General features: G+C 64.1%; 423 protein-coding genes, 4 tRNA genes and 18 pseudogenes (2 of these 445 cut by a window edge). 220 read left to right on the forward strand and 225 right to left on the reverse strand.

The window, feature by feature from the left end; translation table 11 throughout:
• Positions 1-528, reverse strand: partial view of a UTP--glucose-1-phosphate uridylyltransferase GalU gene (gene galU, locus AC1MLZ_RS04645; RefSeq protein ID WP_480960672.1) — the 5' portion only. Its footprint begins 345 nt before the window's first position; the window shows 528 of its 873 coding nt (coding positions 1-528); the start codon lies at positions 526-528; its stop codon lies beyond the left edge, outside the window.
• A gap of 147 nt (positions 529-675) precedes the next feature.
• Here galU and wecB point away from each other — a divergent pair, with 147 nt between their 5' ends.
• Positions 676-1,809, forward strand: a complete 1,134-nt coding sequence (gene wecB / locus AC1MLZ_RS04650; protein ID WP_480960673.1) for a non-hydrolyzing UDP-N-acetylglucosamine 2-epimerase — start codon at positions 676-678, stop codon at positions 1,807-1,809.
• Positions 1,799-3,070, forward strand: a complete 1,272-nt coding sequence (gene wecC / locus AC1MLZ_RS04655) for a UDP-N-acetyl-D-mannosamine dehydrogenase (RefSeq protein WP_480960674.1) — start codon at positions 1,799-1,801, stop codon at positions 3,068-3,070. The genes wecB and wecC overlap by 11 nt, the downstream gene beginning before the upstream one ends.
• Positions 3,071-3,073: 3 nt before the next feature.
• Here the strand turns inward: wecC and AC1MLZ_RS04660 are convergent, their stop codons facing one another.
• Positions 3,074-4,084: a PDZ domain-containing protein gene (locus AC1MLZ_RS04660; RefSeq protein WP_480960675.1), complete on the reverse strand. Its 1,011-nt coding sequence runs from the start codon at positions 4,082-4,084 to the stop codon at positions 3,074-3,076.
• A 169-nt stretch (positions 4,085-4,253) separates the two neighbouring features.
• Here AC1MLZ_RS04660 and AC1MLZ_RS04665 point away from each other — a divergent pair, with 169 nt between their 5' ends.
• Positions 4,254-5,042, forward strand: a complete 789-nt coding sequence (locus AC1MLZ_RS04665) for a metallophosphoesterase family protein (protein WP_480960676.1) — start codon at positions 4,254-4,256, stop codon at positions 5,040-5,042.
• Between the two features lie 191 nt (positions 5,043-5,233).
• Positions 5,234-5,467, forward strand: a complete 234-nt coding sequence (locus AC1MLZ_RS04670) for a hypothetical protein (RefSeq protein ID WP_181321069.1) — start codon at positions 5,234-5,236, stop codon at positions 5,465-5,467.
• Between the two features lie 410 nt (positions 5,468-5,877).
• Here the strand turns inward: AC1MLZ_RS04670 and AC1MLZ_RS04675 are convergent, their stop codons facing one another.
• Positions 5,878-6,462 (reverse strand): FKBP-type peptidyl-prolyl cis-trans isomerase, encoded by a 585-nt coding sequence (locus AC1MLZ_RS04675; protein ID WP_480960677.1) that lies wholly within the window; start codon positions 6,460-6,462, stop codon positions 5,878-5,880.
• 132 nt (positions 6,463-6,594) lie between these two features.
• On the reverse strand, positions 6,595-6,801 hold the full coding sequence (gene rpsU / locus AC1MLZ_RS04680) for a 30S ribosomal protein S21 (RefSeq protein WP_055878578.1): 207 nt from the start codon (positions 6,799-6,801) through the stop codon (positions 6,595-6,597).
• 173 nt (positions 6,802-6,974) lie between these two features.
• Here rpsU and cysS point away from each other — a divergent pair, with 173 nt between their 5' ends.
• Together cysS and AC1MLZ_RS04690 are read left to right on the forward strand one after the other, a co-directional pair.
• Positions 6,975-8,423, forward strand: a complete 1,449-nt coding sequence (gene cysS, locus AC1MLZ_RS04685; protein ID WP_480960678.1) for a cysteine--tRNA ligase — start codon at positions 6,975-6,977, stop codon at positions 8,421-8,423.
• A 30-nt stretch (positions 8,424-8,453) separates the two neighbouring features.
• Positions 8,454-9,392 carry a D-2-hydroxyacid dehydrogenase gene (locus AC1MLZ_RS04690; RefSeq protein WP_480960679.1) on the forward strand — a complete coding sequence of 313 codons (939 nt, stop codon included), beginning with the start codon at positions 8,454-8,456 and terminating at the stop codon, positions 9,390-9,392.
• On the opposite strand, the gene AC1MLZ_RS04695 is transcribed toward AC1MLZ_RS04690, so the two are convergent.
• On the reverse strand, positions 9,386-9,541 hold the full coding sequence (locus tag AC1MLZ_RS04695; protein ID WP_480960680.1) for a hypothetical protein: 156 nt from the start codon (positions 9,539-9,541) through the stop codon (positions 9,386-9,388). The genes AC1MLZ_RS04690 and AC1MLZ_RS04695 overlap by 7 nt on opposite strands.
• A 181-nt stretch (positions 9,542-9,722) precedes the next feature.
• Here AC1MLZ_RS04695 and AC1MLZ_RS04700 point away from each other — a divergent pair, with 181 nt between their 5' ends.
• The 10 genes from AC1MLZ_RS04700 (at position 9,723) to AC1MLZ_RS04745 (ending at position 25,118) form a co-directional block, all read left to right on the forward strand.
• Positions 9,723-11,096, forward strand: a complete 1,374-nt coding sequence (locus tag AC1MLZ_RS04700; RefSeq protein ID WP_056486578.1) for a class II 3-deoxy-7-phosphoheptulonate synthase — start codon at positions 9,723-9,725, stop codon at positions 11,094-11,096.
• A gap of 83 nt (positions 11,097-11,179) precedes the next feature.
• A tRNA-Glu gene (locus tag AC1MLZ_RS04705) sits at positions 11,180-11,254 on the forward strand.
• A gap of 79 nt (positions 11,255-11,333) precedes the next feature.
• Entirely contained in the window at positions 11,334-13,166 is a 1,833-nt protein-coding gene (locus tag AC1MLZ_RS04710; protein WP_480960681.1) for a DUF6538 domain-containing protein, read from the forward strand.
• Positions 13,167-13,607: 441 nt separating this feature from the next.
• Positions 13,608-15,854, forward strand: a complete 2,247-nt coding sequence (locus AC1MLZ_RS04715) for an nSTAND3 domain-containing NTPase (protein WP_480960682.1) — start codon at positions 13,608-13,610, stop codon at positions 15,852-15,854.
• A gap of 128 nt (positions 15,855-15,982) precedes the next feature.
• Positions 15,983-17,677, forward strand: coding sequence for an AAA family ATPase (locus tag AC1MLZ_RS04720; protein ID WP_151989692.1), 1,695 nt, complete (start codon positions 15,983-15,985; stop codon positions 17,675-17,677).
• A complete protein-coding gene (locus tag AC1MLZ_RS04725; RefSeq protein ID WP_480960683.1) occupies positions 17,674-18,507 on the forward strand; it encodes an HNH endonuclease in 834 nt (277 codons plus the stop codon). The genes AC1MLZ_RS04720 and AC1MLZ_RS04725 overlap by 4 nt, the downstream gene beginning before the upstream one ends.
• Positions 18,508-18,595: 88 nt before the next feature.
• Positions 18,596-21,016 carry a hypothetical protein gene (locus AC1MLZ_RS04730; protein ID WP_480960684.1) on the forward strand — a complete coding sequence of 807 codons (2,421 nt, stop codon included), beginning with the start codon at positions 18,596-18,598 and terminating at the stop codon, positions 21,014-21,016.
• 222 nt (positions 21,017-21,238) lie between these two features.
• On the forward strand, positions 21,239-22,555 hold the full coding sequence (locus AC1MLZ_RS04735) for an SIR2 family protein (protein WP_480960685.1): 1,317 nt from the start codon (positions 21,239-21,241) through the stop codon (positions 22,553-22,555).
• A complete protein-coding gene (locus AC1MLZ_RS04740; protein ID WP_151989696.1) occupies positions 22,552-23,106 on the forward strand; it encodes a hypothetical protein in 555 nt (184 codons plus the stop codon). The genes AC1MLZ_RS04735 and AC1MLZ_RS04740 overlap by 4 nt, the downstream gene beginning before the upstream one ends.
• Positions 23,103-25,118 (forward strand): ATP-binding cassette domain-containing protein, encoded by a 2,016-nt coding sequence (locus AC1MLZ_RS04745; protein ID WP_151989697.1) that lies wholly within the window; start codon positions 23,103-23,105, stop codon positions 25,116-25,118. Before AC1MLZ_RS04740 ends, AC1MLZ_RS04745 begins: the two co-directional genes overlap by 4 nt.
• 390 nt (positions 25,119-25,508) lie before the next feature.
• On the opposite strand, the gene AC1MLZ_RS04750 is transcribed toward AC1MLZ_RS04745, so the two are convergent.
• The gene (locus tag AC1MLZ_RS04750) at positions 25,509-25,757 is read right to left on the reverse strand and encodes a hypothetical protein (RefSeq protein WP_151989698.1); all 249 of its coding nucleotides are present in this window, start codon (positions 25,755-25,757) and stop codon (positions 25,509-25,511) included.
• A gap of 1,081 nt (positions 25,758-26,838) precedes the next feature.
• The gene (locus AC1MLZ_RS04755; RefSeq protein ID WP_234422463.1) at positions 26,839-27,102 is read right to left on the reverse strand and encodes an EAL domain-containing protein; all 264 of its coding nucleotides are present in this window, start codon (positions 27,100-27,102) and stop codon (positions 26,839-26,841) included.
• 252 nt (positions 27,103-27,354) lie between these two features.
• Between AC1MLZ_RS04755 and AC1MLZ_RS04760 the strand changes: the two genes are divergently transcribed.
• Both AC1MLZ_RS04760 and AC1MLZ_RS04765 read left to right on the forward strand, forming a co-directional pair.
• On the forward strand, positions 27,355-28,725 hold the full coding sequence (locus AC1MLZ_RS04760) for a PIN domain-containing protein (protein ID WP_480960686.1): 1,371 nt from the start codon (positions 27,355-27,357) through the stop codon (positions 28,723-28,725).
• Between the two features lie 655 nt (positions 28,726-29,380).
• A complete protein-coding gene (locus AC1MLZ_RS04765) occupies positions 29,381-29,932 on the forward strand; it encodes a hypothetical protein (RefSeq protein WP_151989701.1) in 552 nt (183 codons plus the stop codon).
• Between the two features lie 643 nt (positions 29,933-30,575).
• Here the strand turns inward: AC1MLZ_RS04765 and AC1MLZ_RS04770 are convergent.
• Positions 30,576-32,675: a hypothetical protein gene (locus AC1MLZ_RS04770; protein ID WP_480960687.1), complete on the reverse strand. Its 2,100-nt coding sequence runs from the start codon at positions 32,673-32,675 to the stop codon at positions 30,576-30,578.
• Between the two features lie 186 nt (positions 32,676-32,861).
• Entirely contained in the window at positions 32,862-33,368 is a 507-nt protein-coding gene (locus AC1MLZ_RS04775; protein WP_199860779.1) for an alpha/beta hydrolase family protein, read from the reverse strand.
• A 398-nt stretch (positions 33,369-33,766) separates the two neighbouring features.
• On the opposite strand from AC1MLZ_RS04775, the gene AC1MLZ_RS04780 reads away from it, so the two are divergent.
• Positions 33,767-34,003 carry a hypothetical protein gene (locus AC1MLZ_RS04780; RefSeq protein ID WP_480960688.1) on the forward strand — a complete coding sequence of 79 codons (237 nt, stop codon included), beginning with the start codon at positions 33,767-33,769 and terminating at the stop codon, positions 34,001-34,003.
• Positions 34,004-34,041: 38 nt separating this feature from the next.
• On the opposite strand, the gene AC1MLZ_RS04785 is transcribed toward AC1MLZ_RS04780, so the two are convergent.
• The 3 genes from AC1MLZ_RS04785 to AC1MLZ_RS04795 are packed head-to-tail and all read right to left on the reverse strand — an operon-like array spanning position 34,042 to position 38,394.
• The gene (locus tag AC1MLZ_RS04785; protein WP_151989704.1) at positions 34,042-34,800 is read right to left on the reverse strand and encodes a hypothetical protein; all 759 of its coding nucleotides are present in this window, start codon (positions 34,798-34,800) and stop codon (positions 34,042-34,044) included.
• A complete protein-coding gene (locus tag AC1MLZ_RS04790) occupies positions 34,793-37,015 on the reverse strand; it encodes a hypothetical protein (protein ID WP_480960689.1) in 2,223 nt (740 codons plus the stop codon). Before AC1MLZ_RS04790 ends, AC1MLZ_RS04785 begins: the two co-directional genes overlap by 8 nt.
• 26 nt (positions 37,016-37,041) lie before the next feature.
• Positions 37,042-38,394, reverse strand: a complete 1,353-nt coding sequence (locus AC1MLZ_RS04795; RefSeq protein ID WP_480960690.1) for a hypothetical protein — start codon at positions 38,392-38,394, stop codon at positions 37,042-37,044.
• A 1,077-nt stretch (positions 38,395-39,471) separates the two neighbouring features.
• Here AC1MLZ_RS04795 and AC1MLZ_RS04800 point away from each other — a divergent pair.
• The 3 genes from AC1MLZ_RS04800 to tnpC all read left to right on the forward strand — a co-directional run bounded on the left by AC1MLZ_RS04800 (position 39,472) and on the right by tnpC (position 41,849).
• A complete protein-coding gene (locus tag AC1MLZ_RS04800) occupies positions 39,472-39,873 on the forward strand; it encodes a hypothetical protein (RefSeq protein ID WP_151989707.1) in 402 nt (133 codons plus the stop codon).
• 127 nt (positions 39,874-40,000) lie between these two features.
• Entirely contained in the window at positions 40,001-40,234 is a 234-nt protein-coding gene (gene tnpB / locus AC1MLZ_RS04805) for an IS66 family insertion sequence element accessory protein TnpB (RefSeq protein WP_151989708.1), read from the forward strand.
• A 61-nt stretch (positions 40,235-40,295) separates the two neighbouring features.
• The gene (gene tnpC / locus AC1MLZ_RS04810; protein WP_480960691.1) at positions 40,296-41,849 is read left to right on the forward strand and encodes an IS66 family transposase; all 1,554 of its coding nucleotides are present in this window, start codon (positions 40,296-40,298) and stop codon (positions 41,847-41,849) included.
• 78 nt (positions 41,850-41,927) lie between these two features.
• On the opposite strand, the gene AC1MLZ_RS04815 is transcribed toward tnpC, so the two are convergent.
• The 3 genes from AC1MLZ_RS04815 to AC1MLZ_RS04825 form a co-directional block, all read right to left on the reverse strand.
• Positions 41,928-42,656 (reverse strand): Crp/Fnr family transcriptional regulator, encoded by a 729-nt coding sequence (locus tag AC1MLZ_RS04815; RefSeq protein ID WP_480960692.1) that lies wholly within the window; start codon positions 42,654-42,656, stop codon positions 41,928-41,930.
• Between the two features lie 542 nt (positions 42,657-43,198).
• Positions 43,199-43,789: a hypothetical protein gene (locus AC1MLZ_RS04820; protein WP_151989711.1), complete on the reverse strand. Its 591-nt coding sequence runs from the start codon at positions 43,787-43,789 to the stop codon at positions 43,199-43,201.
• Between the two features lie 110 nt (positions 43,790-43,899).
• Positions 43,900-44,508, reverse strand: a complete 609-nt coding sequence (locus AC1MLZ_RS04825) for a hypothetical protein (RefSeq protein WP_480960693.1) — start codon at positions 44,506-44,508, stop codon at positions 43,900-43,902.
• Positions 44,509-44,605: 97 nt separating this feature from the next.
• Between AC1MLZ_RS04825 and AC1MLZ_RS04830 the strand changes: the two genes are divergently transcribed.
• A complete protein-coding gene (locus AC1MLZ_RS04830; RefSeq protein WP_480960694.1) occupies positions 44,606-44,860 on the forward strand; it encodes a hypothetical protein in 255 nt (84 codons plus the stop codon).
• On the opposite strand, the gene AC1MLZ_RS04835 is transcribed toward AC1MLZ_RS04830, so the two are convergent.
• Positions 44,824-46,515, reverse strand: coding sequence for a hypothetical protein (locus AC1MLZ_RS04835; protein WP_480960695.1), 1,692 nt, complete (start codon positions 46,513-46,515; stop codon positions 44,824-44,826). The two genes, AC1MLZ_RS04830 and AC1MLZ_RS04835, sit on opposite strands and share 37 nt — an antisense overlap.
• 360 nt (positions 46,516-46,875) lie before the next feature.
• On the reverse strand, positions 46,876-47,478 hold the full coding sequence (locus tag AC1MLZ_RS04840; protein ID WP_151989715.1) for a hypothetical protein: 603 nt from the start codon (positions 47,476-47,478) through the stop codon (positions 46,876-46,878).
• A gap of 588 nt (positions 47,479-48,066) precedes the next feature.
• On the opposite strand from AC1MLZ_RS04840, the gene AC1MLZ_RS04845 reads away from it, so the two are divergent.
• Positions 48,067-48,561, forward strand: coding sequence for a Ros/MucR family transcriptional regulator (locus AC1MLZ_RS04845; protein ID WP_480960696.1), 495 nt, complete (start codon positions 48,067-48,069; stop codon positions 48,559-48,561).
• A 283-nt stretch (positions 48,562-48,844) separates the two neighbouring features.
• Positions 48,845-49,108, forward strand: a pseudogene (locus tag AC1MLZ_RS04850) (transposase); the annotation flags it as partial.
• Positions 49,109-49,344: 236 nt separating this feature from the next.
• On the opposite strand, the gene AC1MLZ_RS04855 reads toward AC1MLZ_RS04850, so the two are convergent.
• Complete coding sequence (locus AC1MLZ_RS04855) at positions 49,345-50,373, reverse strand: IS110 family RNA-guided transposase (protein WP_480960697.1); 1,029 nt, start codon at positions 50,371-50,373, stop codon at positions 49,345-49,347.
• Between the two features lie 74 nt (positions 50,374-50,447).
• Here AC1MLZ_RS04855 and AC1MLZ_RS04860 point away from each other — a divergent pair.
• Positions 50,448-51,290, forward strand: a pseudogene (locus AC1MLZ_RS04860) (IS3 family transposase); the annotation flags it as partial.
• A 54-nt stretch (positions 51,291-51,344) separates the two neighbouring features.
• Here the strand turns inward: AC1MLZ_RS04860 and AC1MLZ_RS04865 are convergent.
• From AC1MLZ_RS04865 to AC1MLZ_RS04880, 4 genes and pseudogenes are all read right to left on the reverse strand, one after another.
• A pseudogene (locus AC1MLZ_RS04865) lies at positions 51,345-51,545 on the reverse strand (transposase); the annotation flags it as partial.
• Positions 51,546-51,605: 60 nt separating this feature from the next.
• Positions 51,606-52,340 (reverse strand): SphA family protein, encoded by a 735-nt coding sequence (locus tag AC1MLZ_RS04870; RefSeq protein ID WP_480961466.1) that lies wholly within the window; start codon positions 52,338-52,340, stop codon positions 51,606-51,608.
• Positions 52,237-53,405, reverse strand: a protein-coding gene (locus AC1MLZ_RS04875) for an IS3 family transposase (RefSeq protein WP_183937620.1) whose coding sequence is annotated in 2 segments (ribosomal slippage) — positions 52,237-53,144 and positions 53,144-53,405 — 1,170 coding nt in all. Because the reading frame shifts where the segments join, the coding sequence is not laid out codon by codon here. The genes AC1MLZ_RS04870 and AC1MLZ_RS04875 overlap by 104 nt, the downstream gene beginning before the upstream one ends.
• On the reverse strand, positions 53,398-53,652 hold the full coding sequence (locus tag AC1MLZ_RS04880) for a transporter (RefSeq protein WP_480960698.1): 255 nt from the start codon (positions 53,650-53,652) through the stop codon (positions 53,398-53,400). Before AC1MLZ_RS04880 ends, AC1MLZ_RS04875 begins: the two co-directional genes overlap by 8 nt.
• 133 nt (positions 53,653-53,785) lie before the next feature.
• Between AC1MLZ_RS04880 and istA (AC1MLZ_RS04885) the strand changes: the two genes are divergently transcribed.
• Positions 53,786-55,294: an IS21 family transposase gene (istA, locus tag AC1MLZ_RS04885; protein WP_151989758.1), complete on the forward strand. Its 1,509-nt coding sequence runs from the start codon at positions 53,786-53,788 to the stop codon at positions 55,292-55,294.
• Positions 55,291-56,046 (forward strand): annotated as a pseudogene (istB, locus tag AC1MLZ_RS04890) (IS21-like element helper ATPase IstB); the annotation flags it as partial. The gene istA (AC1MLZ_RS04885) and the pseudogene istB (AC1MLZ_RS04890), both read left to right, overlap by 4 nt.
• A gap of 31 nt (positions 56,047-56,077) precedes the next feature.
• Here the strand turns inward: istB (AC1MLZ_RS04890) and AC1MLZ_RS04895 are convergent.
• The 8 genes from AC1MLZ_RS04895 to AC1MLZ_RS04930 form a co-directional block, all read right to left on the reverse strand.
• Positions 56,078-56,356: a hypothetical protein gene (locus tag AC1MLZ_RS04895; protein ID WP_480960699.1), complete on the reverse strand. Its 279-nt coding sequence runs from the start codon at positions 56,354-56,356 to the stop codon at positions 56,078-56,080.
• 84 nt (positions 56,357-56,440) lie between these two features.
• Complete coding sequence (gene pcaD / locus AC1MLZ_RS04900) at positions 56,441-57,184, reverse strand: 3-oxoadipate enol-lactonase (RefSeq protein WP_480960700.1); 744 nt, start codon at positions 57,182-57,184, stop codon at positions 56,441-56,443.
• Between the two features lie 74 nt (positions 57,185-57,258).
• Positions 57,259-58,461, reverse strand: coding sequence for a 3-oxoadipyl-CoA thiolase (gene pcaF / locus AC1MLZ_RS04905; RefSeq protein WP_480960701.1), 1,203 nt, complete (start codon positions 58,459-58,461; stop codon positions 57,259-57,261).
• On the reverse strand, positions 58,458-59,105 hold the full coding sequence (locus AC1MLZ_RS04910) for a 3-oxoacid CoA-transferase subunit B (RefSeq protein ID WP_480960702.1): 648 nt from the start codon (positions 59,103-59,105) through the stop codon (positions 58,458-58,460). Before AC1MLZ_RS04910 ends, pcaF begins: the two co-directional genes overlap by 4 nt.
• A complete protein-coding gene (locus AC1MLZ_RS04915; RefSeq protein ID WP_480960703.1) occupies positions 59,105-59,815 on the reverse strand; it encodes a CoA transferase subunit A in 711 nt (236 codons plus the stop codon). The genes AC1MLZ_RS04910 and AC1MLZ_RS04915 overlap by 1 nt, the downstream gene beginning before the upstream one ends.
• A gap of 6 nt (positions 59,816-59,821) precedes the next feature.
• Entirely contained in the window at positions 59,822-60,751 is a 930-nt protein-coding gene (catA, locus tag AC1MLZ_RS04920; protein WP_480960704.1) for a catechol 1,2-dioxygenase, read from the reverse strand.
• Between the two features lie 38 nt (positions 60,752-60,789).
• Entirely contained in the window at positions 60,790-61,080 is a 291-nt protein-coding gene (catC, locus tag AC1MLZ_RS04925) for a muconolactone Delta-isomerase (RefSeq protein WP_480960705.1), read from the reverse strand.
• A gap of 2 nt (positions 61,081-61,082) precedes the next feature.
• Entirely contained in the window at positions 61,083-62,240 is a 1,158-nt protein-coding gene (locus AC1MLZ_RS04930; protein ID WP_480960706.1) for a muconate/chloromuconate family cycloisomerase, read from the reverse strand.
• A gap of 97 nt (positions 62,241-62,337) precedes the next feature.
• On the opposite strand from AC1MLZ_RS04930, the gene AC1MLZ_RS04935 reads away from it, so the two are divergent.
• From AC1MLZ_RS04935 to AC1MLZ_RS04945, 3 genes and pseudogenes are all read left to right on the forward strand, one after another.
• Positions 62,338-63,222: a LysR family transcriptional regulator gene (locus tag AC1MLZ_RS04935; RefSeq protein ID WP_480960707.1), complete on the forward strand. Its 885-nt coding sequence runs from the start codon at positions 62,338-62,340 to the stop codon at positions 63,220-63,222.
• A 441-nt stretch (positions 63,223-63,663) separates the two neighbouring features.
• Positions 63,664-64,193 (forward strand): annotated as a pseudogene (locus tag AC1MLZ_RS04940) (IS21 family transposase); the annotation flags it as partial.
• A pseudogene (locus AC1MLZ_RS04945) lies at positions 64,123-64,299 on the forward strand (ATP-binding protein); the annotation flags it as partial. The pseudogenes AC1MLZ_RS04940 and AC1MLZ_RS04945, both read left to right, overlap by 71 nt.
• A gap of 295 nt (positions 64,300-64,594) precedes the next feature.
• Here AC1MLZ_RS04945 and AC1MLZ_RS04950 read toward each other — a convergent pair.
• Positions 64,595-64,717 (reverse strand): hypothetical protein, encoded by a 123-nt coding sequence (locus AC1MLZ_RS04950; protein WP_480960708.1) that lies wholly within the window; start codon positions 64,715-64,717, stop codon positions 64,595-64,597.
• 70 nt (positions 64,718-64,787) lie between these two features.
• Between AC1MLZ_RS04950 and acuR the strand changes: the two genes are divergently transcribed.
• Together acuR and acuI are read left to right on the forward strand one after the other, a co-directional pair.
• Entirely contained in the window at positions 64,788-65,420 is a 633-nt protein-coding gene (gene acuR / locus AC1MLZ_RS04955) for an acrylate utilization transcriptional regulator AcuR (RefSeq protein WP_254686120.1), read from the forward strand.
• A gap of 57 nt (positions 65,421-65,477) precedes the next feature.
• The gene (acuI, locus tag AC1MLZ_RS04960) at positions 65,478-66,470 is read left to right on the forward strand and encodes an acrylyl-CoA reductase (NADPH) (protein WP_037479783.1); all 993 of its coding nucleotides are present in this window, start codon (positions 65,478-65,480) and stop codon (positions 66,468-66,470) included.
• Positions 66,471-66,504: 34 nt separating this feature from the next.
• On the opposite strand, the gene AC1MLZ_RS04965 is transcribed toward acuI, so the two are convergent.
• The 5 genes from AC1MLZ_RS04965 to AC1MLZ_RS04985 form a co-directional block, all read right to left on the reverse strand.
• Positions 66,505-66,810, reverse strand: a complete 306-nt coding sequence (locus tag AC1MLZ_RS04965) for an ArsR/SmtB family transcription factor (RefSeq protein WP_480960709.1) — start codon at positions 66,808-66,810, stop codon at positions 66,505-66,507.
• 340 nt (positions 66,811-67,150) lie between these two features.
• The gene (locus AC1MLZ_RS04970; protein ID WP_480960710.1) at positions 67,151-68,122 is read right to left on the reverse strand and encodes an LLM class oxidoreductase; all 972 of its coding nucleotides are present in this window, start codon (positions 68,120-68,122) and stop codon (positions 67,151-67,153) included.
• Positions 68,123-68,163: 41 nt separating this feature from the next.
• Positions 68,164-68,469, reverse strand: coding sequence for an ArsR/SmtB family transcription factor (locus AC1MLZ_RS04975; RefSeq protein WP_037479789.1), 306 nt, complete (start codon positions 68,467-68,469; stop codon positions 68,164-68,166).
• 79 nt (positions 68,470-68,548) lie between these two features.
• On the reverse strand, positions 68,549-69,673 hold the full coding sequence (locus tag AC1MLZ_RS04980) for an alkene reductase (protein WP_480960711.1): 1,125 nt from the start codon (positions 69,671-69,673) through the stop codon (positions 68,549-68,551).
• A gap of 69 nt (positions 69,674-69,742) precedes the next feature.
• Complete coding sequence (locus AC1MLZ_RS04985; RefSeq protein WP_480960712.1) at positions 69,743-71,239, reverse strand: aldehyde dehydrogenase family protein; 1,497 nt, start codon at positions 71,237-71,239, stop codon at positions 69,743-69,745.
• Positions 71,240-71,718: 479 nt separating this feature from the next.
• On the opposite strand from AC1MLZ_RS04985, the gene AC1MLZ_RS04990 reads away from it, so the two are divergent.
• Together AC1MLZ_RS04990 and AC1MLZ_RS04995 are read left to right on the forward strand one after the other, a co-directional pair.
• A complete protein-coding gene (locus tag AC1MLZ_RS04990; protein ID WP_480960713.1) occupies positions 71,719-72,072 on the forward strand; it encodes a hypothetical protein in 354 nt (117 codons plus the stop codon).
• Between the two features lie 14 nt (positions 72,073-72,086).
• Positions 72,087-72,326 (forward strand): annotated as a pseudogene (locus AC1MLZ_RS04995) (DDE-type integrase/transposase/recombinase); the annotation flags it as partial.
• 151 nt (positions 72,327-72,477) lie between these two features.
• On the opposite strand, the gene AC1MLZ_RS05000 reads toward AC1MLZ_RS04995, so the two are convergent.
• Positions 72,478-73,098 carry a TetR/AcrR family transcriptional regulator gene (locus AC1MLZ_RS05000; protein ID WP_248524703.1) on the reverse strand — a complete coding sequence of 207 codons (621 nt, stop codon included), beginning with the start codon at positions 73,096-73,098 and terminating at the stop codon, positions 72,478-72,480.
• 96 nt (positions 73,099-73,194) lie between these two features.
• On the opposite strand from AC1MLZ_RS05000, the gene AC1MLZ_RS05005 reads away from it, so the two are divergent.
• From AC1MLZ_RS05005 to AC1MLZ_RS05020, 4 genes are all read left to right on the forward strand, one after another.
• On the forward strand, positions 73,195-74,184 hold the full coding sequence (locus tag AC1MLZ_RS05005) for a zinc-dependent alcohol dehydrogenase family protein (protein ID WP_145147035.1): 990 nt from the start codon (positions 73,195-73,197) through the stop codon (positions 74,182-74,184).
• Positions 74,185-74,468: 284 nt separating this feature from the next.
• A complete protein-coding gene (locus AC1MLZ_RS05010; RefSeq protein WP_145147037.1) occupies positions 74,469-74,759 on the forward strand; it encodes a metal/formaldehyde-sensitive transcriptional repressor in 291 nt (96 codons plus the stop codon).
• Between the two features lie 418 nt (positions 74,760-75,177).
• Complete coding sequence (locus AC1MLZ_RS05015) at positions 75,178-76,287, forward strand: S-(hydroxymethyl)glutathione dehydrogenase/class III alcohol dehydrogenase (protein WP_480960714.1); 1,110 nt, start codon at positions 75,178-75,180, stop codon at positions 76,285-76,287.
• Positions 76,288-76,734: 447 nt separating this feature from the next.
• A complete protein-coding gene (locus AC1MLZ_RS05020; RefSeq protein ID WP_480960715.1) occupies positions 76,735-78,327 on the forward strand; it encodes an excinuclease ABC subunit UvrA in 1,593 nt (530 codons plus the stop codon).
• Here the strand turns inward: AC1MLZ_RS05020 and AC1MLZ_RS05025 are convergent.
• The 5 genes from AC1MLZ_RS05025 to AC1MLZ_RS05045 all read right to left on the reverse strand — a co-directional run bounded on the left by AC1MLZ_RS05025 (position 78,305) and on the right by AC1MLZ_RS05045 (position 80,821).
• On the reverse strand, positions 78,305-78,598 hold the full coding sequence (locus AC1MLZ_RS05025) for a putative quinol monooxygenase (RefSeq protein WP_480960716.1): 294 nt from the start codon (positions 78,596-78,598) through the stop codon (positions 78,305-78,307). The two genes, AC1MLZ_RS05020 and AC1MLZ_RS05025, sit on opposite strands and share 23 nt — an antisense overlap.
• 111 nt (positions 78,599-78,709) lie before the next feature.
• A complete protein-coding gene (locus AC1MLZ_RS05030) occupies positions 78,710-79,450 on the reverse strand; it encodes an SDR family oxidoreductase (RefSeq protein WP_037528221.1) in 741 nt (246 codons plus the stop codon).
• An 18-nt stretch (positions 79,451-79,468) separates the two neighbouring features.
• The gene (locus AC1MLZ_RS05035; protein ID WP_480960717.1) at positions 79,469-79,648 is read right to left on the reverse strand and encodes a hypothetical protein; all 180 of its coding nucleotides are present in this window, start codon (positions 79,646-79,648) and stop codon (positions 79,469-79,471) included.
• A 10-nt stretch (positions 79,649-79,658) separates the two neighbouring features.
• A complete protein-coding gene (locus AC1MLZ_RS05040; protein WP_132884492.1) occupies positions 79,659-79,955 on the reverse strand; it encodes a putative quinol monooxygenase in 297 nt (98 codons plus the stop codon).
• Between the two features lie 71 nt (positions 79,956-80,026).
• Positions 80,027-80,821 (reverse strand): type 1 glutamine amidotransferase domain-containing protein, encoded by a 795-nt coding sequence (locus AC1MLZ_RS05045; protein WP_480960718.1) that lies wholly within the window; start codon positions 80,819-80,821, stop codon positions 80,027-80,029.
• Between the two features lie 113 nt (positions 80,822-80,934).
• Between AC1MLZ_RS05045 and AC1MLZ_RS05050 the strand changes: the two genes are divergently transcribed.
• Positions 80,935-81,870, forward strand: coding sequence for a LysR family transcriptional regulator (locus AC1MLZ_RS05050; RefSeq protein ID WP_480960719.1), 936 nt, complete (start codon positions 80,935-80,937; stop codon positions 81,868-81,870).
• 84 nt (positions 81,871-81,954) lie between these two features.
• Positions 81,955-82,971, forward strand: a complete 1,017-nt coding sequence (locus tag AC1MLZ_RS05055) for a zinc-binding alcohol dehydrogenase family protein (protein ID WP_242201596.1) — start codon at positions 81,955-81,957, stop codon at positions 82,969-82,971.
• Positions 82,972-83,189: 218 nt separating this feature from the next.
• Here AC1MLZ_RS05055 and AC1MLZ_RS05060 read toward each other — a convergent pair whose 3' ends face one another.
• Positions 83,190-84,098, reverse strand: coding sequence for a LysR family transcriptional regulator (locus AC1MLZ_RS05060; RefSeq protein WP_132884496.1), 909 nt, complete (start codon positions 84,096-84,098; stop codon positions 83,190-83,192).
• An 87-nt stretch (positions 84,099-84,185) separates the two neighbouring features.
• Here AC1MLZ_RS05060 and AC1MLZ_RS05065 point away from each other — a divergent pair, with 87 nt between their 5' ends.
• Together AC1MLZ_RS05065 and AC1MLZ_RS05070 are read left to right on the forward strand one after the other, a co-directional pair.
• The gene (locus AC1MLZ_RS05065; protein WP_480960720.1) at positions 84,186-85,025 is read left to right on the forward strand and encodes a DODA-type extradiol aromatic ring-opening family dioxygenase; all 840 of its coding nucleotides are present in this window, start codon (positions 84,186-84,188) and stop codon (positions 85,023-85,025) included.
• Between the two features lie 29 nt (positions 85,026-85,054).
• A complete protein-coding gene (locus AC1MLZ_RS05070; RefSeq protein WP_151991845.1) occupies positions 85,055-85,909 on the forward strand; it encodes an SDR family oxidoreductase in 855 nt (284 codons plus the stop codon).
• Between the two features lie 8 nt (positions 85,910-85,917).
• Here AC1MLZ_RS05070 and AC1MLZ_RS05075 read toward each other — a convergent pair.
• Together AC1MLZ_RS05075 and AC1MLZ_RS05080 are read right to left on the reverse strand one after the other, a co-directional pair.
• Positions 85,918-86,067, reverse strand: a pseudogene (locus tag AC1MLZ_RS05075) (transposase); the annotation flags it as partial.
• A 256-nt stretch (positions 86,068-86,323) separates the two neighbouring features.
• Positions 86,324-87,081 (reverse strand): IS5 family transposase gene (locus tag AC1MLZ_RS05080; protein WP_480960721.1). Its coding sequence is split into 2 segments (ribosomal slippage): positions 86,324-86,748 and positions 86,748-87,081, totalling 759 coding nucleotides; the frame shifts between segments, so codons are not numbered across the junction.
• Between the two features lie 114 nt (positions 87,082-87,195).
• Here AC1MLZ_RS05080 and AC1MLZ_RS05085 point away from each other — a divergent pair.
• The 3 genes from AC1MLZ_RS05085 (at position 87,196) to AC1MLZ_RS05095 (ending at position 91,721) form a co-directional block, all read left to right on the forward strand.
• Entirely contained in the window at positions 87,196-88,473 is a 1,278-nt protein-coding gene (locus AC1MLZ_RS05085; protein ID WP_081874322.1) for a sensor histidine kinase, read from the forward strand.
• Positions 88,470-89,150: a response regulator transcription factor gene (locus tag AC1MLZ_RS05090; protein WP_031441036.1), complete on the forward strand. Its 681-nt coding sequence runs from the start codon at positions 88,470-88,472 to the stop codon at positions 89,148-89,150. Before AC1MLZ_RS05085 ends, AC1MLZ_RS05090 begins: the two co-directional genes overlap by 4 nt.
• Positions 89,151-89,240: 90 nt before the next feature.
• The gene (locus AC1MLZ_RS05095) at positions 89,241-91,721 is read left to right on the forward strand and encodes a TonB-dependent receptor (RefSeq protein WP_031441035.1); all 2,481 of its coding nucleotides are present in this window, start codon (positions 89,241-89,243) and stop codon (positions 91,719-91,721) included.
• 134 nt (positions 91,722-91,855) lie between these two features.
• Here AC1MLZ_RS05095 and AC1MLZ_RS05100 read toward each other — a convergent pair whose 3' ends face one another.
• Complete coding sequence (locus AC1MLZ_RS05100; protein ID WP_056409554.1) at positions 91,856-92,755, reverse strand: quinoprotein relay system zinc metallohydrolase 1; 900 nt, start codon at positions 92,753-92,755, stop codon at positions 91,856-91,858.
• Positions 92,756-92,802: 47 nt separating this feature from the next.
• Entirely contained in the window at positions 92,803-93,600 is a 798-nt protein-coding gene (locus tag AC1MLZ_RS05105; protein WP_042467285.1) for a quinoprotein dehydrogenase-associated SoxYZ-like carrier, read from the reverse strand.
• A 64-nt stretch (positions 93,601-93,664) separates the two neighbouring features.
• Here AC1MLZ_RS05105 and AC1MLZ_RS05110 point away from each other — a divergent pair, with 64 nt between their 5' ends.
• Positions 93,665-94,207 (forward strand): rhodanese-like domain-containing protein, encoded by a 543-nt coding sequence (locus tag AC1MLZ_RS05110; protein ID WP_082446289.1) that lies wholly within the window; start codon positions 93,665-93,667, stop codon positions 94,205-94,207.
• Between the two features lie 102 nt (positions 94,208-94,309).
• Here the strand turns inward: AC1MLZ_RS05110 and AC1MLZ_RS05115 are convergent, their stop codons facing one another.
• Together AC1MLZ_RS05115 and AC1MLZ_RS05120 are read right to left on the reverse strand one after the other, a co-directional pair.
• A complete protein-coding gene (locus AC1MLZ_RS05115) occupies positions 94,310-94,609 on the reverse strand; it encodes an EthD family reductase (RefSeq protein ID WP_031441032.1) in 300 nt (99 codons plus the stop codon).
• 1 nt (position 94,610) lies between these two features.
• A complete protein-coding gene (locus tag AC1MLZ_RS05120) occupies positions 94,611-95,048 on the reverse strand; it encodes a pseudoazurin (protein ID WP_031441031.1) in 438 nt (145 codons plus the stop codon).
• Positions 95,049-95,237: 189 nt separating this feature from the next.
• Here AC1MLZ_RS05120 and adh point away from each other — a divergent pair, with 189 nt between their 5' ends.
• The 4 genes from adh to AC1MLZ_RS05140 all read left to right on the forward strand — a co-directional run bounded on the left by adh (position 95,238) and on the right by AC1MLZ_RS05140 (position 100,752).
• On the forward strand, positions 95,238-96,758 hold the full coding sequence (adh, locus tag AC1MLZ_RS05125) for an aldehyde dehydrogenase (protein WP_056025322.1): 1,521 nt from the start codon (positions 95,238-95,240) through the stop codon (positions 96,756-96,758).
• A 112-nt stretch (positions 96,759-96,870) separates the two neighbouring features.
• Positions 96,871-97,287, forward strand: coding sequence for a DUF779 domain-containing protein (locus AC1MLZ_RS05130; RefSeq protein ID WP_031441028.1), 417 nt, complete (start codon positions 96,871-96,873; stop codon positions 97,285-97,287).
• A gap of 40 nt (positions 97,288-97,327) precedes the next feature.
• The gene (locus AC1MLZ_RS05135) at positions 97,328-98,503 is read left to right on the forward strand and encodes an FIST N-terminal domain-containing protein (protein ID WP_151992476.1); all 1,176 of its coding nucleotides are present in this window, start codon (positions 97,328-97,330) and stop codon (positions 98,501-98,503) included.
• Positions 98,500-100,752 (forward strand): hybrid sensor histidine kinase/response regulator, encoded by a 2,253-nt coding sequence (locus AC1MLZ_RS05140; RefSeq protein WP_031441026.1) that lies wholly within the window; start codon positions 98,500-98,502, stop codon positions 100,750-100,752. Before AC1MLZ_RS05135 ends, AC1MLZ_RS05140 begins: the two co-directional genes overlap by 4 nt.
• A 164-nt stretch (positions 100,753-100,916) precedes the next feature.
• Here the strand turns inward: AC1MLZ_RS05140 and AC1MLZ_RS05145 are convergent, their stop codons facing one another.
• From AC1MLZ_RS05145 to pedF, 4 genes are all read right to left on the reverse strand, one after another.
• A complete protein-coding gene (locus tag AC1MLZ_RS05145; RefSeq protein ID WP_480960722.1) occupies positions 100,917-101,573 on the reverse strand; it encodes a response regulator in 657 nt (218 codons plus the stop codon).
• An 86-nt stretch (positions 101,574-101,659) separates the two neighbouring features.
• Entirely contained in the window at positions 101,660-103,333 is a 1,674-nt protein-coding gene (locus AC1MLZ_RS05150) for a methanol/ethanol family PQQ-dependent dehydrogenase (protein WP_234422911.1), read from the reverse strand.
• Between the two features lie 256 nt (positions 103,334-103,589).
• Entirely contained in the window at positions 103,590-104,441 is an 852-nt protein-coding gene (locus tag AC1MLZ_RS05155) for a substrate-binding periplasmic protein (protein WP_056025361.1), read from the reverse strand.
• A gap of 2 nt (positions 104,442-104,443) precedes the next feature.
• Positions 104,444-104,836: a cytochrome c-550 PedF gene (gene pedF, locus AC1MLZ_RS05160; protein WP_407818298.1), complete on the reverse strand. Its 393-nt coding sequence runs from the start codon at positions 104,834-104,836 to the stop codon at positions 104,444-104,446.
• A gap of 172 nt (positions 104,837-105,008) precedes the next feature.
• On the opposite strand from pedF, the gene AC1MLZ_RS05165 reads away from it, so the two are divergent.
• The 8 genes from AC1MLZ_RS05165 (at position 105,009) to pqqE (ending at position 112,669) form a co-directional block, all read left to right on the forward strand.
• Positions 105,009-105,971, forward strand: a complete 963-nt coding sequence (locus AC1MLZ_RS05165) for a PQQ-dependent catabolism-associated beta-propeller protein (protein ID WP_031439389.1) — start codon at positions 105,009-105,011, stop codon at positions 105,969-105,971.
• Between the two features lie 104 nt (positions 105,972-106,075).
• Positions 106,076-107,497, forward strand: a complete 1,422-nt coding sequence (locus AC1MLZ_RS05170; RefSeq protein WP_151991840.1) for a porin — start codon at positions 106,076-106,078, stop codon at positions 107,495-107,497.
• Positions 107,498-107,554: 57 nt separating this feature from the next.
• Positions 107,555-109,492, forward strand: coding sequence for an acetate--CoA ligase (gene acs, locus AC1MLZ_RS05175; protein WP_031439391.1), 1,938 nt, complete (start codon positions 107,555-107,557; stop codon positions 109,490-109,492).
• 111 nt (positions 109,493-109,603) lie between these two features.
• Positions 109,604-109,684, forward strand: coding sequence for a pyrroloquinoline quinone precursor peptide PqqA (gene pqqA / locus AC1MLZ_RS05180; RefSeq protein ID WP_042466497.1), 81 nt, complete (start codon positions 109,604-109,606; stop codon positions 109,682-109,684).
• 6 nt (positions 109,685-109,690) lie between these two features.
• On the forward strand, positions 109,691-110,593 hold the full coding sequence (gene pqqB / locus AC1MLZ_RS05185; RefSeq protein WP_031439392.1) for a pyrroloquinoline quinone biosynthesis protein PqqB: 903 nt from the start codon (positions 109,691-109,693) through the stop codon (positions 110,591-110,593).
• Positions 110,590-111,327, forward strand: coding sequence for a pyrroloquinoline-quinone synthase PqqC (gene pqqC / locus AC1MLZ_RS05190; protein ID WP_031439393.1), 738 nt, complete (start codon positions 110,590-110,592; stop codon positions 111,325-111,327). The genes pqqB and pqqC overlap by 4 nt, the downstream gene beginning before the upstream one ends.
• On the forward strand, positions 111,324-111,587 hold the full coding sequence (pqqD, locus tag AC1MLZ_RS05195) for a pyrroloquinoline quinone biosynthesis peptide chaperone PqqD (RefSeq protein ID WP_031439394.1): 264 nt from the start codon (positions 111,324-111,326) through the stop codon (positions 111,585-111,587). Before pqqC ends, pqqD begins: the two co-directional genes overlap by 4 nt.
• 11 nt (positions 111,588-111,598) lie before the next feature.
• On the forward strand, positions 111,599-112,669 hold the full coding sequence (gene pqqE, locus AC1MLZ_RS05200) for a pyrroloquinoline quinone biosynthesis protein PqqE (RefSeq protein ID WP_031439395.1): 1,071 nt from the start codon (positions 111,599-111,601) through the stop codon (positions 112,667-112,669).
• Here pqqE and pip read toward each other — a convergent pair.
• Together pip and AC1MLZ_RS05210 are read right to left on the reverse strand one after the other, a co-directional pair.
• On the reverse strand, positions 112,666-113,568 hold the full coding sequence (pip, locus tag AC1MLZ_RS05205; RefSeq protein ID WP_042466515.1) for a prolyl aminopeptidase: 903 nt from the start codon (positions 113,566-113,568) through the stop codon (positions 112,666-112,668). The genes pqqE and pip overlap by 4 nt on opposite strands.
• 705 nt (positions 113,569-114,273) lie before the next feature.
• Positions 114,274-115,131 (reverse strand): tyrosine-type recombinase/integrase, encoded by an 858-nt coding sequence (locus tag AC1MLZ_RS05210; protein ID WP_151991839.1) that lies wholly within the window; start codon positions 115,129-115,131, stop codon positions 114,274-114,276.
• Here AC1MLZ_RS05210 and AC1MLZ_RS05215 point away from each other — a divergent pair.
• The 5 genes and pseudogenes from AC1MLZ_RS05215 to AC1MLZ_RS05235 all read left to right on the forward strand — a co-directional run.
• Positions 115,118-116,224: pseudogene (locus AC1MLZ_RS05215) on the forward strand (IS91 family transposase); the annotation flags it as partial. The gene AC1MLZ_RS05210 and the pseudogene AC1MLZ_RS05215 overlap by 14 nt on opposite strands.
• 623 nt (positions 116,225-116,847) lie before the next feature.
• A complete protein-coding gene (locus AC1MLZ_RS05220) occupies positions 116,848-117,552 on the forward strand; it encodes an RNA polymerase sigma factor (RefSeq protein WP_234422798.1) in 705 nt (234 codons plus the stop codon).
• Positions 117,536-118,462 carry a FecR family protein gene (locus AC1MLZ_RS05225; RefSeq protein WP_480960723.1) on the forward strand — a complete coding sequence of 309 codons (927 nt, stop codon included), beginning with the start codon at positions 117,536-117,538 and terminating at the stop codon, positions 118,460-118,462. Before AC1MLZ_RS05220 ends, AC1MLZ_RS05225 begins: the two co-directional genes overlap by 17 nt.
• A gap of 121 nt (positions 118,463-118,583) precedes the next feature.
• Positions 118,584-121,349, forward strand: a complete 2,766-nt coding sequence (locus tag AC1MLZ_RS05230) for a TonB-dependent receptor domain-containing protein (protein WP_480961467.1) — start codon at positions 118,584-118,586, stop codon at positions 121,347-121,349.
• A 78-nt stretch (positions 121,350-121,427) separates the two neighbouring features.
• Positions 121,428-123,449, forward strand: coding sequence for a hypothetical protein (locus tag AC1MLZ_RS05235; protein ID WP_151991837.1), 2,022 nt, complete (start codon positions 121,428-121,430; stop codon positions 123,447-123,449).
• Here AC1MLZ_RS05235 and AC1MLZ_RS05240 read toward each other — a convergent pair.
• The 4 genes from AC1MLZ_RS05240 to AC1MLZ_RS05255 all read right to left on the reverse strand — a co-directional run bounded on the left by AC1MLZ_RS05240 (position 123,446) and on the right by AC1MLZ_RS05255 (position 129,364).
• Positions 123,446-124,117, reverse strand: coding sequence for a DUF6445 family protein (locus tag AC1MLZ_RS05240; RefSeq protein ID WP_151991836.1), 672 nt, complete (start codon positions 124,115-124,117; stop codon positions 123,446-123,448). The two genes, AC1MLZ_RS05235 and AC1MLZ_RS05240, sit on opposite strands and share 4 nt — an antisense overlap.
• Positions 124,114-125,622 (reverse strand): tryptophan halogenase family protein, encoded by a 1,509-nt coding sequence (locus tag AC1MLZ_RS05245; protein WP_480960724.1) that lies wholly within the window; start codon positions 125,620-125,622, stop codon positions 124,114-124,116. Before AC1MLZ_RS05245 ends, AC1MLZ_RS05240 begins: the two co-directional genes overlap by 4 nt.
• A gap of 349 nt (positions 125,623-125,971) precedes the next feature.
• Complete coding sequence (locus tag AC1MLZ_RS05250) at positions 125,972-126,406, reverse strand: acyltransferase (protein WP_151991834.1); 435 nt, start codon at positions 126,404-126,406, stop codon at positions 125,972-125,974.
• A gap of 72 nt (positions 126,407-126,478) precedes the next feature.
• Positions 126,479-129,364, reverse strand: a complete 2,886-nt coding sequence (locus tag AC1MLZ_RS05255; RefSeq protein ID WP_480960725.1) for a TonB-dependent receptor plug domain-containing protein — start codon at positions 129,362-129,364, stop codon at positions 126,479-126,481.
• 171 nt (positions 129,365-129,535) lie between these two features.
• On the opposite strand from AC1MLZ_RS05255, the gene AC1MLZ_RS05260 reads away from it, so the two are divergent.
• From AC1MLZ_RS05260 to AC1MLZ_RS05270, 3 genes are read left to right on the forward strand one after another with little or no spacing between them, the layout of a single operon-like run.
• Positions 129,536-130,813 (forward strand): extracellular solute-binding protein, encoded by a 1,278-nt coding sequence (locus AC1MLZ_RS05260; protein ID WP_480960726.1) that lies wholly within the window; start codon positions 129,536-129,538, stop codon positions 130,811-130,813.
• Positions 130,810-131,691 carry a carbohydrate ABC transporter permease gene (locus AC1MLZ_RS05265; RefSeq protein ID WP_151991831.1) on the forward strand — a complete coding sequence of 294 codons (882 nt, stop codon included), beginning with the start codon at positions 130,810-130,812 and terminating at the stop codon, positions 131,689-131,691. Before AC1MLZ_RS05260 ends, AC1MLZ_RS05265 begins: the two co-directional genes overlap by 4 nt.
• Positions 131,682-132,533, forward strand: a complete 852-nt coding sequence (locus tag AC1MLZ_RS05270) for a carbohydrate ABC transporter permease (protein ID WP_480960727.1) — start codon at positions 131,682-131,684, stop codon at positions 132,531-132,533. Before AC1MLZ_RS05265 ends, AC1MLZ_RS05270 begins: the two co-directional genes overlap by 10 nt.
• On the opposite strand, the gene AC1MLZ_RS05275 is transcribed toward AC1MLZ_RS05270, so the two are convergent.
• A complete protein-coding gene (locus AC1MLZ_RS05275) occupies positions 132,494-133,603 on the reverse strand; it encodes an ABC transporter ATP-binding protein (RefSeq protein WP_321170173.1) in 1,110 nt (369 codons plus the stop codon). The genes AC1MLZ_RS05270 and AC1MLZ_RS05275 overlap by 40 nt on opposite strands.
• A 220-nt stretch (positions 133,604-133,823) precedes the next feature.
• Here AC1MLZ_RS05275 and AC1MLZ_RS05280 point away from each other — a divergent pair, with 220 nt between their 5' ends.
• Positions 133,824-134,192: a phage integrase N-terminal SAM-like domain-containing protein gene (locus tag AC1MLZ_RS05280; RefSeq protein ID WP_234422796.1), complete on the forward strand. Its 369-nt coding sequence runs from the start codon at positions 133,824-133,826 to the stop codon at positions 134,190-134,192.
• 772 nt (positions 134,193-134,964) lie between these two features.
• Here AC1MLZ_RS05280 and AC1MLZ_RS05285 read toward each other — a convergent pair.
• From AC1MLZ_RS05285 to AC1MLZ_RS05315, 7 genes are all read right to left on the reverse strand, one after another.
• Entirely contained in the window at positions 134,965-135,372 is a 408-nt protein-coding gene (locus AC1MLZ_RS05285; protein ID WP_199860994.1) for an META domain-containing protein, read from the reverse strand.
• A gap of 101 nt (positions 135,373-135,473) precedes the next feature.
• A complete protein-coding gene (locus tag AC1MLZ_RS05290; RefSeq protein WP_151991828.1) occupies positions 135,474-136,322 on the reverse strand; it encodes a uroporphyrinogen-III synthase in 849 nt (282 codons plus the stop codon).
• 2 nt (positions 136,323-136,324) lie between these two features.
• Positions 136,325-136,621, reverse strand: a complete 297-nt coding sequence (locus AC1MLZ_RS05295; protein ID WP_056409540.1) for a hypothetical protein — start codon at positions 136,619-136,621, stop codon at positions 136,325-136,327.
• 4 nt (positions 136,622-136,625) lie between these two features.
• Positions 136,626-137,042: a nucleoside diphosphate kinase regulator gene (gene rnk / locus AC1MLZ_RS05300; protein WP_151991827.1), complete on the reverse strand. Its 417-nt coding sequence runs from the start codon at positions 137,040-137,042 to the stop codon at positions 136,626-136,628.
• 1,318 nt (positions 137,043-138,360) lie between these two features.
• Complete coding sequence (locus AC1MLZ_RS05305; RefSeq protein ID WP_480960728.1) at positions 138,361-138,942, reverse strand: hypothetical protein; 582 nt, start codon at positions 138,940-138,942, stop codon at positions 138,361-138,363.
• A gap of 72 nt (positions 138,943-139,014) precedes the next feature.
• Positions 139,015-139,425 (reverse strand): MarR family winged helix-turn-helix transcriptional regulator, encoded by a 411-nt coding sequence (locus AC1MLZ_RS05310; RefSeq protein WP_056409546.1) that lies wholly within the window; start codon positions 139,423-139,425, stop codon positions 139,015-139,017.
• A gap of 168 nt (positions 139,426-139,593) precedes the next feature.
• Complete coding sequence (locus AC1MLZ_RS05315; protein WP_183938023.1) at positions 139,594-140,787, reverse strand: IS701 family transposase; 1,194 nt, start codon at positions 140,785-140,787, stop codon at positions 139,594-139,596.
• 125 nt (positions 140,788-140,912) lie between these two features.
• On the opposite strand from AC1MLZ_RS05315, the gene AC1MLZ_RS05320 reads away from it, so the two are divergent.
• Both AC1MLZ_RS05320 and AC1MLZ_RS05325 read left to right on the forward strand, forming a co-directional pair.
• A complete protein-coding gene (locus AC1MLZ_RS05320) occupies positions 140,913-142,664 on the forward strand; it encodes a chloride channel protein (RefSeq protein WP_480960729.1) in 1,752 nt (583 codons plus the stop codon).
• Positions 142,665-142,726: 62 nt separating this feature from the next.
• On the forward strand, positions 142,727-143,443 hold the full coding sequence (locus AC1MLZ_RS05325) for an HPP family protein (protein ID WP_082447085.1): 717 nt from the start codon (positions 142,727-142,729) through the stop codon (positions 143,441-143,443).
• Between the two features lie 221 nt (positions 143,444-143,664).
• Here AC1MLZ_RS05325 and AC1MLZ_RS05330 read toward each other — a convergent pair.
• Positions 143,665-144,102, reverse strand: a pseudogene (locus AC1MLZ_RS05330) (IS5 family transposase); the annotation flags it as partial.
• A gap of 67 nt (positions 144,103-144,169) precedes the next feature.
• On the opposite strand from AC1MLZ_RS05330, the gene AC1MLZ_RS05335 reads away from it, so the two are divergent.
• Positions 144,170-145,195 (forward strand): IS110 family RNA-guided transposase, encoded by a 1,026-nt coding sequence (locus AC1MLZ_RS05335; RefSeq protein WP_480961468.1) that lies wholly within the window; start codon positions 144,170-144,172, stop codon positions 145,193-145,195.
• 240 nt (positions 145,196-145,435) lie between these two features.
• Here AC1MLZ_RS05335 and AC1MLZ_RS05340 read toward each other — a convergent pair.
• Together AC1MLZ_RS05340 and AC1MLZ_RS05345 are read right to left on the reverse strand one after the other, a co-directional pair.
• Positions 145,436-145,603, reverse strand: a pseudogene (locus tag AC1MLZ_RS05340) (IS5/IS1182 family transposase); the annotation flags it as partial.
• A gap of 153 nt (positions 145,604-145,756) precedes the next feature.
• Positions 145,757-146,599, reverse strand: a pseudogene (locus AC1MLZ_RS05345) (IS3 family transposase); the annotation flags it as partial.
• A gap of 74 nt (positions 146,600-146,673) precedes the next feature.
• Between AC1MLZ_RS05345 and AC1MLZ_RS05350 the strand changes: the two are divergent.
• The gene (locus AC1MLZ_RS05350) at positions 146,674-147,702 is read left to right on the forward strand and encodes an IS110 family RNA-guided transposase (RefSeq protein ID WP_480960697.1); all 1,029 of its coding nucleotides are present in this window, start codon (positions 146,674-146,676) and stop codon (positions 147,700-147,702) included.
• Positions 147,703-147,938: 236 nt separating this feature from the next.
• Here the strand turns inward: AC1MLZ_RS05350 and AC1MLZ_RS05355 are convergent.
• From AC1MLZ_RS05355 to AC1MLZ_RS05365, 3 genes and pseudogenes are all read right to left on the reverse strand, one after another.
• Positions 147,939-148,202: pseudogene (locus tag AC1MLZ_RS05355) on the reverse strand (transposase); the annotation flags it as partial.
• Positions 148,203-149,006: 804 nt separating this feature from the next.
• On the reverse strand, positions 149,007-150,113 hold the full coding sequence (locus AC1MLZ_RS05360; RefSeq protein ID WP_151991981.1) for a hypothetical protein: 1,107 nt from the start codon (positions 150,111-150,113) through the stop codon (positions 149,007-149,009).
• Between the two features lie 130 nt (positions 150,114-150,243).
• A complete protein-coding gene (locus AC1MLZ_RS05365; RefSeq protein WP_480960730.1) occupies positions 150,244-151,497 on the reverse strand; it encodes a hypothetical protein in 1,254 nt (417 codons plus the stop codon).
• A gap of 358 nt (positions 151,498-151,855) precedes the next feature.
• Between AC1MLZ_RS05365 and AC1MLZ_RS05370 the strand changes: the two genes are divergently transcribed.
• The 3 genes from AC1MLZ_RS05370 to AC1MLZ_RS05380 all read left to right on the forward strand — a co-directional run bounded on the left by AC1MLZ_RS05370 (position 151,856) and on the right by AC1MLZ_RS05380 (position 154,213).
• A complete protein-coding gene (locus AC1MLZ_RS05370) occupies positions 151,856-153,004 on the forward strand; it encodes a DUF3800 domain-containing protein (protein ID WP_199861013.1) in 1,149 nt (382 codons plus the stop codon).
• 385 nt (positions 153,005-153,389) lie between these two features.
• Entirely contained in the window at positions 153,390-153,596 is a 207-nt protein-coding gene (locus tag AC1MLZ_RS05375) for a hypothetical protein (protein ID WP_199861014.1), read from the forward strand.
• Positions 153,597-153,748: 152 nt separating this feature from the next.
• Positions 153,749-154,213 (forward strand): hypothetical protein, encoded by a 465-nt coding sequence (locus AC1MLZ_RS05380; protein WP_151991984.1) that lies wholly within the window; start codon positions 153,749-153,751, stop codon positions 154,211-154,213.
• Between the two features lie 1,045 nt (positions 154,214-155,258).
• Here AC1MLZ_RS05380 and AC1MLZ_RS05385 read toward each other — a convergent pair.
• Positions 155,259-155,579: a hypothetical protein gene (locus AC1MLZ_RS05385; protein WP_480960731.1), complete on the reverse strand. Its 321-nt coding sequence runs from the start codon at positions 155,577-155,579 to the stop codon at positions 155,259-155,261.
• A gap of 682 nt (positions 155,580-156,261) precedes the next feature.
• On the opposite strand from AC1MLZ_RS05385, the gene AC1MLZ_RS05390 reads away from it, so the two are divergent.
• From AC1MLZ_RS05390 to AC1MLZ_RS05410, 5 genes are all read left to right on the forward strand, one after another.
• A complete protein-coding gene (locus AC1MLZ_RS05390) occupies positions 156,262-157,404 on the forward strand; it encodes a hypothetical protein (protein ID WP_151991985.1) in 1,143 nt (380 codons plus the stop codon).
• Between the two features lie 1,532 nt (positions 157,405-158,936).
• On the forward strand, positions 158,937-159,368 hold the full coding sequence (locus AC1MLZ_RS05395) for a hypothetical protein (protein WP_151991986.1): 432 nt from the start codon (positions 158,937-158,939) through the stop codon (positions 159,366-159,368).
• Between the two features lie 558 nt (positions 159,369-159,926).
• Positions 159,927-160,562, forward strand: coding sequence for a sensor histidine kinase family protein (locus AC1MLZ_RS05400; protein WP_199861016.1), 636 nt, complete (start codon positions 159,927-159,929; stop codon positions 160,560-160,562).
• The gene (locus AC1MLZ_RS05405) at positions 160,559-161,059 is read left to right on the forward strand and encodes a ribonuclease H-like domain-containing protein (RefSeq protein ID WP_199861017.1); all 501 of its coding nucleotides are present in this window, start codon (positions 160,559-160,561) and stop codon (positions 161,057-161,059) included. The genes AC1MLZ_RS05400 and AC1MLZ_RS05405 overlap by 4 nt, the downstream gene beginning before the upstream one ends.
• Positions 161,056-161,556, forward strand: coding sequence for a hypothetical protein (locus AC1MLZ_RS05410; protein ID WP_151991988.1), 501 nt, complete (start codon positions 161,056-161,058; stop codon positions 161,554-161,556). The genes AC1MLZ_RS05405 and AC1MLZ_RS05410 overlap by 4 nt, the downstream gene beginning before the upstream one ends.
• Positions 161,557-161,565: 9 nt before the next feature.
• Here the strand turns inward: AC1MLZ_RS05410 and AC1MLZ_RS05415 are convergent, their stop codons facing one another.
• A complete protein-coding gene (locus tag AC1MLZ_RS05415; protein ID WP_151991989.1) occupies positions 161,566-161,877 on the reverse strand; it encodes a helix-turn-helix domain-containing protein in 312 nt (103 codons plus the stop codon).
• Positions 161,878-162,976: 1,099 nt separating this feature from the next.
• On the opposite strand from AC1MLZ_RS05415, the gene AC1MLZ_RS05420 reads away from it, so the two are divergent.
• Complete coding sequence (locus AC1MLZ_RS05420) at positions 162,977-163,279, forward strand: putative quinol monooxygenase (protein WP_480960732.1); 303 nt, start codon at positions 162,977-162,979, stop codon at positions 163,277-163,279.
• 334 nt (positions 163,280-163,613) lie between these two features.
• Here AC1MLZ_RS05420 and AC1MLZ_RS05425 read toward each other — a convergent pair whose 3' ends face one another.
• The 7 genes from AC1MLZ_RS05425 to AC1MLZ_RS05455 all read right to left on the reverse strand — a co-directional run bounded on the left by AC1MLZ_RS05425 (position 163,614) and on the right by AC1MLZ_RS05455 (position 170,267).
• Positions 163,614-164,846, reverse strand: coding sequence for an alpha/beta hydrolase (locus AC1MLZ_RS05425; RefSeq protein WP_480960733.1), 1,233 nt, complete (start codon positions 164,844-164,846; stop codon positions 163,614-163,616).
• 750 nt (positions 164,847-165,596) lie between these two features.
• Positions 165,597-166,514 carry a Brp/Blh family beta-carotene 15,15'-dioxygenase gene (locus tag AC1MLZ_RS05430; protein WP_480960734.1) on the reverse strand — a complete coding sequence of 306 codons (918 nt, stop codon included), beginning with the start codon at positions 166,512-166,514 and terminating at the stop codon, positions 165,597-165,599.
• A gap of 37 nt (positions 166,515-166,551) precedes the next feature.
• Positions 166,552-167,319 (reverse strand): bacteriorhodopsin-like, encoded by a 768-nt coding sequence (locus AC1MLZ_RS05435; protein ID WP_480960735.1) that lies wholly within the window; start codon positions 167,317-167,319, stop codon positions 166,552-166,554.
• A 291-nt stretch (positions 167,320-167,610) separates the two neighbouring features.
• Positions 167,611-168,249 (reverse strand): PAS domain-containing protein, encoded by a 639-nt coding sequence (locus AC1MLZ_RS05440; protein ID WP_480960736.1) that lies wholly within the window; start codon positions 168,247-168,249, stop codon positions 167,611-167,613.
• 183 nt (positions 168,250-168,432) lie between these two features.
• A complete protein-coding gene (locus AC1MLZ_RS05445; protein ID WP_480960737.1) occupies positions 168,433-168,852 on the reverse strand; it encodes a response regulator in 420 nt (139 codons plus the stop codon).
• Between the two features lie 5 nt (positions 168,853-168,857).
• The gene (locus tag AC1MLZ_RS05450) at positions 168,858-169,292 is read right to left on the reverse strand and encodes a response regulator (RefSeq protein WP_480960738.1); all 435 of its coding nucleotides are present in this window, start codon (positions 169,290-169,292) and stop codon (positions 168,858-168,860) included.
• Between the two features lie 420 nt (positions 169,293-169,712).
• Positions 169,713-170,267, reverse strand: a complete 555-nt coding sequence (locus AC1MLZ_RS05455) for a fasciclin domain-containing protein (protein ID WP_480960739.1) — start codon at positions 170,265-170,267, stop codon at positions 169,713-169,715.
• Positions 170,268-170,730: 463 nt separating this feature from the next.
• Here AC1MLZ_RS05455 and crtI point away from each other — a divergent pair, with 463 nt between their 5' ends.
• Positions 170,731-172,395 carry a phytoene desaturase family protein gene (gene crtI, locus AC1MLZ_RS05460; protein ID WP_480960740.1) on the forward strand — a complete coding sequence of 555 codons (1,665 nt, stop codon included), beginning with the start codon at positions 170,731-170,733 and terminating at the stop codon, positions 172,393-172,395.
• Positions 172,396-172,415: 20 nt separating this feature from the next.
• On the opposite strand, the gene AC1MLZ_RS05465 is transcribed toward crtI, so the two are convergent.
• From AC1MLZ_RS05465 to AC1MLZ_RS05475, 3 genes are all read right to left on the reverse strand, one after another.
• Positions 172,416-173,375 (reverse strand): NAD(P)/FAD-dependent oxidoreductase, encoded by a 960-nt coding sequence (locus tag AC1MLZ_RS05465; RefSeq protein ID WP_480960741.1) that lies wholly within the window; start codon positions 173,373-173,375, stop codon positions 172,416-172,418.
• A 59-nt stretch (positions 173,376-173,434) separates the two neighbouring features.
• On the reverse strand, positions 173,435-173,860 hold the full coding sequence (locus AC1MLZ_RS05470) for a fasciclin domain-containing protein (RefSeq protein ID WP_480960742.1): 426 nt from the start codon (positions 173,858-173,860) through the stop codon (positions 173,435-173,437).
• A 458-nt stretch (positions 173,861-174,318) separates the two neighbouring features.
• On the reverse strand, positions 174,319-174,987 hold the full coding sequence (locus AC1MLZ_RS05475) for a glutathione S-transferase family protein (RefSeq protein WP_480960743.1): 669 nt from the start codon (positions 174,985-174,987) through the stop codon (positions 174,319-174,321).
• 116 nt (positions 174,988-175,103) lie between these two features.
• Between AC1MLZ_RS05475 and AC1MLZ_RS05480 the strand changes: the two genes are divergently transcribed.
• The 3 genes from AC1MLZ_RS05480 (at position 175,104) to AC1MLZ_RS05490 (ending at position 177,846) form a co-directional block, all read left to right on the forward strand.
• Entirely contained in the window at positions 175,104-176,000 is an 897-nt protein-coding gene (locus tag AC1MLZ_RS05480; protein WP_480960744.1) for a LysR family transcriptional regulator, read from the forward strand.
• Positions 176,001-176,205: 205 nt separating this feature from the next.
• Positions 176,206-176,823, forward strand: coding sequence for a GXWXG domain-containing protein (locus AC1MLZ_RS05485; protein ID WP_480960745.1), 618 nt, complete (start codon positions 176,206-176,208; stop codon positions 176,821-176,823).
• A gap of 426 nt (positions 176,824-177,249) precedes the next feature.
• Positions 177,250-177,846: a TetR/AcrR family transcriptional regulator gene (locus tag AC1MLZ_RS05490; protein ID WP_480960746.1), complete on the forward strand. Its 597-nt coding sequence runs from the start codon at positions 177,250-177,252 to the stop codon at positions 177,844-177,846.
• 130 nt (positions 177,847-177,976) lie between these two features.
• Here the strand turns inward: AC1MLZ_RS05490 and AC1MLZ_RS05495 are convergent, their stop codons facing one another.
• From AC1MLZ_RS05495 to AC1MLZ_RS05505, 3 genes are read right to left on the reverse strand one after another with little or no spacing between them, the layout of a single operon-like run.
• Positions 177,977-179,536 (reverse strand): efflux transporter outer membrane subunit, encoded by a 1,560-nt coding sequence (locus tag AC1MLZ_RS05495; RefSeq protein ID WP_480960747.1) that lies wholly within the window; start codon positions 179,534-179,536, stop codon positions 177,977-177,979.
• 6 nt (positions 179,537-179,542) lie between these two features.
• Complete coding sequence (locus AC1MLZ_RS05500; RefSeq protein WP_480960748.1) at positions 179,543-182,746, reverse strand: efflux RND transporter permease subunit; 3,204 nt, start codon at positions 182,744-182,746, stop codon at positions 179,543-179,545.
• A gap of 6 nt (positions 182,747-182,752) precedes the next feature.
• The gene (locus tag AC1MLZ_RS05505; RefSeq protein ID WP_480960749.1) at positions 182,753-183,943 is read right to left on the reverse strand and encodes an efflux RND transporter periplasmic adaptor subunit; all 1,191 of its coding nucleotides are present in this window, start codon (positions 183,941-183,943) and stop codon (positions 182,753-182,755) included.
• Between the two features lie 102 nt (positions 183,944-184,045).
• Here AC1MLZ_RS05505 and AC1MLZ_RS05510 point away from each other — a divergent pair, with 102 nt between their 5' ends.
• Positions 184,046-184,654 (forward strand): TetR/AcrR family transcriptional regulator, encoded by a 609-nt coding sequence (locus tag AC1MLZ_RS05510; RefSeq protein WP_480960750.1) that lies wholly within the window; start codon positions 184,046-184,048, stop codon positions 184,652-184,654.
• Between the two features lie 72 nt (positions 184,655-184,726).
• Here the strand turns inward: AC1MLZ_RS05510 and AC1MLZ_RS05515 are convergent.
• Positions 184,727-185,141 (reverse strand): annotated as a pseudogene (locus AC1MLZ_RS05515) (transposase); the annotation flags it as partial.
• A 440-nt stretch (positions 185,142-185,581) separates the two neighbouring features.
• Between AC1MLZ_RS05515 and AC1MLZ_RS05520 the strand changes: the two are divergent.
• A complete protein-coding gene (locus tag AC1MLZ_RS05520; protein ID WP_480961469.1) occupies positions 185,582-186,805 on the forward strand; it encodes an NAD(P)/FAD-dependent oxidoreductase in 1,224 nt (407 codons plus the stop codon).
• A gap of 239 nt (positions 186,806-187,044) precedes the next feature.
• Here the strand turns inward: AC1MLZ_RS05520 and AC1MLZ_RS05525 are convergent, their stop codons facing one another.
• Positions 187,045-187,686 carry a TetR/AcrR family transcriptional regulator gene (locus AC1MLZ_RS05525; RefSeq protein WP_480960751.1) on the reverse strand — a complete coding sequence of 214 codons (642 nt, stop codon included), beginning with the start codon at positions 187,684-187,686 and terminating at the stop codon, positions 187,045-187,047.
• A 73-nt stretch (positions 187,687-187,759) separates the two neighbouring features.
• Between AC1MLZ_RS05525 and AC1MLZ_RS05530 the strand changes: the two genes are divergently transcribed.
• The 6 genes and pseudogenes from AC1MLZ_RS05530 (at position 187,760) to AC1MLZ_RS05555 (ending at position 193,832) form a co-directional block, all read left to right on the forward strand.
• Positions 187,760-188,887 (forward strand): acyl-CoA dehydrogenase family protein, encoded by a 1,128-nt coding sequence (locus AC1MLZ_RS05530; protein WP_480960752.1) that lies wholly within the window; start codon positions 187,760-187,762, stop codon positions 188,885-188,887.
• Between the two features lie 18 nt (positions 188,888-188,905).
• Entirely contained in the window at positions 188,906-190,096 is a 1,191-nt protein-coding gene (locus AC1MLZ_RS05535) for an acetyl-CoA C-acyltransferase (protein WP_480960753.1), read from the forward strand.
• Between the two features lie 106 nt (positions 190,097-190,202).
• Complete coding sequence (locus AC1MLZ_RS05540; RefSeq protein ID WP_480960754.1) at positions 190,203-191,003, forward strand: enoyl-CoA hydratase/isomerase family protein; 801 nt, start codon at positions 190,203-190,205, stop codon at positions 191,001-191,003.
• Positions 191,003-192,157, forward strand: a complete 1,155-nt coding sequence (locus tag AC1MLZ_RS05545) for an acetyl-CoA C-acetyltransferase (RefSeq protein ID WP_480960755.1) — start codon at positions 191,003-191,005, stop codon at positions 192,155-192,157. The genes AC1MLZ_RS05540 and AC1MLZ_RS05545 overlap by 1 nt, the downstream gene beginning before the upstream one ends.
• Positions 192,154-193,215 (forward strand): CaiB/BaiF CoA transferase family protein, encoded by a 1,062-nt coding sequence (locus tag AC1MLZ_RS05550; protein WP_480960756.1) that lies wholly within the window; start codon positions 192,154-192,156, stop codon positions 193,213-193,215. The genes AC1MLZ_RS05545 and AC1MLZ_RS05550 overlap by 4 nt, the downstream gene beginning before the upstream one ends.
• Before the next feature lie 105 nt (positions 193,216-193,320).
• A pseudogene (locus tag AC1MLZ_RS05555) lies at positions 193,321-193,832 on the forward strand (2-oxo acid dehydrogenase subunit E2).
• Positions 193,833-193,862: 30 nt separating this feature from the next.
• Here AC1MLZ_RS05555 and AC1MLZ_RS05560 read toward each other — a convergent pair.
• The 3 genes from AC1MLZ_RS05560 to AC1MLZ_RS05570 all read right to left on the reverse strand — a co-directional run bounded on the left by AC1MLZ_RS05560 (position 193,863) and on the right by AC1MLZ_RS05570 (position 196,982).
• Positions 193,863-194,879, reverse strand: a complete 1,017-nt coding sequence (locus tag AC1MLZ_RS05560) for an LLM class flavin-dependent oxidoreductase (RefSeq protein WP_480960757.1) — start codon at positions 194,877-194,879, stop codon at positions 193,863-193,865.
• Positions 194,880-195,604: 725 nt separating this feature from the next.
• Entirely contained in the window at positions 195,605-196,081 is a 477-nt protein-coding gene (locus AC1MLZ_RS05565; protein ID WP_480960758.1) for an AtaL-like protein, read from the reverse strand.
• A gap of 37 nt (positions 196,082-196,118) precedes the next feature.
• On the reverse strand, positions 196,119-196,982 hold the full coding sequence (locus AC1MLZ_RS05570; protein ID WP_480960759.1) for an SDR family oxidoreductase: 864 nt from the start codon (positions 196,980-196,982) through the stop codon (positions 196,119-196,121).
• Between the two features lie 119 nt (positions 196,983-197,101).
• Here AC1MLZ_RS05570 and AC1MLZ_RS05575 point away from each other — a divergent pair, with 119 nt between their 5' ends.
• Entirely contained in the window at positions 197,102-197,995 is an 894-nt protein-coding gene (locus AC1MLZ_RS05575; protein ID WP_480960760.1) for a LysR family transcriptional regulator, read from the forward strand.
• Positions 197,996-198,072: 77 nt separating this feature from the next.
• Here the strand turns inward: AC1MLZ_RS05575 and AC1MLZ_RS05580 are convergent, their stop codons facing one another.
• On the reverse strand, positions 198,073-198,849 hold the full coding sequence (locus tag AC1MLZ_RS05580; protein ID WP_480960761.1) for an SDR family NAD(P)-dependent oxidoreductase: 777 nt from the start codon (positions 198,847-198,849) through the stop codon (positions 198,073-198,075).
• Positions 198,850-198,962: 113 nt separating this feature from the next.
• Between AC1MLZ_RS05580 and AC1MLZ_RS05585 the strand changes: the two genes are divergently transcribed.
• Positions 198,963-199,937: a LysR family transcriptional regulator gene (locus tag AC1MLZ_RS05585; protein ID WP_480960762.1), complete on the forward strand. Its 975-nt coding sequence runs from the start codon at positions 198,963-198,965 to the stop codon at positions 199,935-199,937.
• Here the strand turns inward: AC1MLZ_RS05585 and AC1MLZ_RS05590 are convergent.
• Complete coding sequence (locus AC1MLZ_RS05590) at positions 199,884-200,480, reverse strand: TMEM175 family protein (protein ID WP_480960763.1); 597 nt, start codon at positions 200,478-200,480, stop codon at positions 199,884-199,886. The two genes, AC1MLZ_RS05585 and AC1MLZ_RS05590, sit on opposite strands and share 54 nt — an antisense overlap.
• Positions 200,481-200,809: 329 nt before the next feature.
• On the opposite strand from AC1MLZ_RS05590, the gene AC1MLZ_RS05595 reads away from it, so the two are divergent.
• Positions 200,810-201,652: an alpha/beta fold hydrolase gene (locus tag AC1MLZ_RS05595; protein WP_480961470.1), complete on the forward strand. Its 843-nt coding sequence runs from the start codon at positions 200,810-200,812 to the stop codon at positions 201,650-201,652.
• Positions 201,653-201,709: 57 nt separating this feature from the next.
• On the opposite strand, the gene AC1MLZ_RS05600 is transcribed toward AC1MLZ_RS05595, so the two are convergent.
• Positions 201,710-204,619 (reverse strand): sensor histidine kinase, encoded by a 2,910-nt coding sequence (locus tag AC1MLZ_RS05600; RefSeq protein WP_480960764.1) that lies wholly within the window; start codon positions 204,617-204,619, stop codon positions 201,710-201,712.
• 308 nt (positions 204,620-204,927) lie between these two features.
• Between AC1MLZ_RS05600 and AC1MLZ_RS05605 the strand changes: the two genes are divergently transcribed.
• From AC1MLZ_RS05605 to AC1MLZ_RS05665, 13 genes are all read left to right on the forward strand, one after another.
• Complete coding sequence (locus AC1MLZ_RS05605) at positions 204,928-205,533, forward strand: M17 family peptidase N-terminal domain-containing protein (protein ID WP_480960765.1); 606 nt, start codon at positions 204,928-204,930, stop codon at positions 205,531-205,533.
• A gap of 110 nt (positions 205,534-205,643) precedes the next feature.
• The gene (locus AC1MLZ_RS05610; protein WP_480960766.1) at positions 205,644-206,246 is read left to right on the forward strand and encodes a response regulator; all 603 of its coding nucleotides are present in this window, start codon (positions 205,644-205,646) and stop codon (positions 206,244-206,246) included.
• A 105-nt stretch (positions 206,247-206,351) separates the two neighbouring features.
• The gene (locus AC1MLZ_RS05615; RefSeq protein WP_480960767.1) at positions 206,352-206,933 is read left to right on the forward strand and encodes a helix-turn-helix domain-containing protein; all 582 of its coding nucleotides are present in this window, start codon (positions 206,352-206,354) and stop codon (positions 206,931-206,933) included.
• Between the two features lie 2 nt (positions 206,934-206,935).
• Positions 206,936-207,592 carry a hydrolase gene (locus AC1MLZ_RS05620; RefSeq protein ID WP_480960768.1) on the forward strand — a complete coding sequence of 219 codons (657 nt, stop codon included), beginning with the start codon at positions 206,936-206,938 and terminating at the stop codon, positions 207,590-207,592.
• Positions 207,593-207,596: 4 nt separating this feature from the next.
• A complete protein-coding gene (locus tag AC1MLZ_RS05625; RefSeq protein WP_480960769.1) occupies positions 207,597-207,848 on the forward strand; it encodes a XapX domain-containing protein in 252 nt (83 codons plus the stop codon).
• Between the two features lie 80 nt (positions 207,849-207,928).
• Positions 207,929-209,773 (forward strand): amidohydrolase, encoded by a 1,845-nt coding sequence (locus AC1MLZ_RS05630; protein WP_480960770.1) that lies wholly within the window; start codon positions 207,929-207,931, stop codon positions 209,771-209,773.
• A gap of 20 nt (positions 209,774-209,793) precedes the next feature.
• Complete coding sequence (locus AC1MLZ_RS05635; RefSeq protein ID WP_480960771.1) at positions 209,794-210,693, forward strand: VOC family protein; 900 nt, start codon at positions 209,794-209,796, stop codon at positions 210,691-210,693.
• Positions 210,690-211,118, forward strand: coding sequence for a DoxX family protein (locus tag AC1MLZ_RS05640; protein ID WP_480960772.1), 429 nt, complete (start codon positions 210,690-210,692; stop codon positions 211,116-211,118). Before AC1MLZ_RS05635 ends, AC1MLZ_RS05640 begins: the two co-directional genes overlap by 4 nt.
• On the forward strand, positions 211,111-212,457 hold the full coding sequence (locus tag AC1MLZ_RS05645) for an alginate export family protein (protein ID WP_480960773.1): 1,347 nt from the start codon (positions 211,111-211,113) through the stop codon (positions 212,455-212,457). Before AC1MLZ_RS05640 ends, AC1MLZ_RS05645 begins: the two co-directional genes overlap by 8 nt.
• A 44-nt stretch (positions 212,458-212,501) precedes the next feature.
• Positions 212,502-213,197 (forward strand): YoaK family protein, encoded by a 696-nt coding sequence (locus AC1MLZ_RS05650; protein WP_480960774.1) that lies wholly within the window; start codon positions 212,502-212,504, stop codon positions 213,195-213,197.
• 102 nt (positions 213,198-213,299) lie between these two features.
• Positions 213,300-213,725 (forward strand): EthD domain-containing protein, encoded by a 426-nt coding sequence (locus AC1MLZ_RS05655; RefSeq protein ID WP_480960775.1) that lies wholly within the window; start codon positions 213,300-213,302, stop codon positions 213,723-213,725.
• A 111-nt stretch (positions 213,726-213,836) separates the two neighbouring features.
• The gene (locus AC1MLZ_RS05660) at positions 213,837-214,061 is read left to right on the forward strand and encodes a hypothetical protein (RefSeq protein WP_480960776.1); all 225 of its coding nucleotides are present in this window, start codon (positions 213,837-213,839) and stop codon (positions 214,059-214,061) included.
• Positions 214,062-214,070: 9 nt separating this feature from the next.
• Complete coding sequence (locus tag AC1MLZ_RS05665) at positions 214,071-214,952, forward strand: LysR family transcriptional regulator (RefSeq protein ID WP_480960777.1); 882 nt, start codon at positions 214,071-214,073, stop codon at positions 214,950-214,952.
• A 46-nt stretch (positions 214,953-214,998) separates the two neighbouring features.
• Here the strand turns inward: AC1MLZ_RS05665 and AC1MLZ_RS05670 are convergent, their stop codons facing one another.
• Positions 214,999-215,643 (reverse strand): peroxiredoxin-like family protein, encoded by a 645-nt coding sequence (locus AC1MLZ_RS05670; RefSeq protein WP_480960778.1) that lies wholly within the window; start codon positions 215,641-215,643, stop codon positions 214,999-215,001.
• A gap of 335 nt (positions 215,644-215,978) precedes the next feature.
• Between AC1MLZ_RS05670 and AC1MLZ_RS05675 the strand changes: the two genes are divergently transcribed.
• The 9 genes from AC1MLZ_RS05675 (at position 215,979) to AC1MLZ_RS05715 (ending at position 222,564) form a co-directional block, all read left to right on the forward strand.
• Complete coding sequence (locus AC1MLZ_RS05675) at positions 215,979-216,509, forward strand: MarR family winged helix-turn-helix transcriptional regulator (protein ID WP_480960779.1); 531 nt, start codon at positions 215,979-215,981, stop codon at positions 216,507-216,509.
• A gap of 259 nt (positions 216,510-216,768) precedes the next feature.
• Positions 216,769-217,644, forward strand: a complete 876-nt coding sequence (locus AC1MLZ_RS05680; protein ID WP_480960780.1) for a LysR family transcriptional regulator — start codon at positions 216,769-216,771, stop codon at positions 217,642-217,644.
• Positions 217,645-217,789: 145 nt separating this feature from the next.
• Positions 217,790-218,761: a bifunctional methionine sulfoxide reductase B/A protein gene (locus AC1MLZ_RS05685; protein WP_480960781.1), complete on the forward strand. Its 972-nt coding sequence runs from the start codon at positions 217,790-217,792 to the stop codon at positions 218,759-218,761.
• A 128-nt stretch (positions 218,762-218,889) separates the two neighbouring features.
• Positions 218,890-219,594, forward strand: coding sequence for a glutathione S-transferase N-terminal domain-containing protein (locus tag AC1MLZ_RS05690; protein WP_480960782.1), 705 nt, complete (start codon positions 218,890-218,892; stop codon positions 219,592-219,594).
• Positions 219,591-220,559, forward strand: a complete 969-nt coding sequence (locus tag AC1MLZ_RS05695; protein ID WP_480960783.1) for a magnesium and cobalt transport protein CorA — start codon at positions 219,591-219,593, stop codon at positions 220,557-220,559. Before AC1MLZ_RS05690 ends, AC1MLZ_RS05695 begins: the two co-directional genes overlap by 4 nt.
• Before the next feature lie 26 nt (positions 220,560-220,585).
• Positions 220,586-221,158, forward strand: coding sequence for a hypothetical protein (locus AC1MLZ_RS05700; protein WP_480960784.1), 573 nt, complete (start codon positions 220,586-220,588; stop codon positions 221,156-221,158).
• Between the two features lie 61 nt (positions 221,159-221,219).
• Positions 221,220-221,669 (forward strand): hypothetical protein, encoded by a 450-nt coding sequence (locus AC1MLZ_RS05705; protein WP_480960785.1) that lies wholly within the window; start codon positions 221,220-221,222, stop codon positions 221,667-221,669.
• 63 nt (positions 221,670-221,732) lie between these two features.
• Positions 221,733-222,134, forward strand: a complete 402-nt coding sequence (locus tag AC1MLZ_RS05710; protein ID WP_480960786.1) for a RidA family protein — start codon at positions 221,733-221,735, stop codon at positions 222,132-222,134.
• A gap of 139 nt (positions 222,135-222,273) precedes the next feature.
• Positions 222,274-222,564 carry a DUF2218 domain-containing protein gene (locus AC1MLZ_RS05715; protein ID WP_480960787.1) on the forward strand — a complete coding sequence of 97 codons (291 nt, stop codon included), beginning with the start codon at positions 222,274-222,276 and terminating at the stop codon, positions 222,562-222,564.
• Positions 222,565-222,793: 229 nt separating this feature from the next.
• Here AC1MLZ_RS05715 and AC1MLZ_RS05720 read toward each other — a convergent pair whose 3' ends face one another.
• From AC1MLZ_RS05720 to AC1MLZ_RS05735, 4 genes are all read right to left on the reverse strand, one after another.
• Positions 222,794-223,288, reverse strand: coding sequence for a peroxiredoxin family protein (locus AC1MLZ_RS05720; RefSeq protein WP_480960788.1), 495 nt, complete (start codon positions 223,286-223,288; stop codon positions 222,794-222,796).
• Positions 223,289-223,428: 140 nt separating this feature from the next.
• The gene (locus AC1MLZ_RS05725; protein ID WP_480960789.1) at positions 223,429-223,719 is read right to left on the reverse strand and encodes a DUF1330 domain-containing protein; all 291 of its coding nucleotides are present in this window, start codon (positions 223,717-223,719) and stop codon (positions 223,429-223,431) included.
• Between the two features lie 36 nt (positions 223,720-223,755).
• Positions 223,756-224,187, reverse strand: coding sequence for a GlcG/HbpS family heme-binding protein (locus tag AC1MLZ_RS05730; RefSeq protein ID WP_480960790.1), 432 nt, complete (start codon positions 224,185-224,187; stop codon positions 223,756-223,758).
• 40 nt (positions 224,188-224,227) lie between these two features.
• On the reverse strand, positions 224,228-225,241 hold the full coding sequence (locus tag AC1MLZ_RS05735; protein WP_480960791.1) for a zinc-binding alcohol dehydrogenase family protein: 1,014 nt from the start codon (positions 225,239-225,241) through the stop codon (positions 224,228-224,230).
• Between the two features lie 512 nt (positions 225,242-225,753).
• Here AC1MLZ_RS05735 and AC1MLZ_RS05740 point away from each other — a divergent pair.
• The 3 genes from AC1MLZ_RS05740 (at position 225,754) to AC1MLZ_RS05750 (ending at position 228,424) form a co-directional block, all read left to right on the forward strand.
• Positions 225,754-226,359 carry a sulfite oxidase-like oxidoreductase gene (locus AC1MLZ_RS05740; RefSeq protein WP_480960792.1) on the forward strand — a complete coding sequence of 202 codons (606 nt, stop codon included), beginning with the start codon at positions 225,754-225,756 and terminating at the stop codon, positions 226,357-226,359.
• On the forward strand, positions 226,352-227,098 hold the full coding sequence (locus AC1MLZ_RS05745) for a ferredoxin reductase (protein WP_480960793.1): 747 nt from the start codon (positions 226,352-226,354) through the stop codon (positions 227,096-227,098). The genes AC1MLZ_RS05740 and AC1MLZ_RS05745 overlap by 8 nt, the downstream gene beginning before the upstream one ends.
• A gap of 174 nt (positions 227,099-227,272) precedes the next feature.
• Positions 227,273-228,424: an epoxide hydrolase family protein gene (locus AC1MLZ_RS05750; RefSeq protein WP_480960794.1), complete on the forward strand. Its 1,152-nt coding sequence runs from the start codon at positions 227,273-227,275 to the stop codon at positions 228,422-228,424.
• A 158-nt stretch (positions 228,425-228,582) separates the two neighbouring features.
• On the opposite strand, the gene lysA is transcribed toward AC1MLZ_RS05750, so the two are convergent.
• From lysA to AC1MLZ_RS05775, 5 genes are all read right to left on the reverse strand, one after another.
• Positions 228,583-229,815 carry a diaminopimelate decarboxylase gene (gene lysA / locus AC1MLZ_RS05755; RefSeq protein WP_480960795.1) on the reverse strand — a complete coding sequence of 411 codons (1,233 nt, stop codon included), beginning with the start codon at positions 229,813-229,815 and terminating at the stop codon, positions 228,583-228,585.
• Positions 229,812-230,099, reverse strand: coding sequence for a hypothetical protein (locus tag AC1MLZ_RS05760; protein WP_480960796.1), 288 nt, complete (start codon positions 230,097-230,099; stop codon positions 229,812-229,814). The genes lysA and AC1MLZ_RS05760 overlap by 4 nt, the downstream gene beginning before the upstream one ends.
• The gene (locus AC1MLZ_RS05765; protein ID WP_480960797.1) at positions 230,096-230,608 is read right to left on the reverse strand and encodes a class I SAM-dependent methyltransferase; all 513 of its coding nucleotides are present in this window, start codon (positions 230,606-230,608) and stop codon (positions 230,096-230,098) included. Before AC1MLZ_RS05765 ends, AC1MLZ_RS05760 begins: the two co-directional genes overlap by 4 nt.
• Before the next feature lie 13 nt (positions 230,609-230,621).
• The gene (locus AC1MLZ_RS05770; RefSeq protein ID WP_480960798.1) at positions 230,622-230,885 is read right to left on the reverse strand and encodes a hypothetical protein; all 264 of its coding nucleotides are present in this window, start codon (positions 230,883-230,885) and stop codon (positions 230,622-230,624) included.
• A 137-nt stretch (positions 230,886-231,022) separates the two neighbouring features.
• Positions 231,023-232,516, reverse strand: a complete 1,494-nt coding sequence (locus AC1MLZ_RS05775; RefSeq protein ID WP_480960799.1) for an MFS transporter — start codon at positions 232,514-232,516, stop codon at positions 231,023-231,025.
• Between the two features lie 124 nt (positions 232,517-232,640).
• Here AC1MLZ_RS05775 and AC1MLZ_RS05780 point away from each other — a divergent pair, with 124 nt between their 5' ends.
• Positions 232,641-233,333, forward strand: a complete 693-nt coding sequence (locus tag AC1MLZ_RS05780; protein WP_480960800.1) for a DUF6445 family protein — start codon at positions 232,641-232,643, stop codon at positions 233,331-233,333.
• A gap of 164 nt (positions 233,334-233,497) precedes the next feature.
• On the opposite strand, the gene AC1MLZ_RS05785 is transcribed toward AC1MLZ_RS05780, so the two are convergent.
• The gene (locus tag AC1MLZ_RS05785) at positions 233,498-234,520 is read right to left on the reverse strand and encodes a LacI family DNA-binding transcriptional regulator (protein ID WP_480960801.1); all 1,023 of its coding nucleotides are present in this window, start codon (positions 234,518-234,520) and stop codon (positions 233,498-233,500) included.
• A 200-nt stretch (positions 234,521-234,720) separates the two neighbouring features.
• Between AC1MLZ_RS05785 and AC1MLZ_RS05790 the strand changes: the two genes are divergently transcribed.
• The 7 genes from AC1MLZ_RS05790 to AC1MLZ_RS05820 all read left to right on the forward strand — a co-directional run bounded on the left by AC1MLZ_RS05790 (position 234,721) and on the right by AC1MLZ_RS05820 (position 247,959).
• Positions 234,721-237,672 carry a TonB-dependent receptor gene (locus tag AC1MLZ_RS05790; protein ID WP_480960802.1) on the forward strand — a complete coding sequence of 984 codons (2,952 nt, stop codon included), beginning with the start codon at positions 234,721-234,723 and terminating at the stop codon, positions 237,670-237,672.
• 250 nt (positions 237,673-237,922) lie between these two features.
• Positions 237,923-239,437, forward strand: a complete 1,515-nt coding sequence (locus tag AC1MLZ_RS05795) for a tryptophan halogenase family protein (protein WP_480960803.1) — start codon at positions 237,923-237,925, stop codon at positions 239,435-239,437.
• Entirely contained in the window at positions 239,434-241,236 is a 1,803-nt protein-coding gene (locus tag AC1MLZ_RS05800; RefSeq protein WP_480960804.1) for an alpha-amylase family glycosyl hydrolase, read from the forward strand. Before AC1MLZ_RS05795 ends, AC1MLZ_RS05800 begins: the two co-directional genes overlap by 4 nt.
• Positions 241,236-242,849, forward strand: a complete 1,614-nt coding sequence (locus tag AC1MLZ_RS05805) for an alpha-amylase family glycosyl hydrolase (protein ID WP_480960805.1) — start codon at positions 241,236-241,238, stop codon at positions 242,847-242,849. Before AC1MLZ_RS05800 ends, AC1MLZ_RS05805 begins: the two co-directional genes overlap by 1 nt.
• Positions 242,850-242,902: 53 nt before the next feature.
• Positions 242,903-244,378 (forward strand): tryptophan halogenase family protein, encoded by a 1,476-nt coding sequence (locus AC1MLZ_RS05810; RefSeq protein WP_480961471.1) that lies wholly within the window; start codon positions 242,903-242,905, stop codon positions 244,376-244,378.
• On the forward strand, positions 244,375-246,909 hold the full coding sequence (locus AC1MLZ_RS05815; protein WP_480960806.1) for a glycoside hydrolase family 31 protein: 2,535 nt from the start codon (positions 244,375-244,377) through the stop codon (positions 246,907-246,909). The genes AC1MLZ_RS05810 and AC1MLZ_RS05815 overlap by 4 nt, the downstream gene beginning before the upstream one ends.
• 453 nt (positions 246,910-247,362) lie before the next feature.
• Positions 247,363-247,959, forward strand: a complete 597-nt coding sequence (locus AC1MLZ_RS05820; protein WP_480960807.1) for an alpha/beta hydrolase — start codon at positions 247,363-247,365, stop codon at positions 247,957-247,959.
• Positions 247,960-248,191: 232 nt separating this feature from the next.
• Here AC1MLZ_RS05820 and AC1MLZ_RS05825 read toward each other — a convergent pair whose 3' ends face one another.
• The 6 genes from AC1MLZ_RS05825 to AC1MLZ_RS05850 all read right to left on the reverse strand — a co-directional run bounded on the left by AC1MLZ_RS05825 (position 248,192) and on the right by AC1MLZ_RS05850 (position 253,735).
• The gene (locus tag AC1MLZ_RS05825) at positions 248,192-248,752 is read right to left on the reverse strand and encodes a YkgJ family cysteine cluster protein (protein ID WP_480960808.1); all 561 of its coding nucleotides are present in this window, start codon (positions 248,750-248,752) and stop codon (positions 248,192-248,194) included.
• A 59-nt stretch (positions 248,753-248,811) separates the two neighbouring features.
• Positions 248,812-249,132, reverse strand: coding sequence for a hypothetical protein (locus AC1MLZ_RS05830; protein ID WP_480960809.1), 321 nt, complete (start codon positions 249,130-249,132; stop codon positions 248,812-248,814).
• Between the two features lie 206 nt (positions 249,133-249,338).
• A complete protein-coding gene (locus AC1MLZ_RS05835) occupies positions 249,339-250,955 on the reverse strand; it encodes a M28 family peptidase (RefSeq protein ID WP_480960810.1) in 1,617 nt (538 codons plus the stop codon).
• 240 nt (positions 250,956-251,195) lie between these two features.
• A complete protein-coding gene (locus tag AC1MLZ_RS05840; protein WP_480960811.1) occupies positions 251,196-252,224 on the reverse strand; it encodes an endonuclease/exonuclease/phosphatase family protein in 1,029 nt (342 codons plus the stop codon).
• Positions 252,225-252,302: 78 nt separating this feature from the next.
• The gene (locus tag AC1MLZ_RS05845) at positions 252,303-252,818 is read right to left on the reverse strand and encodes a DUF2141 domain-containing protein (RefSeq protein WP_480960812.1); all 516 of its coding nucleotides are present in this window, start codon (positions 252,816-252,818) and stop codon (positions 252,303-252,305) included.
• The gene (locus AC1MLZ_RS05850) at positions 252,815-253,735 is read right to left on the reverse strand and encodes a hypothetical protein (RefSeq protein ID WP_480960813.1); all 921 of its coding nucleotides are present in this window, start codon (positions 253,733-253,735) and stop codon (positions 252,815-252,817) included. Before AC1MLZ_RS05850 ends, AC1MLZ_RS05845 begins: the two co-directional genes overlap by 4 nt.
• 242 nt (positions 253,736-253,977) lie before the next feature.
• Here AC1MLZ_RS05850 and AC1MLZ_RS05855 point away from each other — a divergent pair, with 242 nt between their 5' ends.
• The 11 genes from AC1MLZ_RS05855 to AC1MLZ_RS05905 all read left to right on the forward strand — a co-directional run bounded on the left by AC1MLZ_RS05855 (position 253,978) and on the right by AC1MLZ_RS05905 (position 263,503).
• Positions 253,978-254,760, forward strand: coding sequence for a DUF2334 domain-containing protein (locus tag AC1MLZ_RS05855; protein WP_480960814.1), 783 nt, complete (start codon positions 253,978-253,980; stop codon positions 254,758-254,760).
• Positions 254,757-255,947 (forward strand): glycosyltransferase, encoded by a 1,191-nt coding sequence (locus AC1MLZ_RS05860; RefSeq protein ID WP_480960815.1) that lies wholly within the window; start codon positions 254,757-254,759, stop codon positions 255,945-255,947. The genes AC1MLZ_RS05855 and AC1MLZ_RS05860 overlap by 4 nt, the downstream gene beginning before the upstream one ends.
• A gap of 252 nt (positions 255,948-256,199) precedes the next feature.
• The gene (locus tag AC1MLZ_RS05865) at positions 256,200-256,688 is read left to right on the forward strand and encodes an RNA polymerase sigma factor (protein WP_480960816.1); all 489 of its coding nucleotides are present in this window, start codon (positions 256,200-256,202) and stop codon (positions 256,686-256,688) included.
• Between the two features lie 81 nt (positions 256,689-256,769).
• A complete protein-coding gene (locus AC1MLZ_RS05870) occupies positions 256,770-257,744 on the forward strand; it encodes a FecR family protein (protein ID WP_480960817.1) in 975 nt (324 codons plus the stop codon).
• 94 nt (positions 257,745-257,838) lie between these two features.
• A complete protein-coding gene (locus tag AC1MLZ_RS05875) occupies positions 257,839-260,001 on the forward strand; it encodes a TonB-dependent receptor (RefSeq protein ID WP_480960818.1) in 2,163 nt (720 codons plus the stop codon).
• A gap of 22 nt (positions 260,002-260,023) precedes the next feature.
• Positions 260,024-260,209, forward strand: coding sequence for a hypothetical protein (locus AC1MLZ_RS05880; protein WP_480960819.1), 186 nt, complete (start codon positions 260,024-260,026; stop codon positions 260,207-260,209).
• Entirely contained in the window at positions 260,206-260,454 is a 249-nt protein-coding gene (locus AC1MLZ_RS05885) for a hypothetical protein (protein WP_480960820.1), read from the forward strand. The genes AC1MLZ_RS05880 and AC1MLZ_RS05885 overlap by 4 nt, the downstream gene beginning before the upstream one ends.
• Before the next feature lie 72 nt (positions 260,455-260,526).
• Complete coding sequence (locus AC1MLZ_RS05890) at positions 260,527-261,150, forward strand: PepSY-associated TM helix domain-containing protein (RefSeq protein WP_480961472.1); 624 nt, start codon at positions 260,527-260,529, stop codon at positions 261,148-261,150.
• Between the two features lie 11 nt (positions 261,151-261,161).
• Entirely contained in the window at positions 261,162-261,656 is a 495-nt protein-coding gene (locus tag AC1MLZ_RS05895; RefSeq protein ID WP_480960821.1) for a DUF2271 domain-containing protein, read from the forward strand.
• Between the two features lie 10 nt (positions 261,657-261,666).
• Positions 261,667-262,521, forward strand: coding sequence for a DUF4198 domain-containing protein (locus tag AC1MLZ_RS05900; RefSeq protein ID WP_480960822.1), 855 nt, complete (start codon positions 261,667-261,669; stop codon positions 262,519-262,521).
• 10 nt (positions 262,522-262,531) lie between these two features.
• Positions 262,532-263,503 carry an FAD:protein FMN transferase gene (locus AC1MLZ_RS05905; protein WP_480960823.1) on the forward strand — a complete coding sequence of 324 codons (972 nt, stop codon included), beginning with the start codon at positions 262,532-262,534 and terminating at the stop codon, positions 263,501-263,503.
• A gap of 314 nt (positions 263,504-263,817) precedes the next feature.
• On the opposite strand, the gene AC1MLZ_RS05910 is transcribed toward AC1MLZ_RS05905, so the two are convergent.
• Positions 263,818-264,639, reverse strand: coding sequence for a DUF4198 domain-containing protein (locus AC1MLZ_RS05910; protein WP_480960824.1), 822 nt, complete (start codon positions 264,637-264,639; stop codon positions 263,818-263,820).
• A 78-nt stretch (positions 264,640-264,717) separates the two neighbouring features.
• On the opposite strand from AC1MLZ_RS05910, the gene AC1MLZ_RS05915 reads away from it, so the two are divergent.
• The 4 genes from AC1MLZ_RS05915 to AC1MLZ_RS05930 all read left to right on the forward strand — a co-directional run bounded on the left by AC1MLZ_RS05915 (position 264,718) and on the right by AC1MLZ_RS05930 (position 269,915).
• Positions 264,718-266,994 (forward strand): TonB-dependent hemoglobin/transferrin/lactoferrin family receptor, encoded by a 2,277-nt coding sequence (locus AC1MLZ_RS05915; protein ID WP_480960825.1) that lies wholly within the window; start codon positions 264,718-264,720, stop codon positions 266,992-266,994.
• A gap of 8 nt (positions 266,995-267,002) precedes the next feature.
• Complete coding sequence (locus AC1MLZ_RS05920; RefSeq protein ID WP_480960826.1) at positions 267,003-267,965, forward strand: DUF6607 family protein; 963 nt, start codon at positions 267,003-267,005, stop codon at positions 267,963-267,965.
• Positions 267,966-268,438: 473 nt separating this feature from the next.
• Positions 268,439-269,185, forward strand: coding sequence for an NUDIX domain-containing protein (locus tag AC1MLZ_RS05925; protein WP_480960827.1), 747 nt, complete (start codon positions 268,439-268,441; stop codon positions 269,183-269,185).
• Between the two features lies 1 nt (position 269,186).
• Positions 269,187-269,915 (forward strand): extensin-like domain-containing protein, encoded by a 729-nt coding sequence (locus AC1MLZ_RS05930; protein ID WP_480960828.1) that lies wholly within the window; start codon positions 269,187-269,189, stop codon positions 269,913-269,915.
• A 145-nt stretch (positions 269,916-270,060) separates the two neighbouring features.
• Here the strand turns inward: AC1MLZ_RS05930 and AC1MLZ_RS05935 are convergent, their stop codons facing one another.
• The 4 genes from AC1MLZ_RS05935 to AC1MLZ_RS05950 form a co-directional block, all read right to left on the reverse strand.
• Complete coding sequence (locus AC1MLZ_RS05935; protein WP_056065323.1) at positions 270,061-270,615, reverse strand: hypothetical protein; 555 nt, start codon at positions 270,613-270,615, stop codon at positions 270,061-270,063.
• 242 nt (positions 270,616-270,857) lie between these two features.
• Entirely contained in the window at positions 270,858-271,151 is a 294-nt protein-coding gene (locus tag AC1MLZ_RS05940) for a hypothetical protein (protein ID WP_480960829.1), read from the reverse strand.
• Between the two features lie 197 nt (positions 271,152-271,348).
• The gene (locus AC1MLZ_RS05945) at positions 271,349-272,128 is read right to left on the reverse strand and encodes a transglutaminase-like domain-containing protein (RefSeq protein WP_480960830.1); all 780 of its coding nucleotides are present in this window, start codon (positions 272,126-272,128) and stop codon (positions 271,349-271,351) included.
• 89 nt (positions 272,129-272,217) lie between these two features.
• Positions 272,218-272,967 carry a Bax inhibitor-1/YccA family protein gene (locus AC1MLZ_RS05950; protein WP_480960831.1) on the reverse strand — a complete coding sequence of 250 codons (750 nt, stop codon included), beginning with the start codon at positions 272,965-272,967 and terminating at the stop codon, positions 272,218-272,220.
• A gap of 122 nt (positions 272,968-273,089) precedes the next feature.
• Between AC1MLZ_RS05950 and thpR the strand changes: the two genes are divergently transcribed.
• On the forward strand, positions 273,090-273,635 hold the full coding sequence (thpR, locus tag AC1MLZ_RS05955; RefSeq protein ID WP_480960832.1) for an RNA 2',3'-cyclic phosphodiesterase: 546 nt from the start codon (positions 273,090-273,092) through the stop codon (positions 273,633-273,635).
• A gap of 56 nt (positions 273,636-273,691) precedes the next feature.
• Positions 273,692-274,228, forward strand: a complete 537-nt coding sequence (locus tag AC1MLZ_RS05960; RefSeq protein ID WP_480960833.1) for a superoxide dismutase family protein — start codon at positions 273,692-273,694, stop codon at positions 274,226-274,228.
• Between the two features lie 400 nt (positions 274,229-274,628).
• Here the strand turns inward: AC1MLZ_RS05960 and AC1MLZ_RS05965 are convergent, their stop codons facing one another.
• The 3 genes from AC1MLZ_RS05965 to AC1MLZ_RS05975 form a co-directional block, all read right to left on the reverse strand.
• Positions 274,629-276,197: a spinster family MFS transporter gene (locus AC1MLZ_RS05965; RefSeq protein ID WP_480960834.1), complete on the reverse strand. Its 1,569-nt coding sequence runs from the start codon at positions 276,195-276,197 to the stop codon at positions 274,629-274,631.
• A gap of 360 nt (positions 276,198-276,557) precedes the next feature.
• Positions 276,558-277,367, reverse strand: a complete 810-nt coding sequence (locus tag AC1MLZ_RS05970) for a hypothetical protein (RefSeq protein WP_480960835.1) — start codon at positions 277,365-277,367, stop codon at positions 276,558-276,560.
• Positions 277,367-278,575: a TIGR04063 family PEP-CTERM/XrtA system glycosyltransferase gene (locus tag AC1MLZ_RS05975; RefSeq protein WP_480960836.1), complete on the reverse strand. Its 1,209-nt coding sequence runs from the start codon at positions 278,573-278,575 to the stop codon at positions 277,367-277,369. Before AC1MLZ_RS05975 ends, AC1MLZ_RS05970 begins: the two co-directional genes overlap by 1 nt.
• A gap of 96 nt (positions 278,576-278,671) precedes the next feature.
• Between AC1MLZ_RS05975 and AC1MLZ_RS05980 the strand changes: the two genes are divergently transcribed.
• Together AC1MLZ_RS05980 and AC1MLZ_RS05985 are read left to right on the forward strand one after the other, a co-directional pair.
• Positions 278,672-278,827 carry a hypothetical protein gene (locus tag AC1MLZ_RS05980; protein ID WP_480960837.1) on the forward strand — a complete coding sequence of 52 codons (156 nt, stop codon included), beginning with the start codon at positions 278,672-278,674 and terminating at the stop codon, positions 278,825-278,827.
• On the forward strand, positions 278,820-280,160 hold the full coding sequence (locus AC1MLZ_RS05985; RefSeq protein WP_480960838.1) for a putative O-glycosylation ligase, exosortase A system-associated: 1,341 nt from the start codon (positions 278,820-278,822) through the stop codon (positions 280,158-280,160). The genes AC1MLZ_RS05980 and AC1MLZ_RS05985 overlap by 8 nt, the downstream gene beginning before the upstream one ends.
• 20 nt (positions 280,161-280,180) lie before the next feature.
• On the opposite strand, the gene AC1MLZ_RS05990 is transcribed toward AC1MLZ_RS05985, so the two are convergent.
• Positions 280,181-280,744 carry a type 1 glutamine amidotransferase domain-containing protein gene (locus AC1MLZ_RS05990; protein WP_480960839.1) on the reverse strand — a complete coding sequence of 188 codons (564 nt, stop codon included), beginning with the start codon at positions 280,742-280,744 and terminating at the stop codon, positions 280,181-280,183.
• Between the two features lie 162 nt (positions 280,745-280,906).
• Here AC1MLZ_RS05990 and AC1MLZ_RS05995 point away from each other — a divergent pair, with 162 nt between their 5' ends.
• Together AC1MLZ_RS05995 and AC1MLZ_RS06000 are read left to right on the forward strand one after the other, a co-directional pair.
• Entirely contained in the window at positions 280,907-281,902 is a 996-nt protein-coding gene (locus AC1MLZ_RS05995; RefSeq protein WP_480961473.1) for a DNA topoisomerase IB, read from the forward strand.
• A gap of 11 nt (positions 281,903-281,913) precedes the next feature.
• Positions 281,914-283,104: a mechanosensitive ion channel family protein gene (locus AC1MLZ_RS06000; RefSeq protein ID WP_480960840.1), complete on the forward strand. Its 1,191-nt coding sequence runs from the start codon at positions 281,914-281,916 to the stop codon at positions 283,102-283,104.
• A gap of 25 nt (positions 283,105-283,129) precedes the next feature.
• Here AC1MLZ_RS06000 and AC1MLZ_RS06005 read toward each other — a convergent pair whose 3' ends face one another.
• Positions 283,130-283,336 carry a hypothetical protein gene (locus AC1MLZ_RS06005; RefSeq protein WP_480960841.1) on the reverse strand — a complete coding sequence of 69 codons (207 nt, stop codon included), beginning with the start codon at positions 283,334-283,336 and terminating at the stop codon, positions 283,130-283,132.
• A gap of 76 nt (positions 283,337-283,412) precedes the next feature.
• Between AC1MLZ_RS06005 and AC1MLZ_RS06010 the strand changes: the two genes are divergently transcribed.
• The 3 genes from AC1MLZ_RS06010 to AC1MLZ_RS06020 all read left to right on the forward strand — a co-directional run bounded on the left by AC1MLZ_RS06010 (position 283,413) and on the right by AC1MLZ_RS06020 (position 286,048).
• Positions 283,413-283,922, forward strand: a complete 510-nt coding sequence (locus AC1MLZ_RS06010; RefSeq protein ID WP_480960842.1) for a MaoC family dehydratase — start codon at positions 283,413-283,415, stop codon at positions 283,920-283,922.
• A gap of 64 nt (positions 283,923-283,986) precedes the next feature.
• A complete protein-coding gene (locus AC1MLZ_RS06015) occupies positions 283,987-285,165 on the forward strand; it encodes an acetyl-CoA C-acyltransferase (RefSeq protein WP_480960843.1) in 1,179 nt (392 codons plus the stop codon).
• A 400-nt stretch (positions 285,166-285,565) separates the two neighbouring features.
• Positions 285,566-286,048, forward strand: coding sequence for a pyridoxamine 5'-phosphate oxidase family protein (locus tag AC1MLZ_RS06020; protein WP_480960844.1), 483 nt, complete (start codon positions 285,566-285,568; stop codon positions 286,046-286,048).
• A gap of 75 nt (positions 286,049-286,123) precedes the next feature.
• Here AC1MLZ_RS06020 and AC1MLZ_RS06025 read toward each other — a convergent pair whose 3' ends face one another.
• On the reverse strand, positions 286,124-287,368 hold the full coding sequence (locus AC1MLZ_RS06025) for a polyhydroxyalkanoate depolymerase (protein WP_480960845.1): 1,245 nt from the start codon (positions 287,366-287,368) through the stop codon (positions 286,124-286,126).
• Positions 287,369-287,531: 163 nt separating this feature from the next.
• Between AC1MLZ_RS06025 and AC1MLZ_RS06030 the strand changes: the two genes are divergently transcribed.
• Positions 287,532-289,307 (forward strand): ABC transporter transmembrane domain-containing protein, encoded by a 1,776-nt coding sequence (locus AC1MLZ_RS06030; protein WP_480960846.1) that lies wholly within the window; start codon positions 287,532-287,534, stop codon positions 289,305-289,307.
• 308 nt (positions 289,308-289,615) lie between these two features.
• Here AC1MLZ_RS06030 and AC1MLZ_RS06035 read toward each other — a convergent pair whose 3' ends face one another.
• A complete protein-coding gene (locus AC1MLZ_RS06035; protein WP_480960847.1) occupies positions 289,616-289,954 on the reverse strand; it encodes a TfoX/Sxy family protein in 339 nt (112 codons plus the stop codon).
• A gap of 108 nt (positions 289,955-290,062) precedes the next feature.
• Here AC1MLZ_RS06035 and AC1MLZ_RS06040 point away from each other — a divergent pair, with 108 nt between their 5' ends.
• The gene (locus AC1MLZ_RS06040; protein WP_480960848.1) at positions 290,063-291,220 is read left to right on the forward strand and encodes a saccharopine dehydrogenase family protein; all 1,158 of its coding nucleotides are present in this window, start codon (positions 290,063-290,065) and stop codon (positions 291,218-291,220) included.
• Here AC1MLZ_RS06040 and AC1MLZ_RS06045 read toward each other — a convergent pair whose 3' ends face one another.
• Genes AC1MLZ_RS06045 through AC1MLZ_RS06055 form a run of 3 tightly spaced genes read right to left on the reverse strand, consistent with a single transcriptional unit; the run spans position 291,221 to position 294,212 of the window.
• Complete coding sequence (locus tag AC1MLZ_RS06045) at positions 291,221-291,562, reverse strand: hypothetical protein (RefSeq protein WP_480960849.1); 342 nt, start codon at positions 291,560-291,562, stop codon at positions 291,221-291,223. It abuts the gene before it with no gap.
• Positions 291,552-291,848, reverse strand: coding sequence for a hypothetical protein (locus AC1MLZ_RS06050; protein ID WP_480960850.1), 297 nt, complete (start codon positions 291,846-291,848; stop codon positions 291,552-291,554). The genes AC1MLZ_RS06045 and AC1MLZ_RS06050 overlap by 11 nt, the downstream gene beginning before the upstream one ends.
• 51 nt (positions 291,849-291,899) lie before the next feature.
• On the reverse strand, positions 291,900-294,212 hold the full coding sequence (locus tag AC1MLZ_RS06055; protein ID WP_480960851.1) for a ribonuclease R family protein: 2,313 nt from the start codon (positions 294,210-294,212) through the stop codon (positions 291,900-291,902).
• A gap of 272 nt (positions 294,213-294,484) precedes the next feature.
• On the opposite strand from AC1MLZ_RS06055, the gene AC1MLZ_RS06060 reads away from it, so the two are divergent.
• Positions 294,485-294,754: a hypothetical protein gene (locus AC1MLZ_RS06060; RefSeq protein WP_480960852.1), complete on the forward strand. Its 270-nt coding sequence runs from the start codon at positions 294,485-294,487 to the stop codon at positions 294,752-294,754.
• A 340-nt stretch (positions 294,755-295,094) separates the two neighbouring features.
• On the opposite strand, the gene AC1MLZ_RS06065 is transcribed toward AC1MLZ_RS06060, so the two are convergent.
• Both AC1MLZ_RS06065 and argS read right to left on the reverse strand, forming a co-directional pair.
• On the reverse strand, positions 295,095-295,814 hold the full coding sequence (locus AC1MLZ_RS06065; protein ID WP_480960853.1) for an SPOR domain-containing protein: 720 nt from the start codon (positions 295,812-295,814) through the stop codon (positions 295,095-295,097).
• Positions 295,814-297,538, reverse strand: a complete 1,725-nt coding sequence (argS, locus tag AC1MLZ_RS06070) for an arginine--tRNA ligase (protein ID WP_480960854.1) — start codon at positions 297,536-297,538, stop codon at positions 295,814-295,816. Before argS ends, AC1MLZ_RS06065 begins: the two co-directional genes overlap by 1 nt.
• Before the next feature lie 236 nt (positions 297,539-297,774).
• Between argS and AC1MLZ_RS06075 the strand changes: the two genes are divergently transcribed.
• Positions 297,775-298,068, forward strand: coding sequence for a hypothetical protein (locus AC1MLZ_RS06075; protein WP_480960855.1), 294 nt, complete (start codon positions 297,775-297,777; stop codon positions 298,066-298,068).
• A gap of 119 nt (positions 298,069-298,187) precedes the next feature.
• Here AC1MLZ_RS06075 and AC1MLZ_RS06080 read toward each other — a convergent pair whose 3' ends face one another.
• The 20 genes from AC1MLZ_RS06080 to AC1MLZ_RS06175 all read right to left on the reverse strand — a co-directional run bounded on the left by AC1MLZ_RS06080 (position 298,188) and on the right by AC1MLZ_RS06175 (position 322,532).
• Positions 298,188-299,372, reverse strand: a complete 1,185-nt coding sequence (locus AC1MLZ_RS06080) for a deoxyguanosinetriphosphate triphosphohydrolase (protein WP_480960856.1) — start codon at positions 299,370-299,372, stop codon at positions 298,188-298,190.
• On the reverse strand, positions 299,369-301,570 hold the full coding sequence (locus AC1MLZ_RS06085; protein ID WP_480960857.1) for a tetratricopeptide repeat protein: 2,202 nt from the start codon (positions 301,568-301,570) through the stop codon (positions 299,369-299,371). The genes AC1MLZ_RS06080 and AC1MLZ_RS06085 overlap by 4 nt, the downstream gene beginning before the upstream one ends.
• Before the next feature lie 260 nt (positions 301,571-301,830).
• Entirely contained in the window at positions 301,831-303,402 is a 1,572-nt protein-coding gene (gene ftsZ / locus AC1MLZ_RS06090) for a cell division protein FtsZ (protein ID WP_480960858.1), read from the reverse strand.
• Between the two features lie 114 nt (positions 303,403-303,516).
• The gene (gene ftsA, locus AC1MLZ_RS06095) at positions 303,517-304,779 is read right to left on the reverse strand and encodes a cell division protein FtsA (RefSeq protein ID WP_307083686.1); all 1,263 of its coding nucleotides are present in this window, start codon (positions 304,777-304,779) and stop codon (positions 303,517-303,519) included.
• A 1-nt stretch (position 304,780) separates the two neighbouring features.
• Positions 304,781-305,755 carry a cell division protein FtsQ/DivIB gene (locus tag AC1MLZ_RS06100; protein ID WP_480960859.1) on the reverse strand — a complete coding sequence of 325 codons (975 nt, stop codon included), beginning with the start codon at positions 305,753-305,755 and terminating at the stop codon, positions 304,781-304,783.
• Positions 305,752-306,690, reverse strand: a complete 939-nt coding sequence (locus tag AC1MLZ_RS06105) for a D-alanine--D-alanine ligase (protein ID WP_480960860.1) — start codon at positions 306,688-306,690, stop codon at positions 305,752-305,754. The genes AC1MLZ_RS06100 and AC1MLZ_RS06105 overlap by 4 nt, the downstream gene beginning before the upstream one ends.
• Positions 306,687-307,658 carry a UDP-N-acetylmuramate dehydrogenase gene (gene murB, locus AC1MLZ_RS06110; RefSeq protein ID WP_480961474.1) on the reverse strand — a complete coding sequence of 324 codons (972 nt, stop codon included), beginning with the start codon at positions 307,656-307,658 and terminating at the stop codon, positions 306,687-306,689. The genes AC1MLZ_RS06105 and murB overlap by 4 nt, the downstream gene beginning before the upstream one ends.
• A 68-nt stretch (positions 307,659-307,726) precedes the next feature.
• Positions 307,727-309,145, reverse strand: a complete 1,419-nt coding sequence (murC, locus tag AC1MLZ_RS06115; RefSeq protein WP_480960861.1) for a UDP-N-acetylmuramate--L-alanine ligase — start codon at positions 309,143-309,145, stop codon at positions 307,727-307,729.
• Positions 309,142-310,284, reverse strand: a complete 1,143-nt coding sequence (gene murG, locus AC1MLZ_RS06120; protein ID WP_480960862.1) for an undecaprenyldiphospho-muramoylpentapeptide beta-N-acetylglucosaminyltransferase — start codon at positions 310,282-310,284, stop codon at positions 309,142-309,144. Before murG ends, murC begins: the two co-directional genes overlap by 4 nt.
• Positions 310,281-311,462: an FtsW/RodA/SpoVE family cell cycle protein gene (locus AC1MLZ_RS06125; RefSeq protein WP_480961475.1), complete on the reverse strand. Its 1,182-nt coding sequence runs from the start codon at positions 311,460-311,462 to the stop codon at positions 310,281-310,283. The genes murG and AC1MLZ_RS06125 overlap by 4 nt, the downstream gene beginning before the upstream one ends.
• 71 nt (positions 311,463-311,533) lie before the next feature.
• Positions 311,534-312,910, reverse strand: a complete 1,377-nt coding sequence (gene murD / locus AC1MLZ_RS06130) for a UDP-N-acetylmuramoyl-L-alanine--D-glutamate ligase (RefSeq protein ID WP_480960863.1) — start codon at positions 312,908-312,910, stop codon at positions 311,534-311,536.
• Positions 312,907-313,977 (reverse strand): phospho-N-acetylmuramoyl-pentapeptide-transferase, encoded by a 1,071-nt coding sequence (gene mraY, locus AC1MLZ_RS06135; RefSeq protein ID WP_480960864.1) that lies wholly within the window; start codon positions 313,975-313,977, stop codon positions 312,907-312,909. The genes murD and mraY overlap by 4 nt, the downstream gene beginning before the upstream one ends.
• Positions 313,978-315,369: a UDP-N-acetylmuramoyl-tripeptide--D-alanyl-D-alanine ligase gene (locus AC1MLZ_RS06140; RefSeq protein WP_480960865.1), complete on the reverse strand. Its 1,392-nt coding sequence runs from the start codon at positions 315,367-315,369 to the stop codon at positions 313,978-313,980.
• Between the two features lie 133 nt (positions 315,370-315,502).
• The gene (locus tag AC1MLZ_RS06145; protein ID WP_480960866.1) at positions 315,503-316,918 is read right to left on the reverse strand and encodes a UDP-N-acetylmuramoyl-L-alanyl-D-glutamate--2,6-diaminopimelate ligase; all 1,416 of its coding nucleotides are present in this window, start codon (positions 316,916-316,918) and stop codon (positions 315,503-315,505) included.
• 10 nt (positions 316,919-316,928) lie between these two features.
• Positions 316,929-318,647, reverse strand: coding sequence for a peptidoglycan D,D-transpeptidase FtsI family protein (locus AC1MLZ_RS06150; RefSeq protein WP_480960867.1), 1,719 nt, complete (start codon positions 318,645-318,647; stop codon positions 316,929-316,931).
• Positions 318,644-319,333, reverse strand: a complete 690-nt coding sequence (locus AC1MLZ_RS06155; protein WP_480960868.1) for a hypothetical protein — start codon at positions 319,331-319,333, stop codon at positions 318,644-318,646. The genes AC1MLZ_RS06150 and AC1MLZ_RS06155 overlap by 4 nt, the downstream gene beginning before the upstream one ends.
• Complete coding sequence (gene rsmH, locus AC1MLZ_RS06160; RefSeq protein ID WP_480960869.1) at positions 319,330-320,280, reverse strand: 16S rRNA (cytosine(1402)-N(4))-methyltransferase RsmH; 951 nt, start codon at positions 320,278-320,280, stop codon at positions 319,330-319,332. The genes AC1MLZ_RS06155 and rsmH overlap by 4 nt, the downstream gene beginning before the upstream one ends.
• Complete coding sequence (locus AC1MLZ_RS06165) at positions 320,277-320,777, reverse strand: division/cell wall cluster transcriptional repressor MraZ (RefSeq protein WP_480960870.1); 501 nt, start codon at positions 320,775-320,777, stop codon at positions 320,277-320,279. Before AC1MLZ_RS06165 ends, rsmH begins: the two co-directional genes overlap by 4 nt.
• 457 nt (positions 320,778-321,234) lie before the next feature.
• Complete coding sequence (locus AC1MLZ_RS06170) at positions 321,235-321,504, reverse strand: hypothetical protein (RefSeq protein ID WP_480960871.1); 270 nt, start codon at positions 321,502-321,504, stop codon at positions 321,235-321,237.
• A gap of 59 nt (positions 321,505-321,563) precedes the next feature.
• A complete protein-coding gene (locus AC1MLZ_RS06175; protein ID WP_480960872.1) occupies positions 321,564-322,532 on the reverse strand; it encodes a cysteine synthase A in 969 nt (322 codons plus the stop codon).
• 161 nt (positions 322,533-322,693) lie between these two features.
• Between AC1MLZ_RS06175 and AC1MLZ_RS06180 the strand changes: the two genes are divergently transcribed.
• From AC1MLZ_RS06180 to aat, 4 genes are all read left to right on the forward strand, one after another.
• A complete protein-coding gene (locus AC1MLZ_RS06180; RefSeq protein WP_480960873.1) occupies positions 322,694-322,909 on the forward strand; it encodes a hypothetical protein in 216 nt (71 codons plus the stop codon).
• 143 nt (positions 322,910-323,052) lie between these two features.
• Positions 323,053-323,436 carry a hypothetical protein gene (locus tag AC1MLZ_RS06185; RefSeq protein WP_480960874.1) on the forward strand — a complete coding sequence of 128 codons (384 nt, stop codon included), beginning with the start codon at positions 323,053-323,055 and terminating at the stop codon, positions 323,434-323,436.
• Positions 323,437-323,544: 108 nt separating this feature from the next.
• Positions 323,545-324,267 carry a ParA family protein gene (locus tag AC1MLZ_RS06190; protein WP_480960875.1) on the forward strand — a complete coding sequence of 241 codons (723 nt, stop codon included), beginning with the start codon at positions 323,545-323,547 and terminating at the stop codon, positions 324,265-324,267.
• Between the two features lie 56 nt (positions 324,268-324,323).
• A complete protein-coding gene (gene aat, locus AC1MLZ_RS06195) occupies positions 324,324-324,992 on the forward strand; it encodes a leucyl/phenylalanyl-tRNA--protein transferase (RefSeq protein WP_480961476.1) in 669 nt (222 codons plus the stop codon).
• A 35-nt stretch (positions 324,993-325,027) separates the two neighbouring features.
• Here the strand turns inward: aat and AC1MLZ_RS06200 are convergent.
• From AC1MLZ_RS06200 to AC1MLZ_RS06220, 5 genes and pseudogenes are all read right to left on the reverse strand, one after another.
• Positions 325,028-325,456: pseudogene (locus AC1MLZ_RS06200) on the reverse strand (DUF2155 domain-containing protein); the annotation flags it as partial.
• Positions 325,457-325,458: 2 nt separating this feature from the next.
• The gene (locus tag AC1MLZ_RS06205; protein WP_480960876.1) at positions 325,459-325,851 is read right to left on the reverse strand and encodes an NADH:ubiquinone oxidoreductase subunit NDUFA12; all 393 of its coding nucleotides are present in this window, start codon (positions 325,849-325,851) and stop codon (positions 325,459-325,461) included.
• 343 nt (positions 325,852-326,194) lie between these two features.
• Positions 326,195-326,692, reverse strand: coding sequence for a DUF192 domain-containing protein (locus AC1MLZ_RS06210; protein WP_480960877.1), 498 nt, complete (start codon positions 326,690-326,692; stop codon positions 326,195-326,197).
• Positions 326,689-327,240, reverse strand: coding sequence for a cold-shock protein (locus tag AC1MLZ_RS06215; protein ID WP_480961477.1), 552 nt, complete (start codon positions 327,238-327,240; stop codon positions 326,689-326,691). Before AC1MLZ_RS06215 ends, AC1MLZ_RS06210 begins: the two co-directional genes overlap by 4 nt.
• A 151-nt stretch (positions 327,241-327,391) precedes the next feature.
• Complete coding sequence (locus tag AC1MLZ_RS06220; protein WP_480960878.1) at positions 327,392-328,018, reverse strand: regulatory protein RecX; 627 nt, start codon at positions 328,016-328,018, stop codon at positions 327,392-327,394.
• Positions 328,019-328,124: 106 nt separating this feature from the next.
• Here AC1MLZ_RS06220 and AC1MLZ_RS06225 point away from each other — a divergent pair, with 106 nt between their 5' ends.
• Together AC1MLZ_RS06225 and AC1MLZ_RS06230 are read left to right on the forward strand one after the other, a co-directional pair.
• Complete coding sequence (locus AC1MLZ_RS06225; RefSeq protein WP_480960879.1) at positions 328,125-329,888, forward strand: fatty acyl-AMP ligase; 1,764 nt, start codon at positions 328,125-328,127, stop codon at positions 329,886-329,888.
• Between the two features lie 221 nt (positions 329,889-330,109).
• Positions 330,110-332,392, forward strand: a complete 2,283-nt coding sequence (locus tag AC1MLZ_RS06230; protein ID WP_480960880.1) for a putative bifunctional diguanylate cyclase/phosphodiesterase — start codon at positions 330,110-330,112, stop codon at positions 332,390-332,392.
• 31 nt (positions 332,393-332,423) lie between these two features.
• Here the strand turns inward: AC1MLZ_RS06230 and AC1MLZ_RS06235 are convergent, their stop codons facing one another.
• Positions 332,424-333,707 carry a M20/M25/M40 family metallo-hydrolase gene (locus AC1MLZ_RS06235; RefSeq protein ID WP_480960881.1) on the reverse strand — a complete coding sequence of 428 codons (1,284 nt, stop codon included), beginning with the start codon at positions 333,705-333,707 and terminating at the stop codon, positions 332,424-332,426.
• Positions 333,708-333,896: 189 nt separating this feature from the next.
• On the opposite strand from AC1MLZ_RS06235, the gene AC1MLZ_RS06240 reads away from it, so the two are divergent.
• Positions 333,897-334,568, forward strand: coding sequence for a PAS domain-containing protein (locus tag AC1MLZ_RS06240; protein WP_480960882.1), 672 nt, complete (start codon positions 333,897-333,899; stop codon positions 334,566-334,568).
• Positions 334,569-334,575: 7 nt separating this feature from the next.
• On the opposite strand, the gene AC1MLZ_RS06245 is transcribed toward AC1MLZ_RS06240, so the two are convergent.
• Positions 334,576-335,031 (reverse strand): universal stress protein, encoded by a 456-nt coding sequence (locus tag AC1MLZ_RS06245; protein WP_107961690.1) that lies wholly within the window; start codon positions 335,029-335,031, stop codon positions 334,576-334,578.
• Between the two features lie 122 nt (positions 335,032-335,153).
• Here AC1MLZ_RS06245 and AC1MLZ_RS06250 point away from each other — a divergent pair, with 122 nt between their 5' ends.
• The 5 genes from AC1MLZ_RS06250 (at position 335,154) to AC1MLZ_RS06270 (ending at position 340,440) form a co-directional block, all read left to right on the forward strand.
• A complete protein-coding gene (locus AC1MLZ_RS06250; protein WP_480960883.1) occupies positions 335,154-336,509 on the forward strand; it encodes a pyruvate dehydrogenase complex dihydrolipoamide acetyltransferase in 1,356 nt (451 codons plus the stop codon).
• Position 336,510: 1 nt separating this feature from the next.
• Positions 336,511-336,762, forward strand: coding sequence for a hypothetical protein (locus tag AC1MLZ_RS06255; RefSeq protein ID WP_480960884.1), 252 nt, complete (start codon positions 336,511-336,513; stop codon positions 336,760-336,762).
• Positions 336,763-336,806: 44 nt separating this feature from the next.
• A complete protein-coding gene (locus AC1MLZ_RS06260; RefSeq protein WP_480961478.1) occupies positions 336,807-337,148 on the forward strand; it encodes an acyl-CoA thioesterase in 342 nt (113 codons plus the stop codon).
• 34 nt (positions 337,149-337,182) lie between these two features.
• A complete protein-coding gene (gene lpdA / locus AC1MLZ_RS06265) occupies positions 337,183-338,577 on the forward strand; it encodes a dihydrolipoyl dehydrogenase (RefSeq protein WP_480960885.1) in 1,395 nt (464 codons plus the stop codon).
• Positions 338,578-339,015: 438 nt separating this feature from the next.
• Positions 339,016-340,440 (forward strand): hypothetical protein, encoded by a 1,425-nt coding sequence (locus AC1MLZ_RS06270; protein ID WP_480960886.1) that lies wholly within the window; start codon positions 339,016-339,018, stop codon positions 340,438-340,440.
• 1 nt (position 340,441) lies between these two features.
• Here the strand turns inward: AC1MLZ_RS06270 and AC1MLZ_RS06275 are convergent, their stop codons facing one another.
• From AC1MLZ_RS06275 to AC1MLZ_RS06290, 4 genes are all read right to left on the reverse strand, one after another.
• Positions 340,442-341,500: an RcnB family protein gene (locus tag AC1MLZ_RS06275; RefSeq protein WP_480960887.1), complete on the reverse strand. Its 1,059-nt coding sequence runs from the start codon at positions 341,498-341,500 to the stop codon at positions 340,442-340,444.
• A gap of 124 nt (positions 341,501-341,624) precedes the next feature.
• Positions 341,625-342,107, reverse strand: a complete 483-nt coding sequence (locus tag AC1MLZ_RS06280) for a GAF domain-containing protein (protein ID WP_480960888.1) — start codon at positions 342,105-342,107, stop codon at positions 341,625-341,627.
• 176 nt (positions 342,108-342,283) lie between these two features.
• Positions 342,284-342,709 carry an alternative ribosome rescue aminoacyl-tRNA hydrolase ArfB gene (arfB, locus tag AC1MLZ_RS06285; RefSeq protein WP_480960889.1) on the reverse strand — a complete coding sequence of 142 codons (426 nt, stop codon included), beginning with the start codon at positions 342,707-342,709 and terminating at the stop codon, positions 342,284-342,286.
• A 21-nt stretch (positions 342,710-342,730) separates the two neighbouring features.
• On the reverse strand, positions 342,731-343,447 hold the full coding sequence (locus tag AC1MLZ_RS06290; RefSeq protein WP_480960890.1) for an RluA family pseudouridine synthase: 717 nt from the start codon (positions 343,445-343,447) through the stop codon (positions 342,731-342,733).
• Positions 343,448-343,477: 30 nt separating this feature from the next.
• Between AC1MLZ_RS06290 and AC1MLZ_RS06295 the strand changes: the two genes are divergently transcribed.
• Positions 343,478-344,242, forward strand: coding sequence for a M15 family metallopeptidase (locus AC1MLZ_RS06295; RefSeq protein WP_480960891.1), 765 nt, complete (start codon positions 343,478-343,480; stop codon positions 344,240-344,242).
• Positions 344,243-344,398: 156 nt separating this feature from the next.
• Here AC1MLZ_RS06295 and AC1MLZ_RS06300 read toward each other — a convergent pair whose 3' ends face one another.
• Entirely contained in the window at positions 344,399-344,881 is a 483-nt protein-coding gene (locus AC1MLZ_RS06300) for a hemerythrin domain-containing protein (RefSeq protein WP_480960892.1), read from the reverse strand.
• A gap of 345 nt (positions 344,882-345,226) precedes the next feature.
• Between AC1MLZ_RS06300 and rpoB the strand changes: the two genes are divergently transcribed.
• The 4 genes from rpoB to AC1MLZ_RS06320 all read left to right on the forward strand — a co-directional run bounded on the left by rpoB (position 345,227) and on the right by AC1MLZ_RS06320 (position 356,375).
• Positions 345,227-349,381, forward strand: coding sequence for a DNA-directed RNA polymerase subunit beta (gene rpoB, locus AC1MLZ_RS06305; protein WP_480960893.1), 4,155 nt, complete (start codon positions 345,227-345,229; stop codon positions 349,379-349,381).
• 169 nt (positions 349,382-349,550) lie between these two features.
• Positions 349,551-353,837, forward strand: coding sequence for a DNA-directed RNA polymerase subunit beta' (gene rpoC / locus AC1MLZ_RS06310; RefSeq protein ID WP_480960894.1), 4,287 nt, complete (start codon positions 349,551-349,553; stop codon positions 353,835-353,837).
• Between the two features lie 306 nt (positions 353,838-354,143).
• Positions 354,144-355,406: a glycosyltransferase family 87 protein gene (locus tag AC1MLZ_RS06315; RefSeq protein WP_480960895.1), complete on the forward strand. Its 1,263-nt coding sequence runs from the start codon at positions 354,144-354,146 to the stop codon at positions 355,404-355,406.
• Positions 355,407-355,586: 180 nt separating this feature from the next.
• A complete protein-coding gene (locus AC1MLZ_RS06320; protein ID WP_480960896.1) occupies positions 355,587-356,375 on the forward strand; it encodes a hypothetical protein in 789 nt (262 codons plus the stop codon).
• A gap of 146 nt (positions 356,376-356,521) precedes the next feature.
• Here AC1MLZ_RS06320 and AC1MLZ_RS06325 read toward each other — a convergent pair whose 3' ends face one another.
• Complete coding sequence (locus AC1MLZ_RS06325) at positions 356,522-357,301, reverse strand: metallophosphoesterase family protein (RefSeq protein WP_480960897.1); 780 nt, start codon at positions 357,299-357,301, stop codon at positions 356,522-356,524.
• Positions 357,294-358,388 (reverse strand): catalase family protein, encoded by a 1,095-nt coding sequence (locus AC1MLZ_RS06330; protein WP_480960898.1) that lies wholly within the window; start codon positions 358,386-358,388, stop codon positions 357,294-357,296. Before AC1MLZ_RS06330 ends, AC1MLZ_RS06325 begins: the two co-directional genes overlap by 8 nt.
• A 125-nt stretch (positions 358,389-358,513) precedes the next feature.
• On the opposite strand from AC1MLZ_RS06330, the gene AC1MLZ_RS06335 reads away from it, so the two are divergent.
• From AC1MLZ_RS06335 to AC1MLZ_RS06355, 5 genes are all read left to right on the forward strand, one after another.
• On the forward strand, positions 358,514-359,188 hold the full coding sequence (locus tag AC1MLZ_RS06335; RefSeq protein WP_480960899.1) for a fumarylacetoacetate hydrolase family protein: 675 nt from the start codon (positions 358,514-358,516) through the stop codon (positions 359,186-359,188).
• Between the two features lie 44 nt (positions 359,189-359,232).
• Positions 359,233-360,852 carry an OFA family MFS transporter gene (locus tag AC1MLZ_RS06340; protein ID WP_480960900.1) on the forward strand — a complete coding sequence of 540 codons (1,620 nt, stop codon included), beginning with the start codon at positions 359,233-359,235 and terminating at the stop codon, positions 360,850-360,852.
• 59 nt (positions 360,853-360,911) lie between these two features.
• Positions 360,912-361,805, forward strand: coding sequence for an SDR family oxidoreductase (locus AC1MLZ_RS06345; RefSeq protein WP_480960901.1), 894 nt, complete (start codon positions 360,912-360,914; stop codon positions 361,803-361,805).
• A gap of 258 nt (positions 361,806-362,063) precedes the next feature.
• Positions 362,064-363,197: a PepSY-associated TM helix domain-containing protein gene (locus AC1MLZ_RS06350; protein ID WP_480960902.1), complete on the forward strand. Its 1,134-nt coding sequence runs from the start codon at positions 362,064-362,066 to the stop codon at positions 363,195-363,197.
• Complete coding sequence (locus AC1MLZ_RS06355; protein ID WP_480960903.1) at positions 363,194-363,415, forward strand: hypothetical protein; 222 nt, start codon at positions 363,194-363,196, stop codon at positions 363,413-363,415. The genes AC1MLZ_RS06350 and AC1MLZ_RS06355 overlap by 4 nt, the downstream gene beginning before the upstream one ends.
• A gap of 295 nt (positions 363,416-363,710) precedes the next feature.
• Here the strand turns inward: AC1MLZ_RS06355 and AC1MLZ_RS06360 are convergent, their stop codons facing one another.
• The 3 genes from AC1MLZ_RS06360 to AC1MLZ_RS06370 all read right to left on the reverse strand — a co-directional run bounded on the left by AC1MLZ_RS06360 (position 363,711) and on the right by AC1MLZ_RS06370 (position 364,843).
• Positions 363,711-364,001, reverse strand: a complete 291-nt coding sequence (locus AC1MLZ_RS06360; protein ID WP_480960904.1) for a hypothetical protein — start codon at positions 363,999-364,001, stop codon at positions 363,711-363,713.
• A 336-nt stretch (positions 364,002-364,337) separates the two neighbouring features.
• Positions 364,338-364,413, reverse strand: a tRNA-Ala gene (locus AC1MLZ_RS06365).
• Between the two features lie 103 nt (positions 364,414-364,516).
• Positions 364,517-364,843, reverse strand: coding sequence for a TIGR02300 family protein (locus AC1MLZ_RS06370; protein ID WP_031395784.1), 327 nt, complete (start codon positions 364,841-364,843; stop codon positions 364,517-364,519).
• Positions 364,844-364,942: 99 nt separating this feature from the next.
• Between AC1MLZ_RS06370 and aroA the strand changes: the two genes are divergently transcribed.
• Both aroA and cmk read left to right on the forward strand, forming a co-directional pair.
• On the forward strand, positions 364,943-366,277 hold the full coding sequence (gene aroA / locus AC1MLZ_RS06375) for a 3-phosphoshikimate 1-carboxyvinyltransferase (RefSeq protein ID WP_480960905.1): 1,335 nt from the start codon (positions 364,943-364,945) through the stop codon (positions 366,275-366,277).
• Between the two features lie 2 nt (positions 366,278-366,279).
• Positions 366,280-366,918: a (d)CMP kinase gene (gene cmk / locus AC1MLZ_RS06380; RefSeq protein WP_480960906.1), complete on the forward strand. Its 639-nt coding sequence runs from the start codon at positions 366,280-366,282 to the stop codon at positions 366,916-366,918.
• Between the two features lie 190 nt (positions 366,919-367,108).
• Here the strand turns inward: cmk and AC1MLZ_RS06385 are convergent, their stop codons facing one another.
• Complete coding sequence (locus AC1MLZ_RS06385) at positions 367,109-367,366, reverse strand: SemiSWEET family transporter (protein WP_480960907.1); 258 nt, start codon at positions 367,364-367,366, stop codon at positions 367,109-367,111.
• Positions 367,367-367,643: 277 nt separating this feature from the next.
• Here AC1MLZ_RS06385 and rpsA point away from each other — a divergent pair, with 277 nt between their 5' ends.
• The 5 genes from rpsA to AC1MLZ_RS06410 all read left to right on the forward strand — a co-directional run bounded on the left by rpsA (position 367,644) and on the right by AC1MLZ_RS06410 (position 371,923).
• Positions 367,644-369,362, forward strand: coding sequence for a 30S ribosomal protein S1 (gene rpsA, locus AC1MLZ_RS06390; protein ID WP_480960908.1), 1,719 nt, complete (start codon positions 367,644-367,646; stop codon positions 369,360-369,362).
• A gap of 159 nt (positions 369,363-369,521) precedes the next feature.
• Positions 369,522-369,800 carry an integration host factor subunit beta gene (locus tag AC1MLZ_RS06395; RefSeq protein ID WP_176501355.1) on the forward strand — a complete coding sequence of 93 codons (279 nt, stop codon included), beginning with the start codon at positions 369,522-369,524 and terminating at the stop codon, positions 369,798-369,800.
• A gap of 106 nt (positions 369,801-369,906) precedes the next feature.
• Positions 369,907-369,990, forward strand: a tRNA-Leu gene (locus AC1MLZ_RS06400).
• Positions 369,991-370,019: 29 nt separating this feature from the next.
• Complete coding sequence (locus AC1MLZ_RS06405) at positions 370,020-371,492, forward strand: ABC transporter substrate-binding protein (RefSeq protein WP_480960909.1); 1,473 nt, start codon at positions 370,020-370,022, stop codon at positions 371,490-371,492.
• Between the two features lie 5 nt (positions 371,493-371,497).
• Positions 371,498-371,923 (forward strand): DUF4112 domain-containing protein, encoded by a 426-nt coding sequence (locus AC1MLZ_RS06410; RefSeq protein WP_480960910.1) that lies wholly within the window; start codon positions 371,498-371,500, stop codon positions 371,921-371,923.
• Positions 371,924-371,960: 37 nt separating this feature from the next.
• On the opposite strand, the gene AC1MLZ_RS06415 is transcribed toward AC1MLZ_RS06410, so the two are convergent.
• A complete protein-coding gene (locus AC1MLZ_RS06415; protein WP_480960911.1) occupies positions 371,961-373,412 on the reverse strand; it encodes a L,D-transpeptidase family protein in 1,452 nt (483 codons plus the stop codon).
• Between the two features lie 166 nt (positions 373,413-373,578).
• Between AC1MLZ_RS06415 and AC1MLZ_RS06420 the strand changes: the two genes are divergently transcribed.
• From AC1MLZ_RS06420 to AC1MLZ_RS06465, 10 genes are all read left to right on the forward strand, one after another.
• On the forward strand, positions 373,579-374,304 hold the full coding sequence (locus AC1MLZ_RS06420; RefSeq protein WP_480960912.1) for an endonuclease/exonuclease/phosphatase family protein: 726 nt from the start codon (positions 373,579-373,581) through the stop codon (positions 374,302-374,304).
• A 25-nt stretch (positions 374,305-374,329) separates the two neighbouring features.
• Positions 374,330-376,618, forward strand: coding sequence for a patatin-like protein (locus AC1MLZ_RS06425; protein ID WP_480960913.1), 2,289 nt, complete (start codon positions 374,330-374,332; stop codon positions 376,616-376,618).
• Positions 376,619-376,723: 105 nt separating this feature from the next.
• Entirely contained in the window at positions 376,724-377,086 is a 363-nt protein-coding gene (locus AC1MLZ_RS06430) for a hypothetical protein (protein WP_480960914.1), read from the forward strand.
• Positions 377,086-377,760 carry an orotidine-5'-phosphate decarboxylase gene (gene pyrF, locus AC1MLZ_RS06435; RefSeq protein WP_480960915.1) on the forward strand — a complete coding sequence of 225 codons (675 nt, stop codon included), beginning with the start codon at positions 377,086-377,088 and terminating at the stop codon, positions 377,758-377,760. Before AC1MLZ_RS06430 ends, pyrF begins: the two co-directional genes overlap by 1 nt.
• Before the next feature lie 62 nt (positions 377,761-377,822).
• The gene (locus tag AC1MLZ_RS06440; protein WP_480960916.1) at positions 377,823-378,455 is read left to right on the forward strand and encodes a phosphoribosylanthranilate isomerase; all 633 of its coding nucleotides are present in this window, start codon (positions 377,823-377,825) and stop codon (positions 378,453-378,455) included.
• 97 nt (positions 378,456-378,552) lie between these two features.
• A complete protein-coding gene (gene trpB, locus AC1MLZ_RS06445; protein ID WP_480960917.1) occupies positions 378,553-379,794 on the forward strand; it encodes a tryptophan synthase subunit beta in 1,242 nt (413 codons plus the stop codon).
• A gap of 166 nt (positions 379,795-379,960) precedes the next feature.
• Positions 379,961-380,773: a tryptophan synthase subunit alpha gene (trpA, locus tag AC1MLZ_RS06450; protein ID WP_480960918.1), complete on the forward strand. Its 813-nt coding sequence runs from the start codon at positions 379,961-379,963 to the stop codon at positions 380,771-380,773.
• A complete protein-coding gene (gene accD, locus AC1MLZ_RS06455; protein ID WP_480960919.1) occupies positions 380,770-381,621 on the forward strand; it encodes an acetyl-CoA carboxylase, carboxyltransferase subunit beta in 852 nt (283 codons plus the stop codon). Before trpA ends, accD begins: the two co-directional genes overlap by 4 nt.
• 115 nt (positions 381,622-381,736) lie before the next feature.
• Positions 381,737-383,056, forward strand: coding sequence for a bifunctional folylpolyglutamate synthase/dihydrofolate synthase (locus AC1MLZ_RS06460; protein ID WP_480960920.1), 1,320 nt, complete (start codon positions 381,737-381,739; stop codon positions 383,054-383,056).
• Between the two features lie 68 nt (positions 383,057-383,124).
• Complete coding sequence (locus AC1MLZ_RS06465; RefSeq protein WP_480960921.1) at positions 383,125-383,601, forward strand: DUF6628 family protein; 477 nt, start codon at positions 383,125-383,127, stop codon at positions 383,599-383,601.
• Here AC1MLZ_RS06465 and AC1MLZ_RS06470 read toward each other — a convergent pair.
• Positions 383,598-384,929: an AmpG family muropeptide MFS transporter gene (locus tag AC1MLZ_RS06470; protein ID WP_480960922.1), complete on the reverse strand. Its 1,332-nt coding sequence runs from the start codon at positions 384,927-384,929 to the stop codon at positions 383,598-383,600. The two genes, AC1MLZ_RS06465 and AC1MLZ_RS06470, sit on opposite strands and share 4 nt — an antisense overlap.
• Positions 384,930-385,016: 87 nt before the next feature.
• Complete coding sequence (locus tag AC1MLZ_RS06475) at positions 385,017-385,448, reverse strand: response regulator (protein ID WP_480960923.1); 432 nt, start codon at positions 385,446-385,448, stop codon at positions 385,017-385,019.
• A 27-nt stretch (positions 385,449-385,475) separates the two neighbouring features.
• Here AC1MLZ_RS06475 and AC1MLZ_RS06480 point away from each other — a divergent pair.
• A pseudogene (locus AC1MLZ_RS06480) lies at positions 385,476-386,378 on the forward strand (pseudouridine synthase); the annotation flags it as partial.
• Positions 386,379-387,184: 806 nt separating this feature from the next.
• Positions 387,185-387,721 (forward strand): 16S rRNA (guanine(966)-N(2))-methyltransferase RsmD, encoded by a 537-nt coding sequence (gene rsmD, locus AC1MLZ_RS06485; protein WP_480960924.1) that lies wholly within the window; start codon positions 387,185-387,187, stop codon positions 387,719-387,721.
• Between the two features lie 55 nt (positions 387,722-387,776).
• Here rsmD and AC1MLZ_RS06490 read toward each other — a convergent pair whose 3' ends face one another.
• The 26 genes from AC1MLZ_RS06490 to rpsJ form a co-directional block, all read right to left on the reverse strand.
• Positions 387,777-389,036 (reverse strand): MFS transporter, encoded by a 1,260-nt coding sequence (locus AC1MLZ_RS06490; protein ID WP_480960925.1) that lies wholly within the window; start codon positions 389,034-389,036, stop codon positions 387,777-387,779.
• A gap of 169 nt (positions 389,037-389,205) precedes the next feature.
• Positions 389,206-390,555, reverse strand: coding sequence for a sensor histidine kinase (locus AC1MLZ_RS06495; protein WP_480960926.1), 1,350 nt, complete (start codon positions 390,553-390,555; stop codon positions 389,206-389,208).
• A gap of 6 nt (positions 390,556-390,561) precedes the next feature.
• On the reverse strand, positions 390,562-391,254 hold the full coding sequence (locus AC1MLZ_RS06500; RefSeq protein WP_353468787.1) for a winged helix-turn-helix domain-containing protein: 693 nt from the start codon (positions 391,252-391,254) through the stop codon (positions 390,562-390,564).
• Between the two features lie 587 nt (positions 391,255-391,841).
• The gene (locus AC1MLZ_RS06505; RefSeq protein ID WP_480960927.1) at positions 391,842-392,492 is read right to left on the reverse strand and encodes an adenylate kinase; all 651 of its coding nucleotides are present in this window, start codon (positions 392,490-392,492) and stop codon (positions 391,842-391,844) included.
• A 52-nt stretch (positions 392,493-392,544) separates the two neighbouring features.
• Positions 392,545-393,909 (reverse strand): preprotein translocase subunit SecY, encoded by a 1,365-nt coding sequence (gene secY / locus AC1MLZ_RS06510; RefSeq protein WP_480960928.1) that lies wholly within the window; start codon positions 393,907-393,909, stop codon positions 392,545-392,547.
• Between the two features lie 445 nt (positions 393,910-394,354).
• Positions 394,355-394,897: a 50S ribosomal protein L15 gene (gene rplO, locus AC1MLZ_RS06515; RefSeq protein ID WP_480960929.1), complete on the reverse strand. Its 543-nt coding sequence runs from the start codon at positions 394,895-394,897 to the stop codon at positions 394,355-394,357.
• A 96-nt stretch (positions 394,898-394,993) separates the two neighbouring features.
• The gene (gene rpmD, locus AC1MLZ_RS06520; RefSeq protein WP_480960930.1) at positions 394,994-395,170 is read right to left on the reverse strand and encodes a 50S ribosomal protein L30; all 177 of its coding nucleotides are present in this window, start codon (positions 395,168-395,170) and stop codon (positions 394,994-394,996) included.
• Between the two features lie 6 nt (positions 395,171-395,176).
• The gene (gene rpsE, locus AC1MLZ_RS06525; protein ID WP_480960931.1) at positions 395,177-395,986 is read right to left on the reverse strand and encodes a 30S ribosomal protein S5; all 810 of its coding nucleotides are present in this window, start codon (positions 395,984-395,986) and stop codon (positions 395,177-395,179) included.
• Positions 395,987-395,989: 3 nt separating this feature from the next.
• The gene (gene rplR, locus AC1MLZ_RS06530; RefSeq protein ID WP_031393749.1) at positions 395,990-396,346 is read right to left on the reverse strand and encodes a 50S ribosomal protein L18; all 357 of its coding nucleotides are present in this window, start codon (positions 396,344-396,346) and stop codon (positions 395,990-395,992) included.
• On the reverse strand, positions 396,346-396,879 hold the full coding sequence (gene rplF, locus AC1MLZ_RS06535) for a 50S ribosomal protein L6 (RefSeq protein WP_480960932.1): 534 nt from the start codon (positions 396,877-396,879) through the stop codon (positions 396,346-396,348). The genes rplR and rplF overlap by 1 nt, the downstream gene beginning before the upstream one ends.
• Positions 396,879-397,274, reverse strand: a complete 396-nt coding sequence (gene rpsH / locus AC1MLZ_RS06540) for a 30S ribosomal protein S8 (RefSeq protein ID WP_031393751.1) — start codon at positions 397,272-397,274, stop codon at positions 396,879-396,881. Before rpsH ends, rplF begins: the two co-directional genes overlap by 1 nt.
• Positions 397,275-397,284: 10 nt before the next feature.
• Entirely contained in the window at positions 397,285-397,590 is a 306-nt protein-coding gene (gene rpsN / locus AC1MLZ_RS06545; protein WP_480960933.1) for a 30S ribosomal protein S14, read from the reverse strand.
• 158 nt (positions 397,591-397,748) lie between these two features.
• A complete protein-coding gene (rplE, locus tag AC1MLZ_RS06550; protein ID WP_480961479.1) occupies positions 397,749-398,312 on the reverse strand; it encodes a 50S ribosomal protein L5 in 564 nt (187 codons plus the stop codon).
• A gap of 49 nt (positions 398,313-398,361) precedes the next feature.
• A complete protein-coding gene (rplX, locus tag AC1MLZ_RS06555) occupies positions 398,362-398,679 on the reverse strand; it encodes a 50S ribosomal protein L24 (RefSeq protein WP_056411250.1) in 318 nt (105 codons plus the stop codon).
• Entirely contained in the window at positions 398,679-399,047 is a 369-nt protein-coding gene (gene rplN, locus AC1MLZ_RS06560; protein WP_031393755.1) for a 50S ribosomal protein L14, read from the reverse strand. Before rplN ends, rplX begins: the two co-directional genes overlap by 1 nt.
• 267 nt (positions 399,048-399,314) lie before the next feature.
• Positions 399,315-399,587, reverse strand: a complete 273-nt coding sequence (gene rpsQ, locus AC1MLZ_RS06565; RefSeq protein WP_480960934.1) for a 30S ribosomal protein S17 — start codon at positions 399,585-399,587, stop codon at positions 399,315-399,317.
• Positions 399,588-399,597: 10 nt separating this feature from the next.
• Positions 399,598-399,804 (reverse strand): 50S ribosomal protein L29, encoded by a 207-nt coding sequence (gene rpmC, locus AC1MLZ_RS06570; RefSeq protein ID WP_055872644.1) that lies wholly within the window; start codon positions 399,802-399,804, stop codon positions 399,598-399,600.
• A gap of 4 nt (positions 399,805-399,808) precedes the next feature.
• Positions 399,809-400,243: a 50S ribosomal protein L16 gene (rplP, locus tag AC1MLZ_RS06575; RefSeq protein ID WP_031393758.1), complete on the reverse strand. Its 435-nt coding sequence runs from the start codon at positions 400,241-400,243 to the stop codon at positions 399,809-399,811.
• 15 nt (positions 400,244-400,258) lie between these two features.
• On the reverse strand, positions 400,259-400,966 hold the full coding sequence (gene rpsC, locus AC1MLZ_RS06580) for a 30S ribosomal protein S3 (protein ID WP_480960935.1): 708 nt from the start codon (positions 400,964-400,966) through the stop codon (positions 400,259-400,261).
• On the reverse strand, positions 400,966-401,343 hold the full coding sequence (rplV, locus tag AC1MLZ_RS06585) for a 50S ribosomal protein L22 (protein ID WP_056047621.1): 378 nt from the start codon (positions 401,341-401,343) through the stop codon (positions 400,966-400,968). Before rplV ends, rpsC begins: the two co-directional genes overlap by 1 nt.
• The gene (gene rpsS, locus AC1MLZ_RS06590; RefSeq protein ID WP_031393761.1) at positions 401,343-401,618 is read right to left on the reverse strand and encodes a 30S ribosomal protein S19; all 276 of its coding nucleotides are present in this window, start codon (positions 401,616-401,618) and stop codon (positions 401,343-401,345) included. Before rpsS ends, rplV begins: the two co-directional genes overlap by 1 nt.
• 1 nt (position 401,619) lies before the next feature.
• Positions 401,620-402,459 (reverse strand): 50S ribosomal protein L2, encoded by an 840-nt coding sequence (rplB, locus tag AC1MLZ_RS06595; RefSeq protein ID WP_480960936.1) that lies wholly within the window; start codon positions 402,457-402,459, stop codon positions 401,620-401,622.
• Between the two features lie 4 nt (positions 402,460-402,463).
• Positions 402,464-402,778, reverse strand: a complete 315-nt coding sequence (locus AC1MLZ_RS06600; protein ID WP_056047618.1) for a 50S ribosomal protein L23 — start codon at positions 402,776-402,778, stop codon at positions 402,464-402,466.
• A complete protein-coding gene (gene rplD / locus AC1MLZ_RS06605; protein WP_056486878.1) occupies positions 402,771-403,397 on the reverse strand; it encodes a 50S ribosomal protein L4 in 627 nt (208 codons plus the stop codon). The genes AC1MLZ_RS06600 and rplD overlap by 8 nt, the downstream gene beginning before the upstream one ends.
• 2 nt (positions 403,398-403,399) lie before the next feature.
• The gene (rplC, locus tag AC1MLZ_RS06610; protein ID WP_056060507.1) at positions 403,400-404,146 is read right to left on the reverse strand and encodes a 50S ribosomal protein L3; all 747 of its coding nucleotides are present in this window, start codon (positions 404,144-404,146) and stop codon (positions 403,400-403,402) included.
• Positions 404,147-404,434: 288 nt separating this feature from the next.
• On the reverse strand, positions 404,435-404,743 hold the full coding sequence (gene rpsJ / locus AC1MLZ_RS06615; protein WP_007406109.1) for a 30S ribosomal protein S10: 309 nt from the start codon (positions 404,741-404,743) through the stop codon (positions 404,435-404,437).
• Positions 404,744-405,008: 265 nt separating this feature from the next.
• Here rpsJ and AC1MLZ_RS06620 point away from each other — a divergent pair, with 265 nt between their 5' ends.
• Positions 405,009-405,326 carry an endonuclease domain-containing protein gene (locus AC1MLZ_RS06620; protein ID WP_480961480.1) on the forward strand — a complete coding sequence of 106 codons (318 nt, stop codon included), beginning with the start codon at positions 405,009-405,011 and terminating at the stop codon, positions 405,324-405,326.
• Positions 405,327-405,440: 114 nt separating this feature from the next.
• Here the strand turns inward: AC1MLZ_RS06620 and AC1MLZ_RS06625 are convergent, their stop codons facing one another.
• From AC1MLZ_RS06625 to rpsL, 5 genes are all read right to left on the reverse strand, one after another.
• Positions 405,441-405,953 carry a hypothetical protein gene (locus AC1MLZ_RS06625; protein WP_480960937.1) on the reverse strand — a complete coding sequence of 171 codons (513 nt, stop codon included), beginning with the start codon at positions 405,951-405,953 and terminating at the stop codon, positions 405,441-405,443.
• Between the two features lie 231 nt (positions 405,954-406,184).
• Positions 406,185-407,378, reverse strand: a complete 1,194-nt coding sequence (tuf, locus tag AC1MLZ_RS06630; protein WP_480960938.1) for an elongation factor Tu — start codon at positions 407,376-407,378, stop codon at positions 406,185-406,187.
• Positions 407,379-407,590: 212 nt separating this feature from the next.
• Positions 407,591-409,687 carry an elongation factor G gene (gene fusA / locus AC1MLZ_RS06635; RefSeq protein ID WP_480960939.1) on the reverse strand — a complete coding sequence of 699 codons (2,097 nt, stop codon included), beginning with the start codon at positions 409,685-409,687 and terminating at the stop codon, positions 407,591-407,593.
• Positions 409,688-409,810: 123 nt separating this feature from the next.
• Positions 409,811-410,281, reverse strand: a complete 471-nt coding sequence (gene rpsG / locus AC1MLZ_RS06640; protein ID WP_480960940.1) for a 30S ribosomal protein S7 — start codon at positions 410,279-410,281, stop codon at positions 409,811-409,813.
• 53 nt (positions 410,282-410,334) lie between these two features.
• Positions 410,335-410,706: a 30S ribosomal protein S12 gene (rpsL, locus tag AC1MLZ_RS06645; protein ID WP_010164594.1), complete on the reverse strand. Its 372-nt coding sequence runs from the start codon at positions 410,704-410,706 to the stop codon at positions 410,335-410,337.
• 292 nt (positions 410,707-410,998) lie between these two features.
• On the opposite strand from rpsL, the gene AC1MLZ_RS06650 reads away from it, so the two are divergent.
• Complete coding sequence (locus AC1MLZ_RS06650; RefSeq protein ID WP_480960941.1) at positions 410,999-412,213, forward strand: hypothetical protein; 1,215 nt, start codon at positions 410,999-411,001, stop codon at positions 412,211-412,213.
• On the opposite strand, the gene AC1MLZ_RS06655 is transcribed toward AC1MLZ_RS06650, so the two are convergent.
• A complete protein-coding gene (locus AC1MLZ_RS06655) occupies positions 412,203-413,222 on the reverse strand; it encodes an alpha/beta fold hydrolase (RefSeq protein ID WP_480960942.1) in 1,020 nt (339 codons plus the stop codon). The genes AC1MLZ_RS06650 and AC1MLZ_RS06655 overlap by 11 nt on opposite strands.
• A 157-nt stretch (positions 413,223-413,379) precedes the next feature.
• On the opposite strand from AC1MLZ_RS06655, the gene AC1MLZ_RS06660 reads away from it, so the two are divergent.
• The 3 genes from AC1MLZ_RS06660 (at position 413,380) to nusG (ending at position 414,742) form a co-directional block, all read left to right on the forward strand.
• Positions 413,380-413,456, forward strand: a tRNA-Trp gene (locus tag AC1MLZ_RS06660).
• Between the two features lie 538 nt (positions 413,457-413,994).
• Entirely contained in the window at positions 413,995-414,192 is a 198-nt protein-coding gene (secE, locus tag AC1MLZ_RS06665) for a preprotein translocase subunit SecE (protein WP_056047594.1), read from the forward strand.
• Between the two features lie 13 nt (positions 414,193-414,205).
• Complete coding sequence (gene nusG, locus AC1MLZ_RS06670; RefSeq protein WP_055872668.1) at positions 414,206-414,742, forward strand: transcription termination/antitermination protein NusG; 537 nt, start codon at positions 414,206-414,208, stop codon at positions 414,740-414,742.
• A 315-nt stretch (positions 414,743-415,057) separates the two neighbouring features.
• Here the strand turns inward: nusG and AC1MLZ_RS06675 are convergent, their stop codons facing one another.
• The 5 genes from AC1MLZ_RS06675 to AC1MLZ_RS06695 all read right to left on the reverse strand — a co-directional run bounded on the left by AC1MLZ_RS06675 (position 415,058) and on the right by AC1MLZ_RS06695 (position 419,572).
• The gene (locus AC1MLZ_RS06675; RefSeq protein WP_480960943.1) at positions 415,058-415,651 is read right to left on the reverse strand and encodes a hypothetical protein; all 594 of its coding nucleotides are present in this window, start codon (positions 415,649-415,651) and stop codon (positions 415,058-415,060) included.
• An 11-nt stretch (positions 415,652-415,662) separates the two neighbouring features.
• Positions 415,663-416,820, reverse strand: a complete 1,158-nt coding sequence (locus tag AC1MLZ_RS06680; RefSeq protein WP_480960944.1) for a M48 family metallopeptidase — start codon at positions 416,818-416,820, stop codon at positions 415,663-415,665.
• 1 nt (position 416,821) lies between these two features.
• Positions 416,822-417,601, reverse strand: coding sequence for a hypothetical protein (locus AC1MLZ_RS06685; protein WP_480960945.1), 780 nt, complete (start codon positions 417,599-417,601; stop codon positions 416,822-416,824).
• Between the two features lie 99 nt (positions 417,602-417,700).
• Positions 417,701-418,660, reverse strand: a complete 960-nt coding sequence (locus tag AC1MLZ_RS06690) for a hypothetical protein (RefSeq protein WP_480960946.1) — start codon at positions 418,658-418,660, stop codon at positions 417,701-417,703.
• A gap of 258 nt (positions 418,661-418,918) precedes the next feature.
• Positions 418,919-419,572 (reverse strand): carbonic anhydrase, encoded by a 654-nt coding sequence (locus AC1MLZ_RS06695; RefSeq protein WP_480960947.1) that lies wholly within the window; start codon positions 419,570-419,572, stop codon positions 418,919-418,921.
• 763 nt (positions 419,573-420,335) lie between these two features.
• Between AC1MLZ_RS06695 and AC1MLZ_RS06700 the strand changes: the two genes are divergently transcribed.
• The 4 genes from AC1MLZ_RS06700 (at position 420,336) to rplA (ending at position 423,004) form a co-directional block, all read left to right on the forward strand.
• Positions 420,336-421,412, forward strand: coding sequence for an EAL domain-containing protein (locus tag AC1MLZ_RS06700; RefSeq protein WP_480960948.1), 1,077 nt, complete (start codon positions 420,336-420,338; stop codon positions 421,410-421,412).
• 88 nt (positions 421,413-421,500) lie between these two features.
• On the forward strand, positions 421,501-421,689 hold the full coding sequence (locus AC1MLZ_RS06705) for a DUF1508 domain-containing protein (RefSeq protein ID WP_480960949.1): 189 nt from the start codon (positions 421,501-421,503) through the stop codon (positions 421,687-421,689).
• Positions 421,690-421,878: 189 nt separating this feature from the next.
• The gene (rplK, locus tag AC1MLZ_RS06710) at positions 421,879-422,310 is read left to right on the forward strand and encodes a 50S ribosomal protein L11 (protein WP_056047586.1); all 432 of its coding nucleotides are present in this window, start codon (positions 421,879-421,881) and stop codon (positions 422,308-422,310) included.
• A gap of 1 nt (position 422,311) precedes the next feature.
• Positions 422,312-423,004 carry a 50S ribosomal protein L1 gene (rplA, locus tag AC1MLZ_RS06715; protein ID WP_480961481.1) on the forward strand — a complete coding sequence of 231 codons (693 nt, stop codon included), beginning with the start codon at positions 422,312-422,314 and terminating at the stop codon, positions 423,002-423,004.
• Positions 423,005-423,492: 488 nt separating this feature from the next.
• Here rplA and AC1MLZ_RS06720 read toward each other — a convergent pair whose 3' ends face one another.
• Entirely contained in the window at positions 423,493-423,933 is a 441-nt protein-coding gene (locus tag AC1MLZ_RS06720; protein WP_480960950.1) for a hypothetical protein, read from the reverse strand.
• A gap of 133 nt (positions 423,934-424,066) precedes the next feature.
• On the opposite strand from AC1MLZ_RS06720, the gene istA (AC1MLZ_RS06725) reads away from it, so the two are divergent.
• Positions 424,067-425,575, forward strand: coding sequence for an IS21 family transposase (istA, locus tag AC1MLZ_RS06725; RefSeq protein ID WP_151989758.1), 1,509 nt, complete (start codon positions 424,067-424,069; stop codon positions 425,573-425,575).
• Positions 425,572-426,327: pseudogene (gene istB, locus AC1MLZ_RS06730) on the forward strand (IS21-like element helper ATPase IstB); the annotation flags it as partial. The gene istA (AC1MLZ_RS06725) and the pseudogene istB (AC1MLZ_RS06730), both read left to right, overlap by 4 nt.
• A 31-nt stretch (positions 426,328-426,358) precedes the next feature.
• Here the strand turns inward: istB (AC1MLZ_RS06730) and AC1MLZ_RS06735 are convergent.
• Genes AC1MLZ_RS06735 through AC1MLZ_RS06745 form a run of 3 tightly spaced genes read right to left on the reverse strand, consistent with a single transcriptional unit; the run spans position 426,359 to position 427,877 of the window.
• Positions 426,359-427,315 (reverse strand): hypothetical protein, encoded by a 957-nt coding sequence (locus AC1MLZ_RS06735; protein ID WP_480960951.1) that lies wholly within the window; start codon positions 427,313-427,315, stop codon positions 426,359-426,361.
• Positions 427,312-427,611 carry a hypothetical protein gene (locus tag AC1MLZ_RS06740; RefSeq protein ID WP_480960952.1) on the reverse strand — a complete coding sequence of 100 codons (300 nt, stop codon included), beginning with the start codon at positions 427,609-427,611 and terminating at the stop codon, positions 427,312-427,314. Before AC1MLZ_RS06740 ends, AC1MLZ_RS06735 begins: the two co-directional genes overlap by 4 nt.
• Positions 427,599-427,877, reverse strand: a complete 279-nt coding sequence (locus tag AC1MLZ_RS06745) for a hypothetical protein (RefSeq protein ID WP_480960953.1) — start codon at positions 427,875-427,877, stop codon at positions 427,599-427,601. Before AC1MLZ_RS06745 ends, AC1MLZ_RS06740 begins: the two co-directional genes overlap by 13 nt.
• A gap of 310 nt (positions 427,878-428,187) precedes the next feature.
• Between AC1MLZ_RS06745 and rplJ the strand changes: the two genes are divergently transcribed.
• Both rplJ and rplL read left to right on the forward strand, forming a co-directional pair.
• Positions 428,188-428,703: a 50S ribosomal protein L10 gene (rplJ, locus tag AC1MLZ_RS06750; RefSeq protein ID WP_093396839.1), complete on the forward strand. Its 516-nt coding sequence runs from the start codon at positions 428,188-428,190 to the stop codon at positions 428,701-428,703.
• A gap of 64 nt (positions 428,704-428,767) precedes the next feature.
• Positions 428,768-429,142 (forward strand): 50S ribosomal protein L7/L12, encoded by a 375-nt coding sequence (rplL, locus tag AC1MLZ_RS06755; RefSeq protein ID WP_056047577.1) that lies wholly within the window; start codon positions 428,768-428,770, stop codon positions 429,140-429,142.
• Positions 429,143-429,443: 301 nt separating this feature from the next.
• Here the strand turns inward: rplL and AC1MLZ_RS06760 are convergent, their stop codons facing one another.
• Positions 429,444-430,748, reverse strand: coding sequence for a hypothetical protein (locus tag AC1MLZ_RS06760; protein ID WP_480960954.1), 1,305 nt, complete (start codon positions 430,746-430,748; stop codon positions 429,444-429,446).
• 362 nt (positions 430,749-431,110) lie between these two features.
• Between AC1MLZ_RS06760 and AC1MLZ_RS06765 the strand changes: the two genes are divergently transcribed.
• Positions 431,111-433,492: a hypothetical protein gene (locus AC1MLZ_RS06765; RefSeq protein ID WP_480960955.1), complete on the forward strand. Its 2,382-nt coding sequence runs from the start codon at positions 431,111-431,113 to the stop codon at positions 433,490-433,492.
• Positions 433,493-433,654: 162 nt separating this feature from the next.
• Here AC1MLZ_RS06765 and AC1MLZ_RS06770 read toward each other — a convergent pair whose 3' ends face one another.
• Entirely contained in the window at positions 433,655-434,716 is a 1,062-nt protein-coding gene (locus AC1MLZ_RS06770; protein ID WP_480960956.1) for an SDR family oxidoreductase, read from the reverse strand.
• 120 nt (positions 434,717-434,836) lie between these two features.
• Between AC1MLZ_RS06770 and AC1MLZ_RS06775 the strand changes: the two genes are divergently transcribed.
• Positions 434,837-435,067 carry a hypothetical protein gene (locus AC1MLZ_RS06775; protein WP_056047557.1) on the forward strand — a complete coding sequence of 77 codons (231 nt, stop codon included), beginning with the start codon at positions 434,837-434,839 and terminating at the stop codon, positions 435,065-435,067.
• 27 nt (positions 435,068-435,094) lie between these two features.
• Positions 435,095-435,382: a hypothetical protein gene (locus AC1MLZ_RS06780; protein WP_480960957.1), complete on the forward strand. Its 288-nt coding sequence runs from the start codon at positions 435,095-435,097 to the stop codon at positions 435,380-435,382.
• Between the two features lie 153 nt (positions 435,383-435,535).
• On the opposite strand, the gene zwf is transcribed toward AC1MLZ_RS06780, so the two are convergent.
• The 4 genes from zwf to AC1MLZ_RS06800 all read right to left on the reverse strand — a co-directional run bounded on the left by zwf (position 435,536) and on the right by AC1MLZ_RS06800 (position 441,374).
• Entirely contained in the window at positions 435,536-437,038 is a 1,503-nt protein-coding gene (gene zwf, locus AC1MLZ_RS06785) for a glucose-6-phosphate dehydrogenase (RefSeq protein ID WP_480960958.1), read from the reverse strand.
• Between the two features lie 83 nt (positions 437,039-437,121).
• Positions 437,122-438,675, reverse strand: a complete 1,554-nt coding sequence (locus AC1MLZ_RS06790) for a cation:proton antiporter (protein ID WP_480960959.1) — start codon at positions 438,673-438,675, stop codon at positions 437,122-437,124.
• 239 nt (positions 438,676-438,914) lie between these two features.
• The gene (locus tag AC1MLZ_RS06795; protein WP_056047545.1) at positions 438,915-439,700 is read right to left on the reverse strand and encodes a SapC family protein; all 786 of its coding nucleotides are present in this window, start codon (positions 439,698-439,700) and stop codon (positions 438,915-438,917) included.
• A gap of 273 nt (positions 439,701-439,973) precedes the next feature.
• A complete protein-coding gene (locus tag AC1MLZ_RS06800) occupies positions 439,974-441,374 on the reverse strand; it encodes an FAD-binding oxidoreductase (protein ID WP_480960960.1) in 1,401 nt (466 codons plus the stop codon).
• A gap of 121 nt (positions 441,375-441,495) precedes the next feature.
• Between AC1MLZ_RS06800 and AC1MLZ_RS06805 the strand changes: the two genes are divergently transcribed.
• From AC1MLZ_RS06805 to AC1MLZ_RS06815, 3 genes are all read left to right on the forward strand, one after another.
• Positions 441,496-441,963 (forward strand): hypothetical protein, encoded by a 468-nt coding sequence (locus AC1MLZ_RS06805; protein ID WP_480960961.1) that lies wholly within the window; start codon positions 441,496-441,498, stop codon positions 441,961-441,963.
• 199 nt (positions 441,964-442,162) lie between these two features.
• Positions 442,163-443,839 (forward strand): DEAD/DEAH box helicase, encoded by a 1,677-nt coding sequence (locus AC1MLZ_RS06810; RefSeq protein ID WP_480960962.1) that lies wholly within the window; start codon positions 442,163-442,165, stop codon positions 443,837-443,839.
• Between the two features lie 5 nt (positions 443,840-443,844).
• The gene (locus AC1MLZ_RS06815) at positions 443,845-444,363 is read left to right on the forward strand and encodes a thioredoxin family protein (RefSeq protein WP_480961482.1); all 519 of its coding nucleotides are present in this window, start codon (positions 443,845-443,847) and stop codon (positions 444,361-444,363) included.
• Between the two features lie 278 nt (positions 444,364-444,641).
• Here AC1MLZ_RS06815 and AC1MLZ_RS06820 read toward each other — a convergent pair whose 3' ends face one another.
• The 7 genes from AC1MLZ_RS06820 to AC1MLZ_RS06850 form a co-directional block, all read right to left on the reverse strand.
• The gene (locus tag AC1MLZ_RS06820; protein WP_480960963.1) at positions 444,642-445,256 is read right to left on the reverse strand and encodes a glutathione S-transferase family protein; all 615 of its coding nucleotides are present in this window, start codon (positions 445,254-445,256) and stop codon (positions 444,642-444,644) included.
• A gap of 147 nt (positions 445,257-445,403) precedes the next feature.
• Complete coding sequence (locus AC1MLZ_RS06825) at positions 445,404-446,273, reverse strand: dienelactone hydrolase family protein (protein ID WP_480960964.1); 870 nt, start codon at positions 446,271-446,273, stop codon at positions 445,404-445,406.
• A gap of 34 nt (positions 446,274-446,307) precedes the next feature.
• Entirely contained in the window at positions 446,308-447,372 is a 1,065-nt protein-coding gene (locus AC1MLZ_RS06830; RefSeq protein ID WP_480960965.1) for an MBL fold metallo-hydrolase, read from the reverse strand.
• 559 nt (positions 447,373-447,931) lie between these two features.
• The gene (locus AC1MLZ_RS06835) at positions 447,932-448,609 is read right to left on the reverse strand and encodes a cell cycle transcriptional regulator TrcR (RefSeq protein ID WP_480960966.1); all 678 of its coding nucleotides are present in this window, start codon (positions 448,607-448,609) and stop codon (positions 447,932-447,934) included.
• 99 nt (positions 448,610-448,708) lie between these two features.
• The gene (locus tag AC1MLZ_RS06840) at positions 448,709-449,731 is read right to left on the reverse strand and encodes a glycosyltransferase family 4 protein (protein ID WP_480960967.1); all 1,023 of its coding nucleotides are present in this window, start codon (positions 449,729-449,731) and stop codon (positions 448,709-448,711) included.
• A gap of 162 nt (positions 449,732-449,893) precedes the next feature.
• Positions 449,894-450,778: a UDP-2,3-diacylglucosamine diphosphatase gene (locus tag AC1MLZ_RS06845; protein WP_480960968.1), complete on the reverse strand. Its 885-nt coding sequence runs from the start codon at positions 450,776-450,778 to the stop codon at positions 449,894-449,896.
• A gap of 403 nt (positions 450,779-451,181) precedes the next feature.
• Positions 451,182-452,201 carry an NAD(P)H-quinone oxidoreductase gene (locus tag AC1MLZ_RS06850; RefSeq protein WP_480960969.1) on the reverse strand — a complete coding sequence of 340 codons (1,020 nt, stop codon included), beginning with the start codon at positions 452,199-452,201 and terminating at the stop codon, positions 451,182-451,184.
• Between the two features lie 73 nt (positions 452,202-452,274).
• Here AC1MLZ_RS06850 and AC1MLZ_RS06855 point away from each other — a divergent pair, with 73 nt between their 5' ends.
• From AC1MLZ_RS06855 to AC1MLZ_RS06865, 3 genes are all read left to right on the forward strand, one after another.
• Complete coding sequence (locus AC1MLZ_RS06855; protein WP_480960970.1) at positions 452,275-452,469, forward strand: DUF1192 domain-containing protein; 195 nt, start codon at positions 452,275-452,277, stop codon at positions 452,467-452,469.
• Positions 452,470-452,612: 143 nt separating this feature from the next.
• Positions 452,613-454,928, forward strand: coding sequence for an ATP-dependent Clp protease ATP-binding subunit ClpA (clpA, locus tag AC1MLZ_RS06860; protein WP_480960971.1), 2,316 nt, complete (start codon positions 452,613-452,615; stop codon positions 454,926-454,928).
• 271 nt (positions 454,929-455,199) lie between these two features.
• Positions 455,200-455,406: the beginning of a GGDEF domain-containing protein gene (locus AC1MLZ_RS06865; RefSeq protein WP_480960972.1), read on the forward strand. The gene runs 1,473 nt beyond the window's last position; only the first 207 of its 1,680 coding nucleotides appear in the window; the start codon lies at positions 455,200-455,202; its stop codon lies beyond the right edge, outside the window.

The raw sequence follows: 455,406 nt of genomic DNA on the forward strand, positions 1-455,406 counted from the left end.
TGGCGAGATGATGCCGTATTTATCGGTCTCCGCGTCGGTCACTTCGAGCGCGCCGATCACGTTGCCGCCGACCTGGTTATACGCCTCGACCATCTGCTTCATGAAGCCGGGCTTGCCGACCATCAGCTCGTCGGGCAGCAGCACCGCGAACGGTTCGTCGCCGACGATCTCGCGCGCGCACCACACCGCATGGCCGAGGCCGAGCGGCTCCTGCTGACGAACATACACCGGCGAGCCCGGCTTCATGCGGATGTGGCTGATCGCGTCCAGCGACTTGCCCCGCGCGCGCATCGTGTCTTCGAGCTCGTACGAGATATCGAAATGATCCTCGAGCGCACCCTTGCCGCGTCCGGTTACGAAGATGATCTGCTCGATCCCCGCCTCGAGCGCTTCCTCGACCGCATATTGGATCAGGGGCTTGTCGACGACGGTCAGCATTTCCTTCGGCATCGCCTTGGTGGCGGGCAGGAAGCGTGTGCCGAGGCCAGCGACCGGAAACACGGCCTTGCGCAGTGGCTTTATGGTCATTCGGAGCTCCCAGTGTTGTCTTCGAGGTCGTTGGTTGCACTGCACCATTTACCGGTCGTTACGGGTCCGTGCAAATCGGGCTGCCCGATCGACGAAACGTCGCAGCCGGTTAGCGCCTCATTAAACGCGCTGGGCTACAGAGGTTCCATGTCAAAAATCCTCGTCATATTCGGCACGCGTCCCGAAGCGATCAAACTCTTCCCCGTCATCCGAGCCTTGGCCGGAACGCCGGGCCTAGCAGTGCGCACCTGCGTCACGGCACAACATCGCGGGTTGCTCGATCAGGTGCTGGCGATCGCCGATCTCGCGCCGGACATCGATCTCGACATCATGGAGCCCGGCCAGACGCTCGACAGGCTCACCGCGCGGCTGCTGGTCGGGCTGGGCGAAGTGATGGATGCGGAACGACCGGATCTCGTCGTCGTGCAGGGCGACACCGCGACCGCGATGACCGGCGCGCTCGCCGCCTATTATCGCAAGGTGCCGGTCGCGCATGTCGAGGCGGGACTTCGGTCGGGCGATATCTACCACCCCTGGCCCGAGGAAGTGAACCGCCGCATCGTCGCGCCGATCGCCACGCTGCACTTCGCCCCGACTGAAACCGCGGCGAATGCGCTGCTTCGCGAGACGATCGCGGCGGACACGGTCCACGTCACCGGCAACACCGTCATCGACGCGCTGCACTGGACCGCCGACCGGGTCGCGGCCGATCCTTCGCTGGCGGCCGGACTTGACGCGCTCGCCGCGCGATTTGCGGGCAAGCGCATCGTGCTCGTTACCACGCATCGACGCGAGAATTTCGGTGACGGCATGGCCGCCATCGCGCGCGCGATCGGACGGATCGCCGAGCGCGAGGACGTCGCGGTGCTGTTCCCGGTCCATCCCAATCCGAACGTCGTATCGGTGATGGACAATATCCTCGGTGCCCGCGAGAACGTCGCGCGGATCGCACCGCTCGACTATCCGCATTTCGTCCGCGCACTCGGGATGGCGGAGATCGTGCTGACCGACTCGGGCGGCGTACAGGAGGAAGCGCCCGCGCTCGGCAAGCCCGTCCTGGTCATGCGCGAGACGACCGAGCGCCCGGAAGGCATCGCCGCCGGTACCGCGAAACTGATCGGCACCGACGAAGACCGCATCGTTTCCGAAATCTTCACGCTGCTCGACGACAGAACGGCCTATGCGGCGATGGCGCGCGCGCACAACCCGTTCGGGGATGGCCATGCCGCCGCCAGGATCGCCGAAATCATCGCCAAGGGATTCGCCCAGCATGCTGTCTGATACCGAACTCTCCGTCGTCGTCATGGGCCTCGGCTATATCGGCTTGCCGACCGCTGCGATCATCGCGCGGACTGGCGCGCGCGTGCTCGGCGTCGACGTCACCGAATCGGTCGTCGAAACGGTCAATTCGGGCCGCGTGCACATTGAGGAAGTCGACCTCGACGGTCTCGTCTCGGGCGTGGTTGCGCGCGGTACGCTGCGTGCATCGACGACGATCGAATCCGCCGACGTGTTCGTGATCGCCGTGCCGACTCCCTTCGACGACGATCACGCGCCCGACATCGGCTATGTCCTGCAAGCCGCGACGACGATCGCCACGGTGCTCAAGGCCGGCGACACGATCATCCTCGAATCGACCTCGCCGGTCGGCACTACCGAACAGGTGCGCGACGTCCTGGCCAAGCTCCGCCCCGATATCCGGGTTCCCGGTCGTGCGGGCGAGCAGGCCGACATCGCCATCGCCTATTGCCCCGAACGCGTGTTGCCCGGCCGTATCCTGGTCGAACTGATCGACAATGACCGCGTGATCGGTGGCATCACGCCGCGGTGCGCGCGCAAGGCGCTCACCTTCTACCGGCGGTTCGTCCGCGGCGCCTGCGTCACTACGACGGCGCGGGCAGCGGAAATGACCAAGCTTACAGAGAACGCGTTCCGCGACGTCAATATCGCGTTTGCCAACGAATTGTCGCTGATCGCCGACACGATGGGCGTCGACGTGTGGGAGGTGATCCGCCTTGCCAACCGTCATCCGCGCGTCAACATCCTCCAGCCCGGCCCGGGCGTCGGCGGCCACTGCATCGCGGTCGATCCGTGGTTCTTGGTCCACGCCGCGCCCGATCAGACCCCGCTGATCCGCACCGCGCGCGAAGTGAACGACGGCAAGACCGATCACGTCATCGCGCAGGTCGCCGCGCTGGTCGAGGCGATGCCGGATGCGCCGGTCGCCTGCCTCGGCCTCGCGTTCAAGGCGAACATCGACGATTTCCGCGAAAGCCCGGCGCTGAAGGTCGCGCACGCAGTGGCGCAAGCGTTCGGCGACCGCGTGCGGATCGTCGAGCCCTATGCGAAGACCCTGCCCGCGGCGTTCGCCGGCACCGGCGCGACGCTGATCGACGTCGACACCGCGATCGAGACCTGCCCGATCATGGTCGTGCTGGTCGATCACGACGTCTTCAAGTCGATCCCGCTGGAGGAACGCGCCGACAAGACGGTGCTCGATACGCGCGGCATCTGGCCGGACCAGCCCCGGCCCATTTTCTAAAGTTCAGCGAAGCGGCACGTTCCGAGTCGCCAGGACGGGAGGAATGATCGGCCGCGTCGGCGTCGCCGCGATATCCCGCGCCGCGGCTTCGAGCGCTTCGGCACGCGCCTTCGACGAGGCATGCGTACGGCTGCGGAACAGCCCGCCGTCGACGTCGCCCCCCTTCTCGCGCCAGAATTTCGGCGCGGACATCGGATCATAGCCCGCGTTGGCGAGAAGGTAGATGCCGAGCAGATCGGCCTGATCCTCGGTCTCGCGGATCAGCCGGCCATTGCGCCCGAACTCCGCCAGCATACCCCGGTTGATCTTCACCGCATCGAGGCGCGCACGGTGGCGCAGAATGTTGTGCGACAGTTCGTGCGAGACGATCACCGCAATTTCAGCATCGCTATAGCCTTCGAAAAACCGCTCGCCGATCTGTACGACCGATCCGTCCGCGCTGGCATCCAAGCCACTGCCGAGAAGGATCTCGAAACGCGATCGACACCCAGCCACGGGCTTGAGTGCCACGGGAACGCGCTGGCCGTCCCGCAACAGCGTCATCCGCAACGGCTGCGCAACCGGAGCGCCGGCGATCGCCGCTTCAGCCGCATCTCTTGCCCGCGCATTCTCCGGCGCGTCCGTACCCGGCAGAGCGGGCTGCGCCTTTCCGTCAATCTCCACGATCGAATCGTTCGCGCGAACCCCGGCGCGATCCGCAGGCGCACCGGCGACGACCGCTTCGACGCCGATCGTCGCGCCAAATCGGAACGTCGTTGCGGCAACCTTGCGCGCAGCCGGTGCATATTGCGTGAGCGCGTGGATCGGCATCCCAACCTGCGGCTGGAGTTGGTCGCAGAGCGCGGCATTCGCCGTCGTCAGGCGGTAGGCGATCGTCGCAAGCCGCAGATCGGCTGCGCGTAACGCTTCGAAGAACGCTGGCTGCGGGGCGCTATCAGCAGCTACTGCATCCGCAGGCGACGTCGCTGCGAGCATCAGGAGCGGCAGCAGGCGCAGGATCATGGGCATCGACATAGCCACCCCTTAGCCATCGCGGACGGCTGCGTCATGCCGTATGACGGTGTGCGAAGTGCGATCCGTCGTGCGCAGAATGTGGGATGCGTTGCGACGGGTTGCGTTACGCCTTATGCGACCACACGTCCGATCAGCCCCCGTACATGTTTCCCTCCCCATCGATAGCAGCATGATTTCAAAGCTTTTCAAGTCCCGTAGCGTGGCCAAGGCGAACCTCCCGACTATCCCCGCCGGTCGACGCGTCTACGCAGTCGGCGATATCCATGGCTGCGCCGACCTACTCGACCAGTTGATCGGCCTGATCGAAGCCGATGAGATTGCGCGGGGGCCGGCGGAGACGACGCTTATCTTCCTCGGCGACATCGTCGACCGGGGGCCTGGATCCGCCGCCGTGATCGATCGCCTGCGCGGCCTTGCCACGTCACGATCCGACGTCCGCTTCCTGCTGGGCAATCACGAGGAGATATTCCTCGGCGCGCTCGACGGCGAACCCAAGGCGCTTCGCCTGTTCTGTCGCATCGGCGGACGTGAAACCATCCTGAGCTACGGCATGGATGCCGCCGAATATGACCAGCTCGATTACGAGGCATTCTCCCGTCGCATCGACGAACTCGTACCCGACGAGCATCAGGAATTCCTGAGAGCGTTCGAGGACATGATCGTGATCGGCGATTACGCCTTCGTCCATGCCGGCGTGCGCCCCGATACGCCGCTCGACCTGCAGCGAGCCTCGGACCTGCGCTGGATTCGCGACCCGTTCCTCGATCATCGGTCCGCGCTTGAGAAGATCATCGTCCACGGACACACGGTCACCGACGAGATCGAGCGACGCAGTCATCGGATCGGTATCGATACCGGCGCGTATTCGTCGGGTCGGCTGACGGCACTCGGACTCGAAGGTGCCGAGACATGGACGCTCCAGACCGCCCCCGCTGCTGACATCACGAAGGCACGCTAACCGCCGCGAATATCGCGCAACGTACAAACTGGCGCTTTTCCGTCCATTGTAGATCGCTATAGTGAGCGAGCGGTAGTGTGTGTTGCACTGCCGCAACAGTGCGAAACACTTCGCGCTGTTTTCTAGCCCTCGGTTGCCTTGGTAGTGGTTTCATGCCAATGCCGGGCTGACGAGCACAAAGGGAGTTCATCATGCGTCTTGGGAAATATCTCCTGACCGCAGCAGCAGCCACGATGGCAGTTGCTCCGGCCATGGCAGCACCGGCTAGCCTGTCGGTTGCTAAGTCGGTTCGTTCGGGTTCGGTTTCGGGCAAGAAGAACGAGCTCGCTGGCGGCGGCATCATCGTTGCGGTTCTCGCAGCTGCTGCAGTTGTCGCAGGCATCGTTATCGTTGCAGACAACGACGACGATTCGGACAGCAACTAAGTCTTACGACTTTAGTTCGAGAAATAGCGGTCTTCGGGCCGCTATTTTTTTGTCTGGCGTTCAGAGGTGGCTCGGGCAGGCACGGTGCGACGATGGCTTAACCCGACGTTGAACGCTCATTTCCAACATCTCCGAGCAAGCGCCGACGCTTCTGCTACAAACCTCCAGCCACCCCCCAAAACGCCGCCATCCTGACGAACGTCAGGATCCAGAGTAACAGACCGCCGCGCTCGCAGGACCTCCATCACGATGACGGGAGGCGCGCATCACGACCGTGACGTCGATCCACGCTGGTCCGCCCCTCGCACACACCCCGAACGCAAAAACGCGCCCGACGGCGAACCGTGGGCGCGTTCTACACATCTCAAGCGGAATATACGCGCAGCCATACCGGCCCGCGTTCGCCTACCTCAAGGCTGCGGCTGACCCGGAGCACCGCCTGGCGTGCCACCCGGAGCACCACCCGGTGCGCCGCGGCCCATCTGAGCCTGCGCCTGCATCTGCTGAACGACGCTCTGCGGCAGGAAGTCGAGCAGTTCGACGTCGAACACCAGCGTCGAGTTCGCGGGAATCGGCCCGGTCGCCTTGTCGCCATAGCCGAGCGCCGGCTTCATCCAGAACCGATACTTCGAACCCTTCGGCATCAGCTTCAATGCCTCGGAGAACCCTGGAACGACGCCGGTCACGGGCATCGGCGTCGGCTGCTGCGACTTGTCGAAGGTCGTGCCGTTGAGCAGCTTGCCCTCGTAGTTCACCAGCGCCACGTCTGCATCGGTAGGCTTCGCTGCGCCGGGCTTGCCGGGCGCGATCACCTTATACTGCAGGCCGGACGCCGTCACGACGACACCCTTTGCACGAGCATTGCGCGCCAGGGGATCGTCGCCCTGACGCGCCAATGCGACCGCGGCGATCAGCGCCAGTGCGATCCCGACCCAGAGATAGATAAGGTAGCTGCGCTTTGTAGGCTGCAGCGGCACTGCGGTGACGGTCGACATCGGATCAGGCCCCGGTCATCTGGTCACGCCGGAGCGCCGCGCGTGCCGTTGGAAAGCAAACGGGGGTGCCGATCACGACACCCCTCGGAAAATACCGACCCGCCCGTTCATCGGGCTGAGGTCGGCCAGTTCTTATCGGGCGCCGTCGCGCTCGGCGCGCTTGCGGTCGAGCTTGCGCGAGCGACGGATCGCCGCTGCACGCTCGCGTGCACGCTTCTCCGAAGGCTTCTCGTAATGCCGGCGCAACTTCATCTCGCGATACACGCCTTCGCGCTGCAGCTTCTTCTTGAGCGCGCGAAGGGCCTGGTCGACGTTATTGTCGCGTACGATGATCTGCATAAACCCGTTAAGCTCCGGTCGAATAGATTTTTGCCGTCGCGAATAGGTCCGCGCCGCATGAACCGGGGGCCCTATCAGGGGAGGGCGTGCGTTTCAAGGCTGACGTTGCCACGCGTCAAGCCGGCACGCCGAGTATCTTTGCGAGACCGCTCCGGCGTCGCTAAGAGCGGCGCATGACCCGCACTCCCCTTACGCTATACAACAGCCTCACGCGACAGCTCGATACGTTCAAGCCGATCGATCCGACCGATGTCGGCATCTATTCCTGCGGACCGACGGTCTACAACTACGCGCATATCGGCAATCTGCGCGCGTACGTCTTCACCGACACGCTCAGTCGCGTACTGACGTGGAAGGGCTATCCGCTCACCCACATCATCAACATCACCGATGTCGGGCACCTCACCTCTGATGCGGACGTCGGCGATGACAAGATGGAGGCCGCCGCGCGCGCCAGCGGCCAAGATATCTGGGCGATCGCGCGGCACTATACCGATGCGTTCAAGCGCAACTTGGACGACCTCAACATCCGCCCCCCGAGCAAATTCCCGCTTGCTACCGATCACATCGACGGCATGATCGCGTTCGGCAAGGCGATCGCGGACAAGCATTGCTACCAGCTCGCGGACGGGCTGTATTTCGACACCTCCACCGTTCCCGACTATGGTCGCCTTGCCCGATCACAGGATGATGCGGGTGAGAGCCGTATCGATCCGGTCGAGGGCAAGCGCCATCCGCAGGACTTCGCGATCTGGCGCACGTCCGCGCCCGGCGAGAACCGCCAGATGGAATGGGATTCACCCTGGGGCCGCGGCGCGCCGGGCTGGCATCTCGAATGCTCGGTGATGAGCAAGCAATATCTGGGCGAGCATTTCGACATCCACACCGGCGGGATCGATCACCGGGAAATCCATCACCCCAACGAGATCGCGCAGAACCAAGCGCATTGCGACTGCGCGGATACCGGTGCGAACATCTGGATGCACAATAACTTCCTGGTCGAGCGCTCGGGCAAGATGTCGAAATCGGGCGGTGAGTTCACCACGCTCCAGACGCTGGTCGACCGCGGCTTCCACCCGCTGGCCTACCGCCTCATGTGCCTCCAGGCGCAGTATCGTAGCGAGTTGGAATTCTCATGGGAGAATCTGGCGGCTGCGCAGACGCGGTTGAAACGCCTCGCGATGACCGTCGAAACGCTGCGTTCGCGCCAGCCGGGCGGCCCCTCGGGTAGCGCATCCCCCTATCGCGAACGGTTGGATGCGGCGATCTCGGACGATCTGGGCACGCCGCGCGCGCTTCCGATCCTCGATGAACTCCTGGCGGACAAGCGCGTCGCACCAGCGGACCGCATTGCAGCACTCACGGATTTCGATGCCGTGCTCGGGCTCGATCTTGCGACGATCCGTCGGGAAGACCTGCGCGTCAGGCCCCTCTCCGCAACGATCGACGACGCGACGATCGCCGAACACCTTGCCGCTCGACGCGACGCACGGGCCGAGAAGGATTTCGAGCGATCCGACACGATTCGCGACGAACTGGCGGCCGCCGGCGTCGAGGTGATGGATGGCGATTCGCTCGGATGGGACTGGAAGATCCCGGTCGAGGCGACTGGCACGCCTTGACTTGGTGGGCGGCCGGACGATGTTCCTTGGATGAAAGCCGTCCTCCCCGCCGCCGCCCGCCCTCTCCTCGAACCGCATCTGCCTGCGGACCTGGAAGCCGTCTGGTTCACCAAGCCGGACGAGGCCAACGCGATGATCGCCGATGCGGACATCGCCTGGGTCGACATGCAGCCGACCGAGTTGGTGGCCGACGCGATCCGCAAGGCCGGACCTAAACTCAAATGGGTCTCAACGATCTATGCCGGGCTCGATGCGTTTCCGCTGACGACGCTGCGCGACAATGACGTCACGCTGACCAATGGCGCCGGTATCAACGCCGTCGCAGTCGCCGAATATGCGGTAATGGGCGTGCTGGTCGCTGCCAAGCGCTTCGACACCGTCGTACGCGCGCAGGATCGCCACGAATGGCTGAAGGATGCGCCGGGGAAGGTCGAGCTGGCGGGCACCAAGGCGCTCGTCATCGGCTACGGCACGATCGGCCGGATGATCGGTGACCGGCTGGCCGCTTTCGGCGTCGACGTCACCGGCGTCACGCGCAGCGGCCGCGAAGGCACGATCACACCCGACGCCTGGCGCGACCGGCTCGGCGATTTCGACTGGGTCATCCTCGCCGCGCCCTCGACCGGCGCCACCCACGCGATGATCGGCCGCAACGAACTCGCCGCGATGAAGCCGTCGGCGTGGCTCATCAACATCGCCCGCGGCGACATGATCGACGACGACGCGCTGATCGCCGCGCTGACCGACGGCAGCATCGCCGGCGCGGTCCTCGATCCGACCAACCCGGAGCCGCTTCCTGCCGAGCATCCGCTATGGTCGGCGCCCAACGCCATCGTCACGATGCATCTCTCGGGCCGCAGCCAGACCACGATGTTCAAGCGGGGGGCGGCGCTGTTCCTCGAAAACCTCGGGGCCTTCCTCGCAGGCACGCCGATGAAGAACGTCGCGGACCTCGAAGCAGGCTATTGACCGTTGGCAGCCCGCGAACTGCGATTGTAGCTCTTGATGCCGCGGCGACGCAGCTTGTCGGCGCGGCGACGGCGCGCGACGATGATCAGGACTGGTACGGCAATCGCCATTCCGCCGGCAATGATCGAAAACGCGATGATGATACGCATGGGCATGTCCATCCGTTGCCCATGCCAAATGGACAGTGACGACGCCATAAATTTTTTTGGACGGAAATGACCGGGCCTGCCTGCCAATACTGATCGCAGCGCCTTCAAGCTTTACTTCGTTGCGCGAAAAGGCGTTTTCGCGCATTGCCATCATCACAATTCACCAATCGGACGACATGATATGGCCGCGAACTGGGCCCCCGACAGCTGGACACGTCACGAAGCACGACAGCTCCCCACCTATCCCGACGCCGCAGCGCTGACCGCCGCGACCGACCAGCTCGCGACCTTCCCGCCGCTCGTCTTCGCCGGTGAAGCCCGCAACCTGACAGCGTCGCTCGCCGAAGTCGCGGCCGGCAAGGCGTTCCTGCTCCAGGGTGGCGACTGCGCCGAGAGCTTTGCCGAGCATAGCGCGAACAACATCCGCGACACGTTCCGCGTCATCCTCCAGATGGCCGTCGTGCTAACCTTCGCGTCCAAGCTTCCGGTGGTGAAGCTCGGCCGCATGGCGGGTCAGTTCGCCAAGCCGCGCTCGACCGATACCGAGACGATCGGCGGCGTCGAGCTGCCCTCGTACCGCGGCGACAACGTCAACGACATCGCCTTCACCGCGGAATCGCGCGCGCCGGACCCGCAGCGCATGATCCGCGCCTATTCGCAGTCGGCGGCGACGCTCAACCTGCTCCGCGCATTCGCCCAAGGCGGGTATGCGAACCTGCATCAGGTCCACCGTTGGACGCACGACTTCATGGGCCGCAGCCCGTGGTCGAAGAAATATGCCGAGACCGCGGACCGGATCGGCGAGGCGCTCGAGTTCATGGCGGCGTGCGGGATCGATCCCGAGACCGTGCCGCAGCTGGCGCAGACGCATTTCTACACCAGCCACGAGGCGCTGCTGCTCCAGTATGAGCAGGCGCTGACCCGGCAGGATTCGCTGACCGGCGACTGGTACGACACCAGCGCGCATTTCCTGTGGATCGGCGATCGCACGCGGTTCGAGGGCTCCAGCCACGTCGAATACCTCCGCGGCATCGGCAACCCGATCGGTATCAAATGCGGGCCTAGCCTGGAGCCCGACGCCTTGTTGCGGATGCTGGATACGCTCAATCCCGGTCGCGTACCCGGCCGGATGACGCTGATCACGCGCTATGGCTATGACAAGATCGAGGCGAACCTGCCCCGCCTCGTCCGCGCCGTCACGCGCGAAGGCCATCCGGTGGTCTGGAGCTGCGACCCGATGCACGGCAACGTCGTCAAGGCCGCCAACGGCTACAAGACACGTCCGTTCGACCGCATCCTGGCCGAAGTCCGCGGCTTCTTCGCGGTCCACCGCGCGGAAGGCACGCACGCCGGCGGTATTCATGCCGAGATGACCGGCCAGAACGTGACGGAGTGCACCGGCGGCGCGGTCGACGTGACCGAGCAATCGCTCGCCGATCGCTACCACACGCACTGCGACCCGCGCCTCAACGCCAGCCAGAGCCTCGAACTCGCCTTCCTCCTCGCCGAGATGCTCAACGAGGAAATGGCCGAGCGCAAGAAGGTCGCCGCCTGATAAAATGCGCGGGCGTCTTGGGAATGTGCGGCAACCGTCTTGACGGCTGCCGCCCCATTCCGTAGACGCCCGCATCTGCTAACGGCCCCTTCGTCTAGCGGTTAGGACGACGCCCTCTCACGGCGTAAGCACGAGTTCGATTCTCGTAGGGGTCACCATTCTCGAGTAAAGCTCGGAAATGCGCGGATTTACGTCTCTTTTACCCGTCATGTGTACAGAACATGGGTACAGAAGAACGTGAAGAAGACCAGCATGGCGTCCCCTTTCGCCGATCCCCGGACCGGTCAACTCTACTTCAGACGGGCGGTCCCGGAAGCACTTCGCCCGGCCTTCGAGGGCAAGGCCGTCGTCAAGGTTTCGCTAAGGACCAAGGACCCCGCCGAGGCCAAGATCGGCTTCGCGCGCGAAAACGCCGAATTCGAAACGAAGCTTGCCGAAGCTCGTCGCCGGTTCGCGGAAGGAACGTTGGTTCCGACACCCGGGGCGCTGGTACGACGTTGGTGCGAGGCCCCCGCGACGGGCACGGGTCTCTCCGGTCAGCAGCGCCTCGTGGTGACCTTCATGGAACTCGATGCCGCGGCCGGCTCTCGAAAATCGATAGGCGTCGACGATCCTTTTCCACCGGCGATCATGGGGCCGCCGTCCAATACCGATTGGAATCTGGTTTGCGCAGACAAGGTGCGCTTCGAAAGGATGGTGGCCGACTCCTATGAAGGCGACGTCGAGCAGACCGGAACGAACTGGATCAGACTGCGGTGGCATCACGACGAATCACTCTGGCGTCCATGCCTTACCGGTCCGGCGATACGGCTGAAGGCATTCGACCCGGGTGCTGCTCACTTTTCCGAAGACGAGATCGTCAAGGCGCTGATGGACGTCATCGACGAGAAGCGCAGCGGCGACGAGGAGGTGAACCGGAGACGCCTCAGCCGTCACCGGCCTCGCGTCCCAAATTCGAGGCGGCGTCCGAACCTACGTCTCAAGACCCTGTTCCACGAATGGAAGGCCGGAAACGAACCGCGTCCCCAGACGGCCGGCGAATACGAGGCGGCGGTAGACGATTTCATCGACTTCGCCGGGGATCCAACCATATCGATGATCGATGCCGACATGCTGTACGACTACCGCGACGAGGCCGCGAAGCTGCCCGCTTCGATGCCCAGGGCGGATCGCGCCCTGCCCTTCACGGCCCGGGTGTTCAAGCACAAGGACGCCAACCCGAAATGCGCACCTCCTACGCTCAAGAAGCGGGTGGGCGCGCTGCAGGCGCTGCTTACCTATGCGTTCCAACAGCGCTGGACCCCCGCGAATTTCGGGAGCGGCATCAAGATCGTCGGATACAGCAAGAAAAGGCGTACACGACGTAGCTTTGAGGATCACGAACTCGCGACGCTGTGTGCGAGCCCGCTCTTCGTCAACCCGACGGAATGGAACACCGAGTCGCGTATCAGCGACGTCACGATCTTCTGGATCTTTCTACTCTCCATCACCACGGGTGCTCGCCTAGAAGAGGTCGGACAGGTCGCGCTCGCAGACGTCCGCCGTGACGGCGACATCGTCTATCTGGACATCGACGAATACGCCGATGACCCGAACGCCGAGGACAAGAGCGTCAAGACCGACGATTCGATCAGGCTCGTCCCGGTTCACGATAAGCTCCTTGAACTGGGGTTCCGCGAGTATCTGGATGCACTCAACGCGCAAGGCCACACCCAGCTGTTCCCCGACCTGAAGGAGAACAGTGTGGGCAAGCGCACGAAGGAGGCCAGCCAGAAGATGAACCGCATCATCGATCGGCACGTGTCAAACGACCGACGCTTGGTCTTCCACTCCCTGCGGCATGCGTTCAAGGCGAAGGGCAACGACGCTCGCCTCACCGATCGAACCCTGGATCAGATCTGCGGTCACGCGCCCGTGAGCACGGGCAGTCGCTACGGTTCCGAGCCAAGGATACGGACTATCCACCGAGAACTCCATGAGATCGACTTCTCATGCATCGACTGGGCCCGCATCACCGCCGGCATGGGAAAACTGAACTGGAGGAAGCTGCTGGCGAACCGAAATGCCTAGTGCGGTATCGTAGCTGCCAGAGAATGCCGTTCAATGCAGGACGACTATCGTCGCGTGTCTGAACAAAAGCGGCTTGCTCTTTCTTCAGTCCGTCTAGGTTCAATCAAGCCACCTTGGGATCGCCGCCGGATCAGAATTCGGCGCGCCTCGAGAGGGCAGCGGGCATTTCCACGTGCGGCGGCTTTCGTCGGCTTCGGGCGTACATGTTTGTGATCGGCCCGATCGACCGAAAGCCGGTTTCGACACGCCAAACGGTCTGCCGACGGCGATCACGGGGCAGCCGTATCCTTGGAGAATGCACGCGTGACGAACCGGCGGAGCAACCTTGTTCTGGTCACCGGCGAGACGGGCGCTCAAGGTTACGCATTTTCCCGAGCACCGCCGGAGGCGGGGCTCCCCCACCTTATTGGCGCCAAACCGGCTTCATAGGCTGGTCTTGGCGTGGCAACGGCCGCAGAAGGCTGCCAGATGGCCTACGACCTTACGACATTGGGATGGAAAGCATTCCAGGACCTTGCAAGCGCGGTAGCGGCCGAAGTGCTGCGACGCCCCGTTCAAACGTTCCTTGGATCGCGAGATGGCGGCCGAGATGCCGCGTTCCTGGGAACTTGGGACGGCGGAACGAACGGCACGCTGAAATCCACGATTCAAGTGAAGTACATCGGAGGTGCAGGCGCGCGACTGACACTCAGCAAGCTCAGCGGCGAGCTCGATAAGGTCGAGGCGCTGGTAACGGATGGTCTGGCGGAAGACTACGTAGTCATCACCAACGCCGGCGTGACGGGCGTGTCGGAGGCAGCCATCTGCAAGGCGTTCGAGGCCAAGGGCGTCAAGACCTGCCGCGTGTATCACGGCGACTGGATCATCGAGCAGATCAAGGCGAGTGCCCAACTGCGCATGCTCGTGCCGCGCGTCTACGGAATCGGAGATCTGTCTCACATCGTGACAGCCCACGCGCAAGAGCAGGCAAAGGCAATCCTCGCCGAGATGGGCGACGATCTAGCATGCTTCGTGCCGACATCCTCCTACCACGCAGCGGTCAAGGCGCTGGACGACTACCGGTTCCTGATCCTTCTCGGCGACCCCGCTTCGGGCAAGTCGACGATAGCCGCCCTGCTCGCTCTGGGATCCCTCGACCAAGGTTGTGCCGGTGCGGTACGAATAAGCAGCCCAGAACAACTGCACCTATGGCAACCCACGGAGCGGCAGGTGCTCTGGGTCGACGATGCGTTCGGCGCGAACCAGTTCGACGTTGCGCGGATCAATCGCTGGAACACCGAATTCCCCACTTTGCGAGCGGCAATCGCGAACGGCACCCGCATCGTCTTCACATCCCGCAACTACATTTGGTCCGCCGTCCGTCCATTCCTCCGGACTCGCGACTTCCCGCTGCTGTCGGAAAGCCAGGTGGTCATCGACGTTCACAAGCTCACGTCGACCGAACGCGCGCAAATTCTCTACAATCACGTTCGAAGAAAGCAGCCAAGGTCGATGCGGATCCGCCTCAAGCCGCATCTTTCCTACGTAGCCGAGAGTGTTCGATTTCTGCCCGAAACTGCAAGGCGGCTAGGCGATCCGTTCTTCACTTCGAAAATCCCCATCACGCGCGATCGGCTGGTTCAACTCGTCGAGCACCCCGTGGAGTTCCTGATCGAAGTGCTCGAAGGGCTCGACGGAGCCAGCCGCGCAGCCATCGCATTGATATTTCTGCACCCCGAAGGCGGCGTCCCGTCCCCGATCCGGAGCAGCTACGCTCTAGACATCGTCGTCCGGCTTACGGGCACACCACCTGCCGATATCTCAGCCGCGCTCGTAACGCTCGAGGACAGTCTCACGCGGCGCGTGAATGATGACGATGGCATCCGATGGGTGTTCCGCCATCCCACGATCACCGATGCTTTCGCGACGATCGTCGGCCATTCACCCGAGCTCGTGGAACTCTACGTGGGTGGAGCACGCGTCGAACGTCTGGTGCGAGAGGTCGTCTGCGCACCGAAGGACATCGCCGGTGCCCATATCAGAGTACCGACCACCCTCTATCCCGCGGTGCGCCTACGACTTGCCGATCTCGAGTTGGATGAAACGCTAAGGTCATTCCTTGGCGAACGTTGTGACGAAACGTTCATCCGCGCCTTCGTCGAGGAGCGCCCGGAAGTTCTCGAATGGGTCATGACCGTGACGGTGTCCTCCCTTTCCTCAGGAGCCGAGATGCTGGTCGCGGCTCTGCATAGGTCGGGATTGCTACCGGAGGAACGACGAAGGGCAATCGTCGCGCGATTGACCGAGAACGCGATTGACGACGGTGAAACCTCCATATTCGAAAACCGGCGGCTTCGCCCGTTGTTCACGGCGGATGAAGTGATCTCTCTCGAAGCCGGCTACGAGCAGGAGTGGCTACACGACCTGACCGAAACCTTCGATACATTCCGAGGTCGGTTCTCATCCACCGACGAGCACGGCTTGTACACGGAGTTCAAGGAGAACATCGAGCGAGCCGAGCGTCACTTCGGCAATATCGAACGCGCGTCGGGTTTCCAGAGATTATTGGAGCAGATCGAGGACCACCTGAATAGTCTGCCCAATGAGGAGGAGGACTATCCCACGCTATCGAGTCTCCCTTCAAGGCAAGGCGAAGACATGCGCGCGAGCGGTCCGCTGGACGTGTTCCTCGACATAGACGAGGGATAGGTTGGCTGCTGTTTCCATCGCCGGAACTGGTGTGCCGGACATACTTCTGCGAAATCCGATCGGCTACGTAACGAGCCGACGGACGTGACCGTTGCCGCAAGACCACGACAGGGATAGCAGCTCCGTTTATGCTGATCCCCGTCGATGCTCAGATCACGATCGTACTCGCGGTCGACCACTCCGCCGCAATTCGGACAACGCCGTCGCGGCCCCTGGTCATCGTCGCGGCGGACCGTGGCAAGTGGAACGACTTCAGCAAGAACTTCCATGCGGACGTCTATGTCCTGAAGGACGAAGGTGAACCGCACCGTCTTCAAGCATTCCTGGTCTTCGCCGATGCCGAGCGATCCAGGGGGCGGATCGAGGAGCTGCTTGGAGAACGGCCCACCCTCGCCCTCAACGACATTCCGGACATCTTCTGCACCATCATGATGGATGACGGGTCGTACCGAGACATCGTCACGCAGCTGGGACTCGCCAGTGCGACCGCCGCGCTTCGCGGCATGCACGACGTAGTTCTCGCCAATGCGGAGAAGCGGGACGAACCATTTCTCCTTCTGACGCGCACCCAGGACTTCCACGAAGCCGCCCTACGCCAAGAGCGAACCTGGGTCGCTCTACGTCGAGGAGGACGCCACTTGCGGATGGAGCCGTTGCCGATCCTCGAAGACGCGGCGCAGACCTTCACGATGACCGCCAATCTGCCCGGCCTGCCCACAGCCTATGAACTGACGATAGCCTTCGAGAACAATCCGCTACTACGCGGCCGTATGGCGGTTCTTCTGGGCAGCAACGGCAGCGGCAAGACCCGGTTGCTTCGCTCTCTGGTCGATGGGTTACTCGCGGCCGCGCCCTGGCCCGAGCTGCGAGGCGACGGACCGGCGGCGACTTTCGATCCGCCGCCCAGGTTCAGCAAGCTGGTGGTCCTGTCATCCGTGGCGACGGACCAATTTCCTCGCGCCATTCCGCCGTGGGCGGGACTGGATTACCGCTACCACTCGATGACGGGTCGGCGGGACGAGCCAGACGACGACCTCACGCTCGCCCTCTTGGACTGCCTCCGCGAGGATCTCACGGACGGTGCTTTTGCCGACGGTGGTAGAATGGACCTGTTGCGGGAGATGATCGAACCCTTGGGAGTCCGTGCTCATCTCCATGTCGAACTGCGTCCGGTCGATCCCCCGGACAACCTAGGTGGCAGCGTCGTAGGTCACGGCGGAAAGCTCTACGCGAAAATCTTCGGGAGAATGCCCGAGCGAAACCGTCTTCGGATGATCTCCCGGGTCGTGACCCAAGCATCTCCGATGGTGATCACCAATGGCGAACATCGTCCGCTCAGCAGCGGAGAGCTTGCGCTACTGCGCTTTGCGGCACAGTCGACGGCAGCCGTGGAGAGAGCGACATTGTTTCTATTCGACGAACCGGAGACCCATCTTCATCCGAATTTCGTTTCGCGATTCATGGCGATGCTCGGACGACTTCTCGATCTCACCGGTTCCGCGGCCATCATCGCCACCCACTCAGCCTACGTCGTTCGCGAAGTACCAAGCCGAAGCGTCAAAGTACTCGTCGTCGACGATGGCGGTGCGCTCGCACTCGAGCCCCGCATGCAGACGTTCGGAGCGAGCATCGACGCGATATCGCAATTCGTCTTCGGCGACACCGAACCCGACCATTTGTATCTTCGCACGCTACGCGAATGGGTCGATCAACAGCCTGCGGGGCTGACGGTGGAGCGATTGGTAGAAGAATATTCCGGACTCCTGAACCCAGAAACGCTGTCCTATCTGGCGAGGCTGATCCGTTCGAGAAACGAAATATGAAGCGTCTCCCTTTGCCACCGCAGGCAGGCGATGCGAACTTCGCAGGCCTCTGGGCCGATGCGGAGTGGCTGCCTCACCGGGACGCTTGGGCAAACGCGAACGCCATCTACCGAGAGAATGGAGGCAATCCGTGGCATGTCGCTGCGGCTTCTTTCGATGAAGGTGCCGGCACGGCGCTTCGAAATCTGTGGAAAAGCCGAAAGAATGGACAAGCGGTCCGGGCGATACGCGGGGCGAAGCTGAGCTGTTGCCCCTTGTGCGGCTCACAAACCACGGGATCCGTAGATCACTACCTACCCAGACAGCATTTCCCCGAATTCTCGATCCTGTTCGAAAATCTCGTGCCGGCATGCGTTCATTGCAATTCCTCATCGAAAGGCGACACTTTTCGAGGGGCCGAGTCGCCATCGCGGTTCATTCACCCGTATTATGACGACTGGGCTGACCGGGCCCTGTGGCGGACCATACCCCAGCCGCCGTTCGAGGCGGCGACCTTCCACTGTGTGCCCGAGCAGGATTTGCCTGACGATTTGCAAGCAATCGTCGCCTTTCACCTTGATCACGTGCTCGGCGAGCAGTGGCGACTCTTCAACGAACGCTTCTGGGGGGACCTGTCCCGTCTTTTGATCGGCCCGACGGGCCCTGTGGACCCGATCGGCTCGGACGAGGTCAAGGCAAAGATCGATGTCCGAAGCTGGGAATCAGATCTCTTCAACGGTTGCAACAGTTGGCAGTCGGCGCTGCTACGCGGCATCAGGGGGTCGGACGAAGCGGTTGAACACCTGATGTCACGCATCGGCGCGGACATAGCTGTCCGACTAATCTACTAATACCGGTGCGAAACGGAACCGGGCGCTCCACCTCCGTTCGCACCCCCCAGCCCGCATCAACCTGTGAGCGTAGGATGGAACAACCACGATGCGCCTCAATGTCCGCCTACGCCCGACACGCTTCGGATTTCTCGTCTCCCCGGGTGATACCGCCACGCTCCGACAGGTGTTCGAAACGAACACCTGTCTTTGGGGAGGAAAGTACAACCCCGTCATACCCGTGTTCAAACGGCGCCCCCCGTGGTGGGACCGTGGGACACACTCCGGAGATACGCCTGATCAGATCGTCAACGGCTACCTGAACTACTTCGAACCGGACGTCTTGATCGAAACCCGGCCAGGTCTGGCGGACGGACTCGGCTTCCATAGCGACCGTGTGATCACGCTCGATGCACTTTGCGGCCGAACGAACACGCAAAGCGTGCATGCAGAACGTGAGTACGGTCTTCGCATGGGCTGCGTGTACCGTGAGCTGCATGAATCGACATTCCAGTTTTCGCGACGCGATCCTCAGCGAATCGTCCGCATCGAGGCCGCGGCGCCGGAACATGCCGCCATGGCGGCGTGCGTATTCGGAGGTTTCTCGAATACGGACTTCGGTGCCCATCTTCAGCGGGTGTTTGATAAGGTATTCGCCCCCGACGTCCTGACGCTAGACGCGGATAGCAGCTCTTCCATACTCGAGAGCAACTGGATGAATCCGTTGCACGTGACACATGAGGGTCTGCGGATACGGTACGGGCATCACGGGGACCCGCGGGTCTTCGTGTTCGACGGTACGAAACCCGGCGATCTGATCGATTTTTGGAACCTGCGTGCCGGCGTGGCACCCGTTGTTCCAGTTCCCATTCAATTCGCCGAGCAGCTCGCCCCTTTCGTACGCCGCTTCATCAGCTCGAATCATCGACCTCTTCCTGGAAACCAGAACGGCGTCATGATCAGGCCCGTCACCATGTTCGGCCGATCAATGACGAAAGATACAGTCGGGGAACTGCTCCACGATCATTTTCGCGTCGATCCCCCGGGGACGAACACCATTCAAACCTGGTATCCGTCGATCTGGAGATCATCACCGGACATCGTCGTCAGCCCTACCCGTCCCGAAGTCACCGCGAAGGAGTCGAGCCACAGCGTGGTTGCGCAGGGCGATCGCCCGATGATCGAATTCGACGGTTTGGAGCCTGACTTCGTCGGACTTCCATTTGGACAAGCGCGATGGGCGAATGCGGTCACCTTTCCATTCGGCGGAACCGAGGAGCCGTTCGCAACGATCTACCCCGACGACTTCCGCGATCCCAAAGTGCCTGCCTTCACCGGCGGGCGTGGTGGCGTCCTATCCACCGGTGAAGGGTTCGTCGTTCTCGCCGTTCACGGCACTTCGAAGCACTTCTGGTCGCTTGAAGACGGTGCCGCGGCGATCCGTCGTTGGTTGGCCACCCGCGGCATCAAGTCCTCTCTGTCGGGCTCCGGTCGCGCAACCCAACAGCTGATCCAGACACTCGGCGGTTTTCGCGGAATGTCAGCCCTCGCGAGCGAGCGAATCGTGCACTTGTTGAACGAAATCAGCCGCCGACCAACGAATAGGAGCATGGAGCACAATCAGTTCCGCAATCGCATCAACCTCGCCACGCGCGACAGCATTTGGAACACCAACGCTTTTCAAACCCTCGTGGATCGCAACGCCGTCGAAATCGGCCTGGAGGTCCGTTGCGACAAATGCGGAAGCTGGAGCTGGTATGCACTCGGCGAACTGGGCATGTTGCTGAAGTGCCAGCTTTGTCTGAGAACGTTCGGGTTCCCGTCGGTCAATCCGGCCGATGCCAAGCATGCATATTGGGCATACCGTCTGATAGGAGCGTTCGCCCAGCCGAACTATGCGCAAGGAGGATACGCCGCGGCCTTATCCATGCGGCTGTTCGCCGAACTGCTCGGCGATGTCGGCGACAATCGACTCACGTGGTGTGCCGGGCAAGAATTGAACTTCGAAAACGGGCACAGCTTGGAAGCTGACTTCATACTGTGGTTCCGCAGGGCTGGGACGTACGGTACCCAACAAACGACGCACCTCGTCTTTGGGGAGGCCAAGAGCTTTGGTAGGGACACGTTCACGGTGCAGGATGTCGCCAGGATGCAGGAGCTTGCACTGAAGTTCCCAGGCGCGGCGATCGCGTTCGCAACTATGCGCTCGGCGAGCGACCTGACGGCCGAGGAAATCGGTCGCCTGAAAGTCCTGGCCGAGTGGGGGCGTCGGCAGGGATCGAAGCGTGGCCGGTCCCGCACTCCCATCGTCGTGCTCACAGGCACCGAGCTCTTCGCCGAATTTTCGTTGCGGGATACCTGGAAAAAGGCGGGCGGACGGCATGCCGAGCTGGTAAGCCCCGCTTACGTTCGCACCGACAACCTTCTCGATCTCGCCGATATGACACAGCAGCTCTACCTTGGCATGGAACCGTACGACACGCAGATCCTTCGACGGATTGACCGGGTTGCACTTCGGCGGAAACCTTAAAGCGAAGCCTCGATTTGAGAAGTCCAGTTGGCGGGACGTCGAGACGAGGCTCTCTAGGTCGCTGTCTCAGATTCGGTGGAGACCACGCCCCTCAGGCGGGCTTCCGAGGCGCATCATTAAGATGCCCTCGTGCAGAATTTTTACCCTACCATTTGTACGGCGGATGGGGCGACCTCGCCCCAATCGCTGGCGCAGCCCTCGACATGCGGCTAATTGAGTTCAATGACCCCGACGACCGACCAGGAGGCCATTGCCCTCGCCCTCGACGGGATCCTCAACAACCGCCTCGTACTCATCGCGGGCGCAGGTCTGTCGATGGCGTCGCCTAGCAACCTGCCCAGTGCCGCCGCAATCGCTACCGATGCAAAGACCGAATACGACGCCCGCTACGGTAATCTGCGGCCTCCTCTGCCAGCGGGCATCGAAGACCAGGCGGAACAGTTCTTCGCAAGAAGGGAACTCGGCGTGTACCTGAGCGAATTCGTCGATCCGGACGTATTCGCCGCCAAGCCGAACGCTGGGCACGTCGCCGTAGCCGACCTCCTGCTTTCCCGAGGGTTGCAAGCGGCAGTCACGACGAACGTCGATGTTCTCGTCGAGACGGCCGGGCAATCCCTCCTCGGTCAGGTGTTCACGGGTATCGACGGCACGGCGGTCGCCGCACCGCCAGGGGGCGCGGCGCCGATGCTCAAGATCCATGGATGCTGGGTGCAGGAGCGCGAGAATACGGTCTGGGCTTCGGGTCAGCTCACCGCGGAGCCGGTAATGGGCCGCATCGCGAGCAGCGAGACGTGGCTCAGCAACGCCCTCCTCGACAAGGACCTCCTCATCGTCGGCTACTCGACGGATTGGGATTATCTGAACCAAGTCATCGCTCAGACGCTCGGCGCGGTCGCGCCCGCTTCCGTTCTGGTCGTGGACCCATCGACGACTGCCGAGTTCGTCGCGAAAGCTCCCGACCTCGCAGCGCTCGCCGGACGCGGAACCAAGGGAGCCTTCCATCTCAAAGCGTCCGGAGCGGAATTCCTGGATGCTCTCAGACTTACATTCTCCAAGGTGTTCATTCACCGCGCGATCGCCAAGGGCGTACCGGCCTACCAGCTGTTCGCCGGGAAGGCGCCGTCAGACGATAGTCTCGAGGCTCCGGACCTCGACAACGACACACTCTGGCAGATCAGACGAGATCTGCTCGGTTGCAAACCGGGTCGGCCGGCCAAGCAGTCGATGCCGCACGACGAACCGGCATTGGGGCTGACTCTCCTGCAGATACGCGAAGCAGGTGGAATGCCAAACGGCGCTTATTGGACGATTGGGGGGCGTAACGTTCGCGTAATCCGTGGTTCGGGATCCTTCCTGCATGCTTTAGAAGGCGAGCACCGCTGGGAGATGCCGCCGATTGCAGCGCCGGATGTGGTCGTAGCGGTTGGCGCGGACGACGTCGGGCTGCCGGCTGACCTGGCGCGACGGCCGGACGGATCAATTGCGCGGGGCGCCGGGCCGAGCTGGATGACAAGGGCCCAATTCGAGGCGACCATATGAACGACACATTGGAGAACTGCGCGGCCGTGCTTGCCGAAGCGGGCTTCTCAACGCGACATGCGGAAATACCCGCAGAAGGCATCGCAAGGCCCCTGGAGGCGCTGGCCTTCGAGGACTCAACCATCATCGGATTCGTGGTCGTCTACGAAAGTCCGGCCGAACTCTTCGCTTCATGGAAGTCGGATCGTGATCGAATCGCAATGCGGCACCGCGACGCCCTGCAAGCTGCCCGGCAAAAGGCGTGGAACGCCTATCTGGTGTTGATCTCACGGGGCGCCGCGGATCTGGGCGAACTGCTTGCGCTCGGCCAGATCGAAGAGGATCTCGAAGCGATGCGCAAGATCACCAAGGCAGGAGTGACAGGAGCCACGGCCGCGCGGCTGGCGCTTCTTCCGCTACTGCCCTTCCGCTCGGCGCCCTCGCTAGAACCAATCGACATGAGCCGTGAAATCGCATCCCGCAGCACCGAAGTCGACGCCGACCTCGTTGAGGCCTTTTTGTCGGGTGCCGAAGACGGCGTCGTCATGCAGATCATCGAGGACCGCGCATGATAATCGAACGTGTTCGCATTAGCGGCTTCCGCGGTTTCCGCGAGCCGGTCGACGTGCCCATTGCATCCGGGTTCACGGTAATCGACGGGCGCAACGGTGTCGGAAAGAGCACGATCTTCGATGCGATCGAGTTCGCACTCACCGGGCACATCAGCAAGTACGGCGATATGAAGGCCGGCGGCGAAAGCGTCGAGGACTACATATGGTGGAAGGGCGACGGTCCCTCCCCCGCCGAGCGGTTCGTCGAGCTAACCCTGCACGACGGCGGCGAAGCCATCGTACTCAGAAGGACGCCTATCAGCGCGCCGACGCCCGAAATGCTGCTGCGCGTGGAACTCGGCATGGTGAACGCGGGCATGGCACCCCCGTCCCCGCTTCTCCAGCTCTGCGCCGCGTCGATCATCCGCGATGAGACGATCGCCAGCCTGAGCCTCGATCTCTCGGAGACGCAACGATACGCGAAGCTGCGTCAGGCGATAGGAGCTACCGACGCTGACCACTGGGCCGACCGGGGTAGCCGGTTGGCCACGATCGCGCGGAAGAGAAGCGATCAGGCGAAGTCTGAAGTGGTAGCGGCCAACGCCGCTATCGCGGAAGCGAGCCGAAGGATCGACGATGCAAGAGCCACGCTGGTGCCCGAAGCCGCCATCACGGAGGCAAGCGCCGTTCTTACAAATCTGCTTCGGTTCGGCCCCACGGCCCCCGATCAGCTCATTTCACCGAGCCGCCAGTTCGTGGCTTTGCGCGAGCGGCACGTTCGAGACCTGACCACGATCCTTTCAGGCTGGGAGGAGTATGAGCGCGATGCATCTGCCCTCGCCCAGAGCGAAGTCGCGATTGAATTGGCCAGGACGGAGATCGTCGAAGCGGAGGCGCAGCTAGCGCTTCTTCCAGACCCCGAGGAGGAACGGATCGCCGGACCGACGGCAGAACTAGTAGCGCAACTTCACGAGTTGCGGAGCATTGGTACGAAAATCGGTCTCGTGGAACATAGCTGTCCCTTGTGTGCCGCGGATCACGATGCGTCATCATTCGCGGCAGGGCTCGCGAAGGCCGCCGCGACGATCGAAACGATGGATCGATGGGCCAACTCGATCGCAGCTGAGATCACCAGACGGAGGGACGCGATCACGAGCGCGGAGAAGACGCTTGCCGACGCGAACCGATCACTCGATGCCCTCGTCGACAGTACCGGTCGACAGCGTCACGCGCTCGAGGCCCGACACCTGCTACTCGGAGGGGTAGGCCTCGCAAACAACGTCGAACGGGTCGTTGTGCTTGACCTTCGCGACGAGGCAACAGCAGAGCTCGAGGCTGCTCGCCATGCGCTCCGGGTGTTGGGTACGGTGACACAGAACCGTCAGATCGAGGACGGCATGGCGCTCCTGGAAGAAGCACGCGCTCGTCTCAGCCGAGCTCAGGATCGAGCGGGTCGGGCACGCCGCTCCGAAAGTATTGCCAGCGCGCTCCACGACGCAGCCCGACGAGCGGGCTCGGAAACGCTTGACCTTCGCCTGGAGCGCGTCCTGCCGCTGATGGCCGAACTCTATGGGCGGCTTCGTCCCCATCCGGTTTGGCAGGACATCGAGTACTCGATTCGCGGAGATCTGAGGCGGTTCCTCTCCTTGCAGGTCGGGGCAGGCCTCAACCCGCAATTTCTGTTCTCAAGTGGCCAGCGACGAGCGACAGGCCTAGCCTTCCTTCTCTCGATCAACCTGTCACTCGCATGGAGCCGGTGGCGCTCCATTCTCCTCGACGATCCGGTCCAGCACGTGGATGATTTCAGAACCGTAAACCTCGCGGAGGTTCTGGCCCAACTTGTCAGTAGCGGGCGACAGGTAGTGATCGCGGTTGAAGACGCTGCGCTTGCAGAGCTTCTCGCCCGACGCATGCCGGTCCTGGGTGCGGGAGAAGCAAGCAGATTGACGCTCGGTCTCGGACCGGAGGGCTGTTCCGCCATCGTCCATCGAAGCGATCCGCTACCGATGATGCAAAGGGTACTGGCAGCCTGAGCTACGAACTACGCTAGAAGTGCTCGCCGTTCGGGACCGCATCTCGTGAAAACGTGTTGGCGGTCCAGCAAATGCGTTACGGCCGAAACGAAGCCGACCGTCGCATTCTTCGTCCGTCTTCGAGTAACGATTGACGGACATCGGGTAGGCCTATTCCGGATCGGACATGCTACTCAGCGAATATGGGGTTATACGGTTCGGGTCCGCGCTTCGATGCGCCACAGGGTGATACGGCACGGCAAGCCGTCGCCGCTCTACGCGGCTAGCCAAACCACCTCATCACCAGTCAATTGGTGTTTTCATCTCGGTCCGCGTCTGGCGCGCCAACATAATGGGACCGATTCTACCCAGGACGAACCGCGAGCCAATCCGAGATATCCTCCGTCTCACCTATTCAGGAATGCTCTCGACCAGCGCAGACAGAGATTCGGCCTGAAAGGTGTGCGGGCGCGCGTGTCCGTCGGGCAGAGTCAAACGGAGCCCATGCCGCTCGGTCGCCCTCATCGAACGGATCCTTTTAACCAAGTCCAGCAACGATCCCTCGAACAGGACCTCTTTGGCTCGTTGATCGGCCGTATCGGACTTGAGAATGCGTACCAGCGTCGCCCGCTCCGTCCACGGGAAGTCCATTACCATCATACCCGCTGTTCCCAAGATTGTTCCGTCGCCGAAACGATAAGACGGCTCGCCGACCGATGGCCGCATTAGTCATGAACCGAACCAGATAGCGAAGCCCCACTTCAACCATCACCCAGCTATCGAAGCTCAATCGTCACAGAACCGGCAATCGTTCGTGAAGCCTTCGATGCGTCCTACACCATAATGATCAGCACCGCGCGACGACGGAGTACGAATGTCGCAACCAATCCCGCGAATGTTACCGGCAGCAATCATTTCTCCGAACGGCTCCCTTTGACACGATAGCGGCGGAAACTGTCCGGCTGGCAATGTGTCTGATCTTCCGACGACGCGCTACTGCCTGTTCAAGCCGGCGACCGGCACGGCGTTCATGCATTCGGGTTCCAGGCGCATCTCTTCAGCTCCCGGCGAGCGGCCACTGCATGCCCTGCGCTACGATTTCGCGAATCCCATCCGCCCGCGATACGCCATCAGCGCGAATGCCTGTCCCACCCATCTTGGATCCCGCTGACAACCAATCGGACTGCGCGTCATACGGACGGCCGGGGCCGCCTTCCAGAAGTCCAGCTGGAGATGGAAACGCAACCGGAGAAGCCGTCGCTCCGCTCCACGATCGACAGGGCGCAGCAGGTAACGACCAATCGTAGGGGAGACGAGACCGTATTGCATTTCGCCGTTGGGAGAACGAGGAGGACGCATGCCTCACGCCAGCAACATCGTCCAATGCGATGGTCCCGACAGCCCGCATGCCTTCGACAGCGTACCAGTTCAGCCACGCAGAGGCACTTTGGATACCATCTGCCCTGTCTGCGAAGGCAGACGATCTGGTGAGCTTCCGCTGCAAGCGTACCGGTTGCGATAGGTGCCATGGTGCGGGCTGGGTCGAAACTGGAACTGATCCGGTCGGGCTGCCAGATATCGAGATGACCCCGAGTGGCTATCCCCGGTGGACCTTACGCTACGAACTCGCTGACGAAGCTCCGCAGATTGATCGGGAGAGGCCCGGACTTTCGAAGACCTGACCTGCGACGGCCTTGAGGCGCCAGATGCGGCCCCTCACCCTAAATCCGTTGATATTTCGTCAGGCGACCAGTGAGACGTTTGCCCCGGAGCCTCGCGTCGCCTGATTCACGATTGATCGGATCGAGTTCGCACTCACTAGGTCGCGCGAGGGTCGGCCGATGAGATGGCCTTGAATGGCCGAGCATCCGGCATCTGCGACGATACGCAATTGGGCGTCCTCCTCGATACCTTCCGCCAGCACCGGTATTGACAATGTCCTGCCCAGGGCGACGACCGACTGCAGAATCGAAACCGCTTGTCCATCTTGATCGATCGCCGCCACGAACGACGCATCGAGTTTGATGCGATCGAACCTGCGGTCGAGCGTCAGGCACTCAAGCAGCGCCGGAAGTGCACTGCGAGCGGAATGCGCCCAATAGCATCGCGCCGACCCCCGACCGACCGGACGGGCCGTAGCTCCACATCCCGACCGCCCACCGAATTGCGACCTCGCGTGCCGAACGCGTCCTATTGCTTCTATTCAACCACATGACATGGCCTTGCGCGATCCCCATCCGACGGTCATCGTCGGAACATGACGGCCACCAGAACGATATTCGTCGATACCAATGCCTTCATTCAGCTACGCGACCTAGCCGACCTTCCCTGGCGCGAACTGTTGCCCGGCGCCGACCACGTTGCCGTCATGGTGGCACGACCGGTTATCGAGGAGCTCGACCGCTTCAAAGTCAGTACCAAGGCGCGACTGCGAGACCGCTCACGTCGAGCCCTCGCAATGATCGACGAGGCGGCGGAGACTGACGAGCGAACGGTTGTCCTGAGGGAGCAGCCGCCCCGCGTCACCCTTACGATCGCGCCGCGACGACGTCCCGACTGGAGTTCGTACCCCGACCTCGACGAAGGTTCGAACGACGACCGCCTCGTGGTTGCCGCAGCCGAGTTCGGCGGCGGTGCCGAGCTCCTGTCGCACGACACAGGTCCCCGACTTAGCGCCAAGGACGCCGGCCTCACCGCACACGCACCGCCGGCGTCCTGGCTTCTTCCGGAACAGCTGACCGACGAGAGGCGAAAGCTGACCCAGACGGAACGTGATCTGAAGGCGGCCCTCGACCGACGGCCAGCCGTTCGAATCTCGTTTCCAGACGCCTTGGACGGCGTGGTCGTCCACGTTTCCCCGACCCTGCCGCCGTTGGACCCCATTGTTCGTGGAAGGTTGGTCGAACGCGTGCTGGAAGGTAACCCACCGCATCGGCTTCGGGTGGATCCCATGCGCTCCCTCGTCTTCGGCGGCTCGTTCGGTAGCATCGGCGAATACCAGATCGAGTCCTACAACGAGGGCTACGCAGCTTACCGGGTAGCCGTCGCGAGCTACTTCGAAACACTGCATGAGCCCATCGCTCGGATCGCGCAGTTGCCGCGGATCGCCTTCGAAGTCGAGAACGTGGGCCAGGTGTCGATCATGCAGCTCGTCGTCGGCATATCGTCCCCCGCCTACGGATTGCTCGCCGGAGACCGTGATATCGAGTCGGCGGCCGGATCGGCGGCTCTACCTGACCCACCCGAGAGACCACTGGATCGACAGGAACAGATGATGCAGTCCGTCGCCATGCATTCGATGCCCTCGGCCGCCACGCGTCGTTCCAACCCTGTCGAAATGCAGTGGCACGACCGGCCGTCCTTCGGTGGCGCCGGAGGATCCTATGGCTGCCAGGACTTCCGCCCCGGACGCATCTACCAAGACATCGTCGCACTATGGCCCAGGAAGTATCAAAGCGACGGCGCCTTCGAAGTCACGGCGGGCGGTAACGACTTGGCGCAGCTGTTCTCGCAAGTGACGATCCGCATCGACCGCAGAGCCGTCGATTGGACGGACTCCTCCATCCTCGACCTGCTGCCACAGTCGGTTCGCGCCGAGTTGGATGCGAGTGGCGGGACCGAAGGCTGAGCGGCGCCATCAAGCCCCGCAATGAATGCGCGGTTCGCAGCATTCGCGCCACGACCGTCGAATACCGAAAAGGACCTGACCTCCACCGGGTGAACCTCTGCCGGATCGAGATCAAATCCAGATAGCGCGCGAAGCGTGGAGCAACGCCTTCGCAACCACGCCGTACCGGACGGGTTAGGCATGGTGTCCGCCGCCGGGCGCCCTCTCAATTTGCTTGGTCTGCCGAAAACGAATTCAAGCAGGGGAGTTTCGAATCCAATCCGAGCCGGCATCATGCCCCGTTCGTTCGCGCCGTATCACCGCCTCGGCGACGCACGGCGCGACGATCCCCCGCCGCCCTCCCCGGTTCCGTCGAACTGGTGGTCTAAGGCAGTTGCCGCCGACGACACCCTTACGGGTCGCCTCGGCGACCAGCCGGCGCAGCCGGCCTGCAAATAGGCTTACGCTCTGCACGACGATAGACTCCATTTCCTTCGCCGTGCCGGCCCTAAAGATCGTGACAGAGACGTTTGAGGCCAACCGAAACCTAGCCGCACCAAGCATCCTGTGTTGATCATGATGGTTGTTGATCGAAGATCATCAGGAAGGGGAAAACTTCTTGAAGACTTCATTCATCGAAACCTAGCGCCCGCAGGGCGCAGCGGAAGGACGCAGCATGAGCAACACGTTCGATTCAAACGGCATCAACGACGTGACCGTAGCCATACGCCATGAAATGACACCACGCAGCCTTGGCGGGCGTTCCGACGTCGACACGATCTTCCTTGGCGGACCACCGCCCTCGGAAGCGGACGAAAAGGAATTGGCGAAATTCGGGCTTAACAAGAACTATCAAATGGTCTTCGCATCCTTCGATCCGTCCAAGCCCCACGATGGTCCCTGCGGCTTCCACGCGGTTCTGACGGACGGCCTGAAGCAAGCTCTCGCAATTCCGAACGGTCGCCTTTGGAAACGCGACCGCCAAAGCGCGGCGGTTCTGCTTTTTCCTGCGCTCAATGCCATGTTGAAAATAAACTCCAAGGGTCGCGCCATCTTCAAGGACATGGTCGGCGACTTCCCGGAGTCGGGCGACGAGCTTGCGCGCACGGCCGTCCTTGCACGCGCGGCGCGCAACCCCGGCAAGGCTCCCGTCGTGTCGCCTATCGGGGCGCTCGTGACCGTGCTCGACTTCGACACGCTGGCTACGACATTCGAGCAAGCCGAATGATCGCTCGGATCGGCAGCTTTCAACAGCTGCCGATCCAAACCCGGTAACGAATTCTTAACATCCGCCTCTGTACAGGCGGAGCCGCGGGGCCGCAGCCCTCGCTATTTTCCCCTCTACCTTACCTCTCAAATCAAATACTCATATATCGGGAAGGCCGTTGCACGGCCTCGCGACAGCCGCTGCTGCAGGCCGGCAGGCGTGCCGGCGAACCATCTGCGAGTCGGCCGACCTTGGTATCGTCGCGGTGGCCCATCCATCTCGCTTATAGGCGTGAGGCGGCTCGAGCACAGATGACCAGGCGAAAACCAGCGGCGGCGGGTGATTTGTCTCCATTGTGCCTCGGATGGCCATAGTATCGAATGTCGTGGTTATGCGCCGGGTGCCGTGCAACCGCGGCGACTTGCTCCCCCGTCATGATCCCCTCCCCCGGACTCGCCGTCCGCTCCGCCCGCGCCGCCTTCAGCAAGGGAGTGCATTTGGGCATGGACGGTCGACTAGGATCGACGCGTCTGATGGCCGAGGCCTGGTCGCCGGAACCCAGTCCGCCAAGTGGAGGTGGCTCCCACGGCCCAGATCGTCGAAGTTGAGGCATACCCGACGCGGGCCTGCCTTCATTGCCCGGATCCTCGGAATCCGTCGGACGTCAGCTTGACACCACTCTGGCGAAGGCCCGATCGCGAAATTCCATCGCGATCGAGCGCAGCTGTTCTTCGGACACGCGTCCGAGGCGCCGTTCGTCGACGATCCAATCGTTGTAGTCAAACCGCGCTGTCGACGGGGCGGACGTGCCGTAGGGTATCTTCCTCGGTCGGCAGGCTAGCAGATACCTCGTCATCTTAGGCGATTGCTCGAGGAACGGCTCGAGCATGATCTCCGCTTCCGCCGCGTTGGAATACAGTCTTCCGCAACCGCTCAGGTCCATGCCGATCTTGTCATGGTCCCATCGGCCATTGAGGATGAAGCTTCTCAGATCGCCCCCATCAATCACGGGGACGCCATCGACGGGAAATCCCGGCCCGTAGCAGCCGTCGATCACCACGACCGGGAGAATGCGGTGGTCTTGGATCGAGGCTGACAACGGCACGGAAACCTGTTCCCGGAATTCCTCCCAATTCTGCCGTATCCAGTCGACCTGATCCCGGACCTGCACGACCGCGCGCGAAATGAGATTCTCGCGATACCTGATTTCCGTGGGGTCGGCGGGGTGGCTGCTGCATTTCACCTCGCCGATCAGGATCGTCGAACCGAAAGTGATGACGATGTCGAATTCCCGTCCGTTCCTGGTCTCGCTGCCTTCAAAGCGAACCGCCTCGCTTTCGACGCGCCAACCCGGAAGCTCTGCTGCATCAACGGCCTGGATCAGAATGGATCTGACGAACGCCTCGAACCTGTCACCTTTGAGAGCGTATCGATCGACATTGGCTTTGGCCCTCTGCTTCCTCCTCCCCCTCTCCGGCGTTCTCTTGGCCGTCTTCAGGTTCTGGCTCAGCCATCTCACCATCACACGCTCGACGTCGGCATGGAGAAGGCCGGGAATGAAGACCAGAATGTTGCCCGGTCCGAAATCTATCAGCGGGTGCCCATACAGCTCGTGAAGAACCTGTCCGTCGTTGCGGAGAAATTGCAGATACGCCGCCGCCTGCTCATCCGAACATTCGAGGGAGAGAACCAAATGGGCGACTAGATCCTCGTCGTGCAAGACGAGCGGCGGAGGTGGCAAACCGTCCTCCCCCTCCTCCTCAACGAAGGAACGGGCCAACTCACGTAGAACCAACCATGCCTCCAATAGCCCCCGGCCGGTCGTCCCGATTTCGTCGAAGACCTCCTCGGCTAGTTCCGCAATCCAAGCGTACATTGCTCCGGAAATCTGCGTCCGATCGAGCTTGGCGGCATCGTCGATCACCCATTCGCTCGAGACGGCCTCGAAGCGCCAGACCCAACCATCCTCTCGAAAGGAATGGGTCCGCCGCGAAGGCATTCTGACACCCATGACCACCGACTTGGGCGTGCCCAGATGGTTCCAAGTCCGCAACCGCTGCTGGCGGTCGGATATCTGCTGCTGACCTTTGCGAAACTCGCCGACAGCGGCCCGCTTTCCGTAGGAGGGCTCGGACTCCACATTCCAGTGCGCATAATTCCGTTGCAGTTTGACCCCCGGCAGCATGACACGCTGCCATCTCGCAACGATCGTGCGGTACTCGGAGGCGAAGGCGAAGTACTCGTAAACCGCTTCGGTACCGATGCTGTCCGGGGTGATGCCTTCTTCCGAACCCTCCCGCGAGGAACGAGCTCCGACCAACGAGTCGTTTACCACGTAGATCATGCTGTCGATTACCGTCTCCAAAGCCTCCTGCGGGCGTATCTTGGACACGCCGCGCGAAGCGCGGCCTTGCGGCTTCCTTCCGGACTCCAACCCTTTGCCCGTTCCATGATCGAGCGCCGCCTGATGACGGTCGGTCACAACATGATGAGCCAACGACAGCAGGACCTGCATTCGGTCGAGCGGCCGCACCTGGTGGAACGGATGCGCGACGCGGCGGGCGTCCAGGGTCCGTATCGCCTCGGCGGTCCAAATCGCATATTCGACGAGGACGAAATCATGTGGGCTCCGGTCGCCAAACAGCTCGACCTCGGCGCGGAGTCGCGCCGCGTCAAAGCTTGGCTCGCTTGGGCTGAATTCGCTACCATGCAGCAGCGCTTCCGTCTCGGAGAGGGTTCGGGAGATGATTGTCAGTGGTGGCATCCGTTGTTCAATCCAATCCGTCGGCTTGACCCGAAAACTTGTGACGAGGGTAACAGTTGGTTTCCGCAGAGTGAACTTCGGTGGGCAGCGCGGTCTCCACCCTTCGTCGAAGGACGCGATACCTCATTGATCCGACGATCGTGTGCGCCGAGAAAATTCGCATGCGGCTTCAATCCCCAGGATAGGTTAAAAACGCGTGGAAAAGCGGCACGAGCTTGAACGAAGTCCGCCTGTGGATGGCGGAGCGTCGCAAAGCTGATCCGACCTCAACACGGCTCCCGATTGCTGAGTGTGAGGCAACGCAAGACGGCAAAAACGCTCAATGTCGGTTGATCCGGACGGCAGTCGCCGAGCCAGAAAAGGGGCCATTCGGTAAAGCCATGACGCGAATCGGTAGGGATCGAAATGACCGCCCGAGATCAGCGTCAGTCGCTTTGGCTCGAGCGCGCGTTTGTAGGCACCGAGCGCCACGTCCGAGACGGTGACGCGGTCCTCGGCCGCGACGACCATGAGCAGCGACGTCGGGGAAACGCGCGCGATCCATGCGCCGGGTTCGTACATGCGGGCGGCGCGGGTCGATCGGACCGTGACCTCGTTCTCCCAGATGCCGTCGGGGATCGGCTGGAGATAGAAGTCGATCGCTTCGCGGGAGCGATAGGCGACAGGCACGGCCGGATCGTCGCTGACGAGCACCTGTCGGTCGATGGATGCGGGTAGGTTCAGCTCGCGGATCGCTGCACCGCGGTCAACCGTGAATGAAGCCGGTACCGTGCAGTCTGATCACGAGGCCCGCCGTTCCGAACAATATCGTCCCGGAAAAGTGCCCTGATCTTATGTCAAGGAGAACCGCCATGTCGGAAGAACGCAGCGTCGGGCGCGAGCACCGCCTCAGATGGACCGTGCCGGCGACGCCTCGGCCCGGACTGCCCACGCGGAAGGGCGCAACTACGAGCGGCTGGATCGCATCCGACGATCCGTCCCTGCTGCGTTCCGCGGCCCTTCGTCGAAGCTGGCCCGACCAAGCCGTCTTCCAAGTGTCCATCGCGGACGGTCCGGAACCAACCCCTCCCCTCGCAACGGTCACCTGTCGCTTGGCGCAGATAGACATCTGGAATCCCAATGTGGACCCGCTGCCGCAACCGACGGACATCCCCACTGCGCCCGATCCCGTGAAGGCGGGAATGGCGCTGCTTCGGTCACTGCGCCTGGCGATCGATGCCTGCGTGGAGGCCGGTGCGCTGGGGCGGATCGCCGGCGAGGGCCTCCTCATCGCCGCTCGGGATGAACTGGACCGGGTCCGTGACCGCCCCAGAGACCGCCAGTCATGACCCGAGCACGCGGGCCGCCGCGGCACGGCCGGCCCGCACTAGATCAGGTGCAGCGCACTTCCTCTCGGACGCGGGGGCGCAAGCGGGGTCCACGCGTCCGGATCCTCCTCCGAGCGCGCGACCAGCCGCGTCCGGAGAAAAGCAAGCAGTTCATCACGCATCCGCTGCATGCGCTCAATCCTGTAGATCAGATGACGCCTCGGGAGGCGGGCGCGCTCCGAGAAGCTCGCGGCTCCGTCGACGATCGACTGGCCCACAAGCTCCTCGGGCTCCCGCCAGATGCCATCGTACGGTGCCCGGTAGAGCGTGCGGCCCCAAACCCTCCTGCCCAGCCGCTTCGACAAAATCTCCGCCAGCTTCTCGGCATCGTGCCTGATCACCTCGTCGCGCGCTACGGCGAGGTCCACGATGACGTCTGTCAAAATCGCCACCGTCTGCGCAACCCGCTTGCTTTCGACTGCGCGCAGTCCGTGCACGTTGGCCGGCACCTGCTGCACTGGATCACTCCAAGTGACCCCATCCCTCTCGGCTTCGAGCCTGCCAACCCGGTGCTCCAGCTCGACTAGCACGCGGACGAGAGCCAAGTGCGACAGGCGGGCATGATGACTGGCGCCGGATCTTCCCGACCGGCCGCGCGGTGCGCCTGCGACCTTGCGCGCACGACGGGGCGAGAACCGTCCGCCGGCGTCACGCTTCTGTTTGGCTGCAGCGGAGCCCCGCCGAGGTCCGACGATACGCTGCGTCACGTCCGCATCGACCGAACGCGACGAAGCAGATTCGGCAGACAAATCATCCATCGCTGATCCTTCCGAGCAGGGCCGCATCCTCGCGGGCATTAAACGCGCGCGCGGCGTCGGCAGCAACTACGTGCGCGGAAAGGTCATAGTGCTTCGCCATGGCCGAGCCAGGGCGATGGTGCAGCAGATGCCCAAGCGTCTCGTACCCGACGCCGTCCAGACCGAGCATGGTTGCGAAGACATACCGGTCCCCATGACGAGCGCCGCTCTCGCCGACCTTGACGACACGGTAGAGTAGTACCTCGACGTAGAAGCTGAGCACGTCGTTCGGAACCGCGCCATTCGGACCGACGAATAGGTATGGTGCCGGCGGTATCTGATCGCGGCGGCTCCGGTCACCGAAGCGGGTATCCGGAAGCCAGTCCTCGCCCTTCTCGTTCACGACCCCAGGAAACCAGCGCGCGTGCGAAAGCTCCTTAACGTGCCTGATCGCGTCGATGGTCCCCTGGTCGATGCCGAACTTACCGTATTCGACCCACCCCTTCGGCTTCAGCGCGAGATACACCTCCTCGACGCCTGCGATCCTGTGCGTCCGAAAGCAGTCGCCACCGAGCCGCAGCTGCATGGTCTCGCCGAAGCGTGCGCCCCAGCGGATACCGTACCTGACGACGATTCTCGCGTAACACATCGCATGGTAGTACTCGAGAAGAGGCACGACGATCGCGCCAGCCGCGGGATCCGCAGTCCTTGCCATGTTGGCGACAGTGCGTCGTGACCGGTGAGTGCACAGCAGGCCTTCGACCGACCTCGTCGGCTTCCGCAGCCCGTGCTTCAGGTGGAGCCGATCGCGCTCCTCATCGATCGGCAACGCGTGGCGACGCCGGCTCTCGAGCATCCCCCAGCGGAACAGATCGGCAAGCCCGGGCTCCACGCATTCGCCGCCCGCGATCGACGGCCGCGTGCCCTCGTAGACCACATAGAGCCGGCGCCAGTTCTCCGGAGTGTGATATTCCCCATACCGCCCGACGCGCGACGGGTCGCGCGGCATCCGCCTGCGTATGCTTACATCGGAAGGATCCAGCGCGTGCGCGCGTTCGAGCAGGGTCGCTTCCCGTTCAATGCGGAATGATATGACCTGGTCGACGTCGCCGAGCGAGCCATCCTCCCTCACCACCGGGCCCTCATAGTCGAAACCGACCCTCAGACCCGCATCGAGGTCAGCCTCGGCGGTCTCGAGAGCGATCAGACATCTCGCCATCATCTGCTCGGTCTGGTGCACCACGTTCTCGACCGCCACCATGATCTGACCAAGCCGCCCGACTACGTCGACGACGTGATCGACGCGAGCATCCCGCCCTGGCTGGGCGGACTTCTTCAGCATCTTTCTGCTTTTCCTCCCGAGGAAGGAGCCGGGCAACGGCGGTGCGGGAAGAAGCGACGACACCTTGCTGGCATCGTCGCCGAGCACGCGGGCCAGCAAGTCGGTGGCGATGTTCAGGGCGCTACTGTACATGAGCACCGAGGTCTGTCGCGCGTTTGGCCTGTCCGTTGGACGTAGCTCACCATTCTGATATTGATGCAGCACCGCATCCACCTCCACTGGCCGGTGCGTCAGTTCGCCGGGGGGCAGGATGTCGTCGTACCGTTCGCAGTTCTGAACCCAGTTGTTATTCGAGCTGTGACCCTTGCGGTCCCCGGCACCCGCAATGAGAAGACAGGCAGCGAGCAACCGCACCGACGGGTTCTGGATCTTCTTCACCCGTGCGATATGTCGGCCGTTCGGCATGACAATCTCCGGTTCGCGTTCCTGCGCAAGGAACGCACCGAATGCTGCACGCTTCGAAGCCGGAAGTTCGGCTAAGAGTTCGTCGCATTCCGCCCAACCCATGGGACGAGTCTCCTTGTTCGCCACGCCCGTCAACTCGCCGAGCTTCGCCATGGAAGGCTGGGTCGGCATGCCGAGATGCCGGGACAACATAGTCCACCTCTGCGACTGCGTGGCCACGGGCCAGTGCGCGATGAGCTCGACGAGCATGCATTCGGGATGCGGCTCCCCGCCCGCCCGCAACGCCCTCTTCAACCTGCGGTAGACCTTGAACCGCGCCTCTCCGACGAACTGCGGGGGTAGCGGACAGCCCTCGCCGATCCACAGCCGCCACACACATTGGAAGGTGCCGTCCCCCGGGAACTCCCATCCTCGCCAGATTTTGTCGATCAGGCCGTACTTCGCCAGGAGCCAACGGGTCTTCTTGTCGCTGTTCCGAAGGATCGACACGTTCGCAGATCGTACGCGGACCCTGCTCATACTAGTCCCATCAATGCACTGACGGCCTGCCCCTTCTGAGGCAATACAACGCCCGCCGGCAACCTGGCGTCCGCGATTTCGACGTCCACCTTCTCGTTGTGTTTCATCGCGGCGCCCCTCGCGACCTTCACGATGTGGTGGGCCGAATACCAGGCGAGCATCTCCTCGCCCTGCCTCCAGCGCATGTACGAGATTATCGACAGCCGCTCGATAGACCTCGCCAGCGGTTCCATCTTGTCTGCCGCGTCGAGCCGGCGGTGGACGTATTCGTGACGCAGATAGTGGAAGCTGACGTAGCGCTTCCGACGCGTCTCGCGGAACTCCACGTCGGCGATGTAGAGGCCGGCCTTCTCTGCGGCACTGCGAAAAATACGGTACAGACGATCATACTTGATCTCCCTGCCGTCAGCCTCCTCCGTGAACAGGAACATCGTCTTCAGTTGCCCGACCTGACGCGGATCCGAGGCCATGACCCGAATCCGTGCGAGTGAGAGACCGGTCACCATTCTCCTACCCCCATCGATCCAAGCGAGCAGGGCTTCCCACCGCGAGGGTGGAAGCTGGAAGATCATCAGACGCTCGCCCGCGGATCCCTTGTTGGGCCCCGGAATCTCGTTTTCATTCTCGGCTCTGCAGAAAACGTCATACAGCGTCAGCGCCAACGCCTGGAATGCGCGGGCGCCCCCGTATCGGCCCATGTCGCCGATCCGTTCGAAGACCTCCGCGACGCCGATCGCGTGGAAACCTTCGAGCCAACGGTCATAGAAACGCGGGTCGTCGAAGCGCGGGGCATGTGCCGGATTGGCGCCCAGCCTGAACCGTCGATCCACGTCGACGCGCTTGCTCGTACCCCTCCCCGTTCCGCGCTTCCTACCATGGACCCGACTGACCGCGAGATCGACCTTGCTGGGATCCTCGCCCCCGTACACCTCGTCCGAAAGCCATTCGGTCACGAGTCCCATTGCGATCACGGCATCGGATACCTTGCCCCAAAGCCCCTTTCGAGGGTGGAGCCAGACGCTGCCATCGCGATGACGCGACTCACTCGACGAGATTTTGAGCGCCTTGATGAATCTGTCCTGCGCCGCGCGGCATTCCGCGACGCCCATCTCGTAGCGCTCCGCCGCGTCCGGCATTGTCGCATGCGCGACATCGAGCGACCACTTAAACGCATTGAGCCAACGCTTGCCCTTCTCGCCGTACCCGGCGCGCTCGTAGACCCGACTCACCGACCGCGAGATGTTCGGAAATTGACGACCATCCGGCCCCACGAGCCTCACGGGGACGACGTGGTCCAGGAACTCGTACCTGTAAGCGCCATATCCAACCAAGCATGCCATGCGGACCATCTAACGCGGTTGTGTTCCTTTTTCAATACGTTTGGTACCTTTAGGTGCATACATCAATATGTGGGTTGGTGTTGTTTCTGCTAGATCAACAGCGGCTTCGGCGACTGCGGCGCGGGGGCATAAGCTGAAGCGGAGGCGCGGACGCCGTACTGCCGCGACGACGCCGTTCGCCGGGATCGACGGTTCGCTGACCCGCCCCCGTCGGCTTCTCGGCTTGTCAGCTCGCCGCATCACTGTAGCCGTGTGCGGACGCATGAAGGGACACAGATCAACGAAATCTGGAGGGATCGGGGAGCTGGACGCGGCGCTCGCAAAGCCGATCGGTACGAATCTAGCGGCGTGTCGGACGTTCTGACAAACGACGATGAGGCCGTTGTTCCTTGGGTGCGGGCTTATCACGGAGCGAAGCAGATTTCAGACGAACCGGAGCTTAGTGCTCAGAAAGCCCCTAGGGCTGGAGTTTTGGACAAGACTTAAAGCGGTTGCAAATCCAAGAAGTCCGCTTCATACTGTGTTAGTGCTTCAGTTACCGAAGGCTGTAGCCTTCAATAACCGCCGGAGCCTGCTATTTAGCTGATTGCGCACCACGATGTCTTGTTGACGCATGTGGAAATGGCGGATTCTAGGGCACAGACGCCAGGAAACCGTTTCGAACACAACTAGCAGTAAACTTGTCCCGGTTTAAGCGTCAAAAAAGCCGGTTTTCCTTGGGCCCCACGTGCGTCAATGGTCGCACAGCACCTCCGAAACATCCCCCTGCGGCGGCCTCCGGCCCCCTCCGGCGACCCCCTCGGCTGCGATCCAGCCAAGTATTCGAGCAATCGGTCGAGCGGGCGGTCGAGCCCCCCGAGCCGCGATGACCGCCCAACCCGCGAGCCCCATCGCGCCTTCTGAGAAGCACAGCCGGGGCGCGTCGCATGACCCGGCATTGGGGACCGTGATCCCGTTCCGGCAACCACCATCATCGACGAACTGCGCGCGAACATCGGTAAGGCGCTTTCGACCAATCGCCACCTCGACGGCACATCCGCCTCGATCCACATCGTCCAGACCGTCCCCGCCGACGTCGAGGTCCTCGTGGCGATCAACCTGCCCGGCGGCGGCGGCGTGTTCGGCCATTCCTTCCACGGTCCGCGCACCAGGCAAGCCCATGCCATACTGGTCTTTTCGGACTGGACGCTGCCATCGGACGATGCGGCTCAAGCGCTGACCGCCTATCGTCACCGCGTGTTCAAGCAGCTGAATTATCTCCCGCTGCATGCTCACGAGCCTGGCGACGTGTATGCCGTCGCCAGCACCGCGACACGCGCGACCGAGTTGCTGACCGGCATGGTGTCACGTCTGGATCCCGCGATCGCGCTGCAGGAAGACGAAACGGACACCGCCCCATTGGATCTGGGTGTGACGGACGTTTATCAGCCGGATGACATCCAGAACACGTGCAGCCGCCTGTCGGTGAAATGCTGTCCGGAGAGATAGGGTCGCTCAGGGGATCAAAGTTCGAACCGCCGCCGCCCGTCCGTCCGTCCGATCCGAGGTCGAGAACCCGGATGGATCTCCTGCTCCGGATCAGACGCACGACGCATCGAGCGTCAGCGGTCGATCAATGAGCGGTCGGTGCTCACCGGTATTCCTGGCGTGCGGCGTCACCGACATGCGCAAGGGCTTCGATGGTCAGGGACTATGCCTGTTTTCGAAGCGGATGGACCGGGGGCGTTTCGTCTGGCCGGTGACGGCGACGGGCACAGTGGCGCTGACATCGGCGCAGGTGTCGATGCTTCTGGAGGGCATCGACTGGCGCCGCCCAGAGCGGACTTGGTCACCAACATTAGCAGGCTGAAAACATAGCTTTTCCGCCATTTTTGCTCGTGTGAGAGTGCGCGAACTGCTATGAAAACGAGGTGTCGCAAGCCCCTCTTGCCCCATCTGATGCCGAGGTCCGGATTGCCGTGCTGGAAGCGTCGCTCGCCCGGGCCAATGCAGCACTTGCCGCTCGCGACCTGCTCATCGAGACACTGCGTGGTCAGATCGCCCGGCTGCGGCGGATGCAGTTCGGCGCATCCTCCGAGAAGCTGACGCGCGAGATTGCGCAGCTTGAACTCGCGCTCGAGGAACTGGAAACCGAGAGCGCAGTCCCGGAGACCGGCGCGGCCTTGTCAGACACGCCCGGGCGACCGGCACCAGTCCGTGCGTTGCCCGACCACCTGCCACGCAAGGAGCTCGTTCACGAACCCGCCTCCGGCACCTGCACATGCCCGGGCTGCGGCGGTGCGCTACGCTGCCTCGGGCAAGACGCCGATGAGATGCTCGACGTCCTGCCGGTGCACTGGCGCGTGGTGCGGAACGTCCGACCGAAATACAGCTGCCGGACCTGTGAGAAGATCGTCCAGGCGGCTGCCCCGGTGAAGGCGGTCGCCCGCGGAAAGGCGACATTTGCAACGCTGGCCCATGTCGTCGTCTCGAAGTTCGACCATCATCTGCCGCTTTATCGGCAGTCCGAGATGATGGTGGCCCAAGGCCTGGACATCGACCGCTCGACGCTGGCTGGCTGGGTCGGTCAGGCAGCCGCGCTGCTCGACCCCATCGTCAGCCGCATCCGCGAGGAAGTGCTGAAAGGCGACAAGATCCACGCGGACGACACGCCCGTTCCCGTGCTCGACCCCGGCCGCGGACGCACCGCGACCGGGCGGCTGTGGGTCTATGCGGTCGACGACCGAGCCTCGGGCAACACGACCCCGCCGGCGACATGGTATCGCTTCACGGCCGACCGCACCGGTGCACACCCGCAAGCCCATCTTGCCGGATTTCGAGGCTTCCTCCAGGCCGACGCCTATGCAGGTTACGACGGTCTCTATCGAAGCGGCGCCACCGAAGTCGCATGCTGGGCTCATTTCAGGCGCAAGGTGTTCGACCTGCACGAGCGGGTTGCCACGCCGCTGACCACCGACATTCTGGAACGCATCGGCGCCTTGTACGGCATAGAAGCGGAGGTCCGCGGCAGGCCGCCCGACGTGCGGCTGGCGGCGCGGCAGACCCGGACGAAGCCGCTGGTCGATGCGCTACGCGAGGCATTGGACGCGGCACTGCGTCGGCTGTCGCCAAAGTCAGACATGGCCAAGGCTATCGCCTATGGCACGAAGCGATGGCCCGCGCTGTGCCGCTTCCTTGATGACGGGCGCCTGGAGATCGATAACAACATCGCCGAACGCGCGTTGCGCGGCGTTGCCGTCGGACGACGCAACTGGCTGTTCGCCGGTTCGAAAACGGACGGCGAGCGTGCCGCAGCGATCTACACCGTCATCCAGACCTGCAAGGCCAATGGCGTCGACCCGCAGGCCTACATCGCCGACGTCACTGGAAAGATCGCAGCGGATTGGCCAGCTGCGCGATGGGACGAGCTCATGCCTTGGAACTGGGTCCAGCAACCCGTAGAGCCAGTGGCGCAAGCCGCATAGTCTGCGGTGCCGATGATGTGGAAGCGCTTACCGATGCACAGAAAATTGGCACCATTTTGAACAACTAGTCGCGGCGTTCTAGAAGTTAGATTGCGGTAGATGAAGGTAACGCGGATTGTACTCCCCAGCGTCCATTAGAGCCGCCATATTTGGCACGCTTAGAAAACGACCCAGCTGCTTGATCAGTTTTTCTGATTGTAGGGCCTTTAGCATGCGATTGACATGAACAGCGGTCATTCCCGTCGCATCGGCAATTTGCTCCTGAGTTAGCCGTAATTCGTATTTTTCGTCGGCCGAATGCCGCCGCAAACTCATGCGATCTAAATACTCACAAAGGAAGTGTGCAAGTCTCGTTCGAGCACTTCGTCGTCCCATGTTGAGCATCCATTCGCGCGCTGTCGAGGCTTCGGTGAAAGCCCCTATCAATAACGAACGGGCAACTGCCGGTCGTTCAGCCGCCAGGACCCTAATTGCCGAGGCATCGACAAAAGAGACTACGCAATCCTCGATTGAGAGAATATCATAATCAGGAAACTCTAGAAACGCGTTCTGAAGATTTATGGCGTCGCCGGGGCCGTGCAGCGATACGATTTGGCGGTCACCTAAACGTGTAAATTTTTGCCGGACTGCGAAGCCCCTAATGAGTATCGCGCATGTTGAAACTGACTTTCCCTCCCTGCCGATATAGTCGCCGGGGGTGAAGGATCGTAAGGTCATGGAAATTGACGAAATTGCACGCTGATCCTCCAGTGAGAGTTCACCTTGTGCGCTCAGCTGCCGGATTAAAGCTTCGTGGCTGTTTATCAATTTAGGAGCACCTGAAGATTAGTCTCCGGTCAACGTGCCGGCATACTAATCTACATCAATATGGCGACAAGAAGCGAACTGTTTGTAACGCTTGTTTTCGCATTTGGCAGATCCGTCGCTGTTCAGGCTGCTCCGCCAACAAGGCGGGCTTCAGGCCGCGCTTACTTTACGACGCCGACCGAGGATCTCTCGAAGCGCTGAGTGGCCTCGCGGCGGGACGCGCCGATCTCGCCATCATGCAGCTTCAGACGGATCCTCACCGTGCCTACATGCAGATATTGGAAGCGATCTCGATATTCGAGGAGCTGGCGCGCCAGGCTCCCGACAGGCCAAGCCTAACTACGGGCCTTCCATCGGCCCTGAAGACGATGGCTCGAATAGAGGAACACTGGCCTCAAGTGACTGCGAATTGAACGGTACTCCGTTCGGTTTGTCGACGCTTGCGATCCTCACGGACGTTGCCCGGGATCGTTATGTGCAATCTGATTGTCGCTCGTCCTGCTGGTAGCCATCTCCGACTTTGCGAACCGGTGTCGCCCCGGTCACGTCCCGGTACGCCTGATGGGAACCTGCGCCAATACCGCCTGCCGCCAAGTCTCGATGAGCTTCAAGATCGTCAGTACGCGCTTGAAGGGCTGCGTCGCCGACAGTGCTGCGTCCAATGACCGCGCCACCCTGCCCATTTCGAAGACCACGAGGCGCCGGTCCTCCGTATCCTTACCCACCGCCCAGTTCCGGAGGTCCACCTCGTCGCCGACCGTCGTGGAACCCGCCGCCCCCCGCTTGGATCCCAATCCCTCAACGCGCATCATGACGACCATGGGTTCGTGCAGCGCACGCGCTGCCCAAGCCTTCGCAAACGACCGGGAGAGGTTCTTCCACCCGTCACGCACCAACGTCGCCGCCTGCAAAGGCGCGATACCCGATGCCAGGACCTCGAACGCGAGAACAAGTCCGAGCAGGTCGTCCGCCGAATACTCCGCCCGCGCGCCTGCTCCGATGACGGTCGCCTTGGAAGGAAACGGCTCGGGCAGGCGCTGAAAGTACTTCAGGCGCGCGCTGACGATCCCGGGATCAACACCAGGATGCATTTCCGCAACGATGTCGAGCAGCTGCCCGAACCCGAGTTCCACATTCGCCTCCGGCTAATCAGATAGCCGCCAGCCAAAGAGGATACCAGCGTCCGTGTCGGCATGGCGACGCATCGCCGCGGTGAAAACTTGAGTCCGGCAATCGAGCCCCCTCAGGTCGCCACGCCGCCTTCGCTTCCCCAGGCGCGTGCGTCGTCCTGTAGAAGCGGGCTGAGCGCAAATCGCTCAAGATGCGGTCGAGCGGCAGCCAACGTGCGCAGCCGCCGTCCAAGGGCCGGGAGGCCACGGGAAAGCGGTTCGACCGATCTCGCCTTCGCCGCGAGAACGTACAGCATCAGGACCGACGTCCCGACGACGTCCAGCTCGCACTTCTCCGTCTCGTAGGGCAGGTGCGGCGTCTCGCCGATCGGCACCGGTCCCCGCAGCGAGAAGCCGACGCTAGCGCAAGCGTCGGACAGCGCCGCCCAGCGCCCGCCGGCGCCCGCCATCTCGATCATGAGATCGATGTGCTCGCCCTGCCCTTCGGCGAACTCCGCAATTCCGCGACCGGAGCACTGCCACCAGCGAAGCTGTCGCGCGCGTAGGACGGGCAGGTCGTGAGCGATGCCGTTGTAGGTGACCAGGAAGCCGTCATCACCTCTCACGTGGTCGAGTATCGCCTCGACGTTGTCGACCACGTCAGCCTCGCCGTATTCGTCCCTGTGAAACGAGGTCAGGTCGAAGCCATCCAGCCGGCCGAGCGCATCGCTGTAGAACGTCATCGCGGAAGCGTTGACAATCTGATTGAGTGGGGAACTCATCGGAACGGAACCTCGGCGTCCTGCCAGCACGCGGGCATGGGGGTCCGGGGCTACCTCGATGTCCAGGACGCAACACCGCCGCCGCGTCGCACTGGTAACCCTGTCGGCATTCTTGGCACTGGTCATCACGTTCTCCGAACTCGGCAACCCGCTCGATCTTGGGTCGCCTGCGCTACGCCCGCTCGTCGCAGGCATCCCTGTGGAACTGAACACGCGCCCTTTCCGACGAACGGCGTTCGTCATGCCGAAAGTCACCACCTCGAAACCGGACGCGCATCAGAAGAACCTCCCGCCGTTGAAGAAGAGATGCTGACGGGCGCCGGTGGCGTAGGTGACGACGTGGCCGACGGCCCAATTCGTCAAAGGCCCTCGCGCGTATTCTAGCTCCGTCTGACAGACGCCGGCGCAGTAGATGCCACCACGGGTCGTCGGTCGATGCGTGTGCCCCAGTGTGGCGTTGATGCCCATTCGTTCGAACAGTGGCATTGATCCGCGTCGACCGTCGGACGCCTGATGCCCGTGGATGGCGCACTCGACCCCAGCCACCCGGAAGCTCTCTTCTGGCTTGAGGAAACGCACTTCGCCGAGGTCGTCGGCCGCCAAATGCCGCATCATCTGTTCGAACAGCCCGTCCACCGGACGCCCCGCCTCGATTCGCCGGTAGAGGGCCAGCGACGCCTCCAGGAAGAACACCGCGTTCGTCGGATCGTCCCTGAAGTCGGCTTCGCGCAGCCATTGCAGCAACGCGAGATCATGGTTCGATCCGACAACCACGCTACGTGCGAATTTCCGTCGTGTGCCAGCCAGGAACGCCGCGCTTGAGGCCATCTCGTTCCGGACGTCGCCACCCATCGCGACCAGTTGAGCGAAACGCTTATGGGGGTCCGCCGCGTGATGATGATTTCTCGCATCGAAGTCGCAGACGTCATGGAAGACCATGAATCGGGGCCGCAGCTCATCAACCAGCGAAGGCGATCGACCACCTCCCCAAGTCGCCTTGGCGACCTCGACATCGAGATGAGCGTGGTGAATGTCTCCGAAGGTCAACGCCTCCACTCTGCAACCGCCGGAAACAGACCCGCCGCTGACGCGAAGCTTCAGGTCCTGGAAGTCGCCCGTCCCGTCAGCCGGCGCGAGGAGATGACGACAATGCGCATGTCCGTCACCTGCGACATCCACGATCACTGCTCCGACCTCAGAGCGGGTCAGGGACGCGCTCCTGTTTTTCGGCAAGGTCACCGCCCCCGACGTGAGATGAACCTTGAGACCCTCGGCCCTTACGCGCGAAAGCGTTTCGAGCTGGACGGTTGGATGGGGAACCACGGTCCATCCCGCGGCGCGCCGGCGCTCCAATCCGGCAAGCGGCCTGGAGGCGTTCGGCGCGAGTCGCAGATCGCCTGCGACGTCGACGACGCCGGCCAGATTGATCGGCCCTTCGCGAAGATGCCTTCTCAGGCCGCTTTGGTCGTCCGCGATCAAACCCACCTCGCCCACGCGGAACACGGCTAGTTCCGCCCCGGTTCGAGCGGCGAATGCCTGAAGATTGTTCCAGAATCCGACGTGCACGCGCCCCCCGGTCTCCGCCGCCGTCACGATCAGGCGTCGGCTTCTAGAGATCGGCTGAGCCGGCCGCCGCCTTTGCACCTCAGCTCGTCCATCGATCTCCCGGACATGTCCGGAGATCATCGGGTCGGACTGAAGATGCTTGGCGGGGCGCCCCCCGACCTCCGCTCTCGATACGCCGAACCGCGTGACGACGTCCCCCCGAAGCATCTCGCGCAACGGCGGAGGAGCGATTCCGAGCGATCTCATGACGTTGCGCTGGTACTGAACGAGCGCCTCTCGGACCCGGATCTGGCTTAAACGCAAGGTACGGGCGACGTCCGACATCGACCCCGTTTCAACGAAAAGCGCGTGGACGGCGGCCTGCTGCGGCGTGATCAGCGATTTTGTCTGCTTCACGCTCATTTGAGGAACGCAAATCTGTGCGGTACGGAGCCCCCAGGCGCTTCGCGGCCGCCGCTCAACGGCTTCGAGAGAGCTGCATGATCGGGGAGCCGAACAGCGGCGCGCCAACTGTACGATACTCGTCCCACGAATTCGTCCAGCGAGGTCAGCCTACCGACCACCGCCAACAACCACTCAGAAGCCGGTGACCGTCTCGTTCGCAGCAAATGGCCAGGCGTCTCGAGCTTATCGATCGCAGGAGCGATCCGGACCAATGCCACGGCCCCCATGCCCATTGCACGCGTACCGGCAGATAAGACTGCGGCGATCCCGACGCGAGCACGGTCGGCGTCGCCTCTCTTCGGTTCAGACGGCATCGCGTCAGAACCCGCTGCGGCCAGTGTGGCCGGTCGTACCGTTAACGGCCACGTCCAAGTAGGGGACGAGGATCCCGAACGTCATTTTGGCGGGCTCGTAGGCGCGCACGAAATCACCCCTCAGAGCCGAGACGATGGCCGCTGCGCGCAGCATCGTCGCAGTTGCGGAAGCCGAAGCGACGGGCTTAACGCTTCCGTACGCCACGAGGCCTACCGCCAGATACCGTCCGTCCATTCCCACCGCCAGTTGGAGATCGACGGAGCCGGTGTTGCATGCCCCGCCACCGGCGTAGAACATGAGGTCGCAAAGGGCGACCGCGAGTCCACGTCCCGCAAGTGGAGCAAGCTCGATCCCGTGGACGCTCGTCATCAGCACGTTCAGTGACGGGATCGCCATGTGCTGCAGGCTGGCCGCTCTCGTCAGGTAGGTGGCGCAGTTCACCGCGGGGCCGAGTTCGCTCGTCAGCACCTCCTCCAGGATCAAAGAGGCCACACGTTCCGGATGGCTTCCCTCGTCAACCGCAGCGACGTGCGTTCCTCCAGACGGCGAAATCGCGAGGTGGGTGCGACGCTCGACGCTTGCCTGGAACAGCAGGCGCTCGATCAACGTCGCGTCTGGGTCGGGTCTTCCCGAGTTGTCATGTGGCAGCTTCATAACACCTAAACTATGCACATGTGCATATGTTCCGGAGATCATCCTCGTAGTGCTCAGAGCTGATCGACTTGCACCGTCCCAGCAGTGGGCTTCCACCCCGTTGCAACGGTCTGATCCGTGGGCGCTTATGCGATGAAGAAACAACCTCGTGTCGCCACGTTTCAGTCGACTGAGCTGATACCGCGTCGCTGACCCCTGCCGATCGGGTTCGGCGCGATCGGCGCGACGCCCCCGCGATGATTGGGCCGGTAGTTCGATGAGGTAGCCGAGACGGAAGCGAGAGCCGATCTTCGGGCGTCCGCGGTATCAGAAGTCCTGGCCAGCCAGATCAAGCCGCCCTCGCTCCACGACGTTCTCTACGGCAGAGTTCCGATGGCGACCTGCAAAGGACTATTCGAGCCATTCCTCCTTCTCCAGTGCGGAGGCGAACTTGACTTTGCGGACACGACAGGGACGTAATAATCATTATACCGATCGGTACACAATTGTTGTCAAAGCTTAAATCCGCCACTAAGGGCGCTCGAACAATTGGAGTATTACATGTCCGACGATACCTACGCCCCCAACGCTGTCGAACTCGCGACCGAACTGACGATCGCTTGGCTCAGCAACTCGAATAAACGTACGTCAGCTGAAGATGTACCAGCATTCCTGTCCCAGATGCATGCCTCCGTTTCATCGCTTCTCGGTGGCGCACAGCCCGCCGAGACGACCGCGGAAGAGCCAAAGGACTACATCGGCGCCGTCACGGTTCGCAAATCGCTGGCGAGCCCCGACCACATAATCAGCATGATCGACGGAAAGCCGTACAAGACGCTTCGTCGTCATCTTTCGACCAACGGCATGTCGCCCGAACAATACCGTGAACGGTACAATCTAAAGTCCGACTATCCCATGGTCGCGCCCAACTACTCGGAGAGCCGTCGGGCGATGGCGAACCGCATTGGCCTAGGCCGCAAGCCGACCGCGGATACCGCCGGAACGGCCAAACCCGCCGCGGCGCGGAAGCGCGTGGTCGAGACGATCGTCGGGTGAACCGAAGGGCCGGTTTCCACATCGGGTCGGCCCGTCCGCCTCAGACGCCATTCCCTGATTGCTCGTGCCGGGCGATCGGGGAACAGCGATCACTCGGATCGTCCGGCGCCGGAACGAGACCGGATCGCGGAGAGTGAAGAGAGCGAAGGGAACCTCCGGGTTTCGATGATCATGGATGGACCTCCTGAGCGGGGCCGGTCTGATCCTGACGTCCCCCCTGTTTTTTAGTCCATTTTGAGCGAGAGTTTTCCGGCCTTGAGAGCCTTCGGGCAAGGAGCTGGAAATGAAGAAATCTAGGTACACAGACGAGCAGATTGCCTTCGCGTTGAAGCAGGCAGAAACCGGTACACCGGTGGCCGAAGTCATCCGGCGGATGGGGATTTCGGAGCAGACGTTCTACCGTTGGAAGAAGGTGTACGGCGGTCTCGGCGTCGGCGAGCTGAGGCGCCTGAAGCAGCTTGAGGACGAGAACCGGCAGCTGAAACAGCTGGTTGCCGACCTGAGTCTGGACAAGCACATTTTGCAGGATGTCCTGGCAAAAAATGTATGGTCCGCCCCCGTCTGGCAAGCATGAAACGCGATAGGCTGCACAGTCTGCGTAAATGTATCCGGCCTGTTTGTGGGACATCTCGATCCCTGGCCATGATGGGATACGCGCACGGTCGTCCTAACAAGCTAGTTCAGCCTTTAACGGCTGCATTTTTGCTCAGGCTTAGACCGTATCGCCATCGACTGTTTGCCATCACTCCTCGTGCTGCAGACCTGGGTGTTGCGGTTAGAGCGTCAGGCGGCGATCGGCATGGGGGGCCGATACTCTTCCTGACGTGCCAGCACTGCCCAACTGATCCGGGCGATCTTGTTAGCCAGCGCGACGACCGCGACATTCTTGTGTGTTCTTGTTTCCAGTTGGTCGAGCCAAGGCCCAAGGCCATGCTCGCGTTTCATATGCATGCTCGCCGACCGAGCACCGTGAATGAAAAGCCGGCGAAGGTGGCTGTTGCCACGCTTGGATATGCCGAGCAGCTTCGGCTTTCCGCCGGTCGAGTGTTGTCGTGGGACAAGCCCGAGCCAGGCCGCGAGGTCACGCCCCCGTTTAAAGCCCGTACCGTCGGCCACGGCCGCGACGAGCGCTGTGGCCACTAGAGGCCCGACACCAGGAATGGCGAGAAGCCGACGGCATGCCTCATCTGTCTTCGCGATCGCTTCCACATCCTTCGTCACCGCGGCGATATCTTGGTCGAGCGTCTGCCATTCCTCCCAGAGCCGCTGCAGGAGGGTGCGCATGCGCGATGAGAGCGTCGAGCGCTCGTCCACGAACAGCAAGGGCATTTCGCGCGCCATGTGCTGACGTCCAGCGCGGAATACGATGCCTCGCTCGAGCAGGAAGGCGCGGATCTGGTTGATGACTGCGGTACGCCTGCTGACGAGCCGTTCACGTACCCGGTGTAGAGCTTGTAAATCGAGTTGCTCAACAGACTTGGCCGGTACGAACCGCATAGTCGGTCGCTGAACGGCTTCGGCGATCGCCTCGGCATCGAGGTAGTCGTTCTTGTTGGATTTGAGGAACGGCTTCACGAACTGAGGCGCCATCAATCGAACGTCATGATCCAGCGCTGACAGCTCGCGAGCGAGATGATGGGCACCACAGCACGCCTCCATGCCAACCAAGCATCTTGGCAGCGCCGCCATATGTCGCATCAGTTGAGATCGGCTAAGCTTCTTCTTCCACTGGATGGATCCCGCGACATCCAAGCCGATCAGGTGAAACGAGGTCTTGCCAATGTCGATGCCGACCACTGCTACTTCTGTCATGACGGTCCTCCTCGATATGAAGGCGCTTATGATGCACCCGACTCGTCCAAACCGTAAGGGGGCGGACCATCCCACAAGCTCTGACGCCTGGACGACGGCGCGAGCTCGTCGCGTACGTCCAGGCGTCCCATGCCGTGAGTGAGCGGCGCAGTTGCTCGGCGCTGGGCGTCGAGCGGTCGTCGGTGCGCTACATCTCGCACAAGTCGGACCAGACACCGCTGGTGATGCGCATCCGTGATCTGGCGGCGACGCGGACGCGCTATGGCTATTTCCGGATCTACATCCTGTTGCGCAGGGAAGGATGGGTCGTGAACCACAAACGTGTTTATCGGCTATATCGGAATGATGGACTGAGCCTTCGGCTCAAGAAGCCAAGACGCAACGTCAGCGCTGCCAACCGCAAACGCCAACCTGCTGCACTCGCGGCGAACGAGATGTGGTCGATGGATTTCGTCTCTGACGCGTTGTTCGACGGCCGGCGGTTACGGGCGCTGACCGTGGTCGACGCCTTCACCCGCGAAGCGCTGGCGATCGACGTTGACCAGGGGATCAAGGGCGAGCAGGTGGTCGAGGCGATGGCACGGATCTCGTCGACTCGCGGCGCGCCCAAGACCATTCGCGTGGACAATGGGCCGGAGTTCATCTCGAAGGCTCTCGACCGCTGGGCATACGAGAACGGCGTCACGTTGGACTTCAGCCGACCGGGCAAACCAACCGACAACGCGTTCGTAGAGTCGTTCAACGGTCGCCTTCGTGACGAGTGCCTGAACGCACATTGGTTCTTATCCATCGCGGACGCTCGAGCCAAGATCGAGGCCTGGCGACGGGACTATAACGAGAGCCGCCCTCACACATCGCTTGGCTGGATGACGCCGCTCGAATATGCTGCCGCCGCGGCCATCAGAGCGGCCGAATGAACGCCGGAAACTCACCTTCAGATTGGATGAGAAACCGGGGGACCCTCATCCGCCCCACCGTTTCCACCGGTTGTAGAGCGTCTTGTGGGGGCCATACTCCTTGGGTGCATCGCACCAGCGCAGTCCGTTACGGTTGACGAATACGATGCCGCTCAACACCCGCCGATCATCAACTCGCGGCTTGCCGTGGCTCTTTGGGAAATATGGCTCGAGCCGCGCCATCTGCTCGTCGGTCAGCCAGTACAGGTCGCTCATGCGCGGTCTCCTCAGGGAGCCTGAATCAGATCGTGCCTCTCAGATCAATGGGTCCTGACCCTAGAACCGGAACGCCGCTTTGAGCCAAAAATTGCTACCTTGCGGGCGGTTATGTGCAAACATCTCATGCTGATATTGGAACGAGATCGGGACCTTGCCTGCTTGGTAGCGAACCACCGGACCAAGCGCGAGCGTTTCACCTTTGTATCCGTCGTCGCCGACCCTGACGCCGTTCTGCTTATCGTCGGTCGTCTGCTTATAATAATACCCGTTCAGACCAACGGTCACGGGATTGAAGTTGTAGGCAACCGCAAAGTCGGTGTGAAACTCCTGTCCCGTGCGGTAGTCGGTAGCTTTGTTCCTCGTGTTGAAGTCGTACATCAGCTTGACAGATACCTCTGGACCGCCGGCCGGATTGAAGTGCGACGCGGTAAGCACGGGCTCGAAAGTCCAGTAGTTGCGGCCGATGTTGGCCAGATCATCTCGATTGTAGGAACCGACAGGCACCCACGTGTCTACCGCCGCCACGACATGCCAGTTGTTCTTGAAGTGCCAACCCAGGATAAACGGATCGACGATGACGTCTCCGACACCAAAACGGTGACCGCGCTGCCCGGCCGCATGAACCGTCAGATCTACGACTGGAACGAATACCTGTGACCGGCCCCCACTGAGTGGTCCGTGATGATTGTTAGTGCATTGTCGCCTCCGTTGCCATTGGCGCCTGGAGGTGGAGCGAAGCGGAACCGGAAGGCGGCAATGGCGGCGAAGCTGCTTCTGGGGCTGGTGGTCGATAGCCCAAGCTGCTGTGGGGGCGGATCGTGTTGTAGTGCCGACGCCAGGCTTCGATCAGCACCTTTGCTTCGGTAAGGGTGTAGAAAATCTCGCCGTTGAGCAGTTCGTCGCGAAGCGACCCATTGAAGCTTTCGTTGTAGCCGTTCTCCCAGGGAGACGCTGGGGTTATGTAGAGTGTCTTCACGCCGACTTGTTCCAGCCATTTCTGGACTGCTGTCGCGATGAATTCGCTGCCATTATCCGACCGGATATTGGCAGGCGGACCACGTGCGATGAAAAGGTCGGCCAAAGCCGCTAGCACGTCTTCGTGTTTGAGCTGCCGCGCCACGATCAAGGCCAGGCATTCGCGACTGGCCTCATCGATGACCGTCAGGATGCGAAACTTGCGGCCATCATGGGTGCGGCCCTCGACGAAGTCGTATGCCCAGACGTGCCCTGGATACTCAGGTCGCAACCGGATGCACGAGCCGTCGTTCAGCCATAACCGGCCCCGCTTGGGTTGCTTTTGCGGCACCTTCAGTCCCTCGCGTCGCCAGATCCGTTCGACCCGCTTGCGGTTCACCACCCATCCTGCATCGCGCAGCAAAGCCGTAATCCGGCGATAGCCATAGCGACCGTATTGGCGCGCAAGCGCCACTATATCGTCGGTGAGCGCATCTTCATCATCAGCCCCACGCGGCACTTTACGCTGTGTCGATCGATGCTGGCCAAGCACCCGGCAGACCCGTCGTTCGGATACTGCCAACTCACCACGAACATGATCGATGCAGCGCCGTCGCCGCGCGGGGCTCAGAAGTTTCCCCTAGCGGCCTCCTGCAGGATCAACTTGTCGAGCGTCAGATCAGAGATCGCCCGCCTGAGCCTGAGATTCTCCTTCTCCAGGTCCTTCATCCGCCGGGCCTGGTCGGTCTTCAGACCGCCATACTCCTTGCGCCAGCGATAATAGGTTTGCTCGGTAACCGCGATCCGCCGACACGCATCCGCTGTCGTCCCGCCCTGCGCCAACACGATCTCAGCTTCCCGCAGCTTGCCGATGATCTCTTCCGGCTTGTGCCTCTTACCCATTTCCAAACTCCTTCATGATCCAAAATAACAGAGATTTTGGACCACTCAGAAGGGGGCAGATCACCTGCTGCGCCCAACTAGCGCCCAGGATCTTACGATCAGTGACATGGATGTAGCGAAAGACATTGGCGAAGGCGTCAATCGAGAAGTCGGGGACGCTGCTGTGGCCATCGCTATCGTTAAGACGATCCGCATTATAATAGTTCGTGCTGCGCGGCGATGAAGGTGAGACAGCAGCGTCAATCAAGATGAGACTCCGTTTGGGGCTGTCGGCGTAGGGCGTAGCCCGGAGCCGACAGCCCCAAACGGAAGCCCTTTCGAAGGGCTTTGGTGGTCGTGACCGGCCTACATCTGGGCTTTTCCTTGAGGGAAGAGCGCAGGTGAGCGGTCGACACGTCAACGATCATCAAACGAGGCTCTTTATGAAACATCGTCAAAGCGACCCGGTGCCCGTGGCAGCGGCCAAGGCCGGTATCAGCCGGGCGACCGCCTATCGGCTGCTCAAGGGCGGCAAACTCCCGTCCCAGAAGGCGGAGCCGCGAGGTCGGCGCCGACCAGACCCGCTGGCAGAGATCTTCGACACCGAGATTGTCCCACTTCTCCAGGCGGCTCCCGGCCTGCGGGCCGTTGCCATATTTGAGGAGATGCTTCGCCGGCATTCGGATCTGTCGCCCGGTATCCGGAGGACCCTGGAGCGGCGCATCCGGACATGGCGTGCGCGGCATGGTCAGGACCAGGAAGTCATTTTCCGTCAGACCCACGAGCCCGGCCACATGGGCCTGTCGGACTTCACCGATATGGGCGACCTCGATGTGCCCGTCACGGTCGCCGGCGAGCCGCTCAAGCATCTCCTCTATCACTTCCGGTTGGTCTGGTCGGGTTTCGAGCACGCCCATGTCATCCTCGGCGGCGAGAGCTATGTCGCCTTGGCCGAGGGACTGCAGAACGCCCTGTGGGCGGTAGGCGGGGCGCCACGCCTACACCGCAGTGACAGCCTGTCGGCCGCATTCCGCAATCTCGACGCTGACGCCAGAGTTGACCTGACGCGGCGATATGATGCGCTTTGCGAGCATTATGCGATGGAGCCGACGCGCAACAATCGCGGTGTCGCCCATGAGAACGGCGCTATCGAAAGCCCCCACGGCCATCTCAAATATGCCGTGAACGACGCACTGTTGATGCGCGGATCCGGCGACTTCGACGATTTGACCGCCTATCGCGCCTTCATCGACGAGATCGTCGCGCGCAAGAACCGACGCAACGCGGCTCGTATCGATGCCGAGCGCGCAACGCTGCAGCCGCTCCCGCAGCTTCGCACCGGCGACTATGAGGAGAGCATTGTCCCCGTCACCTCGACCAGCAGCTTCACGCTGAAGAAGGTCTTCTACACGGTCCCGTCGCGCCTCATCGGCCACAGGCTGAGGGTCCGCCTGTATGACGACCGCCTCGATATCTTCCTCGGCGCGACGCGTCTCATGACGCTCCGTCGCGGACGAACGCCCAGCGACGGCAAGCACGGACACGTCGTCGACTACCGGCACGTCATTCACAGCCTGCGGCGCAAACCTATGGCGCTGATGAACCTCGTCTACCGCGACCAGATCTTTCCGCGCGAAGCGTATCGCCGGACATTCGACCGTCTTATCGAACAACTGCCCGAGCGCGTCGCCTGCAAGATCATGGTCGAGTTGCTCTCGCTCGCGCATGAGCGGGGTTGCGAAGCAGAGCTGGCAGATGTTCTGGCAGCGGATCTGGACGCCAGGCGCCTGCCAGACCTCACGCAGCTACGAGCACGCTTCTCACCAGACCCGGCCAGCTTGCCGGTCGTCTCGGTGCAATTGCCCTCGCTTGCCGTCTACGACACTCTGCTGACGGGAGCGGCCGCATGAACCCCGCTGTCGACACCCAGCGCCTCGCATTCATCCTCAACGAACTGCGTCTGCCTGCCATCAAGCAGGCCTGGCTCCAGTTCGCTGAACGCGCCGACAAGGAGGCGTGGCCGGCCACCCGCTTCCTCGCCGCGCTCGCCGAGCATGAGATCGCCGAACGCGACCGGCGACGCATCGAGCGGCACCTGGCAGAAGCACGCCTGCCACCAGGCAAGACCCTCGACACCTTCGACTTCACCAACGTGCCGATGATCTCGAAGGCTCACATCATGGCGCTCTGCGCCGGCGACAGCTGGCTCGAGAAGGGGGCCAACCTCATCATGATTGGCGGACCGGGCGGCGGGAAGAGCCATCTCGCCGCTGCAATCGGCATGGCACTCATCGAGGCGGGCTGGCGCGTCCTGTTCACCCGTACCTCGGATCTCGTCCAGAAACTGCAGATCGCGCGCCGTGAGCTCGCCCTCGAAAGTGCGATCGCCAAGCTCGACAAATATCACCTGCTCGTGCTCGACGATCTCGCCTACGTCACCAAGGACCAGGCCGAAACCTCCGTCCTCTTCGAACTGATTAGCGCCCGCTACGAACGCCGATCAACCCTCATTACCGCCAACCAGCCATTCGGCGACTGGTCGCGCGTATTCCCTGACCCCGCCATGACGCTCGCCGCTGTCGATCGCCTCGTTCATCATTCCACCATCTTCGAGATGAACGTCGAGAGCTACCGACGCCGCGCAGCCCTCCAGCGACAATCAAGCTGAGACACCGTCTGTCGCGGAGCGGCGATCAACACCAAAGTTGGCCTTGCATTGCCTGTCGCGCCGCGACAATCTCGCTCCCGTCACGGCCGCAGAGTCTCATCCTGATCGCCGCTACTGTCTCATCCAAATCGCCGCTCAATAAGTTCGAGTAGTTGATTAGATAGTCGCCGGGTGGGGGAAGCGCGGCGATCGCCAGCGCCTCGGCGCCGTTAGGATAGGCTCCGCCTCCCTTTTCGCTGGCAAACGCGGGGGCGGCTGCGGCGAGAGCAAGCACGGTGCAGGCAAGGATCGAAATTCGCTTCATACATTCTCTCCCTGGAGAACTGCGGCTGAAGACGCCCAGGCGGTTCGTGCCGCCCGGATCGAGGTCGTCGCAGGTGGTGAAAGGTTAGGTCGGCATCGCCCCGCCCAGTTCGACGGGCGACGAGGTCAAGAAGTTTAGAACCGCGAATGCGAACTCTGCCGGCTTTTCCATGTTGCCGAGGTGCGCTGCGGACAGCAGATGCAACCCTGATCCGCGGATCGCGCCCGCCAGCGCTTCGCTGTGAGCCGGAGGAGTCGCAGGATCGGCGTCCCCGCCGATGATAAGGGTTGGAAGGTCGATCAGTCCACCCAGCCGGCGCAAGTCCATGTCGCGAATGGCCGCACAGCAGCCGATGTAGCCATCGACGTTCAACGCCAGCAGCATGGCGCGTACCTTGGCCAGACTTGCGTCGCTCGTTCCAACAAACTCGGCCGTGAACCAGCGCTCGATCGATGCGTCCGCGACTGCGGCCATGCCCTTCTCCCGCACGACAGCGATGCGTCCGTCCCATGCTGACGGCGGCCCCATAAAGGCACTGGTATGGGCAAGGACAAGACGGTTGATCCGCTCGGATGCGCGCAAAGCCAGCCACTGGCCAACCATGCCACCGAGTGAAAGCCCACAGAAATGGACGCGTGGGATGTTGAGCGCATCCAAGAGTTCCACGACATCCCGCCCAAGGCGATCAAGTGAATATGATCCGGGCGGCGCATCTGATCCGCCGTGTCCACGCGTATCGTAGCGTAGTACCCGGAACTGCTCCACGAACGCGGCCAGTTGGGGCTCCCACATGTCCATCGTTGTGCCGAGCGAACTGGAGAGCAGCAATATTGGTTTGTCGGCCGGGCCGTCGAACCGATACGCGATGCGGCATCCGTCGCCCGTTGTGATTGTGTCCGACATCACACCCGCTCCAGCACAAGACCGATGCCTTGGCCCACACCGATGCACATGAAGACGAGCGCATATCTGCCACCATTGCGCTGCAGCTCCTCTACCGCGCTCATTGTGATGCGCGCGCCCGACATGCCCAGCGGATGACCTAGCGCGATGGCGCCCCCATTTCTGTTCACCCTCGGGTCGAAGGGATCGATCTCCAGATCACGGAGCGTCGCGATCGCCTGACTGGCAAAAGCTTCGTTAAGCTCGATCACGTCAAAATCTTTTGCCGAGAAACCCGTGCGGGCGAACAGCTTGCGTGCTGCCTCGATCGGGCCGACGCCCATGACCCGCGGGGCGACACCAGCGGAAGCCATCGCGATGACCCGCGCTCGCGGGATAAGTCCGTGCTGCCTCGCCGCCGCATCGGAGGCGACCAGCATGGCCGCAGCGCCATCGTTGAGGCCGGATGCATTTCCCGCGGTGACGGTGCCATCATGACCCACAACCGACCTGAGCTTGGCCAAGGCGTCGGCACTCGTCGCGCGCGGATGCTCGTCCCGGTCGAAGACGATGGCATCGCCCTTCTTTTGCGGGATCGCGATCGGCACGATCTCTGCGGCAAGCCGGCCGTTCGCCTGCGCTTCGGCCGCCTTCTGCTGGCTGGCAAGGGCAAAAGCGTCCTGATCCTGGCGGCTTACCTTCCACTCAGTGGCGACATTCTCCCCGGTCTCGGGCATTGAATCCACGCCATAAGCATGCCGCATTGCCGGATTAACGAAGCGCCAGCCGAGCGTCGTGTCCTCGATCTTTTGCGCCCGATCAAAAGCGGCATTGGCTTTACCGAGCACATAGGGTGCGCGCGTCATGTGTTCGACGCCTCCGGCGATGAACAAGCCGGCATCGCCACTCCGAATCGCTTGGGCGGCCAATCCCACCGCGTTAAGACCGGATCCGCACAGGCGATTGACCGTTCCGCCAGGTACCGTTTCCGGCAATCCTGCTAGCAGCACTGCCATACGGGCGACGTTGCGATTGTCTTCTCCAGCCTGGTTAGCACAGCCGAGCAGGCAGTCGTCTACCGCTGCCCAATCAACCCCAGGATTGCGCTCCATGAGGGCCTTGAGCGGGATCGCGGCTAGGTCGTCGGCGCGGATAGAAGACAGCGCGCCATTGAGCTTGCCGATCGGTGTACGAATGGCGTCGCAAATGAAGGCGTCGGTCATGCGGCCAATGCCTTCTCGGCGGTTACCGACACGCCTGTCTTCGCGCGCACCTCGTCGATGCTGATGCCCGGTGCGAGCTCGATCAGACGGAATCCCGGCTTATCGCAGGCGATCACGGCGAGATCGGTTATGATAAGATCGACGCAGGCTCTGCCGGTCAGCGGCAAAGTACAATCTTCGAGCAGCTTGGGGTCGCCCGCCTTCGTGACGTGATCGGTGATCACCACGACGCGCTTCACCCCGGCTACGAGATCCATGGCGCCACCCATGCCTTTCACCATCTTTCCGGGGATGGTCCAGTTGGCGAGGTCGCCCGTCGCGGCGACCTCCATCGCTCCGAGCACCGCCATGTCGATATGGCCCCCGCGGATCATGGCGAAGCTGTCAGCAGACGAGAAGAAGCTCGACGTAGGGAGGGTTGTAACCGTCTGCTTGCCGGCGTTGATGAGATCTGGGTCCGCCTCGTCCTCGAACGGGAACGGGCCCATGCCGAGCATGCCGTTTTCAGACTGCAGGGTTACGTCGATTCCGTTCGGGATGTAGTTCGCTACCAGTGTCGGAATGCCGATGCCCAAGTTGACGTAGAACCCGTCGCGCAGCTCCTGCGCAGCACGCGCTGCCATCTGTTCACGCGTCCAACCCATTACGCCGTCTCCCGCGGACGAGTTGTTAGCTTCTCGATCCGCTTCTCATTGATGGTGCTCAGCACGATCCGGTCGACATAGATCCCGGGGGTGTGGATGCAGTCCGGATCGAACGTTCCGGCGGGCACGATCTCCTCCACCTCCACGACCGTCACTTTGCCGGCCGTGGCCATGTTCGGGTTAAAGTTGCGCGCTGTTTTGCGAAACATGAGGTTGCCGGCGGGGTCGGCACGCCATGCCTTGATGATCGACAGGTCGGCGCGCAGCCACGTCTCACGAACATAATCCTCGTCGTCGAACGTCTCGATGGGCTTTCCCTTCGCAACAACGGTGCCGACACCGGTCCTGGTATAGAAGGCCGGAATGCCTGCTCCGCCAGCGCGGATGCGCTCGGCGAGCGTGCCCTGCGGATTAAGCTCTAGCTCCAGCTCACCTGAAAGATACTGCTTCTCGAACAACTTGTTCTCACCCACATAGGACGAGATCATCTTCTTCACCTGACGGCTTTCCAGCAGCATCCACAGGCCGAAGCCGTCCGCACCGGCATTGTTCGAGATGATGGTCAGGCCCCTCACCCCACTAGCGCGAATTTCGGGGATCAGGCTTTCGGGATTACCCGAAAGCCCGAACCCACCTGACATGATCGTCATACCGTCGACCAGCAGGCCGTCCATTGCGGCAGCAGGATTGTTAAAGAGCTTGTTTGGCATCGACTTTCAAGCCGCCAGCGCGACGCGGTTACGCGAGGACGCCTCGGCACCATCGGCTTCCGCAGCGGAGACCATGGTGAAGTTGAACGCGATTTCGCTAAACGGCGTATTCAATCCTTCGGCGTGTATCGCTGCAGAGTCGTCAATCCGCTGCACTGCCGGGATCAAGTCATCTCGCGTTGCGTAGGCGAAGTCATCATGTAGATAAGGGTCACCGTCGATGTTGACCTGCGTCGTCAAATAGCGGTAGCCGGACGCCGATACGAAGAAGTGGATGTGTGCGGGACGGTTGCCATGGCGGCCGACGCGGTCAAGCAGCGCTTCCGTGGTGCCGCCCTTGGGCACAGCATAGCCCGACGGTACGATGCTGCGGAACTTGTAGCGGCCCTCCTCGTCAGTCTCGATCTGCCGGCGAAGGTTGAAATCGCTCTGTGTCTTGTCGAAGTAGCTGTAGTTGCCGAGCGTGTTGGCATGCCAAACATCGACGATCGCACCAGCAACCGGTTTCCCGGCCTTGTCGACGACGCGACCGTGCATAATGAGCACCTCCCCATCATCAGCGCCGTCGTCCAACCGCGCGAAGCCCCTCGAACGCGGTGCACCCTTGACGTAAAGCGGCCCCTCGATCGTACGCGGTGTGCCTCCTTCGATGCCGGCTGCGGCATCCTTGGCGTCCATGCGCATGTCGAGAAAATGTTCGAAGCCGAGCCCGGCGGCGAAGAGCCCGAACTCGGGAGCTGCAGACGCCATAAAATTGATCGCATGCCAGAACTCGTCCTCGCTCACGTCGAACTCGTCAATGGTGGCGAATAGATCGCCAACCACCCGGCGGACGATATTCTTGATACGGTCCTCTCCGGCGCCAGGCTGATCCAGCCCGGCAACCTTGTCGAGAAAGGCCTGGGTTTCAGGGTTTGCGACCAATGCGGATGCCATTTGAACTCTCCTAGTTGTTTTTAATTGGGCGACTGATGTCAGCGGTCGTCCTCGTGGATCGATGACGGATGACGGCAAAGCGGGGTGACGTTGATGTCCATGAACGGGAACAGCGGCAGGCCCATCAGAATCTCGTGGAGCGCTGCATTGTCGGGCACATCGAAGATCGAGACGTTGCGGTACTGGCCAACGACCCGCCAGATGTGGCGCCAGACACCTTGCTCCATCAATTCGTGGCAGCGCGCCTTTTCTTCGGCTTTGAGGGCATCGATGGTGGGGCGGTCGGCATCAGCGGGGATGCGTACGTCCATGGTGACATGAAACAGCATGCTTAGCCTCCTGCGACTTTAGTGATTGGAACAACGGTGCGTCGATCGCCGTCGCGGCGGAAAGCGCGAACCTTGTCCTCGTCGAGCATCAGGCCTAGTCCAGGTCCCGTCGGGACCGCCAAGCCGAATTCCGAATAATCGAGCGGTTCTACCAGTAGATCTTCGGTCAGCAGCAGCGGCCCGAACAATTCGGTGCCGAACGCAAGTCCGGCGAACGTCGCGAAAAGGTGCGCCGAGGCGATTGAGCCGATCGGGCCTTCCAGCATGGTCCCGCCGTACAGCCCGATACCTGCCGCCTGGGCAATTCCGGCAACGGCAGTGCCCGCGCGGAGTCCGCCCGATTGGGCGATCTTGAGTGCAAACACGTCCGCCGCGAACTCACGCGCGTGGCGCATGGCGTCGATGGGACCTCGCAGCCCTTCGTCCGCCATAATTGCGGTCCGCCCCATAGCGGTCAAACGTGCCATGCCGGCAACGTTCGAGCCGGAGATCGGCTGTTCGATAAGGTCGACACCGGCATCCGCCAGAATGGCGACACCTCGCTTGGCCGTCGGTTCGTCCCAAGCCTGATTGACATCAACACGGATACTCGCGCGTCCGCCGAGCGCCTGCTTGATCGCACCGACGTGCGCAACGTCGTCCGCCAGATCGCGCTTGCCGATCTTGAGCTTGAAGGCATTATGGCGGCGCTGGTCGATCATCCCCTCTGCCTCCGCGATGTCGCGCGCGGTGTCCCCGCTCGCCAGCGTCCACAACACGGGGAGCCGATCGCGCACCCGCCCACCAAGAAGCTCGCTGACGGGCACGCCGGCACGCTTGCCGGCGGCATCGAGCAGCGCGGTCTCTATTGCATTTTTCGCGAAATGATTGCCGACGATCGACGCGCGCAGCAGCGTCATAGCTCGCGCCGGCGAGGCATCAGTGCCGCGCAGCAGCGGCGCAAAGTAAGTATCAATAGTGAACTTGATGCCCTCGGGACTCTCGTCGCTGTAAGCAAGGCCGCCAATCGTGGTGCCTTCCCCTATCCCCTCGACCTCATCGGAACAGCGAATTCGAACGAACACCATCGCCTGCGTCCGCATGGTCGCCATCGCGAGCACGTGCGGACGGATCGTCGGCACATCGACTATAAACGTTTCGATGGCTTCGACAGTGACCATTCCGATCCTCTCTTTCTTCTTATTATTTGTGGACATACGGCTTGCGATTACGGAGCGGAAAGATCATCTCGGTCCGGCTTGATACCCTGGAGGTATGATGGACCTGCGACATATACGTTATTTCGAGGCAGTAGCAGCGGAGCGGAACTTCACTCGCGCCGCTGAACGGCTTGGCGTTGCCCAACCGCCGTTGAGCCGCCAAATCAAAGAACTCGAGCTCGAACTGGGCGTGATGTTGTTCGATCGTGATAGCCGACCGATCCGATTGACGGAGGCTGGCAGAATCTTTCACGAGCAGGCGACGCGGATCCTTGCGAGTACGGAGCAGCTCCGCCGCTCCATGAAGCGGCTATCGGCCAGCGAGAAACGGCGCTTCGTAGTCGGGTTCGTGGCTTCTATCGTTTACGGTATGATGCCCGAGGTCATCCGGGAATTTCGAGCACAATCGGAAGGGCTTGAAATTCAGCTTTTGGAGATGACAACCTTGGAGCAGGTCGTTGCGCTCAAAGATGGCCGCATCGACGCTGGGCTCGGGCGGATCCGGATCGACGATCCGGCGATCCAGCGAGAGGTACTGCAGGAGGAGGCGTTAATCGCGGCGATCGGCAGCGCCGATCCACTAGCGCGAGCTGACTCGCTCACGCTTTCGGATTTGATGACCCGCAAATTACTCGTCTACCCTAGTCAGCCACGACCGAGCTATGCAGATCAGGTTTTTACCATCCTTCGTGACCACGGACTCGCGCATGATAATGTCGAGGAAGTGCGCGACGTACAGGTCGCGCTTGGGTTGGTCGCGTCGGAAGCGGGACTGGCACTCGTCCCTTCCTCAATGCGGCACGTTCAGCGCAGCGACATTACATATGTCAGGATCCGCGACGAAGGTGCCACATCACCTATTATTTTAAGCGTTCGGGTCGGAGACATCTCCCGGGAAGTCCGGTTGTTTGAACAAATAGCACGCCACACATTCCGCTCGTAACGTTCAATCTGACCCGGAATATGACTTTGCGTCGTTCCATCCCAGGTCCCGACTGATTTGGCTGCAAAGCCTACCTAGTTCTTCGATCGCTTCCGGCAGATCCACGTCTTCGGCGTCTGTGGGAACCAGGAGTGTCGCCGTCAAAATCGGGCGAGCTGGTAGATCGAAAATGGGAAAAGCCGTGGCGCTCAATCCCGGGATGACGGTACCGCTGACATGAGCGCGACCGGCCGATCTAATGTCGTTGATTATCTGGGTCTGCGTTGCCTTTGCGATCGGGGTGCGTCGCTGCTCTTTCGCTGCGAGGGCGGACGCCTGTACGCCCTTGTGGATCGGCGTGGAAAAGGTACCCCGGTAGCGGGGTGACCGGCGTCGAAAAAGGACCCCTCATCCCGCTGGTCTAGGCTGCGCGCTTGGCGGATGTCAGGCGGCGAGATCGGGATGTTGGTATTGGAGACGGTGTTGAAGATCCGCCGCGAGTTCGCGGCGGGGAAGCCATGAAGGCGATAGCGCGGGACCTGCATCTGTCACGCAAGGTGGTGCGCAAGGCGATCCGCGGGCCGGAGGCGGACTTTGCGTATCGACGTGTGGTTCAGCCGTTGCCGAAGCTGGGTCCGTTTCAGGTGCGGCTGGATGCGCTGCTGGTCGAGGACGAGGCCCGGCCGCGGCGGGAGAAGCTGCGTGTCACGCGCATCCACGACCTGCTGCTGCGCGAGGGGCTCGACGGCTCGTACGATGCGGTTCGTCGCTATGCTGCGCGGTGGCGGCTGGAGCGACGCCGGGACGTGGCGGATGCGCCGGCCTTCATCCCGCTGATGTTTCGGCCAGGCGAAGCCTATCAGTTCGACTGGAGCCACGAAGACGTCGAGATCGCCGGCAAGCCGATGCGGGTGAAGGTCGCTCAGCAAACTGTACGAGCGCACCTCGGTCATTGTCACGACGAACCTCGCTTTTGGCGAGTGGCCGACCGTCTTTGGCGACGCCAAGATGACTACCGCGCTGCTCGACCGCATCACGCACCACTGCGACATCGTCGAGACCGGCAACGATAGCTGGCGCTTCAAACACCGCAGCTGACGCCCAAAACGGCCGGCAGAAGAGTGCCTCGCGCTGGTTGCGCCTCCGGCCGGGCTACGCCCGCCCTACGCCGCAACCAGCGCGAACGGCGCGTCCATCATTTCCGTCACGCCGCTCGACGAAGGGGTCCTTTTTGGACATCGGTAGGGGGTCCCTTTTGGACGCCGATTGACAATCGAATCTTCAGGCAAGCAGTCACGGCTGCCGGAATGGGGCTTGCCGAGAGCCTGTCCGGGATAGTCCCGATACGCGAACGCTTTGCGGTATGCAGCGATGTTGCGTGAGCGCAAAAGCCTCAACGGATCACTTGGCGTATCCTGATGCCTTCGAGGAACAAATTGACCAAGTGCGCGATGCGCGATTTCGGCAAGTCACGTTGCTCGGCGGCGAGGGAGATCGCCGTGACGAACACCAGCAAGAATTGAATGTAGGGCGAACGCTTGTCTCCTCGCTTGCATTTTGTAGACGTTCGGTCTAATTGAATTGACATGGATCTAATCGCCCTTCCCCGCCGTCGTGGACGTCCCTCGAAAGCCGCGGCGGGATTCAACGAGACGCGCGAGACCCTGGTGCGGGCTGGCCTGGTGGCGCTGACCGAAAAAGGCTTCTCCGCGACTGGTCTCGATGAGATTCTCAAGGCCGTAGGTGTGCCCAAGGGTTCCTTCTATCATTATTTCGACAGCAAGGAGGCCTTCGGCGCCGAGTTGATCGACCGCTACGGTGCCTATTTCGCCCGCAGGCTGGAAGGCTTCTTCACCGATGAAGCCCGTCCGCCATTGGAGCGGCTCAATGCCTTCGCGGTCGATGCGGAAACTGCGATGGAACGCCATGCGTTCGCGCGCGGTTGCCTTGTCGGTAATCTGGGGCAGGAAATGGGGGCGCTGCCCGAAGCCTTTCGCCAGCAGCTCAGCGACGTTTTCGCGGACTGGCAGCATCGCACGGCCCAATGCCTGCGAGCCGCGCAAGCTGCCGGTGAGATCGGAGCCCACCATGATGCTGATCGCCTCGCCGCCTTCTTCTGGATCGGGTGGGAAGGCGCCGTGCTGCGCGCTAAGCTCGAACGCAGCGGCGCTCCGCTCCGGACATTCGCGGAAGGGTTTTTCGCAATGATCCGCACCTGACCCCCTTTTTTGAACAATTCTAGCCGATCGGTCTAATTTTGAGAAAGGAGCATTATCATGAGCACATTCCGAGCAGTCGTGATCGAAAAGAACCACACAGGCCAAACCGTCGCGCTGACGGATTTCAGCGAAGCCGATCGGATGGAAGGCGATGTCGAGCTCCGGGTGACGCACACCACGGTCAACTACAAGGACGGTCTGGCGATCACTGGCAAAGCCCCGGTCGTCCGGCGCTTCCCGATGATCCCCGGCGTCGATTGCGCCGGCGTGGTCGAGACGTCCAGCCATCCCGATTTCCAACCCGGCGATCGAGTCATCCTCAACGGATGGGGCACGGGCGAAACCCATCTCGGCGCCTTCGCTGAAAAGAGCCGGGTCAAGGGCGACTGGCTGGTGCCGTTACCTGCTGACCTGACGCCGTCCGAAGCGATGGCGATCGGTACCGCAGGCTATACCGCGATGCTCAGCATTCTCGCGTTGGAGAAGCATGGACTGCAGCCAGCCGATGGGCCGGTCATCGTCACCGGTGCGGCCGGCGGCGTCGGTTCGATCGCGATCACGCTGTTGGCGAAGGCAGGCTGGCACGTCATCGCGTCGACCGGCCGGGCCGAGGAAGCGGACTATCTCGAGGGCCTTGGCGCCGCCGAAATCATCGACCGCAACGAACTGTCCAGTCCCGGGCGGCCGCTCGGTAAGGAACGCTGGATCGCCGGTGTCGATAGCGTGGGATCGCATACTTTGGCCAACGTCCTGTCGATGACCCGATATGGCGGCGCGGTCACGGCCTGCGGTTTGGCGCAAGGGATGGACCTTCCGGGCTCGGTGGCGCCCTTCATCCTGCGCGGCGTCTCTCTACTCGGCATCGATTCCGTCATGTGCCCGAAGCCGCGCCGTCTCGAAGCCTGGGCGCGTCTTGCGACCGATCTGGATCGCGAGCGGCTGGGACGGATCACTTCGACCATCCGCCTGGAAGACGTCATAGCGGCCGGGACCGACATCCTGGCAGGAAAGGTACGCGGGCGCCTCGTCGTCGAGATCGAACAGGAATGAGCGGATCGATCTGAGCGGCCGCGCGGGCCGCCGCTCAGATCAGGTCTTCCAACTGCTTCAGGAACGCCGCGATATTCTTCTCGTCGCGCTTGTAATAGGTCCAGGGCCCGATGCGCTGAGAGGTCACGAGCTTGGCGCGCTGCAAAGCAGTCAGGTAGAGAGAGACAGTCGACTGGGAGAGGCCCGCGCGCTCCTGGATGATGCTCACGCAGACACCTACGTCTTCGGGATCGACCTCCTGCTCGGGATAGTTCCTGCACGGGTCCTTGAGCTTCGCCAGGATTGCCAGCCGGGCGGGATTGTCGAGAGCCTTCAGGGCTTCATTGAGGTCGATGCTCATGATCCTCCATGTAGCGATGTTTTTCAATATTACAATATATCGCTGCGCTGTGGGATGCCGCGCGACGTCCAGAAGTCACCGGCCCTTTGTGAAGATGCCATCGATCGCGAAGAGATCTGACACCACAGTAATGGCAACGCCTCGACGAACCCGGCATCTACTCCCGCAAGGACAGCGAGATAGACAATCCACGACCGCAGGTTCCTCAGTGCTGCGACGGCTTGTCCATCTCGATCCCAAGTTTGTCGATGCCAGCCGGGTCCTGCATGTCGGGTGGCGGATCCTATATCAGGAAAGCGCCGCAGACCATTTCGTGCGCCCCTGTGTTGCTCCGGCCATTTCATGGCGCATGCGCTCTGAAACGCGGCACGATGTGCGAGCCCAACTCTTCGACCACCTCAGGGGCCGGGCGGCGGCCATATTTGAGGTTGAGGATGACGTGATCGACGCCGATCGCTTCCAGGGTTTCCAAAAGCGTCAGCAGATGATCCCGCCCCAGCCTGAAGCCCAGATGGATCGGCGACGGCGGCGTGGCCGGATGCGCGTCGAGATCGAAATAGAGCGACTGGAGGAACGGCTTGTAGGTCTCACCCGCCTGTTCCCTGACCGCCGCCCGCCAGCTTTCCACGAACAGCTGCTGCGCCTGGGGCGGCCGGGGATAGGTCATCCATCCGCTGCTCTCCCGCGCGATCCATTCCATCGACTGACGGCTGTTGCCCGTCACGAAGAACGGGAGCTCATTCGTGGTGGGCCTGGGGATCAGGTCGGCGCCCGCCAGCAGCCCGCGGCTCCATTGCAGCGGCTCGAAGCTGGTGCGCTGGGCGCGGCGGATGATGTCCAGATTTTCGCGGAAAACATCGCCTCGCTGGTCGGGGTCCACGCCGAATGCCGGGAACTCGACCGGACGGTCGCCGGTGGCGACACCCAGGAGCAAGCGGCCACCGCTCAACTGGTCCACGCTGGCCGCAGCCTTGGCCGTATGGAGCGGATGGCGCAGCGGGATCGCGATCGACGCGGTGCCGAGAGCGATTGTCGATGTGCGGGCGGCGATGAAGCCCAGATAGACCCACGGGTCGAAGACCTGCCCCGTGTCGCCGAAACTCGGATCGCGCAGCGGCACGTCGCGGAACCAGAGCGTCGAGAAGCCAAGCTCCTCGGCGCGATGGGCTAGTTCCGCCTGGTGTAGCATGGTCGGCATATCGCCCTGGAAGGCCTCGATGGGGAAGAACAGCCCCAGGGTCAGATGGCCCGCCTTGAAGGTATGACGAAAACTTCGATGCTGCTGATAAGGGATCGTGCTGGGCTGATACATCGTGAGGTTTCCTTGCTTTCGGTTGCCCGGCGGGCACTTCGTCAAATCATGGATTGGAGGCTCGCCAGATATGTCGAGATATTTTCCTCGTTCCGCTTGTAGTAAGTCCAAGGCCCCACACGTCGGGACGTGACTAGTTGAGCGCGCTGCAAGGCGGTCAAATACAAAGACACTGTCGACTGGGAGAGGCCGGATCGCTCCTGGATGGCGCTTACGCAGACACCAACCTGTTCGGGATCGACTTCCTGCCCAGGGAAGTTTTTGCGCGGGTCTTTCAGCCACCCGAGAATTGCGAGGCGCGTCGGGTTGTCGAGAGCTTTCAGCGCGTCTTTGACATCGATGCCCATTGGAGTTGTACGCACCTGTTACCGGCGCCGCACGGGAGCACAGGCCGCGCCCGGATGTCCGGACGCAGCCCGAAAACCCCTAGTCCTGATAGGCCGGATAGTCGGTGTAGCCCTTGTCGGTGCCGCCATACATGGTCGCCGGATCCACCGGATTGAACGGCCAGCTATGGGCGATACGCTCCGGCAGATCGGGGTTCGCGATAAAGGGACGGCCGAAGGCGATCAGGTCGCCCCAGCCAGCCTCGACCACGCGGACGCCGCGCTCCGGGGTGTATTTGCCAGCGTAGAGGATCTTGCCGCTGAAAGCTTTGCGTACATCTGCGCGGAAATCTTCGGGCAACTCCGGCGCATTCTCCCAATCGGCCTCGGCCAGCGAGAGATAGGCGATCCCGACCTCCTCAAGCACGTTCACGGCCTCGATATAGGTCTTGTGGGGATCCTCCTCGACGAGACCCAGATAGACGCGATCCTCCTCGGTCGTGGCGAACAGCGGGGCAAATCGCACGCCCATCCGGTCCTTGCCAACGACATCCGCGACAGCCTGCGTCACCTCGCGCAGGAAGCGCAGCCTGTTCTGCAGCGAGCCGCCATATTCATCGTCGCGCCGGTTGGTGTGAGCCGAGATGAATTGGTTCACCAGATAGCCGTTGGCGCTGTGGATCTCGACGCCGTCGAAACCCGCATCGAGCGCATTGCGCGCCGCCTGGGCATAGAGCTGCACCAGTTCCTTGACCTCGGCGGTGGTCAGCGCACGCGGCGGCGACGGCAGCGCCAGTGCGCCCTGCCCCGGACCGGTTTCGATGAACACCTTGACGTTGTCGGCCGGGATCGCCGACGGCGCGACCGGAGCGGCCCCGCCCGGCTGCAGCGAGGTGTGGGACACGCGTCCGACATGCCACAGCTGTAGGAAAATGATGCCGCCCTCGGCATGCACTGCGTCGATTACCCTGCGCCAGCCTTCGACCTGCTCAGGGCTGTGGATGCCCGGCGTCCAGGCATAGCCCTGCCCGCGCGGCTCGATCTGCGTCCCCTCGGTCACCATCAAGCCGGCGCCGGTGCGCTGGCGGTAATAGTCCGCCATCAGGTCGTTGGGGATGTTGCCCGGCTGGGAGCTGCGCGAGCGCGTGAGCGGCGGGAGGACGATCCGGTTACGCAGGGTGTATGGCCCTAGCCGGACGTTGTCGAAGAGAACCAAGTTCTTCATTTCATTACTCCTAAATATCGCGAAGTCTCGATGTTGCGAGGCATGGATATGCCTCGCAACCACTCGATCTCAGTACAGTCCAAACGGAGCCTCGTTGAGGCTGACGATGATGTTCTTCTTCTGACTGTAGGCTTCGAGCATGGACTTGTGGGTCTCGCGGCCGATGCCCGACTTCTTGTAGCCGCCGAACGGAGCGTGCGCGGGAAGCTCGTGATAGGTGTTGACCCACATCCGGCCCGTCTCGACCGCGCGCGCCACGCGGATGGCGCGATTGATGTCCTGGGTCCACACGCCGCCGGCGAGGCCATAGTCCGACGCATTGGCCAGCGCGATGACCTCCTCCTCGTCCTTGAACGGCAGCACGACGACCACCGGACCGAATATTTCTTCCTGGGCGACGCGCATGTCGTTGCGAACATCGACGATGATCGTCGGCTGGATGAAGAAGCCGTCGTCATAATCGCCGCCGGTCAGGCGATTGCCGCCGGTCAGGATGCGGGCGCCCTCTTCCGTGGCGAGCTTGATATAGCCCATGATGCGGTCGGTCTGGGTCTGGCTGACCTGCGCGCCCATCTGGGTGTTCTCGTCGAGCGGATCGCCGACGCGGACGCTCTCGAACCGCTGCTTCAGATCGCCGACGAAGTGATCGTAGATCGATTCATGAACGAACAGCCGAGCGCCGGATTCGCAGACCTCGCCCTGGTTCCAGAGGATACCCAACGCGGCAGCCTCGACCGCCCGATCCCAGTTCGCATCGGGGAAGATGATGTTGGCGGACTTCCCGCCCAGCTCGAGGGTTGCTGGGATGAGTTTCTTCGCAGCAGCTTCCGCCACCACCCCACCGACACGGGTCGAACCGGTGAAGGCCAGCTTGCTGATCTGCGGGTGATCGAGGATCGCCTGCCCGGCCACCGCGCCGGTGCCCGAGACGATATTGACCACGCCGGCCGGAAGCACCAGGGCGAAGATCTTAGCGAGTTCGAGGATTGTGACCGGCGTCATCTCGGACGGCTTGATCACCACCGTATTGCCCGTTGCGATCGCCGGCGCGATCTTCCAGGCAGCCATCAGCAGCGGGAAGTTCCAGGGAATGACCTGCCCAACGATACCGATCGGCTCGTTGATCGTCAGGCTCATCGTCTGCTCGTCGATCATCGCCACTTCGTCCGAATGGCTGCGGATCACGCCGGCGAAATAGCGGAAGTGATCGATCGCCAGCGACACGTCGAGCCGAGCCTCGCGGACGGGCTTGCCGACATCCATGCTTTCGAGAATGACGAAGCGGTCGGCATCGGCCTCGAACAGGTCGGCGATCTTGAGGAGCGCATTCGAACGCTCGGTCGCGGAGGTCTTGCGCCAGCTCTGGAAGGCGCGGGCAGCGGCCTGGACGGCGCGGTCGACGTCGTCGGCGGTGCCGTTAGGGGTGCGCGTCAAATAGGCGCCGTTGGCGGGGTTGATGCTCTCGATCGTCTCGCCATTTTCACCCTCGACCCACTGATTGTCGATGAAGTGACCGTAGCTGGTATCGGGAGCGTAGAGCGAAGCGGGCTTGGTTGACGTCAGCATTGTGCATCTCCTTGGTGCGTGAGTGACAGCGCCAAGGTAACTATGCATCGAGATATGTCAATATCTCGATGCATAGACTTATTTTATGTGTTCTTTTTTCCCTTTTAAATCAGAAGGACAGATGCGCCGTGGAACGGGTTGCGGAGCCTAGGCGCGCTATATTGGCAGCGTCATGCAGGGGCTTTAGGTGTCAACCGGCGCGTAAAACTGACCCCCTATCGGCGCCCAATATTGATCCCACCTTTCGGCAGCGCGGCGGTTATCCCGGTAGTCGATAGGAGGGGCCCACGGACGACGACGCACACCGTCAGGTGTGCTGGTGGCGGCGTCCGTGGGAGGTCCCTGTTGACCCACCGGGTTAACCGCCGGGGATGGGATCCGGGGGAAGGGGTTTTCGGCTCAGTTCCGGTTTTTGAACCGCCAGCTGTCGTTGCCTGTCTCGATGATGTCGCAATGGTGGGGGAGCCGCGCAGGAGCTGTTGATCCAGGATGAGGTCGAAGGCGCGGCGATCGGTGATATCGTGGATAGAGCCCTGCTCCCGTTCGAGGACCGGGATGCCGATCGCTTCACCGCCTCCGGTCCCCATGTAAGGCTCTCCCCGGAGATTACCTTGGCGCTGGCAATGGCGCTGCACGAATTGGCGACCAACGCCATCAAATACGGGGCGCTGTCGGTGCCGGAAGGCAGGGTCGCGATCGAATGGTCGATCAAGCAGCGGCAGGGCAAGCGTCACCTGTTCTTCTGTTGGCGCGAGCATGACGGTCCGACAGTGACCCTATCCCGGAAAATGCGTCCTGCGAGAATGAGAAGGATCTGGCAAAATCGAAGCTGATTTAAGCTGGAGATGTTGTCGATGCCTATACCCGCGAGTGCCTGGCGATCCACGTCGATCAGGGGATCAAGGGTGAACAGGTGGTCGATGTCATGGACCGCCTGCTGTTCGAGCGCGGCAGTCCGCCTGCCAAGATCAGGGTGGATAATGGTCCGGAATTTATTTCGCGGGCGCTCGACCACTGGGCCTACATCAACCGCGTCACGCCGGACTTCGGCAGGCCGGGAAAGCCGACCTACACGGATGTTGTAGAAAAGTCCTTTCAACCGGGCGCGGGCATTTTCTTTGAGCGGGAGCTGGCGCGATCAGGTCAATCCGGACATACGGACTGGGCTCGCAGTGGGCTTGGTTGTTAGTCGACAGAGGCTTGTTGCTAGAACATCAAGGACGATCTCGCCTGGACGATCACACCGCAGCCGGCCATCGATCGAGTGCCATTTCGGCGATGGAGAGAAGTTCGTTGATCGTAGCGCCGTCGCGCGCTTGAACGGACATGCCTTCCATGACCGTATTGATGAATTTGCCTAGGACGGCCGGATCAGTATCGGCCGCAAGTTCGCCCTGCGCGGCGCCCCGATGTAAACGCTCGATCAGGAGGGCCTCCGCCGCGATACGCTTGTCGCGCAGCAGGCATTCGATGGCGGCGGACGCCGGCGACACGGCTGCCGCTGCCGAATACATGAAGCAGCCGGCCGGCGTTTCAGGTTCCGAGAACGATGACGCCGCTCGTTCCAGCAGGCCTTTGACGGCCTCGAAGGTGGACAACGCCGGATCGTTGATGGGTTCATAGAGGTGGACGCTGAACGTCGCAGCGTAGCGCTCGATCACCGCCGCGAACAGCCCCGCCTTGTTGTCAAACGCCGCGTATAGACTGGCGGCGGCGACGCCAGTCTCTGCCACCAGATCGGCCATCGACGTCGCCTCGTAGCCGCGCTGCCAGAACAGCCGTACCGCCTTGTCGAGCGCAGCGTCAGTGTTGAACTCTCGAGGGCGGCCTGCGCCACGACGAGCTTTCGTGTCTGTCATGTCTGATGCCCGATATGGAATGATCGATAAATAATAGCTTGAACCTCGTCGCTGACATCGATACAGAACGATCGTTCAATAATCAAGGAATGGTCCATGAGCCGCATCGTTCGGATCCACGAATATGGCGACGCCAGCGTCCTCAAGATTGAAGATGTGGCAGTGCCCGCGCCCGCGGCCGACGAGGTGCAGATCGCTGTCAAGGCGATAGGCATAAACCGCGCCGAAGTGATGTTCCGCAACCATGCCTACCTTCAGGAAGCCGAGTTCCCGAGCCGCCTCGGCTACGAGGCTGCCGGTATTGTCGGCACGGTCGGCGCGGACGTAACCGGGTTTGCGGAAGGCGAAGCCGTCAGCCTCATCCCCCCGCTCGATATCGCGCGCTGGGGCACCTATGGCGAGGTCGCCAACGTGCCTGCCCGCCTCGTCGTCAAGCATCCGGCGGCGCTTTCGTTCGAGGAAGCGGCGGCCGTGTGGATGCAGTATGTCACCGCTTGGGGTGCGCTGGTGGAGCAGGCGAAGCTCGGCGAGGGCGATTTCGTCATCGTCACCGCTGCTTCCAGCAGCGTCGGTCTTGCTGCCTTCCAGATTGCGCGGATGGTCGGCGCGACGGTGATCGCGACGACGCGTACCGGCACCAAGCGCCAAGCCCTGCTTGATGCCGGTGCACATCATGTCGTCGCGACCGGGGAAGAGGATCTGGTAGCAAAGGTGATGGAGATAACCGATGGTGCAGGTGCGCGCGTGGTGCTCGACCCGGTCGGAGGCCCGTCGTTCGAGCCGCTGACCGCGAGCATGGCGCGCGGCGGCATTCTGCTTGAATATGGCGCGCTCAGCGGCGAGCCGACGCCGTTCCCGTTGTTCTCCGTGCTGGGCAAGAGCCTCACGCTCAAGGGTTATCTCTACAGCGAGATCGTCTCGGACGACGCCGCCCTCGATCGCGCCAAGGCGTTCATTGTGGCGGGACTGGAATCGGGCGCGCTCAAGCCGCGGATCGCGCGCACCTTCTCGCTCGACGCCATCCAAGACGCACACCGCTTCCTCGAATCGAATGACCAGATCGGCAAGGTCGTCGTTACGGTCTGACCGGCAAACCTGGGGGAGCGAGCGATGGCTCCCCCTCCCGGACACAGGATCGGACCCTCAGCGCCCATGCCGTCGCTGTGGCGCAGTCTTGAAAGCATGACCGCTCCTCCTCCGCGTGCCAGACCTGTCTCAGGGTAACATGGCGGCTATGCCTGCCCGATCAGAGGGGGCGCATTTTGAAAATGGCCGGGGAACCTCGCCTGATTATAGAAGCGCCAGTCTCTGGACAGGATTGAAACTCCCCCCCTGTATAGTATGCTGAAGCGATTTCTTGAGAAAGCGCGATGCCACATTCACCAGAGGACAAGAAGCGAGCCATAACACGCTTGCGGCGTATCAAGGGCCAGGCGGACGCTTTGGAACGCGCGATCGAAGCCGGGGCCGATTGCACTCCTCTGCTGCAGCAAATTGTCGCCATGCGAGGCGCGACAAATGGACTGATGGCAGAAGTGATGGAGAGCCACCTTAGGGAAACATTCGGTGCCGGTGCAGTTCCGGCCGTCAAAAGCGAGAACGGCGATCACGATGACAAGGTGGAAGGCGTAATGAAGATTCTGCGTACATATCTTAAGTAACGACATCAGCGATCTTCTTCTTGCCGCCGCTCTTCCGCGGTTAGAGCAAAAGCCTCGTGTCTTGCTACCCGGTGCCGTTCACCAGAGTGCAGCCTTTTGGCGTTCTGTCCCTCGATTTTGTTGTCGGCGTAGCGAGCACGAGCGTCTTCTCCGGCGTTTTTCAGGGCGTCAGGATCGATGCACCCTTCAAGATCGATGGGCGGGTCGCAGGCTGTGGGCGACACAGAGGTGGAGGCCTGCGAAGCGAAGCCACCCCCACATGTCTTCTCTGGTTTGACATCCTCATTCCGACACCTCTTGCATACTGGCAGGGAGTATCGTAGGGATACTCCCTGCCAGTATGAGAGCGTCGATAAATTTCCGATGGCGCAACGGCCTCGCACCGGCAATCGGTTTCAATCAACGAGGGTATCCCAAGATGAAATCTCGCGCCGCCGTAGCCTTCGAGGCGGGCAAGCCACTCGAAATTGTCGAGATCGATGTCGCCGCACCCCGGAAGGGTGAAGTGCTCATCCGGGTGACGCATACCGGTGTGTGCCACACCGATGCGTACACGCTGGCGGGTAATGATCCGGAGGGCGTTTTCCCGGTGGTTCTAGGCCACGAGGGCGCGGGCATCGTTGTCGAGGTCGGTGAGGACGTCACGAGCGTCAGGCCGGGCGATCACGTGATTCCGCTCTACACCGCCGAGTGCGGCAAGTGCGATTTCTGCGCGTCGGGCAAGACCAACCTGTGCGTCGCTGTCCGCGAAACGCAGGGCAAGGGCTTGATGCCCGATGGCACCACCCGCTTTTCGTACAATGGCCAGCCCCTCTACCATTACATGGGCTGTTCAACCTTCAGTGAATATACTGTCGTCGCCGAAGTCTCGCTCGCCAAGATCAATCCTGAGGCAAACCCCCAACATGTCTGCCTGCTCGGCTGCGGCGTCACGACCGGCATCGGCGCAGTCCACAATACCGCCAAGGTCCAGCCCGGAGACTCGGTCGCCGTGTTCGGCCTGGGCGGCATCGGCCTCGCGGCCATTCAGGGTGCGCGCCAGGCGAAGGCGGGTCGCATCATCGCCATCGACACCAATCCGTCCAAGTTCGAGCTGGCACGCCAGTTCGGTGCGACCGAGTGCATCAACCCCAAGGACCATGACAAGCCCATCCAGCAAGTGCTGATCGAGATGACGGGCTGGGGCATCGATCATACCTTCGAGTGCATCGGCAACGTCCACGTCATGCGCGCCGCGCTTGAATCAGCGCACCGTGGCTGGGGTCAGTCGATCGTGATTGGCGTTGCCGGCGCGGGCGAAGAGATCTCCACCCGTCCATTCCAGCTCGTTACGGGCCGTGTCTGGAAGGGGTCCGCTTTCGGCGGCGTCAAGGGACGTACACAGCTCCCCGGCATGGTCGAGGACGCCATGAGAGGCGATATAGATCTGGCCCCGTTCGTTACCCATACCATGGGTTTGGAGGAGATCAACGAGGCGTTCGAACTGATGCACGAAGGCAAGTCGATCCGCACGGTCATTCACTACTGACCCGCCGATCCGAAGCGGCGCCAGGCGCTCGGATCGACAAGCCAGCCTTAATCATGGCCCGACCCCGGCCATGATGAAGCGCTCCCTGGCAACTGAGCGATGCGGTACAACCGCCGAAGTGCAGTCGTTACACGCCGATAGCGGCACGGACCACGGCCGCCTAACCCGTGCGCTTACCTGCGGGGTGTGTGGCCTCGTCGCGCGACCCGACGGAAAAAGGTTTTGTCGTACCTTAGTTTAGTGCTGGAAAATATTCCAAAGGTTTCGAAGCTCGGGCCATCGTGGCCGTTGGATGCATTGAGTCGGAAATGCATTCATCTGTTACCCTGATTGTGATGAAACACGGGCCGCACGGGCGGATACGGCAGGAAAACTAAGTTGAAAAACAAGGATATACACTCGACGACGCAGGCCTCCGACCATGGACATGCGGGGCCGCCCGCTTGCGTGCAGGTTCGCGGCGCGCGCCAGAATAACCTCAAAAATATTGACGTCGATGTACCGCGCGACGCCTTCGTGGTGTTCACCGGCATATCGGGCTCGGGCAAGTCATCGCTCGCGTTCGGCACCCTTTATGCCGAAGCCCAGCGGCGTTATCTGGAATCGGTTGCGCCCTATGCCCGCCGCCTGATCGACCAGGCCGGCGTGCCGGAGGTCGACACGATCGACGGATTGCCGCCTGCGGTCGCGTTGCAGCAGCAGCGCGGCTCGGCCAACGCGCGATCCTCGGTCGGCAGCGTGACGACGCTCTCCAGCCTGGTGCGGATGCTCTATTCGCGCGTCGGCGAATATCCGCGCCATCAGCCCATGCTCTATGCGGAGGATTTCTCCGCAAACACGGTCGCGGGGGCCTGCGCGACCTGCCACGGCATCGGCCGCGTATATGACGCGACCGAAGAGACGATGGTGCCTGACGACAGCCTCACCATTCGCGATAGGGCGATCGCCGCCTGGCCGACCGCCTGGCATGGCCAGAACCTGCGCGATATCCTCGTTTCGCTCGGCTATGACGTCGATACGCCGTGGCGTGACCTGCCGAAAAAGGATCGCGACTGGATCCTCTTTACTGACGAGGCGCCGACGGTGCCGGTCTATGCGGGCCTGACGCCCGAACAGACCCGGACGGCGCTCAAGCGCCGCATGGAGGCGAGCTACCAGGGCACCTTCACCGGCGCGCGCCGCTATGTGCTGGAAACCTTCGCCAACACTAAAAGCGCGCTGATGAAGAAGCGCGTCTCGCGATATATCATCGGCCGCGATTGCCCGACCTGCGACGGCAAGCGCCTGAAGCGCGAAGCCCTGTCGGTCAAATTCGCCGGCCTCGACATTGCCGAGTTCGGCGACCTGACGGTGTTCCAGCTGAAGGACTTGCTGATGCCCGTCACGCATGGCGAATATGGGGCAGTCTCCGCTCCCTCAAAGGCCCATGTCCTGGAAAAAGCGGCCCGCGATGCAGCGGTCGAACAACGGGTTGCCGCGGGCGGCTCTGCGCACAAGAGCGCGCCCGACGTGCGCCGCACGCCCAATCTCTCCGACGAGAAGCGGATCGCCGCCCAACGCCTTGCCTGCGAATTGATCGAGCGACTCGAGCCGCTGATCGATCTTGGCCTTGGCTACATTTCGCTCGACCGCAGCACGCCGACGCTCTCCTCCGGAGAGCTGCAGCGCTTGCGGCTTGCCACGCAATTATCGTCACAGCTTTTCGGCGTGGTCTATGTGCTTGACGAGCCTTCGGCAGGGTTGCACCCGGCAGATGGCGAAGCCTTGCTCACCATCCTCGAGCGTCTCAAGGCGGCGGGCAACTCCCTGTTCGTCGTCGAACATGATCTCGACGTGATCCGCCGCGCGGAATGGCTCGTCGATGTCGGGCCAGGAGCCGGGGAAGACAAGGCCATCCACTATCGCGGATGGCCTGTCGTATTGCTTCTATTGATTTCCCAAAGCCGTCCCGTCCATTCCGGAGCGCAGACGTCCCAAACCGTGCAGTCAACGGCAGCTTGGGGAGCCGCCCGCTCCGCTATTTCGCGGCCAGCAGGGTGAACTTATGAATCTGCGGCGGTTCAGAAAACAGTTCGTCCGCCTTCTCCATCAGTGCGGCGGCAACCTTGCCGTCAAGATGGGCCTGCCGATCCTCCTCCGTGTCGAACGTATCGAAGATCGCGTACGCACCGGGACCTTCCTCGATCGCATACCAGGTCAGAGTGCCCGGTTCACCTTGAACGAGCGGCAATGCCGAGGTGAGGAAATCGGCGACATCGCGCTCTTTTCCGGGCTTGGCCTTCAGGGGTACATACAGGGCAAGTTTGGGCATAGATCGCTCCTCAAGTGAAACGGACAGATATTGTTCGGCAAAATAACGGACGAGCGGGCCGGTACGTTCCCCATGAGGCGGAGCACACGCGGCCCCGCCTCCTCGTCGAAATCAGAACTGCTGTGCGGTCGGCCGGATGACGATCGCGTTGATGTCGACGTCATCAGGCTGTTCGACAGCGAACGCGATAGCACGCGCCACCGACGCCGCAGGGATGGCCTGTTTATAGAAGTCGAGTACCGTCTCGGCAGCCGTGCCCGACGTCGTGAACTTCAAGTCGCTTTCGACGGCTCCGGGCTCGATAGACGTGACACGGACCTTTTCGCCCACCTCCTGGCGAAGGCCCTCGCTGATCGCGCTGACGGCGAACTTGGTGCCGGAGTAGACCGTGCCGCCTGGTGCGAAGACCTTGATGCCCGCAACCGAGCTCAGGTTGATGATGTGGCCGCTGCCCTGCTCGAGAAAGCCGGGAAGGGCCGCCGCGATGCCGTAAAGCGTACCCTTCAGATTGACGTCGATCATCTGGTCCCACTCGTCGGTGTTGACCTCGGCCATCGGACGGATCGGCATCAGCCCGGCGTTGTTGATCAGCACGTCGAGGCGACCGAAGTCGGCGATGATCGCGGCGACGACGGACTGGACCGCCGACTTGTCGGTGACGTCGAGCGCGTAGCTACGTGCCGTGCCGCCGCTTGAGGCGATGTCCGCGACAACCTCGTCGAGCCTGTCCTTGCGACGGGCGGCGATGGCCACCTTGGCGCCGCGTTCAGCGAGAAGCCGCGCGGTTTCCGCGCCGATACCGGTGCTGCCGCCGGTGATGAGAACAACCTTGCCTTCGATACCTTTGGTCATGACTGTGTGTCCTTGATTTCAGATGTTGATTTTCTGCTGGATCGCGGCCCCGCGCCAGCGGTAGCCGCCGCGTGGATAAACGAGGCCAATAAGGCCCAGGCGAAGCGCAGGTGCCAACAGGCCGATCATCCGCAGCTCCTCTACATAGAACGGTTGTGCCAGCAGCGCCGACCCCACCCATTCTTTAAGCTTGCCCATGGCAGCACCCTCAGGTCGCGGAGACGGGGTTGAGGACGAACGCGCCGCGCTCGGCCAGATCGCCGATCTGAGAGAGGTAGTTCTGGAAGTGGGGCGTCGCGCGGTGGGCGGCAACCGCATCCGAGTCCGCGTACAGCTCGTCGAGGACGAAGCGGTTCGGATCGCTCTGGTCCTGCCAGAGATCGTAGCGCAAATTGCCCGGCTCCGCACGGCTCGGCTTTAACATGGCGTCGAGCAGAGCGTGCAGGCGGTCGACGGTATCCGCACGGGCGGTGAGCACGGCGACGATCTTCACGTTGGCTGTCATGGCACCGTTCCTTGTCATGGTTATATGCGAAGCGGGGCGCATCCTGAGCGCCCCGCCCGTCATCCTGGTACTCACGCAGCGGCGCGATCGAGGGCTTCGATCAAAGCGTCGGCCATGGCCTGGTCCGACGCCGGATTCTGACCCGTGATCAGCTCCCGGTCCACGACGACATTCGAAGCGAAGTTCTTGTCAGTGACCGAGACGTCGCCACCGGCCGAGCGCAGCGCCTTTTCCATGTCGAAGAAGAGCTCGCCCTTCAGCACTTGCTCCTCGGCGATCTTCTCCTCGCTCGCCGAGAAGACGGTCATGCGGTAGCCCGAGTAGATCCAGTCTCGCGCCAGGTCGGCCGCCCCGGCGTCATCGCCTTCCTCCAGCGCCTTGCGGAAGGCCGGAGCATCGTCGAGCGTAGCGACAACGGCTACCGGTCCGTGGCAGAGGAGCGCGGTCGGCTTGGCCGCCGTGTGAAAGTGACGGAGGATCGTGCCCGCGTCGTGGTCTTGCATCAGGTCGACGACGGGAGCGTGGCCGCCCGGCACGAACACTCCGACAAAGCCGTCCAGGCCGCCCTCGACGACAGAGCGCAAGCTGCGGACGTCGTTCATCGCCGGATGGCTGGCAAAAAAGTCCTTGGCGCGCTGGAATGGCGTCTCATCGCCACCAAAATGATCAACCGAAACGGAGACGGCGTCGATGTGCGGCTTAGCCCCATTGGGCGTGGCGAGAACGATATCATAGCCGGCGTCGAGCAGAGCCAGCGCAGGGACTGCCGTCTCGTTGAGATACTGACCGACCGTCGCGGTACCGCCGCCACGCAGACCGATCTGCGTCGCGTTCGATCCAAGAACGAGAACCTGTCCCTTGCTCATCTGAACCTCCATGTTCGCGGCGCCCGTCGCCGATGGATGGGAAATGGGCGTCGTTGACATATTCCAGAAGTTTATTTTTTTGATTTCAGATATAATGCTAACAGGATGACTGCATGCGCTACGATCTGAACCTGCTGCCGATCTTCGTCGCGTTGATGGAGGAGCGCAGCGTCACGCGGGCCGCCGAGCGCATGGGCATGACACAGCCCGCCCTGTCTAACGCCCTATCGCGTCTACGACTGATGCTTCAGGACCAACTGTTCGTCCGCGAGCGCTACGGCATCCAGCCGACCCCGATCGCGCTTGAACTCTCGCCGCTGATCGCCGAGGCACTCGCGCAGCTCGACAACGCGATCCTCGGTCAGCAGGCCTTCGATCCCGCACAGGCCGAACGGCTCTTCACCATCGCGCCGAACGGCTATGTCGAGTTCGTCCTGGTCCCCGCTGTCGTGGCGCGCCTGGAGAAGGTCGCGCCTGGCATCAAGCTCCGCCTGACCCCCTACGGCAACGATCTTGTGGAAACAGGCGTCGTATCGGGCACGACGGCGCTCGTGCTGGGCCGCATCGTCGACCCGCCTGACAACCTCGTCGTCCAGCACCTGATGGACGAAGGGCTCGCCTGCGCCGTCCGCGCCGACCATCCGGACGTCGGCGATGCCATGACGCGCGAGCAGTTCGAGGCAATGAAGCACGTCAACATCGTGCCGCCCGGACGGATGCGCGCCGGGCTGTTCCAGGCGCTGGCGCATCAGCAGCTGAAGCGCAACGTCGCGATCTCGGTGACCAACTTCTTCGCGGTAGCCGAGATGGTGGCGGTGACCGACTACTGCGCCATCCTACCCTCACTCATCTGCAGGCGGCTGATGCACGACCCCCGGCTGAAGATCCTGCCGGCCCCGGTCGACCTCGGCAGCTTTCCCGTTGAGATGGCGTGGCACGTCCGCTATCGGCACGACCCCGCGCATCGCTGGCTGCGGGCACTAATCGGCGAGGTTATCACCGATCTCAAGGGGAAGACGGCAGCGGCAGCCACGCCGTCGCCAGCCTGAGGACGATGTCGAACCGCGACGTCGCTTGTGCGTATCCCGTACGCGACAAAATTCGCTATATAGCCCCTGACAATAGGAATTATCATGCGCGCAATCGGCTACCAGCAGCCCGGAACGATCGATCGCACGGAAGCTCTCGTCGATATCGAACTTCCCGATCCCAACGCTACCGGCCGTGATCTCCTCGTCGAGGTCAAGGCTGTCTCGGTAAACCCGGTTGACACGAAGGTGCGCGCTGGCTCGGGTTCGATCCACGGTGATTGGCGTGTCCTGGGTTGGGATGCCGCCGGTGTCGTTCGCGCTGTTGGCCCTGAAGTGCGCGGCTTCGAACCGGGCGACGAGGTGTTCTACGCGGGCAGCATCGGCCGCGATGGGACCAACGCCGAGTTGCACTTGGTCGACGAGCGCATTGTCGGGAAGAAGCCGGCCAGCCTCGATTGGGCAGAGGCAGCGGCGTTGCCGCTGACGGCGATCACCGCGTGGGAGGCCCTCTTCGAGCGATTGTCCGTGCGTACTCCTGTAGCCGGTGCAGCACATGCGCTGTTGATTGTCGGGGGTGCCGGCGGGGTAGGCTCGATGGCAATCCAGCTTGCTCGCCAAGTACCCGAGCTGATCGTCATTGCGACAGCCTCGCGCCCTGAAACGCAGGCCTGGGTGGGCGAGCTCGGTGCGCACCATGTCATCGATCATCGCCAGCCGCTGGCTCGGCAAGTGGCGAATTTGGGCATTGGCGCGCCGGCTTTCGTCTTCTCGACCACGCACACCGACGAGCATATCGAGCAGATCGCCGAGCTGATCGCCCCGCAGGGACGTTTTGCGCTCATCGACGACCCCAAGACGCTCGATGTCGTACCGTTCAAACGCAAGTCGGTGTCGACCCACTGGGAGTTTATGTTCACCAGGTCCATGTTCGAGACCGCTGATATGGAAACGCAGGGTCAGACCCTGTCGGCCATCGCCAGCCTCGTGGACGCCGGCGAGGTGCGCACCACCCTCACCGAACGGTTCTCCCCCATCAACGCCGCGAACCTCAAGCGCGCGCACCAGGCGCTTGAGAGCACTACCGCACGCGGCAAGATCGTCATCGAGGGTTGGCAGTGATGCGGTTCACGCTCACCCGCAACGTCCGCCGCGCCCGCGGCCCCCGCTGCACCAACTGAAAGGGACCAAGCCTCGGCGTTATCGATGCCAGCCATGTGCGGTTGTGGGCGTCGCTTTCGCTGGGTCACTGATATCTACAATCATAAAAGACCATGATGTTTTGAGATAGCAGACGCGGTCCTCGGGTGAAAACTCGGGACGTCTGCTAGCTCGGCCTCTCACCAATCGGTGCCAAGAGCGGGGAGTGCTTCGGCTAAGAAGTCAATCCACGCCCGCGTCTTGGCGGCGGGGCGGCGCGTCGGGTGTGTGATGGCATATGCCGCTCCCAGCATCATAGGCGGCTCGTCCAGCTCAAGCTCGCTCAATTGGCCGGCGCGAAGCGCCTCTGCCGCAATAAAGCGTGGCCCATAGACCAGCCCTTGGCCCGCGATGGCAGCGCGAACCAAGGCCTCGCCATTGTCGGAACACATCGATCCCGAGATCGGCACCTTGATCGTCCCGTCTTTGCCGAACGCCCACGATGTCGTTCCTGCAAGTGACGCGTTGGTGTGGCCCAAACAATCGTGATCGCCAAGATCGGCCAGGCGGGTGGGCGTTCCGCGCCGCTCCAGGTAGGCGGGGGCGGCACACAGCACGACGCGCATCGCCACGAGCTTGCGGGCAACAAGCGCACTGTCGGCAAGGCGCCCGATCCTCACGGCCACATCCCATCGCTCTTCCAGCAGGTCGACGTAGCGATCGTTGAAGCCCAGTTCGATCGTCACCTCGGGATGACGCGCGGAGAACGTAGGGACGAGCGAGGCAAGGTGCAGGACGCCAAAGGTGGCGGGCGCACTGACGCGCAGCAGTCCCCGTGCGGTGATCGATCGCGACGATGCCTCCGCCTCGGCTTCACCGATCTCCATCAGGATACGTTCGGCCTTTTCGAGATAGTCGGTGCCTGCCTCGGTCAGCGACAGCCGACGCGTCGAGCGCTGGACCAGCGTTGTGCCAAGCCGCGCTTCGAGGGCGTCTAGGTGCTTGGCCGCCATCGCAGGCGACATGTGCAGATCACGGGCGGCAGCAGAGATGCCACCGAGCCTGATCGCCCGCACGAACACGTCCATACCCGTCAACCGATCCGCCATGACTTCCTACCCGTGGTTGAAGCTGATCCTTCTACGCGAGCGATTATCATTGCGCGATAGCGGGCACATATTCTGGCCATCAGATCGATGATCCAGGCCGCCTCCGTGGCGCCTGCACCGGAGTGTATGACCATGAGCGTCCAGCCCACCTACTTCATCCCGCATGGCGGCGGCCCCTGCTTCTTCATGGACGATCCGCGCGGCGTGTGGACCGGTATGGAAGCGTTCCTGCGCAACCTGCCGATCACGCTCGCCGAGAAGCCCAAGGCCATCCTCGTCGTCTCGGGACATTGGGAGACGGACGGCTTCGCCTTCACCGGCGCCGAACGGCCCGAACTGATCTACGACTATTACAACTTCCCGCCCCATACCTATCAGCTGCGCTACGACGTGCCGGGCGCACCCGCGCTCGCCGCTCGTGCCGCGGCCCTGCTCAAGGACGCGGGCATCCCCTCGACTGTCGACGCGAAGCGGGGCCTGGATCACGGCGTGTTCGTCCCCCTCAAAGTGGCTTTTCCGGATGCGGACATTCCGCTGATCGAAATGTCCGTCGAGCGGGGGCTGGACCCGGCCCTCCATGTCGCTGCGGGCCGCGCCCTTGCGCCGCTGCGTGAGGAGGGCGTGCTGATCCTCGGCTCGGGCATGAGCTTTCACAACATGCGCGCCTATGGCGACCCGCGCTCGACGCCCGGCTCGCAAGCGTTCGACCAGTGGCTGGCCGAAAGCATGGAACTCGACGGCCCGCAGCGGGCCGAGCGCCTGGCGCGCTGGGCCGATGCGCCCTCGGCACGGTTCGCCCATCCCCCGGCCAAGGAGGAGCATCTGCTGCCCCTGATGGTCGCAGCCGGTGCGACCAAGGGCGAAGGCGCCCGGGTCTATGCCGAGGAAGTCCTGTCGACCGCCATTTCCGGCTTCCGTTTCAACTAATCTTACCGCGTCACCGAAGGAGAATTGTCATGACTATCGCCGTCACCGGCGCGACCGGCCAGCTTGGCCGCCTCGTCATCGAAAGCCTGAAGCGCAAATTGACCGGCGAGCCGATCGTGGCGCTGGTGCGCTCGCCCGAAAAGGCCAGCGATCTGGGCGTGGAGGCACGCGCTTTCGATTACGCGCAGCCCGAGACGCTCGCTCCGGCGCTGGCCGGGGTCGACACGCTGCTCCTGATCTCATCGAGCGAGGTCGGGCAGCGCGAGCCGCAGCACCGCAACGTCATCGAGGCCGCCAAGGCGGCGGGGATCAAGCGGATCGTCTACACCAGCCTGCTGCACGCCGACCGCTCGCCGATCAGCTTGGGCGAGGAGCACCGTGCAACCGAAGCGTTGCTGGCGTCTTCAGGTATCGCGACGACCCTCCTGCGTAATGGCTGGTACACCGAGAATTACACCGCCTCGATCCCGGCAGCTCTGGAGAACGGCGCGTTCGTAGGCAGCGCTGGCGAGGGACGCCTGTCGCTTGCGACCCGCGCCGATTATGCCGAGGCCGCAGCCGTCGTGCTGACCAGCGGGGGTCATGAGGGTAAGACGTATGAGCTGGCCGGTGACGACGCGGTGACGCTTGCCGACCTTGCCGCCGAGATCTCGCGCCAGACCGGTCGCGACATCCCGTACCGCGATCTGCCGCAGGCAGATTACGCCGCGATCCTGAGGCAGGTCGGCCTGCCCGACGGCTTCGCCGAAGGGCTTGCCGCGTGGGACGTCGATGCCTCGAAGGGCGCGTTGTTCGATGACGGCCATCAGCTCTCGAAGCTGATCGGGCGTTCGACGACATCGCTGGCCGACGCCGTGCGGGCGCAATTCGCCGCGCAGGGCTGACGTTACGCAATCCCGAGCCCGCCATACACCTTCTTCCAGCGATAGAAGGTCTGCTCCGATACGCACATACGGCGGATGACCTCCGCCATCGGCGTGCCCGTCTCCGCCTGCTTCAGCGCAAAGGCGATCTGCTCTTCCGTGTACCTCGACTTCTTCATGTCCCAGCTCCTTGCCCGCAGGCTTCAAAGGGCCGGAAAACTCTCATTCAGCATGGATGAAAAAACAGGGAGGACGTCACTTTTTAGACGCTGATTGATAGGTCGTTTTGCGACGAGTCGAGGCACGTCGCGCTCGGGTTGCAGCCCCTCATGTTTGGACCTATCGCGAAGCGCCGCACTTGGGGGTACTGTTCCGGCAAGCGCCCGACGTTGGCAAGCATGGCCGCGCATAGAAGCTAGGGTCAGGACTCATTGGTCATAGCCAGAAGATGACCGTGGCAGCGAGGGCGATGGCGGAGAAGAAGACGGTTGGGCATCGGTCGTAGCGAGTGGCGACGCGACGCCAATCCTTCAGACGGCCGAACATGATCTCGATGCGGCTGCGGCGCCGGTAGCGGCGCTTGTCGTATCTGACCGGCTCGTTGCGCGATCTGCGGCCCGGGATGCAGGGCTGGATGCCCTTGGCTTCCAGGGCGTCCCTGAACCAATCGGCGTCATAACCACGGTCGCCAAGCAGCCACTGCGCTTTCGGCAGATCGTCGAGCAAGGCTGCCGCGCCGGTGTAGTCGCTGACCTGCCCGGCGGTCATGAAGAAGCTCAACGGCCGCCCATCCGCATCGCTGACGGCATGCAGTTTGGTGTTCATGCCGCCTTTCGTGCGGCCGATCAGGCGGCCGAGATCCCCTTTTTTACCCGCAGACTTGATGCCGTGCGGTGTGCCTTCAGGTAGGTCGCGTCGATCATGACCGTTTTCGGTACGGCTTGCGCTGCCGCGAGCCCCTCCATCATGCGCAAGAAGACTCCCCTCTCGCCCCACCGCTTCCAGCGATTGTAGAGCGTCTTGTGCGGCCCATAGTCCTTCGGCGCGTCACACCAGCGTAGCCCGTTGCGATTGACGAAAACGATGCCGCTGAGCACCCGCCGATCATCGACCCGAGGCTTGCCATGGCTCTTGGGAAAGAACGGTTGCAGACGCGCCATCTGCTCATCCGTCAGCCAGTACAGGTCGCTCATCCACGCTCTCCTCACGGAGCCTGAATCAGATCGCGCCTCTCACATCAATGGGTCCTGACCCTAGTTCAATATGCTCCTTCTTGTTCGGCGGCGCGCGACGACTAGGATCGGGCCATGTCGATTGAAACTCGCCTACGTCAGCCACTAACGCTCGCTGCGCTGTGTTCCATTGCGCTGTTGGTATCACTGGCAGCGTTGGCGACGGCGTTCATCCTAAGCCTTGCGAGTGCGGGACGGAACTTTGACCGCGCCGGAATCGCGCAGGCGCAGCTTGCGGCCGTGTCGCGGATCGAAACGCTGGCAAACACCGGGGACGCTGCGGCGCTGCGCCCGCATCTCCACGCCTATGCACGATTGATCCGCACCGAGACGGCGCTGTTACCTACCGCTTCCGCCGAACACGCAGCGCAGGTGCGTGAGGCGGTGGATGCGGACCATCTCGCTGTGCTGGCCGGCGATCCGAAGCGGCGCGGCGAACTCGCGGACCTGGTCTCCCGCATTGTCGCACGGGAACGCACAGAAGCCGCGCGGATCGGCGCGGACATGATCCGGCTGCGGGCGCGAACGACGATCCTGGCCGTGCTACTCGTGCTGGTGGCAGGCGGATCAGCGTTGCTGGGAGCGTTGGGGTTGATCGCAGCCAATCGCCAGCTCGCCAATGAAGTTTCGGAGAAGACGGCGGAACTTGCCATGATCGATCAATCGCGTCGGCTGTTCTTTGCAAAAGCCAGCCATGAAATGCGGACTCCGATCACCGTGATGCGGGGAGAAGCGGAAGTAGCGCTGGCCGATTTCGCTGCCGAGCCACGTGCACTGCGCGAGGCGCTCGGGCACGTCGTCGCTAATGCCGAGTTTCTCGAACACCGGATCGCTGAATTGCTAGCCTTGGCGCGCGCGGATGACGGTCAGCTTCAACTCGCGCGCGAGCTGATCGATCTGGCGACGCTGGTAGAGGGGGCGGGCGACGCCGCACGTGGTTATGCGCGCTCGGCCGAGGTAGCGCTGGCGGTCGAGACTATGGTGCCGCCGCTGACTGTGCGGGGCGACGCGCGGTGGCTGCAACAGGCGGTGCTTGCAATCGTCGATAACGCGGTAAAGTTTTCGCCATTCGGGGGAACCGTTACCGTACGGCTCACGACCAATGATGATGCGGCGCGGATCGATGTGGTGGATCAGGGATCGGGCGTGGCGGACGAGGCTTTGCCGCGGATCTTCGACGCCTATTACCAGGGGGATGCGGGGCGATCGCGGGGCGGCACCGGGCTCGGCCTGTCACTCGCGCGGTGGGTCGTCGAGCAGCATGACGGATCGATCCATGCCGCCAACGCGCTCGCCAATGGCCTGAGCGTCGGCTGTACCGTGACGATCGACCTTCCCTTGGTACCAGTATGAAGATCCTGTTGGTCGAGGACGATGCCGGCATCGGCCGTTTCGTCAGCCGCGGACTGACCGCGCGCGGGTATGAGGTTGCCTGGGAACGCGCGGCGCGGGAGGTGCCGACGATGCTGCGAACCGGCGGATTTGCCGCCGCACTGCTCGACGTGGGCCTTCCCGACCGTGACGGGATGGACCTTTGCCGTGCCCTGCGTGAAGACGGGATCCGGGTGCCGATCCTGATGTTGACGGCGCGAGGAACGTTACAGGACCGGCTCGACGGGTTCGACAGCGGGGCGGACGATTATCTCCCCAAGCCGTTCGCATTCGAAGAACTCGTCGCGCGACTGGCGGCGATCGTCCGTCGGGGAGCGGACGCCGCACCGCCGCCAATGCGCTACGCCAATCTCGCGCTCGACCCGATTTCGCGGCATGCGCTGGTCGACGACCGCCCGCTCGCGCTAAGCCGGCGTGAGTTCGACCTGCTGCAGCGGCTCGTCGCGGCCAATGGCGGCACTGCAACACGAGTGGCGCTGGCCGCTGCTGTCTGGGGCGCAGATGCCGGGATCAGCGACAACGCGCTCGACGTCTATATCGGCTATCTTCGCCGCCGACTGAGCGAACTTCGCGGAGCGCCGGCGATCGAGACACTGCGCGGTCGTGGCTTCCGGCTAGTGCCATCGACCAAGGTATGACGTAACCTGAGACCGATCTCAGGCAAGTGTCGATCAGCCAAGTTATCGTTTCCTCAGCGACGCAGATCGCAGGCGTTGGGGGGATGCAGCATGAAGACCCGTTTCCGTTGGCTGGCCGGTGTCGCCCTGATTGTCATGCCGGCCGCTGGCCACGCGCAGCCGCAAACGCAGACAGGCCTCTCCCCCGAAATCATCGTGACTGCGACCCCGCTGTCCGACGTCGGCGAAGGGACGCTGCCCTTCCCCGCACAGACCACCAGCGACGAGGAGATCGAGGCCGCGCACGCGACCGACATCACCGACTATCTGAAGCGGATGGCGGGCGGCGTGTTCGTCAACGACATCCAGAACAACCCGTTGCAGCCCGATATAAACTATCGCGGCTTCACCGCATCGCCGCTGCTCGGCACGCCGCAGGGGCTGTCGGTCTATGTCGACGGCGTCCGCGTCAACCAACCGTTCGGCGACGTCGTCAGTTGGGACCTTATCCCCAAATCCGCAATCCGTTCGATGACTCTGGTGCCAGGATCAAACCCGCTGTTCGGGCGTAATTCGCTGGGTGGTGCGATCTCTGTCCGGACCAAGGATGGCAAATCCGACCCCGGTGTCGAGATCGAGGCGAGCTATGGATCATTCGATCGCCGTACCGTCGAGGTGCAGGCCGGCGGCAATGCCGACAGCGGTTTCAACTGGTTCCTGAGTAGCGATTATTTTGCCGAGGACGGCTGGCGCGATGTCTCGCGGTCGGAGGCGGGGCAGGCATTCGGCAAGCTTGGCTGGTCTGATACGAAAACCAACGTCGCGCTGTCGGGAAGCTATGCGAAGACCGACCTCAACGGCAACGGGCTACAGGACCAGCGCCTGCTCGAACGTGATCGGTCCAGCGTCTACACCTATCCCGACACTACCCGGAACACCGCGTACCTGATCAACCTCACGGGCGACCACCGGTTTTCCGACGTTCTCTCCTTTGCCGGCAACGCATTTTTCCGCAGCATCAGGACGCGCACGTTCAACGGCGACATCAACGACGATGCACTCGGCGAGAACCTGTATCAACCCAGCGCCGCCGAGCGCGCCGCACTGACCGTGGCCGGATATAGCGGCTTCCCGGTCGCGGGCGAGACGCAGGCCAACACCCCCTTCCCCAGATGGCGCTGCATCGCCAACGTGCTGCTGAACAGCGAGCCGAACGAGAAGTGCAACGGGCTCGCCAACCGTTCGAACACACGACAGCGCGAGTTCGGCGCGACCGGTGAGCTGACGCTGAAGACGCCAGTCGGGGGCGGTTTCAACGCGCTGACGGTAGGCGCGAGCTACGTCAACGGTCGCTCGGTGTTCGTCCAATCGTCGCAATTCGGCTATCTCACGCCCGACCGCGGCATCGTCCCGGTTATCGGCGCGGGCGCGTTCGCAGATGGGACGCAGGACTCCGAACACGCATTCGATGCGCGCGTCGACCTGACCGGCCGCACGACCACGCTCAGCGCCTATGCGCTCGATGCGTTCGACGTCAGCCGGACGCTGCATGTCGACCTGTCCGCGCGCTATGACCACACCGTCGTCCATAACCGCGATGGGCTTCAACCCGGTGGCGGTACCGGATCGCTCGACGGCGACCACAAGTTCGACCGCGTGAACCCGGCGATCGCGCTGCGCTGGAGTCCGACCGAGACCTTCGCGATCGATGCGGCGCTCGCCCAGACCAGCCGTGCGCCATCGGCGATCGAACTTGGCTGCGCGGACCCCGAGAGCCCCTGCCGCCTGCCCAACGCCTTGGCGGGCGATCCGCCGCTCGACCAGGTCGTTGCGCGCACCGTCGAGACGGGCATCAACGCCGACCTCCACGGTATCGCGCTGCGTCTCGGCGCATTCCGCACTGTCAGTCGGAACGACATCCTGTTCGTTGCCGACGATACCGCGGGCTTCGGCTATTTTCGCAATTTCGGGAAAACTCGCCGCCAGGGTATCGACGTCGATCTCGCCGGCGATGTCGGCCCGGTTCACCTGACCGGCCACTACACGCTGCTCGACGCGACCTATCGCAATGGCGAGACCGTCGACGGCTCGGGCAACAGTTCGAGCGAGCACGTCGCGCCCGGATTCGAAGGCGAGATCGACATCGAGAAGGGTGATCGCGTCCCACTGATCCCGCGACACATCTTGAAGGCCGGCGCACGCTGGAAACCGGTAGAGATGCTATCGCTCAGTGCCGACATGATTGCGATTTCGGGCGTGTATGCGCGCGGCAACGAGAACAACGAGCATGAGCCCGACGGGGTGTACTACCTCGGCGAGGGCAAGACCGACGCGTATGCGGTCGTCAATTTTGGCGCGGAGATCCGCCCGGCCCGCCAGTTGACGATCTTCGCACAGCTCAACAACGCGTTCGACAAGCGCTATGCGACCGCCGCGCAACTGGGCGCGACCGGGTTCGATGCGAGCGGCAACTTCGTCGCGCGACCGTTTGCCGGGCCGGTGATCGACGGCGAACGGCCATTAGCGTCGTCGACCTTCTATGCACCGGGTGCCCCACGCTCGATCCAGGTCGGCGCCAAAGTGCGGTTCTGAGGTCTTGGTCGGCGCTCGTCTTGTGCGAGAAAACAGCATGTCTCCCCGCGAAAGCGAGGCTCCAGACTGGGCTCTCGCCTTCGCGGCACAACAAAGCCGTGCAAGCTGTATCTCGACCGGACGAGGGCAGAACGCTAGGCTCGCTTGCCCACCAGTGGCAGCGATCGTTCCTCAAGACCCGGATAGAAGTGCGACACCGACCGCTGTAGCTCATAGCGCGCGGCCTTCATCGCAGCGAAGCGTGGCGGGATCGCGATCTCGCCGGCTTCGACTGGATCTAATCCAGCCTGGATCGCGTCGGTCAACGCCATATCGATCCAGTCTATCCAGTCGCGGGTCTGGTCGATCGCGGCGTGCGGCGTAGAATCGATCGGCCCATGGCCGGGAATCACCCGGAGCTGTCCCAACCCCTTCAGCGTATCGAGCGACGTACGCCAGTGCGGCAGGTCGGCATGCGGCGTCGATGGCGCACGATCGTGGAACACCAGATCGCCGGCAATCAGCGTCCTCGTCGCTTCGTCATAGATCGCAAGGTCTGCGCCGCTGTGCCCGGCCAACGCCAGGAGCCGGAGCGTGCGGCCGCCGATCGTCTCGCTGGGCGTAGCGATCACATGACCGGGGATGTGCAGCTCGGTCCCGCGCATCCAGTCGCCCAGCAGGCGGTACATGCCATCCGAAAAGCCCGGCCCTTCGCTTTTGAGCTCGGCGATCAGCGCGGGTGTCCCGGCGATCTGCGGAGGCTGGAACGCGGCATCACCGTAGGTGTGATCGGGGTGAAGATGGGTCAGATAGACGCGCGCGACAGGCTTGCCGGTCAGCTTTTTTGCAAGCGCGGTCAGCTCGGTACCATAGCGCAGCGACGGACCCGCATCGACCAGCACTGCGCCGTCCGCGGTATCAAGGATCGTGACGTTGGCGATCGCGCCGCCATTGCCCATCAGGATCGCGTCGTCGGCGCCGCGCACCACCCAGATGCCATCGGCGACGACCTCCGGTTTCAGGCCATATCGAAACGCGGCTGCCACGACCGGCATTGCTGCAACGCTCGCCAGGCAGCCGCCGACGAATGCTCGTCGGTGAATCAGCGACCTGCTCCCTGCACTGCTGCATTCACCGTTGCTGCGGTCAAGGTGCCGGCGTATTCGATGCCGTTGGTGTCACGGCCGTCGAACGAGACCGACTCGCCTGGCTTGATCTTGGGCATGAGCGTCAGGACCGGATCCTCGGCAACCGACGCCTGCATATGAACCGTGCCGATCGCGCTGCCGCCCGAGGACGTGACCTTTATCTGTTCGAGATAATAGGCCGGGATATTGTCGACGAAGCCGGTGTCCATCGGATGCCGGAACGACAGCATGATACGCGCAGCACCGGCACTTTCCCAAAGCCGCCCGCGGGACTCGCCGAGATGCTGCGCCCAGTCGCCCTTGACGCGGCTGACCGGTGGTGCCGAACAGCCGCCGCCCGCCGCGTCGATCCAGCCACCCGAGACGAGCCAGCTGCCGTCCTTCAGCTGTACCGCTCCGCGCACCGGCGTGCGCTGATCGAGCTTGATCCGGGTCGCGATGAACGGCTCGGCATTCGCCAGAGTGAAATCGATCGATTGCTGGATCGGGTTCATATCGGCGAAGATCACGATCCGCATGACGTCGGGTATACCGCGCGCATCGACCTGGACCGGAAAGGAGCGCTGATTTTCCGCGATCTTCGGAAAGTCGACCTTCACTCGCGGATCGAACCGGACGACCGCGTTTTCGCCGAACACCTGCTTGCCGACATAACCGAACATCGGCGAGCCGAGCTGGTCCTTCGGCAGCGCCGCACCGGCGGTGGCAGAAAAGGCCGAAAGGCCGGCGAGCAAGATGCTAAGTGTCTTCATACCTTGGTAGAAAGGTACGCACGAGAGGGATGCGCTACAATCCGACTTTGGGAGGAGAGCCGCGGTGATTCGTATCTTGGTTTTCGCGGTCGCAGTCGCTGCGCAAACGGTCGCTCCTCGCTCCGATATCGACGCCACGACCGGATACCGCACCGCGCATTACCGCGCGATCGTTCCGACCGCCCCCGAGCGCGTACCAAGGATCGATACGACGACCGTGGCGCGGCTGCGCACGAAGAAGCGCGCCATCCTGATCGACGTGATGCCGGCCGAGGGTGGCGTACGCGATGCGGCGACGGGCGTCTGGCGGCTGGCCAAGCCGCGTCCGAGCATCGCTGGGGCGCACTGGTTTCCCGAAGCGGGGCGCGGGGTGGTTGATCCCGGCATCGCGGCATGGTTCGAAACGGGCGTCGCATCGCTTCGCGGCAAGCGCGATCCGCGTCCGCTGATCGTGTTCTGCCTCGCCGACTGCTGGATGAGCTGGAACGCCTCGCGCCGGTTGGCGAAGGCGGGGTACGGGCATGTCTATTGGTATGCGGACGGTACCGATGGTTGGAGCGAAAGCGGGCGACCGCTGGTCGATGCGGTGCCGTTCGGACGTGAATAGCGCATCCTCGAGGGGTGGGATGGGTAGGTATGGGGCAGGCGCAATCCCGTCACGAACCTACCCATCCCGGGCCCCTCCCTTCGCTGGGGAGGGGTAAAGACGTCACCCGGTAAGGCGTTGCGCCGCGGGGCTTATCGTCGTGAAGTTCGGAACATCGCCGAACACCTCTGCTGCTACCGGCGCTGACATCGCCGCATCGCGCACGGCCCCATCGGTGAAGGTCAGTACCGCCACCGCGACGGCAGCCGGCGCATCGTCGTCGGGAAACAACGCCAACGCATCGGTCAGGCCTAGCGGTCCCCATTTCTCCTTCACGAGCGGCATGTGCGTGTCCGTGTAATAGGCGCGATCGAAGCGTGCGCCTTCAGTGACGGGATAGCTGACGAGCAGGATACCGGCCATCTTACTTCGCCTGTGCGAGTGCGGCGGCCATGCGCTTGCCGGCCAATCCAGGGACCTTCACCGCCTTGGCCGCGGCAAGGTTCGCGGAGGGGCCGTTGCCGACCTGGACGACCGCGACCATGCCCATCGCGTAATGGGGCTTGCACTTGATGCCGTAGATGCCCGGCTTGGTGACGGGGAGAACGAACTCCTTGTTCATCAGCCCCGAACTCGGTGCGACCCCGTCAGGCAGCATCGTCGGGATCGTCTCGGCGTTGTGGCTCGGGTTGGTCGGGACGAAGTGGATCACGTCGCCCGGCTGCGCCTTGATGAAAGATGGCTCGAACACCATCATGCCCCCCTGCCCGCTGGTCTTCATATGGACGGTGACGTCCTTGGCGGATGCGGGTGCCGCCGCGAAAACGACGGTTGCCGCCAGTGATGCGATGATAAGCTTCATGCGATACTCTCCTGAAACGCGCGCGGCTCGACCCGCGATTGCCGTCCCCTCACGCACGCTGCGGCACGATCCCGCAATTGCCCTTTGGTGCAATGGCGCGTGCGCCGCAGCAGGTCGATGGTCGCTGCAAGCCACAGATACGTCCGCCACCACTGACGCGCGGGCGAATTGTACCGAGGAGGGATTATCATGCTGCAGCAGGCACTCGACCAGTTGAAGGGCCAGATCGCGATCCGATCGAAATACGACAATTACATCGGTGGCGAGTGGGTCGCGCCGACCAAGGGGCAGTATTTCGACAACCCTTCCCCCGTCACCGGCAAGACGGTGTGCCAGGTCGCGCGCGGCACCGCCGAGGACATCGAGCTGGCGCTCGACGCCGCGCACGCCGCTAAAGACGCCTGGGGCAAGAGCAGCCCGGCCGAGAGGGCCAACATCCTCAACAAGATCGCCGACCGGATGGAGGAAAAGCTCGATCTGCTCGCAATGGTCGAGACGATCGACAACGGCAAGCCGATCCGCGAGACGACCAACGCCGATATCCCGCTCGCAATCGACCATTTCCGCTATTTTGCCGGCTGCGTCCGCGCGCAGGAAGGCGGCATTTCCGAGATCGACCACGATACGATCGCCTATCATTTTCACGAGCCGCTGGGCGTCGTCGGCCAGATCATCCCGTGGAACTTCCCGATCCTGATGGCGGTGTGGAAGCTCGCACCTGCGCTGGGTGCCGGCAACTGCGTCGTGCTGAAACCCGCCGAGCAGACGCCGATGTCGATCATGGTGCTGATGGACGTGATCGGCGACCTGCTGCCACCGGGCGTGCTGAATGTCGTCAACGGCTTCGGCGTCGAGGCGGGCAAGCCGCTCGCGCAGAACAAGCGCATCGCAAAGATCGCGTTCACCGGCGAGACGACCACCGGCCGCCTGATCATGCAATATGCGACGGAGAACCTGATCCCCGTTACGCTCGAACTCGGCGGCAAGTCGCCCAACATCTTCTTCGCCGACGTGATGGACGCCGACGACGATTATTTCGACAAGTGTCTCGAAGGCTTCGCGATGTTCGCGCTCAATCAGGGCGAGGTCTGCACCTGCCCGAGCCGCGTGCTGATCCAGGAATCGATCTACGAAAAGTTCATCGCGCGCGCGATCGAGCGGGTGAAGGCGATCAAAATGGGCTCGCCGCTCGATCCCTCGACGATGATCGGCGCGCAGGCGTCGAACGACCAGCTCGAGAAGATCCTGTCGTACATCGATATCGGCAAGGCGGAAGGTGCCAAGATTCTGACTGGCGGCGAACGCGCGCAGCACGACGGCGAGTTCTCCGACGGGTATTACATGGAGCCCACGATCATCGAGGGTAACAACAGGATGCGCGTCTTCCAGGAAGAGATCTTCGGACCCGTCGTCGCGGTGACGACCTTCAAGGACGAAGCCGACGCGCTCGCGATCGCCAACGACACGCTCTACGGCCTCGGCGCCGGCGTCTGGTCGCGCAACGGCACGACCGCCTACCGGATGGGCCGCGGTATCCAGGCCGGGCGCGTATGGACCAACTGCTACCACCTCTACCCTGCGCATGCCGCATTCGGTGGCTACAAGCAGTCGGGCATCGGCCGCGAGAACCACAAGATGATGCTCGATCACTATCAGCAGACCAAGTGCCTGCTGGTCAGCTATTCGGCCAAGGCGCTTGGCTTCTTCTGATACAGCTTCTGGTACGCACGCGAGATCGGATCCCCTTTCTCCCATGATCTCGCGACCGCACTGCGGCGGGCCTCAGGGTCCGCCGCATTTTTCCGTTTTCAAGGCTGGCTCCATGACCTTTGCTACGCTCGCCCCGCCCCGGATCCTGTCCACCGCCGCTGCCGATGCGCTGATAGCGAAGCTTGCCGCGCAGCACGGCCCACTGATGTTTCACCAGTCCGGCGGCTGCTGCGATGGGTCGGCGCCGATGTGCTATCCGGCAGAAGAATTCCGCGTCGGAACGCAGGACATCCTGCTCGGGCGGATCGCGCCCGGCACGGCGGAAGGTGGCGTCCCCGTCTGGATCGGCGCCGCGCAATTCGACTATTGGCGGCATACCCAGGTGACGATCGACGTCGTCCCGGGGCGCGGCGCGGGGTTCTCGCTCGAAGGACCCGAGGGACTGCGCTTCATGATCCGCAGCCGCGTCTTTACCGACGCCGAAGTCGATGCGCTCGACGCGGCCGGCCCGCCCGAGCGTGGCGCCTGACCCGGTCGATCGGCGGATGACGGGACTGCCCAAGCATGACATGATCGCGGCGATGTTCGTTCCGCCTCACCCGTCGCGTGCACCGTCCTCACCGATCCGTGTCGCCGCGACCCGCGTGACCGATCCCGAACTGGCGATCCGCGATCTGTTCGGTCGGCTCGATCTGCCCGAACTCGCTGGCATCGTCCTGTTCTGTTCGAGCCGATACCCGCTCGACGCATTGGCCGAAGCGATCGGCAGCCGTGCCGAGGGTCTGACGATCGTCGGTTGTACGTCGTCCGGCGAGATCACGCCGGACGGATTGGACGAGGGCACGATCACCGCGATCGGCTTTCCCGCGAGCGATTTCCGATTGAGCGCGACCTGTTTCGAGAATCTCGACACGTTCGATGCGCGCGTCGCACAGCAGACGGTGCGCTCGATGGTCGCCACCGCGGCGCTGCCAGGACCGCAACTGGGCGACACGCCAAGCCACGCCGCGATCTTCCTGGTCGACGGGCTTTCGCATCGCGAAGAGATGCTGACGCTGACGTTGCAGGATGCGCTGGGCGAGGTGCCGCTGATCGGCGGCTCGTCGGGCGATGGCCTCGATTTCCGCGAGACGTTCGTGTTCTACGAAGGGCAGTTTCGCCGCGACGCCGCGATCGTCGCAATCCTGTCGTCGTCGCGACGCATGAAGGTGTTTCGTGCGCAGCATTACGGCCCGGGCGGCGTCAAGATGGTCATCACCGTCGCCGACCCGGTGACGCGCATCGTCCATGAGATCAATGCCGAGCCCGCGGTCGAGGAATATGCGCGGCTGATCGGCACGACCGTGGCGGAACTCAGCCCCAACCACTTCGCGGCACACCCGCCGATGGTCCGCGCAGGCGGCGAATATTTCGTGCGATCGATCCAGACCGCGAACCCCGATGGTAGCCTCACCTTCTACTGCGCGATCGACGAGGGTATCGTCCTGACGTTGGGCGAAGCGACCGACATCATGCAGAATCTCCACGACCTGTTCGAAAATCTCGATCTTTCGGTCGGCGGGATCGACCGTATCCTCGGCTTCGACTGTGTCCTGAATAATGTCGAGGTTGAGCAGCGCCAATTGCGCAGCGCGGTATCGGCGCTGTTCGCAGATCGAGGTGTCGTTGGGTTCAATACGTACGGCGAGCAATATCACGCGCTGCACGTCAACCAGACTTTCAGCGGGCTGGCGATCGGGCGATGATCGCGGATACTGATGGGCATCGCGACGACCGGGTCGCCTCGCTCGAAATCCAGCTGGGGAAACTCGCGCGGATCAACGCGTCGCTGATGGGCCGGGTCGAGCGATCGACCGATCTGCGCGGCAACGCTTTTTCGGTGTTTGAGACCGCGATCTCGCTGGAGGGGAAGGTCCGTGAACGGACGGCGGACCTGGAACGCGCGCTCGGCGAACTCGCCTCGACCAACGCCGAACTCGCTCAGGCGACCGACGCCGCAGACAGTGCACGCCGCCGTTTGGGCGACGCGATCGAAACGATCAACGAGGGATTCGCGATCTTCGACGCGGACGATCGGCTGGTGCTATGCAACCAGACCTATTTGTCGCTTTGGCCCAAGGTCGCCGACCAGATCGTACCAGGTGTGCGCTTCGACGAGATTCTAGGCAAGATCGGCGAAACCAGCGGGATGCTCGGAGCGATGGTCGCACCCGATCGCTGGATATCGGAGCGTGGCGCGGCGCATGAGCTCGCTGAGGGTGGCCAGGTTATCGCGCTTGCCGACGGCCGCTGGATCCAGGTCAACGAGCGGCGCACAACCGAAGGCGGCGTCGTCGGCGTCTATACCGACATCACCGACATCAAGGCCGAGGATGCCCGATTGCGCGCGCGCGAGCTCGCCGAGCGCGCGGTCGTGTTGCAGGCGACGCTCGATGCGATGCCGCAGGGCGTGTGCGTGTTCGATCGTGAACGCGCGCTGCTTGCGTGGAACGATCCGCTGCTCGCGTTTCTCAAGCTGCAGCCGACGCGGGCAAGGCTGGAAATAGCGGAGCACGCCGCATTGATCCAGTGGTGCCGCACCGCGTTACCGCGTGCCGACGCTGCCGACACGCTTGGCTGGCTCGGCGAAGGAGAACCGGAAATCGTAGCAGTTCGCGCGCTGGAGGATGGCCGCAGCGTCGAGGTGCGACGATTGCCGATGCCGGGAGGCGGCATGGTGATGAGCTTCGACGACGTCACCGACCGGCTGCGTGCGGCGGCGGCGTTGCGCGAGACGAACGAGACGCTCGAACGCCGGGTGCAGGAACGCACTGCCGCGGTCGTCGCGGTCAATATGGAGCTTCAGCAGCAGGTCGCTGAACGCGTCGCCGCCGAGGCCGCGATGCGCGAGGCGAAGACCGCCGCGGAACAGGCGAACCTGTCGAAGACACGGTTCCTCGCCGCCGCGAGCCACGATCTCTTGCAGCCGTTGAACGCCGCGCGATTGTTTGTCTCGGCCTTGGCAACACGCCGATTGGCGCCGGCGAATCGGACGTTGGTCGAACAGACCGGCTCGGCGCTAGACTCGATTGAGGACTTGCTCGAAGCACTGCTGGAAATCTCGAAGCTCGACGCAGGCGCGGTAACGCCCGAGATCACTGACGTGCCGCTCGGCGAATTGATGCGCGCGCTGCACGCCGAGTTCGCGCTTGCGGCAAGCACGCGCGGGTTGACGCTGACTGTCGAGCCGACCACCGCCTGGGTCCGCACGGACGCGCGCCTGCTGCGACGAATCCTGCAGAACTTCTTGTCGAACGCGCTGCGCTACACCCGGCAGGGTGGCGTTGTGATGGCCGCACGGCACGAAGGAGCGCATGTCCAGATCGCGGTCACCGATACTGGTGCGGGGATCGATCCCACGCACCATGGTGAGATCTTCGAAGAGTTTCGCCGGCTGAACTCGGGGCATGAGCGTGGCATGGGTCTAGGCCTCGCGATCGTGCAGCGTGCCGGGCGAATGCTAGACCACCCGATCGGCGTGCGATCGGCGATCGGTCAAGGGTCGACCTTCTGCGTGACGGTGCCGCTGACAGTCGAGGGTACGCGTCAGATTTGCGCCGCCACCCCCGCCGCCCGCCGCGGGATCGCCGCGCGCACCGTGCTAGTAATCGACAACGAGGAAATAATCCTCGAAGGCATGCGGGCCGTACTGGAGGGCTGGGGTTGCGACGTCTTGACCGCGGTCGGTGGGTCCGAGGCGAGGGAAGCGATCGCCGCGTCTAGCGCACCGGTAGAGGTGATCCTGGCGGACTATCATCTGGGTAACGGCATGACCGGGGAAGTCGTCGTGGCCCAGTTGCGTACGTTGCTCGACCGGCCGACACCGGCGGTGATCATCACCGCGGACCGCGAACCGGACCTGCGCGACCGGTTGCTGGGTGCCGGTCTGCATGTATTGCAGAAGCCGGTGAAGCCGGCGCAGTTGCGGGCGTTGCTGGCGCGGCTGACAGGGTAGAACACGCAAAAGGCGATTGTCATCCCCCGGGGGGGGCGCCCGAAGGAGGGGGTGGCAAACGACCATCTCCGTTCCGTAACCTCCCCCTCAGTCGCGTTCGCGACACCCCCTCCTGGCAAGGGAAGGTTAAAAGCTCGAATGTCGGTAAACTTTAATCGGTCTCCTCAGTGCCGGGCCGCCAACGGTGCCGGCACGAAATTGATCTTGTTTGCCAGGATCACGGCTTGGGTCCTGCTATAAACGTTCAGTTTCGCCAGGATCGCCGAGACGTGCGCCTTCACCGTCGTCATCGAGACATCAAGTTCAAACGCGATCTGCTTGTTGAGCTTGCCGCCGACGACCAGCCCCAACACGACGCGCTGTTGCGGCGTCAACGTTTCGACGCGGCGGCGGATGTCCTCGAGTGCGACATTGTCCGCGCCGATAGTCCGGAATTCTTCCGGCATGAAGACGTCGCCCGCCAGGATTGACTGGATCGCCTCGACGATCGCGCTGCGCTTGAGCGACTTCGGGATGAACCCGGCCGCGCCGTTGGCAATCGACGCGCTGATCAAACCGCCCTCGCACGCACCCGATACGATCACGACGGGTACCGACGGGAACCGGTCGCGCATCTGGGCAAGTCCCGAAAACCCTTCGGCATCGGGCATGTTGAGATCGAGCAGGACGAGGTCGAAATCGCCTTCACGCTCGACGATTGCGATGGCCTCGGCGATCGACGACGCCTCGAACAATTCGCACTGATCGAACGCGACCGAGATGACGGTGCGGAGTCCGTCCCGTACGAGCGGATGATCGTCCGCGATTAGCACCCGTTCCACGTCATGCCCCCCTGCCCGCGGCTGGTGTACCGGCTCAGCGCGCGACAAGGAATGGGATGCCGCCTGCGACATCCCATTCTCGATCATCACGATTTTGGCAGCTTGAACACCCAGAGCGCACCGCCCTGGTTGATATGCTGCACCGCCTTGGCGACCTCACCACCCCATAGCGGCACCGCGCCACCCCAGCCCGACATGACCGCGACGAACTGCTCGCCGTCCTGGGTCCAAGTGACCGGCGAACCGACCACGCCCGATCCGGTGTTGAACTTCCAGAGTTCCTTGCCGGTCTTCGCGTCGAATGCCTTCAGATAGCCCTCGGGCGTGCCGGTGAAGACCAAATTCCCCGCGGTCGCGAGCACCCCGCCCCACAGTGGCGCCTTGTTGTTGTATTCCCACGCGATCTTGCCGGTGGCGGGATCGATCGCGCGCAGCACGCCGATATGATCGGGGTACAGCGGCTTGATCGTGAAGCCCGCGCCCAGATAGGCCGCGCCCTTCTTGTACGCGATCGGCTCGTTCCAGATATCCATGCCCCATTCGTTGGAAGGCACGTAGAACATCCCCGTCTGGCCGCTATACGCCATCGGCATCCAGTTCTTGGCGCCGAGGAACGCAGGCGCGGAGAACACCGTCGTACCCTTTTCGGTCGAAGGCGGACCCGGACGGTTGGTATCGTCGAAGATGGGCCGGCCGGCCTTGGTATAGCCCTTTGCCCAGGTCGTCTTGGACACGAACGGATTGGCCGAGATGAACTTGCCGGTCGTCCGGTCTAGCACGAAGAAATAGCCGTTGCGATTAGCTTGCGCGCCAAGCTTCATCATCTTGCCGCCGATCTTGGCATCGAACGGGATGAACTCGTTCACGCCGTCGAAATCCCAGCCGTCGTGCGGCGTATACTGGTAATGCCATTTGATTTCGCCGGTGTCGGCATCGATCGCCAGCGTCGACGAGGTGTAGAGATTGTCGCCCGGCCGCAGATGGCTGTTCCAAGGTGCCGGGTTGCCGGTACCGAAAAAGAGCAGATTGGTGTCGGGATCGTAGGTGCCGCCCAGCCATGGCGCGCCGCCGCCAGTCTTGTACTGATCGCCCTGCCAACTCGCGTTGGTCTTGCCGGTGATCGTTGAGTCCTTGCCGTTGAGCGAGCCCATATTGCCTTCGATCGTCGGCCGCGACCAGACCAGCTCGCCGGTGTTGACGTCGCGGGCCTCGACTTTGCCGATGACGCCGAACTCACCGCCCGAATTGCCATAGATCACCTTGCCCTTGACGATGATCGGTGCCGCGGTGTTCGAGTAACCCGCCGCGTAATCCTGCAGCGTCTTGTTCCAGATCACCTTGCCGGTGTTGCGGTTGAGCGCGACCATGTGCGCGTCGAGCGTCGCGAAGATGATCTTGTCGCCGTAGATCGCCGCACCGCGGTTGACCACGTCGCAGCAGGGCATAATGCCGTCGGGCAGACGCGCGTCGTATTGCCACTTCTCTTCGCCGGTCTTCGCATCGAACGCGAACAGTCGCGAATAGGAGCCGGTCACGTAGATCGTGCCGTCATAGACGATCGGCTGCGATTCCTGGCCGCGCTGCTTTTCACCACCGAGCGAGGCGGAGAAGGCCGGGACCAGCTTGGCGACATTGGTATCGTTGATCTGGGTGATCGTGCTGTAGCGCTGAGCCTTGGGCCCCATGCCGTAGGTCAGAATGTCGCCAGGGGTGTTCGCGTCGCTCATCAGGTCGGCGTCGGTCGGGCCGGCCCCGGCCATCGGCGGCGCGGCAGGTGCCGCCGGCGTCGCAGCCGGGGCGGCAGCATCCTTGACCGCCGCTGCGAGCGGCGTCGTCGCCATCATGGCGGCCCCCGCCAGCAGTGCGGCCGCGCGCGTCATGCGAAACGTCATCGTCTTCTCCCCTCCTGTTCGTCCATTCATTGGATCGACCCGTTCTTTGAACCGTCTTGGAATTTTCTCAGGATAATCTCAGACTCGCCACCGCCACATAGGACCTTCGGTCGCTGCGACCACGCTAGATCGAGATTGGCGTTTTCGGCGAGACACCGTACCGTGCGAAAATGGCGTCCAGCGTTCCGTCGGTGCGAAATCCGGCGATCATCGTATCGAGTGCGTCCGCCAGATCGCGGCTGTCGTCCTTGACCGCCATGCCGATGTCCCAACCCGGACTCGGCAGTGCTGGCAGGGGGCCTTTGCGGACCTTCACCGTCTTACTGCCGCCATGAAGCGCATGTTCGATCTGCGCGCGGCTCGCCATCGCGACGTCGGCGTCGCCGGTCTTGACTGCGTCGATCGCCGCCTGACCGCTGGTGAGATGCTTGACGTCGGGGCGCAGCACGCCGCCGAACGAGCCAGACAGATAGAAGTCAGGGATGCTGTCGAGCTCGGCAACCAGGCGCATGCCCTTGAACGCCGCGGGCGCGACCTCGCAGTCGGTGTCGAGGCCGCAGGCCATCTGGAAACCTTCGCGGTAGTAAGGCGCGCCGATCACCGCACGGTCGTTGGCGAGCGCGAACGCCCGATCGACCGGCACGTGCATCATCACGTCGCAGACCGTCCCGCCGACCAGCGAGCCGCGCCACACCATGTTTCGGAGATCGTCCGACACCCCCTCGTCCGCGAGGAAGTCGATCGGTTCGGCACGGACCCCGAGTTTCTTCGCGATGGCTTCGGCGATCTCGACGTCGATCCCGACGATCTTGCCGTCCCGCTTCCACGACCATGGCTCGAAATCGCGGTATACCGCGACGCGCAGCACGCCGTTCGCCTTGATCTTGTCGATCGGTGCCGCTGCCGCCGTTCCGAACGGCACCAGCGCGGCGCTGGCCAATGCGCCGCCGAGAAACGCCCGCCGCGATGGTCTCACGATCACTCCTCCGAATGCTTCGTGTCGAGCCAGGAACGGATCGCCCAGCCGGCCTTCTGCCCCAGCACGTCGCCCATCGGCGGCATGTACACCTTGCCATCGCGGACCGAGCCATGCTGGAATCGCTGGATGTACCATTCGTCACCCGCCTCGCCGACGTCGAGATAGCGCAGGTCCGGCGCGATCCCGCCGGAGATGGCCTCCAAGCCGTGGCAGCGCGCGCAATTCTGGCCATACGCGCTCTCGCCGATCTTGATCGCGGTCGCGTCGCTGCGATACGGGTTCACCTTCAGCCATGTAGTGCCAATGTCCTTCAGCGCGGTCGTGTCGACGGCTTGGGGCGTTACATTGCCATGCGCATACACATTGATGCCGATCGATCCGGCCGCGACCATTGCCGAAGCCGCGAAGACGAACCGCGATACTCTTCCAGCCATTCCAAACACCTCACCATTGCCGTCGGCCGATCTGACGCGGCATGGCAGAACCCTATGGACGGCCCACGCGCTAGTCCTATTGCACTTTGGTATCAGGGTGTTGCGCGCTCATCGGAGTTAGTGTCGGCAAATGCGAACCCTGACCCTGCTTCCCCTGCTGGCGTTGACCGCCGCCGCTCCTGCACTTGCGGAGACGATCTACGTTTCCAACGAGAAGGGAAACTCGATCACCGTCATAGACGGCGCGACGCTGAAACCGATCGCGACGTGGCCAGTTGGCCGTCGCCCGCGCGGCATCATCCTGTCGCGTGACGGTACTCAGCTCTACGTCTGCGCCAGCGACGAGAATGCCGTGCAGGTGATTGACAGCAAGACCGGCAAGCTCATCGCCGACCTGCCTTCGGGCGAGGATCCGGAGACGTTCGCGCTCTCCCCCGACGGCACGCTGCTGTTCGCCTCCAACGAGCGGGACGCCGCGGTCACCGCGATCGACGTGCCGGGGCGGAAAGTCGCGTTCCAAGTCGTGGTCGGCGTCGAGCCCGAGGGGATGGCGGTCAGTCCCGACGGCAAGACCGCGGTATCGACCGCGGAGACCGACAATTCGCTCCACTGGATCGATATCGCCAGCCACCAGCCGACCGGCGTCACCGCGGTCGAGCAACGTCCGCGTCATGCCGAATATACGCGCGACGGCAAACAGTTATGGGTTTCGGCCGAGATCGGCGGGACGGTTCAGATCGTCGACACCGCAGCTCGGACGGTAACCGACACGATCCGCTTCGCAATCCCCGGCACCAACCCCGAGAAGATCATGCCGGTCGGCATCCGGTTTACCCCCGATCACAAGACCGCGTTGGTTGCCTTGGGCCGCGGCAACGCCGTCGCGTTCATCGACGTTGCCAGCCACAAGGTGACGCGGATCGTTCCCGTCGGCCTCCGCGTCTGGCACCTCGCGATCAGCCCCGACGGCAGGCGCGCCTTCGCCGCCAATGGCCTCAGCGACACCGTGTCGGTGATCGACATCGCGACCGCCAAGGTGACCGCGACGATCCCCGCCGGCCGCGCACCCTGGGGAGTCGCGATCGCACCCTGACGTCATTCGCACGCCGGACCCAAAGTCTAATTTTCGCGACCGCCTGTATCCGCCAGCCTTTGCAACAAGGCGCAGATCACATCGCGTCGCAAAGGGAGGTTTCGATGATCGGACTAGGCAATCTGCTGGCAACGGCGGCAGGCGGGACTTTGCTGTGCTGTGCGGCAACGCCCGCTTTCGCACAGGCCGATGACACGACCAGTCAGTTGCTCTTGCGCTTGAAGGAAAAGGGCATCCTCACCAATGACGAATACAACGCGCTCGTTGCCCGCAAGACCGCCGAAGTCGCACCGTCTCAGCCTACCGCCGTCGCCACCAGTGCGCCCCAGGCGCCGCAACAGGCCGCGCAGGCTCAGCTTGACGACAAGCGCTCCGTCCGCATGACCGAAGCCGGCGTCGGCATGGAGTTCGGCGGCGTGACCGTGAAATTCTCCGGATCGGTCAACGGCTTCTACGTCCACGACAATGGCGACCGCGCGATTGCCAGCAATACCGTCGTCGGCGGCCTCGCCGCCGTTGGCAAAAGCAGCTCGTCGATCCGCAACGGCCTGTTGCCCGGCATCTTCGGCATCGACGTATCGACCAACCAGGGCGGTTGGAACGTCGCCGCGCATATTGGCCTGTATCCCGGCATCAACAGCGTCTCCAACGTGGGCGGGGCCAATTCAGCCGGTACGCCGCAAGCGCTCGCCACATCGGGCATCGACGCCCGCCAGACCTACCTTACCTTCGGAAAGCCCAATTTCGGCACGATCAAGGTCGGTCGCGACATCGGCCTGTTCGGCTCGGACGCGATCCTCAACGATATTACACTGCTCGGCGTCGGCTCGACCGGCGGCAACGTCGCGCCGTCGAACACCTCGCTCGGGCGGATCGGCATCGGCTATATCTACACCGACTTCCAGCCCCAGATCACCTATTCCAGCCCCAAATTCGGTGGGCTCCAGGTAAGCGCCGGCATCTTCCAGCCGCTCCAGACGATCGGCAATTCGGAGGTCAATGGTTCGCCCGGCTTCCAAGCTAAAGTCACCTATGACTTCAAGTCGGATCAGCTCGGTGGACACTTTTGGGCTGGCGGCATCACCCAGAAGCATGACGGGGTCGATGGATCTCCCAGCTACACCGGCAGCGGCTTCGATGTCGGCGCGAAGCTGACCTATGCCGGCTTTGGTTTGCTTGGTTACTATTACAATGGCTCGGGCATCGGTACGACCGGCTTGTTCATCCTCTCCACAGACGCCGCCGGGCGCAAGCGCGACAGTAGCGGCTATTATGCCCAGGGCACGTACACGATCGGCAAGCTCACGCTCGGCGGAAGCTACGGCGCGAGCTTCCTCGATCTTGCCCGCAACGAGGTCAACCCGACGCTGCTTGACAAGAACAGCAGTTGGGTCGGTCAGGCGCGCTACGGCCTGACCAGCTGGGTCACGCTGATCGGCGAATACACGCGGACCAAGGCCGAGGCCCATAACGGCAACGATGCCAAGTCCGATACTTTGGCAGCGGGTGCGATCCTGTTCTTCTGATCCGACGCCCGGCCGCGGGACATCATCGCCCCGCGGCCTCTTCTTTCCGGGACACCTATGACCGAACAGACCATCTTCCCCGTAACCAGTGGCTGGGCCGACCACGCCCGCATCGACGGGGACGGCTACGACACGCTGTATGAAGCGGCGTCGAGCAATCCGGGCGCGTTCTGGCTGGAACAGGCGAAGCGGCTGGACTGGACGAAGGTACCCGAGATCGCAGGCGACTGGTCGTTCGCGAAAGATGATTTCCACATCAAATGGTTCGAGGACGGCGAACTGAACGTCGCCGCGAACTGTCTAGACCGGCATCTCGATACACGCGGCGATCAGGTCGCGATCATCTGGGAGCCGGACTGCCCCACCGATGCGCCTCGTCACATCACCTACCGCGAACTCCATGCCGGAGTGTGCCGCTTCGCCAACGTGCTGACCGCGCAGGGCGTTGCGAAGGGCGATCGCGTCACGATCTACCTGCCGATGATCCCCGAAGCGGCATTCGCGGTACTCGCCTGCGCGCGGCTCGGTGCGGTGCATTCGGTGGTGTTCGGCGGCTTCTCCCCCGAGGCGATTGCCGGGCGGATCGAGGATTGTGGATCGACGATCGTCGTCACCGCCGACGAAGGCTGTCGTGGCGGCAAGCGCATTCCATTGAAGGCCAATGTCGATGCCGCCGCCGAAAAGGCTCCAGGCCTCAAGCGCGTCATCGTCGTCAAGGCGACCGGCGGCGACGTGACGATGCACACCCGCGACGTCTGGTATCACGAAGCAGCCGAGGGAGTCGGCACCGACTGCCCCGCGGTGCCGGTCGCCGCCGAAGATCCGCTGTTCGTGCTCTACACCAGCGGATCGACCGGCAAGCCCAAGGGCGTGCTGCACACTAGTGGCGGCTATCTGCTCTGGGCGGCCTACACCCATGAGATGGCGTTCGATTACCAGCCCGGCGACATCTACTGGTGTGCCGCCGATATCGGTTGGGTCACCGGCCACACGTACATCCTCTACGGCCCGCTAGCCAATGGTGCGACGACCTTGATGTACGAGGGGCTTCCGAACTGGCCGAACGCCAGCCGGATCTGGGAGATCGTCGATCGCCACAAGGTCCACACACTGTTTACCGCACCGACCGTGCTGCGCGCGCTGATGAAAGAAGGCGACGATTTCGTCACGCGCACCGATCGCTCGTCGCTCAAGCTGCTCGGCAGTGTCGGCGAACCGATCAATCCCGAGGCATGGCGCTGGTATCACGATGTCGTCGGCGGCGGACGAGCGCCGATCATCGACGCGTGGTGGCAGACCGAGACCGGCGGTATCATGATCTGCCCACTGCCCGGCGCGACCGCATTGAAGCCGGGTTCGGCAACCAAGCCCCTGCCCGGCGTGACGCTGGAACTGGTCGACGAGAAGGGCAACGTGCTGGTCGGTCCGGCGGAAGGCAACCTCGTCATCACGCAGAGCTGGCCAGGCCAGATGCGGACCGTCTGGGGCGATCACGAACGCTTCTTTCAGACCTATTTCTCGACCTACCAGGGCAAGTATTTCACCGGCGATGGATGTCGCCGCGATGAGGACGGTTATTACTGGATCACCGGCCGCGTCGACGACGTGATCAACGTTAGCGGGCACCGGATGGGCACGGCCGAAGTCGAAAGCGCGCTGGTGCTGCACAAACACGTCGCCGAGGCGGCAGTGGTCGGCATGCCGCACGACGTGAAGGGCCAGGGCATCTACGCCTATGTCACACTCAACGACGGCATCGACCATAGCCACGACCTGCGCGACGAGCTGTGCCGCTGGGTACGCACCGAGATCGGCCCGATCGCAACCCCCGACAAACTCCAATTCGCTCCGGCTTTGCCCAAGACGCGCTCGGGAAAGATCATGCGCCGCATCCTGCGCAAGATCGCGGAAGGCGACACCTCGAGCCTCGGCGACACCAGCACGCTGGGCGATCCAAGCGTCGTCGATCACCTGATCGCCAACCGGGTCGGATGATCAAGCAGCTAGTCCGGCGCGATTTGGCCAAGTCGTACTTAAGGCCAATTCCCTCGCATCGACCGATCGCTAGGGTCCAGCAGGCGCATATCCGCGCACAGGAGACAGTGAATGGCCTGGAAGAAGCCCCGGATCGTCGAGATCGCCCTCGGTGCCGAAATCAACTGCTATGCGTGCGCCGAACTCGTCTGATAGCAGATGGACGTCATCGTCCTGGGGGCGGCGGCCGGCGGCGGCTTCCCCCAATGGAACTGCCATTCGCCCGCCTCCCGCCGCGCCCGCGCCGGTGACACTGCAGCACGTCCGCGGACGCAAGCCAGCATCGTGGTCAGCGGCGATGGTCAGCGCTGGCACCTTTTCAACGCCTCGCCCGACCTACGTCGCCAGCTTGAACTCACGTCGGCGCTGCATCCCACCCATGGCCGACGCTCGACCCCGATTGCTAGCGTCGTGCTCACCGGCGGCGACGTCGACGTGATTGCCGGACTGTTGACCTTGCGCGAACGCGAGCCCTTCGCACTGCATGCGACCACAGCCGTGCACGCCATCCTCACCGCCAATCCGATCTTCGACGTGCTGGCGGATGGCATCGTCGACCGTCACACGGTCATGCTCGGCCAGCCCATAGCGCTGGACGACACGCTAACCGCGACGCTCTTCGCGGTGCCGGGCAAGGTCCCGCTTTACATGGAGGATGGCGACCGCATGCAGCCGATCCTGGTCGACGACACCACGGTCGGCGCAGAGATTTCCGACGGCACGCACCGCGTCCTCTTCATTCCCGGCTGCGCGGCGATGACGGACGACCTGCGTGCGCGGATCGACGGCGCCGACCTGCTCTTCTTCGATGCGACTTTGTGGGACGACGACGAGATGATCCATGCCGGGCTCGGCGCCAAGACGGGCCGCCGTATGGGCCATATGAGCATGGCCGGTGCAGGAGGCTCGATAGCATCGCTTGCCGACCTGACGATCGGACGACGCATCGCGCTCCACATCAACAATTCCAACCCCGTGCTGCTAGACGACAGCCCCGAGCGCACCGAGGCCGAAGCCGCGAAGTGGATCATCGCCGAGGACGGTTTGCGGTTCACATTATGACCGAATTGATGGACGACGATGGCTTGGAAACAGCGCTTCGCGCGATCGGCGCCGAGCGTTATCATATCCTCCATCCGTTCCACCGCCTCCTCCACGACGGTAAGCTCACCCGCGGCCAGGTTCAGGCCTGGGCACTGAACCGTTATTACTACCAGAATCAGATCCCGGTGAAGGACGCGCATCTGCTCGCGCGCCTGCCGACTTCGGAGCTGCGCCGCGAGTGGCGCCGAAGGATCGAGGATCACGACGGCGATGGCAGCAAGCCCGGCGGTATCGAACGCTGGATCAAGCTGGCCGAGGGCGTCGGCCTGGACCGTGCGCTGGTCAAGAGTACCGACGCGATCCTGCCGACCACCCGTTTCGCGGTCGACGCCTACGTCCATTTCGTCCGCGACCGCACGTTGCTGGAGGCGGTGGCATCGTCGCTGACCGAACTCTTCTCGCCGACCATCATCGCCGAGCGCGTGTCCGGCATGCTCGCGCATTACGACTTCATAACGCCCGATACGCTGTCCTACTTCACCCCGCGCCTCACCCAGGCGCCGCAGGACAGCGACTTCGCGCTCGCCTATGTGAAGGCGCATGCCGATACGGCGGAGAAGCAGCAGGCGGTGCTGTCGGCGTTGCGCTTCAAGTGCGACGTGCTCTGGTCGCAGCTCGATGGGCTGTACCTCGCCTATGTCGCGCCCGGACTGATCCCGCCCGGCGCGTTCGTGCCGCAGGACGTACGATGACTGCAGTGCCTCGTTTCAAGCGCGGCGTGAAGTTCCGCTTCGACACCGTCCGCAACGTCTGGATCATCCTCGCGCCCGAAAAGCTGTTCATGCCCGACGACATTGCGGTGGAAATCCTGAGGCTCGTCGACGGAGCGCGCACGACCGACCATATCGTCGACGACCTTGCCCGCCGGTTCGATGCCCCGCGCGAGACGATCGCGGACGACGTCGTGGCGGCCCTCGACGACCTTTCCCTCCGCGGAGCGATACAGCTATGACCCCACCCCCGATGGGACTCATCATTGAACTCACCCACCGCTGCCCCCTCCAATGCGCCTATTGCTCGAATCCGCTGAAGCTCGATCCGCCGTCCAGCGAACTGGCGACCGACGAATGGCTCCGCGTGCTCGACGAGGCGGCCGCGCTCGGCGTGCTGCAGGTTCATTTCTCGGGTGGCGAACCGATGGCGCGGCGCGATCTGGAACAGCTCGTAGCCCATGCGAACGCCGCTGGGCTTTATACCAACATCATCACCTCCGGGGTGCTGCTCGACGCCGAGCGGATGCGCGCGCTGATCACGGCGGGGGTGGATCATGTACAGCTGAGCTTCCAGGACAGCGAGGCGCTGCGCGCGGACGTCGCGGGCGGTTATCGTGGCGGCCATGCGAAGAAACTGCTCGCCGCTGCGCTGATCCGCAACTCTGGCCTGCCTCTGACGAGCAACTTCGTCGTTCACCGCCAGAATATCGATCGGGTCGAGGAGATGATCGCGCTTGGCGAAGCGCTCGGTTCCGAACGCATGGAGATCGCTCACGTCCAGTATTACGGGTGGGCGCTGCGCAATCGCAACGCGCTGCTGCCGACGATCGACCAGCTTGAGAGCACCACCGCGATCGTCGAGGCTGCGCGCGCTCGACTGCACGGCCGGATCGCGATCGATTACGTCGTCCCCGATTATTATGCGGCGCGGCCCAAGGCCTGTATGGGCGGCTGGGGCCAGCGTTTCATCAACATCTCGCCCTCCGGCAAGGCACTGCCCTGCCATGCCGCCGAGACGATCCCCGACATGGAATTCCCCTCGGTCCGCGAATGGTCGCTCTTCGATCTTTGGCATGACGCCGAAGCATTTGCGCGGTTCCGCGGCACCGACTGGATGCCGGCACCATGCCAAGGCTGCGACCGCCGCGAGATCGATTGGGGCGGATGTCGCTGCCAGGCGCTAGCACTTGCCGGCAACGCCGCCGCGACCGATCCCGCCTGCACGCGCGCGCCGATGCACCACGTGATGGCAACCGCGATCTCAGAGGCTGGCGAAACCGACTTCACCATTCCTCGCCGACTGGCCCGCGCGCCCGCCTAATCGGCGGCGTAGCGGTCCGTCGCGCGGATCAATTGGTTGAGGATACCCGGCTCGTTCCAGGCATGACCGGCGCCCTCCACCAGATGAAAGTCCGCTTCGGGCCAGGCGTGATGCAGATCGTACGCGGTGCGTGCCGGGCAGACCATGTCGTAACGGCCCTGGACGATCGTGCCGGGAATGCCCGCGAGCATGCCCGCATTGCGGATCAACTGTCCCTCGTCGAGCCAGCCGTTATTGACGAAATAATGGTTCTCGATCCGTGCGAACGCCAGCGCGAAATGCGCGTCCTCGAACCCCGCGCTGGTCGCCGGATCGGGCAGCAAGGTGATCGTCTCGCCCTCCCACAACGCCCAGGCCTTGGCCGCCTCAATCTGTGCCGCGGGATCGTAGCCGGTCAGACGCTTGCGGTACGCGCCGCGCATATCGTCACGCTCAGTAATCGGGATCGGCGCCTCGAATGCTGCCCATTTGTCGGGGAACACCTCCGACGCGCCAAACTGATAATACCAGTCGAGCTCCGACGTCCGCAAGGTGAAGATGCCGCGCAGGACCAGCTCGCTGACTCGTTCGGGATGCGTCTGTGCATAAGCTAGCGCCAGCGTCGATCCCCAGGATCCACCGAACACTAGCCAGCGTTCGACACCGATCATCGTGCGCAGTTGCTCCATGTCAGCGACCAGATCCCAGGTGGTGTTCGCGTCGAGCCCGGCATGCGGCGTCGACCGCCCACATCCTCGCTGATCGAACAGCAGCACATCGTATCTCGCAGGATCGAACAGCTGGCGATGTTTTGCCGAGATGCCCCCGCCTGGCCCGCCATGGAGGAACACTGCGGGCTTGCCCCCAGGCGTGCCGCAGCGCTCGAAATACACCGAATGCCCGTCACCGACGTCGAGCATGCCGGAATGATAGGGCTCGATCGTTTCGTATAGCGTGTGCAAATCCAAGTCCTCTTACAGTTCACCGACGCTATCAGCCTGGGTCTAGGTTTGCCTGCTCGGTATTTTAAGGCGTACTCATGGTTATCACTACCCACGGGGATTTAACGCCCTTGTCCCGCTGCATCAACGATAGTCAGGTTACGGCACATCGTCACCCGTAACAGGCCGAGCTGCTAAACGGGCGACCAGCGGCTTACCCCGTGACAGATCAAGTGAACTAACGAATGCTTGATGCAACTGCACGCCGAAAGCGGCCCGTCCGGTCTACCAGAACCCGGCCAATTAGGCTCCTGCCCTATCAAATGAACGAACGGCTGCTTACAGCGACCGCTGCCCGAAAGCGGCCGGGCCGCTTTCCTCCCCATTCCGGCCATTCCGCTTTCGCCCAATGCACGAAGCCGCTGCGCGGCAGTGGTGGTGGCGGTTGAGGTAGCGCAGCGGCGCTGAGGTTTGGTTCTGCGGCAGTGGCGGGAGACGATGGAGTTCCTTCAACGAGAGGAACTCTCCATGGCGACTCTACCCACCGAACAGTCCGTTACGCCGCTGCGCCAGCGGATGCTCGACGACATGGCGAGGCTCAGATGCCCGGCGTGGGCAGTCCGGTATGCAGGACCGGCAGCACGGAAGATGTCGGCGACCTCGAGCGAGGTGCGCATCGCGCGCTCACCCGGCGGGTGGCTTGCCCTCCATCAGCGCCATCAACCGGTCAAGCGGACCGGTCACGGCATGGATCGTGCGCGTGGCGACCTTGGTATAGAGCGCGGTCGTTTCGAGCTTGCTGTGCCCGAGCAGCACCTGGATGACGCGGATGTCGACGTCCTGCTCGAGCAGGTGGGTGGCGAAACTGTGCCGCAGCGTGTGCGGGCTGACGCGCTTGCGGATCCCGGCCGCCTCGGCAGCCTCATGAACGGCGCGGTGGAGCTGTCTGGTTGAGATCGGATCGGTGTAGCTGCGCCCCGGGAACAGCCAGCCGTGCGGCAACAGGACACTGCGCCGCTTGCCCTCGCGCCACCAGAGCCGGAGCAGTTCAAGCAGTTGCGGCGACAGCATCGCGTTACGGTCCTTGCGGCCCTTGCCCTCCTCGATGCGGATCAGCATGCGCTTGCTGTCGATGTCGTCGGCTCTGAGGTGTGCGACCTCCGACACCCGCAATCCGGCGCCGTACGCGACGCCCAGCGCGGCGCGGTACTTGATGCCCGGTGCCGCCTCGAGCAGCCGCCCTACCTCCTCGACGCTCAGCACGTCGGGCAGCTTGCGGGGACGAGGCGCGAGGACCAGCCTGCGCGACAGGTCGGGCCGGTCAAGCGTCACGCCAAACAGGAACCGCAGCGCCGATACCGTGGCGCCGATGACGGCCTCTCCGACACCGTGCTCGCGCTGGTGAAGCTGGAAGCGCCGTACGTCCTCGGCAGTCGCGGTCTCCGGCGAGCGTCGCAGGAACGCCGCGAAGGCGCGAACGTGGCGGACATAGTCGTGCTGGGTACGCGACCGCATTGAGCGCATCGACCAGCTCAAGGTCATGTCGGCTGTCGAACATTGCCGCACCGCTGCGCTCGGCGGCCACACCGAGGCATGCACCGACTGCGGACACTGGCGGGTCGCCTATAACTCCTGTCGCAACCGGCATTGTCCCCGGTGCCAGGGTGCGGCCGCGCGCGCATGGCTTGCCGAGCGCGAGGCCGACCTGCTTCCGGTCGGCTATTTCCACGTCGTCTTCACCCTGCCGGCCGAGGTCGCCAACATCGCCTACCAGAACAAGGCTGCAGTCTACGGCCTGCTGTTCCAGGCGGCGTCCGAGACGATGACGACCATCGCCGCTGACCCGAAGCATCTCGGCGCCCGCATCGGCATCACCGCGGTCCTTCACACCTGGGGGTCGGCGATGACCCACCACCCCCACATCCATATGATTGTACCGGGCGGTGGACTGTCGCCGGACGGCAGCCGCTGGGTGTCGTCACGCCCCGCGTTCCTGCTGCCGGTGCGCGTGCTCGGCAAGCTGTTCCGCCGCCTGTTCCTGACCCGGCTGATGGCGCTGTACGAGGCGGGACGGCTCGGCTTCTATGGCAGTCTCGCAGCACTCGCCGACCGCCGCGCCTTCCTACGACACCTGTCCCCGGTCCGGAAAAAGAACTGGGTCGTTTATGCCAAGCCGCCGTTCGCCGGCCCTCAGGCGGTGCTCGCTTATCTGTCGCGCTACACCCACCGCGTGGCGATCTCGAACAGCCGCCTCGTCCGCTTCGACGAGACCGGGGTGACATTACGCTACAAGAATTACCGCAACGATGTCGCCGACCGGCAGCAGCTGATGACGCTGGCCACTGACGAGTTCATCCGCCGCTTCCTGATCCACGTTCTCCCGAAGGGCTTCCATCGCATCCGTCATTACGGCCTGCTCGCTGGCGCCACCCGCAAGGCTCACCTCGAACACGCCCGCCAACTGCTCGGTATTGTCCCGCCCGTGGCCGATGTCGCGCCGGTCGAACCCGACGATGCCCGCCCGCCGTGCCCATGCTGTGGCGGACGCATGCTCATCATCGAGACCTTCGAACGCTGGCGCCAGCCCCGCGCACCGCCGCATGCCACCGACCCGACCGGGACCACCGCGCCATGACCCGGCATGGTTCACCTGCATTCCGCCGCGCAGCCTGTGCGCTTGCGGCCATAATGACGCTCGCGTCGACGATGCCGCTCCGCGTGCCGACCAACATCTCACGCCTTCGTCGAAGCCAGAATCCAAGCCAAACCCAGCGCCAGACGGCCTTCTTCCAGCCCACAGATGCCCGCCCGGGCAGCTGTTGCACGCGCCTCAAACCAGGGCGAAAACCGAAAACCCCATAGGCCAGCATCCGCGGCCCGCGGCTTCCTGCTTTGGAGGATATCGTACACCTGCCGGTGCCCGATTTCCTTCACACAAGTGGACACTCACGAGCCATTTCCTCTTTCCACATTTCTGCCGTTCGTTCATCATCAGCCTGCACGAAATGTCGCCGATTTTCGAACTCAGAGCGGCTTTGTACGCGAGAGCCATCCCGTCCAATGGTCATGCCTGAGTGAGACGCATTCGATCTATCAGCGGTGTGGATGAGCGTCGAAAGCGAGCCCCTGCAGCTAGGGAAACAACCGACTGCAATCTTTTGAAAAATGTCGGTCAGGAAAGGGTTCTGATCGGCGCCGATCTTGTCCCCTACCATGTAGGTTTTCGAGGTAGTTTCAATAAATTAGCGATACTTTGCCATGGCAGAGCTTTCGACGCCTATCCACAACCGGCGCCATCGAATGATGGGAGCACAGATCTGGTCTTCGCTCGGTAAAACCGTGACGGAAATATCGGGGCCATGCATCTATGCTGTGGTCAGGAGTGAAATGAGGCACGTAACTACCGAACTCGTAAACTGGGTTGCCCGGCAGATTCTGCCGCATGAGCCCGAGTTGCGACGGTGGCTCCGGGCCGGATTTCCTGGCATTGATGTAGATGATGTCGTCCAAGAAGCCTATTGCCGGCTGGCCGCGTTGGCAGATTTCAAGCGTGTAGAGGATCCGCGTCGTTATCTGTTTCAGACAGCACGCAACGTGGTTCTGACTGAGCTACGCCGAGCTCGCGTCGTACGTATTGAGGCCGTTGGAACCATTGCCGATCTCGAACTTGCGCTAGCTGCCGACCATCTTTCACCTGAACGTATCGTCGCAGGGCGGGGACTATTAGCGAAAGTCGAACATCTTTTAGCCGCGCTTCCAGAGCGAAGCCGAACCATCTTTCGCATGCGAAAGGTCGAAGGACTGTCGCAGCGGCAAATCGCAGAAGAATTGGGCGTGACTGAGATGATCGTTGAGAACGATCTGGCACGGGGATTAAAAATTATTCTTAGTGGCCTTTCAACAGATGACAGGGCAGACTTGCCATCGCGAAACGAAAGGAACCGCAATGCGCGACCATCCTGACGCTATCGACGTTGCTGCTGCGCGGTGGGTCGCGCGGCTGGATCGCGCACCAGACGATGCGAACTTGGCAGGCGAGATCGACCGTTGGTGTGCAGAACATCCGCGCCACGCTGGTGCCTTGCTGCGTGCCCGTGCTGTTTGGAGTGGGTTGGACGCGGCCGATGCCCGCATAGTAGCGAGACCATTATTCTCTCGTCGGCGAGTACTGACGGTCAGCGGGGGCTTAGCGGTTGCTGCCGCGGCCGTAGGCCTGATCTGGCTAGAAACACACAGCAGCTTGGGCATAGAAACGGCTGTCGGCGAACGCCGTCTGGCCAAGCTTGAGGACGGATCAACCATCGTTCTCAACACCGCTAGCCGGACTCGTGTGCGAATGACGCCAGAGCAGCGGTCGGTAGCGCTTGACGATGGCGAGGCTTGGTTCGCGGTAGCAAAGGATCATGCTCGACCGTTCGTGGTCTCTGCGGGCGACGTGCGGGTTCGTGCGGTTGGGACGGCCTTCGCGGTTCGCCGTTATCTAGGCCGCGCTGAGGTGACGGTGACGGAAGGGCGTGTTCGAGTCTGGTCGGTTGCTGCCCCGGAACGCTTCGTCATGTTAAGCGCTGGCAAGCAAGCAAGCGTAGCAGATGTGTCCGGTACCGCAGAAACCGTCGTCGCAAATGCGAAGCCCGCCGATTCACTAGCATGGCGACAGGGTGAAATCATACTCGATGGCATGACTTTTGGCGACGCTGCAGCCGAGTTCAACCGGTACAGTACGCGACAATTATCCGTCGATACACAACTAGCCGACCGCAGGATCGTGGGTTGGTTTCGCACCGATGATCTGGACGGGTTCGCACGCGCGGCTGCGATAATGACGGGTGCGAAGATCGAGAGAGACGGCACTGATTTACGGATCGTAAAATAAATCTCGCAAATCCTGACGGAAACGGGAGCGCGACGCATCTTCTCCTGCAGACCCGCTAAAGACGCGGTCGGCAGATCGTAAGGGGAGGACTAAAATGCGTTTGCAGTTCTATATGGGTCTTATGTTGACCAGCGTCGCGGTTGCCGCATCGCCAGCAGTTGCTTTCGGACAGACCCGAAACTTTGATGTTGCCGCGCAGTCGGCATCGACCGGTATCGTCGCATTCGCACGCCAGGCGGGCATTCAGATCATTGCGCCTGAAGACGCCACGCGCGGTCGACAGATCGTCGCAATCAAGGGCAATCTTGCAGTCGCCGACGGCCTCCGCCGGATCGCTAGCGCTTCCGGTCTGAAGATCGTGTCATTTAATGGCCGCACGGCTGTGCTCGCGACTGGGGCTATGGCGGCACCCCGCTCGACAACTCAAGTATCAACTGCAGTTGCGCAGGATACAACCGTCCCAACTGCAGTGAGCGCATCTGATGAGAACGCGGAAATAGTCGTCACGGGGCAAACAACCCGTAATCGAGCTCTAATAACATCGTCAGCTGATATTACGTTAGCCTCGCGTGCCGATATCGACCGCAAGGCTCCGCGGTCGACCGCTGACATGCTCGAACTGATTCCCGGCATCTTCGTGGAGTCGACCGCGGGCGCCGTATCGAACAATTACTCGGTGCGCGGCCTGCAAGGCGGCGGCCAGCGCTTCATCCAGCTGGAAGAAGACGGCATGCCGATCCTGTACAGCGGCGGCGGTGCCGACTTTTTCTTCGACCAGGACCTGACGATTGATCGCCTCGAAGCGGTGAAGGGCGGCTCGTCGGGCGTGCTGACCGTCAACGGCGCCGGCGCGACGATCAACTTCATTTCGAAGACGCCGAACTTTACGCGTACCGAAGCGATGGCGCGCGCCAGCTACTACAATTACGGCCAGAAGCGCGGCGAACTGTACCTGTCGTCGCCCATCACCGACAAGCTCGCATTCAACGTCGGGGGTTATTTCCAGTCGAGCCCCGGCGTGCGCGACAACCCATTCGATTATCGCGGCTGGCGCATCAAGGGCGCGCTGGAATATCGCCCCGAGGCCGGTGGCTATATCCGCCTCTCTGCCAAGGGCGGCGATGTCGAGAATGCCTTTTACGCGGATCAGCCGTACCGCTTCATTGATGGCGAGCCGAGCGGTATCCCGAGCCTGAGCACCCAGTTCGGCAATGTCGGCGGTGATGCGTTCAAGAGTATCCAGGTCCCGGTCTCGACCTTTGCGCATCCAAGCGGCTTCCGCGAGTTTCGCTATCAGGACGGCATTAAGGCAAAAACTGCGCAGTTCCGCATCGACATGGAAATGCCGGTCAGCGACAGCGTCAATCTGTTCCTCCACAGTCGCTACCTGAAATACTCTTACGACTTCAACGGCCTGTTCCCCGGCTCGGGCACCGGGAACGCCGGTCTGACCAGCGCCGTCAACTATCTGACGCCCGGCGCCGGATCGCCGATCAACGACCTTTTGACGGCGGGTCGAACGGCGTTTCCGACCGCGACGCGCTTCGGCATCCGCAACCTGCGGACCGGCACGGTGCTGGGCAGCAACCAGACCACGGACCTGAATGCGCTGAACGGCAACGGCTTCCTGCAGCGCACGACGCTCAACCACGATTACATCGACGGCAAGGACTTCGGTCTCAACGGCGGCGGCACGTGGGAATATGAGAGCGGCGGTTTCAAGAACTCGCTGACCGTCGGCGCGATGTATTACGACGTGACACGCGAGCAGGACCAGTCGGCGACGGCGAGCGTCGTCAACGACGTGCGGTCGAACAGCGACATCTACGATATCGTGGCGCTGAACGCGGCAAACGGCGTCGTCGGCACGCTGTCCGACAATGGCTTGGTTTCGTATGGCGACTGGGGCGCTGGCATCCGCACGCGCAAGGACTCCACCGTCTCGTTTTATGCCAATGACGAGCTGTCGATCGGCGACCTGCATCTCGACGGCGGCATCCGCTGGGAGCGCGACTCCGCGACGTTCCTGGACGGTCAGGCAGCGGCGGTGAACCAGCCGGTGCAGCCAAACGTGCCCGGCCTCATCCGCACGGTCGGATCGACCTTCGACGGGACCTTTGCACGGACGCAGCGGACGCAGTCGAAGGCAGCGTACACCGCCGGCGCGAACTATCAGTTCACGCCTAACCTCGCGATCTACGCGCGCTATGCGAACGGTTTCCAGACCAACAACACCGATCCGATCACGACGATCGAGCTGTACGAGGCTGGTGTCCGCTATCAATACCAGCGCTTCATCAGCGGCTCGGCGACTGTTTTCCAGACCAACTTCAAGAACCAGAACTACAACTTCGCCAACCCGACCAACCCGTCGCAACAGCAGAACATCAACGCCGACCTGCGCACCCGCGGCGTCGAAGTGGATGTGAATGTCCGTCCGATCACGTGGTTCTCGGTGGATTTCCAGGGCGTGTTCCAGCAACCCAAGCTGCTCAACCTGGAGATCGACGGCGTCAGCCAAGGTGCGCAGTACGAAGGCAACCGCCCTGAACGGACCCCCGCCAAGCTGTTCACGATCACGCCAGCGATTCAGCTGCCGAATGGCCTGGGCGAAGTGTACGGTCGCTACAAATATGTCGGGCGCATCTTCGCCGATGCCGGCAACGGGGTCGCGCTGCCCAGCTACGGCGTGACCAGCGCGGGGATCACGATCAACGTCAACGACCGGATCCAGGCGAACTTCAACGCCGACAACATCTTCAACGTCGTTGGCCTGACCGAGGGCAATCCGCGGCAGGGCCAGACACAGGCGGTAACCGATGGCTATTTCTATGCCCGCGGCATTGTCGGCACGACCTATGGCGGATCGGTCACGCTAAAATTCTGATCGACCGACGATGTGAGGGTTCAAACGGGGCGGCGAGCAGGCAACTGTTCTGCCGCCCCTTTTCGCGGAGTGACAATTATGAAGACGATAGCGCGCATGGCGATGGCGGGTGGCCTCGCACTCCTCACCTGCGCCGCGGCGCCGATCACGGCTCGACCGGAGCTTGCGTATCAGTTGACCGAAGGAAAGAACCTCAACGCCTTCGTCCGCGACAAGGCGGTGGCGGCGCATGTCCTGCTGCGCAACGGTGACGATCCGCGCATCCTGGTAGCGTTTCCCGCGGGCAACAGCGGTGTCGGCCTGTGGTTCGCGAACACCGCACGTCCCGTGACCTGGCGGCTGGACCAAGCACCGCTACCGCTGAACCGCGGAAGCCTGCACGGCATCGTTGCGGTCGCGACCGTCGATGCGGCGCGGTTGGTTCCAAAGCAGGCGGTGTTGTCCAACATCCGCTTCCTGCGCGACTATCAGGCGGTCAGTACGTTTCCTGCGGAGCTCGCCGCGACGTCGGTAATCGCCGGGGACACAATCACGTGGCGCCGCAAGCGGCTCGACGGCGCGGCAGGCTATGAACTGACGCTGCGGGTTGTCGAGGGGCGGATCGACCAGGGCGCGATCATTGCCGGCCCGAACGGGCAGATCCGGTTGGAGATCACTGCGCTGACCGGCGACGCACCGTTGACCCCTATCCCGGCGGCGGAGTTGCTCAATGCGACGGCGGCCGCCGATCCCGCCGCGCGCAATGCACTGGCGTTTCTCAGCTTTCGGGAGAAGTTCCTGGCGGGTTCCTGGCGCTTCGATACGTATTTTGGGCGCGACACGCTGATGTCGTTGCGGCTGCTGATGCCGGCGCTCAAACCCGTCGCGATCGAAGCGGGCCTCAATGCGGTCATCGCGCGACTGTCGGCTGGCGGCGAAGTCGCGCATGAAGAAGGGATTGGCGAATTCGCGATCCTCGCCAATCGCAAGACGAGCCGCAGCGGTGACGCCGCCGAACTCGATTATGGCATGGTCGACGACGATTACATGCTCGGACCGGTCGCCGCTGACTATCTGCTCGGGGCGGACAAAGCACGTGCGTCCGCCTATCTGGCCGCGCCGCTAGCAAGCGAGAGCCAGCCGGGGCGCGGCGAGACGGTCGGTGCAGCGCTGGTCCGCAATCTCCGCTTCGTGCTGGCGCAGGCGAGTGCGTTCGCCGCAGCCCCATCGGCCCGCAACCTCGTCGCGATCAAGCCCGGGCGGATGACCGGCGAGTGGCGCGACAGCAATGAAGGCCTTGGCCGCGGCATTTACGCGTATGACGTGAACGCCGCCCTAGTCCCCGCGGCGATCGAAGCGGCAGATCGCCTCGCGCAGGCCGGACTGCTCGACAGATATCTGTCAGCGGGCGATCGCGCGGCGTTTGGGCGGGCCGGCACGATGGCCGAAGTCTGGCGGACAAAGGCACCCGCGCTGTTCCGCGTCGAAATTCCTGCTGCAACGGCCGCGGCGGACGTGCGGCGCTATGCAGCGACCCTTGGCGTGCTCGCAGCACCGGCGCTGGCGGCACTGGGCAAGGCCCCGGTCGTATTTCATGCGCTATCTTTGGGCGCCGATGGCGCGCCGGTTAAGATCGTCAATTCGGACGAGGGCTTTGCGCTGTTGTTCGGGCGACCGTCCTCAAACGATCTCGATACCTTTGTGGGCGGGATCATGCAGCCCTTCCCGGCGGGTCTGATGACCGACATCGGCTTGCTGGTAGCTAATCCGGCGTTCGCCGATGGGGCGGCACAGGCGCGCTTTACGCCCGCGGCATATCACGGCGCAGTCGTCTGGTCGTGGCAGCAGGCGTTGCTGGCGGCGGGGCTTGAACGCCAGTTGCAGCGGACTGACCTGCCCGCGGCGACCCGGACGCGGCTCAGGACGGCACAGGCGGCGTTGTGGCGCGCGATAGCGGCAGGCAGGACGATCCGCGGATCGGAACTCTGGTCGTGGACGTACAAAGACGGCGGCTACCGCATCGTCGCCTTCGGTGCAGGCAAGGCCGATGTCGACGAATCAAACGCGGCGCAATTGTGGAGCACGGTCTATCTCGCCGTGCAGCCGCCGGAGGCTCGCTAACCGGCGAAGAAGCCAGTGATCGTCAGGCGTCCGGTTTGCGGGTCGGACGCCAGCGACGTGCCGTCCGCGATCTCACCCGAATGCAGCAGGCTGCTGCGATACAGCAGCGCCCGATTGTACACGCCGTCGATGCGCGCGATCCGTTCGAACAGCGGCGTGTCGCCGGCGATATAGGACTCGGGTGCGCCGTGCTTCACCAGATCCCGGTTGAGCGCGGCGAAATAAGGATCGCGGCGACTGGCGTCGATCGTCTCGAACCCGGTCGAACGATGCCGGTAGAACGCGGTACCGCCGGTTTCGTCGGGCACGAGATAATGGATCAGCGCCAGCCGTCCGGGCTCCACCGCATCGACGTGCGGCAGGCGTTGCTCGATCGACAGCGCGGACGGCGCCATCGTCACGATCGAGAAGCGCGCCTCCAGCAGCGACAGCCCGGCCGACATCCCAAAGACCTGCTTCGCGATCGTCGCGATGAGCGCCCCTTGATCGCGCATATAGCTATCGGGAAGCGACGCGGCGATTCCGGGGTAATGTCGTCCTGCCCGGCCATAATCCTGCGTCGCGGCAAAAATTCGCAGTGCGTGGGGATCGGGGACGAAGTGGTCGATGACGACCACCGGCTCCCCTTCCGTACCGATACGGCGCGCCCGCACGTCGGGCGTCGTCATCTCCCGGCGACCTGCGGGGCAACGAGCGCTGCGATGGCCGCGTCATGCAAGGGCAGCGTGGGCGTCGCGCGCGCGATGACCGTCTCGATCTGGTTGAGCTGGCGACGGTTTGTCGCCGCATCGAGGGTATCGGCCAACGGCGCATGGCCCAAGGCGCCCACCCCCTGCCCCTCCAGCACCGCGAGCCAGCTTGCCTCGCGGAACAGTTCGTCGGCACTCAACATCAGACGTCCGGCGCGCGTATATTGCGCGATCTTGTCGACCAGCGTGGGAGGCGGCGTCATATGGCGAGTGTGTTGCCAGAGCGGCGCGTCATGGCCCTGCGTGGCGTGATAGTGCAGGATCAGAAAGTCGCGGATGCCGTCCATGTCACGTGCGAACAGCGTGTTGAACTGACGCGCCAGTACGGGGTCGCAATCGGCATCCGGGAACAGCGTGATAAGCTTGGCGATACCGCTCTGGATCAGGTGGATACTGGTCGACTCGAGCGGCTCGAGGAACCCCGATGACAGCCCGATCGCGACAACATTGCCGCGCCATGCCTCGCGCCGGAACCCTGCGGTAAAGCGCAGCATCCGTGGATCTGCCAGCGCTTCGCCGTCTAGGTTGGAGAGCAGGGTCGCCACCGCCTCGTCGTCCGACACGAAACTGCTTGCATAGACATAGCCGTTTCCGGTGCGGTGCTGGAGCGGGATCCGCCACTGCCAGCCGGCGGGGCGCAGCGTCGACCGCGTGAACGGCGTCGTTGCGGCGATGCGCGCGCAAGGCACGGCGACTGCGCGATCGCAGGGCAGCCAATGCGACCAGTCCTCGAACCGAGCGCCCATCGTCTCGCCGATAAGCAGCGCACGAAACCCCGAGCAGTCGATGAAGAGATCGCCCTCCAGCCGCTCGCCCCGGTCGCTGGTCAACGCGGTGACGAAGCCGGTTTCTGGGTCACGCTCGATATCGCGCAGCAGGCCCTCGTGCCGGACGACGCCGCGTTTCTCGGCAAGTTGGCGCAGGTGGCGGGCGTAGAGGCCGGCGTCGAAATGATAGGCATAGCCGAGCGTCGACAGGATCGACCGCGGATCGTCCACGGGCTTCGCGAAGCGGCCGGCGGCGGCAAGCTGCGCGGCCAGCGAATAAACCGAAAGCGGCCGATCGAGCCCATCCGCCTTGGCCCGCAGCCAGTGCTGGTGGAACGGCACGGGTCCAAGATCGACGCCGTAGCGACCAAACGGGTGGAAATACCGCGTGCCGGGTCGCGCCCAATCGACGAATTCGATGCCGAGCTTGAAACTCGCTTTCGTCGCCGCGACGAATGCCTCCTCGTCCAGTCCGATCAACTGGTTGAACCAGTGGATCGTCGGGATAGTCGCTTCGCCGACACCGATGGTGCCGATTGCGTCAGATTCGAGGATGCTGATGTTGACCAGGTCGCCGAACGTGGCGCTCATGGCCGCGGCGGTCATCCACCCCGCGGTTCCTCCGCCAAGGATTACAAGACGTTGCACGCGCTTCATGCCACGCAGTCCTGCGCAATTTCTCTTGGATAGCAAGCTGCTTCCTTACTCATGCCGGCGCGACGGTTAGCGTCGATAGGTACCCATTGGCCTGCAGTCCCGGTTGGCCAGCGGCGTTCTGCCGGCACGTGGTCGATCACTCGCGTAGACTGGCAGCGCGCACGCAGCGGGTCAGTCATTCGGGCCCGTGAAGGGACCCAAAAACGGCCCCTCAGGGCCCCATAGCCTCGCCCCAACTCCGGCCGTCCGTTCATTTGGCGATACGCCATTTTTTTCGGCGCCTCGTACGAGAGCTTCGATCAGAAGGAACGTAGAGAGGTGGTCTTGACGACGCGATCGTGATTAGCCGTCACTCGAACTCAAGGTCTTTGATACGCACGGCATATGGTGGACAGTAAAGTCCATGTGCTTCGGTAGATTTCGCAACCACCGAACCGGCGTTGATGACGCACCCCTCTCGCACGATAACGCCTGGGTAGATGGTAACGTTGGCGCCTACCCAGCAACCGCGCTCGATCAGGACAGGTCTGAGGCGATCGCCGTCCACGCCCCGCCGCCAGACCGAGCGAGTGATGTGATGGGTCAGCGAGATGATCGTGCACCGGTAGCTGATCCGCACCGCCTCGCCGATCTCGACGCCACCGCCGGCATCGATCAGTCCTTCCGGGCCGACGAACGCACCCTTGCGCAGCGTCAGGCGATGCGGATCGATAACCGTGCAGCTCGGATCGATAAAGGCCCCTTCCTCTATCGTGATGAGGTGCAGCATGTCTTTTGTCAGCACGGGCGTCTTTTCTCAGTTCTACAATCCGCCGTCCGTCGTCGAGGCGTCCCTCGCGGTCAACTCGCTACCGCCTCAGTACCTGACCTTCGCCCCCGCGTAAAAATACCGACCGACAGGCGAGATCGGCACGTTGGTCTCGAAGCCGATGTCGGGCTTCTGATCGACGAGGTTGTTGACCCCGCCATAGAATGAGAACCGCGCGTCGACCGCAACCTCCGCCTGCACGTCGTGCTGCCACAGCTCCTTGTACCGGAAATAGCGCGGATCGACGAGGCTTGGGTTCGCATCGGTATCGACCTTCGCGAACCGGCGGACGCCGTCCTGCCAGCGCAGGTTGTAGCTCAGCGTCAGCGCCCCCGCGGTCCAGCTCGACGAGAAGGTGAGGGTATATTTTGGACGGAACGGCTGATCGACATTGTCCTCGGTGATGGCGCCCGGCGTGGCGACCTGTTCGAGCTTGCCGAGATAGCCGCCGACCAGCCGGATATCGAACGCGCCTGCTCGCGCCGTCCGGAAACGATAGGCAATGTTGAGTTCGGCACCGGCGGTGCGGAACGCCGCGACGTTCTGCGGCTGGACGACATAGCCGTTGATGAACCCGGTGCCGCGCTCGCGGCTGATCGCGTTGCAATAGGCGTTGTCGAGCGTCGGCTGATCGACGCACAGCGACGCGATCGTGTTCGCATCGGGCGTATTGATCGCGTCGCGCAGACGGATGTCGTACCAGTCGAGCCCGATCGACAACCCGGAGATCGGCCGCACCACAACGCCCGCTGTCCAGGTGCGGGCGACTTCGGCGCGCAGGTCCGGATTGCCCTGCTGCGTGCCGGGGATGAAGATCGTCGCGTTCGGGTTGTTCTGCGCGGTGAAGGTGGTGGGATTGCCCCCGGCGCCGGTGATCAGCGTCTGGCAGTTCGCGGTGCGGAACTGCGTCCCGAGCGTGCGGTTGCCGATGTAGCAGGGATCGGAGAAGAAGTTGCTGCTGCCGGTCTGCGGACGGAATATCTCACCGATGTTGGGCGCGCGGACCGAGCGGCCGTAGGAGCCGCGGAAGCTGATCTCGCGGATCGGCGCGTAGATGCCGTTGAACTGGTACGCACGGGTCGAGCCGACCGTCGAATAATCCGAATAGCGTCCCGCGGCACCGACCGAGAGCAGGCTGGCGAACGGTACGTCTTTCAGGATCGGCGCGTTCAATTCGCCGAATGCTTCCCAGACATCGAAATGGCCGCTCGACGGGGTCGGCAGGATGTATTCGTCATACTGGTAGAACAGATTGTCGGTGATCGCCTGCGCCGGACGGAAGCTGCTCGCCTCGCGGCGATATTCGCCACCGACCGCGAACGCGACCGGGCCGCCGGGCAGCGCAAAGAACTGCCCGAAGTCACCGTTCAGCGAGGCGTTGGCGACATGCTGCGTGAGCCGTGCATCACTCGCCGGGTTGCTCAGGAAATACCCGAACGAGGCCGGACCCACAGTGTTGCCGCCGAACGTGTTGACGGGAATGCAGCCGGCCGCGCGGGCGTCGGCGGAGCGGCACACGATCGTTCCGCCCGGCCCGCGCACCGCATCGAGCGCGTTCAGGAAGCGAACGTTGAGGCGGTCGTTGAGCTTCGTCGCGCGGACATTGGTCTGGCCATAGGTATAGGACACGTCGTAGCTGGCATGCTCCGAGATCCGGCCGGTGACGTCGACGACGCCGCGATAGGTGCGCCGGCGGTCTTCCTCGCCACGCCGCGGGATGTCGAAGTTGTTGCGGTTGACGTCGACCGAGCCGAGCCCGGCTGCGGTCGCCGCTGCGAGGATGCTTGGCGGGATGTACGGATTGTCGAGCGCGACTGTCGCGGGATAATTGCCGCCATAACCACCAAAGCTGGTCACGGTCGACTGGACGAACTTGCCCTCCAGGCTGACCTTGAACGCGTCCGACGCGTCGTAATGCGTCAGCGCGTTGACCGCGTGGCGGCGGGTACGCGGGAAGATATCGCCGATATAGCCCGCGACGGGCGTATCGTCACCGCCGATCGAATACCCGTCATTCTGCAGGAACCGGCCGGGCGTGTAGAGCGCGCCGTCGCCGCGGAAAACCTGGTCGCCGATATACACGATGCCCTGGTTCGAACTGTACGGGTAGCGCAGGTCGCCGACCGGTCCGACCTTGTAGCTGCCAGGGCGCGTCGGGTCGTAATTGTCGAGGTTGACGAAATACTGGCGGTCGCCCTGTGCGAGATACCGACGATCGTCGTTCGCGAGCGGCTGGTCGGCGTTATACTCGTAGGCGAGCGTTAGATTGCCACGGCCGTCGGCGAAGTTGCGGCCCGCGATCAGCGAGGCGAAGCGGTTGGCGGCGTCGCCCTGCTCAGAGATGCCAAACTGGCTGCGGGCCGCGACGCCATCGAAATCGCGCTTCAGCACGAAGTTGACGACGCCCGAGACGCCGTCCGCGCCGTACACAGCCGACGCCGCGCCTGTGAGCACATCGACGCGCTCGATCAAATCAGTGGGGATCGCATTGATGTCCACAGCAGCGGTGTCGGGCTGGCCGGCGACATGGCGGCGGCCGTTGACGAGCACCAGCGTCCGGTTGGGGCCAAGCCCGCGCAAATCGAGCAGGTTGAGCCCGACCTGCCCGAAGCTGCCGTCGGCTTGCGCGTTGCCCGCCGTCCGCGTGCTGTCGCGCGAATTAGTGAGCGCCGGCACGCGCTGGAGAAAGGTCGTGACGTTGGTGTTGCCCGACTGCTGGAGGTCGGCCGCGCTGAACGAGACGATCGGGTTGGGCGCCGCGTAATCGGGGCGGGCGATGCGCGAACCGGTCACGACGATCTCACCTGCTGCTTCGGGGGCCGGGGCCGGGTCCGCAAGCGCATCGGTGGCCGGTGAAGCGACCTGTGCCTGTACCGACGTTGCGGCAAGCAGCGCGACGCCACACAGCAGATGACGGCGGCAAAGGATACGCATGACTTCTCTCCCTGTTCGCCGGCATTGGCCCCCGCCAGCGTCGCCTCCGGCTTAAGCGCATCGGCCGCCGCGGGGCAAGCATGACGCCCATGCAATCCCCGCCAAGGCATTAACCTAACGCAGTATTTCGCTGGGTATCGCCTCCCGCAGGGGGTGGCGTGGAAGGCCGCGATGCGCCACGATCCGGCGATGGGGGCACAGCCGCACGACTGGACTCGACGAAGCGCGCTCGGGCTTCTGCCGACGCTCGGCCTCGCGGCTTGTGCCCGATCGCGCGCACCCGAACCGCTGAAATTCTGGGCGATGAGCTACGAGGGCGATTATTCGCCGATGCTGATGCCCGCCTTCACCGCCGCGACCGGGATCCCGGTCGACGTACAATCGCTGCCCGCGACCGCAGCGCACGAAAAGCTGCTGACCGCGCAGGCCGGCGGCGCGATGCCCGACGTGCTGATGCTGTATACCGGCTGGGTCCAGGAATTCGCGACGATCGCGGCGATCGCCCCCGTCCCGTCGCCGGCCATGGTCGCCGATCTGTTCCCCGGGGTGCTCGACGCGACCCGGGTCGGCGGGCGCGACTTCGCGGTCCCGTGGTCGGTCGCGCCGCAGGTCCAGTTCTACCGCCGCGATATCCTCGCCAGAGCCGGCTATCCGGAACCTGCCGGGGACTGGGATGGCTGGCTCCGCATGGGTCATGCCATCAAGCGCCAACGGCCGGACGACTTCGTGTTCATGCTTCTGCTCAACTGGCCCGACATGCTCATCACGATGCTCGGCCAGACCGGCGCGACGATGCTGCGCGACCATGATACGCGCGGCAATTTCCAGACGCCGGAGGCCGGTGCCGCGTTCACCTATTACGCGCGTATATTCGCCGAAGGGCTCGCGCCAAAAGCGCTCTCGACCGAGATCCAGGATCCGGTCGCGGCGTTCGCGCAAGGCTATTTCGCGATCTGGCCGACCGGGCCGACGACGATGCTCGACCTCCATCGACGCGCCGCGGAGATCCCGGCCGAGCGCTGGGCGACGGCGCGGCTCGCGGGTCCGCACGACGTCGGCGCAGTGTCGGGGCTGAGCACCAGTCTGTGCGTCTCCGCGTCGACGCCGCGCCCGGCCGAAGCCTGGGCCCTGGTCCGCCACCTCAGTTCACCGGCGAGCGAACTCCGCTACCAGACCATGATCGGCAATCTCCCCGCCCGGCTGAGTGCGTGGACGTCGCCGCAACTCGGCGCGCCGATACTCGCGCCGTTCAAGGCACAGATGCGCTTCCCCGCCACCGCACCGAAGGTGATCGAATGGGAGCGGATCAAGCTCGAGATCCAGTTCGCCGCCGAACGCGTCGTTCGAAACGTCCAGACGATTCCGCAGGCGCTCGCCGGGCTCGACACGCGCGTCGACCAGTTGCTCGCCAAGCGCCGCGCGCTGGTCGAGGCGGGCACGCTGGCATGACCCGCCAGGAACGGGCCGCCTGGCTCTTCTCCGCACCGGTCCTCGCGATCATCGCGTTGGTCTTCGTCCTGCCGACCGCACTGGCGATGGCGTTGTCGGTCACCGATTACTCGATCTACGCGCTCGCCGACTGGGCGAACCTGCGCTTCGTCGGGCTCGGCAATTTCATCGACCTGTTCTCGACGCCGCTGTTCTGGCGCGCGATCGGCAATACCGCGCTGTTCGCCCTGCTCGGCGTGCCGATGGCGATCGGTGCGTCGCTCGCCGTCGCGCTGCTGCTCAACGACGCGACGGTGCGGTGGAAGCCGCTGTGGCGCGTGCTGCTGTTCGCGCCCTACGTCACCAGCATCGTCGCGACCGCGGTGGTATGGCGCTTCCTGTTCAACGAACGCTCGGGGCTGATCAACCGCGCACTGGCGACGGTTGGGGCAGCGCCGGTCGACTGGCTGGGCAACCCGCACACCTCGATTCCCGCGATCCTCATCTTCGTCACGTGGAAGATCTTCGGCTACAACATGATAGTCTTCACCGCCGCGCTGTCCGCAGTGCCGCAGGACCTGATGGAAGCCGCGCGGCTTGACGGCGCCGATCGCTGGGGCCGCTTCCGCCACGTCACCCTCCCTGCGATCGGCCCGACGTTACTGCTCGCCGCGGTGATGAGCGTCGCGGGCTTCCTCCAGATCTTTGCCGAGCCCTATGTCATGACGCTCGGCGGGCCTGCGCAGAGCACGACGACGATCCTGTATTTCATGTTCGACGAGGGCTTCAAATGGTGGAACCTCGGTCAGGCCAGCGCGGTCGCGTTCGTCCTGTTCCTGATGATCCTCGCGCTGACGATGGTGCAGACGCGGATCGGGAGGCGCTACGAATGGCTCTGATAAAACCGCGTGCGTTCCTCGCCAATGCGGCGGTGGTGCTGCTGACCGCGCTGACGATCGCGCCACTGCTCTACATGGTGATCGTCTCGTTCATGCCGCGCGGCGAGTCGAGCAACCTCCCCACGCCGCTCTGGCCATCGCGCTGGTCGCTGGAGAATTACCACGAGCTGCTCGTCCGGCGGCTGATCGATGACGCGTGGTTCGACTACCGGATCGTCCCCGCACTGTTCAACAGCGTCGCCATCGCCACGATCTCGACGCTGCTCGGCCTGCTGCTCACGGTCCCCGCGGGCTATGCGTTCGCTAAACTCCGCTTCCGCGGACGAGAACGGCTACTGAAGATCCTGATCGCATCGCTGGTCGTACCGGGCCAGGTTGCGATGCTGCCGCTGTTCCTGATCTTCAAGCGGCTCGGGCTCGTCAACAGCTATGCCGGCGTGATCCTGCCAAGCCTCGCAGGCATCTTCGCGATCCTGTTCGTGCGGCAGGCGACGCTGGCGATCCCCGACGAGATGATCGACGCGGCGCGGATCGACGGCGCGAGCGAGGCGCGGATCTTCGTCACGATCGTCCTTCCGCTGCTCACCCCGATCGTCGTCACGCTGGCGCTATTCATGTTCCTAGGCTCGTGGAACGACTTCCTCTGGCCGCTGATTGTGCTGGCCGACCAGCATCTCTACACGCTGCCGGTCGCGGTCGCAGCGATCGCGAGCGAGCATTCCGCGGACGGCGAACTGATGATGGCCGCGGCGGTCGTCACGACGATGCCCGTGTTGCTGCTATTCCTCGCGATGCAGCGTTACTATTTGACCGGGCTACTGGGCGGCAGCGTGAAGGGATAGGCGTGGCCATCTGCGCCGAACACATGCGCGTCGTCGGGGGCAACGCTGACCCGCAGGACTTCGCCAAGCGTGATCGAGCGGTCCCCCGGCAATTGCGCGACGATCGTATCCGCCGCGCCGCGCGCGCCAAGATGCGCGAACGACAACGGCCCGAGCCGCTCGAATAGCTCGACCGCGCCAACGAACGGCCCCGCGTCGTCGACATGCAGATGTTCGGGGCGAACGCCGAGCGTGACCGGCGAACCTACCGCATCCGCCGGGACGATCGCGCCGGTCCTTACCGTCTCGCCGCCTGCCAGCCTTACCGACGTCCCGTCAGCATCGACCGACGCGATGGTCGCCGGCAGCAGGTTCATCCCGGGCGAGCCGATCGCCGCGGCGACCGCCAGGCTCGCCGGTCGCCGATACACGTCGATGGGCGGCCCGACCTGCTCGACACGGCCCTCGCTCATCACGACGATGCGGTTGGCGAGCGTCATCGCCTCGAGTTGATCATGCGTCACGTAGATCATCGTAGCGCCAAGCTGTTGATGCAGCCGCGCAAACTCATGCCGCATCCGCGCGCGCAGATTGGCGTCGAGGTTCGACAATGGCTCGTCGAGCAACAGCACTTTCGGCCGCCGCACTACTGCACGGGCGATCGATACCCGCTGACGCTGCCCACCCGACAAGGCCCGCGGCCTCCGGTCGAGCAGATCCGACAGATCGAGCATCGCCGCGACCTCCGCGACCCGCTCGGCAATCTCGCGCTTGGCGACTTTTGCGACCTTCAACGGGAACGCGATGTTCTCCGCGACTGTGAGATGCGGGTACAGCGCGTAGGACTGGAACACCATCGCCAGCCCGCGATCCGACGGCGCCGCATCGGTCACGTCGCGTCCGCCGATCTTCACCCTACCGGTACTTGGCACCTCAAGCCCGGCGATCATCCGCAACAGTGTCGACTTGCCGCAACCCGACGGTCCGACGAGGACGATGAACTCGCCTTCCTCGATCGTCAGGTCGGTCGGCAGGAGCACTGTGGTGTCGCCGAAGCTCTTGGAAAGTCCGCTGATTTTGACGCTCGCCACCGCATGTCCTTTACTTATCACACGTTGGGTAGCGGCTGACACGACAGCGGGCAAAGCCATGGTGCCTTGCAACCAAGCCGCTACGCGCTGACGAGGACCCACAGCACGAAGCCGCTGCGCGGCAGTGGTGGTGGCGGTTGAGGTAGCGCAGCGGCGCTGAGGTTTGGTTCTGCGGCAGCGGCGGGAGACGATGGAGTTCCTTCAACGAGAGGAACTCTCCATGGCGACTCTACCCACCGAACAGTCCGTTACGCCGCTGCGCCAGCCGATGCTCGACGACATGGCGATGCGCTCAATGCGGTCGCGTACCCAGCACGACTATGTCCGCCACGTTCGCGCCTTCGCGGCGTTCCTGCGACGCTCGCCGGAGACCGCGACTGCCGAGGACGTACGGCGCGACAATCATGTCAGCTTTCCACTGACAGCCGAGTGTCGAGGGACGCCCCCCTGGGGTGACAGCGCCCACCTGCTTGTGGCTGATCTGAACCGCGCCACGATAGCGCACATCCACTGGGCCGCTTTGGTGATCTATCCGCGTCGCGTGATTCACCGTGGCTGTGGATACGATTGCCGAGAGGCCGAGGGCTAATCCTGCTGCCATTATGGACGTCATCGTTCTCTCCTAGCGGCGTCCCGGCCGATGCTGGCCGGTGACGAGAATGTTGTACCGTATCATCACTTATAACAACCGAACTGGCCCTTTGTTGCCTTGCCATAAGAGCGGTGTGCGGTTTTTGGGGCAGCAGATTCAGTATCAGGCCGCAGAGATCGAACAGAATTAGTAATCGCTCTATTTTATAGACGTAAAAACGCAGTATAGTAATACTGGTATACCAATAAATACTATCATCAGAGCTAGGTTGGCATTCATTAGATGGTTAGTGATTTTTTCACTTTTGGTTGTTTCCTGTTTGAATACTTCATCTGTATAAACCTCCTCCAGTTCCAGTTTAAACTTATTGGAAAAGAAGCTTTCGGGTCTTGCCCGTAAAAATACAGTCGTTGGCCTGCCTTCGGTAGTTTTTGCGTAATTTGAAAGGTTCCGATTATCCGGATTTGACGTATCGTCTGACATGGTGCGATTTCCGCTTACTCGAGATCGCGGACGCGCTTCGCGCGTCAGCGGGATCAAAATCGAATAAAGCCCGAACTCAAGCGGCAAATGTCCGCGAGCTCGGGCTAGCGGCGTGCGGCGAGTTGGCCGGCGTGGTCCATGAACCGCTGGTGTGTCTCAAGCAGAGGCATCCAGCGAGCATCGCGATACGCCGGCCCAATGTCAAATCGGCGTGGCAGCCGATCGTTTATTCGACCGGAAGAATCGCTTGGTAGGAGATAGGGTCAGGCCTTCTCTCGAAGAGAGGTCAGCGCCGTGCTACGAGCTTGTCGCCCGACGTGGTTGTCAGAACAAGCGCGCCCGTGTGATCGATGCTGTAGCTGGACACCTTACCGAGAAGATCGACCAGCTTGCGCTCCTGGTCCATCAGCGCGGGCGGGCACGCCATCATCGTCGTACCGGCAGGGCTGATCGTCAGCTTGCTTCCGTCGACCGTATAGCTGGCGATCAGGCGGTTGCAGGTCGCATTACCCGACAGTCTGCCGTCTGGACCGAACAGCAGCGTCGCTGGCAAATTGTCGATGACGCCCGCGCCCCTGATATTTTCAACCCGCCATTCGCCCTCCTGAAGTGTAGAGACGGAGGCTGCGCCCGTAGGTGATGCCCCCGTGCCGTTGGTAGCGCAGGCGGCAAGCATCATCAGGGCCGTTGTCATGGCAATGGTTATCGAAGAACGGAGCATGGCGAAGCTTTCGTTAGGGGGCCAGCACGCTGACCACAGGGTGTCGGACTGGTTTGCCAAGTGGATAAGACAGCTCAGGCGGCGGTGGGGTCCGGGTCATCGTCATCCGGCCGCCAGATGTCGGGCGCATTATCGTTCCGCGCCGTCAGGCGCTGAGATGACGGCCGGGATTGAAGCGCGGACATCAGCATCGCGGCATTGAGCTGGCGCACCCGTGAAGGTCGTTTGTGTTTTGCTGGCGAGGCTTGCGCGATCATGTCGAGGAGAGATCTTTCGGATGGCCGGGCGGCCGTATGCACGGTGACGTGGGGTAAGTCGCTGCACGCGTGCGCTGCCTGCTCCGATATGCACCACAGCGAGCCGCGCCAGTGGGCACGGCACAGCAGCGGGACGATGCGCTCCGCACTGCTGCGGGAATGCAGGACGATCGCGCTTACCCGATCCAATGCTTTTCTCACAGGCGCCAGCGCATCATCTTGAATCGAGACGGACTTGTAGACGGCCTGACGCTCGACGCAGCAGCCTTGGGCTAGCAGACGATCGGCGGCTATCGCAGAGGTGCTGTCGCCGCACAGAAGCAGGACGCGCGCCTGGCGCGGAAGCACATGGCCGACGAGTTCAGACAGCATCGCGTCGTCACCGCCCGTGCTGGTGACGTTTACGTAGCCAGCCAAGGAGGCCGCCTTCGCGACCGGGCCAGAGGCGGCGAAAACCGGAACCGACAAAAGTTGATCATGGCGTGCGAAATGGCGCACCGCATGGACACTGGTAAATACGATCGCATCTGGCGGCGATGTGATTGGTGGTTGGTAGCGTGGCACCGTCCTCAGGATCGGAACCATGAGTGGCATCTGTCCCAACGCGCGCAGTTCGCGCGCCGTGCGCAGGTTGTCGGGGGCTGATCGGGTGATCCAGACGGACATGGCTATGCCTGCCCCGCCATGTTTTCATCGCCACCATTCCGGGTCGCGATCCTGACAGCGGGCGCGCAGTCGCAACGCTCCAGATCGTGGGCAAGCAGCTCACCCGTCGCGATCACTTCAAAGGTCCGGTTGTCGATGTAGCGCACAGGCTCGCCGTTGAGCAGCGTCGTCCAGACCGAACCGTGATGTTGTCGCGCTCCTGCTTCCCCTTGCGAAGTGAAGAGATGGCGGTGCTCAACCACGAACAAAGGCGTGCCGTCATCCCCGGTGCAGCGGTGACGGGCCAGTTCCTCGATCATGGCCTCAACCCTCTCCGGGCGGCGTCACGCTTACGATGCGCAACAGCCGGTCACGGCCGTCGCGATCCGGCCAGCGGATCGAATACCCGGCTGTCATGCCAATCAGGCCGGCACCAATCGGAGTTAGTATCGAAACGCGTCCCGCAGCTATGTCCGCATCGCGAGGATAGACGAGTTGAACGGTGCGGCGCGCGCCAGTGCCTTCATCGATGAAGTCGATCCGTGAGTTCATAACCACCGTCTGCTCCGGCAGTTCACCTGGCTGGCATAGTTCGGCACGACAAAGCTCGGCCAAGAGCATTGCCGAGGAATGCGGGTGCCTGTGTTCAGCACTCATCGCCAGTTCCGAGAGCGCGTCGCACTCGCCAGCAGTAAGATAGATGGCCGGACGATTATCCGCCGGAAGGGCATGGTGTTTCATTGTAGCTTTCCGCCATTCGATACCGGAGGCGCACATGGCGCGACCGTCAGGATCAGATCGAACAAGGCCCGAACTTAGGCGGCAATGCCGTCCAAAGCCCGGGTTACAGGCGTGCGGCGAGTTGCCCGGCGTGGTGGCGGAACCGCCTGTATGTCGCGGGGGCGTACATCATTCAAAGGCGATGCCAGTAACAGGTTACGTCGACCCTTTGACTGCTGCCCCCCGTCTCAGTCGTCATTTCCGGGAATGCCTGCGCTTACCGAGCACAGACACGGACCCGTGCACGTAGGGTAGTATCCGGATCCACTCAGGCAAAGTAACCGCGTCATTTCCCGTCCGTTTTCCAGAATATGGTATGAAGCCACTTTAGCAGGAGCGTCGCTGACAAAATAGCAATCCAAGGAATTAAAGGGCCTGTTTGTTCCGATGAGCCTACCTGAGCGATCCAAATCGCTACGATCAATGCAACCATTGTGGTGGCTGTTAACAATATCTTACCCGCCCTCGCTTCAACTAGCCATAGTAAATCATAAAGCAGAGCTATGGCTATAAGCAGTAATATACTGATAAAGATAACTATTAGAAATATTCTACTTTACTTAAATACAAATAATTAGCATTTGACAAGCAAATATGATTAATGACGAAATAGATATTTCCTGCGAGACTGGTTATATTTTTCAAAACCATTTAAGAATTAGTCTGTGAGTAATTATTCAGATTCTATAAATCGATATCATCATTGGAAATCTCACAGTATTTCGTTGTACGAACGCAAGTGGCCGTGATCTTTTCTACAGCAGTTCAGTGATCTTCGAGTGCGCCTAGCGCTGCTACGGCCGGCAGAAAGCCGGTACCCCGGCGCATCCTCTCCCCAACGACAGCCCTACTAAGCTTGTCGGCCAACCGTAGCGCCTCAGAGTAGCGGGAGCCGAGGACCTTCAGTAGCTAATTCTATCGGAGACTCGGGAAGCGCTCAAACCACTTGCACGATTGTATCGCGGTGCGATATATTGGCAACAGGATGCATGGAGGTTAAGCGCCAGCCGAAAACCTCGGTAACGGTGACTACTGGCGCCGACTGAACTTCGACAGGCGGCGCTCGTTTCTCGCGTCGATGAAGACTCCGTACATGGCGCTTAGCTTACGCCTCATGGCACAACCGGAATGCCAACCACACCATCGCGCACACTTGGTCGGAAATCAGTTAGCTCGCCGCCATTGCGATGGTGCGGACCGCTCGCAACGTCTTCCTGCAACAGAAAATAGACAAAGCGTCCCTCTGTCGTGGCAGTTCAAGCGCAATCGCAACAGGCCACTAAAGCCCTACAGCACCTCGTCCCTGCCTATCTCCTGCGCCCCAGCCGCTCAGAGCTACGGTAGCGGCCCGCAACAGCGCTCGTCGCGCCGCAAAGCTCGCGGGCAAGGTCTGAGACCCAAAGCGTTGCGCGAACCCCTCTCGCCAAAGCCGCGAAGCGACAACATGAATCTCGTCGCGGGTTGGCGGGCGCTCTTCACAAATGCAGGCAGTGATTGCCGGGTACAATCGAGGCGAAAGCATGGTTTTTGTCGGAACGGTCGGTTGGCTGGACCGTAGATTAACACCGTGCTCGCACCGGTCTTTCAACGCCTGCCGACGTTGATTGCGCCAGGCGCGTCCTGCGAACCAAAGCGGCACCGCTGCAACCACTGCGAACGTCAATGTCATGTTCAAGAATTCGCTTTTCGGCAGCTCACCAAACAAGGCGAGCATCAGGACCATCAGAATAGCCGATGCCCCCCATTCGGGGTGCAGCATGAGCCGAAACGCGTACCACAGGAACCAGCAAAGCAGCACGGCGGCCGCTAGGCTTCCTACGACCATACCGATCGCTCCAGCCGCAACGAGGATCAACTGCATGTCGCCGACTCCTTTCAGCAATATATATCGCATTGCGACACATATTGCAATTAGAGTGCCTTACGAACGGGATCAATCGACGCGCGCTAGCAGTTCCGCCAGCATGGGCCGAAGCCGCACGATCTCTTCGCGATGTGTCTGCGACAGCTTTCGCAAGAGCGTTTGTGCCTTCGGCGTCAAATCGAGGAGAGCCTGTCTGCCGTCGTCGGGGGATGGCTTACGTATGACTAAGCCAAGCGTTTCAAGACGATCGACCAACCCGGTCGCGCTGTGCGGTTTTAGGGCCAGACGCTCGGCGACGTAGCCTACGCTCACGTTCGCATGCCCAGCCCCCCGGATCGCGAGCAGCGCCTGGTGTTGCTGAGGCTTCAAGCCGCAGCTGGCCGCGCCTCGTTCACTGAACACGAGAAACTGGCGTAGCGCATAGCGGAAGTCTGCAAGCGCCGCATAGTCGGCGTCGGCTAACTCGTCGCGATCAATCATCACTCATATCCTAGCATTACAGTTGCATTCTGGTCTTTAAATGTGCGTGGCGGGCGGCCGCTTGATGCGCTCGTCGCCATAACGACCATGCGATGATGTGGGCGGGCGCGATACGGCGTTGGGCGAGCCGGACGGCAATGCGCCGAACCTCTTGTATTGACCAGCGGATCAGCGCCGGAGTGTCGTGCGCATTCTTTTTGGGGGCGTCACTTGGTTTGCATGATGGCGGATCACTGCCATCATGGCGAACGCAAGCATGACCAGCGATACGTGGCGATGCCATCCGTGCCAGGATCGGGTTTCGTTGTGGTCGAGGCCGAGTTCGTTCTTAGTCGTCTCGAAGCTGTCCTCGATCGCCCAGCGGTGGCCTTCAACGTGCACGAGCGCGTCGATCCCGGTCCCCGCCGGGCACCAAGTCGTGAAGAACGCCAGTTCGCCGTCCGTGATATGTCGTCGGATCAGCAAGCCGCGGGTCCACATTCCTGGGCGTCCTTCACCGTAATCGGTAGCCTCGATGTCCGCGAGTTCGAGATAGGCCCAGTCGTGCAGTCTTGCTCCCTTCGTGCCCTCGCCTGCCGACAGGCGATGCCAGGCGGCGGGATCGAGATCCTGTGCGATCTCGCCTGCAGTGCCGAAAACGGCGGGCTTCCCCACCCAGGAGCCAAAGTGATGGTTGGAGCCAACGCCGAGGACATAGCCTTTTCCGGCTCTGCGTAGCGCCTGCTCGACGTCGCCGACGCCGTACACGCTATCAGCGGCGACCCAGGTGAACGGGACGTCGGCTGCAATCGTACGTGCGATCATCTGCACCGCCAAGGCGGGCTTGGTCGCGAACCGCGTCTCCATTGGAACATGGGCCGCATCCATGCGCTCGCTGTCGCTCGTCCAAACCTTCGGCAGGTACAGCGCCCGGTCGATAAAGGCGTGACCGTGGTGCGAGACATAGGCGGCAAAGACGCCGATCTGGCAGTTGGTGATCTTGCCCGCAGACCCGGTGTATTGGCGCGAGACACCACACGACGCCTTGCCCTGCTTGAGGAAGCCCGTCTCGTCGATCACGAGCACCGCATCCTCGGCAGCCAACGTGTCGACGACATAGTCGCGTACGATATCGCGCAGCGCGTCAGCATCCCACCGACCGCGGCCGAGGATTGCCTGCTGCCGCCACGGTCCCGGATCGCCTGCCGCTTCAGCACGCATCCAGCCGGTCTTGCGCCGCTCGTCGCCTAGCAGTCCGTCCAGGAACAACCCTGCAGATGCCGCGACACGTTCCTGCGTGAACAAACCCCGCATCCGCGCCTTCACATCACGCAGCGAAGTCGCCCAAAGCTCCAGCGTCGTCTCAATCGATGCGCCCGTCATCCACAGTCTCCTGCCATGGAGACCCATTGATTCAGACTTCGATCAAATGCGCAACTGTAATGCTAGGCGTTGAAGTATATCGCGGCGCGATATAGTGGTCGCCGTTCCTGAACCGGCGAGAGCGCATGACGGCTTCCACCCTCAATATCCCAAAACCCAAGCGGCTTGCCGATCATAGCGCCGACTGGCGCATGATAATGCTCGCCGGAGCATCTATCCTAGTCGGCACTGGCGCGGCGTTCGGGGCCTGGATCCTCTTAAAGCTGATCGCATTTGCCACCAACCTGTTCTGGTTCGGCAGGATATCGGCCGCGCCTGCTGAAATCGTGGACGCACACGTCGGCCTGGCAGTGATCGCGATACCGGTCATCGGTAGTCTGCTGATCGGCCTGATGGCGCGCTTCGGTTCGGAGAAGATCAAGGGGCATGGCATTCCGGAAGCGATCGAGGCCATTCTCTACGGCGAAAGTCGCCTGTCGCTCAAGGTCGCGGTCCTTAAGCCACTATCATCGGCGATCTCGATCGGCAGCGGAGGTCCGTTCGGGGCCGAAGGTCCGATCATAATGACTGGCGGTGCGATCGGATCGCTGTTCGCCCAATGCTTCCACCTGAGCGCGGCCGAGCGGAAGACGCTACTGGTCGCCGGCGCCGCGGCGGGGATGACCGGAATCTTCGGCACGCCGATCGCCGCGATACTGCTGGCGATCGAGATTCTGCTGTTCGAGTGGAAGCCCCGCAGCTTCGTGCCCGTGGTCGTCGGAACACTGGTAGCGTTTGCCTGGCGACCTATGCTGCTAGGCGCCGGACCACTCTTCCCGTTCGCAGCGGCTCCCGTGCAGGCGTGGTGGCCGACAGGAGGTTTAGCCCTCGGGATGGGTGTTCTGGTCGGGCTAGAAGCGGCGTTGCTGTCGGTGCTGCTCTACCGCATCGAGGATGCGTTCCACCGGTTGCCTGTGTACTGGATGTGGTGGCCGGCGATAGGTGGAGTCGTCGTCGGGATTGGGGGCCTGATCGATGTCCGCGTCCTTGGCGCAGGCTATGCGAACATCCAGGCGTTGCTCGACGGATCGTTGGCGGTGCGGGTCATCCTCGCGCTGCTGTTCGTAAAAGCAATCGTATGGCTGGTTGCACTGGGGTCGGGAACATCGGGTGGCGTCCTCGCACCATTGCTGATTATGGGCGGTGCCCTGGGTGCCTTGTTAGGGCAGTTCCTGCCCGGCTCGGTAGGGTTCTGGGCGATGGTCGGCATGGCTGGCATGATGAGCGGTGCCATGCGCGCGCCGCTGACCGGCGCGCTGTTCGCGGTCGAGCTGACCGGTCACTTTGATGCTTTACCGGCGACGATCGCAGCGGCGACCGGAGCTTACGCGATTAGCGTCCTGATCATGCGCCGCTCAATTCTCACCGAGAAAATCGCCCGGCGCGGCCGTCATATTCTTCAGGAATATACCGTCGATCCGTACGAGTTCCTCCAAGCTGAGCAAGTTATGACACCCGACCCCGCCGTGTTGTCGGGAACCATGTCGATCAAGGATGCAGTCGCCTATTTTGCCAACGACGCGACGCACCGAACATATCCCGTGGTGGACGAGGGCGGGCGACTGGTCGCAATGGTGTCCCGGGCCGATGCGCTTCGCTGGCAGGTGGAAGGCGAGCTACCCGACACCTCGATTGGCGAGGCGCTATCCGATTCATCGCAGCCGACCGCTTACCCTCACTCACCCATCGGCGGAGTTGCTGACTTAATGGTCGAGAGTGGTGTTGGACGTATCCCAATTGTCGAGGTCGGCACTAATCGCGTGGTTGGCATCCTTTCACGACATGATCTGCTCAAAGTCCGCAGCGCCCGCAAACGCGCAGAGATCGACCGAACATAGCGAAAATCAGCGAAGGTATTTTCCGATGAGAACCAGATCGTTGGGGTAGGTAAATCAAAAATATGAAGCTGCCGTTGTCTTTTGTACCTATCCTCGCTGGCGCGACACTACGCGACCGCCTCTTCGCGTGCATCGGCGCGTTGATCGGCGTTGCGCTCACAAGCCTTGTGAGCGCCATGACCCTCCACGGATGGGCATCGCTCCCGTTGCTGGTAGCGCCGATCGGCGCTTCCGCGGTACTGGTCTTTGCCGTTCCAGCAAGCCCACTGGCCCAACCCTGGTCAGTGGTAGGCGGTAACGTAATATCAGCGTTGGTCGGCGTAACAGCGGCTCGGTTCGTGCCCATACCGTATCTGGCGGTAGGAGTTGCCGTAGGAGGGGCGATCTTCGCCATGTCCCTGCTTCGCTGTTTGCACCCGCCCGGCGGGGCTGCTGCGCTAACGGCCGTGATTGGTGGGCCGGCTGTGCTAGGAGCCGGTTACGCGTTCCCGTTCGTACCGGTCGGCGTGAATTCGCTCATCTTGATCCTTGCCGGCATCGCTTTCCATAGGGCCTCGGGCCATTCCTATCCTCACCGTCCGATCCCGATCGTGGGTCACGAGCTGACCGCATCGGGACTGAGTGTGCCGCATCCCGCAGATATCGACCTTGCACTCGCCGACCTCGGCGAGACCTTCGATGTAAGTCGGGAAGATCTTGACCTGCTGTTTCGGCGCGTTGAATTCCACGCGTCCAAGCGAGCAACAAGACAAACCGGAGCAAAGGCGGAAATGCGATGAGTACCGTGGGAGCACCCTCTCGGATCGGTGAGCGATCTGGGCGCTCGTGCTTCGCGGTTTGGCGGTCACAGCGGGCGTTGGCACACACCTGCCGAAGTTTTTCGATGGCGCAACAGATGCACTATCATTTGGCGGGTACTGGACATGACATATCGGACTTGAAATCAGCCGCCAGTTGCGTCTTCGTCCGTTTGGATACCGCTAGGGTCAGGACTCGTTGATCATAGCCAGAAGATGACGGTGGCGGCGAGGGCCACAGCGGAGAAGAAGACGGTCGGGCATCGGTCGTAGCGGGTAGCGACGCGGCGCCAGTCCTTCAGACGACCGAACATAATCTCGATACGGCTCCGGCTTCGGTAGCGGCGCTTGTCGTATTTGACGGGCATGATCCGGGATTTTCGGCCCGGAATGCAGGGCGTTATGCCCTTTGCCTGGAGCGCATCCCTGAACCAGTCGGCGTCGTAGCCGCGGTCACCTAGCAGCCACTGCGCCGCGGGTAGATCATCGAGCAGCGCGGCCGCGCCGGTGTAGTCGCTGACCTGGCCAGCGGTCATGAAGAAGCTGAGCGGTCTACCTTCTGCATCGGTGACGGCGTGCAGCTTGGTGTTCAAGCCCCCTTTGGTGCGTCCGATGAGGCGCCCAAGGCCCCCTTTATGGATGGCTCGCCCCTTATCTGAACCGTTGTTGCTTCACGACAGCGGGTCGTTTGCGGAAGGAGCGAAGGTCATGGACATTTCTGTGCTCGGGATCGATCTTGGCAAGAACAGCTGCAGCGTGGTTGGGCTGGACGCAATTGGCAAGGTTGTCGTCCGCCGACGAATGCGGCGCGAGACAGTCATCACCTACGCGGCGACCTTGCCGGCCTGCGTTGTGGCGATGGAGGCCTGCTGCGGTGCGCATCACATGGGACGTGCCTTGGCGCGACAAGGCCATGCGGTACGATTGATGTCGCCGGAATACGTCCGCCCTTACGTCAAGGCGCAGAACAACGATGATCGTGATGCCGAGGCGATCGCCGAGGCGGCGACACGGCCGACTATGCGGTTTGTCGAGCTAAAGACCGAGGAGCAACTCGACATGCAGACGCTCCATCGTATCCGTGACCAGCTTGTCGGAGACCGCACCTCCCTGATGAACCAGATCAGGAGCCTCCTCCTCGAACGCGGTTACATCGTCCCACAGGGGCGTGCAAAGCTTGCCCTTCGGCTGGGTGAGATGCTGGATGGTGACGAACCGGTACTCGGCTCCCGCATTCACCGGCTGGTGAGCGACATGCGCCTGCGCTGGAGCGCGCTCGACGAACGGATCGCAGATCTCGATGCCGAGTTCACCGATGCGGCTCGGGCGGATGAACGGACACGGCGATTGCTGACCATTCCCGGCATCGGTGCGCTTAATGCCACTGCGCTGGTGGCAGCGATCGGGGATGCCCGGACCTTCGGGCGCGGGCGCGACCTTGCCGCATGGCTGGGCTTGGTGCCGCGGCAGGCAACGACCGGAGGCAAGCCGCGGTTGCTCGGTATCACCAAACGTGGGAGCCGTTACCTGCGCAAGAACCTGATCCAAGGTGCGCGTGCGTCCCTGCCGGTCATGAGCAAGAGCGATACGCGACTTGGCGCCTGGCTGCGCGGTCTCCTCTCACGTTCTCATCACAACACCGTCGTGGTGGCATTGGCCGCCAAGATGGCGCGTATCGTGTGGGCGCTGCTGCGACACGAGCGCACCTACGATCCGGTTGCACAAGCAGCCTGAACAAGCTCGGCCGGCGCGCCTTGCGCCAGCTAAATGATGTCTGCGGGAGGTGAGTGAAAGATGGCCTGACAGTCGACCGGTGTCCCGGAACCCTATGGCTAAAAATGGCACTCGATGCCGGCCCCTTTATGAGGACCAGGACGCGCGGATCTCCATCTTGGCCAACGACCTCGTGTTGGAAGGCCGGATACGTTTTCGCAGACTGCTCAGAACATCAGACACAAACCGCTTGCCGACGGGGCGAGCCATACGTTTTACCCGCAGGCTCGATGCCGTGCGGTGTGCTTTCAGGTAAGTTGCGTCGATCATGATCGTCTTGGGCGTGGCGCTCGCGGCAGCCAGCCCCTCCATTATGCGGAAGAAGACACCCCTTTCGCCCCACCGTTTCCACCGGTTGTAGAGCGTCTTGTTGAGGGTCCCCCGGTTTCTCATCCAATCTGAAGGTGAGTTTCCGGCGTTCATGAGGGTCCCCCGGTTTCTCATCCAATCTGAAGGTGAGTTTCCGGCGTTCATTGAGGGTCCCCCGGTTTCTCATCCAATCTGAAGGTGAGTTTCCGGCGTTCATTCGGCCGCTCTGATGGCCGCGGCGGCAGCATATTCGAGCGGCGTCATCCAGCCAAGCGATGTGTGAGGGCGGCTCTCGTTATAGTCCCGTCGCCAGGCCTCGATCTTGGCTCGAGCGTCCGCGATGGATAAGAACCAATGTGCGTTCAGGCACTCGTCACGAAGGCGACCGTTGAACGACTCTACGAACGCGTTGTCGGTTGGTTTGCCCGGTCGGCTGAAGTCCAACGTGACGCCGTTCTCGTATGCCCAGCGGTCGAGAGCCTTCGAGATGAACTCCGGCCCATTGTCCACGCGAATGGTCTTGGGCGCGCCGCGAGTCGACGAGATCCGTGCCATCGCCTCGACCACCTGCTCGCCCTTGATCCCCTGGTCAACGTCGATCGCCAGCGCTTCGCGGGTGAAGGCGTCGACCACGGTCAGCGCCCGTAACCGCCGGCCGTCGAACAACGCGTCAGAGACGAAATCCATCGACCACATCTCGTTCGCCGCGAGTGCAGCAGGTTGGCGTTTGCGGTTGGCAGCGCTGACGTTGCGTCTTGGCTTCTTGAGCCGAAGGCTCAGTCCATCATTCCGATATAGCCGATAAACACGTTTGTGGTTCACGACCCATCCTTCCCTGCGCAACAGGATGTAGATCCGGAAATAGCCATAGCGCGTCCGCGTCGCCGCCAGATCACGGATGCGCATCACCAGCGGTGTCTGGTCCGACTTGTGCGAGATGTAGCGCACCGACGACCGCTCGACGCCCAGCGCCGAGCAACTGCGCCGCTCACTCACGGCATGGGACGCCTGGACGTACGCGACGAGCTCGCGCCGTCGTCCAGGCGTCAGAGCTTGTGGGATGGTCCGCCCCCTTACGGTTTGGACGAGTCGGGTGCATCATAAGCGCCTTCATATCGAGGAGGACCGTCATGACAGAAGTAGCAGTGGTCGGCATCGACATTGGCAAGACCTCGTTTCACCTGATCGGCTTGGATGTCGCGGGATCCATCCAGTGGAAGAAGAAGCTTAGCCGATCTCAACTGATGCGACATATGGCGGCGCTGCCAAGATGCTTGGTTGGCATGGAGGCGTGCTGTGGTGCCCATCATCTCGCTCGCGAGCTGTCAGCGCTGGATCATGACGTTCGATTGATGGCGCCTCAGTTCGTGAAGCCGTTCCTCAAATCCAACAAGAACGACTACCTCGATGCCGAGGCGATCGCCGAAGCCGTTCAGCGACCGACTATGCGGTTCGTACCGGCCAAGTCTGTTGAGCAACTCGATTTACAAGCTCTACACCGGGTACGTGAACGGCTCGTCAGCAGGCGTACCGCAGTCATCAACCAGATCCGCGCCTTCCTGCTCGAGCGAGGCATCGTATTCCGCGCTGGACGTCAGCACATGGCGCGCGAAATGCCCTTGCTGTTCGTGGACGAGCGCTCGACGCTCTCATCGCGCATGCGCACCCTCCTGCAGCGGCTCTGGGAGGAATGGCAGACGCTCGACCAAGATATCGCCGCGGTGACGAAGGATGTGGAAGCGATCGCGAAGACAGATGAGGCATGCCGTCGGCTTCTCGCCATTCCTGGTGTCGGGCCTCTAGTGGCCACAGCGCTCGTCGCGGCCGTGGCCGACGGTACGGGCTTTAAACGGGGGCGTGACCTCGCGGCCTGGCTCGGGCTTGTCCCACGACAACACTCGACCGGCGGAAAGCCGAAGCTGCTCGGCATATCCAAGCGTGGCAACAGCCACCTTCGCCGGCTTTTCATTCACGGTGCTCGGTCGGCGAGCATGCATATGAAACGCGAGCATGGCCTTGGGCCTTGGCTCGACCAACTGGAAACAAGAACACACAAGAATGTCGCGGTCGTCGCGCTGGCTAACAAGATCGCCCGGATCAGTTGGGCAGTGCTGGCACGTCAGGAAGAGTATCGGCCCCCCATGCCGATCGCCGCCTGACGCTCTAACCGCAACACCCAGGTCTGCAGCACGAGGAGTGATGGCAAACAGTCGATGGCGATACGGTCTAAGCCTGAGCAAAAATGCAGCCGTTAAAGGCTGAACTAGCTTGTTAGGACGACCGTGCGCGTATCCCATCATGGCCAGGGATCGAGATGTCCCACAAACAGGCCGGATACATTTACGCAGACTGTGCAGCCTATCGCGTTTCATGCTTGCCAGACGGGGGCGGACCATACATTTTTTGCCAGGACATCCTGCAAAATGTGCTTGTCCAGACTCAGGTCGGCAACCAGCTGTTTCAGCTGCCGGTTCTCGTCCTCAAGCTGCTTCAGGCGCCTCAGCTCGCCGACGCCGAGACCGCCGTACACCTTCTTCCAACGGTAGAACGTCTGCTCCGAAATCCCCATCCGCCGGATGACTTCGGCCACCGGTGTACCGGTTTCTGCCTGCTTCAACGCGAAGGCAATCTGCTCGTCTGTGTACCTAGATTTCTTCATTTCCAGCTCCTTGCCCGAAGGCTCTCAAGGCCGGAAAACTCTCGCTCAAAATGGACTAAAAAACAGGGGGGACGTCAGACCATGCCCCGGTCATCGAAGTCGAACAGGTGCCGCGCCTGACCGACCGAGGCTTCCTCACCTGACCGTCTCCGCCCGCCATCTGCCGACCGATCAGGCGGCCTGATCAGGATCCACGAAGATCCGCATTTCAGCCGTGGTCCGTGCCGCCCTCGGCGTGATCGCAGCGCTTTCCTGAAGCACTCTGCGTCACATTCCGCTTGGTCAATCGATGCAAGCCGCTCGGATATCGTTCACGACAACTGCCAGCTCGCTTACTCCAGGCGACGCGTAGCGATCGCAGATACCGGATCAGCGACCCCAGACCATTTAGCCAACCGTAAGATGGGCGTGCGCTCTGTCCGCCTTCCCGGCTAGGCCGGGAGCCTCCTCGAGTTGACGCAGGTCTTCGAAGCCGCCGCGCTCTTCCCGGTACCGGGCTATTTCGGCCCCCTGACCCCGCAAGGCTAAAACCGCGTCATGCTCGTCGGCGCCGCCGGTGTTCACGTTCACGTTCACGGTTGACGGGCCTGTCATTCCACGATTGCTTTCTTTCAATAATCGCGTCCAAGACGCTGCCCATTTCACTTTCACCTGACGCCTGCAATCATGCGTCCCGGGAAAAGTTCAGCGGCGGCCCGAAACAAGGCGCCGATCTTTGCCTAGGCGCCTCGTCCATCACGCGCGAGTTAAGCACGCTCTTGGGCTACGCGGTCCAATCGCTTTCTCCACCCGGCGACCGTTTCGTCACGGGTTCGGGATCAACGGGGCGTCTGCAGCCGCGAGCAAATCATTGACTTCGGCGCGACTTGACGCTTCCTCGACGTGAAGCTTCACGCTCGAGGAGCGGTACGTGCCCTTACCCCTTCGAAGCTGATCGAGTTTCCATCCGACTCTTCGAAGTATCCCCATATCCAAATGCCGCCGGGTCGCGGGAACGTTGGCCACGCGAACCGCCAGAAGACGCAGCATTTCGGTCTGAACGGCCCCAGCGACGAGATTGTGGCCTAGACAACTCAAGGTATGCCGCCGCTGGGGGCCATCCTGCGGACGATGACGCCTGAATAGACCGGGTCTCCATGCAGTCCGGCCATTCGGTGCCGCATATAGGGCATCACCGGGGACCTGGTTACGGCCACGCATGGCGAGAAACGCCGGTTCCTGGCCAATTGGAGGAAGCACCGCGTTTCGCCAGTCCGCCGGCCAAGCCGTCACCGCGTGAAGTTGACGCTGCAATACGGTGTCCACGGCCTGGGCGGGTTCGCCGTCCGCTGCCTGCAGCACCATGTTGACGCTAATCGGTTCCGCCGAACGAGTTCCGGAAGCGACATGCGGGAAAGCCTCCTGCCTGATATCGTCCAGCAGACGCGACAATGTCTCGGTGAGCGTTGCCGGACGGCCGTCGATCTGGAAGGCTCTACCAAGGCGAAGCTCCCGTAGCCTGTCGACCCAACTATCGATCGTGAAATCAGAGTGCTTTGCAACATGCACCGTAATCGCCACAACCATTCCGAACTGGTAGCCGAATGCATCGACCAGCACCCTCTCCCCGCGATCCGTCTCGACAACGCCATGGTCTTCGATCAGCCGAAGCGGAACGAACTGTTTCCAGGCCGTCTCCGCCGGAACGTTCCCCGGCGAGTCGCCGAGATAGTGCCTCCAGAACGAACTCTTCTGGCTATCGCGCCAAGCCATCTCGTAATCAGGGTGGCCCGCACCGCGCACCTGATTGTAATGATCGTCGTACGCCCATCCATCCGTGAACGCGATATCGTCCGCGTACCCCTCTTCCAGATGGTCGGTGAAACAGTCACCGGCGATGAATGTGATGCGTGCATCCGTGATTCTCGTCATGCCCACCTATTGCGCCTCCGCAGCCATACTGCTAGCCGGAAGATGACTGAGAGTGAGCCGCTGAGGCTCGGCTTAACGGCCGGGAAGAGTGGGCGCTTAGAGGGCGGGCCACAGGGTCCGCCCACCCCAGTCACGATCCGCTCTGGCGGATGATCAGCTTCGGACTCTCTTCGGGCTGCATCTTCGCTACATCGACGATTGCCACCCCACTCACCCCATCCGCAACCGCCCAGTCCAGGCGAACGGCCGCATCGTCGACCAGTCCCTGAAGGTACATCCGGAGTTCCTTCGCGTTCAGCGTCTTCAGGTTCTTGGCCAACGCCCCACGATTCAGGCTCGCCACCGAAGGATCTACGATTGACAACGTGATCGCCGAGCAAGCCCAGACCTTCCCGGCGCCTGCCTGCGTCTGCAGCGAGTAGAGACGGTCATCCGCGTTCACCGCCGCGAAGGGCAACTTGGTTGGAAGTCCCAGACGTTCGAGCCTCTCGAGCAACTCGAACGGCTGCAGGTCGGTTGAGAACGCCTTCTTGCCAGCGCGCTTTACCTGAACGATCAAGACCAGCTTCGTCACCAACGCAACGACGATACCCAAGCCTATGGATAGCATCCACACGCGGATCACGTCGCTCAAATCGAAGCCGTAGAGGATGTTGCGCCGGCTCCCCAGCCAGACGTCCGTCACGTTGGGATACACCCAGACGATCCCCATCGAGACCGATATCGCGACCAACCAATGACCTGCACCCCAGCCCAGCGACAGGAGCCCGCTCCCCTCGCCTTCGCTCGTCGGTGAGGACTGGCCGAGTATCCGCGACGTCAGACCAAACGCAGCAACCAGCAGGAATCCGGGCAGAAGGAGGAAGGATGGGACCTGCAGCACGCCTTGAACCTCGGCCATCCCGGGGACCCCGATCTCCAGTTCGGTAGCCGCCACCGATTGTCCACGCCACGTCGGTGTTCCAGCCTGACTCGTCGCGATCATGACGGCTACTTTGTGCTTGCCGCTAATGACGGGATGGTCAGCGGTTCCGTCCGTTTGGATGGGGATATGCACCATCACGGTGGAATGAGCGCTGAGGTCACGCCGATGCTTGAACTGGTTGGCATCCGTTCCGAGACGGATGAAGCTGGGAAGCACGGTCGACAGCCGATACCTCACCGGCAGGTCGGAGGGGTTAGAGAGCCGCAGGAGCATCGGTCGCGTCGAACCGTCCAACAGCGTCTCGCCTTCGAACGACAACTCCGCTTCGATCACGCTTCCAGGAGCACGCGCAGGCGCCGCCTTGATCGCGAGTGGCGCCGCAAGTACTCTTACCAGTCCTCGCGTCTGCACGATGGCGTTCGCCTCTCCTTCAAAGCCGGGCTCCGCCTTCAGTTCCAAAATCCACGGCCCGCTACGACCGAGTGATCGTACGGACGTACGGATCGAGGCGGGGCTCGTGACCGAGATCCCACGGCCACGGGACGCACCGCTCTCGATCCGTACGAGAACGTGATCGCTACGACCCCCGGCGATGGTGACGCTCGACGGTTCGATCGAAAGACGCTGAGCGGCCAGATCGCTGATGGGCAGAAGTGCGAATGGCACCATCAGCCACGATACCAAAGTACGTAGGACCGCCCATGGCGCATACATGTCGATCCGGCTTTTCATCGGACACACGTTACCGGACGCAAACAACCTCCACAATCGATGCACCTCCGTTTGGCGAAGCGCCTTCCTGACTTATATTGGCTCAATGGCCGCCCCCCTTCAGATCTTCTGCGACGAGTCCGGTCAGACCGGACCCAATCTTCTCGACGCGCAACAGCGCATCTTTACATACGCCGGGGTCGCGACGACCGATGACGAGGCGTGGTCGGTGATCTCAACCGCTCGACAGACACACGGCATCCTTGATGACGAGCTAAAGGCCAGCGCGTTGCTCAAGACCGACGCCGGACGCGCCCTAGTGCTCGATATTCTACGCGTCTATGCGGGACGCTACTCGATCGTCGCGTACGACAAGGCGCTGGCGCTCAGTGCCAAGGTTTTCGAATACGTGTACGAGCCGGTCTTTCAGCACCGGCCGGAACTTCTTTATGCGAAGGACCTTCACCGTTTCGTGGCGATGTACTGCTACACGTTCTTGATCAACCGAGATGATCTCGGAGGCGAAGCGGTACGACAATTCCTCGCGTTCATGCGCAGCTACGATCCGGCGACCGCACCCCTGCTCTTCGGAACGCATGACGAACGGGATCCTTTCGAAGGCAACCCGTTCGAGATGGTCACGAAGTTCGCCAACGGATACCGGGACGTCATCATCGCCGACAACCAGTCTGAGCGTGACGCATTGCGACCGGGAACGCTTACGCTCGATCTGGCGTCTTCGGGCCTGTTCAGCATTCTCTGTCACTTCGGGAAGGAGCGACGCCCCCTCGATGTAACTTGCGACGAACATCCACAGCTAGAGACAATATCCAAAACGCTCGTCGGCGGCGACGACGATCCCAGCATCATGCGAGCACGGAGATTAAATCCCCAAGCGGACATTTCATGGACGTTGGCCGGAAGAATACGGTTCGACCAGTCACGCAACCGACCCGGTCTACAGGTGGCGGATCTGATCGCCGGTGCAGCAAGCACCCTTGCCTCCGGCCGAACGACCAAACGCGGGATGGAAGCACACCTGGAACTCGTCGATCTACACATCAATCCGCACACCATGATGCCGGACTACGACGCGGTCAGACAGAAACTCCGTGGGCCAGCGGTCAACTGGATGGTCCTTTACGGCTTGGGTGAACACGCGGGCCGCGGCGAGAACCCGCATCTCGTTCTTCGCGAACTATACGCAGAGTCCGAGCGTCGCTGGGATGCCGGCGAAACGCCTCGAGCCGCCTGATGCCGCCGTGTCATGCCGGGGGATTATCGCGTCGGACATCCTTCCCCCCGACATTCGATGAGCCCACCCCCTCGGCGGTGAGCGGAGCAACCAGGTTTCGCGGTAACGACGACACGACGCGGCTTCTGCCGCGTCCACCGTTGAGCTATCGTTACGGACAATACGATCGGTTGGTCGGCGCAAAGGCGATACCGACCGAGAACGTCAGCATGCCGGATGGGCACCCCTATCTCGTCTCCGTATGCACCAGTGTCCGGACAATTTAGAAAGATATGCAGACCGCTCGACCATCCTCTCCGGCTAGTCTGGACAGGGCAAGACATGGTCGCTCGGCCAGGAGGCCGTTCGCGCCGTCGCCGGCGGCGCGAACGTCATCCTCCTTCGTGTGCCGCACGACATCGATGGCTTCATACGCGAGATCAACGAGCACGTCTGGTTGCCAGCGTACGACCTGCCCGTTCTCCTCAAGTTCATGGCGCGTCGTCGTGCGCCGGGGGCCGCAAGCGCACGTGAGGCCTGGCTCACGATCTACGTCGACGACCTCCAGAGCCGGCCGCTTGCGGAAGATATTGCGCGTATAGGCTGGCCCTAACTCGGGATCAATCTGATCGCATTGGCACGACCTGGGATAGCCGCGTTGCTCGCCGCGGCGCCGGGAGCCGTGCTTCTACCTGCGAGAAACTTCATGAGTGCCGAGCTCAGCGTTTCCTTCGAACTCGTGGACGCGACGCCCTATTGGAGACGATGCCTGACGATGTCTTCGAACTACTGCTGACGCCCATTCATGCAACCATGTTCGCGCGACTGCCGCCCCATGCCGACTGGACTAGCGTTTCCGAATACGAGTTGTTCGAGACATATTGCAAGTACGCCACCGGCCAGGCGCGTGCACAGCCGGATCACCCAGGCGATGCCGAGCGCTTGGCCGCCTTGGCCGGCACTTTCCTGGCATCCGCCCCACGATACCCCTGGCGACCGCCCGACGTGGCCACAGCCGGCTTTGATGACGGCGCGCTTCTTCGGCTCGAAGCAGTGAGTTTGCTATCGCGCCCCGCGGTGGACGAAATTCGGTTTGGATTCGACCGGATGCTGAACTGGGCGGTGGCCGAACACCTCGTCGCCAAAGCCGTAGATGGAAGATGGACGGCCGAGCAGACGACTGCGGCTATCGCCGCTCCTCATCCTGCCCACACCGAGACTTTCGTCTAGCCGCTGACGCGTCTCGGCTACCTGCTAACGTGCGGACGCAGCACGACCGCGAAGGATTTGGACAGTCAAAAGCCGACCACGAAGCGGCGGCAACCGGCCGGTAGAATTGACGAGCATATCGAAACACGCATTGCTCGCGATCGCCATATCGTCCTAGAACCAAGGGTCCGCGAGCACGCGGACCGAGGCGTGGAAACCTCGCTATTAGATGCCGCAAGCCCGGCCCGAACCAGTTTCGGCCGAGAGGCGGACGCGTATGTCCAGGGCGCCCTTGCCCCAAGGCGTCCACGCTCGTCTAATAACGAGTTTTCAACTTCCGGCCCACGGGCCGGCGCCGCCTCGAAAATTGCATGCTCGAGGTGATGAAATGATTTTATTCGCATTTGCCCTGCAGGCCGCGCCCCCGCCGATCATAGACTGGCAGCCCTTCCCCATACAGCGGACCCCAGATGGCGGACTCTACGATCGTACATCGGCGACGCGGAAGGACGGCGTCATCAATACGTGGGTGAGGTTCGTCAACATGGAGTTGAAGGGCGTCAACCAAGCCGGTCAGCAAATGGACACGCGTTTGGAAATAGACTGTGGCAAACCCAGGATGAGGATGCTGGCGATACGGGTGGTTCGCCCCGACGGCATCATCCTGAACAGCACCGTCCCCGGCCCGAATGAACTCGGATGGCGTACAATGAGAGTAGGAATGCGTGGCTACGACATTCGAGCGGGGCTGTGTAGTCGAGTTCGTTAGACTGATGGCGTTGAGTTCTACGGGGATCGGTTTGATTATCGTGCCAATCAAGTGACTCAAGCCAGAACTGAAACAGTCGGCGACGGAGGCAAGTCGGCTTCAAACCGCTTCCGAACTAGCGAGAGAAAGTCTTCGCGATGATGATGGTAGCGGAGAAAATACAATGCCAACAATTGCCTGGACGCTGTGTCTAGTTGCGTGCGGAGAGCGCCTTACCGGCCCGCCTTCCAGTTGGAACCGATGCCATCAGTGGAGTCGGTCAAGGACATTACTTCAGCCGATCGCGGACAGCTTCAATTAAGTGCTGCTACCGTGCAGCTTCCACGATCCCGTGACGCCCTGGGCGGCACAACGCACATCGCGAGACCCGCGTCCGGCATAATCGACGTAGTCGATGCGCACGGCCGCGGCCGTCAAACCTCGCGGGGTCGGCCGGAGGAGATGTTTGTTCATGTCGCCGTGAGTGACGGATCGAATGAACATCCTACGCTCGCCGGGTTCGAGCATTTCGACGACGTCCGGCTCGATGTCGGATCCCAGCCCCATTATTCGAACCGCTCCGCCGACGCGAAGCGAGAAGATGCTTGACGGTCCGACATTCCTGATGGTGAAATACAATCTTCGTCACGTGGCATCGAACCTGTACCCGGAAACACGCAACCTCCCCATCTTCTCCCCATGGCCGGACCTAGCGGCGAAGACGGTGCCCAATGCACCGAGCAACGATATGCAGGCGACCGCGATGCTCACGATCGCAGTGATAAGGTGCCCGTCGCTATCTTCCGACTCCTTTACATCTTTGCTTGGGCCGCAGCGACTGTCGGAATTCTCGTTGGTCACGCCGTCCTTTGGCGTAGCTGCTCTATTTTGCTTGGCGTCATCGTCGCAAGCTGCGGCATCGTCGCCTGGAGCTTTTACTGGGCGTTCGGCAGTCTCTGAGAGCGCAGGTGCTGCTGCGCACGGAGTGCTGGTTGTGGCCACAACAGCCAGCAGGAAACCGAGCAGTCGGATATTCGGACACAGGCATGACATGAGCGCGACATGCCGAACAATGGTAACGCCTTCGCTACCGCGTGCGGTGGCCTGCGCCGCGTCAACCCTCAGAAACCGCTACGACGGATCCGCTTGGCTCCTTGGCTGAACGAACCGGTCAGGACGATACCCCGGTACTAGCGGAACGGCACGGGTCTGCCCCCCGCGAACCACGAACGTGCGGCGCCCGCGATCGCGTTCGTGCTGATCGGCCGATGGCGCGTTGAACGCGTCCAAAGAGGGCGTAACCATGAGTGAAGGGAGCGTCATGAACCGAAATCCTCTCGTTACTGTCGATCACCACTGGTGGCGTCGACAAACAGCGGAAATCATCGCGGTGCGATCTGATCGATCGTCACGCAGATGGCGGCAAAAACTGATCGATTGGTCGGGTGTCCCTTGGGATGGCATGTCCGAGCTTGCCATTGGGTACGACTCGCTCGCCGGAAAGACCATCCGAGAACTGGTCGTGCAACTGAAGCTCGAAATCGACCGATCAGGGCTTCCTCAAGTGACTGTGCCGACATCGGGCGGCGTTCGGGTGGCTCGCGCCGGCCTAGCGGAAGTACAGATCTTGACGGTGGACTTCGATCTCATAGACTTCATACTGCCGATAGCTTTTGAGACGAGCGCGATCGCCGGTAGCCCGGGCTCTTTGGCCCCAGCTGTCGACAGTGCGATCGAACACGTTCGAGCCGCGATACGAGACCGAACGGCCATTGCGCGGCGCGAAGGCGCCTTACGCAAAGCCGTTGAGCATGCTTCCGCGCGGATCGGCGAGGGATGTCTGCCACTATGGCTGCGCATGGATGCCGTGCTCGGCACTGAACAGTCCGGCCGGTATACTTCTCGCCTCTACAAGATGGCGACGATGCTTCTCGACGACTCGCTTTCCTCGTCCCCAAGTCCGGTGGAGCCAATCTGGACCGTCGTGGACGTGCGGGATCATGTGAGAGTCCATCGTCGTGCGCAGCGGCGGCGGGCGGCAGCTCTGCTCGCGCACCGAACGGCCGGTTCGATCGGCGCGATCACGGAGGTCTCTTTGGCCCTCATACGTGCCGCCCAGCTAGAACCGATTGCGACCCTGCGGGCGGCCCACGCGGCCCGCTTGAATCATGATGGTGGCGATCTGCGATTTAGGAAGTGGAATTGTCTAAACATTCTGACCTGGATCGAAGGGGTCCTCCGGACCTCAATCGAATTTGAGCAAGGTCGATACGATGATGGCGAACTGATCCTGACCGGCGACTATCCGGCATCGGTCGCCCTGGCCTGCAAGGGCCGACCGATAGCCGCCATTCTGGATCATCCAGCGTTTCAGGCCATATCCGCCAGAATCACAAGCGTCGAAATTATGGAAGATACCCTAAGTCTGTATCATAAGAACAAAGTGGTACTGTTCGGGCACTGACAGCTATGCAGGGCAACCGCGACGGTGCTGGTAAACATCTAGACGAAGGACCGAACGTTGCTGCGATTGGTGGAGAACCATTTGACGGTTTCGACCATATACCCAACCTACGATCTCGATACGACCACTCGTCGAGTGGTCGCATGACTATTCACGTTACGTCTGCAACTGCTTCATGGGTGCAGTCTGACATCACGCCTCCGTTCGTAACGTCAACGTCCAATCGTTGAACGCTCCGCCCTTAAGACGCTTTTCAGAACATTCCGGCGATCGTTTAACGCGGACGTGGCGACCGTGCGCTGCCTCACTGCGTAGGGTGTTCCGCCATCCCTACGATCAACGGGATCCGCAATTCCAATACGTACGCTCAGCCCGTCGGCCTTTGCGTTGCCGACGGTCATGGTCCCGTCATTCCAGAAGAAGCTCCCCTCCCCTCAGGCGGGTGAACGACCACGTGCTGAAATTGCCAATGGTGTCTTCGCCCACAACCAGACGCCGTCGGTATGGAAACGTGTCGCCTGATTATTTGCATACACGCCAGCACAAGGTGGATTGATCACGATCTCAGTCTCGGCTTAGAACCGAGACGTCCGCGTGCATGCGGACCGAGGCGTGGAAACCTCGCTATTAGTTGCCGTACGCCCGGCCCGAACAAGTTTCGGCCGGGAGGCGGACGCGTATGTCCAAGGCCCCCCGGGCCCAAAGGCGTCCGCGCTCGTCTAATAGCGAGTTTCCAACTTCCGGCTCACGGGCCGGCACCGCCTCGTCAACCGAGGCGGTGCCGCCGGCTATGACCGCTGGGCACCAACGCGAAGGAGCACGCGCGTGGGTGAGATAATGAACGACAACGGCAGACGAACCGCTAACGCGCGGCCTTCGCGCCCTACGCCGATCAAAGGCTCGAAGCACGACCACGGGGTCGGCCATGACCATCAGGAACCATACCGCTTAACCACCGGCGTTCTTTTAATGCCCCGACCAAACGCCAATGGCGCTTCATTCGCAAGCCGCGAGACCGTTACCTGCAGGCGGTGTTCGCGCCCAAGAGATCGCATCCGCCAGAGCCGAACGGAAGCGCCGGGTTCGCCAAACCCAAACCCGGCTCGGATAACGCCTCGAGCGCTCGCGACGCTTGACCCCATCCATAATGGAAGGCTGGTGCCTCTTGTGGTGCCGCATTCGACCGGTCACCGATCGACGGTCGAGGTGACAGCGCGATGAGCGGACGATCCGTGCCACCCGAACCTCGTGGTCAGAGCATCGGCCGTCGCCTCTCCGACCGCTCCGACATGGACGTGCACCAGTCCGACCTTCAAAACTCTGGCGCAGTCACGGCTCGATCAGCCGACGCGCCGCAACCACCGCGCATACAACTGCGCAACTGGATGCTTTCGCCCCGGCGGATAGGTGGAGCGCGGTACAGAGGCGAATGCATCATCGCGCGCGTACGGCAAGCGACCTACCAGCAGCAATCCACCACTCACGGTAGCAGCGCAGGCGTATTCGGACTCAGCAGCGACGGACGAGGTTTAGTGACCGGCGGCGGCGGTTTCGTTACTACGGCGCACCGCGGCATGGTAAGCGCAGTATTCGAAGACGAAACCGGGCGGCACGTAACGCAGGAACTGCCCTCCGAAATGGCACTGCTAGAAGGCGGAATCCTCAGGTTGGACCTGATCAACGGAACGGTCGTCTGCGCCACGAACCTCACGGGACGCCAAGGCCCCGTCGTGCTTCTCGGGCCATCAGCGTTCATTAGCAGCGCCACATTCACGAAACGCCACGCCGTTCTGATGATCGCGACCGTGCTCATGGCCGGGCAAATCCTTTCGGCCCATCCGATTGCCGGATTGGCGACGACTGCCGCTTTTGCAGCACTGCCTTTCATTCGCCTGCGGCAGATCCAGAGATCAAAGCGCGAACGCACGCAACTGAAGGACTACATGCTGGAAGTGATGTCCTGATTTCACCAGCACTCGAACTGCGGGTGGCACCTAAGCAAATCATCGATCGGCAGCATTATCCGATCGACAGACGCCAGCCAGCGGCTTTCCGGTGGGACACCCCACGAGCCGCAGCGGCACCTCCGACAAGCCATGCAAATGAGCGCCTGCGGACGAGGAAGGATGCCCGTCGGTTGCCAACTTACGCCGTGATCGGCAGCGGCCTACTCAACGGCGCCGAGAACGCGACTCTCTCCGATCGCACCTTGCGCGCCGGAACGACTTAAGTTGGGCAACCAGGGAGCCCGAGCGAGCGGTCCAGACGGCCGTCCGTACTGAGCTCACCATCCGCGCCGGAAACCTCATGCTCGCAGCCTAGAGGAGACGGAACGCTTGAGCCTGACGCGATGGATGGCGTCGAGAACATACGTCCTCGCGGTGGATGCGTGCCCCTCTCGATCGGGCAATCGCCAGACGGCCCTGGCGCTTCAGAGCGAGGGAACGCGCCTATGCACATTGCGGAACCAAACCACTTGCCATTCCGTATGCACATGTGCATACGTAGCTCAGGAGGTTCCCATGATCCAACAAGACCCGATCGAATGCCCGTGCGTCGAGGCCGTATACGCCAGAGAGCTTTCGCATCGTGCGGCGAATGCCCTTCAGCAGGCAATCGCCGCCGTTCATCTCAGCAAACGTGGAGCGGTCGATCTCGATGAGGTGATGGTCCGCCTTCACGCGACCGCCGCGCTGCATCACGTCCTCGGTCAGGCCAGCGGCGGTCTGGTGAACGCTGCGGACGAGATCAACGACGTATGCGCGGCGTCCGTCGCCGCGGCAGGCGCCGACGACAACGTCACGGTCGCAGTCGACCTTGATGCCGTACTGGCGGAAAGGGCCGTGCTCCGTCCCGTCCTAATGATCGTGGCGGAATTGGTCTCCAATGCCCTCAGACACGCCTTTCCAGAAAACTTCGGAACGGTTCATCTCGAGATGCGGCATTCCGGCATGACGACCTTCCTCGTGGTCGAGGACGACGGCGTGTGTGGTGGATGGCATCGCCCGGGTGGCGAGGGTGGCGGCATCATCGACGGGCTGGCGCACAGCGCGGGCGGCCGGGTGGTCCGGTCACTGACGCCCGGAGGGTCATCCCGGGTCGAGGTGATCCTGCCGAGCCTGGCCGCAGCCGCCGCGTCCCCCGTAGGCCACGCATGACCCCGGTCGCGCCAGCAGTTTCGGGCGCGATGATCCGCGACTTGCTGCTTTGCGAGCGCAAGGCCGCACTCGACATTCCCGGCGAACCATCGCTGCGCGACCCGGTGTCAGCCTTCACCCGAATGTTGTGGCGCGAAGGGCTCCAACGCCGTCATCCCGGGGTCTGCGGCGAAGACGAGATCGAACTGATCTTCGCCTCTGAGCGCTGCACCGACATCTACGCGATCATCGCAAAGCGGACCGACTGGCCACTGTCGAGCTACGGGATAAAGAGCATCGCGAAAGCCTGCGGGTTCGAATGGGAGGATGTCGATCCCGGCGGTGCGAACAGCATCGAGTGGTACGACCGCTTCGTCGAGACAGGGGATGGCGCGTTGCGAAACCGCATCGTGGCCTACAACCGCGACGACGTTATCGCCAGCCAGGTCGTCAGGGATGCCTTGGAGGAACTCGAAACGACCGGCGTCATCGCGTCGTTTCGACGACCTGCGATATGACGGCCGCTCTCCGGGACTGGCTGCTCACGTGTCCCGAGGTAAAATGGATCTCCGCACTCGCGCTGGAAGCCGCCGACGCCGGCCTCTTCGACCTCCGTTTGGAGATGGCGAAGGCGATCTCCGGCGGAGTAAGGATGACCAGCCTGGGTGAGACCCTCCGAGTACAGCCTCGAGCCTATTATCAGCGCTCGGCGCGGATGCTGGCCCATCGTCGGAAGGGCTGCTCCCTGACCCTCGTCTCGGACACGGTGGTTTTGACCGGTTCGATCTTTCAAGGCGTCGCGATATCGGAGTCCCGAGACTCCGCGGTCATCTATGTCCGTCAGACGGTTCCGGCGACCGCGGCCGTGGCGTTGGTCGGACGGAGCCTTGATGATCTCATCCGGATTGGCCGCTTCAAATTCGGGAACTACCGGATCACCGCGGCGGAGCAGGACGAATGGGGGCTGGCCGTATGGTTCGACGTACCGCGCCTCGCTTTCAACCACTTCGTCTAGCGGACGCTATTATCCACGGTTTCTGGGTTCGATGAGATCCGGATCCGGTACGATACCCAGGAGAAGCTCGTCCATCGTCACCCCAAGCGCGATCGCCAACCGCGCCAAAGTCTCCACGGTCAGGTTCTGCCCCGTTTTCTCGATGCGAAACATCGAACTGACGTCGATGCCCGCGCCGCGTGCGCATTCAGCCTGACCTACGCCCAACCCTTTGCGAACCGACCGAATGCGCTGACCCACGTCCGCATGCAGAGTCTCCCGGGCCGAGTCCGCAGCGGTCCGGCTGGTCCCGTTCCCATTGATATCGTTCGATCGGTTCATCACGCTGCTTGTATGATGGTAGGTGCCATACCAGAAGCCACTTTTGTGAACGATACGTCGACGGTCGAAACTTTACCCGCCTTGAACCCTTCGGATCTCGGCATTCGTCTTCGCCGCTTCGACCCTGACAAAGAGGCCGTCGTTAGAGCTCTTCGTCCGCGTTCGGTGGTACCTCGATCTACGTTTGCTGCGTTGGAGTTCAACCGATGCTCCGTCTCGGAGCGCCGGTAGGGTCTGCCGGGATCTCTAAGCGGCATGCGGTACTTGACCGGTGAAACTGACATTCTCGCCGGCAGGCAAGCGCAGACGCCCGCATGGCGGAATGTCGGCCTATCGACTCGAACTATCAGGTTACTTCGACCGAACCGGACGTTCAAATCCGCGTTCGGAGACAAGGGCGGCTCCTAACCCGTCTAAAATCGCGTCCGGCCAGCGTCGACGTCTCACGCCCTGACCTGATGTCCGTCGACCGGATCATAGGCCCGCACGGCGCCCGAGGGTTCGACGGTCAACATGTTGTCGATCACGCGGGAGCCGACGTCGCGATCCCCATCGAGTGCGGCGTGCGTGAACGGCGTGTTGCCGACCTTAATGAGCGTCGCTGCGGAATAATAATCCTAGCTTGCGGTTGATCTCAACCTCGTCGGGACCATGGCCACTTGGGCCTCACGTACCGACCATCAGGCACCAAAACCGGTTGACGGGAGTTCCATTCTATCCTCAGACCGCATGATGAAAACCGGTGGACATTCCCTCCGGTGGGTACAAAGGATGGGTACAGAGAGCGCCGCGATGGGTACAGAGAATGACGGTTTTCTGCCGATTTTCTTACCCTTGGACCCCTCTCGTAGGGGTCACCAGCCACCACTTTTGTGGCGGAAACGTGCGGTTTAGTCATTCTTTGCTCTTCGCTGGTACAGCGACCTGGTACAGCGAGCACCGAAATGGCACTCATGGCGACACCCTGGAAGCACCCCACTACCGGCTATTATTATCTGCGTCGGCAGATACCCGGAAAGGTGCGTCCCGCCTTCGGCGGTAAGGCGCTATGAAAGGTGTCGCTCAACACGAAGAGCGCGGCCGGAGACCGCGTCCTCCCATGCTGATCGTCACCGGCACCATCTCCGTGCCGCCCTCCGACTTGCCGCGCTTCGTCGCAGAGGTGGCTGGCCTCGCGACCGTCGCGAGACACCGCGGCGGCAACCTGTCCTACGATACCGCCGTGCTGGACGCGGCCAGTGGCCGGCTACTGGTGGCCGAGCGCTGGCGTGACGACGCGGCGCTTGCCGTCCATTTGCGGTCGGACGACACACTGGCGTTCATCTCTCGTTGGAACGAACGGATGCTGAGCGACGTTCGCAAATACTACGTCGGCAACGAAGATCGGCTGGTGACGGAGTAGGCACGATGCCGGATTTCAGCGGTCTGTTGAAGTCCGCCTGGCCCTCGCCTGACACGACCCAGAGGCGGACGTTCAGTTGCCCTTCCCCGCCTCCCAACTGCAGCCGTTCGTTCATCGGGCTGGACAGTGGCGCTCGGCAGCCGATCCGTTGTCCGGACGGCTGGAAAGGGGAGGAGAGCGGGCCTTCCGCTTTCAGGAAGGTCGGTAGCGATATCCGGCATCGGGCAAACGCCGCCTTTCCCAAAGACAACGAGAAATGGAACGCGGTTGCCGTCCCGAAAACCGTCGCGGTCAGCTAACGGAGACCGACGCTGATCGCTGGCGCTTGGCGATCTCACTGGCTCGGTGCTGCAATGTCTTTGCCAGTTCCGAAGGCGATCCCCGCCATCTTGGCAATGCAGTCTACGTTCAGCTGCGCGCGGGGGTCACGAAGGAAGGCCATCGTCATCTGCCCACCGCAACGGTTGAACATTGCTCCATGGGACTGCCCAGGTACCTGCACGAACCTTGCGTTGGTCATAGTACGGAGCAGGCGGCGGCCCCAGGCCGGTGGTGTGATTGGATCGAATTCACCAGCGACGATGAGGACCGGCACGTCGCTTGTCACCGGAGCGTTTGCCAGCGCATCGGCGGAAGAGACGCGCCATGCCGCACACATTTCCGGCGTCGCCGTGCGATTGTCGGTTCCGCCCAGACCCAACGTCGGGGATATCTGCGAGGTCATCCGTTGGGCGTTCTCGAACGGCATTTCTTCACCGCACCAGATCGACAAGCGTAATCCCCAGTTGAAAGTCGATGCGACCTGTCGGGTCAGCGGCAGCAGTCCGGTCAACCGGCCTCCGGCGGTCTCGCTGATGATGTCCGGCAAGGCCGGAATAACGCCGGGTTGCTGTAGACCGGCCCCTACAGCCTCGACGATATCGCGACCACGCAGCACGCGACCCGGTGCCGGGATACCGTCGTGATCGGCATCGGCCACCAACGCGGCGAAGCGAGCGCGAAGGTCCGGGTAGCGGACGTCGCACACCTGATCGCCCGCGCAAGCGTCCAGCAGGGCGTTGATCGCGCGCCTTAGTGAAGAGGCCGCCGTCTCGTCATAGTTGACGTCGACGGGCAGCACCGAATCGAGCACGACACTACGCACCCCCTCCGGATGGCGTTGCAGCACCGTCTGGGCCAGACGCGTGCCGTAGGAGAAGCCGATCAGGTTCCATTGCCGGATACCCAGCGCGCGACGCAGATCGTCAAGGTCATCTGCGGTCTCGGCCGAGGTATATCCATCGAGATCGACGCCCGACGCGCTTAGCTCTGCCCGGCAGCGGGCTGCCGCCGCTGCCTGCACGGTGGGTGTCGCATTCGCGGCACGAAGATCGTTTATCTCAGGGCAGCCAAGCGACGGCCGGGCGAACTTATTGCCCCGACCTTCCAGAAGGATCTGGTCGCGTTCCGAGAGGAACGGGTTCCCTTTACCCGTCGTGCGTCCGTCGATGCTGCTCAGGCCTGGTCCCCCGGGAAGATAGATGACCGGGTCGGCTGCGGGAGCGGAGGCCGTGCTGCGAAAGATCATTACCGGAAGACTGATCGTGCGGCTTCGAGCCTTTTGTCGGTTCTCCGGCACGAATAGCAGACCGCATTCAATCCTTTCGGTGGGCGCGACCTTTACGATGCACTCTGACCTTTCGAAGCGTGGCTTCGCTCGCCTGCCATCGGATGCACTCGCTGTTGTCGATGCCATTATCGCAAGGGGTATCAGGGTAAATCTGACGCGGTGAAACTGGATCAAAACGGTCCCCAGGCCAAAGAGCATAGCGGTGTATTACCGTAACAATACGCCATTGCAACATAGCTCGATGCCAGCACTCTCGACTGGAAACTTGTGACGGGAAAGCCGCGACTTCCTATCGGCCAGTTAGAAAGAGAGAGCTCAGACCCAGTTGCGGACGTTCGCGTGCCCTCTCGCGCTTCCCAACTTCAGACATTCATTCAGCTCCCCACGATCACGCTTTCGGCTTCTGATTTTCGTCATGAACGTCGTCATTGCAGAGGAGAGCGGTCGGTCTGCTTTAGCGGGGCGTTCGGCGCGTTCGGCAACCCGCTCGCAATCTCCCACGACGTACTCAAGAATGCCGGAACCATTGGCTGGGCTGCGCGGGAACAGCGCGAAGCCGGGACGTCACCGTCTGGAAACATGGGTGGTCCAGGCGGCGACCGAGGATTGGTCGCGCGAGCAGCTGGAAGGGCCCGTTGATACCGTTGTTCATCAATTGCAGGCCGCTCTTGCGTCGTACAAATTCTCGACCAATCCTGACGCCGCACGTCACGCCACGAATAGTTGACGATCGCCAAGCGCCAGCCGCCGCTCGATCCATTTCGAAAACGCCAAATGCGGCACTGCGACGGTTGCGAGAAGCTGGAACGCCTGTGCGGTGAGGTCGGCCGGCAGGAACCGCCCGAGGCTGGTCGCGAAGACGATCCAGCCACTGATCGCTGCCACCGACAAGGCCGCCCCCGTCGCCAGCCACCAGCGATGCGAAACCCCGCTCAACGTGATCCGCGCATCGGCCAAGTGGCGCGGCGAATGCAGGAACACGAAGAACAACGCGAACCCTGCGACTGGCGGCGCAACGACCAGTACCAGGATCGCCACCGCCGTCGCCGCAGCCCATTCGCGCGCACCATTCCGCCAAGCGTCGACGAGGCCTACTATCGTGATAAGCAGTGCGACCGGCGCAACCGCGATCAGCGACCGCGCGATCGTTTCGCCACCCAGGTCACCGACCATTGTGACGAACAGCCGCGCGACATCGGTGGGGTGGCCAATTGCTGGCGAGGCGATGATCGCTGTACCGGCAGCGACCTTGAGCAACGGCTCGTCAATCATCGTCCAGTCCTCGCCGAAATGCACCGAGGCGACCGCGACGAACGTGATCAATGCGATCAGTGGGTTCACAATCCACATCGTAGCCATCGCGGCGGCGATGCCGATATAGCCACCGACCGCGAGGCCCAGGCGGTAGCGCCCGAGACGGCTTGCGCGCGCGAGCAAGGCAATGTCGTAGGCGCCATGTGGCATCCCGCCGCCAATGAAGACCACCGTCGCGATCAGGGTCGCAGGCGGTCCTTCGAGCGGTAGTCCTGCGGCCAGCGCCACGCCAAGATAGACGGCGACAAGCCAGAACGCGGGATGCACGACGCCGCCGCGCCCCAACGAGGCGCGGCGGTCCAAGCCGGTCATGGCAACCCGTCCCGTGACCCGAACATCGGCGTTGGCATCAATGCACGTGGGGAGCGATGCCATTCGCCTCGACCTGGGATTTGCGGACGGAGATCATGTAGATCAGCACGCCGACGCCGGCCTTCGCGATAATGTCGGCGATGGTGTATCCAAGCTGGATAACCGTCATCGCCGTCGCACCACTGATACCGGCATAGGGCGCCATGTAGACGATCGGATAGAAGCCCCATGAGGCGAAGGTCAGCAAGCGCGCTTTCCGCACCAGATCGCGCGCGGCGGCTGGTTGCTGTTCGATCGACTCGCCGAGTCCGCGAAACAACTCCCAGACGATGTAGATGAACGGGATCGACGACAACGTACCCCACAGGGCGCGGGTCGGAATGTCGGTCGCAGTTTCGCCGGGATAGCCCAATACGATCATCAGCGCCGCGGCCGAACCCAGCCGGACGGTCTTAGACGAAGTCTGCTCGGGCGACAGCCGCATCACCAGCACCAGTTCGATCAGCAGCAGCGGCACGGTCAGCAGCCAGTCGACGTAACGATAGGCGTCATTGAACGCGAAGCCGGTCGCCGAGATGATGCCGTCCTTCAGTGTGTAGGCCGCGTTCCAGCTCTCGAAGATGCGCAGGTAATGATAGGCGGCGATAGCGGTCACCAGCCCCGAAATGGTCACCGCAGTGCGGTACGCCGGCGCAACCTGTGATCGACACAGCCACAGAAAGGCAGTCGTCGCGGCCATCGTCGCGAACGTGAATGAAAACACGTTATACACCAGCGAGAACTGGAACGGGGTTATGCTGTCCATTAAGGTCTCCATCGCCTTGCTGTGCCGAGCCCGCTACGCTGGCGAACCGGCCTTGTTGCGGGAGAGCGAGGGCCGATGGAGAGATCGGTTGTTGCCCACCCGGAGATGGCGCCACAGCGACTTAAAGGGCAACGGAGGGAGTTCCACCCAAGTCACGGAACCGATGGCTAATACAGCCCGCGACCCAGCCGCTGTGACGACCAAGGCTTGGATACGCCGGAGGCAGGCACGGGGCGATACGGACCTTGGCCCATATCCGCCGCCAAATTAGCTCAAAGGTTGAGTCTCAGTTCAAAGTCCGGCCTCGACCGCGAGCCGGATCAAGTCCGCAGTGGTGGTCAGCCCGAGCCGGTCCATCAGGATCGCGCGGTGCATTTTGACGGTCTTCTCAGCCAGCCCGAGTTCGGCGGCAATCTGTTTGTTGAGCAGACCCTGTGCAACGAATTTGAGCACCTGACCCTGCCGCGTCGACAGCGCTTTGACCATTTCTGCCGCCCTGATCCGACGCATGCTGGTCGGTGTCGCAGCGTTGGTGTCGATCTCGACCTGAGAGCCAAGGAAATACAGCAGGCGGTCTTCCTCGTCATACAGCGGCGCGACCAGGACGGCGTTGCGGAACGGCTGCCCGTTGCGCTTGTAGTTGAGGATCTCGACCAGCACTGGTTTGTGCTCCCGCACGCCGCGTCGGATTTCTTCCGACAACCAAGGTTCGGTCGCCGGCCCTGAAAGAAACCGGCAATTGCGCCCCACGACCTCGTCCGTCGAATAGCCCGTCAGATCGCAGAACGGCTGATTGCATGCGACAATAGGGTTGTCGGGCAGACGTGGATCGCTGATTACCGACGGTATCGGGCTGTCAGTGACGAGCCTCACAAGGCGTTGGTTCGACCTTGCGTCGGCACTGTCGATTGAAATGGTGCCTGTAGTCATCCCACGTCGCCCCCCCGACGATTGCGCCGTCGCCTGCGCCCTCTACCGATGACTACCATGTTTCCACATAAAATCGTTAAAACCATAATCGTGTGAAAATAGCCTCGGCAGGAGACGGAGTTCAAGACGCGAGAGGTTTAGTGCGGATCGGTCGCATCAAAGGTTATCAAGAGACTAAGAACGTTATGATGATTTAGGGAGCGACCGTGCGCCTCTTTCACGATTAGCTCGCAATATCTTTATATAATTCACTACCGATTGCGGCTCGTAAGGCTTGGCAAAATTTGGCTTGCTCTCGCAAATATCCGTCGCTTTATCGACGATGGCAGTGAGACTTCCTGCTAATTGAACATCTACTTTCGGGTAATTCTGGCGTATCCACGTAGCGAGTTCGAATCCGGACCTAGTGCCAACCACCCGAATATCACACAGCACGATATCAACTGAAAACGGCGAATGTTTCAGCGCTATTTCGGCCTCGTCGGTGTTAGCTGCTTCCACGACGTCGTAACCGCATTTTCGGAGATAGTCGGCGATTGCATGGCGGGACAGAATGTCGTCATCTACAATAACAACGGCATCGCTATCTACAGATTTTCTCATATTCGTCATTCTGGCTGGGCCAGTCCGTTCGCAATCAACCTCAAAACCGTGTCGATCTGATAGGGTTTTGATATGATGTGAGTTGCGCCCTCCGCCAACGCCTCCTTATATCCCAAGTGGCCAGAGGCCAATATTACCGGAAGCATGGGAGAAATATCTTTCAGGGCGTTGAACAAGCCCAATCCGTCTATTTTTCCGGGCATCCTGACATCGCTAAAAACAATATCAACGGCTTTACCTGCCATGACGATATCAAGTGCTTCATCAGCATTAATCGCTTCTATGACGCTATAGCCTTTGTCTCGAAGCGCATCAGAGACGAACATCCGGATGAATAGCTCATCCTCAACAACCAGAACGTGAACCTGCCGCGTTGCCGTTTCAGCCTCTTCTAACGCCCGCTTCACGTAAGTTTCCCCACCTAAAAATGCTGCCAGCATTTTCGCCTAAGGCCAAACGGCCCTTCCCTTGCACTTATGTACGACGCGCTTGCGCCCCGCCCCATCATAGGTTGGTCAGACGGCACAGCTTCCGACCTATCGCGGACGCTTATCGAAGGCTGCCGCCCTCCCGATTGGGATCGGACTTTGGAAAGCGGTATACCGGCCCTCAAAGCATATGGTTTACCGAACAACGCATTCCCGAGGGCAGCCCGCCTTGCTTTTCTGGCCTCTAAAAGGGGGCAACGTTGACCGCGCGTCTGGGTGTGAGCCTCAACAAGGTCGCCTTGCTGCGAAACTCGCGGCATACTTGTGTGCCTGCCGAGAGAGTTCATGCAAGGCCCTACGCAACCCTAGTCATGATCGCTGCCGGGTGGCGGAGAGTACGTGGCGCCAGGCAAGCCGGCGCCACGACATGCCTCACGGCATGAGCACCGTGTCCACCACGTGGACCACACCGTTTGACTGCATCACGTCTGCCGTCGTCACGGTAGACTTGCCGCCCTTGGCGTCGGTCAGCACGATCTTGCCATTCGTAACGCGCGCAGTGAGCGCCTCACCCTGCACGGTGGTGAGCGTCGCCTTGCCGCCACCGGCCTTGATCGCAGCCAGCGCATCCTTCGCGGTGATCTTCCCCGGGACGACGTGATACGTCAGGATGCCCGCAAGCTGCGCCTTGTTCTCCGGCTTCAAAAGCGTCGTCACCGTACCGGCAGGCAGCTTCGAAAAGGCCGCGTTCGTCGGTGCGAACACCGTGAACGGGCCGGGACCGGACAGCGTCTCGACGAGATCTGCGGCCTTCACAGCGGCGACTAGCGTCGTCAGGTTGCTGGCGGCGGAGGCATTCTGGACGATGGTTTTGCTGGCATACATGGCGGCGCCGCCAACCTTCGGGTTAGCCGCGACCGCGATAGCCGGCACCGCAACCGACAGTGCGAGGCAAACGCCCAATGTGCGCGCGATCCGTGATGTCATATTGGTTCTCCTAGCATCATACATTCCCGTCTGCCGGCCACCGACAAGCGTTCGGGATCCTGAAACGACAGGCCTGAGGGGTAGTCACAGTGCCTTTTCGGAGCGCACAATCACTCACCATCAGCCCCGACGCGGTCTCGGCACTGAGCGTTGGTCAGGCAATACGGACTAAAGGACGTGTCCCTACCTATCGAGAGTGCGGTGCGCGCGCCCCAACCCGCTGCTGGGCGAACATAAAGCGACGCAATGCTGACCGGCACAGGATACGGCCCAAGGTCCGTATCGTGACGCGATTGGCGAAAGCGTAGCGCGATAACTCGGCACTTACGCCCCCACTGGCACCGCCCGGACGTTTTAGTCGTTCGCCACCCTTTGTACTGCATCCGAAGTCATCGGGCGGGATCGAAAGACCGCTCGTAGAGTGCCGCAGATCCTCTACCGACTCCCAGGAAAGACGACCGTCATGACTCGCCAGCGCGCTATCGTAATCGGATCGGGGATCGGCGGCATCGCATGCGCGATCCGCCTGCAGAGCCTCGGCTTCGACACGCAGATCGTTGAGCAACTCGGCGATGTCGGCGGCCGCGCCTATGTCCGCCGCGTCGACGGCTTCGTCTTCGACATGGGGCCGACCGTGCTGACCGTCCCGCATTTTATCGAGGAGCTGTTCTCGCTGGAGCGCGACGCGGCGATGCTAAACGAGCCAGACTTTCCGCCATCGGTGTTGGCAGAGGGCAGCCGCGTTGTATCGGGCGCCAGCGGCGGCCCCAATACGCGCCGCTATGTCGACATCGTGCCCATCCTGCCGTTCTACCGGATCTATTTCGACGACGGCAGTTTCTTCGATTACGACGCCGACCCGGTCAACGTGCGGGCGCAGATCGCGCGGTTGGCACCCGAGGATCTCGACGGCTACGAACGCTTCCACGAAGCTGCGCGCGCAATCTTCGAGCGCGGCTTCCTCGAACTCGGCTATACCTATTTCGGCTCGCTCGGCTCGATGGTGGGCGTCCTTCCGGACCTGTTGAAGCTCGGCGCGATCCAGCCGCTGTTCTCGCTGATCTCGAAATACTTCAAGAGCGACAAGATGCGGCAGGTATTCAGCTTCGAACCGCTGCTGATCGGTGGCAATCCGCTGAAGGTCCCCGCAATTTATGCTATGATCCATTTCGTCGAAAAGACCTGGGGCGTGCATTTCGCGGTCGGCGGCACCGGCGCGCTGGTCGCGGCGATGGTCCGCAAGTTCGAGGAACTGGGCGGATCGGTGCGGTTGAACGCCAGGGTCGATCGGATCGAGGTCGAGAAGCGCGGCCGCAAGCGCGTCGCGACCGGCGTGACGCTGGCGAACGGCGAAACGCTGGCGGCGGATCTGGTCGTCTCGAACGCCGACTATGCGACCACTTATCTCAAGCTTGTCGACAAGGCGCATCGGCGAGTCAATCGCGACGCGCTGGTCAAGTTCCGCAAGCAGAGCATGTCGCTGATGGTGATCTATTTCGGGTACCGGATGCAGGACGGCGACCCCGACCTGCGGCACCACAACATCATCCTCGGCCCGCGCTACGAGGAGCTCCTGACCGACATCTTCGAGCGCAAGATCCTCGCCGATGATTTCTCGCAATATCTCCATATCCCAACGATCACCGACCCCAGCCTCGCTCCGGCGGGGCATCACGCGGCGTACACGCTGATTCCGGTCCCCAACAACCAGAGCGATATCGACTGGGATGCGGTCGGCGAAGGCTTTGCCGACATGGTGCTGACGTTCCTCGACGAACGCGGCTATATTCCCGGCCTGCGCGAACGGATCGTCCATCGCAGCTTCGTGACGCCTGACTATTTCGAAGAGGTACTGGGGTCGCATCTCGGCAACGGCTTCGGGGTCGAACCACGGATGACGCAGACCGCGTTCTTCCGGCCGCACAACCGGAGCGAGGATGTCGCGAACCTTTATCTGGTCGGCCAGGGTACGCAGCCGGGCGGCGGCACGCCCTCGGTGATGATGTCCGCCAAGATGACGGTGCGCGAAATCGCGCGCGACTTTGCGATCGATCCGCGGATCGTCGGCGGCGTGCCGTCGGAGGTCGGCGATGATCGACCGCTGGCGATGGGGCTGGCCGCGGTTTGAACGGCCCCCCGCGGCGTGCGCTACACGGCTGCCAGCATCTGCTCGGCAAGCTGCCGCCCGGATAGCCACGCACTCTCGATACGCGGTGCGATCAGCCAGTCGCCCGCGGCACCGATCCGATCGCTACCGCTCCACAGACAGCCGAGGTCGGTGGCCGTCGCGCGTGCATAGCGCCACCGATGCCCGGCACGAACGATCGGCGTAGGCATGTCGGCGCCGCAGTGCTTCGCCAACGCCGCGAGCAAGCGATCGACGACGGTATCCGCCGGCTCTTCGAGATGCGCAGCCGACCATGCTGGCGTCGCCTGCACGACCCAGGCTTCCGGGCCCGCTCGTCCGGGCTTCGCGCTGTTACGCGCGGCCCAGCCGATGATCCCTGCGTCCCTGATCACGTCGCGCGCGATCGCCAGTGGATGGTCGAACGCAAGCATCGCCGTCCAGCACGGCGTCGAACGACAGGCGAGCGCCTCGCTCGCCATCGCCGGATCGTGCGGCGCGAGCAATGCCGCCGCCTGTTCGGCGGGCGTCGCGACGACGACGGCGTCATAGGTCTCCGTCAAAGATTCGGTCGCCGGCGCCTCGACCCGCCACCCTTCGGGCGTATTGCGGATGTCTGTGACGCGGTAGTTCCAGTGGACCTTGGATTGCGCAGCGAGGTGCTTGACGATCGCGCTCATACCATCGGTCCCGACCCACGCGTGTTCGCCGGCAGCGGGCCAGCGTGCGACCACCCCAGCGGCTTCCCAGCCCTGCATGGCCTCGACGAACGCGGGATCGCGCATCGTCAGATACTGGGCACCGTGATCGAAGGCGACCTCGCCGCCGGGCCCCTCGCCGCCGGGCACCGGGACCCGCCGCGTCGACATCCGTCCACCGGCACCACGCCCCTTATCCAGCACCGTGACGTCGCAGCCATGCTGCTGGAGCCGTAGGGCGCAGGATAGACCTGCAATGCCCGCACCGACGATCGCAACCTTCACGCATATCTCCAACCGATGGCACCGGGACATTGCTGCCCCGGCACCGGATTGTACAGGCCTCAGCCGGTCGGCAGCAGCACCTTGTCGATCACGTGGATTACACCGTTGGTGCAGGCGATGTCGGCGGTCACCACCTTGGCACCGTTGACGGTCACACCGTCGGTGCCATCGACATGGACCGTCGCGCCGCCTGCGGTTTCCGGGTCGAGCACCTTGCCGCTCACGTCCGCCGCCATCACCGTACCGGGCAGCACGTGGAGCAGGAGGATCTCGGTCAGCTTGGCCTTGTTCTCGGGCTTGACCAGATCGTCGACGGTGCCGGCCGGCAGCGCGGCGAATGCGTCGTCCGACGGCGCGAAGACGGTGAACGGCCCCTCGCCCTTCAGCGTGTCGACCAGCCCCGCGGCGCCGACCGCGGCAACCAGCGTCGTAAACGAGCCCGCAGCGACGGCGGTGTCGACAATATCATGCTTGGTATCGGTCATCTTCTTCGTCCTGAATCAGAGCAAAATAGCGCTTTTGCCAAGTTTCAACCGGCGCCACGACCCGCCGCGGCTGTTGTTAGGGGCCGGAAGATCGGAAGTCGTCGCGCCATGTCGTCGTTCGGCGCCCCCCTCATTCCATCCGGTCAAGCGATGCGCGATATGACCTTTCGGTCGTATAGAAATCGACGTCGTCCATCCCACGTACTATCTGCCTCCAAGAAGGCGCTGCAGCTTTTCCACCACGCACGCGCCGCGGGAACCGACGATACGGAGCGATGTTTTGCCGCCACGTGCCGTTCCACTCGACCCACAAACTGCCGTTCAGGACCAGATTGCCGCTTCCTCAAACCGGACGATCATCCATCTTAGAGATGGATGCTCGACTTCCAACCTACGTTCTCTGCAGTAGTGGCGCAGGCATGACGCCAGTCGGCTCCAAGGACGCCGGCGCCACGCTGTCAAAGCTTAACGCCGGCCGCCGCCAGCGCACCGTCGATGCGCTTGTCGACCTCGCGCTTCGTCGCCGCCCAACCTGCAACCTCGGAAAGCAGGCGCTGCTGCCAGGCAACCAGGTTTGGGAAGTCGTTAAGCGGGATCTTGGTCCGCTCGTTCTGCGAGAACGGTCCGGCGATGTCGAAGTCGGCCAGTGTCAGCCGGTCACCCACGATGTAGTCGTGCTTGGCGAGATGGGCGTCGAGCACCGCGGCAGCCGCGTGGATCTTGTCGGCCGCCAGTTTGACAATGGTCTCGTCCGCGGACTGGTCCATGAACTTCTTGCCGAGCACCTCGTCGAAGGTGAGCGTCGCAAAGATGCGCCACTGCTCACCCGACCAGAACATCCATTGCAGGACCTGAAACCGCTCCTCGGTGGTGCTGCCTGCCAGATCGCTGCCCACTTTCTCGGCGAGGTAAAGATTGATGGCCGCGGACTCGTAGAGGACGAAGTCACCGTCCACCATCACGGGGGATAAACCATGGGGGTTCAGCTCCAGGAACTCGGGCGTGTGACTCTCGCCCTTGAAGAGATCGATGTTCACAATCTCGATGTCGATGCCCATCGCGGCCGCGGCTGCGGTCACGCGGCGGCGGCTGCCCGAACCGGGGTCGCCGTAGATCTTGATAGCCATTGCAGGGACGCTTTCTCTTCTCTGGGGTTGGGAATGAGTACCGTGAGACGAAAGATAGGTCTTCAGCGAGATGCAGTGTATCTATCCAAATTGGAGAACATCTATCCGAAATTCGAATGAGTGATCGCTGGCAAGAGATGAGCGTTTTCGTCCGCGTAGCGGACAGCGGCAGCCTCTCGCGCGCCGCGCGCGAACTGAAGCTGTCACAGCCCTCTGTATCGCGGCTCGTCGGCATGCTGGAGGCGCGACTGGGCACGACGCTGCTGCTACGCACCACCCGCAGTCTTTCGCTGACCGACGCCGGCGCACTTTATCTGGAGCGCGCAAGACGCCTTCTCGCCGAGATGGAAGAGGCCGAGCAGGCGACGCGAGGCTTGGACTCACTTCACGGCATCATCCGGCTCGCAATGCCGCTCATGTACGGCACGCGAGCGATCATCCCAGCGCTGGCGCCGTTCTTGGCCCGCCATCCCGACCTGAAAGTCGAGCTGGCCATGAGTGACGTGCGCCAGAACCTCATCACGGACGGCGTCGACCTCGCCATCCGCATCAACGTAGGGCCTTTGGACGACTCCACCTTCGGCGCGCGTAAACTCGCGTTGGTCGAGCGAGTGGTGATCGCGGCACCTGCTTACCTCGCCGCCCATGGCACGCCTGCTAAGCCGGGGGACTTGATCGGCCACGACTGTATCCTTCAACATGGCTCGTTCGGGAGCGAGAGTTGGCGTTTCCGGCACAACAAGATCGTCACTTCGGTCGATGTGCATGCGAGGCTTTGGATCAACTCGGCCCCGGGTGTCTTGGCGGCCACAGTCGCTGGCCTCGGCCTGTCCCTCGGCACCAGCGTCATGGCGGGAGAGGAACTGCGCTCCGGCCAGCTCATACAGCTGCTCGAAGAGTACCAGCTCGACCCGGCTGAGGTATTCGCGATCTTCCCGGCCGGCCCGAGGCCTTCCGCGAAGGTGCGAGCGATGGTGGATCACCTCGCAGCATCGCTCGGCGCGGCGGCTTGAGCAGCACTGCGGGGCATCGAGACCCAGAAGTGGACGTCGAGCTTCGGCTGAGAGCTTCCCGGTTCTGCCGTTCGTTCAGCTTTTCAGTTGTGGCTTGGTCGGGCTGCTTGCGAACTGACGCTCTTACCGGCGACGATCCGTTCGGAGAGCATCTTTCAGTTCGCGGGACCTTGGATCCGGCATAACACCTGCGCGTTCTGGCGGAATGAACCTTACAAACGAAAGGCAAACGCGGCGCGAAATTCCAGGTGTCACGACTTCACCCGACACGGGCCTGCTGGCGTGCTTGGAACAGCTGGAGCGCGACGGCGCCGACTTGACCGAGGTGTTAAGATTCTTCGATGCATTGCCCGCAGTCCCGCTCGAAGCAATGTTCGGTCGCTGGCGCGGCGCCGGCCTGCATACCGGCCATCGTCTCGACGGTATGCTCGAGGCGTTCGGGTGGTACGGCAAGGCATTCGCGGACCGGGAGAACGTCCATCCGCTCCTTTTCCGTCACGGCAGCCACGTGATCTCCATCGACCCGCGGTGGCTTCCGGTTGCGCTCACTGGCAGGCTGCAACTTCAACACCGTCCCTCGGCTGTTGCCGCGTTCAAAGTCGCGAAGTCCATCATTGCTACCAAGAGCCCGACGGCACGACTGCGTCAGGCTTCTTCCCGCGGCGTGCCGACGGCAGCTATGGTATACGACCAGCAGCCGATTATCGATTTCTTCCGCGCGGTCGCGCCAGGCGTCGTGCTGGGCCTGATGGATTTTCGTGGCCACGCTCCGTTGTTTTTCACGTTGAGAAGGGTCGGCGACCCGGAGCCGTTGCAAGACTAAGCCGCCAGATCCAGAAGGTGTGGCTCTCGCGGCCGCGCCGGATCGATGCGATCTGATCGTCGCGACCAGCGGTGTACGGCCCCATCGACCTTAGTGCCGCTTCGTGGGTATTTCGCGTTCCTTCTGCTACGACGCACAAGCGGACGCTCACGCCCCGCCCCCCGCTTCCCAACTTCGGACGCTGGTTCATCTTCGCGATAAGCCCGGTTTCGAGGCCGGCTATCCTCTTGCGAAGGTCGTGCGACCCCAAACCGACGTCAACGGACAGAGAAAAGCCGCAAGGAGGGGCAGTTCCCGACGAGCCTGCAGACAAGCTCGGCCGACCATCAGCTCGGAGGCGGACAAAACGATCCCGCGGCAGAACGCTTGCTCGCTGACCGTCAGCGTGCGACGCGGCAACGCACGTTCTCGCGAGGATACCACTGAATGAAGACGGGCAGACGAGACGGCATTGCGCGAAATCGAATACTCGACGCAGCCCGACGCCTGTTCGCAACTTCCGGATTTCATCAGACGCCGGTCGCTAAACTTGCATCCGAGTCGCACGTGAGCGTCGGCCTGATCTATCGCGAATTTTCGGACAAGGAAGAACTCATCTGCGAGATTTCTCGTATGGACATGGAGCGAAGAGTCGAGGAGATCGATCTTCTGATCGATGAGCTTTCTCAGAAGAGGCGACCAGTCTACGAAAGCCTCTGTACATACGTCGAACATTCGATGAATGGACGTAACAGCGCACTTTCCTATGACATACTAGCTGAAGCTCGGCGTAATCCCGTAGTCGAAGCGCACGTTCATAACGTGCGGATGCGGATGCGGACACTGATCCAGGCTGCGGCAGCGTTATCGAACCAATGTGCGCGACACACGCTACGACCGGCAGTCGAGGAAGGCTTGCTCCCCTTTCTTCTGGCGATGAGCTACCAGGCGCTGCCGCGCGAGCCCGCTCTGCTATCGGGGACCGCGGAGGAGATAGCACAGTCCATCGTCGACGCATTGCGGCGTCCTGAACCGGGCGGATGAGGCGCATTCGCGCGGGCATGCGCGCGGCTCATGGATCAAGGCCCGCGCCGGCGTTCGCGGATCTATCCCAGTTCGTTGATCCCGAAGGCGGAAGAGAGCGGCCAAGGCGCGGATCGACGACCCGCAACGATCATCGCGCGGAAGGATCGTTCCTTGGCAGATCATCCTCCGACAGCCCTCCACCGAGGGAGCGGTAGAGCTCCACCAGGTTGTTTCCCCTGGTCAGTCGCGTCGTCACCAGCTGCTGTTGCGCCGCGTAGGCCGTGCGTTGCGAATCAAGCGTCGTCAGGAACGACTCCACGCCAGCTCGGTAGCGGGCATCGGATATGCGCAGAGCGACCGTCGCCGCTTCCACACGCGCTGTCTGAGCCGAGATCTGCTCGTCGATGGTGCCGCGCTGGGCCAACGCGTCGGCTACCTCCCGGAACGCGGTCTGCACCGAACGCTCATAGGTCGCAACCGCTGCCTGCTGCTGCGCTCGTGCCGACTGCAGATTACCGCGCAACCGTCCGCCATCGAACAGCGGCAGCGAGACCGAAGGCGCTCCGGTATACGTAAAGCTTCCACCGGCGAAGAGCCCGCTCAATGCCGAACTAATGGTCCCGAGTGTTGCCGTAAGCGAGATGTTCGGGAACATTGCCGCTCGGGCCGCGCCGATATTGGCGTTCTGCGCGATCAGCTGGTGCTCAGCCTGAAGCACGTCCGGACGACGCAACAGCACGTCCGATGCGATACCGGCCGGAAGCACCTGCAACGCGGCTGTGCCGGTTCCCAGGCCCTGCGGCAGCATCGTGCTCGAAACAGGTGCACCGACCAGCAGATCGAGCGCGTTCTTGTCCTGCGCCAGTCGCGTCTTCAGCATGGCAATGTCATTGCGCGCGGCTTGATAGGTCGTCTCGGACTGCCGCGCCTCGAGTTCGGACGCAACGCCGATGCGGAATTGCGCCCGGGTCAGCTCCAGCGACTGTTCGAACGACTTGAGAGATTCCTGCGAGATCCGCAGTTGGTCCTGGTCCGACGCATAGGTGAGCCAGGCCGTCGCGATCTCCGCGATAAGACTGATCCGCGTCGAACGCTGCGCCTCCTCGGTTGCGAAGTACTGCTCGAGCGCCGCACGGCTGAGGTTGCGTACCCTGCCGAACAGGTCGAGTTCAAAAGCCGAAAAGCCGACGTTGACGGAGTAGAACTCCAGATTGGATGAGGATGATCCTACGCCGGCGCCGATGCCGGCCCCGCCCGTTCCTGTTCCTGCTCCAGATCCAGCCCCCGTTCCGGTCCCGGTCCCTGTTCCTGCCCCAGTCCCACCGCCCGCTGCGCCGCCGAGCGCACCTGCGGCGCCTTGGATGTTGTTCGTGTAGGTTCCCGACCCCGACAGAGAGGTCGACGGCACCAGATCGGCGCGCTGGATGCGGTACTGCGCTCGGGCTTGGAGCACGTTGGCAGCCGCGATGCGCAGGTCGCGATTGTTCTCAAGGCCGATCGCGATCGTGTTTCGCAGTCGCTCGTCGGTGAAGAACGTTCGCCAGCCGATCCTGCTTATGTCCGGCGCGTCAGTCGCAGCCACCGGATACACGCCGCCCTGCGGTAGCGCCGCCGGAACCTCGCCGACAGGACGCACATATTTCGGCGCCAGGTTGCAGCCGGCAAGCGCCGTAACTCCAAGCAGACCGAGGACAATCTTGCTGTTCATCACCACTCAAGCTCCCTGCGGCGCGGGACTGGGCCCACGCTCGCCGTCATCATGCCGGTCATCGCCGTGTGGACGATCCTCGATCGCCGGCTCGGCAGCCCCGTCATGGCCGAACAACCGCATGACGACGATGAAGAACATCGGCACGAAGAAGATCGCCAGCACCGTCGCCGACAACATGCCGCCAACCACCGCGCGACCGATCGCGTTCTGTCCGCCGGCGCCCGCGCCATTCGAGATGGCCAACGGGAACACACCGAAGATGAAGGCCAAACTGGTCATCAGGATCGGCCGGAGTCGGAGCTTAGCCGCTTCCACTGCAGCGTCGAAGGCGTTCAGACCACCCCGCATCCTCTCTTCGGCAAACTCGACGATCAGGATGGCGTTCTTCGCCGACACACCGATCGTCGTGATCAGGCCTACCTGCAGGTAGATATCGTTGTTCAGCCCAGTCAAACTCGCTGCCAGCAACGCACCTACGATGCCGAGCGGAACGACCAGCATGACCGAGATGGGAACCGACCAACTCTCGTAGAGCGCAGCTAAACACAGAAAGACGATCAGCAGCGACAGACCGTACAGCGCTGGCGCTTGCCCTCCAGACAGCTGCTCCTCATAGCTGAGCCCGGTCCAGTCTAGCCGGGTACCCGGCGGCAACTTGGCCTGCATGTCCTGCATGGCTTTCAGCGCGGCACCCGACGAGACGCCCGGAGCCGGCTGACCGAGTATCTCCATCGAAGGTTGACCGTTGTACCGCGTCAGCTGCGCCGGTCCTTGGTGCCAGGAAACGTCGGAAAAGGCGGTGAACGGCGCCATGTTTCCACTCGCGCCGCGAACATACAGGTCGCCGATGTCTTCGGGCGCCATGCGATAGGCTGCATCGGCCTGGATGTAGACGCGTTTGACGCGACCACGGTCGATGAAGTCATTCACGTATGAGCCGCCCCAGGCCGTTGCGATCGTGCTGTTCACCGTTGCGAGGTCGAGGCCGAGCGCGCCCGCCTTGTCTTGATCGACGTTCACCTTCAGCTGCGGTGCATCGTCCAGTGCGTTGGGACGAACGCCGACGAGCGACTTGTTCTGCGACGCCATGCCAAGCAACTGGTTACGAGCAGCGAGCAACTTGGCATGGCCGAGGCCGGCTTCGTCGACCAACTGGAGGTCGAAACCGGTGGCGTTCCCGAGTTCCTGCACCGCCGGCGGAATGACCGCGAAGATCAGGCCGTCGCTGTAGCGCGCAAACGCGCCCATCGCCCGGCCGACGATCGCTTGCGCCTTGTTTGCGGCACCTGGACGGTCCTTCCACTCCTTCATCGGGATGAAGGCGATGCCGCTATTCTGCCCTTGGCCGGCGAAGCTGAACCCGTTGATCGTATATACGCCCCGGATCGCATCGCCTGCATCGCTCAGGAAATGATCACGTACGAGATCGAGCCCCTTCTGCGTGCGGGCGGTCGTGGCGCCCGGAGGCCCCTGCACCAGTGCGATCATCACGCCCTGATCCTCATCGGGCAGAAAGCCTGTGGGCAACCGCGTGAAGAGGAACGTCATGCCCACCACGATCAAGGCATAGGCGATCAGCGAACGCTTCCAGCGGCTAGCTGTGGAGCGTACGCCGCGCTCGTACCGGACTTGGCCGCGATCGAACTTGTCGTTGAACCAACGAAAGAAGCGCGCCAGCGGACCATTGCCCTGCCCCTTGTTCGGGTTGTGCGGCTTGAGGATGGTTGCGCACAGAGCTGGCGTCAGGATCACCGCGACGGCAACCGACAGGACCATGGCCGAGACGATGGTGATCGAGAACTGGCGATAGATGACGCCGGTCGATCCGCCGAAGAACGCCATAGGCAGAAACACCGCGGAAAGCACCAACGCGATGCCGATCAAGGCGCCGGTGATCTCGTCCATCGACTTGCGTGCCGCCTCCTTGGGCGAGAGGTGCTCCGTAGTGATGAGTCGCTCGACGTTCTCGACGACCACGATGGCATCGTCGACGAGTAGGCCGATCGCCAAAACCATCCCGAACAGGGTAAGCGTGTTGATCGAATACCCGAAGGCGGCGAGCACCGCGAAGGTGCCAGTCAGCACGACCGGTACCGCGATCGTCGGGATTAGCGTCGCACGAAAGTTCTGCAGGAACAGGAACATCACCAGGAAGACGAGTACCACGGCTTCGACGAGCGTGTGGACCACCTGCTCGATGGAGAGGCGGACGAACGGCGACGTGTCGTAGGGGAAGATGACCTTCACGTCGGGCGGGAACTGCTTGGCGATCGCGTTCACACGCTCCTTGACCGCCACCACCGTGTCCAGCGCATTCGCGCCCGGCGCCAGCTTGACGCCGATGCCCGACGCGGACTTGCCGTTCCATTGCGCAGAGAAGCTGTAGTTTTCGGCGCCGATCGCCACGCGTGCGACATCGCCCAATCGCACCACCGAGCCATTGGCGTTGCTCTTCAACCGGATCTTGGCGAACTCCTCCGGCGAGGTCAGGCGCGACGAGACCGACACCGTCGCGTTCAGCATCTGCTCCTTGGGAGCAGGCTGCGCACCAAGCTGCCCGGCAGAAACCTGGGCGTTCTGCGCAGTTACAGCGTTCGTCACGTCCGCCATCGTCAACGCGAAGTTGTTCAGCTTCAGCGGGTCGACCCAGATGCGCATGGCATATTGCGAGCCGAAGATCTGGGTGTCGCCGACACCCGTCACGCGCGACAACGGATCCTGGATCCTGGAGGCGACGATGTCGGCCAAATCGTCGGCATCGTGTTTCCCATTCTCGGAGTACAGCCCGACGAACAGAAGGAAGTTCTGCGTCGCCTTAGCAACAACGATGCCCTGGCGCTGCACTTCCTGCGGCAGCAGCGGCGTTGCCGCCTGCAGCTTGTTTTGCACCTGGACCTGAGCGATGTCCGGGTCGGTGCCCTGCTCGAAGGTGAGCGTGATCGTGACGCTGCCGGACGATGAGGATGACGCGGAGAAGTAGCGAAGGTGGTCGATCCCCTTCATCTGCTGCTCGATGATCTGGGTGGTCGTGTTCTCCAGCGTCTGGGCGTCGGCACCCGGATAGTTCGCCGTGATCGACACCGCGGGCGGCGCGATAGCGGGGAACTGGGCGATCGGCAGCGTCCGAAGGGACAGGATGCCGGCGATGACGACCATCACCGCCAGGACATAGGCGAAGATCGGACGATCGATGAAATAGCGTGACATGGCTGCTTACTTCGCCTGTGCCTGCGCCTTGCCCTGTTGCGGCTGGCCGCCTTCGGGCTTGGCGTTGGGGTTCCACGGCTTGCCCTGTACTGGCATACCCGGACGCAGCATCATGCCGCCCTCGACTATGACCTTGTCGCCGGGCCTGATCCCACTCGTCACCAGCCAGTTGTCGCCGATCGTGCGGCTCGCCTGAAGCGTGCGAGGCTCGACCTTGTTGCCGGCACCGATCACCAACACGGTTGCCAGCCCCTTCTCGTCGCGGCTCACCGCACGCTGCGGGACAAGCATGCCTTTCGCCTGCGTGCCCTCTACGAGCGACGCGCGAACGAACATGCCCGGAAGGAGCAAGCCGTTGGGGTTTGGAAACAAAGCCCGGATGACCTGTGAGCCGGTGGTCGGATCAACGGTGACGTCCGCGAAGCGCAGCACGCCTTGCGGGCCATACTCGCTGCCGTCCTCCAGCTTCAGCTTCACGTGGGCGTTCCCATCGCGGGTCAGCTGCCCGTCCATGATCTGCCGACGTAACTTCAACAGGTCGGCACTGGACTCCTGAATGTCCACGTAGATCGGATCGATGCGCTGGATCGTTGCCAGCGCATCGGTCTGGGAAGCGGACACCAGCGCGCCCGTAGTGAAGATGGACCTGCCGATGCGCCCGGTGATCGGTGCTCGGATGGTGGTACGGGCGAGATCGATCTGGGCCGTTCGCAAAGCAGCCTGCTGGGCAGCGACATCCGCCCGAGCCTGCGCAGCCGTCGTCTGAGAGTTTTCGAATTCCTGGCGAGCGATGGCGTTGATCTTCACCAGTTCGCCGTAACGGCGAGCCAGCGCGGCACTGGAGGCAATCCCGGACTGCGCGCGCGTGAGAGCTGCTCGTGCACTCGCGACCTGCGACTCGTAAGGCGCAGGATCAATACGGTACAACGGTTGCCCCTTGTGGACCACGTCGCCCTCTACGAACAGTCGTTCCAGTACGAGACCGTTCACCTGAGGACGGACCTCCGACGTCTCGAACGCCGTCGTGCGGCCCGGCAGTTCCGTGGTCAACGTCACCGGCTGCTCGCTCACCGATATGTAGCCGACCGCCGGCGCAGGCGGTGCAGCCTGCTGCTTCTGCCCGCCATCGCCGCACGCCGAAAGTGCAAGCAACGCGCTTGACGCCAACACACAGCTCATCAGCCGCTTCGAGGACATGGAATTTCCCACTTGAAAAAAAGGAAGAGAGCGATCACTCACGAATGGTACCGTTACCCTTGTCGTTTCGATGCGTCAACAAGTCTACCGAGGAGTCACGCATTGTCAGTCGTAACCTGCCCCTCCCCTTCGCGCGCGGATCTACGTCGGGAAAACATCAAAGGGGTGGCGCGTCGGTTATTCATCGAGAATGGCTTCCACGCTACGGGGATCGCACTGATCGCAAAGGAGTCGGGCGTAGCGGTCCAGCAATTGTATCGCGACTTTCCTGCCAAGGAGGACATTATCGCAGCCATCGTCGAGGAGGATTGCGAACGGTACGCGGATCTGGCGACCCTAGATGCTGCGCTGATCGATCAGGATCGTCACGGCATCCGAAAATGGCTGACATCCTCGCCCTGCGGCAAAGATCAAGACGCAGATCAGTTGTTTCTCGAAATATTTGCGGAAGCATCACGCAACCCTCGCATAAACTCGATAGTTTCCAACGTCAGACGTACGATGTTTGAAAATGTAAGCCGGGCGTTTGCTGGCCTCGACGGTAGTCCCGTAGTGGGCGAACAGCATTTTCTTCTCGCTGAGGCGCTCATGATAGTGTCTAGCGGATCGATATGCGCCCGCAGCCTCAATGGAAAATCTGTCGACTTGGTCTGTGACATGCTGGTCGAACAGCTCTTGAAATACGGCATGCCAGTAGATCAAACGCCCTAATCGTTTTGATAACCGATGATTTTTTCCAGTGTGATCTCGCATCGAATACCACCTAGGGTCAGAACTCGTTGATCAAAGCCAAAAGATGACGGTGGCAGCGAGAGCGATGGCGGACAACAGGACCGTCGGACCACCTATCGTAGCGGGTCCTAACGCGGCGCTAGTGCTTCAGCCGTCCGAACATGATTTTGATACGGCTACAGCGCCTGTATCGGCTTGTCGTATTGATGGGCTCGAGCCGGGACCTCCGACCTGGGATGCACGGCTGGATGCCCTTGGCCTGTAAGGCATCCCTGAATCAGTCGGCGTCGTAGCCGCGGTCGCCGAGCAGCCATTGTGCCTTGGGCAGATCGTCCGGCAGCGCAACTGCACCGGTGTAGTCGCTGACCTGTCCAGTGATCATGAAGAAGCTGAGCGGGCGGCCGTTTGCGTCGGTCACGGGGCGACCGCGTAGATGCCGCGGGCGGGTTCGTCCTGCGCCTGTGCGGTGGTGGCGAACGAGGCGGTGGGGGCAGCGAGCGCGAGGCCGGCGAGAACGGTACGGGTCTTCAGGACTGCCTTTCGAGGAGAATGCCGGCCTTTCCGGCGGCGTCGACCCTACCAGTAGCGGAGACCGATGAAGGCCGGTTATGGAGACGGTCGAGGTTCGATGGAGCCGCTGGCGACCTCTCAAGATCGACCCGGGCAAGATCGACGCGGGCATCGCAGCCGCCGATATGGGGTGCGATCGGGCGCTGGGACGCACTCGAAATCTCCACGCGATTGAGATGCGCACGCTTCGGCTTTAGGTGAGGCAGGAGACGGGATCGTTGGAGCATGGCCGGACAGGCGGTGCTGCGGACCGACAGACCCAGGCGAGGTATTCCAATGAACGACCTGTCGCAGCACGAGACGCAGACGGCCGACGCAGGTCCGGCGGGGGGCTGGATGCTGGCCGCGGATGTCGTGATCGTCGGCGGAGGGCACGGCGGCGCGGCCTGCGCGATCGCATTGCGCAAAAACGGGTTCACAGGATCGATCTTGATCGTCGGCCAGGAGAGTGAGCACCCCTACGAACGCCCGCCCCTCTCGAAGGAATATCTTTCGGGCGAGAAGGTCTTCACGCGCATCCTGATCCGGCCGGAACGCTTCTGGATCGACCAGCGCATCGACTTCCGTCTGGGTTCGAGGGTCGTGTCCGTCGATCCGGACGCGCATGTCATCTCAACCGAGGACGGCACGACGATCGGGTACGGCTGGCTGATCTGGGCGACCGGCGGAAAGCCGCGCAGGTTGAGCTGCGCGGGGCATCATCTGGTCGGCGTGCATACCGTTCGCGACAGGGCCGATGCCGACCGGATGATCGCCGAGCTGCCGGACGTCCGCACCGCGGTCGTGATCGGCGGCGGCTATATCGGGCTCGAAGCCGCTGCCGTCCTGTCCAAGTTCGGCAAGTCGGTCGTGCTGCTCGAGGCACTCGACCGGGTTCTTGCGCGTGTCGCGGGTGAAGACCTCTCGCGATTCTTCGAGACGGAGCACCGCGCACACGGCGTCGACGTCAGGCTGGGCCAGGTCGTCGACTGCATCCTCGGCGACGACCGCGTGACCGGCGTGCGACTGGCGGACGGCACGGTGATCGATGCCGACATGGTCATCGTCGGCATCGGCATCATTCCCGAAGTCGTGCCGTTGATCGAGGCCGGGGCGTATGGCGGCAACGGCGTCGCGGTCGATGCGGCATGCCGCACCAGCCTGCCCGACATCTATGCCATCGGCGACTGCGCGCTCCACGCCAACCGCTACGCAGCCGGCGCCGCGATCCGGGTAGAATCGGTGCAGAACGCCAACGATCAGGCAACGGTCGTGGCGAAGGCGATCGCCGGCGAGGTGGCGAACTATGACGCGGTCCCGTGGTTCTGGTCGAACCAGTATGACCTGAAGCTCCAGACGGTCGGCCTGTCGATCGGCTACGACGCGACGGTGTTGCGCGGTGATCCGGCGACGCGCAAGTTCTCTGTGGTGTACTTGCGCGACCGCCATGTGATCGCGCTCGACTGCGTCGGGGCGGTCAAGGATTACGTCCAGGGACGAAAACTGGTCGAAAGCGCGGCGGTGATAGCGCCGGAGATGCTGGCGGATACCGGCGTGGCGCTCAAGGACATGGCTGGCTGACCAACCCGGCGGACAAGCCGACGATGCCGATGGCTGGCAGCTTCGCCGACCGAGAAACCATTGCCGACCGTCGAGCCCGACCACGACGATATGGTCGTGATGGCGAGCAAACAGCGATCGGCCCTCGACCGGTCAAGGCGAAGCCCGGCAAGAGCCACGCCCTGACGACGGGCGAGGTCCGCGGCCAAGACGTCGGCTGGACCTATCCGACAAAGACGATGTTCATGTCGATTAGACACTCAACGCCTTGGGCTGAGGCCCGAACACAGGAGTTCGACGATGTCGTGCGCCACCTGTTGCGCCGACATCGGCCCCTCGGGGCGAAACCAGCGTGCGGGCCAGTTCAGCGCACCGGCCAGCGTAAAGGCGGTCAGGCGAACGTCCTTCACCACCGCCGAACCATCGGCAACCGCCTCTTCGATCATACCGCGCATCGTCGCGTCGATTTCGGTCTTGAGCGCGCGGAACTGCTTGCGCGCTCCCAAAGAGAGGACTTCGTCGGGCGTGCGGATGACGCAGCGACCGAAATCGTCCATCGTCACCTCGGCATATAAACGCAGGAACGCCTTCAACCGGTCGAGGCCGCTGCCGCTGACCTGCTGCGAGCGTTCGGCCGCACCGCGCAACTGCTCGAGCCCCATGCGGACACACTCGAAGAGCACCTGATCCTTGTTGCCGAGATAGTGATAGATCACCGGCTTGGTAACGCCGAGGCTCGCCGCGACGTCGTCGAGCGACGTGGCGTGAAATCCGCGGTCGTTGAACATCCCCACTGCCGCCCGCAGCAGCGCGTCGCGTTTTTCGATGCGCAAGGCCTCGCGCGATTCCAACGATTGGAAGGGTGACGATATCGCCGGTTGGATAGCAGGACGTGCAGGCATCCGTTCATCTTGACACAGGGGCGGCGTCGGGCGCAACTACTCGCCAGTAGATGCCATACCGGATCGTACGTCCATGATACTCACCGACACCCAGATCGCGGTAAAGGACGCGATCCGTTCGTTCTCGCAGGAGCGTATCCGTCCGCACAGCGTCGCGTTCGAAGCAAACAAGGGTTTTCCGCCCGAGCTGTTCGTCGAGATGGCCGATCTTGGGCTGATGGGCATGACCGCACCCGAAGACGCAGGCGGCGGCGGAGCGGACTATGTGTCCTATGCGCTCGCATTGATCGAGCTTGCGGCGGCGGATGGTGCGCTGTCGACGGTCGTGTCGATCCAGAACAGCCTGCTCGTTTCCGGTATCCTGAAATACGGCACCGACGCGCACCGTGCGCGTTTCCTGCCCGACCTGATCGGCGGCCGGATGATCGGCGCGTTTGCGCTGACCGAGACCGATGCCGGGTCCGACGCGTCGGCGATGCGGACGCGCGCGACGCGGGTCGAGGGCGGCTGGCGGCTCAACGGCGCCAAGCAGTTCATCACCTCGGGCAAGATCGCCGGCGTGACGATGGTATTCGCGGTCACCGATCCGACGGCAGGCAAGCGCGGCATTTCCGGTTTTCTCGTGCCGACCGACAGCCCCGGCTACAGCGTCGACAAGGTCGAGCACAAGCTCGGCCAGGCCGCGTCCGACACTGCCGCGATCCGGTTCGACGACCTGTTCCTCGACGAGTCGCTGTTGTTCGGGGACGAAGGCGGCGGCTATCGTCTCGCGCTGTCGAACCTCGAAGCCGGCCGTATTGGCATCGCCGCGCAGTGCGTCGGCATGGCGCAGGCCGCGCTCGAAATCGCGATCGCCTATGCCAAGGACCGCAAGTCGATGGGACAGGCGATCATCGCGCACCAGGCGGTCGGCTTCCGCCTCGCGGATCTCGCGTCGAAGCTGGAAGCAAGTCGTCAGCTGGTGCTGCATGCTGCCGCGCTGAAAGATGCCGGCCAGCCCTGCCTGACCGAAGCGTCGATGGCCAAGCTGTTCGCGTCCGAGGCGGCCGAGACGATCTGTTCGGGAGCGATCCAGACGCTCGGCGGGTACGGCTATCTCGAGGAATACGGGCTCGCGAAAATCTACCGCGATGTCCGCGTCTGCCAGATTTATGAGGGCACGTCCGATATCCAGCGGATGGTCATCGCCCGCGCGCTCTGAACTTCACGAGGGAAGACCATGTCCGAAGATCCGATCATCATCGCCAGCTATGCCCGCACGCCGATGGGTGGCTTCCAGGGAGCGCTGTCGGGCGTCACGGCGGTTGAACTCGGCGCGACCGCGGTTCGCGCCGCGGTCGAGCGCTCGAAGGTCGATCCGGCGATCATCGACCGCATCTACATGGGCTGCGTGCTGCCGGCCGGGCTCGGCCAGGCGCCCGCGCGCCAGGCGGCACTCGGCGCAGGCCTGCCGAATTCCGTCGAGGCGACCACCGTCAACAAGATGTGCGGATCGGGCATGCAGGCGACGATCATGGCGACCGAGGCGCTGATGGCCGGCACCGTCGATGTCGTGATCGCGGGTGGCATGGAGAGCATGACCAACGCGCCGTTCCTGCTCGCCAAGCATCGTTCGGGCGCACGGATCGGCCATGATGTCGTGTCGGATTCGATGATGATGGACGGCCTCGAGGATGCCTATGAAAAGGGCAAGCCGATGGGCGCCTTTGCCGAGGAAACCGCGGGCGAATACCAGTTCACGCGCGAGGAGCAGGACGCGTTCGCGATCGAGAGCCTGACGCGCGCCAGCGCCGCGATCACGAGCGGCGGCTTCGCGGACGAGGTCGTGCCGGTAACGGTCAAGACGCGCGGCGGCGACGTGATCGTCAGCGAAGACGAGCAGCCTGGCAAGGCCAAGCCCGAGAAGATCCCCGGCCTGCGCCCCGCCTTCGCCAAGGACGGCACGATCACGGCCGCCACTTCCGCCTCGATCTCGGATGGCGCGGCTGCGCTGGTGCTGACGCGGGCGAGCGTCGCGGAGAAGTTCGGGCTGTCGCAGGAGGCGCGTATCGTAGCCACTGCAGCGCACGCCCATGCCCCGGCGCTGTTCACGACCGCGCCTGTCTCGGCGATTCGGAAGGTTCTCGACCGGGCGGGCTGGAGCGTCGAGGACGTCGACCTGTTCGAGGTGAACGAAGCATTCGCGACCGTCGCGATGATCGCGATGCGCGAACTCGGAATCCCGCGCGACAAGTTGAACGTCAATGGCGGCGCGACCGCACTCGGCCATCCGATCGGGGCCAGCGGCGCGCGCATCATCGCCACGCTGGTCGCCGCGCTGAAATTGCGCGGGCTGAACAAGGGCGTCGCGGCGCTCTGCATCGGCGCCGGCGAAGCGACGGCGGTCGCGGTCGAACTAATCCACGCATGACACACGCCCCTTCCGTTTTCCTGCGCATGCAGGAATCCAGGGTTACAGCCGATAGCGTTCGTGATCATGGGCTCCTGCGTTCGCAGGAGAACGGGGGGACGGCACGATGACCGGGCTCCGGGTCGCGCGCGACGGCGCCGTCGTGACGCTTACGCTCGACCGTCCCGACGCCGCGAACGCCATCGACATCCCGATGACGCGCGCGTTGATGGAGGCGGTGATCGCCTGCGACGAGGATCCGGGCGTGCGCTGCGTCGTGCTGACCGGCAACGGGCGGTTCTTCTGTGCGGGCGGCGACATCGCTTCGTTCGGCGACGCGGGCGAGCGACTGCCCGCGTTGCTCAAGGAGATCACCGCCTATCTCCACGCCGCCGTCGCGCGGCTCGCACGGATGGACAAGCCGCTGGTCACCGCGATCAACGGCCCGGCCGCAGGTGCGGGCATCGGTCTCGCGTTGCTCGGCGATATCGCACTTGCGGACCCTTCGGCGCATTTCACGCTCGCCTATACCGCGATCGGCATGTCCCCCGATGGTGGCACGAGTTGGCTGTTGCCGCGCATGATCGGTTTGCGACGTGCGCAGGAACTCTGTCTTCGCAACACGCGCGTAAAAGCCGACGAGGCCGCGGCGATCGGCATGGTCACGCGCGTCACAGCCGAGGGGATGCTGGCGTCGGAAGCGATGGCCCTCGCGCAGGAATTGGCCGCTTCGGCGACGACGGCGATCGGTGCTACCCGCCGGCTGTTGCTCGACGGCATGGTCGCGCCGTTCGAAGCGCATCTGGACGCAGAAGCCCGCAGCATCGCCGGACAGGCGCGCAAGCCCGAGGGCCGCGAGGGGATCGCCGCCTTCCTCGCCAAGCGCAAACCCGATTTTCCCGGATCCGATTCCCCAGGAGCAGTCTGATGGCCCATGCCTATATCGTCGATGCGTTGCGTACCCCCGGCGGCCGTCGCAAGGGCGCGCTGGCGGGCGTTCACGCAGCCGACCTCGGCGCGATCGTGCTCGATGCGCTGGTAGCGCGGACCGGAATCGATCCCGCTGCGATCGAGGACGTCATCGTCGGTTGCGTCAGCCAGGCCGGCGAGCAGGCGTTTGCGTTCGGGCGCAACATGGTGCTCGCGTCGTCGTTGCCCGACAGCGTCCCAGCGGTCACGATCGATCGCCAGTGCGGATCGTCGCAACAGGCGCTGCATTTTGCCGCGCAGGCGATCATGTCCGGCACGCAGGACGTCGTGATCGCGGCGGGCGCGGAGAGCATGACCCGCGTGCCGATGGGCTCGAACTTCCGCCTGCACGCCGATGCCGGGATCGGCGAAGGCCCGTGGAGCAAGGCGATCCTCGACCGCTACGATGTCGCCGAGTTCAGCCAATTCACCGGCGCGCAGATGGTCGCGGACAAATACGGCCTCACCCGCGAGGCGATGGATGCCTATGCGTTGCAAAGCCACCAGCGCGCGGCCGCTGCGACGGCAAGCGGCGCATTCGCGGCCGAGATAGTCCCCGTCGGTACGCATTCGCACGATGAAGGCATCCGCGCGGATGCGTCGCTGGAGGGCATCGGCAGCGTCAAGACGATCGCCGAGGGCGGCACGATCACCGCCGCCAATGCGAGCCAGATCACCGATGGCGCGTCGGCGACGTTGATCGTCAGCGAAGCGGCGCTCAAGACCTATGGCCTGACGCCGCTCGCGCGCATCCACACGCTGACGGTTTCGGCCGGCGACCCGGTCATCATGCTCGAGGAGCCGATCCCGGCGACCGCCAAGGCCTTGAAGCGCGCCGGGCTGTCGATCGACGATATCGACCTGTTCGAGGTCAACGAGGCCTTCGCCGCGATCCCGATGGCGTGGCTGAAGGCGACCGGCGTCGATCCGGCGCGGCTGAACGTGAACGGCGGCGCGATCGCGCTCGGCCATCCACTGGGCGCCAGCGGCACGAAGCTGATGGCGACGTTGGTGCATGCGTTGAAGGCGCGCGGCGGGCGCTATGGCTTGCAGACGATGTGCGAGGGCGGCGGGATGGCGAACGTGACGATCGTCGAAATGCTCAACCGATGACCGCGCTCGCCGGCCTTCGCGTGGTCGAGTTCGCCAGCATCGGACCCGGTCCGCACGCGGCGATGCTGCTCTCCGATCTCGGCGCCGAGGTGCTGCGGATCGAGCGTATCGCGGGCAATGGCTGGCCAAACCCGGTGATGGACCGCGGTCGTGCGCTGTTGCCGCTCGACATCCGTACGCCGGAAGGCCGCGACCGGGCGCTGGCGATCACCGACCATGCCGATGTCGTGATCGAAGGGTTGCGGCCGGGGGTGATGGAGCGCCTTGGGCTCGGGCCGGAGACGATGCTCGAACGCAATCCGCGACTCGTCTATGGACGGATGACCGGCTGGGGGCAGACGGGGCCGCTGGCGCAGGTCGCGGGGCACGATCTCAACTATATCGCGGTCAGCGGCGCACTGGCGGCGATCGGCAGTCCCGGTGCGCCGCCCCCGCCCCCGCTCAACCTGATCGGCGATTTCGGCGGCGGATCGATGTTCCTGGTGACGGGGATTCTCGCCGCGCTGTTCGAACGGGCGCGATCGGGACGGGGACAAGCGGTCGACGCCGCGATCGTCGATGGCGTCAACTCGATGATGGCGATGTTCGCGGGGCTGGTGCCCGCGGGCCACGTATCGATGGATCGCGACCGCAACACGCTCGGCGGCGCCGCGCCCTTCTACCGCTGCTACACCTGCGCCGATGGCCGCTACGTCTCGGTCGGCGCGATCGAACCGAAATTCTATGCCGAGCTCCTCGACCGGCTCGGGCTCCCCCCCGAACTGGCCGCCGAACAGATGAACGTGCATAGCTGGCCCGAAACCACGCGGCGCTTCGCTTCGGTATTCGTGACCAGATCGCGCGACGAATGGTGTGCGCTGCTGGAGGGGACCGACACCTGCTTTGCGCCGGTGCTCGAACTCGACGAGGTTCCCGCGCATGCCCACATGGCGGGCCGCGGCGAGATGGTGGACGGCGTCTGGCACGCCGCCCCCGCCCCGCGCCTGTCGCGGACGCCCGGGCGGGTTGCGCCGACCACCGATGGCGCGGCGCGGCTCGCGGACTGGGGTATCGGCTAAACCGGCATCGCCCCGGCGCTAGCTTGGCGGCGCCCGGTCACGGCGCATGATTCCTTGGTACGCTGGCGCAACGCCATTGCACAGGAACGCGCATCCATGACCGACATGCTCACGCATCTTTCCGGGCTCGCCCCCTTCCCCGACTATAATTTCAGCGAGTTCGGCGAGACCGAGACGGTGGCGCTGTCACGCATCCAGAAGCTCACCGGCGCGCATCTCGGCCGCAACTGGGTCGTGGTCCCGCATGTGACGCATCACGACGAGGTCGACGTGACGCAGGTCGAGGCGGATCGCAAAGCGTGGAACGACGCGCATCCAGAGGCAAAACTGACACCCGTCATCCTGCTCGTTCGCGCACTCGCCCACACCCTCGCGCAGTTCCCGACCTTCAACGCGTCGCTGAGTTCGGACGGCACGTCGCTGGTGCTCAAGACATACGTGACATCGGCGTGGCGGTCGACACGCCGAAGGGGCTCGTCGTCCCCGTTCTCCGCAACGCGGCCACGCGGCCGATCACCGACCCCTCACGTCGACGTCGTTGCTTCTTGAAACGACGCTCGTTTACGGCCCGTTTTAACGATCGTCTCCCACGTTCGGCTCGGCCTTCAACGTGCTGAACCAGGCGAAACGGTGTGACTCACGCCGCCTCAACGCCATCCGAGCGCTGGCGCGACATGGGTCAAGACGGACTCGAGCACATGCGCGTTATAGTCGACGCCAAGTTGATTCGGCACCGTGAGCAACAGCGTGTCGGCTTCGGCAATGCCCTCGTCGGCACGGAGCTGCTCGATCAGCTGCTCGGGCTCAGCTGCATAGGACCGGCCGAACACGGCACGCATGTTGTCGATCACGCCGATCTGGTCGCTGCTATCGCCGCGCCCGAAATAGGCACGGTCGCGATCGTTCATCAGCGCGAAGATCGAGCGCGATACCGACACGCGCGGTTCCCAGTCATGCCCCGCGTCCTTCCACGCCTGGCGATAGAGCCGGATCTGCTTGGCTTGCTGGACATGCAGCGGTTCGCCGCTCTCGTCCGCCTTCAGCGTCGAGCTTTGCAGGTTCATGCCATTCTGCGCAGCCCAGACCGCGGTGGCGTTCGACGACGAACCCCACCAGATGCGCCGTCGCAAGCCCGGCGCATGCGGTTCGAGCCGCAACAACCCCGGCGGATTGGCAAACATCGGGTTCGGGCTGGGTTGCGCGAATCCCTCGCCCTTCAGCAGATCGAGCAGCACTTCGGCATGCCGGCGGCCCATATCGGCGTCGGTCTCGCCCTCGGCGGGCGCGTAACCAAAGTGACGCCACCCTTCGATCACCTGCTCGGGCGAACCGCGGCTGATACCAAGCTGCAGGCGGCCACCGCTAATCAGGTCGGCCGATCCCGCATCCTCGGCCATGTAGAACGGGTTTTCGTAGCGCATGTCGATCACCCCGGTGCCGATCTCGATCCGGCTGGTCCTGGCGCCGACCGCAGCCAGCAGCGGAAAGGGCGATGCGAGTTGCTGGGCAAAGTGGTGAACACGGAAATACGCTCCGTCCGCACCCAATTCCTCGGCGGCGACGGCCAGGTCGATCGACTGCAGCAACACGTCCGAGGCAGACCGCGTGGCGGATTGGGCCGACGATGACCAATGGCCGAACGAAAGGAACCCGATCTTTTTCATGGCGCAATCCTGATGTTCATCGTCGTCAAAGTCGGTGACGGCGAGCTGGCTTCGTATCGCCTAGATAGGGTGTGGGTGACGTCGCGTCGCGGCAACGGCGGGAAACGCAGCTATTCCGTTTGCCGGCGCCGGTCTTTGTGTAACCATATGGCGGTCCGCCGTCCCTACTTGATACAAAAAGCAGCGATTGGACGTAGATTGTACCCGTGACGGCGCGGTTTTGCGGCCATATCTACACCGCATGGAAGATAGCAGCGAACCGTCGGAGCTTTTGAAAGCCAAGCTGGAACAGGCGCTCGAGCTTGCGGATAGGCTTGACCTTACCGTCGTAGGCGCTTGGATATCCAGCGCAATAGAAGCCTTATCCACCGTAGATGAGGGAGTCTCGCAGGCCGATGTAGGGAATGAGCGACAAGCAAAACGGTTTCCATAGAGGCTTGAAGCTCTGCCCTTTCGGAGGAACGGCGAGGCAGCCCCCTGAAATAGCTTCAGCGAGCCAATGAACGACTGCACCTGTACGCGAGCCGCTGTCGCGTTCGTCAAAAGAGTGCGCTTTCTGCCCCCCGCCGGCCAGTTCGGTATAGTGTTTTACGAATGACCGGGTTGCGGCGCTCGCGCAGGCTCGCGGTCTACCCGTGCGCTTGGACGGGTTGTGGTGCGTTCTTGCCAGGTTGCTGCCGGCAGCGGGACCGTGTCGGTTAGTCCCGCTGTTCGGTCGTCGGCGATCAGAGTTTTCCGTTGGCGAGCATTTCGCGGGTGCGCTTCAGCGTCGACAGCAAGGCGCTCTTGTACCCCTTGTCCTCGCTGTCGAACTGCGCCTGCTCGGCTTGCTCCTCTGGACCGTTCGGCGCTTTGCCGCGCAGGCCGATGTAGCAGTAAAAGCGAAGCTGCAGCGCGCCGGTTTCATCCTCGAACAACTCGTTGACGATCGCACCCTCGCGTGGTCCGGTGGCCTGGAAGAAGGTCACTTTGCGTTGCGGCTCAAGCGCGATGATCTCGCGCAGGTCAGCGCCCGCAATCGTGGCTTCGCGTACGAAGTGGGTCGCGCTCTCCTCCACGACGTCGCAGCGAGTGCAGAGGCCGGGCGGAAGGAACAGTCGCGCATCGCGGGCTTTTAGTTCAAGGCCCTTCCAGACCTGCTCTCGCGTGAGTTTAGTCTCGCCGTCCGGGTTCACCGGGACGCTGGCGGTCGAGTAGATCATGGCAGGTCTCCGTAACGGGATGGTGTCGCGCCGGTGCTCAGGCGGTGATCTGCGCGACGTAGTCGCGATAGGTGCGCAGCGGCCGGCCGAGCAGCGAGGTCAGTTTTTCGACATCGCCCGCGTCCGGCACCATGCCGTCCGTGATGAAGCGCTCGGCCATCAGGCGCATGTCGAGCGCCATCCAGCTCGGCATGAACTGGCGAAGGTTCTGTTCGAAGCCGGCGGTGTCATCACCCGGATAGGCGATCTCGCGGCCAAGGACGTCCGTCCAGATCGCCGCGGCATCGGTGCCGGTCAACGTGTCCGGTCCGACCACGTTGATGCGGTTGAGCGGCAGCGGGGTCGGCGACCGCTCGCGGCGGATCAGCTCGATCGCGGCGATCTCACCGACGTCGCGCGCGTCGATCATGGCGAGGCCCTTGGCACCGATCGGCATGGGGTAGATGCCGTAGCCGGTGACCACGTCCTTGATCGTGATCTCATTGTCCATGAAGTAGGCCGGGCGCAGGATGGTGGCGTTGGGGCCCATCTGCTCGATCATCCGCTCCACGCCGAACTTACCGGCGAAGTGCGGCACGTTCACGTAGACGTCGCTATGGATCACCGAGAGATAGACGATCCGCTCGATTTTGGCTTCGCGCGCCACCGCCAACGTGACCAGCGCCTGGGTGTACTCGTCGGCCACGACGCCGTTGAGCAGGAAGAGCGTGGACACGCCGGACATCGCCCCGCGCAGCGCGTCTACGTCGAGCAGGTCGCCCTGAACGACATCGACGCCCACGGGGAAGCTGGCCTTGGCCGGATCGCGGACCAGGGCGCGCACGTCGGCGCCGCGGTTGACGAGCTGCTCGACGACGTTTCGGCCGACATTGCCGGTAGCGCCGGTTACGAGGATGGTCATAGGGTCATTCCTTGATTGAGCGGTCCGGGTTGGGCCGTTTGCCTGTTACCAAATTAACGATCCACATTTGTAACGGTAGACCCTATATTTAGACAGACCGTCTTGCTGGTGGAACACACATGGACCTTCTCGCGCTCGCCGACTTCAATCTGGTCGCCCGTCATGGCGGGTTCGGCAAAGCCTCGCGCGCGGCTGGGCGGCCCAAGGCAACGCTATCTCGCCGTGTCGCCGAACTCGAAGCCAGCCTCGACGTGCGCCTGTTCGAACGCGGCGCTCGCGTATTGAAGCTGACCGAGGAGGGACGCGCGATGTTCGAGCGGACGAGCCGGCTGCTTACCGAACTCGACGAGACGGCCGCGTCGATCGCCTCGGGCGGGCACAGTCCGCGCGGCAGGCTGAGACTCAGCGCGCCTCTGCTGTTTTCACAGACTGCGATGGGGAAGCTCGCGGCAGGCTTCGCGCTGAAGTTCCCCGAGGTCCGGCTCGAGATCACAACCGAAGACCGATCGGTCGATATGATCGAGGAAGCCTATGATCTGGTGATCAGGGTCAACCCGGAACCGGACGAAAGCCTTGTCGGACGGATCTTCCTGCGCGACCGGCTGGTGGTCGTGGCAGCACCGGACCTTACGCTACCGACCGATGGCTCGGCCGTCCCGGTCGTCGTCCGCGGCTCCGCTGGCCCGGGAGACAGCTGGAACCTGACGACACAGACGGGAAAGTCCAGGATCGGCGTCAACCCGGTCCTGAGCCTTTCGTCGCTGGTCATGGTGCGGGATGCCGTGCGGATGGGCGTAGGTGCCGGACGCCTGCCGGTGTCACTGGTAAGCCACGATCTTGCAGTCGGGACACTGGTACTCTGGGGTGATGTGGAGGGGCCGGACATTGCCCTGTGGGCGCTCTATCCAAGCCGCCGGCTGCTGAGCGCCCGCGTGTCGGCCTTTCTCGAATACCTGCGCGACGCCTTTCCGCAGGGTACGCCCGACGAGCTTGCCGCCTATGTCGGGCGATAGGATCTACGTGACAGGGACAGCGGTTACGCGCAATTTGCCAAGACGATCGGCCTACCGACCGTGGCGATCAATTCCGGCTACACGATCGTGGGCGTAATTCCGCCATCGACCCGCAGTGCGGCGCCGTTGGTCGCGGCGGCCAGGGGGCTGGCGACATAGGCGACCATGCTGGCCACCTCGTCCGGCTCGATCATCCGCTGGATCAACGACGTCGGGCGGTCCTTGACGAAGAACTCACGTTCGATATCCGCGTCCGATTGCGAGGCATCGCTCGCAACGCTCTTGAGGAAACTTACGATCCCCTCGGACCGCGTCGTGCCGGGCATCACGGTGTTGACGGTGACGTTGGTGCCCTTGGTCAGCGCCGCCAGCCCGCGCGAGATGGCGAGCTGCGCCGTCTTGGTCATGCCGTAGTGGATCATGTCGGGCGGGATCAGCACCGCGGACTCGCTCGAGATGAAGATGATCCGCCCCCAGTCGCGCGCCAGCATGCCTGGGAAATATGCGCGGGCGAGCCGGGCGCCCGACAGCACGTTCACCTCGAAGAACCGGCGCCAGTCGTCGTCGGTGATCGCGCCGAACGGCTTGGATTCGTAAATGCCAAGATTGTTCACGAGGATATCGACCGCCGGAAGCGCCGCGACGAGTGCCGCCGCTCCCTCCGCGGTGGCGGCGTCGGCGAGGATCGCGCGTGCAGCGCCGACATCTGCGGCGGCGGCATCGAGCTTGACCTGATCACGACCGCAGATGGCGACCTCCGCGCCCTCGGCAGCAAGCCGACGAGCGATCTCAAGGCCGATTCCGGCAGTCGAGCCGGTGACGAGCGCGGTCTTACCGTTGAGTTTCAGGTCCATGCGACTGTCCTTGGTTGATAAGCTGGTGTCGGAGAGGAAGTTAGGGATGCAGTCCGCGCTTGATAATCGGGCGGTTTCGCACTTTACTGATGAAGCAATTTCACAGGTGACAGATGGACAATCGCGCGGGTGAGATGCAGGTCTTCCGGCGGGTGGTGGATACCGGCAGCTTCTCGGAAGCTGCGCGCGTGTTGATGATGACGCCGTCGACGGTCAGCAAGCTGATCGCCCGGATCGAAGCGCGGATCGGGGTGCGACTGATCGAGCGATCGACGCGGCGGTTGTCGCTGACCGCCGAGGGGCAGATTTATTACGAGCGGAGCCAGGTCATGCTGGCGGACCTCGACGACCTCGACCGGCAGCTGACGCAGGGCGCAGCGAGCCCCGGCGGTACGGTCCGGATAACCGCGTCGGTCGGGTTCGGCACGCTCGGGATCGAGCCGTTGTTGCCTGCCTTCTGGCACCTCTATCCCAACATCGTCATCGACCTTTCACTGTCGGACGATATCGTCGACCTGTATCTCGATCGGACCGATATCGCCTTCCGCATCGGCAACCTGCCGGACTCGTCGCTGACCGCGCACAACCTCGGCACCGCCCGGCGCGTCATAGTTGCGGCGCCGGAGTATCTGGCGCGACGCGGTGTTCCCGTCGAGTTCGGCGATCTTGCCGACCATGACTGCCTGGGCTTCAACTTCCGCCGAACGATAACGTCGTGGCCGATCGCGGATGGCGGTCGCGTCGTCGAGCGCGCGGTCAGGGGATCGCTGATCGCCAACAATGGCGAGACGGTCCGGCGGATGGCGATCGCCGGGGTCGGGCTGGCCCGGCTTGCCGACTTCCACGTGCGCTCCGACCTCGCCGAAGGACGCCTGGTCGAAGTCCTGCCCGGTCCCTCCGCGGGGGATGCGGAAAGCGTTCACGCGTTGTCGGTCGGCACGCGCGAGCTGCCGCGCAGGGTGCGCGCCTTCCTCGATTTTGCCGTCCCTCGCTTGCGCGCGTTCGTGCAGGACACGGATATTCAATCGAACGCGTCAGTCGGCCGTATCGAGCACGCGGATGATCCGCCGGTCGGGAATGAGCCATAGTCCGATGACCGAGACATACAGGCCGATCGCGATCCAGCGGCTGACGAACGCCAGCGGTACCGCCAGCGTGTAGAGCGCGATGCTGCCCCAGCCCTTCCAGTCCGCACCGATAGCGCGGGCGACCGCGGAGGTCTTTCCGTTGCAGGCGATGATCGCGCGTTCGGTCAACGAATAGCCGATCGCGGCGAGCCCGAGGACGATCCCGTAGGCCGCGGTCGCGCCTGCCGCGAACTGGCTTTCGTCCAGCCAGCGGATCACGAACGGCACCAGGCTCAGCCAGAACAGCAGGAACAGGTTTGCCCACAGCACGCGTCCGTCGATCCGTTCGACCGCCTGGAACATGTGATGGTGATTGTTCCAGTAGAGCCCGACGTTCACGAAGCTGAGCAGATAGGCCAGCAGGATGGGCGCGCTGCCCGCCAGTCCGCGGAGATCGCCGGTTTCGGGGACCTTCAGTTCCAGCACCATGATCGTGATGATGATCGCGACGACGCCATCGGTGAAGGCCTCGAGCCTCCCAGGGCCCATTCGACGTCCGCTCATCGCTTGCTTCATCCCCGTGCCCGCTCACTCGAACGTAGCGTAACAGGCCGTATTTGGAACGCCCACGGGCATTGGTTCGCGGCGGCGGAATATGTCAGTCCTGCGCAAAATCGGTTCTGGTTCGCCAATAATCGCTTGGAACAAGCGCGCATTGCCGGGCGAGCATAATGGCCGCAAACCATCAGGATACCGACATGCCAGATACCCCCCGCTTTCCCTCCAGGCGCACGATCGTCATCGGGACCGCCGCCGCAGCCGCGGCGACCTTGATCCCGGCGATCGTCTTTGCCCGCGCACCCCTTTCCCACCACGCAGACGGAGTTACCAAAATGAGCAGCGGATACGTCAAGACCAAGGATGGCATCGACATCTTCTACAAGGATTGGGGTCCGAAGAATGCCCAGCCGATCGTGTTCCACCACGGCTGGCCGTTGTCGTCGGACGACTGGGATACGCAGATGCTGTTCTTCCTCGCGGAGGGCTACCGCGTCGTCGCGCATGACCGGCGCGGGCACGGCCGGTCGTCGCAGGCCGATACGGGCAACGACATGGACCATTATGCCGCAGACGCATCGGCGGTGGTGGAGCATCTTGACCTGAAGAACACTGTGCACATCGGACACTCGACCGGTGGTGGCGAAGTGGCGCGGTATGTCGCGAAGTTCGGCCAGCCACAGGGCCGCGTCGCCAAGGCCGTGCTGGTCAGTTCGGTGCCGCCGCTGATGCTGAAGACCGCGAGCAATCCGGGCGGCCTGCCGATGTCGGTGTTCGACGGTCTGCGCAAGGCACTCGCCGACAACCGTGCGCAATTCTACGTCGATCTCGCGTCGGGCCCGTTCTACGGTTTCAACCGGCCAAGCGAAAAGGTGTCGCAGGGGGTCATCGACAATTGGTGGCGCCAGGGCATGATGGGCGGCGCGATCGCGCACTATGACGGCATCAAGGCGTTCTCGGAGACCGACCAGACCGCCGACCTCAAGGCGATCACCGTGCCGACGCTCGTATTGCAGGGCGATGACGATCAGATCGTGCCGTATCAGAACGCAGCCGTCCTGCAGGACAAGCTGCTCAAGAACGCCACGCTCAAGATCTACAAGGGCTATCCCCACGGGATGCTGACGACGCACGCCGACGTCATCAACCCGGATCTGCTCGCCTTCGTCAGGGGCTGACGGAATCGCCGGTGCCGGTGGGGCGGTGTCCCGCCGGCACACCCACCGCTGCTGGCGTCAGCGGTAGGCGACGCGTGCGGGCACGGTGATCCTGATCTCCGTGCCACCCCCTGCAACCGAATGGATTGCCAGCATGGCGCCAAGCCGATCGGCGCGTTCGCGCATGCCGACCAAGCCATAATGCCCAGGTTTGTGGCCAGCTTCCTGCACCTGCGGCGGAAGGCCCACTCCATCGTCCAAAACGATGATAGCAAGCTTGTCGGGTCCGGACCGGATCTGGATGGCAAGGTGACGCGCGCTGGCATGACGCACCGCGTTGGCGAGCGCCTCGCCGACGATCTGGGCGATCTCGTCCGCCACCGGCGCACAGACAGGACGTGCCGGGCCCTCCAGGGAGATGTCCCAAGTCAGTGGCGGCGGGACAATATTGTCGGCGACGGCCGCCAGCATCGACCGCAGCATGACGGGATCGACGTCCTCGCGAAGGAACCTGACCCGGTCGCGACCATCCAACAGGATATCGTCCGCCCGCTCCAACGCACTTTCCAGGCTTGCGCGCGCGCTGTCGCCGCGCGGCAGTTGCTCGACGACCGACTGGAAGCGCAGCATCAGCCCCTGGAACCCCTGCAAAAGCGTGTCGTGGAGTTCGCGCGCGATCCGTTCGCGCTCGGCAAGCTGGACCTCGAACCGGCCGCGGGTGCGCTCGGCGATGATCCGCACGCGGCGGCGATAGAGCAGCCACAACAGGGCAACCGCGACGCCGATGCAGGCTGCGAGAAAGAGGCGGGTCTGGTAGAAGCGTGGTGCGATCGTGAACGACACCGCCGCGCCTGCGCGGTTCCAGACCCCGTCGTTGTTGGCGGCGATGACGTGGAACCGGTACGAACCCGGACCGAGGTTGGTGTAGAGCGCGTCTCGTGCGTCCCCCGCATCGATCCAGTCGTGATCGGCACCTTCCAACCGGTATTTGAAGCGGTTGGCGGTCGCGTTGGTCAGGCTGAGCGCGGTATAGCGGATCTGTACGTGATTGGTATCGGCCGCAAACGCGATCGGGCCATTCCGGGGCGTTTGCTCCGCGCCACCGGCCTCCAGCGAGCGGATCTGCACGGGCGGGGGCAGCCGATTGCGCGACAGGCTCGCCGGATCGATCATCGCCAACCCCTTGTTGGTCGCGAACCACAATCTCCCTGCCGCGTCCTGGCCGATGTCGTTCGCCTCGACCATGTTCGAGCGCGCGCGGAAATCCTCCTGGTATCCGAACCGCTCATGCGGGATCGGCAGGCCGGGATGGGCGAAGGCCTTCTCCAGCGCTAGGGTCGGCATCCGGACGATACCGTTTGCTCCGATCACCCAGGTCAATCCGTCCGCAGTCTGCAACAGTCCGGTCAATCCCGCGAGAAACGGATAGGTCCGATCGCGCAGGGATGCGAGGCGCGTACCGTCATAGCGCGCCAGTCCCTGATCGCCGACTACCAGCAGTCCGTAGCGGGTCGGCACCCAGGTCGCGGTTCTGCCGGTAACCTGGTCCTTGCTGCGCCAGAGCAAGGTTGCGATCCCGTTGCGGAGGCGCGAAACCCCCTGCCCGATCCGTCCGAATATGACGCCGCCAGCGCCGTCGGAGCGGACCTTGTGAATCGACCCGCCCGGCGTCCCGGCGGGCTCTTCGACAGCGCGCAGCTGCCGTCCGACGAGGCGGTAGACATGGTCGATTCCCGCCCAGAACAAGCCGGCGGTGTCCATGGTGCAGGTGATCGACAACGGTCCGGCAACGGGCGTCGCCTTGGTGAGATTGCCGCTGGGATCGAGGTCTAGCAGGTGTTTGCCGCGCATGCCAATGACCAGCAGGCGGCGAGTGTCGCCGCACAACACGCCGATATCCCGTTCGGCAAAGACAAGCACGGGGTCGCCCGATCGGCCGATGCGGTACACGCCGGAAAGCCCAGCGACGAACAGGGTATCGGAACCGGCACCACCGACGAAGCCCGATACGACGGCCTCGGTCTGTTTCGGCTGGACGATGTTGCTCGGCGAAAGCCGGTCGAGTCCGGACTCCGTCCCAACCCAGATATTGCCTTCGCGGTCCTCCAGCAGCGCCAGCGTCAGGGCGGCGGTCAGTCCCTGTTTTTCGGTGAACAGCTCGACGCTGCCGCGTCCTTCGGGCCGCTGCAACGCCGCCGCGGATATCCGCCCCAGCCCCGAATCCTGTCCTGCGATCCACAGATTGCCATCGCGGTCGAACATGGAGCGTTCGACGACATAAGGCGTCGTGGCGGTGCCGATGCGATACGTCCGCTGATCACGTTCGACAGGCCCGATCCGGGTTCCGGAGCGACGCCAGACGGTGCCGTTACGGTCTTGCGCCAGCGAGGTGGAGGAACCGATCGGCACGCCCGTGTCTTCGAACCGCGTACCATCCGGCTTCAGGCGCAGCAGCCGCGGAACGAGCGACAGGTAGATGCCACTGGGCGTGCTCAGAATGTCGCCTGTTTCGCTCGAAGGCACGCCCTGAGCGGGACCGAACGACGTCCAGCGGCCATGCAGCAACCGGCTGAGCACGAGCTTTGTCATCGAATCACGAGCGACCCAGATCGCGCCGTCACGACCCTCGACGATGCTGTTCACGCCACCCACCGGAGCCCAGGGGTTTGCGTCTTTCAGGATGCCGCCGCGGACGACGGAGATGCCGCCAAAGTCGTAGCCGACCCAGATGTCGCCGTTGCGCGCCGCCAGCAATGCGGTGATCTGGGGCGAGCGGTACCGATCCTGGTCGACCGGCACGATGCGTTCGAAGGTGATGCCGTCGAACCGGTAGAGCCCGGTCGCGGTCCCGAGCCACAGATAGCCGTCACGCCCCTGGACGATCGCGCGGATGTTGCCTGGGGCGCCGTCGCCGAGAGTCCAGCGCGTATGCCGCAGTTGCGCGATGGTCCGCGTCGGATCCAGCGCCGACGCGCTGCTCCCGATCATGACTAGGCATAGGATGCCAAACACGATGCGGACGATCGCTCTACCGCGCTCGAGGCGTCTAAGGCTGGATCGTGCGATCAAGAGATGTACCCAGACAAGCTAACGATGCTCTACGTTGCGCTGCCGGAACGAACAAATGCAAGTGTTCTGGCCATTCCACAGCAACGGGGGGGTTGCGCCTCTCGGACCGGAAGGCGTTCCGTCGCCAATGCCGCGATTGTCCAAATTCGGTCAGCCCTGTCCACGACCCTCCGCTGCCCCGCTGTTACGCAGTGGCATAGGTCCGTATGGGACCGAGGGAGAGCAGGATGCCGATGGACGGCCGTGCCGACGACGCGGCGACGATCGGTGTGTGGCAAGGTGTTCGCATCGACGTGGCGCCGCGCGATGCAGTGAGCGTAGACGTGGCGGTCGCCAGTGCGGGCGTGTTCGTCCACGAAATCGGACGGGCGCGACCCGGTGGCGGGTTGGGAAACCTCGACGCAGCGCTTGGCGGCGCGATCACGCGGTTGCGCGCCGACGGCATTTTCCGCGCAGACCCGGACGACGTACTGACGTTATCGTCGCCTGCGCAACCGATCCTGGCGACCACCGTCCTGGCGATCGGCCTGGGCGATCCCACGGCCTGGAACCCGGCGACGATGCGCCGGGCAGTGGCGACCGCCGCGCGCGAGGTGATGCGGATCGAGGCGACGTCGGCTGCCTTCGCCCCCAGCCTGCTCGATAGCGGTCTCAACCCGGACGACTTGGCCGGAACCCCCGACGCCATGCTCGCAGGACTCATCGATGCACTGCCTCACGGCCCGCCTCACCCCGCCAGATTGTCACGCTGGGTGTTTTGCGTCGGCGCGGGACGGTTCGATGCGATGGTCGAGGTCTTTCGCGCGGCCTTCGATCGGCTCGCCGCGCGTTGATGGTTCGGCCGCCTGCCCTTGCCTTGTCGACGCCACGCAGCGCAGGGTATCCGACCAGCATCCCACCACCGCACGAGCCCGCCTTGCCGACACCGTCACGGATCCGCATCATGATCGTCGACGATCATCCCTTCCTGCGCGAGGGGGTGAAGGCCGTCATCGAAACGCAGGCGGATCTCGAACTCGTCGCCGAGGCCGAGTCCGGCGAACAGGCGCTCGCGCTGTATCCGACGCATCTGCCGGACATCGTCCTGATGGATCTGCAGATGCCGGGGATCGGCGGGGTCGACACCATCGCGGCGATGCGCGGCCACTGGCCGCACGCGCGGATCGTCGTGCTGACCACCTATTCGGGTGATGCGCAGGCGCTGCGCGCGTTGCGGGCGGGCGCAGCCGGCTATCTGCTGAAGAACACGCTGCGCAAGGAACTGCTCGACACGATCCGCTCGGTTCATGCCGGCGGCAAGCATCTCAACGCGCAGGTCGCCTCCAGCATCGCCTTCCACGTCATCGAGGACGCATTGACCGAACGCGAGATCGGCGTGCTGTCGCTGGCCGCATCGGGCAATTCCAACAAGCAGATCGCCGCCAAGCTGGCCGTCACGGAGGAAACCGTGAAAGGCCATATGAAGCTGATCTTCTCGAAGCTGGGCGCCTCGGACCGCACGCATGCCGTGACGATCGCCGCCAGGCGCGGGATCATCGAACTCTAGAACCGATCCCCGAAAGAGGGGTCGCGTACCGCCCCGGCCGGGGCGCAAGCGATCGATACGCTTGCGTTATGTGTCTTCGTACAGGTTGCGACGGAGACCCAGGCCTTGCTGCAGATCATTCCCGACGCCACGGCCCTGCCCCGCAGGTTCGTGCCGACCGTTGCGGCGAACCTTCTGAAGAACGCGTTCATCGCGCTGGATCACGATCCCCACGTCGCGCGCCAGTATCTGGAGCGATTGGCGACGATGTTCGACGACGCGCCGCCGGACGCGCTGCCCGGTGAGACCAACGTCGCGGCGCCGGTCCTGCACGGCGCGCCGGTGAAGGGCGGTCTCGCGCCATGGCAGTTGCGCATCGTCGTCCGGCATATCGAGGAGCGCCTGGGATCGACGATCAGCGTCGATGCTCTGGCCGGGGTGGCACGGCTGAGTTCCGGCCACTTCTGTCGCGCGTTCAAGGTGACGACGGGCGAAACGCCGCATGCTTTCCTGATCCACCAGCGCGTGCGCCGGGCGCAGACGCTGATGCTGCGCACCGACGATACGCTCAGCCAGATCGCCTATGCCTGCGGGCTGACCGACCAGGCGCATCTGAGCCGGCTGTTCCGCCGCGTCGTCGGCGTGACCCCACTGATCTGGCGCCGCACTTTCGGCAGCCGCGCTGAAACCTTTCCAACGGGAGAATGACCATGCCTATCGCTACCACCACACCGGGTGCGTCGCTGCTTTCGCCGACCGATCACCTGCTCGTGCTGATCGACTTCCAGTCGCAGATGGCGTTCGCGACCAAGTCGATCTCGACCGAATTGCTGCGCAACAACGCCGGATTGATCGCCCATGCCGCGGCGGTGTTCGATGTGCCGACGATCCTGACGACGGTCGCGGTGGACAGCTTCTCCGGGCCGATGTTCAGCGAGATCACCGATGCGTTTCCGGGCGAGCCACTGCTCGACCGTACCTCGATGAACACGTGGGAAGACCAGGGCGTGATCGACGAGGTCAACCGGATCGGCAAGACGCGGATCGTGTTCGCGGGGCTGTGGACCGGCGTGTGCATCGTCGGCCCCGTCGCCTCGGCGATCGACCAGGGCTTCGACTGCTATTTCATCGCCGATGCGTGCGGCGACATCTCGGTCGAGGCGCATGAGCGCGCGGTGCAGCGGATGATCCAGCTTGGCGCAAAGCCGATGACGTCGCTCCAGTATCTGCTCGAGCTGCAGCGCGACTGGGCGCGCACCGACACCTATGATTCCACCACCGGCGTCGCGAAGAAGTGGGGCGGCGCGTACGGCCTTGGCATTACCTACGCGAAGACGATGTTCGGCGCGTCCGAAGGCGGGCACTGATTCCGTGCGGCCGTACCTGATCTCGCTCGCCGCCGGCCTGTTCGTCGGCGTGATCTATGCGCTGCTGAAGGTACGGTCGCCGGCCCCGCCGACGATCGCGCTGATCGGGCTCGCTGGCATATTGCTCGGCGAGCAGGCGGTGCCGCTCGCGAAGAGTTTGTGGGCGAGCCGCGAGAAGGCCGCCGCGATCCGCACGGCCTGCACCAACCATGTGTTCGGGATGCTGTCCGGCCATCACCACGACGACGCGGCGTGATCCTCGACCGACGTACCACGATCCTCAGCGGGGCAGCGGCGACGCTCGCCCCGCTTCTAGCCGGCAACCGGAGACCGATTATGTCCGACCTGATCCTCGTCAACGCCAAGGTGACGACGCTCGACCGCGAGAACCCCGAGGCGCAGGCCGTGGCGATCCGCGACGGCAGGTTCCTCGCGGTCGGCTCCGAGGCCGAAGTGCGCGCCGCCGCTCCGGACGCGACCGTGATCGACGCGGGCGGACGGCGGGTCATCCCAGGGCTGATCGACAGCCACATGCACATCATCCGCGGCGGGCTGAACTATAACCTCGAACTCCGCTGGGACGGCGTGCCGAGCCTTGCCGACGCGATGGCAATGCTCAAGCGCCAGGTCGACAACACCCCCGCCCCGCAATGGGTGCGCGTCGTCGGCGGCTTCACCGAACACCAGTTCGCCGAAAAGCGTTTGCCGACGATCGCGGAACTGAACGCGGTCGCGCCCGATACGCCGGTGTTCATCCTCCACCTCTACGACCGCGCGCTGCTGAACGCAGCGGCGTTGCGCGTCGTCGGCTACGGCAAGGACACGCCCAACCCGCCGGGCGGCGAGATCGTCCGCGATGCGGCGGGCAACCCGACCGGGCTTCTGCTCGCGCACCCCAATGCGACGATCCTGTATTCGACGCTCGCCAAGGGCCCGAAGCTGCCGCCCGAGTATCAGCTCAATTCGACCCGCCACTTCATGCGCGAGATGAATTCGCTCGGAGTTACCGGCGTGATCGATGCCGGTGGCGGCTTCCAAAACTATCCCGACGATTACGAGATCATCGAGAAGTTGCATGCCGACGACCAACTAACGCTGCGCATCAGCTACAATCTGTTCACGCAGAAGCCGAAGGAGGAACTCGCCGACTTCAAGGGCTGGGTGAAGCAGGTCACGCCCGGCCAGGGCGACGACAAGTACCGCCACAACGGCGCCGGTGAGATGCTCGTCTATTCCGCTGCCGATTTCGAGGATTTCCGGGTCGAGCGCCCCGACATGCCGGCCAACATGGAGGGCGACCTCGAACCCGTCATCCGCCTCCTTGCCGAGCATAAATGGCCGTGGCGCCTGCACGCGACCTACGACCAGACGATCGGCCGCGCGCTCGACGTGTACGAGAAGGTCGCCAAGGACATTCCGTTCGACGGGATCAACTGGTTCTTCGACCATGCCGAGACGATCACCGACCGCAACATCGACCGGATCGCAGCGCTCGGCGGCGGCATCGCAGTCCAGCACCGCATGGCATATCAAGGCGAGTATTTCGTCGAACGCTACGGTGCCAAGGCTGCCGAACGCACGCCGCCGATCGCAAAGATGCTTGCAGCCGGGATCCATGTCGGCGCGGGCACCGACGCGACGCGGGTAGCCAGCTACAATCCTTGGGTGTCGCTCAACTGGCTGGTGACCGGCAGGACCGTCGGCGGGCTCGGCCTCTATCCCGGCGCCAACCGCGTCAGCCGTGAGAAGGCGCTGGCGATGTGGACGCACGAGAACACCTGGTTCTCGAACGAGGTCGGCAAGAAGGGCCGGATCAAGGCCGGGCAACTCGCCGATCTCGCGGTGTTGTCGGGCGATTACCTGACCGTCCCCGAAAGCGACATTCCGCACCTGCGCTCCGTCCTGACATTGCTTGGTGGCAAGGTGGTGTTCGGCGAGGGCGACTACGCCCCGCTCGCGCCCTCGCTGCCGAAACCGATGCCCGACTGGTCCCCCGTCGCGACCTTCGGCGGCTATCACCGCACGCCCGAAGCCTCAGCGAAACTTGCCGCCGCCTGCGGATGCGCGAGCGGGTGCTCAGTCCACGGCCACGACCATGCCGCCGCCCTCGGCCGCGATGTGCCCGTGGCCGACGTGCAGAGCTTCTGGGGCTCGTTCGGCTGCGGCTGCTGGGCGGTCTGATCATGATGGGGAGACTGAGAATGACACGTACGAACCTGCTCATCGCCGTCGCATTGCTCGGCCTGTCGCCATCCGCGCCCGGCTTTGCCCGCGACGCTCCGGCGGCCGCCGACTATTCTGTGGGGCCGCAATACGACACGACCCATGTCTACGTCGCGCCGGAGGACTTCGACCGCTTCGTCGCCAGCCTGACCGCGACGTTCGGCGGCACGAGCACGAAGAAGGGCGCGTTCCAGGTCACGCCGACGACGAGCAAGACCTTCTCGCAACTCGTGCTCACCCCCGCCGGGTCGGTGTCGGTGTTCGGCTTCACCACGCCGATCCCGTTTCCCTTCGGCAGCGAGCGCAACGGCTATCTCGTCACCGGCATCGACGCGGCCGTCGCGGCTGCCGTCAAGCACGGCGCGACCCGCACCATAACAACGTTTCCCGATCCGATCGGGCGCGACGCTATCGTCCAATGGCCGGGCGGAGTCGGCATGCAGATCTACTGGCACACCGCCAAGCCGAACTATCCAGCGCTGACCACCGTGCCCGAGAACCGCGTCTACCTCACTCCCGACGCCGCGGACGCCTTCGTGAAGAGCTGGACCGGCTTCGCCCACGGCAAGGTCGTTTCCGACGACAAGGCGGCGGATGGCAGCGACATCGGCAGGCCCGGCACGCACTATCGCCGTATCCGCGTCGCATCCGGCTACGGCAAGACGACCGTGATGGTGTCCGACAACCAGCTCCCCTGGCCCTATGGCCGCGACGTGACCGGCTATGAGGTGGGCAGCCTCCACGCCACGCTGGCCAAGGCGAAAGCGGCCGGCGTCGAAACGCTGGTCGAGCCGCACGCCGAGCACGACCGGCAGTCGGCGATCGTTCGCTTCCCCGGCGGCTATATCGCCGAAATCCATTCGCCGATCGCACGATGACCGCCGCTCGCGCGCCGCGTTTCATCGGGGCCATTCTCGATTGGCGCTTGACGGGCTTCCTTGCCCGCGTCGCGCTCGTCGGCGCGTATCTGCTCGGCGGAATCGCAAAGGCGAGCGACTGGACCGCCGCGGTCGCCGAGCAGGCGCATTTCGGCATGCACCCACCTGCGTTATGGGCAGCGCTGACGATCGCGGTCGAGATCGTCGGCCCGCTGCTGATCCTGTCCGGTCGGTTCGCCTGGCTCGGTGCAGGCATGCTCGGCGTATTCACGCTGTTCGCCGCCATCACGGCCAACGCGTTCTGGGCGATGCCCGCCGGCCAGGAGCGTTTCATGGCCACCAACGCCTTCTTCGAACATCTGGGCCTGATCGGCGGATTCGTCCTCGCGGCCATGGTCGCCGAGATGGAAGCGAGAAATGCGTAAGCTCCTGCTGCTGGGGCTCGTATCGACAGCCCCGGCGGCAGCGCAGACCGAGGCCTGGCAGCCGCCGACGCTGACCATCACGCGGTACGATGAGGACTGGACGACGCTCCGCAATCCAGCCGAGCGGAAGGCCCATTGGACCGGGCCTTTCAAATACGTTCCGATCGCGGACGACGCCTATCTCGTCACCGGAGTCGAGGTCCGCCTCCGCAACGAGAAGTACCGGCGCAACCTGTGGGGCGACGCGGCCGCGTCCGACGACGGCTATCTCTGGACGCGCGTCGTTCCCTACGCGGACCTCCATGTCGGCAGCACCCGCGCCTTCGTCCAGCCGATCGTCGCCTATGCCGCAGGCGTCTCCCCCACCGCCAGCCCGGTCGACCAGACGCGGGTCGATCTGCTCCAGGGATTCGCGGATATCGAAATCGGCTCCGTCACCCTCCGCGGCGGCCGGCAGATGCTCTCGCTCGGCACCGAACGCCTCGTCGGCACGCGCTACGGCCCGAACGTGCCTCTGGCCTTCGACGGCGCGCGGGGCATCGTCCGGATCGGGGCGGCAACCATCAGCCTACTGGCGGTGCGCCCGGTACAGCCGGGTCCGAAGTCGTTCGACGACGAACGATCGCGCAGCAAATCGCTCTGGGGCGCCTACGCCACGCTCCCCGGCCTCGACATCTATTATCTCGGTTACCGCAACACCCGAGCGGCGTTCGGCGGACGCACCGGGCGCGAGCTGCGTCACAGCGTCGGCGCGCGATCGTTCGGAACCGCCGGCGACTGGCACTGGAACGTCGAGGGCGTCGCGCAGTTCGGGCACTTCGCCGGCAACAGTATCGGGGCATGGACGCTCGGTACCGAAGTCGGACGGACCTTCCCCAGCGCCCCATTTGCGCCGGATGCTGTCATGCGGTTCAATATCGTCAGCGGTGACCGCCGCCGCGGCGACCACACGCTCGGCACGTTCAATGCCCTGTTTCCGAAGGGCAAATATTTTGGCGAGCTATCGCCGGTAGGGCCTTCGAACATCGTCAGCGTAAATCCTCGCTTGGCGACGACCCTGACGCCGAACGTCTCTGCCAGCATCAGCGGCATGGCGTACTGGCGATATTCTCGCGCCGACGGCGTCTACGACGTGCCCGGCAATCTGTTGCGGGCGCCGGGCCCGTCCAGGGCGCGCTTCATCGGCAAGGAAGTCGAGGCGACGCTCGCGTGGCAGGCAACGCCCGAACTCGAGCTCTCCACGTCGCTGTCTGCGTTCGACGCAGGCCAGTTCATCGACGAGACCGGCTCCGGCAGCACGATCGGGATGCTGGGTCTCGAAAGCAACTTCCGATTCTGACGCGCCGTCCTCGCAAACCCCGCACGCGCCCACTGGAGATCACCATGGCCACCCCCGACACGACCACCGACCCCCGCGTACCGCTGTTGCTGTTGCTGTCCGCCACGACGGGCCTCGTCGACGCGGCCAGCGTGCTCGGTCTCGGCAAGGTCTTCACTGCCAACATGACGGGGAACGTCGTGTTCCTCGGATTTGCGGCGTCGGGCGCGCCCGGGTTCGAGATCCTCCCGTTCGTGGCGGCACTCGCGAGCTTCATGATCGGCGCGCTCGTCGGAGGCCGAACCGGCAAGGCCTATGTCGGCAAATCGGAACGACGCTGGCTTGTAACGTCGGCGTTCGTCGAGACGGCGCTGCTCTGGGCCGCCGCGGTCCTCGCGCTCGGGTTCGACGTCGCCACGCAGTCTCCCGAAGCACGGCTGTACCTGATCATCGGTCTGACGGGGGTAGCGATGGGCTATCGCAATGCCACCATCCGACAGCTCAAGGTGTCGGATCTTACGACGACAGTGCTGACCCTGACGCTAACGGGATTGAGCGCGGACTCCCACATCGCCGGTGGAACGGGTACCAACTGGAGACGACGCATCGGCGCGGTGATTTCAATCTTCGCGGGCGCTGCGCTGGGGGCGGGATTACTCGTGAATGTCGGACTTTCTGCACCCCTCGCGCTCGCCGGGCTACTGGTACTTGCCGGGACGCTGACGTTTGCCAATCGTCTGACGACGCGTTCCGTTACCTGACTATGGATCGCCTATGCTCAGGAAGCCGATATCGAACGCACGCTTGGGCAGGACAAGTTCGACAAGCGCATCATCGCCGACGAGCAAACCGCCTTTCGCATGGTGACAAGGGAGATCACGGAGGAATTCATCCTGATCCCGAGCGAACGGCACCGCGACGCGATCAGCTTGGTCAAGATCCACATGCGCCGGCCGGAGCTGACGCGCGAAGAGTTTCGGCAGCGGATGTTACACGAGCATGCACCGCTCGTTCTTGGCCAGCCCGCGACGACCGAGTTCGTGCGCCGCTATGCTCAGCTCCACACCATCGGATCGACGCAGAAGGACCCCGAAGGCAGCAAGATAGACGCCGTGTCGGTATTGGCATTCGCGTCGATGAACGACGTCGAGGATTATCTGGTCAGCAGCGATCACGCCGCGATCGAAGCTTCCGAAAATGCACTGACAGGCGAAGGCTCCGAGTGGTGGAGCGCGATCAACTACAGCGTCATCAACCGGCTGCTGCCGGAGATTGCGACCGCTGGATGAGCGCAACGGTCCATCGACCGGAGAAGTGCCTGAGCGAGCGCGTTTTTTTTGATTTATCGTAGTCTACGCATCCGCGCGTGACTCTGCTACGACGCAACCTCGGATTTCGTGGTGACCATCATGCTCGGAACAATCAGCGGAAGATCAGCAAAGGTTGAAGCCACGGTACGTCGCGTCCTCGACAATGATCCTGGTAGTTCCAAGACCGACGATCGTGTTCACCTTTCCCACGGCCGAAGTGCTCAACTACATGAAAACTTGGCGTTTTCTCTTTCGGCGATGGCCCTTACGCCGATCGATGGCATGCGGGTCGCCACCTGCGGACTCGAGTGCTAGTATTGCTACATGGAGATGCAGCAGATCAGGTACTTCCTTGCAATGGCGCGGCTGCTCAACTTCACGCGGGCGGCCGAAGAGTGCGAGGTGACGCAACCGTCGCTGACCCGCGCGATCCAGAAGCTCGAAAATGAGTTTGGCGGACAACTCTTTCGTCGCGAGCGCAGTCACACCCACCTGACTAATCTCGGACGTCAGATGTTGCCGCATCTCGACCGCACGTTCGAGGCTGCCCAAGCCGCGATGCAATTCGCAAAGGGGATCGGGAGAGCGGGGGTGGTGCCACTTGCGCTGGGTGTCGATGCTGCGATCGAGTCGGATACGCTCGACAGAATCCTGGAGGAGCTTGCCGACTGTCTCCCCGGTTTCGAACTGTCGCTTTCGAGCGGGTCGCCGGACGGTCTGATCGAGGCTGCGATGAACGGTGCGCTGGACCTGGTCGTCGTCGAGCTACCGGACGACGCGCCTGATCGCCTCGACGTCTGGCCGCTGTTCGACCATAGCTATCACATGGTCACGCGTGCGGATCATCCGCTCGCCGGGGGAGAGATGCCGTCGCTGCTTGCGGTGCGCGACGAGTCCTGGATCGATCACGAGGGCAACGGGTGTGCCCGGCTCAGAACCCTCGCGGCCTCGCATGGCTTCGTGCCGATCGTGCGGCACCGCGCGACCGACATGGCCCAGGTGAAGCAGCTGGTGATTTCCGGGTTCGGCAGCGCGTTCATTCCGCGGCCTCGGGACGACGAGCGCTTGTGTGCCTTCGGATTTGCCGATGTCGAGGTCAGGCGAGATGTCGTCCTGGGCGCGGTGGCAGGGCGTAAGCGCAGCGTCGCCGCAGATGCCTTCGTGCGCGCCTCACGCGCGCGCAGTTGGGCGGCGGCGGCCACCTGAGCGAAGCGCCGGGTCGCGTCCTATGCCAACCACGCCGTTGGCGAGCTCAGCGCATCGCCGCAATGAACGCGACGACGTCCATTGGATCGGGACGCAATCGAAAGTCGGGGTCGACATGTGCGTAGCGGACGGTGCCGTCTTTACCGACGACGAACGTTGCCGGGATCGGCAGAAAGCCACCATCGCTGCCGTAGATAGCCGCAAGATCGAGCCCGATCGCCAGATACCGCCGCTTCATGTCCTCGCCCATGGGGAAGGCCAGCCCGCAAGCCAGCGCCGCACCGTGGTCGACGTCGCAAAGCAGCGTGGCATTCGGTCCGATTATGTCCTGTATGGCGGATGCCCCTTCGCCGATCTCGCCCGTCACCACGATAAGTTTCCCACCAGCTTTTTGAAGGGCGGGGTAGGCAGCGGCCCAGGATTGCAGTTCGTGCACGCAGAACGGGCACCATATTCCGCGATTGAAGCTGATGACGATCGGCCGTCCGTCTTGCAGTTGCTGGATCGAACGGTAGCGTCCCGACGCGTCGGGCAGCGCAAAGTCTGGGAACGCCTCATCGATGCGAGGCATCATTTCTCCCACCTTCAGGCTTTGCAATCGGGCGACGAAGTCATCGTAGACGGACGCAAAGCCTAGAGCCGCAACGACAGCTTCGGCTTCAGGGTCAGGCTGCAGCCGGATGGTGATCATGCCGGCTAGGATAGCGTCGAAACGCGTGGATCGGACAGTACCAAATCGGCTGTCGTTTCTCGGCGCAGGGTCATCGACACTGTCTGCCGCTGTTGCGTCTTTGTAATTAGGCCTGGTTCATAGCCGCCAAATATCGACCGCCCCTGACAAGCTGCCCTCGTTTTTCGTCGCTCTCGGCCGGTCAGGTCGTTGCAAATACTTCCAACCCAACGCTTTAGCTGTCAGTCCCGGCACTAAACACGACCAGAGCGTGGCTTGTTGTCTATGCTCGGCGCACATATGACGAGGCAATGGATACAGCTCGAAATCGAAATGTCTTCGGTGCATTCGCACTCATGATCAGCGACGACATCGTGCGCGCCAGTTCATCGCAAGCGCCGGAAGCCGGGCCCGCCGCCTCGGCACTGGCGTTGCTAGCGCACAAGCCGGGGCTGTCGATCCGGATGCTTGCGGTCGGGGTAGGCCTATCGCACGCGGGGACCGTACGCCTCGTGGATCGATTGGCGACCGAAGACTTGATCGAGCGGAGGGAGCATTCGACGGACGGGCGCACGCGATCCCTCTATCTTACCCCAGCAGGGAAAGTCTCGAGCGACGAAATACTGGCCGCGCGCGATCGCGTGATTGCCGAAGGGCTTTCGATCCTTGATCCAAGAGAGCTGAAAATCCTATCGGACATCGCCGAACGCGTTCTGCGCAATCGGCTGGAAAACCTCGAGCAGTCTTACCGGATCTGCCGCCTGTGCTGCTACGAGGGTTGCGCGAACTGCCCCATCGATGCCGAATTGCTTGTGCGAGGCGTGGACCGCGAAAGGGCCGATGACGTCGAAGGCGCGCAATCTCGGGAGCGCAAGGCCGAGCGATAAGGCACGCCTCTCGCATTTCGTGCGCCTTATTCTGTGTGCGCTCAGGCCAAATCCCGGTTTCGGAGAAATTGCATCTCCATCACGCGGCTTGACGGCTTCGCTTACACCTCCAACGGATCGCGCAGCCGACATATATGACTGGCGCATATAGACAAGCATCTAGGCGGTAACTATATGCGCGAAGCATACTATCGTACCCCGCCTTTTTCGAAGACGGTCTGACGGATGGAGCATCAATCGCGCGCATGGGCCGAGGGCAATGGAACTCAATCAAGTCAGCTATTTCATCAACTTGGCCGAGACGCTGAATTTCACGGCAGCGGCTCGATTGAGCAGCGTGTCACAGCCAAGTCTGACCCGCGCGATCCGCCGGCTGGAAGAGGAACTTGGTGGGCCGCTGATTCACCGCGATGGAAAGAACAGCCGCCTGACCGGCCTTGGCCACGATGTGGAGGCGGAATTCCGACGCATGGCGGTCGCGGTGAAGAGCGTCCGCAACCATTCCGAGAATTGGGCGATGGGCAGGCACCGCGTGCTCGATATCGCCGTCGCCCCTACTGTCGGACCAAGGGAATTCACGGCATTTTTCAAGAGCGCGTTGGCGCAGGCGCCATCGATCGAAATCAAGCTGCACGCGCTCCAGGCGAACGAGGACACGTCGGAGGTGCTTTCTGGAAAATACCACGCGTGCATCATGCCACGCGAAACACGGCCGGAACGCAAGTTGGAGGTGCATCCCCTGTTTCGGGAACGCTTCGTTCTCGGCTGTTCCGCAAACCACCCCCTGGCCGCCAATGACAGCGTCCGCGGCGAAGACCTGCTCGAATTTCCGTTCGTCGATCGCCTGAGATGCGAGTTTCGCGATCAGATTCTCGATCATTTCACGCAGCGCGGCTTGCTGATGCAGCCTCGCATTCGATCGGACCGGGAGGACTGGGTGCAAGGGGTCGTCGCCGACGGCCACGCCATATGCATTCTCCCGGAGCGATCGGTCTCGGCGCGAGGCCTCGTCACTCGGCCGATCGACGGATTTGCCCTGGAGCGCGAAGTCGTGATCGCAACGGTATCCGGGTCCACGGCACCGGTCGAAATACGCAAGATCGCGCAACTCGCAACCGAATACGCGTGGGGTTGAAGGACGACGCAAAACACTGCGGCGCTATTGAAACTATGCGCACGGCGTATTGGCTAAATCCAACTAGTGCTGCGATAGTCTATGCCGTGAGCGGTTAATATGCGGAAGTGTGCCTGGTCCTCCAAGATACGTATCGGAGACTATCATGAAGTTTGAGAAGTCGCAGGACGCCGTCGATCGGCTCACCGCCCAACAACGTCGAGTCACCCAGGATTCGGATACCGAACGGGCTTTTACGGGGGAGTATAACGACAACAAGGAGCCGGGAATCTACGTCGACGTCGTGTCGGGAGAACCGCTGTTCGCCTCAACGGGCAAGTTCGATTCCGGGTCCGGCTGGCCCAGCTTCACCAAGCCGATCGTGCCCGCAAACGTGAACGAAGTGCGGGACAATGCGCACGGCATGGTCCGGACCGAGGTTAGGTCGGTGCACGCCGACAGCCATCTCGGCCACGTGTTTCCAGACGGTCCGTCCGACAAGGGCGGTCTGCGCTACTGCATCAACTCGGCGTCCCTTCGCTTCATCCCCCGCGATGAGATGGAGTCCGAGGGATACGGCGAATATCTCGATCAGGCAGAGGACCAGCGCGCTGTTCTCGCAGGCGGATGTTTCTGGGGCATGCAGGATCTGATCCGCAAGCGGCCCGGCATCGTCTCGACCCGTGTCGGCTACACCGGCGGCGATGTTCCGAACGCCACGTATCGCAACCACGGCACGCATGCCGAGGGGATCGAGATCGTCTTCGATCCGGCGGTGACGAGCTACCGGAACATCCTGGAATTCTTCTTCCAGATCCACGATCCGACGACGAAGGACCGCCAGGGCAATGATCGCGGGCTCTCCTACCGGTCGGGCATCTATTACGTCGACGAGGCGCAGAAGCGCGTCGCCGAGGATACGATCGCCGACGTGGATGCCTCCGGGCTCTGGGATGGCAAGGTAGTGACCGAGGTCGTGCCGGTCGGCGCGTTCTGGGAGGCCGAGCCGGATCACCAGGATTATCTGGAGAAGCGGCCGAACGGCTACACCTGCCACTTCGTTCGTCCTGGCTGGGTGCTTCCGAAGCGCCAGATGGATGACGATGCGCAGCCCGCGGCCGGGATCGCAGCGGAATAGACTTCGTAGCCGCTGCACCGGTTCGCAATCTTCATGACCGCATCGTCCGACGATGCGGTCATCGAACCCTGTCTCGGTGAGGTGGGGCATTCCAGTTCGCCGCCGTCGCAAACCAGGATCGCAGACTTATGCCAGACCTCTCGTCCTTCCCGATCACGCAGCGCTGGCCGGCATCGTATCCCGATCGCATCCAGCTCTACGCCACGCCAACCCCCAACGGCGTCAAGGTCTCGATCATGCTGGAAGAAACCGGCCTAGCGTACGAGCCGCATTTCATAGACATCTCGAACAACGAGTCGAAGGATCCGGCGTTCGTGTCGTTGAATCCGAACGGCCGCATTCCGGCGATCATCGATCCCGCAGGCCCCGACGACAAACCCATCGGCCTATGGGAATCCGGCGCGATCCTCCTTTACCTCGCCGAAAAGACAGGGCAATTCCTGCCAAGTGCACCCGCCAAGCGATACGAAGCCCTGACCTGGGTGTTCTTCCAGATGTCGGCAATCGGCCCAATGTTTGGTCAGCTTGGCTTCTTCCTGCGATTTGGCGGCAAGGACTATGAGGACAAGCGGCCTCGACAGCGCTTTGTCGATGAATCCAAACGGCTCCTGAGCGTTCTGGATCGCCAACTGGACGGTCGAGACTGGATCGCCGACGAGTATTCGATCGCCGATATCTCGACGCTCGGCTGGGTGAATGCGCTGAGCGCGTTCTACGTTGCCGGCGACATGCTTGGTCTCGACAACTATTCGAACGTGCAGGCATGGCTCAGACGCGGGCTGGCACGACCGGCGGTGCAGCGTGGACTTCATATCCCCGCGAAGCCGGCATGAGCGTAATCGCCGCGTATTATTACCACGAAGGCAAGCGAGTCCGGGAGATCGCGCTCGATGAAAGCATCGAGCTGGGCGAGGATCGCACAGGCTTCTGCTGGATCGCGCTTCGCGAGCCCACCGACAACGAACTTCACGCGCTCCAGACGACGTATCATCTGCATCCGTTGGCAGTCGACAACGCGATGCACCCGCTGTGCCCGCCCAAGCTCGAAGTCTATAATGACGAGCTCTACATCGTCGCGCAGACCGCGGCGCTGGTCGGCGACCGGATCAGCTATGGCAAGATGGCGATCTTCACCGGTCACAATCATCTTATCAGCGTACGGCACGGCACCGCGGGAGCGCTGGGCAACCTTCGAGCGCAACTTGAGGAGTCGACGACCTTGTCCAGAAAGGGTGTCGACTACGTCCTGCACGCTATCCTGCACCGCATCGTCGACCAGTATCTGCCAATCTTCGAAATGATCGAGGACGACGTCCTGGCAATGGAGAGACGGTCGCTCGACGACTTCCTCGAAAGAGAGGATGTCGTCCGCATCTTCGAACTGAGGTCCGAACTTACGCGGTTCCAGCGCACGCTCGGCGCCATGGGAGAGCTGGTGGGAAAGCTCGTCCGCGGCCATTTTCCCTGCATCAGTGCCGACGTGACGCCCTATTTCAGCGACGTCGCGGACCATCTCCACCGCGTCCAGTCGATGGTCGACGGCCTTCTCCACGTCCTGTCCACGGTCTTCGAGGCGAGTAGCCTTCTGGAGGCGCAACGGATGGGCGTGATCACTCGCCAACTCGCGGCGTGGGCGGCGATACTGGCGGTCCCGACCGCGATCGCAGGCATATACGGCATGAACTTCAAGAACATGCCGGAGCTGGACGCGACCTACGGATACTTCATCGTGCTCGGCGTGATCGCAGTGTTCTGCCTGTTGCTGTTCGTGCGCTTCAAGAAGGCCAAATGGCTATGACTATTGCGCAAGGCGAAGGTGCAACCATGACATCACAACTGACCGACGTCCTGGAAGCGGTGCAGGCGTTCGTCGCCAAAGGCTACGACCACGAGTACCGCGTCAAGGACCGCAATCTCGTCGATCTCGAACGCGGATCGACCATCGAAGCGTGCACCGTTCGCGTCGACGCGGCGTTGCGCCTGGAGAGCGGCGATGATGGCGAGGACGCTTCCAACATCTACGCGATCACCGATCCGGCAACTGGGCACCGCGGCCTGTTGATTGACGCGTTCGACGTGTTCCACGAAATCTGTCCCCGCGACCTGTCCGAGCGGCTTGTCGCGGATCGGGAAACGGTGGCGGCAAGCGACCGGGACGCGCCGATCAAGCACGGACTTCGCAAGGTCTACAAGGACGAGTTCCACCGCGATCCCGAGCGCTACGTTCTGCGCGAGGGCTTTCCGGACTTCCCTTCATGCCCGTTCGGCGGCGGTTTCAGCATCCTTGGCTTCGATACCGCCGAGCAGGACTATGTCTGGCTCGTCACGAGCATCATCCGAGATCCCCGGCTGATCCGCGTTCCCTACCAGGGCGAAGACGTCATCAGCGACGAGTAGCGGCGTCGCCGGAGCATCAGTCCGCAGAACTATCAACGCACCGTAACGCAAAGAGGTTATCATGGACTGGAACAAGGCCCACATCCGAGACACCATGCTCTCGCTGGAGACCGCGGCCCTGCAGAGCGCTCGGGAAAACTACCTGGACTATGTCTTCACCGCGCGGGTCGATCAAAGCGAACCGGTCGAGAACGACGAACTGGCGCAGGCCGAAATCGCAAGCGACCTTGCCGAAGCGCTCGACGACACGCTCCACGATTACGCCGACAAGATCGACAAGCTCAGGATGATCGATTTCGGCCCCAAGTCGACCGTCGAGGAAGGTGCCGTCGTCAAGCTGTCCGGCCGCTACTTCGCGATCGCGGTGTCGACGAGCAGGTTCACCTGTCAGGGGCGGGAAGTCATGGGCATTTCCACGATGGCACCGATCTTCGAGGCGATCGAAGGCGCGCGAGCGGGAGAGACCGTACAGTTCAACGGCCGCGATCTCATCGTAGAAGACGTGGAATAGAGCGCCTCCACCGCAGCCCGCCCGCTAGCGCCGAACGCCCGACATCTCATCAAAGGCAAACTTATGTCGAAGCCGTCTTTCTTCATCACGCCCGGCTACGGGACGCGCCTCCATGACGCACTGCATTACTCGCAGGCCGTGCGCATCGGTGACCGCGTGGAAACATCCGGACAAGGGGGATGGAACGACGATCTCGTCATTCCGGAGTCGATAGAGGACGAGATCGCGCAGGCGTTCGAGAATGTGGAACGGACACTCGCGACCGCCGGGGCAAGCTGGCGGCATGTCGTCCACGTCAACTCCTATCACGTCGGTGGCTTCCCTCCGGTGATCAACGAAACGATAGCCAAGCTATACCGCCACTACATGCCCGACCACGCTCCGATCTGGACGCAATTGGGGGTCGAAGCGCTGGGGCTTCCCACCATGCGTATCGAAATTCGCGTGACAGCGATCGTAGCGTGACCCGCCTTGGATCTGTGCAGGCGCTGCACCGCCGATGGGCACGGTCAAGCGATCCTGTCGCTGGAGCATGATCGAGGGGACGCTTGTCTCGACAAAGTTCACAATTTCCATTGAAGCACAAAGTCCACGGGAGCTCTTAATGTTCGAAGCCGAAGCGCGCATCGCCACAATCGAGAGCAGCCGCTATTTGACCGAGATCGCCAAGGCGTGGGTGCACACCTATCCGGTTCGCTACGATGCGCTGACCGCGGAAATCGAGCTTCCCGGCGGCCAGCTTATCATGACCGCCGATGGTGATAGCTTGTCGCTCCGGCTCGTGGGCACGGATCATGGACGCTTCGAGGCCGCAAAGGAGTCCGTGGCCAAGCACGTAGACCGCGTGGCTGACCACGATGCCGGGGTGCGCTGCGTCTGGCATGAGATTTCCTGATCGCAAGCGGCACGGTCGAACCGGCCTCGTATCGTATCTCGGCCACATCATTCCGAGCGGAGCGCTATTATGGACGCAAGCTGGCGCCTCCATTATTGAGCCGTTGAACGTCTCGATTCTACCCACACAGAGCGATTTCTCCTCGATGAGGAGAAGGCTTCTCTCGGGGATCGGCATCGTGTGATGCCGCGCGCAAACCCTATGGCGAGCATTACGCGATGGGTGGCAATCACGATAAGCCAGCGCTGTATTGGCTGTGCCTACCCAATTCCTTCACGAGCCGGTCCGCATCGAGATGGAAGTCCGAGAAAATGACGCGGCCGCTAGCGTCGATGACTGAAAACCAAGGTGTACCCCGTGTAACATAGTCCTCCATGAAGCTGGGAAGCGTCGTGCCGACCGGCGGCTCGTCATGTCCGAAGGGGATTGGAAGCTGATACTCGAGCTGGTTCACGCGCAGCTTTTCGAAGGTGTTCTCACGCGCGCCTTCAAAGACGGTCTGGATCGCTGCGAAACCCACGCCCCGAACGCGCAATGCGCCGTGCAGCCTTTGCAGTGTCGGGAACCCATGCAGATGGCAGCCGCGGCACCAGTGCTGGAAGGCGAACAAGATCTTTGGACCGGTACCGAGGTCCGAAAGCTTGAGCGGCGCGATGATTTCTCCATCGACCCCGATCCACTTCTGCACCCGCAACTCGGGTGCTTGTTGTTCGGCAACACTCATGTGATTCTCCGTTTTCGACGTTGATGTCCCGGGAATGCTCGCTCGTCACGATGGCACGCGACCTTCACTGCCTTGCGTCCTCCAAGATCTGAGGTTGCAGACAGATGCCTCGTGGTCAGCCGCCGTTCTCTGGCGGTGTGTCACCCCCGCCCCTCGACGATGAAGGCGCGGTAGCGGGCACCGGCAAAACGATGCGCAGCGATGGTTTGATAGGCAGTGCTATCATACCAATCACGGGCGGCCTGCATCGTCGGGAACCGCAGGATGACGGCGCCTTCGACGGGCGGCCCCTCCAGATGCTGCATCGCGCCATACGCCGCGAGGAAGGTTACGTCGTGGCCATCGAACGATGATGCGACGCCTGCGGAATAGGTTGCGAGTTCATCCGGATCGATGGTTTCTTCCCGCGTGAAGACGACGAATGCTTCCATGACATGATCTTTCACTAGGCCGGACCCTGACAATCGTCAGGCTGGTAGCTCGAACCCGATTTTCTGGAGTGCCTCAACGCAGGCATCCTGATCCTGCTGATAGGTGCCGCCGGAGATGCCGATCCCGCCGATCAGCTTCCCATCCTCCAGGATCGGATAGCCGCCGCCGACCGCAACCATCCGCGGGCGATAGGCTAGTGGCGCGACCTTTGGATCGTTCGTCACATAGTCGTTCCAGACATGGGTCGGAAACCCGAACGAGGCGGAACTCCATGCCTTGTCGACCGCGACATCGACGGTGAGAAACGGCGCGTCGTCGCTGCGCTCGAACGCGCGCAGGTATCCGGTGGCGTCGACGACGGCGACGGCCGCCGGGATGCCGATTGCACGGGCCGCGGCGATCGCCGCGTCGATAAGCGCTACCGCGGTTTCGCGGTTGATCGAGGCGGTGGCGATGGATTTGGCCATGGTTTTCCGATCTTGAGGTGGAAACGATGTTTGGCGATCGTCAGAAACCTTCGAGGGCGATCTTGCCTCTTGTCGTGCCGCTCTCGATCAACGCGTGCGCGGTCTTCAGATTGGCGGCATTGATCGGCGACAGTGTCCGGGTCAGCGTCGTACGGATCTTGCCGTCGTCGACCAGCACGGCCAGCGCATCGAGGATCTCGCCCTGCTCGTTCATGTCGGGCGTGCCGTAGATCGACCGTGTGAACATCAGTTCATGATGGATCGACACCGCCTTGCGCTTGAAGAGCATGATATCGAGCGCGGTGGGATCGTCGATCAGCGCGAACCGTCCTTGCGGGGCGATAAGTTCGGCGATGTCGGCGACATGCTGATCGGTATGCGAGATCGAAAAGACGAAGGCGGGCGCGCCGATGCCAAGCGCGGCGATCTGTGCCGTGAGCGGCCGGGAATGGTCGATGACGTGGTGAGCACCGAGCCCCCTCACCCATGCCTCGGTTTCCGGTCGAGAGGCGGTGGTGATGACGGTGAGGTCCGTGCATTGTCGCGCGATCTGGATGGCGATCGACCCGACTCCGCCCGCGCCACCGACGATGAGGATCGCCGGCGCCGCGCCGGGGACGGGCTTCGCCACGTCCAGGCGATCGAACATCGCCTCCCAGGCCGCCAACGCCGTCAGCGGCAACGCCCCCGCTTCCGCCCAGTCGAGCGACGCAGGCTTGCGGCCGACGATGCGGGCATCGACGAGATGGAATTCCGCATTGGTGCCGGGCCTCAGGAGCGATCCGGCGTAATAGACCTCGTCCCCTGTCGCGAACTGAGTCACCTCGGGACCAACCTCGCGTACGATCCCGGCGGCATCCCATCCCAGCACCTTCCAATCGCCATCGGCGGGCGGTGTGCTGCTGCGGATCTTGTAGTCGACCGGGTTGACCGAGACCGCCTTCACCTCGACCAGGACATCGTATCCTGTCGCAACGGGCCTAGGCAACGCGATGTCGACCAGTGCGGCATCCCCGCCAATGGGTCCCGGAACCTTGTAACCAACGGCTTTCATAAATGGCTCCAGCTTGCTGTATCCAAAAGTGTTGATCGATCAAATCGACACTTTTTAAGAATTACACTTGCGGTTCAGGGTTTTCGTCCGCCAGACTATGAATGTATGCTCGGTGCAATTCCAATAGCTGCTGAACATAGTTTCCATACCTTATACCCCAGGGCGCACTTATTTACTTCGGAGGTAAACCAGCCGAAGAATTGAGAATGCCGCCTACTCGTTTCCACGAAACGTTCGATGAGCTGGGAACGACGAAATTATTCAGCTACGTTATTGCAAAGCTATAGAAACTATAGCGACAAGGCATTGGAAAATCAGACTGGCCTGACGCTATAACCATGTGCAACCATGGCGCCTCGGAGTGAACCAGATCATAGCTGTTCTGACAGAGCATCCGGTGGTTCGATTTTCAGTCAGCCGGTCCCGCTCGGCGGTTGCGCGCGCAAGGATCTTGCACGAGGTTCTAAAGTGAAGCCGGTTCCGGTGTGTCTTAACAAGCAAGGGGATTCGCAATGGTCACCAGAGGATTTACCGGCCGCGGCGCGGGCGGCGACCAGTCGAACCGGATTCCGCCGGGCCAGCATCTCGTGGAGGATTTCCCCGTCCTGTCTGCCGGTCCCACGCCGCACGTGGAACCGTCCGATTGGAAATTCACGGTCAAGATCGGTCCGAAGCCCGTCAAAGTCTGGAATTGGACCGAATTCAACGCGCTGCCGAAGACGAATGTGACTCGGGACATCCACTGCGTCACCTCATGGTCCAAGCTGGATACCAGCTGGGAGGGCGTACTCATCGAAGACATCCTTGCAGATGCAGGGCTCGATCGGCCCACCGATTTCGTGTTGGCGCACTGCTACGATAAATACTCGACGAACGTGCCGCTTGCGGACCTTCTCTCCGGGAAGGCGATGGTCGCCCTCACCTATGCGGGCAAGCCGCTTTCGCGCGATCACGGAGGACCTGCGCGCCTTCTGGTTCCGCATCTCTACTTTTGGAAGTCCGCCAAATGGGTGAATGCGCTGCAATTCACGACGCGTGACGAGGCGGGATTCTGGGAGGGGCACGGCTACCATATCTACGGCGATCCGTGGCGTGAGCAGCGATACACCAATGATTGAGGGCGGCGCGCAAACCGTGTCGTGGCAGTCGTGCGTGATCGAGGATATCGTCCAGCAGACACCGAGCATCAAGAGCGTCTTCCTGCGCTTGAGCAAACCGTTCGCGTACATCGCTGGTCAGCACGTCGATGTCCGGCTGACCGCGCCCGATGGCTACAGCGCGATGCGCAGCTACTCGATCGCCTCGGCGGCAACCTCGTCCCCAACCATCGAGCTTGCGATCGAGCGCTTGGCGGATGGCGAAGTCTCGTCGTTCTTTCACGATGTCGCGGCGATCGGCGACGAAATCGAGCTTCGTGGTCCGCTCGGCGGCCATTTCCTATGGCCGGACCCTGCGGTGGACGCAGTGTTGTTGATCGGGGCAGGCTCCGGCGTCGTGCCGTTGATGGCGATGATCCGGCACCGCCGCACGCTGTCCCCGGCCGTGCCGACGGCGCTGCTCCTGTCCGCACGGACCGCTGAAGACGTTCTCTTTTCGGAAGAACTTCATGCCATCGAGATCAGCGACGCGGCATTCGTCCTGGCGTTGGCGATCACGCGCGAAGCACCGATCCGGCCATCAGATTTCGGACGACGGATCGACAGCGTGATGGTCCAGGACGTCGTGGCCCGGCTTCACCGAAAGCCCGCACAAGTCTTCGTTTGCGGATCCAACGGTTTCGTCAACATCGCGACCGAGGGCGCGCTGCAGGCCGGTCTGGACGCCTCCATCATCAAAACCGAGCGCTACGGTGGCTAGCGGCGACTTCGCGTTGCGGGAACCAAGGACGTGCAGCGCAAGCATGGTTCGATGTCAGCCACTCGTTCCGCGCACCCGATCGCTCGACTCATCTGGTAAGGTGGCGGAAGCTGCGAGCGGCAGTCGAACAACAATCATGGTCGAGATACAGGCGATCAAAGCTTGGAGACAGTGATGCCGCCCGTTCCATTTACGATAGACGTGCCGGACGCTGCGATCGGAGACCTGCGGAACCGGCTCTCCGCGATACGCTGGCCGCGCTCGATCGACGATGAAAGCTGGGACGATGGCGCAAGCCTCTCCTTCATGCGCCGCCTCGCTGACCATTGGCTGAACCGGTTCGACTGGCGACTGCAGGAACGACGGCTAAACCAGCTGCCGCAGTTCATGGCTACGATCAGCGATCAGGACATCCACTTCGTACATCGACGTGGCGTTGGCCCCAGCCCGATTCCCATCGTCATCACGCATGGCTGGCCGGGGTCGTTCGTCGAGATGGAACAGTTGATCCCGCTACTCGCCGATCCGGGCGCACACGGCGGCGATCCCGCCGATGCCTTCCACGTCGTCGTGCCATCGCTGCCCGGCTACGGCTTCTCGCCCGCGCCGACGAAAGGCGGCATCAGTTCGCGGGAGATCGCGGTGCTGTGGCGCAAGCTCATGGCCGAACTCGGCTACCACAGCTTCGCCGCGCAGGGCGGCGACATCGGCGCAGGGGTATCCGTTTGGCTGGCACGGCTGTTCCCCGACATCATCCGCGGCATCCATCTGAACTTCATCCCGGGCAGTTACCGACCTCCGGCAGGTGCCGACGCCGCGCCGGTCACAGGCCAGGAACAGGCGTTTCTCGATCACGTCGCGCAATGGTCTGCGCAGGAGGGAGCCTATGCGGCCCTCCAAGGCACGAAACCCCAGACGCTGTCGTTCTCGCTCACGGATTCCCCCATCGGGCTCGCGGCCTGGATGACGGAGAAGTTCAGGTCCTGGACCGACTGCGACGGGGACCTCGAAAGCGTGATCCCGCTCGATGACCTGCTGACCGATGTTTCGCTGTATTGGTTCGGCGACTCCCTCGCTGGATCGCTCAGGCTCTACAAAGAAAACCGGTTGCGACCGCTCGCGTTCGAACAGGGTGAGCGCGTCAAACCACCGCTTGGCGTATCGGTGTTTCCGCGCGAGATCGCCATGCCACCGCGGTCTTGGGTGGAGCGAGTCTTCGACGTGCAACGCTGGACCGAATTGCCGGCCGGCGGGCATTTCGCCGCGCTGGAGAAACCGGACCTGCTCGCGGCTGAAATGCGGGCGTTTTTTCGACCGTTTCGATAGTTGACGTAACGCTGAATGCGCTCAATGATTTGGCCGAGCCGTCCAAGATCCAATTGACGAGCTGTTCCAGTTATGGACGTTGAGGACCCCCTGCCCGCATCCCGGACATTGGTTCACACCGTCCGATCAGTGCGGGCCGAGCCGTCTAAGCGCCGTGTCTATGCCGCGAACTCATCGGGCAGATAGCGGTCGGCTACGATCTCGAATCGATCGCCATCGACCAGCACCTGCGGGCTGAGCGCGCGGCAGTTATAGGTTGACGCCATCGCCGCGCCGTACGCGCCGGTCGCGTGCAGCACGGCCAGATCGCCGCGCCGCACACGATCGATATCGCGACCAACCGCGAACACGTCCCCACTCTCGCAGACCGGGCCGGCGATGTTGGCGAGCATGCGCTCGCCGTCCGGCGCTACCGCTTCGAACCGGTGGAAGGCATCGTACAGCGCCGGTCGCGCCAGGTCGTTCATGGCGGCATCGACGATGACGAACGGATGGTCCGCACCGGGTTTCACCCAGATCACCCGGGTCATCAGCACACCGGCGAGCCCCGCGATCACCCGGCCCGGCTCGAACGTCAGTTCGACGTTCCAGGTGCGAGTGACCCTCGCGACCATCTTCGCATAGGCGTCCAGCGTCGGGACAACGTCGTCAGCGCGATAGGGTATGCCGAGGCCGCCGCCGAGATCGACGCGGCTGACGACGTGCCCACGCGCGCGCAGGTCCGTCACGAGCCGACCAATCCGATCATAGGCATCTTCCAGCGGCGCGAGATCGCGCAGCTGGCTGCCGATATGCAACGCCACGCCGACCAGATCGAGACCGTCGAGCCTGGACAGGCTATCGTACATTGCAGGGACGTCGGCGATCGCCACGCCGAACTTGTTTCCACGCCGTCCCGTCGAGATCTTGGCATGCGTGCCGCCATCGACGTCGGGATTGACGCGTAGCACCGCGGTAGCGCGCCTGCCCCGCGCATGGGCCAGCGCGGCGAGCACTTCGCCCTCCTCCTCCAGTTCAATATTGAACTGCCCGACACCAGCCGCCAGCGCGTCGGCGAGTTCGCGGTCGCTCTTGCCGACACCCGAAAAGACGATGTCCGACGCCGCGATCCCCGCGTCGAGCGCGCGCCGCATCTCCCCGCCCGAAACGATGTCGGCGCCGAAGCCGCACCCGGCCAGCAGGTGTAACACCGCGCCGTTCGGGTTCGCCTTGACGGCAAACGCGACGCGTACCCGCGGCAAGATCGACAGCGCCGATTTGAACCGGTGCGCCGCATCGCGAAGCGCGGCGGCGGAATAGACGTGGACCGGCGTCCCCACCGCTTCGGCGATGACGGGCAGCGGCACGCCCTCGGCGCACAGGACGCCGTCCCGCGGATCGAAATAGGTCATGAGTGTTCGGTGTCCTGCCATGAGGAATGCGGCGGATCGGACCGTGGGCGGGTGCGACGGCGCCGTACGGCGTGGATCGCTTCTGCGGTATGGCCGTGTCCACGACGTTCGGCCCGCAGCGCCACCACGACACGCTTCCCGTTGATCATCAGCGTCAGGCCGAGCAGCGCGATCGGAAACAGGAGCATGCCGAGCGCCGACCCGTTCGTCGCCGCCGCGGAAACGCAGGCACCGACGGCCAGCATCAGGCCGATCCCACGCCAGACGATATCCCGCTTCGTCATGCTGCGATCCTTCCACCATGTGAGCCGGCATCGTCGTCGATGACGATCCGCCCGGCGTTGCGCAGCGCAAGCGCCGCTTCCGGACGCTGATACCGTGCGAGGTCGTGGCAGATCACGATGTCGGCAGGCAGGTCATGCTCCGCGCGCAACGCGACGACCGGATCCGCCACCTCGAAGTCCATGCCGATCGCCGGATCGGCGGCGCGGTTCGCCGCGGCCCGTGCGCGACCGATCGACAGCGGCGATCGATCGATCCCATGTCCTTCGATCGCGGTGAAGCCAAGCCGCCTCGCCTCCCGCACAGCATGCAGCAGGAGCGCCCCGGCACCACAATCGGCATCGACGATCCGCACCGCGTACCGGCCGCTTGTCCGCAAGGCGGACAAGGCAGCCTGGATCCGCGGCCAGCGCAGATCATGGGCAACCACCTTCGCGAGCCGCGACGGACCGGGCGGCTCAATCGCGCCCACGATTGCGCACGACCGGACGGGTAGAGCATGAACGTTCATCGCTGTTCCTCCCTCATGCCGCACGCGGCAGCGCGCGCTCGTCGCGACCGACGGGAGCAAAGGAGACGAGCGGCGTGAGCGGCACGTCGGCGATCTCTATGCTGGCATGGTAGATGTCCCGCTCGGCCTGTGCGTAGCTCATGGCGGCACCGTAGGAGATGAACCGGCCCTCCAGGGTACGCCGGCTGTCCTGTACCAGCCAGTGGCCCGCCCGGTCCTGGCCAACATAAATGACGAGCCCGGTAGGATCGGGCTCCGATATGGTTTCAGACGACATTTCGCCCAAGTGCCTTTCGCATCACGAGCGTCATGCCCGCCCCCTGAACTTGCGGCGGGCGACATAGCGTTTCGAGATCGATCGACGCAGATCGCATAGCGGCGGCATAGCGTTGCACTCGCCTCAGCGCGTTTCAGTCATTCAGACGTAATTTCAGGGACCCGCAGCATCGCCAGCGCTGCCAAGGTCAACACGACCGCCGCGAACGCCATTGTCCAGATCGGTTCGGTCGGGAAGAACGCCTTCAGCACAGAGCCCATCAGCGTCGCGACCAGCAACTGCGGGAGGACGATGAAGATGTTGAACAGGCCCATGTAGATGCCGAGCTTGGTTTGGGGCAGGCTGGACGCGAGGATCGCATAGGGCATGGCGAGGATCGACGCCCAGGCGATGCCGATGCCGACTTCGCTGACGATCAGCAGCGTCGGGTCGCGCACTACCAGAAAGCTCGCGAAGCCCGCCGCGCCGCAGAGAAGGCACGCGATGTGGGTCTTAACGCGGCCGATCCGCTTCGCCAGCCGGGGCAGTATCAGCAAGGCGACCAGCGCCGCGACCGCGTTGTAGACCGCGAACAGCACGCCGACCCAGTCGCTGCCGGCATTGTATGCGGCACTCGTCGCGTCGCTCGATCCGTACATATATTGCGCGACAACGGGTGTGCTGAAAATCCACATGATGAACAGCGCCGACCAGCTGAAGAACTGGACGAGCGCGAGACGTTTCATCACGTCGGGCATGTCGCCGAAATCGCCGACGATCTGGCTCAGCGCGTTGTCGGTATTGCCGCCGCGCGCGAGCACGATGGCGACGAGGCTGGCGACGCCGAACGCGACGAGTAGCCCGCCGAGCAGGTACACTTCCTTCTGCAACGCGAGTTCGGGGACCGCGACGATCACCGCTATGCCGGCGACGATCCAGGCAATGCTGGTTGCGAAGCCGCGACTGGCGAGCGCGCGGACCGGTGCGGGCAGTGCCTCACCCGCGTCGCGCTCGGCGAACGACGCCATCTCCGCGGGGCTGTATTCGCGCGTGTTGCCGACCGTCCACAGGACTGCGAGCAGCAGTGCCGCGCCGCCGAACCAGAAGCTGTAGCGCACCGTGTCGGGCACGCCCGCCAGCGCATCGCCCGACACGCCGAGATGCGCGAGCACGAACGGAAAGATCGAGCCGACGACCGCGCCGGCGCCGATGAACGCGGTCTGGAGCGCATAGCCGGCGGTGTGCTGATCTTTCCGCAACATGTCGCCGACGAACGCGCGGAACGGCTCCATCGAGACGTTGACCGAGGCATCGAGCACCCACAATGTCAGCGCGGCGAGCCACAGCATCCTGGCCTCGGGCATCACGAACAGCGCGAGCGCGGCGAGTACGGCACCGGCGAAGAAATAGGGGCGGCGGCGGCCGAAGCGCGTCCAGGTGCGATCGCTGTAATGACCGATGATCGGCTGGACGAGCAGCCCGGTCAGCGGTGCGGCGACCCATAGATAGGAGAGGTCGTCGAGCGATCCGCCGAGCGTCTGGAAGATCCGGCTCATATTGGCGTTCTGCAGCGCGAAGCCGATCTGGATGCCGAAAAAGCCGAAGCTGATATTCCACAGGCCGGCAAAGCCCTGGACTGGTTTCTCGGTCAAAACGCGGCTCTCCTGTCGGCCGTCGCTTGTCTGCACGACGATCCTGTGGGTGCGGCTTGACGCCAAGCGGCTGTCGAAACAACCATGCATACGAATACCTTGCCCTGTCGCGCACCCGCGCGGCATGAAGGCCGGAATGACCGACACGCCGAAAACCACGCTGCATCTCCAGGGCCGGGAGCAGCGTCCGCTGGTCGCGATCGACGATTTCTGGCCCGATCCGGACGCGCTGCGCGAGGATGCGGCAAGTTTGCGGATGACCGCGATCGGCCCGCATTATCCCGGTGTCCGTGCCGAGGTACCACCTCGCCTGGCAGAGACGATGCGCCGCCGGATCGCGCCGTTGCTGGCGGAGCATTTCGATCTCGATCCGGCGCCGGCGGTGTCGGAGGCGTATTATTCGCTTGTTACCACGGCGCCTGCCGATCTGGCGCCGATCCAGCGGCTGCCGCATTTCGATGGCGTGGAGCCGCAGCGGATCGCGGTGTTGCTGTTCCTGGGGCATGACGAGCAAGGCGGCACTGCCTTTTACCGGCAGCGGTCGACCGGGTTCGAGAGCGTCGATGCGTCGCGGCTCGATCGGTTCAAGACGGCGTTGGAAGCGGGCGTTCAGAAGTTTGGGGTGCCGGAAGCGTCCTACATTGCCGGCGACACGGCGTTGTATGAGTGTGTCGGGGTCCAGCCGGCGCGCTTCAACCGGGCGCTCGTCTATGCGGGGAATACGCTGCACTGTGCGTATCTGCCGCCTGAGGTGATGCTGAGTTCGGCCCCCTTGGCGGGGCGGCTGACGCTGAATCTCTTCCTGTTCGACGACTGAGCGCGCCTGCTCATTCCGCGGGGCCATTCGATCCTCCCCCGCCAGGGGGAGGTGGCGCCGAAGGTGACGGAGGGGGAGGTTACGCAACAGTGGTTGCTCATGCCGCCCCCTCCGTCAGGCTGACGCCTGCCACCTCCCCCTGGCGGGGGAGGATCGTTGTTGCACTACGCCCCGCTGCTCGCGCGGATCACCAGTCGGGTTGGCAGGGGGGCGTCTTCAGAAACTTCGCCGCGCAGTCTCGCCAGCAGCGTCCGCACCAGCGCCTCCCCCGCCCGGCGCGCATCCTGCGTGACGGTCGTCAGCGGCGGGTTGGTGAGTTGCGCGGACGCGATGTCGTCGAAGCCGACGATCGCGACGTCATCCGGGATCGCTCGCCCCGCCGCCGCGAGTGCGCGCATCGCGCCGATCGCGATGCTGTCGCTGGCGGCGAAGATCGCGTCATACTCGGCACCGCGCCGCGCGAGTTCGGCGACCGCGTCCTGCCCGGCATCCTCGGTGGTGATCGCATCGACCTGCAGCGCATCGTCCACCGCGAACCCAGCCGCCTCCAGCGCGTCGCGATATCCGCGGTAGCGGTCCTCGATTTCGGGATACCGTCCGTCGGCCGTGCCCAGGAACGCGATCCTGCGGCGCCCGCGCGCGATCAGGTGCGCGGTCGCCGTCTCGCCCCCGCCGCGATTGTCCGAGCCGACCGTGATCCCCGCGGGCCCGGTGCCGACCGCGCCCCAGCGAACCACCTTGGTCCCCTGTTCGGTCAGGTGATCGAGGCGCGCACGATAGGCCTCGTAGTCGCCATAGCCGAGCAGGATGATGCCATCGGCCTTGCGGCTGTCCTGGTAATCGACGTGCCAGTCGCCGGACAATTGCTGGAACGAGATCAGCAGATCGTACCCGGCGCGTGCGCAGGCATGCGTGATCGAGCCGAGCATCGACAGGAAGAACGGGTTGATGGTGGAATCGTCTTCGGCGGGCTCCTCGAAGAACAGCAGCGCCAGCGTGTTCGCCGATTGGCTGCGCAGCGACGACGCATGTTTGTCGACGGCATAGTGCAGGCTTTGCGCGATCGCCTCGATCCGCTGGCGGGTCTGCGGATTGACCGATTTTGATCCGCGCAGCGCACGCGACACCGTCGGCTGCGACACGCCAGCCAGTTGCGCGATATCGAACGATGTCGGGCGGCGACTCATCACCAGCCCCTTTGCCAACGAGAATGGTCCGGAAGAGACACGGCCTGCATGAAGCAGTGAATACGTATGCCCGTCTCTTTTGCAACGACCTCGCCCGAAATATAGCGGCAGTGCGACACCCGACGCGTCGTCACGACGTCGGGGATACCAAAAAAAGCAATCGAGGATGCGCGGGATTAGTCTCGCCTGAAGGGAATTTCATGAGCCAGTCTATTCCGTTGCGCGCAGGCGCGGCGTTCGGCATTTCCGCGCATAGCCGCCTCGCGCTTCAGGTCAGCGCCACCGCGCTCGCCGCTGCTCTGATGCTGCCCGGTCAAGCTGCGCTTGCGCAAGCGACGCCCAGTACGCCCAACGCCAATTCGACGGCCCCTGCGCAAGTCGATGCAGTCCCGACCGTCGCAGAACCGACGCCGCAGCCTGCCGATGTCGCGCCGGCCGCACCGCAGGACGACGCCGCGGGCGGTGCCGATATCGTCGTCACCGGCATCCGCGCCGGCCTGGAATCTTCCGCCAAGATCAAGCGCCAGTCGGTGCTGATCGTCGACTCGATCTCGGCCGAAGACGTCGGCAAGCTGCCCGATGTATCGATCGCGGACTCGCTCGCCCGCCTCCCCGGCGTCACCGCACAGCGTCTCGAAGGCCGCGACCAGCGCCTGTCGATCCGCGGCCTCGGCCCCGACTTCTCGACCACGCTGCTCAACGGCCGCGAACAGGTCACGACCGGTGACAATCGCGGCGTCGAGTTCGATCAATATCCTTCGGAATTCTTCAAGACCGTCAACGTCTACAAGTCGGCCGACGCCTCGCTGATCGCCGCCGGGATCGCCGGCACGGTCGACCTGCGGATGCTGCGTCCGCTCGACCAGCCCAATCGGATCGTCGCGATCAGCGCGCGCGGCCAGATGAACGGCATCGACAAGCTCAACCCGGACGGCACGCGCTACGGCTATCGCGCGTCGGCGACCTATGTCGACAAGTTCGCCAACGACACGCTCGGCATCGCGATCGGCGTGTCGGCGACGCAGACGCCGTCGCAGAACGAGCGCTACAACGCCTGGGGCTATAGCGGCACCGGCACCACGGCCGATCCGTTCCTCGTCAACGGCGCCAAGCCCTATGTCCAGTCGAACGAACTGAAGCGCTACGGCGGCGTCGCGACGATCGAGTGGCAGCCGTCCGACAGCTTCCATTCGACGTTCGATGCGCTGTATTCGCATTTCGAAGAAACGCAGATCCTGCGCGGTATCGAATTCCCGCTCGCCGGGCAGTTGGCCAGCGCCGGTACGGTCGGCGGCACGACGGTTTCGGGCGTGACGAGCAGCGACGGTTTCGTCACCGACGCGACGTTCGGCAACGTCTTCGGCGTGCAGCGCAACGATTATAACCAGCGCAAGGCGGACAATTACTCGTTCGGCTGGAACAACGATCTCAAGCTGACCGACACGATCCACCTGAACGTCGACGCGAGCTGGAGCCATGCGGATCGCACCGACTTCCTGCTGGAAACCAACACCGGCACCGGCTTCGCCAAGAGCGGCGCGGCCGACACCGTCACGGTCAAGCAGAACGGCAACGGCACCTACACCTTCTCGCCGACGCTGGATTACACCGACACCAACGTCTTCAAGCTGACCGATCCGCAAGGGTGGGGCAACAACGGCACGCAGCAGGTCGTCCAGACGGGCTTCCTCAACCGCCCGAGCTTCAAGGACGATCTGAAGTCGCTGCGCGCGAGCCTCAACGGCGAGTTCTCGAACAGCGTCGTCAAGGGCTGGGAAGCCGGCGGCAATTACAGCCAGCGCAAGAAGACCAGCGCCTACACCTCCTATTTCCTGTGCCCGCCGGGCGGCGGCGTGAACTGCACCGTGGCGAGCGGCTCGCCGCTCAGCAGCACCGTGCCAACCGAGGCACTGCTCGGGACCAACGTCGCGCTCGATTATCTCGGCATCCCGCAGATGCTGACGCTCGACCCGCTGTATCTCTACAACAACACGCTGCAGTCGGCGTTCGACGGCCGGCCGTCCGCGCTGGTGCGCGACAATGTCGTGCTCGAAAAGGTGTGGACCGGCTATGCCAAGGTCACGATCGACGGGCTGGTCGGCGACAAGCCGCTCAAGGGCTCGATCGGTGCGCAGGTCGTGCATTCGGACCAGAGCTCGACCGGACAGATCGCCAGCGTCGTCGGCGGCGCGGTGACGATCGCACCGGTGAAGGAATCGGTGAAATACACCAACTTCCTGCCGTCGGCGACGATGTCGGTCGAGTTGATCCCGCTGGGCTTCGTCAAGGTCGGCGCATCGCGGACGATGGTCCGTCCGCGCCTCGACCAGGAGCGCGTCACGCAGGACGTGGCGATCAACCTGACCAATATCGGCCAGACGCCCGCCGGCCTGTTCCCGGTGTTCACCTCGACCGGCGGCAACGTCAATCTGAAGCCGTACCAGTCGACCAACATCGACCTGTCGTTCGAGAAGTATTTCAGCGGTGGCGGCTATGTCGCGCTGTCGAGCTATTTCAAGCACCTCACCGACTTCGTCGATCCGAACAATTCGCTGCCGTACGACTTCTCGGCGCTGTTGCCGGCGCTGACCGCGGCGCAGCAGGCGCAGGTGATCGCGGCGGGCCAGACGATCGGCAACATCTCGACGCCCGACAATACCGGGCGCGGCGAAGTGCTCGGCGTCGAGGCGACCCTGTCGCTGCCGTTCAGGGCGATCACGTCCGCGCTCGACGGGTTCGGCATGTTCGCGAGCGGCAACTACACGCAGTCGACGATCAAATACGGCAGCAACCCGACCGAGGCGATCACCCTGCCCGGCCTGTCGAAGTGGACCGGCAGCGGCACGATCTATTTCGAGAAATGGGGCTTCCAGGCGCGCGCCAACTATCGCTACCGCTCCAGCTTCCTCGCCGAAGTGGCCGGTCTGTCGGCCAACCCGACCTATCGCACCGCCAAGGCCGAGGCGATCCTGGATGCGCAGATCGGCTATGAGTTCCAGTCGGGGCCGCTTCGCAACTTCGCGATCCTGGCACAGGCGAAGAACCTGACCGACCGGCCGTTCGTGACCTACCAGAACGACGACCCGCGCCAGGTGATCGACTACCAGCGCTATGGCCGTGATTACTATGTCGGCATCACGTACAAGTTCTGACGGAAGAGTTGAGACGTGGCCGCGGGGCAATCCAGTCTGCCCCGCATCAGCCCAACCTGTTCTCCGTCATGCCGGGCTCGTTCCGGCATCCACGGTGCCGCAAAATCGATGGCATTGGGTTTGCGGAACGGTGGTCCCCGGAATTGGTCCGGGGTGACGGAGGGTTGTCGGCCATGTCTCGGTCCAGCAACGCGGCGGTCGATCCGCTACCGTCAGAGAAGCACGACGGTTTGAAAACGGAGCGCAGACGATGGCCGACCAACCCTTGCGCATAGTCATTGCCGGTGGCGGTACCGCCGGCTGGATGGCGGCGGCCACCTTCGCGCGGTTCCTGGAGACGGGGTACGAGATCGACCTGATCGAGTCCGACGAAATCGGAACGGTCGGGGTTGGTGAGGCGACGATCCCCCAGATCCACCTGTTCAACGATGCGCTCGGGCTCGACGAGGACGCGTTTCTGCGCGCCACCGGCGGGACGTTCAAGCTCGGCATCGAGTTCGTCGACTGGTTCAAGCCGGGCCATCGCTACATGCACGCATTCGGCGATGTCGGGCGCGACGTCGGCCTGCTGCCGTTCCACCAATATTGGCTGCGCGCGCGGTCGCTTGGGCTCGCCGGCGATCTCGGCGCCTATTCGCTCAACACGCACGCGGCGCTTGCCGAGCGGATGCAGCGAGGGCCTGCCCGTACCGCCCGCACGCTGCCGTCTATGCCCTACGCCTACCATTTCGATGCGGGGCTCTATGCGCGCTACCTGCGACGCTATTCGGAAACACGGGGCGTCAACCGGATCGAGGGCAAGATCGTCCGCGTCACGCGCGACGGCGAGAGCGGCGACGTCTCCGGGCTGGTGCTCGAGAACGGCACGACCGTCGCCGCCGACCTGTATATCGACTGCACCGGCTTTCGTGGGTTGTTGATCGAGGAGGCGCTCGGCACCGGGTACGAGGACTGGACACACTGGCTGCCGTGCGACCGCGCCATCGCGGTGCCGTCGGCGCGGAGCGAGGCGTTCACGCCGTATACGCGCTCGACCGCGCATGCCGCCGGCTGGCAATGGCGAATCCCGTTGCAGCACCGGACCGGCAACGGCGTTGTCTTCTCCAGCGCGCATATGAGCGAGGACGAGGCGACCGCGACATTGCTCGGGGGGCTCGACACGCCGGCAATGGCGGATCCGCGGACGATCGCGTTCCGCACCGGTCGTCGCAAGCGGATGTGGAACCGCAACGTCATCGCGCTCGGGCTGGCGGCGGGGTTCATGGAACCACTCGAATCGACCAGCATCCACCTGATCCAGTCGGCGATCTCGCGGCTGCTCAAGCTCTTGCCGGGTCGTGTCATCGCCGACGCCGATCGCACCGAGTTCAACCGCCAGAGCGACTTCGAATACGAGCGCATCCGCGACTTCATCATCCTCCACTACAAGGCGACGGAGCGCGACGACACGCCGTTCTGGCGCCAGTGCCGCGACATGGCCGTCCCCGACACGCTCGCCAGGAAGATCGAATTGTGGCGCAGCAACGGACACATCGTCCGCGAGCATGAGGAGCTGTTTACCGAAGTCGGCTGGCTTCAGGTGCTGGCCGGGCAAGGCATCATTCCGGCGGGCCATCATCCATTGGCGGACGCGATATCGACCAGCGACCTGGGGGAATTCATGGACACGATCGACAAGCTGAACGCGCGCGAGGCGGGTCAGATGCAGGATCACGCCGCGTTCGTCGCGCAGCATTGCGCGGCACCGGGAGGGCTCGGCGCATGAGCATCGCCGCCGCCATCCTGCTCGCGCTGTCGGGCACGGCAGCCGTACCGCCCGTCGACTACCGCGCGCGCGCGCCGCAGGACGAGGTGATCTATTTCGTCCTGCCCGATCGGTTCGAGAATGCCGACCCGAGCAACGATCGCGGCGGGATCGCGGGCGATCGGCTCAAGACCGGCTATGATCCGGCCGCGAAGGGCTTCTACCACGGCGGCGATCTGAAGGGCCTGACCAAGCGGCTCGACTATATCCAGCATCTCGGCGCGACGGCGATCTGGCTCGGGCCGATCTTCAAGAACAAGGCGGTGCAGGGCGCACCGGGCCGCGAGTCCGCGGGCTATCACGGATACTGGATCACCGACTTCACGCAGGTCGACCCGCATCTCGGCACCAACGCCGACATGACCGCCTTTGTCGACGCGGCGCACGCGCGCGGGATGAAGGTGTATATGGACATCATCATCAACCACACCGCCGACGTGATCCAGTACCGCGAATGCTCGGTCGGCATGCCCTGCCCGTACCGCGACCGCGCAGCGTATCCGTACCAGCGCAGGGGCGGCGTTGGTGGCAAGGCGATCAATGGCGGGTTCGCCGGCGACGACGTGCGGACCGCGGCGAACTTCGCCAAGCTGACCGACACGACCTATGCGTACACGCCGTACGTGCCCGCCGCGGAACGCACGGTAAAGGTGCCGGCTTGGCTCAACGACCCGATCTATTACCATAATCGCGGCGACACGACTTTCATGAACGAGAGCTCGACGATGGGCGATTTCTCGGGGCTCGACGACATCATGACGGAGAACCCGCGCGTCGTGAGCGGGATGATCGACATCTTCGGATCGTGGATCGACCGGTTCAAGGTCGACGGCTTCCGCATCGACACCGCACGCCACGTGAACCCCGAATTCTGGGCGCAGTTCGTGCCGGCGATGCTGACGCGGGCGCAGGCCAACGGCATCCCGAACTTCCACATCTTCGGCGAAGTCTCGGATCACGAGGTCCGCCCAGCCGTGCTCGCGCAGCATACGATCGTCGACAAGCTGCCCGCGGTGCTCGACTTTGCGTTCCGCCAGGCGGTGGTCGAGACGGTCGCGGGCACGCGCGGCACCGACGCGTTCGAGGCGCTGTTCGACGGCGACGTGCTGTATGCGAAGGGCGCCGACACGGCGGCGATCCTACCGACCTTCACCGGCAACCACGACGACGGCCGTTTCGCCACCTTCGTGCGGAAGGCGTTCCCGCAGGCGTCCGACGAGGACGTGCTGAAGCGCGTGCTGCTGTCTAACGCGATGCTACTGACCTTGCGCGGCGTGCCGACGATCTACTCGGGCGACGAACAGGGGTTCGTCGGCGACGGCAACGACCAGGACGCGCGCGAGGACATGTTCGCGTCGAAGGTCGCGATTTACAACGACAACCGCCTGCTCGGCACGACCAAGACGACCGCGACCGAGAGCTTCGGCGAGACCAATCCACTGTTCCGCCAGACCGCCGAGCTGTCGAACATCCGCGTTGCGCATCCCGCTCTCACGCGGGGCCGGACGGTCATCCGCAGCCGCAGCGAGACGCCGGGCCTGCTTGCCGTCTCGCGCTTCGATCCGACGACGGGTGCGGAAATCCTGATGGCCTTCAACACCTCTGCCAAGCCGCTGACGCAGGCAGTGCAGGTCGAGATCGGCTCCACGCGCTTCGCTACGCTTGCCGGCAAATGCGCGTCCCGCGCTGCCGCTCCCGGCAGCGTCACCATAACCCTGCCCGCGTTCGGCTATGCCGTCTGCGCCGCGGAGACCCGTTGATGCCTGCACGATTGCCTGAGTCCGCTGCCGACCACCCATGGTGGAAGGGCGCGACGATCTACCAGATCTATCCGCGTAGTTTCGCGGACTCGAACGACGACGGGATCGGCGACCTGCCGGGCATCACCGCGCATCTCGATTATGTCGCCAGCCTCGGCGTGGATGCGGTGTGGTTGTCGCCGTTCTTCACCTCGCCGATGGCGGATTTTGGCTATGACGTGTCGGATTACCGCGACGTCGATCCGATCTTCGGCACGCTTGCGGATTTCGACGCGCTGATCGCGCGCGCGCATGCGCTCGGGCTCAAGATCATCATCGACCAGGTCTATTCGCACACCTCGGAGGAGCATGACTGGTTTCGCCGGAGCCGTGCGTCGCGCAGCGGCGACAAGGCGGACTGGTATGTCTGGGCGGATGCCAAGCCCGACGGCACGCCGCCGTCGAACTGGCAGTCGGTGTTCGGCGGCCCCGCCTGGACCTGGGATGCCAGGCGCGGGCAATATTACATGCACAATTTCTTGAAGGACCAACCGCAGCTCAACGGCCACAATCCCGCGGTGCAGGACGAGTTGATCGCGACCGCGCGGTTCTGGCTGGATCGCGGCGTCGACGGGTTCCGCCTTGATGCGATCAACTTCGCGATGCACGACCCGGCGCTCACCGACAATCCGCCCGCGCCCGCGACCAATCGCGCGCGGACGCGATCGTTCGATTTCCAGCTAAAGCTGCACAACCAGAGCCATCCGGACATCGTCGGCTTCATCGAGCGTATCCGCGCGCTGCTCGACGAATATGGCGCCGGGTTCACGGTGGCCGAAGTCGGCGGCGACGACAGCGACCGCGAGATGAAGCTGTTCACCGGCGGCAATGGTCGGCTCAACAGCGCTTACGGCTTCGACTTCCTGTACGCGGACCGGCTGACGCCCGAATTGATCGTCGATGCGGTCGGCAACTGGCCCGATACGCCGGGTCTCGGCTGGCCAAGCTGGGCGTTCGAGAACCACGACGCCCCACGCGCGATCTCGCGCTGGACGACGCCCGACCAGCGCGATGCGTTCGCGCGGATGAAGATCCTGCTGCTCGTCGCGCTGCGCGGCAATATCTTCCTGTACCAGGGCGAAGAGCTGGGGTTGACCCAAGTCGACATTGCGTATGACGACCTGCTCGATCCGGAAGCGATCGCGAACTGGCCACTGACTCTGTCTCGCGACGGCGCTCGCACGCCCATGCCGTGGATCGGCGCGGCGCCCGATCTCGGATTCGGCAGCACCCAGCCGTGGCTGCCGTTCGGCGAGGATCACCGCGCGATCGCGGTCGACGCGCAGGAAGCGGATGCGACGTCGCTGCTGCACTGGACGCGGACGCTGATCGCGGCGCGGAAAGCGCATCCGGCGTTGCGGCTGGGGAGCCTGCGGATCGTGCACAGCGACGATGCGGTGATCGCGTTCGAGCGCGAGTCCGACAACGAAACGCTGCTCTGCGTATTCAACCTCGGCGACGAACCGCGCGGCTGGCCGACCGGCATTGCGACCTACGGCGACATGCTGTTCGCGACCGATGGTGCCGACACGACCATGCTGCCGCCGCTGTCCGGGCTGGTGCTGCGGCGGTGATCGACGGGCTCGGCCAGCACATCGTCATCCTCGGCGGCGGCACCGCCGGGTGGATGACCGCGTGCCTAGTCGCGCATCGCTGGCGCGCGCGCGGCGTTCGCGTGACGCTGGTCGAAAGCCCGGAGATCGGCATCGTCGGCGTCGGCGAAGGATCGACGCCGCAGCTAAAGCATTTCTTCGACACGCTCGGCATCGCCGAAGCCGAGTGGATGCCGGCGTGCGACGCGACCTACAAGCTCGGGATCGGCTTCGAAGGCTGGTCCGACCGTGCCGGGTGCGAGCGCTATTTCCATCCCTTCCCCACCGCGCTCGACGGCCACACCGCGCCGCAGTTCTTCTACAATGCGCGGGCCCGGCGGACGGGGCGCGATGTTCAGGCGCATCCCGACCGGTTCCTGCTGCCCGCGCGCCTTGCCGCTGCGCACTCCGCGCCGCAGCCAGCCGCGAACTTTCCGTTCGAGGTCAGCTACGGCTATCATTTCGACGCGTACAAGGTCGGCGCATTTTTGGCCAAGCACGCGACCGAAACGCTGGGCGTGGTCCACCTCCAGCGCCGGATCGCCAGCGTCGAGCGTGCTCCGAACGGCAACATTGCCGTGCTGATCGACACCAACGGCGAACGTATCTCAGGCGGCTTCTTCATCGACGCCAGTGGGTTTCGCAGCACGATCTTCGGAGCGCTGGACGTGCCGTTCGTGAGCTACGCCGACGCGCTGTTCAACGACCGCGCGGTGGTCATGCCGACCGCGCATGCACCCGGCGCACAGATCCCTAGCCAGACGCGCGCGACCGCGTTGTCGGCAGGCTGGGCGTGGCACATTCCGCTGACCAGCCGCATCGGCAACGGCTATGTCTATTCCAGCCGTCACCTGACCGAAGCGCAGGCCGAAGTGGAATTGCGCACGCATATCGGCGTCGACACCGGCGAAGCGCGCCACCTCAGGATGCGCGTCGGCCGTGTGCGGGACAGCTGGTCGCATAACGCACTTGCCGTCGGGCTGGCACAAGGCTTCCTCGAACCGCTCGAGGCGACCGCGCTGCACCTCGTCATCGCCACCGTCGAAGCGTTCCTCGACGGCGTCGACGCTGGCGGCGCGACCAACGCGGTCCGCACCGCGTTCAACGCGCGCATCGCTGCCCGCTACGACGGCGTCCGCGATTACATCGTCGCGCATTACCGGCTGAACCAGCGCCACGACGATCCGACCGGCTATTGGGCGGAAGCACGCGGCGTGGACGCCCTGTCCGACGACCTGAAGATGCTCATGTCCACCTGGTTCACCGGTGCCGACATGGTTGCGGCAATCGATCGCGCCGGGCTCTCGCGGTATTACTCTGCGATCAGCTGGCACTGCCTGTTCGCCGGCTACGGCACTTTCCCCGACGCTGCGCGGCTCACCCCGCCCGGTGCCGACATCGATCCGGTCGACATGCCGCAGATCGACGATTTCCTGACCCGTTGTGCATCGAATTTCGGGTCGCACGCCTCTCGCCTCCGCCACCTGGCGGACCACAAGGATCACGTATGAAACGCATCGCCCTCCTGCTCGCCGCCACCGCCACCGCGGCCATCTGCAGCACGCCCGTCCAGGCCCAGACGAGCGTCGTCGCAGCGCCAAAGCTGATCCCGAGCCGCGACGGCGTCGAAGTCCAGGTCGGAACGACGGTTACGCGGATCACCGCGATAACGGACGGACTCGTGCGCGTCCGCGTCGCCAAGGACGGCGTGTTCCCCGAGGATGCCAGCTGGGCCGTCCCCGCCGCGATCCGCCACCAAAAGATCGCCGTCACCGCAGCCCCCGACGGCTTCGCCACCGCCAGCGTCCGCGTGCGCGTCGGTGCCGGCGGCGCGATCACCTTCGAGACGCTCGACGGCAAGATCATCTCCGCCGACGCCGCACCTGTTGCGACCGACGGCAAAGCCTTCTCGATCGCCAAGACGCTGCCGATCTCGGAGCATTTCTACGGCTTGGGCGACAAGACGCAGGGCCTCGACCGTCGCGGCCACGGCTTCGTCGACTGGAACACCGACGCGTTCGGGTTCAGCAGCGCGGACGATCCAATCTACAAGTCGATCCCGTTCTTTATCGGCACCGGCGGCGCCGGCGGCAGCTACGGCATCCTGCTCGACAACACGTATCGCACCTGGTTCGACTTCGGCCACCGCGATGCAGAAACGCTGTCGTTCGGCGGCCCCGACGGCCCGATCGACTATTATTTCATCGCCGGGCCATCGATGGCGGAGGTCACCCGGCGCTATGCCGACCTGACCGGCCACGCCCCGCTCGCACCGAAATGGGCGCTCGGCTATCAGCAGTCGCGCTACAGCTATGGCAGCGCCGACGAGGTTCGCCAGATCGCCGCCCGCCTGCGCAGCGACCGTGTGCCGACCGACGTGATCTGGCTCGACATCGGCTATCAGGATCGCAACCGCCCATTCACCACCGACGCCAAGACCTTCCCCGATTTGCCCAAGCTCGCCACCGAAATGAAGGCCGACGGGATCAAGCTGGTCGCGATCACCGATCTCCACATCGCCGCGGTCGAGCAAGGCTATGCGCCGTACCAGAGCGGGATGAAGGCCGACGCGTTCATCAAGAACGCCGATGGCAGCCCCTATGTCGCGCCGGTCTGGCCCGGCCCATCGGTGTTCCCGGACTTCACCAAGACCGCAGCGCGGACCTGGTGGGGCGAGCAGTATAAGGGCTTTCTCGACGCCGGCATCGCAGGATTCTGGAACGACATGAACGAGCCGGCGATCTTCGAGACGCCGACCAAGACGATGCCGCTCGACACCCGCCACCGCATCGACAGCGACGATTTCGCGGCGCGCGTCACCGATCACCGCGAGGCGCACAACGTCTATGGCATGCTCAACACGCGCGCCACGTTCGACGGCCTGCTCAAGCTGCGCCCCGACGAGCGGCCGTTCGTGATGACGCGGGCGAGCTATGCCGGCGGGCAGCGTTATGCGGTTACCTGGACCGGCGACAACAGCGCGACCTGGGATCATCTGAAGCTGTCGGTGCAGCAGATCATCAACCTCGGCCTTTCGGGCTTCGGCTACAGCGCCGCCGACGTCAGCGGGTTCGCAGGCGGCCCGAGCCCCGATCTGCTCACCCGCTGGACCGAGATCGGCGCGTTCACGCCGGTGTTCCGCAACCATTCGGCGACCGGCACGCCGCGCGTCGAGCCTTGGGTCGACGGCCCCGACCACCTCGCGATCCGCCGCCGCTTCATCGAGGAGCGCTACCGGTTGATGCCGTATTTTTACGCGTTGGCCGACCAGAACGCCCGGTTCGGCGATCCGATCATGCGCCCGGTCTTCTACGATTACCCCACCGCCGCGACCGCATCGTGCGACCAGTCGATGGCGTTCACGCTCGGCAAGTCGCTGCTGATCGCCCCGCCGCCAAAGCCTGAATCGCCGCAGACCTATGACGTCTGCCTGCCTGCGGGCGGCTGGTACGACTATTGGACCGGACAGCGCGTCGGCACGCCCGAGCCCGCCGCCGCCGGCCCGATCCAGTCGGCGACGCAAGCCGTGCCGACCGCACGCACGCTGGGCGACCGCGTGACCGAAACACCGCGCCTCGATCACCTGCCCGTGTTCGTCCGCGCCGGCACGATCCTGCCGCGCCAGCCCTTGGTCCAGAGCACGAGCGAAACCCCGAACGGTCCGCTGCGCCTCGACATTTATCCCGGCGCGGATTGCATGGGTACGCTCTACGAGGACGACGGTCGTACCTTGGCGTATACCCGCCGCGGTTATTTTCGCCAGACGGTGCGCTGCACGATCACGGCCACCGGCCTGTCGATCGACTTCGCCAAGCCCGAGGGCGGCTTCAAGCCTTGGTGGAAATCGATCGCCGTCACCGTCCATGGCTGGGATGGCGCCGGCATTGCTAGGATAAGCGGTAAGCCGGCTGACATCCTCCAAGACGCCGCTGCCGGAACGGTTACCGTGGTCGTTCCGCCGATGACGAGGTCCGGCGCGCTATTCCTGCAAGGACGGCCAGCGTCGCTAGAGCAAACGCCGAAATCCGTGCCGGTGCGGTGACGGGATTCTCCCACCTATTGGGCTAGCAAGCTGCTGTCGGGGCGATCAGCGATATGCTGTTTCGCCCGACAGCTATCGGGACGACAGCCTATCGCATCCAGGGGTCAGCACTGCACGGGCACGCCCCCCGGCCCGTTGCGCGCTGACAACGCGCGCGTGAAATACCCTGTCGCCCTATGCGGTCAAGACACGCCAAGCCGCCATCGCCGATCCCCAGCCCCGCAGAGGCGTCAGAGGATTTCGACCAGCGCTTCCTGGCGGTAACGCACCAACCCAAGCACCTGATGAAACAACCGCTATCGCCCGGCGATCTGGCACGCGTTCCGCGCAAGCCGGCGCAATGCCATTGCCTATCGTGTCGATAGGAATATCTTGGTGATCAACACGTTCGGTATCGAGTCGACGCGCCCGACAAGTGGCTCGTAACCGTTATTTCCTCGTGGGAGAGCTGTCATGACCGTCTGGTATCCGGCTTCGATCGATTCCCACCATGCGGTGATCGTCACGGTCAAGGGAGATGCCCTCAGGGCTTCGTCGGTGCCCGCGGTCGAACTGGATCTTGCCAAATTCCAGAGCGGTCGCTGGGCATTGCAGCTCGATGCCGTCCTTGCGCGTCGCCGCGAGCCGGCCGTCATTCTCGCGCAGGGCGTCGCGTGCCTGGCCGTGGCGTGGTGGGCGCAGCTTTCACCGCGATCCTATCTGCAATCGGTCCAAGGCGCGCTGTTCCTGTCGCCGCTCAACGTCGGCTTCGGCCAGGAGGCGACTGCGGCGGCGGCCCGGCATGGGCCTTCGACGCGGCTGCCCTTCCCCTCCGTCGTTGCCAGTGCGTCCTATCCGTTCATCGACAGGCTGTTGGCCCTTGCCGATGGCTGGGGCAGCCATGTCGTCGAGACCGACGCGAATGCCGCGGCGCATCCAACCAACCGACAAGCAGTGCATACCGAAGACACCGCTCGCCTGCTGGAGTTTCTGCCGTTGCTTCAGGGCGCCTCGCCCGATGGTAGACGATCGTCGGATAATGGGGCGCCAGCCGATGCCCTCGCACGATGAGACTCGTTCTACGTCAGCGTAGCGCGGATCCCAGTCTGTGGAGCACGTCCCGCAAAACTTGACGCCCCGCCAGAGCTTCGGCGCCGCGCGTCCCGTCTCCGGCGAGCTCGGTCCCGTTCCGCCCGGCCTTGATCGCGCTGGAACGCACGCAAGGGCGATAGCGTAACCAGCAGCCGATTCTTCGCGGCGGGATGTCCCTCTATACCCGTGCCAACTACAGGCATCACGGCGACTAGGCGTCAGACGCGAACACCTTGTAGCGCTTGCGCCATGCCGCGACTTCATCCTGTAGATGGGCGGGCGCCCGACCGCCCGAGATGACCAGGCGGGCGACATCGTCTTCGGGATGCATCAACATCTTCTTCGCCCCATCGCTGAACCAGACGGGGACAAGTTGATCGCACAGGCTATCGAGTATCGTGGCAGCCATGCCGTTCTCTATCGCGTCGCTACCGGCGAGCGCACGGACGTTGATCGATACGGCTTCGAGGCAGTTCTGCGGTTCCTGCACGAAATTCAGCGATACGACGATGCCTGACCTGTCGGGCCGGGCTCCATCGGGCATGCTCGCGACCCGTCGCCACGCGCAGAACCATGTTCGGCAGATCTTAGGGCGTATGTCGTGGATGCCGCACCCGTTCGAACATTGGTGGACGCACGGCACTCCCGCTGACTTCTTGAGATCGGGCGTATCGACCTTCAGTACGGTGCAGCACACCGTGCAATCGCCGCAGACACGATCGTCCAGGATCGGGCCCAACAGCGCGGTTTCCACATCGGTCTGGTCGTGCATCCCCGCCTGATATTCCTCTACGTCGATCGGGACACGAAGGTCCGGAACGGATCCACGCCTCAGTTTCCTTCGGCGTCGACCGTGAAGACCATTGGCTTGCCGCGCGACATCGGTTCCCATCCCGCGATCAACGCCGCCCGCACGCCCCGAGACTCCGTCGCATCGTCGATCTGGAGCCGTCCCCTTGGCAAACCCTTCAACAGGCGCTTGGGCGCGGGAAATTCCAACAGTGCCTCGCGTTGCGCATCTTTCTCCAACAGGGAAATCGTCATCCCCTTCCAACCGTCGGCGTCCGACCATTGGGGCTCGCGTTGGAGATGCCATTCATAGGTGACGCCATCGATGTCGACGGTACCGGCATTGCTTCGAATGTTCGACATAGAGGCGCCCATAGCATGCTCGTCGCGCCAGGCCAGACGTTCGGCGTGGCGTGCTCCGCAATTCGACCGTAGTCCGCTTCGCCTCGGCGGTTTTCGAGAGCCCGGGCATCGGGACGATCTGGAATGCGAGCCGAGTGCGTAAAGATGCGACTTCACGCAGTTGCTCCCCCGCCCCGCAGTGGCGCGATGAACCGACGCCAATCCGGTCAGGGTCGCCGCGCCGCCTGCGTCTTCGCCCGTTCCGCGGCGAAGGACTCCGTCGTGTTCCAGCCGGGCCAGCGACGCCCCGTGGCGATCTCCCGACCCAGCGCATACGCGACGCTACCCTCCTGCGCAGCGCCCGTCATGTCCCAGCGGGGATCGAACTCGTCGCAGGTCTGGTGATAACATTGCGCGTTGTAGCGCGCGCGTTCTCGCTCGCCCGTCGCGAGCCCGCCGTTCACGAGATCGCGCCCGGCTCGGAAATAGACGCCCGGCACGCCCTTCTGCGCGAAGGCGTAATGATCCGACCGGTAATACCAGCCAGCTTCCGTGTTCTCTTCGGGTACGATCCTGAGCCCTTGCGATCCGGCCACCCGCGCCAGGTCGGTTTCCAGCGGGGTCCTGCCGACCCCGATCAGTTCGAGATTACGGGTCCGACCCAGCACGACATGTGGGTCGAGATTGAACTGCGCGGCGGTGGTGGGGAGTGGCAGCGCGGGGTGATCGACATACCAGCTGGCGCCGAGCAGCCCCTTCTCTTCTGCGGTCCAGAGCGCGAACACCACCGAACGACGGGGCCGCTTCGTGTTCGCGAACGTGCGTGCGATCTCCAGCAGGGTCGCGGTTCCCGTGCCGTTGTCGATCGCGCCGTTGCGGATGCGATCCTCGGGCGGGTCGAATGCGTTCTCGCCGTACGCGTCCCAGTGCGCGCCATAAAGCACGCTGCCCGCCGCCGGATCGGTACCGGGTAGAACCCCGACGATATTGTGGCTGACGACGTGATCGAGAGAGACGGCCGTCGATGCGGTGAGATACGCGCCCTTCAGTTCGACCGCATGGAAATCAGCCTTCTGCGCGGCGAGCTTCGCTGCGGCATAATCGAGACCGCCCTGCTTGAGCAACGCAACGCCGACATCGTTGCGAAGGGTACCGCGCAGTCCGAATGCCGAGGGGACGCTGCCCGTATCGAGCGCGTATCCCGGAACAGCGTCACCCCTTGCAAGCTGGAGCCACGGGTAACTCGACGGGAAGGTATCGTGGATCTGGAAGAATGCGGCTGCGCCATGCTTCTGCGCTTCGGCAAGCTTGGTGCGCGCAGCGGGGGACGACACCCGTCCGCCAAAGCCGAGATCGCGCCCCGCTTCGACGTCAGGGTCGCCAGCGAGGGCCACCACCACCTTTCCGCGCACATCGACGCCGCGATACGGATCATAACCGAGGCTGGGTTCGACGACGCCGTAGCCGACAAAGACGATCGCCGCGTGCTCCAGCCCGGCCGTACCGACGATCCGCGAGGTCGCCGCGATCTCGGCACCGGGCGTCAGCGCCCGCGTGGCGCCCCCCATATCCAGCGCGAAGCGGGCACTGTCGCGGGTCCAGCGCAGCATCGGCACCGTCTGCCGATATCCCTGGTCGCCACCCGGCTTCAAACCAAGCTGTTCGAACCGTGTCTCAAGGAACGCCAGCGTTGCAGTTTCGCCCGCTTGCGTCGGGCCACGGCCGTGGAAATCGTCCGCACTGAGCGTGCGGACATCGGCCTTGATCCGCGCGGCCGACAGGATCGGCGGTGCTGGATCGGTCGCGGCGGTGAGGAGAAGGGCGAAGGGAAGCCAGCGTTTCATTTCAACAACATGACTGCGAACAATAGCCCGCGCAAGCAGAACGCCATGCTCCACCGAGTTGACGAGGCGGAAACGTTGACCCTCTGCGCAAACCAACGGGATATTTAAGTGTGCCGAGTCCGAAGAACCGCGAAATAGCTCGGAGAACTATACAAGCCCATCCGACGATGCCCGATCGCGAAGCCGTCGTCCTTCCTGCGCGGTACCCGCAAGCTTGTGCGTCGGACCGTCCGCCAGAGGTCAGCGACTGGCGATCGCCATCGGCGGTGCTGCGAACGGCTTTGACGTGTTGATCCGGTAGCGTACCGACACACCGACGTGATCCGACAGCATCGAGCCGTCCCCCGCGCGGCCGAAGGGTGCGGCCAGGCCAATCGGGTAAACTCCGACGGTCGAGGATGGGCGGTACAACATCCAGTCTTTTCCGCGGCCGAGCGAAATGGCCATGTCGGCAGGCTCTGCGACCGGGCATTTCGGGGCGATCCGGCAGGCCCCCACCACGGTCCGCAACGACGCCCCGCCGCCCAGCATGCGCAGGTCGAAATGCGTCCTGCGTGCGAGATCCTGGCCGACGTTGAAATCGCCCGCGACCAGGATCGGGCGGTTGCCGGCGCCCAGCGAAGCGACGAAGCGGGCGAGCAGATCGAGTTGACGGCGATAGGCGTGGATCGCGCGCGGCGATCCCGCACCCGACGCCGCGTTGCTGTTCAGATGCGTGTCGACCACGACGATTGGCGTCGCGATGCCCGGCACCGCGATGAGTGCCGCGACCGCGCCCTTGTTCGCGAGGCAATCATAGCCGGCGCAGACCGGGTAGGCCATCCGCCAAACCGCTAGGATCGGATAATCGGAGAAGATCGCCAGGCCGCTGTCGACATGCTTGCCGAGCTGCTCACCAACCATGCGGCTGCCGTCCGAGACGAAATCGTCGTCGGTGCGCGATATCGTCGCGGTGTCGTTCTCGCCGGGACCGAATGCGGCATAACGATAGCCTGCGATGCGGCCGATCGCCTTGGCATTGGCGACGAACGCCTCCTGCAACACGACGATATCGGGCTGATCGCCGACGTTGCGCATCGACCTCAACCTGCTGCCGATCGCCGCGAGATCCGCCGACCGATCGTCGGCGATCGGCCATGGCAGGCCGCGCACGTTATAGGTCATCAGGGTCACGTCGCCGGCTACGGGGCGGGCCACGGACGCGGCCGTCGGATAAGCGTGGATCGACGCGACTGCGGCCAAAGCTGTACCGAAATACCGTACCTTCATGGTGAGCTTCCTGTTTTCCTATTTGCTAGACGCTGCCGTTGACGGTCTTCCGCAGTCGCATTTCGAAGCTTCGAAAGATTACCGCTTGAGCGGTGCGAATGAGAATAATCCGCTGCGATAATTCATTACGACGTGCGTGGTGGTCAGCCCGTCATGCACCGCGATGCGGGCCTGCTCCGCGCGCGGTTTCGAACGACCGAGCTTCGGGTTGCCCGCAAAGCCGATACCGTCGTGGAGCAGGCTGAAGCCGTGGCCGCCATCGCGCGCATGGACGACGCTGAGCGCATAGGTGCCGGGCGCCGGCACGCGCAGGCAGAGCGACACCGGACCGGAGGCCGGCACGGTGATCACGGTTCGCCGAAACGTCTTGCCCTGCCCGATCAGGACGTTGTCGTCGGCGAGGAAATCACCGTCGCGCGCGGGGTAGAGTTCCGCGCGGAGCAGCCCGACGCGGTCCTTCAGGCCGTCGATGTCGACGATCAGCGCCGGGCCCGGTTCGTTCGGGCGGCAGCGGGCTTCGACCGTTCCCAGCCGCGGCGTCGAAGGCGGTCTAATGGCAGGGGTCGCGGCGAGGAACAGGGCAAGCAGGATCATTTCGTTCGTTCCATGGTGACGAGTTCGACGGCGGTCAGCGCGGCACCGAGCAGCAGATGGGTGACGAGCCACAGCCCGGCGATCATCGTCAGCACTGCGGTCACGTCAGACGTCCGCCCGACGGTGAACGCGACCAGCCCGGCGAACACGATGTCCTTGTTCGGCAGCAGTGGCAGCCGCGACACCAGCAACCGCAGCGTCGCCAGCGCCAGCCACCATGCGAGCGGTGCCGCGGGCATGACCGCCGCCCAGAGGAGCGCGGCGAACAGCGTCGTCGCGACGATCCGCAGGAAATGGATGACCGCGATCCGCACCAGTTCGGGCCGCGACAACGTCAGCAGCGTCTTGCGCATCACCAGCGTGATGACCGACGGGATCGCCATGCTGGCGGCGGACGCGATCATCACCTTGGCATCGGTGCCGAAATGCAGCGCGCCGAGCGCCCGCCAACTGACCAGGGCGAGGGCGAGCGTGCAGATGTTGGCGACCACCGCGGACAGGATCGCAACGTCCTTGATCGCGCCGAACGGCGTGCCGACCATCGTCGCGTGCTTGCGCGCCCAGCCGTAGAAATACAGCTCGCCCGAATAACCCAGCACGATCTCGTTGCTGATCCGCTTGCGCAGCAGCGCGAGGATGCCGCTGGCGGGCAGCCGCCAGAGCCGCCGGTAGATCACCCATTCGCTGAACGGCGTCACCAGATAGCCGGCTGCGAAGATCGTCCAGAACAGCGGCGAGCGCGGCACGAGATTCAGCGTGGCGGCCACGTCGAGGCTGCGCAATTGCCACAAGGCCGCGATCAGGATCGCCGCGGACAGCAACGGCGCAAGCCAGCGGGCGAGAAACGTCTTGCGGACGATCGTCGGGGTCAGCGGCGGGAATATCTCGGCACGCGTCAGCGCCAGCGGCTGAGTCATGCAATGATCCTCTCGCGACTGTTGGATCTCGAAGGCCCCCGCCATGCGATGCTGGCGGGGGCTGGGACGGACTTGCTTGAGGGCGTCATGTCGAGAGGACGCCGCCCCCCGACGCCAACCGCAGCCCCCGCCGACGCGGTCGTGAAATAATTTTGGTCCAGACACCGATTCGGACTGCGGCGCGGCCAGCGCGGCGCCGTCCCATCATCAGCGAGCCCATGACGAGAGCGAGACTAATGGTGATGTCCGACCACATCCAAGCCGACTGCGTTCCTCAGAAGCGGCTCATCGTGTCGATCCACGACGTCTCGCCTGCGTTCGACGCGCCGATCGCAATGCTGGCGGAACGGATCGAGGCGATCCTCGGCGGACCGCGGTTCGCGATGCTGGTGGTGCCCGATCACTGGGGCGCGGCGCGGCTCGATCGCCACCCCGCCTTCGCACGGCGGTTGCGCGCATGGGCGGACGCGGGCGTCGAGATGTTCCTCCACGGCTGGTTCCACCGCGATGCCAGCGATCATCGCGGCGCCACGCATGCGTTGAAGGCCAAGTACATGACCGCGGGCGAAGGCGAGTTCCTCGGGCTCGACGCGGCAGAGGCCGAGCACCGCATGCGCGACGGTCGCGACATGGTCGAGCAGGCGATCGGCCGTGAGGTGGCGGGGTTCATCGCCCCCGCCTGGCTATACGGTCCGGGTGCGCACGCCGCGCTGAAAGCCTGCGACTTCGCGCTCGCCGAAGATCATTTCCGCGTCTGGCAGCCACGCACCGGCGCCATCGTCGCGCGCGGTCCGGTCGTCACCTGGGCAAGCCGGTCGCCTGCGCGCATCGCGAGTTCGCTCGCGGTCGCCGCGGTGGCGCGCACGATGCCCGACTGGATGCCGACGATGCGCGTCGCGGTGCACCCCGGCGACGTCACCAAGGATGCGCTGCTGACCAGCATCGACCGCACGCTGCGCACACTCGCCGAACGCCGCACCGTCGCACGCTATGCCGATCTCGTCGAAGACAGGGTGGCGGCATGAAGATCGTCGACGTCTGCGCATTCTACACCCCGACCGGTGGTGGCGTGCGAACCTATATCGACCGGAAGCTGACGGCGCTCGCCGAACGCGGCCACGAGATCGTCGTCATCGCGCCGGGCGAGGAGGATCGCGAGGAACGGCGCGGCCGCAATGCCCGCGTCCGCTGGCTGCGCTCGCCGCGTTTCCCGCTCGATCGTTCCTACCGCTATTTCGCCGACCGCGACGCGCTGCATGCGATGCTCGACGAGGAGGATGCCGATGTCGTCGAGGTGTCGTCGCCGTGGCGCAGCGCATCGATGGTCGCGGACTGGCGGACACGGTCGGGATCGCGCGCGCGGCTGTCGCTGATCGCGCATGCCGATCCACTTTCCGCCTATGCCTATCGCTGGTTCGGCAACGTCGCGTCGACGCAGGTGATCGACCGCGCGTTCGATTGGTATTGGCGTCATCTCCGCCGGCTCGACGCGCAGTTCGACCATATCGTCAGCGCCAGCGACAGCCTGACGCAGCGACTGCGCGAAGGTGGTCTGCGAAAAGTGATGACCGATCCGATGGGAGTCGAACCCGGTCAATTCTCGCCGCGGCTGCGCGATGCCGACCTGCGTCGCGAGATGCTGGCATTGTGCGGGCTTGGCGAGGATGCGCTGCTGCTGATCGGCGTCGGCCGTCATGCGCCCGAGAAGCGCTGGGACATGGTCGCGCAGGCCGCGGCGATCGCGGGGACTCACGCGCCGGTCGGGCTGCTGATCATCGGTGGCGGCGGACGCCAGCGTCGCGTGGTCGACGCGATCGGCGACAACCCGCACGTCCGCCTGCTCGATCCGATCCGGGAGCGAGGCGCACTCGCGCGGCTGATGGCGAGTGCCGACGCGCTGATCCACGGTTGCGAGGCGGAAACGTTCTGCTTCGCCGCCGCCGAGGCGATCGCATCGGGGCTGACGGTGATCGCGCCGGACCGCGGCGGTGCGGCCGATCTGGCGCGCGCGAACGACGGCGCGCTGTACGCGTCGGGCGATGCGCAAGCCGCCGCCGACGCGATCCTTGGCGTCGCCAGGGCGATCGGCATGCAGGATACCGACCGACCGGATCGCTCGGTTCGGACGATGGACGATCATTTCGACGCGTTGTTGGCGCTCTACGAAGACGGCCTGCCCACCCCGATGCATCGATCGGGGACCGGCCGATGATCACGATCGCACGTCCGCTCGCAATGCCTCGATCCGAGATCCCCGCGTCGCCTTGGCGCGAACCGTTATTCTATTTGTCGTTCGTTGCAGCCGCGCTCCTGCTCGTCGCCGTTGGCCTGCTCCTCCTCTGGCGCCTCCTACGGGATTTGATCAGGACAAGGACTGCATGACCGGGTATCTGCTGCGGCCCCTGGGTTCTGGAGCCTTGCCGTAGCCGACATCGACCGTCCTCAGCCTGCAGGTCTGTCGGCAGTGCTCGCGGCGCACCGCCCGCAACTCGTCCGGTTCTTTGCCGGGCGAACCGGCAGCGTCGCGGAAGCCGAGGACGTCGTCCAGGATATCTGGCTGCACATCGCCGAACCTGTCGCAGGGCCAATCGCCAACCCGCTCGCCTATCTGCACCGGATTGGCATGAACATCGTGCTCGACCGCGTCCGCGCCAACGGCCGCCGCGTCCGCCGCGACGCGGGGTATGTCGATACGACGATATCCGTCGCGGGGTCGGAAGCGGTCGACGATGCACCCTCCGCCTTCGATGCAGTGGCTGGCCGCGAACGGATTGCGCACCTGGCAGCCGCGCTCGCCGGACCGCCCGAAGGCGCGATGCGCGTGTTCCGCCGGCACAAGATCGACGGCCTGTCGCATGGCGAGGTCGCGGCCGAGTTCGGCATCAGCCGCAGCGCGGTCGAAAAGCACATCGCGGTCGCGCTGCGCCATTTGAGAAAGGCGCTCGATGACTGAATGTTGCGAGGACCTGCGGTGCCCTATGGTGCGCGGCGTCTATGACGTGAGCGGGGGGCATTCGCTCGGAACGAGGGCGCGATGATGGATGCGACGATGCAGGACCCGATCGCCGCAGCGGCTGCCTGGCACGCGCGGATCGATGCGCCCGACATGGACTGGGCAGGCTTTGGCGAATGGCTGGCCGCCGATCCGTCGCACCGCGCCGCCTACGACTCGATCGCGCTGCTGGACGCCGAGATCGGCGCGGCGGCGCCCGCGATCGCAGCACTTCTGCCCGCCAACGACGATCAGGCCTTCGAAATTGTCCCCGAGCCGCGCAAAACCCGCTGGCGGTGGGCCGCAGCGGGGACGGGTAGCGCGCTCGCCGCCGGTCTCGCATTTCTGCTGGTCGGACCGACCGTCACCGATCCGGCGCAGACCTACGCGACCAGCGCCGGCCATACGCGTGCGGTGACGCTCGCCGACGGGAGCGGCATGCAACTCGACCGCGGATCCCACGTATCGGTGACAGGCGGCACGACTCCCTTGATCGAACTCGCCGACGGAGCGGCGAGCTTCTCTGTTCGCCACGACCCGTCGCGCATCTTGATCGTCCGCGCCGGGGCCTACGACATCCGCGACGTAGGCACGCGTTTCGCCGTGACGAACTCACGGGGGAAAGTCTCGGTCGCGGTCGCCGAGGGCAGCGTCAGCGTCGCGCCGCACGACCCCGACGGCAGCGCGCCGACGACGCTCGTCGCAGGGCAGCGTCTCGACATCGACCCCGTCGCCGGGATCGCCGAGCGGCGTTCCATTGCCCCTGGGTCGGTCGCCGACTGGATCGACGGCCGGCTGAGCTATGACGGCGCGCCGTTGCCGCTGGTTGCCGCCGACATATCGCGGTATGCGGACGCGCCGCTGGTGGTCGATCCGTCCGCCGCCGGGCTGCATTTTTCCGGGGTTTTGACGATTGGCGACGGCTCGCGGCTCCTCGATCAGCTTCGCGCGGTCTTGCCGATACGCCTGCGTCGCTCTGACGGCGTCGTGCATCTGGAGCGCTCCGGCCGCCGCTAGGTCTTCAGGCGCTAAACCCGCCATCGTCATCCCGGCGGGGTCGCTCCGCACCGCGCTTGAGTCGCTCGCACGACAGACCGAAATCTCGATCGGCATGGCCGGCTCCCTGCCCGCTACGCAGACACGGAAGATCGACGCATCGGATGTGGCGCAGGCGCTGAAACGCCTGTTGTCAGGAACCCATCTCCGCGCAATCCGCGTCGATGCGACGACTTGGCGGATCGAACCCGAGCCGCACCACGCAGCTCGATCGCTCGCCGCCGCTTCACGCGCCACCCCGCCCCCGACAGCCGAAGGCGCCGACATCGTCGTCACCGCTAGCAAGCGCGACGAACGCCTGTCCGACCTGCCCGTGTCCATCACGATCGTCGGCACCCCCGCGCTCGACCGCCTCGCCGGCAAGCGCGGACTCGTCGACCTGCTCGCGACCACGGATGGTGCGTTCTCGACCAATCTCGGTCTCGGCCGCGACCGCGTGTTCCTGCGCGGCGTCGCCGACAGCGCCTTCAACGGCACCAGCCAGTCGCTCGTCAGCCTGTATATCGACGATGCGCGGATCGGCTATTCCTCGCCCGATCCCGATCTCCGCATGGTCGATATCGACCGCCTCGAGATTCTCCGCGGACCGCAGGGTACGCTGTACGGCACCGGCGCACTCGGCGGCGTCATCCGGATCGTCACCACCGTGCCCGACCTCGATCGCGCCTCGGGCACCGTCGCAGGCGAGGCGACCGGGATCAACAACGGCGCGGTCGGCGGTGCGCTCGACGGCACCGTCAACGTGCCGATCGTTGCCGGACGTCTCGCGCTCCGGGCATCGGTCTGGACCGAGACGATGCCCGGCTGGATCGACGACACCGGACGCGGCAAGCGCGACGTCAACCGTACCGCGCGCAGCGGCGGCCGCGCGGCGCTACGCTGGGCGATCGGCAATGGCTGGACCGCGACCGCCAGCGGCATCGGCCAGTGGATCGACGCGCGCGACAGCCAATATGCGACGAAGGGCCTGTCCCGCGCGACCTCGATCGCTGAACCGCAGGACAATGATTTCGTTTTGGGTACGCTCGACATCCATGGCCCGCTCGGCAGCCTGGACGTGCAATCGACCACCGCGATGGTCTCGCATGTTTTCGGCAGCACCTACGACGCCAGCAGCATGGCGGCGCCGCTCGGTACCACCGCCCCGGTCGCCTATGCCGAGGATCGATCGATCGAGCTGGTGACGCAGGAAGTCCGTCTGAGCGATCCGACCGCACGGCACCCCTGGATCGTCGGCGCGTCGGTGCTCGATGCGACCACTCGCCTCAAGGGTCGCTTCGAGTCGAACGGCACGAACGTCGTCGCGCGCGACGACAGGGAAGCGGTGTTCGAGGCCGCAGTGTTCGCCGAAGGCACGCAGCGCCTGTCCCAAGCACTCGATTTCAAGCTTGGCCTGCGCGGCTTCGTCACCGTCAACAACATAGAACAGCAAGGCCCGAACGAGCAGAGCGCGACCAAGCTCGGCATCACCCCGAGCGCCACGCTCAGCTGGCACCGCGACGATACCGGGCTGATCTGGCTGCGCTATGCCAGCGCGATCCGGCCGGCCGGCGTCACGCGTGCCATCGCCACCACCGAGCAACGTATTCCCGGCGACGAACTGCAGAGCCTAGAATTCGGCTGGCGTATCCGCGGCCTCGACGATCGCCTCAGTCTCAGCGGTGCGATCTTCGGGTCGTTCTGGGAGCATCTGCGCAGCGACGTGGTCGGTTCGGACGGGCTGTTCGGCACCGTCGATGCCGGCAACGCGACCAATTACGGGGTCGAGTTCGGCGGGCGGTTCGTGGCGGGGCGCGCCACGATCGACTTCGGCACCACGATCCAGCGCGCGCGGCTCACCTCGCCCGCCGACGACCAGATCGACCCGGCCGACCGCCGCCTGCCGGTGGTGCCTGATTATTCCGCAAGAATCGGGCTCACCCGGCGCTTCTCGCTGATGGGTCGACCGGCGAGCGCCTATCTCGCCGCGCGCTATATCGGCCAGACCCGGCTGAGCTTCGACCCGGCGCTCGACCGCCCCGCCGGCGATTACGCGACGATCGGCGCGGGCGCGACGGTGGCCGATGGGCGCCGACACTGGTCGGTCGTTATCGACAATCTGCTCGACGGGCGCGGCAACAGCTTTGGTTTCGGCAACCCGTTCACGCTGGCGACGACGACGCAGACCGTCCCGATCCGCCCGCGCGCGATCACGTTGAAGCTTGCGATCGGCTTATGACGGAAGTGCACACAGCCCTAGTTTGACCTACCCGAACGGACGCTTCGCAGTCCTCGTTGGCGCGGCTCAGGTGACGCGGAAATTGCCTTGTGCCAACTCGCAATTCCCGTCGAAAACGCTGGTGCCGGCGATCCTGGTGCTGGCGCCGGTCCTTGCCGACGGCGCTGCGGCGCTGGTGCTGCGACGCCGGATACGGAAGCCGGGATGACGATCCGTCGTGCCTTCGGGGAACCGATGATCGAGATCTTGCGGACCCGCGATCCGGTGTCGGTCGCGGTCCTGTCCGTGCTGCTCTACGCTTTCCACTACCCAACCCGCTATGCGCATCAGCTGGTCGAGCCGATGTCGATCGCCGTCGTCGATACCGATCGCAGCGACATATCGCGCGCCATCGCCACTGCTGTCCTGCTAACTATTCTCAATAGCCTTGATATGCGTTTCGAGAGCCGATAGGCGGAGGTAGTGAACTCGCCCCGATCTCTCGCACCTCAAGCGCCTGCGTCGCCGGCCGCCGCCACCGCTGCCATCGTCGCCAAGCGCAAACGCAAATGGCGCAGCTGGTGGCTCAAGCAACTGCACAATTGGCACTGGATCAGCGCGGCGCTGTCACTGGTCGGCATGCTGCTGTTCGCGATCACGGGCATCACGCTCAACCATGCCGCGACGATCGGTGCCAAGCCGGTGGTCGTCGAAAAGAACGGCATGCTGCCGCCACCGTTGCTCCGCATGCTGACCGCACCGCACACCCCGGACACGCCTCTGCCCGCCCCCGTCGCGAAAAGCGTCGCGGCGGCGGTGGGCCTGGATCCTGCCGGCAAGTCGGTCGAATGGTCCGATACCGACGCCTATGTCGCCTTGCCGCGCCCGGGCGGCGACGCCTGGGTCAGCATCGAACGCGCGACCGGACGCATCACCGCGGAAACTACCGATCGCGGCTGGATCTCGTATCTGAACGATCTCCACAAGGGTCGCAACGCGGGCGCCGCATGGGCCTGGTTCATAGACATCTTCGCAGGCGCCTGCATTCTGTTCACGCTGACCGGGCTGCTCCTGCTGCAACTCCACGCGCGCCATCGGCCGACGACCTGGCCGATCGTCGCCGCCGGGCTTGCCATTCCCGTTCTGCTTGCCATCCTGTTCGTTCATTGAGGGGTCCTGCCATGCGTCCTACCGCGTTCCTGTTGCTTGGCGGGGCGATCACCGCGCCTGCCCTGTCGTTACCGGCGAGCGCCGCGCCCGCAGGCACCGTCACGATCACCATCCCCCGGCTCAGCGTCGCGGAATATCACAAGCCCTATGTCGCGGTGTGGCTGGAGCCGGTCGGTGGCGGCACGCCGCGCACGCTGGCGGTCTGGTACGATCTGAAGAAGCGCGGCAACGATCCCGGCACCAAATGGCTGGCGGACCTGCGCGCGTGGTGGCGCAAGGGCGGCCGCAGCCTGACGATGCCCGCGGACGGCATCAGCGGCGCGACCCGTGCGCCGGGCCAGTACACCATCCCCCTCCCCGCCGACGTCAAGCCCGGCCAGTATGTCCTGAACGTCGAGGCTGCGCGGGAAACCGGCGGTCGCGAGATCGTCTCCGTACCGCTTGCCGCCGGCGCCCGCACGACGGGCAAGACCGAACTCGGCGCCATCGCCATTTCCGCCCGCTAAGGATCACATCATGAAGCCTTTCGCCATGAAGCCTTTTACGGCGCGCCTGATGGCTGCCGCCGCGCTGTTGTCGATCCCCGCTGCGCTGTCGGCGCACCGCATGTGGCTGTTGCCCTCGGCCACCGTGTTCTCAGGGACCGACGGCTGGGTGACCGTCGACGCCGCCGTCTCGAACGACCTGTTCTTCTTCGATCACCAGCCGCTACGCCTCGATGGCATGAAGGTGTGGCAGCCGGACGGCAGCGAAGGCGCCCTGCAGAACGGCGCGACCGGCCGCTATCGCTCGGTGTTCGACGTGAAACTCGACAAGCCCGGCACATGGAAGATCGGCACGCAGATGTCCGCCGTCATGGGCAGCTTCAAGGTCGACGGCGTCGAGAAGCGTCTTGGCGGCCGTCGCGGTCCGCCGCAGCCGAACGCGCCCGCCCCGCTGACCGTCGCCGACATCCCCGCCAACGCGACCGACGTGAAGGTCACCGAGGTATCGGGTCGCAACGAGATCTTCGTGACCGCTGGCGCGCCGACCACCACCGTCTTCAAGACGACCGGCAAGGGCCTGGAGTTCGCGCCGATCACGCATCCCGACGAACTGGTCGCGGGCGAGACCGCCAAGTTCCGCTTCCTCGTCGACGGCAAGCCCGCCGCCGGCCTGAAGGTCACGGTGATCCCAGGCGGCAAGCGCTATCGCAACGATGAGGGCGCGCGTGAATTGACGACCGGCGCGGACGGCGTGTTGAGCGTGTCGTGGCCGACCGCCGGGATGTACTGGCTCAACGCCACGCTGACCGACGCCAAGGCGACCACCCCGCGCGCGACCGAGCGCCGGATGAGCTACGTGACGACGCTCGAAGTCCTCACCCCCTGAGGCGTTCAGCATGAGGATCGCGCTTCCGCCGACGATCGACGCAGCGGCGTTCGCGGCGCGCGATCCGTCGGCGGTAGTGCTCGAACTGCACGGCGAGACGATGGGGACGTCGTGGAGCGTGCGCTTCGCTGCGCCCGCGGGGACCGATCCGTCGTCGATCCACCACGCGATTGTCGCGCGGCTGGCGGGGCTCGTCGCGGAGATGAGCCATTGGGCAACGGACTCGTTGTTGTCGCGCTTCAACCGGTCGCCGCCCGGCACCTGGACGATGCTGCCACCCGACTTCGCGCATGTCATGACGCGCGGCTTGGCCATCGCGGAGATGACGAACGGCGCGTTCGACCCAGCGATCGGCAGGCTCGTCGATGCCTGGGGTTTCGGCCCGGTCCCTGTCACACGACCCCCGAGCACACCCGAAATCGAGACGGCGCGTGCGACATCCGGCTGGTCCCGGCTGTCGTTCGCCCCAGTCGGCGCGCATCTTCGCCAACCCGGCAGGGTCGCGCTCGACCTTTCGGGGATAGCCAAGGGCCACGCGGTCGATGCCATCGCCGACCTCTTGCGCGACGCCGGCATCCGGAATGCACTGGTCGAGATCGGCGGTGAACTCGTCGGGCGCGGCATCCGGCCCGACGGCGATCCTTGGTGGGCGGACCTCGAAAGCCCACCGGGCCCGACGCTTCCACCACTCCGGATCGCGCTGCACGGCCAGGCCGTCGCGACGTCCGGCGACTATCGCCGCGGCGCCCACACGCTCGATCCGCGCACCGGACGTCCGATCGCAACGCAGGTCGTATCCGCCAGCGTGATCCATGACACCGCGCTGGAGGCAGACGCGTGGGCAACCGCTCTTACGGTCCTCGGCCCGGACGGCCTCGGCCTCGCGCAAGACCAAGGGATCGCCGCCCGGCTCGTCACGATGATCGGCGGCCGAGCGCAGGAGTACCTCACTCCTGCGCTCGTAGAGATGCTTGAGGGCTGACAGCCCACATTCGATGTGCCTCGCCCCCCCTGTTTCCCCGCGAAGGCGGGGACCCAGTCTGGACTCCCGCCTTCGCGGGAGAACAAGGAGAGCGGTCCCAACTAGCGCCCACCCGCGCAGACCTGATAAACGCTAGCGCCTCCATAGCACGGATCGAGTTACGGTTTTCTAATCCTCCCCCGCCAGGGGGAGGTGGCTGGCGCTTGCCAGACGGAGGGGGCGGGAGGCGAAACATTAGTTCCGTGTCCTCCCCCTCCGTCACCTTCGGTGCCACCTCCCCTGGCGGGGGAGGACTAGAAGAAATCGACGTCGCCTCAGATCGCCTCGAACGCCAGCGTCACGGTAAAGCTCGAATACGCATCCGCTGCGCCCGGCGTAGCGGCGCGGTGCCGTACCAGCATCAGATACCGCCCCGGATCGGACGGAGTAAGCGTCACCTTCCCGGCCTTGTCGCTGTTTACCGTCGCGACCTGCTTGCGCCCGTCGTAAAAGCCGGCCTCGCGGAACAGCGTCACGGGTTCGCCGGCCAGCGGCTTGCCCTCGTACAGGATCTCGAACGCGGCCGCCGTACCCGGCGCATAGCTGCTCGGATCGCCGAGCGGATGGATCTCCAGCGCCTTGCCGCGGGTCGCCAGCGCACCCGAGGCGCCAGGCTTGCCCCGCACCACATATGCGTCGGCCAACGTCGTACTGCGCACGTCGACGGTCGTAGCGCCGGTTGGTGGCGCTTTCCCTTCGCCGACGATCGTCCAGGTCTCGCCGGTCCGGTACATCTTGCTCAACCGTCCGATCCGCTGCCCGGACGACAGCCGGTACACACCGTCCGCCGGTAACGCGGCCTCGACGATCGCCTGGTCGGTGGTCAGCGTCGGTGCGGCCAGCCGGACGGTCTTTCCGTCGGGGCCGGTGATCTCGAACGGCGCGTCCTTCATCGCGATCTCAGGCCGGAACGCGTCCTCGGTGAACGACGCCAGGAGCGTGACGCGATCACGCCCGGCGGCGTCGAATACGCTCGGCAGGACATACGGCATATGCGCCGCTGTCGGTTCCGAAACGAGCGCGAGCGCCGCGGCGATTGCCGGAGCGAGTACCCCGGTCGCGCGCGCCGTCCGCCAATTCCCCCTGATCTTCGCCATTCGATGCTCCTTTTCAATGCCACTTGATAACGAGAATGATTCTCACTAGCAAGCCGTCAGACCGTGGGGATAACGAACATGACATTGACCAAATTGCTGGCGGGCATCTCGCCGATCGCCCTGATGATCGGCACTACCGGTCTTGCCCACGCGGCGCCGGCTGCCGCAGAAGCTACGCCCGCTTCGGCACCTGACAAGTCGGCTACGACCGCGCGTGCTGCCGATCCGGACGATCAGGACAAGACGATCACCGTGACCGCGACGCGGACCGAGAAGGCGGTCGAGGACGTTCCCGCCACGGTATCGGTGATCGACGCGAAGACGATCGAGGATCGCTTCATCTCCGACATCAAGGATCTCGTACGCTACGAGCCGGGCGTCACCGTCCGTCGCGCACCGGCCCGCTTCACCGCCGCCGGATCATCGACCGGGCGCGACCGCGACAGCGGGTTCAACATCCGCGGACTCGAAGGCAACCGCGTGCTCATCACCGTCGACGGCGTCCGCGTGCCCGACGCGTTCAGCTTCGGGGCGCAGTCGGTGGGCCGCGGCGATTACGTCGATCTCGACCTGCTCAAATCGGTCGAAATCCTGCGCGGCCCCGCTTCTGCGCTCTACGGCAGCGACGGCGTCGCGGGCGCTGTCAGCTTCATCACCAAGGACCCGCGCGATTTCCTGACCGACGGCAAGCTGGTCGGTGGCGGCCTTCGCTCCAGCTACGATTCCTCGGACGACAGCTGGACCAACGGCTTCGTCGTCGCGGGCAAGACCGGCGATATCGAGGCGATGGTCGCCTATACCCGCCGCGACGGTCACGAGACCGAGACAAAGGGCAGCAACGACACCGCAACCACCGATCGCACGACGGCAAACCCGCAGGACATCGAGTCCAACGCGCTGCTCGGCCGGCTCGTCTGGGCACCCAACGACACCAGCCGACTGCGCCTGACCTACGAGCATTTCTCGTCCGTGGTCGACACCGACGTGCTCAGCGCGATCGCCAAGCCCCCGCTCGCGGCGACGTCGGTGATTGGCCTAACCGCGCACGACACGACCGAACGCAACCGCGGCACGCTCGACTATCGCTACATCGGCGACGGCATCGTCAGCGGTATCCGGGCGGCGGGCTATTACCAGAAGAGCCTCACGGTCCAGGGCGCGGCGGAGGACCGCAACACCGCCGCCGACCGCACCCGCATCAACCGCTTCGACAACGAGGTGTACGGCGGCACGCTGCAACTCGAGAGCCGCGCCGCGACCGGGCCGTTGACCCACCTGTTCGCCTATGGCGCCGACTACTCGCACACCCGCCAGACGGGTGTGCGAGACGGCACCGTCGCGCCCGCTGGCGAAGTCTATCCGACCCGCGCCTTCCCGACGACCGACTACACGCTGGTCGGCGTGTTCGCGCAGGACGAGATCGGACTCGCCGACGGCTTGCTGACTCTGTTCCCGTCGATCCGCTACGATCACTACAAGCTCGACCCGCAGGGCGATCCGCTGTTCACCACCTTCGTACCGCGCGGCCAGAGCGGATCGAAGGTGACGCCGCGGATCGGTGCGGTCGCGAAGTTGACCGAGGGCGTCCGGCTGTTCGCCAACTACGCGCAAGGGTTCAAGCCGCCCGAGCCGAACCAGATCAACAACGGCTTTGCCAATCTCACGCAGAATTACCGCTCGGTCCCCAATCCCGATCTGAAGCCCGAAACGAGCAACAGCGTCGAGGGCGGTATCCGGTTGAGCGGCACCGGCTGGTCGTTGAGCGGGACCGCGTTCAGCAGCCGCTTCCGCAACTTCATCGACCAGGTCCAGGTCAGCGGCGCCTTCACTGCGGCGGATCCGGCGGTGTACCAGTATATCAACCGTGGCCGTGTGAAAATCGAGGGACTGGAGGCACGCGGCGAGGCGCGCCTGCCGATCGGCGTCGGCGTCCGCGCTGCCGCCTCCTACGCCAAGGGCACGATGCGAACGACCGGTGTCACGGGCAGGCAGCCGCTCGACAGCATCGAACCCGTCAAGATCGTCGCCGGCATCTTCTACCAACCTGACGCCGGACCTTTCCGCGCCGAGGTCATCGCGACGCACTCCGCGGGCAAGACGGTCGGCGATACCAATAACAGTTGCAACACCGCGGCCACCAATTGCTTCACGCCGTCCGGCTTCTGGGTGTTCGACGCCACCGCGTCGCTTCGCGTGATGGATCATGCGACGCTGCGCGCGGGCATCTTCAACATCACCGACAAGAAGTATTTCTGGTGGAGCGACGTCCGCGGGCTGACCTCGACCTCGGTCGTGCGCGACGCCTATTCGCAACCCGGCCGCAACGCCGGGCTCTCCTTCTCGCTCAACCTGTGAGGCGCCTGATGTTCCGCTCCCTTCTCCTCGCGACCGGGCTGACGCCGACCACGCTGCCCCTCGCGCCGACGATCGCATCCGCGCAAACCCAGGCCGTCTACGGCGACCAGGCCCGCGATCACGCCTCGATCCTGGCGATGGCCGGCACGTTCAAGGTGACGTTCGACATGCGCGAGACCACGCCGCTGGTCGCGGGCTACACGCCCTACCCTGCCAAGCTCAGTGGCGGCCACGAGGTCGTCCGCGCGATCGTCGATACACCCGACCACGTCATCCTCCAGCACCTGCTGGTGGTGACCGACGGCAACGCCAAGACGATGGTCATCAAGCATTGGCGACAGGACTGGACGTGGCAACCTAAGACCGTGCTCGTCTACACCGCGGGAGGTCGCTGGACGCTGCGCCCGCTCGCCGAAGCGGAACGGCGTGGCGCATGGTCGCAGACGGTGTGGCAGACCGACGATTCCCCGCGCTATGGCGGGATCGGTCGCTGGCGCTACGACGACGGCGCCACCCGCTGGACCAGCGACGAGACCCGCCGGCCATTGGCGCGCCGCGACGCGACCCGTAATCCGCCCTATGATCATTACATCGGCAACAACCGCCACGTGCTGACCCCCGCGGGCTGGGTCCACGAACAGGACAACGCCAAGATCGGAATCAAGGACGGCAAGCCCGCCACCTACGTCCATGAATACGTCATCAACACCTACGCCCCGGCGAGCGACTTCGCGGTCGTAGCGGCGGACGCGTATTGGGCGAAGACGAAGGACTATTGGGCCGCGGTCCGTACCGACTGGGACCGCGCGATCACGAAAGGCTCCGGTCTCCGGGTGAAGGAGGACGCCTCGAACGGCTCAGCCACGGGCCACCAGCTGATGCTGCTCGCCGACGACGTCGCATCGGGCGAAACCAAGCCGGATGTCGCGAAGGCCGAAGCGGCGGCATTGATCGAGCGCGAGGCGGGGTAAGCGTGCGAGGGGAAACGTCGGGCTTGCTTCCCCCGCCCCGTCATGCGGGCTTGTCCCGGCACCCACGGTGCAGCACGTCCGAAGGAATAAGGTCCACGGAACGGTAGCTGCTGGGGGGTTTCGGGCTCACCTTGTGGACCGAACAAAGCGTGTTTCCCCGCGAAGGCGGGGATCCAGCCTGGGCTCCCGCCTTCGCGGGAGAACACGGAAGAATGAACCTTCGTCGCCTTCGCACAAGACCCAGGCCAGATCGACATCCAGGCTGAGCCACGAACCTGCCTCATGTTCCGGCATTCACCGCACCGCGGGATCAAGAAATCTTGGTTTGCGGAACCATGGCCCCCGGAAGCAGTCCGGCGTGACGGAGGGGTTTTGAGAACCGTCGCGATCTCAAAACGCCGAATGTCGACTGGCCCAAGAACGATCGCTTCCAGCGCGCTACCCGATCGCACACTCACGCGTTACCGGAGGCGATGACCGATCCGCTGCCCCCCGCCATTCCCGCCGCAACGCTGGTGATATTCCGCGGCGCCGACCTGCTGATGGTCGAGCGCGCCAAGGCGATGGCGTTCGCAGGCGGCGCGCTCGTATTCCCGGGCGGACGGGTAGATCCGGGCGACCACGCGCTGGCAGCATTGCTCGGCCGCCCCGACGACGAAACCGCCGCGCGTATTGCGGCGATCCGCGAGACGATCGAGGAGGCCGGCCTGCCGATCGGCCTGTCGCCGATACCCTCCACCCAGGCCTTTGAGCGGTTGCGCGCCGCGCTCCACGCCGGAACCGCGTTCGCCGAGGCATTGGTGGACGTCGGAACAACCCTCGATCTCGATGCGCTGGAGTATTTCGCTCGGTGGCGGCCGGCGCACGCGCACGCGCGCATCTTCGACACGCGCTTCTACCTCGCCCGCCTTCCTGCCGACGCCCCCGCCGCGCGTGTCGACGCGACCGAAAACGTTCGCTTGTTCTGGGCCACCGCCGCGCAAATTCTCATAGAGACCGATGCCGGGCGCGCGACGATCATCTTCCCGACCCGCCGCAATCTCGAACGCCTCGCGCAGTTCGCCGATTTCGACGCAGCAGTTGCGGACGCACGCGCGCATCCGATCCGCACCGTCACACCGTGGACCGAGATGCGCGACGGCGTCGACCATCTCTGCATCCCCGAAGACCTCGGCTATCCGGTAACGTCGGAGCCGATGTCGGACGCGGTGCGCGGTTGACATGCGGGCGGTGCGGAGGACGATCGGGTGGCTGTTGGCGCTGGTCGTCATGGCAACGCTGGCGCTGATGCTATGGGCGAGCCTGCGCGGTCGGCCGCAGGACGTGCCCTGGGCACCGCTCGATCTCGGCCAGCCGATCGGCATGTTTACGGGGCGCAAACTCACCGCGCTGACCGAGGATTTTCCGCAATGCCGCGCGCTGCTCGACCGCGCCGGCGTCCGCTATACCGTCCTGCTACCGCGCAAGGGCGAAGGGCAATGCGGTTACGCAGACGGTGTGAGGCTAACCGGCGGCGCCCGGAAGATCGCCTTCGCACCTGCCGGGTTGGGCGTCGCCTGTCCCGTCGCAGCAGCCTTGTCGATGTGGGAATGGGACGTGGTCCAGCCCGCCGCCGAGCGCCACTTCGGCGCAGGCGTCGCGACGATCGATCATTTCGGCAGCTATAGTTGCCGCCGCATCGCCGGCAGCCATTCGACCAACTGGAGCGAGCATTCGACCGCCGACGCCGTCGACATCGCTGGCTTCCGCCTGACCGACGGCACCCGCATCACCGTCGCGCGAGACTGGAAAGGCGACGATGCCAAGGCGGCCTTCCTTCGCGAGGTGCGTGACGGAGCTTGCCAGCTATTCGCCACGACGCTGTCCCCCGACTACAACGCCGCGCACGCCGATCATCTGCATCTCGACCAGACGAACCGCGGCGCAACCGGCTGGCGCGCGTGCCGGTGAAGGCGGATGATCTATCCTCCCCCGCAAGGGGGAGGTGGCTGGCGCTTGCCAGACGGAGGGGGAGGAAAGGGAAACGTCCGTTCCGTATCCTCCCCCTCCGTCACCTTCGGCGCCACCTCCCCCTGGCGGGGGAGGATCGGAAGGGTCAGCTCGCCAGCGTCGTCCCCGAGTCCACCTTCTCCACCCAATACGGGAAGAACGCCGGCTGCCGGTTGGACCAGCCCGACGCGGTGGCCGCAGCCTCGCTGATCGACTGCAGCAGTTTGCGCCGCAGTTCCGGATGCAGATGCGGGAGTGCCGCCGCAGCGCAGAATGCCGACGGCAGCCAAGGCCGAACCTCCGCCCCGATCAACCGCTCGTACAAGAACCGCAACGCCGAGAAACTCGTCAGCCGCCCCTGCCCCAGATCGAACGCAACGAGGGTCATCAGCGGCGCCAGGAACGGCTCGATCGCATCCAGGCCGCTATCGTCCGGTACCATCGCGCGCAGATCGGGGAGGTTGTTGTAGAGCCGCGCCTGCGCCCGGATGCTCGCCGCCTCAACCACGTCGCGCGACCAGCGCTGCATCGCGTCCTCGCGGTCCAGGCCGACGTCGAGCGAACGCCGGATATACCGCTGCGTCGAACTCGGAAAAGCCGCGAATTCCTTCATCTCGGCGAGGGTCATCGATCCCTGTGCCGGTTTCATTCTGGAAGCCATGTCGTCACCCCGCTCTCGTCAAGGAACCGGCAGACTATGCGCTCGGATGGTTAACAACGACCCTATCACGCGTCATCTTTCCGTAACACCAAGCGACCATGAAAGCTGTTGCACCGCAACAAGGCTGCGACGAAGCGAATGAAACTAAGCGATTTGATCGTCTTGAGAGGCGTCTGGGCAACAAAAAAGCGCCGGTCGTTGCCGACCGACGCCCGTTCGTTGAGCAGAGGCGAAGGTTACGCCTACTTTTCGCGCAACGCTCGCTCGGCATCCTCGTCATAGCCCGACGATTTCGCCGGCTCGCGATTTGACCCGGGCTCCGTCGCGGAAAGCGGGTCGCTGGCGTCCATCGACTCGTCGAGCCCGTTGTCGAGACGTGCGTCCGCGCTGTCGGGATTCTTTTGCAGGCGCTTGGCGATCGACTTGTCCCGGCCCGCGTCCTGTCGCGGATCGCGACCCGAGCTCTTGCCCTCCGCGTCCTTGTCGTCGGGTGCTACGGACAGGCTATCCAGCGCGCTCTTGTCTATGTCGGTCATTGCGACGTCCCTTTTTAATCTTCGCGATGACCAACGGTCCAAGTGGCAGAGCGTTCCTGTTACCGAGCAGAGAACTTAAAACCGGAATACTCCGTCACCCCGGGCTTGTTCCGGGGTCCACGGCTCCGCAAACCAAACCTTGCTGATCTTGCGGAACGGTGCATGCCGGAACGAGCCCGGCATGACGATCGGGCGGCTCAATCCAGAGGCGTGACCTTCACCGTCTGCTCCCAGAGAAACGCCTGCCCGAACACCGTCATGAACGCGATATCCGTCGCATCGCGCCCGACGCAGACCCGCGCGATATCGCTGCACGTCGCCATCTTCGTCGCATCGATCAACCGCCAGTCCCCGGCCAGCCACAGCTCCGCCACCGCATGGAAGTCCGGCGGATCGACCCCCGGCGCATACGCCGACACGCACCGCGCCGGAATCCCGCCCGCACGCGCCAGCGACACCAGCAGATGCGAATAATCGCGACACACCCCCGATCGTGACGCGAACGTATCCAGCGCGGTCGTCTCCCCGCTGCTCGACCCACACCGATAGTCCAGCGACTGGTACACCCACTCGGTCAACGCCGCCGCCAGCGGACCGCCTTCCAACCCACCGAACTCGCGCGCGACGAACCCCTCGAAGCGATCGGACGGGCAATAGCGGCTCGGCATGAGGTACGGCGTCAGCTCCCCATCGAGCATCCGCGGCGGCGTCGCCGGATACAGCTCAAGCTGGACGCGCTCCCGCTTGACCGCGATGATGGCCTTATACTCCGCGGTGAAGCGGCCATGCCCGCGCGACCAGCAGCGCTGGCCGATCCCGTCCTCGCCGCGCACTGCCCGGATCGGACTGTCGGACCACAGGGTGAGGGACTCGGACTCGATCGTCTGGTCGGCCATCGCCGCCGCTTCGATCTGGAGGAGCACATCGGCGTCCCCCGTGATCCCGTAATCCAGACGCACGTCGATCGAGAGCCGCATTGCGCGTCCCATTCCTGTCCCGAGGCCAAAAGAAAAGGGCCCGGCGGTGTCCCGCCGAGCCCCCGCGTTCGTCACACCCTTAGCGGGAGTTAGTTGCGGCTGCTACCAAACAGACGCAGCACGAACATGAACATGTTGATGAAGTCGAGGTACAGGCTCAACGCTGCCATGATGACGACCTTGCCGATCATGTCCGTACCGGCAACCTGCGCATACAGGCTCTTGGTACGCTGCGTATCGTAGGCGGTAAGGCCCGCGAACAGCAGCACGCCGACGCCGCTGATGACCAGCTGCATCACGCCCGACTGCAGGAACACGTTGATGATGCTCGCAACCAGCAGGCCGACGACACCGATGATCAGGAACGTCCCGAACGCCGACAGATCGCGCTTGGTAGTGTAGCCGTACAGGCTCAGCGCGGCGAAACCGGCGGCAGTGGCGAAGAACGCACCGGCGATCGACGTGCCGCTATAGACCAGGAAGATGGTCGACATCGACAGGCCCATCAGGACGGCAAAGCCCCAGAAGAGCATCTGCATCGTCGCCGTCGACATCTTGTTCTGGCCATAGCTCATGCCGAACACGATCGCGAGTGGCGAGAACATGATGACGTACTTCAGGATACCACCGCTCATGAACACCTGCGCGGCGGGGGACTCGTTGCCGCCCATCGCGAACAGCATGGCGACGATGCCCGTGAGCAGCACTGCCGAGCCCATGTAGTTATACACGGACAGCATGTACGACCGGAGGCCAGCGTCATAGGCCTCGGTACGCTGGCCCGTGGCCGTCGTTCCGAACGACGTGGCGCGGGGCCGGGGGTCAGACCAATTAGCCATTGTGAAATCAGCTCCTTTGTCCGGCATGGTGCCGGTTACGGTGAATATCGTCCTTTATACGACGCATTTCAAGCAGACTGGTTGCATCGGCGCCGTGGTTCGCGGTTAACCTGCCGCGATCCATGATTCGCCTTTTCGTCGCCCTCCGCCCGCCGCCGGCTATCCGTCAGAGCTTGCTCGACATAATGGAGGGCGTCCCCGCCGCACGCTGGCAGGACGACGAGCACCTCCATGTGACGTTGCGGTTCGTCGGCGAGGTCGAACGACCAGTCGCCGAGGATATCGCGGTCGCGCTGAGCCAGGTGGTCGCGCCTGCACCGAGCGTGTCGCTGAGCGGAGTCGGGCGGTTCGAGAAACGCGGGCGGACCGATACTTTGTGGGCCGGCGTCGCCCCGCACGACACGCTCGCCGCACTCCACCGCAAGGTCGATCAGGCGTGCGTTCGTGCAGGCCTCGCGCCCGAACACCGCGCGTATCTGCCGCACGTCACGGTCGCCAGGCTCGCGCGATCGGCCGGCGTCGGCTTCGCGATCGAAGACTGGTTGGCGACCCACGCCGCGCTGTCGAGCGCGCCCTTCCCGCTACCCCATCTCGTGCTGTACCAGAGCCATCTCGGCCGCGACGGCGCGACATACGAACCGGTCGCTCGCTGGGCGCTCGGCGTATAGGGCGGAACCTGACGCGCAGCGGAGGGTTCGCCAGACTATCAACAGGGAGAAACGACATGCGGATTGCGACACTGGCACTGCTCGGCGCGGCAACGATCGGACTGACCGCCTGCGAGAAGAGCGGCCTTGACACGGGTACGCCGATGGCAGGCGGACAGCGTGTTACCGCGACGCTCCAGACCGCGGCCGGCACCGACGTCGGCCGCGCCACCGCCACCGAAGTCGCGGGCGGCATCCGTGTCACGCTCGACGCCAAGGCGATGCCCCCCGGCACGCACGGCGCCCATATCCACATGGTCGGCCGCTGCGACGCCCCCGACTTCACGACCGCAGGCGGCCACTGGAACCCGACCGGCATGAAGCACGGCAGCATGAACCCGCAGGGCCCGCATGAGGGCGACCTGCCCAACCTGATCATCGGCACGGACGGTCGAGGCACGATCGGCATCACCATTCCCGGGGCGACGATGGCAGGCCTGATAGACGCGGACGGCTCGGCGTTCGTGGTGCATGCGGGTCCGGACGACCTGATGACCGACCCGGCCGGCAACAGCGGCGGGCGCATCGCTTGCGGTGTGTTCCAGGCGGGGTAACCACGAATTGGGGGGGTAGTCCCGGACAGGAGGGGTAACGACAGCAGGCGCTCGGTTGAGTGCTGAGCCCCACCTGTCCGTCATGCCGGGCTCGTTCCGGCATCCACCGTCCCGCAAACTCGAAAGCCGTGAGTTCGCGGAACAGTGGCCCCCGGAACATGTCCGGAGTGACGGCGTGAGTACGCACCCCGCCCCCCTGCTTCCGTTCGTGCTGAGTAGAGACCGAGTAGGTTCGAAAACGCGTATCGAGGGCTCGTATCGAAGCGCATTTTTCGCGCACTGACCTGCCCCCTCCCCGTTCGCCCTGAGCGTAGTCGAAGGGCATGCCCCAAGCGTAGGTGCTTCGACTTCGCTCAGCACGAACGGAAGAGGGTGACCGGGATAGGTTCAACAGGAGCGTTTAAACCGCCTCCCCCGCCGCCTGCGCCCTGGCCTCCCGCGTCGCCTCGGCCCCAGGCGCCAACCGGTACGCCGCAATCGCACAAACCAGCGTGATCGGCGTCACCACCAGCAGCGACAGCATGCCGATCGACAAGCTCCCGGTCAGCGTCGACACCCGCCCCGCCATATACGGCCCGAGCGCCAACCCGATCAGCGTCGTCCCGATGAAGAACGTCGCCGTCGCCGTTCCCCGCATCCGCGGCAAAACCATGTCCTGCGTCGTCGCCGCCGCCGCACCCAGCGCGCACGACGCGGTCAATTGCGCCAGGAATATCCCCGTATAGAACGCAGCCGGCGACGACGCGGTGAAGGCGAGGATCAGGAACGGCACCGGCACCACCGCACCGAAGATCACCACCCACAACCGCCCCGCCGGATTGCCCCGCCGCAGCCGATCCGACACCACGCCGCCGATCGTCAGCCCGAGAAATCCAGCGGTCGCGCCAAGGCTACCGATCATGAAGCCCGCCGACGCCGGCGTCGCGCCAAGCTCGCGCAACGCATAGGGCGCCGCCCAGAAACTCGCCGCATAGCTGAGGAACGCGTTCAGCCCATAGGCGACCACCGTGCACAGGAACGCCGGCGTCCCCACGATCAGCGCAAAGGTCGGCGGATCGCGCCGCTTCAACGCCGACGCCCACGAGAACACCGCATACACGCCGATGCCGACCGCGACCCATTGCGGCCAGGGCTCGCCCGCCGCGATTAACCCCGACACCGCCGCGACCACCAACGCCAGCGCCACGAGGTTATACCCAAGCGCCCGAGCACCTCCCATCGCCGCGCCGATCAAGGTCAGCGGCGGCACGATCGTCACTAGCTCGGCGCCGAATGCACGGAACGGCGCAGGATGCTTTTCCGGCTCCGGCAAACCCTCGACCAGCCCGCGAATGGGCTCCTTCAACGTCGCGATCCACACCGCGAGCAGCAGCCCCGGCAGGCCGACCGCCATGAATGCCGCCTGCCAGCCGACCAGCCCGAGCGGCCCGCCGCTGGGATAGGCGCGGTTCCAGCCCTGTACGATCAGCCCGCCGATGAACAACGAACAGCCCCCGCCGACGTACAGCCCCGCGGAATAGATCGACAGCGCGGTCGCACGCAGCCGCTTCGGGAAATAATCGGAGATGATCGAATAGGCCGACGGGCTCGCGGTAGCCTCGCCGATCCCGACCCCGATCCGCGCCGCAGCGAGATGCCCGCCGGTTTTCGAAAATCCCGACAGCGCAGTCATCACCGACCACAGCGACAACCCGATCGTCATCAGCCGCACCCGGTGCCAATTGTCCGCCAGCCGCCCGAGCGGAATGCCGAACAGCGAATAGAACACGCCGAACGCGGTGCCGTACAGGAACCCGAGATCCTGGTCCTTCAGCCCCAGGTCGCGCTTGATGTCCTCCGCCAGGATCGAGATGATCTGCCGGTCGACAAAGTTCAGGACGTAGACGAGGAACAGGATCGACAGCACGTACCACGCGTACCGCGATGCACCTTTCTCCGGCTCGCCAGTCGTGGTTTCGGCGTTCGCCATTGACCCCTCCTCGATATTTTCGAGCTATGGGTATCAGAGCGATGGCACCAGAAACAGCGGTTTCGGCCAGGTCGGATACGGCAGGGCACAACGGGCAAAACTGAGGCGTGCCATCGCGCCATGAGGCTGGGCTCAGGCTTACTTACTTATCCGGGTGAGTTATCCCGGTCCCATCCGACATACCTTACTGTCATCCCCGCGGAGGCGGGGACCGATATGCTCAACCGGCAGCGATCATATTGCGCGGTCTGCCAGTATGGGTTCCCGCCTGCGCGGGAATGACGGTGCAGTGTAGACCGATGAAGCCCCATCGGCCGTGCGGCCGACGTTGCGTGTTGGTCGCCCAGGTAAAGATCCGTCTCAGTGCGAGCCGATACGCCCCCGCCGCAGCGCACCCTGCTCCAGCCGCTGCAACAACGTCTCGATCGTCGGCGGCGTGATCGGCTCGGTGGGCGCACGCGGCGGCCGGGCGATCGGTGTCGGCGCGCTGACCTCCGGCATCGGCTCGGGCGCCTCGACGACCGGCACCTCGACGGACGGCGGCTCGACCGGTTGCGGCGCAGGCGCTGTCACGAACGTCTCCGGTTCGGCCGTCGGCGAAACCTCAATCACCGGTGCGACCATCGTGGGCTGCGGCTGCGGCTGCGGCTGCGCCAGCGGCGATACCGGCCGCACCGGCTCCATCGGCACCGGCCGGATCGCCTTTGGATCGAATGCGGCAAGTGGCAGGTCGAGATCGACCGGGATACCACGTTCGTCTCGCGCCGCGCCGACACCAACCTCCATCATCGGCGTACCGAGATCGGCCGCCGACATAGGCTTGCGCGGCGGCGCATCGGGATGCGCGTCGGCGCGGCGGATGACCGGCATGCCGTCCTCGCGCGGGGTGCGCCCGACGAGCAGCCCGCCCGGCCCGAACAGCAGGAACAGCGACGACCAGAGCAGCGCACCGACCAGCACTCCGCTACCCAGCGCGAGCAACACCCGCGCCGTCATGCCGAGCGGCGGCGATGCGGCCGGCACCAGTGTCGCCACGCCCGTCGTCCACACCAGATTCTCGAGTGCCTCGGTCGAAAGCAACGCGACGGTCACGGCCATGAGTACGCCGCTTGCCCCCGCGCCATACAAGGGCAGCGCTCGGATCAGGCTTTGGCGGATATGCGCGACCATCAATTTTCCCGTGTGGCGGCCGCGATCAGCCGTCCATAAAGAGGATCATAGCGCCGAATGTTTGACGACCAGTTACGCTCTTCCTTGACGAACGCACGCCCGCGCGCACGCCGTTCCTCCCAGCCCGAACGGTCCGCGAACATCCCCGCCAGGGCATCCGCGATCGCCTGCGGGTCGTCTGGCGGAAACAGCGTGCCCGTATCGCCGTCACGGATCAGTTCGCGGTGTCCGCCGACGTCCGACGCCGCGACCAGCCGTCCCTGCGCCATCGCCTCCAGCGGCTTCAACGGCGTGACGAGATCGGTCAGCCGCATTCGCTTGCGTGGATAGGCAAGGATATCGACCAGCCCGTAATAGCGCTCGACCTCCTGATGCGGCACGCGCCCGACAAAGCGGATCGCGTCCGCCACCGGCGACGTCTCTGCCTGCGCGCGCAACGCCGCCTCCATGGGTCCGCCACCGACCATCAGCAGCCGCGCCTTGGGACGTACCGCAATTAGCGCCGGCATCGCCGCGATCAGATCGTCGAGCCCTTCGTAATCGTAGAAGCTGCCGATGAACCCGACGACATCCGCGCCGTCGAGCCCAAGTTCAGCCCCCAGCGCATCGTCGCGCGGCGGCGCGGTGCCGAACAGGTCGAGGTCGACGCCATTGGGCGATACAATGATCTTGTCGGCCGCGATCCCGCGAGCGATCAGGTCGCCGCGCAGACCTTCGCAGATCACCGCCACCGCATCCGCCCGCCGTACCGCCCAAGTCTCCAGCGCGCGCGTCGCGCGGTAGCGGAGCGACGTGGCCGTCCCCGTCCCGTTGCCGACCGCCGCATCCTCCCAGAACGCGCGGATCTCGTATACTAAAGGCAGCTTCCGCTTGCGCGCGACGATCAGCGCGGCGAGCGCGTCGATCACCGGCGAATGGGCGTGGAGAATGTCGGGCTTGAAGGCATCGACCGCCGCCTCGATCCGCTTGGCGAACGTCGCTATGCCTGCGACCTCGCCCAGCGGCCCCGGGTTCACGCCGGCAGCGGTACGGTGGAAGGTAAGCCCGTCGACCGACTCCACTGAGGCAGGCGCGACGCCGTGGCGCGGGCCGGTCACCGCCGCGACGGTCCAGCCGAGTCCCTCCTGTGCCTTGAGGATCGCCCGCGTGCGGAACGTGTAGCCACTTTGCAGCGGCAGGCCGTGATCGAGGATATGAAGGATACGCATCGTGGAGGCCGTCTGCCACAGATCGCTTAACGGCGCGTCAACCGACTATGGCTACGGACATTCCGTCACGCACGCTCGGGAAAGGAGGCCGCACCCATGATCGACAATCTCGCGCTCGGCCTCAGCCACGGGCTGATGATGCTCGCCGCGTTCCTGCTGCTCAAGCGACCCGATCTCGATCGCGAGCCCAGCCCGCACGATACGGCGGACAAGCCGCCCCCGCGCGACGAGAAACCCCGCGCCGATGCGTGACCTTTCGTTCATTGCGTTCCTGATCGCATTCTTCGTGATGGGCTTCAAGCGTCCGTTCCTGCTCGTGCTCGTCTATGTCTATATCGACATCGTCTCGCCGCAGCGGCTGACGTACCTGCTGCTCAACACCGTGCCGATCTCGCTGATCGCGGTGGCACTAGCGGTCGGTGGCTGGGTGCTTGCGGACGACAAGCGCGACACGCGGGTCGGCGCGCGGCAGGTGCTGATCGTGCTGCTGATGCTCTATTGCTGGGCGACGACGCTCGGCGCCGACTTTCCGGTCGAGGCAAAGGAGAAATGGGACTGGGTCTGGAAGACGCTGATCTTCGCCGCGTTCCTGCCGCTGACCCTGCGGACGCGCCTGCGGATCGAAGCGCTGCTGCTGTTCATGATCCTCTCCGCGTCGTCGATCATCATCGTCGGCGGCATCAAGACGGTCGCCAGCGGTGGCGGCGGCTACGGCCAGTTGAACCTGATGGTCGACAATAATTCGGGGCTGTACGAGGGCAGCACGATCAGCGCCGTCGCGGTGGCGATCATCCCGATCATCTTCTGGTTCGCCTCCTATGGCACGATTTTCAAGCCCGATTGGCGCGTGAAGGGCTACTGCCTCGCGCTCGTCTTCGCATGCCTGCTGATCCCGGTCGGAACGTCGACGCGGACCGGGCTGGTCTGCATCGTCCTGCTCGCGGTGCTGTCGGTACGCGCGGTCAAGCGCAAGGCGTTGTATGTTGCGGGGGTCACGGCACTCGGCCTCGCGGCGGTCCCGTTCCTCCCCTCGGCGTTCACCGATCGGATGAATACCATCAAGACCTATGACGCCGATAGTTCCGCCGCGACGCGGCTGGCAGTGTGGCAGTGGACGATCGAATACGCGAAGACCCATCCGTTCGGGGGCGGCTTCGAGGCGTATCGCGGCAACCGTATCCGGTTCGATCTCAAGTCCGAAGGCACCGGCGCGCCCGCCGGCCCGCGCGTCGAGACCGACAAGGCCCGCGCCTTCCACAGCGCCTATTTCGAGATGCTCGGCGAGCAGGGTTATTTCGGGCTCGCGCTTTGGCTGTCGATCAACGTCATCGGCATCTTCCGCATGGAGGTGCTGCGCCGTCGCCATGCCGATCCTTCCGACGAGTTCGCCTGGGCGGGGCCGCTCGCGGGTGCGCTCCAGACGGCACAGATCATCTATCTGTTCGGTGCGGCATTCGTCGGCATCGCGTTTCAGCCGTTCGTCTACATGCTGATCGGCGCGCAGATCGGGCTGGACACCTATCTCGCCCGAAAGCGCGGCGAACAGACATTCCGCCCGATGCACCGGGCCCTCCCCTCCCGCTAGCGAGAGGGGAGCGTCACGCATCAATCGACCGGTTCGTCCGCCAGTTCTTCCTCCAGAGCCTCGATGATCGCCCTGTTGAACGCCGGGATATCGTCCGGCTTGCGGCTGGTGATCAGGTTGCCGTCGACCACAACCTCCTCGTCCACCACATCCGCGCCCGCATTCTCCAGGTCCGTCCGGATCGAAGGGTAGCTCGTCAGACGACGCCCATCGATCACGTCAGCCTCGGCCAGCAACCACGGCGCATGGCAGATCGCTGCGATGATCTTGCCGTCTTCCATGAACTCGGTGATGATCTCGATCGCGCGCTCCTGCTGGCGCATCGTGTCCGGATTGGCGACGCCGCCCGGCAGCACCAGCGCGTCGTAATCGTCGGTATCGACCTCGTCGAGCGTCAGGTCGGGCGTCGCCGTCTCGGCCTTGTTGATGTCGCCCTTCATGCCCTGGATCGGGTCCATCTTGATCGAGGCGAGCTGCACCTTCGCGCCCGCCGCCTCCAGCGCCTTGCGCGGTTCGAACAGCTCGACGGTCTCGAAACCGTCGGCAGCGAGCATCAGTACGCGAGCTTGGGAAAGATCGGCCATGTCATGTCTCCAGTGAAATCCGGTGCTCCCTCAACCCCGCGTCGCGCGGGTCGTTCCGGAACGATGCGTCCTCCCGAACATTTCCAGACCGGAAGGACCACCGCATTGCCCACAAAGATCGTGTATTCCGATGATTCCAAGCCCGGTATTACCCGCAAGAAGATGCGGAATGGCTGGGGCTATTGGGATGCGAAGGGCGAACGCATCACCGACCGCGACGAGATTGACCGGCTGAACGCGATCGGCCTGCCCCCCGCCTATCGCGATGCGTGGTTCTGCCCCAAGCCCAATGGCCATATCCAGGCGGTGGGCTGGGACGAGAAGGGGCGCAAGCAATACCGCTATCACCTCGGCTTCCGCGAAGCGCAGGAAGCCGCCAAATACGAGCGCTGCGCCGACTTCGGCCATGCGCTCCCCAAGATCCGCAAGGCGGTCGAGGCCGACCTCCGCAAACGCTCGCTGACCCGCGAGCGCGCGGTCGCCGCCGTCATCCGTCTGCTCGACGGCGGCCACATCCGCATCGGCAACGAAGCCTATGCCGAAGCGAACGAGAGCTTCGGCGCGACCACGCTGCGCAAGCGCCATGGTGAGGTGAAGGGCTCGACGCTGAAACTCCAGTACAAGGGCAAGTCCGGCAAGATGCGGACGCTGAAGATCACCGATCGCTCGCTCAGCAGCTTCGTCAAGAAATGCCAGGATCTCGACGAACAGCATCTGTTCGCCTGGGTCGACGACGCGGGCGAGGCGCACCCGGTCACCTCGACCGACGTGAACTGCTACATTCGCGAGGTCACCGGCGCAGACTTCACGGCCAAGAACTTCCGCACCTGGGCCGCCAGCGTCGCCGCGTTCGAGGCCCTTGCGTCGGCCGAAAGCGACGTGAGCCTCAAGACGATGCTGGAACCGGTGGTCGCACGGCTCGGCAACACGCACGCGATCGCCCGGAAAAGCTATGTCCACCCATCGCTCATCGCGCTGGTGAAGGATGGACAATCCACCTTCCGCAAGGCGCTCCGCCTCCCGCGTGCCAAACGGTATCTGACGCGGGAAGAATGTGGCCTGATCAAATTCCTCGAAGCCGGCACGCCTGCCCTCGCAACCATATCTGCCACGGCTTCCGCCGCTTCCTCCTCCGCCAAGATCGCTGAAGCGGCCTGACGAGTATTCCCATGTCCAATACCACCGCGTCCAATACCATCACCGCCGCCAAGCACCCTGCCTTCAGCGCCCGCGACGTCGGCGATCAGGCCCAGGGCTTCGTCACCGCGAGTTTCGCCTGGATCCAGGCCTATTGGTTACAGATCTTGATCGCGTTCGGGATCGGCGCGGTGATCGTTATCGTCCTCCACACCGCGCGCCGGTTCGGTAGCAAATTGTGCGAACGGCCGCACACGCTCAACGGCTGGGGCATCGTCGTCGGCAAGGCGATCGCGCGGACCGGCAATTTCTTCATCGTCATGCTCGCCGCCAAGCTGATCGCCGGCTATTCCGCCGCACCCGGCGAAGTCGCAACGACGATCAACTTCCTCTTCACCGTCGCCGCCGTGCTGCAAGCCGCGGTATGGGTGCGCGAGATCATCCTCGGCGCGATCGAGCACCGCACGCAGTCCGAACATTATTCGGGTGAAGCCCTGCTCTCGGCGATGGGCCTGATCCGCCTGCTCGTCACCTTCGTGGTGTTCGCGGTCGCGCTGGTGGTGGTGCTCGACAATCTCGGCGTCAACGTCACCGGGTTGGTCGCGGGTCTAGGCGTAGGCGGCATCGCGATCGGCTTGGCGGCACAAGGCATCTTCGCCGACCTGTTCGCCGCGCTAGCGATCATCTTCGACCGGCCATTCCGCCGCGGAGACTCGATCAGCTACGACACGGCATCAGGCAACGTCGAGGCGATCGGCCTCAAATCAACGCGCATCCGCGGGATCGACGGCGAGGAGCGCGTCATCTCGAACAAGAACCTCCTCAACAAGGAAATCCTCAACAACACGCAGCGCAACCACCGCCGCGCGAAATTCCTCATCGGCGTCACCTATTCGACGCCTCCGGAAGTCTGCTCGCGCATCCCCGCGATGCTCAAGGAGATCGTCGAAGCCAACGACAAGATCTTCATCCGCGCAGGCTTCACGGGGTTTGGCGCTTCGAGCCTCGACTTCGAGGTGCAGTTCGACAGCAAGGGGCCGGATTATGCGAGCTTCTACGACGGCCGGACGGCGGTCGGCATCGCAATCCTGAAGCGCTTCAACGACGAGAAGATCGAGATCGCTTTCCCCACGCAGGTGAACATGATGGCGGCGCCGGATGGGTCGGTGGTGATGCCGTATCCGGAAGGGCGGCGGTCGGACGCAGAAGCGATGTCCGCCTGATCTACTTAGCTGGCGGGATCGACCGCTATGCCGATCGGACTTGCCCGACTTGATAAGTACGCTCGTTCTTCACTAGGCCCGCTAACAGGCCCAACGCGTGCCCCATCAGCCGCTCGCGCGAGTCCGAATCGAGCGCGGCGCGGTCGAGTAACGGTTTTAGAACATCGGGTTCGCTCGCGCGGTACAGCTTGGCGATGATATCACGGGCATTGGACGTTACGACAGTCGACATTTTCCAGCTTCCGGTTGGGTGAGGCTTGCGATCCGCTTGCCTGTACGCCTAGAGACATTTCAGCGCTTGGCGCCAAATGAGCTTTGAGGGGAATGCCGTGGCGACGATCACCACCGCGCAGATGCAGCAGCGCATCGGCACCGAGACGGTCTCCGACTGGGTCGAGGTCACGCAAGCCATGATCGACACGTTCGCCGACGCGACCGGCGACCACCAGTTCATCCACATCGATCCGGTCCGCGCGGCGCAGACCCCGTTCGGCGGCACGATCGCCCACGGCTTCCTGACGCTGTCGCTGATGCCGCTATTGTCGTCGAAGGTGCCAGACGCGCCGCAGATCGAGGGCGCAATGATGGGCGTGAACTACGGCGGCGAAAAGGTCCGCTTCCTGAGCCCCGTCCGCTCCGGCAGCAAGGTCCGGGGTCGGTTCAAGCTATTGAGTTTCAACAAGAAAAAGCCTGGCCAGTGGCAGCAATCGATGGAGTTCACCGTAGAGATCGAGGGTCAGGACAAGCCCGCCCTGATAGCCGAATGGCTCAGCCAGGTCTTCGTCGCGCCTGCCTCCGACCCCACCCCCACCAAATAACCGATCTTGGCCTAACCCGGCCTAATCTTCTTTCCCCATTCGCCTGCTTTTCGAGAGGTTTATCATGCGCTCAGCCGTCATCGTCTCCACCGCCCGCACCCCCATCGGCCGCGCCTATCGCGGCGGCTTCAACAACACCCCCTCGCCGACCCTCGCCTCGCATTCGATCAAAGCCGCCGTCGCGCGTGCCGGCATCGAGGGCGCCGAAGTCGACGACGTCGTCTTCGGCTGCGCGCTCCAGCAGGGTCACCAGGCCGGCAACATCGCGCGCACCTCCTTGCTCCGCGCCGGCCTCCCCGTCACCGTCTCGGGCATGTCGGTCGACCGCCAGTGCGCGTCGGGCCTCATGGCGATCGCCACCGCCGCCAAGCAGATCATCACCGACAACATGGACATCACGATCGGCGGCGGCGTCGAGAGCATCAGCCTCGTCCAGACCCCGCAGATGCGCGTCGCCCCCGATCCCCAGCTGATCGCGATGCACCAGAACGTCTACATGCCGATGCTGCAGACCGCCGAGGTGGTCGCCAAGCGCTACGGTATCAGCCGCGAGGCGATGGACGCCTACGCGCTCCAGTCGCAGCAGCGCACCGCCGCCGCACAGGCCGCCGGCTATTTCGACCAGGAGATCATCCCGGTCGACGCCAACATGGCCTTGGTGAACAAGGAGACCAAGAAAGTCACGTACAAGGACGTGACGGTCACCAAGGACGAGGGCAACCGCGCCGACACCACGCTGGAAGGCCTCCAGTCGCTGAAGGCTGTGATGGGCCCCGACTTCACGGTCACCGCAGGCAACGCGTCGCAGCTGTCCGACGGATCGTCGGCATCAGTGCTAATGGAGGAGAAGATCGCCTCGCAGCGCGGTCTCCAGCCGCTCGGTCGCTATGTCGGCATGGCGGTCGGCGGCACCGAGCCCGACGAGATGGGGATCGGCCCGATCGTCGCGATCCCCAAGCTGCTCAAGCGCTTCGGCCTGAAGATGGACGATATCGGTCTGTGGGAGCTGAACGAGGCGTTCGCGGTACAGGTCCTCTATTGCCGCGACATGCTCGGCATCCCCGACGAGCTGCTCAACGTCAGCGGCGGCGCGATCTCGATCGGCCACCCCTACGGCATGACCGGCGCCCGCGCGACCGGCCACGCGCTGATCGAGGGCAAGCGTCGCGGCGCGAAGTATGTCGTGGTGACGATGTGCGTCGGCGGCGGCATGGGCGCAGCGGGGCTGTTCGAAGTGCTGTGATCTTGAAAGATATCTCGAGAAGGGATATCTAGTCTTTCGGCAAAGGACATTCTTGCCTTTCTGTGCGAGCCCTGGTTGTGTCAGCAGCCGGGGCTCAACTGCGTTTGGGGCCCGAGTGTCAGCTCGAACCCCGCCCGTGTGCTTATCCTCGACGTGCCACTTCGATGATCTTCACGACCAAGGTCGCAAAGGCAAAGAGCACGCCTAGTATCAGACACAGATCGACAAGAGACATTCTCGATCCTTTCATGTGCGACAGCAGACTTGCTGCCGCCGCCACCATGACGCGTCGCATGCGCAATCACCAAGCGGCATCGCGTGCGCCGATCGGCCGCCCCCGCGCAACCAACCCCCGCCCCGCCCGTTCTCAATGGCAATCCAAGCCAATAGGAGAATGACGATGGCCGACAAGGATACCCCGCAGGAAGTGGCAGCGAAGTTCATCGACAAGTTGAAGGCCAGCCCGTTCGTGATGATCGGCCTGCATGACGGTCAGCATTCCGAGCCGATGACCGCGCAGATCGACGAGGATCAGCCCAACACGCTGTTCTTCTTCGCCGGGCGCGACAACCGTATCGCCAAGGGCGGCGCGGCGATGGCGCAGTTCGTCGGCAAGGGCCATGACTTCTTCGCGTGCATGGCGGGCAACGTCTCGACGTCCAACGACCGCGCCGAGATCGACAAGCTCTGGAACAACCAGGTCGAGGCCTGGTTTCCGGGCGGCAAGGAAGACCCCAACCTGACCCTCCTGCGCTTCGACATCGACAGCGCAGAGCTTTGGGAAACCGATATCTCGGTCGGCGGTCGCCTCAAGATGCTGTTCGGCGGCACGATCCGCGGTGACGAGTCGAGCAGCCACGCAGTGGTGAACTCGATCGCATGACGCCGGCATGGGGGCGGCAAACCACCGCCCTCCCGTCATCCCAGCGAAAGCTGGGGTGACGGCATTAGTGAGAGATCACCCGTTTGCGGTAATGAATTCTTCGACCACCGGCGCGATCTTGTCCCGCCAGCGCGAGCCGTTGAAGATGCCGTAATGGCCGGCGCCTTCCGCCATTAGATAGCGCTTCTTGTCGTCTGGCAACGCCGTCGCGAGCGTCAGCGCCGCCTTGGTCTGACCCAGCCCCGAAATGTCGTCGCGCTCCCCCTCGACCGCTAGCAACCCGATGTCGGTGATCGCCGCCGGATCGACCAGCCGCCCGCGATGCGTCATGATCCCGCGCGGCAAGGCATGGCTCTGGAACACGACGTCGATCGTCTGGAGATAGAATTCCGCGGTCATGTCGCAGACCGAGCGGTATTCCTCATAGAAATCCTGGCTCTGCGACGCGCTTTCGCCGTCGCCCTGGACGAGATGCTTATACATCTCCCAATGCGAGACCATGTGATTGCCCAGATTCATCGACATGAACCCCGCGAGTTGCAGGAAGCCGGGATACACCTTCCGCCCGGCGCCCGGATAATTGCCTGGGACCGTCGCGATCACGTTCTGCTCGAACCACGCATGCGGCCGCTCGGTCGCCAGCGTATTGACCGCGGTCGGCGCCTCACGCGTGTCGACGGGGCCGCCCATCATGGTCAGCGTCTTCGGACGGCACGGGTTCTTGTCCGCGCTCATCAGCGCGGCTGCAGCATAACAGGGGACCGAGGGCTGGCAGACGGCGAGCATGTGCGTACCGCCCTGCCCGTCATTCGCGCCGATCGTTTCGAGATACTCGATCACATAATCGATATAATCGTCGAGATCGAACCGCCCCGCCGACAGCGGCACGCTACGCGCATCGCGCCAATCGGTGACGTACACATCCGCGAACGGCAGCATCCGCTCCACCGTTCCGCGCAGCAACGTGGCATAATGACCCGACATCGGCGCCACGATCAGCAACTTCGGACCGCCCTCGACGACCCCATTGTCATCGGCGCGCACGAAGCGCTTCAGTTGCCCGAAGTTATTTCGCAGCACGATCTCCTCGCGAACCGCGACCTCGCGGCCGTCGATCGTCGTCTGGTCGAGCCCAAAGGCAGGCTTTCCACGGGTCGCGTTCGCGTGTGCGAACACTTCCAAGGCCGATCCAATCACCGCGCCACCGCCTAGATAGGCAAACGGGTTTGCCGGGTTGTTGAGCATTTCGGCGCCAAAACTGGCCATCCTGCTGGCACCGGCCATCATCGAACGCTGGAATTCATAGGCATCGTAGAGCATGCGGTATCCTCTCGCCTCATCGGGCTTTGCACGGTGGTAACGCAATTTTGCCGCAGTGCAACGCGCGATCGATCGGTGCTCCCTCTGACGCGACCGGAGCACGGGTCGATCGCGTCACCCGGTTCTCGTTGAGCGCCACCCCGGCCACTGCTAGGCACCGCGCATGGCCAAGCCGATACCCGAAGAGAAGACGTCCCGCCGGATCGGCGATCTTGCGATGGTGTGGCATCATGCCTCGCAATATCCCCGACAGATCGCCTTTGCCGGGCTCGCGCTGATGATGACGTCGGCGGCGACGATTGGCATCCCGTACGGGTTCAAGCGGGTGATCGACCGCGGCTTCGGCCCCGGCGCGAGTGGCTCGGTCGGCACCTCGTTCCACTATTTGCTGATGATCGTCGTCGTGCTCGCGCTGGCGACCGCGGTGCGCTTCTATTACGTCTCGTGGCTGGGCGAGCGCGTCGTCGCCGACATCCGCACCACCGTGCAGCGCCACCTCCTCCGCCTAACGCCGCGCTTCTTCGAGGAGAACCGCCCGTCCGAGATCGCGTCGCGCCTGACCTCCGACACGGCCTTGATCGAACAGGTTGTCGGCAGCACGGTATCGATCGCGCTGCGCAACACCTTCACCGGGATCGGCGGGCTGATCTACCTGTTCGCCATCTCGCCCAAGCTCGCCGGCATGCTGATGATCGGAATCCCTCTGATCATCCTGCCGATCGCGCTGCTCGGCAAACGCGTGCGCAACTATTCGCGCACGTCGCAGGACCGCGTCGCCGATGTGGGCTCGATTGCCACCGAGACGCTCGGCGCGATGAAGGTCATCCAAGCGTTCGGGCAGGAAAACCGCGAGGCTAAGCGGTTCGCGGACGCAGTAGGCGCCACGTTCGCCGCCGCCCGTGCGCGGATCATGTTGCGCGCGGTGATGACCGCCATCGTGATCGGGCTCGTGTTCGGATCGATCACCTTGGTCCTGTGGGAAGGCGCGATCGATGTCGCCGCCGGGCGGATCAGCGGCGGCGCGATCGCCGCGTTCGTGCTGACCGGCGGGATCGTCGCGGGCGCGTTCGGTGCGCTGACCGAAGTCTATGGCGACCTGTTGCGCGGCGCTGGCGCTGCTGGACGACTGTCCGAACTACTGAGGGAGACGCCCGAGATCGCCGCGCCCGCCAACCCGGTCGCTCTGCCGCAGCCACCGCGTGGCGCGCTCGCGTTCGAGGGCGTGCAGTTCCACTACCCGACGCGCCGCGATGTCGCCGCACTCAACGGCTTCTCCCTCGACGTGAAGCCCGGCGAGACGGTCGCGGTCGTCGGCCCCTCGGGTGCAGGCAAGACCACCTTGTTCCAGCTGGTCCAGCGCTTCTACGATCCCGACGCCGGCCGCGTGACGCTCGACGGAATCGACCTGCGCGATGCCGATCCGGCGGAGGTCCGCGCGCGGATCGCGATGGTGCCGCAGGAGACGATCATCTTCGGCGCCTCGGCGCGCGACAACCTGCGTTATGGCGACTGGTCCGCGACCGACGACCAGCTCTGGGCCGCCGCCGAAGCCGCCAACGCCGCCGAGTTCCTACGCAAGCTGCCCGAAGGCCTCGACACCTTCCTCGGCGAAGGCGGCGCGCGTTTGTCCGGCGGCCAGCGTCAGCGCGTGACGATCGCCCGTGCCCTGCTCCGCGATGCGCCGATCCTGCTGCTCGACGAGGCGACGAGTGCGCTCGATGCGGAAAGCGAGCGGCTGGTGCAGGAAGCGCTCGAGCGGCTGATGGCGAACCGCACCACGCTGGTCATCGCGCACCGCCTCGCCACCGTCCGCGCGGCCGAGCGGATTATCGTGATGAGCGACGGGCAGATCGTCGAAGAGGGCTCGCACGGGTCGCTGATGACCAACAGCGGGTTGTACGCGCGATTGGCGAGCCTGCAGTTCAACGAGGCGGCGTAGGGCCGATCGCAGGCGCTCGGATCGATCCGAAGCCATGCCAAAACCGCTCCGCCACCTCTAGCTCTTTCGCGCCTATCTCCGGGATGACGTATATCCGGATGACTTATCAGCCGGATGACGGGGACGCGGCCGCGTTCGAACGACAGTCCGCTCTTCCTTGTTCTCCCGCGAAGGCGGGAGCCCAGTCTGGGTCCCCGCCTTCGCGGGGAAACAAATCTTAGTTGCTCGGAATCATAGCCGCCAAACCAGTCCGGGGGGACGGCGCTATTGGGGCTGTCATGACCTGTAACCGCTGAACATCGATCCGCCTAGCCCCTCTTTACCTTGGGCTTTTTCGGTTTTGGCATCGGCAATTCCGCAGTCGAGATGCGGACGAGTTCGACTAGCCATTCTGCATCGTCCCAACGGTCGGCGTCGACCAGCAGGCACGGTTTCGCGCCCGGATATGGCGGCGCTTCCTCGATCGCACCCGCAAACGCGCGGCCACCGGCGGTGGGCTTCACGAACAACTGGTCGTCGCAGACCATGGCGACCATCCTGCCATCGCAATAGATGCCGTATTCGCCGAACATCGGCTTGGCCAAGACATCCCCCGCTGCGGCGAGCTGGTCGACGATGAACGCGACGGTTTTGCGATCTGATGCCATTAGGCGATCCTCGCAGATCGGTGCGCGCATGGCGAGCCACACCTCCGATGGCGTTTCACTTGCGACCACGCGCCCGCGCGCGCAAACTCGGCGAAACAGGAGGTGGATATGCGCGACTTCGATATCGTCATCTACGGTGCGACCGGGTTCACCGGTCGACTGGTCGCGGAGTACCTCGTCCAGACTTATCCGACGGGCGTTCGGTGGGCGATGGCCGGGCGTTCGCTGGCAAAGTTGCAGGAGGTCCGCGACCTGATCGGTGCGCCCGCCGACACGCCGCTGATTACCGCCGATTCCGATAATCCTGCGAGCCTGCGCGCGATGGCAGAGCGTGCCACCGTCGTCATTTCCACGGTCGGTCCGTACCAACTCTACGGCTCCGACCTCGTCGCCGCCTGCGCCGCGACCGGGACCGGCTATGTCGACCTGTGCGGCGAGCCCGCATGGATGCGCCACATGATCGATGCGCACGAAGGCGAAGCGACACGGACCGGCGCACGGATCGTGTTCTCGTGTGGGTTCGATTCCATCCCGTTCGATCTCGGCGTGCTGACCTTGCAGGAGGCGGCGAAGGCCAAATACGGCACCCCTGCGCCGCGCGTGAAAGGCCGCGTGCGGAAAATGCAGGGCACGTTCTCAGGCGGCACCGCGGCCAGCCTCAAGGCGACGCTCGCCGCCGCCGCGCGCGATCCCGGCATCGTCAAGCTGCTGACCAGCCCGTTCGCGCTGACGCCGGGCTTCAGCGGACCGCACCAGCCGAGCGGGCTGATCCCGGAATACGACACGACCATCTCCGCCTGGGTCGCGCCGTTCGTGATGGCGCCGATCAACACAAAGAATGTCCACCGCACCAACTTCCTGCTCGGCGAGGCGTATGGCGCGGAGTTCGTCTATGACGAGATGATGGTCGCGGGGCTTGGCGATCTCGGCAAGGTGGCGGCTGAGGCGATCGCGAAGTTCAATCCCTTCGCCGGCGAGAAGGGGCCGAAGCCGGGCGAAGGGCCGTCGAAGGCGGAACGCGATGCCGGGCATTACGACCTGTTGTTCGTCGGCATCATGCCGGATGGCGAGCGGATCGACGCGGTCGTCACGGGCGACCGCGATCCCGGCTATGGCTCGACCAGCAAGATGATCGCGGAAGCCGCGCTGTGCCTCGTGCAGGACGTCGAGGGCGATGGCGGGATCTGGACGCCGGGGGCGCTGATGGGCGCGAAACTGCACGATCGGCTGGTCGCCAAGGCGGGGCTGACCTTTACCGTCGGCTGATCAACCCCGGAAGAACCGCGTCGCGATGCAGGCGATCACAAGCGATGCGACGATCGCGATCGGCACGAGGAGGCGCCGGCGTCGCTCAACCGCGGCATAATGCGCGTCGAGATCGAAATAGAAGCGGCCCGGCGCGATTTCACGGACCAGGCCACTTGCGCGTAGGCGATCGAACGCGGCCTGCTCACGCGGGTCGCGAGGGTGGAAGGCGATCGCATCGGCGGGTCCGATCGCATGCCGCGCGAGAAACAGCGCGGGGACGATTCCGCGAATTCGGTGCGGCCGCAACGCCATCGGCATGCCGACGGAGCGCGGCGTCTCCGGGGAAATCTTATTCGGCAAGCGCGAAGACCGTCGCGGCCGCTGCGACGCTCGCGGCCACGCCCGATACGCCGACGACCGCCGCTGCCCTGAGGCGTACCGCGGTACGAAATGCGCCGAGTTTGCGCGCATCGAGATGATAGCGCCCCGCCCCGTCGTCGACGATCGCGCCATAGACGCGGAGATGGCGGAATATCCGTGCGTCCTTCGCGACATAGGCGATGGCGCGGTCCGGCGATGTTGCCCGCGCCGCGACGAAATCGTTGACGATCCGACGCCGCGATCGGCCTAGAATAAGTCCCCGCATTGCATTTCCCCCCGCGCCGATCTCGCATAGCGCGGGGGGTTTGCGCAATTCCTAACGCCGCTTGCCCTGATGGCGGATGTTCGCGGGGCGACCGCGCCGCTTGATCTCGCGCACCGGCTTGCGGCCGCCACGGGGAGGCTGAGCCGCGCCCTTCCCCTCCGGCATCTCGAAACGCAGCGCGCCCGATACCGGGTTCGCTTCCGCCAGCCGCAGCTCCAGCGTCTGGCCTTGCGCGTAGACGTCGCCGCTATGTTCGCCGATCAGCGTGCGGGCGCCCTCGTCGAAGCGGAAATACTCGCCGCCCAGGTCGCGTACCGGCATCAGCCCGTCGCCGCCGATCCCGTCGACCGTCGCGAAGAAGCCGAAATTGGTCACGCCGGTGATCCGCACGTCCATCACCTGGCCGACGCGCTCCGACAGGAATGCCGCGACGTAGCGGTCGGTGGTATCGCGCTCGGCTTCCATCGCGCGGCGCTCGAGCCGGCTGATGATCTCACCGACCGACTCCATGTTGGCGGCGTCGTCAGCCGGCAATCCGCCCTCGCCGAGCCCATAGGCGGACACCAGCGAGCGGTGGACGAGCAGATCGGCATAACGCCGGATCGGCGAGGTGAAGTGCGCGTAACTGCCAAGACTAAGCCCGAAATGCCCATGATTGCCGGGCGCGTAATAGGCCTGGGTCTGCGTGCGGAGGATCTGTTCCATAACCTGCGGCCGGAAATCCGCATCGCCGATCCGCTCGATGATGTGGTTGAACGTCGCCGGCCGGACGACCTGTCCGAGCGCGAAGGGCACGTCGAACGTCTCGAGATACTCCTTCAGCGCAGCGAGCTTCTCGCGGCTCGGTGGCTCGTGGATGCGGTACATCACGGGGGCCTTCTTCGCCTCCAGCGCCTTGGCGGCGGCGACGTTGGCGGCGATCATGTAATCCTCGATCAACCGGTGCGCGTCGAGGCGTTCGCGCGGAGACACCGACATGATGCGGCCCTTCTCGTCGAGCACGACCCGGCGTTCGGGAAGATCGAGATCAAGCGGCGCACGCGCATCGCGGGCCTTGGCCAACGCGTGCCAGCAAGCCCAAAGCGGCTGCAGCAAGGCCAGCATATCTCCCCTCCCGTCTACGGGAGGGGTCGGGGGAGGGGCTTCCTGACTCTCGGCTGCATCGAGCGGGGCACCGCCCTCCCCCGACTCCTCCCGCAAGACGGGAGGGGAGGACGCGTCGATGATCGCCTGCGCTTCTTCATAGGCGAGGTTCGCCGCAATCCGCACGACCGCCCGCGTGAAGCGCCACGACTTCAGCGAGCCATCCTTACCGATCCGCAGATGGCACGCGAGCGCCGCACGGTCCGCACCCTCCTTCAGCGAACACACCTCCGCCGAGAGGATTTCGGGCAGCATCGGCACCACGCGGTCCGGGAAATACACCGAGTTGCCACGTCGACGCGCCTCGCGGTCGACCTCGGACTTGGGTCGCACGTAGAAGCTGACATCGGCGATCGCGACGATCGCCTTCCATCCGCCCGCGTTGGAGGGATCGTCGTCCGCCTCCGCCCATACCGCATCGTCGTGATCGCGCGCGTCCTCCGGATCGATCGCCACGATCGGCAGGTCGCGCAGATCCTCACGGCCCTCCCCGAGCGGAAGCTTCGACACGCGCTCCGCCTCGTCTAGCGCCTCCTGCGAAAACACGTCGGGAATCCCGAGCTTGTGGATCGCGATCAGCGAGAAGCTGCGCGCCGCAAACGGATCGCCGAGCTTCGACACGACACGCGCGGCGATCTTGGGCGGCTTGCCCGCGAGTTCGGCCAGCACGAGGTCGCCCGGCGCCGCACCACCCGCATCCGCCACCGCGAACTCGCGCCGCTCGCGCTTGTCCACGCCGGTCAGCCACAGCCGCCCGGCCTCTTCACGCAAAACGCCCAAGACTTGCTCGGACGCCGGCGCCAGCACCTTCATCGGATGCGCGATCCAGCCGTTCCCGGCCTCCTCGGTCCGCGCGAGGATCCGCTCGCCGACGCCGAGCGCACCGCGCTTTCGTTCGCGTACGCGCAATCGTGGCGGCGGCACGCCTTCCGCTTCCCAGCGCTCGGGCACCGCCCAAACGTTGCCGCCATCGTCTACGTCGGCGATCCGCAGCACCGTCACCTTCGGAATGCCGCCCATCTTGTGAAACGCGCGACCGGGGGCGCTGTCGATCAGCCCGTCGTCGGCCATGTCTTTCAGGAGCGCCTTCAACCCGATCTTGTCCTGCGCGCTGAGCCCGAAGCCCTTGGCGATCTCGCGCTTGCCCGCAGGCACGTCGGAGGTGGCGATGAAGTCGAGGATCTGCTCGCGCGTCGGAAGACCGGCTTTTGGTTTGTACATGGCTTAGAGATAAGCACGCCAACCCGTTCCGTCACCCCGCAACCGGTCGCCTTTCGAATGCTGGTTCGCTCCAGCCTCGTCACCGTCAAGATCGAAGCGGATGTCGCCGGGACGGCGAGCTATAGCCGATCCGGTACGTCCAACTTTTCCAGCACGCTTCTCAGAATAGCGCCCGGTCGATATCTTTTGAGTAACAGGTATGCTTTGCGTTTTATGGGTTGCAACCCACGCTGATAGGCATAGTCTGTCGAAATCGGTCAAGGAGAGAGATGATGGCAACGTCCCTGAAGCTCGAAGCGGATCCCGAGGACAAGAACCTCGTCATCCTGCAGAGCCTGATATGCCTGCTGCGCGAGAAGAACGTCTTGTCACGCGCGGATATCGAAGAGTTGTGCGACAAGGTACAGGCCCGGGTCGCCAATCACGACAACGATCCGCTTCCCTGCCAGGTGGACGGCGCGCGTGCCGCGGCAACCGAAGTCGCTCAGATCGGCGACTATATCGGCCGTAAATACGGTGGGAAGCATCGTCGTTCGGTGTAATGCCCTCGCGTATCGCGAGGCAAGGCGAGATAGGCGACGTTGCGCCACCATGGCGAGCGCCACGGCACGCTACGTACAAGCGTAAATCGAGCGCATCCGGAACGATTTGCCCCGCGTGTCGCCCTGAAAATGCGGCGCGCGGACGCTAGTTTTTCTGCGCATATCCCAGCCCGAGAGTTAGCGAAGCGTAAGACCGCCCCACAACTGCTCTCCACGAGCCACTTCGGAACGGTCATTCACCGAGCCGTCGAACCGCACTCAAGCCCGGGCTTATCGCAACCGGCATTCAGACGCGATCCGCGGCTGGCTGATCGCGCTCGTGCTCGACCAGCCACCAGCGTCAGCTAGCGACGAAGCATGTCTCGCCAGCGACCCGCAACCGGCCGCAGATATCCGCCGCCTGGTTCGCGCTGCCCGCATTCACCCGCAGACGATATAGAGTTCGCCCTCCCGTCGCGACTGGCTGGACCGACTTGCCGAGCGCGCCGACATACGCGAACCGCTTTGAGAAATTCGCCCAGGCCGCGTTGGCGACCGCTTCGCTCGGATACGCGCCCAGCTGGACCAGCGAACCGCCGGCGGCCGTGCCAGCGCCATTAGGCTTCGACGGTGCCAGGGGTGCCGCAGCGACCAGCCGGCCGCCCGACGCCGGCACCTGCGCGACCGCGTTGCGACCGGCCGCGTCATCGGTCTTGGCTGCGACGGCACGTTTGCCGTCGACCGGCGCTTCCGGCACGCCGCGCAGGTCGATCGCGCCGTTGCCCGACTTCCCCGCGCTGGTCGCGATCGCCGAGTCGCCCTCGCCCTTGACCTTGAGGCCACCGGCGTCGTCGGGCTTGACCTTGTAGGCGCCTTCCTGGGCGGCAATCAGCTGGCCGTCGCCCGTCGGCGCGCGTTGCTGCAGCTTGTAGATGCCGAAGATGATCGCCGCGAGCACCGCGAGGCCGAGTACGACGAGCGCGATGACGCGGCCGATACCGACCGTTTCCGTCTCGTCCGGCTCGACCGTTTCGAGCCAGGGGAGCCGGTCTTCCTCGCGCAGATCCATGTTGTCGGCCATCACTTCATCTCCGAAACCGCTTCGACACCCATGATGGCGAGGCCGTTATGAATAATCTGCCCTATGGCGGACGCCAAGAAAAGCCGTGCTGCGGTTGCCTGAGGATCCTCGATCACCAGGAAGCGACGATCGGGACGGTCGTTGCCGACATTCCACAACGCGTGGAACGCGGCCGCCAATTCATAGAGATAGAAGGCAATTCTATGCGGTTCGCGCGCCGTCGAAGCGGTCTCCACGAGCCGCGGGAACTGCGCCGCAAGCTGCACCAGCGCCAGTTCGTCCGTATCAAGCCGGGACAGGTCGGCAGAAATAGGTGTAATTCCTGCCTCTTCCGCGCGCCGGTGCAGCGATGCGATGCGCGCATGCGCGTACTGAACGTAGAAAACCGGATTGTCCTTCGACGCCTCGACCACCTTGGCGAAGTCGAAATCCATCTGCGCATCCGATCGCCGCGTCAGCATCGTGAAGCGCACGACGTCCTTGCCGACTTCGCGTACGACGTCTGCCAAGGTAACGAAGTTGCCCGAGCGCTTCGACATCTTGACCGGCTCGCCGTTGCGCAACAGCCGGACCATCTGGACGAGCTTCACGTCGAACCGCGTCTTGCCGCCTGTCAGCGCCTCGACCGCCGCGACGATCCGCTTGACCGTACCACCGTGATCCGCACCCCAGATGTCGATCAGCTGATCGGCACTCTGGCTCTTCTGGAAATGATAGGCGAGATCGGCGCCGAAATAGGTCCATGACCCGTTCGATTTCTTGATCGGGCGATCCTGGTCATCACCGAACTGCGACGAGCGGAACAGCGGCAGCTCCACCGGCTCCCAATCGTCGGGGGTTTCGCCCTTCGGCGCTTCGAGCACGCCGTCATAGACGAGATCGCGCGCTCGCAGTTCCGCCTCGGCCGCCTCGGGCTTCTTTGCAGCCTGGAGTTCGGCCTCTGACGCGAACACTTCGTGCTCGATCCCGAGCAAGGCGAGATCGGCCCGGATCATCACCATCATCGCGGCGACCGCCTGCGTGCGGAAGATCGCGAGCCACTCGCTCTCGGGCGCGCCGACGTAGCGGTCGCCGAATTCCTTTGCGAGCGACTGGCCGACGGGGACGAGATAGTCGCCCGGATACAGACCCTCCGGGATCTCGACGGTCTCGCCGAGCGCCTCGCGGTAGCGCAGGTGGACCGAGCGTGCGAGCACGTCGACCTGGCCGCCCGCGTCGTTGACGTAATATTCGCGGATCACCTTGTGGCCGGCAAACTCGAGCAAGCTCGCGAGCGCATCGCCGACCACCGCACCGCGACAATGCCCCATGTGCATCGGTCCGGTTGGGTTGGCCGAGACATACTCGATATTGACGGTGATCCCCGCGCCTTGTGTAGACCGGCCGTAATCGGCACCGGCCGCCGGGATCGCAGCTAGTTCAGCGCGCCAGGCGTCGTCCGTTAGCTTCATGTTGATGAAGCCGGGTCCCGCGACGCTCGCCGACGCGACGTCCTCAAGCTTCGAAAGCTCGGCGACCAGCGCATCGGCCAGCACGCGCGGATTGGTCTTGGCGGGCTTGGCGAGCACCATCGCAGCATTGGTCGCGAGATCGCCGTGGCTCGTGTCGCGCGGCGGCTCGACCGTGACGTTCTTGCGGTCGAGCCCAGCCGGCAGTGTTCCCGCTTCGGTAAGGATGTCGAGCGCCGCATCGATATGCGCGGCGAAACGGGCGTAGAGCGTCATGGTAATTCCGGTATCGTAAGGAAGCGAGCGCTTTAGCCGATAGCGAGGCGACGCTCAATTTTTATCCCGCGTCGAGCTGATCCGCCCGCCTGGACGCACGATATCTGCCGTTGCAGAAGCTGCAACCGCGACCGTCTGCTTTGCAATTGCCGTTTATGCTGCACTGCAATATTTCTCGTATCGAGAGTTGGGACAGGACCTGATCCGGCTCAACGCAACACGCGGGAGACACGATCATGCGCAACACCATCAAGATCATCGTAGCAGCCGCCGCCGCCCTCACGTCGACCATCGGCATGGCCGCCGAGAGCAAGCAGAGCTTCGTCCATGAGGGCAGCACCTACGTCTACACGTCGACGCAGCAGGGCGAGCGCCAGGTGATCGACGGTCGCCGATATCCGTCGGGCCAGGCTTTCCATCTGATCGTACGCGGCGACCGCGTGTCGGGTGTATCCGCTGGCGTTCCGGTCGCGTTCAAGACCGCCGAAGCGACTGGCGCTGCAGGCGGGGTCGCTGCCGTCTCGCGTTAAACTGCGGGCATAAGGCAACGTAAGCGGCGGTCGGACTTCGGTCCGGCCGCCGCTTTGCGTTTGGCTACCCCACGGTCATCCCGACGAAAGCCAGGATGATGGCGAGTTGGTCGGCGTGCCTAGAATCCTTCGGGCAGATCGATCGGACCGACCAGTTCGCGGTACCGCGACACGGCATAGCGATCGGTCATACCTGCAATGAAGTCCGCGATATGCCGGCTCCTGTGCGGATCCTCCACCGGCAACCGCTCGCGCCATTCCTCGGGCATCGTCAGCGGATCGTCACGGTACATCGCGAACAGCCCGGATACGATCCCGTGCGCCGCATCCGCCGCCGCCAACTGACGCGGATGATGATAGAGATTGGCGTACATGAACCGCTTCAGATCGCGCTCCGCCTCGCGCATTTCGGGCGAGAAGCCGACCAGGCACTGCCCGGCGGCGCGCACATCGTCGACGCTGGCTACACCGCTTGCTGCGATCCGTCGGCGGGTCTCGGCGATCAGGTCGTTGACCATCGTCCCGATCTGCGTGCGAACGAGTTCCCCGACCAGACGCTTCGGCGCGACGTCCGGGAACCGTCGCCGCACATCGTCCCACCCGCGGGCGACTAGCGGCACCGCGAGCATCTGGTCGAGCGTCAGCAGGCCCGCGCGCAGGCCATCGTCGATGTCGTGATTGTCATAGGCGATATCGTCGGCGATCGCCGCGACCTGTGCCTCGAGCGACGAGAAACTGGTCAGCGCGAGCGGGAATTCCGCGTCGGCGATGGCCAGCGCCCAGCCTGGATTCCGCACCGGGCCGTTATGCTTGGCGAGGCCTTCGAGCGTTTCCCAAGTGAGATTCAGCCCGTTCCACATCGGATAAGGCCGCTCGATCGTCATCAGCGTGCGCAGCGTGTGGCCGTTGTGATCGAACCCGCCTTGGCCCCCGTCTTCGACCGAAGGCATCAGCGCCGCCTTCAGCGCATCCTCGCCCGCGTGGCCGAACGGTGGATGGCCGATGTCGTGCGCGAGGCACAAAGCCTCGGTCAGGTCTTCGTTCAGCGCCAGCGTCCGCGCGATCGTCCGGCCGATCTGCGCGACCTCAAGGCTGTGCGTCAGGCGGACGCGGAAATGATCGCCGTCGGGCGCCATGAACACCTGCGTCTTGTGCCGCAGGCGACGGAAGCTGATCGAGTGGATGATCCGGTCGCGGTCGCGTTGAAAGGCATCGCGGGGACCACGGACGGACCCGTTCTGTTCCTCGTGAAGCCGTCCTTTGCTGCGCGCCGGGTCCGATGCCCAGGGCGCGCGGTAACTCACTTCGCTGGCAACTTCGTGATTACTTCGCCCGGGTCACTGGTGAAGGTGAACGTCGAGACGCCTTCCTTGGCGAGCTGATTGACGAAGGTCCGCGCTTCCGCATCGGTCTTGAACGGGCCGGCAAGCACGCGGTTGGTTGCCTTCCACGGCGCGGTCCAGCCACTGCGGGTGCCGAACACGGTCGGTGCCTTGGCCTTCGCCTTCTTCCACGCCTTGGGCAGGTCGCCCTCGGTCGCACCGGTCGACACCTGGACCCAGGTCCGCTCGGGATTGGCGCGCGCAATCCGCTTTTCCTCGGCCGCAGCCTTGGCGGCGGCGAGCTTCTCGGCGGCGGCGGCCTTCTTCTCGGCGAGCGCCTTCTTGTCGGCAATTGCCTTGCGCGCCGCCGCCCTCTTGTCTGCTACAGCCTTCTTGTCGGCCACAAGCTTGTCAGCCGCCAGCGTCTTCGCCGCGATCGCCTTGGCCGCTGCGTCGCGCTCCGTCTTGGCTTTTGCCTCAGCCAGCACGCGTTCGGCCTCATCCGAGACCGGCATCGCGCCGGGGGTCACGACCGGTGCCGGATGCATAGGCGCGACGTCGAGCTCTGACGCAGGGATCGACAAGCCCGCAACGATGCGCGCGAGGATCGAGTCCTCGCTCGCAGCGACCGCGTGGGTTCGCTGCGGCGACACGGCAGCTGTCGCCGTCGACGCCACCGAGGGAGACGTTGGCGAACTGGAGAAGCTCGGCGTCGGCGAAGTGGCGCTCGCGCTCTGGACGGGCGAGGACTGCTGTGCCGGAACCTGCGCGGGCGTTTGCTGGATCGGGGTCGGCAGAGTCGAACCTGTAGACGTCGAACCTGTAGACGAGGCCGCGGCCGATGCTGCGAGCGCGTTCGCCGCGCGGGTCGGGTCGGGTCGTGCCTGCCCCACCGGGATCGCCGCCATCTGTGTCGTCACGCTCTGCGGAAGGGTTCCTGCCGGCGGCAGGGTCGGTACCGAGGCAACCGACGTGGTTGGCCGAATAGTCGCGGCAACCACGGAGTTCGTTTCCGCAGCCGGGCTGGGGCGGGCGCCCTGAACCGCAACGTTCGGCGCCGAATAGGTCGGTCGCGCAGGCTGCACGGTGCGAGCCGGAAGTGGCTGGACCATTTGCATCGGTGCCGCGGCGAGCTGAACCGGGGCGGTGTACGGAGTCGGGGTCGGAACGATCGTAGTACGCGTGGCCGTGGTCGTCGGCTGAGACGTCCTCGCAGTCGTTGTCGGCACCGAAGTCGACGGCGTACGCGTTGCCGCGGCCATCTGCACACGGTCGGGCGTGGAGCGTCGATCGCGCTTGCCCTTCTTGCCGGTAGTGGCCGTGACTATGGGCTGCGGCGTGACCGCGGCCATCATTACCGGTGCGGTCGGATCCGCCGCGAGCATGCCCAGCGGTGGGGCCATCCGTGCGTCGGCAAGGCGCGCGGGGGTGGCGTGGACTTCGCCGAAATGGACCGCAAACGCGCGGTCGCTTGCCGGCAGGTTCGGCAGGCGCTGGAAGAACGGTTGCAGGCCCTGAGCGGTGCCCGCCGGCATCATCGTGGTGGCGATCTTCTCGGCACCGGCGACGTCGCCGTTCATCGCCAGGATAAACGCACGGGAGCGCCATGCGCCGCGATCGCTCTTGAGCAATAGTGGGTTGAGCTGCTGGATCGCGAGATCGGGCTTCCCCGAGATACCGAGCGACAACGCATAGCGCCTGGTCGTCTCGTCGTCGGGTCCGTCACGCAGCGCCACGCGGTAGTCACGCTGTGCCCGGTCCTGTTGGCCGATCAGGTCATAGGCGAGCCCGCGATCGGCAGCAAAATTGCGCGAGTCGAGGCCGAGACCTTCCGCCTGTGCGTAATAGCGCAGCGCTTCGCCCGGACGCTCGGACCGGACGAGGATCGACGCCATTCCTGCCTTTGCCCGGCCGTCGCGCGGGTTCACCTTTTCGGCGCGCGCGAACAAGGCTGCTGCACCGCTGAGATCGCCGAGACCCATCGACAGGTCGCCGGCCTTGATCAGCGCATCTATGTTGCGGGGGTTGCTCGCAAGCTGGCGCATGACGTCGCCGAGCTTGTCGGCATCGGTCGTGCCCGGGATCGCCTGGACGACGGCTTGCGCAGACGCAACGCATGGCACGGCCGCGAGCACGAGTGCCAGCGCGGCGGTCAGGAGATGATGGGAGGACCGGGTCATGAGATCATCTGTCTAGACGCCAGCCCGACCGAACCGGCAATGTCTCCAACGCTCGGGCGCGGCGAACTGGGCCGGGGCGGCGACGAGTGCAGGATTTTGCATAGTTGCGCGTGATAGCGTTGCTTGGCGTGCCCTCACCCTTCGCAGCCTCTGGCGGCTCTCCCTCTCCCGGTGGGAGAGGGGGTCCCACGACCGCTTGGCCGTGGGAGAGGTGAGGACTAGCTTAGGCAAGGTATTGATAAGCCGAGACGATTTCCCGCTTACTGGTTGTTCTGACGATGCAGGAAGCGGGGGATGTCGAGCGGGTCTTGGGGAGCCGCCTCGCCGTCTTCCTTCGCAGCACCGCGTGCCGCGTTCGACATGCGCTCGAACAGCGTACCGCCAAGCTTCACGCGTGGTGCAGCGGGAACCGCCTCGGGGGCAGCCTCGGCACCCGGAGCGAGCCAGCGGCGACGTGCGCCACCTTCGTCCGCAGCGGGGGTCGGCACGGGAGTCGCAGGCGCTATCGGTGCGCGAGCCGGCGGCACGGTCGATGCCGAAGCCGGGCGCGCGATCGGACCGCGACCGTAAGGCTCGTCGGCATAGGTACGCGGCGCAGGGGCCGGCGGCGGGGCGGGCGCGGCCGGAGCAGCCTGCGGCACGATCGTCTCGGCACCGAGCACCAGCTCGTCATCCGACTTGGATGACGACGGCTCGACTTCCGACGAGGCGTTCAGGTCGAGCGGCTCTTCGTCAGCGGACGAAGCAGCGGGCGCGGCCGACGAAGCGGCAGGCTCGCTCGGACGGAACGAGGTGTTCTCGTCGGTCTTGCGCGATCCGAAGCTGAACGAACGTGTCGGCTCAGGCGCAACCTCGGGCGGGCGCGCATCGGCGTCGATCCCGGTCGCGACGACCGAGACGCGGATCTTGCCTTCCAGCTCCTGGTTGAACGCCGAACCCCAGATGATGTTCGCGTCGGGATCGACCAGGTCGCGAATGTGATTCGCGGCTTCGTCGACTTCGAGCAGGCGCATGTCGTCGCCGCCGGTGATCGAGATGATGACCCCCTTCGCGCCGCGCATGCTGACGCCTTCGAGCAGTGGGTTCGAGATCGCCTTCTGCGCAGCCTCCAGCGCGCGGTTGTCGCCGCTCGCCTCGCCCGTACCCATCATCGCCTTGCCCATCTCCTGCATCACCGAGCGGACGTCGGCGAAATCGAGGTTGATGAGGCCCGGCATCACCATCAAGTCGGTGATGCTGCGGACGCCCTGCTGGAGCACCTCGTCCGCCATCGTGAACGCTTCCTTGAAGGTCGTGTTCGCGTTGGCGATGAGGAACAGATTCTGGTTCGGGATAACGATCAGCGTGTCGACATACTTCTGCAGCTCGTCGATGCCGCCCTCGGCCGACTTGGCGCGACGGTTACCCTCGAATGCGAACGGCTTGGTCACGACGCCGACGGTCAGGATGCCCATGTCGCGCGCCGCCTTGGCGATGACCGGCGCCGCGCCCGTGCCCGTGCCGCCGCCCATGCCGGCGGTGATGAAGCACATGTGCGCGCCTTCGAGCATCTTGGCGAGCTGGTCGATCGTCTCTTCCGCGGCCGCGCGACCGATCTCGGGACGCGAGCCGGCGCCGAGACCCTGCGTGATCTTGGTGCCCAGCTGGATCCGCTGCGGTGCGGTCGACTGCTTCAACGCCTGCGCGTCGGTGTTCGCCACGAGGAAGTCGACGCCCTGGACGTCAGCCCGCATCATGTTGGCGATCGCGTTGCCGCCCGCGCCGCCGACGCCGATCACCGCGATGCGGGGGGCCAGATCGTCCACTTCGGGACTAAGGAATTCGATGCTCATCGCCGTTCTCCGCACAACCCGGTAGATACGCTACGGCCGGGCCCCTGATTAATTCTGTGTGCACCAACGTCACGGCCTGTTCCAGCCGAAATAACGCCAGCACCCTCGAAACTCTTAATAATTCGCGCGCGCCGCCTGAATCAACTTGCGGACCATGCCCATTCCCTTTGGCCGGTGCACCGTCGTCCGCTGCGGCGCGAGCCCGCGAAGGTCGATCGGATTGGTCGCCGCGTAGAAGGCCAATCCCGCTAGCGTCGCGAAGGCCGGTCCGCCATGCGCTTCGGGCAATGCGGTCAGCCCGCGCGGTCGGCCGATCCGCACCGACCGTCCGAGCGCCTGTTGCGCATAGTCGGCGATGCCCTTCAGCTCGGCACCACCACCGGTCAGCACGACCTGACGCCCGACCGGCCCCTCGAACTTCAGCTTGGTGAGCGCGTTGCGCACCTCGCCCATCTGATGCTCCAGCCGCTGGCGGATCACGCCGATCAGCTGCGCCTTGGTGATCTGAGCCCCCTCGCCCGCGCCGTCCTCGGCGGATATCGGCATGACCGGGATCATGTCGTGATTATCGCGCGGCGATGCGTTGGCCGATCCATGGAAGCACTTCATCCGCTCGGCATTCTGCCGCCGCGTGCCGAACGCGCTGGCGATGTCGTCGGTAATGTCCTGCGCGCCGATCGGAATCGAGGTCAGCCCGACCAGCATGCCGCCTGCAAACAACGACACGTTGGTGATCCCCGCTCCCATCTCGACCAGCGCGACGCCAAGCTCGCGCTCCTCGTCGCTGAGGCAGGCGAGGCCCGTCGCGACCGGCGAGGCGATGATCGACTTCACTTCGAGATGTGCCGATCGCACGCACAAATCGAGGTTGCGCACCGGCGAACCGTCCGCGGCGACGACGTGGATGTGGACGCCGAGGCGATCGGCATGCAGCCCGAGCGGCGTCTTCACGCCCGTAAGCCCATCGAGCGTATAGAGCGCGGGTTGCGCGTGCAGCACCATGCGGCCCTGCGGATCGATCGAGTTGCGCCCGGCGGCCAGCAAGGCATCGATGTCCTGCTGCTCGACCCGGTGGCCGCCAAGTTCGAACTCGACTTCGGCGACATCGGACACGAGTCCGCCGGCCGAGAAGCCGACCCAGACATTCTCGATGTTGATCCCGGCGATCCGCTCGGCCTGTTCGACCGCCTCGCGTACCGCCGCCTCGGTCGTCGCCATGTCGGCGATATAGCCGCGCTTGACGCCGCGGCTCTCGCGCTGGCCGGTGCCGAGCACGATCAGTTCGCCCCCGTCACCCTTTTGCGCGATCATCGCCGATACCTTCGACGACCCGATATCGAGCGCCGTGATCAGCCCTTCCGGTGCCACCTTTGCCATGTCATCCCTCCCCGCCCGTTACGTTCGCGCCCGCCGTTTGCGACGGGGTATTCGTTGTCTCGCCAGTCGCCGGCGCGCTCGCCCCCACGCTGGCAGGAGCCGGCACGTCGACGCTGTGGGCCAGGCTCGCGCCAGGCTTGCGCGCGACCAGCTTGGTCGGATCGCGCATGTCGAACCTGATCCAGCCGCGCCCCAGCAACGGCCGCGCCCCATCCAGTTCGGCGAACTTCACCAGCGCTCGAGGAGCTCCGTCTTCGGGCAGCGCCAACGTCTCGCCGCTCTCGAACGTCAGATCCCAGCGTCGATTGCCGACCCAGGTCGCCGCCTTCACGCGCGGCTTCAGCGCAGGCGCGGCGGCGAGCAGAATCTGGTACGACGCCTCCTGCCGATCCGCGCCCGGCCCGATCACCAGCGGCAGATTCGGGATCGCCTCGGGCTGGACCGGCTCCAGCAGCACGCCCGACGAATCGATCAGCGTCAGCTGGCCATTGTCCTGCCACACCGCCGCGGGCGTCCGCTCGACGATATCGACGAGCAACGTGTTGGGCAGCCGCCGCGACACGTGCGCGTCCGCGATCCAGCCATAGCGCAGCAGTTTCTGCCGCACCGCCTCCAAGTCGACCGACAGCATCGACGTCTGGTTCTGCTTGTCCTCCAGCGCGACCGCATAGACCGACATCCGGTCCATCCGCTTGAGGCCGGTCACCTCGATCTGCTCGACCTTGAAACCCGCGCGCCCGGCACCCTCGGCCATCGCCGCGCCGATCATCCCGGGAATACCGACCCACGTCGCCGCCGCGATTGCCACCGCACCGCCCGCGCCGAGGATAGACCACGTCGCGAGTTTGCGCAGCGTATCCTCGCTGACTGGGAGCATCCCGACCAGCCGGTCCATCACCGACACCTTCTTGACCGCAACCTTCCGCCGCGGGGCGGGCCGCTTGGGCGGCGGTCCGCGCTTGATCGTGCGGCTCATGGGGAAGGGTTGTCCGCGATCGCCTCGTCGACGATTGCCTGCACGAGTTCGGCATAGCTCATACCGATATGCCGCGCCTGTTCGGGGACTAGGCTCAGCGGAGTCATCCCCGGCTGCGTGTTCACTTCGAGCAGGAACAGCCCGTCGACGCCGCGCTCGTCATCCCAGCGGAAGTCCGACCGCGACGCGCCCTTGCAGCCGAGCAACCGATGCGCTTCGAGCGCAAGGCTCTTGCAGGCGTCGGTGATCTCGTCGGGAATCTCCGCCGGGCAGACGTGCACCGTCATCCCATCGGTGTATTTCGCGTCGTAGTCATACCAGCCGCTCTTGGGCTTCAACTCGGTCACGCCGAGCGCCTTCCCCCCAAGCACCGCGGTCGTCAGCTCGCGCCCACGGATATAAGGCTCGGCAAGCAGCTCCTCGAACTCGCCCCAAGGCCCGACGCTGTCCCGCGCGATCGGATTGCCGTAATTGCCGCTATCGGTAACGATCGCCACGCCCACCGAGGAGCCCTCGTTGACCGGCTTCAGCACATACGGCCGCGCCATCGGATCGCTCTCGAACAGGTCCGCGGACTTGACGATCCGGCCGCCCGGCATCGGGATACCGGCGGGCACGAGCAGCAGCTTGGTGAGAACCTTGTCGATAGCGATGACCGATGTCGCCAGCCCCGAATGCGTGTACCGCAGGCCCATCAGGTCGAGCAGCCCCTGCACCGAGCCATCCTCGCCGGGGGTGCCGTGCAGCGCGTTGAACACGAGGTCGGGCTTCGCCCCGGCGAGCTTGGTGGCAACGTCGCGCCCCATGTCGATCCGCGTGACCCGGTGCCCCAGCGACTCCAGCGCATCCGCACAGCCATTCCCTGACATCAGCGAAACCTCCCGCTCCGCCGACCAGCCACCCATAAGTACCGCGATGTGAAGGGCCGCGCTCATAGCCCTCTCCCCTGCGGGGAGAGGGTTGGGTGAGGGGCAGTTCCAGACGTAGCATCGCTTGGCAGCCCCTCACCCCGACCCTCTCCCCGCAGGGGAGAGGGAGCAGCAATGCCAACCCGCTGGATTTCCCACTCCAACGTCACGCCTGAATGCGCCTTCACCTTGTCCCGTACCTCTTCACCCAGCGCCTCGATCTCCGCGCTCGACGCGGACCCGAGGTTCAGCAGGAAATTACAATGCTTCTCGCTGACCTGCGCATCGCCGCGAGTCAGCCCCCGACACCCGGCCGCGTCGATCAACGCCCAGGCCTTGTGCCCCTCGGGATTCTTGAACGTCGACCCACCGGTGCGCGACCGCAAAGGCTGCGAAGCCTCACGCTCGGCCGCGATCCGGTCCATCTCCGCACCGATCACCGCAGGCTCGCCGGGGGTTCCGGAGAACACCGCCTCGACCACCACCGCGCCCACTGGCAGGTCCGAATGACGATAGGTGAAACCAAGCTTTTCGGCAGGCCAGACTTCGACCGAACCCTCGCGCGTGACGACGGTAGCCTCGACCAGAATGTCGCTGACATCCCGCCCATAAGCGCCAGCGTTCATACGAACCGCGCCGCCCACAGTCCCCGGAATCCCACGCAGAAACTCGAGCCCGGCAATCCCCGCATCACGTGCGGCACTAGCGACGGTAATTCCCATCGCTCCGGCGCCAGCCCGAACGCGGCCGTCCTGCACCGAAACCTTCGCCATAGCTTTCGGAAGCCGTACCACCACGCCTGGCACGCCGCCGTCGCGAACGATCAGGTTCGAGCCGACTCCCACCGGGAGCACCGGCGTGGAAGGATCGAGCCCCTTCAACAACTCCGCCAGATCCTCGACATCCGCAGGCCGCACGAGCCACTCAGCTGCGCCGCCGGTCCGAAACCAGATAAAGTCCCCAAGCGAGCCACCGGCCTCGACGCTCCCCCTGATGTTCTCCCGCGAAGGCGGGAGCCCAGTCTGGGTCCCCGCCTTCGCGGGGAAACAAGGTGCCGCAGAACTCACGCCAGCACCTTGGCGCGCTCAGCGGCAATCGCGTCAGCCAGCCCCGCAGCCCACTTGGTAATGTCACCCGCGCCGAGGCAAACAACCATGTCATCCGCCTCGATCGTCGTCGCCAGTTCGACCGCCAACGCATCCGCATTCGCGACCACACCCGCAAACCGGTGCCCCCGCCGCTTCAACCCCTCGACTAAAGCTTCGGCATCGACGCCCTCAACGGGCGCCTCACCCGCCGCATAGACCGGCGTCACCAACACCCGGTCCGCATCGTTGAACGCCGTCTGGAAATCCTCCATCAGATTGCCCAATCGCGAATAGCGATGCGGCTGCACGACCGCGATCACGCGACCCTTCACGCCCTCACGCGCCGCCGCCAGCACGGCCCGGATCTCGACCGGGTGATGGCCGTAATCGTCGATGATCGTGACACCGTCGACTTCGCCGACCTTGGTGAACCGCCGCTTCACGCCGCCGAACTTGGCAAATCCCTGCTGGATCGTCGCGTCCGCAATCCCGAGCTCCAGCGCCACGCCGATCGCCGCCAGCGCGTTCTGGACGTTATGTCGCCCAGGCATCGGCATCTCGATCCCGTGAATCGTCCGCGTCGCGCCATCGCGCTCGCGCACCACGCAGTCGAACCGGTTGCCGCCCGGGATAGGCGTGACTTCAACGCCGCGCACATCCGCCTGCGCCGAGAAACCGTACGTCACCACGCGACGATCGCGCACCCGAGGCAGGATTCCCTGCACCTCCGGATGATCGAGACACAGCAACGCCGCGCCATAGAACGGCACGTTCTCGACGAACTCGACGAACGCATCCTTCACAGCCTCGAACGAGCCGTAATGATCGAGATGCTCGGGATCGATGTTGGTAACCACCGCGATCGTCCCGTCGAGCCGCAGGAAGCTGCCGTCGCTCTCGTCCGCCTCCACGACCATCCAGTCGCTCGCACCCAGCCGCGCGTTCGAGCCGTACGAGTTGATGATCCCGCCATTGATGACCGTAGGATCGACCCCGCCCGCGTCGAGCAACGCGGCCACCATCGACGTCGTCGTCGTCTTCCCATGCGTGCCGGCAATGGCAACGGTAGACTTCAGCCGCATCAGTTCGGCCAGCATTTCCGCACGCCGCACCACCGGCACACGCGCGTTCAACGCCGCCTCGACCTCCGGGTTCGAGCGCACGATCGCGGTCGACACGACCACCACCGCGGCATCGCCGATGTTCGACGCGACATGGCCGATCGCCACCGGAATGCCCTTGTCGCGCAATCCCTGCACGACATAGCCCTCGGCCACGTCCGACCCCTGCACGCGGTAGCCGAGGTTCTTCATCACCTCGGCGATGCCCGACATGCCGATCCCGCCGATCCCGACGAAGTGGATCGTGCCGATGTCCGTCGCGACGCCCTTCATGCGAACTGCGCCTTTGGCTTGGAGGGCGCACCGATCGGCAGGCGGATCACCGGCGCGTCAAGGCTCTCGACCAGATCGGCCAGATCGCTCGCCGCATTCGGCCGCCCGCAACTCCGCGCACGCCCCGCCGCATTCTGCAACGCCGCCGGATCGAGCCCGAGTTTCTGCATCTGCTTGGCCAGTTCCACTGCGGTAAAGTCTCCCTGCGCGATCGTCCGCGCGCCGCCCGCCCGCGTGATCTCGCGCGCGTTCACCGTCTGGTGATCGTCGGTCGCGCCCGGCAACGGCACCAAAATCGCTGGCCGTCCCGCTGCGGTCAGTTCAGAAATCGTCGACGCCCCTGCGCGTGCGATCACAAGATGCGCCCACGCCAGTTGCTCGGGCATATCGGGCAGGTACGTCGCGAGTTCAGCCGGAATCTGATGCTCGGCGTACTTGGCGCGCACCGCATCGATATCCTCGATCCGCGCCTGATGCGTCACCTGCAACCGCCGCCGGAACGTCACGGGGAGCATCGCCAACCCATCGGGCACGACCTGCGACAGGATGCTCGCCCCCTGGCTCCCGCCTGTCACGAGCACGCGGAAAATCCCGTCCTCCTCCAGCAGCGGATACGGCCGCGCGCGCAACGCCAGCACCGCCTCGCGCACCGGGTTGCCGACCAGATGCGTCTTCCCCAGCAGCTTCGGCGCGAGGCGCTCGGTCGGCTCGGATGACGTCGCGATCGCATCGACGCGTCCCGCGACAAAGCGGTTCACCCGCCCCAGCACAGCATTCTGCTCATGCACAGCCGTCGGGATCTTGTCCGCGAACGCCGCCAGCAACGCCGGCAAAGCAGGATACCCCCCAAAGCCGATCACCGCGGCGGGCTTGAACGTCCGGTATAGTTCGCGCGCCATCGCCCGCCCGCGCCACATCTCCTGCGCGGCCTTCGCCCAGCCGAGCGGCCCGCCGGTAAAGCGTCCAGCCGGCAGGACATGCGTCTGAATATCCTCGAACAATCCCGGAAAGCGCACGCCGCGCGCATCGCTGACCAGCGCGACACGGTGGCCGCGTTTGGTCAACTCGGCCGCAAGCGCTGCTGCCGGGACCATGTGTCCCCCGGTTCCACCGGCTGCGAGGACGTAATGCTTACTCATTCACCACTCCAGCGGACGACATAGGGGCTCCGCGTGAGAAACGGATTGCGCCGGGTAAACGCCAGCAGCAACCCCATGCCGACCGACAACGCGATCATCGACGAGCCGCCATAGCTGATGAACGGCAGCGTCATACCCTTAGATGGTGCGAGGCCGGTGTTAACCGCCATGCTCACCAGAGCCTGCGCCCCGAACTGCGTCGCAAGCCCGGCAGAGGCCAACAGCTTGAATTCGTCCTGCTCGTCCAGCAGTTTAACGAACACCCGGACAACAATCGCAAGGAAGATCACCGCGATCACCGAACACGCGATCAGCCCGAATTCCTCGCCGATCACCGAGAAAATGTAATCGGTATGCGCCTCAGGCAGCCCGAACTTTGCCGCCCCCGCGCCTGGCCCGGTGCCGGTCCAGCCGCCTGCGGTCAGCGTGCTATGCGCGGCATTCGTCTGGAAATGGTCCGACGCACCCTCGCCCTCGACGCCCGGAAACAGGAACGCGTCGATCCGCGACCGTGCCACGCCATAGAATATATAGGCGGCGACCAGCCCGGCCGGCGCGAGCGCCACGAGCCCGACGAGTATCCGCACGGGCGTCCCCGCGATCATCAGCAGCGCCAGCCATACCGAGCAGAAAATGATCGTCTGGCCGAAATCGGGTTGCAGCATCAACAGCACCGCGACCAGCGCGGTCATCGCACCCGTAATCAGCACGGTCGGCAGCTCGGCATCTTTCGCCCGCAGCGACAACAGCCACGCGACGGTGACGATGAACAGCGGCTTCAGGAACTCGGAAGGCTGGAACTGCGCGAACCCGACGCCGAGCCAGCGCCGCGCGCCATTGGCTTCGACCCCGATGAACGGCGTCACCATCAGCATCAGCACGAACAGCGCGCACCCGCCGATCGCCATCCGCCGCGCCATCGCGACGGGCATCATCGATACGCCGAACAGCACCGGCAACGACACGCCCACCCACATCAGCTGCCGCCAGAAATAATAGAGCGGCGCGATCTTGTGATGCTCGCCCGAATAGCGGACCGCACTCGCCGGCGACGCCGCCGCCACCGCGATCAGGCCGATCGCAATCAGGAACAGCGTCAGCAGCAGCAGCATCCGGTCGATATCCCAGAACCACGTACCAAGCGGCGACTGATCGCCCCGCCCGCCGCGCCGCTTCATCTTGGCGACGATCCCGTTCTTCTGCCCGGACATATCGCCCGCCATATCGATCGTCCCCGCTCGCATATCGGTCATGCCAGCGACTCCACTGCCACGCGGAACGCCGCCCCGCGTGCTTCGTAATCGCGAAACTGATCGAAGCTAGCACAGGCGGGCGATAACAACACCGTGTCGCCGGGAGACGCGTTGGCGGCGGCGCTGCGGATCGCTGCGTCGAGCGTGCCGACATTCTCGACGGGCATGGAGTCTTTCAGGATTTCGGCGAACCTCGGCCCCGCCTCGCCGATGGTGTAGGCGTGGACGACGTGACCGAACGCCGGCTTGCACGCGTCGAGGTCATCCCCTTTCGCGCGGCCGCCGACGATCCAGTGGACCCGGGCGAACGCAGCCAAAGCCGGCGCGGTGCTCTCCGGATTGGTCGCCTTGCTGTCGTCGACATAGGCCACGCCGCCGTACGAGGCGATCTGCTGCATGCGGTGCGGCAGGCCCGTGAAGCTGGTGAGGCCACGGTCTATATCGACCTCGCTCACGCCCAGCGCCTTAACGACCGCGATCGCTGCGAGCGCGTTCTGCGCGTTATGCGGGCCCTGCAACGTCGGCCAGTTGCTCTGATCCATGCAGACGCCCGGCGCGATCTTGGTAAGGTGCTCGCCCTTCGCCGACAGTCCGCGCGCGATCAACGCGGACGGTGCATCGCCGATCCCGATGACCGCGTCATGCCCGGCCGACTGCATCGCGAACAGCCGCGCCTTGGACGCCGCATAGCCTTCGAAGCCGTCGTAGCGATCGAGATGATCCGGCGTGATGTTGAGCAGCACCGCGACGTCGCAATCGAGCGTCTGCGTCAGGTCGATCTGGTAGCTCGACAGCTCGAGCACGTAGACGCCGCCCTCGGGGAGCGGTTGCTGTTCGAGGATCGGGAGGCCGATGTTGCCGCCCATCAGCGTCGGGACACCGGCGGTCTTGAGGATGTGATGCACCAGAGCGGTGGTGGTCGACTTGCCGTTGGTGCCGGTGATGCCGACCACCTTGTGGGGGGGGAGGTCTGCGCGGGCCTGCGCGAAGAGTTCGATGTCGCCGACGATGGGCACACCGGCCTCGCGGGCGGTTGCGGCGAGCGGGTGCATGTTGAGGGGCACGCCCGGCGACACGACCAAAGCGTCGAACCCCGAGAGATCATCCAACGGCGCGACTTCTAAAAGCCCTCTCCCCGCCGGGGAGAGGGTTGGGTGAGGGGCAGTTCCAGGCGCAGCACTGCTAGGCAGCCCCTCACCCCAACCCTCTCCCCGAGGGGGAGAGAGAGCAAAGACGTCGCGCTTTGCCTCGTCAGAGTCCCACGCGACGACCTGCGCTCCGCCAGCAACAAGCGCCCGCACAGTCGCAGCCCCAGACCGCGCCAACCCCAGCACCGCATAGCGTTTCCCGCGCCAGGCCTTCGCGATAATCACCGCAGCTTCAACGTCGAAAGGCCGACCAGCGCCAGCACCAACGCGATGATCCAGAAGCGGATCACGACGGTCGCCTCGGCCCAGCCGAGCTGTTCGAAATGATGGTGGATCGGCGCCATCCGGAACACGCGCTTGCCGGTGCGCTTGTAGAAGAACACCTGGATGATCACCGACAGCGCTTCGATCACGAACAGCCCGCCGATGATCCCCAGCACGATCTCGTGATGTGCGACGACCGCGATCGTCCCGAGCGCGCCGCCGAGCGCGAGGCTCCCCGTATCGCCCATGAACACCGCCGCCGGTGGCGCATTGAACCACAGGAACGCGAGCCCCGCGCCGACGATCGCCCCGCAGAAGATCGCAAGCTCACCAGCACGCGCCACATGCGGGATACCGAGGTAATCCGCGAACTTTACGTTCCCGACCAGGTACACGATCACCATGAACGCGACGCTGGCGATGATCACCGGCATCGTCGCCAGCCCGTCGAGCCCGTCGGTGAGGTTCACGGCATTGCCGAACGACACGATCGTGAACGCCGCGAACACCGGGAAGAACCAGCCGAGGTCCAGATACATGCGCGACGTAAACGGCAGATACAGATGCGGCCCGTTCTGCGACATGATGATCGTCGCGGCGATCCCGGCGATGATGAACTCCAGCAGCAGCCGCGTGCGCCCGCTGATCCCCGCGGTGCTCGCCTTACGCACCTTGTCATAGTCGTCCATGAACCCGATCGTCCCGAAGCCGAGCGTCACGAACACGCACGCCCACACATACGGGTTGCTCAGGTCCATCCAGAGGAAGATGGCTAGGCACATCGAGGTCAGGATCATCAGCCCGCCCATCGTCGGCGTGCCGCGCTTCGACAGATGCGTCTGCGGGCCGTCGGCGCGGATCGGCTGACCCTTGCCCTGCCGCACGCGCAACCAGCCGATGAACTTCGGCCCTATGATAAGGCCGATGATCAGCGCGGTCGCGACCGCGCCGCCGGTCCGCACCGTCTGGTAACGGATGAGGTTCAACAGGCCGGGAAACCCCAGATGCTCGGCGAGCCAGTACAACATTCAGTTAATCCCGCCTTTGAGGCTAGTCTGGAGACCCGCCACGACGCGAGCGAGGCCCACCCCGTTCGATCCCTTGACGAGCACGACATCGCCCGGCGCCAGGATCGTCCGTAACGACGCGAGCGCGGCCGCAGCGTCGTCCACATGGACGGTTTCGACTTGTCCCTCAAGCACCTGCGCGAGCGGTGCCATCGCTTCACCGACCAGCAGCGCCATTTCGACCCGCGCCGCAACGATCGGTTCGGCGAGCGCGGCGTGATAATCGGCGGAGCCCTCGCCCAGCTCGCGCATCTCGCCGAGCACTGCGATATGCCGGCCGGGCTCGTGGCCGAGGACGCTGAGCGTCGCGCGCATCGAGGCGGGGTTCGCGTTATAGCTCTCGTCGATCACCAGCGCCTGCCCCTCGCCAACCGTCACCAAAGACCGCGCGCCGCGACCTTGCAAGCCACCGAGTTCGGCCAGCGCGAGCCCAGCGAGTCCGAGATCGCTCCCGGCCGCCTGGACGCACGCGAGCACGCCCAGTGCGTTCGACACCCAATGCGCACCCGGCTGTGCGATCGTAAAGCTCAGTTCGTGGTCGCCATCCTGGCCCATCCGCGCGGTGACGAACGTCCCGCCGGTCGGCAGCCGCATCGCCTCGATCGCGCGCACGTCGGCGCCCCCCTCGCTGCCGAACGTCACAATATGCGCAGCATGCGGCGCGGCGTGGCCGAGCAGACGGTCGCGGTGCGGGCTGTCGTAGGGCACGATCGCGGTCCCACCCGGTTCGAGCCATGCGAAGATCTCGCCCTTGGCGTCGGCGATCGCGCTTTCGTCGGGGAAGAACGCGGTATGCGCGGGTGCGATCGCGGTGACCATCGCGATATGCGGGCGGACGAGCTGGGTCAGCTCGGCGAGTTCGCCGGCGTGGTTCATCCCCATCTCGAACACACCGAACTTCGCGTCGCGCGGCATGCGGGCGAGGCTCAGCGGTACGCCGGTGTGATTGTTGTAGCTCTTGACCGAGCGATGCACTTCGCCGGGCGCGGCGCGGTCGAGGCAGGCGAACAGGGCTTCCTTGGCGCTGGTCTTGCCGACGGAGCCGGTGATGCCAATGATCCTGGCGGTGGAGCGCGCACGGCTGGCGCGACCGAGTGCCTGCAACGCAACGAAGCTGTCGGCGACGAGGACGTGCGGGTGGTCGCAAGCCTCGGACACGATCGCCCCCGCCGCGCCTTGTGCGAAGGCTTGGTCGAGGAAGAGATGGCCGTTGCTGGCCTCGCCCTTCATCGCGATGAAGAGATCGCCTGGGCCGACCTCGCGCGAGTCGAAGGCCACACCGGTGACGAAGAAGTCACCCGACGCCACGCCGCCCGTCGCGGCAGCGATCTCGGTGGAAGTCCAGAGACTCACTTCCCCCCCTCCCGTAAGCGGGAGGGGGTCGGGGGGTGGGCACGCGCTATCAACGAAGCGCAACGCCGGCCGAACCCGCGAGCCCACCCCCTGCCCCTCCCGCTTGCGGGAGGGGGGAAGAAGATTGCCGCCCTCATGCCGCGCACTCCCGTGCGACGGTAACATCATCGAACGGCAGGACCATGTCGCCAACGATCTGGCCCTGCTCGTGGCCCTTGCCGGCGATCAGCACGATGTCCTCCGGCCCAGCCTCGCGCACCGCTGCGGCAATTGCAGCGCGACGGTCGCCGATTTCCTCAGCCCCGCGCGCGCCCTTCAGGACGTCGCAGCGGATCGCGCGCGCGTCCTCGGTCCGGGGGTTGTCGTCGGTGACGATCACGCGGTCGGCGTGTTGCACCGCGACCTGTCCCATGGTTTCGCGCTTGCCGGTGTCGCGGTCGCCGCCGGCGCCGAACACCACGATAAGCTTGCCGCCCGCATGAGGCTTGAGAGCCGCGATAGCCGCCTCCAGCGCGTCAGGCGTATGCGCATAATCGACGTATACCGGCGCACCCGACTTCGCGATCACCGCCCGCTCCAGCCGCCCGCGCACCGGCTGCAACCGCGCAAGATTGGCGATCGCCGCGCCGATATCGCCACCCGTCGCAATCACCAGCCCGGCCGACACCAGCGCGTTCGCCGCCTGATACGCGCCGATCAGCGGTAGCGTCACCTTATACGTCTGGCCCTCGGCCTCGATCGTCAGCCCCTGCCCCAGCAAGGTCGGATCGCGTCCCACCAGCCGCAGCGTCTCACCCTGCGTCCCGACCGTCACCAGCCGGTTGCCACGTTCGCGCGCCAGATCGATCACCCGCGCTGACTGCGGATCGTCCGCCCACACAACCGCCGTGCCATCGGTCGACAGCACTTCGGAGAACAGCCGGATCTTAGCGGTGAAATATGCGGCCATGTCGCCGTGATAGTCGAGATGGTCTCGGCTGAGGTTCGTGAAGGCCGCGGCGGTCACCTTCAGACCCTCGGTCCGGTATTGCGTCAGGCCGTGGCTCGACGCCTCGAACGCCAAGTGTGTCACGCCCTCGCGCGCGAGACCGGCGACGTTCGACAGGAAGGTTACGACATCGGGCGTCGTCAGCCCGGTCGTTACCCGCTCGTCGGCCGTCGTAACCCCCAGCGTACCGATCGAGGCCGCATGGAACCCCGCCATCCGCCACAGCTGGCGGGTCATCTCGACGCACGACGTCTTCCCGTTAGTCCCGGTAATCGCCACCGAAGTATCGGGAAACGGCGCGAAGAACTTCGCCGCCAGTTGCGCGAACCGCTCGCGGGGATTGTCGTCGGCGATGTAGGTGGCGCCCTCGACCGTCAGCCCCGGCCGCGCGACCACCGCAATCGCGCCAGACCGGATCGCGTCGGCGATAAAGTCCTCGCCATTGACGCGCGCGCCTTCGAACGCGCCGAACACCGTGCCCGGCGCGACCTTGCGGTGATCGATCGCAAACCCCGTCACCTGCGCTTCTTCCGTACCGTCGGTCAGCGCTGCGAGTTTCATGCAATAGTCCTCATTGCCCGGTCGGCTGTGTACGCGACGGGTCCTGCCACAAAGTCGGCAGGATGTCAGACACGTCGATGTCGCGGTGCGCGTCGGGCACCACGCCCAGGATCGCCCCGACGCGCGAGATCGTGCGGCCCACCACCGGCGCGGTATTCCACGCCGCCGTCTTCCACCCCGAAGTTTCCTTCGTGCCAAGCGGCGAATCGAGCATCGCCAGAACGACATAGCGCGGCGCATCCATCGGGAACGCGGCAGCAAACGTCGCAACGTTGCGCGAGTGATCGTAGCCACCGGAGACCGCCGCCTCTGCGGTGCCGGTCTTGCCACCGACGCGGTAGCCCGGCGCATCGCCCTTGCGACCCGTGCCGCGCTGCACGATCAACCGCAACATCTGCCGCATCCGCGCGCTGGTCTGCTCGGTGATGACGCGACGCCCCACCGGCGCATGACCCGGCGCTACCTTCAGCAACGTCGCCGGCCGCCAGATCCCGCCATTGACCAGCGCCGCATACGCGCTCGCCAGATGCAGCGGAGTCACAGCGATGCCGTGGCCGTAGGCGGTGGTCATCGTCGTCGTCCGTGCCCAATATTTCGGCCACAAGGGACGGCCCTTCTCGCGCAGTTCGATATCGGGCTTGGTATCGAACCCCAATTTCTTGAACATCGCCTGCATCTTCGCGGGCCCGACCTCGTCCGCAACGCGCGCGGTGGCGATGTTCGACGAATAGATCAGCGTCTCCGCCATGTTGAGCCAACGCTTCGGATCGCCGCGCTCGTCGTGAATCGTGAAGCGCCCGACCTTCAGCGGATGCGTCGCATCGAACCGCCGCGCGAACGACGTCACCACGCCGGTATCCATCGCGGTCGCCATCGTGATCGGCTTGAACGTCGATCCCAACTCGAACACGCTCTGCGTCGTGATGTTGCGCAGTTCCTCGCTGCCCGACATGCCGACCCGGTTGGGATTGAAGGTCGGCAACGAGACCATCGCGATCACTTCGCCGGTCGCCACGTCGAGCACGATGCCGCCAGCGCCGCGTGCAGAGAATGTCGTCATCGCGCGACCGAGTTCGCTCTCCATCGCCGCCTGGACGCGGTTGTCGAGCGACAGCGCGACCGGCGTGCCGTTGAGCGCGGGATTGGTCAGCCGCTCGTCGAGCACGCGCTCCATCCCGCTCATGCCGTGGCCCGCGGTCGACAGGAAGCCGAGCGCATGCGCCGCCATCGTCGATTGCGGGTAGAGCCGCTGCGTATCGCGGTCGAACACGATCGCGGGCTCGCCGATCGCATTGACCTGCTCGACGAGAGCCGGCGACGCACGCCGCTGGAGATAGATGAAGTTCTTGCGCGACGTCAGCAGCGCATAATAATGCGCCTGGTCGCCCGCTTCCGGCATCAGCGCGGCGAGCTTGCTGGCGATCTCGGTCGGATCGCCGATCAGCTTTTTCGGGTGTACCGCGATCGTCCACGCGTCGATCGTTCGTGCCAGCGGAGAGCCGTTGCGATCGACGATATCGCCGCGCGCCGCGATCGCCGCGGAACGCGCCTGCGGATCGGCGAGCGATGCCTGCACCGCCAGCATCCCCAGCCGTCCGACCACCACCAGCACCGCTGCGCCGAACAGGAACATCAGCATCATCAGGCGCGTGTGCGCCGTTGCCACCAGGGCGTGACGCTGGTTGGCGCTACGTTGCTGCGAGACAGGCCGGGCGACCAAGGCGGTCACCGCCGCTTACGGCTCTCGGAGCGGGCGCCGCTCATGATGTCACCCAGTGTCGTGTCGGACAGCAGCTTCCGGTCGAGCATCGCGACCGCCTGCGGACGAACCTTCGATACGGCGGCGAGGCGTTCGGTCTTCGCGGCACGGACGAGTGCGGCCTCGGCGGAGCGTGGCGTCGAGACCGACGCGCGGATCACGACGGGCTTGAGCGCGGTCTTCGACGCAGCCTGGATCGCGACGTTCATCGCGCGCGGTGCGCTGACCTGCGCCATCTGCACCGGAGCAAGCTTCACCACGGCAGGCGCAGCGGTAACCGGCACGATCGACGTGGAGGCGACGGACCCAGCACCCGACGGCACCAGCAGCGCAGCGGTCTGGACCCCGTCCGCGCGCAGGCTGTTGACGTCGAGCGCCGCGAGCGCGGCCTCGCTCACGACGAACTGGCCGGCGGTCGGCGCCGACAGCGCCAGCGTGTCGCCGTTCCAGCGCTCGAGCTGAGCCAGATTGCCGCGCGTGTCGAACTCGGTCTCCAGCGCACGGATGTCGCGCTGCGCGGAGCGGATCTGACCATTGACCGCCTCGAGCTTCTTGCGCTCGGCGGCCACTTGCAGCGACACGAGGTAGAAACCGAGCACGACGGCCACGCAGCCCCCGAACCAGCCCACACCCTTCATCCGATACGCCGCCGTCATGTCGTCACCTCTTCCGTCCAGGGTTGCGCGGAGGTCCGCCGCGCCGTCCGTAATGTCGCCGAGCGCGCCCGCGGATTGCGTGCGATCTCGGCCTCGCCGGCGCGAACACCGCGGCCGACATGAGAAAAACTAGGTTCTGCAGCGGCTTTCACCTGCGGAAGATGACGCGAACCTGAAGGGGCGCCACCGGAACGCGTGCGGAGGAAGCGCTTCACCATCCGGTCCTCAAGGCTGTGGAAGGTAACGATCGCGAGGCGACCGCCGGGCTTCAGGACGCGTTCGGCCGCCAGCAATCCGTCGGCCAGCTCGCCCAGTTCGCGGTTCACGTGGATGCGAATCGCCTGGAACGCCCGCGTCGCGGGGTCCTTCTTGTCGTGCGCCTTGTAGCCGAGCGCGCGGCGGACGATGTGCGCCAGCTCGCCGGTCCGCGTAAGCGGGCGCGCCGCGACGATCGCACGCGCCACGCGCCGCGACTTGGGTTCGTCTCCATATTGATAGAGTACGTCGGCGATCTCGTTCTCGTCCGCTTCATTGACGAAATCCGCCGCCGACATGCCGGCCTGCGCCATCCGCATGTCGAGCGGACCATCGGACTGGAACGAAAAGCCGCGCTCGGCCTGGTCGAGCTGCATCGACGACACGCCGATATCGAGCGTCACGCCGTCGACCGGGGCAAGGCCGCGCGCTTCGAGTTCGGACGCCATTGCGGAAAAGTCGGCGGCGATCAGCGTCAGGCCCTCTTCGGCCTCCTCGATCGAACGCCCCGCAGCGATCGCATCCGGATCGCGATCGAACGCGACGATTCGCGCGCCCGACTTGAGCAGCGCCAGCGTGTAGCCGCCCGCACCGAACGTGCCGTCGACCATCGTCTCGCCGGGCTCGGGAGAAAGCGCGGCCAGAACTTCGTCGAGCAGGACGGGGATATGCGGGGCGTCAGGAGTGCTCATAGCTGAACCCCCTTCTCGGCCATGTAGAAGCGCGCCATCTCCTTGACGACGGGGGGCATGCCGTCGGTGGCGATCAGCGTCGCGGGGTCCCAGACCTCGATATAATCGAGCACGCCATAGAAGAACGCATGGCCCTTAATCCCCGCATAGAAGCGCGAAAACGCAGGCATGATGAAGCGTCCGGAGCCGTCGAACGGCACCGCTTCGCCCGACGCGGCGGCGCGCTTGATGTTGTAGTCGTACTCGCCGTTCTCGGACGTGTTCTCGGATTCGCGACGGTCGAGGCGCTCGGCAAGGATATCGACGTAACCCGGATCATACGCGACCAGGCAGCGATTCTTCTGATGCGCGCCGATGATGATGGTCCCGCCGTCCTTGCCGTTCGCCTTGGGCGCATTTGCGGAGAGGGTGGCGCGGAGTGCCGAAGGGATGGCTACCCGGCCCTTGTCGTCGACAAGGCCGATACCGTCTCCCTGATAGCGACCCCGCACCGTCACGCCAAAACCCTTCGAAATGACGCACACATTTCACCATCTCGGAAAGCGGCCATCGCCGCGTTCCGACCGCGCTTTCAGCTAACGGTGAAAATGCCCCTGTATTAACCTCCATCTACCATAGAGCTTCGGGGACGCAACGGGATTTTTGGGGATTGGACGGATTCGACGCGGGTTTCGACGCTCAGGTTGGCCGGGATTAGCTTGCGGACTGGACGAGATCAGCAACTGCCGGTCGTCGGGACTGGGGAAATTCGGGGATGGGCCAAGAGAAGCGCTCGCCCTGCAGACGACCGATGCTGTGGATTGTCACACTGGAGAACGACGCTCTCCCCTCCCTGGAAGGGAGAGGGCGGGCGGGGTGGGCCGGCCGGTCGAGCGCGACGCAGGGTCATGCGGAAACAAAACTATGCCCGGCCCCACTCAGGTGGGGGCGAACGATGCAGCGTTATCGTGAGAATTACTGCGCGGGTGCCTGCGCGTTGGCGCTCGGCGCCACGCCCATCTCCGCGAGCGGTTCGCCCGCACCTGCAGCTTCGATAACGTTCGAAACGCCCATATTCGCAACCACGTCGGCCTTCGCAGCACCTGCAGTCGCTACCGGCCGTTCGCGATTCGTCGAAGCGATGATCGCGCTCGCGAGACCGATCAGCAGCACGACCGCGGCGAGGCCGATCATGCCGACCTTGATGCGCTGCATCGTCTGAGAGGGTTCATGGGACGGCTTCATCTTGCCCCATCTCGATACCCGACTACCGCGCGTCTGTCGATTCTCGGGAACCACGCCGCTCAAGCCAAGCCCTTCGCCTGGCGCCATTCGGGATCGTACAGCGTCGAGAGATAGCGGAAACCCGTGTCGCACAGGATCGTCGCAATCCGCTTGCCCGGCCCGAGATGCTTCGCAAGCGCCACCGCGCCAGCCACGTTGATCCCGGACGACAGCCCAAGGCACAGCCCCTCCTCGTCGAGCAGCCGACGGACCCAGGCATACCCCTCCTGATCCGAAATCCGGAACTGCGTGTCGATCGGCGCACCTTCGAGATTGGCGGTGATGCGCCCCTGCCCGATGCCTTCGGCGACCGAGGACCCTTCCGCCTTCAGTTCGCCGTGTGCGTAATAATTATACAGCGCCGCGCCATGCGGATCGCTGAGCGCGATGCACACGGCCTCGTCCTTGGCCTTCAACCCGAGCCCGACACCGGCGATCGTCCCGCCGGTTCCCGCTGCGCAAGTGAAGCCGTCGATCCGTCCGTCCATCTGTGCCCAGATCTCCTCGGCAGTACCGACGATATGCGCGCGGCGATTGGCGGTATTGTCGAACTGGTTCGCCCAGATCGCACCCGGCGTCTCCTCGGCGATCCGCCGCGACGTATGGACGAAATGGCACGGCGACGAGAATGCCGCGGCCGGCACCAGCACCAGTTCGGCGCCAAGCGCGCGCAACGTATCCATCTTCTCGCGGCTCTGCGTCTCGGGCATGACGATGATCGTCTTGTAGCCCTTGGCGTTGGCCACTAGCGCGAGCCCGATCCCGGTATTGCCCGCGGTCCCCTCGACGATCGTCCCGCCCGGCTGGAGCAATCCGCGTTGTTCCGCGTCCTCGACGATGAACAGCGCGGCACGATCCTTCACCGACGCGCCGGGGTTCGCGTATTCGCACTTGCCGAAGATATCGCAGCCGGTCGCATCGCTTGGCCCCCGGAGGCGGACGAGCGGGGTGTTGCCGATGAGGGCGAGCGTGTCAGGTGTCGTGTGCATGGCTGCTATGTGGCGCCGCGCCTCGCCCGGAGCAAGCGAGCGAAAGTTTGCAGCGTTAAACCGGCGCGCGGTCGTCGGCCTCACGACGTCGCAGGCGCGGCGACGGCATTCCATTGCACCTCGCTCTGGCCATTGCACCTCGCTCTGGAAGGAGCGATAATGTGATCTATGTTGCCCTACCGAGTCGGATGCAGGAGCAGGATACCGTGCAAAACTATCTGCGTGCCCAGGCACTCCTGAAAGAGGCTTCGGACGTCATGGATACCGTCGGCGACACGTTGATCGCGGCGCACATCGCGACGCCGTTGGCACTGGTCGAAGCCCGGCTTTATCCGCAGGACGGGCTGATGGACCGCAATCGCCCAAGCCGCGAGTGAGATACGCGCCGCCAGCGGGTATCGGAACGGCATGAGCGGGCTCACGGCTCGCCAGCAACGTCCCCCCGTTCATCGCGATCAGGCCGTAGCGTAAACCATAAGTCTTGACGCTTCATGCTGCATGCGCGAAGTCGTGGCGCACCATGAAGATCCTCCCCATGACCGCCGTCGCCGCACTGCTCGTGCTGGCCGCCTGCAACTCCAAGCCTGCCACGCCCGAAGTGTTGGATAGCAATCCCGATCCGATGGCGAATACGCTCGCCAATGCCGCGCCGGTCGAGCTGCCGCCCTCGATCAAGTCCGAGGCGACGCTGCGCTGCAAGGACAACAGCCTGCTCTTCGTGACGTTCTTCCAGGGCGACAAGCAGGCCGTGGTCCGCACCAAGAAGGACGGTCCCGCAACGACGCTCAAGTCGGACGTCGCCGGTGCGCCGAAGACGGCCGAGGGCGGCTGGTCGATGACCGGCAGCGAAACCAACGTGACGCTGACCGCGCCCGGCAAGTCCGCACAGACCTGCCACGCGTAAGTTTCCGACGTCGATGGTTTCCAAGACGGCCGGCGGATCATCCGCCGGCCGTTTTTCTTTGCACTGCGCACCCTTGCCCTCGCGGCCGCAGACCGGCACGCTAGGCTGATGGCAACCGTTGCGATCTACAGCCTCAAGGGTGGCGTCGGGAAGACGACGCTTTCGGTGAACCTGGCCTGGTGCGCCGCCACCTTGTCCGCGCGCCGCACGTTGCTCTGGGATCTCGACCCGCAGGCGGCATCGACCTGGGTGCTCGGCGGCCCCCATGGAATCGGGGGCAAGGTCGACCAGGCGCAGGCGATGTTCTCGAAGGACGTCGCGGTCGCCAGGCAGGCCCGGCCGACCGCCTACCCGCATCTCGACCTGATCGCCGCGGACGCGTCGCTGCGCGGTCTCGACCAGCTCTTCCACGAACTGGACAAGAAGAAGCGGCTCGCCAAGCTGCTGTCCGAACTCGCCGGCTACGACCGCGTGATCCTCGATTGCCCGCCGGGGCTGACCGAGACCGCGGACCAGGTGATGCGCGCCGCCGACCTGATCGTCATCCCCGTCATCCCCTCCCCCCTCTCGACCCGTGCGTACGACGCCGTCGTCCAGCACCTGAGCGGTCGCACGCCGTTGCTCCCCGTCCATGTCATGGTCGACAAGCGCCGCGCGCTCCACGCCGAGGCGGTTGCGCGCAATCCTGACTGGCCGGTCATACCGATGGCGAGCGGGATCGAGTCGATGGCGGTCAAGCGCGCGCCGGTCGGCGTGTTCGCGCCCAAGTCTGCCGCGGCGCAGGCGTTCGCAGACCTTTGGCGCCGGATCGAACACCGGTTGACGGCGTGAGCGACATCCTGGACCCCCAGCTCGTCCTCGGCGCCTATTCGGTCGGCGTGTTCCCGATGGCCGACAGCCGCGACGCCGCCAGCGTCTACTGGGTCGAGCCGCGCCGCCGCGCCGTGCTTCCGCTCGACGGGTTCCAGCTCTCCCGCTCGCTCAAGAAGACGATCGCGGCCGACCGTTTCCAGGTCACCGTCGACACCGCGTTCGAACGCATCGTGCAGCTCTGCGCCGAAAGCGTCGAGGGCCGCCCCGAGACGTGGATCAACGACGGCATCGAACGCGTCTTTCAGACGCTTCACGCAATGGGGTTCGCGCATTCGGTCGAATGCTGGGACGGCGGCAAGCTGGTCGGCGGGCTCTACGGCCTCGCGCTCGGCCGGGCGTTCTTCGGCGAGAGCATGGTCAGCCGCGCCACCGATGCCTCGAAGGTCGCGCTGGCACACCTTGTCGCACGGCTGCGGACCGGCGGATTCACGCTACTCGATTGCCAGTTCCAGACCTCGCACCTCGCCTCGCTCGGCGCGATCGAGATCGACCGGCCCGATTACGTCGCGTTGCTGGGGGCGTCGCTCGAGGGGGCACTCGGCGCCTCGGCCGCTGCGGGCGTAGCTTCGGCAGGCGACTTCCGCGCGCTCGATCGCTTGGCGGGCAAGGCCTCCGCGAGCGGCGCCGTATCCGGGCCGGTCTCCGGGAAAGTCATCGTGCAGCTCTTGGTCCACACGTCGTAGATCGGATGCTGCACCGCGTTAAGCGCGGGGCGCTCCTTGTACAGCCAGCCCGAAAACGTCCGTCGCCAATGCGTATCGACGCCGCGCACCAGAACCTGCACGAACGCGCCGGTCAGCTGCTCCTGCTCCCACGGCGCGGTCTGTTCGCACGCGCGCAGCCGCAGCACGACGTCCCCCATCCGCGTCGCCTGTCCGGGCTTGAGCGTCACGTCGTGCGTTTCGCCGTTACGCTTGTTGAGCAGGCCTAGCACGGCCACCCGTTGCGCCATCGGCGTGCCGCCATTGGCGATCGTAGCCGTACCGGTCTCGATGGTCTCGATCGACGAATTGCCCGGCTCGTCCGCGCCGGGCAGGTCCTGCTGGACCGCCGCCACCCTCGTCGCGGGCGTAGTGAGCGCGTGGTATCCGAACCAGCCGCCCACCGCCAACGCCACGACCAACACGGCCGCGGCGAGCCAGCGCATGATCACCCTTCGGGCGTCCAGGCTTCGTAATCGCCCGTCGCAGCGGCACGGTGGCCACCCTTTTCGAGCGCACCGGCCGGACGATAGGCGAGCGCCGTACCGGTCATGTTCGCCACGGCCGGCTTCTGCCACGCACGGACCGGCGGCAGCGCGCGATCGGGCACGTCGTCGACCTGGTGATGCAGCCAGCTGAACCACGCCGGCGGCACCCGGCTCGCGTCGGTCGCACCCTGGTAGATCACCCAGCGGCGCGGATTGCCCGCGGTGTCCTTGCCACCCTGGTAATAGACGTTGCCAAGCGCGTCCTCACCCATCTTCGCCATGCTGCGCAGGCCGAATTTGGTGCCGAGGGTGGCGCCGTTCCACCACGTGAAAGTCGATGCGAGAAAGCCCATGGTTGGCGCTTAACCCGAGTGGCGGCGGGCTTCAACCTCGATGATGGGAGGATATCCTTATCCTCCTCCGCCAGGGGGATCTCAAAGGGTCTTGGATGAGACTGGGGTGCTGCCATGCCTGCGATCGTCCGCCCTTGTTCTCCCGCGAAGGCGGGAGTCCAGTCTGTGTCCACGCCTTCGCGGGGAAACAGTCTTGCTTGTTTTGGAAGCACTAGCCCGAACCGACCCGCACCTTTGCAGGACCATTCCATGCACCCCGCGGAGGCCGGGGCGGTATAATTGCTTGAACTAGGTCGCGGGACCGGAAGAGATTGTCAGAATACGTACGACTGACGGCTCCAGCCTACTCCGCCTTGTCCCACGTCACCAGATCACCCTCGGCGATCCCCAGTTCCGTAGCCCGGCCGCCCATCAGTTCCAGCACGGCCCCGACCGGCTCCCGCGAAGGGATCGGCGCTTCCGAGAACGGCACGGTGTTCTCGGCGATCCGCGCGATCGTACCGTCGGCGCGGATATAGAGGATATCGAGCGGACTCGGCGTGTTCTTCATCCAGAAGTTCGCCGGCACGGGCTTCCCACCCTTGGCGGGATACGGCCAGAACAGCATTCCGCCGTCGGGCTTCAGGTCGGTGCGGAACATCAGTCCGCGCGCCTGCTCGGCTTCCGTCTTCGCGCGCTCGACCCGGAACGCATGCGTCCCGTTCGCGCTTCTGATCGTCAGCGGGAGCGTAGCGGCCGCTGCCACGTCCGATTCAGCGCCGCTATTCATGTACGCGACACCCCCGGCGCCGACGCCCAGCGCCAACACCCCGGCCAACGCGGCCTTCGCAACCAAACTCATCCAAGATCCTCTTCGACCGCGACGGCAAGCGGCCCCTTGCGCCCTGCGACCACGCGCGCGCGGAGCGGCTGGTCGGGCTCGACCGTCTCGATCCCGGCGCGGCGCAGCGTTTCCATGTGGACGAAGATGTCGCTGCCGTCGACACCCCGTACCAGAAAGCCATAGCCCTTCAACCGGTTGAACCACTTCACCGATGCCGCCTCGAACGGCCCTGCCGCGTCGATCATCGCGATCGGATCGACCCGATCGGGCGAGGACACCGCGCGCACGACCTCCTCGACCGCATTGGTCATGTCGATCGAGACGATCTCGCGCGCCTGGAATCCGCGACCGCGCTGGACCGACAACGTCTCGACGCGCGCGCCTTCGGGAAGGCTGCGGCGGCCATGCGATTGCAGGACGGAGAAGTGCACCAGGATATCGCCTACGTCCTCGTCGTCCGCGACCGCAAATCCGAAGCCCCGGGTCACGTCAAACCACTTGATGACGCCACCGATCGCGCGCACGTCTTCGCTGTTCGCGATGGCGGTCACCGTCGGCACCACCATTGGCGCCCCCATCGGCATCGCCATCGCAACGGCCGGCGATACCGCCTCGACTATCATGTCCGCATCTTGCTGCGTGTCGTTACGCATTGTCACACCCCTGAACGCCGAGATAGCACGCTTCGTCGCTACCGCAACGAATCCGTTGTCGAACTCAATCGAAATCCACCAACTCCGGCGTATCGGACGGCGGTGCAGCAACAATTTTGCGTGCCAGATCGAACCGGTGGCCAGCGCGCAGCATCGCCGCGAGCTGTTTTTCCTGCAGCTTCCGATCTCCCTCGCCGTTGCCGTAAGGTCCGACTCGCTTCCGCCGGGCAAAGGCGAGCGCGGATTCGACCGCACGGTCGGCAATCGCAGGCGCTACCGATTCCGCGTCCCCATCATCGATCCCGGCCTCACGAAACGCCCCTGCGACACGCCGCGCTCCCAGCCCGCGGCGCTGCATCGCAGCAGCACGCTGCTCGGCGAACGCACGATCGTCGACATAGCCCAGATCGGCCATCCGCTGCGCGAGTTCGGCGGGCTCGGCCAGCGCCCCGGCGGAGCCCCCGTCCCAGCCGCGCTCGCGGATCTTGCGCATCAGATAATCGGTAAGCCGCCCCCGTGTCGTGGCAAACCGCTCGACATAGCGCAGTGCCATGCGCTCCAGTGCGGCGGCATCGATCGGCTTTGGCGGCGCGCGGTCGGCCTTGCGTGCACTTTCACGCCCTGCGGACCGCTCTTTCCCGCGGGTTTTGGGGCGCCCTGCCGCGCGAACGGAGTCGTCATCGTCGGACACGCCATCATTGTGCCACACTGACACCCGAAGTTGAACGGCTAGACTAGAAATAGGTGGGGTGCGCTTAGCCGCCATGCCGGGCAAGATGCCAGAGACAGGAACTGCGATGACGACCGAGACGCTTCAGAAGGACGGCCAGACCGCGGCGACGATCGTCGCGACGCCGACCCAGGACGCCCTGCCGCGCCGCTTTGCCGATTTCGGCACGCTGGGTGAAGCGCTCGATTACGCCGCGAGCGGTAACCGCGGGCTTAACTTCCACGATGCCCGCGGTACGCTTTCGCAGCCCTACCCCTATTCGCAACTCCGCGCCGACGCCCGCGCGATGGCCGATCGCCTGATCGCCGCCGGTGTCGCTCCCGCCGACCGAATCGCGCTGGTCGCCGAGACCGGCCCGGAGTTCGCCGCCTTGTTCTTCGGCGTCGTCTATGCCGGCGCATGGCCGGTGCCGCTGCCGCTGCCGACCTCGTTCGGCGGCCGCGACTCGTATATCGAACAGCTCCGCGTCCAGCTTGCGAGCTGCGACCCGAAGATGCTGATCTTTCCGCCCGAACTCGCGCAGATGGCTGGCGAGGCCGCACGCCTGTCCGGTACCATCGGCATCGACTGGTCCGAGTTCGCCACGCGGGAGGCAGCCACGGCAACGCTGCCCGAGGCCAGGCCGGACGACATCGCGTATCTGCAATATTCGAGCGGCTCGACGCGCTTCCCGCACGGCGTCGTCATCACGCATGAGGCACTGCTCAACAATCTCGCCGCGCACAGCCACGGCATGGAAGTGTGCGACACCGATCGCTGCATCTCGTGGCTGCCCTGGTACCACGACATGGGCTTGGTCGGCTGTTTCCTGTCGCCGATCGCCAACCAGGTCTCGACCGATTATTTGAAGACCGAGGATTTCGCGCGCCGGCCGCTCGCCTGGCTCGATCTCATCAGCCGCAACACCGGTACGACGCTCAGCTATTCGCCGACCTTCGGCTACGATATCTGCGCACGCCGCATGTCGTCGCAGACCAAGGCGAGCGACCGTTTCGACCTGTCGCGCTGGCGCGTGGCGGGCAACGGCGCCGACATGATCCGCCCCGATGTGATGCAGTCGTTCGTCGACGCGTTTGCCGATGCCGGCTTCAAGGCGAGCGCGTTCCTGCCGAGCTACGGCCTTGCCGAAGCGACGCTCGCGGTCTCGCTGATGCCGCCGGGCGAAGGCATCCGCGTCGAGCTCGTCGAGGAAACGCAGTTGTCGGGTGGCAGCCGCGGCGGTGACCGCCCGCAGCGTTATCGGGCGATCGTCAACTGCGGCAAGCCGGTCCGGGACATGCGGATCGAGATCCGCGAAGAAGACGGTACGCCCCTCCCCGATCGTGCGATCGGTAAGGTCTGGTGCAGCGGCAAGTCGGTGATGGTCGGCTATTTCCGCGACGACGCCGCGACCGAGGCGTGCATGGTCGATAATTGGCTCGATACCGGCGACATGGGCTATATGTCGGATGGCTACATCTACATCGTTGGCCGCGCCAAGGACATGATCATCGTCAACGGCAAGAACCACTGGCCGCAGGACATCGAATGGGCGGTGGAGCAGCTTCCGGGCTTCAAGGCCGGCGACATCGCCGCGTTCGCGATCACCACCCCCGGCGGCGAGGAGACGCCCGCCGTACTGGTCCAGTGCCGCAGCTCCGATGAAGCCGAACGCCTGCGCCTGCGCGACGAGATCCGCGAGCGCGTCCGCTCGGTAACGGGCATGAATTGCCTGATCGAACTGATCCCGCCGCGTACCTTGCCGCGTACATCGTCCGGCAAGCTCAGCCGCGCGAAAGCGCGCAACCTCTACCTCAGCGGCGATATCAAGCCGTACGACATTGCAGCCTGAAACCACCCCGACTCGGACCCACAATAAAATATTTCGAGCCGACAAAGCAGGTGTTGCCCAATACTTAGCCTCGCACTGGGTGTTAATTACATCCAATTCGGTGGATTACCAACGATCTGCTAACCAAGCTGTTTTACACCCGTGCCGTGAACATTAGATCGCCCTCCCCATCGCGCCGATTCGCGGTGGATACGCCGACGTTGCTTGGGTTGCGCGGCGGTATGGATCATCTCGAATGGAGCCGCATCCGCGCTGCGCAACTTCTTGCGGGGCGCAGATTGGCGTTGTTCCTGCTGGCGGCGAACCTCAGCGCGACGCTGACGACCGCGTTCCTGGTGCGCGACTTCGTTCCTACGTGGCAGATCGCGATCTGGACCGCATCGATCGCCACGGTTGCGATCGTGGTGGGGTTTCGTCGGCTCGCGACGAATCATCGCGGCGATAGCTATGCCAGCGTCCGTGACGTCCGCAATACCGGGTGGGAGGGGTTGGCGCTCGGTCTTGCATGGTCGGCCGTACCGGTGTTGTTCTGCACGCACGCACCGTCGGGAACGACGGCGGGGCTGGGCATAACGCTTGCGGTATTGATGATCGCGGCGGCTTTCGCAATGGCGCCGCTCGCGCTCGCGACGCTGATTTTCCTCGGGTATCTCGGTACGGCGATGGTCGTCCAGCTGGCGATGGCCGGCGCTAGTGCAGCGGCGGCGGGCATCTTCGGCTTCACGCTGATGTTGATGATCGTCTGCGTCAGCCGCGCGCGGACGCTCGTCCTGATCCGTGCTGCCGAGATCGCGCTCGACGAACGCGACCAGACGGTCAGCCTGTTGCTGCGCGAGTTCGAGGAAAACGGCGCCGACTGGCTCTGGGAGACCGATGCCGCGCGACGGATCGTCCGGGCGTCCTCACGCTTCGCGTTCGCGTGCGGACTGGATCCACTCGGCTTGGATGGCATGCCCTTCCTCCAGGTGCTGGCGGGACCGAGCTGGGAGACGGGCGAATTCACCGCTGGCCTGCGCACGCTCGCGGAAAAGATGAAGATGCGCGAGAGCTTTCGGGATCTGCGACTGCTGGTTCAGATCGGTGGCGAGGATCGCTGGTGGGAACTCGCGGCCTCGCCACGCTTCGGCGACCACGGCGAATTTGTCGGTTTTCGTGGTGTCGGCTCCGACGTAACCGAACAACGCGCCTCGGCCGACAAGATCAACCGCATGGCGCGGTTCGATACGCTCACCGGTCTGCCCAACCGCTTGATGATCAACGAGACGCTCGTGAAGACGATGGCGGAAGCTGATACGTGGGGCGGTCGCTATGCCTTCATGATGCTCGACCTCGATCGCTTCAAGGCGGTCAACGACACGCTCGGCCATCCAATCGGCGACCGCTTGCTGGGTCGGGTCTCCGAACGCCTTGCCCAGTTGATGGACGAGAATCATCTGTGCGGCCGACTTGGCGGCGATGAGTTCGCGGTGATCGTCCGCGACGCGAGCGATACCGCCGCGATCGAACGCCTGGCGCAGCGCATCATCGAATCGCTATCCCATTCCTACGAGATCGACGCACACACGCTGTATATCGGGGTCAGCGTCGGCATCGCCGTCGGCCCGCGCGATGGCCGCACCGCCGAAATGCTGGTGCGCTCCGCCGACCTTGCGCTGTACCGTGCCAAGGATGCCGGACGCGGGGTATACCGGACGTATGAGCCCGAGCTTCACGTCAAGGCCGAAGAGCGCCGCGTGCTGGAGTTGGCCCTGCGCACCGCCGTCGAGAACGGCGAAATGCATCTGGAATACCAGCCGGTCGTCGACGCCAGCACCGGCGCCCTGTTGGGCTTCGAGGCTTTGCTGCGATGGGTCAGCACGGCGTACGGCACCATTGCGCCGAACAAATTCATTCCGCTTGCCGAAGATGCACGCCTGATTGCCCCGATCGGCGCCTGGGTATTGCGGACGGCGTGCGAGGAAGCGGCCAAATGGCCGTCGGATATTCGCATCGCGGTGAACATTTCCGCCAACCAACTTCAGAATCCGAGCTTCATCACCACCGTCACGTCCGCACTGGCGAATACCGGGCTGTCGGCCGAGCGCCTCGAACTCGAAGTGACCGAAAGCGTCTTCATGCATGAGGGGCTTGGCGCGACGAAGGTGCTCGAACGGCTGCTCGATCTCGGCGTCCGTCTCAGTCTCGACGATTTCGGGACCGGCTATTCCTCGCTCGGCTACCTCAGCCGCACGCGCTTTTCATCGATCAAGATCGACCGCAGCTTCGTCCGCGATGCCGCCAAGGGGCTGCGGGAGGCGGTTGCGATCGTCCACGCCGTCATCGCCTTGGCTAAAAGCCTGGATATGGCGACCACGGCAGAGGGCGTGGAGACCGAGGCCGAACACCGCATGGTCCAGGAGTTCGGCTGCACCAAGGTCCAGGGCTTCTACTTCGGCCGCCCCCTTCCCGTCGAGGAAGCGCGCACGCTCGCCAACCGGCGCTGGAAAGCGTCCGCCGCGGCCTGATCGACCGCGAGCAGCCCGACGGACGCGACGTTCAACGCCGCCGTTCACGCCCGGCGAAACTCACAAGACTTTCCGCACCAGCGGCTGAAAGCGCGGACACGCCGACGAAATTGTCGTCGACCGGCACCTGCGTCAGGACCGTCCCGATTCCCGTGACATCGCGAGTCTCGGCCCAGGCCTGCGCATCGTTACGGCGCCACCGCACGCGGTAGCCGGCAGCACCCGGTACCGCAGTCCACTTCACCGTCGTATCGCGGGACAGTGCCCCCGCGATCGACACGTCCTCGGGCGCTGCGGGTGCGCTGGCGATTCGCGACAGTGTCGCGACGTTGATCGCCATCACCTTCGCCAGATAGGGGAAGTCCATGCCGGCGATCGTGTCGCCGTAAACCACGCCCTTCTCGGTGCGCAGATCCTGGTGCTGGCGATCCCAATTCTCCGCTGCGACCGAGAACCGCACCGCGGGATAGCCGAGCTTCAGGAACGGCTCGTGATCGCCGCCGCGCCCGAACCGGTCCGGTCGACGATCGAGCATCACGTCGAGCCCGCCAGGAATACCGCGTGCGATGCCGTCGATCGCCTTGGCCAAGGCCCGACTGGGACCGTCGTCCTCGCCGCCCTCCGCCCGACGCCCCTGCTGCGCGACCAGGTCTTCCGAGGCGCGAATACCCTCGGAGAACACCCGGACCTTATCGGCAACGCGTACGCCGCCCTGCCCGACGGTGTTGCCGACGATGTCGTTGTTGAGCATCGCCGACACCTGCCAGCCACGTGCCTTGGCGGTATCTGCGAGCAATTCGGCGCCCCACAGGCCCTGCTCCTCGCCGGAGAACACCGCATAGACGATCGTCGCATCGAACTGCCGCTGGGACAGCAGTCGTGCCGCCTCCAGTACCAGCGCAACGCCCGACGCATTGTCGTTCGCGCCCGGCGCGTCCGACGTCACGTTCATCACGTCGGTGACGCGGCTGTCGATATGCGCGCCGACGATCACCACGCGGGTCGGATCGCGGCCCTTCTGGATGCCGAGCACGTCCTCGACGACGACGCCGGTCGGTGCGCGCGGACCGGTGAAGCGCCGCGAGATCCTGTCGACGGTAATGCATCCACCGCAGGTTGCAGAAATTGCGTTGAAACGGTTGGCGGCCCAGGTTCGGGCGGCACCGATGCCGCGCTTCGGATCGGCCGTGATTGAGGCGGTATGGCGCGTACCAAAGCCGACCATCGTCGCGACATCGGCCTCCAGTCGTGCCGGTGATGGAGCAGGATATGCGGCGGCGGCTGCAAGTAGCAGTGGGGCGACAAAGATGGACATTCTTCGATCTTGGCGCGAACCGACCTGCATCTCAAGCTACGATCATGATATTTTTACAATCGCGCAATTACTAGCGTGGGAAAGAGTATTTGCGCACTATGCCAACGGCTTGAAACGAAATCGCATAATCCATGTTGCAGAATTTTTGACCCGGTTGATAACGATGTCCGCGGGGCTGCAGGAACGAAGATGATCATTGGCCACTCTATTTCGAACGGCGAAGGCGTCATCCAGGCGGTCGACGAAACGGTTGCGACATTGTTGCAGCGCACCCAGAAACAGTTGGTCGGGCTGTCCTATCTCGCGATCACACACCCCGATGACCTTGCCCGCAACCGCACGCAGGTTGCCGCGCTGCAACCCAACGGAAACTCAACGAAAATCAGGAAGCGCTATATCGGCGGCGAAGGCGAGATCATCACGCTCGAGGTGCAGGTGTCGAGACTCGGCAGCGGCCAGACCGGGCATCTCGTCGGCACGCTCTCGACCATACCCTCAGCGGCCGACGTGATCGACCCCGCGGACATGCCCTACCGCCTTTGGCGACGCGCGAAGAGCTTGCTGGGCGTCATGCGCGCGCGCGATGAAACGCTAGGCGCAGACCTGTTCGCGGACCACGCGTGGACGACATTGCTGATCGTGTACGTTGCCGAAGCCGAAGGTCGGATCGCTAGTATCGACATGGTCGCCGACACCTTGCGCATGTCCCGCACCACGCTGGGCCGGTGGATCCGGGTACTTCAGACCCGGTCGCTGATCGAGCCACCCCACGCCGATCTCGATGGGCTGCAACTCACCCAGACGGGCATCGACGGCATCGAACGACTGCTCGCCACCGAATCCGCGCTGGAAGTCAGCTAGGGGCTGCTCAGCTAAGCCTGTCGATCGCCTCGCGCGTCAACGATCCAGGAATGATCATGACCGGAACGGGCAACGCGCCGGCGTCGGTCCCCGCGAAATGCGCGATCAACTCGCCCGGCGCGCCGCTGGCCGCAGCTCCCAGCACCAGCGCGGCGATGTCGGGGTTCGCCTCGATCATCTCGCGGATGATCTTGGCGGCTTCGCCTTCGCGCACGGTGATCGACGGCCGTAATCCCGATTCCTCGATCAGCGTACCCGCGGCTCCTGCAACGAGCCCTTCGGCATGCAAGCGCGCTTCTTCCTCGATCGTCGCCTGGACGCCGCCGAACGCGATGAACTCCTGCGGCGGGATCACGGTCAGGATTTCGACCCCGCCGCCGGTCTTTACCGCACGCCGGGCCGCGAACCGCAACGCGATGCCGGCTTCCGGACTATCGTCGATAACCACCAGATAAATGCGCATTTTCGCCCCCGTTATTGCCGGTAATTGGGCCGAGGCGGGTCGATACGCAAGTCCGGCGGGGTTGACCCGAGCGGACGAGGGCGCGAGTAGGCATGCCGTTACGTCACGCCCTGGGGAAATCCATGTCGATCGAGATCAAGATGCCTGCCCTGTCCCCGACCATGGAGGAGGGTACCCTCGCCAAATGGTTGATCAAGGAGGGCGACGTCGTGAAATCCGGCGACCTGATGGCCGAGATCGAAACCGACAAGGCAACGATGGAATTCGAAGCCGTCGACGAAGGCACCGTGGTCAAGATCCTCGTCGCCGAGGGTACCGACAACGTGAAGGTCGGCACGGTCATCGCGATCATCGCCGAAGAGGGCGAGGACGCTTCGTCCGTCTCGTCGACGCCTGCGAAGAGCGAGACGCCCGAGCCGGCCGCGAAGGAATCGGAAGCCAAATCCGATCCGACGGATCCGAACAAGACCGGGACCGAGGCCAAGCCGGTCGAGCGGACCGAGGCTTCGGCCGAGGATCATGGCCGGCCGGACGACGCCGGTGCGGCCAAGCCTGCTGAGAGCGGTGACCGTGTGAAGGCGAGTCCGCTCGCGCGTCGCCTCGCCGCCGACAAGGGTATCGATCTCGGCGCAGTGTCGGGTTCGGGGCCGAAGGGTCGTATCGTCAAGGCCGACGTCGACAGCGCCAAGCCGGGCGCCGCGCCCGTTGCTGCGAAGACCGAAGCAGCAGCGCCGACGACCGCCGCCGCTGCTCCGGCGCCCGCTGCAAAGCCCGCGACCGTCCCGGACATCCCTTATGAGGCGACCAAGCTCAGCAACGTCCGGAAAACGATCGCGCGGCGCCTGACCGAGTCGAAGCAGACCGTTCCGCACATCTACCTCACGGTGAACATCCGCCTCGACGCGTTGCTCAAGCTGCGCGGCGAGCTGAACAAGAGCCTCGAATCGCGCGGCGTGAAGCTGTCGGTCAACGATCTGCTGATCAAGGCGCAGGCCGTCGCACTCATGCAGGTGCCGACCTGCAACGTGATGTTCACGCCCGACCAGCTCATCACCTTCCAGCGCGCCGACATCTCGGTCGCGGTGAGCACGCCGTCGGGCCTGATCACGCCGATCATCGTCGGTGCCGACACCGCGTCGCTGTCGTCGATCTCGACGCAGATGAAGGACCTTGCCGCCCGCGCACGCGACGGCAAGTTGAAGCCCGAGGAATATCAGGGCGGCACCGCCTCGATCAGCAACATGGGCATGTTCGGCATCACGCAGTTCGACGCGGTCATCAACCCGCCCCAGGCGATGATCCTCGCGATCGGCGCGGGCGAGAAGCGGCCGTTCGTGGTGGGCGACGAACTTACCGTGGCGACCGTCATGTCGGCGACCGGCAGCTTCGATCACCGCGCGATCGACGGTGCCGACGGCGCGCAGTTCATGAAGGCGTTCAAGCATCTCGTCGAGAACCCGCTGGGCATGCTCGCCTGAGATGAAGCTCATGTCGTGGTTCAGGTCGCTGTCGGGCACCACCATTGAGATCCTGCATATCGTCGCAGGACTCGTGGCGGCGGTGGCGATCACCTGGGCGGCGGCATGGTCCTACCCGCTCGGGCAGGACGTAATCTGGTCGTGCGGTGCGGCGGCTATGGTCGCGACCCTGCTGATGGGCGTGGGGCCGCTGCGCCGCGCCCGCCGTCTCGATACCCAGAACGGCGGCCAGACCCGCAGGAGTGAAGCGTGACCGACCTGCCCCCCAATAAAGCCCCGACGATCCGCGTCACCGCGATGCCCGCAGATGCCAACCCTTATGGCGACATTTTCGGCGGCTGGCTGATGGGCCAGATGGATCTTGCCGCCGGCTCGGTCGCGTCGCGGCGTAGCGGCGGCCGCGCCGTCACCATTGCGGCAGACGCGATGAAGTTCCACATGCCGGTCGTTGTCGGTGACGAAGTGTCGGTCTACGCAGACCTGATCGCGGTCGGTCGCACGTCGATGACGATCGAAGTCGAGGCCTGGCGTCGCGCGCGCCACAGCAATGACAGCTGCAAGGTGACCCAGGCGCGCTTCATCTTCGTGGCGGTCGGTGACGATCGCAAACCGCGGCCCGTGCCGCCCGCTTCTAGCTAAGCAGCAACCAACTGATTTTCTGAAGGACTCTCACGTGGCTGATACTTTCGACCTCGTCATCCTCGGTTCCGGCCCCGGCGGTTACGTCGCCGCGATCCGCGCGTCGCAACTCGGCCTCAAGGTCGCGATCGTCGAGCGCGAGCGGCTTGGCGGCATCTGCCTCAACTGGGGTTGCATCCCGACTAAGGCGTTGCTCCGCACGTCCGAAATCTACCACTATATGCAGAACGCAGAGAGCTACGGCCTGAAGGCGGACAATGTTGGCTTCGACCTCGCCAAGATCGTCGACCGCTCGCGCAAGGTTGCCGGCCAGCTGAACGCGGGCGTCAAGGGCCTGATGAAGAAGAACAAGGTCACGGTCGTCGAAGGCGTCGGCACCGTGACCGCCAAGGGCAAGCTCAGCGTCAAGCAGGGCGACAAGACCGTCGAGCTCGAAGCCAAGAACATCATCGTCGCGACCGGCGCCCGCGCCCGCGACCTGCCGTTCGCCAAGGCCGACGGCGAGCGGATCTGGACCTATCGCCACGCGATGGTACCGACCGAAATGCCGACCAAGCTGCTCGTGATCGGCTCGGGCGCAATCGGCGTCGAGTTCGCGAGCTTCTACAACGACATGGGCGCCGACGTGACGATCGTCGAAATGCTGCCGCGCATCCTCCCCGTCGAGGACGAGGAAGTCTCCGCGTTCATGGACAAGGCACTGACCAAGCAGGGTATCAAGCTGTTGACCCAGACCGGGCTGGAGGGTCTCGCACCGTCCACCAACGGCATCACGGCGAAGATCAAGGCAAAGGATGGCAAGGTCACGGAAGAGACCTTCAGCCACGCGATCATCGCGATCGGCATCGTTCCCAACACCGAGAATATCGGGCTGGAGGCGCTCGGCGTCGAAACCGACCGCGGCCACATCAAGACCGACGGCTATGGCCGCACCAACGTTGACGGCATCTGGGCGATCGGCGACGTCACCGGCGCGCCTTGGCTTGCGCACAAGGCCAGCCACGAGGGCATCATCGCGGTCGAGAAGATCGCCGGTGGTTCGCCGCACCAGATGGACAAGGCCAACATCCCCGGCTGCACCTATTCGCGCCCACAGGTGGCGTCGGTCGGCATGACCGAGGCGAAGGCGAAGGAAGCGGGGTACGAGCTGAAGGTTGGCAAGTTCCCCTTCATCGGCAACGGCAAGGCCATTGCTTTGGGTGAGGCCGAGGGTTTCGTGAAGACGGTGTTCGACGCGAAGACCGGCGAACTGCTCGGCGCGCACATGGTCGGCGCGGAAGTAACCGAGTTGATCCAGGGCTATGTCGTCGCGCGGCAGTTGGAGACGACCGAGGCCGAACTGATGGAGACGGTGTTCGCCCATCCGACGCTCAGCGAGATGATGCACGAGAGCGTGTTGGCGGCGTACGGCCGAGCGATCCACTACTGAGGGGACCTCTCAATCCTCCCAGGCCAGTGGGGGAGGCAGGCGAGCCTGACGGAGGGGGAGGACACGGAGCGGGCATGATCGCTTACCGCCCCCTCCGTCTGGCCAGTGCCAGACACCGCGTCCTGGCGGGGAGGATACGCGCGCGATACCGCTCGTCTCCGTCATCATGACGAAAGTCAGGACCCAGGGTACCGCCCACAGCCCTTTGTGACCCTGGATTCTGACTTTCGTCAGGATGACGGGGCCGAGTGAGGCATCATCGTCTGGTCAGGCACGGCGTTACGATACCCGGCCGATCGACCGATCCGGGTAGAATATCCCGTTTCGGCCCTATCTCTCTTGATCGTCGCTCCTGACGCATCGAATGATCATGCCAGCCACGAGGTCCCTGCTTTCAGGACCTCCTGGTACTAAAAGCGAACGGTGCAGGACCCGCGAATGTCGATCGAACCTGCCGCCCGCCTCACGCAGCGTCACATTGTCATCGCCGCGACCGCGCTATGCATTGCCTCGCTCGCGCTGTTCTGGCCGGGCACCGCGATGTACGACACCGTCACGCAATATCGGCAAGTCCTGTCGGGCGTGTACGACGATTGGCACCCGCCCGCGATGGCGCGTGTCTGGGCGCTGATCGCACCGCTAGGCCCCGGTGCGACGCCGATGCTGGTTCTGCAGCTAACCACCTACTGGCTCGGCCTCGGCCTGATCGCAGCCGCGCTAGCCCGAACCCGCCGCGCTCGCAGCGCTGCCGCGATCCTCGCGATCGGGCTACTGCCGCCGTTCCTCGGCTGGCAGGGCGTCGTCCTCAAGGACGCGCAACTCGTCGGTGCGCTGCTCGCGGCGGTTGGCATCATCGGTTGGTGGCGGCTCGCGCGTTGCCCCCTGCACGGCGCGATGTGGATTCCGGTGGCGCTGTTGCTCACCTACGCCGTGCTGGTCCGCGCCAACGCGGTGTTCATCGTCGTTCCCCTGCTCGTCACGCTCGCCCCTCGCCCGACGCACCTGGTCGCAAAGCTCGTCACCGGCATTATCGCAGTGGTCGTCATGCTCGGCATCGCGCCGATCGTGAACCACCGACTCCTCCTCGCGCAACCCAGCGGAGTCGAGTCGACGCAGGCTCTCTACGATCTCGCCGGAATTGCCGCGCGCGCACCGGGAAGCGACACGACCGGCTTGACCGAAGAAGAGGCGACAACCGTAATCGCCCGGCGCTGTGCGAAGGCGTTCTTCTGGGATCCGCTCGGCGACGACGCGCATTGCGGGACGGCGATGGCACGGCTGCGCGCGCTGCCTACCGCGACGCTTTACGTCACGCTGGCGTCGGCGGCGCTGCATCATCCGATCGCCTATGCCGGGCATCGCTTCGCGCATCTGAACTCGACCAACCGCTGGCTAGTCCCGTTCCACTGGCCGAGCGCAGCGCCGCCCGCCGCGTCCGAGCCGAACACGCTCGGCCTCGCCAACCCCGGTGCGGCCGCCCGCGCTTGGGAGGCGCTGACCGCCGTGATCGTCGAGACGCCGCTCGGCTGGCCGATCGCGTGGATCGTCGTCGCGGCCACCGCGCTTGCCGCGAGTCTGGCGCGTCCGCGTGATCCGGTCCGCGATCTCGCCACTGCGCTGCTCGTGTCCGCGGTTGCGCTCGAGGCGAGCTTCGCGGTCCTGAGTATCGCGTCCGACCTGCGCTATCACCTGTGGCCGATGCTCGCGACCGCGGTGGCGAGCGTGCTACTGGCCGACCGTCCACCGCCGAAAAATATACTCATAGCCGGCGCAAGCGCACTCGTTCTGGTCGTCGGCGGCGGCATTGCCGCGCGCGTCGTACTCCCCCAACCGCCGCAGACTTACGCCGGCATGCTCGGCTGAGTTACCGGCGGCGCCGCAATTCCCTCCGCGGAGAGGATGCCGCGTCGTGATATTCGGTTGTGGTGGTCGTCGTCGTAACCGGCACGGACTGCACGACAATCGTCGTCGCGCCAGGCGGATACGCGCCGCCGCCGCTGGTCGTCGTCACCGTCGTTGCGCCGTCCGGCGACGTCCAGGTGCCACCCGGTTCCACGGTATACGCGCGCGGTTGCTGATCCCCTGCGCCATAGGATGGCGATGGTGGTGAGTAGCCGCCTGCGGAGGCGGGCGCGGCATATCCCGCGCCATAGCCCGAAGGCGGCGGTGCGCGGCGGCCGCGGTCTTCGCCCTTGTCGATCGCATAGCCGGCCGCAGCGCCGGCACCGGCGCCGATCAGCGTTCCACCGAGACGGTTACCGCGACCGCCGATGACGTTGCCCGCAACGCCGCCGGCCACTGCACCGATCGCGGCGCCACCGAGCCCGTTATCACGGCGCGGCGCGGTACGATCCTGGTACGGCGGGGTATATGCACGCTCGTCAGGACCTGCATAGACCGAGTCGTTGGCAGCATAGTCGCGGGGGCTTATCGTCGCACGGCCGCCCCCATCCGCGCGATCCCAATCGATATCGCTCGCAGTGTCGTAGATCGAACCGCGCGAGTCGATCAGCACGGCGTCGTCGTAATAGCGCGCCCAGTTATACCCCTGGGGTGGCTGCGCGAGGCCGTAATTCGACCAGTCGCCGACATGGAAACGCGGCGTGTTCCAATAGCTCGGCACCGCCCAACCGCGGTATGGGCGGCGATAACCGGCCCAGCCGCCCGGGGCATTCGCGCCACCCCACCAGCGACCGCCGATCTTGCTGCCCCACCGCGACGCACGCTGGGCTTGGCCCGGTCGCGTCGGAGCCTGCACGACGGGGGTCCGCGCGGCGATCGGGCCGGGGCGGCTCGGGCGTGCCATCGGCGCCTGCATTGCGGTGCCCGGAGCGGGATAGCTCGCGCCCGGAGTTGGCCGCTGCGCCTCTGCCATGCCGCCTGCCAGCGCCAGTCCCGCGCTCGCGATCAAAAGCCTCCGCATGTCCGTCTCCCTGCTTCCGCCACCCGATCCGGCGCAAACGCCGGATGTGTTGGTGCGTTGCTTACCAAGTGGGCGAAGGAGTCGCCAGAAGACGTGCTGTCCCGAAACGGGGCGCGTCGGACCGCTAGGCCAGTCGCTGGCCGAGCATTGCCGCGAGCGCCTCGCAGCCTGCCGCGTCCTCCGCATCGAACCGCGCGGGCTCCGGGCTGTCGAGATCGAGCACCGCGATCAGCGTTCCGCCCTGGGTCACCGGCACCACCAGTTCTGACCGGCTCGCCGCATCGCAGGCGATGTGCCCCGGGAACGCGTGGACGTCCTCGACCAGTTGCGTCTTCAACGTCGCCGCCGCGGCACCGCAGACGCCCTTGCCCACGGGGATGCGGATGCAGGCGACCTTGCCCTGGAACGGCCCGAGCACGAGTTCGCCTTCCACCAGCCGGTAGAATCCTGCCCAGTTCAGGTCGGGGAGATATTCCCACACAAGGGCGGCTGCGTTCGCCATGTTGGCGATCGGATCACGCTCGTCTGCGGTCAACGCATCGAGCGCCGAGAGCAGGTCGCGGTAGAGATCGGCCTTGGTGCCGGCGGCGATATCGAACTGGTACATGACTTCTTCCTTGGTCGGCGGTGGTGGGTTGAGCAACGTCGGAACGCTCGCCTTCGATCAAACGCCGTCACCCCAGCGAACGCTGAGGTCTCCATGTTGGGCACCGCTGTCCATTCCTCAAGGATACCCCAGCTTTCGCTGGGGTGACGGAATATATGAAAGATCGGATGCAACGCTTAGTCGTCGCGCACCTTCCCCCGCCCCGCTTTCACCCCGCTGCGCACCTTCTTCGTATCGACGCGCCGAGCCTTCGCCGCCTTGGACGGCTTGGTCGCGCGGCGGGCTTTCGGGACGATCGTCGCTTCCTTGATCAGCGCGACGAGGCGTTCGCGGACCTCCTGCCGATTGAGCAGTTGCGACCGCGTTCCCTCGCTGCGCAGCACGAGCACGCCGTCGCGGGTTAGCCGCGATCCGGCCAGCACCGCGATGCGGTTTTTCACCGCAAGCGGCAAACCCGGCGAAAGACCGACGTCGAATCGCAGGATCACCGCGCTGTCGGTGGTGTTGACGTGCTGACCGCCGGGACCACCCGAGCGGGTCGTGCTCTCGATCAGCTCGCTGTCGTCGATCGAGATCGATCGGGTGATCGGGATCGCGACCATCAGCCCCTCCCCTCGGTCCGCTCAGTCGTCGGTGGAGTCGGACGTCGTTGCTTCGGCAACCTGAGAGACGTCGGCGGTCGGCGTCGCCTTGTCCGCAAAACCGGCTTTGGCGAACCGCTCGGGCAACGGCGCTTCAGCAAGCACGTCGGGCTTGCCCGCGCGCGGCACGATCAGGCGTTGCGCGTGGAGCATCATGCCGAGCCCATCCGCCTTGCCGTACACACCGTCGCCGACCACCGGTGCACCGAGGCCGCTCGCGGCGTGAACGCGAATCTGATGCGTGCGTCCGGTCTCGGGCAGGAACTCGACGAGCGAGCGGCCGTCCCTGATCTCAAGCACGCGCCATTTGGTACGGGACTTCTTGCCGTCGGGGTCCTCGACCATCCGCCAGCCGGTCTCGGCCGTGCTCACCTTGCCGAGTGCCATCTCGATCAACCCGGACGTACCCTCGACCACGCCGTCAAGCAGCGCGATGTAACGCTTCGAGACGAGACCCTGCTCGAACGCCTGCTGCAACCGGGCATGCGCCTTCGGGTTGCGCGACAGGAGGAGGCAGCCGCTCGTGTCGCGGTCGAGCCGGTGCACGGGCTTGGGCCAGCGCTGGAAGCCGAACTTCAGGCTTTCCAAATGATTTTCGAGGCTCAGCGAGCCATCGCGGGGCGGATCGACCGGAAGCCCTGCGGGCTTGTCGATCACCAGGGCCTCGCCGTCGAGGAAGAGTACGCGTTCACCATGCATGGCGCCGCCCTTGCCATCATTAGCGCCTGCGTGCCAGAGCCCGCGTCGATGTTGCACCGCACGCTGGCCCTTGCGCTCCTCTTCGCCCCGACCATAGCGGAGGCACAATTGTGCGAAGGGCAGAGCGCGGCGATCGCGCCGGATGGTCGCGCGTTCGGGCATTTGCCGTATGGCGACGCTTCCGAAAGCGAACTGGTGACGCTGCCGTCCTATTATTCGGTGGGCAATCCGTGCGTGGTGCGGGCCGACATCTTGCCCGATCTGTTGCGGCTGTTTGCGGCGGCGCAAGGCGAGCCTTCGGTGATGGGCCAACTGCGCGCCTTGTCGTGCCAGCGGTCGATCGCGCGCCAACGCAGCGTCTTCTGTCGCGGCGAGACGAGCAGCCCGGCCGATCGCGCGATCTCTGTCGCACCCCCGGGGTATAGCGAACACTCCACCGGCTATGCCTTGGACTTCGCGGTCCGACCCGCAAATGGCTGCCCCGACGCGGAGGCGTGCATGGCCGCCACCCCAGCCGCCCGCTGGCTCCGCGCGAACGCCCCCCGCTTCGGCTTCGAGCAGAGCTTTCCCGGCGGCAACAAGCAGCATGTGAAGTGGGAGCCGTGGCATTGGCGCTGGGTCGGGGCGAGCCAGAGTGCCCCTGGGGCGGCGAAGGCTCGGTTCGTGTTTGCGCGGGCTCGGCGACTGTATCCGGCAGATCCGGGCCTGCTGCCGCTGGTGGTGAAGGTTACGGCGCAGCCGCCGGTGCCGGCGGCGCCCGTGGTGGTCGCGCCGTCGAAAAAGAAGCGCCGCTAACGCTCTTTCGATCCTCCCCCGCCAGGGGAAGGTGGCGCCGATGGTGACGGAGGGGGAGGACACGGAACAGCGGTTTCCCTTACCTCCCCTTCCGTCTGGCAAGAGCCAGCCACCTCCCCCTGGCGGGGGAGGATCAGATCAATTCATCGCCCCCACTCAGTGCAGCACTAGCCCACCCGGCCGCACCACACCGTCCCGCAGCGCATGATCGTAGAGCAACTCCGTCTCCAGCTTCACCTGATGCGACAACCGATCGAGCATCGACTCCGCCTGTACCGCGAACACCGCCCAATCCTTCGGCGAGATGGTGGGAAGCCAGCGGCCGATGAATGCCTTCCAGTCCGACCGTAGATTGTCGAGATCTTCTTCCATCATCGCGATCGTGTCGGCCGAGCAATGCGCCTCCATCGCCACGACGGTGCGATCGATGACCTCGTCCTCGACGTCGAGATGGTCGGCGACTGTAACGGCAAGTTCGATCAGCTTGCGCGAGGCGAGCGCGCTCTGGGTGCTCGATTGTCTGGCCAGCAAGACGAGGTCGGCGCACTGACCGGCGATCTTCTCGTGATCGTCGATCAGTCGAGCCCAGTTCGCACGATCCTGGTCGGATATTGTCCGCGCTGCGATCTTCTCGTTCATGACGCCGCCCTTTTCCCTAACGAAATGTTATCCAATAACGCTCGAAATACGAAATATACTTAGTCATGGGGGCGGTAGCGGCGGCCTCCGTGCGAAACGACCGTTTAACGCCTGCCCTTTGACATGACGCTGCGGCGCGCCTATATCCGTTTCTCACCACAGCATCCGGGAAATGACATGCCGTCGCGCAGCGTGTCGATCGTATTGGATACCGAGGTTTCATACGCTGAGAGCCGCCGCACCTGATGCGCGCGGCCTTTTTGCGTGAACGTGCGTCTCGCTTGGGGGTTCCCAAGCACGAAATTACGACTGATCCGTCAGTTTTTATAGGGCGAAATAAAACCTATGGCATCCAAGGCGATCGAACACGGCACTGCAAAGCGCCGTATCCGCAAGGTTTTCGGCAACATCCACGAAGTCGTGCAGATGCCGAACCTGATCGAAGTCCAGCGCGAGAGCTACGAGCAGTTCCTGCGCTCCGACAAGTCGATCGGCCACGTTTCGGGCTTGGAGAAGACGCTGCGCAGCGTGTTCCCGATCCAGGATTTCGCCGGCACCGCCTATCTCGATTTCGACGATTACGTCCTTGAGCCGCCGAAGTTCGACGTCGAGGAGTGCCGCCAGCGTGGCATCACCTACGCCGCGCCGATGCGCGTCACTCTCCGTTTGACCGCATTCGAGGTCGATCCCGATACCGAGGCCAAGTCGGTCATCGATATCAAGGAGCAGGACGTATACATGGGCGACATGCCGCTCATGACCGAGAACGGCACGTTCTTCATCAACGGCACCGAGCGCGTCATCGTCAGCCAGATGCACCGCTCGCCGGGCGTCCTGTTCGATCACGATCGCGGCAAGACGCACGCTTCGGGCAAGTATCTGTTCGCAGCGCGCGTGATTCCGTATCGCGGGTCGTGGCTCGATTTCGAGTTCGACGCGAAGGACATCGTCAACGTCCGCATCGATCGCAAGCGTAAGCTGCCAGTAACGGCGCTGCTCTACGCGCTCGGCATGACGTCGGAAGAGATCCTCAACTATTTCTACAACCGCGTGACGTTCGTCCGCGGCCAGGGTGGCTGGATCGTTCCGTTCCAGGTCGAGAACTGGCGTGGCCAGAAGCCGATGTTCGACATCGTCGATGCCAAGACCGGCGAAGTCGTGTTCCCGAACGGCCAGAAGATCAGCCCGCGCGCGGCGAACAAGGCGTTCAAGGACGGCCTCACCGACCTGCTGATTCCGACCGAGGAAATCTTCGGCCGCTATTCGGCCTACGACCTGATCGACGAGTCGACCGGCCGCATCTACATCGAAGCCGGTGACGAAGTGACCGCCGAGAACCTCGAACTGCTCGACCAGGCAGGCATCGAGCGTCTCGACCTGCTCGACATCGATCACGTCGCGACGGGTCCGTGGATCCGCAACACGCTCAAGGTCGACAAGGCCGAAGAGCGCGAGCAGGCGCTGTCCGACATCTACCGCGTGATGCGCCCCGGCGAGCCGCCGACGCTGGAGACGGCTGAGTCGCTGTTCTCGGGCCTGTTCTTCGATCCCGATCGCTACGACCTGTCGGCCGTTGGTCGCGTGAAGCTCAACATGCGTCTCGACCTCGACGTCGAGGATACCGTGACGACGCTGCGCACCGAGGACATCCTCGAGGTCATCAAGACGCTCGTGAATCTCAAGGACGGCAAGGGCGAGATCGACGATATCGACAACCTCGGTAACCGTCGTGTCCGTTCGGTCGGCGAGCTGCTCGAGAACCAGTACCGCGTCGGCCTGCTCCGCATGGAGCGTGCCGTGAAGGAGCGCATGTCGTCGGTCGATGTCTCGACGGTCATGCCGAACGACCTGATCAACGCAAAGCCTGCGGTTGCCGCGGTCCGCGAATTCTTCGGCTCGTCGCAGCTGTCGCAGTTCATGGATCAGACCAACCCGCTGTCGGAAGTCACCCACAAGCGTCGCGTGTCGGCACTTGGACCAGGTGGTCTGACGCGTGAGCGCGCCGGCTTCGAAGTCCGCGACGTTCACCCGACGCATTACGGCCGTATCTGCCCGATCGAGACGCCGGAAGGCCCGAACATCGGTCTGATCAACTCGCTCGCCAGCTTCTCGCGGGTGAACAAGTATGGCTTCATCGAGACGCCGTACCGCAAGGTCATCGACCACAAGGTGACCGACGACGTCGTGTACCTGTCGGCGATGGAAGAGGCCAAGCACACGATCGCGCAGGCTAACGCCGAGCTGACCGAAGACGGCCGCTTCAACGAGGAGCTGGTGTCGTCGCGTCAGGCTGGCGAATTCCTGATGGCCCTGCCGGACAACATCACGTTGATGGACGTCAGCCCCAAGCAGCTCGTCTCGGTCGCCGCATCGCTCATTCCGTTCCTGGAAAACGATGACGCCAACCGTGCACTGATGGGCTCGAACATGCAGCGTCAGGCTGTGCCGCTCGTCCAGGCCGAGGCGCCGTTCGTCGGCACCGGCATGGAAGAGACGGTTGCGCGTGACTCTGGCGCCGCGATCTCGGCCAAGCGTGCGGGCATCGTCGACCAGGTCGACGCGGCGCGTATCGTGATCCGTGCAACCGGCGAGATCGATGCCGGCAAGTCGGGCGTCGACATCTACACGCTGATGAAGTTCCAGCGCTCGAACCAGTCGACCTGCATCAACCAGCGTCCGCTGGTGAAGGTGGGCGATGCGGTCCGTGCAGGCGACGTGCTCGCTGACGGCCCGTCGACCGAGTTCGGCGAGCTGGCGCTGGGTCGCAACAGCCTCGTCGCGTTCATGCCGTGGAACGGGTACAACTACGAGGATTCGATCCTGATCTCCGAGCGGATCGTGAAGGACGACGTGTTCACGTCGATCCATATCGACGAGTTCGAAGTGATGGCTCGCGATACCAAGCTCGGGCCCGAGGACATCACGCGCGACATCCCGAACGTCGGCGAGGAAGCACTCCGCAACCTCGACGAGGCGGGCATCGTGTACATCGGTGCAGAGGTCGAGCCGGGCGATATTCTCGCCGGCAAGATCACGCCGAAGGGTGAATCGCCGATGACGCCGGAGGAGAAGCTTCTCCGGGCGATCTTCGGCGAGAAGGCCAGCGACGTGCGCGATACGTCGCTTCGCCTGCCGCCGGGCGTGTCGGGTACGGTCGTCGACGTTCGCGTCTTCAACCGTCACGGCATCGACAAGGACGAGCGTGCGATGGCGATCGAGCGCGAGGAGATCGAGCGCTTGAAGAAGGATTCGGACGACGAGCGTTCGATCCTGAACCGTGCGACCTGGTCGCGTCTTCGCGAGATGCTGCTCGGCCAGACGGCTACCTCGGCGCCGAAGGGCGTCAAGAAGGGCGTCGTGATCGACATGGATCTGCTCGACAGCGTCGACCGCCACGAGTGGTGGAAGTTCGCGGTCGCCGAGGACAAGGTCCAGAGCGATCTCGAAGCGGTCAAGATCCAGTATGACGATGCAGCCAAGCTGATCACGGACAAGTTCCACGATCGTCGCGAAAAGCTGGAGCGTGGTGACGAACTGTCGCCGGGCGTGCTGAAGATGGTCAAGGTGTTCGTCGCGGTGAAGCGCAAGCTGCAGCCCGGCGACAAGATGGCCGGCCGTCACGGCAACAAGGGCGTCATCAGCCGCATCCTGCCGGCGGAGGACATGCCGTTCCTCGCCGACGGTACGCCGGTCGATATCGTGCTGAACCCGCTGGGCGTGCCGTCGCGCATGAACGTCGGTCAGATCTTCGAAACGCATCTGGGCTGGGCCGCACGTGGCCTGGGTCAGTCGATCACGGCGGCGCTCGAGACGTGGCGTGAGGAGAATCCGGACGCCAAGCCGGGTGCGATGCCGGAGGCGGTCCGCGATCGTCTCAAGACGGTGTATGGCGAGCAGTACCACGAAGAGATCGATGCCCGTACGGGTGACGAGATCATCGAGCTGGCCCAGAACCTGAAGGGCGGCGTGCCGATGGCGACGCCGGTGTTCGATGGTGCCCGCGAAGCCGACGTGTCGGCGATGCTGGCGCTGGCGGGCCTCGACACCTCGGGTCAGTCGGACCTGTTCGACGGCCGCACCGGCGATCAGTTCGATCGCCAGGTGACGGTGGGCTACATCTACATGCTGAAGCTCCACCATCTGGTCGACGACAAGATCCACGCACGGTCGATCGGGCCGTACTCGCTCGTCACGCAGCAGCCGCTGGGTGGTAAGGCGCAGTTCGGTGGTCAGCGCTTCGGCGAGATGGAAGTCTGGGCACTCCAGGCCTACGGCGCGGCGTATACTTTGCAGGAAATGCTGACGGTGAAGTCGGACGACGTTGTCGGACGCACCAAGGTCTACGAGGCGATCGTCAAGGGCGACGACACGTTCGAGGCCGGCATCCCGGAGAGCTTCAACGTGCTCGTCAAGGAAATGCGTTCGCTCGGCCTGAATGTGGACCTGAAGCAGTCGGAGCCCGGCTACGACAGCGACGGCATCCAGATCGCGGCGGAGTAAGCCTCAACTCCTCCCCCTTCCGCTTGCGGGAGGGGGCCGAGGGTGGGCTCCCGGCCGGCAGCGAAACGCGATGTCGATGCCGGGCGCCCACCCCCTCCCAGCCTGAAGAGGCTGGGCCCCTCCCCCTCCCGCAAGCGGTAGGGGGGAAGATTTTTCCTAAGGACAGCTCATGAACGAGATGACCCCCTTCGCCAATCCGGTCGCTAAGACCGAGACGTTCGACCAGATCCAGATCGGCATCGCGTCCCCGGACAAGATCCGCTCATGGTCGTTCGGCGAGATCAAGAAGCCCGAGACCATCAACTATCGCACGTTCAAGCCCGAGCGTGACGGCCTGTTCTGCGCGCGCATCTTCGGTCCGATCAAGGATTACGAGTGCCTGTGCGGCAAGTACAAGCGCATGAAGTACAAGGGCATCGTCTGCGAGAAGTGCGGCGTCGAGGTTACCGTCTCGAAGGTTCGCCGCGAGCGGATGGGCCATATCGAGCTGGCCGCTCCGGTCGCGCACATCTGGTTCTTGAAGTCGCTGCCGTCGCGCATCGGCCTGCTGCTCGACATGCAGCTGAAGCAGCTCGAGCGGGTGCTGTACTTCGAGGCGTACATCGTCATCGAGCCGGGCCTGACCCCGCTCGAAAAGTACCAGCTGATGACCGAGGACGAGCTCCTCGACGCGCAGGACCAGTATGGCGAGGACGCGTTCTCGGCCGGTATCGGTGCCGAAGCGGTCCGCATCATGCTCGAATCGCTCGATCTCGTCGGCGAGCGTACCGCGCTGCTCGAAGAGCTGGCGGTCACCAAGTCCGAGCTGAAGCCCAAGAAGATCATCAAGCGGCTGAAGGTCGTCGAGAGCTTCATCGATTCGGGCAACCGCCCCGAGTGGATGATCCTCGAAGTCGTTCCGGTCATCCCGCCCGAGCTGCGCCCGCTGGTGCCGCTGGACGGTGGTCGTTTCGCGACGTCGGATCTGAACGATCTGTATCGCCGCGTGATCAACCGCAACAACCGCCTGAAGCGCCTGATGGAGCTTCGCGCGCCGGACATCATCGTCCGCAACGAGAAGCGCATGCTCCAGGAGGCCGTCGACGCGTTGTTCGACAATGGTCGCCGCGGTCGCACGATCACGGGCGCCAACAAGCGTCCGCTGAAGTCGCTGTCCGACATGCTCAAGGGCAAGCAGGGCCGCTTCCGTCAGAATCTGCTCGGCAAGCGCGTCGACTATTCGGGTCGTTCGGTCATCGTGACCGGGCCTGAGCTGAAGCTGCACCAGTGCGGCCTGCCGAAGAAGATGGCGCTCGAGCTGTTCAAGCCGTTCATCTACGCGCGTCTCGATGCGAAGGGTCTGTCGATGACCCTGAAGCAGGCGAAGAAGTGGGTCGAGAAGGAGCGCAAGGAAGTCTGGGACATCCTGGACGAGGTGATCCGCGAGCATCCGGTCATGCTGAACCGTGCGCCGACGCTTCACCGTCTCGGCATCCAGGCGTTCGAGCCGGTATTGATCGAGGGCAAGGCGATCCAGCTTCACCCGCTGGTCTGCTCCGCGTTCAACGCCGATTTCGACGGCGATCAGATGGCCGTGCACGTTCCGCTGAGCCTTGAGGCCCAGCTCGAAGCGCGCGTCCTGATGATGTCGACGAACAACATCCTGTCGCCCGCCAACGGCAAGCCGATCATCGTTCCGTCGCAGGACATGGTCCTCGGTCTCTATTATCTGTCGATGATGAAGGAGAACGAGCCGGGCCAGGGGATGCTGCTCGGTGACATGGCCGAAGTGCACCAGGCGCTGAACGCTCAGGCGGTCACGCTGCACACCAAGGTCATCAGCCGCGTTCCGCAGACCGACGAGAAGGGCAAGCAGTACCTCAAGCGGTACGAGACGACCCCGGGTCGCATGCTGCTGGGCGAGTGCCTGCCGCACAGCCACAAGGTGCCGTTCGACACCGTCAACCGCCTCCTCACCAAGAAGGACGTGGGCGACGTGATCGACGAGGTCTATCGTCACACCGGCCAGAAGGAGACCGTGCTGTTCGCCGATGCGATCATGTCGCTCGGCTTCCGCCACGCCTTCCGCGCCGGCATCTCGTTCGGCAAGGACGACATGATCATTCCGGACGCCAAGGTTGGTCTGGTCGACGACACCAAGGCGCTCGTGAAGGACTTCGAGCAGCAGTATCAGGACGGCCTGATCACGCAGCAGGAGAAGTACAACAAGGTGATCGACGCCTGGAGCCGTTGCGGCGACCAGGTCGCGAACGCCATGATGGACGAGATCCGCTCGGTGAAGATCGACGAGGAAACCGGCCGTGAAAAGCCGATCAACTCGATCTACATGATGGCCCATTCGGGTGCTCGTGGTTCGCAGGCGCAGATCAAGCAGCTTGCCGGTATGCGCGGCCTGATGGCCAAGCCGTCGGGCGAGATCATCGAAACGCCGATCATCTCGAACTTCAAGGAAGGCCTGACCGTCCTGGAGTACTTCAACTCGACCCACGGCGCTCGTAAGGGCCTCGCGGATACGGCGTTGAAGACGGCGAACTCCGGCTACCTGACGCGTCGTCTGGTCGACGTGTCACAGGATTGCGTCATCATCGAACCGGATTGCGGCACGACCCGCGCTCTGGAGATGAAGGCCATTCTTCAGGGTGGTTCGACCATCGCATCGCTCGGCGAGCGCATCCTCGGTCGTACGACCGCGGAGGACATCGTCGATCCGAAGACCGGCAAGGTCGTCATCCCGTCGGGCACGCTGCTCGACGAGCCGATGATCACGACGATCGAAGGCCTCGGTACGCAGTCGTGCAAGATCCGCAGCCCGCTGGTCTGCGAATCTAAGATCGGCGTGTGCGGCAAGTGCTACGGGCGCGATCTCGCCCGCGGTACGCCGGTCAACATCGGTGAAGCTGTCGGCGTCATCGCCGCGCAGTCGATCGGTGAGCCTGGCACGCAGCTGACGATGCGTACGTTCCACATCGGTGGTGCAGCGCAGCTCAACGAGACGTCGAACCTCGAGGCACACGCTGACGGTACGGTGCAGTTCCGCGATCTGCGTATCATCGTCGACCAGCGTGGCCGTCGCGTGGTGCTCAGCCGCTCGGGCGAAATCGCGATCGTCGACATGGACGGCCGCGAGCTCTCGGTCGATCGTATCCCCTACGGTGCGTACGTGCTGTTCGACGATGGTCACATCGTGTCGCGCGGCGACCGGATGGCCGAGTGGGATCCGTTCACCATGCCGGTGATCACGGAGAACCCGGGCACGATCAAGTATGTCGACCTGATCGAGGGCAAGACGCTCACCGAGCAGACCGACGAAGCCACGGGCATCGCCCAGCGCGTCGTGATCGAATATCGTGCGGCGACCAAGTCGAAGGAGGATCTGCGTCCGCGCATGACCCTGCTCGACGAGACGTCGGGCGAGACCGGTCGTTACATGCTGGCGATCGGCGCGACCTTGTCGGTCGAGGACGGCGCACAGGTGTTCGGCGGCGACGTCGTGGCCCGTGTCAGCCGCGAGAGCGCCAAGACGCGCGACATCACCGGTGGTCTGCCGCGCGTTGCCGAGCTGTTCGAGGCCCGTATCCCCAAGGACTCGGCGATCATCGCCAAGATCTCGGGCCGCGTGGTGTTCGGCAAGGACTACAAGGCGAAGCGCAAGATCGGCATCCAGCCCGAGGATGGCGGCGACGTCGTCGAGTATCTGGTGCCGAAGTCGAAGGTCATCGACGTCCAGGAAGGCGATTACGTCAAGCGTGGCGACAACCTGATCGGCGGCTCGCCCGATCCGCACGACATCCTCGAGACGATGGGCATCGAACCCCTCGCCGAGTATCTCGTGTCGGAAATCCAGGAGGTCTATCGTCTCCAGGGCGTGAAGATCAACGACAAGCACATCGAGACGATCGTTCGTCAGATGCTGCAGAAGGTCGAGATCACCGACGGCGGCGACACGACGCTGCTGAAAGGCGAGCAGGTCGATCGCGAGGAAATGGACGCGACCAACGAGAAGCTAGAGAAGAAGCAGACCCGCGCACAGGGCAAGCCCATCCTGCTCGGCATCACCAAGGCGTCGCTGCAAACCCGCAGCTTCATCTCGGCGGCATCGTTCCAGGAGACCACCCGCGTCCTCACCGAGGCAGCGGTCCAGGGTAAGCAGGACATGCTGATGGGCCTGAAGGAGAACGTAATCGTCGGCCGGCTCATCCCGGCAGGCACCGGTGCAGGCCTCAACCGCCTGCGTGTCGTGGCCAACAGCCGCGACGCCGCGATGCGCGTCCAGCAGCGCAAGATGGCGGAGGTGTCGATCGTGGCACCGATGTCAGCTGCGGACGAGCATGCTGCCGAACTCGCGCGTAGCCCGCGTGATGCAGGCGGCGTTGGTGAGGACCCGCTCGCAGCGGTCGTCACCTCGGGCACCGGCACCGACGCGGATGCCGGCGAGTATCTGAACGAGACCGAGTAATCGGTTTCGTCAGACGCCTCGGCGCTGACTAAAGAAAAGGCCGCCGTCCGGGATACCGGGCGGCGGCCTTTTTCGTTCCGAGTGGAGGGCGCAGCGTTCAAAGCGCGTGAAGCTACTGACGTACGAAGCGCCTCATACCGTGTTGGTTGACGAAGGCTCCGCGACGCCGATGAACATGTTCGGACGGCATTTTAGCACGATCGCTAATCGCTGTTTAACTGGTTTCTCCTAGCGTTCCCGCATGAACCCAGTTGTTTGCAGATTTACAGTTCGACCGAGCATCGCGGGGCTCGGATGTTGCGATTAGTGTCTGCTGCGGTGGATGCGGTGCGCGAGATGACGTGGCTCACCAGGAGGCGTTTGGCCGCTTATCGCCGTATCATGCTTATCGTATTTTCCTGCGCAGCTATCGGCACGATTCTGACATCGCGCCAGGGTATCGATCGTATGGGAAAGGCGCTCGGCACCGATTTCCTCGCCTTCTGGTCTGCATCCAGACTAGCGCTTAGCCATGATGCCGCCGCCTATGACTTGGCTCGCATCTATGCCGTCGAGCTTGGGGCGATGCCGGTCGATCCCGGTTTGTCCTCTTTCCTGTACCCTCCCCCCTATCTGTTGCTGTGCCTGCCACTTGGTCTGGCGCCTTATTTCCTTTCACTTGGGCTCTGGATCGCGTCCACGGGCATCGCCTACGGACTGGTTGTGCGTCGCTGGCTCGCTGCTCAGCCTGATGCTGAGCGCGGCGCTGCGATCACGATCCTTGCTTTCCCTGCCGTTCTTATCAATGCCGGCCATGGTCAGAATGGGTTCCTGACAGCCGCGTTACTCGGTGGCGGGCTGTACCTGCTCGATCGTCGGCCGTGGATCGCTGGCGTATTGCTGGGCCTGCTCGTGATCAAGCCGCAACTGGCTTTTGCCATTCCCGTGCTCGTGCTCGCCAGCGGACGGTGGCGGGTCGCGATCTCCGGCGGCGTGACGGCCCTCGTATTCTGTGCGCTTTCATGGCTTATGCTGGGCCGGGGCGCGTGGTCTGGGTTTCTTTCTGGCGGACAGACCGCGCGAGACATTATGGAGCGAGGCGTAGTCGAGCCTGGGAAAATGGTCAGCGCGTTTGCCGCCGTCCGAGTTCTCGGCGGCGGCGTGGTGCTTGCATATGTGGGACAGGGGCTGATCGCGATTGGCGCGGCTTTCGCGCTTGGTCGCAAAGTGCGACACCGTAGCGCGTCACCGGAGGCCCACGGTGCACTGTGCGCGGCGGCCTCGACGTTGATGAGCCCTTTCTTTTTTGACTACGACTTGACGATCCTGGCGTTCCCCCTTGCTTTGTTGCTTACCGAAGGGCTGCGACGCGGCTTCCTGCCGTGGGAAAAAGCCATTCTCGTTTCCGCGTATCTGCTACCCATCGGCGCAAGAGGCCTCGCGTTGAACTTTGGTCTGCCCGTTGCCCCGTTTGTCCTGATCGTTGTATTCTTGGCGTGCTTACGGGCTGCGAGCCGGCCGGCGAAACGATCCTCATCGTCCGACGAGTATGGCTGGTCGGACTCGCCACCGCGGCCGGAAATTGCCTAGTCGATCATTGGTACAGGTCGACACGACGCTATCGCTTTCGAGGCGAGTGTATGCGCTACCTGCGCGCTGTATGCAGCTGACGGATCAAGCCCGCGATCGGACCACGGCACCAAATGAACTCTTCGTCATCCACGCACCGTTAGTTGCCGAGAACGCGACACGCGGGTAGGCGGACTGCCGATGCGGTCGGCGTACCATCCTTCGTCGATCGAGACGCGCGGTTCGACGCGGCGGCGCAGTGGCGCGTTCGTGCTCACCGTCATTGCGCATGTCCTCATTCTCCTGCTGCTGTTGCGACTGGCTCCGTCGGCCGTCGTAAAGCCCGAGGAGCGCCGCGATCCGGTCACGTTCCAGATCGCCCCGGACCAGACCGCCCCCACACCCAAAAAGCGCACGCCGTCGCCGACCCGACAGAAGCGCGCGAGCGGTGGTTCGCCGCAGCGCGCCGCACCGCGGGTCGCGTCCGCGCAGGCGCCGCCTGCCCCGCCGAATTCGCCGCCGCCGTTGCCGATCAAGATGCTCGGCGGGATGGAGATGTTCGATGCCGCGGATATTTCGAAGATGCCGTCACATCCCGATGACCAGCTCGCGGGCGGGGATGGCGGCAGCGGTTCGGGCAAGGGCAAGGATAGCGGCTCGGCCTATGGGCCCGGCGAGGGGCCGGGTGGCGAGCGGTTGTACAAGGTCGAATGGTATCGCCGTCCGGCCGATGCCGAACTCAACGGCTATCTGAAGAGCGCCCCGCCGCCGAACAGCTGGGCGAAGATCGCTTGCCGCATGATCGCGAATTATCAGGTCGAGAACTGCCGCGCGTTGAGCGAGTCGCCGGTAGGGTCAGGCCTTGCCCGCGCGATGCGCCAGGCCGCGTGGCAGTTCCGCGTCCGTCCCCCGCGGGTGGGCGGGAAGCAGATCCTCGGCGGCTGGGTGGAGATCGATATCGAGTTCAATTCCGGGAAGGCACCGGACTGATAGGCGGCCGGTAGACGTGCCGTCCCCCTCCGTCATCCTGACGAAAGTCAGGACCCAGGGTTACAAAGGACATCCTACTTGGCTCTGGGTCCTGACTTTCGTCAGGATGACGGAGGGCCTAGTCTGTTTGGGTGCGACGCAGTGCCTCAGACATCGCTGGTGATCGAATGCTTTGGCTCCGGCGACAGCGTGCGGGCGAGCGTCTCGAACTTCCCCCCGTCGACCCGTATCTCGTTGAACGCAGGCGGACTGCCACGCGTCCGCTTCGACAACGTGCCCGCACCGATCATGCGGATAGTCCGTCCTTCGCGTTCGACCGGCACGTCGAACGGGTCGTGGACGTGGCCGGACAGCACCGCATGTGCGCCGGCCTCGGCAAGCGCGGTCAGTGCCTCGTCGCCATGACGCGTCTTGGCGGTGCCGGTGGTCCCGCCCTCGATCAGCGGATGATGCGCGCCGATGAAGATCAGGTTGCCCTTCGGCACGTCCGCGATCATCGCCAGCGCGCGCTTCAGCGATCCCGAGCTCACGCGTCCCTTCGACCAGTTCCACCGCCACTGCGCCCGTGCCGTCGTCTTCAGCGGGACGACCGTGACGCCGGGAAGCTCCAACGGCTTCTCGATCATCTGCTCGACCGCGGCGTAGCGCTGGTAAGGCGCGAGCAGCCGCCGGAACGGGTCCCAGTAATAGGGAATGTCGTGATTGCCGACCTCCAGCGTGACGGGGACGCCGAGCGAGCGCAGCCAGTCGCCACCGCGCTGGAACTCGTCCTTCGTCGCGCGCATCGTCAGGTCGCCGGTCATAATGACCGCGTCGGGCTTTTCCTCCGTCACCAGATCGGAGAACCAGGCGATCGCCGCCGGGTCCTCCGCGCCGAAGTGCACGTCGCTGACGTGGAACAGTTTGAGCGTGCGGGCCTTAAGCAAGTTCGGACAGCTTTGTTGGTTCGTGCATCGGGCACCCGTTGAAATTGCCGCGGAAACCCGCCGACTGTTTGTACGTTTCGTTGCGCGCGCGATTGACGCCGCCGAGCGGCTGGTGGGCAGCGATGCCGTGCCAGATGCTGTACGACAGCGCATCGTCGGTGCGATCCGTCACGCCGTGCTCCCACGAAAGCTGCGGCGGGATTTCGAGCGTCGCGACGGTCACGAACGGGCTCTCCGCCTCGTCCCAGACGACGGAGGCGTCCTCGATCGGCATCGTTTCAAGATCGGTGTTGAGCTGCACGCGGAACTCCCACGTGCCGCCATGCTCGATCAGTTCGTCGCGCACGACCTCACGCAGCGCGTCGGGACGCGACGTGATGTCGACGGTGTCGCCGGTCAGCCGCGTGATACCGGGCGAAACGGGAAACAGCGCGACCTTCGCGATATAGTCGCCGTGACGAAAAGGGGTCTGCGAATAATAGGTTTCGCCGAGCGGATGGACGGGCTTGGCACCGCCGAGCGTCTGCAACGTCGCCGACTGTCCCCCGACCGCTTCCAGCGCGGATTCGACGACGCGGAACGTCGCGGACATCGCCTTTTTCACGCCCTCGAACCGATCGGTCGTCTTGACCAGCAACTTGAGGTTCTTCGAGAACGCCTTGGCGTCGGGTGCGGAGAAGGCCGGGCCGTTGACCATGATGAAGTCCTGCGTCGTGTCGCCTTCGGACCCCGGCAGGCGCGCGCCCTCGACGTCCAGGATCTTGAGCGCGAGACCGCGTGGCAGGCTGACGCTGTCGTCGAGGATGTCGCCGGCATTGGTCGAGATGCGGATTACCGCCTCATGCGTACCGGGCCGGGCGAAGATGCCCTGGGCGAGTTCGGCGGGCAGGTTGTCGGCCACGGTGAACGTACCGCGTGCGATGCCGTGAGCCTTTGCGTGGACCGAACGCACGGCGTGACCGTAATCCTGCGACGTCGTCTCCAGAATCTCCTGGAAAGACCCCTCCAGCGTCTTCAGCGTCTCCTGCTCGTCGGGCGCGATCGTCTCTACCGACGGATCGAACCGAACGGGTTGCTTGCTGGGCATCGGGGGTATCTCCTCTGGGTACCCAGCCGTAACCGCCTGAGTCGAAAGACGTTCCGCTCCCGTTGCAGACCGGCGCGTTGCAAACCGGGCGCTCGCAGCCGATGAAGGGGGGAGAAGGAGCATTCATGCAGATACCCGAGATCACCGCGCCGACCATCGCGATCGCCGGCACGAACGACCGCTTTCCCGTCCGCCGTATCTTCTGCGTCGGCCAGAACTACGCCGATCACGCGCGCGAGATGGGATCCGATCCCGATCGCCAGGAGCCGTTCTTCTTCTCCAAGCCGGCCGACGCTGTCGTGTCCAACGGCACGACCCTGCCCTTTCCGCCGCAGACCGAAGACCTGCATCACGAAGTCGAACTGGTGATCGCGCTCGGTGCCGGCGGCAAGGATATCAGCGTGGGCGATGCCGCCGCGACGATCTTCGGTGCGGGCGTCGGCATCGACCTGACGCGGCGCGATCTCCAGGCGGTCGCGAAGAAAGCGGGCCGACCTTGGGACATGGCGAAGGGCTTCGATCGTTCCGCGCCCATCTCCGCGATTACCGCGGGCATTCCCGCGACCATGGGCAGCATCGCGCTCACCGTCGATGGCGAGACCCGTCAGTCGGGCGACCTGTCGATGATGATCTGGAGCGTGCCGGAGATCATCGCGACGCTGTCGACCTTCGTCGAACTGGCCCCGGGCGACCTGATCTTCACGGGCACCCCGGCCGGCGTTGGCCCAATCCAGCGCGGACAAAGCGTGCGCGCGACGATCGAAGGATTCGAACCACTCGAGGTGACATTCGCCGCGTGATCGACCATCGTCCGGCATATAAGCGATAATAAACAGGGGATTGCATGCCGAACACGAGAGACTTGGGCGCGGAGGGCTTTCTCAGCAGAGCCCGAACCGTCGCCGCGCCCGGCTTCAACCGGTGGCTGGTGCCACCGTGTGCGCTGGCGATCCACCTGTGCATCGGCATGGCGTACGGGTTCAGCGTGTTCTGGCTGCCGCTGTCGCGTGCGATCGGGATTTCGGACCCGGTCGCCTGCCCAAACCTCTCGCTGCTCGGCGCGCTGACCACGACGACCTGCGACTGGCGGGTGAGCGATCTCGTCTGGACGTACACGCTGTTCTTCGTGGTGCTCGGTGCCGCCGCCGCGATCTGGGGCGGTTGGCTCGAACGTGCCGGACCGCGCAAGGCCGGCATCGTCGCGGCGTTCTGCTGGTGTGGCGGCATGGGGATCGCCGCGATCGGCATCGCGACACATCAGTTGTGGCTGATCTGGCTCGGGTCGGGCGTGATCGGCGGGATCGGGCTTGGCCTCGGCTACATCTCGCCGGTGTCGACGCTGATCAAATGGTTTCCCGATCGGCGCGGGATGGCGACCGGCATGGCGATCATGGGCTTTGGTGGCGGCGCGATGATCGGCGGGCCGCTCGCCGACCTGTTGATGAAGCATTTCGCCAGCCCCGCGGGCGTTGGCGTCTGGCAGACATTCCTGGTGCTGGCCTGCGTCTATTTCGTGTTCATGATGGCCGGCGCGATCGGCTACCGCGTGCCCGCCGAGGGTTGGGCGCCGGCCGGCTGGACCGCACCGACTTCGGCGAAAGCCTCGATCAGCCGCTTCAACGTCGCCTTGTCGAACGCGCACCGCACGCCGCAATTTTGGCTGGTGTGGCTGGTGTTGTTCTTCAACGTCTCCGCGTCGATCGGGATCATCGGCATCGCCTCGCCGATGCTGCAGGAACTGTTCGGCGGACGCCTGATCGATGCGCCCAGCGTGTTGTTCACCGCGTTCGACGACGACCAGAAAAAGGCGGCGGCAGCGGTCGGTGCAGGGTTCGTCGGTGCGATCAGCCTGTTCAACATCGGCGGGCGGTTCTTCTGGGCGTGGCTGTCCGATCGGATCGGGCGGAAGCCGTTGTTCGCGACCATCCTGGTGGCGGGCGCGCTGCTCTATGGCCTGGCGGCACCGGCACTGGCCGGCACGACGCTCGGCCTGTTCATCCTGGTCTTCTGCATCCTCGCGTCGATGTACGGCGGTGGTTTCGCGACCGCGCCGGCGTATCTCGCCGATCTGTTCGGGACGAAATACGTCGGTGCGATCCATGGGCGGTTGCTGACCGCCTGGTCGACTGCGGGCGTGGTCGGGCCGTTGCTCGTCGCCAACATGCGGGACCGCGCGATCGCGGCGGGTGTGCCCCGCGGCGATATCTATCCGCCGATCTTCTGGGTGCTGGCGGCGATGCTGGTCGCGGGGTTCGTCGCGAACCTGTTCGTGCGGCCGGTCGCGGCGAAGTTCCACATGCCGGCGGACGACAGGCCGATCGCGGTCGAAACGGTGGCCGGCGGGACGGTCGCGGCGGAAGCCGGCACCTCGCCGGTGGTCGTCTTCGCGTGGCTGGCAGTCGGGCTGCCGATCCTCTGGGGAATCTACATGACGCTGTCGAAGGCGTTGATCCTGCTCAAATAAGTTGCAACCTATCCGCGCCGACATGGGTTGCCCCTGTTCACTCTAGACAGGAGCAACCCATGGCCGACCGGCTCACCATGCAAGATCCGCGCACGCAATATCCGCAGCCCCCCTTCCCGCAACAGCCGCAGGAAGCACCGGGAATTGCGTCGAAGATGGAGCCCAAACCGGATCACGGCGAGACGAGCTACAAGGGTTCGGGCAAGCTGGCGGGGCGCAAGGCCCTGATCACCGGCGGCGACAGCGGTATCGGTCGTGCCGCTGCGATCGCTTATGCGCGCGAAGGCGCCGACGTCGCGATCGTCTATCTCCCCGCCGAGGAGGCCGACGCGAAGGAAGTCGTCGCATTGATCGAGGCGGAGGGGCGCAAGGCGCTCACGCTGCCGGGCGACGTGAAGGACGAGGCGTTCTGTCGCGCCGCGGTCAAGCAGACGGTCAATGCGTTTGGCGGGTTGGACGTGCTGGTCGTCAACGCCGGACGCCAGCAGACGCGGCCGACCGTCGCCGACATCTCCACCGACGATTTCGACCAGACAATGAAGACGAATGTCTATGCGCTGCACTGGTTCGTGCAGGCGGCCGTCCCGCACCTACCCGCTGGCGCGGCGGTCATCACGACCGCTTCGGTGCAGGGCTATGATCCGTCGGACAATCTGCTCGACTATGCGACCACCAAGGCAGCAATCGTCGCGTACACCAAGGGTCTCGCGAAACAACTGATCGAGAAGGGCATCCGCGCCAACGTCGTCGCGCCGGGACCATTCTGGACGGTGCTCCAGCCGAGCGGTGGACAGCCGCCGGAGAAGGTCGAGACTTTCGGCTCGCAGAGCCAGTTCGGCCGCCCCGGCCAGCCGGTCGAGATCGCGCCGGTGTATGTCCTGCTCGCGTCGCAAGAGGGGAGCTACATCACGGGTGAAGTCTACGGCGTCACCGGCGGCGCCGGCGTAGCCTGACGCGCGGTTTTTCCTGAAATCCTCCCCCGCCAGGGGGAGGTGGCACCAAAGGTAACGGAGGGGGAGGAACACGCAACAGCGGTTGTCCTTGCCTCCCCCACCGTCTGGCAAGCGCCAGCCACCTCCCCTTCGCGGGGGAGGATCAGTTGAGCAAACGCCCCGCCCATACATCGCTATTGCACATCGTTATCAAATCTGTACCTGTGTGCCGGTGACCATCTGGCAGCACCTTCCCTCTGACTTTCTCGTTCCCCGCGCATGACTCGCGGCACGATCAAGACCTGGTATCTGGTCCATAAGTGGACGAGCCTGATCTGCACCGCGTTCCTGCTGATGCTCTGCGTGACCGGTCTTCCGCTGATCTTCGAAGAGGAGATCGACGGCTGGCTCAACCCGCCTGCGCCGATGGCAGCGCTGCCAACGGACACGCCGCCGCTGTCGCTCGATGCCATTCTGGCGCGCGCGGCGAAGGCGGCTCCCGGTGAAATCCCGCTCTACATCAGCTTCGACGAAGAGCGGCCGATCGTCTACGTCACCACCGGCCCGACGCCCGATGCGGTCCCCGCAGCGATGCATTTCCTCGCCTTTGACGCGCGTACGGGCGCAAAGATGCCGCCCTATGTACCTGGCGTGATGGCGTTCATCCTCGAACTGCACACCGACATGCTGCTCGGCTTCTGGGCGGAAATCTTCCTCGGCGTGATGGGACTGCTGTTCTTCGCCGCGATCGTCTCGGGCGTGGTGCTCTACGCACCGTTCATGGCCAAGCTCGACTTCGGCACTTTACGTCGCGGCCGTAGCAAGCGGCTGGGGTGGCTCGATCGCCATAACCTGCTCGGCATTGTCACGCTCGTCTGGGCGAGCGTCGTCGGCGTGACAGGGACGATCAACACGTTCGTCGTGCCGATCACCGGCATCTGGAAGGCGAACGGCCTCGCCGAGATCATCGCGAGCGAAGCACGGACGCCGCTGCCCGCGCAACGCGCTCCGGTCCAGGCAGCGCTCGACGCGGTCCAACGCAAGGCGCCCGACATGAAGCCGCAGTTCATCGCCTTCCCAGGCGTCGTCTTCAGCAGCCAGCATCATTACGCCGTGTTCCTGAAGGGTGCGACGCCACTGACGTCGAAGCTGTTGCTGCCGGGCTTCGTCGATGCCGCGACCGGACGGCTCGACGCGGTCGTGCCGATGCCCTGGTACATGCAGGCGATGCTGCTCGCGCAGCCGCTGCATTTCGGAAATTACGGCGGCCTCGCGATGAAGATCATCTGGGCGCTCTTCGACATATTGACGATCATCGTGCTCGGCAGCGGGCTGTATCTTTGGCTGCGTCGTCGCGGCGGTCCGAGCGACCAGCGCGTCCGCGAAGTCGTGATGGCGGGAGAAATCGCATGACTCACAAGACCAATAGCCAGATCTTCGCACTGCCGATCCTGCTCGGCGTGTCGACCGTCGCGGGGTTGGGCGCAGGGCTTATCGGCGACGGCGCCTGGGACGTCGGTGCGGGCCTGCTACTCGCGCTGCCGCTGGTGGTGACCGGCCGCTACTGGGTGCGCACGCCCGGACCGGCGCAGCGCGGCCGACAATTGCAGACCGCGCCGATACGGCGATAACGCAGAGCCGGCGTGATACCGGTTCCACGCTAGTTCCCAATTGTCGCAGCCGGGCGAACGACTTCAGGTCGCTGGTGTAGCTTGCCGGGCTGGCGCGGTTGCCGGCACTCCGACGGGAGCGGCACCCGGTGCTGGAGCGACTGCATCAGAAGCCGTTGGCGGTGGGGGAGCCATGCCGGCCGCCGGCGGCGGGGGAGCACCCGGACCGCGACCGGGACCATCGTAGCCATCACGACCGGGCCCGCCAGGACCAGGCGGGCCACGCGGCGGGCCGCCGACCCCGCGCCAAGTGCGATCACCTTGCCCCCGGAGCGACCAGGAACGCGGCGTGGACAAAGCCATTCTCGAACCGGCTCTGGATCGTCACCGGCTGGCCGGCTGCGCGGGAGCTCGCCGAGCTGAACGGCGGCAAGCTGACGCTCGGCAAGTCTCCCCAGCTAGACGGTCTGATCGCCTGCCTGACCTGCCCCTCCGCCGATAGGTTCAGGAGGATCGGGCAATTACGGACTTTGAGAACGCCAGCGGGAACGTTCCGCAACGACAGCTTCAGCGAAAGACTGGCGTTTCGTCCCCCGTCCGCGATCATGTAGGTGATCGCAAGGAGCCCTGTATCATCTTTGTAATTGATCCCGCGATGCGCTCAGCAAATGCAGGAGGTCCTCGACGCGTCGGGGGCGTTAGCGAGGGGACAGCTGCTTGGTTTGCCGCAGTCTTGCCGGGCCCAAGGACACACGAACTCGCCTCACGTCCTCGGCGCGCCTGTGGCTAAGCTGAGATCGTCCTGCGACTACAGTTGGAAAACACCGCGCTTTGTGCGGACATGTGCATGTGATCATCAGGTCCCGCTACGCGTATAGCAGCCGCCCGGTGAACCAGCGGATTACCCAACTCAATACTGCAATTTTCAGCAGAGTAACGGAAATGGTGGAGCCGAGGGGGATCGAACCCCTGACCTTTCGCATGCCATGCGAACGCTCTCCCAGCTGAGCTACGGCCCCATTCCCGTTGGGAGGCGGGTCACTAACCGGACCCGCCCGGGTTGGCAAGCGGCGTAAACACCGCTTGCCAAATTTCTTTCAAACCAACGCCGATCTTCTCAGATCAACGCTCGTGTTCGTCCTGCGGAGTCTCGACGCCGAGGTCGTCGTCGCCGCCGAGATCGACTTCGTCGTCCGCCGACGGCTCTTCGTCCTCGCCGGTGATCGAGGCGATGTCCTCTTCCTCGTCACCCTCGAGATCCGCGTCGGGCTTCTTGGTGTCGGGCTTGGCGACCTCGAACGGCAGCGGCTGCTTCGACTTGAGGATGGGCTCGGGCTCCCACGCATACCCGCATTCGATGCAGGTCACGGGGTCGGCTTTTTCGAGGTCGTAGAAACGCGTCGCGCATTTCGGGCACGAACGCTTCGTGCCCCATTCCGGCTTGATCATGCCGATAGAACCTTTCGGATGAATGGATTGCGGGGGGATACCCTCGCAAAGTGGGCGCGCCTTGCCATAGCGCAAGGCCACTGTCAAAAGCCCGGCCCCATGACACACCCCCTTCCCCAGCCGCTCGACGTCGTCGCGCGCGGTCCGTTGACCGGTTCGATCGCGGTTCCCGGCGACAAGTCGATCAGCCACCGCGCGTTGATGTTCGCCAGTCTCGCGGTCGGCACCAGCCGGATCGAGGGATTGCTGGAGGGCGAGGACGTGCTCGCCACCGCCGCCGCGATGCGGGCGATGGGCGCGACGATCGAGCGTCAGGACGATGGCATCTGGGTCGTCGACGGCGTCGGGGTCGGTGGACTGCTCCAGCCCGAGACCGCGCTGGAGATGGGCAATTCGGGGACGTCGACGCGGTTGCTGATGGGACTGGTTTCGAGCCATCCGATCACCTGCACTTTTACTGGCGATGCCTCACTGTCGGGGCGGCCGATGGGGCGGGTGATCGAGCCGTTGTCGCAGATGGGGGCGGACATCACGTCTTCACCGGGTGGGCGGCTGCCGTTGATGGTGCGCGGGATGTGTCCCGCCGTGCCGATCGAATACACGCTGCCGGTCGCGTCGGCGCAGGTGAAGTCGGCGATTTTGCTGGCCGGGCTCAACACGCCGGGGATCACGAGAGTCATCGAGCCGGTCGCGACGCGCGATCATAGCGAGCGGATGCTGACCGGGTTCGGCGCCAAGCTGACCGTCGAGGAAACCGAGGCCGGGCGGATCATCTCGATCACCGGCGAAGCGGAGCTGAAGCCGCAGGATATCGTCGTACCGGGCGATCCGTCGTCGTCGGCGTTCTGGCTGGTGGCGGCGTCGATCGTGCCGGGGTCGGATATCGTCGTGCGCAACGTCGGGCTCAACCCGACGCGGATCGGGATCGTCACGGCTTTGCGGATGATGGGCGCGGATATCACCGAGCTCGACCAGCGCACCGTCGGTGGCGAGCCGGTCGCGGACCTGAGGGTCCGGCATGCGCCGCTGACTGCGATCGAGGTGCCGGCCGATCTCGCGCCGAGCATGATCGACGAATATCCGGTGCTGTTCGTGGCCGCTGCCTTCGCGACCGGCACGACCATAGCCCGCGGCGCACATGAGTTGCGGGTCAAGGAATCGGACCGGATCACGACGATGCGGATCGCGCTCGAAGCTTGCGGGGTTGTTTGCGAGGAGTTCGAAGACGGCATGGCGATCACCGGCTCGGGCGGCGCGGTGATTCGCGGTGGCGCTCGGGTTGCCTCGAAACTCGACCACCGCATCGCAATGAGCATGGTGGTGGCTGGACTTGGGAGCAGCGAGCCCGTCACGATTGACGATGTATCGCCGGTGGCGACGAGCTATCCCGTGTTCTTCCGGTCGCTCGATGCGCTGACCGGACGGGGGGAATAAGAATGATTATCGCAGTCGACGGTCCGGCGGCATCGGGCAAGGGCACGATCGCACGTGCCTTGGCCAAGCATTACAAACTGCCGTATCTCGATACCGGGCTGCTCTACCGTGCGGTCGCGCTGAGCGTGGCGCGGATGGGGCTCGATCCGGAAACCGAAGCGGACGCGGTCGCGGCGTGCGATTTCAGCGATGCACTGTTGAGCGATCCGGCGTTGCGCGACGACGAGATCGGCGCGCTCGCGTCGGTGGTGTCGGCACATCCGCTGGTCCGCGCGGCGTTGCTGCACCGGCAGAAGCGGTTCGCGGCGCAGGAGGGTGGCGCGATTCTCGACGGGCGCGACATCGGCACGGTAATCGCGCCGGATGCGGATGCGAAGCTGTTCGTGAAGGCCACGCCGAATATCCGGGCGCAGCGGCGGCATGCGGAGTTGCAGGCTCGGGGTGGCACGGCGAGCAAGGATCGGGTACTGGCGGATATTCGGGCTCGGGATGCTCGGGATAGTGGGCGGTCTACCGCGCCCTTGGTGATGGCGGCGGATGCTGCGTTGCTGGATACGAGCTTTTTGTCGATCGAGGCTTCGGTGCAGCGGGCGGTGGCGTTGGTTGAGGCGCAGCGGGCGAAGAAGGCGGCTTCGGTTTAAGCTACACCTCCCCCTCCCTACCCCCCCGGCGAAGGCCGGGGCCCAATTGGAACGTCCGCAGTAACGAAGCGCGGTCTGAAGTTAGTACCGTCCCCCAATTGGGCCCCGGCCTCCGCCGGGTGGTGCGGGAGTCGGGATAATCTACCGCGAACTAACACGCGGGAGAACAGGGAAGAGCGAGCGCCCCTCCTTAAAGCGCAGTAACCAACGCCACCGCCCCGAACACTACCCCCGGCGCATTGGCCACGACGATCGGCCAATCCCGCCTGTCCTTCAAAAACCCATACCCCACCCACAACGCGCAGTTCACCATCGTCGCGAACGGCTGGACCACGGATCCCTTCTGCCCCGAAAGGTTCAGCATGATCTGATCGATGTACGACAGGTACATCACGATCGCCGTCACGGTGGCGACCCAGCCCAGCACGAGAATGCCGCGTTCGTTCAAATCTTCGCTCCTGTGGTGAAGCGGCCCTAACGAACCGTCGACGAACTTGCTCCGAGACACGGTTTCGGCTACAAGCAAGCGTCCGGCGAGCGATGCTCGTGGAGGAAGGCGCGGAGACCCACGAGTCTCACGCGCCGTTTTCGCATTCAGCGTCTACGTCCTCCGCAGCCTTCGTGCCGTCCGGATGCCGTGCCGACATTCGGTCGTCGCGGCAACGAAGGCCAAGACCAGCGGACCCAACCGCTTGGCCGGAAACAGACTAGGATTACTGAATTCTATGGCAACCCAGGTAATGCCGACCCGCGACGATTTCGCGGCGATGCTGAACGAAACGCTCGGCGACGCCGACAGCTTCGAGGGCCGCGTGGTGCATGGCACCGTGACCGGCATCGAGAACGACATGGCCGTCATCGACGTCGGTCTGAAGTCGGAAGGCCGCGTGCCGCTTCGCGAATTCGCAGCGCCGGGCCAGAAGGCTGACCTCAAGGTCGGCGACGAAGTCGAAGTCTATGTCGACCGCGTCGAGAACGTCCACGGCGAAGCGATGCTTAGCCGCGATCGCGCCCGTCGCGAAGCCGCATGGGACAAGCTGGAAACCGAATTCTCCAAGACGACCCGCGTCGAAGGCGTGATCTTCGGCCGCGTGAAGGGTGGCTTCACCGTCGACCTGAACGGCGCCGTCGCGTTCCTGCCCGGTTCGCAGGTCGATATCCGCCCCGTGCGCGATGTCACCCCGCTGATGGACATCCCCCAGCCGTTCCAGATCCTGAAGATGGACCGCAAGCGCGGCAACATCGTCGTGTCGCGTCGCGCCGTTCTCGAAGAGACGCGCGCAGAACAGCGTTCGGGCCTGATCCTCAGCCTGGCCGAGGGCCAGATCATCGACGGCGTCGTCAAGAACATCACCGATTACGGTGCGTTCGTTGATCTCGGCGGCATCGATGGCCTGCTGCACGTCACCGATCTCAGCTACAAGCGCGTCGGTCACCCGAGCGAAGTCCTGAACATCGGCGACACCGTCAAGGTGCAGATCATCCGCATCAACAAGGACACCCAGCGCATCAGCCTCGGCATGAAGCAGCTGGAGAGCGATCCCTGGGATGGCGCGATGGTCAAGTACCCGGTCGGCGCAAAGCTCACCGGCCGCGTCACGAACATCACCGAATATGGTGCGTTCGTCGAGCTGGAAGCGGGCATCGAAGGCCTCGTCCACGTGTCGGAAATGTCCTGGACGAAGAAGAACGTCCATCCGGGCAAGATCGTGTCGACCTCGCAGGAAGTCGACGTCATGGTCCTCGAAGTCGATTCCGAGAAGCGTCGCATCTCGCTCGGCCTCAAGCAGGCCCAGGCCAATCCTTGGGAGGCCTTCGCTGCCGCTCATCCCATCGGTTCGACCGTCGAAGGCGAAGTCAAGAACGCGACCGAGTTCGGTCTGTTCATCGGCCTCGACAACGATGTCGACGGCATGGTCCACATGTCCGACATCGCCTGGGGCGTTTCGGGTGAAGACGCGCTCAACCTGCATCGCAAGGGTGAGACCGTCGAAGCAGTCGTGCTCGACATCGACGCCGAGAAGGAGCGTATCTCGCTCGGCATGAAGCAGCTCGAGCGCGGCGGGCCATCGGCCGGCGGCATCGCAGCGGCAGGCGACAAGCTGAACAAGAACGCGGTCGTTACCGTGACTGTCCTCGAAGTCCGCGACGCGGGCCTCGAAGTGCAGCAGGGCGACGATGGCGCGACCGGCTTCATCAAGCGCACGGATCTGGGTCGCGATCGCGACGAGCAGCGTCCGGAGCGTTTCCAGGTCGGCCAGAAGTTCGACGCGATGGTCACCGGCTTCGATCGTTCGAAGAAGCCGACCTTCTCGATCAAGGCGATGCAGATCTCCGAAGAGAAGCAGGCTGTGGCGCAGTACGGTTCGTCGGATTCCGGCGCGACCCTCGGCAACATCCTGGGCGAGGCTCTCAAGGCCCGTACGGACGCCGAGAAGAAGTAAAGTCACGCTTTACCGTTGAAATTGCCCGGCATGTCTCGAACATGCCGGGCTTTTTCTTGTCTAGGTCACTTTGGTTTTTGACTGTGCCCGGATTAGTGCTAATGCCTCGCAGATTGACCTGTATCAATATGTAAGTGCTTTAGATGGGCGGGGGCTCGAATGATCCGATCTGAACTGGTCCTTAAGATCGCCGAGGCGCATCCGGACCTGCAGCCTAACGAAGTGGAGCTGATCGTCAGCACCTTCTTCGATGAGATATCGAAACGACTGGCTGCCGATGGCCGGGTCGAACTGCGCGGTTTTGGCGCATTCTCCACGCGCGCACGCGATGCCCGCACGGGTCGCAACCCGCGTACCGGCGAAGTCGTCGAGGTCGAGGCGAAGCGCGTGCCGTACTTCAAACCAGGCAAGGAAATGCGCGCACGTCTGAACGTGTGAGCGGTACCGACCCTCACGCGACACGCGCGTCAGGGGCATGGAATATGTGATACTTCGAGCAAGATGGGTTGACCCTGCGCGCGACCTCGTCTTGTTGGGGCCGTGTGCGGACGTGGCGAAACCGGTAGACGCAGGAGACTTAAAATCTCCCTCCCTAGGAATGCGGGTTCGAGTCCCGCCGTCCGCACCATTCGGGTTGCCCGGCGCGCTCGTAGACTGATGCTCGCCGGCAGCTTCCTGCTTGCCGGGTCCGCGATATTGGCCGGGTGCGATCGACGGCCCGATACCGGCGCGGTGATCGTGAGCGCGATCGGATCCGCGCCGCGCCTTGCCGACGCCAGCCGCGTTGCGCTCGACACCCCTGCCCGCCTGATGATGGATTCGACCGCGCAAGGGCTCGTCCGGTTCGATGCCGCGGGACAGATCGAACCGGGCATCGCCGAGCGCTGGATCGTGATCGACAACGGCATGAGCTACATCTTCCGCCTGCGAGAAGGCGATTGGGGTGATGGTACGCCGGTTACCGCCGAGCAGGTCGTCGCCATGCTCCAGCGCCAGATCGGCGGCGCGATCGCCGCGAACGGAAGCCGCCATGGCTCGCGCAATCCGCTGGCCCCCTTCCTCACCGCGATCGACGAGATCGTCGTGATGACCCCGCAAGTGATCGAGGTGCGGCTGTCGCGCCCCCGCCCGGACCTGCTCAAGCTGTTCGCGCAGCCCGAACTCGCCTTGCTCCGGCTTCGGCCTTCGGGGGGCACCGGCCCGTTCCGAATCGCACATCGGGGCCGCGCGCCGCTGTTGCGCCCCGCGTTCGATCCGGGCCAAGCCGATCCGGACGATCAGCGCGAGGCGCGGCCGCAGGAAGACGTACGGCTCATCGGCGAACGCGCCGCACGGGCCATCGCCCGGTTCGCCAACCGTGATTCGGATCTGGTCAGCGGTGGCAGCTTCATCGACTGGCCGTTGCTGGCGACCGCGGACGTGGCGCCGGCCAGTGTACGCGTCGACCCTGCGGTCGGCCTGTTCGGACTAGCGATCGTCCGCCGCGAGGGTTTTCTCGCCGATGCCCCTAATCGCGCGGCAGTGTCGGAAGCGATCGATCGGACCGCGCTCACCACGGCGATCGCGCCTGCATGGGATCCCGCTGACCGCATCCTGCCCGACATCCTCGACTCCGCATCATTGCCGCAGGTCCCCGCCTGGACGCTGTTGACGCAGGACGAACGCCGCGTTGCCGCCCGACAGCGGGTGGCCGCGTGGACAGGCGGACCGATCACGCTGCGGATCGCGCTCCCCGCCGGGCCGGGCGCGACGTTGCTGTACGCGCAGGTCGCCGCCTCGTTGATGGCGATCGGCATTACCCCCGTGCGCGTTGGGATCGACGACGCCGCAGACCTGAAACTGGTCGACACGGTGGCTCCCTATGACAGTGCGCGCTGGTATCTCGCCACGGCCTGCGTGACGTGTGGCGATGCTGCCCAGGCCGCGCTCGAAGCCGCTCGCGAAGCTCCGACGCTGGCGGAACGCGGCGTGCGGATCGCCGCGGCCGATGCGGCAATGAACGAGGACGTCGCGTTCATTCCCTTGGCGCGGCCGTTACGCTGGTCGCTGGTCGCTACCCGGCTTCGACAGTGGCAGGCCAATAGTCGCGCATGGCACCCGTTGAACCGGCTCCGCCCCGACACCAACTAGATTGCATGAACCCACGCGCCACCCCCATAACGCCCGGCATGACCTTCGATGCCCTTCCCCTGGGCCGCGACGCCCTGTCGGTCCGCCGCCGCGTCGAAGCGATGGAGCGCGTGATGGAAGGTCTGTTCGTCATCCCCGGCACCAACCGCAAGGTTGGGATGGACGTCATTCTCGACATGATTCCGGTCGCCGGCAGCACAATCGCTGCGGCGGTCGGCACCTGGATGGCGTGGGAGGCGCGCAACATCGGCGTGTCGAAGATCCAGATGGCGCGGATGTTCGGCAATATCGGAATCGACTGGGCGTTGGGGATGATCCCCTTCGTCGGCGCCATCCCCGACTTCTTCTTCCGATCGAACACGCGCAACCTGCGGATCATCAAGCGCCATCTCGACAAGCACTACCCGGCGACCACGACGCTGGAGGGATGAAGCCGCCGGCCCGCCCCTCCTCGACCGACCGGCGAATTTACGGGCCTACGTCGGCGTCGCGTGCAGTCGGCTTGTAGGTCGCGCTCGAACCAAGGCCTAGCGCTACGGCGACCCGGTCGTTCCAGCCGTAAGGATCGGCGCGGATCACCGGTTCGCCGGCGTCGTCGAACAGCACCGTCTGGTACAGCAACCGGACCGGAATTTCCTTAGGTAGCTTTACGAACGTCTCCTTACCGGTCGCGCGCGCCTGATGCCACTGATCGGTAACGCCTTCGTCCTTCGCCAGCATCTCGGCAAACCCGAGCGCATCCTCGACGCGAACACAACCATGGCTGCGCTGGCGCTGGATTTCGGCGAACAACTGCTTGGCGGGCGTATCGTGGAGGTAGATCGCATGATCGTTCGTCATGTCGAATTTGACGAGGCCGAGCGAGTTCTTGGGTCCTGACTGTTGGACGAGCCAACCATCCTTCCACGCCAGGTTATTGGCGCGGAGGTATCCTGCGCCCTTGCCGGTTATCTCCTTCTTCTCGACCGAGCGAGGCACCGTCCAGGTCGGATTGGCGACGAGGCGGAAGATCGGCGAGCCGAGCTGCGGGGTTTCCTTGCCGGGTTCGCCGACCACGACCTTGCGGCTGTCCACCAGCTTGCCATCGCGCCAATAGCTCAGTCGTGCCGCCGCGAGGTTGACGTCGATCCGCGTGGTCGGCGCGTTGCGATCGAGCCAGCGGAGCCTCTCCATATTGACCGCGATAGCTCGCGCCCGATCGGCATCGGACAGGTTGAGGATGCCCAGTGCTGCGCTGCCGATCATGCCGTCGGGCTTGATGCCGTAGTCGGCCTGCATCTTCCTGATCGCGAGGATCATCGCCGGGGTCAGGCGATCGCCCTGCGCCGCCGCCTTGTCGAGATAGTCGAACGCGACCAGCTGATGCGCGATTGCAGCCACGCGCGGATCGGATTCGCCGGGCTTGATCGGCTTGCCGGTGTCGGGAATCGCGGATGCCGGGGTCTGCTCCCATTTCGACGTCGCGAGATAGGCCTTGGACAGGCGAACGTAATTCCCGTCCTGCGGCGCCAGCCCCGCGAGCCATTTGCCGACATCGCCGGCCTGAAGCGCCGCGGCGAGACCACGGCCAAGGTCCACCTGAGGACGCGGCACGGTATAGACGTCGAACAACTTGGTCGGATCGGTCGCGCCCTGCGACAGCGCCTTGCCGTATGCCAGCGCAGCCTGGGTCAAGGCATCGTCGCCGGCACCGGGTTGCGCGCTCGCATCGAAACTCATCCGGTCGAGGCCGTGAGCGCCGCGCGCCGCGATTGCCTTGCGCAACTGCCCGGCGGTGGTGGTGGTCCATCCCGTTGGCGTGCCCGCCGGGACCACTGCCGGTTCTTGCTGGTTCGTCCCCGCCGTGGTGGTGTTAACCTCGCAAGCCGAAAGTGCACACGTCATCGCCAGCAGCGATGCACCGATCAAACTAAAACGCACAGCATTCCCCCATCATCTGGACATAGAACGCAGGGCGCGCGGCTCTGCTCCACGGCGGGAGAGCGGCGGCGTAATTCTTCCAGCGATCGACGGCCCGTGCCTTTTGCATGTCGCGCGCCGTCATTCTGCAACCCGTATCGTGCCCGTCGCGTTATAGGGCCAACGCATGATCAAGGTCGCCAGCTACAATATCCACAAGGGCATCGGGCTCGACCGTCGGCGCAATCCCGAACGTGTGGTCGAGGTCCTGCGCGAGATCGATGCGGACGTGATCGCGCTCCAAGAGGCAGATCGGCGGTTCGGTGCGAAGGCCTGCGTCCTCCCGCACCATCTGCTCGAGGAGCATAGCGATTGGACCCCGGTCGATTTCGGCCTGCGGTCGCTGAGCATGGGCTGGCACGGCAACGTCATTCTCGTCCGCAAGTCTGCGAAAGTCATCGACGGCGAGGCGATACATCTACCCGCACTCGAACCGCGCGGGGCCGTAAAGGCGGACATACGGTTCGGAGAAGATACGATCCGGGTGCTCGGCATGCATCTGGATCTGTCCGGGCTTTGGCGGCGCAAGCAGGCGGCTGCCATCCTGAACCATGTCGATACCTGCACGCATCGCCATCCGACCGTACTGATGGGGGATCTGAACGAATGGAGCGCGGGTGCCGGCTGCCTGCGCGATTTCGGGCGCGACTATTCGTTTGCAGAGACGGGCGCGAGTTTCCATTCGCGGCGCGCGGTCGCGCGGCTCGACCGGATCATGGTGTCGGACGACCTTAAGATCGTCGATTGCGGCGTGCATGCGAGCGCGGCTGCGCGCAAAGCGTCGGATCATCTGCCGATCTGGGCTATGCTGGAGCCGATGACCCTGAAGCCGGAAGGGCCGCAAACCCCGTGATCGCCACCGCGACGAGGATGTAGGAATGCGCGAGAAAGAACTGCGCCTCGCGCTCGTCTGCTATGGCGGGATCAGCCTGGCGGTCTACATGCACGGCATCACCAAGGAGATCTGGCGGCTGGTCCGCGCGAGCCGCGCCTTCCACGACGGCGAAACGCCGAAGGGCGGCAGCGAGGGCGTCTATCACGCGCTGCTCCAGGAGATCGAGGATCACGGCGCGATCCGGGTCCGAGTCCTGGCCGACATCATCGCGGGCGCCAGCGCGGGCGGGATCAACGGCATCTTCCTCGCGCAGGCGATCGCGACCGGACAGAGCCTCGATCCGCTGACCGACCTCTGGATGACGTCCGCCGACGTCGAGGCGCTGATCGATACCGAGGCGGCACCCAAGTCGCGGTTCTCGAAGGCCTGGGCGATGCCGCTGGCGTGGATGGCGGCAGGGCGCAGTACCGACAAGGTCGATGCGCTGGACGAGCCCACGCGGGAGGAGGTGCGGACCAAGCTGTCGCACTTCATCCGATCGCGCTGGTTCGAGCCTCCGTTCGGCGGCAAGACCTTTACCAACCTGTTGCTCGACGCGTTCGATGCGATGGCGGCGAGCGAACGCGGGCCGCGGCTGTTGCCGCTGGGCCAACCATTGGACCTGTTCGTGACGGTGACCGATTTCTCGGGCCACCCGGAACGATTGCAGCTTAACTCCCCGCCCGAAGTGGTGGAGACCGAACACCGCCTGATGGTCGACTTCACGGATAATGGTGGCGTTTGCGATACGCTCGCGCCTTCTGGCGAGCTCGCCTTTGCAGCGCGGGCGACGTCGAGTTTCCCGGGCGCATTTCCGCCGTTCACGGTGGCCGAACTCGACGGCGTGCTGAAGGACCGCAAGATCGCCTGGCCGGAACGCGGCAGCTTCCTTGCGCGTGTCCTCCCTCGTCATACCGCGGCCAACGCAGCCGAGAACGCCGTGCTGATCGACGGCTCGGTACTTGCCAACGCGCCGTTCCGGCCTGCGCTCGATGCGCTGAAGGAACGCCCCGCACGCCGCCAGATCGACCGGCGTTTCATCTACATAGACCCCTCGCCCGACATCAAGCTCCGGCTCAATCGCGGTGGCGGGACGCCGGGGTTCTTCCAGACGATCATCGGCGCGATCAGCGACATTCCGCGCCAGCAACCGATCCGCGACAATCTGGAGGCGATCGCCGAACGCTCCGCCCGGATCGACCGGATGCGCGGCATCCTGACCGCGATCCGTCCCGAGGTGGAGGCCGACGTCGAGTCGCTGTTCGGCCACACGCTGTTCCTCGACCGGCCGACCGCACCGCGGCTCATCGCGTGGCGGCGTCGCGCGCAGAAGGCGGCGGCTGCAAGTTCGGGCTATGGTTTCGTCGCGTATGGCCATCTGAAACGTAGCGCGGTGATCGAGACGCTGGCGTTGCTGATGTTCGATGCCGGGGAGCACCACCGGCCGCGGCGATTGGCACAAATCCGAGCCGCGATCGTCGCGCATGTCGCTGCATCGGGCGCGGACCTGCTCGGTTCGGGGCATCCGGGCGGCGCAAGTGCTGCGTCGATCGCGTTCCTGCGAACCTTCGACATCGGCTTCCGCATCCGTCGGTTGCGGTTGATGGCGCGGCGCCTGTCGGAGGTGGAAACGGCCGCCGATGAGCCCGAACTGGGGCCGATGCGCGACGCGATCTACGAGTCGTTGTCGCCGTATCTCGATCGGTTGCGGGGCGAAATGCATGTCGGGCTGCACGATCCGGTGCGCGCCATGAGAGGCGACGCCACCGCCGTACTGGAAACGCTCGGCCGGACGTTCGACCTGGATCGGCTCGATGCGGAGACCGACCAGCGGCTGGCGGCGGCGTTCGCCGCACTCGCCAAGTCGACGCGGCGGACGCTGTTGCTCGCCTATCTCGGCTTCCCGTATTTCGATACGGCGACCCTGCCGCTGCTGCAGGGCGAAGGACTCGACGAGTTCGACCCGATCAAGGTCGACCGGATCGCGCCGGACGATGCGACCTCGATCCGGTCCGGGGGTGCGGAGGCGACATTGAAGGGCATCCAGTTCGGGACGTTCGGCGCGTTCTTCAGCCGCACCTACCGCGAGAATGATTATCTCTGGGGTCGCCTTCACGGAGCCGAGCGCATGATCGACATCACAGTCTCGACATTGCCGCAGACGGTGCGGATGAAGCCCGGCCGCGTTGCCGCGATCAAGCGCTCGGCGTTCCTCGCAATTCTCGACGAGGAGGAGCCGAGGCTGACCACGATACTGCCGCTGATCGCGCAGTTGCGTACTGAAATCGGCTGAAGGCCGCACTTGTTCGGTAGAAGACTGGCCAAACGGGCGATCTGGCGGTAGCTCTCGGGTCCCCATCGGCGCTTCGGCACCGAGGGACGCGATAGAGGTGGCCACATGCAGTTCCTGAAAATCCTGTTCTGGTGCCTGCTGGCGTTCGTCGCCGCAGTGTTCACCATCAGCAACTGGAACGCCGTACAGATCCAGCTTTGGGGTGGACTCATCGCCGACGTGAACCTGCCGCTGCTGCTGCTGGTGACGTTCCTGATCGGGTTCGTCCCGACGATGATCTACAATCACGCGATCCGGTGGCGACTGCGTCAGCGCCTTGCGACGTGCGAGCGTTCGTTGGCGGACCTGCGTACGCCGCGGCCGGAGACAGTGGTTGCGGTGCCGCCGGTCGCGGGGCCGGCGGAGACGCCCGCTATCGTTACGCCATCCGCCATTACGCCCACCACCGTTCCGCCGAGCGTCTCCTGATGACCAACCGTATCTTCGTCGCGCTCGACACGCCCGACCTCGCCCGCGCCAAGGCCATCGCTACCCGGGTTCGCCATCATGTCGGCGGGATCAAGCTCGGCCTCGAATTCTTTTCCGCGCATGGCCAGCCCGGCGTGCACGCGATGGCGGAATTCGACCTGCCGATCTTCCTTGACCTGAAGCTGCACGACATTCCCAACACCGTCGCCAAGGCGGTGCAGGCACTAGGCGCGCTGAAGCCGGCGATCCTGACGGTCCATGCCAGCGGCGGCCGCGCGATGCTGGAGGATGCCAAGGCAGCGGCACCGATCGGTACCAAGATCATCGCGGTAACGATGCTGACGAGCCTGGACGCGTCCGATCTCGCCGCGACCGGCGTGGTCGGTAGCGCGCACGACCAGGTCACGCGCCTGACCGAACTCGCCTGCGAGGCGGGCGTCGACGGTATCGTATGCTCAGGCGCCGAAGTTGCCGCGGCCAAGGCGATCTGGCCAAAGGGGTTCTTCGTCGTCCCCGGCGTACGCCTGCCCGATGGCCAGATCGGCGACCAGAAACGCGTCGTTACGCCGCGCCAGGCGCTCGACGCCGGCGCCTCCATCCTGGTGGTCGGTCGCCCGATCACGCAGGCCGAGGACCCCGACGCCGCCGCCCGCGCGATGGCCGCGACGCTCTGAACGGCCGCCGTCATCCTGACGAAGTCGGGATTACGAGACGTGTTGCTGCCGAAGGAACCAGCATGACTACCGCCAAGATCTGCGGCCTCTCTACCCCCGCGACGCTCGACGCCGCGATCCGGCATGGAGCGAGCCATGTCGGGTTCGTCTTCTTTCCCGCCTCCCCTCGCCACGTGACGTTCGCCAAGGCCGCCGAACTCGCCGCACGCGTACCGGGGCACGTCGCGAAGGTCGGCGTGTTCGTCGATCCGGAGGACGACATGCTCGAACAGGCGATCGGCGCGGCGGCGCTCGACGTGCTGCAACTCCACAAGGTGGCTCCGCCACGCGCCGCCGCGATCCGTGCGAAGTTCGGGATCGAGACCTGGGTCGCGGTGGCGGTTCGCACGCGCCGCGATCTCGATGCCGCGCACGGGTTCGTGGGAGTCGCCAACCGCATCCTCTACGACGCGAAGACTCCGGACTCGGCGGCATTGCCGGGCGGGATGGGATTGCGGTTCGACTGGGACCTGCTGGAGGGCTTCAAGCATCCGCTGCCCTGGGCGCTGTCGGGTGGGCTTGACCCGGCCAACGTGGCGGAGGCGATCCGGCGGACCGGGGCGGAATTGGTCGATGTCTCGTCTGGCGTCGAAAGCGGGCCTGGCACCAAGGACGAAACGAAGATCGCGACGTTCCTGAGGGCGACTACCTCCTAAGTTGTTCACGCGCGAAGGCGGGTGCCCAGACTGGATCCCCGCCTTCACGGGGATACAAGGGCTTGGCGCACCGTACCGAGGTGCTAAAGCGCTCCGCATGAACGCTCCCACTCTCGCTCCAAACTCCTACCGCGCCCAGCCCGACGAGCGCGGCCATTTCGGCGCGTTCGGCGGCCGCTATGTCGCCGAGACGCTGATGCCGCTCGTCCTCGAACTCGACGAGGCGTACCGCGCCGCCAAGGCCGACCCGGCGTTCAAGGCGCAGTTCGACGACCTGCTCGAACATTATGTCGGCCGCCCGAGCCCGCTCTACTACGCCGAGCGCCTGACCGAAGCGCTCCGGGAGTCCGCCCCCGAAGGCATGGGGGCGCAGGTCTGGTTCAAGCGCGACGAACTCAACCACACCGGCGCGCACAAGATCAACAACTGCATCGGCCAGATCCTGCTCGCGATGCGGATGGGCAAGACGCGGATCATTGCCGAGACCGGCGCGGGCCAGCACGGCGTCGCGACCGCCACAGTCTGCGCGCGATTCGGCCTGCCCTGCGTGATCTACATGGGCGCAAAGGACGTCGAGCGGCAGGCGCCCAACGTGTTCCGCATGAAGCTGCTCGGCGCCGAAGTGCGGCCTGTCACGAGCGGCGCGCACACTCTGAAGGACGCGATGAACGAGGGCATGCGCGATTGGGTCGCGAACGTCCACGACACCTTCTACATCATCGGCACCGCCGCCGGCCCGCATCCGTATCCGGAGATGGTGCGCGATTTCCAGAGCGTCATCGGTATAGAGGCACGCGCGCAGATGCTGTCGCGCGTCGGTCGCCTGCCCGACCTGCTGGTCGCCGCGATCGGTGGCGGATCGAACGCGATCGGGCTGTTCCATCCGTTCCTAGACGATGCCGACGTGCAGATGCTTGGCGTCGAGGCTGCGGGCCACGGGTTGGACAAGCAGCATGCGGCGAGCCTCGCCGGGGGCTTCCCGGGCGTACTTCACGGCAACAAGACCTACCTGTTGCAGGATGAGGACGGCCAGATCACCGAGGCGCATTCCATCTCGGCCGGCTTGGACTATCCGGGAATCGGGCCGGAGCATGCATGGCTGCGCGATATCGGCCGCGTGCAGTATGACAGCGCGACCGACACCGAAGCGCTCGATGCGTTCCAGCTGTTGTGCCGGACCGAGGGCATCATCCCCGCGCTGGAGCCGAGCCACGCGATCGCAACGGTAACGAAGAAGGCGCGCGAGATGCGGCAGGACCAGATCATCCTGGCCAATCTGTGCGGCCGCGGCGACAAGGACATCTTCACCGTCGCCGAAGCACTCGGGGTGGCGATATGATCGCGTCGTCCTTCCCCCCTCCCGCACGCGGGAGGGGCCGGGGGTGGGCTCGCGCTCACGTCGTGGGCAACGCCGGTTCGAGCCGGATCACTACTATCGCCAACCGCACCACTAACGGAACCCGGGCGCCCACCCCCAGCCCCTCCCGCTTGCGGCAGGGGGGCAAGTGAGCCGCCTCGCCACCACCTTCGCCCGCACCGCCGCCGCCGGCCGCGCCGCGCTCGTCGCGTTCGTTACCGCAGGTGACCCTACCACCGAGGCGACCGGCCCGATCCTCGACGCGCTCGTCGCGGGCGGGGCGGATGCGATCGAACTGGGCATGCCGTTCACCGATCCGATGGCCGACGGCCCCGCGATCCAGGCCGCCAACATCCGCAGCCTCGCGCAAGGGACCCGCACTGCGGACATCCTCGCCACCGCTACCGCCTTCCGCGCGCGCCACCCGGACGTTCCGCTCGTCCTGATGGGCTACGGCAACCCGATGCTCCGGCGCGGCGCGGACTGGTTCGCCAATGCGGCTGCGAAGGCCGGTGTAGACGGCGTGATCTGCGTCGACGTACCGCCCGAGGAGGACGATGCGCTCGGCCCGCAGTTGCGTGCCGCCGGGATCGACCTGATCCGCCTCGCTACGCCCACCACCGACGCGGCCCGCCTGCCGACCGTGCTCGATGGCGCGAGCGGGTTCCTGTATTACGTGTCGGTCGCAGGGATCACCGGGCTCCAGCAGGCGCAGCAATCCTCGATCGAGGACGCCGTCGCCCGCCTCAAGGCACAGACCGACATCCCGATCGCGGTCGGCTTCGGCATTCGCACTCCTGAGCAGGCGGCGAACGTCGCGCGCGTCGCGGACGGCGTCGTCGTGGGTTCCGCAATCGTCGAACTGGTCGCACAGCACGGTGCCGCTGCGGCCGAGCCGGTCCGCGCCTATATCAAGTCTCTCGCCGATGCCGTCGCTTCGGCCCGAAAGGTTCCTGCATGAGCTGGCTCAACAGCGTCCGCAACGTCCTGCCCTTCGTCGCGAAGCGCGAGACGCCCGAGAATCTCTGGCACAAGTGCAAGGGCTGCGGGCAGATGGTCTTCACCAAGGAGCTCGAGGATAATCTCTACGTCTGCCCCAAATGCGATCACCACGACCGCATCGGGCCGAAGATTCGCTTCGCACAACTGTTCGACGAGGGCAGCTGCAGCGAGTTGCCGGCGCCCAAGGTGCCCGAGGATCCGCTCAAGTTCCGCGACCAGAAGCGCTATACCGATCGCCTGAAGGCGGCACGGACTGACAACAGCGAACAGGACGCGCTGATCAACGCACGCGGAAGCATCGACGGCCACCGTGTCGTCGTCGGCGTGCAGGATTTCGGCTTCATGGGCGGCTCGATGGGCCTGGCCGTCGGGGAAGCGTTCGTCCGCGGCGTCGAGGCCGCGATCGAGGACCGCGTGCCCTACGTGATCTTCACCGCGAGCGGCGGCGCGCGGATGCAGGAAGGCATCCTCAGCCTGATGCAGATGCCGCGCAGCACGGTCGCGATCCAGATGCTGCACGACGCCGGGCTGCCATACATTGTCGTGCTGACCGATCCGACGTCGGGCGGCGTGATGGCGGCGTACGCGATGCTGGGCGACGTGCAGATCGCCGAGCCCAAGGCGACGCTGGCGTTTACTGGCCGGCGGGTGATCGAGAGCACCATTCGCGAGAAGCTGCCCGAGGATTTCCAGACGAGCGAATATTATCTCGAGCATGGCCTTATCGACATGGTCGTCCACCGGAAGGACCTGCGCGAGCAGCTCGGTACGGTGATCGGGTATCTGAGCGCGCGCGAAGCAGCGTAATCTCTACTCCCTCTCCCCTTCGGGGAGAGGGTCGGGGTGAGGGGCAGCCCAGCAATGCTGCGCCCGGAACAGCCCCTCACCCCAGCCCTCTCCCCGGAGGGGAGAGGGAGCTAGAATGCCCGACCACGCCGTTTCTTCTTCCCCCGCGGTGCAAGCCCAGCTCGATCGACTGACCGCGCTGTCGCCCGGCGCGGATATCCTCGGCCTGGAGCGCATCACCGCACTCCTGTCGCGCCTCAGCGATCCGCACCTGAACCTCCCTCCGGTGTTCCACGTCGCCGGTACCAACGGCAAGGGCTCGACCTGCGCGTTCCTGCGCGCGGCGATCGAAGCGGCGGGGCACAGCGTCCACGTCTATTCCTCCCCGCACCTCGTCCGCTTCAACGAACGCATCCGCCTCGCCGGATCGCTGATCGAAGACGACCTGCTCGCCGCATTGCTGGAGGAGGTGCTCGACCAAGCCGCCGACCTCCAGGCGAGCTTCTTCGAGGTTACCACCGCCGCCGCGTTCCTCGCCTTCGCACGCACGCCTGCGGCCGCGACGATCGTCGAAGTCGGTCTTGGTGGCAGGCTCGACGCGACCAACGTCATCCCCAACCCCGTCGTCACCGGTATCGCCGCGCTCGGCATCGACCATCAGTCGTTCCTTGGCGACACGCTGCTGGAGATCGCCGGCGAGAAGGCGGGCATCGCCAAGCCCGGTGTGCCGCTCGTCACGATGGATTATCCCAAGGCCCTTCGCGCGAAGATCGCCGCCGTCGCCGATGCAGCCGGCGCGCCGGTATTCGCCCGCGGTACGGCCTGGACCAGCGAGACTGCGCGCTCGACCGTCCGGTATGAGGACGAAGGCTTTTCGGTCGTCACCAACCGCCCTCGTCTCGTCGGCGCGCACCAGTCGCGTAACCTGGCGCTGGCGATCGCCATGTTGCGGCATCAGGGCGCGCTGCATATCCCCGAAGCCGCGATGCGCGCCGCCGCCGACTGGGCGCACTGGCCTGCGCGCATGCAGCGATTGTCGAATGGCCCGCTGCTCGCCCACCTTCCCGGCGGCAGTGAGCTGTGGCTCGATGGCGCGCATAATCCCAACGCCGCGCAACCGGTCGCGCGCGCGCTCAGGACGCTCGCGAGGGGTCGCCCGGTGACGCTGATCCTCGGGATGCTCGCGAACAAGGATGCCGAGGCGGTAGTCCGTATCCTGTCCTCATCAGTCGGCCATGTCATCACTATCCCCGTCCCAGGCCACGCGCATCACGCAACCGAGTCGCTCGCGACGCTCGCGCGATCATTTGGAAAGACCGCGGAAACCGCCGCTACGCCAAGCGGAGCGCTAGCCTCGATTGCGGCTCAAACCGACCGACCGCAGCTCGTGCTGATCGCCGGTTCGCTCTACCTCGCCGGTGAAGTGCTCGCCGCAAACGACCAACCGCCGGACTGACTTCTTATTGCTATTGACTATCAATAACTAACACGCGACGTTGTGGCCACCACCACGGAGTCGCGTGAATGACCGATACCCGCCCCAATTCGACGGCCAGTTCGACGGCCGCCTCGACGCAGACCATCGCCAGCGCGACCTCGTTGCTGCCGCACGCGTTACCGCCCTGTGAAAACGCGCGAATCGCCTTGTTCGCAATGCGGCGGATGGGTGCGCACGGCCTCGCCGACGCCCGCGCCTCGCACACGATGTTCACCGCGTTCGGGCAAGGCTTCCGTCGTCCCCTGGTATTGCTCAGGGCGCTGATGGCAGACCTTGCCGGCACCTCCGCAGGCACGATCGCGATCGCCCCCTGCTGCTGCGCGCGGATGACGCTGGCGGAATCGGCGATGCTGTCGGTGCTTGCCCGCATCGAGATCGCACCAGAGACCGCGCGCTACCTGATGGCCGACTTGCTCGGCGTCCGCCGCATCGACGGCGTGCTGGCGAGCGCTGCCGCAGTCGCCGCGGCCTTTGCCGACGAAGGCCGCCCGATCACGCTTTAAACCGGATCGCCAGCGCGGGCATCGCCTTCACCCTCGACGCCCGCGCTGCCGATCGACCGATCGATCATCCCAGACCGGCTCATCCACCAGAACAGGACGATGCCCGGCAGCGCCAAGGCGGTGGTCAGCAGATAGAACTCGACATAGCCGATCGCCTCGATCAGCGCGCCGGCCGTCGTACCGGTCACGATCCTACCCAGGATGCTGGCCGCCGCGGAGATCAGCGCGAACTGCGCGGCGGTAAAGCGCAGGTCGCACAACGCGGAAAAATAGGCGATCACGACCACGCCGCCAAAGCCACTCGCCGCATTCTCGAACCCGATCGCCGCCGCCATGCCGAAATTGGAATGCCCCGCCGCCGCGAGCGCCGCGAAGGACAGGTTCGATACGCCCATCAGGACCAGCGACAGCAGCACGGAGCGCTTCATCCCCATCCGCGCGTACAGGATGCCGCCGATGAATATCCCCACCAGATACGCGATGAAGCCGATCCCGACGTCGTAGAACGCGATCTCGTCGCCGGTGAAACCCAGATCGTCGAACAACAACCGCAATGTAAGGTTTGCGAGCGTATCGCCCACCTTGAAGATCAGGATGAATGCCAGGACGACGAACGCCCCTTCGCGCGAAAAGAACTGCACGAACGGCCCCGAGATCGCCCGGAATCCTTCGGCAAGCCCGCGTCGCTCGATCGGCGGACGACGGCGTTCGGGTTCGCCGAGTGCGAGGCCCGCCAGGACCGCCGGCAATGCGAAGACCGCGCACGCCAGATAGGCCGCGCTCCAGCCCGCGCGGTCGGCGACCACCAGCGCGAGCGCACCCGCACCGGCCGACCCGATCCGCCAGCCATATTGGCTCATACCGGAGCCGACACCCAATTGCCGCGGTTCGAGCGTCTCGATCCGGAACGCATCGATCACGACGTCGAACGTCGCGCCCGCCGCCCCAACCAGAATGGCCGCGGTCGCAGTGGCTGCGATGCTCGCCGCGGGATCGACCAAGGCGAGATTGATAACCGCCGCGACGACGAGAGCGGCCGTCACGATCAGCCATGACACGCGTTGGCCCAGTCTCCCGATGATCGGAAGCCGGACGCCATCAACCACCCACGCCCACAGGAATTTCAGGTTATAAACTAGGAAGGCGAGGCTGAATGCCGTCACCGTCTTCTTGTCGATACCGCTCGCCGCCAACCGGGTGGTCAACGTTGCGCCGATCATCGCATACGGAAAGCCGGACGATATCCCGAGCGCCAGCGCAGCCAGCGGCGCCTTCTCCACATACGGTCGGAAGCCGTCGCTCCAGCGCTTGCCTTCGGTACCGTCCATCGCACTTCCGCTCCCACTCGCTCGTGCGGACCCTAACGGGAAATCGCCGATACGCTACCCGTCAGGCGATGAGGCGAGGGGGAAACGTCAGGCTTGTGCTTCGAACAACGTAAAGCCCGCAGGCACGCGCTTCGGCTTCGCGCCGCCGAGCATCGCTTCGATCGCCTCGATTGCCGCGATGAGGTCGCGCGGCATATACGGCTTGGCCATGCAGCCGGCGGCTAGCGTGGTCGCCTCGACCGGGCAGCTTCCCGTCACGAACATCACCGGCACGCCGCGGGCCTGCGCCGCGCGCGCGACGTCTATGCCAGAGCCGTCTGCGAGGTTTACGTCGACCAGTACGAGATCGATTACCGTATCGCTCGCGAGAATGGGCAACGCTTCCGCGACCCGGTCGATCGTCGCGACGATCGTGAACTTCGCGTCGGTCAGGAAATATTCGGTATCGAACGCCACCAGCGGTTCGTCCTCGACGACGAGGAGCCGGACGATTTGCCGCTTCTTCTTCCCGAACAACATCGCCGACAGGCCCCCGAGTGCGCATACATCGTCGTTACGCCTGGGTGTCCTAACGCGTTTACCGGCGAACGGTCGCAAAAATTTTCGCGCAGGACGCCGATCCATAGTATCAGCCGCGCCATGACGACTTCAAAAGACGATAACCCGACTGCCAGCCCGTCGAACGACGCGCCCGCAACCTCCCCCGCAAACGCCCTCGAAGCCAACGCGCCACCGATCAAGGGCGACCGCATCGCCAAGCTGCTCGCCCGCGCCGGAATCGCCTCGCGCCGCGATATCGAGCGGATGATCACCGAGGGCCGCGTCGCGCTCAACGGCACCACGCTCGATACGCCCGCGACGATCCTGCGCAACCTTGCCGGTGTGACCGTCGATGGCGATCCGGTCGAAGCGCCCAGCGCCGCGCGGCTGTTCCTGTATCACAAGCCTACCGGGCTGCTCGTCACCGAGCGCGATCCCGCGGGCCGCACGACGATCTACGATCGCCTGCCGCAGGACCTGCCGCGTCTCGTACCGGTCGGTCGACTCGATCTCAATACCGAGGGGCTGTTGCTGATGACCACCGACGGTGGGCTCAAGCGCCAGCTCGAACTGCCCGCGACGGGCGTGGAGCGTGCCTATCGTGCGCGCGCCTACGGCAACATCACGCAGCCGCAGCTCGAGGAACTGATCGAGGGGATCGAGATCGAGGGCGTCCGCTATGGCTCGATCAACGCGAATATCGAGCGCCGCACCGGCGCGAACGTCTGGATCGAGATGATCCTGACCGAGGGCAAGAACCGCGAGGTCCGGCGCGTGCTGGAGCATCTCGGACTGCAGGTCTCGCGCCTGATCCGCACGCGCTATGGCCCGTTCGTGCTGGGCGACCTGCCGCCCGGACAGATCGGCGAGGTGCTCCAGCACGACGTCGTCGCATTCCAGAAGGAGCTCGCCAAGGGTCGACCCGAGGGTCCGGGTGCGCGGGCGAACATCGGCATCAGCGCGAGTGCCGGCGCGGGTGCCGGGATCGGTGCGCGGTCGAGCCAGCGGGGCAGCAATGCCGTCCGTCCTGCGCCGACCGGGCGACCTGCGACGGGTGCGCGGCCGGCTCAAGGGGCGCGGCCTGCTACCGGCGGTGCGCGTGCCCCGGTCCGCAGCCCGTATACGGCTCCCGCGAGTTCGGGCTTTTCCAGCGGCACGGTGCCGACCGATCGTCCGTCGCGGTCTGCGCGGCCCGAGCGGATCCGTCCGACTGCGGCGATGCAGCGCGGCGACGTGAACGATCCCTGGGCGCGGCCGGATGCGCGCAACGCTGCGCGCTCGGCCGGGACGCATCATGCACGGCCGACCAGCGGCGAAACGTCCAAGCCGTACGTCCGCCAGGAACGGGCGGATCGCGGCGAGGAACTGAGCACCAACCCGAAGATCAAGCATTTCCGCGCTGCCAAGCCGCCGCGGGATCGTGCAGCCCCGTCGCGGGTCGGCGCGGGTGGCACAGCCACGCCGCGTCGCGGCGATACGCCGCAGCGTCAGGAGCCGCAGCGTGGTTTCCGTCCCCAGGCGGATGATTCGCGCGGACGCAATTCGCTCGACAAGCGTGCCGCGCGCAGTGCGTCCGGGCGTCCGGGTGCCGAACCGCGGCCGGTGCGCGAAGCGCCTGCACGGCCAGAACGGGGGACTCGTCCTACAGCGCCCGGCAAGGGTCCGTCGGGAGGGCGCGGTCATCCGCCCCGTGCACCACGTGGAGGGAAGCGCTGATGCGGATCATCGCAGGCCAATGGCGCGGACGCCCGATCGTCGCGCCCAAGGGTGATTCCACCCGTCCCACCGCCGACCGTATGCGCGAGACATTGTTCTCGATGCTGACCAGTCGCGTGGGGAGCTTCGATGGGTTGGCGGTCGCCGATCTGTTCGCCGGCTCGGGGGCGCTGGGGATCGAGGCTCTCTCGCGCGGTGCGGCGACCTGCATGTTCGTCGAGTCGGACAAGCTTGCGGTCGCTGCGCTGAAGGCCAACCTGGCCAAGCTGGAAATCCGCGGTGATGTCCGCGCCACCTCGGTAATGGCGCTCGGACCCGCGCCCGCGCCGCTCGACGTGATCCTGATGGACCCGCCGTACAACACCGGTGCCGGGCTGGTTGCGCTCGACAAGCTGTCGCGGCTCGGTTGGGTCGGACCGGCGACGTGGATCAGCCTGGAGACGGCAAAGGCCGAGGTCGTGGAACTGGCCGGCTTCGAGGTCGACGCAGCGCGCGTGCACGGCAAGGCGCGGCTGACGCTGTTGCGGCCCGCCTAATGTTCTCCCGCGAAGGCGGGAGCCCAGACTGGGCTCCCGCCTTCGCGGGAACATACTAGTTCTGCGGGGTACGGCCCAGGATCAGCAGCCCGCCAAGGCTCAACGCCCCCGCCGCCATCAGATACCCGCCGACCAGCCACAGTCCGCGCGGCGCAAGCGCCTCTGCCACGATCGGCGCGAGCGCACCGCCCAGCACGCCGCCAAGGTTGAACGTCATCGACACGCCGGTGTAGCGCACCCCCGCCGGGAACAGGCTCGGCAGCCATCCGCCAAGCGGGCCATAGGCGAACCCCATCACGAACAGCGCGCCCGAAAGCCATAGCCACACCGTGAACAGCGATCCCGAGCCCAGCATCGGCCCCATCAGTGCGCCGACGCCGATGCAGCCGGCAAACCCGATCGCGAGCATCCGTGCAGCGGAATGCCGGTCTGCCAGCACGCTGGCCACGATCACGCCGCCTGCAAGAAACCAGATCGCGACCAGTTCGACCGACAGGAATGCCTCGCGAGAATAGCCGAGCGTCTTGGTGCCGTACCCAAGCGCGAACGCCGTCGCGAGATAGAACAGCGCGAAGCACGCGATGACGCCGAACGTACCAGCCAGCGTAGCGCGCAGATGCTTCGTCAGCAACGTCGCGATCGGCACCTTGGGCAACGCCTCGGTCGCTTCCGCTTCCAGGAAGGCAGGTGTCTCGGTCAGCTTCAGCCGCACCCACAGGCCGAGCCCGACCAGAATCGCGCTCAGCAGGAATGGAATGCGCCAGCCCCAGGCTAGGAATTGCGCCTCGTCGAGCACCAGCCCGATAATCAGGAACAGCCCGTTCGCGGCAAGAAACCCGACCGGTGCACCCAGCGGCGGAAACATGCCCCAGGTGTTCTTGCGGTGCGCCGGCGCGTTCTCGACCGCAAGCAACGCCGCCCCTCCCCACTCACCGCCCAGCCCCAGTCCTTGCCCCAGCCGCATCAAACAGAGCAACGCAGGGGCGATCCAGCCGACCTGCGCATAGGTCGGCAGGAACGCGATCCCGACCGTTGATCCACCCATCAGCAGCAGCGATGCGACGAGCGTGGACTTGCGCCCGACCCGGTCGCCGAAATGCCCGAACACGATCGCGCCGACCGGACGGGCGACGAAGGCGAGCCCGAACGTGGCATAGCTCAGCAGCAACTGTGCCGAGGCGGACTGCCCCGAAAAGAACAGCGGGCCGAACACCAGCGCGGCTGCGGTCGCATAGATGTAGAAATCGTAGAACTCGACCGCGGTACCGACCAGGCTGGCGGCAAGGATGCGGCGGTGGGATGCTAAGGTCGTCATGCGGACGGTCTCGCTTCCGTCGCGGCTCCGGTCAACCGATTGCCGCAAACGATCCTCTGCGCCGGGGGAGGTGGCGCGAAGCGACGGACGGGAGGACACGGAACAGAGGTTATCCTTTCCTTCCCCTCCGTCTGGCAAGCGCCAGCCACCTCCCTCTGGCGGGGGAGGATCAGAGGGGGAGGACTATGCGGGCGATCAGGCCGGGGGCGTTGTCGGCGAGTTCGAAATGGCCGTCGTGCAGCCGCGCGACGGCTTCGATCAGCGCCATGCCGAGGCCCGCACCGGGGGTGGACCGGGCGCTGTCGAGGCGACCGAAGCGCTTCAACGCCTGCGCACGATCGGCGGCAGCGATCCCCGGGCCGCGGTCCTCGACCTGGATCGCGACGCCGTCAGTGCGGTGGACGATCCGCAGCGTCACCTCGCCGCCCCCCGCGCCGTGGCGGAGCGCGTTGTCGATAAGGTTGGTGATCGCCTGGCTGATGAGTTCGCGGTGCAGCTTCATCGGTGGCGGCCGATCGTCGATCGCGATGGTGAAGACCAACCCCGCATCTTCCGCAACGGGGGCGTAGAGTTCGCCAATCTCTTCGAGCAGGTTCGCGGGCGAGACCTCGATGAAGCGGTCACGCGAGACCGAGCCCGAGCGGCTGATCTCGATCACCATCGTCAGCATCCGCATGACGAGGTCAGTCTCGACCAGAAGCCCGCCCAGCGCCGCCTCGCGCGCATCGGGATCGGCGATCAGGACCGCCTGCTCGGTCTTGGTCCGCAGGCGCGCCAGTGGTGAGCGGAGATCGTGCGCCAAACTGTCGGTGACGATCCGCAGTTCGGCCATCACGCCTTCAAGCTTGCCCAGCATGACGTTGAGCCGTGCGGCGAGGCGATCGAATGCGTCGCCGCCTCCCGCGATCATGTCGACACGGCGCGATAGATCGCCCTCGCCGGCGGCCTCTATCGCCTTCGCTATACCGTCAAGCCGGCGACTCACGTATCGGGTGAGAACCAGTCCGCCGACCACGCCCAGCGCCAGCGACAGGAACACGGCGACCGCAAGCGCGCGTTCGATCGCGCGCTCCTCCGCAGCGATCAGGTCGAGATTGCGGCCGGTCAGGAGCCAATAGCTGCCCAGCGGGTGCAGCGCGTACCCCGTCTCGCGCGCGGACCAGAGTTCGTCTGCACCGAGCCGCGCGATCCGAAACTGCGTGACGCGAAGGGGGACGGCGAGACGCGCGGGCGAGATACCGACGACCGCGCGGCCCTGAGGGTCAATAACCGCCAGCACCAGCGAGACGTCGCCGGGAACGACTGCGCTGTCGATCGCCTGCCGAACCGCGATCAGTCCGCCGCTGCGCCATACCGCGCGCAGGGCCTCGGATTGTTCGGTGGTTTCGCGGCGGATCGCGTCGATCGCGTCGGCACTGGTGGTCTTCCATACGAAGCCGACCAGCGCGAGGTTCGAGATCAGCGCGAGCGCGATCGACAGCAGCGCGATCCGGGCGGTTACCGAAAGGCGGATCGCCACGCCGGATCAGCCTTCGACGGCGAGCCGGTATCCTGCCCCGCGCACCGTGTGCAGGATCGGCGTGGGGAAGCCGTCCTCGAGCTTGCGGCGGAGGCGACCGATATGGACGTCGACCACGTTCGAGCCCGGATCGAAATGGTAGTTCCAGATCTTCTCGAGCATCATCGTCCGCGTGACCACCTGACCCGCGTGGCGAGCGAGAAATTCCAGCAGGTTGAACTCGCGCGCGCCGAGCGGGATCGATCGGCCGGCGCGCGACACGGCGCGGGCGAGCAGGTCGATTTCAAGATCGCCGACGGAGAGCTTGGTCTTTTGCGGTTCGGTCGCGGCGCGGTCGGAGCGGCGGAGCATGGCCTCGATCCGGGCGGAAAGCTCGGCGAACGAGAAGGGCTTGCACAGATAATCGTCGGCGCCGGCCTTCAGGCCATCGACGCGGTCGTCGACGGCAGCGAGCGCGGACAGTATCAGGACGGGAGTCGCGATACCGGCGGCGCGGATCGCGCTGACCATCGACAGGCCGTCGAGTCCGGGCAGCATGCGATCGGCAATGATGAGGTCGAAGATGCCTTCGCTGGCGAGGAACAGGCCATCGCGGCCATCGGCGCAAGCTTCGATCGCGTGGCCGGCTTCCGCCAAGCCCTTGGCAAGATAGGCGGATGTCGAGGCGTCGTCCTCGACGATCAAAATCTTGCGGCTCAACGCGGTATCACCTTCCCTGCCAACGAATTCGGTCACTGTCGCCGGCCCTCATAAACGGAAAGGCCGGCGGAAAGAACCCTTCCCACCGGCCCCCACGGTACCCCCGGGAGTGACGGGCACCGATCTCTGGAAACTCGCGTCGCCGTTGCTGGCCACGGGTTGGTTCTAGGATCGGGCGGGGGTCAGGGCGATGACCGAGAGGTGACAATTTCGTCATGTTGGTGGTGGTTTGTGATGTCGTCGCAGGCGCAACGGGTATTGGCTCGCGCCGATGAAGCGAGCGCTAGGGCTATCCGAAAAAAAAGGACCACTCCCCATCCCCGTCATCCCGGCGAACGCCGGGACCCATGGATACGGTGGACCAGGCGATAGCGTACAACCATCACCCATCCCGCTACCATGGGTCCCGGCGTTCGCCGGGATGACGGAAGGGGGGCCGCCCGATGACCCGCGGGGGCGCGAGGACGGGGGTAGAAGACCAGGCGGTCAGGTCGTCGTATCCGCCATCGTGTTCTCCCGCGAAGGCGGGAGCCCAGCCTGGGCTCCCGCCTTCGCGGGAGAACATACTAACCTACGATTATCTAAGCCTACTTACCGTCAAGAATCGCAGAAATTGCCAAGCCAACGTGCGCGATATCAGCCATGCCATCCACGCGGTGGACCAGGCCTCGTGCGTCATAGATCGGCAGGATCGGTGCGGTCTTCGCGCGATATTCGGCCATCCGGTTGTGGACGGTTTCCGCGTTGTCGTCGGGACGACGCTTGAACTCGGTCGAGCCGCAGACGTCGCAGACGCCTGCCACGACCGGCTTCTTGTAGCGATCGTGATAGCCCGTGCCGCACTTGGCGCAGGTGTAGCGGCCGACGACGCGGTCGATCAGCGCGGCTTCGTCGACGCCCAACTCGATCACGTAGTCGAGCGTCCGGCCACGCGCCGCCAGCAACCCGTCGAGCGCTTCCGCCTGTGCCGCAGTACGAGGGTAACCGTCGAAGATGACGCCGTTCGCGGTATCCGCCTGGTCGAGACGCTCGCCGATAATGCCCGACACGATCTCATCCGAGACGAGACCGCCCGATGCCATCACCGACTTCGCCTGAAGGCCGACCGGCGTTCCGGCGGCGACCGCTGCACGCAGAATGTCGCCGGTCGAAAGTTGCACCATGCCGCGTTCGCTGACGAGCGTCGCGGCCTGGGTGCCCTTGCCCGCGCCTGGCGGTCCAAGAAGGATGATATTCACGAAACGCACTCCCCTCGTTCGTGCAGGATTTTTACCGCGTTAGACCCGCAGCTTACCGAAGTCGATTGCCCTTGAGCTTCGCCTTCTTGATCAGGTCGCCATACTGGTGCGCCAACAGGTGCGACTGGATCTGCGTCACGGTGTCCATCGTCACGTTGACGACGATCAGCAGGCTCGTGCCACCAAGGTAGAACGGGATCTGCAACGCGGTCACCAGATATTCCGGCAACAGGCAGATGATCGTCAGATACGCCGCACCGATCACGGTGATGCGCGTCAGCACGTAATCGAAATAATTCTCGGTGTTCTTGCCCGGGCGGATGCCGGGGATGAACCCGCCATTGCGCTTCAGGTTGTCAGCGGTTTCCTCAGGGTTGAAGACGACCGCGGTGTAGAAGAACGAGAAGAAGATGATGCCGGCGCCGTACAGCAGCATGTAAACGGGCGAGCCGTGCTGCAGATACTGGTTCAGCGTGATGATGAAATCACCCCACTGCGATTCGCCCGCGACGCGCTGTCCGGCGAACTGCGAGATCGTCAGCGGCATCAACAACAGCGACGACGCGAAGATCGGCGGGATGACGCCGGCCGTGTTGATCTTCAGCGGCAGATGGCTGCGATCGGCCTGCATGCCGCGCTGCGTCTGACGCTTGGGATACTGGATCAGGATGCGGCGCTGGGCGCGCTCCATGAAGCAGATGAACAGGATCAGCAGCACGACCGCGACGACGATGCCGATCAGCTTGATCGGATCGAGCGAGCCCGACCGGCCACCTTCGAGCAGGTTGACCAGCGTGACGGGCAGATGTGCGACGATGCCGGCCATGATGATCAGCGAGACGCCGTTGCCGATGCCGCGGCTCGTGATCTGCTCGCCGAGCCACATCAGGAACATCGTGCCGCCGATGAGTGAAATCACGGCAGCAACACGGAACATCATGCCGGGCTCGATGACCGCCTGGATGCCCTGTGCCGCGCCGAGTGTCTCAAGGCCGACGGCGATGAAATAGCCCTGCACTGCGGTCAGGCCGACGGTGCCGTAGCGCGTATACTGGTTGAGGCGCTTGCGGCCCGATTCGCCGTCCTTCTTGATGGCGGCGAGCGTCGGCGACAGCGAGGTCGCGAGCTGCACCACGATCGAGGCGGTGATGTAGGGCATCACGCCGAGCGCGATCAGCGACATGCGGCTGAGCGAACCACCCGAGAAGGTGTTGAAGAAATCGAGCACGCCGCCCTGCGTCTGCTCCGAGAGCAGGCCGAGCGCGGTCGGGTCGACACCCGGCAGCGGGACATAGCTGAGCAGGCGGAAAATGATCAGCGCACCGATCGTGAACCACAACCGCTTCTTGAGGTCGGTCGCCTTCGCGAATTTCGAAAGGCTGATGCTTTGCGCCATCTGGTCGGCTGCGGATGCCATGCGTGTGATCGTCCTGGAAAACAAAGAAGACGGGCTGGAAACAAAAACGGCGGGACGCGTTGTGACCGCCCCCGCCGCTCATATAGGCGCACGAGCGCGCTTGTCTAATGGCTAGGTGGGAGAAGTACCCACTCCCGTTCGTCCTGAGTAGCTGCTGAGCTTGCCGAAGCTGCGTATCGAAGGACCCGCTCGCTTGGGGCATATCCTTCGATACGTGTCTTCGGCTTCGCTCAGCCCCTACTCAGGACCAACGGGAGTGACGGCCGCAAAATACCGAGATTCCGTTCGTCCTGAGCGCAGTCGAAGGACATTGGCCCGAGTGAGGCACCCTTCGACTTCGCTCAGGGCGAACGGAAGTGGAGAGCGCTCAGCGCGAACGGCCGACCCGGGTCCCGACAAACGAAAAGGGGAGGAAGCGCACTCGGCGCCCCCTCCCCCATCAAGGTCAGGCCTTGAACGACGCCTTGTGCGCCGCACGCTCCTTGTACTTCACGCCCTTCTTGGCGGCAGCCTTCTCGGCTGCTGGCACGAAGTGGATCACCTCGACCTTGCCGCCGATCTTCTCGACCGCTTCGATCGCGCCCTTCGAGGCGCCGTCGACGGTGAACGAGAGAACCGTGGTCAGCTCGCCCTTGGCGAGGAGGCGGACGCCGTCCTTGCCGCCGCGTGCCAGGCCAGCGGCCTTCAGCGCGTCGTGGTCGAGCACGGCGTTAGCCTCGATCTTGCCGGCGTCGACCGCGAGCTGGATCGCGCCGAGGTTGACCTCTGCGAAGTCCTTGCGGAAGATGTTGTTGAAGCCGCGCTTAGGCAGACGCATGTGCAGTGGCATCTGGCCGCCTTCGAAGCCGGCGATGGACACGCCCTCGCGGCTCTTCTGGCCCTTCTGGCCGCGGCCTGCGGTCTTGCCCTTGCCCGAGCCGATGCCGCGTCCGACGCGCATCTTGGACTTACGGGCACCTTGGTTATCGCGGAGTTCGTTGAGTTTCATGAGTTGCACTCGCTTTCGCTTTTGTCGCGCTATGGAAATAAGGAAGGGGGCCGTTAGCCCCCTTCCCCGTATTTGTCACTAGGTAGAGTAGAAGGCTCAGCCTTCGACCGACACCATGTGCTGCACCTTGCGGATCATGCCGCGGACCTCTGGGCTGTCTTCCAGCTCGCGGGTCTTGTGCATCTTGTTGAGGCCGAGACCGACCAGCGTTGCGCGCTGGTCCTTCTGGCGGCGGATCGGCGAACCGGTCTGCGTGATCTTGATGGTAGCCATGATCGCTTACTCCGTGATCGCAGCTGCATCGGCCTCGGCGGTCTTCGAACCACCATGGCCGAGCAGGTCGGCGATCTTCTTGCCGCGACGCTGTGCGACGGCCTTGGGCGAGGTCTGCTCGCCAAGGGCCTCGAACGTGGCGCGGATCATGTTGTAGGGGTTCGACGTGCCGACCGACTTGGTGACAACGTCCGCAACGCCCAGCGATTCGAAGACTGCGCGCATCGGGCCACCGGCAATGATGCCCGTACCCTGAGGCGCCGACCGCAGCGTGACCTTACCGGCACCGAAGTGACCGTTGCCGTCATGATGCAGCGTGCGACCGTCCTTCAACGGAACGCGAACCATCTTCTTCTTGGCAGCAGCCGTCGCCTTCGAGATGGCTTCCGGCACTTCGCGTGCCTTGCCATGACCGAAGCCTGCACGACCCTTGCCGTCGCCGACGACCACGAGTGCTGCGAAGCCGAAGCGCTTACCGCCCTTGACCGTCTTCGAGACGCGGTTGATGTGCACCAGCTTCTCGATCAGCTCTTCGCCGCCATCGTCCGACCCCGGACGACCGCCACGGTTGCCACCGGGGCCACCGCGTCCGCCGTCACGACCGCCACGGTTGCCGCCAGGGCCACCACCGCCACGATTGCCGCCGGGGCCACCACGACCACCGCCGCCACCGCCGCCGGGACGACCACGGCCACCGCCGTTGTTGCCCTGGTAACCGGTGCTCTGCGGCACAGCCTGAGCCGTGACGTCCTGAACGGTCGTCTCGGGAGCGATCACTGTCCCAGTGTTTGCTGGCGTGTTGTTTTCGTCAGCCATGTCTTAGAACTCCAATCCGGCTTCGCGCGCGGCATCGGCAAGAGCCTTCACGCGACCGTGGTAGAGGAAGCCTCCGCGATCGAACACGACCTGAGTCACGCCCGCTGCCTTGGCAGCCTCGGCGACGCGCTTGCCGACCGAAGTCGCCGCGTCGATGTTGGCGCCGGACGTGCCGCGCACGTCCTTCTCCAGCGTCGAGGCCGATGCGACCGTCGTGCCGGCGGCATCGTCGATCACCTGGGCATAGATGTGCTTGCCCGAGCGATGCACCGACAACCGCGGACGGGTGCCAGCACGCGCACGGAGCGCGGTACGGTTGCGGCGACGCCGCTTGGCGAAAAGAGAAAGTCCCTTGGTCATTACTTCTTCTTCCCTTCCTTGCGGAAGATGAACTCGCCGTCGTACTTGATGCCCTTGCCCTTGTAAGGCTCGGGCTTGCGCCACTGACGAATCTCCGCGGCCAGCTGGCCGACCATCTGCTTGTCCGAACCCGAGATCTCGATCGTCGTGTTGTCGGGGGTCTTGACTTCGATCCCCTCCGGCACGTCGACGTTGACGTCGTGGCTGTAGCCGAGCTGCAGCTTGAGGTTGCGACCCTGGGCTGTGGCACGATAGCCGACGCCGGTGATCAGCAGCTTCTTGGTGAAGCCCTCCGACACGCCGGTGACCAGGTTCTGCACCAGCGTACGCTGCATGCCCCAGAACGCGCGAGCGCGCTTGGTGTCGTTGGCCGGCTGCACCGAAATGCCGCCGTCTTCGAGCGTGTAGCTGATCTCGTCGCGCAGCGGCATCGTGAGCGTGCCCTTGGGGCCCTTCACGGTCAGCTGCTTGTCGGCGATCGACGGCGTAATGCCGGCGGGTACCGTAATTGGCTTCTTACCAATGCGGCTCATCAGAACACCTCCGCGAGGACTTCGCCGCCGACGTTCTGCTCGCGTGCTTCGGAATCCGAAAGCACGCCGCGGGGCGTCGAGACGATGGTGATGCCGAGGCCGTTACGGACGCGCGGGAGTTCCTGCGAGCCGGAATAGACGCGACGGCCGGGCTTCGAGACGCGTGCGACATGCTTGATCGCAGGCTGGCCCTCGAAATACTTCAGCTCGATGCGAAGGCCGGCCGCGGGGCCCATCTGCTCTTCGCTATAGCCACGGATATAGCCTTCGCGCTGCAACACGTCGAGCACGCGGACGCGCAGCTTCGACGCAGGCGTCAGGACGGAGTCCTTCTTCGCGCGCTGGCCATTACGGATGCGGGTGAGCAAGTCACCCAGGGGATCGGTCACTGCCATGATGTAGTCCTTACCAGCTCGACTTCGTGACGCCGGGAATCAGGCCCTTGTTGGCCAGATTGCGCAGCATGATACGCGAGAGCCGGAACTTGCGATAATAGGCGCGCGAACGACCGGTCAGCTCGCACCGGTTACGGATGCGGGTCGGGTTTGCGTTGCGCGGCAATTCCGCCATCTTGAGGCGAGCGATCAGACGCTCCCCATCGTCGAGCGTCTTGTCCGCTGCGATCGCCTTCAGTGCCGCGTACTTCGGGGCATACTGCTTGACCATGCGCTTGCGGCGCTCGTTCTTGTTAATTGAACTCAGTTTCGCCATCGACTTAAGTTCTTTCTTTCCTCTGCCCCCTCTCCCCTCCGGGGAGAGGGTCGGGGTGAGGGGCAGCCCAGCAGGACTACGCCTCCAGTTTTCGGGTGGGGTGATGGGGACTCACTCCCCCTCACCCCAACCCTCTCCCCGAGGGGAGAGGGAGTCTCTTACGCCGCCTTCTGCTCGTCGGCAGCGTCGTCTTCGATCGGGAACGGGAAGCCGAACAGACGGAGAAGCTCGCGCGCCTCGTCGTCGGTCTTCGCGGTCGTCGTCACGATCACATCCATGCCGCGGACCTTGTCGACCCGGTCATAGCTGATTTCTGGGAACACGATCTGCTCCTTGATACCGCAGGCATAGTTGCCACGGCCATCGAAGCTCTTCGGGTTGAGCCCGCGAAAATCGCGGACGCGGGGAAGAGCGATCGTGATGAAACGGTCGAGAAACTCGTACATGCGCTCGCGGCGAAGGGTGACCTTCACGCCGATGGGCATGCCTTCACGCAGCTTGAACTGCGCGATCGACTTCTTGGCCTTCGTCACGACAGGCTTCTGGCCGGCAATCAGCTCCATTTCGGAAGCAGCTTGGTCGACCTTCTTCTTGTCCTGCGTGGCTTCGCCAACACCCATGTTCAGCACGATCTTGTCGAGCCGGGGGATTTCCATGACGTTCTTGTAACCGAACTTCTCGGTCATCGCCTTGATGATCGTCTCGTCGTACAGCTTGCGCATGCGCGCAACGTAGACGGCCTCGGCGCCGGCCTGCTCGCCAGTGTTCTGATCAACCATTGATCTTCTCCCCGGTCTTGACGGCGACGCGGACCTTCTTGCCATCCTGCTCCTCGAAGCGGACGCGGGTCGGCTTGCCGTCGGCGGTCACGTGCGCGACCTTCGAAACGTGCATCGGTGCTTCCTTGCGGATCAGGCCACCCTGCGGGTCACCCTGAGTCGGCTTGGTGTGGCGCACGGCGATGTTGACGCCCGATACGACGACCTTGTCGGCCTTCGGCATCGACATGGTGACTTCGCCGGTCTTGCCCTTGTCCTTGCCGGACAGGACGATGACCTTGTCACCCTTCTTGATACGCTGCGACGCCATTACAGCACCTCCGGCGCAAGGCTGATAATCTTCATGTGCTTCTTGCCGCGCAGCTCGCGAACGACTGGGCCGAAGATACGAGTGCCGATCGGCTCCTCGTTCTTGTTGACCAGCACCGCGGCGTTGCCGTCGAAGCGGATGACCGTACCGTCTGCACGGCGGATATCCTTGGCGGTACGCACGATCACCGCGCGGTGAACGTCGCCCTTCTTCACACGGCCACGTGGCTGCGCTTCCTTGATGCTGACGACGATGATGTCGCCAACGCCTGCAACACGACGCTTGGAACCCCCAAGCACCTTGATGCACTGCACCCGCTTCGCGCCGCTGTTGTCAGCGACGTCGAGATTGGACTGCATCTGGATCATGGATCCGTATCCCTTCTCTGTCTCTGGGGTCGATACCGACCGAACCCCGCCTAAAAAATCACCCCGCCACGGACGAACCGCAGCGGGGAGGAGCGGCCGCTTAGCCGTTCCCGTTTACGAAAACAAGAGCGCAGAAGGTTTCCCTCCTGCCCCCTTCACTCAAACCCGTCACCCCAGCGAAAGCTGGGGTATCCCTGTTCGAGCCGATCGCCCTCCCCCATGAGATCCCAGCTTTCGCTGGGATGACGCGGGTCGGAGCGTACCAGTTTAGCCTTCCGCCGAAGCCCGCTCCGGCGTCGCGTGGGTGTTGACCCGCTCGATCACCTTCCAGGTCTTCAGCTTGGAGATTGGTGCGGTCTCTTCGATCCGCACGGTCTCGCCCTGCTTGAACTCGTTGCTCTCGTCATGAGCATGATACTTCTTCGAGCGACGGATGATCTTCCCGTAGAGCGGGTGCTTCACCTTACGCTCGACGTTCACGACCACCGTCTTGTTGCCCTTGTCGGACACGACCAGACCGGTCAGCACGCGCTTCGGCATGATACGTTCCTTACTTCGCGGCTTCAGCGCTGGTGCGCTGAGCCTGCAGGGTCTTGATGCGAGCGATGTCGCGGCGGACCTCACGAACGCGGCTCGGCTTTTCGAGCTGGTTCGTCGCGGCCTGGAAGCGCAGGTTGAACTGCTCGCGCTTCAGTTCGCCGAGCGACTCCGACAGCTGGTCGTCGCTCTTGGTCTTCATGTCGTCGATACGAGCCATGATCTTACTCGCCTCCCAGATGCGAGGTGTCGCCCAGGCGGGCGACGACCTTTACCTTGATCGGCAGCTTCATGGCCGCCCGCTCGAATGCCTCGGCGGCGATCTTGCCGTCTACGCCGTCGAGCTCGAACAGGATCCGACCCGGCTTGACGCGAGCGGCCCAATATTCCGGCGCGCCCTTGCCCTTACCCATGCGGACTTCGGCTGGCTTTCCCGAGACCGGAAGGTCTGGGAAAATGCGGATCCACAAACGCCCCTGGCGCTTCATGTGACGCGTGATCGCGCGGCGAGCCGCCTCGATCTGGCGTGCGGTGATCCGGTCGGGTTCCATCGCCTTCAGGCCGTAGGAGCCGAAATTGAGCGAGAAGCCACTCTTGGCGTCGCCCGAAATCTTGCCCTTGAAGGCCTTCCGGAACTTGGTCTTTTTTGGTTGCAGCATGTCTGTTCCTGCCCCTTAGCGACGATCGTCGCGCTGCGGCCGCACGCCGGAGGTTTGAGCCTCCATCATGATGCGGTCGTACGACGTCGGATCGTTGCCGAGAATCTCGCCCTTGAAGACCCAGACCTTCACGCCGCACACCCCGTAGGACGTGAACGCAGTGGCCTCGGCGTAATCGATGTTCGCGCGCAGCGTGTGCAACGGAACCCGACCTTCACGATAGCTCTCCGAACGCGCGATCTCTGCGCCGCCAAGACGGCCGCCACAGTTCACGCGGATGCCTTCGGCACCCAGGCGCATCGCCGACTGCACCGCACGCTTCATGGCGCGACGGAAAGCGATACGACGCTCGAGCTGATCGGCGATGCCCTGCGCGACGAGACGCGCATCGACTTCCGGCTTGCGGATCTCGACGATGTTCAGCGACACGGTCGACGACGTCATCTTGCCGATGGTCGAACGCAGCTTCTCGATGTCCGCACCCTTCTTGCCGATGATCACGCCGGGGCGTGCAGCGAAGATGGAGATGCGGGCCAGCTTGGCCGGACGCTCGATGACCACCTTGGAGATCGCGGCCTGCGGCAGCGTCTTCATGATGAATGCGCGGATCTTGAGATCCTCGAGCAGGAGCCGACCATAGTCGGCGCCTTCGGCGTACCAGCGGCTATCCCAGGTACGGTTGATCTGCAGACGCAGACCGATGGGGTTGCTCTTCTGACCCATTATGCTTCTTCCTGCTCGCGCACGACGATGCGCAGACGGCTGAATGGCTTGAGAATGCGGGTCGACTTACCGCGGCCGCGGGTAGCGAAGCGCTTCATCGTGATCGACTTGCCGACCGAAGCCTCGGCGACGACGAGTGCGTCGACGTCGAGGTTATGGTTGTTCTCGGCGTTGGCGATGGCCGAGGCCAGCACCTTGCGCGCTTCGATCGCCATGCCCTTGGTCGAGAAGGCGAGGATGTTCATCGCATCGCCCACCTTCTTGCCACGGATCAGCGCAGCCACGAGGCCGAGCTTCTGCGCGGAACCACGGATCTGCGTACCGACCGAAAGCGCCTCGTTGTCCGCGACCTTGCGCGGGCTGACTTGCTTAGACATCAGCGCTTGCCCTTCTTATCGGCCGAGTGACCCGGGAAGTAGCGCGTGGGCGCGAACTCACCGAGCTTCATTCCGACCATGTCCTCGTTGACCGAGACTGGCACGAACTTGCGGCCGTTATAGACGTTGAAGGTAAGACCCACGAACGACGGCAGGATCGTCGAGCGACGCGACCAGGTCTTGATCGGCGAACGCGCGTTGGTGTCCTGGGCGGTTTCTGCCTTCTTAAGCAGATGAAGGTCCACGAAAGGGCCCTTCCAGACTGAACGAGCCATGTTAGCCCTTCCTCTTCGTCGAGTGACGCGACCGGATGATCATCTTGTCGGTCGACTTGTTATGACGCGTGCGCGCACCCTTCGTCGGCTTGCCCCAAGGCGTAACCGGATGACGGCCACCCGAGGTACGGCCTTCACCACCGCCGTGCGGATGGTCGACCGGGTTCTTGGCGACACCACGGGTCAGCGGACGGATACCCATCCAGCGCGAACGCCCTGCCTTGCCGAAGTTCTGGTTCTGGTTGTCGGGGTTCGAAACCGCGCCAACCGTCGCCATGCAATCGCTGCGGATGTAGCGCTGCTCGCCCGAGTTGAGGCGAACCATCACCATGCCCTTGTCGCGACCGACGACCTGCACGTACGTGCCGGCCGAACGGGCGATCTGGCCACCCTTCATCGGCTTCATCTCCACGTTGTGGACGATGGTGCCGACCGGCATCTGACCGAGTTCCATGGCATTGCCTGGCTTCACGTCGGTCTTCTTGGCCGCGAGAACCTTGTCGCCGACGGCCAGACGCTGTGGCGCCAGGATGTAGGCGAGCTCTTCGTCCGGGTACTTGACCAAGGCGATAAACGCGGTGCGGTTCGGATCATACTCGATCCGCTCGACAGTGCCTTCGACGTCCCACTTGCGACGCTTGAAGTCGATGTAGCGGTACTTCTGCTTGTGACCGCCGGCGATGCCGCGCGAGGTCACATGGCCCTTGTTGTTACGACCGCCGGTCTTGTGCTTGCCTTCGGTCAGCGCCTTGACGGGGCGGCCCTTCCAGAGCGACGACTTGTCGACCAGGATGAGACCGCGGCGTGCCGGCGATGTCGGATTATAATGCTTGAGTGCCATGGCCTCAGATCCCCGTCGTCACGTCGATGGACTGACCGTCCTTCAACGTCACGATTGCCTTTTTCATGTCGGAGCGCGAGTAGTTCGTGCCCTTCCACTTCTTGGTCTTGCCCTTCTGGACGAGCGTGTTCACGCCGACGACGTTCACGTCGAACAGCGCCTCAACGGCCGCCTTGATCTCGGGCTTCGTGGCATCGTTCGATACCTTGAACACAACCGCGTTGAACTCCGACAGGGTCGTCGTCTTCTCGGTGATGTGCGGGGCGAGGATAACGTCGTAATGACGATTATCGATGCCCGCCTTCTGCTTCTTAGCCATGGAAGCGCGCCTCCAGCTTTTCGACAGCGGCGCGCGTCAGCACCAGCGTGTCATGCTTCAGGATGTCGTAAACGTTCGCGCCGGCAGCCGGCATAACGTTCACTTCGTACAGGTTGCCCGCAGCGAATGCGAAGCTGGTGTCGACCATGTCGCCGTCGATGACGAGCGCACGCTTGCCGAAGCCGAGCTTTGCGAGATCGCCCTGCAGCGTCTTGGTCTTGCCACCCTCGACAGCCAGGCTGTCCATGATGACCAGCGAACCCGCCTTGGCGTGGCTGCTGAGAGCCATGCGCAGGCCGAGCGAGCGAACCTTCTTGTTCAGCGACGGGTTGAAGTCACGGACGCGTGCGCCGTGAGCCTTACCACCACCGATGAACACTGGTGCGCGACGATCGCCGTGACGAGCCGTACCGCCGCCCTTCTGGCGACCGAACTTCTTGCCGGTGCGAGCGACGTCTGCGCGCTCACGGGTGCCACGAGCCGTCTCGCGACGCTTCTCGAGCTGCCAGGTGACGACACGGTGCAGGATGTCGGCGCGCGGATCGAGGCCGAAGACCTCGTCGTTGAGCTCGATGTCCGCCTGGTCGGTACCGGCGAAAGATGAAATCTTGATCTTCACGCTCAGCCCTCCTGGCCGTCGGCTGCAGGTGCGTCGGTCGTTTCGGCCGGCGTGTCTGCTGCGGTGTTGCTGTTTGCGGTCTTGAGACCGGCGGGGAACGGTGCGTCGGCGTGGCGCGCGACCTTCACCGAGTCCTTGACGAAGAGCCAGCCGCCCTTGGAGCCAGGAACCGAACCCTTGACGAACAGGAGACCACGCTCGACGTCCGTCGATACGATCTCGAGGTTCTGCTGGGTGCGATACTTGTCGCCCATGTGGCCGGCCATCTTCTTGTTCTTGAAGACCTTGCCCGGATCCTGGCGCTGACCGGTCGAACCGAGCGAACGGTGCGAGACCGACACGCCGTGGGTCGCCCGCAGACCGCCGAAGCCCCAACGCTTCATGCCGCCCTGGAAGCCCTTACCCTGGGTCTTGCCCTGGATATCGACGATCTGGCCTGCGACGTAATGATCAGCCGAGATCTCGGCGCCAACGTCGAGCAGGCCGTCTGCGTTCACACGGAACTCATGGACGACAGCCTTGGGCTCCACTTCGGCCTTGCCGAAATGGCCGCGCTGCGGCTTTGCGACATTCTTCGACTTGGCAACACCTGCGCCAAGCTGGACGGCAGTGTAGCCGTCACGATCCATTTCGCGAACGGAAACGACCTGATTGCCTTCGAGTGCCAGAACGGTGACCGGCACGTGCCGACCATCTTCCTGGAACAGGCGGGTCATCCCCATCTTCTTCGCGATCACGCCAGTACGCATGATCTTGTCCCTTCCTAGACAGAGGCCCCGTCGGACTATTCCTCGGGGGCTTGCGGACCATGTCCGGAGCGAGCTCCATGATGCGTCCACCTGACCCCATCCCCGGCGAAAGCCCTGAATGGAGTCGGTTCAACCCAGTAAATACGAAACGTGCCCCCGTCCCGGGCTGGTGCTCCTGCAAATGCGGAAGCGTGACGGGGGACGCTGCCCCGTCGGTTTTCACCGACGGCGGTATCCCAATGTAGAGCGGCGCGGGACCATTGCTGGTCGACCGCGCCGCGTCAGCCCTTAGGCCAACTTGATCTCTACGTCCACCCCTGCGGCGAGGTCGAGCTTCATGAGCGCATCGACCGTCTGCGGCGTCGGCTGGACGATATCCAGCATACGCTTGTACGTGCGCACCTCGAACTGCTCGCGCGACTTCTTGTCGATATGCGGGCCACGGTTCACGGTGAACTTTTCGATGCGCGTCGGAAGGGGAATCGGACCGCGGATGAGCGCGCCGGTGCGGCGTGCGGTGTCGGCGATGTCGCCGGTGGCCTGATCGAGCACACGGTGATCGAACGCCTTCAGACGAATGCGGATGTTGCTGTCCATAGTCCCTACCGATGCGAAAGAGCGGGCCCGTTTCCGGGCTCTTGCTGGTTGATGTTTAAACCGAAGGCGGGCCATTACTGGAGAGTCGGTTGAAATGCAACCGCGGGTTGCGGGTTTCCCGCGCAACTCGCCCGACAGCCATGCTACCATCGATCCTCCCCCGCCAGGGGGAAGGTGTCGCCAAAGGCGACGGAGGGGGAGGCAAGCGATGCGGCTCGAAGGATCCCTACACGACCACAGCAACGCCAAGCGCCTGCGAAAACAGATGACCCCGCCAGAGATAGCCCTCTGGCTGGCGCTACGTCATAACGAAGCAGGCCTACGCTTCCGCAGACAACACGCAGCAGGACCGTACGTCCTAGACTTCTACTGCGCCCCAGCCCGACTCGCGATCGAAGTAGACGGCGAAGCCCATAACCACGGCGACCGCCCCGAACGCGACGCAACCCGCGACGCCTGGCTAATCGCCCAAAACATCCGCGTCCTCCGCTACCCAGCCCGAGAAATGCTAGCAAACCTCGACGACGTCGTCCGCCAGATCACGTCCGTCGCAGTCAAACGACAAACCACATTCGAGAGCTAATCGCCCCCTCCCCCTCCGACGCCTTCGGCGCCACCTCCCCCTAGCGGGGGAGGATTGTAAGTTGTTGGCTCACCCCCATTGGCTCCCTCTTGTGCTAAGTGGCTATCGCATCGCTCACAGTATCGACGGTGAGGGACTCGTCGCAAGAATTTCGGGGCTGACGATAATTGGCTCAAGCGGCGGCATGTCTTGCTCAGCTTCGTAGATTCCACGCGTGGCGTCGCTGTAGGCTTGGATAGCAAGCCTGCAAAGGTAGTCCGCCCACGGCAGAAGCTGCGGCAGATCTCGCATCCAAACTTGATGATCGCTCCGTCGATTGATTGCCGATGGATGTAACCCGGCCTCGCTGGTGAACCCGTGCACAAGAGTATGACGGGGCTCGACGACGCGGGAGAAGCCATTCCGGAGACCGGTCAATTGTTGATCCAGGCGGGATCCGTCGCAAGCTACTAAATCCCGAAGTCTTGCAAGCTTGTCGGCCATCGGCGTGCGCTGCACCTTCTCGGTGGTAAGCGTGACACCCGCCGAAAATGACTGATGCCACCATAATTTGGCAGTCACGTTCTCCGCCGAGGCGATCGCAGTTATGAATCGTACGATATCTGCATGGTCGGCATCGCGCAGCATATCGCGTCCTTCCTGAGCAAGCGTGGCCTGCAAGCAGCGCATCAGAGCGTAACAATCGGGGACGGACGCTATCCGGTAATCTGACTGAAACGCGATCCGCAGTTGTGTGATGGCGGAAAGCGTTGATCAAGCTTGTCGAACACCGCCTCGCCTCCTCGCTCAAACACGAAAAAGCCCGGCCTCTCTCGCGAGAAGCCGGGCTTTTCGATCACCTCCCGAAGGAGAAGATGCTTACTTGTCGATCTGGCTCACGACGCCTGCACCGACGGTACGGCCGCCTTCGCGGATCGTGAAGCGCTGGCCCACGTCCATGGCGATCGGTGCAATCAGCTTGATGCCGAGCGACACGTTGTCGCCTGGCATGACCATCTCGGTGCCCTCAGGCAGCTCGACGGTGCCGGTCACGTCCGTCGTACGGAAGTAGAACTGCGGGCGGTAGTTGGCGAAGAACGGCGTGTGACGGCCACCCTCTTCCTTCGACAGCACGTACACTTCCGAGTTGAAGTCGGTGTGCGGCTTGATCGTGCCTGGCTTGCAGAGCACCTGGCCACGCTCGACTTCGTCGCGTGCAACGCCGCGGATCAGTGCGCCGACGTTATCGCCAGCCTGGCCCTGGTCGAGCAGCTTGCGGAACATCTCGACGCCCGTGACCGTGGTCTTGCGCACGGTCGGGTGGATGCCGACGATCTCGACTTCCTCGCCGACCTTGACGATGCCGGTCTCGACGCGACCGGTGACGACCGTGCCACGACCCGAGATCGAGAACACGTCCTCGATCGGCATCATGAACGGCTTGTCGAGCGGACGCTCGGGCTGCGGGATGTACTCGTCGACGGCAGCCATCAGCTTGAGGACGGCTTCCTTGCCGATCTCAGGCAGCTTGTCCTGGAGTGCAGCCGTAGCCGAACCCTGGATGACGGGGATGTCGTCGCCCGGGAAGTCGTACGAGCTGAGCAGCTCGCGGATTTCCATCTCGACCAGCTCGAGGATCTCAGCGTCGTCGACCAGATCGACCTTGTTCATGAACACGACCATGGCCGGCACGCCAACCTGGCGTGCGAGCAGGATGTGCTCGCGGGTCTGCGGCATAGGACCATCGGTCGCCGAAACGACGAGGATCGCGCCGTCCATCTGGGCTGCGCCCGTGATCATGTTCTTCACATAATCGGCGTGGCCCGGGCAATCGACGTGCGCGTAGTGACGTGCGGTCGTCTCGTACTCGACGTGTGCGGTCGAGATCGTGATGCCGCGCTCGCGCTCCTCGGGAGCCTTGTCGATGTTTGCGAAGTCGACAGCAACGCCGCCGGTGGTCTCAGCGAGAACCTTCGTGATCGCAGCGGTGAGCGACGTCTTGCCATGATCGACGTGACCGATGGTGCCGATGTTGAGATGCGGCTTGTTCCGCTCAAATTTTGCCTTGGCCATTGTTTCCTACCTTCTGATTCGTATTCCGGTGCCACCCCGGGAACCGCGCGAACGCGGCCCAATAGCGGCTGTTAAAGCGTTGCGCCAGCCCCTGCCTTGCGAAGGGGGTCGACGGAAGTGAATTCCGTGTCGTCGGACCTCTGGCGAGCCCGAGGCCGACCTGCCTAGCGGCGTCTCGGAGCCAGGTTGCCCTGGCTCCGTGCGCCTTAGGCTCAGGCCAACTTTGCCTTCACCTCGTCCGCAACATTCTGCGGCACTTCGTCATAGTGCGAGAACTGCATCGAGTAGTTCGCGCGACCCTGAGTGAACGAGCGGAGCGAGTTCACGTAGCCGAACATGTTCGCCAGCGGGACCATCGCCTCGACCGTCTGCGCGTTGCCGCGGCTGTCGGTGCCTTGGATCTGGCCACGACGGCTGTTCATGTCGCCGATGACGTCGCCCAGATAATCTTCTGGGGTGACGACCTCGACCTTCATGACCGGCTCGAGCAGCGTGATGCCCGACTTCTGCGCCACTTCGCGCATCGCGCCACGTGCACAGATTTCGAACGCCAGCGCCGACGAATCGACGTCATGGTAGGCACCGTCATACAGCACGATCTCGAAATCGATGATCGGGAAGCCGACCAGCGAACCCGTTGCAGCGGTTTCGCGGAAGCCCTTTTCGATCGCCGGCAGATATTCCTTCGGAATGTTGCCGCCCTTGATCTCGTCCTTGAAGATGATGCCCGAACCGCGCTCGCCCGGCGTGACCTTCACCTTCACGCGACCGAACTGCCCGGTACCACCCGACTGCTTCTTGTGCGTGTAGTCGACGTCGACCGGCTTCTTCAGATACTCGCGATACGCGACCTGAGGAGCGCCGACGTTCGCCTCGACCTTGAACTCACGCTTCATGCGATCGACCAGGATCTCGAGATGGAGCTCGCCCATGCCCTTGATGATGGTCTGGCCCGACTCGGGGTCCGACGACACGCGGAACGAAGGATCCTCGCGTGCGAGACGATTGAGCGCGACGCCCATCTTCTCCTGATCGGCCTTGGTCTTCGGCTCCACCGAAAGCTCGATCACGGGCTCGGGGAATTCCATCCGCTCGAGGATGATCGGTGCGTTCATCGCACAGAGCGTGTCGCCCGTCGTCGTATCCTTGAGACCCGCGAGAGCGACGATGTCGCCAGCGAATGCCTCCTGGATGTCCTCACGGCTGTTCGCATGCATAAGCAGCATGCGGCCGACCTTTTCCTTCTTGTCCTTGACCGAGTTGGTGACCTGCGATGCGGTCTCCAGCTTGCCCGAATAGATGCGGGCGAAGGTCAGCGTACCGACGAACGGATCGTTCATGATCTTGAACGCCAGCGCCGAGAACGGAACGTCGTCCGACGAAGGACGCTCGTCCGGCGTCACGCCGTCGAGCTTGAGACCCTGGATCGCGGGAACGTCGAGCGGCGAAGGCAGATAGTCGACCACGGCGTCGAGCAAAGGCTGAACGCCCTTGTTCTTGAACGCCGAACCGCAAACCACGGGCACGAACGCCATGCTCAGCGTCCCCTTGCGGATAAGCGCCTTGAGGTCGGCGACGCTCGGCTCGTTACCTTCGAGATACGCCTCCATGAGGGCATCGTCCTGCTCGACGGCCATCTCGATCAGCTCGCTGCGATACTTCGCGGCCTTTTCGACCAGATCCGCGGGGATCTCGGCATATTCGAACTTCGCACCCAGGCTCTCTTCGAGCCAGATGATCGCGCGGTTCTCGACGAGATCGACGAGGCCCTTGAAGCCGCCTTCCATGCCGATCGGAAGATACAGCACAGCCGGACGTGCGCCGAGACGCTCGATGATCGAGCTGACGCAGAAATAGAAATCGGCACCGGTGCGGTCGAGCTTGTTGATGAAGCACATGCGCGGCACGCCGTACTTGTCGGCCTGACGCCACACGGTCTCGGACTGCGGCTCGACGCCGGCAACGCCGTCGAAGCATGCGACGGCACCGTCGAGCACGCGGAGCGAACGCTCGACTTCGATCGTGAAGTCGACGTGGCCGGGCGTGTCGATGATGTTGATAAGGTGCTCTTCGCCCTTACCTTCTTCGGCGCGCCACTTGCAGGTGGTTGCAGCCGACGTGATCGTGATCCCGCGCTCCTGCTCCTGCTCCATCCAATCCATCGTCGCGGTGCCTTCATGCACTTCGCCGATCTTGTAGGACTTGCCGGTGTAATAGAGGATGCGCTCGGTCGTCGTCGTCTTACCGGCGTCGATGTGCGCCATGATGCCGATGTTGCGGTAACGGTCGAGCGGATGGCTGCGGGCCATGATCGTGCTTCCTTAAGGATATGGGGAGCCGAACGTGCCGGCTCCCCAATATATAGGTGTTTGCGTTACAGGCGAAAGACCGCCCGCAACGCGGTTACCAATGCTAGTCTTCGAAGCCCGCTTTTACCAGCGGTAGTGGGAGAATGCACGGTTGGCTTCCGCCATCCGGTGCGTATCTTCACGCTTCTTCACCGCGTTGCCACGGTTGTTGGCGGCGTCCATCAGCTCACCCGACAGCCGCGCGGCCATCGTGTTCTCGCTGCGTGAACGTGCTGCCGTGATCAGCCAGCGAATCGCCAGCGCCTGTGCGCGCTCGGGACGAACCTCGACCGGCACCTGGTACGTTGCACCACCGACGCGGCGCGAACGGACTTCGATGCCCGGCTTCACGTTGTTCAGCGCATCGTGGAAAACGCCGATTGGATCGCGCTTTGCGCGGCTCTCGACGGTTTCGAACGCACCGTACACGATCAGCTCTGCGACGGACTTCTTGCCGTCCAGCATGACGCTGTTCATGAACTTCGACAGAACCTCATCCCCGAACTTGGGATCAGGCAGAATGACCCGCTTTTCGGGACGACGACGACGTGCCATTTTGTATTCCTTCTAAACTTCAGCCTTGGTGATCGCAAATATGAGCGATCGGCTTACTTCGGACGCTTGGCGCCGTACTTGGAACGCGACTGACGCCGGTCCTTCACACCCTGTGTATCGAGCACGCCGCGCAGGACGTGATAGCGAACACCGGGAAGATCGCGGACACGACCGCCACGGATCAGGACAACCGAATGCTCCTGAAGATTGTGGCCCTCGCCCGGGATGTAGCTGATGACTTCGCGCTGGTTGGTCAGGCGAACCTTGGCCACCTTGCGCAGAGCCGAGTTCGGCTTCTTCGGGGTCGTCGTGTAGACGCGCGTGCAAACGCCACGCTTCTGCGGATTTGCTTCCATCGCAGGGACCTTGGACTTGGCCTTCTGCGGGTCGCGGCCCTTGCGGACCAGCTGGTTGATCGTCGGCATTGAAGCCTTCACCTTTCAAATGGTTACTTTGCTGGAGCCATGAGGCGCCTGAGAATACAAAAAGGACCATAGGAAACGCGGGAGCGCTCCTCAGGTCCTGGAATGCATCCAGCAATGTTCAAGCATGCCCGGCGGGAAACACTCCCGAAGAACAGGGCGCGCCTATAGGTCAGGAGTCGGTTGCGGTCAACGGGGCGGAATCGGTTTGGGTGCGAGCGGCACAGCGGCCACCCGGTGATCGACACGGGCCAAGTTAACCGCGCCGAAACCGGCGGCACGATACGCGTCGCCCATGCACCAGTCCGGAACCTCGCGGCAACTGCCGCCAGTCGCATTGACCATAGCCCTTGCCGTCATCGCGCATTCCGCGCTTTGGTGGTATCGGGCCGACGACGTCGATACGTTCCTCGTCCCGTGGCTGCAGCATATCCGCGCGACCGGCGTGATCGACGCGTTTGGGACCCCATTCAGCAATTACACGCCGCCTTATCTGTACCTGCTGACTCTCGCCACGGCGCTCGGTGACGAGCTACCGTCGCTGACGCTTCTCAAGCTGCTGTCCACATTGGGAACCGTCGCGCTTGCCGGTTCGATCTGGCGCCTGCTCGTCGCGCTCGACGTCCCGTCGCCGGAGCGTGCAGCCGCGCTGGTCCTGTTATTGCCATCGACGTTGCTGAACGCGCCCTTGCTGGCACAGTGCGATGCGATGTGGGCGGCCGCGTGCGTAATGGCGTTGGCGATGGCCGTCACACGCCGGCATAAGTCCATGCTCGCCTGGTTTGGCTTGGCCATCGCGTTCAAACTACAGGCAGTGTTTTTCGGACCGTTCATCATTGCGCTGCTGTTGGGCAGGCGGGTCGACGTACGCGTGTGGGTGATCGCACCGGCGACCGCGTTCGCGACGTTGCTGCCGGCATGGGCAGCCGGCTGGCCCATCACCAACCTGCTGACGATCTACCTTCGGCAAACCGGCCATTTCGACCAACTTTCGCTGAATGCCCCGAATATTTGGACCATCGTGCAGATCTTGCCAGGCATTCGCGACCTCCCTCTCCAGGGGGTCGCGACGACGATGGCGATCGGTGGAACGGCCACCTATGTCGCCTGGGTAGCGGCCCGCGGAACCGTACCGAGGCTCGTCCTGCCGAGCGCGTTGCTGGCGCCCCTGCTACTGGTAGGCACATTGCCGCGCATGCACGAACGCTACTTCTTCCTTGCAGACGTCCTTGCCCTCGCGCTCGCGGCGACGATGCGCAACCGCACCGGATGGTCGATCGCGATCTTCGTGCAGTCGGGCTCGACTCTTGCGGTTCTGGGCTATGTCCTCGGCATCCCGATACCGGCAATAATCGGCGCCGTCGCAATGATCGTTGCGACGTACCAAGTCGCCAAGCTGGTTACCAGATCGAGCGATTATCGGGCATCCGAAGGCGGCATGCCGGTCATCCGCAAGACTATGCCATGGTCGGCCTCGACAGACGAAGACCCCCTCCCCGTCAACGCGTGATCGGCGGCCGGGCCAGTACCGCGAGCAATGCCTTCTCGAATCGCGAAGGATCCTCGACCTGTGGCGAGTGGCCCAGTCCTTGGAGCATTACCAAGTTCGCATTCGGCATCTGCTTCACCGCTCGCGGCGCGACTATCGAGATCGGCTCGAGGAACTTACGCAAGTTCGCGGGGGCTTGGGCCCGGCCGAAGGCAGTCTTGTCCAGCGTGCCGATGATCAACGTCGTCGACGGCGTGATCCGGTACAGCTCGTGCGCGACCGGCTGCGTCTTGATCATCTCGCTGGTCTTGGCCTGCGCGAGCGCCACGGTATCGCGCCCGGCCCCCTGGTACATGCCCGCCTGCATCCAGACCCAGCGATCATAGGATGGCTTCCACGTACCGAGATAATAGTTCTCGAGCTGATACGCCTTGATCAACGCGTAGCTCGTCTTCTTCTCGTTCGCCCACAGCGTGTCGACGTCGGTGTAGGGCACACCCTCCTCGCCGCGATCCTTCAGACCGAGCGGATTGACGAGCACCAGCTTCTCGACCGACGCCGGGTAGAGAATGGCATACCGCATCGCGAGCATGCCGCCCATCGAATGGCCGACGATCGTCGCCCGCGTGATGCCGCGCGACTCGAGCAACCGCTTGGTGAACGTCGCCAGCATCTCGAAGCTATATTGCGCCGCGCGTGGCTTCGACGATTTGCAGAAGCCGATCTGGTCGGGGACGATCACCCGGTAGCCGACCTCGCTCAGCGCGCGCGCCGTGCTGCCCCACGTCGCGCCGCAGAAATTCTTGCCGTGGAGCAGGACGACCGTGCGGCCATTGGGGCGCTGCGGCGCGATATCCATGAACGCCATCTGCGCAGGCGTGCCGACGATATCGACTTCCATCGTCTGGACTGGCCACGGGTAGGTGAAGCGTTCGAGCTGCGGCCCGAGGTCCGGCACCTGCGGAACCGGCCCCGCCCCTGTGAGCAACGCCGCGACCGGCAGCGCCAGCATCATCAATCCGGCCTTCATACGATTACGCTTTCCTACATCCCACGGGAGAGCGTACGGTTAACGGGCAAACCGCGCTCCGTGCAACGCATCATCCTTACGACGATGGCTGAGACGACGAATTGCACGCGAGACGCTTGCCCTTCGCGAAAACGCTGGGTAAGGGGCGCTTCCGTGTAGGAGTGTAGCTCAGTTGGTTAGAGCGTCGGTCTCCAAAACCGAAGGCCCTCGGTTCGAATCCGAGCACTCCTGCCACCCCCCTTTAAATTTCGATTTCGAACGAACCGTTTCACGCGGTGGCTTCGTGCGTCCATCGCGATTGCAGAAACTGCATTTCATAATGCAATTTTCGCAATTGATCTATGATGTGCTGCGATGCACAACGATCAGGCCTTTCAGGCATCCTCTCCTAAAAACTTTCACGGCCGGTCTTGTACCGGCCTTTTTTTTCGTCTGCGTTCGGCGTACACCTCGGGTGCCGTCGTCAAGCCGAACGATAAATAGAAACCGTGGGAGCGGAGCCGCCGGTCAAACCGGCACCGGCAAGACGATCGTGCGGGGGATCGAGTGACCCAAGCACTCTCCCCCGCCACTTCTCCCGGCCACCGCCGTGTCGCTTTCGATACGACGCTCGCCCCTCTCCTGCCGCGCACTTGCTTTCACCTGTGACGGCAGCTATCTGCCGCGCTTCCGACAGCGAGGACGGACCTGCCGCCGCTGCCCTTCACAGGGAGCGGCTAGTGGGTCTATGTCTCGCATCTCAGTTTCTCAATCAGCGGGTTCGAAGAACATCGTGGCGAAGACGTCCCCCCTCGAATTCATCCAGCAGGTCCGCAACGAGACCGCGAAGGTCACGTGGCCGACGCGTCGCGAGACGGTCATGACCGGCGTGATGGTGGTGATCATGACGACGATCCTCGCGCTGTTCTTCCTGGGCGTCGACTCGATCCTGCAAGCGATCGTCTCCGCCCTCCTCAAACTCGCTCAGTAAGCAAGGTTCCGTCATGGCGCGCTGGTACATCATTCACGCCTATTCGGGCTTCGAGGGCAAGGTCCGCGACTCGATCATGGCCGAGGCGACCCGGATGGGTCTCGAACAGCTCGTCGAGCAGATCGAAGTCCCGACCGAAACCACGACGGAAGCCCGTCGCGGCAAGAAGATCGCGGTCGAGCGCAAGTTCATGCCGGGCTACGTGCTCGCCAAGCTGAACATGAACGACGACGTGTATCACCTGGTGAAGAACACGCCGAAGGTCACCGGCTTCCTCGGCAGCATGGGCAAGCCGCAGGCGATCAGCGAGGCGGAAGCCACGCGGATGCTGAACAGCAAGGAAGAGGCCGCCGCTGCGCCCAAGCAGAAGGTCAAGGTCGACTACGAGATCGGCGACCAGGTCAAGGTCCTCGATGGCCCGTTCGCGACCTTCAACGGCCTCGTCGAAGAACTCGACTTCGACCGCAGCCGCGTCAAGGTTTCGGTGTCGATCTTCGGGCGTGCGACGCCTGTGGAGCTCGAGTTCGAGCAGGTCGAAAGAAGCAAGTGAGCCGCAGGGCGGCGCGCTTGCGGCCGCACGCGATTAGCTAACGGCTATTCACGAGACGGCCTCGACCGGCCGGCGGGCCACCGGCCCGACCGACGACGCGGGATTTACTCCCGCGTCGCGTTTTAGGCGGACGCGCCTCCCACGAGAGCCATCTCCCGCTCCGTCATCCTGACGAAAGTCAGGATTCAGAGTTACGGAACGCTGAGCTGCTTGGCTCTGGATCCTGACTTTCGTCAGGATGACGGGACGAGGCGGACGTCCCCCCGCAGAATGCCGTCAGGCATGGCAACGCCCAGCCTAGAAGCTTCACACACCTCAAAACCGAACGCTGTCCGCCACCACACGCGCAGCCGACGCGCTACGGTCGTAGTAATACAAGCTCGGCGCCTCGTACGTCACCAGATACAGCTTCCCGCCGATCACCGCGCCGCGTGCTTCACCGCGCCGTTGCAGCGTCTCGTTCTGTTTCGAGAAGGTGTAGGTGAAACGCACGCCCTTGTTGCCGGCGAACTCGATCGGCGCGATCGTGTCGATCGCCATCGACGAGGCGTCGCGCGCGATACGGTAGCTGTTCTCCAGCAGCACCGGGATGTCGGTGATCAGCATCGTCGCCGAGACCTTCGGCAACGGCCGGTTCCTCTTGTCGACCTCGCGGAACAGCGGCCGGCCGGACTCGATGCCACCATAGAAGCTCAGGTCGTTCAGTTCGTCACCGTCCTGCGTCCAGGTTTCGGCATTGCGACCGGGGCGCTCGGACAGCTTGTTCCACTCCGCCCCCGGCTGCACGGTCATTGCCGACTTGGCAACGGCAATGCGCTGGCCGGCGGGGATGAGCTTGTTGCCGGCCGCGACGGGGGCTGCGAGCGAGAGCGATGCGACCGCGGTAAGCAGGGCGAGTTTCTTGGACATGGTCGTCCTCCTTACGAGATCAGCGTGGCGATGAGCGCGGCGTCGGTCGCGGCCGGCTTGAGGCGGAGATACGTCGCGAGCGCAGCCTGGCCTTCGGCAACCTGCTGGCTGCGGAGCAGCGACAGGCCCAGGCCGCGATACGCCTCGGGCGGCGCGTCGCCCTTGCCGATCGCCTCCTGGTAGAATTGCGCAGCACTGACGAGGTCGCGGGGATTGCCGCGCTCGCGATAGAGATCGCCGCGCGCGCACAGCAATGGCGTCGTCCAGCCGGTACCCTCGGCAAGATAGGCGAGCAGATACTCGCTGCCACCGAAGTCGTTGAGCTTGATCTGGTCGTTGAGGAAGACCGGCAGCCATTTCGCCATCGCCGCCTGATGCGTATCGACGACCGCGGGCTTGACGTCGGCAGCTTCGATCGACGCGGCGCGCAGATAGGTAGCGCGTGCGAGGTTGGTGGGGTGCGAGGCGAAGAAGCCGGCGACGTATTTGTGCTGCGCCCTCCCCTTGCGACCGATCGCGGTGGCATCCGCCTCGCCCATGAGATGGTCCCAGACGTCCGCCGACGCGGACGATGGATAGCGCGAACGCGTGAGATACTGGAAGCCCATCATGTCGGCTTCATGCTCTTGCGCGCGATCGAATGCGTAGAACCCGCCGATAGTATTATAGCGAATGTCACCGCTGTTGCGGACGAGGATTGATGCCCAAGCCATAAGATCCGACCCGCTGCGCCGGTTCTTGAAGTCCATGAGCGAATGCCGGAGTTCGAAATGACCGAACTCATGCCCAAGGATGGAGCCGAGTTCGGCTTCATTCCGAACGCGAAGCAATAGCCCCGACCAGACTGTCAACGTTCCGTTCGGGCTCATCGTCGCGTTGAACGCCGGGATTTCGTCGATATAGATCCGTACCGACTTGCAGCGATCATCGCCAACAGTGCGGCAGAGCACTCCACGAACATACGCGTTGAGGGCTGGGTCCCTGATAACCGACCGGGACTCCCGAAGACGCCGTTCGTCTTCGTCTGCCTCCATCCAAGCCCCACGTTCGTCGACCGTCGTTGGCGTATAGGCCTGTGTGTACGTCGGTAGCGGGGGGCGCTTGTCGGCAGCAAGCGCGGCGGTCGACATCACCGCACCGAGCAGCAATGCGCTTGTCAGCGTTCGCATCCTAGTGTGCCGAGGCGATGGCGGGAGCGGCTGCAACGGCAGTGACCGCCGCCGGAGCTTCGACCGGCTTTCCCGGGAAGCCCTCCAGCAATTGCCGCACGCGCTTGTCGGCGCCTTCGGCATCACGGACATCGCCGCCCATCTGCCTGTCTGCGTTCAACCAAACTAGTTCGCCTGTCCGCAGGTCGACGAGTCCGGCGTATCCCGTGTGAACACCCGCTGTGACAGGAACGCGCGCCATCGCCGCAAAGACCTGCAACACCTTCCGGCCGGTCGAACCGAAATGATCCTCCGTCGTGATGAACAGCGCGTAGTCGGCCGCCTCGAGGCCAGGGAGCGTTCGAACGTCGGGGCCGAGCCCCCATTCGAACTGGTCCTTGCGCTTCTTGGTCGGCAGGCGGTTGCCCTTGAAGAACTGATACTCGATCACCGACGACGCGACCGCGCCGAACAGTTCCTGATACTCCGCGACCTTCGCCGAACCCGCACCGACCGGCTCGACATACCCGACGACACTGTTGCCGAGGCCGGTCTGCGCCTTGGCAAGCGCGGTGGCGATGTTCTCCTTCGCCTGGTCGGTCCAGTCCGCGTTCGGCTCGTACATGCCGCCGGTCGACTGCGCGCCGACCCGGATCGACGGCCGCATGAGGACGATCCGCGCGGTGCCGGGCTTCAACGAGAAACCTGGTTTGATGCCGGTCTTTTCCTGCGCGTGGGCGGTCGTGACAAGCGTCAGTGACGCGAACAGCACCGCGAGCAGCGTACGGTATGATTTGAACATGATCCCCCCGGTATCATCGGATGCCCCCATCCGATTGGGGCGATGCTAACCCGGAAAAACCCGCGCGGGACGGATAAATTAGGTCGAGAATGGACGCGTTCAGTCGTCCCAATCCTCTAGTCGCCAGCCGCCGAACAGCGCCGTGTCCGGGTGGTGCGACACCTTCGTCGGATCGGCCTTGCTCCAGCCAGTGACCTGATCGAGCGCCGGGAGTCTTGGCGGATCGGGGTTCGTGAGTGTGGGTTCGCCGCGTTCGCGGCGGGCAGCCTCGGCGATGTCGAAGGCTTCGCGATCCAGGGCCTGGCGGGCTTCGTACATTGCCGACAAGCGGTAGCTGTGTGCTTCGGACGCCTCGCCGCGGCGGCGTTTGATGTGCGGAGGCTCCTGCTGGAGGTGGACCGTGCGGTTGTGCAGGTGGAGAAGCTGAAGCGCCTGGTCCGGGGTCATCGGCGGGATCGGTGGGGGATCGTTGTGACGCCATTCGTCGTGGTCGTGCGAGCCGGATAGCGAGCCGGCGATCAGCGCGGACTCGACGGTTTCGTAGCCTGCCGCCAATGCCAGACGCATCTCGCGGGCAAAGGCGGGGCTGGCCTTGCGGCGGGCGTAGAAGGCGGAGTGGCTGAACCCGGCGGCGGCGGCCGAGAGGCGGATGTTGGCAGTGACGGAGAGCGCGGCGAGGAAGGCTTGTTCGGCGGCGTGGTCGAGGCGGTTGGCGGGCGGGCGGCGGAGCTGGAGGCGGCCGTTGGCGGTTCTTGTCGTGGTGGGAGATCCGGCCGAGACGACGGCGTTCGTAGCACTCCCCTCCCCCGACCCCTCCCCCGACCCCTCCCGTAGGCGGGAGGGGAGATTTAGGGCGGCGGATGCGAACGCCAGGGCGGCGTCCCATTTGGCGGCGAAGGCGGGGTGGGCCGCGCGGCGCTTGGTGAAGGTGGAGCGGTTATAGCCTAGCGCGCGGGCGGCTTCTCGCGCGTTGCCGGTGCGGCGGAGGCTGGCGAGGAACGCGGCGTTCTGCGCGGCCTGGCGCCTCGTGAAGATGTCGGGGGTGAACGGGCGCGGCATTGCGCGGGGGTCTGCCTGGAAATCCTACATTGCAAGGCCGGTTCTTCGCCTGTTGCAGGATGAGGTCACCGGTGGTGCAGCGACTTGGGCAGTGGCTTGGGCAACGTGAACTCCAGGCGTTGCCTGATCGGCCTGATCGGAGCGCCACGTCGGGGCTCGAAAGTTTCCTGCGGCAGCTTCTGAGTTCGCGGGCAGGAAAAAGGCGGCGCGACCATGATGATCGCGCCGCCTTTCCCTATAGACCGTCAGTTCGTTGCGTTACACGCGCGGCTTGGCTGCCTCGAACTTCCCGGACTCGTCGAGCACGACGAGCGATCCGTCGTCGATCGCGAAGACCGCGCCCTGGATCTTCAGCTCACCGGCTTCCTCGGCCTTGCGGACGAACGGGAAGGTGCGGAGGTTGCGGATCGACGTCTTCACGCCTTCCTGCTCCATCGCGCGATAGGCCTCGCGGCTGGTGAGATCGTCATGCTCGCTCTCGACCTTGTCGCGCGCGTCGTCCAGCAAGCCGACCCAGTTGCCGATGAAGCGACCGTCCGCGCCGTCTTCGGTCTTCTCGAAGGTGCGCGCGAGCGACGCCTTGCAGCCACCGCAGCTGCCGTGACCGAGAACGACGATTTCCTCGACCTTGAGCTGCGTGACCGCGAATTCGACCGCGGCCGAAACGCCGTGATAGCCGTCATCGCCCGACTCGCAGGGTGGAACCAGCGCGGCGACGTTGCGGACGACGAAGATTTCGCCGGGCAAGGTATCGAAAATCTGTGCGGGCTCGACTCGGCTGTCCGAGCAGGCGATCACCATCACGCGGGGCTTTTGCTCGCCTGCAAGCTGCGTCCAGCGCTCACGCTCGCGACGCCAATCAGACGTGTGAAACCGCTGATAGCCATCGACGAGGTCGGAAAAGTCAGTCATCGTTGTAGTTCTCCCGGAAAACGGCCGAAATGGCCATGCCTGTGAAACCTATTTGATACCACGCGGGTTCCTGCGCGGCGGGTCGATCGGGTCGAATGCGCGATGACCCGTGGCCGGACTGGGCGAATCTCTTCGATCAGGCTCTAGCGGGCGGGCCGCGAAACTCACGCGCGCGGGGCAGGACGGTATCCCGTACCGGTGTTGCGCATCTGGTTCGCAAGCACGTCGCGATCAGTTGATTGTCGCCGAACCGGCGAACCGATCCCGAGGAAGACTTTCATCGTTTGATATATGCCCAGCGTTCTATCCACCCTGTAAGTCTTGAAATTATTTAATTGTAAGATATTGATTTATGAAGTCTAACATAAGTTATATTTGAATGTTTTCATGCATTTGTAGTCATAGATTGCATGGCACCGTGATCATCGTATTCGCAAATATTTCACGTTAACCAGATCGGTTTACATTCCGCTAACGTCTGTGGCTCAGCCCATGCTCAGGCTATCGCCGATGTAGTGATAGCGACCACCAAAATTGCCGTTGCCGACACTCTTGCCGAGCGAAAGCATCGTGTCGTTTTGGCGTGTACGTGTTCTCGTTCGAAATTCTACGGTGGAAGTGATCGATGCAATCGACAAACATCATGAGACGAGAATTGTCGCTTGGAGAGCCCCTCTTGGCTTCGACGTCTTCCGGTCACCGAATTCTATTTCTCGACCATGAGGGCGAGCGCTGCAACATCGTTCATCGTCAACTCGAGGCGATGGGCCACAAGGTCGCGTGGATCGGCATGGCGAGCGAGGAAAGAGCAGGGCTTGCGTTCCAGCCGGACCTCATCGTCGTGAATCCGGACGTATCGATCGCCAACCAGCACGCGTTCATCACGTTGCTGGACGAAGAGCATTATGCCGGGGCGCTGACCGTGTTGCGCGCCGGCTTTCATTTCCAGGATGCCATGATCCTGGCCGAGCAATCGGACATCGCGCATGTCGACACGCTCGATGCGCCCTATACGGCGCAGAGTATCGCCGACCGACTGCCCGGGATCGCCCGGCACGACCATGACGGCGACACGGGCGACCGGCATTTCCTGTCGTGGCTGATCCAGCAGGGGCGCCTGCTCCCCAACCTGACGCATGAATTTCACGTCAAGCGCGACCTGCGTACCGGCAACGTCGCGGGGTATGAGACGCTGACGCGGTTGCGGAACCGTCCTTCGCTCAATCCCGAACACATCTTTGCGCCGTCGACGATCCTGTCGCTGGAGATCGCCGCGACGCTGCTCGCGGTGGAAGCTGCGGCGCGACTGCTGGGCGCGCTGGAGAAGGACGGACGGCCGGTGCCGATAGCGGCGAACTGCAGCGCGGCGGTTCTCGCCCATCCCGATTTTATCGCGGCGATGCCGATCCTGCTACGGCGGCATCGAGCCGCGACAGGGATGATCGGCATCGAGCTGACGGAGATCAGCTATCCGGGGCTGGATGCCGGTGCCGATCTGCTGAACACCATGCACGAACTGGGGCGGATGGGCGTGCCGATCTCGCTCGACGACTTCGGCAAGGGGGCGACCAATTTCGATCGCATCTCGGACCTGCCGATCTCGGAAGTGAAGATCGACCGCAAGATATTCCAGAAATGCAGCAAAGGTGAATTTCCGACGTCGTTGCTGAAGGAAATCATCGACTATTGCAGGAGCAGGCATATCCGAACCGTGATCGAAGGCATCGAGACCGAACGGGATCTCGGGCTGGCCGAGATGCTGGGCGCCGATTGTGGCCAGGGTTTCTACTGGGGCAAGCCGGTACCGCACCAAACGATCACGTCGCACCATGCCGCTTGACCACCGGTTCGGCCGCGCCCTCGCCAAATTCACCGGCGATAAGGCGCTGCCTTCCGACACCGATTCTCGACGATCGGAAACACCCGTCATGAAACTGGAAATCCACAAGGTCGACGAGCTCGACCTCAAGCCTCCCCCCGTGCTGACCGGTGCCTGGGCCTGGCTGTTGTTTCACGAGAACGGCAGCCTCATCAGCTACTCGGACGGCTATCCGTCGCGTGCGGCGTGTTACGCGGCAGCCAGACAGATCGCGTGGCCGGTCGACGTGTTCGAATAGGCTGCTCCCCACACGCGATTGCCTCTTGCGTGCCAGTCACCGCGGCGGCCGATACGAAGCGCCGACTCATATTGCCGCGTTCGGACTTTTGCGCTATGCGCGCCGGCTTCCACCTTCATCGATGGAAATTGCGGGAGGTTGCCGACACGGTAGCCGCCATCACCGCTAGGCTCACATAAAGAGAGTGACATGGCTAAAAAGATTACCGGATACATCAAGCTGCAGGTCCCTGCAGGCGAGGCAAAGCCCGCGCCGCCGATCGGGCCTGCGCTGGGTCAGCGCGGCGTGAACATCATGGAGTTCTGCAAGGCGTTCAACGCCGGCACGAGCGAACTGAAGAAGGGCATGCCGATCCCGACCGTCATCACGGTCTATGCGGATCGCTCGTTCTCGTTCGAGACGAAGACCCCGCCTGCCTCGTACCTGATCAAGGAGGCCGCTGGTCTCAAGTCGGGTTCGAAGGAGCCGGGCAAGGTCGTCGCTGGCACGATCAAGCGCTCGCAGCTGAGCGAGATCGCCACGACGAAGATGAAGGATCTCAACGCGAACGATATCGACGCCGCGACGAAGATCATCGAAGGCAGCGCCCGCGCAATGGGCCTCGAAGTGGTGGAGGGCTGATATCATGGCATTGAGCAAGAAGCAGAAGGCCATCACGGTCGACCTCGTCAAGCTGCACGGCATCGACGAGGCCATTGGTCTCGCACGCTCGGGCGCCACGTCGAAGTTCGACGAGACGATCGAAGTCGCGCTGAACCTGGGCGTCGATCCGCGTCACGCCGACCAGATGGTCCGCGGCGTGGTGACGTTGCCCAAGGGCACCGGCAAGACCGTCCGCGTCGGCGTGTTCGCCCGCGGCGCGAAGGCTGAAGAGGCCCTCGCAGCAGGCGCGGACGTCGTCGGCGCCGAAGACCTGATGGAGATCATCCAGGGTGGCACGATCGATTTCGATCGCTGCATCGCGACCCCGGACATGATGGGCATCGTCGGTCGCCTCGGTAAGGTGCTGGGTCCGAAGGGCCTGATGCCGAACCCGAAGCTCGGCACGGTGACGATGAACGTCGCAGCGGCCGTTCAGGCTGCCAAGGGCGGCCAGATCGAATACCGCGTCGAGAAGGCCGGCATCATCCATTCGGGCATCGGCAAGGCGTCGTTCCCGGCAGAAGACCTGCGCGCGAACTTCGACGCACTGGTCGACGCGGTGGTCAAGGCCAAGCCGACCGGCGCCAAGGGCAAGTACGTCCAGAAGGTCGCGATCTCGTCGACCATGGGTGCGGGCATCAAGGTCGATACGGCCGAGGTTGCAGGCGCGTAAGCCCCAGCCGCACGGGATCAGCGAACGCTAATCCCGAGACAGCGACAGGCCGGCCGGCGCGGGCAACCGCGACCGACGAGGACGGGATTTACTCCCGTCCTGCCGCTAAGACAGAAAAGGGCCGGGAGCGATCCCGGCCCTTTTTGCGTGTGCACCAGCCCGGCTTACGGTTGTCGATAATTCCCCCCTGGAAACCTTCGCGTCGTCATCCTGACGAAAGTCAGGATCCAGGGTTACCGACGTAGCCCCTCAAAGCCGGAACGGCACGCCAACAGGTCGGCAAGCGCAGGCGACCGCAACCGACAACGACGGGAATTCCGTCCTGCCGCTGAGCCAGGGGCGAGCCTGGAGCGATGCTGGCCCTTCTTACGGCCTTCGAGTCCAACATCGCTCCGTCCGTTTGCGCGCAGCTATCGGCCCGCGCTTTTACGCTCCAACGAAAACGCTGCGTCGGATCCGCAGATGTGCAATTGGCGCCGATCTCTCGCTCAGGACGCCACGCCCGCGGTGCACTTCATCTTATAAGGCCTCACGCTCGGCGGAGAGGCGATGGTCGCACCGTTGACCAGCAACTGTACCCTCGCCTTTCCGATCGTCCGGGCGCGTGTCGCGTCAAGCCAAGCGGAAAATTCCTGCGCCGAGGAATAATTGTCGAATACCAGGAACTGCTGCGCCCCCGGAGCAGGCGACACGGTCAGGCCCTGGCCGCTCGCCGTGACGATCTGCCACAAAAGGGGTTGGGTTTCTTCTTCCCGCACCAGCGTATGGAGGAGGGGATCGGTATCGCCGTCGAGGAGCGCGACAGTCTGCTTGCCTTCGGTGTAATATTCCGTGCCCGACACGACGTGTCGCATCAGATAACGCATCGTGACCTTCGCACGCAGCGCGCTGCTGCGCGGCGATGAAGGTGAGACAGCAGCGTCAATCAAGATGAGACTCCGTTTGGGGCTGTCGGCGTAGGGCGTAGCCCGGAGCCGACAGCCCCAAACGGAAGCCCTTTCGAAGGGCTTTGGTGGTCGTGACCGGCCTACATCTGGGCTTTTCCTTGGGGGAAGAGCGCAGGTGAGCGGTCGACACGTCAACGATCATCAAACGAGGCTCTTTATGAAACATCGTCAAAGCGACCCGGTGCCCGTGGCAGCGGCCAAGGCCGGTATCAGCCGGGCGACCGCCTATCGACTGCTCAAGGGCGGCAAACTCCCGTCCCAGAAGGCGGAGCCGCGAGGTCGGCGCCGACCAGACCCGCTGGCAGAGATCTTCGACACCGAGATTGTCCCACTTCTCCAGGCGGCTCCCGGCCTGCGGGCCGTTGCCATATTTGAGGAGATGCTTCGCCGGCATTCGGATCTGTCGCCCGGTATCCGGAGGACCCTGGAGCGGCGCATCCGGACATGGCGTGCGCGGCATGGTCAGGACCAGGAAGTCATTTTCCGTCAGACCCACGAGCCCGGCCACATGGGCCTGTCGGACTTCACCGATATGGGCGACCTCGATGTGCCCGTCACGGTCGCCGGCGAGCCGCTCAAGCATCTCCTCTATCACTTCCGGTTGGTCTGGTCGGGTTTCGAGCACGCCCATGTCATCCTCGGCGGCGAGAGCTATGTCGCCTTGGCCGAGGGACTGCAGAACGCCCTGTGGGCGGTAGGCGGCGCGCCACGCCTACACCGCAGTGACAGCCTGTCGGCCGCATTCCGCAATCTCGACGCTGACGCCAGAGTTGACCTGACGCGGCGATATGATGCGCTTTGCGAGCATTATGCGATGGAGCCGACGCGCAACAATCGCGGTGTCGCCCATGAGAACGGCGCTATCGAAAGCCCCCACGGCCATCTCAAATATGCCGTAAACGACGCACTGTTGATGCGCGGATCCGGCGACTTCGACGATTTGACCGCCTATCGCGCCTTCATCGACGAGATCGTCGCGCGCAAGAACCGACGCAACGCGGCTCGTATCGATGCCGAGCGCGCAACGCTGCAGCCGCTCCCGCAGCTTCGCACCGGCGACTATGAGGAGAGCATTGTCCCCGTCACCTCGACCAGCAGCTTCACGCTGAAGAAGGTCTTCTACACGGTCCCGTCGCGCCTCATCGGCCACAGGCTGAGGGTCCGCCTGTATGACGACCGCCTCGATATCTTCCTCGGCGCGACGCGTCTCATGACGCTCCGTCGCGGACGAACGCCCAGCGACGGCAAGCACGGACACGTCGTCGACTACCGGCACGTCATTCACAGCCTGCGGCGCAAACCTATGGCGCTGATGAACCTCGTCTACCGCGACCAGATCTTTCCGCGCGAAGCGTATCGCCGGACATTCGACCGTCTTATCGAACAACTGCCCGAGCGCGTCGCCTGCAAGATCATGGTCGAGTTGCTCTCGCTCGCGCATGAGCGGGGTTGCGAAGCAGAGCTGGCAGATGTTCTGGCAGCGGATCTGGACGCCAGGCGCCTGCCAGACCTCACGCAGCTACGAGCACGCTTCTCACCAGACCCGGCCAGCTTGCCGGTCGTCTCGGTGCAATTGCCCTCGCTTGCCGTCTACGACACTCTGCTGACGGGAGCGGCCGCATGAACCCCGCTGTCGACACCCAGCGCCTCGCATTCATCCTCAACGAACTGCGTCTGCCTGCCATCAAGCAGGCCTGGCTCCAGTTCGCTGAACGCGCCGACAAGGAGGCGTGGCCGGCCACCCGCTTCCTCGCCGCGCTCGCCGAGCATGAGATCGCCGAACGCGACCGGCGACGCATCGAGCGGCACCTGGCAGAAGCACGCCTGCCACCAGGCAAGACCCTCGACACCTTCGACTTCACCAACGTGCCGATGATCTCGAAGGCTCACATCATGGCGCTCTGCGCCGGCGACAGCTGGCTCGAGAAGGGGGCCAACCTCATCATGATTGGCGGACCGGGCGGCGGGAAGAGCCATCTCGCCGCTGCAATCGGCATGGCACTCATCGAGGCGGGCTGGCGCGTCCTGTTCACCCGTACCTCGGATCTCGTCCAGAAACTGCAGATCGCGCGCCGTGAGCTCGCCCTCGAAAGTGCGATCGCCAAGCTCGACAAATATCACCTGCTCGTGCTCGACGATCTCGCCTACGTCACCAAGGACCAGGCCGAAACCTCCGTCCTCTTCGAACTGATTAGCGCCCGCTACGAACGCCGATCAACCCTCATTACCGCCAACCAGCCATTCGGCGACTGGTCGCGCGTATTCCCTGACCCCGCCATGACGCTCGCCGCTGTCGATCGCCTCGTTCATCATTCCACCATCTTCGAGATGAACGTCGAGAGCTACCGACGCCGCGCAGCCCTCCAGCGACAATCAAGCTGAGACACCGTCTGTCGCGGAGCGGCGATCAAGACCAAAGTTGGCCTTGCATTGCCTGTCGCGCCGCGACAATCTCGCTCCCGTCACGGCCGCAGAGTCTCATCCTGATCGCCGCTACTGTCTCATCCAGATCGCCGCTCAATAGCGCGCATTTTTCCGGCACAGATACCTGTTCGAGGTTGATCGAGGCGGTGCTCGCGGATCGCAGGCGGCCATTATCTACCAAATCCTGCCCGGTCGCGAGAAAGACCTGTGGCAGTATGTTGCCGTTTTCCGGAAGCCGGGGGACGATCGTCAGATTGATGATCGTATTGCCGACGACATCGAGACCGCGTTCGCTCTCGCGGATGATCGTCATCGTCTCAGGCTCGATATCGATGTTCAGCTTCTCATATTGCTGGACGATATCCGCGCTCGTCATGTGGCTCCGCGATGCCTTGCCGGAGATGCCGACGTCTCCCAGCGCCTTGATCGGCGGCGCGAGGCTGACATCGAGCGAAGCATCGCTCGTCGTCGAGAGCTTCGCGATATCCTGGACCCGATTATCGGTCGCTGCGATCGTATAGCCGGCGAATTCAAACCCCTTGTCGACCGGAACGATCGTGACCTTCGTGTGCATCAACCGGTCCCCGACACCGGCCGAGCGCGGCTTCTGAACCGAGACGACCAGCGTCCGATCCAATGCAGGCGGCACCGTCGGTCCGATAGCGTGCTCGCCATCGATCGGCATCGCGAGCTTTTTGCGAAGGGCCGCGGCATCACCCGCATCACCCACTTGCGCGATATACGCAGCCTGCCCCTCTCCTGTCAGGTCGCGCAATCGTGTCGGAGGGTGCGCTTCGCTGGGCGTGGCGAACGAATATACCGCGACGCTTGGCTTTTCGCCGCTGTCGTCCGTCCTTGAGACGAGCGCCGCCCAACGGCGATCCTCCGGATGGGCGCATGCCCCGAGCAACAGCGCGACCAGGAGATAGGATCTTTTCATTTCGCACCACCATCGCCGTGCGCATCGTCATGTCCATTGCCGTCGCCATCGAACGCCGCTTCGAACTGACTCGTCTTCAACGTGCAGACATGGGCCTCCAGCGTGCCGCCGCCGAACTGCGACTGAACATCATGTTGGGCAAGAGGAAGGATGTCGGCGCGCGGCCAAGCAGCGGCCGCGGATGACGGATTGACAGACACCGTCTTCATCAAGGTATTAAAACTACCCAGCAACGTGACCTGCACCGGATCCTGCGTAGTGTCATAGAGATAATAGTTGAGTATCAATCCAAACATAACCCGACCTCCCCTGCCGATCTCCTTGTATCAGTGGCGACTGAGAGCATCGGAATACAGGATTTACGCCCTTTACTGTCGTATTGGTCATGATGTTGGATCGGTTTTGGCGGGTCTTTGCCAGAACAGTGACCTACGACATCCATTTCGGACCAGATATTGTCCAGTTCCGCCATTCCCGTGATCGCGATTGCCAGTGTGGCGGCCAGATCTTCGGCACCGGTCAACCAACTCCGGTCTCTTGTGGTTGCCTGCACCTTGCTCACCGGAGCGTCAGGGTTCGAGCCGATCCGGCCACCGTGGTACTTGACTTGACTCCGCCATCAATTCCGCTAAGGCGCAGGTTCGTTCGGCGGGCTTGCTCGTCGAACTCCGTCCGAGACAGTGGGTGCACAGGGTTTGCCGGTGCTTAATCTCCTACCTAGACGGGGAATGAGATTTCGCGGAGCGCCTCGTGCGCCTGCCCTCTCCCATGCCCCATCGACGAGACACCCGGAAGCGCGGGCTTGTCTGCGCCTCCGGTAGTAACCGGGTCGTTCGTTTCGGCGAGCAACCCGACAAAACGTGGAGAATGGCATGGATCGTGATCAAAAGACCGCGGCCGTAGCCGAGCTGAACCGCACCTTCTCCGAGGTCGGCGTCGTCGTCGTGACGCGCAACCTCGGCCTGACCGTCGCACAGTCCACTGTGCTGCGGAACAAGATGCGCGACGCCGGCGCGACCTACAAGGTCTCGAAGAACAAGCTTGCCAAGATCGCAATGGACGGCACCGACTACAGCTCGCTGGGCGACATGCTCACGGGTCCGGTCGGTCTGGCCAGCTCCATCGACCCAGTCGCGGCCGCCAAGGTGGCCGTGGAATTCGCGAAGACGAACGACAAGTTCGAAATCGTGGGTGGGGCGATGGGCGCGACTGCCCTCGACGTCGAAGGCGTTAAGGCGCTCGCAACGCTGCCCTCGCTGGATGAACTGCGTGCCAAGATCGTTGGCCTCATCGTCGCACCTGCGACGAAGCTGGCAACGATCACGCAGGCTCCGGCAGCGCAGCTCGCGCGCGTGCTTTCTGCCTACGCGGAGAAGGAAGCCGCCTGATCTTGCAGGCCTTTCGTTACCTTTTTGAACTGATGGGGCACGAGCCCCGAGATGGAGATTTATCATGGCAGACCTGAACGCACTCGTTGAGAGCCTGAGCGAACTGACCGTTCTCGAAGCAGCTGAGCTTTCGAAGCTGCTCGAAGAGAAGTGGGGCGTTTCGGCCGCAGCAGCGGTTGCAGCACCGGCAGCAGGCGGCGGCGCAGCTGCTCCTGCAGCAGAAGAGCAGACCGAATTCGACGTCATCCTGACCGGCGACGGTGGCAAGAAGATCAACGTCATCAAGGAAGTCCGTGCGATCACCGCGCTCGGCCTGACCGAAGCCAAGACGCTGGTCGAGTCGGCTCCCAAGGCCGTCAAGGAAGGCGTGTCGAAGGACGAGGCCGCCAAGATCAAGGCTCAGCTCGAAGCAGCTGGCGCTACGGTTGAGGTTAAGTAAGCCGCAAGCGGAGAGACGATTTAGCTTAGGCTAAATCGCACTCCGCAAGGCCGGCCGGCGGCATTCATGCCGACCGACGAAGCAGGGGCTTTGCCCCTGCTGGTTGCAGCTAGGAAAAAGGGCGGCCCCAGCGATGGGGTCGCCCTTTTTTCGTGTCTGGTGGTGGTGGGTCGTCTAGCGCACGCCAGCGTAGCGCGCGGGACCTGTGCTTCGATACGAGCCCTCGATACGCTCCTTGCGGAGCTACTCGGTCTCTACTCAGCACGAACGGTAGGGGCTAGCGAAGCCCCCACCTTCCGATCTACCGCTCGAAGGTCGCCGCATGTGGCCGGGCCGCAACGGTGGTGTACATCTTCGCGGGCCCGTCGAGCCAGAACGGGGCGAGCTTGGCGGAGTCTACGCGTTCGATCCCGACGACCCAGGCGCGCGCGGTTTGGGCATCGTCGCCGGCGGTGGCGTAGAGGATGTTGGTGGCGACCACGGGCACGAACATCGGGCGGTTGGCGGCGGTCATCGTCTGGATCGCGTCGCGGGCGATCGCCACGACGGTACGGATGGTGCGCGATTCGCCGGGTGCCAGCGCGAAGGGCGGCGTGGCCGGGCGGACGATCGGGGCAGCATTGAACCGGGCGAGATCGGTGTCCTGGCCTGCGTGCGCGGTCAGGAGGGCGACGCCGGTGCGGATCGCCTTGGCTGGCGCAGCGCCGGTGTTGGTGACGACCAGTTCGCACTCGACGGTGGCGCTGAGGAGGTTGAGGCCGGCGCGCAAGGGGCGGAGATCGCAGGTGACGCGTGCTCGGGGGGCCGCTGGCGGCGGCGGGGGCGTTTTTGCGCGGGGTTCGAGGAATTTCGGCGCGGCGATCGCGGTCGTGGGGGCTACTGCGGCCGCGGGTGCAGCTGGTGTCGTCGGGGGCGCAGCGGCGGCGGGAGGCGAAGCGGGTTCGGGTGCCGGGGGCTCCGGTGTTGGCTCGGCGACGGTTTCGAGCTCCACCTGATTCTGACGACGGCCGCGGGGTTTGCGGCGGAGCACCCACAGTGCGGCCAGGACCACGACGATGACGGCGAGCGAGAGCCAGAGCGGCATCGCCCTGCCCGTCTCCGGCGCGGTGATCGTCGGCTGTGAGGTCGGCGCGGGTGTCGCATCGGGTACGGTCTGCGGCGCGGGTTGCGGGGCGGCATCGGTAACCGGCGCCTCGGCCGGCGGCGGGGCCACCGTCGGCTCGGGTGCAGGTGTCGCTACCCTGGCGGGCTCGGCCGAGATCGACGGCCGTGTCGGGTCCGTGGCTCTGCGTGTCCGCGTTTCCGGTTCGTTGCGCGCAGTGGGACGTTCGGCAGGAGCCTTTGCCGGGCGGTTTCTTTCGGTGGCAGGCCTATCCGCGGGACGCGGGCTCGGCGGGCGCTGGGGCGTCGGCGTCTCGGTGGGCAGGACGATCTTCGGCGCGTCGGGGATCGGGACGGTCGCGTTGGTCTGCGGCGCGGGGGTCGCCAGCGCTTCCAGTCCGCGAACGGGAGCAGTCTGCTCGGTCTGCGCCGGTGCCGGGCTCGCCGATGCGAGCATCGTCATGGTGGCGAGCAGGGCGGCCAGCGCCCCGCGGTCGGTCGTCATCGTCGAAAATCCCCTGCGCGCGGTCGTCGCTTCGTTGTGGGCGGGGGAGGCTGAACACGTGCCTACGGCAACCCGCGATGCGACGAGGCGCGCCTGAGTAGCGGTGAGACGTGGCTGGGGTTGGCGCCGGGGTGGCCGATTAGGGGCGGTGGGAAGTTAGGAGATGTGGTCGCTCTTGGCGCACCGTGGGCACCGGAGGAGCGGACACAGAGCTGAGGTTTCGCGTGCCTCCCTCTCCGTCTGGCAAGGGCCAGCCACCTCCCCCTGGCGGGGGAGGATCGAAAGGTGCCGCGGGGTTGCCCTATTCTCGACACCGGTACAGGCCATCGGGGATGCTTCCGACGATGAGATCGCCCGTGATGATGCTTCGATTTCTCCCGTTCTGTGCGCTGGCAGCGGCGCTCGTGCCCGTGGCTGCGCTGGCCGACCCTGCGCCGTTCGACCTGACCGGGCCAACCCTCCGTGTCGCCGTGACGCATGGGACGACGACGCTGCCGATCGCGCAGGTGCCCAAGCTCGCGACCGGCGACCGTGTGTCGATCGCGGCGGATCTGGCGGTTGGCAAGAAGGACGATGGCGCGCGCTATCTGCTGGTCGCGGCGTTCCTGCGAGGTGCGACCGAGCCGCCGCCGAAATCGTGGTTCTTCAAGGCGGAGACATGGAAGGCGAAGAAGAAGGCGCTCGCGTTGAAGGTGCCGGAGGGCGCGCGCCAGTTGGTCGTGTTCCTGGTGCCCGAGAGCGGCGGGTTCGATGCGGTCGTCAACGCCGTCCGGAAACAGCCGGGGGCGTTCGTGCGCGCGGTGCAGGATCTCGACCAGGCGTCGCTCGACCGCGCGCGGCTCGATGCGTTTCTCGATGGGGTCCATGCGCTGGAGCGGACGCGGCCCGAGCGGATCGAGGCGGTGTCGCCGTTGCTGTCGCGCAGTCTTGCGATCAAGTTGAAGGCGGAATGCCTCGATCTGGCGGCGGATCTGCAAGCCTCCTGCCTGACGCAAAGTCGCGATTCGCTGGTGCTGGCGGATGGGCAGAGTTCGACGCTGGCGGATACGCTGGTGGGTGCGCCGACCGATCTGGCTTTGCAGTTGAGCGCGACGCCCGAAGGCGGGCTTGGCTATTACAGCCCGTATATCGGCGTGGTGCGCGATCTGGCAAAGATCTTCGGCGCGTTCCAGTCGACGCAGTTCCGGTATATTCCAGCGCTCGCGCGGGCGCATGACGATCGGCTGGCACTGCTGCTGAATGCAGCGCCATCGTTTGCGAGCCCCAAATCGGTGATGGTGGTCGCGATGCCGGTGATCGAGACCGGCGCGCCGCAGACTCCGACGATGCGGCGCGCGGAGGCGGACCGGCTGGTGTGTGCGGCCAAGCCTGATCTGGTGCTACCGGTCGAGGGGGCGCCGCTGATCTATGCGACCAAGTTCGCGCACGACATGATGCTGCGGGTGACGACGCCGCAGGGTGGCGTGGTCGAGCTGCCGGTGCAGGCGGATGCCGAGCGTGGCGGGTATGTGCTCGATCAGGTCGGCATGCGGACCGCCGGGCTTGGCAGCGTGACCGATGCGACGTTGCATGGCCGCTGGGGGTTCACGCCGTTCGACGGGCCGCGGTTTCGTCTTCAGGTGCCGAGGGCCGGTGGATGGACGATGGTCGATACCGACCCCGAGAGCCTGGTCGTGGGTCGCGACAATGCGGTGGCGCTCGCGGGGCCTACGCCGAGTTGCGTCGAGGCGGTGACGCTGGTCAGCGATGCGGGTCAGGTGCCACTCGCGTGGACGACGACCGGGGATCGGATCGCGCTGACCCTGCCGCTCGCGAAGACCACGCCGGGGAAGTTGTCGCTGCTGGTGAAGCAGTACGGAGTCGAGGCGCCGGACAAGATCGCGCTGACCGCGCTCGCCGAGGCGGGGCGGATCGATGGGCTTACGCTGTATGCGGGCGATGCTGCGGGGACGCTGGCGGGCACGCGGCTGGATCTGGTGGCGTCGATGACCGTGGACGGCGTGGCGTTCAAGCCGGGCGAGGTCGTGCGGGCGGACAAGGTGGATCGGCTGGGATTGGTCGCGGATACGGCGCCGACGTTTGCGGCGGGTCAGGCGAAGACGGCGCTCGTCACGTTGACGGATGGGCGGAAGCGGTCGGTGAAGTTCGTCGTCGCGGCGGTGCGGCCGAAGGCGACGCTGATCGCGAAGAGCGGGGTGGCGCCGCCCTCGCCCGGGCTTCCCGTCGTGCTGGTGGGCGATACGGCGATGTCCCAGGATGCCCGGCTGACGTTTTCGCTGCGCGCCGAGGGTACGCGGTTTTCTGCTGGCGATAGCGTCGAGATCGCGACGGCGGATGGGAAGATGACCACGAGTGTTTCGTCGGGGCGCGGGTTGACCGTGCAGGACGATCGGATCGCGGTGGCGACGGTCGAGGCGGGCAAGGCGCTTGGGGTTTCGGCGCATGGGCCACTGAAGTGGCGGCTGGTGCAGGACGGGGTCGCGGGGGACTGGGTGCCGTTGACGACCCTGGTGCGGGTGCCGGGTGTTACCGAGGTGACGTGTGCGGAGGCTTGTACGCTCGCGGGGACGGATCTGTTTTTGATCGAGTCGGTGGCGGCGAATGCGGGGTTTGCGGAGGCGGCTCGGGTGCCGGAGGGATTTACCGGGGGCTCGTTTGCAGTGCCGAAACCGGTTGGGGGAATGCTGTACCTGCGGTTGCGGGACGATCCAGGGGTGACGGCTACGGTGGCGGTGAAGGGCTAGGGGTTCCGTCCCGCGATCCTCCCGCGCCAGGGGGAGGTGGCTGGCCCTTGCCAGACGGAGGGGGAGGCAAGCGCAACGGATGTTCCGTGTCCTCCCCCTCCGTCGCCTCCGGCGCCACCTCCCCCTGGCGGGGGAGGATCGCCGATGGTTCGCCCTAAAGGCTTACGGGATCAGACGGTCCGCGCGGAGTTGTTCGAACAGGTCGAAGAACGCGTCGTCGGTGGGCTGGTATTCCTTGAACCCGAGTCGGCGGCTCTTGCCCATGTCCGTCACCACCTCGATCGGGCGGCCGAGATCGGCGTCGGTGTGCCAGGGGGACGCTAGGCGGGACAGGTCCGCCTCGGCGAGGCCTTCGCGGGCGGCGATCTCGCGCCAGATGCCGGCGTCGTCGGCCATCTGCTCTTCTAGCGTCAGGACGGTACCGTCGAACGGTGCGGCCTCGATCCCGAACCATGCGGCAATCCGTTCCCACATCCAGCTCCAGCGGAAGACGTCGCCGTTGACGACGTTGAACGCCTGGTTGCGTGCCTTAGGCGTGGTCGCGGCCCAGATCAGGTGGTCGGCGAGCAGGCTGGCGCTGGTCATGTCGGTGAGGCCGTCCCACTGCGCGGCAGAGCCCGGGAAGCGGAACGGGCGGCCGGTCTCGCGACACAGAGTCGCGTAGACCGCGAGCGTGGTGCCCATGTTCATCGCATTGCCGACCGCCTTGCCGATGATCGTATGCGGGCGGTGGACGCTCCAGCCGAAGCCGTCGCGCTCCGCCGCCTCGAACACGGCGTCTTCCTGCGCGTAGTAGAAATTCTCGACCTCCAGGCGGCCCTGCTCCTCGCGGAACGGGGTCTGCGGGAGAGCGCCCTTGCCGTAGGATTCGAACGGTCCGAGGTAATGCTTCAGGCCCGTCACCAGCGCGACGTGGCCGACGCTGCCGGCGGGCGACAACGCGCCGAGCAGGTTGCGGACCATGCCGCCGTTGACGCGGATGTTCTCCGCCTCGCTGTCCTGACGCGACCAGGTGGCGATGAAGACTGCATCGGGCCTGATGCCGGTCAGTGCAGCTTCCAGGCTGCTTGGGTCCTGCAAGTCGGCGGCGACGGGTTGCACGCCCTCCTGTTCAGTCGGGCGCCGCGCGAGTCCGTGGACGGTCCAGCCCGACTTCACCAACGCCGCCGCGGTCGCGCTGCCGACGATTCCGCTCGTTCCCACTACCAATGCCGTCTTGGCCATATGCAATTCCCGTAATTTTTGACGATCTGTTCCCGTCCCAAACGCGCCGCAATTTGGAAGGGATCCACCGCGGGCCGTTTGCGGTGGCGGCGGGCGGGCGATTGTCGCTATGGGGCGCGGATGACTGCATCGGATCTCCAGAGCCTGTTCGTGACCAATCTCGTCCGGTACAATAGCGGCGACCGGCGGCGGTGGCGGCTGATCGTCGGCGACGTGAAGGTCTACAGCCTCGCGACGCACGCGCATTGCAACTGGGCGGTGACGCCGTCGGGCAGCGCGAGCGAGGTGGACGCGGTCGAGCGGCTGGCGGACCGGCTGCGCGAGGATCACCCTATCATCACTGCCGGCTGACGGTCTTTATCTACGCAGGAGTTAAATATGGCGAAGCAATATTGGGCGCAGATCATCGAGCTCGATGAAGAGATGACGGGGGCGACGATCCCCGGCGCGACCGATCATGAAGATGCTGCCGACTCGCTGGTGGCGGATTTCGTCGGCGCGATGGGCGGCGAGATCACAGAGGGCGCGGTCCGCGTCTGGGTGCAGGGCGGGGTCGAGAAGGTCTACGACTGGAAGGCCGACTTCACGATGCCCGACATGGACGAGATGGGCGACGAGGACGAGATGGAGGTCGAGGGCGAGATCGAGCTGACCGAGCGGGTTTGACCTGGGGCGGCTTCTAAGTAAGTGCACCACCCCGGCGAAGGCCGGGGCCCAATTGGCAAGGTCGGCGTAATTGAGCACCGCCCTTCGTTAGCGACGTCCCCCCAATTGGGCCCCGGCCTTCGCCGGGGTGTGGTTCAAGCCAGGGTGGTCATTTTAGGAAGGCACGGTACGACCCGCCGGAGCCAGTTCGTGCCATTCGTGATCGTCATGCGCCAGGAGGGCATCCGCCGCAGCGGGTCCCAGCGTGCCAGCCTCGTAGGGCTCCGGCATTCCCGCGTCATGCGCCCATAGGTCGAGGAACGGCTGCACCGCGGCCCAACCCGCCTCGATCGCGTCCGCGCGCTGGAACAGCGTCTGATCGCCGACGAACAGGTCGTAGATCAGCGACTCGTACCCGGTCAGGTGACCGATATCGAACGCATCGGCGTAGCGGAAATCGAGCGCGATCGGTGCGGTCGCCACTTCCAGGCCGGGACGCTTGATGTTGATGTCCATACTCAGCCCCTCGTCGGGCTGGATCTGGATGATCAGGCGGTTGGGCGGGAGCATGTCCGCTGGGGCGCCCGGGAACGACGCGAACGGCACCGGCTTGAAGGTGATCGCGATCTCGGTATCACGACACGTCATCGCCTTGCCGGTGCGCAGGTAGAACGGCACGCCCGCCCAGCGCCACGTGTCGACCATCAGCTTCAGCGCGACATAGGTTTCGGTCCGGCTGTCGGGCGCGACGTTGGGGCTGGCGGTATAGTCGGGGACGTCGATACCCTTTACCTTCCCGGCCATATACTGCCCGCGGACGCCGTTCCGCTTCGCCTTGCCAGGCGAATAGACGCGGACGGCTTTCAGAACCTTGCCCTTCTCGTTGCGGATCGCCTCGGCGTCGAAGCTCGCGGGCGGCTCCATCGCGACCATTGCGAGCAGCTGGAACAGGTGGTTCGGCACCATGTCGCGGAGCGCGCCGGTCGCGTCGTAGAACTTGCCGCGGGTGCCGACGTCGACCGTCTCGGCGGCGGTGATCTGGACGTGGGCGATGCAATCCGAGTTCCAGACGCGCTCGATCATCATGTTCGCGAACCGCGCGGTCATGATGTTCTGCACGGTTTCCTTGCCGAGGAAATGGTCGATCCGGTAGACCTGCGCCTCGCTGATCTTCGACAGGATACGCGCGTTCAGGGCCTGCGCGGAGGCCAGGTCATGCCCGAACGGCTTCTCGATCGCGATGCGGCGGAAGGCGTGCGGGGCTTCCGTCATCAGGCCGTGGTCCGCGAGCTTGTCGACGATATCGCCGAAGAACTTGGCCGGCACCGCAAAGTAGAACGCGACGTTGCCGGTCACGCGCGCTTTCAGTCGCTCGTAGACGTCGTCATGCGTGAAATCGCCCTGGAGATAGCCGACGCGGTCCTTGAGCCGTGCCCAGGCGTCACCCTTCTCGACGGCCCCCTCGCCTCCCTTCGCATCGAAATTGCCGAGCGCCTCGCGCAACGACTGGTCGTTCCCCTCGTCGATGCCGACGCCGAGCACGTGGAAATCGTTACCGACGAGTCCGAGCCGGGTCATGTTGATCAACGCCGGCATCAGCAGGCGGCGGGTCAGGTCACCGAAAGCGCCGAAGATCACGAGCGTCGTCGGCGGTGCGGGCTTGACGGATTTGCTCACGAAGACGCCTCGGACATGGATCGACCCTTTCTACGGTGGTTCCTTCAAACCACGTAGCGCGTGTCGATGTTCCCCGCACGCCGTCAGGTCGCGGTGAGGATATTGTCTCCGAACGCACGCGCGTCGACTTCTGCCCAATCGAGTTCCTCCTGGAGGCGGCGATAGACGTCCTCGGCCACCTCGCCCTTGTCACGCATTTCGTGGAGCACGACGCGTTGGCAGGCGATCATTTCAAGGTGGAGTTCGTCGAATTCGGAGGTCGCCTGCGGATCGTCGGCCTCGGCGGTGACCTTGCCCGCCGCGCCGTAACGGAAGCGCAGCGCGTCCGCCGCCTTGCCTGCGCGCGCCGGCAGGACCGCGAGGCCTACGTCGATCAGCCGCTTGCGCGCAGGAGCAATCTCGTCGGCAAGTCCGGTATCCGCACCGAGATTGAGACGGCGGATCAGCGGGCCGAGTGTGAGCCCTTGCAGCACGAGCGTACCGATCACAACGCCGAACGCCGCCAGCACTATCAGGTCGCGGCCCGGCACCGATCGTGGCAGCGCGAACGCGGTCGCCAGCGTCAGCAGACCTCGCATACCCGACCAGGACAGAATGATCGACGCGTTCCACGGCGGCGGCTTGGGCAGCCAGGACGGCGCGTACCGGTCGGCGATCACGCCTTCGACGAAGCGCACGAAGAACACCCACGCAACGCGCGTGACCAGCACGGTCGCCAGAACCGCGGCGGCGAACCCGATCGCAGACCAGCGCTCGGCGGCGGGCAGGCCGACCAGCACGTCGCGCGATTGCAGCCCCATCAGCGCAAACGCGATGATGTTGAGGACGAGCACCGCCGCAGACCAGACCGCCGAGCTCTGCAATCGGTCACGCGCCGGTTGGCCTATCGGGCGACGCTGCGACACGATCATCCCGAACGTGACGACCGCGAGCACGGGAGAGATGTGCAACCGCTCGGCGAGCAGCCAAATGCCGAACGTCACTGCGAAATCGGCGAGGCTCGCGCCGAGCGTGCCGGCGAACAACGGCGCGACGCGGAGATAGAGCCACGACGCAACGGCTCCGAATATGATCCCGCCCGGCACCGCGGCGGCGAGCGCGAGCGGCGTCACCGGCGTGTCGGAATGCGTCGCGAACGCCACCGCGAGCCCGAACAGCAGCAGCGCCGTGGCGTCGTTGAGGAGGCTCTCGCCCTGAAGCAGCAACAAGCCCCGACGCGGAATGCCGACTTCGCCCAGCACCGCTTCCGAAGCGGCGGCGTCGGGCGGCGCGACGATCGCCCCCAGCGCGAACGCGGCGGCGAGCGGCAGGCCACCAAGCGTCATGCCGACCAGCGCGACCATCGCCGCCGTCAAGAGCACGGCGAATACCGCGAGGCTCAGAAGCGGGAACCAGTACCGCCGCAAGGCGCGAGGACTGGTGTGATAGGCGGCATGAAGCAGGGCGGGTGCGATGAACAATGCCAGCACCAGACGCGGTTCGACCGTGATCTGCGGCGCAAACGGCAACGCCGCAAAGCCGATCCCGGCCGCCGCCAGCAAGGTAGGATAGGGCACGTTCAACTTGCGCGCGAGGACCAGCAGGACCAGCGCGGCGAGCAGGATCGCGTCGAGGCTTTCGAATAATTCCACGGGCACGCAACGGGTGGGAAGAGCGGACGGGCCCGCCGCATCGCGCAGGTCAAAAAAAACCACCCCGTGCATGTCGCACGGAGTGGCCTAGGTTCAGGGAGGAGGTACGCTAGAAGCGTACCGTACGGCGCCGCGAAAGGGGGGGACACGATGCCGTACAGGACCTAAATGGGTGAGCGCCGTTTTGGTTCAACCCCTGCTGCACCGCACCCCAAATAATTTTCGCGATGTCGTGGTTCTGGTCGTCAGACGTTGAACTGCGCGGGTGCCGGCATCTGCTGCTGCGGCGTCATGCCGAGCTGCGCCTGGCGTGCGAAGATGTCGCGCATCAGCGACAGCGAGAACAGGTGCGCGTAGAGCAGCGGCAGCATGCCCGACTTGCTCATCTTGCGCAGCGCATCGCCGCGCAGGTCGATCAGCTTTTCCTCGTTGATCATCTGGAAACCGCGATAGACGAAGGGCTGGTCCGCGCCGTCGGGCTGGATCGTGACTTCGCCGTCCATCAGCAGCTCGAGCTCGCGCAGTTCGTTCATGAAGTTCTGCGTGCGGGCGCCTGCCTGTTCGAACGATTCGTTGAAACCGAGGATGTTCTTGGTCAGCTCGGTTGGCTGGCCGTTCTCGAACAGCGCATCTCCGTCCTCGAAGTCGCCGATCGCCTGCGAGGTGGGGTCGAAGCAGAGCGACAGCTCCTGCGCATCGGGATGCAGGCGGGCGAGCATGTACGGGTAGCGGCGGACGTACGCCGGCACGTAGAAGGTGTTCTCGGTCAGCTTGCCGTCTTCGCCGACGAACACGTTGACGCCCTCGTTCAGGCCCATCAGCGCGAGCGGGATCGCGTCGTCACCGACCGAGAAGACGATCGGCATGTGACGCTGGACCAGCGGGAACTCGTCGACGGTGATCGGGATCGCGTGCTGGCCGACCAGGAACGGCGCGCTGTCCTGCGGGCGGACCTTGTAGTTGGCGTGCGTGTCGCTCGAGAGCGGCTCAAGGCCGTTATAGAAAAGCGGAAGCTGGGCGGTGCTGGCCATGTTACTCTCCGGATCGGTCGGTCGAAATGCCGGTGGCTCATGCCACCGATTGGGGCGAGGCTCTATGGTGCGCCGGGCGGGCGTGCAAGTGTGACGCGCTTTTCGAGAGTCGGACACGACCGGTCTATCTTCAATCCTCCCCCGCAAGGGGGAGGTGGCTGGCACTTGCCAGACGGAGGGGGAGGTCAGCGACAACCTCTGTTCCGTGTCCTCCCCCTCCGTCGCTGCGCGCCACCTCCCCCTGGCGGGGGAGGATCGTTTTAACGGTTCGCGCTAGACGAGCTTGCCGGGGTTGAGGATGTTGAGCGGATCGAGTGCGGCCTTGATCGCCCTGAGCGCGGTCATGCGGGCGGGCGACGAGAGGCGTTCGAGTTCGTCGCGCTTCATCTGGCCGATGCCGTGCTCCGCAGAGATCGAGCCGCCGGCCGCCGTCACGAGGTCGCCGACGAAGCGGGTGACGACCGGCGCGTCCTCGGCATACCAGCGGGCGGGGTCGGTGCCGGGTGCGGCGCGGACGTGGAAATGGACGTTGCCGTCGCCGAGATGGCCGAAGCCGCTGGCATGCGTGCCGGGAAAGCGCGCGTCGCACGCCGCCGCTGCCTCGATCATGAAACGGGGCATTGTCTCGACCGGGATCGAGATATCGTGCTGCGTCGCGGGGCCGAGCGCGCGTTCGGCGGCGGAGAGCGAGTCGCGGAGCAGCCAGAACGCGGTGGACTGGGTTTCGCTGGTGGCGATCGTCGCGTCTTCGATGGCGCCGTCTTCGAGGGCTTTGCCGAGCAGGCGTTCCAGGAGCGCGGCGGGGGATTCGCCTTCGGTGGTGGCGGAGGTTGCCTCGATCAGGAGGTGCCAGGGATGGCGGCCGACGAGGGGCGCGCGGGCGTTCGGGAGATGCGCGATAGCGGCGTCGAGGGATTCGGCGGGGAGTATCTCGAAGCTTTCGATCGCATCGGTCTTGGCCTGCATCGTGCGGAGGAGCTTGAGCGCTGCCTGGGGCGACGCGATGCCGACCCAGGCCGTGCCGCGCGCCGCGATCGCGGGGGCCAGGCGGAGGGTGGCGGCGGTGACGATCGCCAGCGTGCCTTCCGCGCCGATAAAGAGCTGGTCGAGATCGTAGCCGCGATTGTCCTTCTTGAGCGCGGACAAGCCGTCGTGGATCGTGCCATCGGCGAGCACCGCCTCGACGCCCGCGACGAGGCCGCGCATCGTGCCGAACTTGAGCACCTGCGTGCCGCCGGCGTTGGTCGAGACGAGACCGCCGATCGTCGCCGTGCCTCGTGCGCCGAGCGTCAGAGGAAAGCGCCATCCCTGCCCTTGCGCGGCGCCGTCGAGGTCGGCGAGGATCACGCCCGCTTCCGCGATCGCAAGACCGGCGTCGGTATCGAGGCTGCGGATGTGGTTCAGGCGACGCAGCGACAGGATCAGCGCGCTGCCGTCCGCCGGAGCGGTCGCGCCGCCTACCATCGAGGTGTTCCCGCCTTGCGCGACCAGTGGCACGCGGTGTTCGGCGGCGGCCGCGACGATCATCGCGACCTCGGCGGTCGAGGTCGGCGCGAGCAGCGCAGGCGCAGCGCCGTGGAAACGGCCACGCCAGTCGTGCAGCCAGGGATCGATATCGGCGGGGTCGGTGACGATCGCCTTTGCGTCGAGCCGAGGCGAAAGGGATTCGAGCATCGCGGTTTGCGAAGGCGTCAGGGTTGCTGTCTGAATTTCGGCCACGGATGAAGCGCTAGACAAAATTCATCCCGCGTTCAACGATTGGCCCTAACGGTGCCTCACCCATGATCCAGCCAGTATGATTCATCCCGCGATTCCCGCCACCCTGCTCGCGCTTGCGAGCCCCTTCGCTGCGGCTATGCGCGATGTCCCGCAGCCTCGGTTCGCGCTGGACGGCCTGCAGGTCGCGCAGATCTCGATCCACCAACGCGTCATCATCCGCGTGCCCCGGATGAGCCGGGCGCCTGCGCGGACCTTCTCGCCGCCGCGGGAGTGGAAGGAGCATAAGGGCCCCAAATGCATCGCGGTCGCCGAGATCGCCGGCGCGATGCTCAACAAGGACGGCGCGGTCGACCTGGTGATGGACGATACGACCCGGTTGCGCGCGCGGCTCGACGGCGACTGCAAGCCACTCGATTATTATTCGGGGTTCTATTTGCGGCCGGGCGCGGACGGGATGATCTGCAAGGACCGTGACGCGATCCGGATGCGATCGGGTGCGCGATGCGAGATCGAGGGGTTCAAGAGTTTGCGGGCGAAGAAGTAGCGGGGTCCAGCCAGTCGCGCGTATGGCGGACGCCGTCTCACCCAACCCCGTCATCCTGACGAAATTTTTGCGGAAATATGTTGTCAGCCGCCCTCATCACCCTCGCTTCACCGCGTTTCCTTGACATTTGTCGCTAAATCGGCGAGCGCCGGAACGCTTGAGGGCAGTGCATTTCACCCTCTATTTACCGGACATTTGCATGAGTTTTGCCGATCTCGGCCTCTCCGACGAACTGCTGAAGGCAGTCACCGACTCCGGCTATACCGAGCCGACGCCGATCCAGGCCGGGGCGATCCCGTCCGTGCTGATGATGCGCGACATCATCGGCATCGCCCAGACGGGCACCGGCAAGACCGCGTCGTTCGTGCTGCCGATGATCGACATCCTCGCGCATGGCCGCAGCCGCGCACGCATGCCGCGCTCGCTGATCCTCGAGCCGACGCGCGAACTTGCCGCGCAGGTGGCGGAGAATTTCGAGAAATACGGGGTGAACTCGAACCTCTCGATGGCGCTGCTGATCGGTGGCGTGTCGATGGGCGACCAGCTCGCCGCACTCGAAAAGGGCGTCGACGTCCTGATCGCGACGCCGGGCCGGCTCATGGACCTGTTCGGGCGCGGCAAGATCATGCTCAACGGCTGTTCGCTGCTAGTGATCGACGAGGCGGACCGGATGCTCGACATGGGCTTCATCCCCGACATCGAGGAAATCTGCACCAAGCTGCCGAAACAGCGCCAGACACTGCTGTTCTCGGCGACGATGCCGCCGCCGATCAAGAAGCTGGCGGACAAGTTCCTGACCAATCCCAAGATGATCGAGGTGTCGCGCCCGGCGTCGACCAACCTCAACATCAAGCAGTATCTGGTGCCGGTGGCGAGCCAGGCCGCCAAGCGCGACACGTTGCGTCGGATTCTGGCGCAGGAAGAGGTGACGAACGCGATCATCTTCTGCAACCGCAAAACGACGGTGCGCGACCTGAACAAGGTGCTGAAGCAGGCGGGCTACAAGTCGGGCGAGATCCACGGCGACATGGAACAGCCGCAGCGGCTGGCCGAACTGGAACTGTTCAAGTCGGGCGCGGTGACGATCCTGGTCGCGTCGGACGTTGCGGCGCGCGGGCTCGACATCAAGGGTGTGTCGACGGTGTTCAACTATGACGCGCCGTGGCATCCTGACGATTATGTCCACCGGATCGGGCGGACGGGTCGCGCGGGGGCGACGGGGACGGCGTACACGTTCGTCGCGCCGGACGATTCCGAGAATATCGTCAATATCGAGAAGCTTACCGGCCAGACGATCGAACGGTTGAAGGTTGCCGAGCCGAAGACTGCTGCGGTTGCCGTCGAGGCCGATGAGAATGCGCCACGTGGCGATCGGTCGCGGAGCCGTCGCAGGGGGCGTTCTGAGGATGCGGCTCCGGTCGCGGTTGCGGAGGAGGCTGGTCGCGAGCGGCCGCGGACTCGCCGCGTACCGCGCGAAGACACGGTGGCGCCGGCGATCGTCGCCGAGGTGCTGGCGGCTGTCGAGCCGGTGGCGGTTGCCAAGCGCCCGCGCTGGGAACGGACGCCGATCGACGAGCCCGTGCCTGCGGTAAAGCCGCGCGTTGCGGAGGCGGTACGCGTCGAGCCCGTGCAGGTTGAACCGGCCTATGTGGAACCGGTTCGCGCCGCGCCCGTTCAGTCGGAGCCGGTTCGTTCGGAACCCGTTCAGTCGGAACCTGTGCGTCCCGAAGCGACAAAGGTCGAACCCGCGCGATCGGTGCGCATTCCCGCGGAACCGAACCGCGGTCGTCGTGAACCTGTCGTCGACGCGCCGGAGGAGGGCTGGAACGGACCGTTCCCGAGCTTCCTCAATGCCGTAATCGGAGGATATGAATGAAGTCGATGCGCCGTATCGCTGCCCTTGCCTTGCTCGCCATTGCGGTGGCCGCACCGGCTGCGCCTCGCGCAAAAGTCGTGGCGCCTCACGTCAATACGGCGAGCTTCGCCAAGCTGCCGCAGCCCTTGCCGCTGCCCTATGACGAGGCGGCGAACGCCAATGCACAGGTCGCCGCTGCGCGTGCGCGCGCCCTGAAGACGCACAAGCGGTTGCTGATCGATCTTGGCGGCAACTGGTGCCTCGACTGCCGGTTGCTCGCCGGAACGATCGACCTGCCGGAGATGAAGCGGTTCGTGGACAGCAAGTTCGTGGTCGTCACGGTCGATATCGGCCGGTTCGACAAGAACGGGCAAATCGCCGCGAGATACGGCATCAAGGGGCGCCTGAAGGGCGTGCCGGCGGTGCTGATCGTCGATCCGCGCAGCAACAAGTTGCTGAACGCGGGGCATGAGACCGAATTGGCGGATGCGCGGTCGATGGGCCCGCAGGCGCTGGCCGACTGGCTGGCGAAGTGGGCGGCTTGATCGGCCTTCACTAAAGAACGCGTTGGCAGGGTCGGTCTTGATCGGGTCTTCGCGTCGCGCTGACGCGGTGCCTATACCTATTGCCGCCTCAGGCGTCCCTCCCCCGATGCACGGAATTTGCCTCGGGATCCGACCTATTTCCGTCGTCATCCTGACGAAAGTCAGGAGCCAGGATACCAGGCGGTGTGCGCATGGCTCTGGATCCTGAATTTCGTCAGAATGACGGATCTCGGCGGGAGAGGGCTGTGGATGAGACCGGTGTGACCTATCGGTCGGTCTTAGGCGGCAGCCGCGATCAGCGCGTCGTCCAACGCCCCTGCCCTGAGATAGGCCGGACGTTCGGTCAGACGCGCGGCATAGTCGGCGAACGCGTCCCGTTTGGGTAACGAGCCGAACTGCAGGCCGAACAGGATCTGCGACCCGACATACACATCGGCCGCGGTGAAGCGATTGCCGGCGATGAAAGGATGCGCGGATACGGCGCGTTCCAAAACGTCCACGACGGCATCGAAGCTGCCATAGCCGACCATCCGCTGTTGCGTGTCGGTGGGGACGACGCCGAGCGAACGGTTGGTGACCGCGGATTCGACCGGGCCGGCTGCGTAGAACAACCAGCGATAATAGTCGGCGCGCTCTTCGTCGCGCGGTGCAAGGCCGGCCTCGGGAAACGCTTCGGCGAGATATGCGCAAATCGCCGCACATTCGGTGATGGTCTTGCCGTGGTGGACGATCGCGGGGACCTTGCCCATCGGGTTGATCGACAGATATGCTTCGGACTTCATCGCCGAGGCATAATCGAGCACGACCGTCTCATAGTCGGCGCCGACCTCTTCGAGCATCCACCGGGCGATCCGGCCGCGCGACATCGGGTTGGTGTACAGGGTCAGCGTCATGGACTTTTCCTTGGAACGAATCGCGAACGAAGGTCACATGGAGAGAGGGTGCGGTCAAGCGTCTGGCTGGCGAAGTAAGTTTGTTCTCCCGCGAAGGCGGGAGAACAAGGAAGTGGAACGATAGGTTCAGTTACTAGCCCCGCCCCCTTACACGAGCGCCTTGTCGAACAGCGTGAGCATGCGCGCCCAGGCCTTGTCCGCCTGGACCGGGTTGTAGACCTTGGAGTCGGGCGGGCACCAGCCGTGCATCGTGCCTTCGTAGACTTCGATCTCGGCGGGGAGTTTGGCTGCAGCGAAAGCTGTGCGGAGCGTGTCCTTGTCGGTCGGTGCGCGCGCGTCGTCGTTGGCGGCGATCGCGATGAGGTATTGCGCCCTCATCTGTGGGATCAGGAGGTGCGGGCTGTCGGGCTTGTCGGTGACGAAGCCGCCGCCGTGGAAGGTGGCGGCTGCGCGGATGCGGTTCGAAACCGCCGCTGCGGTGCGCATGACCATCGGGCCGCCCATGCAATAGCCCGTAGTGGCCAGCCCACGTTTGCGATCGACCTGCGGTTGCGCGTCGATGAAGGCGGTAAACGCCTTGGCGTCGCGGACCGTGCCTTCGGACGTAAGCGCGTCGCGGAACGGCGCGATGCGGGCGCGGACTGCCGGTTGATCGTAGGATTCGCCGGGCTTCAGGAACGGTGCCTTGGTCGAGCGGTAGAACTGGTTGACGACCAGCACCGCATAGCCCGATTGCGCGAGCCGGTCGGCCATCTGGCGGAAGGCGGGGCGCAGGCCCATGATGTCGGGCCAGATCAGCACGCCGGGATGCTTGCCAGTGGCGGGCGCGACGAAATAGGCGTCGGCCTTGCCGTCGGGCGTGGCGATCGCGACGTCGCGGCCCTTGATGACCGCGGCATTGGCGGGCGCGGGCAAGAGCATCGTCAGGCCCATCGCGCCGGTCATAACGCCGAACTGGCGGCGCGAGACGCCGGCCAGATAGGCTGCGTTATCGTCTGCGGTATGCTCGTCGCACATGGGCCTATCCTCTTGAATTTGGCCGCATGCTAGCTCAGGTCGCGCGCCACCACCACACGCCATCGTGCGTGTCGCGGGCGGCGCGCCCCTCGACTTCGAGGCGGCGCAGATGGGCGAGCGCTTCGCCGGTCGCCATGCCGAGCACGTCGGGGCCGATCGCGCGGCGGAACAGGCGGCCGAAGCAGTCGACCGCGCGGCGGGGTTCGGCGAGGAAGACGGCGAGTTCGTCGAGCCGTTCGCGGTGTTCGCGGTCCATCGCGTCGAGGCGCGTGTGGAGGCCGGTGAACGGATCGCCGTGGCCCGGAAGGACGAGCAGGTCGGCGGGCAGCGTCTTCAGCTTGGCGATCGAGGCGAACCAGTCGCCCAACGGGTCGGCGTTCGGTTCGGTGACGCCGAGCGAGACGTTGGGGCTGATGCGGGGCAAGACCTGGTCGCCGGCGATGAGGATGCCGCCGGCTTCGTCGTACAGGCACGCATGTTCGGGGCAGTGGCCGGAGCCCGTTACGATCCGCCAGTCGCGCGTGCCGATCGTAAGCGTGTCGCCGTCTTCGATGCGGGTGTAGCTGAGCAGGAGCGGGGTGATGATCTTGCGGAAGCCGGCCCAGCCCTTGGCGGTGGCGTAGTCGATCTGCGCGGAGTCCCAGCCAGCGGATTGCCAGAAGGCGAGCATTTCGCGGGGGACCGAGTCGCGGGCGTCGGCCGCGAGCATGCGCGCGGTTAGCCACTCGGCTCGGGTCATGATTAGGGGCGCGGCGTGATGGTCGCACATCCAGCCGGCCAGGCCGATATGGTCGGGGTGGAAGTGTGTGCCGATCATCCTGGTGATGCGGGTGCCGGCTTTGGGACCGTTGAAGATGGCTTTCCAGGCGTCACGGGCTTCAGACGTGTTCATGCCGGTGTCGATCAGCGCTTCGCCATCGGTGTCGGCGAGAAGCCAGCAGTTTACGTGGCGCAGGGGGCCGGGGATTTTGAGGCGGACCCAGTCTATGCCGGGGGCGACTTGCATCGTGCCGCCCGTTTTCGGCTCGGCGCCGCCGAAGGGATAGGTCAGGCCCTTGTGGCTTGTCGGCGCGAATGCTGTGTCGGGTTGGGTTGCCATCCGTTGCAGTTAGCAACTGGATGTGGCGGGAGATAGTGCTGGCGGGGGGCCAGCAAACCTACTCCGTCATCCTGACGAAAGTCAGGACCCAGAGTAACGCGGGGCGGCGCTGATGGCCCTGGGTCCTGACTTTCGTCAGGATGACGGAACAGAGGTTACCCTTTCCGCCCCCTCCGTCTGGCGAGTGCCAGCCACCTCCTCCCGGCGGGGGGAGGATTGGATCATCTTGTGTCGCTACGATGCTCCACGTGCTCCGTCACCCCGGGCTTGTTCCGGGGTCCACCGGCCCGCGAACTCAATTCGCTCGGTTTTGCGGAACCGTGGATGCCGGAACAAGCCCGGCATGACGGCGAGGCAGCGAAGCAGCGAAGCAGCGAAGCAGCGAAGCAGCGAAGCAGCGAAGCAGCGAAGCAGCGAAGCAGGGAGGCCATCATAGCGCTGCATCGTCTAGGCCAGAATCGTCTAGGCCAGATCGGTTGGCGGACCTTGTCGACAGTATCGCAGCAGGAAAGCGCGAGCCCACCCCTGCCCCCTCCCGCTTGCGGGAGGGGAAGTGAGGTCAACGCTTGAAGGGGTCGTCGAAGAGCGGCTTGACCGGCAACACGCCACCTTCTGCCACGAACTGCGCGTCCGCGGCCGCCTGGGTGCGTTCTGCGCGGAGCTGCTGGAGCAGGACCTCGCGGTCGCCTTCGAGGCGGGTGTCGGTGGGGGCTTCCATGCCCGCCGCCTTCGCCGCCTTCGCCACCGCCGCGTCCAACTCACGCTGCGAGGTCAGGCCGAGCGTGACCGGATCCTTCGGCGTGATGTTGGCGATGTTCCAGTGGCTGCGGTCGCGGATCGCGGCGATGGTCGTGCGTGTCGTGCCGATCAGCAGCGAAATCGCGCCGTCGGTGATCTCGGGGTGATTGCGGATGATCCACGAGATGCCGTCGGGCTTGTCCTGGCGCTTCGAGACCGGCGTGTAGCGCGGACCCTTGGTGCGGCGGACCTGATCGGGGCCCTTAATCATCTTGAGCTGGTAATCGGGGTCGGCGGCACCCTTGTCGATCTCTTCCTGCGTCACTTCGTGCGCGCGGACGGGATCGCGACCGGTCAGCTTGGTCGAGGTGGTGTCGTCGGCGATCGCCTGGATCTCGAGGATGTGCAGGCCGCAGAAGTCCGCGATCTGCTCGAAGCTGAGCGCGGTATTGTCGACCATCCAGGCGGCGGTCGCGTGGGGCATGAGCGGCTGGGCCACGGCGGAAACTCCGTAAAAATAGAAAGGGCCGCCCCTTTCGGAGCGGCCTGACATGAGAGAGACTTAGTGCGCGCGGGGGCAACAGGCAAGCGAACAAGCTCAGGCGGCCATGAGCTTTCCTTCGAGGGGGACGAGCGCGTGGAGGAACTGGCGTGCGCTGGCCGGCCAGCTGTAGCGCGCGGCGTAGGCGGCGCAGGTGACGCGGTCGCGGGTCAGCGCGGTGGCGATTGCGGTGTCGAGATCGTCGTGCATCGCGCCGACGCGGTCGTCGAGGACGTCGATCGGGCCGGTTACCGGGTAGGCCGCGACGGGCGTGCCGCACGCCAAAGCTTCGATCATGACGAGGCCAAACGTGTCGGTGCGGCTCGGGAACACGAGCACGTCGGCGGTGCGGTAGGCGGCGGCGAGGTCCAGGCCGGAGCGTTGGCCGAGAAAGACCGCGTCCGGGAAGCGACGCGCGAGCGAGGCGCGGGCGGGGCCTTCGCCGACGACGACCTTGGTGCCGGGGTGCGCTGAGGAGAGGAACGCCTCGATGTTCTTCTCGACCGCGACGCGCCCGACATAGAGGAGGATCGGGCCGGGAAGTGCGGCCATCTCGGGATCGCGGGCGCCGTCCAGGCCGAACTGCGCGAAGTCGACGCCCCTGCCCCATTCACGGACCTGGTGCAGGCCTTTCGCGGCGAGCGTTGCGGCGACGGAGGGGGTCGAGACAAGGATCGACTGGGCGGGGCGGTGGAACCAGCGGATGTAACGCCAGATCCAGTCGGGGTTCGCGCCGGTGCGGGCTGCGATATAGTCTGGGAACTGCGTGTGGTACGCGCTGGTGAACGGAAGTGCGCGGGCGAGGCACCACGAGCGGGCCGCGAGGCAGACCGGGCCCTCGGTAGCGAGGTGGATCGCGTCCGGCCCGAAGGCGGCGAGCATGCGACCGACGGCGCCTGAACGGGCGAAGGCGAGGCGAATCTCGGGGTAGGTCGGACATGGCATCGAGGCGAAGCGTTCGGGGGAAACTACCAGCACCTCATGGCCGATCGATTCGAGTTCGCGCTGCACCGACTGAAGGGTGCGGACGACGCCGTTGACTTGCGGGCTCCAGGCGTCCGTGACGATTGCGATACGCATCGATTTTCTCCTGCTTGTCCCTCTCCCGCGAGGGAGAGGGAGGGGCCCACCGCTTTTGCGGTGGGCGGGTGAGGGCACGCTTTTTCGCTAGTGCGGTGGACTTGCCCTCACCCTCGCCGCTTCGCGTCTTTCCCTCTCCCCGTGGGGGAGAGGGGTTTTAAGTCAGGCGGCTAGGGTGACGATCTTGTCGCGCTCGCGGGCGGCGATTTCGTCGCCCCAGTGGAGGAGTTCCATGCGGCCATCGAAGTGCTCGACCAAGGCCGTGCAGCCTTCGACCCAGTCACCGTCATTGTAATAGGCGATGCCGGCGATCTCGCGCATTTCGGCGGTGTGGATGTGACCGCAGACCACGCCCTCGACACCGCGGACGCCGGCGGCATGCGCGACGACTTCCTCGAAGTGCGAGATGAAGGCGACCGCGTTCTTGACCTTGGCCTTGGCGTGCTTCGACAGCGACCAATAGGGCATACCGAGCCGTCGGCGGGCGGCGTTGACCCAGCGATTGAGGCCCATCAGCATCGTGTAGGCGGCGTCGCCGATGTGGGCGACCCAGCGGTGCGCCAGAGTGATCGCGTCGAACTCGTCGCCGTGGAGCACCAGCAGGCGACGGCCATCCGCCGTCTCGTGGACCGCGTTGCGGCGGATCGAGATGCCCCCCAGGTCGAGGCCCGAATATTGCCGGAACACCTCGTCGTGGTTGCCGGGGATGTAGACGACGCGGGTGCCGCGCTTGGCGCGCTTGAGCAGGCGCCAGATCACGTCGTTGTGCGCGGCGGGCCAGTAGAACTTCTTCTTGAGCCGCCAGCCGTCGATCATGTCGCCGACGAGATACATCGTCTCGCTGTCGACGTGGTCGAGAAAGTCGTTGAGCATCCCGGCGTTGCAGCCGCGAGTGCCGAGATGGACGTCGGAAATCCAGATCGTGCGATATTGGCGTCGCTCGACGACCGGCTCCGGTACTGCGGGCCGGGAATGGATGAAGTCGGCGATATCAGTGATATCGGCGCCCAAGATGCTAGATGGCGAAAACGTCGTAACGGCGTTCATGAGCCTGCCCCCGCAAAACTATCCTTGTCGCGAGTATTAGCCGAGTATTGTGACAGGGTGGTCGCAGTCCGGTGACTGTTCGAAGTCATCGCCGAGTATAGCTTGTTTCCCCGCGAAGGCGGGGATCCAGACTGGGCTCCCGCCTTTGCGGGAGAACAAGTTTTGGCGCAGTAGCGTTTCAAGCACACCACCCCGGCGGAGGCCGGGGCCCAATTGGAAAGGTTGAAGTAACGGAGAACTGCGCTCGATCAGCAGCGTCCCCCAATTGGGCCCCGGCCTTCGCCGGGGTGGTGGTGGTGCGCTGGAGGAATTTCGGCCGTCAAACGGGGATACCCCAGCTTTCGCTGGGGGTGACGGGAGGGGGCGGGATCAGGCGCGGGCATGGCAACCGGGCCCCTTCCTCTCACTCCATCGTCAGCACGATTTTTCCAACGTGATCGCCCGCTTCCATCCGTGTGTGCGCCGCCGGCGCGTCGGCGAAGGCGAAGGTTCGGTCGATCACCGGCTTCAGCTTGCCGGCCTCGACGTGCGGCCACACCGTGCGCGCCAGTTCGTCAGCGACCAGCGACTTGAACGCGGTGTCGCGCGGTCGGAGCGTGGAGCCGGTCAGCGTCAGGCGGCGGCGCATGATTTCGAACAGGGGGACGGTCGCCATCATGCCGCCCTGGACCGCGATCGAGACGTGGCGGCCGTCTTCGGCGAGGCATTGCAGGTTGCGGGGGACGTAATCGCCGCCGACCATGTCGAGCACCGCCGCGACGCCCCTGCCGCCGGTGATCTGCTTCACGCGCTCGACGAAATCCTCCGACTTATAGTCGATGGCATGGGTCGCGCCGAGGCTTAGCGCGGCTTCGCACTTGGCCTTCGAGCCCGCGGTGACGATGATGTCGATGCCGAACACGTTGCACAGGGCGATCGCCATCGTGCCGATGCCGCTGGTGCCGCCGTGGACCAGGACGGTGTCACCCTCCATCGCGTAGGCGCGTTCGAAGAGGTTGGTCCAGACGGTGAAGAGCGTCTCGGGCATCGCCGCCGCCTCGACCATCGTCAGTGCTTCCGGGACGGGGAGGCACTGGCCGAACGGCGCGACCGCGTATTCGGCATAGGCGCCGCCCGAGATCAGCGCGCAGACGAGCTGGCCGACCTGTTCGTCGCCGATGCCCTCGCCGACCGCGACGATCGTGCCGGAGATTTCCATGCCCAGAATGGACGGCGCGCCGGGCGGCGGCGGGTATTTGCCCTGGCGCTGCATGACTTCGGGACGGTTGACCCCGGCCGCGGCCACCTTGACCAGAACCTCGCCCGCACCCGGTTTCGGCACCGGACGATCGACCAGCACCAGGACTTCGGGACCACCGGGCTGTTCGGGATCGATCGCCTTCATGACGTCGGGCATCACGGCGGGTACGGTATCGATTGTCATCAGCGCAGCACGCCCCATTTGATTTCAGCGCCTTATTGACATCACTCCGGTGCGGGTCAACGTTAGAGGCACGATGGACCTGGAAGACGCCCCCTCTCGTCCCGACGATCTGCTCGACGCGCTCGTGCGGCAGGACCTCGATCCGCTGTCGGTCGCCGAGCTCGATGCGCGGATTACCGTGCTGCAGGGCGAGATCGCGCGGTGCCAGCTGAAAAAGGACCGCGCCGTCAGTCACCGGGCCATCGCCGACGACCTGTTCAGGCAGTGACCGCCCTCCCCGCCTTCACACGCGCTGCATTTAGCCAGCGCAGGAACGGAGGGGGCCGGGTTCAAGTGCTTGATGCGACCGATATCAGTTCCGACATAGTGGCAAAGGGCCTGCGTGTTCGCAGCCCGACAGGAGTATTGTAAATGCCATCATTTGCACCCGCCCTCGAGACCACGCTGCACAAGGCGCTCGAGGCGGCATCGTCCCGGCGCCACGAATATGCGACGCTGGAGCATCTGTTGCTCGCGCTGATCGACGACGAACATGCGTCGAAGGTCATGACCGCGTGCAACGTCGAGATCGGCGAACTGAAGAATACGGTTTCGCATTACCTCGACAGCGAACTCGATGCGCTGAAGGTCGATGCGGCGACCGACCCCTCCCCCACCAGCGGGTTCCAGCGCGTCGTCCAGCGCGCGATCTTGCACGTCCAGTCCTCGGGCCGCGACGAAGTGACGGGCGCCAACGTACTCGTCGCCTTGTTCAGCGAGCGCGAGAGCTATGCCGTCTATTTCCTGCAGCAGCAGGACATGAGCCGCCTAGATGCGGTCAGCTTCATCAGCCACGGTGTTGGCAAGGGCGGACAGCAGGCAACCGAAGCATCCACGCCAAAGGGTGCGGACGACGAGAAGCCAGCCAAGGGACAGGAGAAGAAGACGGAAAGCGCACTCAAGCAATTCACCGTCGATCTCAACGAGAAGGCGAAGGCCGGCAAGGTCGATCCGCTGATCGGGCGCGGCCCGGAGGTGGATCGGACGATCCAGATCCTGTGCCGCCGGTCGAAGAACAACCCGCTGTATGTCGGCGATCCGGGCGTGGGCAAGACCGCGATCGCGGAAGGGCTGGCGCGCAAGATCGTCGAGGGCGACGTGCCCGACGTGCTCTTGCCTGCCGTCATCTACTCGCTCGACATGGGCGCGTTGCTGGCGGGGACGCGGTATCGTGGCGACTTCGAGGAGCGGCTGAAGGCGGTCGTCAACGAGCTTGAGAAGCTTCCCGATGCGGTGCTGTTCATCGACGAGATTCATACCGTGATCGGTGCGGGCGCGACCAGCGGCGGCGCCATGGATGCGTCGAACCTGCTCAAGCCGGCGCTTAGCGGCGGTACGATCCGGTGCATCGGCTCGACGACGTACAAGGAGTTCCGCAATCACTTCGAGAAGGACCGCGCTCTGCTGCGGCGCTTCCAGAAGATCGACGTGAATGAGCCGACGATCGAGGATACCATCAAGATCCTCGCTGGCCTGCGTTCGGCGTTCGAGGATCACCACAACGTCAAGTACACGCCCGATGCGATCAAGTCGGCGGTGGAGCTGTCGGCGCGGTACATCAACGACCGCAAGCTGCCGGACAAGGCGATCGACGTGATCGACGAGGTCGGCGCGATGCAGATGCTGGTGCCGCCGAACAAGCGCAAGAAGACGATCACCCCCAAGGAGATCGAACAGGTCATCGCGACGATGGCGCGCATCCCGCCTAAGTCGGTCTCGACCGACGACAAGCTGGCTCTGGCCACGCTCGAGACGGACCTGAAGCGCGTGGTGTTCGGGCAGAATGCGGCGATCGAGAAGCTGTCGTCGGCGATCAAGCTGGCGCGGGCGGGCCTGCGCGAGCCGGAGAAGCCGATCGGCAACTATCTGTTCACCGGCCCAACCGGTGTCGGCAAGACCGAAGTCGCCAAGCAGCTGTCGACGATCTTGGGGATTCCGCTCCAGCGGTTCGACATGAGCGAGTATATGGAGCGGCATTCGGTCAGCCGTCTGATCGGTGCGCCGCCGGGCTATGTCGGGTTCGATCAGGGCGGTCTGCTGACCGATGCGGTCGACCAGAACCCGCACTGCGTGCTTCTGCTCGACGAGATCGAGAAGGCGCATCCGGACCTGTTCAACATCCTGTTGCAGGTGATGGATAACGGGCGGCTGACCGACCAGCACGGCAAGTCTGTCGATTTCCGCAACGTCATCCTGATCATGACGACCAATGCGGGCGCCAGCGACATGGCGCGCGAGACGGTCGGCTTCGGGAACCTGACGCGCGAAGGCGAGGACGAGCAGGCGGTGCAGAAGATGTTCACGCCGGAATTCCGCAACCGTCTCGATGCGGTGGTGCCGTTCGGGTATCTGCCGACCGAAGTGGTGGCGCGGGTCGTGGACAAGTTCATCCTGCAGCTCGAATTGCAGCTGGCGGACCGCGGCGTGCACATCGTCCTCGACGACGAGTCGAAGGCGTGGTTGACGACCAAGGGCTATGACAGACTGTACGGCGCACGGCCGATGGGTCGCCTGATCCAGGAGAAGATCAAGCAGCCGCTCGCCGAGGAATTGTTGTTCGGCAAGCTGGTCCACGGCGGCGAGGTGACGGTGAAGATGAAGGACGGCGCGTTGTCGTTCGCGATCGAGCCTGCTGCACCAAAGAAGCCCAAGAAGAAGGGCAAGACCGAGACGGTCGGCGCGGAGTAGCGTTGGCACCTTGGTAATTTGAAGAGCCTGCCGCTGGAACGTTCCAGTGGCAGGCTTTTTTGTGGGTCGCTCCAAAGGGATCCGCAGCACTGCAATCGGCCCTCGCCGAAGGAGGGCTGGCTCTTGCTGGACGGAAAGCGCGGTATGTACGAATCAGCCTTTGGCGCCCCCCCCCGGATCAGGGAAGAGACGTTTAATTTCATAGAACCCGTCCGCGACGGAACTTTTTCGCGTTTACTGATAATTGGGAAAGCCTCGCTAGCATCGCCGTATGGAAAGCAAGGCATGGTTGCGGTGGATGATCGGCGCGTTCGCGTTGGCGTTCGGCCTTGCCTGTGCCGTGCCGGCCGCAGCCGTGACGGGGACGCCGATTTCGGTCTGCGTTCGTCCCGCGATCGTGGGGCAGACGCCCGGTGCGCTGTTCCGGCAGCCACGCGGTTTCGACTGCACCACGTCGCAAACCCGATTTGGCAGCGGT

This window comes from Sphingomonas sp. PEI4 (genome assembly GCF_056679955.1).

Bases quoted from the DNA above. Each gene is read 5' to 3' on its own strand.
- wecB (WP_480960673.1), top strand. From the start codon at position 676: ATGTCAAAAATCCTCGTCATATTCGGCACGCGTCCCGAAGCGATCAAA.
- wecC (WP_480960674.1), top strand. From the start codon at position 1,799: ATGCTGTCTGATACCGAACTCTCCGTCGTCGTCATGGGCCTCGGCTAT.
- AC1MLZ_RS04660 (WP_480960675.1), bottom strand. From the start codon at position 4,084: ATGTCGATGCCCATGATCCTGCGCCTGCTGCCGCTCCTGATGCTCGCA.
- AC1MLZ_RS04665 (WP_480960676.1), top strand. From the start codon at position 4,254: ATGATTTCAAAGCTTTTCAAGTCCCGTAGCGTGGCCAAGGCGAACCTC.
- AC1MLZ_RS04670 (WP_181321069.1), top strand. From the start codon at position 5,234: ATGCGTCTTGGGAAATATCTCCTGACCGCAGCAGCAGCCACGATGGCA.
- AC1MLZ_RS04675 (WP_480960677.1), bottom strand. From the start codon at position 6,462: ATGTCGACCGTCACCGCAGTGCCGCTGCAGCCTACAAAGCGCAGCTAC.
- rpsU (WP_055878578.1), bottom strand. From the start codon at position 6,801: ATGCAGATCATCGTACGCGACAATAACGTCGACCAGGCCCTTCGCGCG.
- cysS (WP_480960678.1), top strand. From the start codon at position 6,975: ATGACCCGCACTCCCCTTACGCTATACAACAGCCTCACGCGACAGCTC.
- AC1MLZ_RS04690 (WP_480960679.1), top strand. From the start codon at position 8,454: ATGAAAGCCGTCCTCCCCGCCGCCGCCCGCCCTCTCCTCGAACCGCAT.
- AC1MLZ_RS04695 (WP_480960680.1), bottom strand. From the start codon at position 9,541: ATGCGTATCATCATCGCGTTTTCGATCATTGCCGGCGGAATGGCGATT.
- AC1MLZ_RS04700 (WP_056486578.1), top strand. From the start codon at position 9,723: ATGGCCGCGAACTGGGCCCCCGACAGCTGGACACGTCACGAAGCACGA.
- AC1MLZ_RS04720 (WP_151989692.1), top strand. From the start codon at position 15,983: ATGCTGATCCCCGTCGATGCTCAGATCACGATCGTACTCGCGGTCGAC.
- AC1MLZ_RS04725 (WP_480960683.1), top strand. From the start codon at position 17,674: ATGAAGCGTCTCCCTTTGCCACCGCAGGCAGGCGATGCGAACTTCGCA.
- AC1MLZ_RS04730 (WP_480960684.1), top strand. From the start codon at position 18,596: ATGCGCCTCAATGTCCGCCTACGCCCGACACGCTTCGGATTTCTCGTC.
- AC1MLZ_RS04735 (WP_480960685.1), top strand. From the start codon at position 21,239: ATGACCCCGACGACCGACCAGGAGGCCATTGCCCTCGCCCTCGACGGG.
- AC1MLZ_RS04740 (WP_151989696.1), top strand. From the start codon at position 22,552: ATGAACGACACATTGGAGAACTGCGCGGCCGTGCTTGCCGAAGCGGGC.
- AC1MLZ_RS04745 (WP_151989697.1), top strand. From the start codon at position 23,103: ATGATAATCGAACGTGTTCGCATTAGCGGCTTCCGCGGTTTCCGCGAG.
- AC1MLZ_RS04750 (WP_151989698.1), bottom strand. From the start codon at position 25,757: ATGATGGTAATGGACTTCCCGTGGACGGAGCGGGCGACGCTGGTACGC.
- AC1MLZ_RS04760 (WP_480960686.1), top strand. From the start codon at position 27,355: ATGACGGCCACCAGAACGATATTCGTCGATACCAATGCCTTCATTCAG.
- AC1MLZ_RS04765 (WP_151989701.1), top strand. From the start codon at position 29,381: ATGAGCAACACGTTCGATTCAAACGGCATCAACGACGTGACCGTAGCC.
- AC1MLZ_RS04770 (WP_480960687.1), bottom strand. From the start codon at position 32,675: ATGCCACCACTGACAATCATCTCCCGAACCCTCTCCGAGACGGAAGCG.
- AC1MLZ_RS04785 (WP_151989704.1), bottom strand. From the start codon at position 34,800: ATGGATGATTTGTCTGCCGAATCTGCTTCGTCGCGTTCGGTCGATGCG.
- AC1MLZ_RS04795 (WP_480960690.1), bottom strand. From the start codon at position 38,394: ATGGTCCGCATGGCATGCTTGGTTGGATATGGCGCTTACAGGTACGAG.
- tnpB (WP_151989708.1), top strand. From the start codon at position 40,001: ATGAGCGGTCGGTGCTCACCGGTATTCCTGGCGTGCGGCGTCACCGAC.
- AC1MLZ_RS04825 (WP_480960693.1), bottom strand. From the start codon at position 44,508: ATGACGTTCTACAGCGATGCGCTCGGCCGGCTGGATGGCTTCGACCTG.
- AC1MLZ_RS04830 (WP_480960694.1), top strand. From the start codon at position 44,606: ATGTCCAGGACGCAACACCGCCGCCGCGTCGCACTGGTAACCCTGTCG.
- AC1MLZ_RS04835 (WP_480960695.1), bottom strand. From the start codon at position 46,515: ATGAGCGTGAAGCAGACAAAATCGCTGATCACGCCGCAGCAGGCCGCC.
- AC1MLZ_RS04845 (WP_480960696.1), top strand. From the start codon at position 48,067: ATGTCCGACGATACCTACGCCCCCAACGCTGTCGAACTCGCGACCGAA.
- AC1MLZ_RS04855 (WP_480960697.1), bottom strand. From the start codon at position 50,373: ATGACAGAAGTAGCAGTGGTCGGCATCGACATTGGCAAGACCTCGTTT.
- AC1MLZ_RS04895 (WP_480960699.1), bottom strand. From the start codon at position 56,356: ATGAAGCGAATTTCGATCCTTGCCTGCACCGTGCTTGCTCTCGCCGCA.
- pcaF (WP_480960701.1), bottom strand. From the start codon at position 58,461: ATGACCGACGCCTTCATTTGCGACGCCATTCGTACACCGATCGGCAAG.
- AC1MLZ_RS04910 (WP_480960702.1), bottom strand. From the start codon at position 59,105: ATGGGTTGGACGCGTGAACAGATGGCAGCGCGTGCTGCGCAGGAGCTG.
- AC1MLZ_RS04915 (WP_480960703.1), bottom strand. From the start codon at position 59,815: ATGCCAAACAAGCTCTTTAACAATCCTGCTGCCGCAATGGACGGCCTG.
- catA (WP_480960704.1), bottom strand. From the start codon at position 60,751: ATGGCATCCGCATTGGTCGCAAACCCTGAAACCCAGGCCTTTCTCGAC.
- catC (WP_480960705.1), bottom strand. From the start codon at position 61,080: ATGCTGTTTCATGTCACCATGGACGTACGCATCCCCGCTGATGCCGAC.
- AC1MLZ_RS04930 (WP_480960706.1), bottom strand. From the start codon at position 62,240: ATGGTCACTGTCGAAGCCATCGAAACGTTTATAGTCGATGTGCCGACG.
- AC1MLZ_RS04935 (WP_480960707.1), top strand. From the start codon at position 62,338: ATGGACCTGCGACATATACGTTATTTCGAGGCAGTAGCAGCGGAGCGG.
- acuR (WP_254686120.1), top strand. From the start codon at position 64,788: ATGGATCTAATCGCCCTTCCCCGCCGTCGTGGACGTCCCTCGAAAGCC.
- acuI (WP_037479783.1), top strand. From the start codon at position 65,478: ATGAGCACATTCCGAGCAGTCGTGATCGAAAAGAACCACACAGGCCAA.
- AC1MLZ_RS04965 (WP_480960709.1), bottom strand. From the start codon at position 66,810: ATGAGCATCGACCTCAATGAAGCCCTGAAGGCTCTCGACAATCCCGCC.
- AC1MLZ_RS04970 (WP_480960710.1), bottom strand. From the start codon at position 68,122: ATGTATCAGCCCAGCACGATCCCTTATCAGCAGCATCGAAGTTTTCGT.
- AC1MLZ_RS04975 (WP_037479789.1), bottom strand. From the start codon at position 68,469: ATGGGCATCGATGTCAAAGACGCGCTGAAAGCTCTCGACAACCCGACG.
- AC1MLZ_RS04980 (WP_480960711.1), bottom strand. From the start codon at position 69,673: ATGAAGAACTTGGTTCTCTTCGACAACGTCCGGCTAGGGCCATACACC.
- AC1MLZ_RS04985 (WP_480960712.1), bottom strand. From the start codon at position 71,239: ATGCTGACGTCAACCAAGCCCGCTTCGCTCTACGCTCCCGATACCAGC.
- AC1MLZ_RS05000 (WP_248524703.1), bottom strand. From the start codon at position 73,098: ATGACAGACACGAAAGCTCGTCGTGGCGCAGGCCGCCCTCGAGAGTTC.
- AC1MLZ_RS05005 (WP_145147035.1), top strand. From the start codon at position 73,195: ATGAGCCGCATCGTTCGGATCCACGAATATGGCGACGCCAGCGTCCTC.
- AC1MLZ_RS05010 (WP_145147037.1), top strand. From the start codon at position 74,469: ATGCCACATTCACCAGAGGACAAGAAGCGAGCCATAACACGCTTGCGG.
- AC1MLZ_RS05015 (WP_480960714.1), top strand. From the start codon at position 75,178: ATGAAATCTCGCGCCGCCGTAGCCTTCGAGGCGGGCAAGCCACTCGAA.
- AC1MLZ_RS05025 (WP_480960716.1), bottom strand. From the start codon at position 78,598: ATGCCCAAACTTGCCCTGTATGTACCCCTGAAGGCCAAGCCCGGAAAA.
- AC1MLZ_RS05030 (WP_037528221.1), bottom strand. From the start codon at position 79,450: ATGACCAAAGGTATCGAAGGCAAGGTTGTTCTCATCACCGGCGGCAGC.
- AC1MLZ_RS05035 (WP_480960717.1), bottom strand. From the start codon at position 79,648: ATGGGCAAGCTTAAAGAATGGGTGGGGTCGGCGCTGCTGGCACAACCG.
- AC1MLZ_RS05040 (WP_132884492.1), bottom strand. From the start codon at position 79,955: ATGACAGCCAACGTGAAGATCGTCGCCGTGCTCACCGCCCGTGCGGAT.
- AC1MLZ_RS05045 (WP_480960718.1), bottom strand. From the start codon at position 80,821: ATGAGCAAGGGACAGGTTCTCGTTCTTGGATCGAACGCGACGCAGATC.
- AC1MLZ_RS05050 (WP_480960719.1), top strand. From the start codon at position 80,935: ATGCGCTACGATCTGAACCTGCTGCCGATCTTCGTCGCGTTGATGGAG.
- AC1MLZ_RS05055 (WP_242201596.1), top strand. From the start codon at position 81,955: ATGCGCGCAATCGGCTACCAGCAGCCCGGAACGATCGATCGCACGGAA.
- AC1MLZ_RS05060 (WP_132884496.1), bottom strand. From the start codon at position 84,098: ATGGCGGATCGGTTGACGGGTATGGACGTGTTCGTGCGGGCGATCAGG.
- AC1MLZ_RS05065 (WP_480960720.1), top strand. From the start codon at position 84,186: ATGATCCAGGCCGCCTCCGTGGCGCCTGCACCGGAGTGTATGACCATG.
- AC1MLZ_RS05070 (WP_151991845.1), top strand. From the start codon at position 85,055: ATGACTATCGCCGTCACCGGCGCGACCGGCCAGCTTGGCCGCCTCGTC.
- AC1MLZ_RS05085 (WP_081874322.1), top strand. From the start codon at position 87,196: ATGTCGATTGAAACTCGCCTACGTCAGCCACTAACGCTCGCTGCGCTG.
- AC1MLZ_RS05090 (WP_031441036.1), top strand. From the start codon at position 88,470: ATGAAGATCCTGTTGGTCGAGGACGATGCCGGCATCGGCCGTTTCGTC.
- AC1MLZ_RS05095 (WP_031441035.1), top strand. From the start codon at position 89,241: ATGAAGACCCGTTTCCGTTGGCTGGCCGGTGTCGCCCTGATTGTCATG.
- AC1MLZ_RS05100 (WP_056409554.1), bottom strand. From the start codon at position 92,755: ATGCCGGTCGTGGCAGCCGCGTTTCGATATGGCCTGAAACCGGAGGTC.
- AC1MLZ_RS05105 (WP_042467285.1), bottom strand. From the start codon at position 93,600: ATGAAGACACTTAGCATCTTGCTCGCCGGCCTTTCGGCCTTTTCTGCC.
- AC1MLZ_RS05115 (WP_031441032.1), bottom strand. From the start codon at position 94,609: ATGGCCGGTATCCTGCTCGTCAGCTATCCCGTCACTGAAGGCGCACGC.
- AC1MLZ_RS05120 (WP_031441031.1), bottom strand. From the start codon at position 95,048: ATGAAGCTTATCATCGCATCACTGGCGGCAACCGTCGTTTTCGCGGCG.
- adh (WP_056025322.1), top strand. From the start codon at position 95,238: ATGCTGCAGCAGGCACTCGACCAGTTGAAGGGCCAGATCGCGATCCGA.
- AC1MLZ_RS05130 (WP_031441028.1), top strand. From the start codon at position 96,871: ATGACCTTTGCTACGCTCGCCCCGCCCCGGATCCTGTCCACCGCCGCT.
- AC1MLZ_RS05135 (WP_151992476.1), top strand. From the start codon at position 97,328: ATGATCGCGGCGATGTTCGTTCCGCCTCACCCGTCGCGTGCACCGTCC.
- AC1MLZ_RS05140 (WP_031441026.1), top strand. From the start codon at position 98,500: ATGATCGCGGATACTGATGGGCATCGCGACGACCGGGTCGCCTCGCTC.
- AC1MLZ_RS05150 (WP_234422911.1), bottom strand. From the start codon at position 103,333: ATGGCCGGGGCCGGCCCGACCGACGCCGACCTGATGAGCGACGCGAAC.
- pedF (WP_407818298.1), bottom strand. From the start codon at position 104,836: ATGGTCGCGGCCGGATCGATCGGCATCAATGTGTATGCGCATGGCAAT.
- AC1MLZ_RS05165 (WP_031439389.1), top strand. From the start codon at position 105,009: ATGCGAACCCTGACCCTGCTTCCCCTGCTGGCGTTGACCGCCGCCGCT.
- AC1MLZ_RS05170 (WP_151991840.1), top strand. From the start codon at position 106,076: ATGATCGGACTAGGCAATCTGCTGGCAACGGCGGCAGGCGGGACTTTG.
- acs (WP_031439391.1), top strand. From the start codon at position 107,555: ATGACCGAACAGACCATCTTCCCCGTAACCAGTGGCTGGGCCGACCAC.
- pqqA (WP_042466497.1), top strand. From the start codon at position 109,604: ATGGCCTGGAAGAAGCCCCGGATCGTCGAGATCGCCCTCGGTGCCGAA.
- pqqB (WP_031439392.1), top strand. From the start codon at position 109,691: ATGGACGTCATCGTCCTGGGGGCGGCGGCCGGCGGCGGCTTCCCCCAA.
- pqqC (WP_031439393.1), top strand. From the start codon at position 110,590: ATGACCGAATTGATGGACGACGATGGCTTGGAAACAGCGCTTCGCGCG.
- pqqD (WP_031439394.1), top strand. From the start codon at position 111,324: ATGACTGCAGTGCCTCGTTTCAAGCGCGGCGTGAAGTTCCGCTTCGAC.
- pqqE (WP_031439395.1), top strand. From the start codon at position 111,599: ATGGGACTCATCATTGAACTCACCCACCGCTGCCCCCTCCAATGCGCC.
- pip (WP_042466515.1), bottom strand. From the start codon at position 113,568: ATGCTCGACGTCGGTGACGGGCATTCGGTGTATTTCGAGCGCTGCGGC.
- AC1MLZ_RS05210 (WP_151991839.1), bottom strand. From the start codon at position 115,131: ATGACCTTGAGCTGGTCGATGCGCTCAATGCGGTCGCGTACCCAGCAC.
- AC1MLZ_RS05220 (WP_234422798.1), top strand. From the start codon at position 116,848: ATGGCAGAGCTTTCGACGCCTATCCACAACCGGCGCCATCGAATGATG.
- AC1MLZ_RS05225 (WP_480960723.1), top strand. From the start codon at position 117,536: ATGCGCGACCATCCTGACGCTATCGACGTTGCTGCTGCGCGGTGGGTC.
- AC1MLZ_RS05230 (WP_480961467.1), top strand. From the start codon at position 118,584: ATGTTGACCAGCGTCGCGGTTGCCGCATCGCCAGCAGTTGCTTTCGGA.
- AC1MLZ_RS05235 (WP_151991837.1), top strand. From the start codon at position 121,428: ATGAAGACGATAGCGCGCATGGCGATGGCGGGTGGCCTCGCACTCCTC.
- AC1MLZ_RS05240 (WP_151991836.1), bottom strand. From the start codon at position 124,117: ATGACGACGCCCGACGTGCGGGCGCGCCGTATCGGTACGGAAGGGGAG.
- AC1MLZ_RS05245 (WP_480960724.1), bottom strand. From the start codon at position 125,622: ATGAAGCGCGTGCAACGTCTTGTAATCCTTGGCGGAGGAACCGCGGGG.
- AC1MLZ_RS05255 (WP_480960725.1), bottom strand. From the start codon at position 129,364: ATGCGTATCCTTTGCCGCCGTCATCTGCTGTGTGGCGTCGCGCTGCTT.
- AC1MLZ_RS05260 (WP_480960726.1), top strand. From the start codon at position 129,536: ATGCGCCACGATCCGGCGATGGGGGCACAGCCGCACGACTGGACTCGA.
- AC1MLZ_RS05265 (WP_151991831.1), top strand. From the start codon at position 130,810: ATGACCCGCCAGGAACGGGCCGCCTGGCTCTTCTCCGCACCGGTCCTC.
- AC1MLZ_RS05270 (WP_480960727.1), top strand. From the start codon at position 131,682: ATGGCTCTGATAAAACCGCGTGCGTTCCTCGCCAATGCGGCGGTGGTG.
- AC1MLZ_RS05280 (WP_234422796.1), top strand. From the start codon at position 133,824: ATGGCGACTCTACCCACCGAACAGTCCGTTACGCCGCTGCGCCAGCCG.
- AC1MLZ_RS05285 (WP_199860994.1), bottom strand. From the start codon at position 135,372: ATGACAACGGCCCTGATGATGCTTGCCGCCTGCGCTACCAACGGCACG.
- AC1MLZ_RS05290 (WP_151991828.1), bottom strand. From the start codon at position 136,322: ATGTCCGTCTGGATCACCCGATCAGCCCCCGACAACCTGCGCACGGCG.
- AC1MLZ_RS05295 (WP_056409540.1), bottom strand. From the start codon at position 136,621: ATGATCGAGGAACTGGCCCGTCACCGCTGCACCGGGGATGACGGCACG.
- rnk (WP_151991827.1), bottom strand. From the start codon at position 137,042: ATGAAACACCATGCCCTTCCGGCGGATAATCGTCCGGCCATCTATCTT.
- AC1MLZ_RS05305 (WP_480960728.1), bottom strand. From the start codon at position 138,942: ATGCAGTTGATCCTCGTTGCGGCTGGAGCGATCGGTATGGTCGTAGGA.
- AC1MLZ_RS05310 (WP_056409546.1), bottom strand. From the start codon at position 139,425: ATGATTGATCGCGACGAGTTAGCCGACGCCGACTATGCGGCGCTTGCA.
- AC1MLZ_RS05315 (WP_183938023.1), bottom strand. From the start codon at position 140,787: ATGACGGGCGCATCGATTGAGACGACGCTGGAGCTTTGGGCGACTTCG.
- AC1MLZ_RS05320 (WP_480960729.1), top strand. From the start codon at position 140,913: ATGACGGCTTCCACCCTCAATATCCCAAAACCCAAGCGGCTTGCCGAT.
- AC1MLZ_RS05325 (WP_082447085.1), top strand. From the start codon at position 142,727: ATGAAGCTGCCGTTGTCTTTTGTACCTATCCTCGCTGGCGCGACACTA.
- AC1MLZ_RS05335 (WP_480961468.1), top strand. From the start codon at position 144,170: ATGGACATTTCTGTGCTCGGGATCGATCTTGGCAAGAACAGCTGCAGC.
- AC1MLZ_RS05350 (WP_480960697.1), top strand. From the start codon at position 146,674: ATGACAGAAGTAGCAGTGGTCGGCATCGACATTGGCAAGACCTCGTTT.
- AC1MLZ_RS05360 (WP_151991981.1), bottom strand. From the start codon at position 150,113: ATGACGAGAATCACGGATGCACGCATCACATTCATCGCCGGTGACTGT.
- AC1MLZ_RS05370 (WP_199861013.1), top strand. From the start codon at position 151,856: ATGGCCGCCCCCCTTCAGATCTTCTGCGACGAGTCCGGTCAGACCGGA.
- AC1MLZ_RS05380 (WP_151991984.1), top strand. From the start codon at position 153,749: ATGCCTGACGATGTCTTCGAACTACTGCTGACGCCCATTCATGCAACC.
- AC1MLZ_RS05390 (WP_151991985.1), top strand. From the start codon at position 156,262: ATGAACCGAAATCCTCTCGTTACTGTCGATCACCACTGGTGGCGTCGA.
- AC1MLZ_RS05400 (WP_199861016.1), top strand. From the start codon at position 159,927: ATGATCCAACAAGACCCGATCGAATGCCCGTGCGTCGAGGCCGTATAC.
- AC1MLZ_RS05405 (WP_199861017.1), top strand. From the start codon at position 160,559: ATGACCCCGGTCGCGCCAGCAGTTTCGGGCGCGATGATCCGCGACTTG.
- AC1MLZ_RS05410 (WP_151991988.1), top strand. From the start codon at position 161,056: ATGACGGCCGCTCTCCGGGACTGGCTGCTCACGTGTCCCGAGGTAAAA.
- AC1MLZ_RS05415 (WP_151991989.1), bottom strand. From the start codon at position 161,877: ATGAACCGATCGAACGATATCAATGGGAACGGGACCAGCCGGACCGCT.
- AC1MLZ_RS05420 (WP_480960732.1), top strand. From the start codon at position 162,977: ATGCTGATCGTCACCGGCACCATCTCCGTGCCGCCCTCCGACTTGCCG.
- AC1MLZ_RS05425 (WP_480960733.1), bottom strand. From the start codon at position 164,846: ATGATCTTTCGCAGCACGGCCTCCGCTCCCGCAGCCGACCCGGTCATC.
- AC1MLZ_RS05430 (WP_480960734.1), bottom strand. From the start codon at position 166,514: ATGACCGGCTTGGACCGCCGCGCCTCGTTGGGGCGCGGCGGCGTCGTG.
- AC1MLZ_RS05435 (WP_480960735.1), bottom strand. From the start codon at position 167,319: ATGGACAGCATAACCCCGTTCCAGTTCTCGCTGGTGTATAACGTGTTT.
- AC1MLZ_RS05440 (WP_480960736.1), bottom strand. From the start codon at position 168,249: ATGACTACAGGCACCATTTCAATCGACAGTGCCGACGCAAGGTCGAAC.
- AC1MLZ_RS05445 (WP_480960737.1), bottom strand. From the start codon at position 168,852: ATGAGAAAATCTGTAGATAGCGATGCCGTTGTTATTGTAGATGACGAC.
- AC1MLZ_RS05450 (WP_480960738.1), bottom strand. From the start codon at position 169,292: ATGCTGGCAGCATTTTTAGGTGGGGAAACTTACGTGAAGCGGGCGTTA.
- AC1MLZ_RS05455 (WP_480960739.1), bottom strand. From the start codon at position 170,267: ATGACATCACGGATCGCGCGCACATTGGGCGTTTGCCTCGCACTGTCG.
- crtI (WP_480960740.1), top strand. From the start codon at position 170,731: ATGACTCGCCAGCGCGCTATCGTAATCGGATCGGGGATCGGCGGCATC.
- AC1MLZ_RS05470 (WP_480960742.1), bottom strand. From the start codon at position 173,860: ATGACCGATACCAAGCATGATATTGTCGACACCGCCGTCGCTGCGGGC.
- AC1MLZ_RS05475 (WP_480960743.1), bottom strand. From the start codon at position 174,987: ATGGCTATCAAGATCTACGGCGACCCCGGTTCGGGCAGCCGCCGCCGC.
- AC1MLZ_RS05480 (WP_480960744.1), top strand. From the start codon at position 175,104: ATGAGTGATCGCTGGCAAGAGATGAGCGTTTTCGTCCGCGTAGCGGAC.
- AC1MLZ_RS05485 (WP_480960745.1), top strand. From the start codon at position 176,206: ATGAACCTTACAAACGAAAGGCAAACGCGGCGCGAAATTCCAGGTGTC.
- AC1MLZ_RS05490 (WP_480960746.1), top strand. From the start codon at position 177,250: ATGAAGACGGGCAGACGAGACGGCATTGCGCGAAATCGAATACTCGAC.
- AC1MLZ_RS05495 (WP_480960747.1), bottom strand. From the start codon at position 179,536: ATGAACAGCAAGATTGTCCTCGGTCTGCTTGGAGTTACGGCGCTTGCC.
- AC1MLZ_RS05500 (WP_480960748.1), bottom strand. From the start codon at position 182,746: ATGTCACGCTATTTCATCGATCGTCCGATCTTCGCCTATGTCCTGGCG.
- AC1MLZ_RS05505 (WP_480960749.1), bottom strand. From the start codon at position 183,943: ATGTCCTCGAAGCGGCTGATGAGCTGTGTGTTGGCGTCAAGCGCGTTG.
- AC1MLZ_RS05520 (WP_480961469.1), top strand. From the start codon at position 185,582: ATGCTGGCCGCGGATGTCGTGATCGTCGGCGGAGGGCACGGCGGCGCG.
- AC1MLZ_RS05525 (WP_480960751.1), bottom strand. From the start codon at position 187,686: ATGCCTGCACGTCCTGCTATCCAACCGGCGATATCGTCACCCTTCCAA.
- AC1MLZ_RS05530 (WP_480960752.1), top strand. From the start codon at position 187,760: ATGATACTCACCGACACCCAGATCGCGGTAAAGGACGCGATCCGTTCG.
- AC1MLZ_RS05535 (WP_480960753.1), top strand. From the start codon at position 188,906: ATGTCCGAAGATCCGATCATCATCGCCAGCTATGCCCGCACGCCGATG.
- AC1MLZ_RS05540 (WP_480960754.1), top strand. From the start codon at position 190,203: ATGACCGGGCTCCGGGTCGCGCGCGACGGCGCCGTCGTGACGCTTACG.
- AC1MLZ_RS05545 (WP_480960755.1), top strand. From the start codon at position 191,003: ATGGCCCATGCCTATATCGTCGATGCGTTGCGTACCCCCGGCGGCCGT.
- AC1MLZ_RS05550 (WP_480960756.1), top strand. From the start codon at position 192,154: ATGACCGCGCTCGCCGGCCTTCGCGTGGTCGAGTTCGCCAGCATCGGA.
- AC1MLZ_RS05560 (WP_480960757.1), bottom strand. From the start codon at position 194,879: ATGAAAAAGATCGGGTTCCTTTCGTTCGGCCATTGGTCATCGTCGGCC.
- AC1MLZ_RS05565 (WP_480960758.1), bottom strand. From the start codon at position 196,081: ATGATCTACTCGACCGCCAGCGTCCCGGTGAACCCGGACGGCGAGACT.
- AC1MLZ_RS05570 (WP_480960759.1), bottom strand. From the start codon at position 196,982: ATGACCATCCTCGTAACCGGCGCTACCGGCAATGTCGGCCGAAACGTC.
- AC1MLZ_RS05575 (WP_480960760.1), top strand. From the start codon at position 197,102: ATGGACCTTCTCGCGCTCGCCGACTTCAATCTGGTCGCCCGTCATGGC.
- AC1MLZ_RS05580 (WP_480960761.1), bottom strand. From the start codon at position 198,849: ATGGACCTGAAACTCAACGGTAAGACCGCGCTCGTCACCGGCTCGACT.
- AC1MLZ_RS05585 (WP_480960762.1), top strand. From the start codon at position 198,963: ATGGACAATCGCGCGGGTGAGATGCAGGTCTTCCGGCGGGTGGTGGAT.
- AC1MLZ_RS05590 (WP_480960763.1), bottom strand. From the start codon at position 200,480: ATGAGCGGACGTCGAATGGGCCCTGGGAGGCTCGAGGCCTTCACCGAT.
- AC1MLZ_RS05595 (WP_480961470.1), top strand. From the start codon at position 200,810: ATGAGCAGCGGATACGTCAAGACCAAGGATGGCATCGACATCTTCTAC.
- AC1MLZ_RS05600 (WP_480960764.1), bottom strand. From the start codon at position 204,619: ATGATCGGGAGCAGCGCGTCGGCGCTGGATCCGACGCGGACCATCGCG.
- AC1MLZ_RS05605 (WP_480960765.1), top strand. From the start codon at position 204,928: ATGCCGATGGACGGCCGTGCCGACGACGCGGCGACGATCGGTGTGTGG.
- AC1MLZ_RS05610 (WP_480960766.1), top strand. From the start codon at position 205,644: ATGATCGTCGACGATCATCCCTTCCTGCGCGAGGGGGTGAAGGCCGTC.
- AC1MLZ_RS05620 (WP_480960768.1), top strand. From the start codon at position 206,936: ATGCCTATCGCTACCACCACACCGGGTGCGTCGCTGCTTTCGCCGACC.
- AC1MLZ_RS05630 (WP_480960770.1), top strand. From the start codon at position 207,929: ATGTCCGACCTGATCCTCGTCAACGCCAAGGTGACGACGCTCGACCGC.
- AC1MLZ_RS05635 (WP_480960771.1), top strand. From the start codon at position 209,794: ATGACACGTACGAACCTGCTCATCGCCGTCGCATTGCTCGGCCTGTCG.
- AC1MLZ_RS05640 (WP_480960772.1), top strand. From the start codon at position 210,690: ATGACCGCCGCTCGCGCGCCGCGTTTCATCGGGGCCATTCTCGATTGG.
- AC1MLZ_RS05645 (WP_480960773.1), top strand. From the start codon at position 211,111: ATGCGTAAGCTCCTGCTGCTGGGGCTCGTATCGACAGCCCCGGCGGCA.
- AC1MLZ_RS05650 (WP_480960774.1), top strand. From the start codon at position 212,502: ATGGCCACCCCCGACACGACCACCGACCCCCGCGTACCGCTGTTGCTG.
- AC1MLZ_RS05665 (WP_480960777.1), top strand. From the start codon at position 214,071: ATGGAGATGCAGCAGATCAGGTACTTCCTTGCAATGGCGCGGCTGCTC.
- AC1MLZ_RS05670 (WP_480960778.1), bottom strand. From the start codon at position 215,643: ATGATCACCATCCGGCTGCAGCCTGACCCTGAAGCCGAAGCTGTCGTT.
- AC1MLZ_RS05675 (WP_480960779.1), top strand. From the start codon at position 215,979: ATGATCAGCGACGACATCGTGCGCGCCAGTTCATCGCAAGCGCCGGAA.
- AC1MLZ_RS05680 (WP_480960780.1), top strand. From the start codon at position 216,769: ATGGAACTCAATCAAGTCAGCTATTTCATCAACTTGGCCGAGACGCTG.
- AC1MLZ_RS05685 (WP_480960781.1), top strand. From the start codon at position 217,790: ATGAAGTTTGAGAAGTCGCAGGACGCCGTCGATCGGCTCACCGCCCAA.
- AC1MLZ_RS05690 (WP_480960782.1), top strand. From the start codon at position 218,890: ATGCCAGACCTCTCGTCCTTCCCGATCACGCAGCGCTGGCCGGCATCG.
- AC1MLZ_RS05695 (WP_480960783.1), top strand. From the start codon at position 219,591: ATGAGCGTAATCGCCGCGTATTATTACCACGAAGGCAAGCGAGTCCGG.
- AC1MLZ_RS05700 (WP_480960784.1), top strand. From the start codon at position 220,586: ATGACATCACAACTGACCGACGTCCTGGAAGCGGTGCAGGCGTTCGTC.
- AC1MLZ_RS05705 (WP_480960785.1), top strand. From the start codon at position 221,220: ATGGACTGGAACAAGGCCCACATCCGAGACACCATGCTCTCGCTGGAG.
- AC1MLZ_RS05710 (WP_480960786.1), top strand. From the start codon at position 221,733: ATGTCGAAGCCGTCTTTCTTCATCACGCCCGGCTACGGGACGCGCCTC.
- AC1MLZ_RS05715 (WP_480960787.1), top strand. From the start codon at position 222,274: ATGTTCGAAGCCGAAGCGCGCATCGCCACAATCGAGAGCAGCCGCTAT.
- AC1MLZ_RS05720 (WP_480960788.1), bottom strand. From the start codon at position 223,288: ATGAGTGTTGCCGAACAACAAGCACCCGAGTTGCGGGTGCAGAAGTGG.
- AC1MLZ_RS05725 (WP_480960789.1), bottom strand. From the start codon at position 223,719: ATGGAAGCATTCGTCGTCTTCACGCGGGAAGAAACCATCGATCCGGAT.
- AC1MLZ_RS05730 (WP_480960790.1), bottom strand. From the start codon at position 224,187: ATGGCCAAATCCATCGCCACCGCCTCGATCAACCGCGAAACCGCGGTA.
- AC1MLZ_RS05735 (WP_480960791.1), bottom strand. From the start codon at position 225,241: ATGAAAGCCGTTGGTTACAAGGTTCCGGGACCCATTGGCGGGGATGCC.
- AC1MLZ_RS05740 (WP_480960792.1), top strand. From the start codon at position 225,754: ATGGTCACCAGAGGATTTACCGGCCGCGGCGCGGGCGGCGACCAGTCG.
- AC1MLZ_RS05745 (WP_480960793.1), top strand. From the start codon at position 226,352: ATGATTGAGGGCGGCGCGCAAACCGTGTCGTGGCAGTCGTGCGTGATC.
- AC1MLZ_RS05750 (WP_480960794.1), top strand. From the start codon at position 227,273: ATGCCGCCCGTTCCATTTACGATAGACGTGCCGGACGCTGCGATCGGA.
- lysA (WP_480960795.1), bottom strand. From the start codon at position 229,815: ATGACCTATTTCGATCCGCGGGACGGCGTCCTGTGCGCCGAGGGCGTG.
- AC1MLZ_RS05760 (WP_480960796.1), bottom strand. From the start codon at position 230,099: ATGACGAAGCGGGATATCGTCTGGCGTGGGATCGGCCTGATGCTGGCC.
- AC1MLZ_RS05765 (WP_480960797.1), bottom strand. From the start codon at position 230,608: ATGAACGTTCATGCTCTACCCGTCCGGTCGTGCGCAATCGTGGGCGCG.
- AC1MLZ_RS05770 (WP_480960798.1), bottom strand. From the start codon at position 230,885: ATGTCGTCTGAAACCATATCGGAGCCCGATCCTACCGGGCTCGTCATT.
- AC1MLZ_RS05780 (WP_480960800.1), top strand. From the start codon at position 232,641: ATGAAGGCCGGAATGACCGACACGCCGAAAACCACGCTGCATCTCCAG.
- AC1MLZ_RS05785 (WP_480960801.1), bottom strand. From the start codon at position 234,520: ATGAGTCGCCGCCCGACATCGTTCGATATCGCGCAACTGGCTGGCGTG.
- AC1MLZ_RS05790 (WP_480960802.1), top strand. From the start codon at position 234,721: ATGAGCCAGTCTATTCCGTTGCGCGCAGGCGCGGCGTTCGGCATTTCC.
- AC1MLZ_RS05795 (WP_480960803.1), top strand. From the start codon at position 237,923: ATGGCCGACCAACCCTTGCGCATAGTCATTGCCGGTGGCGGTACCGCC.
- AC1MLZ_RS05800 (WP_480960804.1), top strand. From the start codon at position 239,434: ATGAGCATCGCCGCCGCCATCCTGCTCGCGCTGTCGGGCACGGCAGCC.
- AC1MLZ_RS05805 (WP_480960805.1), top strand. From the start codon at position 241,236: ATGCCTGCACGATTGCCTGAGTCCGCTGCCGACCACCCATGGTGGAAG.
- AC1MLZ_RS05810 (WP_480961471.1), top strand. From the start codon at position 242,903: ATGACCGCGTGCCTAGTCGCGCATCGCTGGCGCGCGCGCGGCGTTCGC.
- AC1MLZ_RS05815 (WP_480960806.1), top strand. From the start codon at position 244,375: ATGAAACGCATCGCCCTCCTGCTCGCCGCCACCGCCACCGCGGCCATC.
- AC1MLZ_RS05820 (WP_480960807.1), top strand. From the start codon at position 247,363: ATGACCGTCTGGTATCCGGCTTCGATCGATTCCCACCATGCGGTGATC.
- AC1MLZ_RS05825 (WP_480960808.1), bottom strand. From the start codon at position 248,752: ATGCACGACCAGACCGATGTGGAAACCGCGCTGTTGGGCCCGATCCTG.
- AC1MLZ_RS05830 (WP_480960809.1), bottom strand. From the start codon at position 249,132: ATGTCGAACATTCGAAGCAATGCCGGTACCGTCGACATCGATGGCGTC.
- AC1MLZ_RS05835 (WP_480960810.1), bottom strand. From the start codon at position 250,955: ATGAAACGCTGGCTTCCCTTCGCCCTTCTCCTCACCGCCGCGACCGAT.
- AC1MLZ_RS05840 (WP_480960811.1), bottom strand. From the start codon at position 252,224: ATGAAGGTACGGTATTTCGGTACAGCTTTGGCCGCAGTCGCGTCGATC.
- AC1MLZ_RS05845 (WP_480960812.1), bottom strand. From the start codon at position 252,818: ATGATCCTGCTTGCCCTGTTCCTCGCCGCGACCCCTGCCATTAGACCG.
- AC1MLZ_RS05850 (WP_480960813.1), bottom strand. From the start codon at position 253,735: ATGACTCAGCCGCTGGCGCTGACGCGTGCCGAGATATTCCCGCCGCTG.
- AC1MLZ_RS05855 (WP_480960814.1), top strand. From the start codon at position 253,978: ATGTCCGACCACATCCAAGCCGACTGCGTTCCTCAGAAGCGGCTCATC.
- AC1MLZ_RS05860 (WP_480960815.1), top strand. From the start codon at position 254,757: ATGAAGATCGTCGACGTCTGCGCATTCTACACCCCGACCGGTGGTGGC.
- AC1MLZ_RS05870 (WP_480960817.1), top strand. From the start codon at position 256,770: ATGATGGATGCGACGATGCAGGACCCGATCGCCGCAGCGGCTGCCTGG.
- AC1MLZ_RS05875 (WP_480960818.1), top strand. From the start codon at position 257,839: ATGGCCGGCTCCCTGCCCGCTACGCAGACACGGAAGATCGACGCATCG.
- AC1MLZ_RS05885 (WP_480960820.1), top strand. From the start codon at position 260,206: ATGACGATCCGTCGTGCCTTCGGGGAACCGATGATCGAGATCTTGCGG.
- AC1MLZ_RS05895 (WP_480960821.1), top strand. From the start codon at position 261,162: ATGCGTCCTACCGCGTTCCTGTTGCTTGGCGGGGCGATCACCGCGCCT.
- AC1MLZ_RS05900 (WP_480960822.1), top strand. From the start codon at position 261,667: ATGAAGCCTTTCGCCATGAAGCCTTTTACGGCGCGCCTGATGGCTGCC.
- AC1MLZ_RS05905 (WP_480960823.1), top strand. From the start codon at position 262,532: ATGAGGATCGCGCTTCCGCCGACGATCGACGCAGCGGCGTTCGCGGCG.
- AC1MLZ_RS05910 (WP_480960824.1), bottom strand. From the start codon at position 264,639: ATGGCGAAGATCAGGGGGAATTGGCGGACGGCGCGCGCGACCGGGGTA.
- AC1MLZ_RS05915 (WP_480960825.1), top strand. From the start codon at position 264,718: ATGACATTGACCAAATTGCTGGCGGGCATCTCGCCGATCGCCCTGATG.
- AC1MLZ_RS05920 (WP_480960826.1), top strand. From the start codon at position 267,003: ATGTTCCGCTCCCTTCTCCTCGCGACCGGGCTGACGCCGACCACGCTG.
- AC1MLZ_RS05925 (WP_480960827.1), top strand. From the start codon at position 268,439: ATGACCGATCCGCTGCCCCCCGCCATTCCCGCCGCAACGCTGGTGATA.
- AC1MLZ_RS05930 (WP_480960828.1), top strand. From the start codon at position 269,187: ATGCGGGCGGTGCGGAGGACGATCGGGTGGCTGTTGGCGCTGGTCGTC.
- AC1MLZ_RS05935 (WP_056065323.1), bottom strand. From the start codon at position 270,615: ATGGCTTCCAGAATGAAACCGGCACAGGGATCGATGACCCTCGCCGAG.
- AC1MLZ_RS05940 (WP_480960829.1), bottom strand. From the start codon at position 271,151: ATGACCGACATAGACAAGAGCGCGCTGGATAGCCTGTCCGTAGCACCC.
- AC1MLZ_RS05945 (WP_480960830.1), bottom strand. From the start codon at position 272,128: ATGCGGCTCTCGATCGACGTGCGTCTGGATTACGGGATCACGGGGGAC.
- AC1MLZ_RS05950 (WP_480960831.1), bottom strand. From the start codon at position 272,967: ATGGCTAATTGGTCTGACCCCCGGCCCCGCGCCACGTCGTTCGGAACG.
- thpR (WP_480960832.1), top strand. From the start codon at position 273,090: ATGATTCGCCTTTTCGTCGCCCTCCGCCCGCCGCCGGCTATCCGTCAG.
- AC1MLZ_RS05960 (WP_480960833.1), top strand. From the start codon at position 273,692: ATGCGGATTGCGACACTGGCACTGCTCGGCGCGGCAACGATCGGACTG.
- AC1MLZ_RS05965 (WP_480960834.1), bottom strand. From the start codon at position 276,197: ATGGCGAACGCCGAAACCACGACTGGCGAGCCGGAGAAAGGTGCATCG.
- AC1MLZ_RS05970 (WP_480960835.1), bottom strand. From the start codon at position 277,367: ATGGTCGCGCATATCCGCCAAAGCCTGATCCGAGCGCTGCCCTTGTAT.
- AC1MLZ_RS05975 (WP_480960836.1), bottom strand. From the start codon at position 278,575: ATGCGTATCCTTCATATCCTCGATCACGGCCTGCCGCTGCAAAGTGGC.
- AC1MLZ_RS05980 (WP_480960837.1), top strand. From the start codon at position 278,672: ATGATCGACAATCTCGCGCTCGGCCTCAGCCACGGGCTGATGATGCTC.
- AC1MLZ_RS05985 (WP_480960838.1), top strand. From the start codon at position 278,820: ATGCGTGACCTTTCGTTCATTGCGTTCCTGATCGCATTCTTCGTGATG.
- AC1MLZ_RS05990 (WP_480960839.1), bottom strand. From the start codon at position 280,744: ATGGCCGATCTTTCCCAAGCTCGCGTACTGATGCTCGCTGCCGACGGT.
- AC1MLZ_RS05995 (WP_480961473.1), top strand. From the start codon at position 280,907: ATGCGGAATGGCTGGGGCTATTGGGATGCGAAGGGCGAACGCATCACC.
- AC1MLZ_RS06000 (WP_480960840.1), top strand. From the start codon at position 281,914: ATGTCCAATACCACCGCGTCCAATACCATCACCGCCGCCAAGCACCCT.
- AC1MLZ_RS06005 (WP_480960841.1), bottom strand. From the start codon at position 283,336: ATGTCGACTGTCGTAACGTCCAATGCCCGTGATATCATCGCCAAGCTG.
- AC1MLZ_RS06010 (WP_480960842.1), top strand. From the start codon at position 283,413: ATGAGCTTTGAGGGGAATGCCGTGGCGACGATCACCACCGCGCAGATG.
- AC1MLZ_RS06015 (WP_480960843.1), top strand. From the start codon at position 283,987: ATGCGCTCAGCCGTCATCGTCTCCACCGCCCGCACCCCCATCGGCCGC.
- AC1MLZ_RS06020 (WP_480960844.1), top strand. From the start codon at position 285,566: ATGGCCGACAAGGATACCCCGCAGGAAGTGGCAGCGAAGTTCATCGAC.
- AC1MLZ_RS06025 (WP_480960845.1), bottom strand. From the start codon at position 287,368: ATGCTCTACGATGCCTATGAATTCCAGCGTTCGATGATGGCCGGTGCC.
- AC1MLZ_RS06030 (WP_480960846.1), top strand. From the start codon at position 287,532: ATGGCCAAGCCGATACCCGAAGAGAAGACGTCCCGCCGGATCGGCGAT.
- AC1MLZ_RS06035 (WP_480960847.1), bottom strand. From the start codon at position 289,954: ATGGCATCAGATCGCAAAACCGTCGCGTTCATCGTCGACCAGCTCGCC.
- AC1MLZ_RS06040 (WP_480960848.1), top strand. From the start codon at position 290,063: ATGCGCGACTTCGATATCGTCATCTACGGTGCGACCGGGTTCACCGGT.
- AC1MLZ_RS06050 (WP_480960850.1), bottom strand. From the start codon at position 291,848: ATGCGGGGACTTATTCTAGGCCGATCGCGGCGTCGGATCGTCAACGAT.
- AC1MLZ_RS06055 (WP_480960851.1), bottom strand. From the start codon at position 294,212: ATGTACAAACCAAAAGCCGGTCTTCCGACGCGCGAGCAGATCCTCGAC.
- AC1MLZ_RS06060 (WP_480960852.1), top strand. From the start codon at position 294,485: ATGGCAACGTCCCTGAAGCTCGAAGCGGATCCCGAGGACAAGAACCTC.
- AC1MLZ_RS06065 (WP_480960853.1), bottom strand. From the start codon at position 295,814: ATGGCCGACAACATGGATCTGCGCGAGGAAGACCGGCTCCCCTGGCTC.
- argS (WP_480960854.1), bottom strand. From the start codon at position 297,538: ATGACGCTCTACGCCCGTTTCGCCGCGCATATCGATGCGGCGCTCGAC.
- AC1MLZ_RS06075 (WP_480960855.1), top strand. From the start codon at position 297,775: ATGCGCAACACCATCAAGATCATCGTAGCAGCCGCCGCCGCCCTCACG.
- AC1MLZ_RS06085 (WP_480960857.1), bottom strand. From the start codon at position 301,570: ATGACCCGGTCCTCCCATCATCTCCTGACCGCCGCGCTGGCACTCGTG.
- ftsZ (WP_480960858.1), bottom strand. From the start codon at position 303,402: ATGAGCATCGAATTCCTTAGTCCCGAAGTGGACGATCTGGCCCCCCGC.
- ftsA (WP_307083686.1), bottom strand. From the start codon at position 304,779: ATGGCAAAGGTGGCACCGGAAGGGCTGATCACGGCGCTCGATATCGGG.
- AC1MLZ_RS06100 (WP_480960859.1), bottom strand. From the start codon at position 305,755: ATGAGCCGCACGATCAAGCGCGGACCGCCGCCCAAGCGGCCCGCCCCG.
- AC1MLZ_RS06105 (WP_480960860.1), bottom strand. From the start codon at position 306,690: ATGAGCGCGGCCCTTCACATCGCGGTACTTATGGGTGGCTGGTCGGCG.
- murC (WP_480960861.1), bottom strand. From the start codon at position 309,145: ATGAAGGGCGTCGCGACGGACATCGGCACGATCCACTTCGTCGGGATC.
- murG (WP_480960862.1), bottom strand. From the start codon at position 310,284: ATGAGTAAGCATTACGTCCTCGCAGCCGGTGGAACCGGGGGACACATG.
- AC1MLZ_RS06125 (WP_480961475.1), bottom strand. From the start codon at position 311,462: ATGAAGCGGCGCGGCGGGCGGGGCGATCAGTCGCCGCTTGGTACGTGG.
- mraY (WP_480960864.1), bottom strand. From the start codon at position 313,977: ATGTTGTACTGGCTCGCCGAGCATCTGGGGTTTCCCGGCCTGTTGAAC.
- AC1MLZ_RS06145 (WP_480960866.1), bottom strand. From the start codon at position 316,918: ATGAAACTCGCAGCGCTGACCGACGGTACGGAAGAAGCGCAGGTGACG.
- AC1MLZ_RS06155 (WP_480960868.1), bottom strand. From the start codon at position 319,333: ATGACGGCGGCGTATCGGATGAAGGGTGTGGGCTGGTTCGGGGGCTGC.
- rsmH (WP_480960869.1), bottom strand. From the start codon at position 320,280: ATGAGCACTCCTGACGCCCCGCATATCCCCGTCCTGCTCGACGAAGTT.
- AC1MLZ_RS06170 (WP_480960871.1), bottom strand. From the start codon at position 321,504: ATGAAGCCGTCCCATGAACCCTCTCAGACGATGCAGCGCATCAAGGTC.
- AC1MLZ_RS06175 (WP_480960872.1), bottom strand. From the start codon at position 322,532: ATGCACACGACACCTGACACGCTCGCCCTCATCGGCAACACCCCGCTC.
- AC1MLZ_RS06185 (WP_480960874.1), top strand. From the start codon at position 323,053: ATGAAGATCCTCCCCATGACCGCCGTCGCCGCACTGCTCGTGCTGGCC.
- AC1MLZ_RS06190 (WP_480960875.1), top strand. From the start codon at position 323,545: ATGGCAACCGTTGCGATCTACAGCCTCAAGGGTGGCGTCGGGAAGACG.
- aat (WP_480961476.1), top strand. From the start codon at position 324,324: ATGGCCGACAGCCGCGACGCCGCCAGCGTCTACTGGGTCGAGCCGCGC.
- AC1MLZ_RS06205 (WP_480960876.1), bottom strand. From the start codon at position 325,851: ATGGGCTTTCTCGCATCGACTTTCACGTGGTGGAACGGCGCCACCCTC.
- AC1MLZ_RS06210 (WP_480960877.1), bottom strand. From the start codon at position 326,692: ATGAGTTTGGTTGCGAAGGCCGCGTTGGCCGGGGTGTTGGCGCTGGGC.
- AC1MLZ_RS06215 (WP_480961477.1), bottom strand. From the start codon at position 327,240: ATGGTGGTGCCGACGGTGACCGCCATCGCGAACAGCGAAGACGTGCGC.
- AC1MLZ_RS06225 (WP_480960879.1), top strand. From the start codon at position 328,125: ATGACGACCGAGACGCTTCAGAAGGACGGCCAGACCGCGGCGACGATC.
- AC1MLZ_RS06230 (WP_480960880.1), top strand. From the start codon at position 330,110: ATGGATCATCTCGAATGGAGCCGCATCCGCGCTGCGCAACTTCTTGCG.
- AC1MLZ_RS06235 (WP_480960881.1), bottom strand. From the start codon at position 333,707: ATGTCCATCTTTGTCGCCCCACTGCTACTTGCAGCCGCCGCCGCATAT.
- AC1MLZ_RS06240 (WP_480960882.1), top strand. From the start codon at position 333,897: ATGATCATTGGCCACTCTATTTCGAACGGCGAAGGCGTCATCCAGGCG.
- AC1MLZ_RS06245 (WP_107961690.1), bottom strand. From the start codon at position 335,031: ATGCGCATTTATCTGGTGGTTATCGACGATAGTCCGGAAGCCGGCATC.
- AC1MLZ_RS06250 (WP_480960883.1), top strand. From the start codon at position 335,154: ATGTCGATCGAGATCAAGATGCCTGCCCTGTCCCCGACCATGGAGGAG.
- AC1MLZ_RS06255 (WP_480960884.1), top strand. From the start codon at position 336,511: ATGAAGCTCATGTCGTGGTTCAGGTCGCTGTCGGGCACCACCATTGAG.
- AC1MLZ_RS06260 (WP_480961478.1), top strand. From the start codon at position 336,807: ATGCCCGCAGATGCCAACCCTTATGGCGACATTTTCGGCGGCTGGCTG.
- AC1MLZ_RS06270 (WP_480960886.1), top strand. From the start codon at position 339,016: ATGTCGATCGAACCTGCCGCCCGCCTCACGCAGCGTCACATTGTCATC.
- AC1MLZ_RS06275 (WP_480960887.1), bottom strand. From the start codon at position 341,500: ATGCGGAGGCTTTTGATCGCGAGCGCGGGACTGGCGCTGGCAGGCGGC.
- AC1MLZ_RS06280 (WP_480960888.1), bottom strand. From the start codon at position 342,107: ATGTACCAGTTCGATATCGCCGCCGGCACCAAGGCCGATCTCTACCGC.
- arfB (WP_480960889.1), bottom strand. From the start codon at position 342,709: ATGGTCGCGATCCCGATCACCCGATCGATCTCGATCGACGACAGCGAG.
- AC1MLZ_RS06290 (WP_480960890.1), bottom strand. From the start codon at position 343,447: ATGCATGGTGAACGCGTACTCTTCCTCGACGGCGAGGCCCTGGTGATC.
- AC1MLZ_RS06300 (WP_480960892.1), bottom strand. From the start codon at position 344,881: ATGAACGAGAAGATCGCAGCGCGGACAATATCCGACCAGGATCGTGCG.
- rpoB (WP_480960893.1), top strand. From the start codon at position 345,227: ATGGCATCCAAGGCGATCGAACACGGCACTGCAAAGCGCCGTATCCGC.
- rpoC (WP_480960894.1), top strand. From the start codon at position 349,551: ATGAACGAGATGACCCCCTTCGCCAATCCGGTCGCTAAGACCGAGACG.
- AC1MLZ_RS06320 (WP_480960896.1), top strand. From the start codon at position 355,587: ATGCGGTCGGCGTACCATCCTTCGTCGATCGAGACGCGCGGTTCGACG.
- AC1MLZ_RS06330 (WP_480960898.1), bottom strand. From the start codon at position 358,388: ATGCCCAGCAAGCAACCCGTTCGGTTCGATCCGTCGGTAGAGACGATC.
- AC1MLZ_RS06335 (WP_480960899.1), top strand. From the start codon at position 358,514: ATGCAGATACCCGAGATCACCGCGCCGACCATCGCGATCGCCGGCACG.
- AC1MLZ_RS06340 (WP_480960900.1), top strand. From the start codon at position 359,233: ATGCCGAACACGAGAGACTTGGGCGCGGAGGGCTTTCTCAGCAGAGCC.
- AC1MLZ_RS06345 (WP_480960901.1), top strand. From the start codon at position 360,912: ATGGCCGACCGGCTCACCATGCAAGATCCGCGCACGCAATATCCGCAG.
- AC1MLZ_RS06350 (WP_480960902.1), top strand. From the start codon at position 362,064: ATGACTCGCGGCACGATCAAGACCTGGTATCTGGTCCATAAGTGGACG.
- AC1MLZ_RS06355 (WP_480960903.1), top strand. From the start codon at position 363,194: ATGACTCACAAGACCAATAGCCAGATCTTCGCACTGCCGATCCTGCTC.
- AC1MLZ_RS06360 (WP_480960904.1), bottom strand. From the start codon at position 364,001: ATGATCGCGGACGGGGGACGAAACGCCAGTCTTTCGCTGAAGCTGTCG.
- AC1MLZ_RS06370 (WP_031395784.1), bottom strand. From the start codon at position 364,843: ATGATCAAGCCGGAATGGGGCACGAAGCGTTCGTGCCCGAAATGCGCG.
- aroA (WP_480960905.1), top strand. From the start codon at position 364,943: ATGACACACCCCCTTCCCCAGCCGCTCGACGTCGTCGCGCGCGGTCCG.
- cmk (WP_480960906.1), top strand. From the start codon at position 366,280: ATGATTATCGCAGTCGACGGTCCGGCGGCATCGGGCAAGGGCACGATC.
- rpsA (WP_480960908.1), top strand. From the start codon at position 367,644: ATGGCAACCCAGGTAATGCCGACCCGCGACGATTTCGCGGCGATGCTG.
- AC1MLZ_RS06395 (WP_176501355.1), top strand. From the start codon at position 369,522: ATGATCCGATCTGAACTGGTCCTTAAGATCGCCGAGGCGCATCCGGAC.
- AC1MLZ_RS06405 (WP_480960909.1), top strand. From the start codon at position 370,020: ATGCTCGCCGGCAGCTTCCTGCTTGCCGGGTCCGCGATATTGGCCGGG.
- AC1MLZ_RS06410 (WP_480960910.1), top strand. From the start codon at position 371,498: ATGAACCCACGCGCCACCCCCATAACGCCCGGCATGACCTTCGATGCC.
- AC1MLZ_RS06420 (WP_480960912.1), top strand. From the start codon at position 373,579: ATGATCAAGGTCGCCAGCTACAATATCCACAAGGGCATCGGGCTCGAC.
- AC1MLZ_RS06425 (WP_480960913.1), top strand. From the start codon at position 374,330: ATGCGCGAGAAAGAACTGCGCCTCGCGCTCGTCTGCTATGGCGGGATC.
- AC1MLZ_RS06430 (WP_480960914.1), top strand. From the start codon at position 376,724: ATGCAGTTCCTGAAAATCCTGTTCTGGTGCCTGCTGGCGTTCGTCGCC.
- pyrF (WP_480960915.1), top strand. From the start codon at position 377,086: ATGACCAACCGTATCTTCGTCGCGCTCGACACGCCCGACCTCGCCCGC.
- AC1MLZ_RS06440 (WP_480960916.1), top strand. From the start codon at position 377,823: ATGACTACCGCCAAGATCTGCGGCCTCTCTACCCCCGCGACGCTCGAC.
- trpB (WP_480960917.1), top strand. From the start codon at position 378,553: ATGAACGCTCCCACTCTCGCTCCAAACTCCTACCGCGCCCAGCCCGAC.
- accD (WP_480960919.1), top strand. From the start codon at position 380,770: ATGAGCTGGCTCAACAGCGTCCGCAACGTCCTGCCCTTCGTCGCGAAG.
- AC1MLZ_RS06460 (WP_480960920.1), top strand. From the start codon at position 381,737: ATGCCCGACCACGCCGTTTCTTCTTCCCCCGCGGTGCAAGCCCAGCTC.
- AC1MLZ_RS06465 (WP_480960921.1), top strand. From the start codon at position 383,125: ATGACCGATACCCGCCCCAATTCGACGGCCAGTTCGACGGCCGCCTCG.
- AC1MLZ_RS06470 (WP_480960922.1), bottom strand. From the start codon at position 384,929: ATGGACGGTACCGAAGGCAAGCGCTGGAGCGACGGCTTCCGACCGTAT.
- AC1MLZ_RS06475 (WP_480960923.1), bottom strand. From the start codon at position 385,448: ATGTTGTTCGGGAAGAAGAAGCGGCAAATCGTCCGGCTCCTCGTCGTC.
- rsmD (WP_480960924.1), top strand. From the start codon at position 387,185: ATGCGGATCATCGCAGGCCAATGGCGCGGACGCCCGATCGTCGCGCCC.
- AC1MLZ_RS06490 (WP_480960925.1), bottom strand. From the start codon at position 389,036: ATGACGACCTTAGCATCCCACCGCCGCATCCTTGCCGCCAGCCTGGTC.
- secY (WP_480960928.1), bottom strand. From the start codon at position 393,909: ATGGCATCCGCAGCCGACCAGATGGCGCAAAGCATCAGCCTTTCGAAA.
- rplO (WP_480960929.1), bottom strand. From the start codon at position 394,897: ATGAAACTCAACGAACTCCGCGATAACCAAGGTGCCCGTAAGTCCAAG.
- rpmD (WP_480960930.1), bottom strand. From the start codon at position 395,170: ATGGCTACCATCAAGATCACGCAGACCGGTTCGCCGATCCGCCGCCAG.
- rpsE (WP_480960931.1), bottom strand. From the start codon at position 395,986: ATGGCTGACGAAAACAACACGCCAGCAAACACTGGGACAGTGATCGCT.
- rplR (WP_031393749.1), bottom strand. From the start codon at position 396,346: ATGACCAAGGGACTTTCTCTTTTCGCCAAGCGGCGTCGCCGCAACCGT.
- rplF (WP_480960932.1), bottom strand. From the start codon at position 396,879: ATGAGCCGCATTGGTAAGAAGCCAATTACGGTACCCGCCGGCATTACG.
- rpsH (WP_031393751.1), bottom strand. From the start codon at position 397,274: ATGGCAGTGACCGATCCCCTGGGTGACTTGCTCACCCGCATCCGTAAT.
- rpsN (WP_480960933.1), bottom strand. From the start codon at position 397,590: ATGGCGAAACTGAGTTCAATTAACAAGAACGAGCGCCGCAAGCGCATG.
- rplE (WP_480961479.1), bottom strand. From the start codon at position 398,312: ATGCGCAAGCTGTACGACGAGACGATCATCAAGGCGATGACCGAGAAG.
- rplX (WP_056411250.1), bottom strand. From the start codon at position 398,679: ATGGCGTCGCAGCGTATCAAGAAGGGTGACAAGGTCATCGTCCTGTCC.
- rplN (WP_031393755.1), bottom strand. From the start codon at position 399,047: ATGATCCAGATGCAGTCCAATCTCGACGTCGCTGACAACAGCGGCGCG.
- rpsQ (WP_480960934.1), bottom strand. From the start codon at position 399,587: ATGCCGAAGCGCGTGCTGACCGGTCTGGTCGTGTCCGACAAGGGCAAC.
- rpmC (WP_055872644.1), bottom strand. From the start codon at position 399,804: ATGGCTCGTATCGACGACATGAAGACCAAGAGCGACGACCAGCTGTCG.
- rplP (WP_031393758.1), bottom strand. From the start codon at position 400,243: ATGCTGCAACCAAAAAAGACCAAGTTCCGGAAGGCCTTCAAGGGCAAG.
- rpsC (WP_480960935.1), bottom strand. From the start codon at position 400,966: ATGGGTCAGAAGAGCAACCCCATCGGTCTGCGTCTGCAGATCAACCGT.
- rplV (WP_056047621.1), bottom strand. From the start codon at position 401,343: ATGTCTAAGCAAGTCAGCCCGCGCAAGGTCGCGGACAACGAGGCGCTT.
- rpsS (WP_031393761.1), bottom strand. From the start codon at position 401,618: ATGGCTCGTTCAGTCTGGAAGGGCCCTTTCGTGGACCTTCATCTGCTT.
- rplB (WP_480960936.1), bottom strand. From the start codon at position 402,459: ATGGCACTCAAGCATTATAATCCGACATCGCCGGCACGCCGCGGTCTC.
- AC1MLZ_RS06600 (WP_056047618.1), bottom strand. From the start codon at position 402,778: ATGGCTAAGAAGCAGAAGGCGGGCATCGATAATCGTCATTACGACGTT.
- rplC (WP_056060507.1), bottom strand. From the start codon at position 404,146: ATGCGTACTGGCGTGATCGCGAAGAAGATGGGGATGACCCGCCTGTTC.
- rpsJ (WP_007406109.1), bottom strand. From the start codon at position 404,743: ATGGACAGCAACATCCGCATTCGTCTGAAGGCGTTCGATCACCGTGTG.
- AC1MLZ_RS06620 (WP_480961480.1), top strand. From the start codon at position 405,009: ATGACCCCGCCAGAGATAGCCCTCTGGCTGGCGCTACGTCATAACGAA.
- AC1MLZ_RS06625 (WP_480960937.1), bottom strand. From the start codon at position 405,953: ATGCTGCGCGATGCCGACCATGCAGATATCGTACGATTCATAACTGCG.
- tuf (WP_480960938.1), bottom strand. From the start codon at position 407,378: ATGGCCAAGGCAAAATTTGAGCGGAACAAGCCGCATCTCAACATCGGC.
- fusA (WP_480960939.1), bottom strand. From the start codon at position 409,687: ATGGCCCGCAGCCATCCGCTCGACCGTTACCGCAACATCGGCATCATG.
- rpsG (WP_480960940.1), bottom strand. From the start codon at position 410,281: ATGGCACGTCGTCGTCGTCCCGAAAAGCGGGTCATTCTGCCTGATCCC.
- rpsL (WP_010164594.1), bottom strand. From the start codon at position 410,706: ATGCCGACGATCAACCAGCTGGTCCGCAAGGGCCGCGACCCGCAGAAG.
- AC1MLZ_RS06650 (WP_480960941.1), top strand. From the start codon at position 410,999: ATGCACCAGTCCGGAACCTCGCGGCAACTGCCGCCAGTCGCATTGACC.
- AC1MLZ_RS06655 (WP_480960942.1), bottom strand. From the start codon at position 413,222: ATGAAGGCCGGATTGATGATGCTGGCGCTGCCGGTCGCGGCGTTGCTC.
- nusG (WP_055872668.1), top strand. From the start codon at position 414,206: ATGGCGCGCTGGTACATCATTCACGCCTATTCGGGCTTCGAGGGCAAG.
- AC1MLZ_RS06675 (WP_480960943.1), bottom strand. From the start codon at position 415,651: ATGTCCAAGAAACTCGCCCTGCTTACCGCGGTCGCATCGCTCTCGCTC.
- AC1MLZ_RS06680 (WP_480960944.1), bottom strand. From the start codon at position 416,820: ATGCGAACGCTGACAAGCGCATTGCTGCTCGGTGCGGTGATGTCGACC.
- AC1MLZ_RS06685 (WP_480960945.1), bottom strand. From the start codon at position 417,601: ATGTTCAAATCATACCGTACGCTGCTCGCGGTGCTGTTCGCGTCACTG.
- AC1MLZ_RS06690 (WP_480960946.1), bottom strand. From the start codon at position 418,660: ATGCCGCGCCCGTTCACCCCCGACATCTTCACGAGGCGCCAGGCCGCG.
- AC1MLZ_RS06695 (WP_480960947.1), bottom strand. From the start codon at position 419,572: ATGACTGACTTTTCCGACCTCGTCGATGGCTATCAGCGGTTTCACACG.
- AC1MLZ_RS06700 (WP_480960948.1), top strand. From the start codon at position 420,336: ATGGGCCACAAGGTCGCGTGGATCGGCATGGCGAGCGAGGAAAGAGCA.
- AC1MLZ_RS06705 (WP_480960949.1), top strand. From the start codon at position 421,501: ATGAAACTGGAAATCCACAAGGTCGACGAGCTCGACCTCAAGCCTCCC.
- rplK (WP_056047586.1), top strand. From the start codon at position 421,879: ATGGCTAAAAAGATTACCGGATACATCAAGCTGCAGGTCCCTGCAGGC.
- AC1MLZ_RS06735 (WP_480960951.1), bottom strand. From the start codon at position 427,315: ATGAAAAGATCCTATCTCCTGGTCGCGCTGTTGCTCGGGGCATGCGCC.
- AC1MLZ_RS06740 (WP_480960952.1), bottom strand. From the start codon at position 427,611: ATGTTTGGATTGATACTCAACTATTATCTCTATGACACTACGCAGGAT.
- rplJ (WP_093396839.1), top strand. From the start codon at position 428,188: ATGGATCGTGATCAAAAGACCGCGGCCGTAGCCGAGCTGAACCGCACC.
- rplL (WP_056047577.1), top strand. From the start codon at position 428,768: ATGGCAGACCTGAACGCACTCGTTGAGAGCCTGAGCGAACTGACCGTT.
- AC1MLZ_RS06760 (WP_480960954.1), bottom strand. From the start codon at position 430,748: ATGACGACCGACCGCGGGGCGCTGGCCGCCCTGCTCGCCACCATGACG.
- AC1MLZ_RS06765 (WP_480960955.1), top strand. From the start codon at position 431,111: ATGCTTCGATTTCTCCCGTTCTGTGCGCTGGCAGCGGCGCTCGTGCCC.
- AC1MLZ_RS06770 (WP_480960956.1), bottom strand. From the start codon at position 434,716: ATGGCCAAGACGGCATTGGTAGTGGGAACGAGCGGAATCGTCGGCAGC.
- AC1MLZ_RS06775 (WP_056047557.1), top strand. From the start codon at position 434,837: ATGACTGCATCGGATCTCCAGAGCCTGTTCGTGACCAATCTCGTCCGG.
- AC1MLZ_RS06780 (WP_480960957.1), top strand. From the start codon at position 435,095: ATGGCGAAGCAATATTGGGCGCAGATCATCGAGCTCGATGAAGAGATG.
- AC1MLZ_RS06795 (WP_056047545.1), bottom strand. From the start codon at position 439,700: ATGGCCAGCACCGCCCAGCTTCCGCTTTTCTATAACGGCCTTGAGCCG.
- AC1MLZ_RS06800 (WP_480960960.1), bottom strand. From the start codon at position 441,374: ATGCTCGAATCCCTTTCGCCTCGGCTCGACGCAAAGGCGATCGTCACC.
- AC1MLZ_RS06805 (WP_480960961.1), top strand. From the start codon at position 441,496: ATGATTCATCCCGCGATTCCCGCCACCCTGCTCGCGCTTGCGAGCCCC.
- AC1MLZ_RS06810 (WP_480960962.1), top strand. From the start codon at position 442,163: ATGAGTTTTGCCGATCTCGGCCTCTCCGACGAACTGCTGAAGGCAGTC.
- AC1MLZ_RS06815 (WP_480961482.1), top strand. From the start codon at position 443,845: ATGCGCCGTATCGCTGCCCTTGCCTTGCTCGCCATTGCGGTGGCCGCA.
- AC1MLZ_RS06820 (WP_480960963.1), bottom strand. From the start codon at position 445,256: ATGACGCTGACCCTGTACACCAACCCGATGTCGCGCGGCCGGATCGCC.
- AC1MLZ_RS06825 (WP_480960964.1), bottom strand. From the start codon at position 446,273: ATGTGCGACGAGCATACCGCAGACGATAACGCAGCCTATCTGGCCGGC.
- AC1MLZ_RS06830 (WP_480960965.1), bottom strand. From the start codon at position 447,372: ATGGCAACCCAACCCGACACAGCATTCGCGCCGACAAGCCACAAGGGC.
- AC1MLZ_RS06840 (WP_480960967.1), bottom strand. From the start codon at position 449,731: ATGCGTATCGCAATCGTCACGGACGCCTGGAGCCCGCAAGTCAACGGC.
- AC1MLZ_RS06845 (WP_480960968.1), bottom strand. From the start codon at position 450,778: ATGAACGCCGTTACGACGTTTTCGCCATCTAGCATCTTGGGCGCCGAT.
- AC1MLZ_RS06850 (WP_480960969.1), bottom strand. From the start codon at position 452,201: ATGACAATCGATACCGTACCCGCCGTGATGCCCGACGTCATGAAGGCG.
- AC1MLZ_RS06855 (WP_480960970.1), top strand. From the start codon at position 452,275: ATGGACCTGGAAGACGCCCCCTCTCGTCCCGACGATCTGCTCGACGCG.
- clpA (WP_480960971.1), top strand. From the start codon at position 452,613: ATGCCATCATTTGCACCCGCCCTCGAGACCACGCTGCACAAGGCGCTC.